The organism is Oxalobacteraceae bacterium OTU3CINTB1 (genome assembly GCA_024123955.1).
Classification (GTDB): Bacteria; Pseudomonadota; Gammaproteobacteria; order Burkholderiales; family Burkholderiaceae_D; genus Rugamonas.
Window position 1 is genome coordinate 5,412,909 of record CP099652.1, and the last position, 461,373, is coordinate 5,874,281.

Annotated in this window: 398 protein-coding genes, 4 tRNA genes, 1 other RNA gene, 2 pseudogenes and 1 riboswitch (1 of these 406 cut by a window edge); of the genes and pseudogenes, 161 read left to right on the top strand and 244 right to left on the bottom strand. The window is 63.2% G+C overall.

Annotation, left to right across the window (positions count from 1 at the left end; translation table 11 throughout):
• From NHH73_23360 to gspG, 4 genes are all read right to left on the bottom strand, one after another.
• Window positions 1-29 carry the 5' portion of a hypothetical protein gene (locus tag NHH73_23360; protein ID USX25491.1) on the bottom strand. 847 nt of this gene lie to the left of the window's left edge, so 29 of the gene's 876 nt are visible here — the first part of the coding sequence; it begins with the start codon at window positions 27-29; its stop codon lies off the left edge, out of view.
• Window positions 22-1,749: a GspE/PulE family protein gene (locus NHH73_23365; protein USX25492.1), complete on the bottom strand. Its 1,728-nt coding sequence runs from the start codon at window positions 1,747-1,749 to the stop codon at window positions 22-24. The genes NHH73_23360 and NHH73_23365 overlap by 8 nt, the downstream gene beginning before the upstream one ends.
• Window positions 1,746-2,942, bottom strand: coding sequence for a type II secretion system F family protein (locus NHH73_23370; GenBank protein USX25493.1), 1,197 nt, complete (start codon window positions 2,940-2,942; stop codon window positions 1,746-1,748). The genes NHH73_23365 and NHH73_23370 overlap by 4 nt, the downstream gene beginning before the upstream one ends.
• A gap of 68 nt (window positions 2,943-3,010) precedes the next feature.
• Window positions 3,011-3,454, bottom strand: a complete 444-nt coding sequence (gene gspG / locus NHH73_23375; GenBank protein USX25494.1) for a type II secretion system major pseudopilin GspG — start codon at window positions 3,452-3,454, stop codon at window positions 3,011-3,013.
• Window positions 3,455-3,932: 478 nt separating this feature from the next.
• Between gspG and NHH73_23380 the strand changes: the two genes are divergently transcribed.
• Window positions 3,933-4,739 (top strand): PEP-CTERM sorting domain-containing protein, encoded by an 807-nt coding sequence (locus NHH73_23380; protein ID USX25495.1) that lies wholly within the window; start codon window positions 3,933-3,935, stop codon window positions 4,737-4,739.
• Window positions 4,740-4,762: 23 nt separating this feature from the next.
• Complete coding sequence (locus tag NHH73_23385) at window positions 4,763-7,936, top strand: S8 family serine peptidase (GenBank protein USX25496.1); 3,174 nt, start codon at window positions 4,763-4,765, stop codon at window positions 7,934-7,936.
• Window positions 7,937-8,118: 182 nt separating this feature from the next.
• Here the strand turns inward: NHH73_23385 and NHH73_23390 are convergent, their stop codons facing one another.
• The gene (locus NHH73_23390; protein ID USX25497.1) at window positions 8,119-8,760 is read right to left on the bottom strand and encodes an NF038129 family PEP-CTERM protein; all 642 of its coding nucleotides are present in this window, start codon (window positions 8,758-8,760) and stop codon (window positions 8,119-8,121) included.
• Between the two features lie 11 nt (window positions 8,761-8,771).
• The gene (locus NHH73_23395; protein USX25498.1) at window positions 8,772-11,798 is read right to left on the bottom strand and encodes an ExeM/NucH family extracellular endonuclease; all 3,027 of its coding nucleotides are present in this window, start codon (window positions 11,796-11,798) and stop codon (window positions 8,772-8,774) included.
• A 71-nt stretch (window positions 11,799-11,869) separates the two neighbouring features.
• On the opposite strand from NHH73_23395, the gene NHH73_23400 reads away from it, so the two are divergent.
• Window positions 11,870-12,016, top strand: a complete 147-nt coding sequence (locus tag NHH73_23400; protein ID USX25499.1) for a hypothetical protein — start codon at window positions 11,870-11,872, stop codon at window positions 12,014-12,016.
• 66 nt (window positions 12,017-12,082) lie between these two features.
• Here NHH73_23400 and NHH73_23405 read toward each other — a convergent pair whose 3' ends face one another.
• From NHH73_23405 to NHH73_23420, 4 genes are all read right to left on the bottom strand, one after another.
• Window positions 12,083-12,652, bottom strand: a complete 570-nt coding sequence (locus NHH73_23405) for an FxDxF family PEP-CTERM protein (GenBank protein ID USX25500.1) — start codon at window positions 12,650-12,652, stop codon at window positions 12,083-12,085.
• A 224-nt stretch (window positions 12,653-12,876) separates the two neighbouring features.
• Window positions 12,877-13,893, bottom strand: a complete 1,017-nt coding sequence (locus NHH73_23410) for a TIGR03790 family protein (protein ID USX25501.1) — start codon at window positions 13,891-13,893, stop codon at window positions 12,877-12,879.
• Window positions 13,894-14,007: 114 nt separating this feature from the next.
• On the bottom strand, window positions 14,008-15,420 hold the full coding sequence (locus NHH73_23415) for a mannose-1-phosphate guanylyltransferase/mannose-6-phosphate isomerase (GenBank protein ID USX25502.1): 1,413 nt from the start codon (window positions 15,418-15,420) through the stop codon (window positions 14,008-14,010).
• Entirely contained in the window at window positions 15,417-16,607 is a 1,191-nt protein-coding gene (locus tag NHH73_23420) for an NDP-sugar synthase (protein ID USX25503.1), read from the bottom strand. Before NHH73_23420 ends, NHH73_23415 begins: the two co-directional genes overlap by 4 nt.
• A gap of 254 nt (window positions 16,608-16,861) precedes the next feature.
• Between NHH73_23420 and NHH73_23425 the strand changes: the two genes are divergently transcribed.
• From NHH73_23425 to NHH73_23455, 7 genes are all read left to right on the top strand, one after another.
• Window positions 16,862-17,023: a hypothetical protein gene (locus NHH73_23425; protein ID USX25504.1), complete on the top strand. Its 162-nt coding sequence runs from the start codon at window positions 16,862-16,864 to the stop codon at window positions 17,021-17,023.
• 335 nt (window positions 17,024-17,358) lie between these two features.
• Window positions 17,359-19,041, top strand: coding sequence for an Atrophin-1 multi-domain protein (locus tag NHH73_23430; protein USX25505.1), 1,683 nt, complete (start codon window positions 17,359-17,361; stop codon window positions 19,039-19,041).
• 81 nt (window positions 19,042-19,122) lie between these two features.
• Window positions 19,123-20,307: a glycosyltransferase family 2 protein gene (locus tag NHH73_23435; GenBank protein ID USX25506.1), complete on the top strand. Its 1,185-nt coding sequence runs from the start codon at window positions 19,123-19,125 to the stop codon at window positions 20,305-20,307.
• Entirely contained in the window at window positions 20,300-21,481 is a 1,182-nt protein-coding gene (locus NHH73_23440) for a WecB/TagA/CpsF family glycosyltransferase (GenBank protein ID USX25507.1), read from the top strand. The genes NHH73_23435 and NHH73_23440 overlap by 8 nt, the downstream gene beginning before the upstream one ends.
• On the top strand, window positions 21,478-22,479 hold the full coding sequence (gene galE, locus NHH73_23445) for a UDP-glucose 4-epimerase GalE (GenBank protein ID USX25508.1): 1,002 nt from the start codon (window positions 21,478-21,480) through the stop codon (window positions 22,477-22,479). The genes NHH73_23440 and galE overlap by 4 nt, the downstream gene beginning before the upstream one ends.
• 106 nt (window positions 22,480-22,585) lie before the next feature.
• Entirely contained in the window at window positions 22,586-24,238 is a 1,653-nt protein-coding gene (locus NHH73_23450; GenBank protein ID USX25509.1) for a GMC family oxidoreductase, read from the top strand.
• Window positions 24,239-24,283: 45 nt separating this feature from the next.
• On the top strand, window positions 24,284-25,342 hold the full coding sequence (locus tag NHH73_23455; protein USX25510.1) for an acyltransferase: 1,059 nt from the start codon (window positions 24,284-24,286) through the stop codon (window positions 25,340-25,342).
• A 99-nt stretch (window positions 25,343-25,441) separates the two neighbouring features.
• Here NHH73_23455 and NHH73_23460 read toward each other — a convergent pair whose 3' ends face one another.
• The 16 genes from NHH73_23460 to NHH73_23535 all read right to left on the bottom strand — a co-directional run bounded on the left by NHH73_23460 (window position 25,442) and on the right by NHH73_23535 (window position 46,749).
• Entirely contained in the window at window positions 25,442-27,406 is a 1,965-nt protein-coding gene (locus tag NHH73_23460; protein USX25511.1) for an acyltransferase, read from the bottom strand.
• Between the two features lie 57 nt (window positions 27,407-27,463).
• Window positions 27,464-28,672 carry a glycosyltransferase family 4 protein gene (locus NHH73_23465; protein USX25512.1) on the bottom strand — a complete coding sequence of 403 codons (1,209 nt, stop codon included), beginning with the start codon at window positions 28,670-28,672 and terminating at the stop codon, window positions 27,464-27,466.
• A 32-nt stretch (window positions 28,673-28,704) separates the two neighbouring features.
• The gene (locus NHH73_23470) at window positions 28,705-29,658 is read right to left on the bottom strand and encodes an NAD(P)-dependent oxidoreductase (protein ID USX25513.1); all 954 of its coding nucleotides are present in this window, start codon (window positions 29,656-29,658) and stop codon (window positions 28,705-28,707) included.
• 57 nt (window positions 29,659-29,715) lie between these two features.
• Entirely contained in the window at window positions 29,716-31,194 is a 1,479-nt protein-coding gene (locus NHH73_23475; protein USX25514.1) for an O-antigen ligase family protein, read from the bottom strand.
• Entirely contained in the window at window positions 31,191-32,267 is a 1,077-nt protein-coding gene (locus NHH73_23480; protein ID USX25515.1) for a glycosyltransferase, read from the bottom strand. The genes NHH73_23475 and NHH73_23480 overlap by 4 nt, the downstream gene beginning before the upstream one ends.
• A 63-nt stretch (window positions 32,268-32,330) precedes the next feature.
• Window positions 32,331-33,254, bottom strand: a complete 924-nt coding sequence (locus NHH73_23485) for a beta-1,6-N-acetylglucosaminyltransferase (protein ID USX25516.1) — start codon at window positions 33,252-33,254, stop codon at window positions 32,331-32,333.
• A complete protein-coding gene (locus tag NHH73_23490; protein USX25517.1) occupies window positions 33,236-34,198 on the bottom strand; it encodes a polysaccharide pyruvyl transferase family protein in 963 nt (320 codons plus the stop codon). Before NHH73_23490 ends, NHH73_23485 begins: the two co-directional genes overlap by 19 nt.
• Before the next feature lie 26 nt (window positions 34,199-34,224).
• Window positions 34,225-35,532, bottom strand: a complete 1,308-nt coding sequence (locus tag NHH73_23495; GenBank protein ID USX25518.1) for a lipopolysaccharide biosynthesis protein — start codon at window positions 35,530-35,532, stop codon at window positions 34,225-34,227.
• Entirely contained in the window at window positions 35,529-37,205 is a 1,677-nt protein-coding gene (xrtB, locus tag NHH73_23500; protein ID USX25519.1) for an exosortase B, read from the bottom strand. The genes NHH73_23495 and xrtB overlap by 4 nt, the downstream gene beginning before the upstream one ends.
• A gap of 11 nt (window positions 37,206-37,216) precedes the next feature.
• Complete coding sequence (gene epsG / locus NHH73_23505; protein USX25520.1) at window positions 37,217-38,116, bottom strand: chain length determinant protein tyrosine kinase EpsG; 900 nt, start codon at window positions 38,114-38,116, stop codon at window positions 37,217-37,219.
• Window positions 38,117-38,147: 31 nt separating this feature from the next.
• Window positions 38,148-39,569 (bottom strand): chain length determinant protein EpsF, encoded by a 1,422-nt coding sequence (gene epsF, locus NHH73_23510; protein USX25521.1) that lies wholly within the window; start codon window positions 39,567-39,569, stop codon window positions 38,148-38,150.
• A 43-nt stretch (window positions 39,570-39,612) separates the two neighbouring features.
• A complete protein-coding gene (gene epsE, locus NHH73_23515; GenBank protein ID USX25522.1) occupies window positions 39,613-40,398 on the bottom strand; it encodes a polysaccharide export protein EpsE in 786 nt (261 codons plus the stop codon).
• Window positions 40,399-40,453: 55 nt separating this feature from the next.
• On the bottom strand, window positions 40,454-41,425 hold the full coding sequence (locus NHH73_23520) for an EpsD family peptidyl-prolyl cis-trans isomerase (protein ID USX25523.1): 972 nt from the start codon (window positions 41,423-41,425) through the stop codon (window positions 40,454-40,456).
• Between the two features lie 233 nt (window positions 41,426-41,658).
• Entirely contained in the window at window positions 41,659-43,041 is a 1,383-nt protein-coding gene (locus tag NHH73_23525; protein USX25524.1) for an undecaprenyl-phosphate glucose phosphotransferase, read from the bottom strand.
• 2 nt (window positions 43,042-43,043) lie between these two features.
• A complete protein-coding gene (locus tag NHH73_23530; protein ID USX25525.1) occupies window positions 43,044-44,309 on the bottom strand; it encodes a hypothetical protein in 1,266 nt (421 codons plus the stop codon).
• 532 nt (window positions 44,310-44,841) lie between these two features.
• The gene (locus tag NHH73_23535; protein ID USX25526.1) at window positions 44,842-46,749 is read right to left on the bottom strand and encodes an ATP-binding cassette domain-containing protein; all 1,908 of its coding nucleotides are present in this window, start codon (window positions 46,747-46,749) and stop codon (window positions 44,842-44,844) included.
• A 165-nt stretch (window positions 46,750-46,914) separates the two neighbouring features.
• Between NHH73_23535 and NHH73_23540 the strand changes: the two genes are divergently transcribed.
• Window positions 46,915-46,989, top strand: a tRNA-Arg gene (locus NHH73_23540).
• Between the two features lie 174 nt (window positions 46,990-47,163).
• Entirely contained in the window at window positions 47,164-48,378 is a 1,215-nt protein-coding gene (locus NHH73_23545) for an integrase arm-type DNA-binding domain-containing protein (GenBank protein ID USX25527.1), read from the top strand.
• A gap of 8 nt (window positions 48,379-48,386) precedes the next feature.
• Here the strand turns inward: NHH73_23545 and NHH73_23550 are convergent, their stop codons facing one another.
• The 4 genes and pseudogenes from NHH73_23550 to NHH73_23565 all read right to left on the bottom strand — a co-directional run bounded on the left by NHH73_23550 (window position 48,387) and on the right by NHH73_23565 (window position 50,613).
• Window positions 48,387-49,034, bottom strand: a complete 648-nt coding sequence (locus NHH73_23550; protein USX25528.1) for a DUF4326 domain-containing protein — start codon at window positions 49,032-49,034, stop codon at window positions 48,387-48,389.
• Between the two features lie 9 nt (window positions 49,035-49,043).
• Window positions 49,044-49,487: a DUF488 domain-containing protein gene (locus NHH73_23555; protein ID USX25529.1), complete on the bottom strand. Its 444-nt coding sequence runs from the start codon at window positions 49,485-49,487 to the stop codon at window positions 49,044-49,046.
• A gap of 1 nt (window position 49,488) precedes the next feature.
• On the bottom strand, window positions 49,489-50,190 hold the full coding sequence (locus tag NHH73_23560) for a hypothetical protein (GenBank protein ID USX25530.1): 702 nt from the start codon (window positions 50,188-50,190) through the stop codon (window positions 49,489-49,491).
• Between the two features lie 259 nt (window positions 50,191-50,449).
• Window positions 50,450-50,613: pseudogene (locus NHH73_23565) on the bottom strand (IS110 family transposase).
• 124 nt (window positions 50,614-50,737) lie between these two features.
• Here NHH73_23565 and NHH73_23570 point away from each other — a divergent pair.
• Window positions 50,738-51,724 carry a hypothetical protein gene (locus tag NHH73_23570; GenBank protein USX25531.1) on the top strand — a complete coding sequence of 329 codons (987 nt, stop codon included), beginning with the start codon at window positions 50,738-50,740 and terminating at the stop codon, window positions 51,722-51,724.
• Here NHH73_23570 and NHH73_23575 read toward each other — a convergent pair.
• On the bottom strand, window positions 51,672-52,430 hold the full coding sequence (locus NHH73_23575; GenBank protein USX25532.1) for a hypothetical protein: 759 nt from the start codon (window positions 52,428-52,430) through the stop codon (window positions 51,672-51,674). The two genes, NHH73_23570 and NHH73_23575, sit on opposite strands and share 53 nt — an antisense overlap.
• Before the next feature lie 204 nt (window positions 52,431-52,634).
• On the bottom strand, window positions 52,635-54,593 hold the full coding sequence (locus NHH73_23580; GenBank protein USX25533.1) for an AAA family ATPase: 1,959 nt from the start codon (window positions 54,591-54,593) through the stop codon (window positions 52,635-52,637).
• A 234-nt stretch (window positions 54,594-54,827) separates the two neighbouring features.
• Between NHH73_23580 and NHH73_23585 the strand changes: the two genes are divergently transcribed.
• Window positions 54,828-55,394, top strand: a complete 567-nt coding sequence (locus NHH73_23585) for a recombinase family protein (GenBank protein USX25534.1) — start codon at window positions 54,828-54,830, stop codon at window positions 55,392-55,394.
• Between the two features lie 9 nt (window positions 55,395-55,403).
• Here NHH73_23585 and NHH73_23590 read toward each other — a convergent pair whose 3' ends face one another.
• Entirely contained in the window at window positions 55,404-55,649 is a 246-nt protein-coding gene (locus NHH73_23590) for a helix-turn-helix domain-containing protein (protein ID USX25535.1), read from the bottom strand.
• Window positions 55,650-55,774: 125 nt separating this feature from the next.
• On the opposite strand from NHH73_23590, the gene NHH73_23595 reads away from it, so the two are divergent.
• Complete coding sequence (locus tag NHH73_23595) at window positions 55,775-56,617, top strand: hypothetical protein (GenBank protein ID USX25536.1); 843 nt, start codon at window positions 55,775-55,777, stop codon at window positions 56,615-56,617.
• Between the two features lie 40 nt (window positions 56,618-56,657).
• Here the strand turns inward: NHH73_23595 and NHH73_23600 are convergent, their stop codons facing one another.
• The 3 genes from NHH73_23600 to NHH73_23610 form a co-directional block, all read right to left on the bottom strand.
• Window positions 56,658-57,731: an inovirus Gp2 family protein gene (locus tag NHH73_23600; GenBank protein ID USX25537.1), complete on the bottom strand. Its 1,074-nt coding sequence runs from the start codon at window positions 57,729-57,731 to the stop codon at window positions 56,658-56,660.
• A 206-nt stretch (window positions 57,732-57,937) separates the two neighbouring features.
• Window positions 57,938-58,165, bottom strand: coding sequence for an AlpA family transcriptional regulator (locus NHH73_23605; protein USX25538.1), 228 nt, complete (start codon window positions 58,163-58,165; stop codon window positions 57,938-57,940).
• A gap of 78 nt (window positions 58,166-58,243) precedes the next feature.
• The gene (locus NHH73_23610; GenBank protein USX25539.1) at window positions 58,244-59,191 is read right to left on the bottom strand and encodes a hypothetical protein; all 948 of its coding nucleotides are present in this window, start codon (window positions 59,189-59,191) and stop codon (window positions 58,244-58,246) included.
• A gap of 436 nt (window positions 59,192-59,627) precedes the next feature.
• Here NHH73_23610 and NHH73_23615 point away from each other — a divergent pair, with 436 nt between their 5' ends.
• From NHH73_23615 to NHH73_23625, 3 genes are all read left to right on the top strand, one after another.
• On the top strand, window positions 59,628-59,981 hold the full coding sequence (locus tag NHH73_23615) for a hypothetical protein (protein ID USX25540.1): 354 nt from the start codon (window positions 59,628-59,630) through the stop codon (window positions 59,979-59,981).
• Between the two features lie 411 nt (window positions 59,982-60,392).
• Window positions 60,393-61,856 carry an Atrophin-1 multi-domain protein gene (locus NHH73_23620; protein USX25541.1) on the top strand — a complete coding sequence of 488 codons (1,464 nt, stop codon included), beginning with the start codon at window positions 60,393-60,395 and terminating at the stop codon, window positions 61,854-61,856.
• A gap of 237 nt (window positions 61,857-62,093) precedes the next feature.
• Window positions 62,094-63,971, top strand: coding sequence for an acyltransferase (locus tag NHH73_23625; GenBank protein USX25542.1), 1,878 nt, complete (start codon window positions 62,094-62,096; stop codon window positions 63,969-63,971).
• Window positions 63,972-64,017: 46 nt separating this feature from the next.
• Here NHH73_23625 and NHH73_23630 read toward each other — a convergent pair whose 3' ends face one another.
• The 20 genes from NHH73_23630 to NHH73_23725 all read right to left on the bottom strand — a co-directional run bounded on the left by NHH73_23630 (window position 64,018) and on the right by NHH73_23725 (window position 88,870).
• Window positions 64,018-64,407, bottom strand: coding sequence for a RidA family protein (locus tag NHH73_23630; protein USX25543.1), 390 nt, complete (start codon window positions 64,405-64,407; stop codon window positions 64,018-64,020).
• Window positions 64,407-65,582, bottom strand: a complete 1,176-nt coding sequence (locus tag NHH73_23635; protein ID USX25544.1) for an acyl-CoA dehydrogenase family protein — start codon at window positions 65,580-65,582, stop codon at window positions 64,407-64,409. The genes NHH73_23630 and NHH73_23635 overlap by 1 nt, the downstream gene beginning before the upstream one ends.
• A gap of 3 nt (window positions 65,583-65,585) precedes the next feature.
• Window positions 65,586-66,440 carry an enoyl-CoA hydratase family protein gene (locus tag NHH73_23640; protein ID USX25545.1) on the bottom strand — a complete coding sequence of 285 codons (855 nt, stop codon included), beginning with the start codon at window positions 66,438-66,440 and terminating at the stop codon, window positions 65,586-65,588.
• Window positions 66,441-66,462: 22 nt separating this feature from the next.
• Window positions 66,463-67,029, bottom strand: coding sequence for a MarR family transcriptional regulator (locus NHH73_23645; GenBank protein USX25546.1), 567 nt, complete (start codon window positions 67,027-67,029; stop codon window positions 66,463-66,465).
• 14 nt (window positions 67,030-67,043) lie between these two features.
• Complete coding sequence (locus tag NHH73_23650; GenBank protein USX25547.1) at window positions 67,044-67,856, bottom strand: SDR family oxidoreductase; 813 nt, start codon at window positions 67,854-67,856, stop codon at window positions 67,044-67,046.
• Window positions 67,853-70,228, bottom strand: a complete 2,376-nt coding sequence (locus NHH73_23655; protein ID USX25548.1) for a bifunctional salicylyl-CoA 5-hydroxylase/oxidoreductase — start codon at window positions 70,226-70,228, stop codon at window positions 67,853-67,855. The genes NHH73_23650 and NHH73_23655 overlap by 4 nt, the downstream gene beginning before the upstream one ends.
• Window positions 70,225-71,868 (bottom strand): AMP-binding protein, encoded by a 1,644-nt coding sequence (locus NHH73_23660; protein USX25549.1) that lies wholly within the window; start codon window positions 71,866-71,868, stop codon window positions 70,225-70,227. The genes NHH73_23655 and NHH73_23660 overlap by 4 nt, the downstream gene beginning before the upstream one ends.
• Before the next feature lie 100 nt (window positions 71,869-71,968).
• Complete coding sequence (locus tag NHH73_23665; GenBank protein USX25550.1) at window positions 71,969-72,685, bottom strand: response regulator; 717 nt, start codon at window positions 72,683-72,685, stop codon at window positions 71,969-71,971.
• 70 nt (window positions 72,686-72,755) lie between these two features.
• The gene (locus NHH73_23670) at window positions 72,756-77,684 is read right to left on the bottom strand and encodes an ATP-binding protein (protein USX29686.1); all 4,929 of its coding nucleotides are present in this window, start codon (window positions 77,682-77,684) and stop codon (window positions 72,756-72,758) included.
• Window positions 77,685-77,795: 111 nt separating this feature from the next.
• A complete protein-coding gene (locus NHH73_23675; GenBank protein ID USX25551.1) occupies window positions 77,796-78,971 on the bottom strand; it encodes a patatin-like phospholipase family protein in 1,176 nt (391 codons plus the stop codon).
• 72 nt (window positions 78,972-79,043) lie between these two features.
• Entirely contained in the window at window positions 79,044-80,834 is a 1,791-nt protein-coding gene (ggt, locus tag NHH73_23680) for a gamma-glutamyltransferase (protein USX25552.1), read from the bottom strand.
• 93 nt (window positions 80,835-80,927) lie between these two features.
• Window positions 80,928-81,686 (bottom strand): SDR family NAD(P)-dependent oxidoreductase, encoded by a 759-nt coding sequence (locus NHH73_23685; GenBank protein USX25553.1) that lies wholly within the window; start codon window positions 81,684-81,686, stop codon window positions 80,928-80,930.
• Between the two features lie 210 nt (window positions 81,687-81,896).
• Window positions 81,897-82,358 (bottom strand): hypothetical protein, encoded by a 462-nt coding sequence (locus NHH73_23690; GenBank protein ID USX25554.1) that lies wholly within the window; start codon window positions 82,356-82,358, stop codon window positions 81,897-81,899.
• A 96-nt stretch (window positions 82,359-82,454) separates the two neighbouring features.
• Window positions 82,455-84,665 carry a sodium-translocating pyrophosphatase gene (locus NHH73_23695; GenBank protein USX25555.1) on the bottom strand — a complete coding sequence of 737 codons (2,211 nt, stop codon included), beginning with the start codon at window positions 84,663-84,665 and terminating at the stop codon, window positions 82,455-82,457.
• A gap of 157 nt (window positions 84,666-84,822) precedes the next feature.
• Window positions 84,823-85,479, bottom strand: a complete 657-nt coding sequence (gene adk / locus NHH73_23700; GenBank protein ID USX25556.1) for an adenylate kinase — start codon at window positions 85,477-85,479, stop codon at window positions 84,823-84,825.
• Window positions 85,480-85,715: 236 nt separating this feature from the next.
• On the bottom strand, window positions 85,716-86,465 hold the full coding sequence (gene kdsB / locus NHH73_23705; protein ID USX29687.1) for a 3-deoxy-manno-octulosonate cytidylyltransferase: 750 nt from the start codon (window positions 86,463-86,465) through the stop codon (window positions 85,716-85,718).
• Window positions 86,466-86,489: 24 nt separating this feature from the next.
• Window positions 86,490-86,678 (bottom strand): Trm112 family protein, encoded by a 189-nt coding sequence (locus NHH73_23710; protein ID USX25557.1) that lies wholly within the window; start codon window positions 86,676-86,678, stop codon window positions 86,490-86,492.
• Window positions 86,668-87,819, bottom strand: a complete 1,152-nt coding sequence (gene lpxK, locus NHH73_23715) for a tetraacyldisaccharide 4'-kinase (protein ID USX25558.1) — start codon at window positions 87,817-87,819, stop codon at window positions 86,668-86,670. The genes NHH73_23710 and lpxK overlap by 11 nt, the downstream gene beginning before the upstream one ends.
• On the bottom strand, window positions 87,820-88,254 hold the full coding sequence (locus tag NHH73_23720) for a biopolymer transporter ExbD (GenBank protein ID USX25559.1): 435 nt from the start codon (window positions 88,252-88,254) through the stop codon (window positions 87,820-87,822). It lies immediately after the preceding gene.
• Window positions 88,255-88,264: 10 nt separating this feature from the next.
• Window positions 88,265-88,870, bottom strand: a complete 606-nt coding sequence (locus NHH73_23725) for a MotA/TolQ/ExbB proton channel family protein (GenBank protein ID USX25560.1) — start codon at window positions 88,868-88,870, stop codon at window positions 88,265-88,267.
• Between the two features lie 1,350 nt (window positions 88,871-90,220).
• On the opposite strand from NHH73_23725, the gene xseA reads away from it, so the two are divergent.
• Entirely contained in the window at window positions 90,221-91,582 is a 1,362-nt protein-coding gene (gene xseA, locus NHH73_23730; GenBank protein ID USX25561.1) for an exodeoxyribonuclease VII large subunit, read from the top strand.
• Window positions 91,583-91,666: 84 nt separating this feature from the next.
• Here the strand turns inward: xseA and NHH73_23735 are convergent, their stop codons facing one another.
• The gene (locus NHH73_23735) at window positions 91,667-92,665 is read right to left on the bottom strand and encodes a glucokinase (protein ID USX25562.1); all 999 of its coding nucleotides are present in this window, start codon (window positions 92,663-92,665) and stop codon (window positions 91,667-91,669) included.
• A 245-nt stretch (window positions 92,666-92,910) separates the two neighbouring features.
• On the opposite strand from NHH73_23735, the gene NHH73_23740 reads away from it, so the two are divergent.
• The 3 genes from NHH73_23740 to mgrA all read left to right on the top strand — a co-directional run bounded on the left by NHH73_23740 (window position 92,911) and on the right by mgrA (window position 95,709).
• A complete protein-coding gene (locus tag NHH73_23740) occupies window positions 92,911-93,891 on the top strand; it encodes a substrate-binding domain-containing protein (GenBank protein ID USX29688.1) in 981 nt (326 codons plus the stop codon).
• Window positions 93,892-94,016: 125 nt separating this feature from the next.
• On the top strand, window positions 94,017-94,595 hold the full coding sequence (gene sodB, locus NHH73_23745; GenBank protein USX25563.1) for a superoxide dismutase [Fe]: 579 nt from the start codon (window positions 94,017-94,019) through the stop codon (window positions 94,593-94,595).
• Window positions 94,596-94,671: 76 nt separating this feature from the next.
• Complete coding sequence (mgrA, locus tag NHH73_23750) at window positions 94,672-95,709, top strand: L-glyceraldehyde 3-phosphate reductase (protein USX25564.1); 1,038 nt, start codon at window positions 94,672-94,674, stop codon at window positions 95,707-95,709.
• Window positions 95,710-95,795: 86 nt separating this feature from the next.
• Here mgrA and NHH73_23755 read toward each other — a convergent pair whose 3' ends face one another.
• Complete coding sequence (locus NHH73_23755; GenBank protein ID USX25565.1) at window positions 95,796-96,182, bottom strand: hypothetical protein; 387 nt, start codon at window positions 96,180-96,182, stop codon at window positions 95,796-95,798.
• 180 nt (window positions 96,183-96,362) lie between these two features.
• Here NHH73_23755 and NHH73_23760 point away from each other — a divergent pair, with 180 nt between their 5' ends.
• From NHH73_23760 to NHH73_23785, 6 genes are read left to right on the top strand one after another with little or no spacing between them, the layout of a single operon-like run.
• Entirely contained in the window at window positions 96,363-96,713 is a 351-nt protein-coding gene (locus tag NHH73_23760; GenBank protein USX25566.1) for a DUF4148 domain-containing protein, read from the top strand.
• 23 nt (window positions 96,714-96,736) lie between these two features.
• Window positions 96,737-98,179, top strand: coding sequence for an efflux transporter outer membrane subunit (locus tag NHH73_23765; GenBank protein ID USX25567.1), 1,443 nt, complete (start codon window positions 96,737-96,739; stop codon window positions 98,177-98,179).
• Between the two features lie 55 nt (window positions 98,180-98,234).
• Window positions 98,235-98,732 carry a MarR family transcriptional regulator gene (locus NHH73_23770; GenBank protein ID USX25568.1) on the top strand — a complete coding sequence of 166 codons (498 nt, stop codon included), beginning with the start codon at window positions 98,235-98,237 and terminating at the stop codon, window positions 98,730-98,732.
• Window positions 98,733-98,745: 13 nt separating this feature from the next.
• Window positions 98,746-100,893 carry an FUSC family protein gene (locus NHH73_23775; protein USX25569.1) on the top strand — a complete coding sequence of 716 codons (2,148 nt, stop codon included), beginning with the start codon at window positions 98,746-98,748 and terminating at the stop codon, window positions 100,891-100,893.
• On the top strand, window positions 100,883-101,083 hold the full coding sequence (locus NHH73_23780) for a DUF1656 domain-containing protein (GenBank protein USX25570.1): 201 nt from the start codon (window positions 100,883-100,885) through the stop codon (window positions 101,081-101,083). Before NHH73_23775 ends, NHH73_23780 begins: the two co-directional genes overlap by 11 nt.
• 24 nt (window positions 101,084-101,107) lie before the next feature.
• Complete coding sequence (locus tag NHH73_23785; GenBank protein USX25571.1) at window positions 101,108-101,968, top strand: efflux RND transporter periplasmic adaptor subunit; 861 nt, start codon at window positions 101,108-101,110, stop codon at window positions 101,966-101,968.
• A 6-nt stretch (window positions 101,969-101,974) separates the two neighbouring features.
• On the opposite strand, the gene NHH73_23790 is transcribed toward NHH73_23785, so the two are convergent.
• From NHH73_23790 to NHH73_23800, 3 genes are all read right to left on the bottom strand, one after another.
• Entirely contained in the window at window positions 101,975-102,721 is a 747-nt protein-coding gene (locus NHH73_23790; GenBank protein USX25572.1) for an SDR family oxidoreductase, read from the bottom strand.
• Window positions 102,722-102,767: 46 nt separating this feature from the next.
• Entirely contained in the window at window positions 102,768-103,100 is a 333-nt protein-coding gene (locus NHH73_23795) for a hypothetical protein (GenBank protein USX25573.1), read from the bottom strand.
• Window positions 103,101-103,229: 129 nt separating this feature from the next.
• Window positions 103,230-105,227 (bottom strand): TonB-dependent receptor, encoded by a 1,998-nt coding sequence (locus NHH73_23800; GenBank protein USX25574.1) that lies wholly within the window; start codon window positions 105,225-105,227, stop codon window positions 103,230-103,232.
• Window positions 105,228-105,310: 83 nt separating this feature from the next.
• Window positions 105,311-105,502, bottom strand: a riboswitch (cobalamin riboswitch).
• Between the two features lie 140 nt (window positions 105,503-105,642).
• Between NHH73_23800 and NHH73_23805 the strand changes: the two genes are divergently transcribed.
• Entirely contained in the window at window positions 105,643-106,455 is an 813-nt protein-coding gene (locus NHH73_23805; protein USX25575.1) for a dioxygenase, read from the top strand.
• A 68-nt stretch (window positions 106,456-106,523) separates the two neighbouring features.
• Here NHH73_23805 and ylqF read toward each other — a convergent pair whose 3' ends face one another.
• Window positions 106,524-107,447 (bottom strand): ribosome biogenesis GTPase YlqF, encoded by a 924-nt coding sequence (gene ylqF / locus NHH73_23810; GenBank protein USX29689.1) that lies wholly within the window; start codon window positions 107,445-107,447, stop codon window positions 106,524-106,526.
• Window positions 107,448-107,605: 158 nt separating this feature from the next.
• Between ylqF and NHH73_23815 the strand changes: the two genes are divergently transcribed.
• Both NHH73_23815 and NHH73_23820 read left to right on the top strand, forming a co-directional pair.
• Window positions 107,606-109,591, top strand: coding sequence for an oligopeptide transporter, OPT family (locus NHH73_23815; protein ID USX25576.1), 1,986 nt, complete (start codon window positions 107,606-107,608; stop codon window positions 109,589-109,591).
• Window positions 109,592-109,805: 214 nt separating this feature from the next.
• Window positions 109,806-111,821 carry a prolyl oligopeptidase family serine peptidase gene (locus NHH73_23820; GenBank protein ID USX25577.1) on the top strand — a complete coding sequence of 672 codons (2,016 nt, stop codon included), beginning with the start codon at window positions 109,806-109,808 and terminating at the stop codon, window positions 111,819-111,821.
• A gap of 22 nt (window positions 111,822-111,843) precedes the next feature.
• On the opposite strand, the gene NHH73_23825 is transcribed toward NHH73_23820, so the two are convergent.
• On the bottom strand, window positions 111,844-112,770 hold the full coding sequence (locus NHH73_23825; protein USX25578.1) for a histone deacetylase family protein: 927 nt from the start codon (window positions 112,768-112,770) through the stop codon (window positions 111,844-111,846).
• A 128-nt stretch (window positions 112,771-112,898) separates the two neighbouring features.
• Here NHH73_23825 and NHH73_23830 point away from each other — a divergent pair, with 128 nt between their 5' ends.
• From NHH73_23830 to NHH73_23850, 5 genes are all read left to right on the top strand, one after another.
• Window positions 112,899-113,819, top strand: a complete 921-nt coding sequence (locus NHH73_23830; protein USX25579.1) for a MoxR family ATPase — start codon at window positions 112,899-112,901, stop codon at window positions 113,817-113,819.
• Window positions 113,820-113,830: 11 nt separating this feature from the next.
• Window positions 113,831-114,847: a DUF58 domain-containing protein gene (locus tag NHH73_23835; protein ID USX25580.1), complete on the top strand. Its 1,017-nt coding sequence runs from the start codon at window positions 113,831-113,833 to the stop codon at window positions 114,845-114,847.
• Window positions 114,844-116,877, top strand: a complete 2,034-nt coding sequence (locus tag NHH73_23840) for a DUF3488 and transglutaminase-like domain-containing protein (GenBank protein ID USX25581.1) — start codon at window positions 114,844-114,846, stop codon at window positions 116,875-116,877. The genes NHH73_23835 and NHH73_23840 overlap by 4 nt, the downstream gene beginning before the upstream one ends.
• Window positions 116,868-118,010 carry a lytic murein transglycosylase B gene (mltB, locus tag NHH73_23845; GenBank protein ID USX25582.1) on the top strand — a complete coding sequence of 381 codons (1,143 nt, stop codon included), beginning with the start codon at window positions 116,868-116,870 and terminating at the stop codon, window positions 118,008-118,010. Before NHH73_23840 ends, mltB begins: the two co-directional genes overlap by 10 nt.
• Before the next feature lie 506 nt (window positions 118,011-118,516).
• On the top strand, window positions 118,517-118,831 hold the full coding sequence (locus NHH73_23850; protein USX25583.1) for a hypothetical protein: 315 nt from the start codon (window positions 118,517-118,519) through the stop codon (window positions 118,829-118,831).
• Between the two features lie 91 nt (window positions 118,832-118,922).
• Here the strand turns inward: NHH73_23850 and cysM are convergent, their stop codons facing one another.
• Window positions 118,923-119,825: a cysteine synthase CysM gene (gene cysM / locus NHH73_23855; GenBank protein USX25584.1), complete on the bottom strand. Its 903-nt coding sequence runs from the start codon at window positions 119,823-119,825 to the stop codon at window positions 118,923-118,925.
• Between the two features lie 203 nt (window positions 119,826-120,028).
• On the opposite strand from cysM, the gene NHH73_23860 reads away from it, so the two are divergent.
• Entirely contained in the window at window positions 120,029-121,792 is a 1,764-nt protein-coding gene (locus NHH73_23860) for an FAD-dependent oxidoreductase (protein ID USX25585.1), read from the top strand.
• Between the two features lie 36 nt (window positions 121,793-121,828).
• Here the strand turns inward: NHH73_23860 and NHH73_23865 are convergent, their stop codons facing one another.
• Entirely contained in the window at window positions 121,829-123,229 is a 1,401-nt protein-coding gene (locus tag NHH73_23865; GenBank protein ID USX25586.1) for a PLP-dependent aminotransferase family protein, read from the bottom strand.
• A gap of 77 nt (window positions 123,230-123,306) precedes the next feature.
• Here NHH73_23865 and NHH73_23870 point away from each other — a divergent pair, with 77 nt between their 5' ends.
• Window positions 123,307-123,540 (top strand): hypothetical protein, encoded by a 234-nt coding sequence (locus tag NHH73_23870; GenBank protein USX25587.1) that lies wholly within the window; start codon window positions 123,307-123,309, stop codon window positions 123,538-123,540.
• A gap of 22 nt (window positions 123,541-123,562) precedes the next feature.
• Here NHH73_23870 and NHH73_23875 read toward each other — a convergent pair whose 3' ends face one another.
• A complete protein-coding gene (locus tag NHH73_23875) occupies window positions 123,563-124,456 on the bottom strand; it encodes a polysaccharide deacetylase family protein (GenBank protein USX25588.1) in 894 nt (297 codons plus the stop codon).
• Between the two features lie 181 nt (window positions 124,457-124,637).
• Here NHH73_23875 and NHH73_23880 point away from each other — a divergent pair, with 181 nt between their 5' ends.
• Both NHH73_23880 and NHH73_23885 read left to right on the top strand, forming a co-directional pair.
• Window positions 124,638-125,204: a carboxymuconolactone decarboxylase family protein gene (locus NHH73_23880; GenBank protein ID USX25589.1), complete on the top strand. Its 567-nt coding sequence runs from the start codon at window positions 124,638-124,640 to the stop codon at window positions 125,202-125,204.
• Window positions 125,197-126,369, top strand: coding sequence for a patatin-like phospholipase family protein (locus tag NHH73_23885; GenBank protein USX25590.1), 1,173 nt, complete (start codon window positions 125,197-125,199; stop codon window positions 126,367-126,369). The genes NHH73_23880 and NHH73_23885 overlap by 8 nt, the downstream gene beginning before the upstream one ends.
• Here NHH73_23885 and NHH73_23890 read toward each other — a convergent pair.
• The 14 genes from NHH73_23890 to gyrA form a co-directional block, all read right to left on the bottom strand.
• Window positions 126,353-127,681 carry an MBL fold metallo-hydrolase gene (locus NHH73_23890; protein ID USX25591.1) on the bottom strand — a complete coding sequence of 443 codons (1,329 nt, stop codon included), beginning with the start codon at window positions 127,679-127,681 and terminating at the stop codon, window positions 126,353-126,355. The genes NHH73_23885 and NHH73_23890 overlap by 17 nt on opposite strands.
• A 96-nt stretch (window positions 127,682-127,777) precedes the next feature.
• The gene (locus NHH73_23895) at window positions 127,778-128,134 is read right to left on the bottom strand and encodes a helix-hairpin-helix domain-containing protein (GenBank protein ID USX25592.1); all 357 of its coding nucleotides are present in this window, start codon (window positions 128,132-128,134) and stop codon (window positions 127,778-127,780) included.
• 103 nt (window positions 128,135-128,237) lie between these two features.
• The gene (rfaE1, locus tag NHH73_23900; protein USX29690.1) at window positions 128,238-129,125 is read right to left on the bottom strand and encodes a D-glycero-beta-D-manno-heptose-7-phosphate kinase; all 888 of its coding nucleotides are present in this window, start codon (window positions 129,123-129,125) and stop codon (window positions 128,238-128,240) included.
• A 91-nt stretch (window positions 129,126-129,216) separates the two neighbouring features.
• Window positions 129,217-130,392, bottom strand: a complete 1,176-nt coding sequence (gene lapB / locus NHH73_23905) for a lipopolysaccharide assembly protein LapB (protein USX25593.1) — start codon at window positions 130,390-130,392, stop codon at window positions 129,217-129,219.
• Between the two features lie 27 nt (window positions 130,393-130,419).
• Entirely contained in the window at window positions 130,420-130,722 is a 303-nt protein-coding gene (locus NHH73_23910) for a LapA family protein (GenBank protein ID USX25594.1), read from the bottom strand.
• Window positions 130,723-130,860: 138 nt separating this feature from the next.
• Window positions 130,861-131,166 (bottom strand): integration host factor subunit beta, encoded by a 306-nt coding sequence (locus NHH73_23915; GenBank protein USX25595.1) that lies wholly within the window; start codon window positions 131,164-131,166, stop codon window positions 130,861-130,863.
• 10 nt (window positions 131,167-131,176) lie between these two features.
• A complete protein-coding gene (gene rpsA, locus NHH73_23920; protein USX29691.1) occupies window positions 131,177-132,856 on the bottom strand; it encodes a 30S ribosomal protein S1 in 1,680 nt (559 codons plus the stop codon).
• Between the two features lie 137 nt (window positions 132,857-132,993).
• Complete coding sequence (cmk, locus tag NHH73_23925) at window positions 132,994-133,668, bottom strand: (d)CMP kinase (GenBank protein ID USX25596.1); 675 nt, start codon at window positions 133,666-133,668, stop codon at window positions 132,994-132,996.
• 13 nt (window positions 133,669-133,681) lie between these two features.
• Complete coding sequence (aroA, locus tag NHH73_23930; protein USX25597.1) at window positions 133,682-134,995, bottom strand: 3-phosphoshikimate 1-carboxyvinyltransferase; 1,314 nt, start codon at window positions 134,993-134,995, stop codon at window positions 133,682-133,684.
• A gap of 112 nt (window positions 134,996-135,107) precedes the next feature.
• A complete protein-coding gene (locus NHH73_23935; GenBank protein USX25598.1) occupies window positions 135,108-136,022 on the bottom strand; it encodes a prephenate dehydrogenase/arogenate dehydrogenase family protein in 915 nt (304 codons plus the stop codon).
• A gap of 3 nt (window positions 136,023-136,025) precedes the next feature.
• Complete coding sequence (gene hisC / locus NHH73_23940; protein USX25599.1) at window positions 136,026-137,135, bottom strand: histidinol-phosphate transaminase; 1,110 nt, start codon at window positions 137,133-137,135, stop codon at window positions 136,026-136,028.
• Window positions 137,136-137,153: 18 nt separating this feature from the next.
• Window positions 137,154-138,227, bottom strand: coding sequence for a prephenate dehydratase (gene pheA / locus NHH73_23945; protein ID USX25600.1), 1,074 nt, complete (start codon window positions 138,225-138,227; stop codon window positions 137,154-137,156).
• 123 nt (window positions 138,228-138,350) lie between these two features.
• Window positions 138,351-139,436 (bottom strand): 3-phosphoserine/phosphohydroxythreonine transaminase, encoded by a 1,086-nt coding sequence (serC, locus tag NHH73_23950; GenBank protein USX25601.1) that lies wholly within the window; start codon window positions 139,434-139,436, stop codon window positions 138,351-138,353.
• Window positions 139,437-139,564: 128 nt separating this feature from the next.
• Complete coding sequence (gene gyrA, locus NHH73_23955) at window positions 139,565-142,270, bottom strand: DNA gyrase subunit A (GenBank protein ID USX25602.1); 2,706 nt, start codon at window positions 142,268-142,270, stop codon at window positions 139,565-139,567.
• 452 nt (window positions 142,271-142,722) lie between these two features.
• Between gyrA and NHH73_23960 the strand changes: the two genes are divergently transcribed.
• The 5 genes from NHH73_23960 (at window position 142,723) to NHH73_23980 (ending at window position 147,470) form a co-directional block, all read left to right on the top strand.
• Complete coding sequence (locus tag NHH73_23960) at window positions 142,723-143,436, top strand: OmpA family protein (GenBank protein ID USX25603.1); 714 nt, start codon at window positions 142,723-142,725, stop codon at window positions 143,434-143,436.
• A 152-nt stretch (window positions 143,437-143,588) separates the two neighbouring features.
• Complete coding sequence (ubiG, locus tag NHH73_23965; GenBank protein ID USX25604.1) at window positions 143,589-144,284, top strand: bifunctional 2-polyprenyl-6-hydroxyphenol methylase/3-demethylubiquinol 3-O-methyltransferase UbiG; 696 nt, start codon at window positions 143,589-143,591, stop codon at window positions 144,282-144,284.
• 11 nt (window positions 144,285-144,295) lie between these two features.
• Window positions 144,296-144,991, top strand: coding sequence for an HAD-IA family hydrolase (locus NHH73_23970; protein USX25605.1), 696 nt, complete (start codon window positions 144,296-144,298; stop codon window positions 144,989-144,991).
• A 169-nt stretch (window positions 144,992-145,160) separates the two neighbouring features.
• The gene (locus NHH73_23975) at window positions 145,161-146,198 is read left to right on the top strand and encodes a hypothetical protein (protein USX25606.1); all 1,038 of its coding nucleotides are present in this window, start codon (window positions 145,161-145,163) and stop codon (window positions 146,196-146,198) included.
• A gap of 156 nt (window positions 146,199-146,354) precedes the next feature.
• Window positions 146,355-147,470 (top strand): hypothetical protein, encoded by a 1,116-nt coding sequence (locus NHH73_23980; protein USX25607.1) that lies wholly within the window; start codon window positions 146,355-146,357, stop codon window positions 147,468-147,470.
• A 16-nt stretch (window positions 147,471-147,486) separates the two neighbouring features.
• On the opposite strand, the gene NHH73_23985 is transcribed toward NHH73_23980, so the two are convergent.
• On the bottom strand, window positions 147,487-147,978 hold the full coding sequence (locus NHH73_23985) for a PLP-dependent transferase (GenBank protein ID USX29692.1): 492 nt from the start codon (window positions 147,976-147,978) through the stop codon (window positions 147,487-147,489).
• Between the two features lie 179 nt (window positions 147,979-148,157).
• Here NHH73_23985 and NHH73_23990 point away from each other — a divergent pair, with 179 nt between their 5' ends.
• The 3 genes from NHH73_23990 to NHH73_24000 all read left to right on the top strand — a co-directional run bounded on the left by NHH73_23990 (window position 148,158) and on the right by NHH73_24000 (window position 149,617).
• On the top strand, window positions 148,158-148,835 hold the full coding sequence (locus NHH73_23990) for a PEP-CTERM sorting domain-containing protein (protein ID USX25608.1): 678 nt from the start codon (window positions 148,158-148,160) through the stop codon (window positions 148,833-148,835).
• 239 nt (window positions 148,836-149,074) lie between these two features.
• A complete protein-coding gene (locus NHH73_23995; GenBank protein ID USX25609.1) occupies window positions 149,075-149,542 on the top strand; it encodes a hypothetical protein in 468 nt (155 codons plus the stop codon).
• An 18-nt stretch (window positions 149,543-149,560) separates the two neighbouring features.
• On the top strand, window positions 149,561-149,617 hold the full coding sequence (locus NHH73_24000; GenBank protein ID USX29693.1) for a hypothetical protein: 57 nt from the start codon (window positions 149,561-149,563) through the stop codon (window positions 149,615-149,617).
• Window positions 149,618-149,692: 75 nt separating this feature from the next.
• Here NHH73_24000 and NHH73_24005 read toward each other — a convergent pair whose 3' ends face one another.
• Together NHH73_24005 and NHH73_24010 are read right to left on the bottom strand one after the other, a co-directional pair.
• Window positions 149,693-150,085, bottom strand: coding sequence for a cupin domain-containing protein (locus tag NHH73_24005; GenBank protein USX25610.1), 393 nt, complete (start codon window positions 150,083-150,085; stop codon window positions 149,693-149,695).
• A 78-nt stretch (window positions 150,086-150,163) separates the two neighbouring features.
• The gene (locus NHH73_24010) at window positions 150,164-150,973 is read right to left on the bottom strand and encodes an AraC family transcriptional regulator (protein ID USX25611.1); all 810 of its coding nucleotides are present in this window, start codon (window positions 150,971-150,973) and stop codon (window positions 150,164-150,166) included.
• A gap of 138 nt (window positions 150,974-151,111) precedes the next feature.
• Between NHH73_24010 and NHH73_24015 the strand changes: the two genes are divergently transcribed.
• Window positions 151,112-151,678 carry a cysteine hydrolase gene (locus NHH73_24015; protein ID USX25612.1) on the top strand — a complete coding sequence of 189 codons (567 nt, stop codon included), beginning with the start codon at window positions 151,112-151,114 and terminating at the stop codon, window positions 151,676-151,678.
• 117 nt (window positions 151,679-151,795) lie between these two features.
• On the opposite strand, the gene NHH73_24020 is transcribed toward NHH73_24015, so the two are convergent.
• From NHH73_24020 to NHH73_24040, 5 genes are read right to left on the bottom strand one after another with little or no spacing between them, the layout of a single operon-like run.
• A complete protein-coding gene (locus NHH73_24020; GenBank protein USX25613.1) occupies window positions 151,796-152,395 on the bottom strand; it encodes a flavin reductase family protein in 600 nt (199 codons plus the stop codon).
• Window positions 152,396-152,450: 55 nt separating this feature from the next.
• Window positions 152,451-153,440, bottom strand: a complete 990-nt coding sequence (locus NHH73_24025; protein USX25614.1) for a C4-dicarboxylate ABC transporter — start codon at window positions 153,438-153,440, stop codon at window positions 152,451-152,453.
• 12 nt (window positions 153,441-153,452) lie between these two features.
• Complete coding sequence (locus NHH73_24030) at window positions 153,453-155,012, bottom strand: 2Fe-2S iron-sulfur cluster-binding protein (GenBank protein ID USX25615.1); 1,560 nt, start codon at window positions 155,010-155,012, stop codon at window positions 153,453-153,455.
• A gap of 24 nt (window positions 155,013-155,036) precedes the next feature.
• Window positions 155,037-156,008, bottom strand: coding sequence for an alpha/beta hydrolase (locus tag NHH73_24035; protein USX25616.1), 972 nt, complete (start codon window positions 156,006-156,008; stop codon window positions 155,037-155,039).
• Window positions 156,009-156,042: 34 nt separating this feature from the next.
• Window positions 156,043-156,588, bottom strand: coding sequence for a peroxidase-related enzyme (locus NHH73_24040; protein ID USX25617.1), 546 nt, complete (start codon window positions 156,586-156,588; stop codon window positions 156,043-156,045).
• A 115-nt stretch (window positions 156,589-156,703) separates the two neighbouring features.
• Here NHH73_24040 and NHH73_24045 point away from each other — a divergent pair, with 115 nt between their 5' ends.
• Window positions 156,704-157,603, top strand: coding sequence for a LysR family transcriptional regulator (locus NHH73_24045; protein ID USX25618.1), 900 nt, complete (start codon window positions 156,704-156,706; stop codon window positions 157,601-157,603).
• A 77-nt stretch (window positions 157,604-157,680) separates the two neighbouring features.
• Here the strand turns inward: NHH73_24045 and NHH73_24050 are convergent, their stop codons facing one another.
• Window positions 157,681-158,184, bottom strand: coding sequence for a hypothetical protein (locus NHH73_24050; GenBank protein USX25619.1), 504 nt, complete (start codon window positions 158,182-158,184; stop codon window positions 157,681-157,683).
• Window positions 158,185-158,674: 490 nt separating this feature from the next.
• Here NHH73_24050 and NHH73_24055 point away from each other — a divergent pair, with 490 nt between their 5' ends.
• Window positions 158,675-160,405, top strand: a complete 1,731-nt coding sequence (locus NHH73_24055) for a protein kinase (protein ID USX25620.1) — start codon at window positions 158,675-158,677, stop codon at window positions 160,403-160,405.
• A 96-nt stretch (window positions 160,406-160,501) separates the two neighbouring features.
• Here the strand turns inward: NHH73_24055 and NHH73_24060 are convergent, their stop codons facing one another.
• The gene (locus NHH73_24060; protein ID USX25621.1) at window positions 160,502-160,684 is read right to left on the bottom strand and encodes a hypothetical protein; all 183 of its coding nucleotides are present in this window, start codon (window positions 160,682-160,684) and stop codon (window positions 160,502-160,504) included.
• A 333-nt stretch (window positions 160,685-161,017) separates the two neighbouring features.
• Complete coding sequence (locus NHH73_24065) at window positions 161,018-162,298, bottom strand: PIN domain-containing protein (GenBank protein USX25622.1); 1,281 nt, start codon at window positions 162,296-162,298, stop codon at window positions 161,018-161,020.
• A 213-nt stretch (window positions 162,299-162,511) separates the two neighbouring features.
• On the opposite strand from NHH73_24065, the gene NHH73_24070 reads away from it, so the two are divergent.
• Window positions 162,512-162,685, top strand: coding sequence for a hypothetical protein (locus NHH73_24070; GenBank protein USX25623.1), 174 nt, complete (start codon window positions 162,512-162,514; stop codon window positions 162,683-162,685).
• Between the two features lie 784 nt (window positions 162,686-163,469).
• Window positions 163,470-163,826 (top strand): AlpA family transcriptional regulator, encoded by a 357-nt coding sequence (locus NHH73_24075; protein USX25624.1) that lies wholly within the window; start codon window positions 163,470-163,472, stop codon window positions 163,824-163,826.
• A 54-nt stretch (window positions 163,827-163,880) separates the two neighbouring features.
• On the opposite strand, the gene NHH73_24080 is transcribed toward NHH73_24075, so the two are convergent.
• The 3 genes from NHH73_24080 to NHH73_24090 all read right to left on the bottom strand — a co-directional run bounded on the left by NHH73_24080 (window position 163,881) and on the right by NHH73_24090 (window position 166,425).
• Window positions 163,881-165,086, bottom strand: a complete 1,206-nt coding sequence (locus NHH73_24080; GenBank protein USX25625.1) for an integrase arm-type DNA-binding domain-containing protein — start codon at window positions 165,084-165,086, stop codon at window positions 163,881-163,883.
• 307 nt (window positions 165,087-165,393) lie between these two features.
• Window positions 165,394-165,753: a transfer-messenger RNA gene (gene ssrA / locus NHH73_24085) on the bottom strand.
• A 186-nt stretch (window positions 165,754-165,939) separates the two neighbouring features.
• On the bottom strand, window positions 165,940-166,425 hold the full coding sequence (locus NHH73_24090; GenBank protein ID USX25626.1) for a hypothetical protein: 486 nt from the start codon (window positions 166,423-166,425) through the stop codon (window positions 165,940-165,942).
• A gap of 211 nt (window positions 166,426-166,636) precedes the next feature.
• Between NHH73_24090 and NHH73_24095 the strand changes: the two genes are divergently transcribed.
• Genes NHH73_24095 through NHH73_24105 form a run of 3 tightly spaced genes read left to right on the top strand, consistent with a single transcriptional unit; the run spans window position 166,637 to window position 167,941 of the window.
• Entirely contained in the window at window positions 166,637-167,281 is a 645-nt protein-coding gene (locus NHH73_24095; GenBank protein ID USX25627.1) for a TetR family transcriptional regulator, read from the top strand.
• Between the two features lie 24 nt (window positions 167,282-167,305).
• Window positions 167,306-167,605, top strand: coding sequence for an antibiotic biosynthesis monooxygenase (locus tag NHH73_24100; protein ID USX25628.1), 300 nt, complete (start codon window positions 167,306-167,308; stop codon window positions 167,603-167,605).
• A 33-nt stretch (window positions 167,606-167,638) separates the two neighbouring features.
• Entirely contained in the window at window positions 167,639-167,941 is a 303-nt protein-coding gene (locus NHH73_24105) for a hypothetical protein (protein ID USX25629.1), read from the top strand.
• Between the two features lie 108 nt (window positions 167,942-168,049).
• Here the strand turns inward: NHH73_24105 and pncB are convergent, their stop codons facing one another.
• The 4 genes from pncB to NHH73_24125 form a co-directional block, all read right to left on the bottom strand.
• On the bottom strand, window positions 168,050-169,243 hold the full coding sequence (gene pncB, locus NHH73_24110) for a nicotinate phosphoribosyltransferase (protein USX25630.1): 1,194 nt from the start codon (window positions 169,241-169,243) through the stop codon (window positions 168,050-168,052).
• Between the two features lie 57 nt (window positions 169,244-169,300).
• Window positions 169,301-170,113 (bottom strand): hypothetical protein, encoded by an 813-nt coding sequence (locus NHH73_24115; protein ID USX25631.1) that lies wholly within the window; start codon window positions 170,111-170,113, stop codon window positions 169,301-169,303.
• Between the two features lie 25 nt (window positions 170,114-170,138).
• Complete coding sequence (locus NHH73_24120) at window positions 170,139-171,008, bottom strand: cysteine hydrolase (protein USX25632.1); 870 nt, start codon at window positions 171,006-171,008, stop codon at window positions 170,139-170,141.
• Between the two features lie 104 nt (window positions 171,009-171,112).
• Window positions 171,113-171,724 carry an FMN-dependent NADH-azoreductase gene (locus NHH73_24125; GenBank protein ID USX25633.1) on the bottom strand — a complete coding sequence of 204 codons (612 nt, stop codon included), beginning with the start codon at window positions 171,722-171,724 and terminating at the stop codon, window positions 171,113-171,115.
• A 140-nt stretch (window positions 171,725-171,864) separates the two neighbouring features.
• Between NHH73_24125 and NHH73_24130 the strand changes: the two genes are divergently transcribed.
• Window positions 171,865-172,938 (top strand): LysR family transcriptional regulator, encoded by a 1,074-nt coding sequence (locus tag NHH73_24130; protein USX25634.1) that lies wholly within the window; start codon window positions 171,865-171,867, stop codon window positions 172,936-172,938.
• On the opposite strand, the gene NHH73_24135 is transcribed toward NHH73_24130, so the two are convergent.
• On the bottom strand, window positions 172,916-173,248 hold the full coding sequence (locus tag NHH73_24135) for a chaperone modulator CbpM (GenBank protein USX25635.1): 333 nt from the start codon (window positions 173,246-173,248) through the stop codon (window positions 172,916-172,918). The genes NHH73_24130 and NHH73_24135 overlap by 23 nt on opposite strands.
• Before the next feature lie 3 nt (window positions 173,249-173,251).
• Window positions 173,252-174,214, bottom strand: a complete 963-nt coding sequence (locus NHH73_24140) for a DnaJ domain-containing protein (protein USX25636.1) — start codon at window positions 174,212-174,214, stop codon at window positions 173,252-173,254.
• A 193-nt stretch (window positions 174,215-174,407) separates the two neighbouring features.
• Here NHH73_24140 and NHH73_24145 point away from each other — a divergent pair, with 193 nt between their 5' ends.
• On the top strand, window positions 174,408-175,019 hold the full coding sequence (locus tag NHH73_24145; protein ID USX25637.1) for a PEP-CTERM sorting domain-containing protein: 612 nt from the start codon (window positions 174,408-174,410) through the stop codon (window positions 175,017-175,019).
• Window positions 175,020-175,072: 53 nt separating this feature from the next.
• On the opposite strand, the gene NHH73_24150 is transcribed toward NHH73_24145, so the two are convergent.
• Window positions 175,073-175,735 (bottom strand): beta/gamma crystallin family protein, encoded by a 663-nt coding sequence (locus NHH73_24150; GenBank protein USX25638.1) that lies wholly within the window; start codon window positions 175,733-175,735, stop codon window positions 175,073-175,075.
• 191 nt (window positions 175,736-175,926) lie between these two features.
• On the opposite strand from NHH73_24150, the gene NHH73_24155 reads away from it, so the two are divergent.
• The 3 genes from NHH73_24155 (at window position 175,927) to NHH73_24165 (ending at window position 180,390) form a co-directional block, all read left to right on the top strand.
• The gene (locus NHH73_24155) at window positions 175,927-177,312 is read left to right on the top strand and encodes an MATE family efflux transporter (protein ID USX25639.1); all 1,386 of its coding nucleotides are present in this window, start codon (window positions 175,927-175,929) and stop codon (window positions 177,310-177,312) included.
• A 136-nt stretch (window positions 177,313-177,448) separates the two neighbouring features.
• Window positions 177,449-179,659, top strand: coding sequence for a S9 family peptidase (locus NHH73_24160; protein USX25640.1), 2,211 nt, complete (start codon window positions 177,449-177,451; stop codon window positions 179,657-179,659).
• Between the two features lie 236 nt (window positions 179,660-179,895).
• Window positions 179,896-180,390: a type VI secretion system tube protein Hcp gene (locus NHH73_24165; GenBank protein ID USX25641.1), complete on the top strand. Its 495-nt coding sequence runs from the start codon at window positions 179,896-179,898 to the stop codon at window positions 180,388-180,390.
• 96 nt (window positions 180,391-180,486) lie between these two features.
• Here the strand turns inward: NHH73_24165 and NHH73_24170 are convergent, their stop codons facing one another.
• Both NHH73_24170 and NHH73_24175 read right to left on the bottom strand, forming a co-directional pair.
• Window positions 180,487-180,678: a CsbD family protein gene (locus NHH73_24170; GenBank protein ID USX25642.1), complete on the bottom strand. Its 192-nt coding sequence runs from the start codon at window positions 180,676-180,678 to the stop codon at window positions 180,487-180,489.
• A 117-nt stretch (window positions 180,679-180,795) separates the two neighbouring features.
• Window positions 180,796-181,416, bottom strand: a complete 621-nt coding sequence (locus tag NHH73_24175; GenBank protein USX25643.1) for a methyltransferase domain-containing protein — start codon at window positions 181,414-181,416, stop codon at window positions 180,796-180,798.
• Window positions 181,417-181,545: 129 nt separating this feature from the next.
• Here NHH73_24175 and NHH73_24180 point away from each other — a divergent pair, with 129 nt between their 5' ends.
• Both NHH73_24180 and NHH73_24185 read left to right on the top strand, forming a co-directional pair.
• On the top strand, window positions 181,546-182,373 hold the full coding sequence (locus NHH73_24180; protein ID USX25644.1) for an HDOD domain-containing protein: 828 nt from the start codon (window positions 181,546-181,548) through the stop codon (window positions 182,371-182,373).
• Between the two features lie 172 nt (window positions 182,374-182,545).
• Window positions 182,546-182,824: a flagellar protein FliT gene (locus NHH73_24185; protein ID USX25645.1), complete on the top strand. Its 279-nt coding sequence runs from the start codon at window positions 182,546-182,548 to the stop codon at window positions 182,822-182,824.
• Window positions 182,825-182,958: 134 nt separating this feature from the next.
• Here the strand turns inward: NHH73_24185 and NHH73_24190 are convergent, their stop codons facing one another.
• Window positions 182,959-184,176 carry an aminotransferase class I/II-fold pyridoxal phosphate-dependent enzyme gene (locus NHH73_24190; GenBank protein USX25646.1) on the bottom strand — a complete coding sequence of 406 codons (1,218 nt, stop codon included), beginning with the start codon at window positions 184,174-184,176 and terminating at the stop codon, window positions 182,959-182,961.
• 96 nt (window positions 184,177-184,272) lie between these two features.
• On the bottom strand, window positions 184,273-185,985 hold the full coding sequence (locus NHH73_24195; GenBank protein USX25647.1) for a hypothetical protein: 1,713 nt from the start codon (window positions 185,983-185,985) through the stop codon (window positions 184,273-184,275).
• A 141-nt stretch (window positions 185,986-186,126) separates the two neighbouring features.
• On the opposite strand from NHH73_24195, the gene fumC reads away from it, so the two are divergent.
• Complete coding sequence (fumC, locus tag NHH73_24200) at window positions 186,127-187,524, top strand: class II fumarate hydratase (protein ID USX25648.1); 1,398 nt, start codon at window positions 186,127-186,129, stop codon at window positions 187,522-187,524.
• A gap of 69 nt (window positions 187,525-187,593) precedes the next feature.
• Here the strand turns inward: fumC and NHH73_24205 are convergent, their stop codons facing one another.
• Window positions 187,594-188,514, bottom strand: coding sequence for a hypothetical protein (locus tag NHH73_24205; protein ID USX25649.1), 921 nt, complete (start codon window positions 188,512-188,514; stop codon window positions 187,594-187,596).
• Between the two features lie 189 nt (window positions 188,515-188,703).
• Between NHH73_24205 and NHH73_24210 the strand changes: the two genes are divergently transcribed.
• Entirely contained in the window at window positions 188,704-188,922 is a 219-nt protein-coding gene (locus NHH73_24210) for an RNA-binding S4 domain-containing protein (protein USX25650.1), read from the top strand.
• A 176-nt stretch (window positions 188,923-189,098) separates the two neighbouring features.
• On the top strand, window positions 189,099-189,392 hold the full coding sequence (locus NHH73_24215; GenBank protein ID USX25651.1) for a DUF883 domain-containing protein: 294 nt from the start codon (window positions 189,099-189,101) through the stop codon (window positions 189,390-189,392).
• A gap of 28 nt (window positions 189,393-189,420) precedes the next feature.
• Here NHH73_24215 and NHH73_24220 read toward each other — a convergent pair whose 3' ends face one another.
• From NHH73_24220 to NHH73_24260, 9 genes are all read right to left on the bottom strand, one after another.
• A complete protein-coding gene (locus NHH73_24220) occupies window positions 189,421-191,070 on the bottom strand; it encodes a DUF692 family protein (protein ID USX29694.1) in 1,650 nt (549 codons plus the stop codon).
• Between the two features lie 43 nt (window positions 191,071-191,113).
• Window positions 191,114-191,368, bottom strand: a complete 255-nt coding sequence (locus NHH73_24225) for a DUF2282 domain-containing protein (protein USX25652.1) — start codon at window positions 191,366-191,368, stop codon at window positions 191,114-191,116.
• Between the two features lie 113 nt (window positions 191,369-191,481).
• Complete coding sequence (locus tag NHH73_24230) at window positions 191,482-191,682, bottom strand: YjfB family protein (protein USX25653.1); 201 nt, start codon at window positions 191,680-191,682, stop codon at window positions 191,482-191,484.
• A 53-nt stretch (window positions 191,683-191,735) separates the two neighbouring features.
• The gene (gene mobB / locus NHH73_24235) at window positions 191,736-192,293 is read right to left on the bottom strand and encodes a molybdopterin-guanine dinucleotide biosynthesis protein B (protein USX25654.1); all 558 of its coding nucleotides are present in this window, start codon (window positions 192,291-192,293) and stop codon (window positions 191,736-191,738) included.
• Between the two features lie 83 nt (window positions 192,294-192,376).
• Window positions 192,377-192,565 (bottom strand): hypothetical protein, encoded by a 189-nt coding sequence (locus tag NHH73_24240; GenBank protein ID USX25655.1) that lies wholly within the window; start codon window positions 192,563-192,565, stop codon window positions 192,377-192,379.
• Window positions 192,566-192,632: 67 nt separating this feature from the next.
• The gene (locus NHH73_24245) at window positions 192,633-193,307 is read right to left on the bottom strand and encodes a general secretion pathway protein GspB (GenBank protein USX25656.1); all 675 of its coding nucleotides are present in this window, start codon (window positions 193,305-193,307) and stop codon (window positions 192,633-192,635) included.
• 1 nt (window position 193,308) lies between these two features.
• Window positions 193,309-195,018: an AAA family ATPase gene (locus NHH73_24250; GenBank protein USX25657.1), complete on the bottom strand. Its 1,710-nt coding sequence runs from the start codon at window positions 195,016-195,018 to the stop codon at window positions 193,309-193,311.
• Between the two features lie 24 nt (window positions 195,019-195,042).
• Entirely contained in the window at window positions 195,043-195,567 is a 525-nt protein-coding gene (locus NHH73_24255; protein ID USX29695.1) for a hypothetical protein, read from the bottom strand.
• 2 nt (window positions 195,568-195,569) lie between these two features.
• Window positions 195,570-195,755, bottom strand: a complete 186-nt coding sequence (locus NHH73_24260; GenBank protein ID USX25658.1) for a hypothetical protein — start codon at window positions 195,753-195,755, stop codon at window positions 195,570-195,572.
• Window positions 195,756-195,961: 206 nt separating this feature from the next.
• Here NHH73_24260 and NHH73_24265 point away from each other — a divergent pair, with 206 nt between their 5' ends.
• Window positions 195,962-197,356, top strand: coding sequence for a DUF2807 domain-containing protein (locus NHH73_24265; GenBank protein USX25659.1), 1,395 nt, complete (start codon window positions 195,962-195,964; stop codon window positions 197,354-197,356).
• Between the two features lie 9 nt (window positions 197,357-197,365).
• Here the strand turns inward: NHH73_24265 and NHH73_24270 are convergent, their stop codons facing one another.
• Window positions 197,366-197,632 (bottom strand): hypothetical protein, encoded by a 267-nt coding sequence (locus tag NHH73_24270; GenBank protein USX25660.1) that lies wholly within the window; start codon window positions 197,630-197,632, stop codon window positions 197,366-197,368.
• 296 nt (window positions 197,633-197,928) lie between these two features.
• On the opposite strand from NHH73_24270, the gene NHH73_24275 reads away from it, so the two are divergent.
• From NHH73_24275 to NHH73_24305, 7 genes are all read left to right on the top strand, one after another.
• Window positions 197,929-198,822 carry an ATPase gene (locus NHH73_24275; protein ID USX25661.1) on the top strand — a complete coding sequence of 298 codons (894 nt, stop codon included), beginning with the start codon at window positions 197,929-197,931 and terminating at the stop codon, window positions 198,820-198,822.
• A gap of 72 nt (window positions 198,823-198,894) precedes the next feature.
• Window positions 198,895-199,572: a GntR family transcriptional regulator gene (locus NHH73_24280; protein USX29696.1), complete on the top strand. Its 678-nt coding sequence runs from the start codon at window positions 198,895-198,897 to the stop codon at window positions 199,570-199,572.
• A complete protein-coding gene (nagA, locus tag NHH73_24285; protein ID USX25662.1) occupies window positions 199,569-200,666 on the top strand; it encodes an N-acetylglucosamine-6-phosphate deacetylase in 1,098 nt (365 codons plus the stop codon). Before NHH73_24280 ends, nagA begins: the two co-directional genes overlap by 4 nt.
• Window positions 200,667-200,671: 5 nt before the next feature.
• Window positions 200,672-201,685 (top strand): SIS domain-containing protein, encoded by a 1,014-nt coding sequence (locus NHH73_24290; protein ID USX29697.1) that lies wholly within the window; start codon window positions 200,672-200,674, stop codon window positions 201,683-201,685.
• Between the two features lie 18 nt (window positions 201,686-201,703).
• Window positions 201,704-203,209 carry a beta-N-acetylhexosaminidase gene (gene nagZ, locus NHH73_24295; protein USX25663.1) on the top strand — a complete coding sequence of 502 codons (1,506 nt, stop codon included), beginning with the start codon at window positions 201,704-201,706 and terminating at the stop codon, window positions 203,207-203,209.
• 18 nt (window positions 203,210-203,227) lie between these two features.
• Window positions 203,228-204,550, top strand: a complete 1,323-nt coding sequence (locus tag NHH73_24300; protein ID USX25664.1) for an MFS transporter — start codon at window positions 203,228-203,230, stop codon at window positions 204,548-204,550.
• Between the two features lie 203 nt (window positions 204,551-204,753).
• Window positions 204,754-206,058: a hypothetical protein gene (locus NHH73_24305; GenBank protein USX25665.1), complete on the top strand. Its 1,305-nt coding sequence runs from the start codon at window positions 204,754-204,756 to the stop codon at window positions 206,056-206,058.
• A 62-nt stretch (window positions 206,059-206,120) separates the two neighbouring features.
• On the opposite strand, the gene NHH73_24310 is transcribed toward NHH73_24305, so the two are convergent.
• The 5 genes from NHH73_24310 to NHH73_24330 all read right to left on the bottom strand — a co-directional run bounded on the left by NHH73_24310 (window position 206,121) and on the right by NHH73_24330 (window position 212,453).
• Window positions 206,121-206,834: a hypothetical protein gene (locus NHH73_24310; protein USX25666.1), complete on the bottom strand. Its 714-nt coding sequence runs from the start codon at window positions 206,832-206,834 to the stop codon at window positions 206,121-206,123.
• Between the two features lie 134 nt (window positions 206,835-206,968).
• Window positions 206,969-208,261, bottom strand: coding sequence for a glycoside hydrolase family 18 protein (locus tag NHH73_24315; GenBank protein ID USX25667.1), 1,293 nt, complete (start codon window positions 208,259-208,261; stop codon window positions 206,969-206,971).
• Between the two features lie 16 nt (window positions 208,262-208,277).
• Complete coding sequence (locus tag NHH73_24320) at window positions 208,278-209,303, bottom strand: cupin-like domain-containing protein (GenBank protein ID USX25668.1); 1,026 nt, start codon at window positions 209,301-209,303, stop codon at window positions 208,278-208,280.
• Window positions 209,304-209,381: 78 nt separating this feature from the next.
• Window positions 209,382-212,276, bottom strand: coding sequence for a TonB-dependent receptor (locus NHH73_24325; GenBank protein USX25669.1), 2,895 nt, complete (start codon window positions 212,274-212,276; stop codon window positions 209,382-209,384).
• Window positions 212,277-212,453 (bottom strand): hypothetical protein, encoded by a 177-nt coding sequence (locus tag NHH73_24330; GenBank protein USX25670.1) that lies wholly within the window; start codon window positions 212,451-212,453, stop codon window positions 212,277-212,279.
• A 203-nt stretch (window positions 212,454-212,656) separates the two neighbouring features.
• On the opposite strand from NHH73_24330, the gene NHH73_24335 reads away from it, so the two are divergent.
• On the top strand, window positions 212,657-213,397 hold the full coding sequence (locus NHH73_24335) for a GntR family transcriptional regulator (protein ID USX25671.1): 741 nt from the start codon (window positions 212,657-212,659) through the stop codon (window positions 213,395-213,397).
• Window positions 213,398-213,402: 5 nt separating this feature from the next.
• Here the strand turns inward: NHH73_24335 and NHH73_24340 are convergent, their stop codons facing one another.
• The 10 genes from NHH73_24340 to rpsP form a co-directional block, all read right to left on the bottom strand.
• Window positions 213,403-214,326 (bottom strand): NAD(P)/FAD-dependent oxidoreductase, encoded by a 924-nt coding sequence (locus NHH73_24340; GenBank protein ID USX25672.1) that lies wholly within the window; start codon window positions 214,324-214,326, stop codon window positions 213,403-213,405.
• Window positions 214,301-214,765, bottom strand: coding sequence for an Rrf2 family transcriptional regulator (locus NHH73_24345; protein USX25673.1), 465 nt, complete (start codon window positions 214,763-214,765; stop codon window positions 214,301-214,303). Before NHH73_24345 ends, NHH73_24340 begins: the two co-directional genes overlap by 26 nt.
• A 143-nt stretch (window positions 214,766-214,908) precedes the next feature.
• On the bottom strand, window positions 214,909-217,692 hold the full coding sequence (locus tag NHH73_24350; protein ID USX25674.1) for an insulinase family protein: 2,784 nt from the start codon (window positions 217,690-217,692) through the stop codon (window positions 214,909-214,911).
• Window positions 217,693-217,790: 98 nt separating this feature from the next.
• Window positions 217,791-218,123 (bottom strand): DUF3579 domain-containing protein, encoded by a 333-nt coding sequence (locus NHH73_24355; protein USX25675.1) that lies wholly within the window; start codon window positions 218,121-218,123, stop codon window positions 217,791-217,793.
• Window positions 218,124-218,359: 236 nt separating this feature from the next.
• Window positions 218,360-219,328 carry a CobD/CbiB family protein gene (locus tag NHH73_24360; GenBank protein USX25676.1) on the bottom strand — a complete coding sequence of 323 codons (969 nt, stop codon included), beginning with the start codon at window positions 219,326-219,328 and terminating at the stop codon, window positions 218,360-218,362.
• A gap of 86 nt (window positions 219,329-219,414) precedes the next feature.
• The gene (locus NHH73_24365) at window positions 219,415-220,083 is read right to left on the bottom strand and encodes a CoA pyrophosphatase (GenBank protein USX25677.1); all 669 of its coding nucleotides are present in this window, start codon (window positions 220,081-220,083) and stop codon (window positions 219,415-219,417) included.
• Between the two features lie 69 nt (window positions 220,084-220,152).
• Complete coding sequence (gene rplS / locus NHH73_24370; GenBank protein USX25678.1) at window positions 220,153-220,539, bottom strand: 50S ribosomal protein L19; 387 nt, start codon at window positions 220,537-220,539, stop codon at window positions 220,153-220,155.
• 120 nt (window positions 220,540-220,659) lie between these two features.
• Window positions 220,660-221,406, bottom strand: coding sequence for a tRNA (guanosine(37)-N1)-methyltransferase TrmD (gene trmD, locus NHH73_24375; protein ID USX25679.1), 747 nt, complete (start codon window positions 221,404-221,406; stop codon window positions 220,660-220,662).
• A 21-nt stretch (window positions 221,407-221,427) separates the two neighbouring features.
• Window positions 221,428-221,988 (bottom strand): ribosome maturation factor RimM, encoded by a 561-nt coding sequence (gene rimM / locus NHH73_24380; GenBank protein USX25680.1) that lies wholly within the window; start codon window positions 221,986-221,988, stop codon window positions 221,428-221,430.
• Between the two features lie 14 nt (window positions 221,989-222,002).
• Entirely contained in the window at window positions 222,003-222,248 is a 246-nt protein-coding gene (gene rpsP / locus NHH73_24385) for a 30S ribosomal protein S16 (protein ID USX25681.1), read from the bottom strand.
• A 217-nt stretch (window positions 222,249-222,465) separates the two neighbouring features.
• Here rpsP and NHH73_24390 point away from each other — a divergent pair, with 217 nt between their 5' ends.
• Complete coding sequence (locus NHH73_24390) at window positions 222,466-222,918, top strand: TM2 domain-containing protein (protein ID USX25682.1); 453 nt, start codon at window positions 222,466-222,468, stop codon at window positions 222,916-222,918.
• 22 nt (window positions 222,919-222,940) lie between these two features.
• Complete coding sequence (locus tag NHH73_24395) at window positions 222,941-223,537, top strand: glycine zipper 2TM domain-containing protein (protein ID USX25683.1); 597 nt, start codon at window positions 222,941-222,943, stop codon at window positions 223,535-223,537.
• Between the two features lie 97 nt (window positions 223,538-223,634).
• Here the strand turns inward: NHH73_24395 and NHH73_24400 are convergent, their stop codons facing one another.
• Window positions 223,635-225,737, bottom strand: coding sequence for a glycoside hydrolase 43 family protein (locus tag NHH73_24400; protein ID USX25684.1), 2,103 nt, complete (start codon window positions 225,735-225,737; stop codon window positions 223,635-223,637).
• Window positions 225,737-228,934 (bottom strand): TonB-dependent receptor, encoded by a 3,198-nt coding sequence (locus NHH73_24405; protein ID USX25685.1) that lies wholly within the window; start codon window positions 228,932-228,934, stop codon window positions 225,737-225,739. The genes NHH73_24400 and NHH73_24405 overlap by 1 nt, the downstream gene beginning before the upstream one ends.
• Before the next feature lie 354 nt (window positions 228,935-229,288).
• Here NHH73_24405 and NHH73_24410 point away from each other — a divergent pair, with 354 nt between their 5' ends.
• The gene (locus NHH73_24410; GenBank protein USX25686.1) at window positions 229,289-230,287 is read left to right on the top strand and encodes a proline dehydrogenase family protein; all 999 of its coding nucleotides are present in this window, start codon (window positions 229,289-229,291) and stop codon (window positions 230,285-230,287) included.
• 10 nt (window positions 230,288-230,297) lie between these two features.
• Window positions 230,298-230,660 carry a VOC family protein gene (locus NHH73_24415; protein ID USX25687.1) on the top strand — a complete coding sequence of 121 codons (363 nt, stop codon included), beginning with the start codon at window positions 230,298-230,300 and terminating at the stop codon, window positions 230,658-230,660.
• 3 nt (window positions 230,661-230,663) lie between these two features.
• On the opposite strand, the gene NHH73_24420 is transcribed toward NHH73_24415, so the two are convergent.
• From NHH73_24420 to ugpQ, 7 genes are all read right to left on the bottom strand, one after another.
• Window positions 230,664-230,894 carry a hypothetical protein gene (locus NHH73_24420; GenBank protein USX25688.1) on the bottom strand — a complete coding sequence of 77 codons (231 nt, stop codon included), beginning with the start codon at window positions 230,892-230,894 and terminating at the stop codon, window positions 230,664-230,666.
• 222 nt (window positions 230,895-231,116) lie between these two features.
• Window positions 231,117-232,907 (bottom strand): acyl-CoA dehydrogenase, encoded by a 1,791-nt coding sequence (locus NHH73_24425; protein ID USX25689.1) that lies wholly within the window; start codon window positions 232,905-232,907, stop codon window positions 231,117-231,119.
• 75 nt (window positions 232,908-232,982) lie between these two features.
• On the bottom strand, window positions 232,983-233,915 hold the full coding sequence (locus tag NHH73_24430; GenBank protein ID USX25690.1) for an FAD-binding protein: 933 nt from the start codon (window positions 233,913-233,915) through the stop codon (window positions 232,983-232,985).
• Between the two features lie 10 nt (window positions 233,916-233,925).
• Window positions 233,926-234,675: an electron transfer flavoprotein subunit beta/FixA family protein gene (locus tag NHH73_24435; GenBank protein USX25691.1), complete on the bottom strand. Its 750-nt coding sequence runs from the start codon at window positions 234,673-234,675 to the stop codon at window positions 233,926-233,928.
• A 185-nt stretch (window positions 234,676-234,860) separates the two neighbouring features.
• Complete coding sequence (locus NHH73_24440; protein USX29698.1) at window positions 234,861-235,088, bottom strand: sulfurtransferase TusA family protein; 228 nt, start codon at window positions 235,086-235,088, stop codon at window positions 234,861-234,863.
• A 246-nt stretch (window positions 235,089-235,334) separates the two neighbouring features.
• Window positions 235,335-237,953: an alanine--tRNA ligase gene (alaS, locus tag NHH73_24445; GenBank protein USX25692.1), complete on the bottom strand. Its 2,619-nt coding sequence runs from the start codon at window positions 237,951-237,953 to the stop codon at window positions 235,335-235,337.
• Window positions 237,954-238,033: 80 nt separating this feature from the next.
• A complete protein-coding gene (gene ugpQ / locus NHH73_24450) occupies window positions 238,034-238,786 on the bottom strand; it encodes a glycerophosphodiester phosphodiesterase (GenBank protein ID USX25693.1) in 753 nt (250 codons plus the stop codon).
• 114 nt (window positions 238,787-238,900) lie between these two features.
• Between ugpQ and NHH73_24455 the strand changes: the two genes are divergently transcribed.
• Window positions 238,901-240,136: a CoA transferase gene (locus NHH73_24455; GenBank protein ID USX25694.1), complete on the top strand. Its 1,236-nt coding sequence runs from the start codon at window positions 238,901-238,903 to the stop codon at window positions 240,134-240,136.
• Between the two features lie 2 nt (window positions 240,137-240,138).
• A complete protein-coding gene (locus NHH73_24460) occupies window positions 240,139-240,594 on the top strand; it encodes a GNAT family N-acetyltransferase (GenBank protein USX25695.1) in 456 nt (151 codons plus the stop codon).
• Window positions 240,595-240,618: 24 nt separating this feature from the next.
• On the opposite strand, the gene NHH73_24465 is transcribed toward NHH73_24460, so the two are convergent.
• Window positions 240,619-240,948 (bottom strand): hypothetical protein, encoded by a 330-nt coding sequence (locus tag NHH73_24465; protein USX25696.1) that lies wholly within the window; start codon window positions 240,946-240,948, stop codon window positions 240,619-240,621.
• A 211-nt stretch (window positions 240,949-241,159) separates the two neighbouring features.
• On the opposite strand from NHH73_24465, the gene NHH73_24470 reads away from it, so the two are divergent.
• From NHH73_24470 to NHH73_24480, 3 genes are all read left to right on the top strand, one after another.
• On the top strand, window positions 241,160-244,396 hold the full coding sequence (locus NHH73_24470) for an EAL domain-containing protein (protein USX25697.1): 3,237 nt from the start codon (window positions 241,160-241,162) through the stop codon (window positions 244,394-244,396).
• Between the two features lie 39 nt (window positions 244,397-244,435).
• Window positions 244,436-244,726, top strand: a complete 291-nt coding sequence (locus NHH73_24475) for a CopG family ribbon-helix-helix protein (protein USX25698.1) — start codon at window positions 244,436-244,438, stop codon at window positions 244,724-244,726.
• Window positions 244,727-245,234: 508 nt separating this feature from the next.
• Window positions 245,235-245,720 carry a hypothetical protein gene (locus NHH73_24480; protein ID USX25699.1) on the top strand — a complete coding sequence of 162 codons (486 nt, stop codon included), beginning with the start codon at window positions 245,235-245,237 and terminating at the stop codon, window positions 245,718-245,720.
• Here the strand turns inward: NHH73_24480 and NHH73_24485 are convergent, their stop codons facing one another.
• Entirely contained in the window at window positions 245,721-246,980 is a 1,260-nt protein-coding gene (locus NHH73_24485) for an MFS transporter (protein USX25700.1), read from the bottom strand.
• A 117-nt stretch (window positions 246,981-247,097) separates the two neighbouring features.
• On the opposite strand from NHH73_24485, the gene NHH73_24490 reads away from it, so the two are divergent.
• Window positions 247,098-247,991, top strand: a complete 894-nt coding sequence (locus NHH73_24490) for a LysR family transcriptional regulator (GenBank protein ID USX25701.1) — start codon at window positions 247,098-247,100, stop codon at window positions 247,989-247,991.
• Window positions 247,992-248,193: 202 nt separating this feature from the next.
• On the opposite strand, the gene NHH73_24495 is transcribed toward NHH73_24490, so the two are convergent.
• The 4 genes from NHH73_24495 to NHH73_24510 are packed head-to-tail and all read right to left on the bottom strand — an operon-like array spanning window position 248,194 to window position 250,689.
• On the bottom strand, window positions 248,194-249,066 hold the full coding sequence (locus NHH73_24495) for a hypothetical protein (protein USX29699.1): 873 nt from the start codon (window positions 249,064-249,066) through the stop codon (window positions 248,194-248,196).
• Between the two features lie 26 nt (window positions 249,067-249,092).
• Window positions 249,093-249,872, bottom strand: a complete 780-nt coding sequence (locus tag NHH73_24500; GenBank protein USX25702.1) for a hypothetical protein — start codon at window positions 249,870-249,872, stop codon at window positions 249,093-249,095.
• Between the two features lie 3 nt (window positions 249,873-249,875).
• Complete coding sequence (locus NHH73_24505) at window positions 249,876-250,373, bottom strand: hypothetical protein (protein ID USX25703.1); 498 nt, start codon at window positions 250,371-250,373, stop codon at window positions 249,876-249,878.
• 22 nt (window positions 250,374-250,395) lie between these two features.
• A complete protein-coding gene (locus NHH73_24510) occupies window positions 250,396-250,689 on the bottom strand; it encodes a J domain-containing protein (protein ID USX25704.1) in 294 nt (97 codons plus the stop codon).
• 166 nt (window positions 250,690-250,855) lie between these two features.
• Between NHH73_24510 and NHH73_24515 the strand changes: the two genes are divergently transcribed.
• From NHH73_24515 to NHH73_24530, 4 genes are all read left to right on the top strand, one after another.
• Entirely contained in the window at window positions 250,856-252,622 is a 1,767-nt protein-coding gene (locus NHH73_24515; GenBank protein USX25705.1) for a glutamine--tRNA ligase/YqeY domain fusion protein, read from the top strand.
• A 209-nt stretch (window positions 252,623-252,831) separates the two neighbouring features.
• Window positions 252,832-254,661 carry a CHASE domain-containing protein gene (locus NHH73_24520; GenBank protein USX25706.1) on the top strand — a complete coding sequence of 610 codons (1,830 nt, stop codon included), beginning with the start codon at window positions 252,832-252,834 and terminating at the stop codon, window positions 254,659-254,661.
• Window positions 254,662-254,821: 160 nt separating this feature from the next.
• A complete protein-coding gene (locus NHH73_24525) occupies window positions 254,822-255,673 on the top strand; it encodes a hypothetical protein (GenBank protein USX25707.1) in 852 nt (283 codons plus the stop codon).
• 191 nt (window positions 255,674-255,864) lie between these two features.
• The gene (locus NHH73_24530) at window positions 255,865-256,059 is read left to right on the top strand and encodes a hypothetical protein (GenBank protein USX25708.1); all 195 of its coding nucleotides are present in this window, start codon (window positions 255,865-255,867) and stop codon (window positions 256,057-256,059) included.
• 95 nt (window positions 256,060-256,154) lie between these two features.
• Here the strand turns inward: NHH73_24530 and NHH73_24535 are convergent, their stop codons facing one another.
• Both NHH73_24535 and NHH73_24540 read right to left on the bottom strand, forming a co-directional pair.
• Window positions 256,155-256,394 carry a hypothetical protein gene (locus NHH73_24535; protein USX25709.1) on the bottom strand — a complete coding sequence of 80 codons (240 nt, stop codon included), beginning with the start codon at window positions 256,392-256,394 and terminating at the stop codon, window positions 256,155-256,157.
• A 269-nt stretch (window positions 256,395-256,663) separates the two neighbouring features.
• Window positions 256,664-256,909: a hypothetical protein gene (locus NHH73_24540; GenBank protein USX25710.1), complete on the bottom strand. Its 246-nt coding sequence runs from the start codon at window positions 256,907-256,909 to the stop codon at window positions 256,664-256,666.
• 282 nt (window positions 256,910-257,191) lie between these two features.
• Between NHH73_24540 and NHH73_24545 the strand changes: the two genes are divergently transcribed.
• On the top strand, window positions 257,192-257,443 hold the full coding sequence (locus NHH73_24545) for a hypothetical protein (GenBank protein ID USX25711.1): 252 nt from the start codon (window positions 257,192-257,194) through the stop codon (window positions 257,441-257,443).
• Window positions 257,444-257,488: 45 nt separating this feature from the next.
• On the opposite strand, the gene NHH73_24550 is transcribed toward NHH73_24545, so the two are convergent.
• Window positions 257,489-258,391 (bottom strand): SDR family oxidoreductase, encoded by a 903-nt coding sequence (locus NHH73_24550; GenBank protein ID USX25712.1) that lies wholly within the window; start codon window positions 258,389-258,391, stop codon window positions 257,489-257,491.
• Between the two features lie 12 nt (window positions 258,392-258,403).
• Here NHH73_24550 and NHH73_24555 point away from each other — a divergent pair, with 12 nt between their 5' ends.
• From NHH73_24555 to NHH73_24570, 4 genes are all read left to right on the top strand, one after another.
• Entirely contained in the window at window positions 258,404-259,432 is a 1,029-nt protein-coding gene (locus NHH73_24555; protein ID USX25713.1) for a CDP-6-deoxy-delta-3,4-glucoseen reductase, read from the top strand.
• 63 nt (window positions 259,433-259,495) lie between these two features.
• Window positions 259,496-260,746 carry an MFS transporter gene (locus NHH73_24560; GenBank protein ID USX25714.1) on the top strand — a complete coding sequence of 417 codons (1,251 nt, stop codon included), beginning with the start codon at window positions 259,496-259,498 and terminating at the stop codon, window positions 260,744-260,746.
• Complete coding sequence (locus NHH73_24565) at window positions 260,743-261,411, top strand: DUF1345 domain-containing protein (protein ID USX25715.1); 669 nt, start codon at window positions 260,743-260,745, stop codon at window positions 261,409-261,411. Before NHH73_24560 ends, NHH73_24565 begins: the two co-directional genes overlap by 4 nt.
• A gap of 70 nt (window positions 261,412-261,481) precedes the next feature.
• Window positions 261,482-261,853, top strand: coding sequence for an HPF/RaiA family ribosome-associated protein (locus NHH73_24570; GenBank protein ID USX25716.1), 372 nt, complete (start codon window positions 261,482-261,484; stop codon window positions 261,851-261,853).
• Window positions 261,854-262,010: 157 nt separating this feature from the next.
• Here NHH73_24570 and NHH73_24575 read toward each other — a convergent pair whose 3' ends face one another.
• Complete coding sequence (locus NHH73_24575; protein ID USX25717.1) at window positions 262,011-262,790, bottom strand: helical backbone metal receptor; 780 nt, start codon at window positions 262,788-262,790, stop codon at window positions 262,011-262,013.
• Between the two features lie 153 nt (window positions 262,791-262,943).
• Here NHH73_24575 and NHH73_24580 point away from each other — a divergent pair, with 153 nt between their 5' ends.
• On the top strand, window positions 262,944-263,924 hold the full coding sequence (locus NHH73_24580; GenBank protein ID USX25718.1) for a GGDEF domain-containing protein: 981 nt from the start codon (window positions 262,944-262,946) through the stop codon (window positions 263,922-263,924).
• 15 nt (window positions 263,925-263,939) lie between these two features.
• On the opposite strand, the gene sbcB is transcribed toward NHH73_24580, so the two are convergent.
• The gene (gene sbcB, locus NHH73_24585; protein ID USX25719.1) at window positions 263,940-265,382 is read right to left on the bottom strand and encodes an exodeoxyribonuclease I; all 1,443 of its coding nucleotides are present in this window, start codon (window positions 265,380-265,382) and stop codon (window positions 263,940-263,942) included.
• Window positions 265,383-265,458: 76 nt separating this feature from the next.
• Between sbcB and NHH73_24590 the strand changes: the two genes are divergently transcribed.
• Window positions 265,459-266,037, top strand: a complete 579-nt coding sequence (locus tag NHH73_24590) for a DUF5610 domain-containing protein (GenBank protein USX25720.1) — start codon at window positions 265,459-265,461, stop codon at window positions 266,035-266,037.
• Window positions 266,038-266,156: 119 nt separating this feature from the next.
• Here the strand turns inward: NHH73_24590 and pyrF are convergent, their stop codons facing one another.
• Window positions 266,157-266,978, bottom strand: coding sequence for an orotidine-5'-phosphate decarboxylase (pyrF, locus tag NHH73_24595; GenBank protein ID USX25721.1), 822 nt, complete (start codon window positions 266,976-266,978; stop codon window positions 266,157-266,159).
• A gap of 99 nt (window positions 266,979-267,077) precedes the next feature.
• Between pyrF and NHH73_24600 the strand changes: the two genes are divergently transcribed.
• The 3 genes from NHH73_24600 (at window position 267,078) to NHH73_24610 (ending at window position 269,484) form a co-directional block, all read left to right on the top strand.
• Entirely contained in the window at window positions 267,078-267,839 is a 762-nt protein-coding gene (locus NHH73_24600) for an SDR family oxidoreductase (protein ID USX25722.1), read from the top strand.
• Between the two features lie 322 nt (window positions 267,840-268,161).
• Entirely contained in the window at window positions 268,162-268,554 is a 393-nt protein-coding gene (locus NHH73_24605) for a VanZ family protein (protein USX25723.1), read from the top strand.
• A gap of 387 nt (window positions 268,555-268,941) precedes the next feature.
• Window positions 268,942-269,484, top strand: a complete 543-nt coding sequence (locus NHH73_24610) for a hypothetical protein (GenBank protein ID USX25724.1) — start codon at window positions 268,942-268,944, stop codon at window positions 269,482-269,484.
• A gap of 9 nt (window positions 269,485-269,493) precedes the next feature.
• Here NHH73_24610 and NHH73_24615 read toward each other — a convergent pair whose 3' ends face one another.
• The gene (locus NHH73_24615; protein ID USX25725.1) at window positions 269,494-270,405 is read right to left on the bottom strand and encodes a TraB/GumN family protein; all 912 of its coding nucleotides are present in this window, start codon (window positions 270,403-270,405) and stop codon (window positions 269,494-269,496) included.
• Window positions 270,406-270,693: 288 nt separating this feature from the next.
• Here NHH73_24615 and NHH73_24620 point away from each other — a divergent pair, with 288 nt between their 5' ends.
• Together NHH73_24620 and NHH73_24625 are read left to right on the top strand one after the other, a co-directional pair.
• Window positions 270,694-271,701 carry an LLM class flavin-dependent oxidoreductase gene (locus NHH73_24620; protein USX25726.1) on the top strand — a complete coding sequence of 336 codons (1,008 nt, stop codon included), beginning with the start codon at window positions 270,694-270,696 and terminating at the stop codon, window positions 271,699-271,701.
• A 262-nt stretch (window positions 271,702-271,963) separates the two neighbouring features.
• The gene (locus NHH73_24625; protein ID USX29700.1) at window positions 271,964-273,142 is read left to right on the top strand and encodes an MFS transporter; all 1,179 of its coding nucleotides are present in this window, start codon (window positions 271,964-271,966) and stop codon (window positions 273,140-273,142) included.
• 15 nt (window positions 273,143-273,157) lie between these two features.
• Here NHH73_24625 and NHH73_24630 read toward each other — a convergent pair whose 3' ends face one another.
• Together NHH73_24630 and NHH73_24635 are read right to left on the bottom strand one after the other, a co-directional pair.
• Window positions 273,158-274,051, bottom strand: a complete 894-nt coding sequence (locus NHH73_24630; GenBank protein ID USX25727.1) for a family 43 glycosylhydrolase — start codon at window positions 274,049-274,051, stop codon at window positions 273,158-273,160.
• A gap of 125 nt (window positions 274,052-274,176) precedes the next feature.
• Window positions 274,177-275,808 carry a M28 family peptidase gene (locus NHH73_24635; GenBank protein ID USX25728.1) on the bottom strand — a complete coding sequence of 544 codons (1,632 nt, stop codon included), beginning with the start codon at window positions 275,806-275,808 and terminating at the stop codon, window positions 274,177-274,179.
• A 129-nt stretch (window positions 275,809-275,937) separates the two neighbouring features.
• Here NHH73_24635 and gluQRS point away from each other — a divergent pair, with 129 nt between their 5' ends.
• Complete coding sequence (gene gluQRS / locus NHH73_24640) at window positions 275,938-276,861, top strand: tRNA glutamyl-Q(34) synthetase GluQRS (GenBank protein ID USX25729.1); 924 nt, start codon at window positions 275,938-275,940, stop codon at window positions 276,859-276,861.
• A 29-nt stretch (window positions 276,862-276,890) separates the two neighbouring features.
• Complete coding sequence (locus NHH73_24645) at window positions 276,891-278,432, top strand: CYTH and CHAD domain-containing protein (GenBank protein USX25730.1); 1,542 nt, start codon at window positions 276,891-276,893, stop codon at window positions 278,430-278,432.
• Window positions 278,433-278,445: 13 nt separating this feature from the next.
• On the opposite strand, the gene NHH73_24650 is transcribed toward NHH73_24645, so the two are convergent.
• The 3 genes from NHH73_24650 to NHH73_24660 all read right to left on the bottom strand — a co-directional run bounded on the left by NHH73_24650 (window position 278,446) and on the right by NHH73_24660 (window position 280,596).
• Window positions 278,446-278,868 (bottom strand): hypothetical protein, encoded by a 423-nt coding sequence (locus tag NHH73_24650; GenBank protein USX25731.1) that lies wholly within the window; start codon window positions 278,866-278,868, stop codon window positions 278,446-278,448.
• 35 nt (window positions 278,869-278,903) lie between these two features.
• Window positions 278,904-279,503, bottom strand: a complete 600-nt coding sequence (locus tag NHH73_24655) for a LysE family translocator (protein ID USX25732.1) — start codon at window positions 279,501-279,503, stop codon at window positions 278,904-278,906.
• Between the two features lie 94 nt (window positions 279,504-279,597).
• Window positions 279,598-280,596, bottom strand: a complete 999-nt coding sequence (locus NHH73_24660; GenBank protein ID USX25733.1) for a LysR family transcriptional regulator — start codon at window positions 280,594-280,596, stop codon at window positions 279,598-279,600.
• A 101-nt stretch (window positions 280,597-280,697) separates the two neighbouring features.
• On the opposite strand from NHH73_24660, the gene NHH73_24665 reads away from it, so the two are divergent.
• The 6 genes from NHH73_24665 (at window position 280,698) to NHH73_24690 (ending at window position 287,561) form a co-directional block, all read left to right on the top strand.
• Entirely contained in the window at window positions 280,698-281,408 is a 711-nt protein-coding gene (locus NHH73_24665) for an HAD family hydrolase (GenBank protein USX25734.1), read from the top strand.
• A gap of 110 nt (window positions 281,409-281,518) precedes the next feature.
• Window positions 281,519-282,793 (top strand): NAD(P)/FAD-dependent oxidoreductase, encoded by a 1,275-nt coding sequence (locus NHH73_24670; protein USX25735.1) that lies wholly within the window; start codon window positions 281,519-281,521, stop codon window positions 282,791-282,793.
• Between the two features lie 138 nt (window positions 282,794-282,931).
• Complete coding sequence (locus tag NHH73_24675; protein USX25736.1) at window positions 282,932-284,479, top strand: hypothetical protein; 1,548 nt, start codon at window positions 282,932-282,934, stop codon at window positions 284,477-284,479.
• 20 nt (window positions 284,480-284,499) lie between these two features.
• Entirely contained in the window at window positions 284,500-285,048 is a 549-nt protein-coding gene (locus NHH73_24680; GenBank protein ID USX25737.1) for a DinB family protein, read from the top strand.
• Window positions 285,045-286,100, top strand: a complete 1,056-nt coding sequence (locus NHH73_24685) for a 2-hydroxyacid dehydrogenase (protein ID USX25738.1) — start codon at window positions 285,045-285,047, stop codon at window positions 286,098-286,100. The genes NHH73_24680 and NHH73_24685 overlap by 4 nt, the downstream gene beginning before the upstream one ends.
• 66 nt (window positions 286,101-286,166) lie before the next feature.
• Window positions 286,167-287,561 (top strand): DUF3422 domain-containing protein, encoded by a 1,395-nt coding sequence (locus NHH73_24690; GenBank protein ID USX25739.1) that lies wholly within the window; start codon window positions 286,167-286,169, stop codon window positions 287,559-287,561.
• A gap of 83 nt (window positions 287,562-287,644) precedes the next feature.
• Here the strand turns inward: NHH73_24690 and NHH73_24695 are convergent, their stop codons facing one another.
• The gene (locus NHH73_24695; GenBank protein USX25740.1) at window positions 287,645-289,240 is read right to left on the bottom strand and encodes a methyl-accepting chemotaxis protein; all 1,596 of its coding nucleotides are present in this window, start codon (window positions 289,238-289,240) and stop codon (window positions 287,645-287,647) included.
• Window positions 289,241-289,366: 126 nt separating this feature from the next.
• Window positions 289,367-290,254, bottom strand: coding sequence for an alpha/beta hydrolase (locus tag NHH73_24700; protein USX25741.1), 888 nt, complete (start codon window positions 290,252-290,254; stop codon window positions 289,367-289,369).
• A gap of 187 nt (window positions 290,255-290,441) precedes the next feature.
• On the opposite strand from NHH73_24700, the gene NHH73_24705 reads away from it, so the two are divergent.
• Both NHH73_24705 and NHH73_24710 read left to right on the top strand, forming a co-directional pair.
• On the top strand, window positions 290,442-291,188 hold the full coding sequence (locus NHH73_24705; protein ID USX25742.1) for an alpha/beta hydrolase: 747 nt from the start codon (window positions 290,442-290,444) through the stop codon (window positions 291,186-291,188).
• Window position 291,189: 1 nt separating this feature from the next.
• Window positions 291,190-292,059 carry a lysophospholipase gene (locus NHH73_24710; GenBank protein ID USX25743.1) on the top strand — a complete coding sequence of 290 codons (870 nt, stop codon included), beginning with the start codon at window positions 291,190-291,192 and terminating at the stop codon, window positions 292,057-292,059.
• A gap of 124 nt (window positions 292,060-292,183) precedes the next feature.
• On the opposite strand, the gene NHH73_24715 is transcribed toward NHH73_24710, so the two are convergent.
• The 13 genes and pseudogenes from NHH73_24715 to NHH73_24775 form a co-directional block, all read right to left on the bottom strand.
• Entirely contained in the window at window positions 292,184-294,955 is a 2,772-nt protein-coding gene (locus tag NHH73_24715) for a glycoside hydrolase family 2 (protein USX25744.1), read from the bottom strand.
• On the bottom strand, window positions 294,952-297,300 hold the full coding sequence (locus NHH73_24720) for a glycoside hydrolase family 95 protein (GenBank protein ID USX25745.1): 2,349 nt from the start codon (window positions 297,298-297,300) through the stop codon (window positions 294,952-294,954). Before NHH73_24720 ends, NHH73_24715 begins: the two co-directional genes overlap by 4 nt.
• 88 nt (window positions 297,301-297,388) lie before the next feature.
• The gene (locus tag NHH73_24725; GenBank protein ID USX25746.1) at window positions 297,389-300,265 is read right to left on the bottom strand and encodes a DUF5110 domain-containing protein; all 2,877 of its coding nucleotides are present in this window, start codon (window positions 300,263-300,265) and stop codon (window positions 297,389-297,391) included.
• Window positions 300,266-300,289: 24 nt separating this feature from the next.
• Window positions 300,290-301,936, bottom strand: coding sequence for a DUF5597 domain-containing protein (locus NHH73_24730; GenBank protein ID USX25747.1), 1,647 nt, complete (start codon window positions 301,934-301,936; stop codon window positions 300,290-300,292).
• A gap of 21 nt (window positions 301,937-301,957) precedes the next feature.
• Window positions 301,958-304,966: a TonB-dependent receptor gene (locus NHH73_24735; GenBank protein ID USX25748.1), complete on the bottom strand. Its 3,009-nt coding sequence runs from the start codon at window positions 304,964-304,966 to the stop codon at window positions 301,958-301,960.
• A 441-nt stretch (window positions 304,967-305,407) separates the two neighbouring features.
• Entirely contained in the window at window positions 305,408-306,550 is a 1,143-nt protein-coding gene (gene gguB / locus NHH73_24740) for a sugar ABC transporter permease (protein USX25749.1), read from the bottom strand.
• A gap of 19 nt (window positions 306,551-306,569) precedes the next feature.
• Window positions 306,570-308,096, bottom strand: a complete 1,527-nt coding sequence (gene xylG, locus NHH73_24745; protein ID USX25750.1) for a D-xylose ABC transporter ATP-binding protein — start codon at window positions 308,094-308,096, stop codon at window positions 306,570-306,572.
• 132 nt (window positions 308,097-308,228) lie between these two features.
• Window positions 308,229-309,236: a D-xylose ABC transporter substrate-binding protein gene (gene xylF / locus NHH73_24750; protein ID USX25751.1), complete on the bottom strand. Its 1,008-nt coding sequence runs from the start codon at window positions 309,234-309,236 to the stop codon at window positions 308,229-308,231.
• Between the two features lie 101 nt (window positions 309,237-309,337).
• Entirely contained in the window at window positions 309,338-311,128 is a 1,791-nt protein-coding gene (locus tag NHH73_24755; protein USX25752.1) for a dihydroxy-acid dehydratase family protein, read from the bottom strand.
• Between the two features lie 4 nt (window positions 311,129-311,132).
• The gene (locus NHH73_24760) at window positions 311,133-311,918 is read right to left on the bottom strand and encodes an SDR family oxidoreductase (GenBank protein ID USX29701.1); all 786 of its coding nucleotides are present in this window, start codon (window positions 311,916-311,918) and stop codon (window positions 311,133-311,135) included.
• 27 nt (window positions 311,919-311,945) lie between these two features.
• Window positions 311,946-313,064, bottom strand: a pseudogene (locus NHH73_24765) (fumarylacetoacetate hydrolase family protein).
• 177 nt (window positions 313,065-313,241) lie between these two features.
• Entirely contained in the window at window positions 313,242-314,465 is a 1,224-nt protein-coding gene (locus NHH73_24770) for a DNA-binding transcriptional regulator (protein USX25753.1), read from the bottom strand.
• 138 nt (window positions 314,466-314,603) lie between these two features.
• Window positions 314,604-318,002 (bottom strand): GDSL-type esterase/lipase family protein, encoded by a 3,399-nt coding sequence (locus NHH73_24775; GenBank protein ID USX25754.1) that lies wholly within the window; start codon window positions 318,000-318,002, stop codon window positions 314,604-314,606.
• Between the two features lie 250 nt (window positions 318,003-318,252).
• On the opposite strand from NHH73_24775, the gene NHH73_24780 reads away from it, so the two are divergent.
• Entirely contained in the window at window positions 318,253-319,194 is a 942-nt protein-coding gene (locus NHH73_24780; GenBank protein USX25755.1) for an alpha/beta hydrolase, read from the top strand.
• Here the strand turns inward: NHH73_24780 and NHH73_24785 are convergent.
• Both NHH73_24785 and NHH73_24790 read right to left on the bottom strand, forming a co-directional pair.
• Entirely contained in the window at window positions 319,184-320,836 is a 1,653-nt protein-coding gene (locus tag NHH73_24785; protein USX25756.1) for a glycoside hydrolase family 43 protein, read from the bottom strand. The two genes, NHH73_24780 and NHH73_24785, sit on opposite strands and share 11 nt — an antisense overlap.
• Window positions 320,833-322,116: an MFS transporter gene (locus NHH73_24790; GenBank protein ID USX25757.1), complete on the bottom strand. Its 1,284-nt coding sequence runs from the start codon at window positions 322,114-322,116 to the stop codon at window positions 320,833-320,835. The genes NHH73_24785 and NHH73_24790 overlap by 4 nt, the downstream gene beginning before the upstream one ends.
• 379 nt (window positions 322,117-322,495) lie before the next feature.
• On the opposite strand from NHH73_24790, the gene NHH73_24795 reads away from it, so the two are divergent.
• Both NHH73_24795 and NHH73_24800 read left to right on the top strand, forming a co-directional pair.
• Entirely contained in the window at window positions 322,496-322,642 is a 147-nt protein-coding gene (locus NHH73_24795; GenBank protein ID USX25758.1) for a hypothetical protein, read from the top strand.
• 104 nt (window positions 322,643-322,746) lie between these two features.
• A complete protein-coding gene (locus NHH73_24800) occupies window positions 322,747-322,983 on the top strand; it encodes a hypothetical protein (GenBank protein USX25759.1) in 237 nt (78 codons plus the stop codon).
• A 420-nt stretch (window positions 322,984-323,403) separates the two neighbouring features.
• On the opposite strand, the gene NHH73_24805 is transcribed toward NHH73_24800, so the two are convergent.
• Window positions 323,404-323,583 (bottom strand): BPSL0067 family protein, encoded by a 180-nt coding sequence (locus NHH73_24805; GenBank protein ID USX25760.1) that lies wholly within the window; start codon window positions 323,581-323,583, stop codon window positions 323,404-323,406.
• Between the two features lie 102 nt (window positions 323,584-323,685).
• On the opposite strand from NHH73_24805, the gene NHH73_24810 reads away from it, so the two are divergent.
• The 3 genes from NHH73_24810 (at window position 323,686) to NHH73_24820 (ending at window position 325,651) form a co-directional block, all read left to right on the top strand.
• Window positions 323,686-324,465 (top strand): alpha/beta hydrolase, encoded by a 780-nt coding sequence (locus NHH73_24810; GenBank protein USX25761.1) that lies wholly within the window; start codon window positions 323,686-323,688, stop codon window positions 324,463-324,465.
• Window positions 324,466-324,488: 23 nt separating this feature from the next.
• Window positions 324,489-324,989, top strand: coding sequence for a GNAT family N-acetyltransferase (locus NHH73_24815; protein ID USX25762.1), 501 nt, complete (start codon window positions 324,489-324,491; stop codon window positions 324,987-324,989).
• Window positions 324,990-325,339: 350 nt separating this feature from the next.
• Window positions 325,340-325,651, top strand: coding sequence for a hypothetical protein (locus tag NHH73_24820; protein USX25763.1), 312 nt, complete (start codon window positions 325,340-325,342; stop codon window positions 325,649-325,651).
• 279 nt (window positions 325,652-325,930) lie between these two features.
• Here the strand turns inward: NHH73_24820 and NHH73_24825 are convergent, their stop codons facing one another.
• On the bottom strand, window positions 325,931-326,338 hold the full coding sequence (locus NHH73_24825; GenBank protein USX25764.1) for a hypothetical protein: 408 nt from the start codon (window positions 326,336-326,338) through the stop codon (window positions 325,931-325,933).
• 823 nt (window positions 326,339-327,161) lie between these two features.
• On the opposite strand from NHH73_24825, the gene NHH73_24830 reads away from it, so the two are divergent.
• The 3 genes from NHH73_24830 to NHH73_24840 all read left to right on the top strand — a co-directional run bounded on the left by NHH73_24830 (window position 327,162) and on the right by NHH73_24840 (window position 329,639).
• The gene (locus NHH73_24830; protein ID USX25765.1) at window positions 327,162-328,397 is read left to right on the top strand and encodes an integrase arm-type DNA-binding domain-containing protein; all 1,236 of its coding nucleotides are present in this window, start codon (window positions 327,162-327,164) and stop codon (window positions 328,395-328,397) included.
• 93 nt (window positions 328,398-328,490) lie between these two features.
• Window positions 328,491-329,039 carry a hypothetical protein gene (locus tag NHH73_24835; protein ID USX25766.1) on the top strand — a complete coding sequence of 183 codons (549 nt, stop codon included), beginning with the start codon at window positions 328,491-328,493 and terminating at the stop codon, window positions 329,037-329,039.
• A gap of 447 nt (window positions 329,040-329,486) precedes the next feature.
• Window positions 329,487-329,639: a DUF4224 domain-containing protein gene (locus NHH73_24840; GenBank protein USX25767.1), complete on the top strand. Its 153-nt coding sequence runs from the start codon at window positions 329,487-329,489 to the stop codon at window positions 329,637-329,639.
• Window positions 329,640-329,695: 56 nt separating this feature from the next.
• Here the strand turns inward: NHH73_24840 and NHH73_24845 are convergent, their stop codons facing one another.
• On the bottom strand, window positions 329,696-329,995 hold the full coding sequence (locus tag NHH73_24845; protein ID USX25768.1) for a hypothetical protein: 300 nt from the start codon (window positions 329,993-329,995) through the stop codon (window positions 329,696-329,698).
• 85 nt (window positions 329,996-330,080) lie between these two features.
• Between NHH73_24845 and NHH73_24850 the strand changes: the two genes are divergently transcribed.
• Window positions 330,081-330,779, top strand: coding sequence for an SOS response-associated peptidase (locus NHH73_24850; protein ID USX25769.1), 699 nt, complete (start codon window positions 330,081-330,083; stop codon window positions 330,777-330,779).
• Window positions 330,776-331,018, top strand: coding sequence for a hypothetical protein (locus NHH73_24855; GenBank protein ID USX25770.1), 243 nt, complete (start codon window positions 330,776-330,778; stop codon window positions 331,016-331,018). Before NHH73_24850 ends, NHH73_24855 begins: the two co-directional genes overlap by 4 nt.
• Before the next feature lie 54 nt (window positions 331,019-331,072).
• On the opposite strand, the gene NHH73_24860 is transcribed toward NHH73_24855, so the two are convergent.
• The 26 genes from NHH73_24860 to NHH73_24985 all read right to left on the bottom strand — a co-directional run bounded on the left by NHH73_24860 (window position 331,073) and on the right by NHH73_24985 (window position 356,114).
• Window positions 331,073-332,560 (bottom strand): Atrophin-1 multi-domain protein, encoded by a 1,488-nt coding sequence (locus NHH73_24860; protein ID USX25771.1) that lies wholly within the window; start codon window positions 332,558-332,560, stop codon window positions 331,073-331,075.
• A gap of 151 nt (window positions 332,561-332,711) precedes the next feature.
• Window positions 332,712-333,110 (bottom strand): hypothetical protein, encoded by a 399-nt coding sequence (locus NHH73_24865; GenBank protein ID USX25772.1) that lies wholly within the window; start codon window positions 333,108-333,110, stop codon window positions 332,712-332,714.
• Window positions 333,107-333,544, bottom strand: a complete 438-nt coding sequence (locus NHH73_24870; GenBank protein ID USX25773.1) for a D-Ala-D-Ala carboxypeptidase family metallohydrolase — start codon at window positions 333,542-333,544, stop codon at window positions 333,107-333,109. Before NHH73_24870 ends, NHH73_24865 begins: the two co-directional genes overlap by 4 nt.
• A gap of 2 nt (window positions 333,545-333,546) precedes the next feature.
• Window positions 333,547-333,774, bottom strand: coding sequence for a hypothetical protein (locus NHH73_24875; GenBank protein USX25774.1), 228 nt, complete (start codon window positions 333,772-333,774; stop codon window positions 333,547-333,549).
• Window positions 333,771-334,118: a hypothetical protein gene (locus NHH73_24880; GenBank protein USX25775.1), complete on the bottom strand. Its 348-nt coding sequence runs from the start codon at window positions 334,116-334,118 to the stop codon at window positions 333,771-333,773. The genes NHH73_24875 and NHH73_24880 overlap by 4 nt, the downstream gene beginning before the upstream one ends.
• Window positions 334,119-334,165: 47 nt before the next feature.
• Window positions 334,166-334,390 carry a hypothetical protein gene (locus NHH73_24885; GenBank protein ID USX25776.1) on the bottom strand — a complete coding sequence of 75 codons (225 nt, stop codon included), beginning with the start codon at window positions 334,388-334,390 and terminating at the stop codon, window positions 334,166-334,168.
• A gap of 10 nt (window positions 334,391-334,400) precedes the next feature.
• On the bottom strand, window positions 334,401-336,302 hold the full coding sequence (locus NHH73_24890) for a hypothetical protein (protein USX25777.1): 1,902 nt from the start codon (window positions 336,300-336,302) through the stop codon (window positions 334,401-334,403).
• A gap of 2 nt (window positions 336,303-336,304) precedes the next feature.
• The gene (locus NHH73_24895; GenBank protein ID USX25778.1) at window positions 336,305-337,363 is read right to left on the bottom strand and encodes a hypothetical protein; all 1,059 of its coding nucleotides are present in this window, start codon (window positions 337,361-337,363) and stop codon (window positions 336,305-336,307) included.
• Window positions 337,360-343,038 carry a phage tail length tape measure family protein gene (locus NHH73_24900; protein USX25779.1) on the bottom strand — a complete coding sequence of 1,893 codons (5,679 nt, stop codon included), beginning with the start codon at window positions 343,036-343,038 and terminating at the stop codon, window positions 337,360-337,362. Before NHH73_24900 ends, NHH73_24895 begins: the two co-directional genes overlap by 4 nt.
• A gap of 35 nt (window positions 343,039-343,073) precedes the next feature.
• Window positions 343,074-343,301: a DUF1799 domain-containing protein gene (locus NHH73_24905; GenBank protein USX25780.1), complete on the bottom strand. Its 228-nt coding sequence runs from the start codon at window positions 343,299-343,301 to the stop codon at window positions 343,074-343,076.
• Window positions 343,302-343,381: 80 nt separating this feature from the next.
• A complete protein-coding gene (locus NHH73_24910) occupies window positions 343,382-343,768 on the bottom strand; it encodes a phage tail assembly chaperone (GenBank protein ID USX25781.1) in 387 nt (128 codons plus the stop codon).
• Between the two features lie 94 nt (window positions 343,769-343,862).
• A complete protein-coding gene (locus tag NHH73_24915; GenBank protein USX25782.1) occupies window positions 343,863-344,510 on the bottom strand; it encodes a phage tail protein in 648 nt (215 codons plus the stop codon).
• 81 nt (window positions 344,511-344,591) lie between these two features.
• Window positions 344,592-344,942, bottom strand: a complete 351-nt coding sequence (locus NHH73_24920) for a DUF3168 domain-containing protein (GenBank protein ID USX25783.1) — start codon at window positions 344,940-344,942, stop codon at window positions 344,592-344,594.
• Window positions 344,939-345,400 (bottom strand): hypothetical protein, encoded by a 462-nt coding sequence (locus NHH73_24925; protein USX25784.1) that lies wholly within the window; start codon window positions 345,398-345,400, stop codon window positions 344,939-344,941. Before NHH73_24925 ends, NHH73_24920 begins: the two co-directional genes overlap by 4 nt.
• Window positions 345,397-345,729 carry a phage head closure protein gene (locus NHH73_24930; protein USX25785.1) on the bottom strand — a complete coding sequence of 111 codons (333 nt, stop codon included), beginning with the start codon at window positions 345,727-345,729 and terminating at the stop codon, window positions 345,397-345,399. Before NHH73_24930 ends, NHH73_24925 begins: the two co-directional genes overlap by 4 nt.
• A complete protein-coding gene (locus tag NHH73_24935) occupies window positions 345,726-346,331 on the bottom strand; it encodes a hypothetical protein (protein ID USX25786.1) in 606 nt (201 codons plus the stop codon). The genes NHH73_24930 and NHH73_24935 overlap by 4 nt, the downstream gene beginning before the upstream one ends.
• 52 nt (window positions 346,332-346,383) lie before the next feature.
• On the bottom strand, window positions 346,384-348,357 hold the full coding sequence (locus tag NHH73_24940; protein ID USX25787.1) for a hypothetical protein: 1,974 nt from the start codon (window positions 348,355-348,357) through the stop codon (window positions 346,384-346,386).
• Between the two features lies 1 nt (window position 348,358).
• Window positions 348,359-348,628, bottom strand: coding sequence for a hypothetical protein (locus NHH73_24945; protein ID USX25788.1), 270 nt, complete (start codon window positions 348,626-348,628; stop codon window positions 348,359-348,361).
• Between the two features lie 57 nt (window positions 348,629-348,685).
• Entirely contained in the window at window positions 348,686-349,873 is a 1,188-nt protein-coding gene (locus tag NHH73_24950) for a phage major capsid protein (protein ID USX25789.1), read from the bottom strand.
• 85 nt (window positions 349,874-349,958) lie between these two features.
• Window positions 349,959-350,753: a Clp protease ClpP gene (locus NHH73_24955; protein USX25790.1), complete on the bottom strand. Its 795-nt coding sequence runs from the start codon at window positions 350,751-350,753 to the stop codon at window positions 349,959-349,961.
• Window positions 350,750-352,060: a phage portal protein gene (locus tag NHH73_24960; GenBank protein ID USX25791.1), complete on the bottom strand. Its 1,311-nt coding sequence runs from the start codon at window positions 352,058-352,060 to the stop codon at window positions 350,750-350,752. The genes NHH73_24955 and NHH73_24960 overlap by 4 nt, the downstream gene beginning before the upstream one ends.
• Entirely contained in the window at window positions 352,057-353,724 is a 1,668-nt protein-coding gene (locus NHH73_24965) for a terminase large subunit (protein USX25792.1), read from the bottom strand. Before NHH73_24965 ends, NHH73_24960 begins: the two co-directional genes overlap by 4 nt.
• Window positions 353,721-354,197, bottom strand: coding sequence for a terminase small subunit (locus tag NHH73_24970; protein ID USX25793.1), 477 nt, complete (start codon window positions 354,195-354,197; stop codon window positions 353,721-353,723). The genes NHH73_24965 and NHH73_24970 overlap by 4 nt, the downstream gene beginning before the upstream one ends.
• 443 nt (window positions 354,198-354,640) lie before the next feature.
• On the bottom strand, window positions 354,641-355,033 hold the full coding sequence (locus tag NHH73_24975) for an HNH endonuclease (GenBank protein ID USX29702.1): 393 nt from the start codon (window positions 355,031-355,033) through the stop codon (window positions 354,641-354,643).
• 337 nt (window positions 355,034-355,370) lie between these two features.
• On the bottom strand, window positions 355,371-355,511 hold the full coding sequence (locus tag NHH73_24980; GenBank protein ID USX25794.1) for a hypothetical protein: 141 nt from the start codon (window positions 355,509-355,511) through the stop codon (window positions 355,371-355,373).
• Window positions 355,512-355,997: 486 nt separating this feature from the next.
• Window positions 355,998-356,114, bottom strand: a tRNA-OTHER gene (locus NHH73_24985).
• A gap of 488 nt (window positions 356,115-356,602) precedes the next feature.
• Between NHH73_24985 and NHH73_24990 the strand changes: the two genes are divergently transcribed.
• From NHH73_24990 to NHH73_25005, 4 genes are all read left to right on the top strand, one after another.
• Window positions 356,603-356,779 carry a type II toxin-antitoxin system HicA family toxin gene (locus tag NHH73_24990; protein ID USX29703.1) on the top strand — a complete coding sequence of 59 codons (177 nt, stop codon included), beginning with the start codon at window positions 356,603-356,605 and terminating at the stop codon, window positions 356,777-356,779.
• A 47-nt stretch (window positions 356,780-356,826) separates the two neighbouring features.
• The gene (locus NHH73_24995; GenBank protein USX25795.1) at window positions 356,827-357,240 is read left to right on the top strand and encodes a type II toxin-antitoxin system HicB family antitoxin; all 414 of its coding nucleotides are present in this window, start codon (window positions 356,827-356,829) and stop codon (window positions 357,238-357,240) included.
• Window positions 357,241-357,704: 464 nt separating this feature from the next.
• Complete coding sequence (locus NHH73_25000) at window positions 357,705-358,040, top strand: type II toxin-antitoxin system RelE/ParE family toxin (GenBank protein ID USX25796.1); 336 nt, start codon at window positions 357,705-357,707, stop codon at window positions 358,038-358,040.
• Complete coding sequence (locus NHH73_25005) at window positions 358,027-358,317, top strand: XRE family transcriptional regulator (protein USX25797.1); 291 nt, start codon at window positions 358,027-358,029, stop codon at window positions 358,315-358,317. Before NHH73_25000 ends, NHH73_25005 begins: the two co-directional genes overlap by 14 nt.
• Before the next feature lie 84 nt (window positions 358,318-358,401).
• On the opposite strand, the gene NHH73_25010 is transcribed toward NHH73_25005, so the two are convergent.
• The 7 genes from NHH73_25010 to NHH73_25040 all read right to left on the bottom strand — a co-directional run bounded on the left by NHH73_25010 (window position 358,402) and on the right by NHH73_25040 (window position 362,078).
• On the bottom strand, window positions 358,402-358,935 hold the full coding sequence (locus tag NHH73_25010) for a hypothetical protein (protein ID USX25798.1): 534 nt from the start codon (window positions 358,933-358,935) through the stop codon (window positions 358,402-358,404).
• Window positions 358,925-359,146, bottom strand: a complete 222-nt coding sequence (locus tag NHH73_25015) for a hypothetical protein (protein USX25799.1) — start codon at window positions 359,144-359,146, stop codon at window positions 358,925-358,927. The genes NHH73_25010 and NHH73_25015 overlap by 11 nt, the downstream gene beginning before the upstream one ends.
• 64 nt (window positions 359,147-359,210) lie before the next feature.
• Window positions 359,211-359,639, bottom strand: a complete 429-nt coding sequence (locus NHH73_25020) for a hypothetical protein (protein ID USX25800.1) — start codon at window positions 359,637-359,639, stop codon at window positions 359,211-359,213.
• Window positions 359,636-360,424 carry an ATP-binding protein gene (locus NHH73_25025; protein ID USX25801.1) on the bottom strand — a complete coding sequence of 263 codons (789 nt, stop codon included), beginning with the start codon at window positions 360,422-360,424 and terminating at the stop codon, window positions 359,636-359,638. Before NHH73_25025 ends, NHH73_25020 begins: the two co-directional genes overlap by 4 nt.
• Window positions 360,408-361,217 carry a hypothetical protein gene (locus tag NHH73_25030; GenBank protein USX25802.1) on the bottom strand — a complete coding sequence of 270 codons (810 nt, stop codon included), beginning with the start codon at window positions 361,215-361,217 and terminating at the stop codon, window positions 360,408-360,410. The genes NHH73_25025 and NHH73_25030 overlap by 17 nt, the downstream gene beginning before the upstream one ends.
• 40 nt (window positions 361,218-361,257) lie before the next feature.
• A complete protein-coding gene (locus tag NHH73_25035) occupies window positions 361,258-361,827 on the bottom strand; it encodes a hypothetical protein (protein USX25803.1) in 570 nt (189 codons plus the stop codon).
• Window positions 361,824-362,078, bottom strand: a complete 255-nt coding sequence (locus NHH73_25040) for a helix-turn-helix domain-containing protein (protein USX25804.1) — start codon at window positions 362,076-362,078, stop codon at window positions 361,824-361,826. The genes NHH73_25035 and NHH73_25040 overlap by 4 nt, the downstream gene beginning before the upstream one ends.
• A 138-nt stretch (window positions 362,079-362,216) precedes the next feature.
• Here NHH73_25040 and NHH73_25045 point away from each other — a divergent pair, with 138 nt between their 5' ends.
• The 5 genes from NHH73_25045 (at window position 362,217) to NHH73_25065 (ending at window position 365,825) form a co-directional block, all read left to right on the top strand.
• Window positions 362,217-363,053, top strand: coding sequence for a helix-turn-helix domain-containing protein (locus NHH73_25045; GenBank protein USX25805.1), 837 nt, complete (start codon window positions 362,217-362,219; stop codon window positions 363,051-363,053).
• 132 nt (window positions 363,054-363,185) lie between these two features.
• On the top strand, window positions 363,186-363,950 hold the full coding sequence (locus tag NHH73_25050; GenBank protein ID USX25806.1) for a hypothetical protein: 765 nt from the start codon (window positions 363,186-363,188) through the stop codon (window positions 363,948-363,950).
• Entirely contained in the window at window positions 363,947-364,267 is a 321-nt protein-coding gene (locus tag NHH73_25055) for a hypothetical protein (protein ID USX25807.1), read from the top strand. The genes NHH73_25050 and NHH73_25055 overlap by 4 nt, the downstream gene beginning before the upstream one ends.
• The gene (locus NHH73_25060) at window positions 364,264-364,833 is read left to right on the top strand and encodes a hypothetical protein (protein USX25808.1); all 570 of its coding nucleotides are present in this window, start codon (window positions 364,264-364,266) and stop codon (window positions 364,831-364,833) included. The genes NHH73_25055 and NHH73_25060 overlap by 4 nt, the downstream gene beginning before the upstream one ends.
• Window positions 364,834-364,946: 113 nt before the next feature.
• Complete coding sequence (locus NHH73_25065) at window positions 364,947-365,825, top strand: ORF6N domain-containing protein (GenBank protein ID USX25809.1); 879 nt, start codon at window positions 364,947-364,949, stop codon at window positions 365,823-365,825.
• Here the strand turns inward: NHH73_25065 and NHH73_25070 are convergent.
• Window positions 365,822-366,103: an Arc family DNA-binding protein gene (locus NHH73_25070; GenBank protein USX25810.1), complete on the bottom strand. Its 282-nt coding sequence runs from the start codon at window positions 366,101-366,103 to the stop codon at window positions 365,822-365,824. The two genes, NHH73_25065 and NHH73_25070, sit on opposite strands and share 4 nt — an antisense overlap.
• Before the next feature lie 78 nt (window positions 366,104-366,181).
• Between NHH73_25070 and NHH73_25075 the strand changes: the two genes are divergently transcribed.
• From NHH73_25075 to NHH73_25115, 9 genes are all read left to right on the top strand, one after another.
• On the top strand, window positions 366,182-366,364 hold the full coding sequence (locus NHH73_25075) for a toxin-antitoxin system HicB family antitoxin (GenBank protein ID USX25811.1): 183 nt from the start codon (window positions 366,182-366,184) through the stop codon (window positions 366,362-366,364).
• Window positions 366,365-366,552: 188 nt separating this feature from the next.
• On the top strand, window positions 366,553-366,873 hold the full coding sequence (locus NHH73_25080; GenBank protein USX25812.1) for a hypothetical protein: 321 nt from the start codon (window positions 366,553-366,555) through the stop codon (window positions 366,871-366,873).
• Window positions 366,870-367,199, top strand: coding sequence for a hypothetical protein (locus tag NHH73_25085; protein ID USX25813.1), 330 nt, complete (start codon window positions 366,870-366,872; stop codon window positions 367,197-367,199). Before NHH73_25080 ends, NHH73_25085 begins: the two co-directional genes overlap by 4 nt.
• Window positions 367,196-367,411 carry a hypothetical protein gene (locus NHH73_25090; protein ID USX25814.1) on the top strand — a complete coding sequence of 72 codons (216 nt, stop codon included), beginning with the start codon at window positions 367,196-367,198 and terminating at the stop codon, window positions 367,409-367,411. The genes NHH73_25085 and NHH73_25090 overlap by 4 nt, the downstream gene beginning before the upstream one ends.
• On the top strand, window positions 367,408-367,617 hold the full coding sequence (locus NHH73_25095) for a hypothetical protein (GenBank protein USX25815.1): 210 nt from the start codon (window positions 367,408-367,410) through the stop codon (window positions 367,615-367,617). Before NHH73_25090 ends, NHH73_25095 begins: the two co-directional genes overlap by 4 nt.
• Window positions 367,614-367,904 carry a hypothetical protein gene (locus NHH73_25100; GenBank protein USX25816.1) on the top strand — a complete coding sequence of 97 codons (291 nt, stop codon included), beginning with the start codon at window positions 367,614-367,616 and terminating at the stop codon, window positions 367,902-367,904. Before NHH73_25095 ends, NHH73_25100 begins: the two co-directional genes overlap by 4 nt.
• A complete protein-coding gene (locus NHH73_25105; protein USX25817.1) occupies window positions 367,901-368,242 on the top strand; it encodes a hypothetical protein in 342 nt (113 codons plus the stop codon). Before NHH73_25100 ends, NHH73_25105 begins: the two co-directional genes overlap by 4 nt.
• Window positions 368,239-368,556: a hypothetical protein gene (locus NHH73_25110; GenBank protein ID USX25818.1), complete on the top strand. Its 318-nt coding sequence runs from the start codon at window positions 368,239-368,241 to the stop codon at window positions 368,554-368,556. The genes NHH73_25105 and NHH73_25110 overlap by 4 nt, the downstream gene beginning before the upstream one ends.
• A 2-nt stretch (window positions 368,557-368,558) precedes the next feature.
• Entirely contained in the window at window positions 368,559-368,783 is a 225-nt protein-coding gene (locus tag NHH73_25115) for an AlpA family phage regulatory protein (GenBank protein ID USX25819.1), read from the top strand.
• 76 nt (window positions 368,784-368,859) lie between these two features.
• Here the strand turns inward: NHH73_25115 and NHH73_25120 are convergent.
• Window positions 368,860-368,949: transfer RNA gene (locus tag NHH73_25120), tRNA-Ser, on the bottom strand.
• 303 nt (window positions 368,950-369,252) lie between these two features.
• Between NHH73_25120 and NHH73_25125 the strand changes: the two genes are divergently transcribed.
• The gene (locus tag NHH73_25125) at window positions 369,253-371,301 is read left to right on the top strand and encodes an ATP-binding protein (GenBank protein ID USX25820.1); all 2,049 of its coding nucleotides are present in this window, start codon (window positions 369,253-369,255) and stop codon (window positions 371,299-371,301) included.
• Between the two features lie 48 nt (window positions 371,302-371,349).
• On the opposite strand, the gene acs is transcribed toward NHH73_25125, so the two are convergent.
• Window positions 371,350-373,338, bottom strand: a complete 1,989-nt coding sequence (acs, locus tag NHH73_25130; GenBank protein USX25821.1) for an acetate--CoA ligase — start codon at window positions 373,336-373,338, stop codon at window positions 371,350-371,352.
• A gap of 242 nt (window positions 373,339-373,580) precedes the next feature.
• Here acs and NHH73_25135 point away from each other — a divergent pair, with 242 nt between their 5' ends.
• From NHH73_25135 to NHH73_25160, 6 genes are all read left to right on the top strand, one after another.
• Window positions 373,581-374,180 (top strand): TIGR00645 family protein, encoded by a 600-nt coding sequence (locus NHH73_25135; GenBank protein USX25822.1) that lies wholly within the window; start codon window positions 373,581-373,583, stop codon window positions 374,178-374,180.
• Between the two features lie 35 nt (window positions 374,181-374,215).
• Window positions 374,216-375,745: a fumarate hydratase gene (locus NHH73_25140; protein USX25823.1), complete on the top strand. Its 1,530-nt coding sequence runs from the start codon at window positions 374,216-374,218 to the stop codon at window positions 375,743-375,745.
• Window positions 375,745-376,617 (top strand): glutamate racemase, encoded by an 873-nt coding sequence (gene murI, locus NHH73_25145; GenBank protein ID USX25824.1) that lies wholly within the window; start codon window positions 375,745-375,747, stop codon window positions 376,615-376,617. The genes NHH73_25140 and murI overlap by 1 nt, the downstream gene beginning before the upstream one ends.
• A gap of 114 nt (window positions 376,618-376,731) precedes the next feature.
• Window positions 376,732-376,807 (top strand) — tRNA-His (locus tag NHH73_25150).
• Between the two features lie 261 nt (window positions 376,808-377,068).
• A complete protein-coding gene (locus NHH73_25155) occupies window positions 377,069-378,502 on the top strand; it encodes an Atrophin-1 multi-domain protein (GenBank protein USX25825.1) in 1,434 nt (477 codons plus the stop codon).
• Between the two features lie 233 nt (window positions 378,503-378,735).
• On the top strand, window positions 378,736-379,185 hold the full coding sequence (locus NHH73_25160; GenBank protein ID USX25826.1) for a hypothetical protein: 450 nt from the start codon (window positions 378,736-378,738) through the stop codon (window positions 379,183-379,185).
• 369 nt (window positions 379,186-379,554) lie between these two features.
• Here NHH73_25160 and NHH73_25165 read toward each other — a convergent pair whose 3' ends face one another.
• The 6 genes from NHH73_25165 to NHH73_25190 form a co-directional block, all read right to left on the bottom strand.
• On the bottom strand, window positions 379,555-379,962 hold the full coding sequence (locus NHH73_25165) for a hypothetical protein (GenBank protein ID USX25827.1): 408 nt from the start codon (window positions 379,960-379,962) through the stop codon (window positions 379,555-379,557).
• A gap of 144 nt (window positions 379,963-380,106) precedes the next feature.
• Window positions 380,107-380,454, bottom strand: a complete 348-nt coding sequence (locus NHH73_25170) for an energy transducer TonB (GenBank protein ID USX25828.1) — start codon at window positions 380,452-380,454, stop codon at window positions 380,107-380,109.
• 69 nt (window positions 380,455-380,523) lie between these two features.
• Window positions 380,524-380,859 carry an energy transducer TonB gene (locus NHH73_25175; protein ID USX25829.1) on the bottom strand — a complete coding sequence of 112 codons (336 nt, stop codon included), beginning with the start codon at window positions 380,857-380,859 and terminating at the stop codon, window positions 380,524-380,526.
• A 95-nt stretch (window positions 380,860-380,954) separates the two neighbouring features.
• Window positions 380,955-382,700 carry a methyl-accepting chemotaxis protein gene (locus NHH73_25180; protein ID USX25830.1) on the bottom strand — a complete coding sequence of 582 codons (1,746 nt, stop codon included), beginning with the start codon at window positions 382,698-382,700 and terminating at the stop codon, window positions 380,955-380,957.
• Window positions 382,701-383,036: 336 nt separating this feature from the next.
• Complete coding sequence (gene dusA, locus NHH73_25185) at window positions 383,037-384,071, bottom strand: tRNA dihydrouridine(20/20a) synthase DusA (GenBank protein ID USX25831.1); 1,035 nt, start codon at window positions 384,069-384,071, stop codon at window positions 383,037-383,039.
• A 34-nt stretch (window positions 384,072-384,105) separates the two neighbouring features.
• Window positions 384,106-384,717: an XRE family transcriptional regulator gene (locus NHH73_25190; protein USX25832.1), complete on the bottom strand. Its 612-nt coding sequence runs from the start codon at window positions 384,715-384,717 to the stop codon at window positions 384,106-384,108.
• 51 nt (window positions 384,718-384,768) lie between these two features.
• Between NHH73_25190 and NHH73_25195 the strand changes: the two genes are divergently transcribed.
• Window positions 384,769-385,233, top strand: a complete 465-nt coding sequence (locus tag NHH73_25195; protein USX29704.1) for a GNAT family N-acetyltransferase — start codon at window positions 384,769-384,771, stop codon at window positions 385,231-385,233.
• A 138-nt stretch (window positions 385,234-385,371) separates the two neighbouring features.
• Here the strand turns inward: NHH73_25195 and NHH73_25200 are convergent, their stop codons facing one another.
• The 14 genes from NHH73_25200 to NHH73_25265 form a co-directional block, all read right to left on the bottom strand.
• A complete protein-coding gene (locus NHH73_25200) occupies window positions 385,372-387,612 on the bottom strand; it encodes a DUF3141 domain-containing protein (protein USX25833.1) in 2,241 nt (746 codons plus the stop codon).
• Between the two features lie 142 nt (window positions 387,613-387,754).
• Window positions 387,755-389,587, bottom strand: a complete 1,833-nt coding sequence (gene typA, locus NHH73_25205; protein USX25834.1) for a translational GTPase TypA — start codon at window positions 389,585-389,587, stop codon at window positions 387,755-387,757.
• 288 nt (window positions 389,588-389,875) lie between these two features.
• Window positions 389,876-390,799, bottom strand: coding sequence for a tRNA pseudouridine(55) synthase TruB (gene truB / locus NHH73_25210; protein ID USX25835.1), 924 nt, complete (start codon window positions 390,797-390,799; stop codon window positions 389,876-389,878).
• 18 nt (window positions 390,800-390,817) lie between these two features.
• Window positions 390,818-391,240, bottom strand: a complete 423-nt coding sequence (rbfA, locus tag NHH73_25215; GenBank protein ID USX25836.1) for a 30S ribosome-binding factor RbfA — start codon at window positions 391,238-391,240, stop codon at window positions 390,818-390,820.
• Between the two features lie 97 nt (window positions 391,241-391,337).
• Window positions 391,338-394,208: a translation initiation factor IF-2 gene (infB, locus tag NHH73_25220; protein USX25837.1), complete on the bottom strand. Its 2,871-nt coding sequence runs from the start codon at window positions 394,206-394,208 to the stop codon at window positions 391,338-391,340.
• Window positions 394,209-394,254: 46 nt separating this feature from the next.
• The gene (gene nusA, locus NHH73_25225; protein ID USX25838.1) at window positions 394,255-395,820 is read right to left on the bottom strand and encodes a transcription termination factor NusA; all 1,566 of its coding nucleotides are present in this window, start codon (window positions 395,818-395,820) and stop codon (window positions 394,255-394,257) included.
• Complete coding sequence (gene rimP, locus NHH73_25230) at window positions 395,817-396,305, bottom strand: ribosome maturation factor RimP (GenBank protein USX25839.1); 489 nt, start codon at window positions 396,303-396,305, stop codon at window positions 395,817-395,819. The genes nusA and rimP overlap by 4 nt, the downstream gene beginning before the upstream one ends.
• 317 nt (window positions 396,306-396,622) lie before the next feature.
• The gene (locus NHH73_25235) at window positions 396,623-398,953 is read right to left on the bottom strand and encodes an rRNA pseudouridine synthase (GenBank protein ID USX25840.1); all 2,331 of its coding nucleotides are present in this window, start codon (window positions 398,951-398,953) and stop codon (window positions 396,623-396,625) included.
• Window positions 398,940-399,734 (bottom strand): SMC-Scp complex subunit ScpB, encoded by a 795-nt coding sequence (gene scpB / locus NHH73_25240; GenBank protein ID USX25841.1) that lies wholly within the window; start codon window positions 399,732-399,734, stop codon window positions 398,940-398,942. Before scpB ends, NHH73_25235 begins: the two co-directional genes overlap by 14 nt.
• 318 nt (window positions 399,735-400,052) lie before the next feature.
• The gene (locus tag NHH73_25245; GenBank protein USX25842.1) at window positions 400,053-401,078 is read right to left on the bottom strand and encodes a glucokinase; all 1,026 of its coding nucleotides are present in this window, start codon (window positions 401,076-401,078) and stop codon (window positions 400,053-400,055) included.
• A 177-nt stretch (window positions 401,079-401,255) separates the two neighbouring features.
• Complete coding sequence (locus NHH73_25250; GenBank protein ID USX25843.1) at window positions 401,256-402,218, bottom strand: VTT domain-containing protein; 963 nt, start codon at window positions 402,216-402,218, stop codon at window positions 401,256-401,258.
• 25 nt (window positions 402,219-402,243) lie between these two features.
• Window positions 402,244-403,947 (bottom strand): ABC transporter ATP-binding protein, encoded by a 1,704-nt coding sequence (locus NHH73_25255; protein USX25844.1) that lies wholly within the window; start codon window positions 403,945-403,947, stop codon window positions 402,244-402,246.
• A complete protein-coding gene (locus NHH73_25260) occupies window positions 403,947-404,975 on the bottom strand; it encodes an ABC transporter permease (GenBank protein USX25845.1) in 1,029 nt (342 codons plus the stop codon). Before NHH73_25260 ends, NHH73_25255 begins: the two co-directional genes overlap by 1 nt.
• A complete protein-coding gene (locus NHH73_25265; protein ID USX25846.1) occupies window positions 404,972-405,910 on the bottom strand; it encodes an ABC transporter permease in 939 nt (312 codons plus the stop codon). Before NHH73_25265 ends, NHH73_25260 begins: the two co-directional genes overlap by 4 nt.
• Window positions 405,911-406,487: 577 nt before the next feature.
• On the opposite strand from NHH73_25265, the gene NHH73_25270 reads away from it, so the two are divergent.
• From NHH73_25270 to NHH73_25280, 3 genes are all read left to right on the top strand, one after another.
• Window positions 406,488-409,265 (top strand): TonB-dependent receptor, encoded by a 2,778-nt coding sequence (locus NHH73_25270; protein ID USX25847.1) that lies wholly within the window; start codon window positions 406,488-406,490, stop codon window positions 409,263-409,265.
• 436 nt (window positions 409,266-409,701) lie between these two features.
• A complete protein-coding gene (locus NHH73_25275) occupies window positions 409,702-412,374 on the top strand; it encodes a TonB-dependent receptor (protein ID USX29705.1) in 2,673 nt (890 codons plus the stop codon).
• 415 nt (window positions 412,375-412,789) lie between these two features.
• Complete coding sequence (locus NHH73_25280; GenBank protein USX25848.1) at window positions 412,790-415,630, top strand: TonB-dependent receptor; 2,841 nt, start codon at window positions 412,790-412,792, stop codon at window positions 415,628-415,630.
• A gap of 51 nt (window positions 415,631-415,681) precedes the next feature.
• Here NHH73_25280 and NHH73_25285 read toward each other — a convergent pair whose 3' ends face one another.
• Together NHH73_25285 and aroG are read right to left on the bottom strand one after the other, a co-directional pair.
• Entirely contained in the window at window positions 415,682-418,603 is a 2,922-nt protein-coding gene (locus NHH73_25285) for a TonB-dependent receptor (GenBank protein ID USX25849.1), read from the bottom strand.
• A 280-nt stretch (window positions 418,604-418,883) separates the two neighbouring features.
• The gene (gene aroG / locus NHH73_25290; GenBank protein USX25850.1) at window positions 418,884-419,963 is read right to left on the bottom strand and encodes a 3-deoxy-7-phosphoheptulonate synthase AroG; all 1,080 of its coding nucleotides are present in this window, start codon (window positions 419,961-419,963) and stop codon (window positions 418,884-418,886) included.
• Between the two features lie 570 nt (window positions 419,964-420,533).
• On the opposite strand from aroG, the gene NHH73_25295 reads away from it, so the two are divergent.
• On the top strand, window positions 420,534-423,176 hold the full coding sequence (locus tag NHH73_25295) for a TonB-dependent receptor (GenBank protein ID USX25851.1): 2,643 nt from the start codon (window positions 420,534-420,536) through the stop codon (window positions 423,174-423,176).
• Window positions 423,177-423,266: 90 nt separating this feature from the next.
• On the opposite strand, the gene tldD is transcribed toward NHH73_25295, so the two are convergent.
• Genes tldD through NHH73_25310 form a run of 3 tightly spaced genes read right to left on the bottom strand, consistent with a single transcriptional unit; the run spans window position 423,267 to window position 429,831 of the window.
• On the bottom strand, window positions 423,267-424,727 hold the full coding sequence (gene tldD, locus NHH73_25300) for a metalloprotease TldD (GenBank protein USX25852.1): 1,461 nt from the start codon (window positions 424,725-424,727) through the stop codon (window positions 423,267-423,269).
• A 42-nt stretch (window positions 424,728-424,769) separates the two neighbouring features.
• Window positions 424,770-425,567, bottom strand: a complete 798-nt coding sequence (locus NHH73_25305) for a carbon-nitrogen hydrolase family protein (protein ID USX25853.1) — start codon at window positions 425,565-425,567, stop codon at window positions 424,770-424,772.
• Window positions 425,568-425,607: 40 nt separating this feature from the next.
• The gene (locus NHH73_25310) at window positions 425,608-429,831 is read right to left on the bottom strand and encodes a TIGR02099 family protein (protein USX25854.1); all 4,224 of its coding nucleotides are present in this window, start codon (window positions 429,829-429,831) and stop codon (window positions 425,608-425,610) included.
• Between the two features lie 180 nt (window positions 429,832-430,011).
• Between NHH73_25310 and glnE the strand changes: the two genes are divergently transcribed.
• The 4 genes from glnE to NHH73_25330 all read left to right on the top strand — a co-directional run bounded on the left by glnE (window position 430,012) and on the right by NHH73_25330 (window position 439,637).
• Window positions 430,012-432,786, top strand: coding sequence for a bifunctional [glutamate--ammonia ligase]-adenylyl-L-tyrosine phosphorylase/[glutamate--ammonia-ligase] adenylyltransferase (glnE, locus tag NHH73_25315; GenBank protein ID USX25855.1), 2,775 nt, complete (start codon window positions 430,012-430,014; stop codon window positions 432,784-432,786).
• A 114-nt stretch (window positions 432,787-432,900) separates the two neighbouring features.
• Window positions 432,901-433,356, top strand: a complete 456-nt coding sequence (locus tag NHH73_25320; GenBank protein ID USX25856.1) for a cache domain-containing protein — start codon at window positions 432,901-432,903, stop codon at window positions 433,354-433,356.
• A gap of 318 nt (window positions 433,357-433,674) precedes the next feature.
• On the top strand, window positions 433,675-436,494 hold the full coding sequence (locus tag NHH73_25325) for a TonB-dependent receptor (GenBank protein ID USX25857.1): 2,820 nt from the start codon (window positions 433,675-433,677) through the stop codon (window positions 436,492-436,494).
• A 269-nt stretch (window positions 436,495-436,763) separates the two neighbouring features.
• Complete coding sequence (locus NHH73_25330; protein USX25858.1) at window positions 436,764-439,637, top strand: TonB-dependent receptor; 2,874 nt, start codon at window positions 436,764-436,766, stop codon at window positions 439,635-439,637.
• A 67-nt stretch (window positions 439,638-439,704) separates the two neighbouring features.
• On the opposite strand, the gene NHH73_25335 is transcribed toward NHH73_25330, so the two are convergent.
• The 4 genes from NHH73_25335 to NHH73_25350 form a co-directional block, all read right to left on the bottom strand.
• Complete coding sequence (locus tag NHH73_25335) at window positions 439,705-442,401, bottom strand: TonB-dependent receptor (GenBank protein ID USX25859.1); 2,697 nt, start codon at window positions 442,399-442,401, stop codon at window positions 439,705-439,707.
• Window positions 442,402-442,678: 277 nt separating this feature from the next.
• A complete protein-coding gene (gene gap / locus NHH73_25340) occupies window positions 442,679-443,689 on the bottom strand; it encodes a type I glyceraldehyde-3-phosphate dehydrogenase (protein USX25860.1) in 1,011 nt (336 codons plus the stop codon).
• 49 nt (window positions 443,690-443,738) lie between these two features.
• Window positions 443,739-445,706 (bottom strand): transketolase, encoded by a 1,968-nt coding sequence (gene tkt, locus NHH73_25345; protein ID USX25861.1) that lies wholly within the window; start codon window positions 445,704-445,706, stop codon window positions 443,739-443,741.
• A 217-nt stretch (window positions 445,707-445,923) separates the two neighbouring features.
• Window positions 445,924-448,950: a carboxypeptidase regulatory-like domain-containing protein gene (locus NHH73_25350; protein ID USX25862.1), complete on the bottom strand. Its 3,027-nt coding sequence runs from the start codon at window positions 448,948-448,950 to the stop codon at window positions 445,924-445,926.
• Window positions 448,951-449,499: 549 nt separating this feature from the next.
• Between NHH73_25350 and NHH73_25355 the strand changes: the two genes are divergently transcribed.
• From NHH73_25355 to NHH73_25365, 3 genes are all read left to right on the top strand, one after another.
• A complete protein-coding gene (locus tag NHH73_25355; protein ID USX25863.1) occupies window positions 449,500-450,225 on the top strand; it encodes a 16S rRNA (uracil(1498)-N(3))-methyltransferase in 726 nt (241 codons plus the stop codon).
• Between the two features lie 168 nt (window positions 450,226-450,393).
• Entirely contained in the window at window positions 450,394-450,945 is a 552-nt protein-coding gene (locus NHH73_25360) for a flavodoxin family protein (GenBank protein USX25864.1), read from the top strand.
• Between the two features lie 147 nt (window positions 450,946-451,092).
• Window positions 451,093-452,376, top strand: a complete 1,284-nt coding sequence (locus NHH73_25365) for an aspartyl/asparaginyl beta-hydroxylase domain-containing protein (protein ID USX25865.1) — start codon at window positions 451,093-451,095, stop codon at window positions 452,374-452,376.
• Between the two features lie 85 nt (window positions 452,377-452,461).
• Here NHH73_25365 and NHH73_25370 read toward each other — a convergent pair whose 3' ends face one another.
• Complete coding sequence (locus NHH73_25370) at window positions 452,462-455,359, bottom strand: TonB-dependent receptor (GenBank protein USX25866.1); 2,898 nt, start codon at window positions 455,357-455,359, stop codon at window positions 452,462-452,464.
• A 1,249-nt stretch (window positions 455,360-456,608) separates the two neighbouring features.
• Between NHH73_25370 and NHH73_25375 the strand changes: the two genes are divergently transcribed.
• Both NHH73_25375 and NHH73_25380 read left to right on the top strand, forming a co-directional pair.
• The gene (locus tag NHH73_25375) at window positions 456,609-458,252 is read left to right on the top strand and encodes an NAD(P)/FAD-dependent oxidoreductase (protein USX25867.1); all 1,644 of its coding nucleotides are present in this window, start codon (window positions 456,609-456,611) and stop codon (window positions 458,250-458,252) included.
• A 428-nt stretch (window positions 458,253-458,680) separates the two neighbouring features.
• Window positions 458,681-461,350, top strand: a complete 2,670-nt coding sequence (locus tag NHH73_25380) for a TonB-dependent receptor (protein ID USX25868.1) — start codon at window positions 458,681-458,683, stop codon at window positions 461,348-461,350.
• Window positions 461,351-461,373 lie beyond the last annotated feature (23 nt).

The window sequence follows — 461,373 nt, forward strand, 5'->3', positions numbered from 1 at the left end:
CGCAACGATTGTCCGACGGCTCTAAGCATGCAAGGTCACCCGTTTGATTTCGCCCAAAGTGGTGCCGCCGCGCTTGACCAGTTCCAGCGCGGCCTGGCGCAGGCTGCGCGTGCCGTTGTCGTAGGCCGCCTGCTTGATCTGGCGGATCGGCCGCTTGTCGACGATCAGCTCGCGGATCTCGTCGTTCAGGGTCAGGATTTCGGCGATCGAGCGCCGCCCCTTGTAGCCGGTGCCCCGGCAATCGCCGCAGCCCGGTCCCTGCATGAAGCGGTAGTCATGGACATCGGCGCGGCGCAGGCCGACGCTGGCCAGTTCGTGGTCGTCCGGCGTGTAGTCCACCGCGCAGTGCGGGCAGTTGATGCGCACCAGGCGCTGCGCCCAGATGCCGTTCAGCGCCGACACGAAGGCATACGGATCGATGCCCATGTGGGTGAAGCGGCCGAACACGTCGAACACGTTATTGGCGTGCACGGTGGTGAGCACCAGGTGGCCCGTCAGTGCCGACTGCACGGCGATTTCCGCCGTCTCGCGGTCGCGGATCTCGCCCACCATGATCTTGTCCGGATCGTGGCGCAGGATCGAGCGCAGTCCCTTGGCGAAGGTCAGGCCCTTCTTCTCGTTGACGGGAATCTGCAGGATGCCCGGCAGCTGGTACTCGACCGGGTCCTCGATGGTGATGATCTTTTCGCGGCCGTTGTGGATCTCGGTCAGTGCCGCGTACAAGGTGGTGGTCTTGCCCGAGCCGGTCGGCCCGGTCACCAGCAGCATGCCGTAGGCCTCCTGCGCCAGCACCCGCAAGGTCGCCAGCGACGGCGCGTCGAAGCCCAGCGCCTCCAGGGTCAGCGAACCGTAGGCCTCGATCATGGCGCGCTTGTCGAGGATACGGATGACGGCGTCCTCGCCGTGGATGCTCGGCATGATGGACACGCGCAGATCGATCTCGCGGCCGTTGGCCTCGACCCGGAAGCTGCCGTCCTGCGGTACGCGGCGCTCGGCGATATCGAGTTCGGCCAGCACCTTCAGGCGCGAGATGATTTGTTCGGCGACCTCGATGCCGTTGACGGCGGTGGCGTGATCGAGCACGCCGTCGACCCGGTACTTGACGGCCAGGCCGCCGGAGGTGCTCTCGAGGTGGATGTCGGAGGCGCCGGCCTTCAAGGCATCGTACAAGGTGGAGTTGACCAGCCGGACCGCCGGACTGGCCGCCTCCGACACCGAAGCGAACGACAGCACGGCGGCGGTCTTGCCGTCGCGCCGGCCCTCGCTGGCGCCGGGCAGCAGCGAGTCGGTGGCGCGCGCCGATTCCTCCTGCTTGGACAAATAGGCCTGGATGTCGGCCTGCAGCGCCAGGCGCACCGGCAGCGGCGCGTGCGGCGTGGCGCGCGCCTGCGTGCCGAGCCAGGTTTGCAGATCGAGGTCGAACGGATCGGCGATCACGCCCACCACCACGCCGTCGAAGCCGCGCAGCAGCACGCAGTGGCGCGCCATCGCCTGCGACAGCGGCAGCAGGTCGAAGGCCGGCACGAAGGCCAGCATGTCGACCGTCTCCAGCACCGTCATGCCGAACGGCTGCGCCAACGCTTGCACCACCAGGCGCGGCTCCATGCCACTGAGCGCTTCGAGCTCCTCGACCAAGGTGCGTTTCGATTGCTGGCGCAGATGGCGCGCGCGCGCCACCAGCGCGGTGTCGAGGGCCGGCACGGGGGAAACCGGGACGCCGGTATCAACGGGAATGGCCTGGGCCGTCATGACATGTCTCCGGCCAGATCGAAGATCGGCATATAAAGCAGCACCACGATGGCGCCGACGATCAAGCCGATGGCGGCCATTAGCAGCGGTTCGAAGGTGCGGGTGAAACGGTCGATCCAGCGGGTGATCTCGCCGTCGTAGAAGGCCGCCGACTGCGTCAGCATCGGCCCCATGTCGCCGGTGCGCTCGCCCACGCGCAGCATGCGCAGCGAGATCGGCGTGGTCAGTTGATTGGCCTCGAAGGCGGTCGACAGCGGCAGGCCCGCCTCGATGGACGCGCGCGCCGCCTGCAGGTTCTGGCGGATGCCGGCCGAGACCATGCCCTGCACCGTCTCGATGGCGTGGACGATGGTGATGCCGCCCTCGCTGAGCATGCCCAGGGTCAGGTACAGCCGCGACAATTCGTAGATGCGCACGCGCTCGCCGATGCCCGGCAGGCGGCTGAGCAGGCGGACGATGCCGCCGCTGCCCATCAGGTGGCGCACCGTCAGCGCCAGCGCCGCCAGCGCCGCCGCGATGCCGCCCAACAGCAGCACCGTGTGCTGGCTGGCGAACTGGCCCCAGTTGAGCATCTGCTGCGACAGCCATGGCAGGTCGCGCCCGGCGCCCTGGTAGACCTCGGCGAAGCGCGGCACCACGTAGCCGATCAAAAACAGGCTGACGCCGCCGCCGACGAGCAGCAGGATGCACGGATAAATGGCGGCCGACACCAGCTTGCCGCGCACCAGGTCGATGCGCTGCTGGTAGTCGATAAAGCGCGACAGCGAGCGCGGCAGGTCGGACGTGCCCTCGGCCGCCTTGACGATGCCGATGTACAGCGGCGGGAACAGTTCCGGCTGCTCGGCCAGCACGGCCGAAAAGCGCTGGCCCTCGCGCAGGCCGGCCAGCAGCCGTTCGAGCACCCCGCGCGTGGCCGGATTGGCCTCTTTTTCCAGCAGCGCCTCGAGTCCCTCGACGATGCCCAGGCCGGCCGTCAGCAGCGCCAGCAACTCCTGGCTGAACAGCACCAGGGACAGCGCCGGGCGCTTGCCGGCGCGGCCGCGGCCGGTCAGGCCGCCGCGCGCCGGCGCGATGGCGCTGACGAAGAGGCCGCGCGCCTCGACCTGGCGGCGCGCGTCGGCCTCATCGCGGCCATCGATCAACAGATGGGCGATGACCATATCGGCCGACAAGGTGCGGACATCGAACTGCATGGCGAATGCGGCTTTCGTTGACGGTGGCGGTGGCGCGCGGGGTGGCGTGAATCCGGACGCTGGCTGCGTTATTGCGAGCTGATCTCGGCGTCCTCGCCGGTGCCGCCGGGCTGGCCGTCGCGTCCCAGCGAGGTGATCTCGAACTCGGCCTTGGTGCCGGGCGCCTTGTACTGGTAAGGATGGCCCCACGGATCGGGCGGCACGCCCTTCTTCAGGTACGGGCCGTTCCACTTGGCGCCCGCCGTGGCCGGCGCCACCACCAGGGCGCCCAGCCCCTCTTCGGTGGTCGGATAGCGGCCAACGTCGAGGCGGTAGGTGTCGAGCGATTTTTCGAACGCGTCGATCTGCGCCTTGGCGATGGTCACCTCGGACTTGCCCAGCTGGGCGAAATATTTGGGGCCGACATAGGCCGCCAACAGGCCGATGATGACGATCACCACCAGCAATTCCAACAACGTGAAGCCGCCGGCCTTGCGGGCCGCCGTCCAACCGCGATTCTTCGCCACTTCCATCCGACCAACTCCTTAAATCCACCCGAAACAGTCCGCCGCGTGCCGGGCGCCGCGACGGCGCCCTCAGCGCTACCAAAGGCTACCATGCGCTTTGCCAGTCATACAATCTTTTCTTCGGACGCGCGGTCCACCCGGCGACCGCGCGCCCCGGGGCGGCCGCGCGCCGGCCCGTTTTGGGGGCTCAATACTCTACCGTAAAACACGGCGGCCGCGCGCATGTTCTCTGTGCTTCCTCAACAATGTTGCAAATTATTCACAGGCAATAACAATAACGGTTCAACGCCGCTCCCAGCGGAAACCGAATTTCCCACTGCAAAAATGCTAGTTACCCGAATTTTCATTCCTAAACTTTTCGCCTTTTTATTGTCGCCGTTGCTACACTTCTTGACATCTCCCGCGCAGACGGGAGCACACGCTTGTCCCGGCGCGTCAAGGGGCATCAACGTCATCGTCGCTTCACTCACAAAAGGGTAGATCCATGAAACGCAGCTCGTTCCCCACCGATGCGCCACGCGCCGCGTCGAGCCTCCGACTGACACAATTGGTCCGTGCAACCATCTTCGCCGGCCTGACCATGGCCGCGCTGTCGTCCGCCCACGCCGCCGACGTCACCATCGACTTCGAGGGCCTGCCGCCGGTGGGCCTGACCCATCAGGACGCCATCGTCGGCCAGGGCTTCAACGCCGGCTTCTACTCCAACGACGCCCAAGCGCAAGCGGGCGACGCGGTCGGCGCCATCATCGACGGCACCGATTCGGTCGCCGCGTGCGGCTTTCTGCAGTGCCCGGCCAGCAGCGGCAACTATGCGACCATCATCAACGATGGCTACCTCGAACTGACCAGCACCGCCCCGGGCGCCACGTTCGGCCTGAAATCGTTCGACGCCGCCTTCCTCGGCTCGAACGCCTACGACTACCCGCCAACGCCGGGCTTCCTGCGCGTGCAGGGCTTCCGCGCCGACAACAGCACCGTGTATGAAGACTACGCGTTCTACGCGCCCGGCAGCGAAGGCTTCGAGTTCGGCAGCTACACCTCGTCGTCGCTGTTCAGCAACGCCCAGTTCACCAGCCTGGCCTTCTTCGCCTTCGTCTGCGACGCCAACGGCGATTGCTCGGCCTTCAGCACCGGCCGCGGCCAGTTCGCCATCGACAACATCACCACCTCGCTGGTGGCCGCGCCCGTACCCGAGCCGTCGACCTGGCTGATGATGGGCGCCGGCCTGCTCGGCGTGGCCGGCGCCGCGCGCCGCCGCAAGCTAGCCGCAGCATCGACACCCGCCGTCTGAGCCACCCATCGAGGAATAACACAATGAAATTACGCCCTGTTTCCGCAGCGGTCCTGCTGCTGCTCTCCGGCCTGAGCCTGGCCGCGCACGCCGACGACACGCGCCGTCCGTACATCGTGCAACTGGCCGACAAGCCGCTCTCGTCCTATACCGGCGGCGTGGCCGGCATCGCCGCCACCAAGCCGGCCGCCGGCGCGCGGCTCGACCTCAACACCGGCGCCGCCCAGGCCTATAGCGGCTACCTGATCCAAAAGCAGCAATCGGTCAAGGCGGTCGTGGCCGGCGCGCCGATGCTGTACGACTACAAGGTGGTGCTCAACGGCTTCTCGGCCATGCTCACCGACGACGAGGTGCGCGCGCTCAAGGCCAACAGCGCCGTGGCTAACATCACCGCCGACACCCCGCGCCAGATGCTGACCAATTACACCCCCACCTTCCTCGGCCTGGACGGCGCCAACGGCCTGTGGAGCCAACTCGGCGGCAAGGAAGGCGCCGGCGAAGGCATCGTGGTCGGCATCATCGACGGCGGCATCTGGCCCGAGAGCCCGTCCTACGCCGACCGCGTCGACGCCAACGGCAAGCCGACCTTCGACAACAGCGGCACGCTGGCCTACACTCCGCTGCCCGGCTGGCAGGGCGGCTGCGACACCGGCGAAGGCTTCACTGCGGGCCATTGCAACAACAAGCTGATCGGCGCGCGCTACTTCATCGACGGCTTCAAGGCCAGCGGCCGCCAGCTGCACTGGACCGAGTTCGTCTCGCCGCGCGATTCGATCGGCGGCACCGTCGGCCACGGCGGCCACGGCACCCACACCTCGACCACGTCGGCCGGCAACAACGGCGTGACGGCCACCCTGGGCGACAACATCCAGATGGGCCAGACCTCGGGCATCGCCCCGCGCGCGCGCATCGCCTCGTACAAGATTTGCTGGACCTTCAACGACACGACCGACCCGACCGGCGGCAAGAACAGCTGCTGGGGCGCGGACGCGGTGGCCGCCGTCGAACAGGCCGTCACCGACGGCGTCGACGTGCTGAACTACTCGATCAGCGGCGGCACCGTCATCAACGACGCCGTCGAACAAGCCTTCCTGCACGCGACCAACGCCGGCGTGTTCGTGGCCGCCTCGGCCGGCAACGACGGCCCCGCCAACGAGGTCAACCACGTCAGCCCGTGGCTGGCCACGATCGCCGCCGCCGTCAACAACCGCGTGTTCCAGGGCACCGTCACGCTGGGCAACGGCGCCAGCTACAAGGGCGTCTCGCTCAACAACCATGCCCTGCCCAACACCGCGCTGATCCGCTCCGAAGACGCGGTGCGCGCCGGCGCCAGCGCCGCCGAGGCGCGCCTGTGCTACAGCGTCGGCAGCAACGGCGCCCCGACGCTCGACCCGGCCAAGGTGGCCGGCAAGGTCGTCACCTGCGTGCGCGGCACCAACGCCCGCGTCGACAAGAGCCTGGCCGTCAAGCAGGCCGGCGGCGTCGGCATGATCATGGTCGATAACGGTTCGGGCCTGGTGGCCGAGGTCCATTCGGTGCCGACGGTGCACGTGACCAAGCCCGACGGCGACGCCATCAAGGCGTATGCGGCGGCGCAAAACGCGGTCGCCGCGCTGAGCGTGTTCAGCAACGTGATCGTCCAGAACGCGCCGGTGTCGGCCAGCTTCTCGTCGCGCGGCCCGAACCGCTACGACGGCAACGTGCTCAAACCGGACGTCACCGCCCCCGGCGTCGACATCCTGGCCGGCGTCACGCCGGAGCTGACCGCGGCCCAGCGCGCCGACGTCGTCAACGGCACCCTGACGCCGAAACCGGCCTGGGCGCTGTACCAGGGCACGTCGATGTCGTCGCCGCACGTGGCCGGCGTGGCCGCGCTGCTCAAGCAACTGCATCCGACCTGGTCGCCGGCGGCGATCAAGTCGGCGCTGATGACCAGCGCCACGCCGACCTTCCCCGACGGCCTGGCAGCGCTGCAGCAGGGTGTGCTGCCGTGGGCCCAGGGCGCCGGCCACATCAATCCATACGGGACCGTGCCGCATCCGGCCGACGGCCGCGCCTACAACGCCAAGGGCGCCAGCGACCCGGGCCTGGTCTACGAGCTGGGCGCGCGCGACTACAAGCGCTACCAGTGCGGCGCCGGCTTCAGCAACGAGTGCACCGAAGGCTCGATCATCGGCTACAACCTGAACCTGCCGTCGATCACCGTCAACAACGCGCTCGGCACGGTCGAGGTCACCCGCACCGTCACCAACGTCGGCACCAGCGCCGCCACCTACAGCGGCAGCGCCAGCCTGCCGGGCTTCACCACCGTGCTGACGCCGGCCACCCTGACCTTGGCGCCCAACGCCAGCGCCAGCTACACGGTCAAGCTGACCCGCACCAACGCCGTGTTCAACGAGTGGCAATACGGCGACGTCACCTGGACCGACGCCAACCACGTGGTGCGCGTGCCGTTGACGGCGCGCAGCGGCCGGGCCATCTCATCGCCGGCGCTGACGGCCAGCACCCGCGCCTCCAGCACCGTGCTGTTGAGCGTACTGGCCGGCTTCAACGGCCGCATGGGCGCGGCCGTCGGCGGCTTCAAGGAAGTCAACCGCGGCGCCACGCAAACGGTGCCGGCCATCCTGGAGCCGCTCGACACGGCCGCCGACGTGGCCGCCGCCTGCGTGGCCAACACGGTCGGCGTGCGCGCCATTCCGGTGACGATCCCCGCCAACACCGTGGCCGCCGCGTTCGAACTGTTCGACCGCGACACCGCGTCCAACGGCGGTGACGACCTCGACCTGGTGGTGCTCAATCCGGACGGCAGCGTGGCCGGCGCCAGCCTGCGCGGCGGCTCCACCGAGTGGGTGCGTCTGAACAGCCCGGCGGCCGGCAACTACCGCGTCTGCGTGGTCGGCTACGCGCCGGCCGACGGCGTCGCGACCGACTTCAACCTGTCGTCGGCCGTGGTCACCCGTGGCGACATGGCCGGCGCGCTGAAGGCGGCCGTGCCTAGCCGGGTCTACGAGGGCAACGTGGCCACGGTCACGGCCAGCTGGAGCGGCCTGGCGACGGGCAAGCGCTACTACGGCGGGGTGCAATACCTCGACCTGAACGGCGCCGTCGCCTCGTCGACCACCTTGCTGGTGGAGACCAACAATCCGGTGCCGCTGGCCGAGGGCGCGGCCAAGACCCGCAAGCTGAGCGCGCGCTAAGCGCATCGCGCGCCTTCGCGGGCGCGACGTTCCATCGAAACCGCCGTGCCCGCAAGGGTGCGGCGGTTTTTTTTTACCCCGCGCGGCCGGGCAAAAAAAACGACACATTCGCATGTGCCGTCTTTACCTGCCCGGGCGCGGCGTTGGCGCCGCGCCCCCTTCCCTGCCGCCGGATCGACGTCTTACGCCGCCAGCTTGCGGCGGCGGGCCACGCCGCCGACCAGCGCCAGCCCGGCGCCCAGCATCAGCCAGGTCTCCGCCTCCGGCACGGCGCTGACCGCCGTGACGCTGGTGTCGATCGTGTTGCTGAGCATGGTCGGCACGACGGTGCCGGCCGGCGTCCAGTTCAGCAGCACCAGCGAGCCGGACAGGTCGTTAGTGCCCAGCAGCGCGTCCTGCGCCTGGTTGTACAGCGCCACCGTGAAGACCGAGGCGGCATTGGCGCCCGGATCGGCGGCGCCGCTGAAGGTGACGTTGAAACCGACTTTGCCGCCGAAGTTGACGGCGTGGAACAAGCCGTTCAAGCCGCCCGCGCCATCGTTCACGAAGGTGTAGCCGGTCGCCAGCGAGCCTGCGGCATTGCCGCTCAGCTGCGCGGTGCTCGAATCGCCGAAGCCGGTGAAGCCGCTCAGCGCGGCCTGCGCCAACGGGCTCGACGCGCCGCCCGGGTTGAATTGCAGGTCGATCCAGCCGGTGGACGCGAACGACGACGTGTCGAGTTCGACGTGGAAGGTCGACGCGGCCGAGGCCAGGCTGGCGCAGGCGCCCAGGGCCAGGGCCAACAGCGCGCGGCGCAGGGATGCTACGGGGAGTTTGACGATCATCTGAGGTTTCCTTAGAAATTACCGCTGTAAATTTTTGCCGTGTAGCTGATGCCGGCCGCGCCGGTCTTGGTAAAGCTCAGCGGGACGGTGATGGTGGCGCCGGGCGCCAGCGAACCGACGTTGGCGGTGATATACGGCGCGCCGTTGTGGCTGCCGCTGGCGTTGAGCACGGTCACGCCGGCCGCCAGGCCGCCCAGTTCGATCTGCAGCGGGCCGTTGATCGGGCTGGTGCCGGTGTTGGTCACCGCGTAGTTGCCGCTCCAGCGTCCGGTCAGGCGCGTGTACACCAGGCCCGAGCCGACGCCGCGCACGCCGGCGGTGACGTCGAGCGCGGCCGCCGGCAGGTTCAGGCTGACGACCACCGGATCGTGGTCCGAGGCGCGGTACGGCGCGGCCGTGTACTTGTCCTGCGGCTTGCCGTCGAGGTTGTAGTCGACCACGGTCGGCTCGTCGGCGTTGTTGTGCCACTCGGCCGCGTCCACCACCGAGGCGTTGAGCGCGGCGCTGGCCAGCGCGTGGTCCAGGTAGCCGGCCTCGCCGTTGAAGACGTAGGAATACGGCATCGCGCCGGCGCCGCGGATGAAGCGCTCGAGCTGGTTGACATAGCCCTTGTTGACGATGGCCTGCACCGGGTCTTCGTGGCCGTAGGCGTTGAAGTCGCCGATCAGCAGCACCTTGGCGTCGCCGGCGGCGGCCACCACCTGCGGCACGAACACGTCCACCAGGCGCCGCGCCTGTTGCACGCGGGTCGCGTTCCAGCAGCTCTGGCCGTCGCCCTTGTCGCCGTCGACGTTCGACGGCGCCGGGCAGCTGCCCTTGGACTTCAGGTGGTTGACCACCAGCGAGAACTTGCCGCCGTTGGCGGCCTTGAAGGTCTGCGCCATCGGCGGCCGGTTATTGATCGTGTCGGCGTCCGACAGCGCGTTGCCGACCAGGGTCAACGTGGCCGGCTTGTAGATCATCGCCACGCGGATGGCGTCGGTGCCGGTGGCCGGCGGCTGCGGCACCACCGCGTAGGTCTTCAGGCCGGTGCCCGGCGAGATCGCCTCGTTGAGCGCGTCGACCAGCTTGGTGACCGAGTAGTCGCCGCTGTTCTGGATCTCCATCAGGCCGTAGACATCGGCGTCGAGCGCCTTGAGCTCGCCGACGATCTTGACGCTTTGGCGGTTGAATTCGGTGATGTTGTCGGCGCCGCGGCAGTTCGAGCGCGACGGCGCGCCGCCGCCGATCACGCAGCCCTGGCCGCTGGCGCCGGTGATGTCGGTGCCGTTGGTGAAGGTGGTGAAGTAGTTCAGCACGTTAGCGCTGGCGACCTTGACGTTGCCGGCGGCCAGCAGCGGCGCGGCCGGACGCGGGTTGTCCTGCGAGAACACCGGCGCGACCGTCGGCTGCAGCTTGAAGCCCGCCCCGCCGCCGCCCTTGGCGCCGAAGTCGACCACGCCGGTCAGGTTGTCGACCGTGTCGCCGGCGCGCAGCGAACCGTCCGCGCCCAGGTAGGGAATCACGCTTGGCGTGGTGAAGATGCCGTCGTCGAGGATGATCTGGTTGCGGGCGTTGGCGGTGGCCATCGCGATCGCCTCGGCGCTGCCGGCGGGGAATTTATTGGTGGCCGTCTCCAGGCGGCCCGATGCCAGGGTCACTTCGCCGCGGTCGCCCAGGTATTGCAGCTGGTTGACGGTCAGCGGCGACGTGAAGCGCACCAGCATGCCTTCGAGCTGGCCCAGGTTCGGGTGCGGCAAGGTGACGTTGGTCGGCGTGATGGCGATGCCGCCGGCCAGCTTGACGATGGCGGTGATGGTGGTCAGCTCGGTATAGACGCGGCCGCCGGCCACCGGCGCGTAGTCGGTGACGGTGCCGCTGATGCGCACGCGGTCGCCGATCTGCACGGTGCCGGTGTTGGCGGCGGTGGTAAACACGAACAGGCCGTCCGACGTCGACGGATCGCCGTCGCCGTGCTCGTCCTGGATGAAGAAGCTGGTGCCGACCTTGGCGGTGACGACGCCCTCGGTGGTCTGGACGGTGCCGGCATACGGGCTGGTGTCGCCGCTGCCCTGGATTTGCGGAATCGTGTGGGTCACGGTGGCCGGCGCGGCGACCGTGACGTTGATGTTGCAGATGGCTTGCTGGGCCTGGTCGTTGCCGAAGGTGACCACCACCGGGTAGCTGCCGGCCTGCACGCTGGCGGCCACGTTCAGGCTGGCGCTGGCGGTGCCGCCGGCGGCGCCGGCCGTCAGGAAGTTGGCCAGGCTGATGCCGGGCACGGCGCCGGCCGTGATGGCGGCGCTGTTGACGATGCCGTCTGCGTCGGTGGCGCTCAGCTCGGCGTTGCCCTCGACGCCGAAGGCCAGCGCCAGGTTGGCCGGGCAGCTGGCGACAATCGGCGGCGCCTGCGGCACGCCGCACGGACGCAGCGCGCTGGCGCTGTTGCGCGGGGCCGGCGCGCCGGTGGCGAAGTCGCTGGCGTTGTTGTCGGTGTCGGTGCAACCGCCGGCGGCGCGCAGCGCGGCGGTGGTGTTGCTCAGGCCCGGGCCGTTGGCGCCTTCGAAGAAGCCGGCGTTATAGCCCAGCAGGTCCATCAGCGCGGCGCTGGCCGGCGCGGCGCCGCTCAGCGGCGTGCTGTTGTTGACCAGCGCGACCTTGCCGGCGCTGCCGCCCATCGCCAGCGAGCCCAGGGTGTCGGGGGTCGGCAGGTTCTCGCTGCCGCCGGTGCCGGCCGACTGTTGCAGCAGGAAGTATTGGCCGGGCTGCAGGCTGACGTTGCCGGTGACCTTGCTGACCGCCCACGTGCCGCCGGCGGCGCTGGCGTACTGCACGCTCCAGCCGGTGATGTCGACCGCCGCGTCGCCGCGGTTGAACAATTCGATGAAATCATTTTTGAAGGTGGCGCCGGAATTGCCGCCGCCCCCGTAGACCTGGCTGATGACGACCGGCGAGGCGGCCAGCGCCGGCGCCGACAGGGCCGCCGCCAGGGCAGCGGCGATCAGGGTGCGGGGCCCGGGCGCGGCGGCGCGGGCGGTAGAGGAGACTATCGTGGGCATGAATGGATCCTGTCGGGGAAAGGTTGGCGGAATGGCTCTGTTCCATGATAGGCCACCCCAATGACAGGATCATGACGCATGCCTGGTCCGATTGGGCCGATTCCGCGCCAATGCCGCGAAACAGCATAAAAAAAATGAAAAAGAGTGAAGAAAAAGCAACAAGTCATGGCGGCAAGGACATTGCACACGCCGCCAGGGCAAAAAAAAACCGCCCCTGACCAGGGCGGTTTCTTTTATTCACGGGCGGCGCGTGCGTAGCGCGTCACCCGGCGCGGCCTGATGAATTAGGCTGCTTTTTTTGCTTTGCGACGGCTGGCGAAGCCGATCAGACCCAGGCCGGCTGCCAGCATGGCGTAGGTTTCTGGTTCTGGCACGGCCAGCACTTGCACGTCGGCGGCGTACGAACCACCACGGTTACCGGTGACCATGCCGGTCACTTCCAGATAGTAGTTGCCGGCCGACAGATTGACGGTGTCCAGCTTCCACAGGTCGTTGGTGCCGGCGCCCGAGGTGCCCAGGTCGTTGTAACCGGTGACCTTGAACAGGACGTTGTTTTCGTTCGCGCCGTAACGGATCAGGTTGAAACCGGTGATGGTCAGGTCCTTGACGTTGGTGCCCAGTTTGGTGAACGACGACGTGACCGACGCGGCGCTGGTGAACGGCGTGGCCAGCGTGAACAGGAAGTGGTCGTCGAACGCACCGATGGCGCTGCCGAAACCGTTGGTGGCCGTGCCGCTGAAGCCGCCCGAACCGTCGCTGTACAGGTCAAACGAAGCAGCTTGGGCCGAACCCATGAAACCTGCGGTGGCCAGCATGGCTGCGAAAACTACGCTTTTGAAATTTTTCTTGATCATGATTTAACTATCCTAAAAGATACCGCATCGAAAACACCCTTGGCAAAACGCCATTTTTTTACGTACTTAACAACAAATTCTGCGATGTAAGAATAGTACCATAAAAAATAAAAAGTATTGCCTTATCTTTACGAGGAATGCACTTTTCGCAATTATTTTAATAAAGTCGTTGCCCCCGACGGGGAGAAAGTACATTTAGGAAAGTTTCCCGGGAGGGCGCAACGTCAGCGTCTATAGGGGGCGGCCAGCGGATTGCCGATAAAAACGCCTTGTGCCGGCCACGCAACACTTTTCCAATAAGCTTCCAGTGCCGTGTCGCCGTTCACGTAATGGCGCAGCAATACCTTGCCGTGCGGAAATTTCTGCCAATAGTTGCAAGGTTCTGAGACGCTGCCGTAGCTGGCCGTGGCGCCCGCCTCCAGCCAGCGCAGGCTGCTCATCTGGGCGTCGCCCAGCAAATCGCCGCCGGCCGAGGTCAGGTGATCGGCCAGCGCGCCGGGCAGGAAGCGCAGCGTGTCGAGCCTGGCCACCCGCGCCAAACCGGTCTGGTACAGCATGACATCGGTCTTGTCCTCGAGCACGTCGGCAAACAGCGTGCGCACGGCCAGGTTCTTCTGCGGCACCTGGCCGGACGGCGGAAACGTCGCGGCCCGGCTGCTGCGCGCCTTGTCGCTGGTGACGAGAAAATACGCCGTCGCCTGCGGCAGCTGGAAATTGCGCGCCGTGCCGCGCGCGATCAGCGCCTTGGCCAGCGGCACCGATTGCGTCGGCAGAAGCATGCTCAGGCGGCGGCCCGGCTCGATGCGCGGCAAGCCGGCCGGCCTGTCGAAATACGGACTGGGCTTGCCGGGCCCGCACGGCGTGTCGCACTGGGCCGCGTCGAAACCCAACGTGAACGCCGACGTGATGGCATTGCACTCGACCGCGTAAGGGGCCGTCCACACCATCAGCACCGCCTCCACTTCCGGGCCCAACTGCGCGTCGATGCGTTCTTTGAGGGCCGAGAATTGCTTGGCGGTAAGCCGGCGCGGACTGTTGGGAATGCTGACGTGGGCGATGTTTTGCTCGGGCACCTGGTGCGCCAGCCGGTAGGCCTGGGCCACCGCCACACTGTTGGGGTCGTCATCGTTGACGACCAGCGCCAGAGCGGACGCCGTCAGCGGCGCGGCCCACAGCGGCAGCGACAATGACAAGGAAACGGCCAGCGCGGCACGACGGAAAAACAGAAAGGGAAGGCGCACGGAAAACCCCGGAAAGCGGCGCGCGGGCGGCGCTGTGGTCAACAAAAACAACTCTTCCGCGAGTCTAGCAAAGAAACGGGCGGCCCGGTGAAAACCGGGCCGCCCGGGCGCCGGTCAGGCGCGCTGGTAGACGTCCTCGAAGCGGACGATGTCGTCCTCGCCGAGGTAGCTGCCGGACTGCACTTCGATGAGGTGCAGCGGCAACTTGCCCGGGTTTTCCAAGCGGTGGTTCATGCCGATCGGGATGTAGGTCGACTGGTTTTCCGACAACAAGGTGACGGTGTCGCCGCAGGTGACCTTGGCGGTGCCGCTGACGACGATCCAGTGCTCGGCGCGGTGGTGGTGCATCTGCAGCGACAGCTTGCCGCCCGGATTGACCGTGATGCGCTTGACCTGGAAACGCTCGCCGATGTCGATGCCCTCGTACGCGCCCCACGGGCGGTAGACCTTGGTGTGGTGCACGTGCTCGGTGCGCTCGGCCGTTTTAAGGTGCTCGACGATCTGCTTGACGCGCTGGACCTGGTCCTTGTGCGCGACCAGCACCGCGTCGGCGGTCTCGACGACAACGAGGTCTTGCACGCCGACAACTGCGACGATGCGGCTTTCGGCGCGCACCAGCGTGTTCTTGACGCCGTCGAGGTAGACGTCGCCGCGCTGGGCATTGCCGTCGGCGTCGTGCGGCTGCACTTCCCACAGGGCCGACCACGAGCCGACATCGCTCCAGCCGATGTCGGCCGGCACGACGACCGCGCGTTTGGTGTGTTCCATGACCGCGTAGTCGATCGAATCGGACGGCGAGGCGGCGAACTGTTTCTCGTCCAGGCGCAGGAAGTCGAGGTCGCGGTACCCTTGCGAGACGGCGCCCTCGACGGCGGCGTCGATGGCCGGCGCGTAGGCGCGCAACTCGTCGAGGTAACTTTCGGCGCGGAACAGGAACATGCCGCTGTTCCAGTAGTAGCCGCCGTCGGCCACGAAGGCCTGGGCGGTGTCGCGGTCCGGCTTCTCGACGAAGCGGTCGACGCTGTAGCAGGTGCCGCCGGCGGCCGCGCCGCGGTGGATATAGCCGTAGCCGGTCTCCGGCGCGGTGGGCACCACGCCGAAGGTGACCAGCGCGCCCTCGGCCGCCTGCGCGGCCGCGGCGGCGACCGCGGCCAGGAAGGCGGCGCGGTCCTCGATCACGTGGTCGGCCGGCAGCACCAGCATCAGGGCGGTCGGATCGATGGCGCGCAGCACGTGCGCGGCCGCCGCCACCGCCGGCGCGGTGTTGCGCCCGGCCGATTCAAGCACGATGGCCAGCGGCTCGACGCCGATCTCGCGCATCTGCTCGGCCACCAGGAACCGGTGCTCGTTGCCGCACACGATCAGTGGCGCCTGCATCTGCGGCGCGCCGCTGACGCGGCGCACCGTTTCCTGCAGCATCGTCTGCTCCGACACCAGCGGCAGCAACTGCTTGGGCAGCACCGCGCGCGAGAGCGGCCACAGACGGGTGCCGGCGCCGCCGGACAGGATCACCGGATAAATTTTCATACCACTTCCTCACTCTTATTGATATCGCTTGCCGCGGCGGCCTCGCCGGACGGCTTGGCCTCGCCCTCGGCGCGGCGCTTGTTGCGGCGGTCGCGCGCGTTGGTCCACTCGCCGGTGGCGTATTCGGACACGTGGCGCATCTCGCCGGCGCGGTTGACACTGTAGTCCTTAAAGACGATCATTTCCTCAAGGCTTACATCGTGTAACACGCGGGTGTACTCGAACAGCACGCTGCGCACGACGGTGGCGCCGGCGCAGATGTGGCTGCCGTGGCCGATCCAGGTCGGGCCGATGATGGTCGCGCCGGCCTCGATCTTGCAACCCGAGCCGATATACACCGGGCCCTCGATGGTGGTGCCTTCCCAGTCGATGCGGGTGTTGAGGCCGACCCACAGGCCGTCGGCCAGCTGGATGCCCGGCACGTCCATGTGGGCCACCTCGCCCATCATCACGCTTTGCGACACTTCCCAGTAATCCTTGACGCTGCCGATGTCGATCCAGTTGAAGGTGCGGTTCTGCGCGTAGAACGGCAAGCCCTTTTCGGCCAGCAGCGGGAACAGTTGCGAGCCGATGTCGAACACCTCGCCGGCCGGGATCAGGTCGAGCACCTCCGGTTCGAAGATGTAGATGCCGGTGCTGACGAAGTTCGACAGCGCCTCCTCCTGGGTCGGCTTTTCCTGGAACTGCTTGATGCGCCCGTCCTTGTCGCTGACGACCACGCCGTAGCTCTCGACCTTGTCCCACGGCACCTCGCGGCAGATGACGCTGGCCAGCGCGCCCTTGCGGCGGTGCTCGAACAGCGCCGACTTGAGGTCGAGGTTGATGACGGCGTCGCCGCACCGCACGATCGTGGTGTCGTCGAAGAAGCCGCCGAACTCCTGGATCTTCTTCATGCCGCCGGCCGAACCGAGCGCCTGCGGCACGACCTCGCCGTTATCGGTGGTGTAGCCCTCGAACGAGTAGCCGATCTGCACGCCGTACTGGTGGCCTTCGCCGAAGTAGTCCTCAATCTTCTCGTGAAGATAGCTGACGTTGACCATGATCTCGTTAACGCCATACTTGGCCAGGTGTTCGACCAGATAGGCCATCACCGGCTTGCCCAGGATCGGTATCATCGGTTTTGGCAAGTCGTAAGTGAGCGGGCGCACCCGGGTACCTTTGCCTGCCGCCAGGATCATCGCTTTCATCTTCATCCCTTATCTATATATATAAATGAGTGTCACCGCCACGCCAACGCCCGACGTGCTGCGGCGCAGCGCGTTTGAGCGTAACATCGGTATTGTGCACGCAAAGCGGCGCAAGTGACGCACCCTAGGCGCATCCGGCGCCGCCGACCGTGCCGTGCTGCATTGCCGCATGACCTGCCCCGGATAGCGCATAATACAAGCTTTCCTGTAGCGAACTATAACAGCAATTCAACGAATTCGATAGCATTTGTACAATGGCGATCATAGCACGGGCGCTACTTGCTAGTCACTTTGGCCGCTGCGGGCGCCGTTTCGCCGCAGCGCCGCATAGCGACGGCAAAAAAACAACAAAATATTTCGATTTCATAAAAGATAAGTCCGAGATGAAATTGGCAACGCTGGCGCACGGCGCCTAGCCGGCATGGTAATTGAGTTTTATTTTGACAAGTTATATTGCACTAGAGTAGGATTTGCCCCGGGATGCCCGGCACCGGGAACGCCGCGCGGGCCCGCCCCGCCACCGCCGCTCTGCTTTATCGACAACAAGCTTATAACGGCGTCTAGTCGAAGTGGCATCATGCGCTGCCGGGCGCGTGCAGGCAGACCCGCGAGAGTGGCCTGCGGCGCGGGTTGCGGCGGATCGACGCGGCGTCAAATTGCGTTGACGGGCCGCTTGCGGGGCCGAACGCTGTGTATAATTATTCCCATGGGCCAACTTTTTTGCCTGTCATCCACACTAAGGAGCACATCCATGTCCGCACAGCCAATCCAGCGTCGACAGCTTTACACGTCTTGCGCCATCCTTGCCATTCCCCTTGCGCTGGCAGGCATGGCAGCCCACGCCCAGACCACGTCGAGCACCGCGGGCGTGCTGCGCACCAGCACTGTCGGCACGGCCGCCACCGGCGCCAACAGCACCGTGACCGTGGCGGCCGCCGCCAGCACCGTGACGACGGGCAAGACCGCTGCCGCCACCACCACCACCGCCAGCACCGGCGCGACGGCCAAGCCGGCGACCACCACCACCGTTAGCAGCAGCACCACGCCGACCGTGAAACCGGCGTCGACCGGCACCGCCACGACCAGCGCCGCGCCGGTGACGGCCTATAGTAACACCAGCAAATTCGGCAACTTCCTGCGTCCGTTCGCCGCCAACTCGCTGTGGAACGCGCGCCCGGTTAATCCAAAGTTCGGCACATTCGCCATCCCGACCTCGGATTACTATCCGGTGGTCGGCTCGGGCGCGTACTCGGCCGGCGTGTTCGAAGGCTTGCCGACCGATCCGCCGATGGAGATCGTCGGCCCGGCCGGCAGCAAGGGCCTGTGGAACGCCGACGCCGAGGAATACGTGCCGTCGATTACCGTGCCCCATTTCCCCACCACGACCACGCCATCGACCAGCGGCGACGGCCACGCCGACATCATCGACTCGGCCACCGGCATCGTTCATTCGTTCTGGCAGCTCAAACAGGTCAACGGCAAATGGCAGGCCCATACCTACGGCTGGACCCGGGTCGACGGCAGCGGCTGGGGCGACCCGGCGCGCTACTACCAGGGCGCGCGCGCGGCCGCCGTGCCGCCGCTGGCCGGCCTGATCCGCAAACACGAGATCGATGACGGCGCCGACTCCTTTTCGCACGCGCTGTCCATGTCGCTGACCTTCAACGCGTTGGGCGGCAAGCCGACCTACGTCTATCCGGCCACCTCGGCCGACACCTATGCGGCCAGCCTGAACTCCGGCCAGATCCCCGAGGGCTCGCTCGTCATGTTGCCGCCGTCGTTCGATGTCAGCAAGCTGACCTCGCCCAAGCTGCGCAAGGTCGCCAACACGCTGAAGAAATACGGCGCCTACGTCGTCGACCAGAACGCCGGCACCCCGTACTTCATCTACGTGGAGAACAACAGCGGCTACTGCATGCACTGCATGCCTTGGAACAGCGTCGTGGCCGCCGAGCTGCAACAGGTGCGCGCCGCGCTGCGCCAGGTGGTGGCCGCCGACGGCTGGCTCGATGGCGACGGCAAAGCCATGGTGCCGCAGACCAAGTTCAACCTGCTGTCGATGCGCGGCCCCTGGACCCGCGTGTCGGGCACCGGCACCGGCAAGTTCAACACCTACAGCCAGGCCGTCGAATTCGGCCCGACCACCGCTGCGACCACGCTCACCAACGGCACCGGGCGCGGCTTGGCCGGCGTCACTTGGGCGAAAACCGAGCCCGGTACGACCATGAAGCTGACCGCGATTACCACCGGCGGCGGCAAGTTCCGCGCCCAGGTCTACGGCGGTTCGAAGGTCGCCTTCGACACCGGCCTGATGGAGAACGGCGCGACGGCCCGCTTCGTGCTGCCGACCGGCGGCTGGTATGTGTTCTATGCCATCAGTGGCGTCGGCGCGAGCTCGACGGTCCGGGCGACCCTGGAGACCGTCACGCCTTGATAACTTTTCAATGAGTATCAAAAAAACACCCGATTTAGTGTAAACTACATCGGGTGTTTTTTATTTTTTCAAGGAATCGATATGATCTTCATGGTAGCGCTGCTGCTTACCATCGTGCTTGCCATCATCCTGATTCCGATCTTCGTACTGTTGTTACAGTCTTTCCTCGCCCTGACCGCCAAGCGCGGTGACACCGTCGCGCCCGGCCCGCGGCCGCGGGTGGCGGTGCTGGTGCCGGCACACAACGAAGAAGCGGGACTGGCGGCGACGCTGGCCAGCCTGATACCCCAATTACAGCCCGGCGACCGCCTGCTGGTGGTGGCCGACAACTGCGACGACGACACCGCCGGCGTGGCCCGCCGCGCCGGCGCCGAGGTGCGCGAACGCTCCCACGCCACCGAGCGCGGCAAGGGTTACGCGCTCGACTTCGGCGTGCGCAGCCTGGCCGACGCCCCGCCCGAGGTGCTCATCATCGTCGACGCCGACTGCCTGGCCGCCGACGGCGCGCTGGCCAAACTGGCGCACGAGGCGGCCGCGCTGCAGCGCCCGGTGCAGGCGCTGTACCTGATGTACGCGCCCGGCGGCAGCCTGATGAAAAAAATCGCCGAGTTCGCCTGGGTGGTGAAGAACCAAGTGCGTCCGCTCGGCTTCCACCGCCTCGGCCTGCCCTGCCAGCTGATGGGCACAGGCATGGCGTTCCCGTGGTCCATCATCAGCCGGGCGGCGCTGGCCAACGGCCACATCGTCGAGGACATGAAGCTGGGCCTGGACCTGGCGCTGGCCGGCCAGCCGCCGCGCTTTTGCCCGGGCGCGCTGGTGTCGAGCACCTTCCCCACCAGCCAGGCCGGCACCGACTCGCAGCGCACGCGCTGGGAGCACGGCCACCTGAGCATGATCGTGGCCGAGGCGCCACGCCTGCTGTGGCGCGGCCTGGCCAAGGGCAGCGTGAAGTCGGTGGCGATGGCGCTGGACCTGTGCGTGCCGCCGATCGCGCTGCTGTGCCTGCTCACCCTGGCGGTGTCGGCGCTCGCCGCGCTGTTTGCCGCGTTCACCGGCGCGCTCGCGCCGCTGCTGCTGGCCGGCGTCGCGCTCGGCGCGCTGGGCCTGGCCGTGGTGCTGGCCTGGGCCGGCTTCGGCCGCGCCATCCTCAGCGCCGGCGACCTGCTCACCGCCGTGCTGTACATGTTCGCCAAGATACCGCTGTATCTGCGCTTTTTGATCAACCGCCAAGTCGAATGGGTAAGGTCCAAACGTGACAATGAATAAGCCAGAGGGCCCGCCGGCCGGCGGCACCGACTACCACCGCCGCGTCTACGCCGTGTTGGGCCTGCCGTTCGACGCCGTCACCATGGACCAGGCCGAGGCCAAGCTGCTGGCCGACCTGGCGCTGCGCCGCCGCAACTTCTTTTCGACGCCCAACCTCAACTTCCTCGTCGCCGCGCTCGACGACGTGCCGTTCCGCGACTCCGTGCTGCGCTCGGACCTGTCGATCGCCGACGGCATGCCGATCATCTGGATCGCCCGCCTGCTGGGCATTCCGCTGCGCGAGCGCGTGGCCGGCTCGACCCTGTTCGAGCGCCTGCGCGCGCAGCGCCAGGTGCCCGTGACGGTGTTCTTCTTCGGCGGCCCGGACGGGGTGGCGCGGCGCGCCGGCGACGTCCTCAACGCCGAGCACGGCACGATGCGCTGCGTCGGCGCCCGCTCGCCCGGCTTCGGCAGCATCGAACAAATGAGCACGCCCGAACTGATCGCCGAGATCAACGACGCCAACGCAGACCTGCTGGTGGTGGCGCTGGGCGCCAAGCGCGGCCAGAGCTGGATCGAGCACAACCTGGCCGCGCTGCGCCCGCCGCTGGTGAGCCACCTGGGCGCGGTGGTCAACTTCGTCGCCGGCACCGTCTCGCGCGCGCCCGGCCTGGTCGGCCGGCTCGGGCTCGAATGGCTGTGGCGCATCAAGGAAGAGCCGGCGCTATGGCGGCGCTACTGGCGCGACGGCGTCGCGCTGCTGGGCCTGGTCACCGGATCGGTGCTGCCCGGCGCGCTGGCGGCCGCCCGCCAGCGCCGCGCCGGCGGCGCCCGCACCGCGCCGGTGCTGCACGCCGCGCAGGGTCCGCGCCTGACCCGGCTGACCCTGGCCGGCGACTGGCTCGAGCCGGACCTGGCGCCGCTGCGCGCGGCGCTGGCCGCCGCCGGCGCCGCGCCGGGCGACCTCGAACTCGACCTGGCCGCCGTCACGCGCGTCGACAGCGCACTGATCGGCCTGCTGATGCTGGCGTTCGGCCACCACGCCAAGGCCGGCACGGCCTTCAGCGTGACGGCCTGCTCGGCCGCCGCCGCCCGCGCGCTGCGCCTGGCGCGCGCCGAGTACCTGCTGCAGGGGGCGGTGCGCGCCCCCGCCTCCGCCCCCGTTCCCAACACCCTTCAAAAGGAATTGTCATGAAGATCCTGGTCACCGGCGGCGCCGGCTATATCGGCTCGCACACCTGCATCGAACTGCTCGCAGGCGGCCACGACGTGGTTGTGGTCGACGACCTGTCCAACAGCGAGGCCGACGTCATCGACCGGATCGGCCGCATCGCCGGGCGCGCGCCGGCCTTCGTCGAGGGCGACATCCGCGACGCCGCCGCCATGGCGGCGCTGTTCGGCGCCCACCGCTTCGACGCCGTGATCCACTTCGCCGGCTTGAAGGCCGTCGGCGAGTCGGTGGCCGCGCCGCTGCGCTATTACGACGTCAACGTGCACGGCAGCGTGGTGCTGTTCCAGACCATGCAACAGCACAACGTCAAGACCCTGATCTTCAGCTCCTCGGCCACCGTCTACGGCGACCCGGCCACCACCCCGATCGTCGAGGACTTCCCGCTGCAGACGACCAATCCGTACGGCGCCTCGAAGCTGATGATCGAAAACATCCTGCGCGACCTGGCCGTGGCCGAGCCGGACTGGCGCATCGGCCTGCTGCGCTACTTCAACCCGGTGGGCGCCCACGAGAGCGGCCTGATCGGCGAGAACCCGCGCGGCATCCCCAACAACCTGCTGCCGTTCATCGCCCAGGTGGCCGAGGGCCGGCGCGAGCGCCTGTCCGTGTTCGGCGACGACTACCCGACCCCGGACGGTACCGGCATGCGCGACTACATCCACGTGGTCGACCTGGCCGTCGGCCACGTCAAGGCGCTCGAGCGCCTGGCCGCCGCGCCCGGCGTGCTGACGTACAATCTGGGCACCGGCAAGGCCAGCAGCGTGCTCGACATGGTGCGCGCGTTCGAGCGCGCCTCCGGCCGCCCGATTCCCTACGCCATCATGCCGCGGCGCGCCGGCGACATCCCGATTTGCTACGCCGCCACCGGCCTGGCCGAGCGCGAGCTGGGCTGGAAGGCCGAGCGCGACGTCAACCAGATGTGCGTCGACACCTGGCGCTGGCAGAGCAGCCTGATCAAGTAATGCGGGCGCCCGGGGCGCCGGCGCCCTGCGGCCCCTTGCCGCTGTCCCGGCGCCCCGCCCCCGCCCTTAACTTTCCCGTATCCACCGTTTCCCCTCCACGCCGCCGATGATCCTCACCTCCAACGACTTTTCCCCCTCCAGCCACGACGTCAGCACCGGCGTGTGCATCGTCGGCGCCGGCGCGGCCGGCATCACGCTGGCATGCGAGCTAGACCGCAGCGGCATCCCGGTGCTGCTGTTCGAGGCCGGCGGCTACGACCTCGACGCCGACACCGCCAGCGACTATGTCGGCAGCGCCAACAAGCCCCATCCCGAGACCACCGAGTTCCGCCGCTCCAGGCTGGGCGGCACCACCGGCATCTGGGGCGGGCGCTGCGTGCCGTACGATCCGATCGACTTCGAGCGGCGCGACTACATCGCCAGCAGCGGCTGGCCGATCCCCTATGAAGAAGTGGCGCGCCACTACAAGCGCGCGATGGAATACTGCGACGCCGGACGCGACGACTTCTCGGTGGGCGGCTCGCTGCCGGCCGGCGCCGGCGCCACCATCGCCGACCTGGCGCCGAACGATGTGCTGCTCGGCGACCGCATCGAGCGCTACAGCCTGCCGACCGACTTCGGCAAGCGCTACCGCAAGCAGTTGCAGGACTCGGCCAACGTCACCACCGTGCTGCACGCGCGCTGCACGGCCATCGTGCGCGCGCCCGGCGAGGACCGCGTGGCCGCCATCGAAGTCACCGACCGCGGCGGGCGCAAGATCACCGTCGCGGCGCGCGCCTTCGTGCTGGCCGGCGGCGGCATCGAAGTCGCGCGCCTGCTGCTGAACTCGGACCGCGCCAACGGCGGCCTGGGCAACCGCAACGACCTGGTCGGGCGCTACTACGCCTGCCACTTTGAAAACACGGTCGGCCGCATCCGCCCGGGCGCCGCGCCGATCCCGTTCCAGTTCGAAAAAACCACCGACGGCGTGTACGCGCGGCGCAAGCTGCAGTTCTCGGCCGCGGCCCAGCGCGAACATCAACTGCTCAACACGGCGTTCCGCTTCCATTTCCCGGAGTACTCCGACGCCAGCCACGGCAGCGCCGTGATGTCGACCATCTTCCTGGCCAAGTCGGTGCTGATCCCGGAATACCGCGCGATCCTGCAGCACAGCGCGGCGTCGAGCGCCGACTCGCCGGCCTCGGCCCACATCAAGAACGTGCTCACCGGCCTGCCGCAGCTGGCCAAGTTCGGCTACCAGTGGCTGTTCCTGCGCCAGCTTGCCGAGCGCAAGCTGCCCTACACCCTGGTGGCCAACGCCGACGGCAGCTTCCCGCTCGAGTTCAACTGCGAGCAGACGCCGCTGGCCGACAGCCGGGTCAGCCTCACGGAGGCCGACGACCGCCACGGCATGAAGCGCGTCGACGTCGCCTGGAAGGTGGCGCCGGACGACATCGACGCCGCCTTCCGCGGCTTCCAGCTGCTGCGCGAGACCTTGCGCGCGCACTCGGGCGCGCGCCTCGAGTTCGACGACGACGGCCTGCGCGCGCGCCTGGCCGGTTCGGTGCCGCTGGGCGGCCACCACATCGGCACCACGCGCATGGGCGCGAGCGCGCGCGACGGCGTGGTCGACCGCGATTGCGCCGTGTTCAACCTGCCCAACCTGTTCGTCGCCAGCTCGGCCGTGTTCCCCACCAGCAGCCACGCCAACCCGACCCTGACCATCGTGGCGCTGGCGCTGCGCCTGGCCGCCCACCTGAAATCGGCGTACGCGCCGTAACGGCGCGGTCGCGCCCAGCCCCCAACGACTTACAACAGACTCGACATGCAAATCAACGGTATTCAATTCCTGCGCTTCGTGGCGGTGTTCCTGGTGCTCGGCTCGCACGCCGTGCTCGAGATGCTGCGCCGCCTGCCCAACGCCGACGGCTACCACTTCTGGCACGACTACGGCGGCACTGGTGTCGACATCTTCTTCGTCATCAGCGGTTTCGTCATCACCATTTCAACCATGCGCGCGGCCAGCAGCGGCGGCGCGGCAGCGGCCTTGCTGTTCTGCAAGCGGCGGATCATCCGGATCGTGCCCATGTACTGGCTCTACACCGGACTGAAGGTGGCGCTGATCCTGGCGATCGGGTCGAAGACGTTCGAGGCCGGGCTCGAACCGGGCTTCGTGCTGGCCTCGCTGCTGTTCTGGCCGACGACCAACCCGGTCGGCGCCCACCTGCCGGTGCTCGAATCGGGCTGGACCTTGAGCTATGAGATGCTGTTCTACGCCACCTTCGCCATCGCCATCTGGCGCCGCTGGCCGCCGCTGCGCTTCAGCCTGGCCGCGCTGGGCGTGATCTTTGTGCTGGGGCAATTCGAGGGCAGCCCGTTGTTCCTGAGCTTTTTCGCGCGCAGCCTGCTGTTCGAATTCCTGCTCGGCGGCCTGATCGCGCGCCTGTGGGTACGCCGCATCGCCATGCCGGCGCCGCTGCCGCCGCTGATGCTGGTGGCCGCCGTGCTGCTGCTGTTCGTGGTGCCGATGCCGGCCGGCATTGACCGCTTGCTGGCCGTCGGCCTGCCGTGCGCCATGCTGGTGGCCAGCGCCGTCTGGCTCGAGCGCTACGGCCCGATCAGCCGCGGCGCCGGTCACTTCAAGCTGCTCGGCGACGCCTCGTATTCGATCTACCTGTCGCACGGCCTGCTGATGCCGCCGATCGTCATCGCCCTGCTCAAGATGGGCGTGCAGCACAAGGCGCTGGTGTTCGGCGCGGCCGTCGGCGGCTCGCTGCTGATCGGGTGCGCGTTGTACCTGTGGCTCGAAAAACCGCTCACCGACATGCTCAACCGGCGCTACAGCGGCGCCAAGGGCGCCAAGGCGGCCGGCACGGCGGCCTGAAGCGCCATCCGATGGCGGCGGTCCGCGCCGCTGAAACGCGAAATGGCCGCCCGGTGGGCGGCCATTTCGCATGGGTCTGCCGCGCCGCGGGCGGCCTGCCTACCTGGCGGCCGCCAGCGGCGTGAAAATATCGCCGTGGCGCTCGATCCAGCGCGGGTTGAAGTGGTCGCGGTCCTTGAAGATCGATTGCCTGGCCGCCGCGTCGTAATTGAGGCAGCGGCGCGCTTCGCACAGCGCGGGACGCATCGACAGCAAGCGGAAGCCGGGCTCGGCCTGCAGCTGACCGAACAGCGCGTCGTATTCCTTGTTTTCCTCGAAGAACCACGACGAATCGGGCCGCGTGTCGATCTTGCCGCGCCAGAAAAAGTCGCGTTCGAGCTTCTTGGGCACGCTGGTGGTGAACCACGGCGTCGAATCGAGCACCGCCACCTGCACCTTGCTGGCCAGCACGCGCTCGATCGAGCGGCGCACGCTGGCGAGCACCGCGCCCGGATCGGCCTGCTCGCGCACCGGCACGCAACGCACGCCGTCGACGGCGCAGATGCCCTCGGCGCGCGGCGTGAAGAAGGTCCAGTTCTGCGAGATCACCACCGTCTGGTAGGTGCCCGACGCGGCCAGCTCGAACGCGCGCCGGGTGAAACCGCGGCAATCCTTGTCGGCGCCGACCCGCTCGTAGCCCTCGATCAGCGGGCAACCCGACTTGATGAAGAAGGTCGTGTTGACCTTGCTGTTGGCGAGGAACCACGGGTACAGATGGCCGGCGTGCGAGTCGCCCATCACCAGGATTTTCTTGCCGGGGGCGTCGCGGTTAATGACGCACAGATTGTCGCTGCCGCGGCCGTCGTTTTCGCAGGCCGGATCGAAGGTCGAACTGCGCGCGGCCTGCCGCAATCCCTGGTAGAAGGCCGGATCGCCGACACGGAACAGGAAGCCGCCGCTGTGGACGGCCGCGAACGAGACGGCCGCCAGCACGGCGCCGGTGCCGACCAGGCTGGCGTAGCCGCGCTTGACCGACAGGTTTTTCAGCCGGCGCGCGGGCTCGATGTACCGGTACGATAGATAGCCGAGCACCAGCGACAGCGCCACGCCGCCGATCTTGGTCAGCCGCGGCTGGTCCGTCATCAGCCCGGTGACCATGGCCAGCATCACCAGCGGCATGTGCCACAGATAGATCGAATACGACCAGGCGCCGAGCTTTTGCATGACGACGTTGTTGAGCAGCACATTGCCCTCGTAGGCGGCCAGCAGGATCAGGCAGGCGCCCAGCACCGGCAACAGCGCGAAATAGCCGGGCCAGACCGCCTCGAGCGCGTAGCGGCGCACCACCACCAGCGACAACAGCACCACCGCGCAGCCGGCGTAGCTGAGCAGCGCGCCGTGGCCGAAGCCGGGCCGGCGCGCCTTGAGCGCCATGTAGACCAGGCCGCCGGCGAGCATCTGCCAGCTGCGCGCGGCCACCGAGAAGAACGCCAGCTGGCTGTTGGCGCCGATGCAGTAGGCCAGCGACGCGGCCGCCGTGGCCGCCAGCAGCGCGGCCAGCACCAGTGGCGCGCGCGCCGGACTGACGCGCTTGGCCAAGGCGTGGAAGACCCACACCAGCGGCGGATACAGCAGGTAGAACTGCCATTCCACCGACAGCGACCAGGTGTGCAGCAGCCAGTTGTCGTCGGCGCCAAGCGTGAAATAGCCCTGCTTGGCGGCGAAATAGTTGTTCGAATTGAAGTACACCGCCTGCAGCGCCTGCTCGCCAAGGCTCAGCAAGTCCGACGGCGGCAACAGTACCGCGCCCAGCGCCAGCAGCACCAGCACCAGGCAGAACAGGCCGGGAACAATCCTGACGCCGCGCCGCAGCACGAAGTCGAGGTAGTCGAAGCGTCCGGCGAGCATGCCGCCGACGATGATCTTGGTCATCAGGTATCCCGAGATGACGAAGAAAATATCGACACCGACGAAGCCGCCGCTGAAGATGCTGAAGTTGAAGTGATACAGCACGACCATCAGCACGCTCATGCCGCGCATGCCGTTGATGTCGTTCTGAAAACCGCTCTTGGCTGTTGGTTGCATCGTGACTCGCTTATAGGGACGGCTCGCGCCGGTAAATGCAGGGTGGTGGCGCCGCCGTCAGCCGGCGTGGGCCGCCATCAATTGTTCGAGCTTGCCGATTTCCGTTTCAAGGTCGTGCATGGTGCGCACCGCTTGCGCGCCGCGCCGGCCCATGGCGCCGAGCGTGTCCGGGTCGGCGGCGCTGACGGCGCCGAGGGCGGCGACCAGTTCGTCGACCGATCCGGCCGCCACCAGCCAGCCGTTGTCGCCGTCGCGCACCAGTTCCGGGATGCCGGCGATGCGGCTGGTGACCACCGGCCGGCCCAGCGCCAGCGCTTCCATGATCACGATCGGCAAGCCCTCGGCAAAGCTCGGCAGCACCAGCGCGCGGCTGGCTTCGATCTCGCTGCGCACCACGTCGCTGCCCTGCCAGCCCAGCAGGCGCACCGATTGCTGCAGGCCGTGCGCCTCGATCAGTTGTTCGATCGGCTTGCGCGACGGACCGTCGCCGATGAAGCGCAATTCGCAGCGCCCGCCGGCGGCGATGTGGCGCGCCACCGCCTGCACCAGCAGCAGCATGCCTTTCTCCGGGCACAGGCGGCCGACGCACACCAGCCGCGGCGCGGCCGGGATCGGCAGCGCGGCGACGTTGGTGAATTCCTCGGTGACGCTGCAGCGCACCACGTGCAGCTTGTCGAAGTCGCGCTGGTCGGCGAACACCATGCACTGGCTCTTGCAGAACGAGGTGATGCAGACGGTGAAGGACGAGCGCGCGATCTTCGTCGCCAGCGACCACTTTTGCGGATTGTAGAAGATGCCGGGACCGTGCACCGTCATGCTGAACGGGATGCCCGACAGGCTCGAGGCGAGCATGGCCACCGTGGCCGAGTTCTCGGCGATGTGGTTGTGCAGCAGCTGCACGCCGCGCGCGCGCAGGCTGCGCGCCAGATAGGCCGCCTCGACCAGGTAGGCCAGCGCCAGCACGCTGCCGCGCAGGCCCGGCACGCGGATCGACCAGGCCAGCCGCGCCGCGCGCAGCAGCGCGCCGGGGGCGCCGACGGCGGTGGCGGCAAAGGCGCGCAGCAGCGGCGCGGCGCCGTGGCTCAGAATGTAGTCGGTCGAGGCCTGCTCGCGGCGCACCTCCTCGCTCACGTGCTGGTCCTCCTCGGCCTTACGGATCGAGTAGGTGTGCACCGTGTGGCCGCGGCGGCGCAGCGCCACGACCTCGTTGCGGATGAAGGTGTCGCTGGCGCGCGCGTAAATACTGGTGATGTAAGCTATATTCATCGGAGGACAGTCAGGGTTGAGGGAGCACCGGCCTAGCCGGTGCGCAGGCACGCCTGCAGCGACAGCGGCGGCGTCCAGCCGAGCACGCGCGTGAGCGCGGCGTGGCCGGCGCGCGCGCCGTGGAAGCGGGCGCGCAGGCGCGCCGGCACGAGCAGGCCGGGCAGCGGGCGGCCGCGCCTGAGCGGGCCGAGCAGCGCGCCGCCCAGCGCCGCGCCGGCGCGGGCCAGCCCGTACGGCAGCGGCAGGCGCAGCGCGGCGCCCTGGCGGCCGGCGTGCTGCCAGGCCGTGACCGGATAGCCGTCGTCGACGTTGAAGGTGTGGCCGGCCGCGCGCGGGTCGAGCGCGGCGGCGAAGGCGGCGGCGCAATTGTCGACGTGGGTCAGGCGCATCGCGCGGCCCGGGCCGATCACGACGACGGCCTGGCCGGCGCCCACGCCGACGCCGTCGAGGTCGCGGCGCCCGGCGGCCCAGATGGTCGCCGGGCGCAGCACCGTGAGCGCCAGCGCGCGCGCGGCGCAGGCCGCGCGCGCGGCGCGCTCCTGCGCCAGCTTGGCGCGCGCGTAGCCGTCCTGGCGGGCGGCGGCGTCCGGCCCGAGCAGCGCGGCGTCCTCGTCCAGTTCGGCGCCGACCCGCTCCCAGTCATACACGGAAAAACTGCTGGCCAGCACCAGCCGGGTCGTGGCCGGCCCGAGCGCGGCGATGAGCCGCTCGGTGCCGCCGACGGCCGTGGCGATCTGGCCGGCCTCGTCGCCGCCCATGTCGGCGGCCAGGTGGATCACGGCGTCGACGCCGTCGCAGGCGGCGGCCAGGCCGTCGCCGGTGAGCACGTCGCAGCGCACCGGCGTGACCGCCGCGCCCCAGCCCAGCGCCGCCGCTTGCACCGGCCGCCGCACGCCGGCGCGCACCTGGTGGCCGGCCCGTTCCAGCGCCAGCACCACGCGCCGCCCGAGGAAGCCGCTGGCCCCGGTCACCAGCACGGTCGTCATCGCACACCCCGCGCGCGCGGCAAGGGCTCGGGCGTCGCCCACACGGTCACGGCCATCTCAGTGCCGCGCCGTGTGGCCGACGGCGTAGCCGCCCGGCGGCGCCGCCACGAACGGCTTGACCACCTTCGCCTTCAACGGCGCCAGCGAACAGGCCGCGCCGATGGTGAACCAGAAATACCAGTTGAAGATCAGGTAGGCGTAGATATTGTCGGAGGTCGACACGATCAGGTGCGCGATCATGGTGGCGATCAGCAGCACCGCCGCCAGCCGGTCGACCGTGACGAGGTTTTTGAGGCGGCCGATGACGCGCCAGAACACGAACAGATAGGTGCACAGGCCGACCACGCCGATGTCGAAGATCAACTGCACCAGCAGGTTGTGCGGGCTCCAGTCGATGCCGGCGGCCATGGTGAAGAAGGTCTGCGAATGGAAGCGGAACGCCTCGACCCCGTAACCGAACAGGTAGTGCGACGGCGCCATCCAGCGCAGCCCGGCCTCCCACAGCACCATGCGCCAGGCGAACGAATTGAGCTTGGCGTAGGTGTAGACCTCGTTGCCGCCGGCCAGGTCGAGAATGCGCTCGCGCACGCTCGGGATCAGCGCCGCCACCAGCGGCATCAGCAGCAGATACAACAGGTACTTGCGCTCGAACATGATCGCGTAGATGGCGAAGATGGCGCCGCAGGCGATCCAGGCGCTGCGCGTCTGCGTCAGCAGCAACAAGGCCAGCTGCAACACCAGGTAGGCGCTCAGGCCCAGCCGCTGGCTCTGGCGCAGCGCGAACGTCGGGCTCTTGAGCACGTACAGCAGCAGCGAGATGATCAGCGTCAGGTAAAACGCCAGGATGTTGGCGTGGGTGAAGGCGCTGACCAGCCGGAAGCTGCTGTCGCGCGCGTGCAGCCCGATGTCGACGAAGGCGTACAGGCTCACCAGGATCGACGAGCTGATCACCACTTTGAGGGCGAACTTGAAGTCCTCGCGGCTGCGCACCATGTAGGTGCCGATGATGAAGATGGCGAAGTACGACAGCGTGGCCATGACCAGGCGCACGCCGTCGGCCTTGTTGGGCGTGACGACGAAGCCGATCATGATGATCAGCATGAACGGCCACCAGGCGGTGGCCAGCTGGCGCGGGAACTCCTTGGGGCGCTCGAGCGTGAACAGCGCGGCGATCAGGATGATCACCAGGTTGATGCCGACGCCGACGCCGAGCTGGGTGCCGCCGAGCGAGATCTTGGTCGACTCGAGGATCGGGTCGCCGACGGCGCGCACGAGCAGGATCAGGATCAGCAGCACGCGCTTGTCGTACAGCAGCAGCAGGCCGAGCACCATCACCGCCGGCAGCGCCATCAGCTTGGGGATGCTGGTGCCCATCAGCGAGACGTAGATCGGCGTGGCCACGCCGAGGAACAGCGCCAGCAGCAGGGTCGCCGCCGACACCAGGAAGCCGCGGCTGGTGATGGTGTCGAGCACGGCGCCTGGCCAGGCGCGGCCTGCGCGCGGCCGCGCAAACGCTGTCATGGCCGCCAATTTCATGCGCGCCCCTCGGCGGCCACGCGCAGGCTGGCGCGGCCGGGCAAATGGCGCAGCATCCAGGCGCGCACCGCCAGCCACTCGCCGGTCTCGGGCGCGTGCTTCTTCTGGAACGACCAGTAGCGTCCGGCCAGGCCGAGCTCGCGCCGGGTGCTGGCGACCCAGCGGAACGCCAGTTCGCGGTCGAGCTCTTCGGACTGCCCCAGCACCTGGCGCAACGTCGCGGCCATGACCTCGAAGGCGCGGTCGAAATTGCCGCGGCCGTCGACGTCGAAGAACTTGGCGCCGTGGTTGCAGAACGGCGCCGGATCGAAGTACGGCACCTTGTGATAGGCGCAGAACGAGCGCGTCAGGTAGCGCGACACCAGCAGCGACACATCCATCTGCTCGGCGAAGCGGGTCACGCTGACGTTGCTGGTGTGCCAGCGGTAGCGGATCAGGCGGTCCGGCAGGTTGTTGACCTTGCCCAGCACGGCAAGCTGGCCGAACAGGAAGTAATCCTCGGCCAGGTGCGGCACTTCGATGCGGTCGGCCTCGGGCAGCACGTGGATGAAATCGGTGCCGTAGCGCACGCCCAGGCGCTCGATGGCGGCAAAGTCGATCATCGCGGTCGGGTGCGTGACGGGGTTGCGGAACAGGCTGGCGGCGGTGTTGCGGGCGCGCCCGACCGGCACGCTCTGCTCGGTGATGTGCTCGCCTGCGGCGTTGATCAGCTCGGACTGGCCGCCCATGGCGATGCAGTCGGGCTGGTCGCGGAAACCGGCCAGCTGCAGCGCGAAGCGGTCCGGGAAGCAGACATCGTCGGCGTCGTGGCGCACCACGTAGTCGCAGTCGCATTCGTCGAGCCCGCGATTGAGCAGCCCGGACAGGCCCTTGGCCTCCGGGAAGCTGCGCACCTCGACCCGCTTGTCGCGCCCATGGTAGGCCTCGGCCATCTCGCGGCTGCCGTCGGTGGAGCCGTGGTCGAGCACCAGCAGGCGCCAGTCGGTGAAGCTTTGCGCGATCACGCTGTCGATGGCCTCCGCCAGGAAGTCCTTGCCGTTTTTTACCGGCAGCAAAATATCGATCTTGGCCACAGTGTTACCCCATAATAAATTGTTGTTGAGCCCGCGCGCAGCGGCGCGGCGCCATGCCCTGCTTCACGCCACGCCGGCGGGCGCGCCGGCGCGGTGCGCGGCGAGCCGGTCGATGTCATCGAGCAGGGCGCCGGACGCGTCGGAAAACTTGCGCGCGAACAGCACCTCGCGCTTCTCGTTGGGACAGTTGTTGCGCGCCGAGTCGCGGATCACCGGCCCGGCGAACTGCGGCAGGTAGCTGGCGTCGAGCGTCTCGGGCCCCATCTTGCCCGGCTGCCAGTCGGTGTAGGTCAGGCTATGGCTGATGCGCGCGCGAAACGGCGAATTCCACAGCGTCACCTGGAAGAAAAACTCGTCCGAGCAATCGACGAACTTGCAGAAACGGTACAGCCGGGGCTGCCGTTTGGTCTGCTCCAGCACGTAGCGCACCGCCGCCCCCGTCAGGCACCACCACTGCGAGCCGGTGACGGCCTCGCCGCCGCCGAGCGCCTTGCGGTAGTCGCGCGGCGGCACGTGGCGGTTGAGCCAGTGCTGCAGCGGCCAGCGAAAGCGCGCCAGCGGCTTGCCCTTCCTGATCCACCAGCGGCTGATGCGCTCGATCGATTTGCCGTACTCGGCGTTCGGCAGCGCGAACACCTCGATGAACTCGGTGCCCTGGTGCGCGGCCAAAAATTGCGCGATGTAGTCGGCCGTCTGCAGCGGATAGTCGGCGCCGCTGAGCAGCACGCAATAGTCGTACTGGCCGCCGGCGGTGGCCGCGGCCATCAGCGCCAAGGTCGCCTTCACCAGCGAGATGTCGCCCCAGCTGCATGCCACCCGGTTCGGCAGCAACGTCACCGCCGGCCCGGCCAGGCCGGCGAACGGCGCCAGCGGCGCGTTGGCGTCGATGTGCACGTAAAACGCCTCGCCGGGCGCCCGCAGGCGTGCGATCAGGCGCGCCAGGTGCGCCGGATTGTTGTGCGCCAGTATCAGGTAGGCGATACGCACGGTTCCGCCTTGACCAGCCGCACCAGATCGCTCTGGCCGGTCCACTCGTTGATGTAGGTCGAATTCTTGCCGTAGCTGTTGTCGATCACCGTGTTGCGCTTGTCCATCAGGCACGACAGGATATGGCCGTGCAGGCGGTCGGTGACGATGTGGTCGTGGCGCGAGAACAGCGCCACCGCCTTGTTCGAGAAGCGCTGCGCCACCGGCACCCAGTACCACGGACCGAGCTTTTTCTGCAGCGCCTGCCAGTTGCGCGCGTTAAAGCGCCCTTCGAGCCGCCAGGCGAAGTCGATCAGGTTCTTCTCGCTGCCGACCACCTCGACCCAGTCGGTGCGGGTGTCGAACGTCAGATCGCGCAGCGATTCGGGCACGGCCGGTTTTTCGACGTCGACCCGCTCGATGCGCAGCACGCCCTTGCCGCCGGGCACGCCGGTGATCGGGTACAGCTGGTGGGCCATGTCCGGCACCAGGTAGACGTGGTCGGAGAAGCGCTGGGCGATCTGCTGCGAGACGCGGTCGCGGATGAAGATATGGACGTCGCGGTGGCGGCGGAACACGGCCGCCGAGGCGTCGCGCTTGGCGTCGGTGGAAAAGAAGATCGTCTGCGGCAGCATCACGATGCGGTTGTCCGGGAAGCGCGTGATGATGTCTTCGCGCAAATCGTTGATGTTCGGGTACAGGTCGCCGAAGTTGCCGCCGCCGTGGAACACCAGGATGTCGTCCTTGCCCACCCACTCGGGCTTGAAGGCGGAGGCGGTCGAGGTGGTCTTCGGAGAAAGATTTTTTTTCTTGAAGAACGCCAAAGTCCCTTGCATGATCAGCAGGTCGCCGATGTTGTCGTGCATCGGGATGTCGATGTAGTGGAACTGCCGGTTCTTCAACAAATCGTAAATGACATCGTGCGTCTTTTGCAGATCCAACATCATCGAACGGTGGTCTTTCATATTTAGCTCCGGAAACTTTCAGGGGATTATTTGGAACGCTTGATGAGCTTGCGCAGCATGTTCAGGTCGTCTTTGGTCGGCACGAATTCGGGCATCGGCTCCTTGAGCTTGGTCACGCTCAGCACGATCGTCATCACCAGCCGCAGGCAGGCGCCGCACAGCATGAGCAAGGCCAGGTAGACGTAGGTGTTTTCGTGCGGCAGGAACGGAATGGCCACCAGCACCGGCACGATCGAGACGAACTGGCGCGCCAGCACCAGGCCCGGCTGGCCGGCGGCGTTGAAGCGTTGCGCCAGCGTCCAGCTGGCCCCGCCGATGACGCATTCGAACAGCAAGATGGCGAACGGCACCGTCATGTCGGCGAAGGCCTTGCCGTACACCAGCGTCAGCGCCCACGGCGCCAGCGCCGCGCCGACGGCGGCGATGACCATCAGCGGCAGGAAGGTGACGCGGAAGGCGTTGCGCACCGCTTGGCTCAGCTGCTGCTCGTCGCGGCCGGCAAAGCGCGAGAACAGCGCCACCGAGATCGATTCCTGCACCGCGCCGATCAGGCGCGAGGTGGTGAAGGCGAGCGCGTAGTAACCGTACTCCTTGATGGTGCCGCGGTTGAGCAGGAACAGCTTGTCGAAGTTGAGCAGGAAGATGCCCAGCAGGCCGATGCCCTGCTGGTGCAGGCCGTAGCGCAGCACCGGCCACGGCGAGATCGGCTCGCGCGGCTCGTCGCGCAATTGCCAGATGCGGTGCTTGCGCGCCCACCAGATGCCGCTGCCGGTGACGATGACGAGCACCAGCAATTGCGCGGCGAGGATTTGTTCGAACGTGACGACCTTGAACCACAGCAGCAGCGGCAGCATCAGGATCAGGTTGCCGAAGACCTGGGTGAAGCGCAGCACGTTGAAGAAATGCAGGTTCGAATGGAGCTGCGTGAGCGAAAAGATATAGGTCTGGCTGGCCATGAAGGCGGCAAAGGTGAGGATCACCCACCAGATCTCGTGCAGCGCCATCGCGTGGCTCAGCTGCAGCCCGGCCGCGGCCAGGCCGGCGGCCAGCGCGCTGATGCCCAGCATCGAACCGGCGAACAGGCGCAGGTACGGGAAGCGGCGCGCCGCGCCGAAGTGGTAGACATAGCTGCTGCCCATGCCGCACTGGGCCACGCTGGCGGCCAAGGTGCAGATCAGCAGCGCGGCCGACAGCAGCCCGCGTCCCTCGGGACCGAGCAGGCGGGCGTTGATGACCGAGGAGATGAAGCCGACCACGGTCATGCCCATCGTGGTCATCAACGTCTTGCCAAACGCCTTGGACAATCCGGACATCGGCGGATTGGCCGCCATCATCGGCGCACCTGCGCCGTGTCGGCGACCAGCGCGTGGCCGCGGCGGTCGGTGGCGGCCACCAGCTGGCGCAGGAACGCTTCCTGCACCTGGTAGGCGCCGGCGGCGTCGCCGTCGTCGCGCACGACGGTCGAGGCGCGCACCAGGATGCCGTCGCTGACCTTGCCCTGCAGGCCGTCGCGGAAGATCTTCACGCGCATGGCCAGCCCGGCGTTCGGATAGCCGTCGCCCACGCGCGTCCAGTACGTCACCGCCTCGGTGCGCCCGTTGCCGCGCGCGAGCATGTGCTTGCCCGGCAGCGCGGCGCCGCCGTGGCCGACGGCCAGCACCGCCGGCGCCAGCGCCAGCACCTTGTAGCCCTGGGCCGGGTAGCAGATCTCCGGCAGGTGCAGCTTGACGTCCTGGCGCTGCTCCTTGGCGTACGCCAGCGCCACCATCAGCTGCTCGCCCTGCGGATTGACATAGGTGCGCATGACAACATCGTCATAGACCGCCGCCACCACTGCGGCGCCCTCCTCGGTGGTGGCCAGGTTGGCCTGGGCGACCGAGGTCGGCAGCAACGTCCACTCGCCGATGCGGGCCGGCACGGCCTGCTCCATGGTCAGGCCCGGCGCGACCGCGCCCAGCTTGGGCACGAGCGCGTGGGCGCCGGCCACGCACGCCAGGGTGCAGGCCAGGAACACGGCGGCCGGGCGCAGCGCCACGCCGTCGGTGAGCGCGCGCCAGGCGCCGGGGGCCATCGCCGGCAACTGCAGCCCGGCGCCCTCGGTCTTGACGCGGCGGCCCTCGACCCGCTTGGCGACCAACCAGCTGAGCATGCCGTCGACGCTGATGATGAGCATGAGCGCCGACAGGAACAGCACCAGGCCCGAGAAGCCGTGCAGGAAACCCTGGCCGGCAGCGTCGCCGAGGTAAAAGGTGATCAGCGAGAGGAACACAATGCGGATGGTGTTGGCGGTAAACGAGATCGGAATGATCAGCGCGGCCAGCACGGCGTTGCGCAGCAGCGACGGATGGCGCACCAGGTTCATGTACAGCAACCCGAGCGCCTCGAGCGTAAACAGCGAGTTCAGGCCGGCGCAGGCATCGGCCACGAGCAGTTGGTAGGGGCCGATGTTGAGGATGACGCCGCTGCGCGAGACCGGATAGCCCAGCCAGTACAGCAGGTGTTCGGTGGCGTACGAGACGCCGATCTTCATCGGCAAGGTGAGCATGTCGACGATCGACGGCGGCAGCGGGATCATGAAGAACATGAAGAAGAACGCGAACCACATGCGCGACCAGGTGCGCGCGCCGAAGAACGCCACCAGCAGGCCGCTGAGCACGAACAGCAGCGAGCCGACCTCGAAGATGGCCACGCTTTGCGAGCGCCCCAGCACGTACAGCACCAGGCCGGCGGCCAGGATGGCACCGCCGAGCAGCGGCGCCGGCGCCCGCTCGAACTGCCCCTCCGAGATCACCTGGCGCAGGCGGAAATACAGGAACACGAAGGCCACCACCATGACGATGGGGCCGTGGGCGTTCTTCTCCGAACTCCAGGCGCCGTTGAACAGGTCGATGAAGCTGGGCAGGTACATGGCGGCCAGCCCCGCGGCCAGCAGGAACCAGGGGAGCAGGCGCGGCGGGGTGAGCGCTGCGCCCGGCGCTTTGAGCGGGGGGGAGATTGAGCCGGCCATATCGGTGACGATCAGAAGTTGTTGAGCGCGGTGCCAACGAGGTGGGTGCGCGATTCGGCCAAGGTGGCGATGGCGTCGTGGACGTCGCGCACATGGCTGGTGTTTTGGCGGGCCACGACCAGCGCGCCGCCGGCGCGCCCGCCGATCATCTGCGCGTCCGAGCAGTCGCCGGTGGCCGGGGTGTCGATCAGGATCACGTCGAATTGCTGGGCCAACTCGCGCAACACCTGGCCGAAGGCCGGGCGGCCCAGCAGTTCGGACGGGTTCGGCGGCGGCGCGCCGGCCGTCAGCACCGACAGGTCCAGCAGCGGCGCGACCCGCTGCACCACTTCGACGCCGTTGCGCCCCGACAGGATCGAGGACAGGCCGGCGCGGTTCTCGAGCCCGAACAACTGGTGCTGGCTGGGGTTGCGCAGGTCGGCGTCGACCAGCAAGGTGCGCTGGCCCTGCTGGGAGAACACCACCGCCAGGTTGGCGGCGAAGAAGCTGCGCCCGTCGCCGCGCTCGGCGCTGGCGATGGCCAGCGTCTTGCGCTCGGCGCCGGCGTCGAACCAGCGCCACATGAGCTGGTTGCGCAGCGCGCGGAACGCCTCCACGCGCGCGGTGAACGGCTCGTAGGCCGCCACCACGCTCTCGCTGATGGCGCTCTCGCCGCGCAGCAGGTAGGGATAGTCGTACTGGCGCGAGAGCGCGAACTCGATGTCGGCCTCGGTCAGCAGGCCGAGCGCGAGCGCGGCGTCGCCAAAGCGCAGGTTGTACTCGACCTGGTGGCGGATGACTTTTTCAGCATCGGCGGCCGACAGGCGGCCGATCTTGATGAGGATGGCGCCGATCGAGCGGTCCGGCGGCGGCGCCGCCTTCTCGCGCAGGTCGGGGACGGCGAACGCTTGCACAGTGGGGGTGGGATTCATGCTTGGGGCTCCAAATGGTTGGCGCAGGCGCTCACGCCTGCAAGGCCGGGGCGTCGTCGCCCGCGGGGGGCAGCGCCTGGCGTGGATGGTTCTTCAGACGGGCCCGCGCGCGCGGCTTGTCGATCACGCCCAGCACCGGCAGGCCGAACGCCTCGCCCAGGTGGGATGCCGAGCGCACGCGCTGATCGAGCAATTCAAGCACCAGCACCGCGCCCAGGCCGAGCACCGTGCCGACCACCAGGGCGACGGCGACGTTGAGCAGCACCCGCGGACCGGACGGCGACAGCGGCGCGGTGGCGGCCGTGAGCACGGCGATGTCGGCCTGCTTGGACTGGCCCTCGAGGCTGGTCTGGTTGAAGCGCTGGCCGGCCATCTCGTAGGCGCGGCGGGCGTTCTCCATCTCGTTGGTGAGCACGCTGAACTCGTCGCGCGCGCCGTTGAGCGCCTGCACCTTGGCCTTTTGCGCCGCCAGCGCGGCGCGCAGCTCGTTCTCGCGCGCCTGCAGGATGCTGGCGTTGGCCGACACGCCGCTCGAGGTCAGGCGCACCTGCTCGTCGAGGTTGCTGCGCAGCTTGTCGACCTCGGACTTGGCGGCAATGTATTGCGGGTGGTTCGGCGCCAGGCGCTGCGAGGTGTCGGCGAACTTGGCCTCGGCCGCGGCCAGGCTGCTACGCAGGCCCTGCACCAGCGGGTTGGCCTGCACGTCCGGCGAGGTGGTGGCGCTGCCTTCGGCCTGGCGGCGGCGCGAGGACGCCTCCATCACCTGGCTTTGCACGGCCACCAGCTGGCTCGACAGCTCGTTGAGGCGCGCGGTCTCGACGTCGACCCGGTTGTCGGCGCTGTAGATGTTGTTCTCGCTCTGGTACTTCGACAGGCGCGACTGGGCCCGCTCGTACTGGTCGCGCAGCAGCTTGATCTGGGTGGTGATGTAGCCCGACGCCTGCTGCACCGGATCGGTGCGCAGCTGCACGCTCAGGCCCAGGTAGGCGGTGGCGAAGCTGTTGGCCACGGCCGCGACGAACTGCGGGTCGGTGCCCTTGAAGGTGATGTTGATGACGCTGCTCTCGCGCGACGGCACCACGTCGACCTTGCTCAGCAGCAGGTCGGCGAGCCAGTCGCGCACGTTGCCGCGGCCGTCGGTGGCGTCGGTGAACTGCTGGCGCACGGCCGGGCTGTCGGCCAGCTTGAGGTCGTCGACCACGCGCAGCGCCGTGCTGCGGCTCTTGATGATGTCGACCTGGGTGGCGATATAGCCGGGCATCATCTGGGTCGGCTGGCTCAGGCCGGTGACCGGGTCGACGCCCTTGTAGTTGACCACCATCGACACGCCGGCCATGTAGGTTTTCGGCAGCAGCAGGCTGATGATGACGGCGGCGGCCACCGTCACGGCCAGGGTCAGCAGGACGATGCGGTAGCGGGCGCGCAGGGCGAGGAGGAGTTGGCTCAGGCTCATGATAGGGCTTTCAATACGGGGGCGGTAAAAACGGCGGGCGTCATCAGAACAGGCTTTCCTTGACGTAGACGACATCGTCCGGCCGCACCAGGTCGTCGTGCTGGGCTTCGAGGATCTGCAGCTTGCCGGCCGCGTCGCGGCGCTTGATGCGCAGGCCGCGCTCGGTGCCGCGCGGGGTCAGGCCGCCACCGGCCGCCAGCGCCTGCAGCACCGTCATGCTGCGTTCGAGGCGGAACAGCCCGGGACGCTGCACTTCGCCATAGATGAAAAAGCGCGGCGCGCGTTCGACATAGACGACGTCGCCGCCTGCCAGGTCCAGTTCGCCGGTGTTGCCGCTGCGCACCATCTGCTCGAGGTCGATGGTGTCCTTGGTGGTGGTGCCGTTGCGCTTGCGCAGCACCGAGATGACGTCGCCGCCCTCGAGGTTGACGCCGCCGGCCAGCGCCAGCACGTCGAGCACGCTGCGGCTGGCGTCGATCGGGAAGCGCCCGGGCCGGTTGACCTGGCCCAGCACCGATACCTGCTGGCTCTGGATCAAGGTCACCAGGATGTTGACCTGCGGCTTTTTGACGAAGCCGCCGCTCTCGAGCAGGGCGGCGATCTTTTTCTCGGCGGCGGCCGGCGCCAGGCCGGCCACGGCCACCTGGCCGAGCAGCGGGAAGGTGACGAAGCCGCCTTCGCTCACGCGCGCCTCGGTGGTCAGGTCGGGGTTGTTATAGACGGAAATTTTCAGCACGTCGGCCGTGCCCAGGGGCAGGTCGGCGCCGTGGGCGGCGCCGGCGAGGGCCAGGGCCAGCGTCGCCAGCCAGAGGGAGAATCGTTTGATCATGGTTGCTTCCTGCGTTATATGCTATCGAATCGAAGGCGCGCCGCGGCGCGCCGCGTCACTTCAGGCCGGCCACGCCGCGGGCGTTGGCGTCGGCGTCGGCCGGCGCCGCCGGGGCCGCCGGCGCGCCGGGCGCCGCGGCGGCGGCCGGGGTGGCGGCCGGGGCAGCGCCGGGCGCGAACGCCTTGTTCAGGTACTCGATCTTGGCGCCGGCCCGCAGGCGCTTGATCTCGGCGGCGGCCGCGTCCTTGCTCTTGGCGTTGACCAGGAATTGCTCGATCTGCGGCGCCACCGCGTCGAACGTGACGGGCGCGTCCTTGATGTCGGTGATCACGCTCAGCACGCTGCGCTCGCCTTCGCGGACGATGAACAACTGCCCCTTGGGCATCTCGAGGAGCTTGGCGGTCAGCTGCGGCGGCAGGTCGGCGCTGGTGCGCACGAGCTGGTTGCGCGCGAACTTGACGTTGCGCGCGCCGAGCTGCTCGGCCACTTCCTCCAGCGACTTGGCGCCGTCGATCAGCTTGGTCACCTCGGGCGTGACGTCGGTCGTGGCCAGGATCAGCTGGCGCATCTCGAACTGCTTGCGGGCGCTGAAAAAGCCCGGGTTCTTGTCGAAGTATTCCTGCTGCTCCTGGCGGCTCGGGCGCGCGCCCTGGCCGACGTGCTTTTGCATATAGGCCTGGGCGATGATGAGCGCCTTGGCGCGCTCGATCGCCTGCACCGTCTTCGGATCGCGGTCGAGCTTTTCGTCGGCGGCGGCGCTTTGCAGCAGCTGGCGGTCGATCAGGCTCTCAAGCACCTGCTTCTTGGCGGTTTCCTGCTGGGCCGGCGCGACGTTGGCGCGCTGCAGCTCGTCGTTGAGCTGGAGCATCGTGATCTCCGTGCCTGCAACGCTCGCGAGCGCCTGGCCGGAACTCTTTTCCTTCTTGTCGCCGCAGCCGGCCAGCGTGGTGGCGGCGGCGAGCAGGACGACGGCGCAAGCGCTGCGCAAGAACGCGTCGCGCGCGCGCGCTGTGGGGTGATAGCTCAAAATTACTCCTCGAAAATCATTTACACGGTCCGCAGTGGGCCGCCGTTCGCCAGCGAATGCCGCACCGCACCAATTTACAGGAAACTTGCATCGAATGCAACGGCGGATACAAAAAAACCACCACCTGCATAGATACCCATACGACAATCTTAGTTGCTGCGATTGTAACGCTTTCCAGCGCGGCGCGGCCGGAATTTTCGTACCGGGACGCCCTCTTTTCATGCCGCCGGTCGTCAGTGGGCATTCTCGCGCTTGGCCACCACGTGCACGGTGCGCAAAATGATCCACAAGTCGAGCCACAACGACCATTTGCGCAGGTAGTCGAGATCGTAATTGATGCGCGCCTCCATCTTGTCGAGCGTCTCGGTCTCGCCGCGCAGGCCGTTGACCTGGGCCCAGCCGGTGATGCCCGGCTTGACCTTATGGCGCAGCATATACCCCTTGATCAGTTTGCGGTACTGCTCGTTGTGCGCCACCGCGTGCGGGCGCGGGCCGACAATGCTCATGCGCCCCTGCAGCACGTTGATGAATTGCGGCAACTCGTCCAGCGAGCTTTTGCGCAGGAAGGCGCCGACCTTGGTGACCCGCTGGTCGCCCTTCTTGGCCTGCACCACCTTGGCGCCGTCCTCGGCCACGGTCATCGAGCGGAACTTGTAGACCAGGATCTCCTCGCCGTTCAAGCCGTAGCGGCGCTGGCGGAAGATGATCGGGCCGGGCGAGGACATTTTGACGGCGACCGCGATGACGGCCATGATCGGCAGCAACATGACCTGGATCAGCGCGGCGATGACGACGTCGCTGATGCGCTTGAGAATGCCGTTCAGGCCGGTGAACGGCGACTCGCAGATGGCAATCACCGGCATGCCGCCGACGGTGTCGAAGCGCGCCTGCATCAGGTCGAACACATAGATGTCGGGCAGGAAGTAGACCGACGCCGTGGTGTCCTGCAGCTCGTCGAGCAGCTTGCGGATGCGCGGCTGGGCCGATACGGGCTGGCTGATCATGATCATCTTGATGTTGTGCTCGCGCACGTAGCCGGCGATGTCGGCCATGCCGCCGAGCATCGGCTCCTTCATGTCCTCCGGCCAGCGGTTCTGCGCGCGGTCGTCGAAGTAGCCAGCCACCTTCATGAACAGATTGGGGTTGCGCCCGACCGTGGCGGCGAACTTCAGGCTCATGGCGTTGGCGCCGATCAGCACCACCGAGCGCATCTCGCCCGGCGCGTTGGGGTCGGCGCCGACGCGGCGCCCGGCCAGGTGGATCAGCAGCAGCGCCAGCGGCGTGACGATGAACCACAGCAGCACCACTTGCCGGTTGTAATGGCGCGTCATGTCGCCGACGGCGCCGAGGAACACCAGGAAGCCGACCGTGATGAGCCAGCCGACGCAGACGTCGCGCGCGTACGCCAGCATGCGCCCGGCGCGCCAGGTACGGTACGGATCGACATACTGGTAGGCGGCGGCGGCGATGAAATGCCCCAGAATCATGAGCACCAGCTCGTAGCCGGAGAACGGCGCGCCCAGCGCCATCGTGCACAGGTACAGGCTGCCCATGATGATGAGCGGGTCGAGCACGCGCTGGAAAAACGAGATCAATGGTATATCGTTGGCCGTCATGGTCAGAACTGCAGCGTGGCGTTGATGGAGGCCCCGTTGGCCGTGTAGGAGCTGGTGCCGGCGGCCACGCTGCCGCTGCGGCGGTCGCGGAACACGTTCGCCTGCAGCGACAGGTTGCGCCATGGCCGGTAGGTCACACCGGCCGACACCAGGTTACTGGTGTCGCTCAGCTGCGACGGCGACAGCAGCACGCCCGACAGCGAATACGGGGCGAAGTCGCGTTTCTCGTGCTTGTAGTTGGCGGTGGCGTCGATCTTGGCGGTCGCCGCCCAGGTCGCGCCCAGAGCGATGCCCTTGATCAGCGCGCTGTTGACGAAGGCGCCCTCGGTGGCGCCGTACTCGCGGTACAGCTGGGCGTTGAGCTTGACCTGCTGCGTCGGCGCGGTGCCCACGATCAGCCGGCCGTTGGTGCCGCGGTCGTCGCGGGCGCGGAAGAAATCGTGTTTGCGCTGCACGAAGCCGCCCAGGAAGTTGACCTGGGTGGCGCCCGAGACGAGCCACAGGATGTTGAGCTTTTGCTCGTCCTGGGTGTAGCCGTTGTCGCTGAAGCCGAGCGTCTCCTGGAACGGATAGCTGCCCTTGAGCCGGCGCAGCTGCACGCCGATGGTGCTGCCGCTGGCGGCCAGGTAGTCGATGCCGGTCATCACCGAGGTTTCGGTGCGGTCGTTCTGGCGCTGCGAGCGCAACTCGTAGGTGTAGCGTTCGCGGTTGTAGCCGGCGCGCAGGCGCCAGCTGGGGTGGTAGCGCCAGTTGCCGTCGGCGTATTCGCGCCGCACCTTGCGCAGATTGCGCTCGGAGGTGACGCTGAAGTCGGAGAACGGCGCCAGCACCTCGCTGTAGGCGGCGCCGACGTGGCCGTCAAGGTGGTTGCCGAGGAACCAGCCCCAGTCGCCGTTGAGGTCCTTGCCGGTATAGTCGAGCTGGTCGTTGTGCTCGAAGCTCACGCGCGAAAACTTGGCCATGCCGGTCAGCAGCTGGCGCCCGACGGGCCGCTCGAACGACGCGCCGGCGATCAGGCTGCGGAAGGTGTCGGACCCGTGCTCGACGTTGCCGATGGTGTCATCGGACAGGCGGAACAGGTTGTCGTCGTGGTTGAGCGCGACGCTGACGAACGGGTGCACGGTATCGGACAACTCGGCCCAGGCCGGCGCGCTCAACAGCACTCCGGACAGCAATACCGTGCCTGCGCGCAACACCAGCGCGGACTGGGACGCACCCGGGGCCGGGAGCGCGACGCGTGGGTCTTGATCGTTTCGTAAATTTTTCAACATTATTCTTCTTAGGTTAGAGCCACCGGGCGGTCGGCCAAGTCGCGCGGACTCGCCATGACGCTACCAATACGACCAGTTGACCGGTGAAAATTATCCAAGCGCCCAATAGCCCATTGGTCACCCCATGTCCAACAATTGCCGAAAATAATATCACTGCGCATGCACAACAACGTGCTCGCTGGCAAGGCAATCGTGCGGCCAGCCACCGATTATGTTCGACACCGAATAATAACACCGTAACAACAATCACCCGCGTTTTCGCAGATGGGGAATCGACGTTCCATCCGTTGGAAGTCTATATCCTGCGCAACAGAAATGACCACACATCAACTTGCACCGCGTCCGCGCCGGTACCGCCGCCGCGCCGGCCGGATGCAGCGAGGGCCGCCGCCGCGGAGCGCGATGCTGCGCTGCAGCGCGTCCGGCGCCGGGAATAATCGCCCCGCCCGCCTTCGGGCCCGCGGCTATTATATTAAAATCATTGTAATCTGACTACATTCACACGAACTTTTTTATTGCCCTGCACAAATCAGCCTTTGCGCGCCTCGATCTGCTCCCATTTCTCCAGCGCCTCCAGCAACAGGCCCTCGATTTCCTCGACCCGGGCATGCACCCGCTTGGACTCGGCCGCGTTCTTTTTATAGAAGTCGGGATCGGACAGTTGCAGGGTCAGCGCGCTCTGCTCGTCCTCGAGCGCGGCAATCTGCTTGGGCAGCTCGTCGAGCTCGCGCTGCTCCTTGAAGCTGAGCTTTTTGGCCTTGACGGCGGGCGCCGCCATGGTCGAGACCGGCTCGGCCGCCTTCACGGCGGCGGCCGGCCTGGCCTTGGGCGCGGCGGCCACGGTGTCGCGCACCCGCTCCCAGTCGCTATAGCCGCCGACGAACTCGCGCCACTGGCCCTGCCCTTCGGCGACGATGACCTGGGTGACGACGTTGTCGAGGAAGGTGCGGTCGTGGCTGACCAGGAACACGGTGCCGGTGTATTCCTCAAGCAACTCCTCCAGCAGCTCCAAGGTGTCGATGTCCAGATCGTTGGTCGGTTCGTCGAGCACCAGGCAGTTGGCCGGCTTGGCGAACAGGCGCGCCAGCAGCAGGCGGTTGCGCTCGCCGCCGGAGAGCGACTTGACCGGCGAACGCGAGCGCTCGGGCGAGAACAGGAAGTCGTTCAGATAGCTCATCGAGTGCTTGCGCTGGCCGTTGACCTCTACCCAGTCGCTGCCCGGCGAGATGGTGTCGATCAGGCTGGCCTCCTCGTTGAGCTGGGTGCGCATCTGGTCGAAGTACGCCACCTGCAGCTTGGTGCCCAGGCGGGCGCTGCCCTCGTCCGGCGTCAGTTCGCCCAGGATCATCTTGAGCAGGGTGGTCTTGCCGGCGCCGTTGGCGCCGATCAGGCCGACCTTGTCGCCGCGCAGGATGGTGCCGGTGAAGTTGTCGACGATGACCCGGTCGCCGAAGCGCTTGCTGACGTTTTCGAGCTCGGCGACGATCTTGCCCGAGCGCTCGCCCGAACCGACCTCCAGCTTGACCTGGCCCTGCTGTTCGCGGCGCGCCGAGCGCTGCAGGCGCAGCGCCTCGAGGCGGCGCACGCGGCCCTCGTCGCGCACGCGGCGCGCCTTGACGCCCTTGCGTATCCACACCTCCTCCTGCGCCAGGAACTTGTCGAACTTGGCGTTTTCCACTTCCTCGTTCTCCAGTTGCTCGGCCTTGCGGCTCTGGTAGGTGGTGAAGTTGCCCGGGTACGACAGCAGGCGGCCGCGGTCGAGCTCGATGATGCGGGTGGCGACGTTGTCGAGGAAGGAGCGGTCGTGGGTGATGAACAGCACGCTGCCCTTGAAGTCGCGCAGCAGGCCTTCAAGCCACAGGATGGAGCTGAAATCGAGATGGTTGGTCGGTTCGTCGAGCAGCAGCACGTCCGGCGCCGACACCAGCGCGCGCGCCAGCGCCACGCGCTTTTGCATGCCGCCCGAGAGCGTCTTCATGAGCATGTCGCCGGTCAGGTTCAGCTTGTCGAGCACGGTTTCGACCTTGTTCGACAGGTTCCAGGCATCGCCGGCGTCGAGCTTGACCTGGATGTCGTGCATGCGCTCCATGACGGCGTCGTCGTTACCCTGGCCGAACTGACCGGTGAGCGCGTCGTATTCCTTCAGCAGCGCCGGCAGTTCGCCCATGCCGGCGGCCACGGCGTCGTGCACGTTCATCTCGGGATCGAACACCGGTTCCTGCTCGACGTAGGCGATCTGGAGGTTTTGTTGCATCACCAGCAAGCCGTCGTCGAGCTTGAAGCGGCCGGAGATCACCTTCAGCAGCGACGACTTGCCGGTGCCGTTGCGGCCGATCAGGCCGACGCGCTCGCCGGACTCCAAAGAAAATTCCGCATGGTCGAGCAGCGCGACGTGGCCGAACGCCAGTTGCGCCGATGAAAGAGAGATGACTGCCATATAAGTAATAGATGATCGGCGGCCGGCGCGTGGCGCCGGGCGAGCCGGTGGTTTGGATGGAAAGCAGCATTGTACCCATACTGGACGGCCAGCAGGCGGATTCCGCGCCCAAATTCCGCCGGCCGCCCCGGCGCTGGGCTATAATGGCGCTCGCTTCACGGCGTCCTCCCCGTAGCACAATGGATAGTGCACATGCCTCCTAAGCGTGGGATACTGGTTCGATTCCAGTCGGGGGGACCAACAACTAGTTCTAAGAAGTCCTACCGAATCCAACAAACCCGCCTCCGTCATAGGAGCGCGGGTTTTTTGTTGTCCAATGCATTCCGAAGGCGTAGCATCGGATACCATCATTTTCCTGGTATTTTTGTTGGTACCTCTTTCGAACCCAAAACCAGATACCAACACGGAGGCATCATGGCTCTAACAGACACATTCGTCCGACAGGTGAAGTACATCGGCGCACCAGCAGGCGAGAAGTACACGGACGGATACGGCATGTTCCTTCTGGTGAAGGCATCAGGCAAGTACTGGCGCATGAACTATCGTTTTGCTGAGAAACAAAAAACCTTGGCGCTAGGCGTCTATCCAGCGGTCACCCTTGCCAAGGCGCGTAAGCGTCGGGAGGAAGCACGAGAACTACTTGCGGATGGCATCGACCCTAGCCAAGCAAAACAAGACGACAAGCGTACCAAGGTTTCGGCTGCCGCGCACACCTTTGAAATCGTGGCCAGAGAATGGTTAGCCAAGACTGCGCCTGACCGTGCATCCAACACCCAAGCGAAAGTGGCGAACTGGCTGAACAACAATGTTTTTCCATTCATCGGAAAGAAACCGATTTCTGCGATTTCTCCGCGTGACGTGCTGTTGACCGTACAAAAAATCGAAGATCGCGGTGCAGTCGATTCGGCGCATCGCGTCAAACAGATTTGCGGACAAGTGTTCCGCTACGCTGTAGCCAGTGGGTTCGCCAGCCGTGACGTTACTGCTGACCTGAAGGGCGCTCTGGCAGTGCCGGAAAAGGGGCACTTTGCTGCGATCACAGAACCCAAACAGGTAGGCGCCCTATTGCGCTCCATTCACGACTACGGCGGCCATCCGTACGCGACAGCAGCATTGAAACTGTCGCCGCTGGTGTTCGTTCGCCCAGGCGAATTGCGCGCCGCAGAGTGGGCCGAGATGGATTTAGACGCAGCGGAGTGGCGCATACCCAGCCACAAAATGAAAATGGACAACGATCACATCGTGCCGCTTTCAACACAGGCCATGGAAATCCTACGTTCGGTATTACCTTTGTCCGGCCACGCGAGGTTCGTCTTCCCCAGCATCAGAACCACAGATCGATGCATGAGCGAAAACACCGTTAACGCTGCGCTACGGGCCCTGGGATATAGCAAAGAAGTGATGACTGCTCACGGCTTCCGTGCCATGGCGCGCACCATTATGGACGAGGTGCTTGGTGAACGTATCGATTTAATTGAGCATCAACTAGCTCATGCGGTCAAGGATCCAAACGGTCGCGCTTATAACCGCACAGCCCATCTTCCAGCTCGTCGAGAAATGATGCAGCGGTGGGCAAATTACTTAGATAGCTTGAGAGACGGGGCGCAGGTCATTTCTATTCGAGGCTGATAGCTAACTCAGGTTAAATCGGACTCTGATGCGTCATCCAAATCGTCAAGGCTGTTTAAATAAGAAGCGATGACATCACCATGGCACGCTAAGGGTTTGCAATGACATGCAAGGCGATACCCTTTTAAAGAAAGCAGCGCCTTCTTTCTCTCGGGATCAGTCAATAGTTCTTTTTCAAAATATTCTTTGTACTTCCTAATAACATCCTCTCGTGTATCACCAACACCCCCTTTTCCAATCGGAAATGGATTACCCCAAGGGGTGCCTCGCCCAATGTAAACGTCGTACGGTTCATCTTTATCCTTGTTTCGGACTTTTGTAATTTCGATCGGAACAATTCTCAGCTGTTTTTTTAAAAGCTTTGCTGTAAAAATAACGTCGGATAAATCTTCACCATCCCAAAAAATTATGACATGGGTAAATTGAGCAAGTTTTCTCTTTAAAGAAAGGCGTGGAATTGCATCAATCTGCTGCACTGACATACCTAGTTCAGAGAAGTAAGAGCTAGCAATAGATTTTGCATCCTGCATGACCGTAATTTCGTCCGCCTGAAGAGCAGACAGCAATCTCTCGATTTTGCTAGCAAAGAAGCCACGAAAACCGAAGCCTTTAGGAAGACCTATCAGTAAGGAAGATGTTTGATGTGTGTATTGCATTACTACTACCTAGAAAAGATGCTTTATCTCTAAGGGGGCACTCCAGCAAGAATTTAAGTATTCCAAAGCGATACGCCTGTGACAATGATGAGGCTTGTGCTCACTGCACATTAAACATCCATCTGTAATTAAATTTGGATCGATCCGTTTCTCGATTGAACGTTTCGCCATCAACTCGGTATATAAATATTCATACCGCGCCCAATCAATCAGCTTGTTTCGGTAATCTTTTAGCATTGCAGGCTCAGGAGCCAAATCAGGCAACTCTATGTACTCGATATCGCAAATTTCCTTTAGGAAGTATCGCAAATCCTCGCGTTTGGCAAAACCTGCCAACTGTGAAGTTTTGTTTAATCGGACGTCTATCAATTTTTTGGCTGACGAATTTTTCAGCAGAGAGAAAAAACTCTCCGCTGTTTTTTCGGTAAAGCCGATTGTGAATACTTTACTCATTTTAGTATTTTCGAATTATCTTTTGATAATCTGGGAAAGTGAAAATTCCATTAATCTGAAGCCAATATCCCGCACGTGAATCCGGTGCCTGATAATGACGGCTAAGCCCGATACGCAAGTACAAACGCTCTTGGTCTGCAATAAACTCGTTCACTTCGTCAATGCTCATGCGACGTTTCTGTGGATTGCCGACATAGTCAAAAAAACCAAGATCAGTGATCGGAAGGTAGCGGAAGATCTGCCCAGCATCATCAACGACGGTTGCTTTGACGCCTTCACCATTGTAACCCGCTAAGATGGAGATTTGATGCGGTCTGATTGCTAGGGTGATGATCGAGCAGTCTGGTGCCGCAGTCAGAACCTTATCGTTAACCGCCATTCCGAACCCGTCCGCAACGGTCCGCACCGCAGAGTTCCGCAAGACGGCTTCGAATTCATCGGAACTGCAAGAACCCACCATTTTTAAACTCGAAAAAACGTTGTCTTCGACATGGGGCGCGTGAATCGGATTGGATGGGGTAAAGACACCCTCCAGTTTTGCCCCAGGTAGCAGACCAGCTTTTTTGCACTCTTCATAGGACAAATAGCCGGGCTTCCCTGCCCTCATCGGCCGTATACATGTCTGACCATCCGCCGTTACGCCTGCCATGCATAGCAGATCGTTGTTCTTAAACCGTGTTAAGTCAGTGACAATGATTTCCATTCTGCCCCCACCTGTTGAGTTATAGTTGCATTTATCATACGCTCAATCCTTGCGGAAAGTTTAGATTCTTTTAATTATTTTCCCGATGTCATGATTAGGTGGTTGGATCGCTGTGTAAAACTGGTAGTCGGAGCGGTACGCACTATCGTTTAACGTGAAAGAGATGACTGTAAGGACGTGACAATGCCCGCCCTGCGTCGAGCGTAGCCAATGTCGATAGCGTCGAGGCTCAAGCAGGGTTAGGCAGGAAGCCGAAGCGTTAGAGTGACTTGATCCAGCGGGGGGCGTTGCGGGCAACCGAGAGTGCTTCGTAATCGACGGTGCTGTCGCGGAAATGGCTGGCGCTTGCGAGCATGTGGAAGATGGTGCGCAAGATTTGTGGCCGATGGAGATGATTGTCTATCTAAGGGTGTACCCAAATCGTTAATTCACCCCGAGGTACGCTGGTGTCAACGATGCGAGTGAGCGGGCAAACGCGCTTAATTCTTCTTGCCGACGCAAATCTGTAGAGTAGAATGCTGCTACACAAAAATCAAATCCAGTCTAGATGGCAACCTCAAAACCGCGAGCCCGAAAAGTGGCCCCTGTCCCTACAAGCGCGATGGAGGCGTACAAGGCACTTCAAAAGTCCTTACAAATCCGTGCTGTTAGTGAGGACGAAGACGACACGACAACGGCAGAAGAAATCGACTTTTTGCACTCGAATCAAGCACCGCTTCTCTCGGCGTCCGTAAAATTTGCAATGACGGAGATTTCGCTAGCGGAGCGGCTGGGGTGTGTTTCGAAAGTGGCAGGCAAAAGGTATTTTGCATTCGAGCGCCGCACAGCTAGCGAAACGTTCCTAAGCCGCCCGGTTAACGAGGATCTGTTCTCGGATGATCTTGTCCCAGTCCTAGCGCTGTTTGAGACACTTGAGAATGCCCAAACTCATGAAGAGCTCAATGCGTCTCTAAGTGCCTGGGACTCCAATTTACTGCAGAAAACGCTCTACTCGATGGCGATGTCATTCTGTTGTGCTATCGACATCCAAAAAACAGGTGACAAAAAGACTCCAGGAACGTTTTTTGAGTACTTTGTCGCCTATTTAATCTCACGCCGTCTACGGGTCAATCCAGTTCGCCGCGTAGAAATAAGTAGTCGAGGCATCAATATTTCGTTGCCTACCGACTTCATTTTTGAGCCGGGTCATCGGTTAAGAAATCTCCACGTTCCGGTTAAGACATCTACACGTGAGCGAGTTATACAAGTGTGGGCACATCAGCGCGTAATCGATGGTACGCTAGGCCAAGGACGCTATCTAGGCACGCCGGTAATTCTTACCGAGACAAAACTCGATAAGAAAAAAATGGAAGTAGTTGAAATATGCCTACCTGAACAATGGCAAATTTACCAGGGGCATATTTCACAGTTATCTAGGATCTATTACTTGGATCTTCCCCAGCCTTACATGGATCTCAATACCAAGCTGCCCCCAATTTCAGTTAAGCCATTTGCAGAGTTTTTTTTCGAATCTGACGCTTTGGTCGGGGTTTGATAAATACGAGGAAGTAACTATGATTCTTCCTCGCATGTACCTGCTTTATCATCCTCGAAACCCCTGGCTTCCCTTTTCGAACAATAACGAAAAGATCTTCGCATACAAAACCATAAGAAGCATATTCGTTAATTAACTCTACGTGGGTGAGTCGCTGCTTATTAGCACACACCTCATCCTGACATTTAACTATGAAAACGCCATTATCCTTTAATACACGCCAAGCTTCCTTACCGGCTTGAAAATAAAGGTCTAATACGGCTTCATGGTATTTCTTACCGCCAGCGGCTTCTCCACCGTTGTTACGATAATAAGCCTCAAAATTTTGATGCCCTTGGTGGGCAGTTCCACCAGGAGTGTGCATGTAAGGTGGGTCAAGAACGACGCCGCCAAACGACGAATCTTCATATGGAAGTGCCCGGCAATCCGTGCCAGATGCAACGTCAGAAGGGACCAGTTCACAATGGTCGCGAGGAACATTCCGCCAAAACACACCTGTTCCGTAGGTAACGTCGGCCACGCGTGCACCTTGCGGCACATACAACTGTACGATGTGGGGGAACAGCTCATCGTTGTTGCACATGTACGCTGAGAGGATGAGCTCATTTGTTGCGACGCCGCTCGCAACACGCTCAGTCTTTTTCGCCTTGGTGGGCGTCGCTTTGCCTGGGGTTATGACCGGCAGTCCGTAGGTTTCAGTTCTCATGAACGAAGTTTACCAAGCCTAGGGGAATTCCGGAAGGCCCTAGGTGCAAATAAATCCAATTTATTACGGCAGATTGAGGCGCGTCAGAGTTGCCGCTGGCTGCATGCCTCTTGTTGCTTGATGTGGACGGGCTACATGAAGGAGCATGCCTACCTAAGTAGGCACCCTCTTGGCTCTTGTCGTAGACCGTTGGCGCCTACAGAGCTACTTGACCCCACAGAAGCGAACGTTAGTACTGTGATCATTCATTGCTGCCCAGACATCTATTTCGCTACGAAGTACCGTCAAGTAATCAGCGTCAACCTTCAACTTAGCATCACTGAAGGGCTCATGCTCATCTCCGTCTATCAAACCCAGCATCAACGCCCGTACCTGAGTAGCAATTGTATCGTCACCCTTGATGTACGAGTAAGCATTTAACGGTTTATCTTTAGACTCCTCATCGCCACCAAGGAAACGCTCGAAGTCCGGCATGCTAACTCGGTGACGTATCGTCAGCCCCGCCGCTCGTGCTTCCAGTACAGCGTTTCGGATTTTCAAATTTTCGGTCCACATGCCGTTTGCTGATCCGTCTTTTTTAAATGGCGGATCACAATCATGGATTAGCCCAAAACCTATCTTAAAATGTTTCATTACCTTGATGAGGGGTAGCAAAATTGCCTTCCCACGCGCACGAATGATTGTGACTCGATCCATGAGTTCATGATGTCGCTCAATGATGGATGCCATAAAGGCTGCGTGTTCCGTATCGCCCTCAACTAAAATCGGGTAAGAACCAAAAAACACTTCGGCAAAGCTAGGATCGATGTGTTGTAACGCTTGTAGGCGCTGCTTCTCAGTGCCGTCAAAGTGAATGTGATCTGACTGATATGTCTTAGGTGCAATGAGTGTATCGTCAGCGCCTCCGCGCTCTAGCCGTACGATCGTAGTGTGATCCTCAAAAGGATTTATGAAATATGGGGAGTGTGTAGTCATCAAGACTTGCCAATCCGGGCTCGCGCCAAGCTGGTATAGATGCCGTTGCGCTGCGCGTGCGGCCATCGGATGAAGAGCGTTCTCCGGCTCGTCAATGAGCAGAAGGTAACCTGGCAAGGCTGGGTCATCCGGACTGTCAGGGATAGGCCCACCTGCATTGTGAGCTGCCAATAACGCAATTGCCGCATCCACCGCAGCTTGGTACTCCGCCATGTTTTCTATGGTCTCCTTTTTTGGTTTCTTCTTCCTCTCCTCAGCTACACGCTTTTCTAACTGCTTGCGAAATTCTTCACGTATCTCGCGCGCCCTACTCAGCTCATTGTGGACCTGCAACATTGCCCAAAACAGTGCCCGACGAGCCCCGGTCCCCTGCTGGGAAAGTGAGGTAGTCGCTTTACCATCTGTTATTTTCAAACCAGATCCGCGCTTGACGATATCATCTACCTTCGGCACAAACGGTGCGGCTCCAATATTTAAATGCACCCCCAAGGAAGGAAAAACACTCTGAAATCCTTTAGTAACCTGCTCTGCTATTTTGTTAAAGTCTTGCTCATGGTTTGCGCTGAGCGCCTCAATACTGCCGGTAACGCTAGCAATTGCCTTGGATAAGGCAGACTCAGCGTTGAGCCTCGCTATTTCCAGGCTGGAAAGCAAAGGTGTCAGCGCTAGGGTTAGAAGCATCTCCTCCGTTTTAGCGGCATCGTCCAATGATCCTATTCGCAATGGACGAGGCAACCTAGCCGAAAATACATTGTCTAAACCAGCTGCATTTTTATCCGGATCCCAGTCTCCAACCCCATCTTGCCCGCCCTTTGGATTCCACGTCGTCCGTATTTTTTCAAAACTTGGTGCAGCCCATTGCCACCGGCTGCGGACAATTCTCAGTCCGTCTGCGTCAATTTTCCAATCGGCATTAATATTCCCGATGCCGTCCGGTATGTGAACGTCAAGAATGACCTCGCAAGGCTCATCCTCTTTTGCATGCTGGTAGCGATCACGGCTTGTATCAAGCGAGAGAGTGCCCTTAGCAAACTCGTATGCACGTAGGATCGTTGACTTCCCTGCATTATTTTTCCCCACAAGGCATACCACCTTGTCCAAAGCAATCTCTACTCCCTCAGCACCTATGCAACCGATGTTACGTACGGTCATACGAACTAATTTGGAGCGGTTGTTCTCTTCAGTCATGTGCATTCCAATATGAAAGCCGGATTGAAAAATTGACAATTTCCATGCTACATCACTTTGGTTTCGTTAGCAAAGCTATGTAACTTCCAGCGTTGAGCACAACCTCCGTACCACTAGGGCAGGGTCAAGTGATCTATCGCCTCACCCCCTCCAAAAACTATCAAAACGGCACTTAATTTTAGAGCCTATTGATAATTTCACCACATCTAAAACCTATTGATAGAAAGGAACTGTATGACAACATACGGCTACGCCCGCACCTCGACCGTTGAGCAGGTCGCGGGCCTCGCAGACCAAATCTCAAAGCTGAAGGGCGCGGGCTGCACAGATCAGTCGATTTACCAGGAGCAGGTCAGCAGCGTAAAGATGGAGCAGCGTGTTGAATTTACCAAGCTGCTATCCGTGCTCAAGGCTGGCGATGTGCTTGTCTTCAGCAGCTTGTCCCGCGCCGCGCGCTCAATGGTCCACATGGTCGAGATAGAAGCAAGGGTAGCGCGTGCAGGCGCAACCATTCGCATCCTCGATCTGGCGATTGACACGGCCACGCCACAAGGGCGGCTTACGTTCAACTTGTTCGCCTCCATAGCTCAGTTTGAACGCGAGAACATGCTGGAACGACAGAAGGTGGGTATAGCTGCCGCAAAACAGCGAGGCGCATATGTCGGCCGCGCACCGACCGCTCAAGCGAAAAGCACAAAGGTGCTTGCGCTCAACTTGAAGGGGCTTACCAAGCAAGAAATTGCAAACGCTTGTTCCATTGGGATAGCTTCAGTCTATCGAATCTTAAAAGCATCTGCCTAGTTAGTGCCTTTAAAGCCCGGCAGCCTGAAACAGCTCAGATGGCTTGCAATGGATCGCATTTGCAATCCGCAGGATATTCAGGAACGACACATTACGCTCGCCGCGTTCCAGCTTGCCCATATGGGATCTATCGATCTCCGCCAGATCGGCCAACGCCTCTTGCGAGAGTCCTAACCCCAGCCGACGCGCACGCACTACCGCGCCGAAACGCACTAGATCACTGTCTTTATCGAGTTTTACGGAGACTCTTGCCATACCTCAATGGTGTAGCTATGATGACTTTGTGACCACGGCATTTACGACCCATTTTAGGTATTTGCCAACTTACTCTCTCATTTGGAACCCTCGCCTTTCATCGACAATAATTTAAAGGAATTAAGATGATGCTTTTGAAAAAAATGAAATTTTCTGCTGTAGTATTCTTATTAACCGCTGTCGCCTCCCCCTTTAGCCAATCCGCAGCTCAGCCTTATACAACTGAAGAATTGATCGAGTTAATACCTAAATATATCGCTAATGGTCACAGTTCGGGACTTGCGTTCGACAATGATAAATCAAAAGAATTTAATGAAAATTTAAGCGCTGACTGCGAAATATTTTACCCCTTAATCACAAGAAGTACAGGCCCCAGTTTGGGGTATCAAATATTTGATGGAGCCATCCGATATATTTCATCAAAAGACAGTGGAAAACAAGAATACTCGGAAAGACTTAAATCTGACCTCTCTGAACTCAGGAAGAAATCATCTAAAATTTGCTCGGACGGGCTAGGGCCAGAATACTTTAATCGCCTACAAGCGCTTATCGATTCAATTATTAAAGCTGGTCCAACAATCAAAGTAGCAAGTCAAGGACAAATTCAATTAACCAAAGAAGGTCGAGAGAAATTACACGCTGCTGAGAGGCAGCGAAATGCCGACTACGCAAATAAGGACGCTAAGGATGCGACGTGTAAGGCGACGCCTCTATATCAAGTGTATTTATCTTCTTACATTATCGAAAGAAACAGACCCTTCTTCCGAAATGCTCAACAGGAAATAACGCGACAGCAAGACGGCGCCAAGATATCAGGATATATCGACAAGAATAGGATGTATGAGCTAGGGAATACGGTCTCAAGGATTAATAGAGAAAATGCAGATGCTTTTGCAATTTACAGGAAAAACGGCGGCACCCAGAGCCATGCTGATTTAGTAAAGATATTACCAAACCCTTGCCAGTAAAAAACCTTCCGACGACGGAAGGTTTTATCTATCATTATGTCTAAATTTTAGCCCTCGGACGGCCGCGACCGAGACTGTTCATCTGAACAGTCTCGCCCTTGCCGTACATGCGGCTCCGCTTCGACGGTTTTTCCCTCAGGTATTGGTCCGTCTTAAAGAAATACTTCAATATTTTGTGGAGATTTCTTATTTTATCCGATTCCGAGTGAGATATCATACCTATACCAAGCAAGCCCAGCTTTTCGAAGCAATGTTTATTAAAATTACTTACATAAAACACGCCATTCCCTTGAGTTAGATTGAGCCAATATTCTCCCATCAACATCCCTCGGGAAATATCTTTTCTTGCCCTTGACCCATCTAAAAAAATTAATAAATGGTAGTGATAACCTTTTAATTCACCATACTCTAATTTCCAGATATAGCCCACCACATCATCGAAAATCTTATTCGACCTTTTGGCATTAAGGAATCGAGACAATAGTTTTTTTGCGTCTTCTATCGACACGCCTTCATCAATTGCATTTTCAGTATTTCTGAATCCTAAATCCAATCGAACAACTAAAAGTCTTGAATACTTCTCAAACAATGACTGAACGTATTTTTCGGCACTACTATACGATTTTTTGAAATTGGCGTTCCATTTCTTTAGCTTTTGTTGAAATGGCTTAGACAGCGCAATAGCTTTCATCGTCTCTATTAAGCCACGAAATACCACAACATTTTGATTTGAATTTTTTTGATAAAACCTGTCAGGAATAAACTCATAAAAAATATTTGACCCATGACACGATTTCATGGCTTCAAAAAATAGCTCTACTTTCGGGCTATAAAAATAATTTGGCTTAAACTTATTTAAGAAATAATTGATTAATGGATAGTAGTCAGAAATATTTGCGCTGCTGTGTTTACTGAGATCATGAGGAAACGCTACAGCATTGACAAAATCCTCGATTGCAGAAATAGTCAATTCAGGCTGTAGGTCGACATTAATCTTTAGATTACCTGAAGCTTCTTGAGTAACGAAATAGTCAACTTCATCTACTAGCTCGCAATCAATCTCTTCCATCGTTAACGTATGGTCACTCAACAGTTTAATCTTTAATGTTTTCATGGTAACTGAGAGGTATCCTATCCATATTTTTATATAGCATTAATACCAGAAATCAGGGTTTCAAAAGAAAAGCCGTCAAAGCCTGAATATTAAAGAATACCGGGGCGTAGACGGCTATGCACTAATTTAGGGATAGCGAAGTTATGCGCTGTAGTAGATTTTTTCAGACATATATCACCACTGTGAAGCGCACACGCTCCGAACCGTTAAACGCGATTCATCTGCATGCGGCTTAGCAGCCATGCTTCGATTTCCGACTCCACCCAGCCAACGGAATTTGCGCCTAGTTTGATAGCGCGAGGAAAGGATGGATCGAAGCGTGGAGAGTTGGACGATAGACGGTCGTAGATTGCAGAGCGCGATAGGCCCGTGCGTTCCTCCAACTGCTTGCGGCGTATGATTCGTAGAGGCGGTAAAGATGAAGTGGTGGTCATGACTAAGATCCAAAGTCCCGGCAGCCGGTATGCCTGAACCATAAGTCTTTGTGTCCACCAAATTCAGTACAGTAAAAATTAGTCGCCGGCGAGTAATTTTCTGGGATTGTCTTGAAAAATCGTCCGCAAGTGCTTTTCGATCACGCTAGTTGTTAAAGGAGGAATGCGGTCATCCCAGCGTTTAGCAGCCTGCTGGTCAATCTCAGCCGCCCATTTCGTTGAGTCACCGACAACTTCTTTTATCTGCTCACGAAACAGCCACAGGCCAAATTTCAGTACTTCCAACTGCTTTTTAGAATGCACCTCAGTGTTCCCGTGCGTGGGCTTGGCAGGGGAGGCAACATCTTTACCTAATCTTAATACGGCAGCTTTCGGCAACGGCCGTCCCTCGCTCATGCGTGATATTTCGCTAGCTGGAACAAAGAGCTGCTCAATGGTAGTCTTGGGGGGATCGTCACCCAGTTCGTCTATTGCCTCCCACACCCCGTTTATCGCCGCCTCTCGTAGCTGGGCCTGAAAGAAAGGGCTGAAAAGATCCGGAATGCCATCATCTACCGCACTGCCACGATGATCTTGCCCTCCATCCTCGCCTAGCTCTGCATCGCCGTCTGATCCGCCATCCTCAGTCAACGGCCCGCTCAACCTAGATTGAGCTGAAAATTCTTTTCGCGCTACATCTGGCGCATAAAACCGCGTGGGAATAGCGTAGCCAACAGCTTCTATCACGCTCAAGGTGGAGGGCGGCAGTATGACGCGATCCGCCGGACCGAACTCATAAACAGCTGGGGAGTCAAAGCCAATCAGTCCGAATCGATCCTGGTCTGTCGGCCACATGAAACGTCCTTTAGCAAGTATCGGAGCGACCAACGAAATCTTGCCTAGCGCACCGATATGCAGAAGGTCGTCAGGCGTACATCCAAGCATTTCCGCTGCCCTAGCAATTCTAAAGTACCGAACCTCGCTGAGAATTGGCAAATCAGCAACGGAGGGTGAGACGGATGCCGGCTGTTTCTGGTGATTTTCCATTTACTTTACTCTCGTCACATGGCCCACAAGGATTGTCAATTCTGTACAAGTTAGCTTACCCAGTTGTACAAGTTATTCCCCCACTCTACAGCACCGTAAGCGCTGGCGGTAGAGCTGGAAATGGGCTCATCCCGAGCGGTCATAGCAGCACAGCCCGTATTGGGCTGTGCTGCTATGACGTTATCGCTTACAGCGTGACAGGCTCCACCCTCAACTTCAAAAATCCACTTTAAGGACTTACTATGCAACAAAGCGTTTCCCCATTAGAGCACCTTACCGCATTCGCAATTGTGTTCGCGGCAGGCGTTTTGACAGCAGCTAGTTTTGCAGCATACATCGAGCAGGTACGGCGTCAGGCCGTTCGGGACCATTGCAAGCGGACAGTATCCGAACATAGTTCATCCGATCTGATGCCACCAAGTAAGAGCATCACGGGATGACACGCCATTGCCCGAAATGTGGTTCGGATCGCATTGCGACCAAGGGCTACGCAAGAAGGCTGCTATGCACTGTGGGCGCGGTTGCCGGTGCCGTTAACGGTGCGGCAGGTGCGGAGATTGGCATCGCGACTGGAATGCTTGCCGGCCCATCTGGTGCCGTCGTAGGCGGCGTAACAGGCGCAATCGTCGGTGCCTTTGTCGGTGCTGCTGCTGGTGGAGCCGTTGGTGCTGCCTTGGGCGAAATTATCGACGATAATATCCTCAACGATTTCGTTTGCTTAACATGCGACCTCAACTTCGGCAAAACAACCGGTCCAGTCCCAGTAGAATCGTTTTACGAACAGCAGTGAACTATATTGGCAGTGAGGAAGCAATACCGGAGCAAAATTATTTTGTTGGTACTTTTGATGGTACGTTTAGCATTTTCCATCGATTTTCATAGGGAAATGTGATTCCAGTCGGGGACCATCGCCGCCCGCGCGCGCCACTCGGCGCCCGCCTTCGCCCTTCCCGCTCCGCCTTCCCGCTCTTCCTTCCCTTCGCTCCTCCCCCTGCGCCGACCCATGATCCAGCCGCGCCCGCCCAGCCAGGGACACGTTTTCCGTGCGGCGGGGCCCGCCAAGCCGCAGCCGGCCGTGCTTTTGTTTGTAAAATGCCACCAAGAAATATCTTGCAATTGGAAAAGAATTCGGTATAATTTGTTTCACAACAGCAAAATATCTTCTCAGGGTTAGTTACAGCCACTTGCCAAAAGGACTGTAATGAGAATTCGTACCGCACGCTTTCAATCTTTCTTTGTAGCAGTAAACCTACTACTTTCGACCACTTTCACACTCGCTCCCGTCCCCGCGCACGCGGCGACCGATTTCGCGGCCACCACCGGTTTCGGCACGTTTTACAAGCCGTTCGCGCCCGATTCCCCATGGAATAAACGGCCGATCAATCCCGTGCTGCGCGCCGGCGAAATCAAAAAGCCGCTGTACAACCCGACCTGGATCCCGGTCGTCGACGACGGTGCGCTGTCGCTGCGTGTTTTCCTCGCCAAGGCCAGCGATCCGGCCGTCACCATCTATGGCAAGCCCGGCACCGCCGGAGTGGGCGATCCCGATACCGGCTTTTACCGCACCATCACCGTGCCGCGCTGGCCGGCCGACGTGGTGCCGGCCAGCGGCGCCGACGGCCACGCCGACGTGGTCGACACCGTCACCGGTATCGTCCATTCCTTCTACCAGCTCAAATATGCCGATGGCAAATGGACTGCTGGCATGTACTCGTGGACCCGCATCGACGGTCGCGGCTTTGGCGAGGGCGGCCACTGGAGCCAGGGCGCGCGCGCCAGCGGCGTGCCCAATATGGGAGGCCTGATCCGCATCCACGAGATCGACGACGGCGAGCCCTTCTACCGCCACGCGCTGGCCATGACCTTGCCGCGCCACACGCTCTCGGGCGGCGCCACGGAACCGTCCTACATCCGGCCAGCCACCAGTACCGACAGCAACGCCGCCCTGAACACGGGCAGCATCCCGATCGGCGCGCTGATCATGCTGCCGTCGTGGTTCGACACCAATCAGCTCAGTTCGCCGAAATTGCGCAAGATCGCCGCCACCCTGAAACTGTGGGGCGCTTATGTGGTCGATAGCAATTACGATACCGCATACGGCATCCACGTAGAAAATGGCGCCAACTTCGCCCTGATGCCCGGCGGCACGTGGGATACCAAGGTGGTGGCGGACCTTGAGCTGATCCGCGCCGCGCTGCGCCAGGTCGCCAGCGCCCAACAGTGGCTCGACGGCAATGTTGTCACGCGCAACAAAGAAGCACCGATGGAGTTGCTGTCGATGCGCGGCACGTGGCTCATTTACCAGACCAGCACCAAGGGTCCGGGCAGCTTCGACACCTGGAGCCAGGCGCTGGTGTTCCCGTACATGGCCAGCAAGGTCACCTTGATCAACTACAACAACGAAGTGAGCAAGGTGGCCTGGGCCAAGCCGGTGCCGGGCGGGCGCGTGCGCTTCGAATCGCAGTCCACCGGCGGCGCCTCGATCCGACTGCAGGTCAATGTGGGCGGCAAGGTGGTGTTCGATAGCGGCTTCCTCGAAAACGGCGCGGCGGCCACCTTCAACTGGCCGACGGCCGCCGCCGGGCAGGTGACGGTCACGTTGCTGGCCGAATGCGGCGTCAAGCAGGCCTCCTCCACCCGGGGCGTGCTGACCAACGTGTTCTAGCCGCGTTGTCCCGCCGCGCCTTGCGCGGCGGCCGGGAACGCCAGGCCGACGCGGCGCGTTACCGCGCGAAACGCGAAGAAGTCGGCAAACTGATGGCCAAACCGTGTAAGATATCAATATCTGTTAAGTATACGACAGCAACAATATTGACAGCGGCCCATGCGCACCGCGGATGGGCCGCCCGAATCTTTGCTCCACGGAGTTCCCATCTTGAAATTTGTCCCTGAAGTAAATGGCATGCGCGCCCTTGCCGTGGTCGCGGTCGTCCTGTTCCACCTGGAACTGCCGTGGATTCCCGGCGGCTTCGTCGGCGTCGACGTGTTCTTCGTCATCTCGGGCTATCTGATCACCTCCATCATCGGCGCCGAGCTGGCCCGCGACCACTTCTCGTTCCGCGTGTTCTACGGCCGGCGCATGATGCGCATCCTGCCGGCGCTGTACGTGGTCTCGATCGCCACCGCGCTGATGTTCTCGCTGCTGTTCCCGCCGCAATTGTCAGGCGAACTGCTCAAATCAATGGTGGCGGGCCTGCTGTCGTTCTCCAACCTATGGTTCTATTTCACGGTCGATTATTTCGCCGACAACGTCACCCAGCCGACGCTGCACTACTGGTCGCTGGCAGTGGAGGAACAGTTTTACCTGGTGCTGCCGTTGCTATATTGGGCGCTGTGGCGCGCCGGCGGCGCCCGCCTGGCGCTGCGCGTGTTCGCGCTGCTCTTGGTCGTGTCGCTGGCGTGGGCCTGCTGGGTGGTCGGCGCCGAGCGCTCGGCAGCGTTCTTCCTGCCGTGGCTGCGCGCCTGGGAACTGCTGGCCGGCTCGCTGTTGTCGCTGGCGCCGCTGCAACGGTGGTCGCCGCGGCTCAAGCGCTGGCTGGCCGAGGCGGGGCTGGCCATGGTGGTGCTGGCGATTTTCCTCTACAACAGCAAGATGGTTTTTCCCGGTTACAACGCCGTACTGCCGGTGCTCGGCACGGTCATGATGATCGCCGGCGCCGGCGCCGGCGGCCTCGCCAACGGCCTGCTGCGTTCGCCCCCCGCCCAATGGCTGGGTAAAATTTCCTACTCGCTCTACCTGGTCCACTGGCCGCTGATCTGTTTGGTGTCGCTGGTGTTCGCGCTCACGTTCAAGTTCAAGCTGCTGGTCATTGCGGCGAGTCTGCTGACGGCATGGCTGTGCTGGAAATGGGTCGAAGCGCCGTTCCGCCGTCCGGTCACCGAAGCGAACAGCGGCAAGGTTACGCGCGTCACGCTGACCGCCACCGCCGCCTGCGCGGCGCTGTTCGTGGTGTTCAACCTGGGCGGCACGCGCCTGTGGCAACAATACCCGCAGGCTATCGCGTACACCCAGCCGAGCCACGCCGACACCACGTTCTTCAACCGCGACACGTGCTTCCTGACATCCCAGTCGAACGCGCTGAGCTTCTATCGCAAGGACCTGTGCCTGACGCCTGCCACCGACCGCCCCAACGTGCTGGTGATCGGGGACAGCCACGCCGCCAACATCGTCGAAGCGCTCAAGCTGGAGGCGCCGGGCGCCCACGTGATGCAGGCCACGGCGGTCGGCTGCAAGCCCACCCTCGAGCCGGTCGGCGAGAGGCGCTGCACCGATCTGGTCCGCTATATCTATAACGACTGGCTGCCGCGCCACAAGGGCGTCGCCGCGCGCATCATCATCGCAGGCCGCTGGGACAGCGCCGACGGCGCCGCCCTGGCCGCCACGCTGGCCTACCTCCGTGGGCTGGACCAGAAGGCGACGGTCTACGGTCCGGTGCCCGAATACTTGGTGCCGGCGCCGCTGATCCTGGCCTACGAGCAGTTCTCCAAAATGCCGTTGCGCGCCTGGCTGGTCAAGACCGACCGCCGCGCCGTCGACACCGCGTTCGCCGAGCGCTTCGGTCCGGCCGCGTACTTCTCGCCGTACCGCAACCTGTGCCCGGCCAGCGGCTGCGTGATGGAACGCAATGGCGTGCCGCTGTTCTTCGACCGCGACCATTTGACGCCGCAGGGCGCGCGGCTGGCGGTGAAAGGCCTGGACACGGAGCCTTCCGGGGCCGCTGTCGCCACGCAGGCGCCGGCCAGCACCGCGGCCGCCGCCATGAAGGCCTTGCAACACTGAACACCGCGCGGCGGATGCGCGCCCCTGGCGAGCGCCCGCCGGCGCGTCACGGCACGATCGCCGTGACTTCGATCTCGACCCGGGCGCGGTCCTCGACCAGCCCGGCCACCTGTACCGCCGTCATCGCCGGGTAGTGCGCGCCGATGACGGCGCGGTACGCCGCCCCCACCTCCTTGTAGGCGGCCACATACTCCTTGCGGTCGATCACGTACCACGTCATGCGCACGATGTGCTCGGGCCGCGCGTTGGCCTCGGCCAGCACGGCGACGATGTTTTCCAGCGCCTGGCGCGCCTGGCCGGCGAAATCGTCGGTATGGAACACGCCCTGCCCGTCCCACCCGATCATGCCGCTGACGCACACCGTGCGGCCGCTGGCGGCCACGCCGTTCGAATAGCCGCGCGGTTTGGCCCAGTGCGGCGGTTGAAGTATCTCCATCATGCGTCCTTGTCGGTCTGCTCGCGCAGCAGCTCGCGCGCGATGATCAATTGCTGCACCTCGGTGGCGCCCTCGTAGATGCGCAGCGCGCGGATCTCGCGGTACAGGCGCTCGACCGGCTGCCCGCTGACCACGCCGAGGCCGCCGAACATCTGCAGCGCCGCGTCGATAACCTGCTGCGCCGTCTCGGTGGCCGTCATCTTGGCCATCGCCGCTTCCTTGGTGACCTTTGTCCCCTGGTCGCGCTGCCACGCGGCGCGGTAGGTCAGCAAGGCGGCGGCGTCGACGCCGGTCGCCATCTGCGCCAGCCTGGCCTGCGTCAGCTGGAAGTCCGACAGCATCTGGCCGAACATCGGCCGCTGCATGGCGTGGGCCAGCGCCTCGTCGAGCGAGCGCCTTGCGAAGCCCAGCGCGGCGGCGGCCACCGAGGTGCGGAACACGTCGAGCGTGGCCATCGCCACCTTGAAGCCCTGCCCCGCCTCGCCGATGCGGCTGGCGGCCGGGACGCGGCAGCCGTTGAACACCAGGCGCGCCAGCGGATGCGGCGCGATCACCTGGATGCGCTCGGCGATCTCGAAGCCCGGCGCGCCGGCATCGACGATGAAGGCGCTGATGCCGCGCGCGCCTGGCTGCTCGCCGGTGCGGGCGAACACCACGTAGAAGTCGGCGATGCCGCCGTTGGAGATCCAGGTCTTTTCGCCGTCGAGCACATAGTGGTCGCCATCGCGCACTGCGGCGCATTGCATGGCGGCGACGTCGGAGCCGGCCTGTGGCTCCGACAGCGCGAAGGCGGCGATGGCCTCGCCGCGCGCCACGCGCGGCAGGTAGCCCCCGCGCTGCGCGGCGCTGCCGTGCAGGCTGATGGCGCCGGCGCCCAGCCCCTGCATGGCGAAGGCGAAATCGGCCAGGCCGTCGTGGCGCGCCAGGGTCTCGCGGATCAGGCAGATGGCGCGGGTGTCGATGACGTCGGCCTCGCCGCCGTGCGCGGCGCCGGCGACCGCGTGCCGCAGCCAGCCGCCCTCGCCCAGTTGGCGCACCAGCCGGCGGCAGGCGCCGTCGACGTCGGCGTCGTGATGCTGACCGACGTGGCGCGCGGCCCATGCCTCCAGCCGCTGTTCCAGCGCCGCGTGGCGCTCCTCGAAAAACGGCCACGCCAGATAGGTTTTGTCGGTCATTCTCTAATCGCCTTCGAATTCGGGTTTTTGCTTCGCCACGAAGGCGTGGTAGGCGCGGTGGAAGTCGTTGGTCGCCATGCAGATGGCCTGCGCCTGCGCCTCCGCCTCGATGGCCTGGTCGACGCCCATGTTCCACTCCTGCTGCAGCATGGTCTTGGTCATGCCGTGCGCGAAGGTCGGACCATCGGCCAGCCCTTGCGCGAAGGCGCGGGCGGCTTCCGCCAGTTCCTCCGGCGCCTTGAGGCTGTTGAAAAATCCCCAGCGCTCCGCCTCCGCGCCGGACATCGAGCGCCCGGTGTACAGCAGTTCGGCGGCGCGGCCCTGGCCGATCACGCGCGGCAGCAGCGCGCAGGCGCCCATGTCGCAACCGGCCAGGCCCACGCGGGTGAACAGGAAGGCGGTCTTGCTGCGCTCCGTGCCGATGCGGATGTCGGACGCCAGCGCCAGCATCGCGCCGGCGCCGGCGCAGATGCCGTCGATCGCCGCCACGATGGGCTGCGGGCAGGCCAGCATGGCTTTCACCAAATCGCCGGTCATGCGGGTGAAGGCCAGCAGGCCTGGCATATCGAGCTTGGTCAGCGGGCCGATGATGTCGTGCACGTCGCCGCCGGAGCAGAAGTTCTCGCCGGCGCCGGTGATCACCACGGCCTTGATGTCGTCCGCCCGCGCCAGCGCGCGGAACAGGTCGCGCAGCTCGGCGTAGGAGTCGAAGGTCAGCGGATTTTTGCGGTCCGGCCGGTTCAGCGTCAGCGTCGCCACGCCGCCGTGGGCGTCGAACAGAAAATGGCTGGCGCGGTACCCTGCAAGCGTGGCGCGGTTGCCGGGCAGCTGGTGGGCATCGCCTTGAAGATATCGCATGGGTTTTCCTTAATTCTTGTTCCTATTTTCCGTCGGCGTTGCGGTCAGCGGAGTACAGATGCTGCTTCATCTGCGACAGCAGGTCGATCAGCTGGCCCTTGTCGGCGCCGGACATGTCCTGCAGCAGTTCGGCGATCCAGCCCTCGTGCACTTCGGCCATCTCGGTGAAGGCGCGGCGTCCCTCCGCCGTCAGCTTGACGCTGTAGGCGCGGCCGTCCCTGGGATCGGGCACGCGCACCACCAGCTTTTCCTGTTCCAGCTGGTCGGTGATGCCGGTGATGTTACCGCCGGTGACCATCATCCGCTTCGACAGCTCGCCCATGCGCAGTCCGTGCGGATAACGCTCCAGCTGCGCCATCAGGTCGAAGCGCGGCAAGGTGATGCCGAAGGTCGCGCGCAGCCGGGTGCGGATTTCGGTTTCGATCTTGACGGTGCACGACAACATGCGCAGCCAAAGCTTGAGCGACTGGTGGTGGTCCTGCGTCAGGCGGCTGGCCAGGTCGAGCACCGGCTCCGCGTCCGTCGCTTGTTCGTCCGGTGCGGACGGATCTTCGTCTGGTTTTTCTCGATCGTTGTCGGATAGGGGCATAGCGTCCTTGTACGTCACATGACTTCACCGCCGGCGACGGCGATGGACTGTCCATTCATGGCGGCCGATTCGGCCAGGCATAGCCAGGCTACGGCGTTGGCCACTTCGGCGCTTTGCACCAGCCGCTTTTGCGGATTGCCGGCAGCCAGTTCGGCGCGGGCCTCGTCTTCGCTGCGGCCGGTCTTGGCGACGATGTTGGCGACGGCGTCGCGCACGATATCGGTCTCAGTATAGCCCGGGCAGACGGCGTTGACGGTCACGCCCTTGGTGGCCACCTCCAGCGCCAGCGCGCGCGTCAGGCCGACCACGCCGTGTTTCGCGGCCGTGTAGGCGGCGGTGTAGCGGTAGCCGGTCAGGCCGGCGGTCGACGCGACGTTGACGATGCGGCCCCATTTCGCCTCCAGCATCGCGGGCAGCGCGGCCTGGGTGCAGTGGAAGGTGCCGGTCAGGTTCACGTCCAGCATGCGTTGCCACAGCGCGGCGCCGGTTTTGCCGAACGGCGCGGCGACGGCTTGGCCGGCATTGTTGACCAGGATATCGATGCGATCGAAGCGCTCGGCGGCGGCGGCGAAACCGGCGCGCACCGAGTCCTCGTCGGCGACGTCCAGCACCTGCGTGGCGATCTCCGCCCCCGGCGGCGACATGGCGCGCATCGACGCCTCGGCGGCGGCCAGCGCGTCGGCGTCGCGGCCGGCCAGCGTCACGCGCGCGCCGCGCGCCAGCAAGGCCTGCGCGCAGGCGGCGCCGATGCCGCGCGAACCGCCCGTGACCAGCGCGTGTTTGCCGGCCAAAGGCAGTGTGCCTTGCGAATTCAATTGGTCGTTCATTCATCCGTCCCGCGTGGTTCAACCTTGTTCGCCGAGGCCAACTGGCGCTCGCGCGCCATATTGCGCTCCATCTGCTGCTTGGCCGGCAAATACTGCCTGGGCCAGCTCACCGCCGTATAACCCAGCTTCGCCGCCTCGCACAGCGTCCACGCCGGATTGGCCAGGTGCGGCCGCCCCACCGCGCACAAATCGGCGCGGCCCGCCGCGATGATGCCGTTGGCATGGTCCGCCTCGAAGATCGAGCCCACCGCGATCGCGCCGATGCCGGCCTCGTTGCGTATCCGGTCCGCGAACGGCGCCTGGAACATGCGCCCGTACACCGGCTTTTCCAGCTTGCTCACCTGCCCCGACGAACAATCGATCATATCGGCGCCGGCGGCCTTGAACAAGCGCGCGATGCGCACCGCGTCGTCCGGCGTGATGCCGCCTTCGACCCAGTCGTGGGCCGAAATGCGCACGCTCATCGGCTTGTGGCGCGGCCACGCGGCGCGCATGGCCGCGAACACCCGCAGCGGATAACGGCAGCGATTTTCCAGGCTGCCGCCATACTCGTCGCCACGCTCGTTGGTCAGCGGCGAGATGAAGGACGACAGCAGATAGCCGTGGGCGCAGTGCAGCTCCACCCAGTCGAAGTCCGCTTCGTCCGCCGCGCGCGTGGCGCGCACGAAATCGTCTTCGATGCGGCTCATGTCGGCCAGGGTCATCGCCCGCGCCGTCTGCGAAACGCCGGCCAGGTACTGCTGCGGCGAGGCCGACACCAGCGGCCAGTTGCCCTTCTCGAGCGGCTGGTCGATGCCGTCCCACATGACGCGGGTCGAACCCTTGGCGCCGGCGTGGCCCAGCTGCACGGCGATGTGCGCGTCGCTGTTCTGGTGGACGAAATCGACAATGCGCCGCCAGGCCTGCGTGTGTTCGGGCGCGTACAGCCCCGGACAGGCCGGCGTGATGCGGGCGTCGGCCGACACGCAGGTCATCTCGGCGAACACCATCGCCGCCCCGCCCATGGCCCGCGCGCCGAGGTGCGCCAGGTGGTAGTCGCCGACAACCCCGTCGACGGCGCTGTACTGCGCCATCGGCGACACCACGATGCGGTTCTTCAGCACCAGCTTGCGCACCTTGAACGGCGTGAACATCGGCGGCACGTGGATTGCGGCGGTGCCGGCCGGCGCCGGCAAGCCCGCCTGTTCAAAGGCGCGCGCCGCGAACCAGTCCTCATAGCCGGCCACATAGGCCGGATCGCGCAGGCGCAGGTTTTCGTGCGACAGCCGCTGGCTGCGCGTCAGCATCGAATAGGCGAATTGCGGCGCCTCCATCGCCGAATAGCGTTCGACGTTCTCGAACCACTCCATCGAGTTGCGCGCCGCGCTTTGCAGCTTGGTCACCTCGACCGCGCGGGCCTCCTGGTAGGCCGCCAGCGCAGTTCCGGCATCTTCGGCCCGCCCGAAGCAGCGCGCCAGCTCGATCGCGTCCTCCAGCGCCAGCTTGGTGCCGGAGCCGATCGAATAATGCGCCGAATGGGCGGCGTCGCCCATCAACACCACCGGCACCCGTTTGCCGCCGGCGTCGTTCCAGTGCACCCACTGGTCGCAGACGATGCGCGGAAACTTGATCCACATGTTCGCCCCTTGCAGGTGGGGTGAATTCGACATCAATTCATGGCCGTCGAGCTGCTCGGCGAACAGCTGTTCGCAATAGGCGATCGCCCTGGCCTGGCTCATTTCCTCCAGTCCGGCCGCGCGCCACACCGATTCCGGCGTCTCGACGATGAAGGTCGATGTCTCGCCGTCGTACTGGTAGATGTGCGCCTGGAACCAGCCATGCGCCGTTTGTTTGAAGGCGAAGGTGAAGGCGTCGAACTTCTTGCGCGTGCCCAGCCAGACAAAGCGGCATTGGCGCGCCTCGATCCGCGGCTGGTAGCTGTCGGGGTAGCGCGTGCGTATGCGGCTGTTCAGGCCATCGGAGGCGATCACCAGATCGGCGCCATGGCGCGCGGCCAGTTCCTGGTCGTCGCGCACCTCGGTCTCGAACACCAGCGACACGCCCAGCTCCTCGCAGCGCTTCTGCAAGATGTTGAGCAGGTGCTTGCGGCCGATGCCGCAAAACCCGTGGCCGCCCGACGTCACCTTGCCGCCTTTGAAGAAGACGTCGATGTCGTCCCAGTGGTTGAATGACCGCAGTATCTCGCGCGCGGTCGGCTCGTCGGCGTTCATCAGGTTACCCAGCGTCTGGTCGGAAAACACCACGCCCCAGCCGAAGGTGTCGTAGGGCCGGTTGCGTTCCACCACGGTGATCTGGTGGGAGGCATTCTGCTTTTTCATCAGCAGGCTGAAATACAGGCCGGCGGGGCCGCCGCCTATGCAAAGGATGTTCATGGATTTTCCGTACGCAGTTTGAAGCGCTGCAGCTTGCCCGTCTCGGTGCGCGGCAGCGCCTTGAGGAAACGGATCGAACGTGGATACTTGTAAGGCGCGATTTGCTGCTTGACGAATTCCTGCAGCTGCGCCGCCAGCTGCGGCGACGGCACGGCGTCCGGCTTGAGCACCACGTGCGCTTCGACGATCTGTCCTCGCTCGTCGTCGGCCCTGCCGATCACGCCGCATTCGGCCACGGCGGGATGGCGCAGCAAGGCGTCCTCCACTTCGGGGCCGGCGATGTTGTAGCCGGCCGAGATGATCATGTCGTCGGTGCGCGAGCGGTAGTAGAAATAGCCGTCGGCGTCCATCTCGTAGGCGTCGCCGGTCAGGTTCCAGCCATTGAGCACGTAATCGCGCTGGCGCGCGTCGGCCAGGTAGCGGCAGCCGGTCGGACCCTTTACCGCCAGCCGACCGATCACGCCGGGACCGACAGGCTGGCCGTCATGATCGAGGACGCAGGCCTGGTAGCCCGGCACCGGCTTGCCGGTGGCGCCGGCGCGCACCTGGCCGTCCGCCGCCGAAATGAAGATGTGCAGCAGCTCCGTCGCGCCGATGCCGTCGATCATTTCCAGGCCGGTGGCGCGGCGCCAGGCCTCGCGCGTGGCCGCGGGCAGCGCCTCGCCGGCCGACACGGTCGCGCGCAGGCTGGCCAGGTCGTGGACGCCGGCCATCTGCGCCATCTGCCGGTAGAACGTCGGCGCCGTGAAGCACACCGTGGCGCGGTATTTTTCCATCGCCTTGAGCAGCGTTTCCGGCGTCAGCTTCTCCAGCAGCACCGCCGCCGCGCCCACCCGCAGCGGAAACAGCAGCAGGCCGCCAAGGCCGAAGGTGAAGGCCAGCGGCGGCGTGCCGATGAAGACATCGCCGGGCCGCGAGCGCAGCACCGAACGCGGGAAGCAATCGCAGACCGCCATCACGTCGCGATGGAAATGCATGGTGCCCTTGGGGATGCCGGTGGTGCCGGAGGTGAAGCTGATCAGGCACACATCGTCTGCCGCCGTGTCGACCGCCTCGAAGCTGGCCGGCTGCGCGGCCATCAGCGCCTCCAGCGGGCTGTCCTCGCCGCCGAACCACAAGGTCTTGTCGCGCACCGCTTGCGGCAAAGGCGGATCGACCGCCTCCAGTTCGGCGCGCAGCGCTTCGGCGCACAGCACCGCGTTGATCTCGGACTTGCCGGCGATGGCGGCCAGCTCGCGCGCGCGCAGCAGCGGCATGGTCGGCACGGCGATGCAGCCGCACTTGATCACCGCCAGGATGCAGGCGGCCATCATGGGATTGTTGGCGCCGCGCAGCAGCACGCGGTTGCCGGCTTCGAGCCCCATCGGCCCGCGCAGCACGTGGGCGATACGGTCGACCCGCTCGCGCAGGCCGGCGTAGGTCCAGCTTCCGTGTTCGCACAGGATCGCGGTGCGGTCATCCAGATCGGCGGCGCCGTTCAGCAACTCGCGGACGCAATTGAGGCGCGGCGGGTAGTGCAGTTCCGGCAGGTCGAAGCGAAGCTCGGGCCACAGCGCGCGCGGCGGCAAGTGATCGCGCGCGAAATGATCCGTGTAAGCGCTGGCTGACGCGCCGGCGGAACTGTCGGTAGGTTGGTTCATGGTCGCCCTGGAATGGCAATGTCGGAGATACTTTAAACCTAAACTATATCAACATCAAGCCAAATATGCGGAACAACCCCGGAGCAAAATCAACACGCGGTCAGGCGGAGGTGCTCTTGCGGACCGATTCGGCCTGTTGATCGACCGCGCGTATCACGTCCGACAGCACCGCCTGAACCGCCTCGTTGGACAAGCGGCCCGGCGCAAAACCCTTCAGCGCGGCGGCGGCGCCGTCCAGGCCCAGGGTCACGCAGCCGGCGTGCAGCCGGTCGATGCGCGCCTGCGCTTCGTGCTGGCCGCCACCGGCGAGCAGCGCTTCGAGATCGCCGCCGGCGGCGGCCAGCTGGTTGTGAAACCCGCTCAGGTACACCAGCAGGCGCTCGGCGTTGATGCCCAGGCGGCGCAATGTCTCCACCGGGTCCTCGGCCTGGTGTCCGGAACCGCTGGCCGCCTGGTCGAGGAAGCCGGCCAGGTGCACGCGCACCTGCTCCGCCTGGAACGGCTTGACGATGTAGCCGGCGGCGCCGGCCTGGGTGGCTTCCTGCAAGGTGTCCTTGTCGGAGGCCGACGTCACCAGCACGAACGGCATGCCCTTCAGGTCTGCATCGCCTTTGACGTGCTGCAGCAACTCCATGCCCGACATATTGGGCATGCGCAGGTCGCAAAAGCAGATAGCAGGCCGCAAGCCGTCCCGCAGCTGCCGCCATGCGTCGGCGCCATCCTCCGCTTCCACGATGTCGAACTTGCCGCAGCTGTCGATCAAATGCATCAACACCATGCGCGAGACGACGTCGTCGTCGACCACCAGAACTTTCATGTCATTCCCTGTGCCTTTGATCCTGCATTATAAACAGGGCATCAATCCCGGTGTCGCCAACTTAAGCGGCTTACAGGGTGCTAGTCGCTCCCGCCTGTTCCAGCAGTATGCGCAGCTTCGGCATGGCATCGGCGATGCGCCGCCAGTCGGCATGGTCGGCGCACAGTTCCAGTTCGCCGCACAGGGCCTGCAGCTCCTGCTCCTCCAGATAGCCGGCGCTGCCCTTCATGCCGTGCAGCAGGCGGCTGGCGGTGTCGCCGTCGCCGCCGGCCAAGGCCTGCTCCAGCTCCGCCAGGCGCAGCGGCGCGTCCTGGTTGAAGGCGTTGCGCAGGCGCGCTTTCAGATCGCCGCCGGCGCCGCTGTGCTGCGCCAGCCTGGCCGGCTCCGAGGCGGCCGGCTCGACGCCGAACATCGCATCCAGTTCCGTCGTGCCGATGGCGGGATGGCGGCGCGGCTCCATGCGCGGCAGGCTCACGCCGCGCTGCAGCTGGCGCTCGATCGCGCGGCTCAGCTGGAAGTGCAGCTTGTCCTCGTCGATCGGCTTGGTGAGGAAATCGTCCATGCCGGCGGCCAGGTAGCGGCTGCGGTCCTCCTCGCTGGCGTTGGCGGTCAGCGCGATGATCATCAGCTCCTGGTCGCGCACCGGCGACGCTTCGGTGCCGCCCGAGCGGATCAGCCGCGTGGCGCTGGCGCCGTCCATCTCCGGCATGCGGCCGTCCATCAGGATCAAATCGTAGCGGGTCAGCGCACAGGCCTTGACCGCCAGCACGCCGTTGGCGGCGATGTCCACCTTGTGCCCCAGGTCCTCGAGCATCATGCGGATGATGATCTGGTTGGTGGGGAAGTCCTCGGCGCACAGCACCTTGAGCTGGTGGCTGTGCGGCTCGCGCGGCACATGCGGCACCAGCGGCGGCGGCACGCCGTTCGCCAGCGGCAGCTCGAACGAAAACACGCTGCCCCGCCCCGGCGTGCTGACGGCGCTGATGCTGCCGCCCATCAGCTCCACCAGTTGGCGGCAGATCGCCAGCCCAAGGCCGGTGCCGCCGTAGCGGCGGGTGGTGGAGGCGTCGGCCTGCTCGAACTGCTGGAACAGGCGCGGGATGGCATCGGCCTCGATGCCGATGCCGGTGTCGGCGACCGAGAAGCGAATGCGGTTGACCGTCCCCTTGCGGCCGGCCCACGCATCCCGGTTTCCGTGCGCATCGTCGGGCAGGCGCTCGATGCGCATCATGACCGACCCGTGCTGGGTGAACTTGAAGGCGTTGCCGACCAGGTTGACCAGCACCTGGCGCAGCCGCGTCGGATCGCCGACGACGAACTGCGGCAGGCCGTCGCCGAACTCCAGGCGGAAGCCGACGCTGTGCGCCGCCGCCTGCTCCTCGAACAGGCCGACCACGTTCTGCACCGCCGCCGACAGCGAGAAGTCGATGTTCTCGATGGTCAGCTTGCCCGCCTCGATCTTGGAGAAGTCCAGCAGGTCGTTGATGATCGACAGCAGCGACTGCGCATTGGCCTGGCCGCGCAGGATCTGCTCGCGGGTGCCGTCCTGCAGCCGGCCGTCGCGCAGCGCGAAGTTCAGCATGCCGATAACGCCGGCCAGCGGGGTGCGCATCTCGTGGCTCATATTGGCCAGGAACTCGGATTTCTGCCGGGTCGCGTCCTCCGCCTTCCGCTTGGCCAGGCGCAGGCGCTCGTCGTTGTCCTGCAAGGCGCGGTTGGCCAGCGCCAGCTCCTCGGTGTGCAGGCGCACCTGCTTTTCCTGCAGCAGCAGCTGGTCCTGGGTCTGGCGCAACGTCTGCAGCGCTTCCTCCAGCTGCTGGTAGGCGCGCGCGTTTTCCAGCCCCGCCACCGCGTGCGACGCCAGCGTCTGCAGGATGTCCATGTGCACCCGCTGGTAGCTGTCCTTTTGCGTGCTCTGTACGCAAATCAGGCCGACCACCCTGTCGCCGGCGATCAGCGGCGCGTACAAGGTGGACTGCGCGGCGGCCAGCTGCACGCCATCCTCGCGCACGCACAGCATCACCGACTCCAGTCCGGAATCGTCCATGTAGTCGCGGTACTCGGCGCGCATGTCGTTGATGAAAATCGGCTGGCGGTGGGTGACGCACCACACTGCCAGCTGGTTCGGATCATCGAGCCGCCGCTGGTAGGGCCGCGTGCGCACGCCGCCCTCGATCGCGAACGGGAAATCGATCACGCCGTCGTCCTCGCGCACGAAGCCGATGCCGAAGATCTGGGCGCTCATCAGATGATGCACGTGGCGGTACAGCGTCAGCATCGACGTTTCCATGTCCAGGGTGGCGCTCAACTCCCGACCCAGCTCGCTCAGCACCGAGATGTTGCGGTGCGCCTGCTCGACGTTTTCCTTCTGCAGCTCGACTTCCTTCTTCTGCCGTTCGGTGTCGAGGCGGCGCTGTTCGGCCTCGGCGCGCTGGGCTTCGGCCTCCAGCCGGCGCAGCTCCAGCTCCTGCTTCTGCTGCTGCAGCAGCAGGTTCTTATGCTCGACTTCCGCCGTGCGCGAGCCGACCAGCTGCTCGAGCCGCTGCTGCTGGCGGCGCAGGCTGCGCACGCGCGCGTGGTAGGCCGCGTAGGCGGCGCTCAGCAACAGGAACGCGATCACGCTGCGGAACCACCAGGTTTTCCAGAACGGCGGCAGGATGGTGATTGCCAGCGTGGCCGCGTTGTCGTTCCAGATGCCGTCCTTGTTGGCGGCCTTGACGCGGAAGGTGTAGGTGCCCGGATCGAGATTGGTGTAGGTGGCGAAGCGCTTGGTGGCGTCGGTCACCACCCAGTCCTCGTCGAAGCCTTGCAGCTGATAGGCGAAGCGGTTGCGCTGGGGCGCGGCATAGTGCAGCGCCGCGAACTCCAGCGAGAACACCGAATCGTTCTCGCTCAGGGTCAGCGCGCTGGTGTGCTCGATGGCGGTTGTCAGCACCTTCGGATGGTCGCCCTGCCCGGCTTTGAGCGACTTGTTAAAGATCTGGAAGTCGGTGATCGCCACCGTCGGCGCCACGCTGTTTTCGCGCACGTCCCCGGGCGAAAAGGCCGTGATGCCGTTAAAGCCGCCGAAGTACAGCGTGCCGTCCGGCGTGCGCAGCGCGGCGCCGTCGAAGTAGGCGCCCTCGATGGTGCCGTCGGCGCCGCTGTAATTGCGCACCAGGCCAGAATCGATGTTCAGCCGCGACAAGCCGCTGTTGGTGCTCAGCCAAAGGTTGCCGGCGTTGTCGGGCAGGATGGAGGCGATGGCGTCGTCGGCGATGCCGTCCTTGCGCAGGTAGCGCCGAAAGCGGATGCTGCCGTCCGAGGCCACGTCCATCCGGTTCAGGCCCGCCGCCGTGCCGACCCAGATCGTGCCGCGCGCGTCCTCGTACAGGCAGTGCACCTCGTCGTGACTGAGGCTGGACGGATCGCCGGCGTCGCGGCGGAAGTGGCGGAAGCGCCCCGTCTTGCGGTCCAGCAGATCGAGGCCGTTGAAGGTGCCCACCCATAGCTGGCCGCGGCGGTCCTCCAGGATCGGCCGCACCACGTTGTCGGCCAGGCTGTTTCCGTCGGCCGGGTTGTGGCGGAAGGTGCGCACGTCCATGGTGCGTGGATCGAGCCGGTGCAGGCCGCCCCGGCTCGCGACCCACAGCATGCCGCCGCGGTCGGCGACGATGTTGCGCACCGTGTCGCTGCCGACGTCCGCGCTCATGAACGACACCGCGCGGATCGCGCCGGTGGCCGGATTGAGGTAGTTGACGCCGGCCCGTCCGCCGATCCACAGGTTGCCGTTTTTTTCGCGCAGCAGCGCGGTGACCTGGTCGTCGCTCAGGCTATTGGGGTCGCGCGGATCGTGGCGCCACACCCGGCTCTCGCCGGTGACGGGATCGTACAGGTTCAAGCCGCCGCCGCTGCCCAGCCACAGCTTGGCGCCGCCCTCGGCGACGATCGCCCGCACCTTGTTGTCGGACACGGAGTTGAGCATGTCGGACTGGCGCACGATGCGCGCGAAACCGCCGCTGCCCATGTCGACGCGACTGACGCCATCGTTCCAGGTGCCGACCCAGAAGGTGCCGACGCGGTCGCGGAACAAGGCCGATATCTGGTTGTCCGCCACGCTGTGGCTGTCGCTGAACTGGTGGCGGTACTGCGTCAGCCGGTTCTCCGCCGGCAGCCAGCGGAACAAGCCGTCGGCCTGGGTGCCGACCCAGATCTGGTTTTCGACATCCTCGTACAAGGTGGTGACGCTGACCCCGGGGTTGATGCCTTCGCGCGCGCCCAGCCGGCGGCGCTGCGGCTCGACCCCGAGCAGGCGCCATTGTTCCAGTCCGCCCATGGTGCCGATCCACAGCGTCTGCGCGCTGTCGACCTGCAGCGACAGCACGGCGTTAAAGCGGCTGTCGCCGCCGGCGTCCATCGTGTAGTGGCGGAAGTGCGCCGCGCCCGGCGCCAGCATATCGAGGCCGGTGGCGGTGGCCACCCACAGCCGCCCGGCGGCGTCGCGCGCCAGCGCGTTGACCTGGTCGTTGGCCAGGCTGCCCGCATCGGCCGCGTCGTGGTGCCAGCTGGTAAAGCGCCTGGTGGAGGGGTTGAAGTGGTGCAGGCCGTCGGCGCTGCCCACCCACAGGCCGCCCAGGCCATCGTCGACGATGGCGCGCACGTGGCGGTTGCCGTTGCCGCGCTGCCCCGGTTCCTGCGGCGCGAAATGGGTGAAACGGCGCGTGGCCGGATCGAACAGATCCAGGCCGCCGTCGGTGCCCACCCACATGCGGCCGGTGCCGTCGACGTGCAGCACCCGCACCCAGTTGTCGACCAGGCTATTGGGGTCGGAGACGGCGCTCTTGTAGGTGACGGTGCGGTAGCCGTCGAAGCGGGTCAGGCCGGCCTGGGTGCCGAGCCAGATGAAGCCCTGCGTGTCCTGGGCGATGGCCAGCACCGATTCCTGCGCCAGCCCGTTCTCGACGCCGAGCTGCTCGAAACGCAGGGTGCGCGGCGGCGCGCCGGCCCATGCGGCGGCCATGCCGAGTCCCCACAGCAGCAGGACCGGCACCAGCAAGTGTGCGAACAAGCGTCGAAATTGGCGTCTAAAACACGGCAAAACGGTCCCGCAGTCGGTGGTCAGGATTCAAATTCAGGATTCAAAGAAGGCCAGCACGTCCTCTTTACGCGCCTGGGTGTCGCGCTGACCGAGGCGGATCAACTCGCAAGTATAAGTCGATTCGAACAATAAATACGAGGCCAATGCGGCGCCGCGCGTTTCGGTCGCGCCGATTCCCGACAACATGGTGCGTATCGGCGCCGGCAAACTGGCGATATGGCGGCTGGCGATATCGTCGAGCCGTTCGGAAGGCGCGATCACCAGCAGCTTGACCGGCTTGAGGGGAGTTTGTTCGAGCAGCTCCGGCGGCAGCATCGACAAGGTCTTGTTGACGCGCTCGAGGCGCTCGATGTCGACCGCCAGCGAATCGAGGAAGATCGACGACATCGCGTGGCCGGCGATCTGCGCCAGGCTGGGATAGCGCGCCGAACTTTTTTCGGCGGCGCTGCGCGTCGGCTCGGTCAGGCGCCCCGCCCCCACCACCAGCACCTTGCTGGCGCCGAGGTGGATCGCCGGCGAGATCGGCGCCAGCTGGCGCATCGAGCCGTCGCCGCAATACTCGCGGTGGCCGCCCATGTACAGCGGCGTGGCCGGGAAGATGAACGGGATCGCCGACGACGCCAGCAGGTGCTCGACGCCGATCTGGTCCTGCAGCGCCACGCGCTGCATGCGTATCCACGGCGCGATGTCGGCGGCGGTCTGGTAGAACGTCAGGTGGTTGCCGGCGGTGTAGGACGAGGCGGTGACGGCCAGCGCGTGCAGCAGGCCCTCGGACAGCGCCGCGTCGAGGCGCGGCAGGTCGAGCATGCGGTGCAGCAGGCCGACCAGCGGCGTGTTGTCGAGCAGGGACGCCGGCGGCGCGGCGCGCCATTTGCGCAGCAGCCAGCCGAACGACAGCAACGACAGCCAGCGCGCGCCGGAGCGGATCACGCCCAGCGAATCGGCGCGGTAGACCTGTTCGACCTCGATATGCTGCCAGACGTCGAGCAGTTTTTGCACGCCCTCGCCGAAGTTATCGGCGCGGCAGGCCAGCGCGGTGGCGTTGATCGCGCCGGCCGAGGTGCCGCAAATGATGTCGAAAGGATTACGCGCCGGAGGCCAGCCCGCCTCCCATAGTATCTCCGAGATCGCCTGTAGAACGCCGACCTGGTAGGCCGCGCGGGCGCCGCCTCCCGTCAGGATCAAGCCTGTTTTCTTTTGAATTCCCATGCGCCAAGGTTAGCAGGGTATGCAGCGTTTGGGGAAGGCGCCTGCGGCTTTTCGGCGACGTTTGCCACAAACTCAATCCCCCAGCACAATCCCCTCGCGGCGCGGATCGGCGCCGCCGAACCACTGCGCCTTGCCGTCGACGACGCGGCGCTGGATGCCCTGCAGGCCCGAGTTTTGATCCCCCTCGCGCACCTGATGGCCGCGCGCCTTGAGCTCCTCGATCACCGCCGGCGCCACCCGCTTCGCCTCGATCTCGGTGGGTCCGTTGCGGCTGCCCATGTTCGGCAGGCTGATGGCCTGCTGCACGTCGAGCTTCCAGTCCAGCGTCCCGACCAGCACCTTGGCCACGTAATTGATGATGGCCGAGCCGCCGGGCGAACCGGTGGCCAGCACCAGCCGGTGCGTGCCTTTGTCGAACACCAGGGTCGGCGACATCGCGCTGCGCGGGCGTTTGCCGGCCTGCACCCGGTTGGCGATCGGGCCGTCGGCGTCCTGCGAATCGAACGAGAAGTCGGTCAGCTGGTTATTGAGCATGAAACCGTCGACCATCTGGCGTGCGCCAAAGGCGTCTTCGACCGAGGTGGTCATCGACAGCCCGCCGCCGAAGGCGTCGACCGCCACGAAGTGCGACGTCGATGGCTTGTCGATCGCGGTGTCGGCGCCCCACGCCACCTGCATGGTGGCCGGCGTGCCGTAGTTGGCGCGGCCCATCGAGCGCTCGCCGATCAGCGACGCGCGCTGCGACAGGTAGGCCTTGTCCAGCATGGCGCTGACGCCCTTGCCCGGCAGCGGCACGAAATCGGTGTCGGCCACGTAGCGGTTGCGGTCCGCATAGGCCAGCCTGCCCGCTTCCGAGAACAGGTGGATGGCTTCGGCGGTCGGCATGCCGTCGACCGGTTTGTACGGGCTGATGTCCTTGACCTCCAGGATGCCCAGCATCTGGGCGATGGCGATGCCGCCGGACGACGGCGGCGGCGCGCCGCACACGGTCCACGCCTTGTAGTCGCTGCAGACCGGCGCGCGCTCCTTGGCCTGGTAACCGGCGATGTCGGCGGCGGTCAGCTTGCCCGGATTGGTCGGATGCGAGGCCACCTTGGCGGCGATGTCGCGCGCGATGCGGCCTTTGTAAAAGGCGTCGGCGCCGCCGGCGGCGATCTCGCGCAGGGTGCGCGCCAGTTCCGGGTTTTTCAGAAGGTAGCCGACGGGGCGCGGCTTGCCGTCGTCGTCGAAGAAGTATTTTTTGGCGACCGGATCGCGGGCGAGGTAGCGGTCGTAGGAAATCAGCGCGTTCAGGCGCGGGCTGACGGCGAAGCCCTCCTCGGCCAGCTTGATGGCCGGCGCGAACAGGGTTTTCCACGGCAGCTTGCCATGCTGCTTGTGCGCCAGCTCCAGCATGCGCAGCACGCCGGGCGCGCCCACCGAACGGCCGCCGATCACGCCGATCTCGCGCGAGACAGCCTTGCCGTCGGCGTCCTGGAACAGGTGTTCGTCGGCCGACGCGGGCGCGGTTTCGCGGCCGTCATACGACTGCACCCGTTTGCCGTCCGAGTAAAGCATGAAGGAGCCGCCGCCGATGCCGGACGATTGCGGCTCGACCAGTGTCAGTACCAGCTGGGTGGCGACGGCCGCGTCGATCGCCGAACCGCCCTGCTTCAGCATCTGGTAGCCGGCCTGCGTGGCCAGCGGGTTGGCCGCGGCGACCATGAATTTTTGCGAGGACTTGCCGGCCTTCTCAGCGTAGCCGGTGGCGATTTCCGGCGCCGCGTCCGGCGTCGCGCGTTGCGCGTAAACCGGCGCGTGCAAAACGGCCAGCAAAGGTATGGCCAGTGCGGCGCTGCGCGCCAGTGTCTTCAAACGAATCATGGGCTCTCCAAATAGAGGGCGCGCCTGCCGGGAAAGGCTCCCTTAGCCGCGCCCGATCATTCTGGCATCCTACACGAAATCGTTTAAACCGTTTTACTTGGCTTGCATGCGGATAGCGCCGTCGAGGCGGATGGTCTCGCCGTTCAGCATCGTATTCTCGATGATGGCCTTGGCCAGATGGGCGTATTCATGCGGCTTCCCAAGGCGCGGCGGGAACGGCACCATGGCGCCGAGCGCGTCGCGCACCTCGGCGGGCATGCCCATCAACATCGGCGTCTCGAAGATGCCCGGCGCGATGGCCATCACGCGGATGCCGCTGCGGGCCAGGTCGCGCGCCATCGGCAGGGTCAATCCGGCGACGGCGGCTTTGGACGACGCGTAGGCGGCCTGCCCCATCTGGCCGTCGAAGGCCGCCACCGAGGCGGTATTGATGATGACGCCGCGCTCGCCGGTATCGATGGCGGCGTTCCTGGCCATCGCCTCGGCCGCCAGACGCGCCATGTTGAAGGTGCCGACCAGGTTGATATTGATGGTGCGCTGGAACAGTTCGAGCGGATGGGCGCCGTCCTTGCCGACGGTCTTGGCGGCCGGCGCGATGCCGGCGCAGTTGACCAGGCCGCGCAAGGTGCCCAGCGCCACGGCCGCCGCGACCGCGCGGACCGCATCGGCCTCGGCGGTCACGTCGGTCTGGACGAAGACGCCACCCAGTTCGGCCGCCAACGCTTGGCCGGGCTCGGCCTGCACATCGGCCAGCACGACCTTGCCGCCGGCCTCGACGATCATGCGCGCCGTCGCCGCGCCCAGTCCGGAGGCGCCGCCGGTGATGAGGAATACATTGTCCTGGATCTGCATAAATCTCCCTGTACGAATGACGTTTACGTAAACGTCAATCATAACCGATTACAGCGCCAAATCCCACCCACGTCCGGGGGTCAGTGCCGACATTCGTACACGAACCGGACCACATCACGGTTGAGCTCGTGTCCGAATGTCGGCACTGACCCTACGGTGGGTACGTCAAGGCCCAGGCCGTGTAGAAATGGCGGACCTGACCCTGGAGTGTCAGCACTGCAACCAGGCGCCGTTTCGTTGGCACATTTTGCCGGCCGGTGTGATCGTGGTGTTGCCAGCGCCGGTGTTGTGACGCGCGCCGCTGGGGTCGTAGCAGCCGCCGGCGGTGCAGCCGATCGCGGGAATCGGGTTTCCGGGCGGTTGCATCAGCGTTTCGATCGGGGTGGACGGCTGCGGCTTGGGCATGGCGACCTGCGGCGCGAGCTTGTTGCTCGGCATCGGCTGTATCGTCAGCGGCACCGGCCGGCGCGGCATCGGCGCGGCGGCCGGCGCCGTGCGGCAAGGCTCCTCCGCGAGCCGCTTGCCGTCTTCGCTGAGCTTGCAGACGGGAAGCTTGGCGTAGGCGTCCTCACTCATCTTCGCCGCCCGGGGCGTGTCACCCCAGGCATTGGCGCAAAGTAACGATCCAAGGAAAAACGCCGCCGTCAACGCGGCTGGTTTGAGAGAGTTCATTTCATCACCTTCCAAGTGCTGTTACCTGTTTATATTATTAGCAGGCATGGCGGCGCACGAAAGGCCCTGAAACAATTCGTAACTTCTGGCGCCCGCTTACCTGGCCGGCGCCGGTTCGGAGGCCGGCGGCGGCGGTGGCGGCATGCCCGGCGCCAGCGGCGCGCCTTCCGTCAACGGGGAGGCCGGGCGTGGCGGCGGCGGCGCGTCTTCAGGCAAGGCCCGCACCGGCGCCGGCGCGTGCGCGGCCATCACCGGCGCGCTCACCGCCAGCCAGCCCGAGGCCGGCAGCAAGGGCACCAGCAGCAAGGCGACGATGTTGATGATCTTGATCAGCGGATTGACCGCCGGGCCGGCGGTATCCTTGTACGGGTCGCCGACCGTGTCGCCGGTCACCGCCGCCTTGTGCGCCTCCGAGCCCTTGCCGCCGAAGTGGCCGTCCTCGATGTATTTCTTGGCGTTGTCCCAGGCGCCGCCGCCGGTGGTCATCGAGATGGCGACGAACAGGCCGGTGACGATGGTGCCCATCAGCATGCCGCCCAGTGCGGCCGATCCCAGCAGCATGCCGACCACCACCGGCACCACCACCGGCAACAGCGACGGCACGATCATTTCCTTGATGGCCGAGGCGGTCAGCATGTCGACCGCCTTGTCGTACTTCGGCTTGCCGGTGCCGTCCATGATGCCCTTGATGTCGCGGAACTGGCGGCGCACCTCCACCACCACCGCGCCGGCCGCCCGCCCCACCGCTTCCATCGCCATTGCGGCGAACAGGTAGGGAATCAGGCCGCCGATGATCAGGCCGACGATCACCATCGGATTGGACAGGTCGAAGGTGATGCTCTTGCCGGCCGATTCGAGCGCGTGCGTGTAGTCGGCGAACAGCACCAGCGCGGCGAGCCCGGCCGAGCCGATGGCGTAGCCCTTGGTGACGGCCTTGGTGGTGTTGCCCACCGCGTCGAGCGGGTCGGTGATGGCGCGCACCGATTCCGGCATGCCGGCCATTTCGGCGATGCCGCCGGCGTTGTCGGTGATCGGGCCGTAGGCGTCGAGCGCGACGACGATGCCTGCCATCGACAGCATCGAGGTGGCGGCGATCGCCACGCCATACAGTTGCCCCAGCTGGTAGGAGACCAAAATCGCCGCGCACACGGCCAGCACCGGCCAGGCGGTCGACTTCATCGACACACCCAGCCCGGCGATGATATTGGTGCCGTGGCCGGTGGTGGAGGCCTCGGCGATATGTTTGACGGGATAGAAATCGGTGCCGGTGTAGTACTCGGTGATGTAAACCATCAGCCCGGTCAGCACGATGCCGACCACGGTGCAGCCGAGCATGCGCATGCGCATCGCCTCGTCCGGCCAGACCTGCCACGTGACGACCGCGAAGCCGATCAGCGACAGCCCGGCGGCCCACCACAGGCCGGTGTACAGCGCCGACATGATCTTCTTGCCCGGCTTGGCCTTGACCATCGAGCAGCCGATGATGGAGGCGATGATGGAGACCGCCCCCAGCAGCAGCGGATAGACCACCGCCGTGCTCGACGTGGTCATCAACAGCGCGCCCAGCAGCATGGTGGCGATCAAGGTGACGACGTAGGTTTCAAACAGATCGGCGGCCATGCCGGCACAATCGCCGACGTTGTCGCCGACGTTGTCCGCGATCACGGCCGGGTTGCGCGGGTCGTCCTCGGGGATGCCGGCCTCGACCTTGCCGACCAGGTCGGCGCCGACGTCCGCGCCTTTGGTGAAGATGCCGCCGCCGAGCCGCGCGAAGATCGAGATCAGCGAGGCGCCGAACGCCAGCCCGATCAGCGGTTCGATGACCTTGTGCAAATTAGACCCGAGCTCGGCGGGCAAGCCAGCGATCAGGTACATATAAAACAGCACCACGCCCAGCAGGCCGAGGCCGACCACCAGCATGCCGGTGATGGCGCCGCCTTTGAAGGCGACGTCGAGCGCCTCGTTCATGCCCTTGGAGGCGGCCTGCGCGGTGCGCACGTTGGCGCGCACCGAGACGTTCATGCCGATGAAGCCGCACGCGCCGGACAGCACCGCGCCGATCAGGAAGCCGATCGCGGTATTAATATCGAGTAATACGCCGATGAGGATGAGCAGCACCACGCCGACAATGCCGATGGTGCGGTACTGGCGCGCCAGGTAGGCGGCGGCGCCTTGCTGAATCGCCAGGGATATTTCCTGCATGCGCGGGTTGCCCGCGTCCTGGCGCAAAATCCAACTACGTGACCATAAACCGTAAACCACGGCGATAACGCCGCAACCGACTGCTAACCAAAGACTGGCTGCCATAGATGTCCCCTTATTTTTATTGAACGAGCCTACAAACCACACTTCAGTAGCTGTCCGGTGGGGACAGCCGACTAACCTGCGAACTGCAAAACGTCAAATCGGGAGGGCATCCAGCCTTAAAAAAAAAGCGGACACTCGGTCCGCTCTACTTTACCGCTTATTCGGCGAGCGCGGCAAACGCGCTGTCGCGAATTTGTTCAACCGGCCCGACCCCGGCGATGCGGCGGTATTTCGGCGCGCCAGGCTCGCCCGACTGTGCCCAGGTATTGTAGTAACCCAGCAGCACCTCGGTTTGATTGTGATACACGTCCAGACGTTTCTTGACGGTTTCCGCCTTGTCGTCGTCGCGCTGCACCAGGTCTTCGCCGGTGACGTCGTCCTTGTTGTCCACCTTGGGCGGATTGAACTTGACGTGGTAGACGCGGCCCGAACCCGGGTGCACGCGGCGGCCGTCCATGCGCTCGATGATCGAGTCGTCCGGCACGTCGATTTCCAGCACATAGTCGACCGCCACGCCGTTGTCCTTCATCGAGTCGGCTTGCGCGACGGTGCGCGGGAAGCCGTCGAACAGGTAGCCGTTGGCGCAGTCGGGCTGCTGCAAACGCTCTTGCACCAGGCCGATGATGATGTCGTCGGAAACCAGGCCACCCGCATCCATCACCTTTTTGGCGGCTACGCCCAACTCCGTCCCGGCCTTGATCGCGGCGCGCAACATGTCGCCGGTCGAGATCTGCGGGATGTTGTATTTTTCTTTGATGAAATTAGCCTGGGTGCCCTTGCCTGCACCTGGTGCCCCTAAAAGAATAAGACGCATGAAAAAATTCCTAAAAACAGATTTTGGATGTGGTGAGTGTTTGCGTGGAGACAGTAGAAATACTGTAAGTCCGACTATGTTGGTACGAAACTTACCACAAAACTTCGTCTAAACGCCAATTTGTGACAGCTTGCGCCGCCCTTCGCTGGCAAAACGGGAGCATACAGAGATATTCCGTATGAATATCGCACTTGCTCCCTGTTTATGATTGATTTATGGCGATAAGTTGATCTATATCAATACAGCAGCCGAACCCGGGCCAGGTCTTCCGGCGTATCCACACCGGCGGCCGGCGCCGAGTCGGTGACATGGACGGCGATCGGATAGCCGTGCCACAGCACGCGCAGCTGCTCCAGCGCTTCGATCGATTCCAGCGGCGAGACGTCCAGCGCCGGATAGGCTTGCAGGAAATCATTGCGGTAGGCGTACAGTCCGATGTGACGGAGCGGTACGTAGCCGGCTGGCAGTGCTTCTTTGGACTGCACAAAGGCGTCGCGGTTCCACGGTATGGTCGCGCGGGAAAAATACAGGGCCCGTCCGGCCTTGTCCAACACCACCTTGACCACGTTCGGGTTGAAGGCGTCGGCAACATCGTGCAGCGGATGGGCGCAGGTCGCCATTGGCACGTCGGCGCCGATGCGGGCGGCCGCCGCTTGCAGCAGCGCCGGGTCGATCAGCGGCTCGTCGCCCTGCAGGTTGACGACGACGGCGTCGGCCGGCAGGTTCAGGGTGCGCGCCACTTCGGCGATGCGGTCGGTGCCGGACGGATGGTCGCCGCGCGTCATGCACACTTCCACGCCGTGCAGTTCGCAGGCGGCGCGGATGTCTTCATGGTCGGTGGCGACGATGATGCGCGCGGCGCCCGCCGAGGCGGCGCGCTCGGCCACGCGGACCACCATCGGCTTGCCGCCGAGGTCGGCCAACGGCTTGTTCGGCAAGCGGGTCGAGGCCAGGCGCGCCGGGATGATGACGATGAACGGGGACATCGGGGCGGAAACGGACTGCACCGCTCAATCCACCTTATCGTGCAGTTTATCTTGCAAAGTACGCGCCTCATCGGCCCACATGATCGGGATGCCGTCGCGGATCGGAAACGCCAGGCGGTCGCCCTTGCAGATCATTTCCTGGGCTTTCTTATCGTACTCAAGGGGGCCTTTGCAGACCGGGCATACCAGGATATCAAGCAATCTAGCGTCCACGACATTTCTCCACGATTTGGTCGGCCAGCGCCGCGTCGATGCGCGCCGTTACCGGGACGACCCATAGTCGCGGGTCGTCTCTGAGTTCTTCAATTTGCGCACATTTTACTGCATCCTTCTCGGTCATCAAGATGATATCGGCCTCCAGCAGCGCGAACGGACGGTCGGTGTAGTCGTGATGATCGGGCAAAGGCAGCTCGGCGATGGACAGGCCGGCGGCCTTGAGCATGCCGAAGAAGCGCGACGGATTGCCGATGCCGGCGGCGGCGGCCAGCCGCAAGCCGGGTTGGTTCAGCCCGGCCAACGGACGGCGCTGGCTCCGGTCGCGCAGTTGCTCGGCATACTCGCCCACCAAGGTCATCTGGATCGGCGCCAGCTTGTCGGGGTCTAATTTGTCGGGGTCAGACCCCGACATTGTTGCCGAGGCGGACCCGATGTCGGGGTCTGACCCCGACATGGACTTTCCAAGTGGGCAGCCGACGGCGCGTATCAGCTCGTCGGTCAGCAGCGGCGCGTTGATCACGGTGAAATCGCGCCGGCGCGAGACCGGCTCGCGCAGCGGCCCGGCCGGCAGCAGCCAGCCATTGCCGGCGCCGCGGCCGTCGAACAGGATGATTTCGATATCGCGTTGCAGCGCGTAATGCTGCAAGCCGTCGTCGGTCAGGATGATGTCCACGTCGGGATGGGCCGCCAGCAGCGCCCGCCCGGTGGCGGCGCGGTCGCGCCCGACCATGACCGGACAGCCGGTGCGCTGCTTGATCAGCAACGGCTCGTCGCCGACCTCGGCCGGCGTCGACAAGGCGCCCACTTCGCGCGCGCCGTCGCGGCCTTGCCCGCTGCCATGGCCGCGCGACACCACCCCCGGGCGCATGCCGGCCGCCTGCAAGGCTTGCACCAGCCAGATCGTCAGCGGTGTCTTACCGGTGCCGCCGATGTAGATATTGCCAACCACCACCACCGGCACCGGCAGCCGCGACGACTTGAGCAGGCCGGCGCGGTACAGCCGCGCGCGCAAACCGCTCAACGCGCGGAACAGCAAGGACAGCGGCCACAGCGCGCAGGCGAGCGGACCGCGCCGCAGCCAGTTGCGCGTCAGCGTCGTTTCCAGCGCGGACGATGTATGAGGACTAGGCGGCGACACTTATTTGGCGGCACCGGTCTGCGCGGCGAAGGTCAGCTTCTCATAACCGGCGATGCGGGCCGCCTCCATCACGTTGATGACCATCTGGTGCATCGCGAACTGGTCGGCGTTGACCACCACCACCGGCGACCTGCCCGGCTCTCCGCCCTTGTCGGCAACCGTTTTCATCGACTGCGCCAGGCCGGCCACGTCGCGGAACGACACCGGTTCGCCGTTGATCGTGTAGTTGCCCTTGGCGTCGACGGTCACGTTCAGTTCGAACGGCTTTTCTTCCTGCTTCTGCGCGTCGGCGGTCGGCAAGGTGATCTGCAGCTCGGTGAATTTGCTGTAGGTGGTCGAGACCATCAGGAAAATCAAAATCACCAGCAACACGTCGATAAACGGGATCAGGTTGATCTCGGGGTCCTCGCGGTGCCGGCCTTTGCGGAAATTCATGCGGACGTCCTTACTTGCGCTTGCTGTGCACAATGTCGACAAACTTCACCGCCTGCTGCTCCATCTCGATGACGAAGCTGTCCACCAGCGCGCGGAAGTGGCGGTAGAACACCAGGGTCGGCATGGCGATCGCGAGGCCGAAGCCGGTGTTATACAGCGCCACGGAAATGCCGTGCGCCAGTTGCGCCGGGTTGGAGCCGGTGGCGTTTTGCGAACCGAAAATCTCGATCATGCCGACCACCGTGCCGAACAGCCCCATCAGCGGCGCCAGGGTCGCGATGGTGCCCAGGGTGGTGAGGAAGCGTTCCAGCGTGTGGGCCACGCCGCTGCCGGCCTCTTCGATGGATTCCTTCATCACGTCACGCGGGGCGTCGACATTGCGCAGCGCGGCCGACAGCACCACGCCCAATGGCGAGCTTTTTTCCAGCTTGTCGATGACGCCGGTGTTGACGTTGCCGCCGCGATAAACCTGCACCACCTCGTCCAGCAGCTTCTTCGGCAGGATTTTGCTGCGGCGCAGGTACAGCAAGCGTTCGATGATCAGGGCCGTGGCGACGATCGAGGCGATCAACAACAACCAGATGGGCCAACCTGCGGCTTGGAAAATAGCGAGCAAAACGAACTCCTGTAGTGATATGAAACCCGAAGGCGCAATGTATCGTGTTGGACGACGCTCGGCAAGTAGCGAATGGCTGGACAGCAGCGCACCGCGCGGGGCGGCCGTGGAGTTCTGCACATTTTCTGTGGACAACGATGTGCGCAAGGCCGCGCAACAACGCCCAAGCCCTTGATTTAACAGGGAATTAGACCAGAGATTAAAAACCTCGCAGGCGCAGATGTCCGGGCCTGCATTTTGCCCTGCAAAAGTTGTGCCCACTTATGCCCACATTCTGTTGATAAGATTGTGTGCAAGCCGGGTGATGCCTGCCGATGTCCTTGATTTTAATCAATATTGTTATCCTGCATAAAAATCCGGCATATCATGGCTCGATGGAAGATGTGGCTTGGAAAATTATTTTTAAGGCAACTTAAAGCGCACCGTTGGCTCAAGCGGGAACTTCTGCACACTTTATGTGGATAAGATTGTTAGCAATACCCTCCATGCCTTATCAAGCCCTTGATTTTAAAAGGTAATTACTCCATGCGTAAAAATGACGCATGCAAAACACCCGTCGGCATGCGTGTTCGACGATTGGTATGGCACGCGACTTCTGCACATTAAATGTGGATAAGATTGTGCGCAACGGTTCCCGCCTTGTGCAAGATCGTTGATTTAAAAGGGATTTTTTGCCATGAGTAAAAATATGGCAGAGCGGCATTTCGATGACGCTTTGAGAGGTCAACGGGAGTTTTCCACTGAACTGGTCGCCAATGCTAGCGATAATGCCGGCCTATCGCGGCAAAACGCTCACTTCTGCACATTTTGTGTGGATAAGATTGTTAGCAATGCCGCCTACCCATTCCCATGTCATTGATTTACACCGAATAAATTGCCATGCACAAAAACGATGCATATCGTTTCCTCGCAACGGGCCTTCACCGCACGCCGCCGGCGCGAACCCGGGCCGCCATCACGTCGCCCGTCCGGCCCGGGAATACTGCTCAAGTTCTGCACAAGTTCTGTGGATAAAATTGTGCGCAATACTATGTTTGTCGCCCTAACCCTTTGATTTCGCTCAACTTACTTTCCTTGCGTAAATTTTAGGCATATAAAATCAGCAATAAGAAAACAACTATCGGTCACAAAAGTTTCACACAGCATTTGTGGATAACTTTGTGCGTAACCACCCTGCCTTACGGCAAAGTGCTTGATCCGTAAGGCTTTTTCGTCGCTGCACGCAAATACGGCAGAAAAGTTTAACCTTTAAAATCAAATACCTACCTATAATACCTCCTGCTTTTTGCGGCATATGACCGCTGTGTGACCAAACGCACATTGTGTGGATAGTTTATTTTTTTGAAATCTATGATGTTCGACGACCGCTCCGATTCCGCCCCCGCCGCCGCCCCCGTGATGACCGTGACCGCGCTCAACCAGGCGGTCGCGCGGCTGCTCGAGCGCTCCTTCCCGCTGGCCTGGATCGGCGGCGAGGTGTCCAATTTCACCCGCGCCAGTTCCGGCCACTGGTACTTCACGCTCAAGGACAACGCCGCGCAGGTGCGGGCGGTGATGTTCCGCGGCCGGGCGCAGTACGCCGACTTCATCCCGCGCGAGGGCGACAAGGTCGAGGTGCGGGCGCTGGTCACCTTGTACGGCGCGCGCGGCGACTACCAGATCAACGTCGAGGCGATCCGCCGCGCCGGCGTCGGATCGCTGTTCGAAGCGTTCCAGCGGCTGAAGGAAAAGCTGGACGCGGCGGGCCTGTTCCACGCCGACCGCAAACGCGCGCTGCCGATGTTCCCGCGCGCGATCGGCATCGTCACCAGCCCGCAGGCGGCGGCGCTGCGCGACGTGCTGACGGCGCTCAAGCGGCGCGCGCCGCACGTGCGCGTGGTGCTGTATCCGACGCCGGTGCAGGGACAACTGGCCGCCGAGAAGATCGCCAACGCCATCGACACCGCCTCGCTGCGCAACGAATGCGATGTGCTGATCGTCTGCCGGGGCGGCGGCAGCATCGAGGACCTGTGGTCGTTCAACGACGAGGATGTCGCGTACGCGGTCGCCAACTGCCGCATGCCGGTGATTTCCGGCGTCGGCCACGAGACGGATTTCACGATCTGCGATTTCGCCGCCGACCTGCGCGCGGCCACGCCGACGGCGGCGGCCGAACTGGCGGCCACGCCGCGCGCCGACTGGCTGGCGTCGCTGCGCGCCGACGCCACCGACTTGCGCCGGGCCATGCGCCGCAGCGTCAGCGAGGCGACGCAAACACTGGATAGCCACACGCGCCGCCTGCTCAATCCGGGCGCGCAGATCAAGCAGCAGCGTTTGAAGCTGCTGGCGTTGGCGACGGCGATGATGCACGCCAACCGCATGCCGCTGTCGCAGTCGCGTTACCAGCTCGATCGCTTGAGCGGCCGGATGGCCGCGCACAAGCCGGATGTGCGGGCGGCGCGTTCGGCGCTGGCGGGCTTGCGCCATCGCGCCGAGATCAGCGTGGCGACGCAGCTGGGCCGGCGCCACCATGCGCTGGCGGCGCTGTCGTCGCAGCTGGAGTTATTGAATCCGCAGCGCACCCTGGAGCGCGGCTACGCCATCGTCACCGACGACAAGGGCGCCATCGTACGCGCGCCGGCGCAGCTGCGTCCGCGCAGCACGTTGACGTTGCGGCTGGCCGAAGGCAGCGCGCAAGTCGGCATCGACTCGGTGCAGCCTTCGCTCGATTAACCCCGACAACGGCGGGGTCGTACCCCGTACGGGGTACGACCCCAGGGACGCGGCGGCCGCGTACCACGGTCGGGCCGGTGGGTTTCAGCCGGCCGACAGCATCGCCGACATCCCGATCAAGGTCGGATAGTCTTCGGTGATGACGTAGGTCGGGATATGCGACAGATAATCCGAAAACCGCCCCTTCTGCTCGAAGCGCGCGCGGAAGCCGGAATGCTCGAAGAACTCGCTCATGCGCGGCACGATGCGCCCGCCGATATAGATGCCGCCCTTGGCGCCCAGGGTCAGCGCCACGTTGCCCGCCACGGTGCCCAGCATTTCGCAGAACGCCTCCAGCGTCTCCTCGCACACCGGGCAAAGGCGATGCAAGCCCTGCTCCATGATCTCGTTGGTATTCAGGTTGCGCGGCTCCACGCGAGCCCGTTCGCACAGCGCGCGGTACACCAACCCCAGGCCGATGCCCGAGACCAGCCGCTCGCTCGACACGTGCTCGTGATAGCGGCGCGCATAGCGCAGGATATCGATCTCGCGCTCGTTCATCGGCGCGAAGGTGCTGTGCCCTCCCTCGCTGTCGATGGCGATCCAGCGGCCATCGACGCCGGACGGCACCAGTCCGGACACGCCCAGTCCCGCGTCCGCGCCGACCAGGCCGATGGTCGCGCCGGCGCGCGCCACGCCGCCGCCGATCTGGCGCTTGTGGTCCGCCGCCAGATACGGCAGCGCGCTGGCCAGGGCGGTGAAGTCGTTCACCACCACCAGCGATTTCAAACTGAATTGCGAGCACACCGCCTCAATCGAGAACGACCAGTGGTGGTTGGTCATCGTGACCCAGTCGCCGTCGATCGGGTTGGCGATGGCGATGCCGGCGAAGCGCGCCTGGTAGCCGCCCGCCGCCACCGTGGCCGGCTGCGACAGGTAGGCCACCAGCGCGGCGCCCAGGGTGGGATACGTGGCGCAGTCGGTGACCCAGATGGCGTCGATTTGATTGGGCGCCGTCTCCAGGCCGAAGCTGGCGCTGGTGCCGCCGATGTCGGCCAGCAGGCGCGGGCCGTTCGCCAGATGCGAAAAGTTTGCGCGATCCATGTCTCTTCCTTTTTTATTGTTGGTGCCGATGTTTGTTATGCGGATTATACGGCAGCACCCTTATGAAATCGTTTTCAACCACTGTTTTCATTAAATACCCGCCGCCGCGGAAAGTCAATCCGCCGGCGGAACTGGCCGAAAGGATAGTGAATATGGTAACCTTGGGTGAAAAGGTTTTCATAACATTTAAATAACAGGAATTCCCCTTGGCAGATCTCCCCTCGCATTCCGGCCCATCGACATTGATGGATGTTGCACGCCAGGCGGGAGTGTCGCCCAGTACGGTTTCCCGCATTCTCAACGGCACCGCCAAGGTGTCGGACGACAAGCGCGAAGCCGTGCTGGCCGCCATCACCAAGATGAATTTCGCCCCCAACCAGATGGCGCAGGGCCTGAAAAAAGGCCGCTCGCTGACCATCGGCATCGTGGTGCAGGATATCTCCTCCCCTTTCTTCGATGAAACGCTGCGCGGCGTCGACGACGGCCTCAAGGGCACCGGCTACGCCTCGGTCATCGTCAGCGGCCACTGGAACGCCGACGAGGAGGCCGAGCGCATCCGCCTGCTGCTGGCGCGCAAGGTCGACGGCATCATCCTGCTGTCGGGCCGCATCTCGGACGAGACGGTGCTCGGCTTTTCGACCCAGCGGCCAATCGTCTCGACCGGGCGAGAACTGCAGACCCGCACCGCGCTGGGCTTCAAGATCAACAACGAATACGGCGCCTATCTTGCCGTGCGCCATCTGATCGAGCTGGGCCACCGCCGCATCGCCTTCATCTCCGGCCCCGCCAACAACATGGACGCCGACGAGCGCCTGGCCGGCTACAAGCGCGCGCTGGAGGAGTCCGGGGTCGAGGCCGACCCGCACCTGATCGTCGAGGGCAATTACCACGAAGCCAGCGGCATGATGGCGATGAACCGGCTGTTCGATACGCACCAGCAATTCACGGCCGTGTTCGCGGCCAACGACCTGAGCGCCTATGGCGCGCGGCTAGCCCTGTACCGCAAGGGCATCCGCGTGCCGGACGACATCTCGCTGGTCGGCTTCGATGACCTGCCCGGCTCGTCGTACACCACGCCGCCGCTGACCACCATCCGCCAGCCGCTGTACGACATCGGCCGCATCGCCACCCACGCGCTGCTGCGCGTGATCAACGGCGAGGACGCCCAGGGCGAGATTCCGCCGCTGGAACTGATCGTGCGCGAGACCACGCGCAGGGTGCGCTGAGCCCGCCGCTGAGTATCCACACGGAAAGCGGGCCTTTTGAGCATGGAAGGCGCATCCGCTTTACAATGATGAACGTTTCGCCATAATTCACTCTCGGTTTTAACACCCCAAACAAAGGAACAACAATGGAACATACCCTGCCAGCACTGCCATATGCCATCGACGCCCTGGCGCCGCACATCTCGCAAGAAACCCTGGAATACCACTACGGTAAGCACCACCAGACGTATGTCACCAACCTGAACAACCTGATCAAAGGCACCGAGTTCGAGAACCTGTCGCTCGAAGAGATCATCAAGAAATCGTCCGGCGGCGTGTTCAACAACTCCGCCCAGGTGTGGAACCACACCTTCTACTGGAACAGCCTGACGCCAAACGGCAAAGGCGCACCGGACGGCGCGCTGGCCGAAGCGATCAACGCCAAATGGGGTTCGTTCGACAAATTCAAGGAAGAGTTCACCAAGTCGGCCGTCGGCAACTTCGGTTCGAGCTGGACCTGGCTGGTGAAAAAAGCCGACGGTTCGCTGGACATCGTCAACACCTCGAACGCCGCCACCCCGCTGACCACCGATGCCAAAGCGCTCATCACCTGCGACCTGTGGGAGCACGCTTACTACATCGACTACCGCAACGTGCGTCCTAAGTACCTGGAGACCTTCTTCAAGCTGGCCAACTGGGACTTCGCGGCGGCCAATTTCGCCTGAATGAACTAGTATCGCTGAAAAAGCCCGGCCCTCTTCGCGAGGTCCGGGCTTTTTTTTAATCCGCATGGAGACACCAATGACCTACCTCGCCTCACCCCATCGCTACGAAGAAATGCAGTACCGCACCTGCGGCCGCAGCGGCTTGAAGCTGCCGGCGATGTCGCTCGGCCTGTGGCACAACTTCGGCGACACCAACAACCTCGCCTCGCAGCGCGACATGCTGCGCACCGCCTTCGACCTGGGCATCACGCACTTCGACCTGGCCAACAACTACGGCCCGCCGTACGGCTCCGCCGAATCGAATTTCGGCCACCTGTTCAAGTCCGATTTCCAGCCCTACCGCGATGAACTGATCATCTCCACCAAGGCCGGCTGGGACATGTGGCCCGGCCCCTACGGCCAGGGTGGCGGCTCGCGCAAGTACGTGCTGGCCAGCCTCGATCAAAGCCTGAAGCGCATGGGCCTCGACTACGTCGACATCTTCTACTCGCACCGCTTCGACCCGGCCACGCCGCTGGAGGAAACCATGGGCGCGCTGGCGCACGCGGTCCAGCAGGGCAAGGCCTTATACGTGGGCGTGTCGTCCTACTCGGCCGAGAAAACCGCCGAAGCCGCGCGGCTGCTGCACGAGTGGAAGGTGCCGTGCCTGATCCACCAGCCGTCCTACAATATGCTGAACCGCTGGATCGAGGAAGACCTGCTCGACACCCTGGGCAAGCAGGGCATCGGCTGCATCACCTTCACCGCGCTGGCGCAGGGCATCCTGAGCGACAAATATTTGAACGGGATTCCGGCCGACGCGCGCATCAACCGTCCGGGCGGGGGCTCGCTGATGGCGTCGCACCTGAGCGAGGAAAACCTGGCCCGGGTGCGCGCCCTCAACGAGATCGCCAAGGCGCGCGGACAAACGCTGGCGCAGATGGCGCTGGCCTGGGTGCTGCGCGACGCGCGCATCACATCGACCTTGATCGGCGCCAGCAGCAGCGCGCAGATCCGCGAGAATGTCGCCGCGCTGAAAAACCTGCACTTCAGCGCCGACGAACTTGCCGCCATCGACCAGCAAGCCAAGGAGGGCGACATTAACCTGTGGGCGGTATCGTCCGCCCACAAGTAAACCAGGCCGCTAACTGGCGAGAAGATCTGAACCACGTAGGGCGGATTAGCGTAGCGTAATCCGCCACGCTCCGCCCGCAGCCTGCATTACTGACGCGGCGCCGGCTGCCCGTTAAGCCGCGACTTCTCCGTGCGCTCCAGCGGCACGTCGTCATCCGGCACGCTGCCGTCATCCTCCAGCGGCACCACGTCGTGGAAATCGCCGTCCACCATCGCATCGCCGCCAGGGATGGTTTCGATATGGTCGTAACCGATGTCGGCGCCGGCCGCCACCCTGTCCATCGCAACATCGCCACGCTCGCCGGTGCCTTCGGCATCGGTGTCGCTGTCGAGCGCCAGATCCGGATTGCCGGCCACGTCGCTACCGCTGTCGGAGTTGTCGCTTGGGCCGAGCGAACGCGTGCCGTGGCCGCGCCCCAGCACGCGATCGTTACCTGCCGGGATGTTATCGGGGTCGAGTGTACTGTCAGACATGATCTGCTCCTTCCAATGAAAACCCGATTGGACCACTGCGGCGGCGGCCGGTCCGTGCGCCCACTCGCATATAAGGGAGACGCATCCAGTGGCGCCCTATCGTCCCGATAGGAATTTTTTACTTTACAAATGTACTATTCATAGATATAGTTACTCCATACACACACGAAGGAGTCCATCATGAGCACCGTTACCAACAATCTACTGCGCGCCGCCACCATCGTTTTCGCCATCGCCTCGGGCAGCGCGGCCGTCGCCCAAACCACGTCGCCGGCCACCGGCACGACCGGCTCCGTCGCTGCAGCCAGCGGCGCCAGCACCAGCGCCACCAAGGCCGCGACCAGCAGCACCGCCGCCGCGCAGAACGCCGTCGCCGCCAGCGCTGTCGCCGCGAGCAAAGCCGAGCAGCCAACGGGCCTGACCCGCGCCCAGGTGCAAGCCGAATTCCTCGAAGCGCGCAAGAACGGCACGCTGCTGCAAACGGAAGCCGACTTCGACGTCGCGCAAACCCGCAAACACGTCGCCAACTAATCGCCTGCTCCAAGCCGATCGCCATGAACACGCGTCCTTCCTCACGCCCCCTGACCGCCGCCATGCTGGCGTGCGTGGTCGCGGCGCTGGGCGGATGCGCGGACATGGGCCACATCCAGCCGCGAGCCGTCGCGCTCAAGCCCGCGCAACTGAACCCCGGCAAAGCCATCGCCGCCGCCAGCGCGGACGTGGCCTGGCCCGGGGAGCATTGGTGGGAAGCGCTGCATGACGAACAGTTGAACGGGCTTGTGAGCGCGGCGCTGGCCGACAATCCGGGTCTGCGCGCGACGCAAGCGCGCGTGCGCCAGGCCGAATCGCTGGCGGGCGTCGCCAGGGCCGGCACCTTGCCGCGCGTGGACGCCTCGGCCAGCAGCGACCGCGAGCTGTATTCCGCGCACAGCACCGTGCCCGCGCCTTTGGCCGGCAACTACGCGTGGAAGAACACCGCCACCCTGTCCGGCTCCTACGACCTGGATCTGTGGGGCCGCAACCGCGACGCGCTGGCCGCCGCGCTCGACGAGGCGCGCATGGCGTCGGCCGAAGCGCAGATGGCGCGGCTGACATTGGAGACGGCCATCGTGCGCAGCTACATCCAGCTGTCGCTCGATTACGCGCTGCGCGACAGCGTGGCCGACAACCTGGCGCAGCGCCAGCGCATCCTCGAGATCACCCGCAAACGCCACGCGGCGGGACTGGTGAGCGACATCGACGTCACCAACATTGAAACGACACTGCCGGCGGGACGGCGCGACCATGAGCAGATCGACGAATCGATCGCCCTGGTGCGCAACCAGCTGGCGGCACTGATCGGCAAAGGACCGGGCGACGGTGAAACCATCGCCCGGCCGAAGCTGGCCCTTGAAGCGGGACACGGCGAAGCGGTGCCCGACACCTTGCCGGCGGAACTGGTCGGCCGGCGGCCGGACATCGTCGCCCAGCGTTGGCGCGTGGAGGCGGCCGGCGCGCGCATCGCCGGCGCGAAGGCCGACTTCTACCCGAACATCAACCTGGCGGCGTTCGTCGGCGTGCAGTCGCTGGGCTTCTCGCGCTTCCTCGACAGCCACTCGCAGATGCGCGGCATCACACCGGCCATCAGCCTGCCGATCTTCGACGGCGGCCGGCTGCGCTCCCAGCTAGGCAACCAGACCGCGATTTATGATGGCGCGGTCGAGCAGTACAACGCCGCCGTGGTGCAGGCGATGGCCGATGTGGCCAACGCGATGGTGCGCATCGCCTCCGTCAGGCAGCAGGACCTGTTGGCGCAACGCGCGCTGGCGTCGGCGCGCCGCCAGCAGCAGCTGGCCGAACGGGCCTACAACGCCGGCATGACCGACTCGCTCAACGTCATCAACGCGCAGCTGACTTTGTTAAACGAGCAGCAGCAAATGGCACAAGTGGCGAGCAAACAACTGGATAACTACGCTTTGTTGATGTCGGCGCTAGGCGGGGGCATAAAAGTGGATTAACCGGGGAGCTTCCAAGTACAATCAATCCTTTAAAAATTATAAGAGGAGCAAGGCAATGAGCAGTTTTGAAGCGACTAAAAAACGCCTGAAAAACATCCATGCCCGCATGCCGGACTTCCCCGAGGATCTGATGCGCCTGATGCGCATGACCTACCACATCCAAAAACGGATGAAAGATTTGAGCAACGCCGCGCTGCGCAAATATGACCTGGTGGACGCCAGCTACATGGTGCTGGCGGTGTTGTATGGCTCGGACGACGAGACCTCCACCGCCTCCACGCTGGGCGAGGCTTGCATGGAGAAGCCGGCCAACCTGACGCGCGTGTGCAACGACCTGGAAGCCCAGGGACTGATCACGCGCGGCAACCGTCCGGGCGACCGCAGGTGCGTGATGATTTCGTTGACCGACAGCGGCCGCGCGCTGATCGCCAAGGTGCTGCCGGAAGTATGGGCGGCGACCACCCACGCCTATGACGGCTACGACGCGGAAGAAGTCAAACAGCTGGAAGCGCTGCTGAAACGGCAGTTGAACAATCTAGAAGCACTTACATAGACGAACCCACACCATGAACCCTCCCTCCGCCGCCACGCCAACACAGGAAAACAAAGCGGCGCGGGGAGCGGTGAACCAGGGAGCGGCGTGGTTGCGCTCCGAGAGCGCCGACTGGTTCAACACCGAAGGCCAGCGCTGGGTCTTCGTCGCCAAGGCCATGCTGGCCGCCTTCTTCGCCCTGTGGCTGGCCTTCCGCCTCGGCCTCGACTCTCCCTCCACCGCGCTCGCCACCACCGTCATCCTCGCGCTGCCCAGCAGCGGCATGGTGCTGGAAAAAGCCTTCTACCGTTTTCTCGGCACGCTGGTCGGCTGCGCCGCCTCGCTGCTGCTGGTGGCGCTATTCCCGCAATCGCCGCCGGTGCTGTTCATCGGCGTGGCGCTGTGGGTCGCGCTGTGCACCGGCGGCGCCGCCATGCACCGCAACCAGCAATCCTATAGCTTTGTACTGGCCGGCTACACGGCCTGCATGATCGTCGTTCCCGCCATCGACGCGCCGGCGCATGTGTTCACCTTGGCCGTCACCCGTGTGACCGAGGTCGGGCTGGGCATCATCTGCGCGGCAGTGGTGCATGACGTGATTTTCCCGCGCCGCCATTCGCGCGCCGTCATGCGCACAGTGCAGACGCGCTACGCCGGCTTCATCACCTTTTGCCAGCAGGTGCTGGAGCGGCGCCTGTCGCCGGCGGACGCGGAGTTGAACCACCTGAAGTTCGCCGCCGATATCGCGGCGCTGGAGTCGGGCCGCGCCGCCGCCTTCTTCGAGGCGGACCACGCGCGCTCCCAGACGCGCCAACTGCATGCCTTCAACGCCGCTTTCATGACGGTGCTGACGACTTTCTACACGCTGCACCGCCTGATCCACCGCCTGCGCATCAACGCCGCCGATCCGGTCCTGGAGCTGGTGGAGCCGATGCACGCACATCTGGCGCAGGCGATGAAGCCGGATCTGAGCGCCGGCCAGCTGGCGCGAATGCGCGTGGAACTGGCGGAAGATATCGCGGCGGCGCGCGCGCGGCTGGCGTCCGCCCCGTTGGACGGGCGCGCGCAGCAGATCGACTTCGACACGGCCGCCGAACTGCTGGACCGCTTCGTGCGCGACCTGGAGGAGTTCGCGGCGCTGTATCACGGCCTGGCGCGTGAGGAGCGCCAGCAGGTCAGCGATCCCGGCGCCTACACGCCCAAGACGCCGCCGGCCATCGTCATCGCCAGTGGCTTGCGCGCCGGCGCCACCTTGCTGATCACGGCCGCCGCCTGGTACTGGCTGGCCTGGCCCTACGCCGCCAACGCCATTCTGATGGCGACGATCTTCTGCGCGCTGGCGTCCTCGTCGCCGCGCCCGACGGCGCTGGTGCAGCAGGTGCTGACCGGCTTCCTGATCGCCATGCCGCTGTCGTTCCTCACCGAATTCCTGCTGATGACGCGGGCCGACGACTTCGGGCCGATGGTGCTGGCGGCCTTGCCGCTGCTGGCGCTGGGCTCCTACCTGGGCACCGGTCCCAAATGGGCCGGCGTGGGCATCGGCATCGGTATGTTCTCCGCCACCTTGCTGGTGCCGGCCAACCAGATGCACTACGACGTCGAGGCTTTCATCAGCAGCGAACTGTCGCTGGCGATGGGCGTGGCGGTCGCCTACGTGATGTTCAAGGTGGTGCTGCCGGAGCACACGATGGGCCACAAGGGCCATGTCGCCGCAGCGCTGTGGCGCGAAGCGCTGCACGCCTGCACGGCGCCGCTGCACCGGCTCAAGCGCCGCTTCGACAACCGCGTGCGCGATCTCCTGAGCCAGTTGAACGCCGCCTCGGGGCCGGCGCCAGGCGAAGCGGCGCGCTCGGTGGTGCGCCAGGGCCTGACCTTGCTGGAACTGGGCCACGCCGTCATCGAGCTGCGGCAGTTGATCGTCGCCTCGCCGCCCGGCCCCGCGCGACAAGGCTTGCAGCAGGTGGTGCGGCACTTGGCCGGCTATCTGCGCGCGCCGACGCCGATGCACGGCGCGGCCACGCTGGAGTCTCTGCTGTACGCAGGCACGGCGGTGCGCGCCGTGCTGGCCGAAGCCGCGCCCGAACGCCGCCCGGCGCTGCACACCGCGCTAACCGACCTGCATTCAATCTACACGTCCTTGCTGGACCAGCTATCAACAGGAGAACCCCGTCATGCCGCGTGAAATCGACCTTTTCGGCATATTGCTACCCGGCGTGCTGCCGCTGTTCCTCGCCAGCCTGCTGCTGCAGGTCGCGTTGGACAGCGTGTTAAGCCACGTCGGCGCCTACCGCCAAAGCTGGCATCCGGCGCTGGTGCGCCTTTGCCTGTTCGTCTGCATCTTCGGCGCCCTGCTGCTAACCCTGTACAAATAAACCAAACCATCTTCGAGAGCTAACGTGAGCGCATCTAAAATCTTCCGCTTTTTCCTGACCATGCTGTTGCTGGCGGCGGCCCTGTGGATCGGGCGCACCGCCTGGGACCACTACATGGAATCGGCATGGACCCGCGACGGCCGCATCAAGGCCGACGTGGTCACCATCAGCGCCGACGTCGCAGGCACCGTGACCGACGTGATGGTGCGCGATAACCAGATGGTCAAGCAAGGCGACGTGCTGTTCGTCGTCGACAAGGCGCGCTACCAGAACGCGCTGGCGCAGGCCAACGCCATGCTGGCGTCGCAGCAGGTCGAGAAGGGCCGCCGTAGCAAGGAAGCCAGCCGCCGCGCGGCGCTGGACAGCTCCATCATCTCCGCCGAGAGCATGGAGACGGCCCAATTCGCGGTCGGCACCGCGTCGGCGCAATACCAGGCCGCGCTGGCCGCGCGCAACCTGGCGCAGCTCAATCTGGAGCGCACCGTGGTGCGGGCGCCGGTGGCCGGCTATGTCACCAACCTGAATGTGCACGCGGGTGATTTCGCCGCCGTCGGCGCGGCCAAGCTGGCCGTCATCGGCAGCGAGTCGTTCTATGTGGTCGGCTATTTCGAAGAAACCAAACTGCCGCTTTTGAAGGTAAACGACCAGGTGGAGGTGCATCTGATGAGCGGCGCGGCGCAGCTGAACGGCCATATCGAGAGCATCGCCCACGGCATCACCGACCGCGACGCCAGCGTGGGACGGGAGCTGCTGGCCGACGTCAACCCCACCTTCAACTGGGTGCGGCTGGCGCAGCGGGTGCCGGTGCGAATCCATATAGACCAGAAGCCGAAAGACCTGGCGCTGGTGGCCGGCACCACCTGCACGGTGGTGATCCACAGTTAATCGACGTTAGCGCGAACCGGCGACGTCCAGTATCGCGCCGCTGACGTAGGACGACTGCGGCGACAGCAACCACAAGATGGACTCGGCGACTTCCTCCGACGTGGCCGCGCGCCCCATCGGCAAGCTCGATGCCATCCGCGCCACGCGATCGGGCATGCCGCCGCTGGCGTGGATCTCGGTGTCGGTGACGCCGGGCCGCACGCAATTGACGCGGATGCCCTCCTCCGCCACTTCCTTCGACAAGCCAAGCGTCATCACATCGATGGCGCCTTTGGAGGATGCGTAGTCGATGTAGGTATTGGCGCCGCCGTGCCGGGCGGCGCCGGAGGAGATGTTGACGATGCCGCCACCCTGCCCGCCGCTGCGCGTCGACATCCGCTTGACCGCTTCCCTGGCGCACAGGAAGGCGCTCATGATGTTGGTGGTGAAAACGCGCTGCATCCGCTCGGCCGACATCTCCATCAGCTTGCACTGTTGTTCGAGCACGCCGACGTTGTTGACAAGCGCAGTGATCGGCCCCAATTGGGCGTCGACCGCCGCGAACAGGCGCAGCACGTCGGCTTCCACGCTCATATCGCCCTGCACGACGATCGCCTCGCCGCCCTCGCCGGCAATTTGCGCGCGCAGCTGTTCGGCCGCCTCGCCGTTGCTGACGTAGTTGATGCAGACGGCGTAGCCACGGCGGCTCGCCATCAAGGCCGTCGCCGCGCCTATGCCCCGGCTGCTGCCGGTCACCACCATCACTTGTTTCATCGCTCGCCTTGTAAAAAAGCCCGCTGGCGCGGGCTTGTAATCAGGGTTACTTCTCCGGACTGGTGTTTTTCAGCGCGTAGGCCACGTGCTGCCACCAGTGGTCGCGCGAATCGACGCTGCGCAGGCACTTTTTGTCGATCTCGCCCTTGAACATCGGATCTTCGCACTTTTTGGTCATCAGCGCATAGCGCTGGTTTTCCGCGTTGGCCAAGGCGACCACCAGCCAGAAGACCAAGCCCGCCAACACCACCACCAGGCTCCAGGCGACATGGTTGATATACGCCCACTCGAACAGCGTCTCGATGGCCGGTGACGACTCTTTATAGAGATGCATCACCTTGCCTTCGGCGGCCTTGCGTTCGTCGCTGATTTCTTTCATTTCGTACCCGTTCCAAATTAAAGCGCATCTTTGCGCGGCGGGTGACACGTCCAACCACGCCACGAGCGGAGATTACCACTTTTCAGGCGCGAGGTGGCTGTTCGCGCCTGATCGGCGATTAAAACCCGCTTAAAACTCGTAGCGCGCCGACAGCTTGAGCTGGCGGCCGTCGGCCGGATAGATGCCGGCCTTGCAGGAAAACGCTTGCGAGTAGTACTGCTTGTCCGTCAGGTTGAGGCCGGACACCGCGAACTCCCACTGGCCGATCTTGCGGGCATAGCGGGCGTCGACGGTGGCGAAGCCGGGAATTTTTCCTGCGCAGCTGTTGTCGAAGTCCGAGCCGTAGCGCTGGCTGTCGACCCACTGCGTGCCGATGTCGGCGGACTGACCATCGGCCGGGGTCCAGCTCAGGCGCGCGCTCAGCGTATTCTCCGGCACCAGCACCATTTGCTTGCCGCTGTTGGCGCCTTCGCGGAACTTGGCGTCGACGTGCTGGTAATGCGCGCTGACGGTCCAGTCGGTGGCGATGCGTTGCTCCGCATCGAGTTCGACGCCGCGGCGTTTGGTCGGGTCGAGGTTGATGTTGGCGAAGTTGGTTGGATCGTAGAAGATCTCGTTGCTCAGGTTATGGCGGAACACGCGCGCCGTCACTTTGTGCACGGCGTTGGCGAAGCTGGCACCGAACTCCAGATCGTGCGACTTCTGCGGCAGCAGCGCGGCATTGATCACCCGCGTGGCCGCGTTTTCGTCCGAATTGGCGACGCGGTAGCTTTGTCCCGCCTTGCCGAATACCGTCAAACCATTCAGCGGCATATAGCTCGCTTGCAGCTCCCACGCGTTCAGCCCCTGCGCGACGTCATAGCCAGTGGTGGCGAAACCTTTCGGGTCACTGAAGTCCTTGTCGAAGACCTCGCGCCGCACGCCGACCGAGACGCGGCCCTGGTGGGCTGCGTCGAATCGCAACTCATCTCGCACGTAAATCGCTTTCGATTTTTGGTTCGCGTCCGCCGCCGAGAACGACGCCTCGGTGGTGCGCTCCCACTTGGTCAGGTCGATACCGGCCACCACTTCATTGAGCATGCCGCCAATCTGGCCCAGGCGACGCACGCGCGGCGAGAACTGAATCTGCTTGCTGTCGTAGGTGCTGGGCGAGGGGAAGCCGCCGAAGAAATAGGTCGTGTCGACGGTCTTCTTGCGGTAGGACAGATCGGCCGCCAGATCGTAGCCGGCCACCCGGTACTGACTGAAAATGGTAAAGCGGTCGCTGTCAAGCGAGCCGTGATCGTCGGGTGAACTGTCCTGGCGCGGATTGGCCATGTATTGCGCCTCCGTCAGCGATCCCGGCAAACGCATGTCCTGGCGCGCGCCTTCATAACGGAAGCCCACGCGCCCTACATCGTTGAACCACTGCGCGCCGCCGCTGAACTGCGTCTGTTTGAATTCGTTGTTGTCGCGGTAGTTGTCGGTGCGCTGGTGGCCCAGGGTCGCATCGGCGGCGAAGCCTTCCCATGCCTGCGCCGCCGACACGCGGGCCTCGCCGGCGTTGAAGCGGCCACCCTCGACAAACACGCTGCCACGGCGGGTGTTCTTGCCCGGGTTCTTGGTGACGATATTGATAACGCCACCGGTGGCGCCGTCGCCGTACAACACGCTGGCGCCGCCGCGCGTGATTTCGATGCGGTCCACGGTATCGACCGGAATGGTCGACAGAATCGCGGTGCTCAACTCATTTTCCGACAGGCGCACGCCATCGAGAACGATCACCAGATTCTGGCTGCTGTTGGTGCCGAAGCCGCGCAGGTCGAGATCGAAATCCGGGCTGCCGTTCAGGCTTTGACGGCCGTAGACGCCGCCGATTTTGCGGATCGCCGAATTGACGTCGCCGACGCCGGCGCGGCGGATATCCTCGGCAGAGATCACCGTGGCGCCGATCGGGGCCAGCGCCGGATCGGCGTCGAAGCGCGAACCGGTGATGACGACCGGCGCCAGCACCTGGGCGACCTGCGCACCGACCGCGTCTTGCGCGATGGCGGTGGCCGGGGTGATCGCGGCGGCGGTAAAGCAGAGGGAAACGGCGGCGGCCAGCAAACGTGGCGCCGAAGGCGGAACAAACGCGAAGGAATTCATGGTAAATCGTTTTCAAAAGAGACATCCGCGCCTGCGTCCCCGCAAGTCGGAAGTGTACGGAAGCCGCGCACCGGTCGACGGCGCGCGCTCCCCCCTGGTCTGGCCGATATCCGGGCTGGCCGGCGCGGTCGGAGCGACTCTCGACAAAGCGCCGGCGTTACCGTTGCGGGGGCAGCACACCTTGGCCGGTTCGCGGAATGCGGAAGCGGCCCTGTGTTTCCCGTTTAACCGCGCACGTGAACACATGCGCAGGCACCAGAACCCCGGCATTATACGCCTGCCAACACCGCCGCGCCCGACAGGGACCGGCTCCGGCATCATTCAGCATTTCGATAGGACCTATCTACATTTCATGCATTGATTGCCGGGCATTACATCCCCATAGTACATATAACAACGATACCGGAGCAACGCCATGAGCACCACCCAAACCCTTCCCACCTACTTCCTGTCCCACGGCGGCGGCCCGTGGCCCTTCATGATGGACACCGTCGGCCACCTGTACGCAAAGCTGGACGCTTCGCTGCGCGATATCCCGCGCCAGCTGGGCGTCACACCGAAAGCGGTGCTGGTCGTTACCTCGCACTGGGAAGGCCGCGACTTCATGCTGTCCTCGTCGGCCAAGCCGCCGATGTTGTACGACTACGGCGGCTTCCCGCCGCACACCTACGAGGTGCAGTACAGCGCCCCGGGCGCGCCGGAACTGGCGGCGCAGGTCAAACAACTGCTCGACGCGGGCGGCCATCCGGCGCAACTGGACGGGCAGCGCGGATTCGACCACGGCACCTTCAGCGCCATGTATCCGGTGTATCCGAACGCCGACGTGCCGATCGTGCAGCTGTCGCTCAAGCACGGACTCGATCCGAAGACGCACCTGGAGGTGGGACGTCTGCTGGCGCCATTGCGCAAGGAAGGTGTGCTGATCATCGGCAGCGGGCTGAGTTACCACAATCTGCGCGCGTTCAACGCGCAGGGCGCGGCGGCGTCGCATCAATTCGACGGTTGGCTGCGGGCGGCCATGGCGCTGCCGCCGGCGGAGCGCACAGCGGCGTTGATCGAGTGGGAGAAGGCGCCGGCCGCGCGCGTGGCGCATCCGCGCGAGGAGCATTTGCTGCCGCTGATGGTGGCGTTGGGGGCGGCCGAGGACGAGCCGGCATCCGTGCCGTATCACGAGGATGCGTTTATGGGGTCGTTGGCGGTGAGTAGTTTCCGCTTTGGCGGCGCATAGATGGCGGATTACGGCGTTCCGCCTAATCCGCCCTACGTGTCACCGTGGTCCCGTCGCGGGCGCTGGTCTTAGGTTCCGCGTTTGCCCTTGGCGTATTCGGCGGCCTTGGCTTCGGCGATCGCTGCCTTCTCGGCCGCTTTGGCTGCCGCCTCCACTGCGTAAGCGTCGAGGCGCTCCTTGCGCGACGCCGGCGTCTCCAGCGAGATGCGGCCCAACGTGCCGCTGCGGTAGTCGCCAAGGAAGGTGTGCGACGCCTTCTCGAAATCCAGGTCGCCACCCTTCTGGCGGAAGCCGCGCTTGGCCGCCACGCCCTCCACCACCGCGATGCCGTCGAAGGTTTCGATGTCCTTGAAGCCGTAACGCGCCACCAGCAGCTGCGGGTAGTACTTCAGCATCTCGTCGGCCAGGAACACCGCCACCTCCTCCTCGATCAAGGCGTTCGAGCCGATGGCGTGGCTGGCGGCCAGCATCAAACCGTCGCTGGGCAGCGCGATCTTCGGCCACAGCATGCCGGGCGTGTCGACCAGGATAGTGTTCTTGTCCAGGTAAAGCTTCTGCTGCTGCTTGGTCACCGCCGGCTCGTCGCCGACCTTGGCCACTTTCCGCTTGAGCAGGGCGTTCATCAGCGTCGACTTGCCGACGTTGGGGATCCCCATGATCATGATGCGCAGCGGCTTGGTCGGTACGCCACGGTGCGGCGCCAGCTGCTTGGCCAGTTCCGGCACGCGCGTGACGTCGGCCGGCTTCTTGGTCGTCATCGCGAACGCCGTCACGCCCTCCTGCGCGTTGTAATACTGGACCCACGCCGCCGTGGCGGCGGGATCGGCCAGATCGATCTTGTTGAGGATCTTCAGGCACGGACGCTGGCGGAACTTGCGCAGCTCCTCCACCATCGGATTGGTGCTGGCCTCCGGCAGGCGCGCGTCGACCACCTCGATCACCAGATCGGTGTTCTCCATCTGCTCCGCCGCCTTCTTCTTGGCGGCGTTCATGTGCCCCGGGTACCATTGTATCGACATGCTCTGACCTTCAAAATCGTTCTGACAATCCGCTATTTTACCTGCTGGCCCGGCCGGGATTCGGATATCATGGGGCGCTTTTCCTTTTTTCTGACCATATAAACAATATTATTTTCACCGGAGTGCTGAAGATGAGCATAGCTGCACCGTCCAACCCGAGGGAGATCACCCTCCGCGGCATTATCCTGGGCATCCTGATTACGCTGGTATTCACCGCGGCGCAGGTCTACCTGGGCCTGAAAGTGGGCCTGACCTTCGCCACGTCGATCCCGGCGGCGGTGATCTCGATGGCGCTGTTGAGCGCCTTCAAGAACGCCACCATCCAGGAAAACAACATCGTCCAGACGATCGCCTCGGCCGCCGGCACCCTCGCTTCGGTGATCTTCGTGCTGCCAGGCCTGCTGATGATCGGCTGGTGGGCGCACGTGCCGTTCTGGCCGACCTTCGGCGCCTGCGCCATCGGCGGCGTGTTGGGGGTGATGTACACGGTGCCGCTGCGCCGCGCGCTGGTGTCGCAATCGAACCTGCCGTATCCGGAGGGCGTCGCCGCCGCCGAGGTGCTTAAGGTCGGCACGGCTTCGCGCGCCGGCGCGGCCGAAGGCAAGGCCGGTTTGCGCGCGGTGGTGCTGGGCGCCGTCAGCTCGGCGCTGTTCGCCGCCGGCGCCGCCGTTAAGGTGATGGCCGGTGAATTGTCGTTCTACTTCCGCACGGGCGCGGGCGCCACCGGCATCGGCGCCTCCGGTTCGCTGGCGCTGATCGGCGCCGGCCACCTGATGGGCATCACGGTCGGCCTGGCGATGCTCGCCGGCCTGGTCATCGCCTGGGGCATCATGGTGCCGCTGATGACGTCACTGTCGCCGGCCGCCGCCGGCGTGGAAGCCAGCGCCCACGCGCTGTCGATCTGGTCGAAGGAAGTGCGCATGATGGGCGCCGGCGTGATCGGCATCGCAGCCATCATCACCTTGGCCGGCCTGGCCAAGCCGATCTTCGCCGGCCTGAAATCGGCGATGGACACCGCGCGCCGCGCCAAGCTCGATGGCGCCGTGCTCGATCGCACCGAGATGGATATGCCGATCTTTATCGTCGGCCTGGTCACCCTGATCTCGCTGGTGCCGGCAGGCTGGCTGCTCTCGAGCTTCCTGCAGGGCGGCCCGCTGTCGTCGATCGCGTTCCCGCTGGTGGCGGTCGGCATCGGCTACATCCTTGTCGCCGGTATCTTCGCCGCCGCCGTCTGCGGCTACATGGCGGGCCTGATCGGTTCCTCCAACTCGCCGGTGTCGGGCATCGCCATCCTGACGATCCTGGGCGCGGCGCTGAGCGTGGGCATGGTCGGGCGCAGCATCATGGGACCGGAAGTGGCGCAGGCGCTGATCGCCTTCGCGCTGTTCGTCACCACCGTGGTGCTGGCGGTGGCCGTCATCGGCAACGACAACCTGCAGGATCTGAAGACCGGCCAACTGGTCGACGCCACGCCGTGGAAACAGCAGGTCGCGCTGCTGATCGGCGTGTTCGCCGGTTCGTGCGTGGTGCCGCCGGTGCTGGAGCTGCTCAACCACGCCAACGGCTTCGTCGGCGCGCCGAATCTCGATTCGATCTCGGACCAGCCGCTGGCCGCGCCGCAGGCGTTGCTGATCTCGACGCTGGCCAAGGGCGTCATCGGCGGCAACCTGCAATGGAACCTGCTCGGCTACGGCGTGATGGTCGGACTGGTGCTGGTGGCGATCAACTTCGTGCTGAAAAAATCCAGCAACGACAAATACAGCCTGCCGCCGCTGGGCGTAGGCCTGGCGATCTACCTGCCCAGCGCGGTGATCACGCCGGTGGTCATCGGCGCGGTGGCCGGCTACTTCTTCGAGCGCGCGTGCGGCAAATCGGCCGGCGGCGAAACGGCCAAGCGCCTCGCGGTGCTGATCATGTCGGGCTTCATCGTCGGCGAGAGCTTGTTCAACGTCGCGCTGGCCGGCCTGATCGTGCTGTCGGGCGAAGGCGAGCCGCTGGCCATCCACACCTCGCTGAGCGAAGCGCACACAATGATCATCTCGCTGATCGTCGCCACGTTCGTGGTCGTGGGCCTGTACCGCTGGTCGTCCAGGAACGGCAAAGCCGTCAACGCCTGATCACTCCGGGGTCAGGTCCACCATTTCTACACAAGCTGAACCGTAGCGGGCACATCGCCTCCCCAACGGCACAGCACGTGTAGAATTAGTGGACCTGACCCCGGAGTTGTTTTTGGGCTCCGGCCAAGTCATCGTGGAGATCTTGCGTCTTCGCATGGACAAATAGTTCCATCCGGCATAAGATTGTCAAATCTTTAACCACCATGATCCCCCCATGCGCCGCTTCCGTTTCCATTTGCCGGCCGCCGCGCTGTGCGCCGCCACGCTGACGCTGCACCACGCCGCCGCCAGCGATCTGCCCGCCATCGCCAGCTTTTTCCAGACCGCGCAAGTGGGCTTGGTGACGCTCTCCCCCAAGGGCAATTATGTGGCGCAGGCCAGTATCCTGGCCGACGGCACCCAGGCCCTGGTGGTCCGCGACACCGCCGCCCCGTCCAACTACACGGTCCTGAGCCGGGTCGATCCGACGATGGTGAGCATTTACGCGATCCACTGGGTCAACGAGAACCGCCTCGGCTACACGCTCAAGAACATGCACCTGGGCGCCAGGACCAATCTGGACGAGTTCGCGATCGACCGGGACGGCAAGAACCAGCGGCACCTGATCAACGGCAACTGGGCGCACAATCGCGAGCCCAGCACCGGCAGCATGATCGCCAGCCGCACGCTGACCGCCGACTATGCCTTCCACAGCGCGCCGCACGACGGTTCCGACGACATCCTGGTGGAGAAATACACGTGGAATAACGTCGATGCCGCGCCGGCGTCGTCGCGCCTGTTCCGCCTCAACACGCGCACCACGCAACTGAGCTCGACCTTCGAGGGCGCGCAGCCGCAGGCCACCGGGCGCTGGATCACCGACGCCAACGGCGTGCCGCGCGTGGTCCAGTCGCGCGTCAAGGGCCATTGCATCGTGTCCTACCGCAAACCGGACGCCAACAGCTGGACCGAGATCGACAACGGCACCTGCTACGAGCATCAGCGCTTCGCGCCGCTGTTCATGGACGGCCTCAACACGCTGTACGTGCGCGCCGACTACAAGGGCTACAGTGCGCCGTTCCGCTTCGACCTGACAACCATGAAGCTGGACCCGGAACCGATCATCGAAACGCCCGGCTTCGATTTCCTCGGTTTGCCCGTGATCGACGGTCCCAGCAAACGCATGCTGGGCATCCATCTCGAAACCGACGCCGAAACCAGCGTCTGGTTCAACCCCGTCATGAAGGCCGAGCAGGCCAAGATCGACGCCGCCCTGCCCGGCAACATCAACACCGTCGAATGCGCCAGCGACTGCCTCGGCTCGCCGGTGTTGCTGATCAAGTCCGAGACCGACCGCCGGCCCGCCGACTACGTGCTCTACACCCGCGCCACCGGCAAGCTCGTCGGCCTGGGCAACATCCATCCGGACATCGTGCCGGCGCAGATGGGCGCCCGCAGCTTCCACCACTACACGGCGCGCGACGGCCGCGCCATTCCGGCCTATGTCACGCTACCGGTCGGCAAGGCCGACGGCCCGCGTCCGGCCATCGTGCTGGTGCACGGCGGACCGCACGCGCGTGGCGCCTCGTGGGCGTGGGAGCCGGAGGCGGCCTTCCTGGCCTCGCGCGGCTATGTGGTGATCCAGCCAGAGTTCCGTGGCGGCACCGGTTTTGGCTTCGCGCACTTCAAGGCCGGCTGGAAGCAATGGGGCGGCGCCATGCAGGACGACCTGGCCGACGCCGCCCAGTGGGCCGCCAAGCAGGGCTGGGCCGATCCCAAGCGGGTGGCCATCATGGGCGCGAGCTACGGCGGCTATGCCACCCTGATGGGTTTGATCAAGCATCCGCAGGTGTTCCGCGCCGGCGTCGAGTGGGCGGGCGTGACCGATATCGGGCTGATGTTTACGTCGATCGAATCGGACGCGTCGGAGGAAAACCTGGGCTATTCGATGCGCACGCTGATCGGCGATCCGGACAACGCGGCCGACGCCGAAATGTTCCGCAAGAATTCGCCGCTGCTGCGCGCCGCCGAGCTGAAGCAGCCGCTGCTGATGGCGCACGGCGTCGACGACCGGCGCGTGCCGCTGGAGCACGGCAGGCGCTTCGGCAACGCCGTCAAGGCCAACAACGCCAACGTCACGGCCATCTACTACGACAACGAAAGCCACGGCTGGCGCAACGAAAAAAACCGCGTCGACTTCTGGAAACAGGTCGAGGCCTTCCTCGATAAAAACCTCAAGCAAGCCCCGTGAGCGCTGGCGCCCGGCCGGGGTCTCAGATCTCGGCCAGCGCCTTCAAATGCGCGACCACGCTGCGGCCCAGCGCCGACAGGTTGTAGCCCCCCTCCAGACAGCTGACGATGCGGCCCTTGCCGTACAGCCGCGCCACCTCCATCACCTGTTCCGTCATCCACGCGTAGTCCGCCTCGACCAGCCCCATGCCGCCGATATCGTCCTCGCGGTGGGCGTCGAAGCCGGCCGAGATGAAGATCATCTCGGGCTTGAACGCGTGCAGCGCCGGCAGCCACTGCTCGGTGACGATCTTGCGCACGGCGTCGCCCTTGGTGGCGAGCGGCACCGGCACGTTGACCAGATTGGCAGTGATCGGCTCCGGCTCGCTGTACGGATAGAACGGATGCTGGAAAAAGCTCACCATCAGCGCGCGCGGCTCGTTGAGGAAGGCTTCCTCGGTGCCGTTGCCGTGGTGGACGTCGAAGTCGACGATGGCCACCCGCGCCAGGCCGCGCGCGTCGAGCGCGTGCTTGGCCGCCACGGCGACGTTGTTGAACAGGCAGAAGCCCATCGGCTCGACCGGCCGCGCGTGGTGACCGGGCGGACGCACCGAGCAGAAGGCGTTGTCGATCTCGCCATCGATGACGGCGTCGGTCGCGGCCACGGCGGCGCCGGCGGCGCGCTGCGCGGCCAGCCAGCTCCAGGCGTTGAGCGAGGTGTCGCCGTCGATCGGATAGGTGTCGCCCGGCGCCGGGACGTTGTCGCGCACGATGGCGATGGCGTTGCGGCTGTGGTTGCGCTCGAGGTCGGCCAGCGCCACCAGCGGCGCCTCGCGGTGCTCGAGCAGGTCGCTGATGTGCGATCCGATCAGCTGGTCCGCGATGGCTTGCAGGCGCGCCGGCGATTCGGGGTGCCAGTCGCCCATGTCGTGGCGCTGGCAATCGGGATGGCTGTAAATGGCTGTGGTCATGTGTGTTTTTTGCGGGGCCGCGAATGCCCTCTCACTACGCTATATCCGCTGCGCGGTTTCTCGCATAGAATCGTTCAAACGCCGCGCCTGATTCTGCTGATGCCAGACGCTAATCTACCATACATATCATGTACACAAAATTGCACGCGGTGGCACGCCAGGTCGGAGACATCATTGTCGGCAAGGACTTGCAGATACGTCAAGCGCTGACCTGCCTTTTGGCCGGCGGCCACCTGCTGGTCGAGGACGTGCCTGGTGTGGGCAAGACCACGCTGGCGCACGCGCTGGCGATCTCGCTGGGGCTGCGTTTCAACCGCATCCAGTTCACCAGCGACCTGCTGCCGGCCGACGTCAACGGCATCTCGATCTACGAGCGCGAAAAGAATGGCTTCGTGTTCCATCCGGGCCCGATCTTCACGCAAGTGCTGCTGGCCGACGAGATCAACCGCGCCACGCCGAAGACCCAATCGGGCCTGCTGGAGGCGATGGAGGAGCGCCAGGTCAGCGCCGACGGCGTCACGCGGCCGCTGCCGCTGCCGTTCTTCGTCATCGCCACGCAAAATCCGACCCACCAGATCGGCACCTTCCCGCTGCCCGAGTCGCAGCTGGACCGCTTTCTGATGTGCCTGTCGCTGGGCTATCCGGACGCCGCCGCCGAACGCGCGCTGCTGCTGGGCGAGGACCGCCGCGTGCTGCTCAAGACGCTGCCGGCGGCGATGACGCCGCCCGAGCTGGCCGCCGCCCAGCTAGCGCTCAAGCAGATCCACGTGTCGGCGTCGCTGGTCGACTATGTGCAGGCGCTGGCGGCCGCCTCGCGCCAGAACGGCATGTTCGCCGAGGGCATGAGTCCGCGCGCGGCCATCGCGCTGCTGCAGGCGGCGCGCGCCTGGGCCGCGCTGGAGGGCCGCAACCACGTGCTGCCGGAAGATGTGCAGGCGGTGCTGGTGCCGGTCTGCGCGCATCGCCTGCGTCCGCTCAAGGCGGCGCACGGCGTGGCGTTGGCCAGCCGCGACCTGGTGCTGCAGTTGCAGAAATCGGTGCCGCTGTAGTGGAATCCGGCGTGAATTCCGGCGTGAATTCCGGCCTGCAAGCGTTGTACCGCAAAGGCAGGCGGGTTGGCAACCGGTGGGTGTTCCAGCTGCGCGACAACGAACCGGGCGAGGTCACCCTGACGTCGCGCCGCGTGTTCATCCTGCCAACGCGCGCCGGCCTGTCCTTCACCTTGCTGTTGCTGATCATGCTGATCGGCGCACTCAATTACAACCTCGGCCTGGGCTTCGCGCTGACCTTCTTCACCGGCGCCTGTGCGGTGGCCGACATGTTCTTGACTGCGCGCAACCTGGCTATGCTGAAGCTAAAACCGGGCCGCGCGCCGCCGGTGTTCGCCGGCGAGGAGGCGCAGTTCGAGCTGCATCTGGCCAATCCCACCAAGCTGGACCGCTACGCCATCTGGCTCGGCTTCCAGACGCACGGCGCGCCGCGCCAGGTGACGGATGTGGCGGCCGGCGGCGCCAGCGCGGTGGCGCTGTCGCTGCCGACGCGCGAACGCGGCTGGCTGGCCGCGCCGCGCATCCAGCTGACGACGCGTTTCCCGCTCGGCCTGTTCAAGGCGTGGAGCTACTGGCAACCGGACTTGCGCGTGCTGGTGTATCCGGCGCCGGAAACACCGGCCCAGCCGCTGCCGTCGCACGGCGCCGCCAGCGAGGACGGCCACGGTACCGTGGGGCTGGACAATTTCGCCGGCATCCGCAGCTACCAGCAGGGCGATCCGATGCGGCATCTGGCCTGGCGCCAGATCGCCCGCCACGATCCGGCGCTGGGCGGACAACTGGTGACCAAGCATTTCGAGGGCGGCGCGGTGGCCGAGCTGGCGCTGGACTTCGCCGACCTGCCGCTGCAAATGGACCTGGAGCTGAAACTGTCGCGCATGACGCAATGGGTGCTGGAGGCGGAGCAGCGCGCCCTGCCCTACACCTTCCGACTGGCGCAGTACGCCTACGGTCCGGCGCTGGGCGACGCCCACCGCGCCGCCTGCCTGCGCGCGCTGGCGCTGTTCGGACGCGAGGGCGGCGCATGAGCGACACATCGCCACGCGGCCCGGTGCAGCGCCTGGCGGCCCTGCCGCGCGACAAGGCCGACACCCTGCTGCTGCTCACCGCCGCGCTGATGGTGCTGGCGCCGCACTTCGCCCACCTGCCGTTTTGGGTCAGCCTGGCCGTCTGCGCCACGCTGCTGTGGCGCGCCGCCATCACCTGGCGCGGCAAGCGCATGCCGCCGCTGTGGCTGCTGGTGCCGGTCGCGGTGGCGTCGATGGCCGGCGTCTACTTCACCTACCGCACCTTGCTGGGCCGCGACGCCGGGGTCGCCATGCTGACCCTGCTGCTGGCGTTCAAACTGCTGGAGATGCGCGCCAAGCGCGACCTGTTCGTCGTCATCTTCCTCAGCTTCTTCGTGCTGCTGACCAGCTTTTTCTATTCGCAGACGATGCCGGCCGCGCTGTTCATGGCCGTCACCATCATCGTGCTGCTGACGGCGCAGCAATCGTTCCAGTACACCGGCGCCGTGCCGCCGCTGGCGCGGCGCCTGCGCACCTCGGCCAAGCTGTTCCTGCTGGCCGCGCCGCTGGCGCTGCTGATGTTCATCGGCTTTCCGCGCGTGCAGGGGCCGCTGTGGGGCATGCCGGGCGACGCCCACAGCGGCCGCAGCGGCATCTCCGACAGCATGGCGCCGGGCACGCTGTCGTCGCTGGCGCAGTCGGACGACGTCGCCTTCCGCGTGCGCTTCCTCGACCAGGCGCCGCCGCAGAACCAGCTGTACTGGCGCAGCATCGTGCTGGGCGACTACGACGGCCGCACCTGGACCCGCGTGCCGCGCCGGCGCGGCGCGCGAGGCTTGCGACCCCGCGACATCGCCATCAGCGTGCGCGGCCAGGCCATCCGCCACGAGGTGACGATGGAACCGACCGGCAAGCGCTGGCTGGCGCTGCTGGAGCTGACCGGCCCGCGATTCAGCGTGCCGGGCTTCAACGTGCGCGAGTCGGAAGAGATGGAGCAGTTCACGATGGAGCCGGTGGCGCGCCGGGTGCGCTACGCCGCCAGCGCCTACGTCGATTTCGATTTGCAAGCCAATGAGGCGCCGGAAAACCTGCGGCGCTGGCTGGAGCTGCCGGACGGTTTCAACCCGCGCACGCTCGCGCTGGCGCAACAGCTAAAGCAAGCCGCGCAGTCGGCGGACGCCCGCCAGCTATCGCAGCAAGTGTTATCGATGTTCCGCCGCGACACCTTCAGCTACACCTTGCAGCCGCCGTTGGCCGGACGCGACATGGTCGACGACTTCCTGTTCATCACCAAGGCCGGCTTTTGCGAGCACTATTCGGGCGCCTACGTGGTGCTGATGCGCGCCATGGGCGTGCCGGCGCGCGTGGTCACCGGCTACCAGGGCGGAGAAATGAACCCGCTCGACGGCTACCTGACGGTGCGCCAGTCCGACGCCCACGCCTGGGCCGAAATCTGGCTGCCGTCGCAGGGCTGGCGCCGGGTCGATCCCACCGGCGCGGTCGCGCCCGAGCGCATCGCCCGCAACCTGGCGCGGGCGCTGCCGGCGCCGACCGCGTTCGGCTTCGGCCAGTTCATCGAACTGCAAAACGACCCGGATTCGTGGCTGGCGCAACTCAGATTCCGCTATGCCGCGTTGAATAATTCTTGGAATCAATGGGTCCTGGATTACAATCCAGATAGGCAGCGAAGTTTCCTTGCGGAACTAGGTTCCGTGTTCGGCAACTGGCGCAGCGCACTCGGCGCGGCCCTGGTCTGCGCGTTGGCCTGGCTGCTGCATTGGCGGCGGCAACGCCGGCCGGCCGCGCCGCTCGACGGACTGTACCAGGCCTTTTGCCGGCTGCAGGCGCGTCACGGTTATGCGCGGCGCCCCGATGAGGGCCCGCTCAGCTATGCTGCCCGTCTGCGGGACATGCCCGCCAGCGCGGAAAAACACGCGGCGATGGAGACATTTTTAACCCTGTATGGCGCGCTCAAATACGGCGGCGCCGGGGCCGAACAACGAACGGCGTCGCTCAAGACGCTGAAAACACTGTTACCACTATGCCGATGAAGACTTTGATCACCCCCCTGCTGGCCGCCGCGCTGCTGGCCGCCACCGGCGCCAGCCACGCACAGGTCGACCGCTACGGCTACAAACTGCCGCCGAGCATGCAGCAAAAGGCCAAGAAGAAGGCCGCTCCCGTCAAAAAGAAAGCCGTGCCGGCCATCGACTACGTCGGAGAGTACGTCAACTTCGGCGAATGGAAAGAGGTGCGCGCCTTCCTCGACGATGTCGCCACCCGCAACGGCTTCGACCGCAAGGAGCTGGACAGCTTGATGGCCCAGGTGCGCTATGTCGACGCCACGGTGCAGCTGGTTAAGCCGGCGCCGCCGGGCAAGCCGAAAAACTGGAACGCCTACCGGGCGCTGACGATCGAGTCGACCCGGATCGACGGCGGCGTCAAGTTCTGGAACGACAACGCCGACGCGCTCAACCGCGCCGAGGCGCTGTACGGCATCCCGGCCGAGATTATTGTCGGCATCATCGGCGTCGAGACCGTGTACGGCCGCGTCACCGGCCGTTTCCGCGTCGTCGATGCGCTCACCACCTTGGCGTTCTCGTATCCGGAGGCGCCGCAGCGCGCCGCCCGCATGGAATTCTTCCGTGGCGAGCTGGAGGCGACGCTGGTATTCGCGCGCCGCGACGGCGTCGATCCGTTGTCGCTGCGCGGCTCGTTCGCCGGCGCGATGGGCATGCCGCAGTTCATGCCGAGCAGCCTGATCAAATATGCGGTCGACTTCGACGGCAGCGGCCACATCGACCTGCTCGGCTCCAGCACCGACGCCATCGGCAGCGTGGCCGCCTTCCTGGCGGCGCATGGCTGGGAGCGCGAGAACGGCGGACCGCTGGTGTATGCGGCCTCGGCCTCGCCCAACAAGGCCTGGGAACCGATGCTGCAACAGGGCCTGACGGCAAAATATTCGCCGCAGGACTTGATAGCGGCGGGAGTCACCACCACTGTACCGGTGCCGGAGCAACAGACCTATGGTCTGGTCGATCTGCAAAACGGCGCCGACCCAACCGAATACTGGTTGGCCAACAGTAATTTCTTTGCAATTACGCAGTACAACCGCAGCTATTTCTACGCAATGTCGGTCATCGAGCTGGGCCGCGCGGTGCGGCTGGCGCGTGGCGGACTGTAGAAAAGGCGCACGTTAAAGGCGCGCGGACGCGTGTAAGGACGGCGATGAGGGATGTAAGCAACCGTAACGGGTGTTGTAGCCCTAACTTGCACGCGGTATTGTTTAGTTGACACTTGGAAATTAATCATCCAAACTGGCCGCTAAAGCATGAAATTATAAGCATCTATACAACGGAATTGCCTTATAATTAACTTTAGTTGCTAAATAATAGCGTGCGCCATAGGCTAGCACAAGACTCGGTGTATAATTCTCACACAATGTTGCATCGGGACAACAATACACGACTATGCAGTTTTTTTCTATTGCTGTCGGGTATTACATTGCGAGATGTTGTATAATTGTGTATATATTATGAAACTTGTTATCCCGGAATCGGTCCGTGTGTAAATTCGTTCCTTGGTAAGGATGAACATTAACGCAGCAAAGCGAGCTCCGAGTGTTGTACTTTGCAGGACAACTTTACAGAAGGAAAAGACGAAATCATGACAAACCAAGTCGGCATAGATATGAACAACGATGCGGATGGCGATGACCTGCTGCAATACAATCCCAACCGTCTGCTCGATACCCTGATCGAAAACCTGCGGTTGAAAAACGACGCGGCCCTGTCGCGCGCGTTGGAAGTGGCACCGCCAGTGATCAGTAAAATTCGCCACCATCGCCTGCCGGTCGGCGCTTCGCTGCTGATCCGCATGCACGAAGTAAGCGATCTGAGCATTCGTGACCTGCGTTACTTGATGGGCGACCGTCGCAACAAGTTCCGCATCAGCGATAAGCAGTTCAAACCAAAGGAAGGCGAACCAGGCCAGGGCCAGGGTTAAGTTTTACCCCGGCGCTGACCTGTAGCGTTTTACCCTTGTATCCCTCCCCCCTCTTGCAGGGGCGAGGGATACATCTTTTTGCGCGCCCGTTTTATGCTGGAAACACGCCGGTCGACAGATAGCGATCGCCCCGGTCGCAGACGATGAACACGATGGTCGCGTTCTCGACCGTTTGCGAAATGCGCAACGCGATCTCACAGGCGCCCGCCGCCGAAATACCACAGAAAATACCCTCTTCCGCAGCCAGCCGCCGCGCCATGCGTTCGGCCGACGCCTGCGACACCGCCTCGACCTTGTCGACGCGCGTGCGGTCGTAGATCTTCGGCAAGTAGGCTTCCGGCCATTTGCGGATGCCGGGAATCGACGAGCCCTCTTCCGGCTCGGCGCCGATGACCTGCACGTCCGGATTCTGCTCCTTCAGATAACGCGACACGCCCATGATGGTGCCGGTGGTGCCCATGGCGCTGACGAAATGGGTGACGCGGCCGTCGGTGTCGCGCCAGATTTCCGGACCGGTGCCCTCGTAGTGCGCGCGCGCGTTGTCCTGGTTGCCGAACTGGTCCAGGATGATGCCCTTGCCATCTTTTTGCAGTTGCTCGGCCATGTCGCGCGCGTATTCCATGCCGCCGGTCTTGGGCGTGAGCATGATCTGCGCGCCGTAGGCGGCCATGCTCTGGCGCCGCTCGATGCTCAGGTTCTCAGGCATCAACAGCAACATTTTGTAGCCGCGCAACGCCGCCGCCATCGCCAGCGCGATGCCGGTGTTGCCGCTGGTCGCCTCGATCAGCGTATCGCCGGGTTTGATGTCGCCGCGCTCCTCGGCGCGCTTGAGCATCGACATGGCGGCGCGGTCCTTGACCGAACCGGCCGGGTTGTTACCTTCGAGCTTGCCGAGAATAATATTGTTGCGGGCGACCGCGTCCGCGCCCGGCAGGCGGGTCAGCTGCACCAGCGGTGTACTGCCGATCGTATCTTCCAGAGTCTTGTAAGCCATCGTGTTCAATCTTCAGTGGGTTTCGCCAAAACATGCATTTTAATCCGACTTGCCGTTGCGCGTATTGCAAGACCTGGCCGCGCCCCTGCCTGAGGAGGTAAAGTGCCGGAAGTCTTTGGACTGGAGCGGCCGCATGCGCTAGACTTGCATCATCGCTGCATCGCACCACGCCGTGCCGACCACTCTTACACCACTCGACCGCCATGTCCACCTCACCGCTTGAAATGCTGCCCGACACCACCCCGGAACCGCACGCCGCCGCGCTGCCGGCCGACCTGGAAAGCCGCCGCCACCAGATGTTCCCCACGTTGTCCGACAGCGACATCAAGCACATGCTGCGCTTCGGCCACGTGCGCCATTTCAGCGACGGTGAAAAAATCGCCGAGGCGGGCAAGAGCAGCTACGGCATGCTGCTGGTGCTCAAGGGCGGCGTCGCCATTACCCGCTTCGACGGGCTGGGCAACACTTCCTATATCACCACGCACACGCCGGGCCAGTTCTCCGGCGAAGTGGCGCAGCTGTCCGGACGCCCGGCGCTGGGCAACGCCAACGCCGTCGGCGAGGTCGAGGTGCTGGTGGTGCCGCCCGAATCGCTGCGCGCGCTGCTGGTCGCGCACGCCGACCTGGGCGAACGCATCGTGCGCGCGCTGATCCTGCGCCGCGTCGGCCTGATCGAACAGAACTCGGGCGGCCCGGTCATCGTCGGCCCGCGCGGCCACGGCCGCATCCACACCCTGCAAAGCTTCCTGGCCGCCAACGGCCATCCGTACAGCGTGCTCGATCCGGAGGTGGACCAGCAGGCGACGGAATTGATGGAACACTACCAGCCAAAACCCGATGAACTGCCGCTGGTGGTCTGCCCGGATGGCGTGGTGAAGAAAAATCCGACCACGGTCGATATCGGCCGCTGCCTCGGCATGCTGCCGGACCTGCCCGCCGACAAGGTGTGGGACGTGATCGTCGTCGGGGCCGGCCCATCCGGACTGGCGACGGCGGTGTACGCCGCGTCCGAAGGGCTGTCGGTGCTGGCGCTGGAGACCCGCGCCTTCGGCGGCCAGGCGGCGGCCAGCGCCCGCATCGAAAATTACCTCGGCTTCCCGACCGGCGTCTCCGGCCGCGCGCTGGCCGGCCGGGCCTACGTCCAAGCGCAGAAATTCGGCGTCGAGATCGCCATCCCGGCCCCCGCCGGCCGGCTGATTTGCGATACCTATCCGCTGCAGGTGGAAATGTGCGGCAGCCTGCAGAAACTGCAGGCCAGGACCGTGGTGCTGTCGTGCGGCGCGCGCTACCGCCGGCCGTCGCTGGCCAACCTCAAGCAGTTCGAAGGCAAGGGGATTTATTACTGGGCCTCGCCGATCGAGGCCAAGCTGTGCAAGAGCGAGGAGATCGTGCTGGTCGGCGGCGGCAACTCGGCCGGCCAGGCGGCGGTGTTCCTGGCGGCGCACGCGTCCAAGGTGCATATGCTGATCCGCAAGGACAGCCTGTCGTCGACGATGTCGAGCTATCTGATCGAACGCATCCAGGCCACGCCGAACATCGAACTGCACACGCACTCGGAAATCATCGCGCTCGAAGGCGACGAGGATGGCTTGAAGCAGGTGCGCATCCGCAATTCGAAAAGCGAGGAGGAATGCGATTACGATGTCTGCCGCGTGTTCCTGTTCATCGGCGCCGATCCGAACACCGGCTGGCTGGAGGAATGCGGCGTCGACGTCGACGGCCACGGTTTTATCCGCACCGGTTTCGACGTCACCAAGGCGCAGTGCAAGGCCAACTTCGACAAGGGCGTGTACCCGCGCGAGATGCCGGCCCGCGCCGCACTCGAGACCAGCGTGCCGGGCGTGTTCGCCATCGGCGACGTGCGCGCCAGTTCCACCAAACGCGTCGCGGCGGCGGTGGGCGAAGGCGCGGCGGTGGTGTCGCAAATCCACGCCTTCCTGGCGAATCTGCCGGCCGATAAACGCTAGCGGGTTGGCAGATGGAGCACAGGGCTTCCCGGCCAGTTAAACCAGGGCGGCGCTGAACGACTCGGGCCGCCGCGCAAGCAGGAGGGACAGCCGTTGAAGACCCGCCCGCAAGCGTCCACGGTCCTTGATGCTACCCAGCGAGATCCGGATCGCGTTCACGGATACGCCGCCCGTGGCGAATGCCTCAGCCGGCGTGACCGCGATGCCTTCGCTGTCGGCGGCACGCGCCAGCTGCGAGGAGTTCCAGTACGCCGGCAATTCGAGCCAGACATGCAGGCCGTCTCCGGCGCCGCTGTACCGCCCCGCCAGAATATCCCGCGCCATCCGGTGGCGCAGGCGCGCCTCGCTGCGTACTCCTTCCATCAAGCGGCCGGCAGAACCGTCGAGTATCCACTGGGTGGCCAACGCGGCCGCCAGCGGAGCGGCCATCAGCGCAAATGACCTGAGCGCGACCAGGAAACGTTCGCGTTCGTGCGCATCGCGTATCAGCACGAAGGCGACGCGCAAGCCTGGTGTCAGGCATTTCGACAGCGTCGAGATGTAGACCACCCGTTCCGGCGCAACCGTGGCAATGGGCGGCGGCGGGGCCTCGGCAAGGAGCCAGTAGGGATCGTCCTCGAGGATGCGTACATTGCAGCGCTGCGCGATGTCGGCGAGAGCCTTGCGCCGGCGTTCCGGCATGGTGATGGCGGTCGGGTTCTGCAGTGTCGGATTGAGGTAGACCAGCCCCGGCTTGTGCTGGCGGCAGGCCTCCTCGAGCATCTCCGGCACCATCCCGTGCTGGTCCGCTTGCACCGCGATGACGTGCCGGCCGAATTGGGTCGCGGCGGCACGCAAGCCGGGATAACTCGTGGACTCCGCCAGGATCACGTCGCCGGGCTCGGTCAACGCGAGGATCACTGCGGCGATCGCCGCCTGCGCCCCCGGACAGACAACCACCTGTCGCGCGTCCAGTATTCCGAACATCGGCTCAAGCCATTTGGCGCCGGCGTTACGGTCGGAGTCGCTCCCTCCGCCCAAGTGGTACGTCATCAGCATTTGATTATCCGCCCTCATCAAGACCTGAGACAAACCCTGTTTCAGCATGTCGTCGAAGTCCACGCCGTCCGGCGGTGGCGGGGTATTCATGCCCAGGTCGAGGATCGAGGTCCATTCGACTTTCGGCGCCGCCACATACGTGCCCCGGGCGCCGCGCCCCTCCAACAAGTTGCGGCGCCTGGCTTCGTCGTAGGCGCGCGTGATCGTCGTCAGGTCGACGCCCAGCTGCGCCGCCAACTGGCGCTGCGGAGGGAGACGGTTGCCCGGTTTCAGCGATCCGTCCACCACCGCCGCCTGCAACGCATCCGCAATCTGCAAAAACCGTGGCCCTTTGTTCCCGGCCAGACGCGGCAACCAGATTGGCAAACTTTCATCTTGTATGGTTTTCGACTGGGACATTTTGCCTCTATGTATGGATATTGTTTTTAGGTAGTATGCCTTACGATAGATAGTGGCATAGCCTGGAAATACCCAAAATGATCGATTGGATCCCTGTAGTCTTCGTTATCTTCAAGTTTCTCGTGCTCGGTATCGGCATGTACTTCGCCATCAAGTGGCATTACGACCAAGGGAAAAAGAACAAAGAGAAGCGCGCGGTGCTCCGCGCGAGCGGCAAGGTGGCCGCCATCTTCTTGCTATCGCTGCTGGCACTGGGATTGGTCATCTTCGCCCTTATCAAGATGCTCGGCATGGACTTGAACTTCCCATGAAGGGAAGTTCAAGCGAATAGCATTAGCGGACGCCGGCCTTCTCCAACTGCTCGATCTCGACATCGCCGTCGTCCACCAGCCGCTCCCACCCTTCGAACTTGCCCATGCCGCGCGTGCGGGCAATCGAGAGCAGCAGGCTTTGTCCCGGCGCCTGGCGCTCCGGCTGCAACTGGTACACCGGATCGGCGAACGCCTGCGCCGGCGTGACGATCGTCCATCCCATATCGACGAACTGCTGGATCACATCCTTCAACCACAGCGCGTTGATCAGGTTGTGATGCTGTAGCAGCACCTGCGGAATATCCCGCCCTTCCAGCTTGCGCGACAAATCACGATAGGCGATCGCCCGCTGTTTAACGTGCGCCAGGTAGGCCCGCTTGACCGGCTCGATGTCCGCCTTGGGATTGGCCCGCAATACTTCGTTGAGCTTCGCGTCCAGGCGCCAGTCGCTGGTGTCCAGGCTCACATAGCCATTGCGGTAGCCCTGCTCCTTGAGGAAGCTTCGCATGCCGTCCCGCTTTTCCGGCGTGTTCCCCTCGCGCAGATAGGTGAAGCGGAACCACTTTCGATACCCCGGCAAGGTGGACGTGATGCGGTCGCAGTCGAGGATCTCACGCTGGTACTGCGCCAACGTCACTTTGGCTGAATTCAAATCCGGATGCGTCATCGTGTGGTTGCCCAGCACATGGCCGGCATCGCCCCACGCCTTGGCAAGCGCGTAGCCGGCCGGCTTGGTGGCGCCGAAGTCGCAGGTGACAAACAACGCCGCCGATACCTTGTGCGCGGCCAGCGCGTCGAGCATGGCCTGGTTGCGCTGCTGCGGCGACATCAACGGCGTGTCCTCCAGCTGCGGCCCGTCGTCGAAGGTGAAGGCCACCGACTGCGCTTGCGCCGCGCAGATGCCAGCGAGTGCCATTATCGCGGCCACTGCGGTTAAGCGAATCCGATGACGAAGTGTTACCAACATATTTTCTCCTTAAGGGCGATTTAATCGAACGCCGAGCTCATCCATGCCAGAATGAAAGCCGAGGTAACATGCAAGGCCTCAACGTCCCATTTGTTTCCTCGACATCATACTTCAACCATCCGAGGACAAAATGCGACTTCCACTCATCCCCCCGAACGAACTGAGCCCCGAACAAAAAGACCTGTACGACAGCATGCGCAAAGGCATCGCCAGCAACTTCAACGCCTTCAAGGTCGAACGCGAAGACGGCGCCCTGATGGGCCCCTGGAATCCGTGGCTGCACGAGCCGGGCATCGGCAAGGCGATCTGGGACCTGACCCTGGCCATGACAGCAAACGCCGTCCTGCCGGACAATGTGCGCCAGATCGCGATTCTCGTGGTTGGCGCCCGCTATAACGCCGCCTATGAACTGTACGCGCACGTCGCCGTCGCCGAGAAAGCCGGCATGTCGGCCGAGCGCCTGGCCGCGCTGGTGGCGGACCTGAAGCCGGTCGACCTGTCGAAGCAGGAGAACGTCGCCTTCGATTTCTCGTACGCGCTCAGTCGCGGAGGCACGCTGCCGGAGCCCCTGTACCGGCTCGCGATCGACACCTTCGGCCAGCATGGCACCAACGAATTGATCTACCTGGTGGGCCTGTACGCGCTGGTATCGACGACGCTGAACGGCTTTAACGTGCCGGTGCCGGAACGTGAATAAGCGCGATACCGGCACGCTGCCCGACAGCCGGCTCAAGCCCGCCAGCGCGGGTCCATCGGAGTTCGGCAGCGTCGCCCTGGTGCTGCAAGGCGGCGGCGCGCTGGGCGCCTACCAAGCCGGCGTCTACGAACGCCTGCTGGAAAGCGGCATCGAGCCGCATTGGTTGTCGGGCATTTCGATTGGCGCCATCAACAGCGCCATCATCGCCGGCAACGCCCGGGAAAACCGGGTCGCGCGGCTGCGCGAATTCTGGGAACTGGTCAGCGATGGCGGCCCTCCCGGCGCCAACTGGAGCGGGCTGGCGCTGGCCGACGCGACGCGGGCCTGGGTCAACCAGCTCGCGGCAGGCAGCGCGTTCGTGCGCGGCGTGCCGGGCTTTTTCGAGCCGCGCATGCCGTCCTTCGGGTTCGGCAGCGGCAGCGGCGCCACCAGCTTCTATGACACCTCGCCGTTGCGCGCCACCCTGGAACGGCTAGTCGATTTCGATCGCATCAACGCGCGCGAGACAAGGCTCAGCGTCGGCGCGGTGAACGTCCGCACCGGGAACTTCGCCTACTTCGACAACGCCACCGAGCACATACGGGTCGAGCACATCATGGCAAGCGGTGCGCTGCCGCCGGCCTTCGAAGCAGTGGAGATCGATGGCGAAAAATACTGGGACGGCGGCATGGTGTCGAACACGCCGCTGGAATGGGTGCTGTCCAACAGCTCGGGCCTCGACACGCTGGTCTGGCAAGTCGATTTGTGGAGCGCCCATGGCGAACTGCCGCGCGACATGGCCAGCGTCGCCACGCGCATGAAGGAGATCCAGTATTCCAGCCGCACCCGCATGGCGACCGACTCACTGCGCAGGGTGAAAAAGCTGCACACCGCGCTGAGCGAACTGTTGGCCGTCATCCCGGCGGACATGGCGGCCAGCCCGCAAGCAAAGCTGCTGGCGGCGGCAGGCGATCCAGCCCTCTACAACATCGTCGAACTGGTCTACCGTTCGGCGACTTACGAGGGCCAGTACAAGGATGTGGAGTTTTCCCGCAGGACGATGAACGAGCATTGGCAGGCCGGCTACAAGGACGCCGACACCACGCTCACGCACAAGGAAATCCTTCAGCTGCCCAGCATCGACGACAATCCGGCCGTCTTCGATTTCCTCACGAAGCCGGCTTAGCTTCCTTGAGGCGCCGCAGTTGCGCCGCCTGGTAGGCGCCGAAGGCGTCGTTGAACAGGCAGCGTATCAGCGGATCGTCGACGATGTCGGCGTCGGCCGGCGCACCCGTGATCCGCATATACATCGACGTCAGCGATTCCCCCAGCGCCAGGCCGGCGTACAGCTTGGCGATGGGGATTTCGGTCTGCCATGACGGCGCTTCCTCGTGCCCCGCCGCAGCGATGCTGTCGCCATGGATGCGGTAGCGGTACTGCCGGACGGCGCCCGCATGATCGTAGACCGACAGTTGCCAGACGCATGGCGTCTCGAAGTAGCTGTCGGGTGGTAGTTCCATCTCCCGGTATTTGTCGAGCAAGCCCGCGCCGCAGTAGTCCAGCACCAGCGCGGTTTGCGCGTCCGTCAGCGGCGCGAAATGACTGGCGATTTCGGAAGTCGGCGGCGGCGTGATATCAGCGTCGTATTGATAGTCGACGTCCTGTTCGCCGACCGGCTGCACCCAGGACAATGGCGCGGCTGGTGTCAACGCTTGCGGCGTCAGTTCCATCGCGACGGAGGGATTGAGGCGGACCACGCGCGCATGCGGCAGCCATGCGCCGACCTCGCGCTCGAACTGCCGGTAGGTGATCGGGAACAGTGCGTGGTTGTACCAGGACCATGGCTCCTGCACGAACTGGCAGGAGCTGGGAACGATGTAGCGCGGTGCGAGTGCGCGCAGCTGCCCGGGCCACTCCTCCGGAAGCTCCGGCAGGCCGCCCCCGGCGCGCGATGGCGCGATCACGTCGATTTCGCGCATGGTCTGGAAGGGCCACAGCACCATGTCCCACGGCGCGAAGGCCGTGAGCTGTTCCAGCGTCTCCGGGTCCATCCACGAATCGACGACGTTCAGCACATTCAAGCCGCCGGCACGGATGTGAAACATCGAATCGACATCGGCGTCGAGCGCCCTGCGCGGAATCACTTCGATCGCGCTCACCTGCACCGGCACATCCACCGCCAGCGCGCGCACGTCGCTGAAACCCAGCTCGCGTATCATCGCGAACAGTTCGTCGAACAGGCAGTAAAGATAGATCGGCGTGGCGCGCGGCAGCAGGTCCAGGCTCTCCATCGAACAATGGTCGTCGTGGAAGTGCGAGATGAACACCGCGTCCGGCGTGAGCTTCCTGATCTGTTCAAGGTCGAAGCGCACGGCGGGAAAGGCGTGGCAGTTGCGGCTGAACGGGTTTTCGAAAATCGGATCGAACAGTATCTGCGTGCCTTCGTGCTCGAAGACATAACCCGCGTGGAGTATCCTGGAAATGTTCAGGGGCGACATGTGCGGACTCCAATCAAAATGTCGCGCTATCTTACCAGACATAAAAACGCAAAAGCCCGCAGCGCGGGGCTGCGGGCTTTTGCTGGTGTGACAGATTTATTTGCCGGCTGCGGCGACTGGCGTGGAGCTCGCTTTGGGAGCGGCTTTGTCGGCTTTGGGTTTGGCGGCGGCGGCCGTGGCGCCCTCTTTCGACTTGCCGTTCACCAGCAAACCGGCCTCGGACAGCTTGGCGGCGTTCTTGCCGCCGACGCCTTTGACGCGCTGTTCAAAGTCGGCCCAGTCCTTGAACTCGCCTTTTTTTCGTTCTTCGAGAATGGCGGTGGACTTGGCGGGGCCGATACCCTTGATCGAATCGAGCGCGGCTGCGTCTGCTTTGTTGGCATCGACTTGTGCGAACGCAAAGCTCATCGTGGCGGCGAGCGTGGCAATACCCAGCATTAGTTTTTTGAACATGTCTGTCTCCGTGGTTGGTGTCGAGCAAGGGCGAAAATCGCACCTTGAATACCCTTAACGGGTAGACACCCAATCCCGGTTGACGCTGTTCGTATGAGCTAGATCAAACGCCGAGGCCCGCGTCGAACAACTCTTCGCGCGTGACTGTTGCCGTGCCGAGCTTCCCTACAACGATGCCGCCGGCGCGGTTGGCCGTTTGCACCGCTTCGTTCCAGCCCGCGCCCGCGCCCAGCATGCACGCCATCGTGGCGATGACGGTGTCGCCCGCGCCCGAAACGTCGAACACTTCGCGCGCCTGCGCCGGCATGTGGAACTGGTCGTTCTCGGTGTACAAGGTCATGCCCTCTTCCGAGCGCGTGAGCAGCAAGGCGTCCAGCTTCAATTCCGCGCGCAGTTGCTGCGCCTTGGCCGTCAGTTGCTCTTCGCTGTTCCAGCTGCCGACGATGCGCTTCATCTCCGATTTGTTCGGCGTGAGCACGGTGGCGCCGCTGTAGCGCGAGAAGTCGTCGCCCTTCGGATCGACCATCACCACTTTGCCGGCCGCGCGCGCGGAGGCGATCATGTCGGCCACGTTCACCAGGCTGCCCTTGGCGTAGTCCGACAGGACGATGACGTCGTAGTCGGCCAGCAGCGCCTTGAACTGCAGCAGTTTGTCGCGCAGGACGGTGTCGGTCGGCGCTTCTTCGAAATCGATGCGCACCATTTGCTGTTGGCGGCCGATCACGCGCAGCTTGATGATGGTGGAGATGGCGCTGTCGCGTTTCAGGTAGCTGTGGATGCCGCCGCCTTGCAGCAGCTGTTCCACTTCGGTGCCCGCTTCGTCGGCGCCGACCACGCCCAGCAAGCCGGCGTGCGCGCCCAGCGCGGCGGCGTTGCGCGCCACGTTGGCGGCGCCGCCCAGGCGCGCTTCGCGCTTTTCGATGCGCACGATGGGGACCGGCGCCTCCGGCGAAATGCGGCTGACGTCACCGAACCAATAGCGGTCCAGCATGACGTCGCCAACGACCAGGATGCGCACCTTGTCCAGTGCGGGGGATTGAAAAGCGGTGACGGAAGTACTCACATGGTCCTCTGATTTATTCTTAATTCATGACGTTCAGTTCTTCGGTGCGGCGTGGCGGGTAGGTCTCCCACCGGCTGCATCCAGGGCACTGCCAGTAGAACTGGCGCGCCTTGAAGCCGCAATGGCTGCACTGGTAGCGCGCCAGCTTCTGCGTGTAGCCATGCACCAGGTTTTTCACCATCGACAGTTCCGACACCACGCTCGCCGGCGCATCGACCAGGCGCGCTTCCAGCAGCTTGTCCAGTCCCAGCAACGTCGGCGTGCGGCGCAGCTCATTGACCACCAGGTCCTTGGCGGCATCGAGGCCGTCCAGCTCCAGCACCGCCTTGTACACCACCTCCAGCAGGTCGATCGACGACGCCTGCTCCAGGTAGGACTTGATCAGATTAACGCCTTCGAGCTGGCGGCCGACCTTGCGGTAGCCGTCCATCATGCGCTGCGCCACCAGCGCGGTGTGCGGCACGCTGATTTGCTCGACGCGGCGCCACGTCATCAACGCGCCCTCGACATCGTCCTTGGCCAGCTGCGCGTCGCCGATCAACAGGGTCGCGCGCACGTTGACACGGTCGGCCTGCAGCGATTTTTCCAGCAGCGGAAGCGCATCCTCGGGATGCAGGTGCACCAGCGCGTCCTGCGCCAGCTCGCAATAGAACTGCGCGATTTCCTTCTGACGCGATCCGGCGCCCGATTCCTGCAGGCCAATGGCCGCTTCGATGGCGCGCGGCCATTCCTTCTCGCGCTGGAAAATCTCCAGCAGCGCGCGCCGCGCCGGCACCGCGTACTGGCTGTGGATCAGGCGATTGAAGGTTTCCTCGGCGCGGTCGAGCAGGCCGGCCTTCAGGTAATCCATGCCCAGTTCATATTCGGCGTGCTCCTTCTGGTCCTGCGGCAGGTCGGGACGCGACAGCAAATTCTGGTGGACGCGGATGGCGCGTTCGGTCTCACCACGGCGGCGGAACAGGTTACCGAGGGCGAAGTGCATGTCGGCCGTTTCCGGGTCCATGCGCACGATCTCGATGAAGGCGTCGACCGCCTTGTCCGGCTGGTCGTTGAGCAGGAAGTTCAGGCCCTTGAAATAACCGCGCGGCAGCGAGCGCGATTCGGACACCAGCTGGCGGATGTCGACGCGCGCGGCGATCCATCCCATGCCGAAGAAGAGCGGGATGCCCAATAACATCCAGAGTTCAAATTCCATGCTTGTTCTTGTCGTTGGTAGTGGTGCTTATTGTGTGGTGACGCCATCGGGCTGCGGCTGCGCGTTGACTTGCTGCGCCGACGATTGCAGCGTCGTGATGGTGGTTTTGTGTTTGTTCGTTTCGCGGCGGTGGCGGAACACGGTCGGCGTAAGCGCCAGCACGCCCAGGACGGCGCCGGCGACGAAGAAGCCGAGCAGCATCAGCACCAGGGGTCCGCGCAGGTCATAGTGCAGGAAAAAGTGCAGATCGACTTCCTGCGTATTTTTCAGGGCAAAGCCAAAAAACAAGACGAATAGGACGATTCCAATGAGGGTGGATACGAATTTCATCAGCCTGGTTCCTGTTCTCAATTTCTAAGAGCGCCAGTATGGCACTAGTCACCAAATACTACAAAAAAAGCGCAAAAAAAGCGCGTAAAAAAAAGCGGCATCCGAGGACGCCGCTTTCTTGTCAAACCATCAGACGCTTCAGTCCTCGATGATCGGTTGCCCGACCATCGCGTCGACCCGCTCGCGCAATTGCTTGCCCGGCTTGAAGTGGGGTACCCGTTTTTCGGGCACCATCACTTTGTCGCCCGACTTCGGATTACGTCCGATACGCGGTGGCCGGCTATTCAGAGCAAAGCTGCCAAAACCGCGGATCTCGATGCGTTGACCGGTCGCCAAAGCGTTGGTCATCGCATCCAGAATGGTCTTGACGGCATACTCCGCATCTTTGGCCACCAGCTGAGAATAACGCTCAGCCAGGCGGTTGATCAACTCGGACTTAGTCATCGACTAGTTCTTAGTTCTTGTTATCGAACTTGGCTTTCAACAGCGCGCCCAGGCTGGTGGTGCCCGAAGCTGCGTTGTTGTCGGTAGCGGCCATTTTCTGCATCGCTTCCTGGGTCTCGACGTTGTCTTTGGCTTTGATCGACAGCTGGATCGAACGCGCTTTGCGGTCGATGTTGATGACCAGGGCTTCGACGGAGTCGCCAACCTTCAGGTGCGTACCGGCATCTTCCACGCGGTCGCGGGAGATTTCGGAAGCGCGCAGGTAGCCTTCGACTTCTTCGGACAGTTGGATCACGGCGCCTTTAGGCTCAACCGATTTCACGGTGCCGGTAACCAGCGCGCCCTTGTCGTTCATGGCGGCGAAGTTGTTGAACGGGTCGCCTTCCAGTTGCTTGACGCCCAGGGAAACGCGCTCGCGCTCAACGTCGATGGCCAGAACGATGGCTTCCAGCTCGTCACCTTTCTTGAAGCGACGAACAGCTTCTTCGCCGGTTTCGGTCCAGGACAGGTCCGACAGGTGTACCAGGCCGTCGATGTTGCCGGCCAGGCCGATGAACACGCCGAAGTCGGTGATCGATTTGATCGCGCCACGGACTTTGTCGCCCTTCTTGTGGGTCACGCCGAAGTCATCCCATGGGTTCGCTTTGCACTGCTTCATGCCCAGCGAAATACGGCGACGCTCTTCGTCGATTTCCAGAACCATGACTTCAACTTCGTCGCCCAGCTGGACAACTTTGTTTGGAGCGACGTTCTTGTTGGTCCAGTCCATTTCCGACACGTGGACCAGGCCTTCGATACCCTGCTCGACTTCAACAAACGCGCCGTAGTCGGTGAGGTTGGTGACTTTACCGAACAGACGGGTGCTTTGTGGGTAACGACGGGACAGACCGGTCCATGGGTCGTCGCCCAGTTGCTTCACGCCCAGCGAAACGCGGTTCTTTTCCTGATCGTACTTCAGGACTTTGGCGGTGATTTCCTGGCCAACGGTCAGCACTTCCGATGGGTGACGCACACGACGCCATGCCAGGTCGGTGATGTGCAGCAGGCCGTCGATACCGCCCAGATCCACGAACGCGCCGTAGTCGGTGATGTTTTTGACGACGCCGGTCACGACCGTGCCTTCTTTCAGCGTTTCCATCAGTTTCTGACGCTCTTCGCCCATCGAAGCTTCGATGACGGCGCGGCGGGACAGAACGACGTTGTTACGCTTGCGGTCCAGTTTGATGACCTTGAATTCGAGGGTCTTGCCTTCGAATGGGGTGGTGTCCTTGACTGGACGGGTGTCGACCAGCGAACCCGGCAGGAACGCGCGGATGCCGTTGGTCAGAACGGTCAGGCCGCCCTTGACTTTGCCGTTGACGGTACCGACGACGATTTCGCCCGATTCCATCGCTTTTTCCAGTGCCAGCCACGAAGCCAGACGCTTGGCTTTGTCGCGCGACAGGATGGTGTCGCCGAAACCGTTTTCGAGCGACTCGATCGCCACGGAAACGAAGTCGCCTACTTTGACTTCCAGTTCGCCGTGGTCGTTTTTGAATTCTTCAACTGGGATGAATGCTTCCGATTTCAGGCCGGCGTTGACGATCACGAAGTTGTGATCCAGACGAACGACTTCAGCCGAGATCACTTCGCCCGAACGCATGTCTTGACGCGACAGGGATTCTTCGAAGAGGGCTGCAAAACTTTCCATATTAGACATTGTGACTTCCAGGTTGCCAACAAGGCTCGCGAATGCGACTTCAGTTGGGTTAAGGTTGATCAAAGTCCCGCAAGTGAATTAGTGAGTAACTACTAACTCTTCCTGCCGGACCCGCCTTTGCTACATTTTCAGTGAGGCTTGCCCACTGCCGCATACCACTGCAACACCTGTTCGACCGCTTGATCAGCGGTCATATTGGATGTATCCAGCACATGCGCCCCTTCCGCTGGCACCAGCGGCGCGATGGTCCGGTGGGTATCCCGGTCGTCCCGCGCCTGCAAATCCATCAGTAGGTCTTCCATCTTAGCAGAAATTCCCTTGCCAATCAATTGCTTATAACGACGATCGGCCCGAGCAGCTACCGAGGCGGTCAAAAACACCTTCAACACCGCGTGCGGGAAGATCACCGAGCCCATGTCGCGCCCGTCCGCCACCACGCCGGGCGCCTTGCGGAAGCCCAATTGCAGCCCGACGAGCGCATGGCGTACGGTCGGGAATGTTGCAATTTTTGAAGCGGTATTGCCCACCTCTTCCGCCCGGATGGCGTCGGTGACGTTTTCCTGCGACAAAATGATGTCCCCGCCCTGAAAACTGCATTGCAGGTGTTCGGCCAGCTTGGCCAGCGCGTGTTCGTCGTTCAGGTCGGTGCCACGGCGCAGGGCCGACAGCGCCGTCAAGCGGTACAGGGCGCCCGAATCCAGGTAATGGAAGCCGAGCTTATCGGCAACGCGGTGCGCGACGGTGCCCTTGCCGGATGCGGTCGGGCCGTCGATGGTGATGACTGGGATTTGGGATGTGACCATTTTGCTCAGTTATTTATTTTGCAATCGCGGCAAACGCCGAGAAGTATTCAGGGAAAGTCTTGCCGACGCACTTGGGATCGTTGATGCGCATCACGTTGCCCTTGCGCGCGGCCCCGTCCAGCGACACCAGCGAGAAGCACATCGCCATGCGGTGGTCGTCGTAGGTGTCGATGGTGGCGGCCGTGATGGTCGACGGCGGCGTCACCTTTATATAGTCAGGCCCCTCCTCCACGATGGCGCCGACCTTGCGCAGCTCGGCCGCCATGGCCGCGATGCGGTCGGTCTCCTTCACGCGCCAGCTGGCGATGTTGCGCAGGGTGCTGGTGCCGTCGGCGTACAGCGCCGCCACCGCGATGGTCATGGCGGCGTCGGGAATGTGGTTGAAGTCGGCGTCGATGGCTTTAAGCACGCCGTTCGACTTGGCCTCGATCCAGTTGTCGCCCATGGTGATCTGCGCGCCCATCTGCTCCAGCGCGGCGACGAAACGCACGTCACCCTGAATACTATCGCGGCCCACGCCTTCGACGCGCACGGGACCGCCGGCGATGGCGCCGGCCGCCAGGAAGTACGACGCCGACGAGGCGTCGCCCTCGACGTGGATGGTGCCGGGCGACTGGTAGACCTGGCCCGGCTGCACGGTGAACGCGCTCCAGCCGTCCTGCTCCACCGTCACGCCGAAGCGGCGCATCAGGTTCAGGGTGATCTCGATGTAGGGCTTGGAGATCAGTTCACCTTCGACGGCTATGGTGATCGCGTGCTTTTTGGCCATCAGCGGCGCCACCATCAGCAGCGCGGTCAGGAACTGGCTCGAGACGTTGCCGCGCACCGACAGGCGCTGCGCGTGGATCTTGCCCTGCTTGATGTGCAGCGGCGGGAAGCCGGGATTGCCGGTGTATTCGACGTCGGTGCCGGCGGCGTTGAGCGCGTCGACCAGGTCGCCGATCGGGCGCTCGTGCATGCGCGGCACGCCGTGCAGTGTGTAGTCGCCGCCGATGACGGCCAGCGCGGCGGTCAGCGGACGGATCGCGGTGCCGGCGTTGCCCATGAACAGATCGGCCGATTTATTCGGCAGCACGCCCGCCACGCCCTTGACGTGGTGGATGGTGCCGGTGGCGGTTTTCTCCTCGGTCCATTGCACGCCCAGCGAGCGCAGGGCCGCCAGCATGACGGCCGTGTCGTCGGAGGCCAGCAGGTCGACAATGGCGACGTCGCCCTGCGACAGCGCCGCCAGCAGCAGGATGCGGTTGGAGATCGACTTCGAGCCTGGCAGGCGCACCGCGCCCTCGACGTGGGGGACGGGTTGAAGATCGATGTACTCGTTACTCATGATGAATCCTTTAAATTACGTGCATGTGCGGCACCTGCAAAACCCGCACTGCGGCAAGCCGGGGTCGTACCCAGTCGGGTACGACCCCATCGTCTTAGGGTTACAGCGCCGCTTATTCTGCTTTGTCTTTTGACGGCGGCGCTTCGGCCGCCTCGATCGCGGTGATCCACTGATGGCGGGCGCGCTGGGCGTTGCCGTACACGCTTTCCAGCGCGGCGCCGTCACCGGCGGCCAGACGGGCGCGCAGTCCCGTCAATTGTGCCAAATAGGCGTCCAGCTCCGTCAGCAGCGCCGACTGGTTGGCCAGGCTGATGTCACGCCACATTTCCGGCGACGATCCGGCGATCCTTGTGAAATCGCGAAAACCGCTGGCCGCATACTGGAACAGTAAATCCGCATGCGGCTTGTTGGCGATGTCGTCCACCAGGGCGTATGCCAGCAAATGCGGCAAATGGCTCACGGCGGCGAACACCTTGTCATGTTCTTGCGGCGACAGGCGATGGATGACGGCATGGCAGGCGCGCCAGGCGGCCGCCACGCGCTCGACATCTTCCGCCGTGTTTTCTTCGAGCGCCGTCAACACCACCTTCTTGCCGACATACAGGTCGTCGATGGCCGCCTCGGGACCGTTGGTTTCGCGTCCGGCGATGGGATGACCCGGCACGAACAGCGCCACCTTGCCACCCAAGGCGCGGCGCGCGGCTGCCACCACGTCGGACTTGGTGCTGCCGGCGTCGGTGACCACGGTGCCCGCTTGCAGGTGCGGTGCAATGGCCGACAGGATCGCTTCGGTCTGCGCCACCGGCGCCGCCAGCAGCACCAGATCGGCGCCCTGCAACGCTGCGGCCATGCCCTCGTCGCCGGCCGCGCCGATGACGTCGATGATGCCCAGTTCCTTGGCGCGCGCCAGCGAGGCCGCCGAGCGGCCCATGCCAACCACGCTGCCGACGGCGCCAGCCTTCTTCAGCGAACGCGCGAACGATCCGCCGATCAGGCCCACGCCGAAAATGACGACTTTGTTCAACATGCCCTACTCCGCCAGCGCCTTGGTCAGCGCGGCGATCAGGACCGCGTTTTCTTGCGGCAGGCCGATGGAGACGCGCAGCCATTCCGGCAGCCCGTAGTTGCCGACCGGGCGCACGATCACGCCCTGCTTCAGCAACGACAGGTTGACGCGCGAGCCGGCCGCCGGATCGTTGCCGACCTTGACCAGCACGAAGTTACCGTACGACGGCACGAACTCCAGTCCCAGCTGCGTGAACGCCTCGGTGAATTGCTGGTAGCCGGCGGCGTTGTTGGCCGCACTGCGCTTGAGGAAGTCCTTGTCGTTCAGCGCTGCGATGGCCGCCGCCTGCGCCATCGAGTTGACGTTGAACGGTTGGCGGATGCGGTTCATCAGGTCCGTCAGCGCCGGCTGGGCGATGCCGAAACCGACGCGCAGGCCCGCCAGGCCGTAGGCCTTGGAGAACGTGCGCGACACCAGCAGGTTGGGATACTTCTTGACCCACTCGGCCGATTCGAACTGGTTTTCCTCGGCCAGGAATTCGTTGTACGCCTCGTCCAGCACCACGACCACATTGGCCGGCACCTTGTCCAGGAAGGCCTGGATGTCGGCGGCCGGGATGAAGGTGCCGGTCGGGTTGTTCGGGTTGGCGATGAAGACCAGGCGCGTCTCGGCGTCGATGGCGGCCAGCATGGCCGGCAGGTCATGGCCGTAGGCCTGGGCCGGCACCACGATATGGCGCGCGCCGACGCCCTGGGTCGCCAGCGCGTACACGGCAAACGAGTACTGCGAATAGACGATGGCCTGGCCGCGCTCGACGAAGGCGTGGGCGGCGATTTCCAGGATGTCGTTGGAGCCGTTGCCCAAGGTGATCCAGTCGGCCGGCACGTCGTAGCGCTTGGACAGCGCCGCCTTCAGCTCGAAGCCGTTGGCGTCCGGGTAGCGACCCAGGTCGGTAGCGGCGGCGGTCATCGCCTGCACCGCCGATTCGGGCACGCCGAACGGGTTTTCGTTCGATGCCAGTTTGACGATCGACGCTTCATCGAGGCCGAATTCGCGCGCCACTTCGGCGATCGGTTTGCCGGCCTGGTAAGGGGCGATGGCTCTGACGTATTCTGGTCCGTAGTTCTTGGTCATGTTCTGTCTCTGTTTTAGTTAGGTCAGGCTCACGGGATACGATCCCAGCACCTTGAAGAAAGCGGCGTTGCTCTGCAACTCGTCCAGCGCCTTGGCCACGGACTCGTTCTGGATGTGGCCTTCGACGTCAACGTAGAAATAGTATTCCCAGTTGCCGTTGCGGGCCGGGCGCGATTCGAAGCGGGTCATCGACACGTTGTTCTGCGCCAGCGATCCAAGCAGGCGATACACCGAGCCGGCGCGGTGCGGCGCGGCCAGCGCCATCGAGGTGCGGTCCTTGCCCGACGGGCCGGTTTGCAGGTGACCGATGACGGCGAAGCGCGTGCGGTTGTGCGGGTCGTCCTGGATGTTGGCCTTGACGGTGCCGAGGCTATAGCGCACGCCGGCGCGCTCGCCGGCGATGGCGGCGATCGAGTGGTCGTCGCGCGCCATGCGGGCCGCTTCGGCGTTGGACGAGACGGCGCGGCGCTCGACGTCCGGATAGTTATTGTTCAACCAGATCTGGCACTGCGCCAGCGCCTGCGCATGGGCGCAGATGGCGGTGACGCCGTCCATGTTGCCGGTGCCGGTCAGCAGGCTGTGACGCACGGCGATGGCCACTTCGCCGCTGATCGTCAGCGGCGTATGCAGCAGCAGGTCCAGTGTGCGGCCGATGGCGCCCTCGGTCGAATTCTCGACCGGGACCACGCCGAATTCGGCGGTGCCGGCTTCGGTGGCGCGGAACACTTCGTCGATCGACGAGCAGGCCAGCACGTCGACGGCGGTGCCGAACTGCTGGTAGACCGCCTGTTCGCTGTAGGTGCCGGCCGGGCCGAGGAAGGCGACGGTGACGCGCTTTTCCAGCGAGCGGCAGGCGGACATGATCTCGCGGAAGATGGTTTGCATCTCCGTGTTGCCCATCGGGCCGGGATTGCGGTCGGCCACGCCGCGCAGCACCTGCGCTTCGCGCTCGGGGCGGAACACCGGGGCGTTGGTTTCGGCTTTGACGTGGCCGACTTCCTGCGCCACCTTCGCGCGGCGGTTCAGCAGGTCGAGGATTTGCGCGTCGATGGCGTCGATTTGTTCGCGTAAAGGGGTGAGTTTATCTGTCATGGTATCGTCAATTTTTCAGCTATCGTCTTCGGAATCGTAGGTCGGATTAGCGCAGCGTAATCCGACAACCGCAGTTGGCGGCTCATGGCGGATTACGGCGTTCCGCCTAATCCGCCCTACGTATTACCGGCCCGCGAACTCGTTCAGGTAGTCTACCAGCGCCTGTACGCCCTCGATAGGCATCGCGTTATAGATCGATGCGCGCATGCCGCCGACGGACTTGTGGCCCTTGAGCTGCAGCAGGCCCCGCGCCTTGGCGCCGGCCAGGAAAGCTTCGTTCTGGCTTTCGTCCTTCAGGTAGAACGGGATGTTCATGCGCGAGCGGCTTTCCTTCGCAACCCTGGTCTGGTAAAAATCGTCGACGTCGAGCGCCTTGTACAACAGCTCCGCCTTGGCGATGTTGACCTTTTCCATGGCCGCGACGCCGCCGTTCTTCTTCAGCCACTGGAACACCAGGCCGGCGATGTAGATGCCGTAGGTGGGCGGCGTGTTGTACATCGAGTCGTTGTCGGCGACCAGCTTGAAATCGAACGCCGACGGGCACACTGGCAGCGCCTTGCCCAGCAAATCCTCGCGCACGATGACGATGGTGACCCCGGCCGGGCCGATGTTCTTTTGCGCGCCGGCGAAAATGACGCCGTACTTGGAGACGTCGATCCGCCGCGACAAAATATGCGACGACATGTCGGCCACCAACAGCACGTCCGGTTGCGACGCCGGTACGCCGGCATCGAAGTCGAACTCGATGCCGTCGATGGTCTCGTTGGTGCACATGTGGACGTAGGCCGCGCCTGGCGTGAGCTTCCAGTCCGACTGCGGCGGCACGCCGGTGGTCGACGACGCGGCGATGTTGACGTTGGCGTATTTAGCCGCTTCCTTGATGGATTTGCCCGACCACGAACCGGTATGGATGAAATCGATGGTTGCTGGTTGCGGCTTGTGGCCGACCAGATTCAACGGAATGATGGCGTTCTGGGACAAGCCCCCGCCCTGCATGAACAAGATCTTGTAATTGTCCGGTACTGCAAGCAGCTCGCGCAGGTCGCGCTCGGCCGCCTTGTAAATCGAGATAAACTCCGGTCCGCGGTGGCTCATCTCCATCACCGACATGCCGCTGCCATGCCAGTCCAGCATTTCGGCGGCGGCTTGCGCCAGCACTTCCTTCGGCAGTACGGCAGGGCCGGCGGAGAAGTTATAGATGTGAGTCACTGTGGATCCTTTTGTATCGCTTTAAAAATGACAACGGGGCCAGTCTTATTGTCGCATTAATCCGCGAAATAAACCCTGGCCCCGCCGGCCCCGGTCCGATACTGCGGCCGGGGCTTTGTTTGCTGCGCTTATTCCGCCGGATTGTCGTCCGCCGGGGTGTCTTGCGCCGAAGCGTCCGCCGCCGGAGCGTCGGCCACCGGTGCATCGACAGGCTTGCCGTCCGGACCAGGTTCCAGCTCGACTTCGTCGATGTCGGTTTCGACCACGCGCTGCAGGCCGGACAGCTTGGTGCCATCCTCCACCGCGATCAGGGTCACGCCTTGCGTGGCGCGGCCCATCTCGCGGATCTCCGCCACGCGGGTGCGAATCAGCACGCCGCCGGTGGTGATCAGCATGATCTCGTCGGTTGGCGTGACCAGGGTCGCAGCCACCACCTTGCCGTTACGCTCGGAGGTCTGGATCGCGATCATGCCCTTGGTGCCGCGGCCATGACGGGTGTACTCGATGATCGGGGTACGCTTGCCGAAGCCGTTCTCGGTTGCCGTCAGCACCGACTGCTGCTCGTTTTCCGCCACCAGCAGCGCGATCACGCGCTGGCCTTCGTCCAGGTTCATACCGCGCACGCCGCGGGCGTTGCGGCCCATCGGACGCACGTCGTTCTCGTCGAAGCGCACCGCCTTGCCGGAGTCGGAGAACAGCATCACATCGTGCTCGCCGTCGGTCAGCGCGGCGCCGATCAGGAAGTCGCCCTCGTCCAGGTCGACCGCGATGATGCCGGCCTTGCGTGGATTGCTGAAGTCCTTCAGCGGCGTCTTCTTCACGGTACCGAGGCTGGTCGACATGAAGACGTAGTGGTCTTCCGGGAAGGTCCGGTTCTCGCCCGACAGCGGCAGGATGACGGTGATCTTCTCGTTGTCGGCCAACGGGAACATGTTGACGATCGGTTTGCCGCGCGAGTTGCGCGAGCCTTGGGGCACTTCCCACACCTTGAGCCAGTACATGCGGCCACGGTTGGAGAAGCACAGGATGTAATCGTGCGTATTGGCGATGAACAGCTGGTCGATCCAGTCTTCCTCTTTGGTCGCCATGGCCTGCTTGCCGCGTCCACCGCGCTTTTGCGAGCGGTATTCGCTGATCGGCTGCGCCTTCATGTACCCGGTGTGCGACAGGGTCACCACCATGTCCTGCGGCGTGATCAGGTCTTCGGTGCCCAGATCGGTGGCGTTATGCTCGATGTTCGAACGGCGCGGATCCTTGGCGCGGTCGCCGAATTCGTTGACCACGTGGGTCATCTCGTCGGTGATGATGGTGGTGACGCGTTCCGGCTTGGCCAGGATGTCCAGCAGATCGGCGATTTCGGCCATCACGTCTTTGTATTCGTTGACGATCTTGTCCTGTTCCAGGCCGGTCAGGCGCTGCAGGCGCATTTGCAGAATTTCCTGCGCCTGGTCGTCGGACAGCTTGTACATGCCGTCGGCCTGCATGCCGTAGTGCTTCGGCAGGTGCTCCGGACGGAAGGCGTCGATGCCGCCGATGGTGTCACCCTCGCCGGTACGGGCCAGCATCTCGCGCACCAGCGACGAATCCCACGAACGGTCCATCAGGCCCGTCTTCGCGACCGGCGGCGTTGGCGCGGCCTTGATGATGGCGATGAAATCGTCGATGTTGGCCAGTGCGACCGCCAGGCCTTCGAGCACGTGGCCGCGTTCGCGCGCCTTGCGCAGTTCGAACACGGTGCGGCGCGTGACCACTTCGCGGCGGTGCGACAGGAAGCACTGCAGCATCTCTTTCAGGTTCAGCAGGCGCGGCTGGCCGTCGACCAGCGCCACCATGTTCATGCCGAAGGTGTCCTGCAACTGGGTCTGCTTGTACAGGTTATTCAGCACCACTTCCGGCACTTCGCCGCGCTTGAGCTCGATGACCACGCGCATGCCCGACTTGTCGGACTCGTCGCGGATGTCGGAAATGCCTTCGAGCTTCTTGTCGCGCACGTTCTCGGCGATACGCTCGAGCAGCGACTTCTTGTTGACCTGGTACGGCAGCTCGTCGACGATGATGGCCGTGCGGCCGCCGTCCTTGCCGTACTCTTCATAGTGGGTCTTGGCGCGCATCACCACGCGGCCGCGGCCGGTGCGGTAACCGTCGCGCACGCCCGACACGCCGTAGATGGTGCCGCCGGTCGGGAAGTCCGGCGCCGGGATCAGCTCGATCAGTTCGTCGATCGAGCAGGTCGGGTTGCGCAGCACGTGCAGCGCGCCGGCGATCACTTCGTGCAGATTGTGCGGCGGAATGTTGGTGGCCATGCCGACCGCGATACCGGACGAGCCGTTGATCAGCAGGTTCGGGATGCGGGTCGGCAGGACGGTCGGCTCTTTTTCCTTGCCGTCGTAGTTGGGCTGGAAGTCGACGGTGTCCTTGTCGATATCAGCAAGCAACTCGGCGGAGATCTTGTCGAGGCGGCACTCGGTGTAGCGCATCGCCGCCGCGCCGTCGCCGTCGACGGAGCCGAAGTTACCCTGGCCGTCGACCAGCATATAGCGCAGCGAAAAGTCCTGCGCCATGCGGACCAGCGTGTCGTAAATCGAGGCGTCGCCGTGCGGGTGGTACTTACCCATCGTCTCGCCGACCACGCGGGCGCACTTGACGTAGGGACGGTTCCACACGTTGTTCATTTCATGCATCGCGAACAGAACCCGGCGGTGCACCGGCTTCAAGCCGTCGCGCACGTCCGGCAAGGCGCGGCCCACGATCACGCTCATCGCGTAATCGAGGTAGCTCTTGCGCATCTCTTCTTCGAGGGAAATAGGGATTGTTTCTTTTGCGAATTGATCCATTGGCGGGTCGACTGATCTTTGACTGTGGGTTATCTTTTAAGCAATGTATGCCGCACTTACTGCACTCCTGCCCTCCCTTTCCTAATTGGAAGGGCAAGCGTGCGATTTTAGCATGCGGGCCGCGCAACTAACACAAATTGGCCGCCCGCCCAGCACCCATGCCTTGTGTGCGCTACTTCACGCGTTGTAACACCATGTAATATTGATGACACATTACTCAATTATTATCGACAATCACGTTGCAACAAAACAACATTTTGGTCGGACGCGACTCGGCGCCATGTTGGCGCCTTTTCACGCCCCCGGATCGCTTGTGGCAAAATGATTTAGAAGTTAATTGCTCGTTTCGCAATCGGGAGACAGGCGTGACGCCCCTGCGTGGTAGAATTCGGCCCACGTAATATACGTCGCGCAGTTTTTCTGCGGATATCACCCCCGAAAGGAAGAAAAATATGAAAAAACTTATTTCGATGTTGGCCGTGTCGGCAGCTTTCGCCGGCTCGGCAATCGCCCAGACCCCAACCCCTACCGCGCCACCATACGCGCCAGTCACCCAAGACATCAAGGCTGCTACGCCTAAGAGCGCCTACGTTCAGGATTCGCGCGGCGTGATCGCCCGTGACCCGTTCGGCCTGTGCTGGCGCACCGGCTACTGGACCCCGGCCGATGCCGTGCCAGGTTGCGACCTGCCACTGTGCGTTGAGCCAGAGAAACTGGAAAACGGCAAGTGCGTAGCACCGCCGCCACCACCGGTTGAAGCGCCTGCGCCGGCCCAGCCAGCTCCGGCCCCAGTACCAGTGCCAGTGCCAACCGCGCAAAAAGTAAGCTTCGCCGCTGACGCGTTCTTCGATTTCGACAAAGCCGTGCTGAAGCCAGAAGGCAAGTCGAAACTGGACGACGTCACCTCGAAACTGAGCTCGATCAACCTGGAAGTCATCATCGCCGTCGGTCACACCGACTCGGTCGGTTCGGATGAGTACAACCAGAAGCTGTCGATCCGTCGCGCTGAAGCCGTCAAAGCCTACATCATCTCCAAAGGCGTCGATGCTAACCGCGTGTACACCGAAGGCAAAGGCGAGAAACAGCCAGTTGCAGACAACAAAACTGCAGAAGGCCGCGCTAAAAACCGTCGCGTAGAGATCGAAGTCGTCGGTACCAGCAAGTAATAAATTGCAGATGCACGCCGCCGAGCCGGCGCCCATGCGTTAAGAAATTAACGCTCCGGCGCCCTCGGCGCACAGAAACCCCGCCCCGGCGGGGTTTTTTTATGCCCGCTGCTTTAGAATAGCGAATACTTTTGTCACGGAACACCGAGCCCATGAACGCCGATCCATTAGAACTACAGAAATTCTCCGACCTGGCCCACCGCTGGTGGGACCCGACCTCGGAGTTCCGCCCGCTGCACGAGATCAACCCGCTGCGCCTGGAATGGATCAACGCGCGCGTGCCGCTGGCCGGCAAGAACGTCATCGACATCGGCTGCGGCGGCGGCATCCTGAGCGAATCGATGGCGCGCAAGGGCGCCACCGTCACCGGCATCGACCTGTCGGAAAAAGCTTTGAAGGTGGCAGACCTGCACAGCCTGGAGTCCGGCGTGCAAGTGCGCTACAAGCTGGTCGCGGCCGAGGAGATGGCGGCGCAGGAGCCGGGCCAGTTCGACGTCGTCACCTGCATGGAGATGCTCGAGCACGTGCCGGACCCGGCGGCCATCGTGCGCGCCGCCGCAGCGCTGGTCAAACCGGGCGGCCACGTGTTCTTCTCGACCCTGAACCGCAATCCTAAGTCCTACCTGTTTGCCATCATCGGCGCCGAATACGTGCTGCGCATGCTGCCGCGCGGCACCCACGACTACGATAAATTCATCACGCCGTCCGAACTGTCGCAGTTCGTCCGCAGCGCCGGTCTCGATCTGAAGGGTTTCAAGGGCATGGGCTACAATCCGCTGACCAAGATTTATTCCCTGAACGAAGACACCAGCGTCAACTACCTGGTTGCCACCACCCGTCCGCTCTGATCGATCCGCCCATGACTACCGCACTGCCGGCGCCGCGCGCCATCCTGTTCGACCTCGACGGCACCCTGGCCGACACCGCCCCCGACCTGGCCGCCGCCGTCAACCTGCTGCGCACGGCGCGCGGGCTGGAACCGACCGCCTATGAACTGTTGCGCCCGACCGCTTCGGCCGGCGCGCGCGGCATGATCGGCGCCGCCTTCGGACTGAAGCCGGGCGACGACGGCTTTGCCGAATTGCGCGAAGGTTTCTTCGACAACTACCAGGCGGCGATGGCGGTGCACAGCACCTTGTTCCCGGGCATCGTCGATCTGCTGGCCGGCATCGAGGACGCGGGGCTGCAGTGGGGCATCGTCACCAACAAGCCGGCGCGGTTCACCGATCCGCTGCTGCCGCAGATCGGGCTCGGGCACGCGGCCTGCATCATTTCCGGCGATACCACGGCGCACGCCAAGCCGCATCCGGCGCCGTTGCTGGAAGCGGCGACGCGCCTGGGCCTGCCGCCGCAGCAGTGCTGGTACGTGGGCGACGACTTGCGCGACATCCAGGCCGGCCAGGCCGCAGGCATGCCGAGCATCGGCTGCGGCTGGGGCTATTGCGGCCCGGTCGAGCCGCTCGGCTGGAAGGCCGACCTGGTGCTGGACACGCCGGAACAACTGCTGGCGTTGATGCGCTCGGCCGTGGCCGATAAGGCCCAATTGGCGGCGTAATGCCGTATGGCACCGCTTCCATGAATCCATTTAAATAAACTTGTTGCTCAAATCGCTTGACAGGTATAGTCTTCGAGTTAGTGCGTAGAAATACTTATTTCCATTAAACCAATCGACGCTTGATGGAAAGAGGAGCAGCGGACACTTCTCCACTCTTCGTCAGGCCATCATGATCAACCCTGAACAGGCTGCCCCATACCCGCAGCCCTACCCCGAACAGTTCGCCGATTTCGACGTCCACCAGTTGCCCGAGCACACCAACGCGCCGCAAAGCTGGATGGTCACCGTGGCCGACGCCCGCTACCACTGGTACGACCTGATCGCCGGCTTCCCGGAACGCCCCGACATCCGCGACCCGGTCGGCCGCTACCAGCGCCGCATGCAGTTCGAACTGGAGGCGGTGGCCGAAAAACACCATCTGTTCTTCGCCGTCACCCGCCCGCGCGTGCGCTTCGATACCGCCGCCGCCGTGCAATGGGGATTCTTTTCGCTCAAGCTGACATTGCCGCTGCTGGTCGGCGGCGGGCAGGCCAAAGACAGCCTGACCATCGAGCTGACGGTGCCGTTCGCCGCCACGCTGAAAAAGCCGACGGTGACGATGACGCCGACCTTCGTCACCCTCAACTGGGGCGGCCTGATCGAGGCGTTTTCGATCCATGACATCCTGCAGACCTATCCCAACCACCTGTCCGCGCCCAGCCGCGTGTTCCACGTCGGCCAGACCCGCGACCCCGATGCGCGCCTGTCCAGGGCCAGGCTGCCGGCGCTGCAAAAACTGCACGCCCAGCTCGGCGACGACGTCGACACCCTGCTGCTGGTGCAGAGCATGAACGTGCACGTGATCTGCGACGAGGGCGACGCCGCCGACCTGCCCTGCAACGCCGATCCCCGCGCCGCCGAGGCGCTGCGGGCCGAACGCATGGACATCGTCGAGGCGGCGCTGATCCGCCATTTCGAGGCTGCCGGCGCGCGCGGTCTGACTTTGGCGCAGCGCAAGCTGGGCTGCGAACGGTTGGCAGAAGTGCAGCAAATGAATAATCTTGTGCAATTTACCATCGACCTTGAACTGCCCGAGGTTGGCAACTACGACAAGCTGTGCTCGGACCAGGTGGCGCCGGCGCCGTCCCATCTGCTGAGCTGCTTCATCGCCGACGGCGAGGCCAGGGTGGCCGCGATGCCGGTGCCGCCGGCGAATGGCAAACGCTAGGACGGCGGGCCAGCTGCACCCGCGGGGCGTGAGAATGTGTGACTATTTAGCCGTTTTCAGGAATTGCCAGGTGGAAATGTCACCGGGAACGACTATACTATAGTCATTAAAAGTCCCAACAAACGACCGATTAAACGAGACCCTGGAGTGCGCATCATGACGAGCGATTACCCGACCCTAATCGCCGACGACTATCCCGACCCTAGCCCGGAAGAACTGGGCATAGGCGAACTGTTTGCCGAATCGCCGGAACCATTCCACGATCTGCTGGCGCCCCCGGCCGAAGCGCTGGACGACTTGCTGCCGTTGCTGCCCCAGCGCAGCGCGTCGCCGCAAACCTGGGTGGTCACTGTCGCCGACGCGAAATATCACTGGTACGACCTGGTGGCCGGCTTCCCCGAACGGCCCGATATCCGCGACCCGGTCGGACGCCAGCTGCGCCGCATCCAGTTCGACCTGGAAGCGACGATGGAAAAGCGGCTGATCTATTTCGCCGTCAACCGTCCGCGCGTGCGCTTCGATGTCAACGGCAAAACCAGCTGGGGCTTTTTCTCCCTCAAGCTGACGGTGCCGATCGTGGTCGGCGCCGAGGAAAAACGCGATAGCATCACGATCGAACTGACCGTGCCGTTCGCGGCCACGCTGAAGAAGCCGACCGTGGTCATGACCGACCGCTTCATCACGCTCAACTGGGGCGGCCTGATCGAGGCGCTGTCGATCCACGACGTGCTGCAACAGTATGAGAACGACTTGCGCTTCCAAAGCAAGGTGCAATATGTCGGCCAGACCAAGGACGCGGCCGGCCGGCTGGCGCGCGGGCGCCTGGCGGCGGTGCAGAAGATCCACCAGATCAACAACGAAGACAACGACATGCTGCTGCTGATACAGCGCATGAACGTCGAGGTGCTGTCCGACGACGGCGATCCGGTCGACATGCCGGTCAACCAGAACGCCATCGCGGCCGACCTGCTGCTCAAGGACCGCGTCGACATCATCGAATGCGCGCTGATCCGCTACTTCGAGGGGCCGCAGATGCACGGCCGCAGCGCCAAGGAGGCGGAAGTGCGCAAGCAGCGGGTGCGCGAGGTGCACGCGACCAACCATCTGGAGAGCTTCCGCATCGACCTGCGCCTGGAGGAGACCGGGCCCTACCACGACCTGTTCTCGCAGCACGCGCCGGTGTCGCGCAGCCATGTCCTCGACTGCGCCATCGTCGACGGCGAGGTGATCGTCACGCGCGTGCCCGACAAGGTCAAGCCGGACAAGAAATAGCGCCTCCGCCAGCGCTTCAGACGGCGGCCAGCGCCTGCTCCAGATCGGCCAGCAGATCGTCGATGTGCTCGATGCCGATCGACAGGCGCACCGTATCGACCGTCACGCCGGCCTTGGCCAACTCCTCCTCGTTGAGCTGGCGGTGCGTCGTCGAGGCCGGATGGCAGGCCAGCGATTTGGCGTCGCCGATGTTGACCAGGCGCGTGAACAATTGCAGCGCATCCGACGATGCGCTCCATGCGCAGCGGTCGCCCGCCTCGGCGATGGTCTGGATCGCGCAGGTGACGGCGGCCTGCCCGGAAGCCAGCGCCAGCGCCGCCACCCCGCCCTCGAGCGCGGCGATGCGCTGCTCGAGCACGTCCTGGGTGGGATTCATGATGCGCGTGTAGATGTTGCCGGGCACCTTGAGGTCGAACAGGTCGGCGCCGTGCTGGGTGTCGTCGAACGCGTAGGCGACGGTTTGATTTATAAATGCATATTTTGCATTCTTGCTGCCGACGGGGGCGATTTAAGAGTGCATTTTCCGCCAATTGATTTTGTCATATAGCAATTAAAGTATCTTTGAGGCAGCTACCCGTGATATGCTTTGGCAAATCGCACGACCCTTGCTCAAAGAAACCCAACCAATTGTTTCCGGCGCGCAATCACACCGTAATCATTTACTATCTTTTTTTGGGATACTTTGACATGAAATTCAAGACTGTTTCGACCGCCGCAACCTTGGTACTGTTGATGTCCGGAGGCGCCGCCATGGCTGCCGCCGGCGGTAACGGCAAGGGCAACAATGGCAACGGCAAAGGCAACGGCGGCAGCACCACGCCGGTGGTGACCAAGCCGGCGACCGACAAGCCAGCCACCACGCCTGTGATCACCCTTCCACCGTCATCGACATCGTGCGCCGGTGCCAGCATTTCCGTGGCCGGCGCCAGCTGCATCGGCTTCGTCAGCGGCAATCTGAACGGCAACAAGCCGAGCCTGACCGAGATCAACAGCAACCTGGGCGTATGGGGCGTGCACCTGACGGAAGCCGTGGCGTCGACGTCGATGCTGTCCGGCCTGACCGGCAACACCATCAACTTCGCTCAACAGCTGTACGGCGACACCATCGTCAGCATCCACTACGGCAACGTGACCGATGTCCTGGGCCATAAACAGAACAACGTCACCGCCTTCTATCGCTTCGACGCTGGCCAGGGCGCCGGCGTGGACAGCTTCACGACCGCGTTCAACTCGCTGTCGAACGCCACGCTGTACTCGACCGGCAAGGCGCCCGTGTTGGCAGTTCCGGAAGCGGAAACCTACGCAATGATGCTCGCCGGCCTAGGCCTGATGGGCGTGGTCGCCCGCCGCCGCAAGCAAAAATAACTCCGCGCCTTCCGCGTGAGAACAGGGCCCGGTGCTAGCGCACCGGGCTTTTTTATTGCCATTCGTAAAAATACAACGAAAATTTACTTTGAGCAATTAAATGTATCAAAATAGAAATAGACATGTCAGCAAGTCATGATATGCTTCAACCCATCAGACCGAATTGCACAATGAAACCCAAAAAATTGTTTCCGGCGCGCAATTTATTAACGTAGCCTTTCACATACTGGGATAAAAATATGAACTTTAAGAAACTCTCGACGGCGGCCGCCCTGGCCACGCTTATGTTCGCAGGTAACGCAATGGCGGCAACCGCCCTGTGCGACGGTTCCGACATCAGCGTGGCCGGCGCCAGCTGCATCGGCTTCATCAACGGCAACCTGAACGGCAACAACCCGAGCCTCGCCGAGATCAACCTGAACCTGGCCGTGTGGGGTGTGAACCTGACCTCGGCCGTGCCATCGACCTCGATGCTGTCGGGCCTGAACGGCACCACCATCAACTTCACCCAAATGCTGTACGGCGACACCATCGTCGGCATGCACTTTGGCAATGTGAAGGACGCCGCAGGCACGAAGTCGAACAACGTCACCGCCTTCTACCGTTTTGACGCTGGCATGGGCCTGGACAGCTTCACCACCAAGTTCGGTTCGCTGTCGAACGCCACCCTGTATTCGACCGGCACCGCCGTGACGCCGGTTCCGTAAGCGGAAACCTACGCGATGATGCTTGCCGGCCTGGGCTTGATGGGCGTGGTCGCTCGCCGCCGCAAGCAAAAGTAATCCGCGCTTGGCGCATCAAAAGTCAAAGGCCCGGTGCTAACGCACCGGGCCTTTTTCATTAGTCGTTCGGTTCGCCTATATCCACACGTCGTTGACGGCCGTGCGGTCGCTGGTTTCCTCCTCACCCGTGTTGAGCACGCCGCGCGGCTCGATCAGCAGTAGTTTCACCTCCCCATCGGCCGACGGCTTGTGCTCGGCGCCTTTCGGCACCACCACCATTTCCCCCTGCGACACCAGCACGTGGCCGTCGCGGAAATCGATCCGCAACTGTCCTTCCAGTACGATAAAGGTTTCATCAGTGGCGGCATGGGCGTGCCAGATGAAATCGCCCTGCAGCCTGACTATCTTGAATTGGTAATCGTTCATCTCCGCGACCACCTTGGGCGCCCACTGCTCAGTAAACAAACTGAATTTCTTGGCGAAATTGATGGTGTGGATGGCGTGCGCCGCCGTCTGCTCGGTATGCATTGGATTCGTCCTGTTGCTGTTGGTGAGTGCCCAGCGTACGCAAAACGGGACGGCGTTTCTTGTACGATTGTGCGGACGTCAGCCGGCGCGCATTTTCAGCCAGCGCGCTGGCGACAAGCCATAGGTCTTGCCGAAATGGCGGGTCATGTGGCTTTGATCGGTAAAGCCGGCAAGCAATGCCGCGCCCACCAGCGGCTGGCCCTGAAGCAGCAGCGAGCGCACCAGGTCGAGGCGGCGCATGGTCAGGTAGCGGTACGGCGAGGTGCCGAACAGCAGCCGGAAATCGCGCGACAGGCTCCAGCGGTCGCGCCCGCTGTGGCGCTCCAACTCCCCCAACGTGACGCTGTGCGCCAGGGACTCGTGGATGAATTCCCGCGCCAGCTCGGCCGCGCGATAGTCGAACGGCTGGCTTGATCCCGGCGGCGCCGACACCGCGCTCAGCGCATGGGCCAGGTCGAACAATGCGTCGTCTTCCTCGAGCGCGTCGAGCGGCGCGTCCAGACTGCGCAATAACAGTTCGCTGGCCGCGTACAGCCTGGGATCGGCGCTGATGCCGTGCTGGATGAAAGGCAGCGCGCGCCCGCCGAGGATCTGCTGGATCAACGCGGGTTCGATGTACAGCATGCGGTAGCGGAAGCCGGCGTCGGTCCCCGCCTCGCCGTCGTGCAACTCGTCGGGGTGCAGCACGATGGTGGCGCCCGGGACGCTGTGTCGCTGCCCGCCCCGGTAGTGGAAACTTTGCACCCCGGCCAGGGTGCGGCCGATGGCATAGGTGTCGTGGCGGTGCGGCTCGTAGCCGTGGCCCGAGAAGAACGCTTCGATGCGCTCCGTGCGGCCCGTCTGCGGCGCGCGCACGATCCAGTCGCCGGCCCGTTTGGTCTTGCTCACGGCGCAGGCTTCGAGAAAGTGGCGACGTTCATTCGCGGTCCATCGTCGGGTTGGGAGGAACCTGGAATTCTACTCTTTCCCGATGTTGTGATGGAGCTACAATCGACCTTTACGCTTTCCCACATCTGGAGCAACACTATGCAAGTAAGCACGGCGGCACTGATCATCATCGATATGCAAAAAGGCATGGCCGATCCGGCGGCCGGCATGCGCAACAACCCCGAGGCGGAACAGAACATCGCAGCCTTGCTTGGCGCCTGGCGGACGGCGGGTTCCACGGTTGTCCATGTCCGCCACATTTCGAGAACGGTTGGTTCGCTGTTCTGGCCCGGGCAAGTTGGGGTCGAGTTTCAGGAACGACTGGCTCCTTTGCCGGACGCCTACGTGATCGAGAAGAATGTGCCCGACGCCTTCATCAACACCGGGTTGGAGCGCTGGCTGCGCGTGCGCGGCATCAGCGAACTCGTCATCGTCGGCGTGAGCACCAACAACTCGGTGGAGGCCAGCGCGCGGACGGCGGGCAATCTCGGCTTCGCGACCCATGTCGTGGCGGATGCGTGTTTCGCGTTCGCCAAAGCCGATTACGCGGGCGTGCCACGCAGCGCCGAGGACGTGCACGCCATGGCGTTGTCCAATCTGGACGGCGAATACGCGACCATCGTTCAGACCCGGGATGTGCTCGATGCGTTTGAAACCGCTGCGTGATGCGCATCGCCCTCGGCGGGGCGGGAGCGATACGTTTGCACATGCGCAATTGACGTCGAGGGGGCTGGAATGGATTGCTGCGAATCTGCAGGCCCTCCCAACACCGGCGCTAGCGGGTTAGGTCCCCTGATCGGTGGCTTTGCCGGTATCGGCAAGAACCGATTCCCCGATCGCGTAGAACTGGCCGCCGGCGATGTAATGCAAACTGCGCAGGTTTGGGTCGGCTTTGTCGAATTCCCAATGGCCGTTGCGGAACACGCGGTCGTCGGCCCAAGCCTCCACTACTTCCCCAATGAACAAGTCGTAGGTCTGCTGGATGTGCGGCTCGGGGATCACTTTGCAGATCAGCCAGGCCGAGCAGCCGGAGACCAGTGGCGTGTTATGTTCACCGGCGCGAAATAATTCGATCCCGCATTTTTTCAGCTTGTCCGGCGCGTCGGCCAGGCTCAGATTGCCAACGTCGTAGGTCAGCTGGACTTGGCCCACGTTGGGCACCTGCAGCGCAAAGTAACCGCTGCCCTCCACCAGCCCGCGCGTGCTGGTCGCCTTGTCCAACACCAGCGTCACCTTGGGCGGAGCGAAATCCAGCGCGCAAGACCAGGCCGCCGCCATGACGTTATCCACACCATCGTGCGAGGCCGACACCAGCACCGTCGGCCCGTGATTGAGCAGCCGATATGCCTTTTCCAGTTCAACTGCCACCATATGTTCGTTCATTTTTACTCCCGCAAATACTCAGCAGGAGATTATGCATCGGATCGGAACTGGCTGCTCACGCCAGTGTCTGCAACTCACCTTTGACGACAGCACTCAACGTCCGCGCCGCGAAGACAGCGATGCAAACGGTCGTCGTTGCCAGCAACAGCAGAGCGAGGCCATCTGCAACAATATGATGCGCGTGGCCCGCGTATCGCAAGGCGGCCAAGGTGGCGGCCGCCAGCGGGAAGCTGGCCGCCCACCACGACAGCCGGAACGGCTGTTCCGCAACCAGCACCCGCAACCGGCCGGCGACGATCGCGAGCGCGAAGAACATCACCATGACCAAGCCTTCGGCAAACAGATCGACCTGCCCGGTTGTCGCGATGTAGGCCGAGAAGCCGACACTGAACGGCGCGCTGAGCAGCAGCAACGTCGGCTGCAGCGGCGCGGGCATCGCGTCCTCGCGCATCAAGCGGGTCAGCACCATGCTCAGCAGCGGCAAACCGAACACAAGACCGACCGCGACCGAAAACACCATCACGCCGTGCATTGACGATTGCCAGCCGAGCGCGGGCAAGGCCAGCGGCACGTCGAGCAGGCCGACGACAGGAATCAGGAGCGCGGGCGTGATCACGGCTTGCTTTTCCCTCAGCCAGCGGCCGGTGATCGATAGCGAAAACACCGCCATGCCGACGGCGCCGGCCACCCACAGCATGCGCGCGGCGGCGAGCTGGAACGGCGCCAGCAGAATCGGCAGCAACAGCAAGGTGATCAGCGGTGTGCCAAACAGGTTGCCGGCGACGGCGTGGGCGAACTCGCGGCGTACCGCGTCGAAGCCGTTCCAGGCCTTGATCGCATAGCCCGCGCCCACCGCAACAAAGGCCAATAGCGCAGCCACCGCCAATCCATCGCCGATCCATGCGGGCACGCCGAAGCGCTCGGCGGCCAGACGCCAGGCCACCGCCAAGCCGATGCTGCCCATGACGGCGCCAAACAGCCCGACCGGTATATAGTGAAGCGTACTGCTTGGGACGGCATTGGCCGCCGGATGTGTTGCGTTCATGGTCATTGCTCCTTAAAGGTCTAGTTCGAGCGTGTCGCCGCTGGCGCGCGAAACGCAAATGCACATGTGATCGGCGCGATCTTCGTCGCTGAGCGCGTTGTCGCGGTGTTCCGGCGTGCCGGCCAGTACCTTGACGCGGCAGGTGCCGCAGTTGCCGATCCGGCAGGAGGCTGGCGCATCGACGCCGGCGGCCTCCACCGCCTCCAGAATGCTGGCGCTGGCCGGCACTTCAATCACCTTGCGGCTGCGCTTCAAGGTCACGATGACGGGCCGGTTGACGGCGCGCGCATCGGCCGCGAAGCGTTCGATCAGGACGCGCACGCCCAGTCGCTTGGCGGTTTCGGTCACCGCGTCGAGCAGGCGCGCCGGGCCGCAGGCGACGATGACGCCCTCGCCTGCCATGACCGTCTCGAGCGACAGGCGCCGGCCTTCGTCGGCGGCGTACACGACCAGGCGTGGTCCCAGTTCGCGTTCGAGCTGGTCGAGGAACGGCGCTTGCCGGCGCGACCGCACGGCGTAGTGCAGCACGAAGTCGCGATGTTCGGCGATCAAGGTATGCGCCATCGCCTTGATCGGCGTGATGCCGATGCCGCCGGCGATCAGCACCACCGCGCCGTCGGCCGGCAAGGCGAAATCGTTGCGTGGCAGCGAGCAGCGCAGCAGCATGCCAAGGTGATATTCCGCATGCACGCTGGCCGAGCCGCCCTTGCCCTCGTCCTCGCGCAGCACGGCGATCTCATAGACGCCGGGCTGCGCGGGATCGGAAGCGATCGAATAGCTGCGCGTGGCGGCGCTGCCATCGGCCAGCAGTACCGGCACGTCGATGTGGGCGCCGGCTTGGACCGCCGGCAAGTCGCCGCCATCGAAGCTTTTCAATTCGTAGGCTCGCACCTGCGGCGTCAGCTGCCGCACGCCGCTGACCACCAGCGCCAGCGGGCCATCGCCCAATTCGCTCAAAGGTTGCTTGGCGGCGCTCGCGGCCAGTTGCTCCTTGAGACGCTTGACTTGCGCGTACAGCGGCGCCGTCATGGTGTTGATTTCGGTTTCGGTGAAGCGCGGCGTGATGTGCTGCGGACAGTTCCAGTCGTAGCCTTCGACGGTGATCACGAAAGCGCGCTCGATGCGCGCCGCATAGCCGGGCGTGCGCAGCCGCTCGATCAGCGCGGCATCGTCCGCCGCCTCCACCAAGCGCACGCGGCCGATGAGCTTCAGGCGCATCTGGTTGGCGTAATCCATCACGATGATGGAGATGCGGTCGTCCTTTTGCAGGTTTCCCACGCTGAGGTATTGCACATTGCCGCGAAAGTCGGCGAAGGCGACGGTCTTCGGATCGAGGACCTTCAGGAAGCCGGCCGGGCCGCCGCGATGCTGCACATACGGCCAGCCCGTCTCGCTCACCGTGGCCTGGTAAAAATGGTCGGCCTGGGCGATGAACTCGGCCTCCATGCGGCCCAGGCGGTCGGCCCGGTTGGTCATCAGGTCGAAGCCTTCGTATTGCTCGCGGCTTCCCATGCGTTCCTGCATGGCGCGCACGTTCGGGGTAAAGGTGATGTCGGAAAATGCGCGGCCCATGATGGCTCCTGATAAAAGTGAGGTTTAACGTTTGACGTTGCGACCGAGGAACTCGCGCATCAGCTTTGCGATCTTGTCGCCCTCTTCTTCGAGGGCGAAGTGGCCGGTGTCCAGCAGGTGCAGCTCAGCTTTCGGCAGGTCGCGCAGGTAAGGCGTGGCCCCGGCCGCCGGGAAGATCTTGTCGCCCTTGCCCCAGACGATCAGCATCGGCGGCTGGTGTTTGCGGAAATACGCTTGCCACTCGGGATAGCGCGGCGGATTGGTGCCGTAGCTGTAGAACATTTCTATCTGAACGTCCTTGTTGCCGGGACGGTCCAGATAAGCTTGGTCGAGCATCCACGCGTCGGGGCTGACGTTGACGTCCGGCTTGCGGAAGCCTTCGGTGTATTGCCACTTGGTGCCGCCGATCTCCAGCAGCGGACGCAGCTTGGCGGCCTTGGCTTCGGTTTTGTCTTTCCAGTACTCCTTGACCGGTTGCCAGAACTCGTTATCCAGCCCTTCGTCGTAGGCGTTACCGTTTTGCACCACGATCGCCGTGACCCGTTCCGGATGGGCGGCGGCCAGTCGGTAGCCGATCGGCGCGCCATAGTCCTGCACGTAGAGCGCGTATTTCGTCAGCCCAAGCTGGCTGGTCAGTTTGTCGATCACCTTGGCCTGGTTGTCGAAGCTGTAGGTGAACTTGTCCATTGGCGGCTGGTCGCTCTGGCCATAGCCCGGATAGTCCGGCGCGATCACATGATAGCGGTCGGCCAGTTGCGGAATCAGGTTGCGGAACATCTGCGACGAGGTCGGAAAACCGTGCAGCAGCAACAGGGTCGGCGCGTTTTTCGGGCCGGCTTCGCGGTAAAACACTTTTACGCCGTCGATGCTGGCCGTGTGATAGCTCACGGCGGTCGATGCGGCGGGAGTGGCAGGCGCGGCGCCGGCGGCGGCAGTGACGGCAACGAAGCCGGCGGTGACGGCCAGGCGGGCCCAGACGGAAGAGGACGAGTTCATGGCGATGCTCCTAGAGATGGAATGGGTGGGGGAATCAGGCGGCCAGTTTCAAGTCCACTTGCGGGAAGTCGATGTCGACTTTGCTGGCCTTGCCAAGGATGTTGGTCAGGAAGTTCATACCGACGTGGGTAATGATTTCCACGATGTCGGCATCGGTGAAGCCGGCGCTGCGCAGTTGGGCGATTTCGATGGCGCTCACATCGCCCTTCTTTTCCATCAGGCTGGTGGCGAATTGGACGGCCAGGGCCGCTTGCGCGTCTTCGCTGGTGCCGTGGCGGGCGGCGTTGATTTCGTCGCCGGTCAGTCCGCTCTTGCGGCCGATGGCGGTGTGCGCCGAGACGCAGTATTCGCAGCCGTTTTGCTGGGCCAGCGCCAGGGCGATGCGTTCGCGGGTTTGATGGTCCAGGCTGCCGGCGCCAGCCACGCCGTACAGGCCCAGGAAGGCGCGCAGGGCGACGGGCGAGTTGGCGAATACTTTGAGGAAGTTTGGCACCATGCCGAGCTGGGCCTGGATGGTGTCCAGCAGGGCTTGTTGTTCGGCGTTGGCGTTGCTGCTGTCGATGATGGTGATGCGGCTCATGGTGTTCTCCTTGGGTGGTTGACGAAGTGTTATCCAGCGAATACAGTTTGATTCTTTTGTCGCCTAATTAGAATCCTTACAACCTGCAATGAACCATTCCTGAAAGTGGAATAATATGGATCGGCTCTACACCATGTCGATATTCCTGGCCGTGGTCGACGAAGGCGGCTTCGCCCCGGCCGCGCGCAAGTTGCGGATCTCGCCGCCGGTGGTGACGCGGGCGGTGACGGAGCTCGAGGAAACGATGGGCGTGCGCCTGCTGACGCGCACCACGCGGATGGTGCGCTTGACCGATGTGGGCGCGCGGTATGCGGCGGACTGCCGCCGCATCCTGGCCGACGTGTCCGATTCCGAGCAGGCGGCGACCGGCACGCACGGGGAGCCGCGCGGTAGGCTGGTTATCACCGCGCCGGTGCTGTTCGGCGCCATGTATGTGACGCCGGTGGTGACCGAGTATCTCCGCCGCTATCCGGAAACCGAGGTGGAATGCCGCTTCGTCGATCGCGTGGTTAACATGATGGATGAAGGGATCGATGTGGCGATCCGCATTGGCCAGTTGCCAGATTCGAGCTATCAGGCGGTTCGGGTGGGCCAGGTGCGGCAGGTGGTGTGCGCGTCGCCGGCTTACCTTGAAGCGCGCGGATTGCCGCTGATGCCGGAGGAGCTAGGCGGGCATGACATCGTGCTGGCTAACGCCGTCACCGCATCGCCCGACTGGCGCTTCGAGTTCAAGCGCCAACCGGTGGTCGTGCGAGTGCGTCCGCGCCTTACCAGTACCAGCAATGACGCGGCCATCGGGGCGGTGGTGCGGGGATTTGGCATGACGAGGGTGATTTCCTATATGGTCGCGCCGCACTTGGCGGCCGGGCGGCTCAAGACGGTGCTGACGCAGTATGAGTCGGCCCCGGTGCCGGTTAGCGTGGTGCACCATGAGGGGCGCCGTTCTACGACCAAGGTGAGGGCCTTTATCGACCTTGCGGTGTCGTTGTTGCGGGCCGAGGGCGCTTTCAACTAATTGGCGCAACTCGCGTATCAGAACAGGTGTGATATGTTCTGATGCGATCGGAAATGCGGCCGTGGCTTCTCATGCAGTCATTTGCAATCGATTTTGATATCGTTCTGCCCGACATGTTCGCCTTTACGGGAGGTGATGACGCAGGCATTCGTGTCATCCGGAAGTTGTCGAGCAAGCGTCACTTGGTCGGACTCACCATAAGTGCATGATAGCCATTTGCCGTGAGGAAATTTACCATCAAGTTGATAGGTGTAAACCAGTTCATGTTTGCGGCTTGACTGCTTGTAGTCAGAGAGCTCACCCAATTTTTCAGGCGGACCATCCATCAGAGCGGCGCCATGCAAGTACAGGGGTGAACCCGTGAACGTAATCCAACCTTTGCGGGTGTCCACCAGCTGTATGGACTTTTCGGCGATGAAGGCAAACGAGGGCCACACATTGATGACTACCGACCAGCGGTTGGTCTTTGAGGTCTGTTGCATCAGGATAAACGTACGACATTCCAGCGATGCATAAAAAGCCCCTGCGCTTTCGCGTCGGGGCTTCCTAGTATTCAGTGGGACGGCGTCAATTGAACTCATCTTACAGATTCCTTTAAAATCAATGAGTTAAGCCAATTTTTCGGGTGCGTATTTTTCAGGTTACCCTGAAAAGTACCCCGGCGATGCGGAAGTGATTGTTAGCATTCAAAACGCCACCGTTTAGCATTGCATGCATACCACGGTTTAGCATTCAGAGTCCACCGGCGATTTGCACAGAATTAATACTGGACTCTGGCTTTATTTTTTTAAGGTGCAATTTCTGTTGCGACCGGCAGCTTCCGCCCCAAGCAGACCTTCACACCAGCATGTGACAATGTGTGAATTTTTCCTATTGGTAATTTGTTATGCTCTTAGGTGCCAAACGGCGAGAAGTAGGCAGTAGCCACACCACAGCACTCGAGCGATTGGGGCAAAGTGTAAAGCGCCTTTGTATCAAGCTTCGATTTCCAGAAGAGTTGTGACAGCCGTAGGCAACTGAAGGCTTCCGCATGACGAATAAAAATCCTTGCTAAGTGGGAGCGGCCAGACATTGAAAAGTATCGCTGAAATAAGTGTTGCCACGATCCAACCGGAAGACAACCTACTTACCTGGGTCAACGAGCAAACGTGGAAAAGCCGCTGGGCCGTGGTTGAAGGATTGCCCGGAGGTGGTCAGGGTGATGTCTTCCGCGTTCGTCGGTTGGCCGACGAGAAGATCGGATTCCTCAAGGTGATCAGGGCCAAAACAGATCCGGAACGCCGAGCTCGATTCTTTCGTGAAGCAAGTGCGTACGATACCCTAGCGATTGACGGCATCCCTAGGCTGATCGAGAGCAATGCTCATCTTCATGCGAGTCCCGACATAATCCCTTTCATCGTGACCGAGTTTATTGTTGGACAAACGCTGAGGTCATGGCGCGAGTCAATGGTGTCGGTATCCGTGAAGCAGGCAATTTTAATCACGGTTTGCATCCTCGATATTCTTCAGGCATGTCATCGGCAGGGCTGTGTTCATCGTGACGTTAAACCCGATAACATTATTGTTGACCTGGGCGCAGCGACCAACGTGTGGCTGCTCGATTTCGGGATCAGCTATCACAATCTTGCGGATGTCGACTTTCAGACGGAAGATTGGCAGGAAGTAGGCAATCGCTTTCTTCGACTTCCTGAGCTGTCAGCGGGAAGCCGGTCTAAACAGGATCCTAGGTCGGACGTGTCCTTTGCCGCCGGTATTTTCTTTTACCTGCTAACTGGGGAGCATCCCGACGTACTGGAAGATGAGGATGGCCGGATGCCCCATCAACGAAAAGGGGCCATGGTCAAATTGCGGCAGGCCTCATCGCCGCAGTTGGGACGGATATTGGCGCTGTTTGACGACGCTTTTTCACCTCGAATTGCTAACCGGTTTGCTACTGTGCCCGCGATGCGGGAACGGATGGACAGAATTATGCATGAACAAGAACCAGGACTGTCGCTCGATGCTGACCTGGCCGCACTGCGCGATGTGCTCGACACGTCGGCGAATCGGCGATTGACGGAGACCACAGCTAAGTTGAACAATGTGCTGCAGCGGGTACGTACTGTGTTCGATGGTGTGAGTCAATCGCTTGGTAGCACGCTTAGCATCAGTCAGACCGGCTGGAGCGTCACCGGTGAGCGTGGCCGAAACACCTTATTTTGGTCGCGTCAAGGCACAGTGGACCCTATATTGTCGGTAACGCATGATGTGGTCGCGGCGGGCGAAGAGCTAGTTCTGCGGATGTCGGGAGAGACAGTGTACCGTACCGATTTTGCGGAGCCCGACTTTGGGGATAACTTCACGATTGCGATTCGGACGTGGCTTACGACCCGGCTCCGGGATGTGCTGACGAATCCGAATGCGCTGCCGCCCGAAGCTGATCTATTCCGGGAAGTCCGTCCATTTGGATCGTTGTCGGCGGCGGCAAGCGAAGCCACTCGCCGTCGATGCGCGATCCTAGCCTTCGTGTACGATCCAACGCAGCCGCAGCGAGGAAAATTACATTGGGCGCTCGACTACTTTTTGGAAAATCGGCGTACCCGTGAGCTCATGAATGAAGCTTTTGTCACGGCACTTGTTCCGTTGGCCGCGATCTCCTCGATTTCTCCAGTTCTAGATCAACAATCAATGGAGACGTCACGATGGGTGTTATTGGATCATGATCTTCGCTTCTTGGAGCAGCATGTCATCCAAGCCAATCCTCAGACTGCGGAAATGGTTATAGGCGAGCTGGCTGTCCGTTATCCGGGAGATCTAGCCTGATGGAACAGGGCGGACCAAGGCAGGCTAACTGTAGCGGATCGCGTTTGAAAACGGGGGACGTCCGCTTTTGGCCGATTTCGCCCGTTAACAGGGTGCTCAAACATCAGTAATTTCTCTGATTGCACGCTTAATATCACGTTCGGCATCATCAAGTTCGTTAAGCGCTCTGCGAATTTGGGACTCAACATCTGGATTTGCATCGTTGCGTGCTTTCCTCAATGCAGTGGCCGCATCAGCAATTGCACTGAGAGCCTTCTTGAGTTTGGTCTTCGCTGACATTGGTTTCCTTAGTGGATTGAATTTTCATTTTTCAAACCTCAACAACTATCACACTGACTGCTTGTCGCCGGTTAACGTCGTACTGCGGGAAATAGCCATCGGCGAAGCACTCTACCGCTAGACCTTTAGACATTCCGCTTTTGTTTCCACAGAACAAAACTGAAATCAAAAAGCAAGCCAAAAATTAAAGACGTCGCCCAGTTCACATCAACTCCGGACGAGCTAGAGGATAGGACTTGGCGCTCCAGGGCGCCTACTACTGCTGAGCTGAACTACCCACCATGCGTGCAGATTTCCCCACAGCATTTCGCTCGAAGTATGTTTGCTTTTCAACTACTGGATGTTGTTCTCCGCCTCGTCATCCGCACTGTCCGCACTAATATCCAAAGTCGCGATTAGAGTGTCGACAATTTCTGGCGCGAGCGCGGAGATATGCCGTGACAACAAGCGTAAGTAAAATTGGTTGACGTCCGTGTCTGAAATAATCCAACGAATCTGATTATTCTCCACTGCTGCGTCGGCTAGCTTATTCGCGTCCTCGGTAGTGAAATACTCTTCAAAACGCTTGAGGTTGGCAATCGACTGGTGCGTAGCTTGGAAGAATGTGCTATTGACGAGCGCATCAATGGCTTGAGATTTTTCGGTACGTTCCAGAGGAGACAACGCCGCGTCTGAAGCTAAAACTTCCACGGGCATAATTATCGGCACACCTTGGTCATGGACTATATTCGAAACTTGCTGTTCAGCCACCTTTCCCGACGTGTTCCCCGCTGCTGCTGGTGTTTCTTCCGCAGACTGTGGTGCTGGCGGGAGTTGTTGATTTACGCTTTGGAATCCTAATACGTCGGGCACCAGCGGCTCTTGCGCTGCTTGTGAGCCTTCTGGTGCGGCCGCTAGGTTTAGTGCCTGCTGGGCGTCTTGGATAACCTTCGCGTGGTGCTTCAAAAATGCTTTGATTGAATCGAAAACCTGAAGCGATGAATTCTTTCTTATTTTCCATTCATTTTGGAGAAATGAGTTCGGGTGTGGGCGCCCGTTGGAGTCAGGCCCTTGAAGCGGTGAGACATAGTCCCCATCCTTAGAAATTATGAACAGGTCTTCACTTTCGACTTTTTCCAGTAGCATCTCCCAGTTGTACTGGTCGCCGACACTACCAGCTTTTCCTGGTGGATTTCCTTTATCCGCTCGCATTTTACCTCGCGCATAAACATCGTCATCCTCTTGGTAAAGCGCTGCGACCGCAAATAGACTTTTCAGCTCAATATCCACTTCTAACTCGTAAGTTAGAGCGCTCGCCGTAGCTTCTGCAATTAGCCTGTCGCGAGCTTTTTTGGCTACGTCAATCGCATCGGAATATTGTTTCGCCATTGCTAACGTCATCATGTGTCGAGGTATCTGGGCTTGTAAAGCTGACTTGCTAAACTCACTAGCGGCAATTTTGAGCTTACTTTCCCGGTTTCTCTCCCATTCATTAATAACGTGCTTGGGGAGATGTAGAACAACCTCACCACTGTTCACTTTATTCTTTAACAAACGCAATGAGTCAACGTCGTCGTTGCTAAAATGGTAAAAATTAAGGTAAATATTCGTATCAACAAACAACTGGATTGCCACTTTTCGTCTCCCACATTTATCAATTGAAATTTACGCACCGCGTCAGCACTCTCGTTTGCCGAAACTACAGAACAAAGAATAATATCTGGCTCGTCAGAAAAATACGCTGATTGTCACTTGAAGCTACGATGAGCTAACGATAAGCAAAATTGGCGTTATTGCCTAGGGTGTCCGGTTATGCCTGCAAACAGCCAAAGATATCAGATTTTCCACGTGGAAAAATCACAAATTCTCACAAATGCTTCGAACGATCTTGTTGGGCGCATGCTGCGGATCGACGCGAATGTCCAGCGCGGCCGCACAAACATGCTGCTGGCCGAGCGACCAAGTTATGGTGGCAAATACGAATCGCTGGAAGGTTTCCAAAATGCCAGCCGATGGTCGTGACAATTCAGTCTTGGCCAAACCCTGCCCAAACCGTGCTCAAACCGATCAGGCTACCGGACTCTTTCGTGAATTAATCGGTGCGAAGAGCCGGGCAGGATAGGTGATGTAGGCCTACACGCAAGCGTGTATTCCTCCATCACAACTCCTTATTCGCACTTCGTGCTCAACGGAATCCTGCTCTGCGAGGCCAGGTGGCTGCCGCCACCGATGCGATACCTTTCTCTTACGCCAAAGAGGATGTGCTCGGGTAGCCACCTACCTGAGATACGTGTGCTCCCTGCGGGTGCCGGCAACTCGACGATGAACGCGGCCATCGCCGCGCCGACCATTGCTCAGCAAGGGCGCACCATGTCGCGTGCGTCGTCGGCCAGAAACGTCTTTGCTGGCGGCGGAAACACCGTAGATGCCCCTGGGGGTAAGCAGGCAAAGCCGGACTGTCGCCGACCATGGAGGTCCCCCCATCACCGGTGTCCTCGGTGTAGCGCCGATACCTTGACCCGGTCCGCATCACCAACGGCCTTGGGCCACTCAGCAGGACCTCTCGTGTCAAGGATGGTCGGCGCCACATCGGCACCAAGCTCGGCGACAGGGGAAATTTAGCCGCTAAAAAAGTCGAGCAATTTTTCAGCGGCTAAAGCCCGGAACACCAGCGCCCTGCCCGCTTTGATCTACTCGGCATTTGCTTCGCTTTTCGATAGGCACGCTGCGCAGGCAGGCTCATACTTCAAGCATTCGTTTCGACATATCGATCGCGCGGCAACCGCGCTCTGCTTGGGAGACAATGATGAGCAACCGAACTTTGCAATCCATAACGGCGCTGCGGGCGGGATTGGTGCCGCCGGTGGTCGAAGACAAGCAGGCAGCACCACGGCGCCCAGTTCTCAGCGAGGCCAGGATTTCTGGCGTAGCAGCGCCTGCCCCAGAACGGCGAGCAATTAGCCGCCAGGGTAACCTGCGGCTGGTGCGTATGCCCGAGGTAAAGGCGATCTGCGGTCTGTCGCGCAGCAGCATTTACCACCTGATCCAGGAGGGACGCTTTCCGGCGCCGGTCGCCATTGGCGGGCGGGCGCGGGAGTGGATAAAGCACGAAGTCGAAGGCTGGGTGGCGCAGCGGATACGCGCCAGTCGTCCGCACGCGTAACTGCGCGACGCAGGCGGCGCCATGGCTGATCTTGCTTTTCGAACTGTACGATGCTTACAGCTGAGCGCTTGGCGGATCGCTACCCGCTTTCAAACTGTCGAGGTAGTCGGACCATTGCTGCATCATCTTTCTGCGCTCGGGCAAATGCGCAGTGCGGTTGTAGGCGCGTCCGTTGGGGTCTTTTACCGCGTGCGCCAGCTGGTGTTCGATCAGGTCCGGTCGGGCGCCCAGCACTTCGTCAAGGATGGTGCGCGCCATGGCGCGGAAGCCATGGCCGCTCATTTCATCTTTCTCGATTCCCATCCGGCGCATCGCCGCAAGAATTGCGTTGTCGCTCATCGGGCGATCGTTCGTTCTGACGCTCGGGAAAACATAGGTGCTATCACCGGTCCGTGCGCGCACCTCCCGCAGAATCGCCATCGCTTGTGTAGATAACGGCACGATGTGCTGGGTCTTCGTCTTCGTCACAAGAAACCGCCACTCGGCCGCCTCCAGGTCGATGTCGGCCCACTTGGCCTTGCGTAGTTCGCCAGGACGCACGAACACCAGCGGCGCAAGGCGCAGCGCGCACGAGACGATCATGGAACCCTCGTAACGGTCAAAGGTTTTGAGCAGCCCGCCCACCTTGGCCGGGTCGGTGACGGATGCAAAATGCTCGGCCCTCACCGGAGCTAAAGCACCGCGCAAATCGCCAGTAGGATCGCGCTGGGCGCGTCCGGTGGCCACGGCATAGCGAAACACCTGCCCGCAGTTCGCCAGCGCCCTGTGGGCCGTTTCAAGCGCGCCGCGCTGCTCGATGCGGCGAACGGCAGACAGCAGGTCGGGCGCGGTAATGTCCGACATCGACTTGCTGCCGATCCAGGGAAAAATGTCGCGCTCAAGTCGGCTCAAAATGCGCCCGCCATGGTTCTCGGCCCAGGTCGGCGAGAACTTGGCGTGCCATTCACGCGCCACCACCTCGAAGCTGTCGGCCGCATGCTCCGGCTTGGCGGCTTTCTGGGCCTGGCGCTGCGCACTCGGATCAATCGCTTGCGCAACCAGCTTACGCGCCTGGTCACGCCTTTCCCTGGCGTCCTTCAATCCAATATCCGGGTAAGTCCCCAAGGATAATAATTTTTCTTTACCGTCAAAACGGTACCGGAAGCGCCACCACTTGCCGCCCTGCGGCGTCACCAGCAGGTGAAGTCCGCGCTCATCGGGCAGCTTGTAGGGCTTGGCTTCAGGCTTGGCGGTTTTGATTTTCGTCTCGGTAAGGGCCATGTCGTATCTCCGCGTGGGATAGCTTAGATACAGGCTTTAGACGAATAGTTCAGGGAGCGGCTTGATCGCTCTCATGCTCAGGCCGCGTGATTCCTGCCGGGATTGCTGCGGAATCGGAGCTTCAGGATGCGGGTAACTGGGGTGCGGGTAACTCAAAACGCGTACCCTCAGTTACCCGTAAATCGCCCCCAGTTACCCACAGGATGCCACCGGACGCCTTTGAACCAAGCTGGACTGGCCCCCATAGAGAAAAACCCGCACGGGGCGGGTTTTTTAGGTCTTGCTGAGCCTGCTTGAAACGAATAAGTGGTGGAGACGGCGGGAATCGAACCCGCGTCCGCAAGCACTCCACAGACAGTTCTACATACTTAGCACTATCATTTAATTTAACCAGTACAACACGGACGTGCACGTTTTGGACTAGCGATTCACCTTAGATTTAGCGCTGATCGAAGTGACCCCTCACAGCGCGAGTCCCTGTAAATGACTCCACAGCTTTTAACGGCCCACCCCAGGGACGAGGTGTTGTGGAGCTAACAGCAATTAAGCTGCCAGTGCGTACGAGTTATCGTTTGCAGTTAAGTTTTTCTGGGTGTATTTACGAGGTAACCAGCCCTCGGTATGCCCTGCTCTGCTTTGCAACCCACGTCGAAACCAGGTCGTCCCCACAGACCTCCATTCTAGCGCATTTTGCCTCTGCACGCATGCTCATTCGGAACCCGGTCAAACGCCTGTCACATTCGCCCGATATGATGGCTCCAGTTCTCACACAGAACGACCAATTAGCGCCTCCCGGAGGCGGCTACTACCGGCGCCGGCGGTCGGGAAATATACCGGCACCAATTTCCTTCAGTTACAACATGTGCGCAGCGCGGGCGAACAGCCCAGCGGTCGCGAGCAGGCTGGTGATCATAAGACCTACCAGCCAGCGGAACTGCACATCGCTGCGATCCATTCTCTTGTGACTTTCGGCGAGCACTGCATCGATTCGCGCTGTTGTTTCCCGATGAAAGTCGAACATGCGGGCATTTAGCGAAGCCGAATTATCGGACGCTTCCTTACGCGATTGATCGATCCGTGCGAGTGTCTCTCTGTGCAACGCGTCTATCCTGGCGTTGGTGTCTCTACGTTCTTCAAGAATTCGATCCGTGGTCTCCTGACGCAACCGGTCAATACGCTCGGTCGTCTCCCGGCGTAACTCGTCGATGCGCGCGTTCACCCCGGCAAAACCTTCGCCGACCTCACGCCTCAACATTTGCATCTCGCTCTCCATCTCACTATCCTCGTCGGCGCGATCGCCAGTGTCAAGCACAGCCATTGCAGCAGATGTCTTGGTCATCGCTAGCTCCCTGTCCATCCACCAGCCTATGCGGCCTACTCGTTAATCCTTTGATCACGCTCAATTGCGCACCGAACCAAAGTGTTGCGTTGCAGCACAAAAGCCGTTGACTTCTAGACAGAAAGTAACAATTTCAAACACTTTTTCGATTTCGCAGCCGAACGCTGCATTAGAATGGGATGTACCAAAACTACTGTTCAGACACCTTTTCATGCCTAACGCCGCCACAATCGACTCCCCCAGCCCCAAGCGACGCGGGCGCCCCCTGAAAGGGGAAAGCGGTGGACTGCGTGCGGAATTGATCGAGAAATCGGCAGAATTGTTTCGTACCAAAGGTTACGAGAACACCACCGTGCGCGATATCGCCGCCGCCGCCGGCATCCAGGCCGGCAGCTGGTTCTACCACTTCAAGACCAAGCAGGACATTCTTGCCGCCATCATGGAGCAAGGCCTGGAGCGCTCGCTGGCCGAGATCGAGGCCATCGGCAGCCAGCAACTGCCGCCCTGCGAAATCCTGCGCCAGCTGGTCGAGGCCCATCTGCATACGCTGCTGGCGCCCGACCACCATTACATCGCCGTGCTGCTGTACGAGTGGCGCTCGCTCGACGAGCCGTCGCGCTCGCGCGTGGTGGCGTTGAAGGACCGCTACGAGGCCGTGTGGGACCGCGCCATCGCCGAGCTGCACCTGTCCGGCGACTGGGCGATGCCGTCGTCGTTCGACCGCCTGCTGATCTTCGGCGCGCTCAACTGGACCGTGCAGTGGTACAAACCCGGCAGCGGCGCCGACGTCAAGGAGTTGGCCCGCCAAGCGATGCGCTTCATCCTGCGCACGCCCGCCGCAGTTGAGGCACAATAGGGGCATACTTTCAAAAGGATGCCCATGATTTACGAGATCGCCGAGATATACGTGAAGCCGGATGACCACGACGCCTTCCAGGCCGGCGTGGCCGAGGCGGTGCCCCTGTTCAAGGCGGCCACCGGTTGCCTGTCGATGCGCCTCGACCGCGACATCGAAACGCCCGACACCTATCATCTGGTGATCGGCTGGCAAACCCTTGAAAACCATACCGTCGATTTCCGTGGCAGTCCGGCATTCCAGTCTTGGCGCGGACTGGTCGGCAGCTATTTCGCTACACCGCCCAAGGTGGAGCATTTCGAAACCGTGGTGGCCGGCTTCTAAGCCGCACTGCCCGGTTCAATCAAGGAGGTCGTCATGACACGCACAATACACCGCAATTTCGAACAGGTGACCGACGCCGAAAGCGCCCGCAGCGCCTTGCTGGCCAAGGGTTTTCCTCCGTCCACCGTTAAACTGACCAAGCACACGGCTTTGCCGCCGAGCGTGGCGACCAGCACCGTCGGTAACATCTTCGACGCGCTGACGCCGGGCGGCCCGGCCGCCGCAGCGCACGCGCGCGAACGCAGCGGCGCCATGCTGTCGGTCGATATCTACGACGAGGACGAAGGCGGCAACGCCGACGCCATCATGAGCGGCTTCGGCGCGCGACCGGCGTAAAAAGCACCTGCGGAACTACGTAGGGCGGATTAGCGCAGCGTAATCCGCCAGGCGCCGTCGGCGGCTCATGGCGGATTACGGCGTGCCGCCTAATCCGCCCTACGAAAATCACACGGCCGGGTGGTGGAACACCTGGCGCAGATAAGCCAGGAAAGTCTCGTCCTTGCACAGCGTTTTACCCGGCGAGTCCGACAGCTTGGCCACCGATTGGCCGTTGCAGTTGACCAGCTTCATGACGATGTTGAGCGGCTTCAGGCCGACGTCATTGGTCAGGTGCGTGCCGATGCCAAAGCCGGTCATGATGCGGTCGGCGAAATGGCGGTACAGCTCGAAAGCCTTCTCCAGATTCAGCCCGTCCGAGAACACCAGCCGCTTGGTCTTGGGGTCGATGCGCAACGCTGCGTAGTGCGCCAGCGCCTTCTCTCCCCACACAACCGGATCGCCCGAATCGTGGCGCAGCCCGTCGAACAGCTTGGCGAAATACAGATCGAAGTCGTCGAGGAAGGCGTCCATGCCCACCACGTCGGTCAGCGCGACACCGAGGTCGCCCCGGTATTCCTGCACCCACGCCTCCAGCGAGGCTTTCTGGAAGTCGCGCAGCCGCACGCCGAAGGCCTGGAACGATTGCATGTATTCGTGCGCCATCGTGCCGATCGGCACCAGGCCGAACCTCATCGCCTGGTAGACGTTGGACGTGCCCTTGAAGTACTCGGGCACCTCGCGCGACAGGCGCTGCACCACCTCGTCGTGCCAGGCGCCGGAAAAGCGCCGGCGCGTGCCGAAGTCGGAGAACTCGAACGGGTTGCGGCGCGCCGGCTCGGCGCCGAAGGCCTTGAGCGCGGCGATCTTGGCGCTGAGGCGCTGGCGCCCCTCGGCCAGCGCGGCGGCCTGGTCTAAGCGGCGGAAGTATAGTTCATTGACGATGTAAAGCACGTAGATCTCAAAGCCCATCACGTGCACCTGCGGGCCGGTGGCGCGGATCGCCAAGGTGTCGCCGTCGACGCGCACGTCGATGAATTTGCGCTGGAAGCGGAACACCGTCAGGAAATCGACAAAGTCGCTTTTGATGTACCGCAGCGAGCGCAGGAAGTTCAGTTCCTCGTCCGAAAAGCCCATCGAGCACAGATGATCGAGTTCGCGCTCGACCGCCTCGTGCAGCTCGGCCAGCGGATACTCGGGCGTGTTGCGGCAGACGAATTCGTATTCGGTGTGCGAGTTGGGATGGCCATGCAGCAGCGCTTGCCACATGGTGAATTTGTATAGATCCGTCTCCAGCAGGCTGCGGACGATGGGCTGACTCATGGACTCTCCAGATTGCATATTGCCATGATCTTACGCCATGCGGGCCGGATGCGTTGATCAGGGCCGCGCTTGCTTGTACGCGGACAGGCTCTCCATCAGGTAACGCTTGACCGTGCCCTGGCGCTTCAGCAGCGCCAGCCCGGCCGCCAGTTGCGGCGCCAGCGCCGCGTGCGCACTGCGCAGGTAGGCGTGGCCTGTGGTGCTGCGCACCACGCCGGCCTGGTGCAGGGAGCCCAGACCGCTGCGCCGCTGTTCGGCGTCGCCCAGGAAAAACAGGAAATCGCCGACCGCCTCTTCGACATCGAAATACAGATCGGTGCGCCCCAGGCGCAGCTTCTGCAGGCCCTGGTCGATGGTCTGCACATACGAAAACTCGCCGGCGGCCAGCTCGCGCGACAGCATGTCGCGCAATTCGCTGATGCCGTGCCGGTATTCGCAGCGCAGGCGGCGCGCGCGCACCGCCTGCCAGCTGTCGAACACCAGGCCGGGCCGCGTCGCGTAGGCGGCAAAGCGCACGGCGTTGTTCGGCTCGGGCACCCGCACCAGCGCCGGAAACAGGTTTTGATAGTCGAAGGTGCGTCCCAGTTCGCCGTCGGCCTCGCCCGACAGCACCATGGCGGTGGCGCGCAATGGCGGCACGTCGATATAAACGAAGCGCTTGCCCTGATCCTCAAGCAGATGGGTGTAGACCCGGATCAGCCATTGCGTGCGCGGATTGTCGAACGGGCGCGAAAACACGAACCGCAGCGTGTGCGCCCCGTCGGCCGGACCGGCGCCGAGGCCAGGGCGGGATTGCGCGGCAGCGGCCGCGGCGTACGTCAACGGCAGCGCGGCGGCCGCCTCCAGCAGTTGACGTCGGGTGAGCGCCACAGCCTTCCCCCTCCGGCCGCCGGGATCAGCGGGCGGCGTTGGCCAGCAGTTCGGGCAGCACGTCGCCAGCCTGCATCAGCTGCACGCCGCGCGCTTGCATGGCCTTCAGGAAGCCGTGGTACTGCGCCTCGAAGCCGGTGACGGGACTCATGCAGTCGGTGATCAGCACCAGCTTGGACGCGGCCTGGTCGCCGAAGTGGTCGACGATATGTTCGACGGTCGCCTTGACGCAGTGACTGCCGGCCTCCCCCGCCACGTAGATCTGGTCGGCCTCGGCCAAGGTGTTGACGAACTTGGTGTTGAACTGGGTGTCCGGATCGTCGGCGTAGGGCACCTCGGCCATGACGGCCGAATAGTGCTCGGTCCACGGATTGGAGCCTTTGGCCAGCTTGGCGACGATGCCGAGCGAGGCTTCCTCCCAGGCGGCATAGGCGGCACGCACGTCGTCATGGACGTTGTTGCCCCAGCTGCCGATTTCGCAATGCACCGGCCACACCATCAACTGATAGCGGCCCGCCGCCTCAAGCTTGTCGAGATAGTTCAAAGCCAGCGGCAAGCCGGCAGGATGGCGCGGCAGGTATTTTTCGGCGCGCACGTCGTCGGCCGTGATCTGCGTGAACGGCGCCACCGGCGCGCCGTCGCGGGCGACCCAGAACGTCGGGTGGGCGATGTCGAAGCGGTGGTGCGAGTCGAGCGTGATGCTGATGGCCGTCAGGCCGGAGCGGCCCCGGTTGATCAGGCCGGCCAGGCGCTGCATGTCCTGATGCGCGCCGGGCACCGGCAGCGCCGGCGCGCGCGGCTGGCGCGTGACCGGATCGATCGGCAGATAGCCGGCCGGCAGATCGCAAAAGTCGTTTTGCGGGTCGATAATCAGCAGGTGCAAGTTACGTTTCATAGGGGCTCCGTGACGGGTATGCCTTCCATGATACGCAGCAAAGAACAAGCCCCGCAAGCGGGGCTTCGTTCACGACCGATTGTGTGGCGTATTTGGCGCGGAACTCAGACCAGGATGGCGTTGATGTCGGCGCGGCTCTTGGCGACTGCCGTGGCGACGGCCTCTTCACCCTTCGACACGCCTTCGGCGACGATGAAGGTGATGTCGGTCATGCCCAGGAAGCCCAAGGTGGCGCGCAGGTAGGTGGTCAGGTGGTCGTAGACGGCCGCCGGGCCTTCGCTGTAGACGCCGCCGCTGGCGACAAACACATACACTTTTTTACCGGTCACCAGGCCCTGGGGACCGTTGGCGCCATAGCTGAAGGTGCGGCCGACGCGGGCGATGTGGTCGATCCACGCCTTCAGGCCGGAGGTGACGGAGAAGTTGTACATCGGCGCGCCGATGACGATGGTGTCGGCGGCCAGCAGCTCGTCGACCAGCGCGTCGGACAGCTTGATCGTGTGGGCCTGGTCGGCGTTGCGCTGGTCCGGCGGGGTGAAGTACGCGCCGATCAGCTGTTCGGTCAGGTGCGGCAGCGGCGCGGCGGCCAGATCGCGGGTGACGATGGTATCGGAAGGGTTGGCTGCCTTCCATTTTGCGATGAATTCGCCGCCGAGCTGGCGCGAAACTGAACCGGTGTGACGAACACTGCTATCGATGTGGAGGACGGTTGCCATGATGTGCTTCCTTTAAGTGGTAGGGTTGCATGCATCATAGATCGGGATTACTATCGATGAAATACAGTAAATTTAAATCTTACTGATCGATTTTATCGATATCTAAACATCAACCACCGCATCAACCATAGGCAACCACCATGCGAGACCCCGGCCTCCCCTCCCTCGACCAGCTGCGCGTGTTCATCGCCGTCATCGACCACGGCGGCTTCGCGCACGCGGCGCGGGCGCTGCACCGCACGCAGTCCGTCATCAGCTACACCATCGCCAACCTGGAGGAGCAGCTCAACATCGAACTGCTCGACCGCAGCAAGCGCAAACCGGTGCTCACCGAGGCCGGCAAGGCGCTGCTGGCCGACGCCCGCGCCGTTTCGCTCAAGGTCGACGGCATGCGGGCGCGCGCCAAGGCGCTGTCGGCCGGGCTGGAAGCGGAGGTGTCGCTGGTGGTCGACGTGATGTATTCGACCTGCAAGCTGGTGCGTATTCTGCACGGCTTCCAGAAGGAGTTCCCGACCGTGTCGATGCGGCTGCGCACCGAGGCGCTGGGCGCGGTCACGCAACTGGTCATGGACCGCACCTGCCATGTCGGCCTGAGCGCCTGGATGCCCGGCTCGGCGGACACCATCGAACGGCAGAGCTGCGGCTTCGTGACGATGGTGCCGGTGGTGTCGCCCAACCATCCGCTGGCGCAGATCAAGGGCAAGATCCCCAACGAGGTCCTGCGCGAGCACACGCAGCTGGTGCTGACCGACCGCAGCACCTTGACCAAGGGTCAGGATTTCGGCGTGGTGGCGCTGCGCGACTGGCGCCTGGGCGACCTGAGCTCCAAGCACGCGCTGCTGCGCAGCGGCATCGGCTGGGGCAATATGCCGGTCGAATTCATCCAGTGGGACCTGGACGCGGGACGCCTGGTGCAGCTTGAGGTCGCCGAAGGGCCGGCCTTCAGCGCGCCGCTGTACGTGATCCGGCGCGCCGACGAAGAACCGGGACCGGCCACGCGCTGGGTCATGCAGCAGTTTCTGGAGATGGACAAGCAAATCGCCGACGAATACGGCGGCACCGAACACACCGGCGCGGCGGCCAGGCACCACCCGCCGATCCACATGCCCTTCCATCAGCGTTCGAACGACGCGCCGTCGGCCGCATCGCTGCCGGTGATCACCGCCACGCCGGTCAAGCGGGCGCCCGCGGCTACTTCACGCCGGCCGCGCTGAGCTTGCGGCGCAGGCGGCAGATCTCCTCAGACAGATCGACCACCAGCGCGGCGACGTCGTCGTTGGCCTCGAAGTCGCGCTCGATCTGGCACAGGCGGCGCGCCCGCACCAGGTCGGCGCTGGTGAAGCGCCAGCTGACGCAATCCTCCGAATCGCACTCCATCAGGATGCCGGTGCGCACGCGCTGCACCACCCAGTCGCGCTCGACGGCGCAGGCACGCGCCAGCTCCTCGAGCGTCAGCGCGGTCTCATCGATCAACACGGCGGTCAGGGGCGGCTGCCCCACCGCTGCTTCCATTGTCTGTCCCATAGCTCATCCTCCCGCGCGCGGATTGAACGCCATCTCGCGCGCCATCGTTTGATACAGCTCGCGTGCCTTGTCGGTGTTCGCCGGCGGCAGCACCACTTCCAAAATCAGGTATAAATCGCCGGCTTCCTTGCCGGGGATGCCGCGTCCGCGCAGGCGCAGCTTGCGGCCGCTTTGCGAGCCGACCGGCACCGACACGGTGACCTTGCCCGACGGCGTGGTCACGTCGATGTCGGCGCCCAAGGCGAGCTCCCACGGCGCCACCGGCACCGTCTCGAAGACGTCGCGGCCATCGACGCGGTAGCGCGCATCGGGCCGGAACTGGATTTCCAGATACAGGTCTCCCGGCCCGCCGTCGCCGCGCTGGCCCTGGCCGGACAGGCGCAACTGCTGGCCGGCCGTCACGCCTTTGGGAATGTTGACGCTGAGCGTGCGCTCGCGCGTGACGATGCGGTCGGCGGCGTCGCGCTCGGCCACCATCATGCTGACGTTGCGCGTGGCGCCTTGATAGGTGTCGACCAGGTCGATGGTGATGGTGGCGTGGCTGTCGTCGCCGCGCTGCGGCTCGTAGGCGTACTGCTGGCGCCGGCGTCCGCCCAGGTTGGCGAACAGGTCGGCGAAGAAGTCGCTCGAATCGGTGTCGCCGAAACCGCCGCCCGCAGCGCCGCCGCCGGCGCCCGGATTGCCGGTGCCGCCGCCAAAGCCGCGCCCCCAGTCCGGCGGCGGACGGAATTCCTGGCCGGCGCGGAACTGGCGTCCGCGCCCCAGGTCGTCGTAGGCGGCGCGTTTTTCGGCGTCGCCCAGCACGCCGTAGGCCTCGTTGAGTTCCTGGGTTTTCTTTTGCGCGTCGGCTTCCTTGCTGACGTCCGGATGGTATTTGCGGACCAGCTTGCGGTAAGCCTTCTTGATCTCGTCTTCCGAGGCGGTTTTCGACACGCCCAGGGTCTGGTAGTAGTCCTTGTATTCCACGTTGCGCTCCACTCTTGCCTGCGTTGGGCCGGCGACTTGACTCGACAATGATCGAAGTTTACCTCCAATCCGCCATCGCCGCCGCCCTTCAGACGGGAGGGCGCGGCACCGCCGCCACAAAAAGTTGCAATTTTATATCTTATTCATTTGGAAACAGATACTATTTCCACTCAAATAAAACTAGGGAGATTAAATGTTTTCATCAAAACTGAAGGCGGGGATATTGGCGATCGCAATGGCCACCGGGGCCGGCGCGGCGCAAGCCACCACCATCACCTTCGACGAATTCCCCGCCAACGAAACCGCTTTCCTGAGTGGCGGCGACAGCTTCGCAACAGGCGGCTACAATTTCAACATTTCGTCGGGTCTCGTATTTTTCATCTCCAGGACGGGGACGACCAGCATGGACTTGGGCGGCACCCTGAGCGTGACCAACGCTGCCAACAAGGTGTTTTCGCTCGCCAGTCTCGACCTGCGCACAGTGCTGCCGCTGGAAACGAGCAGCGTCAAGCTGACCGGTACCGACGTGAGCGGGCACAAAACCATCCAGACCTACACCAACAGTGGCGCCAGCCGGCCAAACCCTAACGACCTGACCACCCATTATCTGACCGGCTTTGACAACCTCACCTCGCTCGTCATGGAACTCGTCTACAACGAATCGAGCTTCACCAACTTCAGCCTGGTGGACAACCTTGTGCTCAACGAGCAGCCAGCGGCCGCTGTGCCCGAGCCGGAAACTTGGGCGATGCTCGGCGTGGGCCTGGCGATGGTGGCAGGAATGTCGCGCCGCAAGCGCGCTTGAGGTAGCGCACGCGGTAGCAGGACCCGGGACGGCAAGCCGTCCCGGTCAAGCGCTTAGCGCACGCGGCGCACCGACGAAATGCGGTCGCCCATGTCGCGCAGGTTGTCGTAGCGGCCCGGCGACAGCACGATGCACTTGCCGCGGAAATCGGCGTCGTCGCACAGCTGCCAGCTGCCTTCGCGGATGATCACCGAGCCGGCCTGGTCGTTGAAGTCGAGGCGATCGAGCTTGCGGGTATCATCGCGTAACTCGAGCTCGCTCCCGTTGAAGCGCGACTGCGAATACAGCACGATCGGGGCGCCGCCACGGCCACCGCCGCCGTAGCCGTTTTCGCCGCGCCGGCCATGTCCACGATCGCCCCGGTCGCCGCGATCGCCGCGATCATCGTTGCCGCCCACTTCGCGCAGCGACGACAGCACATCGTTAAATCCTTCCAGCTTGCGGTACTCGCCCGGCCCCAGCACGATGCAATGACCGTCGAAATTGGCGTTCTCACACAGCTGCCAGCGGCCCGAGCGCACCCGCACGCTAGAGGCGCGGTCGTTGAAGCCTTCCGAGGACAGGTCCGGGACCTGGTCGCGCACCGTGACCGCCGGTCCGCCGAAATTGTCGTGGGTATAAAGAGTGACTTCACCGGCGTGCGCGGCGGCGGCGAAGACAACGGGAGCGGCCAGCGCGAGGGCGGCGTTCAGCAAGCGGGGCAGGAATTTTTTCATGTTTTTGGCCTGAATAGTAATTTAGCGACAATGTTGAACATCCGGGCTGGATGCCTTGCACCTATAACGCGCATGTTATTAGTTTCGCATACGCAGCACTCCAACTAAATTGCAACCAAATGCAATCGTGTTCAAAGTAGCCGTTAGAATGGCGGACCCCAGTCACATCAGCTTGCCGCTCCGGTCACCGTATGCCCCACTCTTTCACTCTGTCGTCCATCCGTCTCGAAGCCGCCGCGCTGTGGCGCCTGTCCTGGCCCATGCTGATCGGCCAGCTGGCCACCGTCGGCATGGGGGTGGCCGACGTCGCCATGACCGGCCACACCAGCGCCGACGAGCTGGCGGCGGTGTCGCTGGGCGCGTCGATCTGGTCGATCATCCTGGTCACCGTCAGCGGCGTCATGATGGCGATCAACAGCATTGTCGCGCACGACGTCGGCGCGGGCGACCTGCGCAAAATCCCGCACACGGTGAGGCAATCGTTATGGAAGGCGCTCGGCGTCGGCCTGGTGGCCGCCGCGCTGGCCAACGTCGCCACCCTGCTGTTCGCGCATTTATACCTGACGCCGCACGTGCAGCGCCAGGCCGAGCTGTTCGTCCACATCATCAGCATCGGCCTGCTGCCGTTCGCCGCCTACCGCGCACTGTACGGTTACAGCACCAGCATCAACCAGACCTTGCCGGTGATGCTGATCGCCATCATGGGCCTGTGCATCAACGTCTTCGTCAACTGGCTGCTGGTGTTCGGCAACTGGGGCTTCCCGGCGCTGGGCGGGGTCGGCTGCGCCGTCTCGACCGCGCTGTGCATGTGGATGATGCTGTTCGCCATGCTGGCGTGGATACGCTACGCGCCGGCCTACCGCGCCACCTACCCGTTCACGCACTGGGAATGGCCGCACTGGCCCGAGATCGGCACGATGCTGCGGCTCGGCGTGCCGATCGGCATCAGCTACTTCGCCGAGGTCAGCGCGTTCGGCGCGGTCAGCCTGCTGGTGGCGCGCTACGGCGTGGTGCAGATTTCGGCGCACCAGATCGCGCTCAACTTCACGTCGCTGGTGTTCATGGTGCCGCTCAGCTTTGGCATCGCGCTGATCACCCGCGTCGGCCAGTCGCTGGGCGAAGGCAATCCGCTCAAGGCGCGCTTCGTGGCCTGGGTCGGCGTATGGATGTCGCTGGCGTTCGCCGTGCTGTCGGCCGCGTTCATCGTCGTGTTCCGCTACCAGATCGCGCGCGCCTACACGTCCGACCCGGCGGTGCAGGAGCTGTGCGCGCACCTGCTGCTGTTTGCCGCGCTGTTCCAGCTGTCGGATTCGACCCAGGTCGCGGCCGCCTGCGCGCTGCGCGGCTACAAGGTCTCGCGCCAGCCGATGCAGATCCAGCTGCTGGCGTTCTGGGGCTTCGCGCTGCCGCTGGGCTGCTGGCTGGGCCTGGCGCCGCAATGGATGCCGTGGTCGCCGGCCGCGCCGATGGCGGCGTCCGGCTTCTGGATCGGGCTGGTGGTGGGGCTGACGGTGGCCGCAGTGCTGCTGAGCTGGTCCCTGCGCAACCTGGCGCTGCGGCGCGTGCACGGCGCCTGAAATAAAGCGATACGAAACAAAGCGATACATAAGGCCGAAGGAAAGACGGTTTTGCGGGATGGATTCAGAACATTGCCATCTCGCCACATAAACACGACTCTGGTATCGTCTTGGATTGCCCACCAAGAGACCTTCCATGCGCTTTATCCTTTGCTTTCTCGCACTGCTGGCCGGCGGCAACGCCGCTGCCGAAAAACTGACCCTGGACCGCATCCATGCCGATCCGTCGCTGAGCGGTCCCGGCGTGCGCAGCCTGAAAGTGTCGCCCGACGGCGCCCGCGTCACCTTCCTGCGCGGCCGCGACGACAACCAGTTCCAGCTCGACCTGTGGGAATACAACCTCAAGGACAAGTCCACGCACCGCCTGGTCGACTCCAAGATCCTGGTGCCGGAAGAGAACCTGTCGGACGCCGAAAAGGCCCGCCGCGAGCGCGCCCGCACCGCCAGCCTCAAGGGCATCCTCAGCTATAGCTGGTCGCCGGACGGCAAGCAGCTGCTGGTGCCTATCGCCGGCAACCTGTACCTGATCGACGTCAGCAAGCCCGACGCCGCGCGCATGGTCGCCAGCGGCAACGTGCTCGATCCGAAGATCTCGCCCAAGGGACGTTATGTGTCGTTCGTGCGCGACCAGAACCTGTTCGTCATCGACCTGAGCACCAACAAGGAACGCCAGCTGACCACCGACGGCAAGGGCACCATCCACAACGGCGAAGCCGAATTCGTGGCGCAGGAAGAAATGGGCCAGACCAGCGGCTACTACTGGGCGCCGGACGACTCGGCCATAGCCTACAAGCGCTACGACGAGGCCCCGGTGCCGGTGGTCAAGCGCTTTGAAATCTACGCCGACCGCACCGACGTGATCGAGCAGCGCTACCCTGCCGCCGGCGATCCGAACGTGCTGGTGCAGCTGAAGATCGTCTCGCCTGTCAGCGGCGAGATCCGCAACGTCGAGCTCGGCGCGGAACAGGATATTTACCTGGTGCGCGCCGACTGGAGCGCCAACAGCAAGGCCCTACTGTTCCAGCGCCAGAGCCGCGACCAGAAGAAGCTGGAGCTGGTATCGGTCGACGCCGCGACGTTGGCGCAGCGCGTGCTGATCACCGAAACGTCGCCGACCTGGGTCAGCATCTTCGACGACCTGCGCTTCCTGGGCAACGACAAGTTCATTTGGCCTTCCGAGCGCAGCGGCCGCAAGCACCTCTACCTGTACGACCTGAACGGCAAACTGCTGCACCCGATTTCAAGCGGCGAATGGGGCATCGACAAGCTGCTCGCGGTCGACGAAAAAAATGGCCGCGTGTTCGTACAATCGAACCGCGACGCCGTCATCGACAGCCAGACCTACGCGCTCAAGCTTGACGGCAGCGGCGCCGACAAGCCGACCCGCATCACCGACGGCGACGGCTGGCACGACTCGTCGTTCTCGCGCAATGGCGAAGTGTTCGTCGACACCTTCTCCGATCCGGACACCCCGCCGCAAGTGAGCATCCGCCGTCCGGACGGCAAGATGATCAGCTGGCTCGAGCACAACGAACTGAACGCCAGCCACCCGTACGGCAAGTACAAGGACGCGCACCTGCGTACCGAATACGGCACCTTGAAGGCCAACGACGGCCAGACCTTGTACTACTCGATGATCAAGCCGAGCGGCTTTAGCCCGGTGAAGAAATATCCGGTCTACCTGTCGACCTACGGCGGCCCGCACGCGCAGCACGTCGCGCGCAAGTGGGGCAACTTCTTCGACCAATACATGGCGCAGCAAGGCTTCGTGGTGTGGCGGCTGGACAACCGCGGCTCGTTCCGCCGCGAGCGCGCCTTCACCGACGCCAACTACCTGAACCTGGGCAAGGTGGAAGTCGAAGACCAGCTGACCGGCATCGAATGGCTGGGCAAGCAAAGCTACGTCGACGCCAAGCGCATCGGCGTGTTCGGCTGGAGCTACGGCGGCTTCATGACGTTGCGCCTGCTGGCGCAAGCGTCGGACAAGATCGCCATGGGCGTCTCGGTCGCGCCGGTGACGGACTGGGCCTTGTACGACACCCACTACACCGAGCAGTTCATGAGCACGCCGAAAGCGAACGCCGCCGGCTACGTGTCGGCTGGTGTCTACTCGCACCTGGACGGCCTGAAATCGCCGCTGCTGCTGATGCACGGCATGGCCGACGACAACGTGCTGTTCACCAACACCACGCGCATGATCGACGCGCTGGTCAGCCGCAACGTCCGCTTCGAACTGATGACCTACCCCGGCGGCAAGCACGGCATCGCCGGCCGCGCGCCACAGCGCCACGTCTACGGCAACATCGAAGCCTTCTTCAAAAAGAACCTGATGCCCGACGCAAAATAAACCCGCTCCGGGGTCACGCTCCGGGGTCAGGTCCACCATTTCTACACGAACTGATGCGTAGGCGGATAAAAGCCGCGTAAATCGTTGTTAGCGCCGAGGCCGTGTAGCATTGGTGGACCTGACCCCGGAGGTTTTTGGGGGTGGATTGAGCAGCCACAAGAGGAGATTTGTTGATTAATCGATAATGCCCGCTGCGGCGCGTTTCGCGCCGTTTCACTTATATTCCAGGAGGAATTATGGCTATCGATGTCTATCTGCAGATCGACGGAATCCGGGGCGAGTCGGCGGATGAAAAACACAAGGATTGGATTGAATGCAAGTCGGTCAGCTGGGCGGTGAGCCAGCCGAAATCGGCGACCGCCTCGACCAGCGGCGGCCATACCGCCGAGCGTTGCGAACACCAGGACATCACCCTGCTGAAAATGGCCGACCTGGCGTCGCCCGTGCTGCTGCAAACGTGCTCATCCGGTAAGACCATTCCCAAGGCGAAGTTCGAATTCATGCGCGCCGATGGCCAGGGCGAGCGCATCAAGTACTTCGAAATCGAACTGGAAAACGTGTTGGTCGGCACCGTGTCGCCCAGCGTGACGGAAGGCGATGTGCTGTCGGAGCAAGTGTCACTGAAGTTTTCCAAAGTGAAGTGGCGCTATACGCAGCAGAAAATCTCCGGCGGCTCCGGTGGCAATACCGCCGGCGGCTGGGATTTGTCTTCCAATCGCATCGCGGCCTGACCGCAACGCCCGTAAACGAAAACAGCCGCTGATGCGGCTGTTTTTCTATGCGGCGAATGATCGCCTGCGATGCGCTCTCGGCGCTGGATCGTGCGATTAGTTGCGGTTGCCTTTGACGACGTCGTCGATTGCTTCCTTGGCATCGCCCACGCCTTTTTGCACTTTGCCTTCGGCTTGCTTGTTCAGGCCCTTGGCCTGCTGTTCGGAGCTGCCCACCAGTTCGCCAGCTTTTTCCTGGATTTTGCCGCCGATGTCTTTCGCCGTACCCTTAACTTGATCCTTGTTCATGATGAACTCCTTTATCGTTGTTGAAGCTACAGGACACACAACGTGGCGCCGTGTGCATGGATTCACTATAGGCTTCAGCGGCTGAGCTCTCTGTGCGTTCGCGAACGCTGCCACCAATCAAATTTTCCGCCAAACACTGGCCAGCCACGGCTGCTGATCGCGCGGCAATCCGGTCGGCCGATAGTAATGTTGGACAGCGCTAAAACCTGCTGCGACAAGGTAACGTTCCCACGTTTCGTAATCGTAGTAACTGCCGTAGCGCGGGCCGTTCCAGCCTTCGCGGTTGTCGCCACGCGGATTGGAGCTGAACAAAACGCCGCCCGGTTTCAGGGCCGCTTGCAGGCGGCGCAACACGTCCGGTAATGCCGCGCTCGGCACGTGGAACAGCGAGGCGTTGGCGTACACGCCATCGAAATAGTCGGCCGGCAAATCGAGCTGGACGAAGTCCTGCTGCCACGCCTCGCAACCGCTGTAGGCGCGCGCCATCTCCACAAAGCGGGCCGAGCCGTCGACGCCGATCGCCTCGTGTCCCATCTCGCGGAAAGTTTTCAAATCGCGGCCCGGACCGCAGCCCAGGTCGAGCAACCGGAACGGCGCCGGCGCTTCGATCGCGTCGAGCAGCGCGGCAATATTTTGGCTGACATCGTGATCGATGGTGCCGGCGAAAAATTGCTGCGCCGTCTGCTCGTAGTGTTGCAGGGTTTTCTGCGTGATTGCTTCAATGTGATCGGGTTCCATGACGCCAGTGTAGCGTATCGACACGGCAGAAAAGATACGCTCAGGTATCAAAACGCTTCTGTCATTCGGGGAATCGCTATATAGTTAGCCCATAGCAATGCCCCTATGAAAAGTATCGAGGAGATAAAAATGAAACTTGACGCCTTGTTCCAGAATCCGACCGCGCTGCCCACCGCGCCCAAGGTCGTCGAGGAATTGATCAGCAGTTTCGACAAGGCCAGCGTCTCGACCGAAGAGATCGCGAAAAAACTGGCGACCGATCCAGTGCTCAGCGCCAAGTTGCTGCGCCTGGCCAACTCGGCCTACTATCACGTCTCGCGCAGCATCGGCACCGTCGAGGACGCCGTGCTGATGCTCGGCTTCGTCACCGTGCGCACCCTGGTCATCAGCTCCGGCCTGGTGAGCGGCTTCAAGACCGTTCCCGGCCTCGACCTTAAACAATTCTGGCGCTACAGCCTGCACACCGCCGTGTCGGCGAAGTGGATCGCCAAGAAGACCAAGGAAAACACCGACCTCGCCTTTACCATCGGCATGATGCACGCGATCGGCCAATTGGTGATGCATTCGGCCATGCCGGAAAAATCGATGGAAATCGACAAGATCGCCGGGCCGATGGACGCGCGCCGTCTCGATGCCGAGACCGCTTCGTTCGGCTACACCTTCGCCGATGTCGGCGCCGAGCTGGCCAAGCGCTGGAAGTTCCCGGTCGCCTTCTCGGAAACCATCGAAGCCTTCCCGGAGCCGCATCACAATGGCGAGCTCAATCGCCTGGCGGCCGTCGTCTCGCTGGCCGCTTGGCGCGCCCGCGTCGAGCATGCCGAACTGAGCGACGAGGAAATCGCCGCCTGCTACCCGACCGAACTGGCAGAGGAGCTGGGCCTGGACGACAACGCGCTGATTGACGATATGCCATCGCCGGACGAGCTGAGCGCTGGTCTGGAGGAGCTGGTCAAGTAAACCAGCAAGCTTGCTTTAACGGCAACCAAAGCCGCCTGCTTTTGAGCCTGGCGGCTTTTTTTTCGTCTTTTTCAAATATTTTTTCAAAATACCCTAAAGTTCCCGTTCAAGGCGACGTTAATCAGGACATGCGGTAATCCGTTTGCCGAAGATAACTAGCCTGGGTGGGTATATGATTGCTACCGAAGTCCTCTCGATGTACGAAAACATTGCCGGTTTGAGCAAGCAGATGGCCGCCGCCGCGCGCATGGGCGACTGGGATGGTTTGAGCAAGCTGGAAACCCAATGCGCCACCGAGACCCGCGCGGTCGCCACCGGCGTGCCGGCCCTGAGCGGCGCGCCGCGACTGCGCAAGATCGACCTGCTCAAGCAGATCCTGGCGAACGACCGCGAAATCCGCGACATCGCCGATCCATGGATGAACCAGGTACCCGGCATGGCGCGTCAATAAAAACGCCCGCCAAATAACAAAGCGCCTCATCGAGGCGCTTTTTTTATGCCCAAACACCGTCGACGAACCGCCGACAACGCCTCCAAAGGTCGAGCCCGTGTAGAAATGGCGGACCTGACCCCGGAGTTGCTTTTTTAGCTAGCCAGCGCGACGCGCAACGACAGCGCGATCCCTTGCGCGGCCTTGGTGATCTCGTCCAGCGACGGGAAGCTCGGGGCGATGCGGATGTGGCTGTCCTTCGGGTCGTTCCCGTACGGGAAGGCGGCGCCGGCCGGCGTCAAGGTGATGCCGGCCTCCTTCGCCAACGCCACGGTGCGCTTGGCCGAACCGTCCGGCGTCACCAGGTCGATGAAGTAACCACCCAGCGGACGCGTCCACGATACGCCGGGCACGTCGCCCAGGTAGGCGTCAAACTGCGCCAGCACCGCTTCGAATTTCGGCTGCAGCAGCGCGCGATGCTGTTCCATCAACGCTTCGACGGTGGCGACGTCCTTCAACAGGCGCACGTGGCGCAGCTGGTTGATCTTGTCCGGGCCGATGCTGCGGATGCCGGCGTGCTTGGTCCACCAGGCGATGTTGGCCGGCGATGCGGCCAGCGCGGCGATGCCCGAACCGGCCCAGGTCACCTTTGACGACGACGCGAACACGATCGCGCGGTCCGGATTGCCGGCCTTGGCGCACGCTTCGAGGATGTTGGCCACTTCGAGCTTTTTCTCGCCGAGATGGTGGAAGCGATAGGCATCGTCCCACATCAGGCGGAAGTCCGGCGCGGCGGTTTTCATCGCGGCCAAGCGGTTGACGACCTCGTCCGAATAGACCACGCCACCCGGGTTGCTGTACTTCGGCACACACCACATACCCTTGATGCTGGCGTCCTCGGCCACCAGTTTTTCGACCAGGTCCATGTCCGGACCGGCTTCGGTCATCGGAATGTTGATCATCTTGATGCCGCGCGCTTCGCAGATGGAGAAGTGACGGTCGTAGCCCGGCACCGGGCACAGGAAGGTCACCGGCTCGCGCACCCACGGGGCGTTACCCGGCGTGCCGTTGAGCAGGCTGTAGATGATGACGTCATGCATCAGGGACAGGCTGGCGCTGCTGTCGACGACGACTTGCGCGGCCGGCACGTCCAGCAGTTTGCCGAACAGCTCGCGCGCTTCCGGCAGGCCGATGGTGCCGCCGTAGTTGCGGCCGTCGGTGCCGTCGGCGGCTTTGAAGCCACCCAGCGCTTCGGTCAGCGCGTTGGACAAGTCGAGTTGCTCGGGCGCTGGCTTGCCACGCGACATATCCAGTTTAAGGCCGAGTTGTTTGAAGGCTTGGTACTGTTCCTGATATTGCGACGTTGCGGTCATATGCTCTTTCAAAATGGGGTATGGCGTGCAAAAAGCGTCGAATACTATAACCCAGATCGAGGCACCGCAGGCAAAGCTGAGGTAATAAGCTTATTACTATTGCATTATTGATTCGGGCGTCACTTCGTGCAGCGGCTGCGCCTCCTGGGGCTTGCCCCCCGCCTCGTCCGGCTTCTTCTTGCGGAAGCCCTGCCAGATTTTCAGCGGCGCGGCGCCCGACTTTTTGCGGCGCCAATAGATGAGGCCAGCGCCAGCGAGCAGCAACGCGCCGACCACGCCGGCACCCCAGGCGACATAGTTGGTCGGACGTTCGACCGGCTTTTCCTTCTTGTATTTCAGTTTGGGCAGCACGCGCTTGAGCGGCACCGGCGCGGACGCCGAGGCGGAAGCGCCGGCCGCCGAGGCCGAGGCGTTGGCGCCGTGCTCGCCGGCGGACGCCGATGCGGAGGCGGAAGCCGCTCCTGCGGAGGCCGACGCGGAGGCGCCATCCATCGTCGCCGCCTGCGCTTCGCCGGCTTTGCCCGGTTTGCCGGCCTTGCCGGCGTTGTCCCCTGCCGCCTTGGCCGATGCCGCTTCCGGGCTGGCCACCGCCCCAGGTGCCGCCGACGCTACCGAGGCGGCTTTCGGCGCCTCCTTAGCCGTCGCCGGCGCCGCCACAGCGGCCGCCACGCTGCTGCCAGCCGCCGCCAACACCGCCGTCCCCGCCTGCCCCACCTTGGGCGCGGCGGCAGGAGCAGCCGTTGCGGCAGTTGTTGCCGCCGGCGTTGCAGCCGGCGTTGCAGCCGAATTCTTGATCGCGCCCTGCAGCGCCTTCATTTTGCCCTCGAGCTCCACCAGCTTGCTGGACAAGGCCTGGCTATGCGTATCGAGCGCCTTGCATTCGCTGGCGCTGGTCCCGGACGGCGCGCACGCGGCGGGCACGGCCGCGCGTTTGACCCCGGCTGGCAATGGCAACGGACCCAACGGCAGCAAAGCCTGCGCCACCGGCAACGGCACCGCGCTGTCGGCCGTGGCAGCTTCCCGCTTCGCCGCCGGCTTGGCCGCTGCCGGAGGGGATGCGGGCGTGGCCGCCGACGCGTTACGCGGCGTGCCCATCGCTTCGGCTATGCGCGATGGCAAATCCCGCACCGCCACCGATGATGTCGGCCGAGCCGGCGCCGCGGCCGCTGCGGCGGCCTTGAGCGCCCCCGCTGTACCAGTCTCGGATTCATGCAACGACGGCAACGGCGCCGGACGCGACCGGTCCCGCACCGGCGGCGCGGCAGCCACGGGCGGCGCTGCGGCAACCCGCTCCGCCCTGGCCTGCGCCGCGATGCGCTCGGCGTCGGCCGACGTCATCGCGCTGGGCGCCGGCACGGACGCCACCACTGGCGCCGGCGGAGGCGGCGGATTGGGATCCGCCTGCAACCACACCGTTGCCAAACGAACATCCTGCCGGCCCGCCGCGCCCAGCTCCACATACATATGGACGTAGTCGGCGTCGATCGGGCGCGTGGTGGTCACATGCAAAAACTGCTTCTGGTCGCGCTTGACCACCGACATGCGCACCGACGACAGCGCCGGATTCATCGTGATGTTCGCGCCACGGAACACGTCCGGCCGCGCCAGGCGCACCTGCAAGGCGTTCACTTCGTCCGGCGCCAGCGCCACCAGTTCGATGTCGGCCGACAGCGGCTGGCCGATGAACGAGCGCGCTGAAACGTCGCCCAGCTCGGCAGCGCCGGCCACGTTGGCCACGATAGCTGTCGGCGCCAGCAATACGGCGCAGGCCAGGGAGCGGAGCAAATCTGTAAGTGTGAAACGCTGCATAAAGGGTCGCCGGTAACGCGCAATCTTGAGGTATACGGCTATAACGGCAGAATTTCCCGATTTTGTAGCCCCAGGATAATTTTTCCAAACTGCGCTACACTGAAAAGCCCCCAAGTGATGACTTCCGAACAAGGATGAATTATGAGCAACAGAAGCGAACGTGACAGTTTTGGCCCGATCGATGTCCCCGACGATAAGCTGTGGGGCGCGCAGACCCAGCGCTCGCTGGAACACTTCCATATCTCCACCGAGCGCATGCCGCCGGAACTGATCCACGCGCTGGCCAGCGTCAAGCGCGCCGCCGCCCGCGTCAACCTGGACCTGGGCCTGCTGGACGGCGCAAAAGCGATCGCCATCACCCAGGCCGCCGACGAGGTGTTGGCCGACAAGCACACCGGCGAGTTTCCGCTGGCGGTGTGGCAGACCGGCTCCGGCACCCAGTCCAACATGAACATGAACGAAGTGCTGGCCAATCGCGGCTCCGAGCTGATGGGCGGCGTGCGCGGCGAGAGCCGCAAGCTGCACCCGAACGACGACGTCAACAAGGGCCAATCGTCGAACGATATCTTCCCGACCGCGATCCACGTGGCCGCCGCGCAGGCGCTGGCCAACACGGTGCTGCCGTCGCTGCGCCAGCTGCGCGACAGCCTGCACGCCAAGTCCGAGGCCTTCGCCGACATCGTCAAGATCGGCCGTACCCACCTGCAGGACGCCACGCCGCTGACCCTGGGCCAGGAATTCTCCGGCTACGTCGCCCACCTGGATTTCGCCGAACACGCGATCAGCGCCGCGCTGCCCGGCGTGCTGCGGCTGGCCGCCGGCGGCACGGCGGTCGGCACCGGCCTCAACGCGCATCCGGAATACGCGGTGCGCATCGCCGCCGAGCTCGAACATACCTTGTCGCTGCCGTTCCGCACCGCCGACAACAAGTTCGCCGCCCTGGCCGGGCACGACGCGCTGCTGTCGGCGCATGGCGCGCTCAAAACCCTGGCGGCCGCGCTGATGAAGATCGCCAACGACGTGCGCTGGATGGCCTCCGGTCCGCGCTCGGGCCTGGGCGAGATCACCATCCCCGAGAACGAGCCGGGCAGCTCTATCATGCCGGGCAAGGTCAACCCGACCCAGTGCGAGGCGGTCACCATGCTGTGCTGCCAGGTGTTCGGCAACGATGTCGCCATCACGATGGGCGGCGCTTCGGGCAATTTCGAGCTGAACGTCTACAAGCCGCTGATCGCGCACAACTTCCTGCAAAGCGCGCGCCTGCTGGCCGACGGCATGCGCAGCTTCGAGGAACATTGCGTCCATGGGATAGAGCCGAATCGCGGCCGCATCGCCGAACTGATGGAGCGTTCGCTGATGCTGGTGACGGCGCTGGCGCCGCACATCGGCTACGACAAGGCGGCGTCGATCGCCAAAAAGGCGCAGCATGAAGGGACCACGTTGAAGGAAGCGTCGCTGGCGCTGGGTTACGTGACGGCCGAGCAATTCGACGAGTGGATCGTACCGCTGGACATGACGCGTCCGAACGCCAAGGGCTAGTCAAAATCCACGGATACACGCAGGGCGGATGAGCGCAGCGTAATCCGCCAAGCTCCGCTAGCGGCCTGATCAGAAACCGTACGAGTAGCGCACGCCGGTCAACACATCCGGCGCGGCGTTCGCATCGTGCCCTGGATTCACGCGCAGCATCACCGCGCCGGTCAGCTTGCCCATCTTGCCGGCCTTGCCGACCATGGTGGTGTAGCCGAACTCCAGATCCCGCTCGGTGGCGGTGGGCCGCATATTCAGGGTCGGCGCGCCGAACTCCTGTGCGCCGGCGTAGCTGACGCGGGTGTCGCCGTCGGCGTTCTGCATCGAACCGGTGCGCACCTTGGCAGGCACCGACACGGTCACCGCCAAGCGGTCCCGGGACGAAAAAATCTGCCTTGTCGCCACGCCGACGCTGTACGCCATCGTCCGTACCGACGATACCTGCGCCATCAAACTATCCGGCGCGCCAAATCCTTCGGTTTTGCCATACGAGGCCATCGCCATGACCGAGCTGCGCGGCGTCAGCGCGTACCCGAGCGACAAGGATGTGAATTTGGTGGTGGGACGGCTGTTCATGCCCCATGACGTGCCCGGCTGGCCACCGCCCAGTGTCGAGCCGGTCTCGCGCAGCAAGCCGAAGGTCACGATGCCGACCGCGCGCCCGGTCTTCTTTTCGAACTCGGCGCTGCTCAGGTAGCGCCGGCTGCGCTCGTTCAACATCGGACCGAGCGGATCGAGCAGGGACAGGTTCTCCGGCAAGGCGCCAAAGTGCAGGCGCGGCGCACCAGCGAACGCGGCATAACGGCGCGCGCCATCGGTCTGCAATTGGTCGATCATTGCCGACTGCCGGTCGGCGGCGTCGAACAGCAGCGTGGAATTGGCGCGCGCTTCGAACGCCGGAGTGGCTTGCTGCTGCGTAAAAGGATCGGATGCAGCCGCGCCAGCCGCTGTCGAGAGCGGGGAGACGATTACCAGCATGGTCAGGGAAAGCTTATTCATGATGCTGCTCGGTAAGACATCCGTAAGACACATCGCACTGCTCAAATATTCGGCAGTCACTTCAGGATAACATTTTTTTTCGGGGTGACAACCCGATTCGTTGGGGTAAACTGCGCGGCTGTCGGAATGCCGCTACACTATCTGAAGTGACGTCGGCGCCGGGTTTATATCATGGCAACAGAGGATAAAATGCAAAAAGTAAGCTTTGAATTGAACGGTGAATTTGTGGAACTGAACCAGCTCTTGAAGCTGGTCGGATTGTGTGACAGCGGCGGCGCCGGCAAGATGATGGTGGCCAGCGGCGCGGTCAAAGTCGATGGCAAGCAAGAGTTGCGCAAGACCGCCAAAATCCGCGCCGGCCAGCGGGTCAGCGTCGGCGACGTCAACATCAGCATTGACGCGGTGTAATTTCCTCTTGCTTTTAAGCAATAACGTACTAATCTGTAAGCGCAGCCGAGAAAACGCTGCAGACGGGGGTGAGCGTGTTTGATTACGCGCAAACCGACTGGCGATATCGTAGTTATATTGGGATTGCTTGCCACCCGGCTTTTTCAACTAGTTTCTTTTCGATCATGGGGGACGTCATGGACGGTCCTGAACCACATAGCCCAACTCAGGAAAAACTGCTCGACGATCTGCGCCAGGTGATAGAAAACGCCGAGGAGCTGCTCAAGAACACGAATCAATACCACGGTTCGCTGTACCAGGGCGCCCGCGCCAAGCTGGCGCAGGCGTTGTTGACCGCGACCGAGGAACTGGCCAGGTTCGAAGACGTCCAGATCGGCCGCATGATCGAGCTGACCGCCGCGGCCAACAAACTGCACCGCGATTTGACGGGCGAAGCCAAGCTGCTGCGCGCGTTCAAGCCCGGCAACTGATATTGCTCAGGCAAATTCGGCCACCCCTCTATCCCTCTATTTCGACGATCAGCGCGTGCGCCAGCCATAGTTGTAGATTGCCGGCCACGTCGAAGGCTTCGTCGATGTCGAACGCGGCGTCCAGCGCGGCGCCGAAATCCCTCCCCTCCCCCAGTGCCCGCAGCGCGGCGTGACCGGCGCCGCCGAGCGGAACCACCTGTGTTTTCCAGGCCGGACGCGCGACCACGCCATGACTTGGCGCCGCCATTTGTTCGGGGAAACCGATCCCGCTGTCTGGCTGGTGCGCCTGCCACAGCGGAATCACGGCCCACTCCGACGACACCAGCCGGCAGGCCGGATGCAATGTCATCCGCGCCGTCTCCATTTGTTCGGGCGACAAGGCGGCCAGCCGCTGCGCGGTGACGCCCCGGGCCGCCGGCGCGTAGTGCGCGCGGTGCAGCGCCCACTCCAGCGCCGCCATGTCGGGCAGGTAGGGATAGTCGGCCACATGCGGAAAGTGGCGCAGGAACGTGTCGAAGTCGGCGCCAAAACGGTTGAGGTCGCCGCTGGTGGACGGATGGGCACGTCCATAGGCCTTGCTCAGGCCGCTAAAGAACTCCTCCCCCACCAGCATCCGCACCACCGGATACGCGGACGACAAGGTCTTGTCCCAGGTCGCGCTCAGGTTGCCGCGATAGAGCGCGAAGCGGTGCGCGTTGTCGCCGCCCTTGAATTGCCATAACGCGTGCGGCGCCTGGGCGGAGTCGAGCAGCGCAGCGGCGAACTGCTGCTGGCTCGCGGCAAGTTCGGGGGCATCCGCCTCCGCAGCGCCCGGCGCCGCCACGCGCGACGGCGCCGCAGGCCTGGCGACATAGCGGCGGTGCAGCGCCTCGGCCTTGGCGGCCTCTTCCAGCAGCACCTCGACAGGCGGGATATCGGTATCCCACTCGATCAGCGTCGGCACGGCGCCGAAGCGTTCCAGCGCCGCCTCGTACAGCCGCCAGACGGGGTCGGCCACCTCCGCACCATGGTGATCGATGACTGCCCCGGGCGTCACCAGGTGGCCGGCCAGATGCATTTCGCCGACGGTGCCGGGCGCGATCGCGGCCATGGCGGCCAGCGCGTCCTCGCCGTGGTTGCACTGATTGACGTAGAGGTTGTTGATATCGAGCAGCAGGCCGCATCCGGTGCGCGCGGCCAGCGCCGCCATGAACTCCGCCTCGCTCATCGCATCGCGGCGAAACCGTACGTAGGTAGAAACGTTTTCCAGCAGCAGCTGGCGTTTGAGCGTGTCCTGCACGCGGCTCACGCGCGCGCTCAGCAGGTCGAGCGCGGCATGGTCCAGCATCAGCGGCAAGAGATCGTTGAGATGGCGGTCGCCGACGGCGCCCCAGCACAGGTGTTCGGACACCAGCACCGGTTCGACCCGTTCCACCAGGCTGCGCACGCCCTCCAGATGATGGTCTGAAAAGCCGCGCGCCGAGCCCAGTCCCAGGCCGACGCCGTGCAGGCTGATCGGATAATCGCGCCGCAGTTGCTCCAGCACGTGGTTATCCCAGCCGGCTTGATCGAGGTAATTTTCAGTATGGACCTCGAGCCAGGCGGCGCGCGGCCGCTGCTCGAGAAACTGGCGATAGTGCGGCGCCCGCAAGCCGACGCCGACGCCAGGCTTCGGCTCCGGCAGGCGTGGCGGCGGCATGGCTCCGCTGTTTGCCACGATTGCTATGCGCGTCCCGCCGCGATTACTTGGCTGGTGGCGTGGTTTTGCCGCCGGCTTTTTCGCAGGTGCCTTTTGCCACGTATTTCCACTCGGTCGCCGCGTTGTCGACCTTGGACTGGCCGGCGCACGAGTGCGTGCCATTGGCGGCGGCGCAATCGTTTTGACCGGCCTTGGCGATGCCGAAGCACTTCTCTTTCGGCGTATCTTGGTCGACGGCGGCGGCCGTGACGCAGACGGTGGCCAGGGCGGCGGCGATCAGGGCTTGACGTTTGTTCATGGTAAGTCTCCTCGAATGGATGGTTAAATTCAGAATCGCAGCGTACCAGCAATAACGTCTATACGCTTGTTTCTGTTGACCGGATTCAAATCGAGGAGAGGCACAACCGCCGCTCAGGCGGTTGTATTGATGGTGTTACCCAGGTTGGAAGGCAATCTCGGCGCCGACGGCACCGGAGGAATGGCTTCAATCAATGCTTGCGCGCTGGAAGCCTGGATATCCTGGGCCTTTTTCAGCACAGCAACGCCGACTGCCTGCTTGGTGCCGGTGTCCGCGATCGAGGTTGCGGCTTGAGCAATACTTGAAACGTCCATATCATCCTCCTTTAAGGGGTATCCCTTGTTTTACGGACGATTCGAAAAGAACTTTAGCCTTCCGTCGATTTATTTTGACGTTTTTTCTCGACGTGGGCCAGCAGCCAGGCCAACACCTCGGCGGGCGCGTTCAGGTCCAGCCATACGGTGCCGGGCAACAAATCGGCGGGCCGGGGCAAGTCCGAGGCAACCGCGAGGACATGCGGATCGAGCGGATACAGCGGCGCGCGGCCCTGCTCGGCACGGTAGACTTCCAGCTTGTCGATCGGATAAGTCTTGAACCCTTCGAGCAGCGTCAGGTCGGCCGGCGACAGGCGGTCCAGCTGTTCCTGCAAGGTCGGTTCGGGCGCGCCGCGCAGTTCGCGGATGATCGCCACGCGGAACGGCGACGCCACCATGACTTCGGCGGCGCCGGCCATGCGCAGGCGGGCGCTGTCCTTCCGCGGCGGCTCCAGTTCCAGGTCATGGTGGCTGTGCTTGATCACATTGACCTTCAGCCCCTGCGCCGCCAGCCGGGCGATCAGGAATTCCAGCAACGTGGTCTTACCGCTGCCGGACGTCCCGACGACGCCCAGAACATTGCGCAGATGCGCGGAACTCTCGTGCTGCATTGATCGACCTCTCTCTACCCCAAGCTGTTACCGCCATTATACGCAGCAACATTTAAGGACGTAGCGAGGCTTTCGGCCAGGTGTTAATTGTCGCTCTTCTGGTTGAAGACGTCGTTGCGCGAATGGCCGTTGGCCAGCAGGACCAGGCCCAGGCATATCAGCCCGGCGCCGTAGCCCAGCGGTTCGGGCTGGGTATCGATTTCCGCCGCCTGGGCGCGTGGCATGGCGAAGGCGGCGGCTATCAGGAAAGGCAACAGTTTGAGATGTTTCATGATATTCCCCATGCATTGTTTTCAATGATAAGAAAATATCACTACGAAGTGACAAGTTGATGACAGATCAATACGGAACGCGGTAGCGATAGCCTTTGAAATTGAACACGGCTTCCTTGGGATTCAGCTTTTCCAGTTTCAAGCCGGGGGCGACCTCATCACCCTCGCGGCGCAGCACCTTGTCGATCAGCAGCAGGCGATCGGACGGGTTCTTGGAATAGATGTAACCGCCGACGGCGACCTGTGGAATCGAGCGCTGGATGGGTTCGGGGAGATCGCGCAGATTCTGGACGGGCTCCTCGAACGCGACGGCCGGCTTGGACGGAGCGGGCGGCGCGGCCGAGGGGTTGGCGTTGGCGGCTGGCGCAGGCGCGGCGGGCATCGTCTGCGGATCCGCGTGCTTGCGCGGCGCCGGCGTCAGGGTGGCGACAGGCGGTGGCAGCGCGGCGACGGGCGCCGGCAATGGCGCGGAATTGTCGGCGACAACCTGGACCGGAGTTTGCGTGGCGAAGACCGGAGCCGCCGGAGCGTCGGCTGGCGCGGCGGCCGGTTTCAAGACAATGAACAACAACGCGGCAATCACAACGCTCATGGCCACTATCACCAGCAGCAACGGCTTTTTAAGACGCGCGGCCGCCGACGAGCGGTCCATCGATTGCAGCGTCGGCGCGTGCAGGGTCGGCGAGTTGCCGAGTTGACGCTCCGCCTGCGCTTTTTTCAGCGCTTCCAAAATATAGGACATATTATTTCCCTGCCACGACGTCGGCCTTGCCGGCACGGGCCAGCAAACGTGGCTCCTGTACGCCGCCCAACTGATACAGTCGGATGAAAGTTTTCGGACCGGCCACGCCGTCCGCCTTGAGATGCTGCTCGGTCTGGAACTCGGTCAGGCGGCTGCGCAATGCCGCGTCCAGCGGCTGATTTTCCTGCGGCTTTTTCAGCTCGTACAGCTGCGACAAGCGCTTGGCGAGCCAGTCCACATCGGGACCGTGATCGCCGACGGACACCTCGTCGCGCCAACTGCGCGGCGCGCGCCAGAAGGTGGTGAACTCGCCGCCGAAGCGCGCGGCCAGCGCATCCAGGCTGATCGTCTGCGGCGCGCCGCCGGGTGGCGTGATGATCGCGTTGCGTTTGTCCAGCGCGGTCAGCAGCACGTAGTTGGGCGCGACGGGATCGTCGCGCAAGGTCAGCACCGCCGGACGGTCCAGCAGGCGCAGATCCTCGATGACACCTTTGGTTTGCAGGCAACGCAGATTCAGCCGCGCCGCCGTCGGACAAGGATCGCCGTCGACCAGCGCCAGCCCCCACATGCCGGCCAGCTGGCGCAACGCCGCCGCCTTGCCGCCGCCATCCCCCGCCGCTGCAACCGCTGCGGCCGGGGCCGCCGGAGCCATCGCGGGCGCGGGCGCCGGCATGCCGGCCGCCGGCACCGTCTTCGGCGCGGCCACAGCGGCCCTGGCGGCTGCCGGAGGTGCAGAAGCCGCCTGTGCACTCTGCATGCCCGGCTTGGCATCATGCGCCGCCAACTGCCACAGCACCGCGCTGATGATCACGCCGCCGAGCGCGCCGGCGGCCACCAGCGGCCAACGCGAACCCGAGGCCAGCAAAGCACCCTGCCCCGGAGCCACTTCCTGCCCGGAAAACACTTCCGACGCGGCGCGCCGCAAAATGACCCGCGTCACCTGCGGCTGGTTCTCCACATACGCGCCCAGCAGCGCGCGGTCGCACAGCAGATTGATACGTCGCGGCACGCCCTTCGCCAAGGTGTGCACCAGTCCCATCAACCGACGCGGAAACGGCGCGATCGCCGACGCGCCCGCCACCGCCAGGCGATGCTCGATATAGGCGCCGGTTTCGGCCTCGGTCAGCGAGCCCAGGTGATAGCGGGCGATGACGCGCTGCGCCAACTGCTCCAGCTCCGGCCGCGCCAGCATCGTGCGCAGCTCGGGCTGGCCGATCAGGATGATTTGCAGCAGCTTGCGCTCGCTCGTTTCCAGGTTGGTCAGCAAGCGCAGCTGCTCGAGCACCTCGGCCGACAGGTTCTGCGCCTCGTCGATGATCAGTACATTATTCTTGGCCTGCGCGTGGCTGGCCAGCAAATAGGCGTTGATCGCGTCGACATAGCCCTTGACGCTGACGGCGCCGCCACCCTGCGGCGGCAGCTCGATGCCGAACTCGTCGCAGATAGACAGCAGCAACTCCTCCACCGACAGCTTCGGATTGAAGATATAGCCCAGCTTGCAGTTCTCGGGGATCTGCTCCATGAAGCAGCGGCACACGGTGGTCTTGCCGGCGCCGATCTCCCCCGTCAGCAGCACGAACCCGCCGCCGCTGCCGATGCCGTACAGCAGATGGGCCAGCGCCTCGCGGTGGCGCTCGCTCATGAACAGGTAGCGCGGATCGGGCGCGATGGAAAACGGCGATTGCTTCAGATTAAAAAAGTGGGTGTACATGAAGACCTTGGGAGTGCGCGTGCCCTATTTTAGCCGCTGGCGCACGGCAGGCGGCTGCACCGGCGGCAAGGGCTTGTACTTCGCGCAGTAAATCTTGGATTTGGTATCGAAATAAACGATGCGGCTGGCCGGCTTGGCCTCGCGCACCGGAAAGGCCGACGTGTCGATTCTCGCATAATGCAAGCCGACCTGGGCGATGATCGCCTTCTCCAGCTCCTCGGGCGTGGCCTCGGCCACGGCGCCGACGAAGATATAGGTGCTGGTATCGTCGCTAACCATCACCTCGGAGACCGGCGTGCCCCACAGGTTGGCGCCCTCGGTCTTGAACCAGAAGGCGCCGCCGTCGTGCTTGTAGGCCGGGCCGAAGGCCTTGAGCAGGTAATCGTAGTAATAGAAATTGGCGGTCTGGTCGCGGCACAGCAGGCCATTGCCGATGACGGTGCCGAAGGTGGTGGGCACCGCTTGCGCCAGGGCGGCGCCGGAAACCAGCATGGCGGATGCCGCCAGCGCGCAAACCCCGGCGCGGCGCGGCAGTGAAGAAAACATCATCATTAAAGTTTCGATAACCAGGAGCGGTTGGCGCTGATACGCGCCTTGGCGGTGGCCGGCAACGCCTCGTAGCATCCCGGGTACTGCTTCAAGGCCGCCTCCCGGATTTCCTTCTGTAAGCCATTGATTAAGAACACATATAGCACCGAACCGTCGTCCGTGTTTTTTGTCCCCATGTATTTAATCATATGCGCCCCCGCTTCCTTTTCCCCGCTCGAGCATCAATAACCCGATTATGACATTATCGGCGCCCGCGACGGCAAGTTGAATCGCAGTTCAGCGCCGCTTTTTTGCCGTTGATCCCATTATTCCGCGCATCCGTCCCATTCCGCGCGCCGCATGCTTGCTTTTGTCATATCGTTCATTCCTCGCCACTTCCACCATCGAGATAAAAATGACGCAGACGATCAAACACCAGGCGCTGGCCTGCACCATCCTGGCGGCCGCCATCGCTGGCGGCTACGCCCAGGCCGATAGCAAGTCCGAGAGCAAGGCTGACAGCAAGGCTGACAGCAGGCCTGACAACGGCAGCGCCACCGAGACCCGCACCGTCGCGCCGTTCACCAGCATCAACCTGAGCGGCCCGTTCCGCGTGATCGTCACCAACCAGGCCGGCAACGGCATCGAACTGTCCGGCCCGCGCAAGAAATTCGCCGACATCGAAACCACGGTCAGCGGCGACACGCTCACCGTGCGGCAGCCGCGCAAAAAGAGCAGCGGCTGGGTCTTCAACTTTAACTGGAACAGCGACTACAAGTCGCAGGTCACGATACGAATCAACGCCGCCACCCTGAAAAGCCTGCGCAGCGGCGGCAGCGGCGACGTCGATCTGCAACAATTCCAGGGCCAGGCGCTCAGTTTGACGTCGGACGGCGCCGGCGACATCCACGCCAGCGGCATGGTGACGGACCTGACGGTCACCTCCTCCGGCAGCGGCGACCTCGACTTGCGCAGCTTGAAGGCGGGCAGCCTGAACGTGGTCTCGAACGGTCCCGGCGACATCAACGCGGCCGGCGTCACGCAGGATCTGAACATCTCGGTCAACGGGCCGGGCGACCTCGACATCGGCGACATCAACGCCGGCAAGATCAACACAGCGATGCACGGGCCGGGTTCGGTCACGTTGCGCGGCAACGCCCGCGAAATCCGCGCCGAGGTGGCCGGCCCGGGCGACCTCGACGCCTGCGCACTGAACACGGAAGCGGCCAGCGCCATGCTGCACGGCCCGGGCGACGCCTGCATCGCCGGCAACATCAAGAAACTCGACGCCGAAGTCCACGGCTCGGGCGACCTGACGGTGCGCGGCCTGCAGGCGCAAACGGTGCGCGCCATCCTCAGCGGACCGGGCAACATGACCTTGTCGGGGGCGACGGCAATGCTGAGCGCGGAAGTGAGCGGCCCCGGCGACCTGGACGCAAAAACGCTGCAGGTCGGCCGCGCGGTGGCGCGCAGCCGCGGGCCGGGCAATATTCATTTGAACAGGGTCAGCGAAACGCTGGAAGCGGAAGTGGGCGGCCCGGGCGACCTGACGGCGACGGCCGACTGCAAGAGCGTGCGGCTGAACATGCACGGCCCGGGCGAGGTCAAGCTCGACGGCAAAACCGCGACCCTGACCGCGCAGCTGAGCGGCTCGGGCAACCTGAATGCACGCCAGTTGTGGACCGGCCAAGCCGACGTCATCGTGCGCGGCCCCGGCAACGCGGTGGTCAACGTCAACGGCAAAACGGCGGAACCATCGCGGCTGGTGACGTACGAGCGCACCGGCACCCGCGACAAAGCCAACAATTAACCCAAGGCTTTAGTCGAAGCAGAGGCGCTTCTTGGTGGCGGCAATCAGCTTGTCGTCATACGGATGCAGGTTCTCGACGAACAACAGCTCCGTCTCGTCCGGCTCTTCCAGGCACATTTCAATCATCATCGGCCCGTCTTCCATGCGGCCCAAAAAGTGCGATGGCCAGCGATTCTTGCGGTGCGTCTTCAGCACTTCCATTCCCAGCTTGGCCAACGGCGCCTTCACGCCCGCAGCCAACGCTTCGCGCTGCCAGTCGTCCCAATAGTCAGTCATTTGTCTTACCTTTAAATATCTTAACAAAGCGGAATTGTACTCCTTCCGCCATCCTCCCTACCAAAACCAGACCAAAGTGGCATGCACTGCCGCCCAGCTCGCCAGCTTACCCCGGCTCGTCAATTCCCATTAAAAACAAATAGTTACCGATAAATACCAACTCGACAACCCCAGTCCACTTCAATATTTTATAATACCAGTTAAATACCTGTTGACAAGCTGGTTGGGCAACCATATAGTGCCCTCAACCACCCCGGCCCGGCCGGATTTCCCAGCGACAGCGTTTTCGGATACCCATGATCGAATTTTTAATCGGCGTCGACGGCGGCGGCAGCGGCACCAGGGTTCGCCTGGCGCGCACCGACGGCGTCGAACTGGCCAACGGCACCAGCGGCCCCTCGGCCCTGTCGCACGGCATCGCCGGCGCCTGGGCCGCCGTCGAGGACGCCTCAGCGCAAGCGTTCGCCGCCGCAGGCCTGGATTTCCCGGCCAGATCGTCCATCGCGATCGGCCTCGGCATGGCCGGCGTGCATAACCGCCAGTGGGCCGCCGAATTCGTCGCCGCCAATCCCGGCTATGCGCGCCTGGCGCTGGAGTCGGACGGCCACACCACCGTGCTGGGCGCCCACGCCGGCCAGCCGGGTGCCATCATCGCGCTGGGCACCGGCAGCGTCGGCGAGGTCAAACCGGTCCGCGGCCCGCATGTCGAAGTGAGCGGCTGGGGCTTCCCGGCCGGCGACGAGGCCAGCGGCGCCTGGATGGGACTGCGCGCGGCCAACCACCTGCAGCAAGTGCTCGACGGCCGCAAGCCGGACGACGCCTTCGCCGCCGATGTCGCGCAGGCCTGCGGCGCAGCCGAAGGCGCGGACCTCGCGCAGACGCGCCTGTCGGTCCAGCAATGGCTGGCCAAGGCCACGCAGACCCAATACGCGCAGTTGGCGCGCGCGGTGCTGCGCCATGGCGAATCGAATCCCACAGCGCGCGCCATCCTGCTCGAAGCGGGACGCGAAGTGGAACGCATGGCCGACGCGCTCGATCCAAGCGGCACGCTGCCGATCGCGCTGTGCGGCGGTCTCGGTGCGCCGCTGCGCCCCTACCTGCCGGCGGCGGTCCTGGCGCGCAGCGTGACGCCGCAAGGCGATTCGGCGGCCGGTGCGCTGCGGCTGATCCAACAACGATTGAAGGAGTAGCCCGTGCTGGCCCAGTCGAGCGAACAGCTGAAAGACTTCGAACCGGACGCCGGCAGCGACACGCCGTTGTACATGCAGCTGGCGAACAAGCTGTCGGACGGTATCGTCAACGGCGAGTGGCGCGCCAACGAGGCGCTGCCCTCCGAGCGCGTGCTGTCGGAGATGCTGAATATCTCGCGCGTCACCGCCCGCAAGGCGATCGACATGCTGTGCGAGCGCGGCATGCTGACCCGCAAACGCGGCTCGGGCACCTACATCACGCCGAAACTGGAACAGCCCTTGTCGCGCCTGACCAGCTTTTCCGAGGAACTGCGCGAGCGCGGTTTCAATGCCGGCTCGCGCTGGCTGCAACGCGACATCGGCGTGGCCTCGCCGGTGGAGGTGCTGTCGCTCGGCCTCTCGCCCAACATGCCGGTGGCGCGACTGAAGCGATTGCGCACCGCCGACGATGTGGTGATGGCGATCGAAACGACCACCATCCCGGCCCAGTACATGCCTAACCCCCACAGCGTGACCGATTCGCTGTACGGCTACCTGGAATCGAAGGGCACGATCCCGATGCGCGCGCTGCAGCATATCCGCGCCGTCAACGCCAGCGCGGAACAGGCGCGCCTGGCCAACATACCTGCGGGTGCCGCGATGCTGCACATCACCCGCGTCAGTTATCTCGACAACGGCGCAGCGGTGGAACTGACCCACTCGTATTGCCGAAGTGATTATTATGAATTCGTAGCGGAGTCGCGCAGATGAGCAGTGCAATCAAAGGTAATATCCTCACGTCGGCGGGCTGGATCCGTGGCGAAGTCACATTCGACCAGCGCGTGCTCGCCATCACCGGCGGCGGCATCGATCCGGCCCTCAACGCCGACGACTACATCATCCCCGGCTTCATCGACCTGCACGTGCACGGCGGCGGCGGCAGGGACGTGATGGAAGGCGGCGACGCGGTCCGCACCATCGCCGCCATCCACGCGCGGCACGGCACCACCAGCATGCTGGCGACCACCATGACGGCGCCGCCGGAGGATATCGACCTCGCCCTGGCCGGCATCGGCAAGGCCGCCGCCCAGCGCGGCAAAGGCGAAGCGCGGGTGCTCGGCGCCCACCTCGAAGGCCCGTACATCAACTCCGGCAAGCTCGGTGCGCAGCCCAACTACGCGCGCTCGGCCAAGCTGGCCGACGTCGAGCGGCTCGAAACGCTGGCGCCCTTAAAACTGATCACCGTGGCGCCGGAAATCGACGGCCACCTGGAACTGGTCAAGGAATTGTCGGACGCCGGCATGCGGGTGCAGATCGGCCACACGCTGGGCTCCTACGAGGACGGCAAGGCGGCGCTGGAAAACGGCGCCCACGGCTTCACCCACCTGTTCAACGCCATGACCGGCCTGCACCACCGCGAGCCCGGCATGGTCGGCGCGGCGCTGGCGCACGCGCAGTACGCGGAACTGATACCGGACCTGCTGCACGTGCACCCGGGCGCCATCAAGACCGCGCTGCGCTGCATTCCGCGCCTGTACTGCGTCACCGATTCCACCTCCGCCACCGGCATGCCGGACGGCGAATATATGCTGGGCCGCCAGGTCGTCCACAAGTGCATGGGCGGCGTGCGCCTGCCTGATGGCACCCTTGCCGGCAGCACCCTCACCATGGACCAGGCGCTGCGCAACCTGGTCGGACTCGGCCTCGATCTGGCGGATGCCTCGGCACGGGTCTCGACGTATGCGGCCGACTATCTCGGCCTGCAAGAGCGGGGCCGCGTGGCCCCCGGCGCCTACGCCGACCTCGTGGTGCTCGACCGTGACCTGAACCTCAAAGCCGTTTATATCGAAGGAGAACTGTTGTGACCTCAATGATGTTGAAAGAAGCCTTGTCCGCCGCTGATTGCGTGGCCCTGCAACTGGCCCACGATGGCGACCGTTACGCGGAGCTGGGCGAAAAATTGAGGAGCACCTCGTTCACGACCGCGCTGACCATCGCGCGCGGTTCGTCGGACCACGCCTGCGCCTACGCCGCCTACCTGATCATGGCGCGCCTGGGCCGCGTGGTGGCGTCGCTGCCGATGTCGCTGGTGACGTTGAACAAATCGCCGCTGATCACCCGCGACACCCTGGCGATCTCGATCTCGCAATCGGGCCAGAGCCCGGACGTGGTCGAGCCGATCAAATACTTCCGCGACGGCGGCGCCACCACCATCGCGCTGGTCAACGACATCGATTCGCCGCTGGCGCACGCCGCCGAATGGGCGATGCCGCTGCGCGCCGGCAAAGAGCAAAGCGTGGCCGCGACCAAGAGCTTCATCACCAGCCTGGTGGCCGGCGCGCGCCTGGTGGCCGCGTGGCAGAACGATCCGGAGCTGCAAGCCGGCCTCGAAGCGCTGCCCGATTCGCTGCGCGCCGCCACCACCGAAGACTGGTCCGCAGCGCTGGAAGTGCTGGCGCCAGCCCGCAACATCATGGTGGTCGGTCGCGGCATCAGCTTCCCGGTCGCGCTGGAAGCGTCGTTGAAGTTCAAGGAAACCTCGGCGCTGCAGGCGGAAGCGTTCAGCGGCGCGGAGATCAAGCACGGCCCGATGGCGCTGATCGAGGAAGGCTACCCGCTGGTGATCTTCGCCACGCGTGGCCCGACCCAGGCAAGCCTGCTGCAACTGGCCAGCGAGATGCGCGGGCGTGGCGCGCGCGTGCTGCTGGCCGCCCCGGCCGACGTGGCCGAGCGTGACCTGACCTTGCCGGTGGCGGCGACGCCGGACCTCGATCCGATCGTGGCGATCCAGGCCTTCTACGTGATGGCGGCAAAACTGTCGGCCGCGCGCGGCATGGACCCGGACGCACCGCGCCATCTGAGCAAAGTCACCAAAACAAATTAAGCACGCCGGAGCACCCCAATGACCGACCAAACAAACAAGACTCACGACGAGTTGCGGAAAATCGCGGGCCAACTGATCATGATCCGCTTCCCCGGCACGGTGCTGGACGCGGCCACCGCCGACTTCCTGAAGGCGAACGGCATCCGCGCCGTCTGCCTTTTCCGGGGCAACATGACCGACTCGGAACAATTGGGCAAGCTGACCGCCGACCTGCGCGCGGTCATGGGCCCGGAATCGCTGATCGCCATCGACCAGGAAGGCGGCGCCGTGGTCCGCTCGACCTGGGTGCCGGCGCCGCCGGCGGCGATGGGCCTGGGCGCGGCCGACGACACCGACCTGGCCCACCGCACCGGCGCCGCCGTGGCGCGCGCCGTCAAGGCGCTGGGCTTCAACTGGAACTTCGCGCCGGTGCTGGACCTGAACAACAACCCGCACAACCCGGTGATCGCCGAGCGCTCCTTCGGCGCCGAGCCGCAACGCGCCGCCGAACTGGCGATGGCCTGGATGGCCGGCAGCCACGCGGAAGGCGTGGCCTGCTGCGTCAAGCACTTCCCCGGCCACGGCGACACCAACATCGATTCGCACCGCGACCTGCCGACCGTGGACAAGCCGGTGGAGGAACTGGACCGCCTGGAACTGGCGCCGTTCCGCATCGCCTCTGCCTCGGCCCCGGCGATGATGACCGCGCACATCGTCTATCCGACCCTGGACCCGGACAATCCGGCCACGATGTCGCGCCGCATCCTCACCGGCCTGCTGCGCGACGAATGGCAGTACAAGGGCATCGTCATCACCGACGGCATGGACATGCACGCGATCGCCGGGCGCTATGGCGTGGGCAACGCGGCGGTGCGCGCGCTCACCGCCGGCGCCGACATGGTGATGGCGCTCGGCACCCCGGAAACCCAGGACGAGACGCTCAATTCCATCGCGGCGGCGCTGGCCTCGGGCGAGCTGACCGCGCAAGACGTCCAGCAACGCCTCGACCGCCTGTCGGCGCTGGCGCTGGCCTATCCATGCAAACCGCGCTCGTACAAGGAAGACGCGGCCGACCGCGACGTGATGGCCGAAGGCTGGTGCCGCGCGCTGACGGCCTACCGCCAGCCGGATCGTCCGGCCAACGGCGCAAAGGTGCGCCTGGTGGTGCGCCAGGACGTGGTCAGCGACGGCGTCTCGGAAGCCGGCGTGCCGGCGGAAACGGTGGCCGCGTCGCTGCGCCGCCTGTACGACGTCGAACTGGTGACCTTCGCCGACGCCGACGCCTTCGACTGGAGCGCGCTGCCCGACGACGGCCGCTTCACGATGCTGGCCTCGACCTCGCGCCTGCGCTACGGCGAGCATGCGCGCGCCACCTGGCGCCCGGACCTGCACCTGGCGCTGTGGAATCCGTACCAGGCGCTCGACATCCAGGCGCCGGCGCTGATGACCTACGGCTTCGCCAAGCCGGCGCTGGACGCGGTCAACCTGTGGCTGGCCGACCAGCTGCCCGCCACCGGCCGCGCGCCGGTGCCGGGCTTCGAGTAAAAATCATCCGGGGACGACGTGGACAACAACAAAGAAGACACCCGCAAGCAAACCATCCGCAACCCGAAGTTCTGGGTGCCCAGCCTCTATCTGGCGCAAGGCCTGCCGTTCTTCGCGGTGGCCATCGTCGCCAACCAGATGTTAAAGAGCATGGGCATGCCCAATAGCGAAATCAATCGCTGGACCGCGTTGATCGGCTTCGCGTGGGTCTTCAAACCGTTGTGGAGTCCCTTCCTGGAGCTGGCCAGCAGCAAAAAACTGATCGTGGTCACCTTCCAGATCTTCGGCGGCGTATGCCTCGGCGGCGTCGCGCTGGCGCTGCACGCGCCGTTCTGGTTCGCCGCGTGCATGGCGATGCTTGCGCTGGTGGCCATTTCGGCGGCCACGCACGATATCGCCTGCGACGGCCTGTATATCACCAGCCTCGATGAAAAAGGCCAGGCGCAATACGCCGGCTGGACCGGCACCTTCTTCAACGCCGGCAAATTCCTCACCACCGGCGGGCTGCTGGTGCTGGCCGGGCACTTCGAGCAAACCGTCGGCGTGGTGCCCGCGTGGACCATCTGCTTCCTCATCCTGGCCGCGGTCATGGTCGGCCTCGGGCTTTACAACAGCTGGGCGCTGCCGCAGTCGAAAAACGCGGTGAGCACCGGCACCAACGCCGCCGCCATCGCCCGCACGCTGTGGGAAGTGATCGTCGAATTCTTTAAAAAGCCTGGCATCTGGGTCTCCATCCTGTTCATCATCCTGTTCCGCGCCGGCGAGGCGCAGGTGCAATCGATCGGTCCCTTGTTTCTGCGCGAGGCGCGCCACCTCGGCGGCCTTGGCCTCAGCACGGCCGAAGTGGGCGCCGTCTACGGCACCGTGGGCACGGTGGCCTTCCTGGTCGGCAGCATCGCCGGCGGCTACTTCACCTCGTGGCTAAGCCTCAAGCGCGCCATCCTGTGGCTGATCCTCGCGGTCAACCTGCCCAACGCCGCCTTCTACCTGCTGTCCTACTTCCAGCCGACCGAGCTGGCGGTGATCGGTGCGGCGCTCAGCGTCGAGATGTTCGGCTACGGCTTCGGCTTCGTCGGCCTGATTCTGTACATGATGCAGGTGGTCGCGCCGGGCAAATATCAGACCGCGCATTACGCCTTCGCGACCGGCATCATGCAGCTCGGGTTTGTCTTGTTCAAACTATTCAGCGGCGACATCCAGATCGCGCTCGGCTACCAGCACTTCTTCATCTGGGTGATGCTGTGCGCGATCCCGGTCGCCGTCCTGTCGCAGATCATTCCGATGGCCGCGCGCGCGCAGCCGGAGCCGGAGCCGGTGGTTGCGCGACCAGCGCACGGTTGACGCACCCTTGAATTAAGCGCATCAACCATGATTTATGTAACAATACGTTGGTTTGACCGGCAGGCTCTTTTACTTCCCATAAAGGGATCGTAGAATGTGCGGTTTGCCGGATCGCGCGCAGCGCGGCCCTGAACATAACTCCAATAGCGACGGCATGGCGTTTCTGCGCCGGCCATCTTATGTCTTTGATTGAAGGATTAAACATGTCCCATATTCGTCTCGCTCGTATTAGTCTGATCCTGGCCGCCATCGGCCTGAACGCGGTACCGGCCATGCTGGGCGTGACCGCAGCCCACGCGCAGGACAAGGAAAAAGCCGCCGCCGAAGCGCCGAAGGATACGGTTCGTCCGGAGATCTTCAAGTTGATCGACCCGGCGCAAACCAAGCCGCTGCTCGATGCCAAGAACTACCAGGAATACCAGACCCGCATCGACACCGCCGCCGCCGCGCCCAACCTGACTCCATACGAGACGTTTGTGCTGAACCAGATGCGCGTGCAACTGGGCCAGGCCTCCGGCAACAATGAACTGACCCTGAAGGCGCTGGAGGCGATGATCGATTCGGGCCGCCTGAAGCAGGAAGACAAACTGCGCTTCATCGACGCCGTCGCCGGCATCTACTACAGCTCCATCAAGGACTACGACAAGGCGATCACCTGGTTCAACCGCTACGGCACCGAATCGGGCGACAACGCCAAGCAGCGCCAGTACATCGTGCGTTCGTACTTCCTGAAGAACGACTTCGCCACCGCCAAGACCGAAGTGCTGAAGGATATCGAAGCGGCGAAAAAAGCCGGCACCCCGCCGACCAAGGACGAACTCAATTTGCTGGGTAACGTCGGCATCAAGCTGAAAGACACCGAACTGTATCTGACGGCGATCGAAGAGCTGGTGCGCTACTACCCTTCGGAAGACTACTGGTTCGACCTGCTGAACCGCACGCGCGGCAAGAAGACCTACGCTCCGCGCCTGGACCTGGACATGGCGCGTCTGAAAGGCGTCGCCGCGCCATCGAAGATGGAACCTGAGGACTACCTGGAACAGGCCGAGCTGGCCGTGCTGGGCGGCTTCTTCACCGAAGGTAAAATCGCGATGGACAAGGCTTATCCCGGCGCCATCCCGGCCGGCAAGGACAAAGCCGCGATCCAGAAGATCCGCGACAGCGCCAACAAGGGCGCGGCCGACGATGCGAAAAACATCGATTCGGGCGTCGCCGCCGCGCAGAAGTCGAAGGACGGCGTCGGCCTGGTCAACCTGGGCTACAACTACATCACCCTGGGCCAGTTCGACAAGGGTATCGACCTGATGAAGCAAGGTATCGCCAAAGGCGTGTCGAAGAATCCTGAAGATGCGAAACTGCGTCTGGGCTACGCGCTGGCGATGGCCGGCAAGAAGGACGAATCGATCAAGGTACTGGAAACCGTCACCGGCAACGACGGCCGTGGCGACCTGGCGCGCTACTGGATCATGTATCAGAACAAACCAGCGGCTGCCGCAGCTGCCAAGTAAGCGCAGCGCGATGTCATCAATGCCGGCTTGAAGCCGGCATTTTTTTGCGTTTGATTTTTTGCTTACGCCTTAAGGTTGCGTCGCTTGAGGGTAGCGCCAAGCATGAGCAAACCGGCCGCCATCGTCAGGTAGCTCTCCGGCTCCGGGACCGCAGCGGCAAACTGCGTGCCGAGATCGAATCGCAGCTTGTCGACGGTGACGTAGGCGTCCCAGTTTTCGGCGGTGCTGATTTCAGCGATGTTGATCAGGCCAAGCGTGTGGTAAAGGCCAGTGGCGCCGGCGACAGCATAGCCGCTGTAGCTGCCGGAGGTGTTGAAGTCCCCCCTTGGGTTGACACGCGCCTCAACGTGGTTATCGAAGCCGCCAACAACGGTCGGATAAAAATGATTATCCACGCCAGAAACGGTACCAGGGTACAAAAAGGTGTTGAGACGGATAATGGCGCCGGCGTCCGGCGCGCCGGACGTGCTGCTGCTCGGCCATTGCATCGTTCCCTCGACACCGATCGTCATTGCCCCGTTCAACAAATAGCCAGATTGCGACACCGCGTAGATTTGGAAATAGTCGCTGCGGTAGGCGGAGGGAAAGCCCACTTCCGAATGCATGACAATGTCGAACTCCACCTGGTTGCCAATCACCGTCGGCGGACGATACGCGTACGTGTCGTAGTAATAATCGACGCCGTCGCCATGCGCAACCGAATACGCCGCGTGGGCCGATATCGCCACCCAGAACAGCATGCAAAACGCGAGCAATCTTGCTGACAACTTATTCATAATTCCTCCAATGAAGTGCGACCTTCAACGCGGCGACATGACAAGGAAATTATAAATAAAGTATTTTCAAATAAGTATTATTGAATTTATTAAAATCTATTTAAGCAACACCTTGCAAGATGCTCCCCGCGTGTTCAACGTTTCATCTCAGACGACAGCGTTTGCAGCAGTTGATGCTCGCCATCGGCGGCCAACTCCCAGAACATCGCTCCGCGCAGCTTCTTCGCCTTGATGAAGCGCGCCTTACCTTTCAGCGACTCCTGGTCCTCGTACGTGATCCAGATCTTTTCCTTCGCGTTATGCAGGTACGGCACCTTGGCCGCAGCGTTCCAATACCGCTTGTAGCCGTTTCCACCCTCGAAGGTGGGCGTCAAAATCCCCTGCTTTAGCAGATGGCTGAAGCCATACGCATTGCCGCCACCGGCGCTGCCGGTCGCGCCGCCTTCGCATAGCTGATACTGCCCATCGCCCGCAGGACCCGGCGCGCAACCCTTCCACCCATACCCGTAAAACGGCACGCCCATCACCAGCTTGTCCGCCGGGATGCCGGCGTCCAGATAGCGCTGCACCGACGCCTCCGCGTACAAACCTTTGGAGGTCACCGGATCTTTCGGATCGCCGCTCAGCGCCGCCAAATGCCCGGTGGTTTTCTCCCAAGGCGCGTGGTAGTCGTAGGTCATGATGTTGATCCAGTCGAGGCTTTGCGCCAGCTCCTTCATCCATCCGCTGCCCGCCGCGCCGTCGTTGACGAAGTTGGCGTTCGCGCCCGACGCGATGGTGATGCTGTAATGCTTGCCGTCCTTGTTGCCGGCCGCGTCGAAGGCGGTGCGCAGCTCGCGCACCAGCTTGACGTAGTTCGGCTTGTCCTGCGGCCGCGCGCACACCCTGCCCGCCACGCACGGCACGCCAACCTCGGTCGGGTACTCCCAGTCGATGTCGATGCCATCCAGAGCGTAGCGGCGCATCAGCTTCACCGACGAGGCGACAAAATTGGCGCGGGCGGCGGGCGAATCGGCGACGTCGGAAAACCGGTTCGACCAATTCCAGCCGCCGACCGACACCACCACCTTGAACTTGGGATGCTGCTTCTTCAACGCCACCAATGCGCGCAGGTTGGCGCCGTCCGAGACGGCGTTGCCAAACACCAGCGCGCCGTTGGCCGACACCGGATCGCCGGCCGCGTCCTGGCAAGATGCCTCGTCATTGATGGACGGCTCCGGGTTGCCATGTTTTCCGTCCCAGCATACGTCGATGAACGCGTACAGCGCCATCGTCAATTTGTCGGCGCCGACGTTGACGGCGGTGACAGGATACGTCGCCGATTTCCAGCCGGGGTAGTAGCCGATCACTTCATCGGCCGTTGCGGACGATGACGAAAAAGCTGCGATGACAGCTGCCGCGAACACTGCGCCGGCGTGTAGTTTCATGGTGTCTCCAGTAGGATTATTTTTGTAGCTGCGCGATCAAGACGTCCTTGAAGCGGCGCACCTCTTCGGGCGACATCGCGCCCAGCGCCCCGCGCCGCTGTTCGGGAATATGTTCCAGCCGCTGCGGATCGGGATTGAAAACAAAATGTTCGAAGACCGCCCGCCAAGCCTGCAGCACTTGCGGCTCCAGATCCTTCATGTTCAGCAGGCAGTGCATCAACGCGTTCGATGGCGACATGCTGCGGTCATTCGCGGTGTGCGAGCCGCCCCACCAGTAGTTGACCAGGATATTCAGTTGGCCGATCGATTCGACCTGGTGCCACCAGATCGCTGGAATGTAGATTGCATCGCCCGGCTCCAGCTCGGCCACCTGGGCCGCCGCCAGCGCATCACGAAAGCGCGGATATTTGTCGAAGTCCGGTTGCGCGCGCGAGGCCATGCTGATCGGCGCGCCAGCCGGCGTGTAATCGAGCGGGCCGACATACAGGTTGCCGACCTGCTCGGGCGGGAACAAGGTGAAACGCCGCCGGCCGCTGACGCAGGCCGCGATGTTCTGCGCCTCGTCGAAGTGGGCCGGCACCGTGATGTGATTGCCCAGCCAGATGCGCGGCTGCACTTCCGCCCCCAGCAACGGTATCCGGTTCTCCGCTAAAAAGCCCGGCAGGCATTCGGCGATGACCGCGCTTTGCGCCGCCAGCGCCGGAGCGCGTGCGCCGGCCGGCAGATAGCGCATCAACTGATCGATGATGCTCGATATCGGCAGGCGGTTGCGCACGAAGCTGAAGGCGCTGACGTCGTCGCTGTACGTCACCAGGCCTTGCGCGGCGGGCGGCGTCATGATGGCGTTGACATCGACGCCGCTATCGAAGGATTTGAGGTAACCGCCCACCGCCTGCGGCGACGCCAGCGCCTTGGCGACGACGGGCCAGTCGCGCACCACGCCGCGCATCACGGCGGGGCGGTGCAGCGGCAGTATCTGCTCATGGAAGACGCGGGCGTCGACATCGCGCCACTCGGGTATCGGTTGCGGAATTGGGTGCATCGGCAAAGTATAGCGTTTAAAACCCGTGATGCAGCACCGCGCCCGCCCCTTTAACGGGGCGGACGCGGTCCGACCGGCTTAGTACTTCACGCGCATCGTCAGGAAGAACTGGCGACCGTTTTTGTAGACCGAACGTGGCTGGTCTTCGTTGAGCGCATAGTACTTCAGCTTCGGATCGTTCAGGTTACGCATGTCCAGCGAGAAGCCGATCTTCTCGCTGAATTTGTAACCCAGCGACGCGTTCAGGTAACCCATGCCGACCTGGTTGAACTCCGTGCCGCGATCCAGGCCCACGTACGAATCCGAACGGTAGCTGTACGTCAGGCGGGCGTTGAAACGCTCGTCCTCGTAGAACGCGCTGGCGTTGTAAGTGCGCTTCGACGAACCGAGCACCTTGGCGCCGCTGCTGTCGCTGGCGTTGGTGAAGGTGGCGTTACCGTCGATACCGAAGTAGCCGAACAGCGGCTGCTGATACGACAGCTCGATGCCCTTGACCTTGCCGGTGCTGTTGATCGGCGAAGAGATCAGGTACTGCGCATCGAAGCCGTTAGGATCGGTGACCTTGGTCGCCTCGGTGTAGGTGCGGTAGGTGCCCACACGGGTGCCCTGGCCGATGTAATTGGTCAGGTCCATGTAGTAGACACTGGCCGACACCAGCGAACGCGGTGCGAAGTAGTATTCCAGCGAGGCGTCGAAGTTGTTCGACGTGATGGGCTTCAGATCCGGATTACCGCCCGAACCGGAACCGACGCCGCCCTTGGCCGCCGGTGGCGTCAGGGTGAAGGTGCCGACCAGCGACGAGAAGTCCGGACGCGTCATGGTGCGCGACAGCGCGAAGCGGGCCACCAGATCCTTGCTCAGTTCCAGACGCAGGTTGGCGCTCGGCAGGTAGTCGTTGTAGGTGTGTTCGACGGTGGTCGGCTTGAAGATGCCGAACGCCGACGTGTAGACCACGCCCGGCTGGCCGGCCGGCGTATCGCCCGGCATGCCGACATTGCTGACGGCGCGTTCCTTGGTCTGCACATAGCGCACGCCGACGTTGCCGCTCCAGCCTTCGCCTTCGAAGTTACCCTGCACGTAGGCGGCGCGGTTCTTTTCCTTCAGGTTGAACTCATTGCCGAAGTCTTCACGCGTGCCGTCGGTGGCGCGGTTGGCGAACAGCTTGGAGAACGCCGCCAGCTGCTCGGCGGTGTAGCGGAAGATCCCGCGCGGGAAATTGCCACCCAGGCCGCTGGCGTAATTCGATGGATACGACGCGCCCGCGGCAGGCCAGTTGGCCGGGTTGTACGGCGAGTTGGCGCCGTTGATGCAGCTGTACTGGGTCGGCAGCGGCGCGGCCCAGAAGAAGCCAGGGCCGCCGGCGGCGTCGGTGCGGGTCGAGCAGGTCGGGCCCTGGCCGACGACGTTGTCCGAATAGCGATCGTGGTCGGCGCCGCGCACGCCGAACTTCAGCAGCTTGAGCGGACCGGCTTCGAGCTGGAAGTCGCTGTCCAGTTGCAGCCATTTTTCCTTGTCGGTGACGGTGACGTTCTGGTCGCCGAACATCCAGCTGAAGCCACTGGTGGCGTCGGTGCCGGGCGTGGCGGCCGGATTGTTATTGAAGGAGAAGTCGGCCGCCGTGCCGGTGCCGTTCAACTTGTACGAGGCGCCGGTGCCGGTGGCGCCGTTCCAGGCGATGACGTCCTGGACCGGGGTCTTGCCCTCGCCCTTCGAGCTGCCGGCCTTGCCGTAGAAGGTCAGGCTCTCGGAGGCGCGCCATTTCCCGTCCAGCGCGACGAACTTGGCGGTCGCTTCCGCGCCGGGACGCGAGATCTGGTCGTACTCGTTGTAGTTGGTGCCTGCCACCGGCGCGAAGTTCGCGCTGACCAGGGTCTTGACGCCGTTCTGGGTCTTGACCACATAGCCCGGCAGCGGCGCCTGGCCGTTGCCCTGGTTGATGATGGCGCCGCCGTTGAGCAGGTAGTTGTCGTTGGTGTTCGAGGCCTTCAAGGTCGAGCTGAAACCGGTCAGGTCGAAGTTCAGGTCGCGGCTCGGCTTGAATTGCAGGTCGATCAAACCGCCCTGGCGCTTACGCTCCTGCTGGAACAGCGAGGCGCCCAGGAAGCCGGGATAGTAGGCGTTGGCCAGGTCCGGATGGGCGAGCGCCATCGGGCTGCCAGGCAGAATCTTGTCGTAGGACAGCGCTTCCTGGCCATCGCGGCGCAGGTGGCGTTCTTCCGAGAACACTTGCAGCAAGGCGCCAAAGGTTTTCTGCTCGTTCTTCCAGTTCAGCAAAGCGCTGAATTGCGGATCGGTCTTTTTCGGCAGATCGGCGTACACCGCGCCCAGCGACACTTCGCCGGTGAAGTTCTCCTTGAATTCGAGCGGCTTGCGGCTGATGATGTTGACCGAGCCGGCCACGCCGCCCTCGACCAGGTTCGCTTCCGAGCTCTTGTGCACGACCACCGAACCGACCAGCTCCGACGGCACCAGCGTGTAGCTGACGCTGCGGCCGACCTGGGTGGTCTGGTTCAAAATGAACCAGTCGCCGGAGGCCACGTTGTGGCCGTTGAACAGGGTCTGGGTCAGGTTGGGATTGGTGCCGCGCATCGACACGCGGTCGTTCTCGTCGAAGCCGCCTTCGCTGGCGCCGGCGTTGCTGACGTTGACGCCGGGCACGCGCTGCAGGGAGTCGGCGACGTTTTTATCGGGCATCTTGCCGATGTCTTCGGCCGTGATCACCTCCAGGTGCGACTCCGCATTTTTCTTTTGGTTCAGCGACTGTTGCAGGGCCGCACGAATGCCCTGCACCTGGACGGTTTGCATTTCCTCGCCGTCCTTCTTGCCGGCGTCGGCCTGAGCCTGCGCCTGGGCCTGCGCTTGGGCCGACCACGACATGCCCAGCACCATCAGGCCCACCGCTGCGGCGATCGGCGTCAACTGCTCGACCGCGCTGCGTGGCATGTTCGTCTTACCTGGCAGATTCTCTTTCATTTACTCCCCCTTGATTGCGGCCTGTTTTTTTGGAAAGGCCCGTGCTGTTTTAACGTCGATCGTTTCGCCGGTCATCGCCGCCGCGATGTCATGCAGATCCCTTTTTACAACCTTATACAAAACCAATTCAACGCCAATATACCGCAGTACCAATACCAGAATACTACCAATTGCCATATTTTTTTCATATGTTGTGCGAAGTACACATACCAATTCCCTCTTCGTTGCAGGGGAGCATCTATAGGGCCGTGCGGTCCACAGTAAAACCAGTGTGATACCAGCACGCTGGTTCTTTTTGGTATTATCAAAACAGGTAAGACAACTACCGGGTAGAGACCAATTCACGGCGGCCCGGCCCGGGATGAGGGGAGACGAAACGGATGACACCGCTTGCAGAGATCATGCACACGCTGGGACAAGGCAGCAGCCAGCCGCTCTACCAGCGCCTTCAACGGGCGCTGCGCACGGCCATCGACCAGCGGGTGTTCGGGCCCGACGAAGCGCTGCCGGCCGAGCGGCACCTGGCGGCCGATCTGTCGATCTCTCGCATCACGGTCAGGAAAGCGATCGACGGCCTGGTCGACGAGGGACTGCTGGTGCGGCGGCCCGGTTCGGGCAACTTCATCAACACGCGGATCGAGAAGAATTTCGCCAAGCTGACATCGTTTTCGGAGGACATGCGGGCGCGCGGACGGACGCCGCGCAGCGTGTGGCTCAAGCGGTCCGAGGGGACGGTGACGCCGGAGGAGGCGCTCAGGCTGCGGCTCAGTCCCGGGGCTGCCGTGTACCGGTTTCACCGTATCCGGTATGCGGACGACATCCCGATGTGCATCGAGTACGCCACCGTCGTCGCGACCTGTTTGCCGTCGCTGGAGTCGGTGCAGGTGTCGATGTACGAGGCGCTGGAGCACGCGCACAACCGGCCGGTGCGCGCGCTGCAGCGATTGAGCGCGCTGCTGCTCGACGAGGAGCAGGCGGCGCTGCTCCAGGCCCGGGCCGGGGATGCGGGGTTGGCGGTGGAACGCTTGGGTTTTCTGCGCGACGGCCGCGCGGTGGAGTTTTGCCGCTCGTATTTTCGCGGCGATCTATACGATTTTGTGGCGGAGCTGAACGCGGCTTAGGCGATCTACGCCGCTGCGGCGGTCGCACCGAAGATCAGCGACTGGTGCGCCGACACGCCGGCGAGCGTTCCGTCGGCCGCCGCCAACGCCACATTGCCCGCCATGCGCGCCGCGTCGCCGCACGCGTACACGCCGGCGACGCTGGTCGCCTTCATCGCGTCGGTGCGCACATACATGCCCATCGGGCCCTGCTCCAGTTCACAGCCCAACTGCTCGGCCATCGGACTGCCGCTATGCATGCGGCTGACGACGAACAGACCTGCCATCTCCAACGCCCGCCCATCCTGCAATTCAACCGTCGCCTGCCCGGTGATCGCCTTGACCGGCGTGCGCTCGATTGCCACGCCGCGCTGCTCCAACGACGCCAACTGCTCCGCGTCCGGCTCGAAAGCGCCATTGAGTATCAACGTCACCTGCCCCCAATCGGGCAGCATCATCGCATGATGCATCGACAGCGGCCCGGTGGCCAGCACGCCGATGCGTCCCTCCATCAGCTCATAGCCATGGCAGTAAGGGCAGTGGAACACGGTGCCGCCCCAGCGCTCCGCCAAACCCGGCACCGGCGGCAGTTCGTCGACCACGCCGGTGGCCAGCACCAGACGCTGCGCGTTGTAGGCGGCGCCGTCCTGCAAGGTCACGCGGAAGCCCTGCTCCACCTTCTCCGCCCGCTGCGCCGAGCCTTCGATCCAGCGCACGGTCGGATACTTCATCACCTGCTCGCGGCCGTCGTTGGCGATGGCCGCCGCCTCGCGGCCATCGTGGCCGAGGAAGCCGTGCGAATGCCGCGCATAGCGGTTGCGGCGCTGGCCGGCGTCGATCACCAGGACGCGGCGGCGGGCGCGCGCCAGCTGCATCGCGGCGGACAGGCCGGCATAGCTGCCGCCGATGACGATGACGTCGAATTCAGTGCTCGGATGTGGGATGTGCATGGGAGGCTCCTTTGTGCTTGGCGTATCCGTCGTTGAAGCGGGCCGACAAATCGGCCAGCGTGACGTCCTTGAAACGCTCGATCAGCAAAGCCTCGGCCTCGTCGAAGGCGCTGGAAAGCGCGTCGTTGACGGCGCGCTCCACCAGGCACTCCGGTTGCTCGCTGCGGTTCCCCATCGCGAACACCGTGGGCGAACCGACCGCCTCGTAGATGTCGCGCAGGGTCACCTGGCGCAGGTTGCAGGTAATGGTCCAGCCGCCGCCGTGGCCCTTGTCAGAACCGACGTAGCCACGCTCGCGCAGGCCCGCCAGCACACGGCGCACCAGCACCGGATTGGTGCCCAGGAAGCCGGCCAGCTCGTCCGAGGTGAACGGCCGGTCGGCGTGCGCCATGTGCAGCAGCACGTGCAGGATGGAGGATAGTTTGCTGTCTCGTCTCATGTAACTAATGATAGTACATAATCCGGGGTCAGGTCCACCATTTCTACACGACCTCATGAGTTAGTCCGTCAAACCGGCAATTTTTCGGACCAACGGTCCAGCCCGTGTAGAAATGGCGGACCTGACCCCGGAGTTGCTTTTGGCTATTTTTTGGCTTTGGACTCGTCGCCGGCCACAATCACCGTCAGCTTGGCCGGGTCGATGGCTTTGCGGAAGGCGGCGTTGACTTGCGCCAGGGTGGCCGCTTTCAGCTTGTCCTCGTATTCCTTGCTCCAGCTGTAGGTGCGGTTCAGGTACAGGTTGCGCGTCCAGCCGGCGGCCAGCACTTCGTCCTTGGAGCGGTTCTGGATGCGCTGCTGCAGCAGCCCGGATTTGGCGCCCGCCAGTTCCGCCGCCGTGAAGCCTTCCTTCACCGCCCGGTCCAGTTCTTCCCTGATTGCCGCCCGCAGTTTTTTCAGGTTCTGCGGCGCGGCGATGGCGCTGACCTCGAAGCTGCCGGCGCGGTCGATTTCGCCCGCCTGCAAGCCGGTGCCGCCGCCATACGACAAGCCGTCCTTCTGGCGGATGCGGTCCATCAGCCGCGATTTCAATCCGCCGTCGCCGAAGATGTAGTTGGCCAGGTCCAGCAGCGGATAGTCAGGATCGTTGACATTCAAGTCGAGGTTCAGGCGCGCGGTGTAGAAGCCGTTTTCCTTTTCCGGCGCGTTGATCATTTTGACGATCGGCGGCTTGTCGGCGTTGACGCGGGTGATCGGCGCGTAGGAGACCTTGCTGTCCCAGCCCGAGAACACATCCTCGATGGTTTTGCTGACCACGGCCTTGTCAAAGTCGCCGACGACCGCGATCTCGCCATGACTGGCGCCGAAGTATTTGCGGTGGAAAGCCACCACGTCCTCCAGCTTGAGCGCTTTGACCTCCGCCAGTTGCTCGTCCACCGACGGCGTCGCGCGCACGTCGCCTTTCGGGTAAGGGTTGAAGTACCGGTCTATTTCCGTGCTGGCCAGCGACTGCGGTTCGTTGCGCGATGCTTCGATCCCGACCAGCCATTGCTGGCGCAACTGCTCGAACTCCGCCGCCGGGAAGCTGGCGTCCTTCACCACGTGCGCGGCCAGCCGCAGCGCCGCGTCCAGATTCGGACCGGTGGTTTCAAAGTTAAACGGGCCGCCGGAGATTTTCAGCTTGGCGAAGGCGTCGGACAATTGCTCGCGCGTGAACTTGTCGGTGCCGCGCATGAGCATCGCGGCGGCGGCGGCGGCGGCGACGTTGGTGTTGAACAGATTCTTCTCGTCGCCCCAGTGCAGCGACATGTTGACCGACACCGCCTCGCCGCGATTCTTCTTCGGCAGCAGCGCCACCCGCAGGCCGCCGATGGTCTTGATCTCGGTGCGGGCGTTGATGTTGTCCTGGCTCGGATCGAACACCTCGGACGTCAGCACGCTGTCCTTGCCCTTGAAGTCTTTCATCACCTCGGCCACGCTTGGCGCGGCCGGGATCTCGGCGCGCTGCGGATTGTCCTCGGGGATGAAGGTGCCGACGGTGCGGTTGTCGCGTTTCAGGTAGCGCGCGGCGGCGGCGCTGACCTGCTCCGCCGTGATCGTCGGCAGCTTGTCGCGGTCAAGGAACAGCAGGCGCCAGTCGCCCAGCGCGATCTCCTCGGACAAGGTCACGCCGACCTTTTGCGGATCGTTGAGCGACTTCTCGATGCCGTTGGCGACGTTGCGGCGCACGCGCTCCATTTCCTCGGCCGTCGGCGGCGTCTTGGCGAAGCCCTCCACCGTCGCGATCAGCGCGTCGCGCACCGGCTCCAGCGGCTCGCCGGCCTTAACCATGGCGCCGATCAATTGCAGCCCGGGCGCGTAGCCGGTCTGGGGGAAGCTGAACACCTGCGCCGCCTTGCCGGTTTCCACCAGCGCCTTGTGCAGGCGGCCGGTCGGCGTGTCGCCGAGGATCTCGGACATGAAACTGAGGGCGTCGCTATCCTCCTGCAGCGCGGACGGGATCTTGTAGCCGAGGACCAGCAGCTGCATGTCGCCCTTGCGGCGCACGACGAAACTGCGCTCGCCGTCCTGGGTCGGTTCGACCGTCCAGAATGGCGGCAGCACGCGCTTGGGTTTCGGGATCGCGCCGAACGATTTGCCGATCCACGCCAGCGTTTGCGCCGGATCGAATTTACCGGCCACCAGCAGCACCGCGTTGTCCGGCTGGTAGTAGGTGCGGTAGAACTTCTGCAGATTGTCGATCTTGACGTTTTCAATGTCGCTGCGGTTGCCGATGGTGTCGCGGCCGTAGCTATGCCAGTCGTAGGCGACGCTCTCCATGCGCTTGAGCAGGACGCCGAACGGGCTGTTCTCGCCGCTCTCGTACTCGTTGCGCACGACCGTCATTTCCGAGTCCAGGTCCTTGCGGGCGATGAAGGAGTTCACCATGCGGTCGGCTTCCATGTCGAGCGCCCACTTCAGGTTCTCGGGGCTGGCCTGGAACACCTCGTAGTAGTTGGTGCGGTCGAAGGAGGTGGTGCCGTTGAAGTCCATGCCGCGGTTGGCGAATTCCTGCGGGATGCTGCCGTTCTTCGGCGAGCCTTTGAACAGCATGTGTTCGAGCAGGTGGGCCATGCCGGTCTCGCCATAGTTCTCGTGGCGCGAGCCGACCAGGTAGGTGACATTGACAGTGACCGTCGGCTTGGAGGCGTCCGGGAACAGCAGCACTTTCAAGCCGTTGGGCAGCCGGTATTCGGTGATGCCTTCCACCGACGGTCCCTTGACCACGCCAGCCGGCAGTTTGATCGCGGCGGCGTTGGCCGGCGCGTTCGAGGTGGCGTTGGCCGTGGCAACTGCGGGCGCGCCCCAGGCGGTGCCGGTGGCGGCGAAGGACAGACCGCACAGCATCATGCTGGCGACGGCTGCGTGTTTCAAACGGCTGTTGTTCATGGTGTCTCGCTAAAAACGAATGAACAGGCAGCATAGCCCCACCCCGCTGACGTGGGTAGTGGCAAAAACGAAATTTTTCTGAGGGGAGACTTAAGTGCTTACTTCTCGGGGACCAGACAAGCGTCGACCATTTGCAGGTCGTTATCCTTGGCGAACGAGATCACGAAGTGGTACGCCAGCGGCTCCAGGCCGCGCAGCTTGCCGTTGACGACCACCGACTTGACGCCGTTGACCACCGTCGGCGTGACGTACGGCGAGAACTGCAGATGGGAGTCGCGTCCGCCGCCGTAGCCTTCCGGCTTGAAGCAGGACATCACGCCGCACAGCCGCTCGGCCCAGTCGCTGGGACGGAACTGCCTGCCATTGCTGGTGAGGCCAAGGATGAAGAACGATTCTTGCTGTTCTGCCGGTTTTTGAACTGACTCTGCCATGAGCGGGGGCTTGTGGGTAGATACTTGTTGGTAACAAGAATGCGTGGAAAGTCCCGGCGAGGTGCGCCGGGCGGATATCATTCTAGAAGAATCTTACGTATTATATCTTATAGAAGACCTAAATACGTAAGTCGTTGATTTCAATCGACCTTTCCTCACACATAACCAAATTGGTGCAGAAAACTCATCATTCCGCACCAAGGCAATACCGCTATTGTACCCTGCTCCGCGTCCTTTTACGGCGTCCCGCCGAGCCAGGCCGCGCCCGAGCACAGCAATAACAACATCATCCACAGCAACAATGCGCGCCAGACCAGGCCAACCGTGCTTTGCAGTGCGCGGATGCCCGGCTCCTCGCCCGGCAGCATGTCCGGCTCCATGTCGCTGACGTCGACGGTCGAAGCGTCCACCAGCACCACCTTGGCCGCGTTCTCTGCCGGGGTACCAAGGCGCACGCCCATGGCGCCGCCGCCGGCCGACAGGATGATGCCGATCGCCTTGTCGCTCCAGCGGTGGGCGAAATTGCGCCAGGCGTAGATCGCGTCTTCGAAGTTGCCGACCACGGCGAAGGCCACCGCCGTCAGGCGCACCGGTATCCAGTCGATCCAGTAGAAGGCGCGCGCGGCGAACTGGCCGAACGCCTCATTGCGCATGTGTTCCGGTTCGTTCCACGCGCGCGCCAGGTATTCGGAGACGCGGTACATGACGGCGGCGGCCGGCCCGAGCGGCATCAGGAACCAGAAGAACACGCCAAACACGCTGCGGTGCGTGGTGATCAGCGCCTTTTCGACGGCGACGCGGGAGATTTCGCTGACATCCATGCCGACGGTGTCCTGCTTGGTCCATTCTGCCAGCAAGGCGCGCGCGGCGGCGTCGTCGCCGGCGCTCAGGTGCAGCTGGATCGAGGTGAAATAGTGGCTGTAATGGCGGAAGCCGAGGGTCAGATAGACCACCAGCACGTTCCAGGCGAAGGCGGCCAGGAACCAGTCGTAGTACTTCAGTACCCAGTAAATCAGCGCGGTCGGCACCATCAGGATGGCCATCATCAGGAACCAGCCGAGGCGGCCGTGGCTCGAGTGGCCGGCGTTGAACCATGTCTCCATCCGCAACGCCAGACTTTTGATCTCGGCGTAAATCGGGTTGTCCGCGCGCAGCGGCTTCATTTGCTCGAGCAGCAGCGCGCACAAAATGGAAAGAAATGTCATTAATGGTCCTTTTTAGGTCGGCGACGCCTTGATGCCCGCTACGATAACCCACCGTGGTGGGAGAATCAAACTTATTAGTTCGGACATCAAGCGCGCAGGAAGTGGAACAGGTTGCGCAGCATGCCGGCGGTGGCGCCCCAGATATAGTAGTCGCCATAGGGCATGGCGTAGAAACTGCGCACGCCGCCGGCGATTTGGGCCGACAGGCGCTGGTGGTTCAGGCCGTCCATCAGGAAGGCCAGCGGCACTTCGAAGATCTCGGCCACCTCGGACGGGTCGGCCCGCAACTCGAACGGCGGCGCGATCAGGCCGACGACGGGGGTGACGCGGTAGCCGGTGCCGGTGTAATAGTCGGGCATGGTGCCGATGACGTCGACGTGGGCGCGGTCCAGGCCGATCTCCTCCTCGCACTCGCGCAGCGCGGTGTCGACCGGGCCGCTGTCGTAGGATTCGGCGCGGCCGCCGGGAAAGCTGACCTGGCCCGGATGGTCGGTCAGGTCGGGATTGCGTTGGGTCAGCAGAATGGTCAGGCCGGTCTCGCGCAGCACCAGGGGGATCAGCACGGAGGCGGCCGTGGCCGGCGTGCCGTCGGGACGCTGCAGGTGGCGCTCGTCGGTGCTCTCCGGCGTCCAGAGCGGCTGCTCGGCGAAGCGGCTGCGCAGCCATTGCGGCACCAGGCGCTCGCGGGCGACGGCCGGCTCGCCGGCGATGGCGTCGATAGGCAGCAGTTTCGGATCAAAGAGCGGTTTGGCCAAACGGACCTCCATATAAAAAAAGGGCACCCCTTGATGTGGTGCCCTCTCCTCCAAACACAAGCGCGGCTATTAAGCTGCGGTTGCTTTCGCCGCTGGGCGACGGTTTGGCAGTTTTTCCTTGATACGTGCCGATTTACCGGAACGATCACGCAGGTAGTACAGTTTAGCGCGACGTACGTCACCGCGGCGTTTCACTTCGATCGAAGCGATCAGCGGGGAGTACAGCTGGAACGTACGCTCGACGCCTTCGCCGGACGAGATCTTACGAACGATGAAGTTCGAGTTCAGGCCACGGTTACGACGGGAGATGACGACGCCTTCGTATGCCTGGGCGCGCTTGCGGGTGCCTTCGACGACGTTGACGTTGACGATCACGGTATCGCCAGGGGCGAAATCAGGGATCTTCTTACCCAGACGAGCGATTTCTTCTTGCTCGAGTTGTTGAATCAGATTCATTTTAAGACTCCAAAAACCATCGTGCTGGCGCGCAATGAGTGCTGTTCAAACACTCGCCCAGTAGAGGATGGGGTTAAACAGGCGGACAACATGTCCGCAAGCTTCTACAACAACAGGTTTTTATAAACCTGCCAAAAATTTCTCGTCATGCTTGGTCAGCAGGCCGCCCTCGCGCGCCTTGACCAGCAGATCGGGGCGCTTGCGCGCAGTCGCTTCCAGCATGCGCTGGCGGCGCCATTTTTCGATCTCCGCGTGGTTGCCGCCCATCAGTACCGGCGGCACACCCACTCCTTCGTACGTTTCCGGCCGCGTGTAGTGCGGCGAATCGAGCAGGCCGTTGACGAAACTGTCTTCGATCGCCGACGCATCCGTGTTCAGCACGCCGGGAATCTGGCGGATCACGGCATCCATCAAGGCCATCGCCGGCAGCTCGCCGCCGGACAGCACGAAGTCGCCGAGGCTGATTTCCTCGTCGATGCAGCGGTCCAGCAAACGCTGGTCCACCGCCTCGTAGCGGCCGCACAGGATCACCAGACCGGGTTCCTGCTTGAGCGCCATGACACGTTCGTGCGTCAACTGCTTGCCCTGGGGCGACATGAACAATACGCGGGGCGCGGGCAGACCGGCATCGGTCTGGCGCTGCTTCGCCGCGTTGAGCGTCGCTTCCAGGGGTTTGGCCAGCATCACCATGCCGGGGCCGCCGCCATAGGGGCGGTCATCCACGGTGCGGTGATTGTCGGTGGTGAAATCACGCGGATTCCACAACGACAAGCCACATTTATTCTGTTCGAACGCGCGCCGGGTGACCCCCGACTGCGTCAGTGCGGCGAACATTTCGGGGAACAGGGTCACGACATCGAATTGCATGGCGGGCCGCCCTTATGTTCTTTAGTAATCAAGGCCCCAGTCGACGGTGATCTTTTTCGCCGCCTTGTCCACCTTGATGATGAACGCTTCGACAAATGGGATCAGGCGCTCTTGCGCCGCGATTTCTGGGTCAGTGCCTTCAGCGACGGCTGCCGTAATGCGCAAGATCGACTGCGGACCGTTGCTCATCATGTCAGTCACCGTACCGAGGTGCTCACCTTGCAAATTCTCTACATCCAGACCAATCAGCTCGGTCCAGTAAAACTCATCATCGGACAAGGCCGGGAACGAACTGCGCGGAACCGAAACAGCGGCGCCCTTGAGCGCTTCTGCGACGTCCCGATCGGTCACTCCCACCAGCTGTGCGACCACGTCGCCGCCATGCAGTTTGGACTGCTTGACTTCGACATTGTGCAAGCTTGGCTTGTCGATCCACCAGGTTTTCACCGCGAGGAGCGCATCCGCATCTTCCGAGAAAGGACGTATCCTCACCCAGCCAGCGACGCCGTAAGCACCGAAGACAAAGCCTACCTGTGCCAGATCGTCGGGGACTTGCACCCCGGATGCATTCTTATCGGTCAAACCAGCAGCCAGACTTAAACGGCTTTGTTCGACGCTACCAGGCGAGCGACGGTAGGCGACAATTGTGCGCCAACCGATTGCCAGTGAGCCAGACGGTCAGCGGTGATGCGCAGTGGCACTTCGCCGCCTTGCGCCATCGGGTTGTAGAAACCGATGCGTTCGATGAAACGGCCATCGCGGCGATTGCGCGAGTCGGTTGCAACGATGTTGAAGAACGGACGCTTCTTGGCGCCTCCACGAGCTAAACGAATAACGACCATAATATTTCCAAAAAGTGTGCTAGGACGGAAAAAGCCGCAAATTATAGCGCGCTTTGCCGCGAAGCAGCAAGCGTTAATGAAATAATCGGGCGAATTGGGGTAATCGAAGATTATCCCCCGTTCCGGCGCACGGGGCAATAGCCACAGCGATAAAAAGGTGGGCCGGGCCGGTATTATGACCGATACTGCATGCTTTCCGGCTATTTAATCGATAACCATGACGAATCCGCACCACACCGCGCATCCCACCGCCCCTTCCGCACGCCACAAGAACAAGACCGTTGCCGCCCTGCTGGCCTTCCTGTTCGGCGGGCTCGGCCTGCACCGTTTGTACCTGCGCGGTCCGCGCGATCCGTGGCTGTGGGCGCATCTGGCCTGCCTGCCGCTGGCCTGGATCATCGCCAAGGGGGCCCCGGATGTGGACGGCTTCTATAAAGTACTGCCGATCATGATCTCCGGACTGGTCGGCTTCCTGGAGGCGTTAGTGCTGGGATTGATGGCCGACGAGAAGTGGGACGCGCGCTTCAACCCGGCATCGGATAAACAATCGGAGTCGCGCTGGCCGCTGGCCATCATCCTGGTCGCCAGCATGATGGTAGGGGCCGCCAGCCTGATTGCCACAATCTCACGATTATTTGACTTACTGTACACTGGGGGCGCTTATGGCTAAGCCAACAATAGGAGACATACTGATGAATAAACGTTCAATTGTGCTGGCGATTACGCTGGCCGCCCTGACGTCCGCCGCGCAAGCCCAGACTCCAAAGCAGCACTACAACGCCGAAACCAAGCGCATCGCCACCCGCTACGCGGAAGACAAGAAGCTGTGCGCCGAAGAAACCGAATCGAGCGCCCGCATGCAATGTCTGCGCGACGCCAAGTCCGAATTCAACAAGTCCAACACGCAAGCGAAGGCCGACTACAAGAGTGCCGGCACGGCCAAGCCGGCCGCCAACTGCATCGACTGTGGCCGGGTCACCTCGGTCGTGCTGGGCGAAAAGAAGGGTGAAGGCAGCGCGGTCGGCCTGATCGCCGGTGGCGTCGCCGGCGCCCTGCTGGGCAACCAGGTCGGCAGCGGCGGCGGCCGCAAGCTCGCCACCGTGGCGGGCGCCGCCGGTGGCGCCTACGCCGGCAAAAAGGTCGAGGAACACGCGCGTTCGAGCAAGCAATGGACCGTCAACGTCGAATACGAAGACGGCAAGCACGACAGCTACGTCTTCGAAGAAGACCCGGGCATGATGAAGGGCGACCAGGTCAAGCGCTCGAACGGCAGCATCGTCCGCCGCTAACCCCCACCCGGGGTCAAGTCTAACATTCATACACGAGCTGAACTACCTGATGGTTGTGTTCGTGTACGAATGTTAGACTTGACCCCGGGGGGTTTAGTTAGTTGGCGTGCGACCAGATGAATCGCACGCCATCGCTGCCGTCCGGCAAAGGTCCCGGGCTGTTTGCCACCACCTCCCCTGTCTTCGGATCGATGCGCAGGTAGCGATTGTTCGCGATCGACATCAGCAGCAACTCCCCCGTCGGCGTTTCCATCCACTGGAAACTGTGCGCCGCGCCAGGTTTTCCGGCCTGCAGGCTGACAACACCCTCCTTGTCCACCGCCAGATAACGCATACCGGATGCCAACGCGACCCGGCCCAGCCCCATATCCTTCACCTTGAAGCTTGTCGGTACGGAAGCGCTCAGCTTGTCTCCGGTGATGGTCAGACCGGTCTCGGCTTGATAAGAGGCCAGTCGAATGGTTTTGCCGAACGGAATCGCACGCATCAAGCCACGCGGCATCGGCTCCGCGATATCGACGCTGTCGAAATCGGCGTATCCACCATCCGCTCCGGTAACGTTGTAATGAAATAGCGCATAGCGCACGCCCTGGAACGTCTTGAGCTGGAACACCATAGTCCAGAGGCCGCCGATGTCGACGAAACGCTTGCCGTCCACCGAATAGCTGAAGCTCGCCTGCTCCGTCAGGAAATCACAGTCGGCACGCAGCCAGATTCGATGCGCGGCCAGCGGAATCCGCGTGGTCTGCCCACTGATCTGGTCGAATAGCGCGACATTCAGGCCTTCGGTGGTTTTTTCGACGCCGAGCGTGGCATAGGGAAGATTGAGCAAGCCAAGGCCGGCGATATCTCCCTCCTTCATCCCCGCAAGGTCCAGCGCGACCGTCGGTGACGATACCGGCCCGATGGCGCGCTGGGTCAGGCTATTGCGCGCGTCCCAAAACGATGTCGCCGGCAGCGAGTGCAGGCGCAGGAACCCCGGCCGCTGCGTCAGCGACCATTTATCGTCGACCGGCACATGGTTCCATTGCCAGATCGGCTTTAACTTACCGCCTGCGAAGTCATCGCTGCGCTCATATGGCACCTGGGCCGGCTGGGCCGTAGCGGTCTTCGGCTTGACCCACGTGCGCGGACTGCGCCCCGGATTGCCCGGCAGGCCAAAATAAGGCCAGCCGTCTTTCCATGTCACCGGCGACAGACCGGTCAGGCGTCCGACCGAGTTGTAGTCCATCATGGAAAAGCCCCACCACTCGCCCGCCGGCGTGAGCACGATGCCGCCCTGATGCAGTGTCGTCGCGTCGCCGGACCCCGGCTTGGGCCGGTCGATGACGAACGGCGGCCTGGCTTCCTTCATGCGGTTGCCGCGCGCCAAACCAAAGCCTTCGTCCTTGCTGATCGCGCGGTTGACCTCGTAGGGGCCGTAGACGTTGTCGGCGCGCGCGGCCGGCATGCGGAACCCGCCGGCGTAGTTGGCGCTGAGGATGAAGTACTTGCCGTCGATTTTATAAAAGTGTGCGCCCTCCCCCATGCCGTCATCCTTGTCGAACAGGGTCTTTTCCGAGCCGGGCACGATGTCGGTCAGGTCGTCGTTGAGGCGGGCGACCTGGAGGGTCTGGTGCCCCCAGACGGCATACGCTTTGCCGTCGTCGTCGAACAGCACCGACAGGTCGTGCAGGCTGCGCCGCATTTCGTGATGTTTCCACGGTCCGCGCGGGTCGGTTGCGGAGTAGACCTGCGTCGCCCGGCGGTTGATGTTGGTGAAGATATAGAACGTGCCCTTATGGAAGCGCAGGCTGGGCGCCCAGATCCCCTGCCCATAGATCTCCTTGCCCTCCTCCAGCCGGAACTGCGGGCCGAAATCCAGCTTCGGCGCGGCGTAGCTGAGGAATTCCCAGTTGACGAGATCCCTGGACCGCATCACCGGCAAGCCTGGCATCGCGTGCATGGTGGTGCCGGTCATATAGAACCAGTCGCCGACGCGGATCAGATCCGGATCGGAAAACTCGTCGTAGAACAAGGGATTGCTGAAGGTGCCATTGCCGTTGTCTGCGGTCCAGGTCCTGGGCTGGGCCTGCGCCTTGGCCTGCGCCTTGGCCTGCTTTCCGGCTTGCGCCGGAGGCAGGTCCGGCGCGGCCGCCAGCAACGCCGCGCAAACGATGCGCGCGACGAGCCGATGGTGCGTGAGCCGGGCCATCTTCATCAGAAAGTCGTCCGCAGCGACAAGGTATACGCCGCGCCGGGCTTGTACTCGTCAGCCACGGCGTTGCTGAACTGCGTGTAGGTGCGGCTGATGGCCTTGTTCGCGTTCCACACGCTCAACGTCAGATCGGTGTTGTAGCGGAAATTGAATAACTGCTTCAGATTCGCGCCCACCGACAGATCGACCTGCGACCGCTCCGTCGTGTACGCATAGGCGCCGCCGGGAACGGTCAGGCCGGTGCCGGTGTTGACCACGTGCGAGGCCGTGTACTGCCGCGCGACGCGCACGTTCAAGCCGTTACGCTCGTAGTACACGGTCAGGTTGTTGGTGCGCGGCGGCACGCCGGCCACCGGCGGCGCATCCTTCGCCTCGTCCTTTTGCTTGGCGTAAGTGAAGTTGGCGGCGAGACCGAAGCCCTTGACCGGCAACATATCAAGCGGTTGCTGCCACGTGAATTCCAGCCCGCGCACCTTGAGCTTGGTGTCGATGTTGTAGGGTTCGGAAATCTCGACCAGATGCTTGTCGCGCCCGCCGCTGGCGTTGACCGACTGCTGCTGCGCGTCGGTCAAGCCGACGGTGCCGAAGCGCGCGTCGAGCTGCGCCAGCGAGTACTGGGTGACGCGCTGGCCGGGACGGCTGATGATGTCCTTGGCAAAGCCGCTGACCGAGACGTAAGCCTCGCGGGTGATGTAATACTCCAGCCCCAGATCGAGGTTGTTGGCCTCGAACGGCTTGAGGTTGGGATTGGTCAGGTTACCCTGGCGCAGCCCCTGGTCGCCGATCGTCAACTGGGTCTGACGCAGGTCGGCAGGGTTGGCGCGCGTCAGCGATTTCGAGCCCGACAGGCGCGCGATCAGGGACGGCGTGAGGTTGTAGGCCATCGTCGCCGACGGCAGCGTATTGCTGTAGGTGGTCGATTCATAGGCCCACACGCTGAGGTTATCGTACAGGCCGCCGTTGCGCAGATTGGCGTTGCGCGGATCGGCGCCCACCGTCAGCGCGCCAATGGTCTGCTTGGTGCGCGCGTAGCGCACGCCGGCGTTGTAGCGCAAGGTGCGGCCGAACACCTGGTTGCGGCCATTGACTTCGGTATAGAACGCGCTCACCGCCTCGCGGATGTAACCGCCGCTGCCGTTGCCGAAGCCGCGGTAGATATTGTCGCGGAAGTATTGATAGTCGGTGTCCTTCGCGAACTTCGGCCAGTCGACCGTGATGAAGCCGTTGCCCGAAGGCTGGGCGTAATTGGGCACGGCGGCATTCGGCACCACCGAACCGAGGTAGGTCAGCGGCGCGGTCATGCCGCTGGTCGAACCGGTGCCATAGCCCGGATAGGCGGTGGCGGCGTCGGTGACCGGACCCGGCGCGCTGCGGCCATCACATCCTTGCGGCGAGCGCAACTGCGGGTTGGGCGCGAAGTAGCGCACGCTCACGTTGTTGCCGCAAGCGACATTCATCCAGGCGTCGGCCACCGAGAAGCCACGGTAGCGGCGCTTGATATCGTCGTAGGCGCCGCCGACTTTGATGTTGAAGTCGTTGTCGCCCCAGGCCACGTTCAGGCGCGTGCCGCGGGTGGTGTTGGTGCGCTCGTACAGGTCCATGCGCAGGCCCGACAGGCCCTGGCCGCCCTGGTTCCAGCCGAAGTTGGACGGATCGTTGATGTCCAGGTTGCCGGTGTAGACGGGCGGCAGGCCGGGACGGCTGTTGTCGTAGTTGATCACCGAGTTGGGCGAGCGCGTGGCGAACAGCACCGTCGGCATGTCGCGGTAGAAGGTGCTGTTGGTGGCGTTGAAGTGGGCGTCGATGGTCAGCTTGTCGGTCGGCCGGAATTCGAAGCCGGGATTGATGCTGTGGAACTTGGTCTTCTCCTCCATCGGCCGGTATTCGAGCGACCAGAAGGTGTTGGCCAGGACCGCCTTGTTGACCACGCAACCATAGGTGCAATCGCTGCGGTCGAACTCCATGCCAATCGGGATGACCGTGTTGGCGCGGGTGCCGACGTTCATCGCCTGGTAGGTCATCTGGTTGCGCTTCTGCGCCGCGACCAGGTCCAGGTACACGTCCCACTTGTCGTTCGGCTGCCACTGCATGCTGAGCACTTCGCCGGCGCGCTTGCGTTCGCCCTCGTACACCAGATGGCGGCCCAGGCGGGCCATCAGCGCGTTGTCGATTTGCTGGATGGTGGCGCCGGGATTGAGCGCGAGCAGCATGGCGCGGTCGATCTGCTTGCCCGGCACCAGGATGGAGCGGGCGTACTCGGGCAAGTCTTTCAGCGCCATCCCGGACGGCACCGTGTCCGGCGTCGACTGCGAGCCGCCGCCAGTGCTGTTGGGCTTGTCGGCGGCGTTGGCCTGGAACGACTTGAGCTGCAAGTTGCGCATGTCGACCGACTGGAAGCCGTCGGTTTTGTACTTGGTATCGCCGAAGGCCACGCCGCCGAGCAGGCCGAACTTGCCCCAGGTGTTGCTGGTCCAGGTGTTGCTGATCAGGCCCGACCCGGTGGTGCCCATCTTGCCGTTCTGCTCGCGGTAGTTGCCGCTGAGCGTGAAGGCCGAGCGGAAACCGCTTTTATCGAACGGACGCACGCTGCGCATGTTGACCGTGCCGGCGATGCCGCCCTCGATCAGGCTGGCCTGCTGGCTTTTGTAGACGCTGGCGCTGCGGAAGAGCTCGGACGGCAGGAAGTCCATGTCCACTTCGCGGTTGGCGCTGATGTTGCCGCCCCAGCTGCCGGCCGAGGCCGACGCCATCGGCGCGCCGTTGAGCAGCACCCGGGTAAAGGCCGCGCCCATGCCGCGAATGGAAATGTTCAGGCCCTCGCCATCGATCTCGGCGCGGCGCACGGTCACGCCGGGCACGCGGGCCAGCGCATCGGCGATGTTGGGGTCGGGGAATTTGCCGATGTCTTCGGAAAACACGGTGTCGCTCAGGCCGACGTTCTCGCGTTTTTCGTTGGCGGACAACGCCAGCGAGCTGCGGTAGCCGTTGACGACCACGGTCGGCTTGACGGGCTGCTGCGCGTCTTTGTCCTCGGTAGCCTCGGACGCCTGGGCCTGAGTCTGCGACGAGGCCGGCACGGTTGCCGGTGCCGGAGTGGTCTGCGCGTGCGCGCTTGAAATGATGCCTGCGACGAAGGTGGCGGCAATGCGCCCGCCCATACCTGGTCCGCGCCGTGGCGCGTCGATCAACTTACTGTCCATACTGTCTCCTCTACCAAGCATTGTTGCCTGTGTGGTCAGCGCCTTGGGCGCATTATTTTTTGTTTTTCTCTACCAATCTTTATTACCTTTATAGCCTCCGCACCTCCTAACACGAAAAATGTTATACGCAATCATTTTTGGATATTCTGCCTTTATGACAACGCCGTCAACCGTTTAATTTGCGGTAAGTTGCCAAAAAAATACAGTATTCCGGGTATTTTTCGGCGTATATTCACGCGCCTGAGATTGCGCAATCATCGTGCGCGGCATCGGCGAGGCCGTCGGCGGCAGCTTGGACGAGCCGGCCTCGCTGTGACACAATGTTTTGTTTATTCCATCATTTCAGGAGACACCGTGTCCGCACCAAGCTTCCCCGCCCAATGGCAAGCCGTCGTCGATCAGGCCGCGACGGCGCTGCGCGCATTGGCGCTCGACGAATCGGCCAAGGAAAAATTCTGCAACGACCCGCTGCTGCGCGCCTACATGCACAAGGTCTCGCATCGCTACGTGGCGGGCCAGACGGTCGCGGAAGCGCTGGCGCGCGTCGAGAGCATCATCGCCCAGGGCCACGCGGCCTCGGTCGAATACATGGGCGAGAGCGTGCGCGACGAAGCCTTCGCGATGGCGGAGACGGAAGTGTTCATGGAACTGACACGCGCGGTCGGCCAGCGCAACCTGAACTGCTCGATCTCGCTGGACCTGTCGCACGTCGGGTCGATGGTGGACCTGGAGCTGAGCTACCGGAACCTGCGCCGCGTGGCGCTGGCGGCGGCGAAGATCAACCGCGAAGTGATGATCTCGATGGAAGGCGCGGACCGCGCCGACGACATCTACGCCATCTACGCGCGGCTGCACAAGGAGGACGGCTTGCACAACGTCGGCATCACCGTGCCGGCCAAGCGCCACCGCACCGCGCGCGACCTGCCGGAGTTGATGAAGATTCCCGGCCGCATCCGGCTGGTCAAAGGCGCGTTTCTGGAGTCGGCGGAGATCTCCTACGACCGCAACAGCCCGGAGCTGGCGGCGGCGTATCGCAAGTACGCCGGAGAGCTGCTGCTAAGCGGCCACAAGTGCTCGATTGCCACGCACGACCGTTCGATCCAGGCGGACCTCGGCGAACTGATTCTGAAGGAGCGCATCGATCCGCGCTGGTATGAATTCGAATCCTTGATCGGCCTGGGCGCCGAAAACATCGCCGGACTCAAGGCGCGCGGCTTCCCCACCCGCGAATACGTGGTCTTCGGCGAGGAGCATTTCCTCTACGTGCTCAACCGCATCGCCGAGGAACCGGTGCGGGTGTATCAGGCGATTGTGGATGTGATGGGTACGCCCGCAATGGCGGCGATTCAATAAGGAGACACAGATGGCAGATTTCACCAATGTCAGATTCACGCTGGGCGTGCTTGATCTCGCCAGGTCCACGAACTACTACACGTCGGTTCTCGGTCTGGAGATAGACTTCACGGCGCCGGGCTGGACGTTTCTGTCGCGTGGCAGCTTTCGCGTGATGCTCGGCGAGTGCACGGATTCGGTTCCGCCGGCGGAACTTGGCGATCACTCATGGTATGGCTATGTGACCGTATCGGACGCCGCCGCCGTGTTTGCCGAGTACCAAGCGGCCGGCGCCGAGTTCACGCAGACGCTGGCGGACAAGCCGTGGGGCATGCGCGAGTTTGGCGTTCGCACCATCGACGGCCATCGCATCATGTTCGGACAGGAACTCTAGTCATCAATGAAGACGGAATTCGACCAGTGTCGAAATGGCTGCCTCGGCCTCGCGTACCGAGCGGGCTGATGGGCGCGCCCCAGCGGCGACGGCCCAGGCCAGAACCCAGTGGCCGGCCGTGATTTCCTCGGACGCAGTTTTTGCTTGCAGCATGCGGCGGGCAGCCTCGTTCATGCGTTGCACGGCATAGGCTTTGCGGGTGCTTTTGATGGGAGCGATAACGATGGATTTCATGGCAAACCTCACTGTGAACATCCTCGTTTTACGCAACGCGCACGAAAATGGATTCAACTCCAGTAAAGAAACCGTTGCCACGGTTCCACGTAGGGCGGATTAGGCGGGACGCCGTAATCCGCCATGGATGAGCCGTCGGCGGCGCATGCATGGCGGATTACGCTTCGCTAATCCGCCCTACGTGTCTCAACGTCAGTTTTAACGTCAACGCCTGATGCGAGCTTAGAACTGGTCCTCGCTCAACGCCAGCACGCCGGCGCTGCCGTCGATGATCGCCGTGCGCAGGCCCGACGATTGCGACAGGATGTGGTCGGCGAAGAAGCGCGCGGTGGCGATCTTGGCTTTGTAGAAGCCGGCGTCGCCTTCGTTGGCGTCCAGCTTCTTCTGCGCGATCACCGCCGCACGCGCCATCTGCCAGCCACCCAGCACGATGCCGGCCAGTTTCAGGTACAGCACGCTGCCCGAGAACACGCCCTTGATGTCGCTCTTCATGTTGGCGACGACGTACTCCACCACCGCCTCCAGATCCCTGCTGCCGGCCGACAGCTGCGCCAGGATCGCCTTGAAATCGGCCGAGCCGCTTGCGGCCAGCTCCGCTTCGGTCGCGCGCACCTGGGCGATGATGCCCCTGGCGACAGCGCCGCCGTCGCGCACGGTCTTGCGGCCGACCAGATCGTTGGCCTGGATCGCGGTCGTGCCCTCGTAAATCGTCAAAATCTTCGCATCGCGATAGTGCTGCGCGGCGCCGGTTTCTTCGATGAAGCCCATGCCGCCATGCACCTGCACGCCATCACGGGCGACGTCTTGCGACATCTCGGTCGACCAGCCCTTGATGATCGGCACCAGATACTCGTACACCGCCAGATTGGCCTTGCGCGTTTCCGCGTCGGCGTGGCTGTGGGCGACATCGCTGATGCCGGCGCCGACGTAGGCCAGCGCGCGCGCCGCCTCGGTTTGCGAACGCATATTCATCAACATGCGGCGCACGTCCGGATGATGGATGATCGCCACCGGACCGGCCGAGCCGGCCAGATCGCGCGACTGCACGCGGTCTTTGGCGAACGCCACCGCCTTTTGATACGCGCGCTCGGCCAGGCCGATGCCCTGCAGGCCGACGCCGAAACGCGCCGCGTTCATCATGATGAACATGTATTCCAGGCCGCGATTTTCCTCGCCGACCAGGGTGCCGATGGCGCCGCCGTGGTCGCCGAATTGCAGCACGGCGGTCGGACTGGCCTTGATGCCCAGCTTGTGTTCGAGCGAGACGCAGTGCGCGTCGTTGCGCTCACCGATCGAGCCATCGCCGTTGACCAGGAACTTCGGGACGATGAACAGCGAGATACCTTTAACGCCAGCCGGCGCATCCGGGGTGCGCGCCAGGACCAGGTGAACGATGTTCTCGGAGAAATCGTGCTCGCCGTAGGTGATGTAGATCTTGGTGCCGAACACCTTGTAGGTGCCGTCGCCCTGCGGCACGGCGCGGGTGCGCACGGCGGCCAGGTCGGAGCCGGCTTGCGGCTCGGTCAGGTTCATGGTGCCGGTCCATTTGCCCGACACCAGGTTTTCCAGGTAGATGGCTTTCTGCTCGTCGCTGCCGGCCGTCAGCAGCGCTTCGATCGCGCCATCCGACAGCAACGGGCACAGCGCGAACGAGATGCTGCCCGCATTGAGCATTTCGATGCACGGGGTCGCCAGCAGCTTGGGCAAGCCCTGGCCGCCAAACTCCACCGGATGCTGCACACCCTGCCAGCCAGCCTCGCCGAACGCCTTGAAGGCTTCCTTGAAGCCCTTGGACGTGGTCACCTGGCCGTCGTGCCAATAGCTCGGCTCCTTGTCGCTCGGATGGTTCAACGGCGCGATGACGTTGCTGACGAATTTCGCGTTCTCTTCCAGGATGGCTTCGGCCGTGTCCGGGGTCGCGTCTTCATTGCCCGGCAGCGCGTTGACGCCGGCCAGGTCCGCCAGTTCGTTCATGACGAACAGCATGTCTTTCAGGGGTGCTTGATAGGGCATCTTATGTCTCCAAGAAAAAAGCCACGGCAATCCGGCGGTGCCGGATCAGCGTGGCTCGGGTGCGCTCAGGCTGTATCAGCCCAGTTCTGCGACCAGTTGCGGCACGATTTCGAACAGATCGCCAACGATGCCGTAGTCGGCCACCGAGAAGATCGGTGCTTCCGGATCTTTGTTGATCGCGACGATGGTCTTCGAATCCTTCATGCCGGCCAAGTGCTGGATCGCGCCGGAGATACCGACGGCGATGTACAGGGTCGGCGCGACGATCTTGCCGGTCTGGCCCACTTGCCAGTCGTTCGGCACGTAGCCGGCGTCGACCGCTGCCCGTGAGGCGCCCATGGCGGCGTTGAGCTTGTCGGCCAGCGGTTCCAGGATCTTGAAGGCGTCGCCCGAACCCATGCCGCGGCCACCGGAAACGATGACTTTGGCGGCGGTCAGCTCAGGACGGTCCGACTTGGCCAGCTCGCGGCCGACAAAGCTCGACTTGCCCGAATCGCCGACGGCGGTGACGGTCTCGGTCGCGGCCGAACCACCGGTGGCGGCGGCGGCGTCGAAGCCGGTCGAGCGCACGGTGATGACCTTGATCTTGTCCGACGATTGCACGTAGGCGATGGCGTTACCGGCATAGATCGGACGCTCGAAGGTGTCGGGCGAATCGACTTTGGTGATTTCAGAAATCTGCGCGACGTCCAGCTTGGCGGCCACGCGCGGCAGGATGTTCTTGCCGTAGGCGGTGGCCGGGGCCAGGATGTGGCTGTACGAGCCTGCCAGCGCCAGCACCTGCTCGGCGACGTTCTCGGCCAGGCCGTCGGCGAAGTGCGCGGCGTCGGCCACGATGACTTTCGACACGCCGGCGATTTGCGCGGCGGCGGCTGCGGCGGCACCGGCGTTGGAACCTGCGACCAGCACGTGCACGTCGCCGCCGCACTGGGCGGCCGCGGTCACGGTGTGGAGGGTGCTGCCCTTCAGGCTGGCGTTGTCGTGTTCTGCGATGACTAATGCGACCATGATTGTTCCTTTAGATGACTTTGGCTTCGGTGCGCAGTTTTGCGACCAGGGTGGCGACGTCCGGGACCTTGATGCCGGCCGAGCGCTTGGCAGGCTCGACGACTTTCAGGGTTTTCAGGCGCGGGGTCACATCGACGCCCAGGTCTTCCGGCTTGGTCACGTCCAGCGGCTTTTTCTTCGCCTTCATGATGTTCGGCAGGGTCACATAGCGCGGCTCGTTCAGGCGCAAGTCGGTGGTGACGATCGCCGGCAGGGTCAGCGCCAGGGTTTCCAGGCCGCCGTCCACTTCGCGGGTGACGGTCACTTTGCCGTCCTCCAGCACCACTTTCGACGCGAACGTCGCTTGCGGCCAACCCAGCAGGGCCGCCAGCATCTGGCCGGTCTGGTTGGAGTCGTCGTCGATCGCCTGCTTGCCCAGGATGATCAGCTGTGGCTGTTCCTTGTCGGCCAGCGCCTTGAGCAGCTTGGCAACGGCCAGCGGCTCCAGCTCGACCGAGGTCTCGACCAGGATGCCGCGATCGGCACCGATCGCCATGCCGGTACGCAGGGTTTCCTGGCACTGGGTCACGCCGCACGACACCGCCACCACTTCGGTGACCTTGCCGGCTTCCTTCAGGCGCATCGCCTCTTCCAGCGCAATCTCATCGAAAGGGTTCATCGACATTTTGACGTTGGCGATATCGACGCCAGTGCCGTCGGACTTGACGCGAACCTTGACGTTATAGTCGACCACGCGTTTGACGGGTACCAAGACTTTCATAGCTGTGCCTTTGGGAAAATGTATAAATGTTCGGGACTAAATGTGGGCTAGATTATATGAGAAATCCGCCGCGCACAAGAAATTAAAGCACGATCGTGCGATTTTTCGCTAGTAGAAACCGTCTAAAAAGTATTTCCTTAGACGGCGGTTCTACGAGGGAAGAGTGACGCAGGGATGGCAGGCGCTTATTTGCGCTGCATCAAAAAGACGAATTCGCGTCCGGTTTGCACGTGGGACAGCAGCGCGTTGCCGGTTTGTTTGGCGAACGCCTGGAAGTCGCGCACGGAACCAGGGTCGGTTGCCATGATGCGCAGCACTTCGCCGCTTTGCAGCTCGGATAAGGCTTTTTTAGCCTTAAGAATCGGCAGCGGGCAATTCAGGCCACGCGCGTCGAGTTCTTTATGGAATTCCATGATTTCGTTTTCAAGTATCGTGTCGGTCATCAAGAACCCGCTAGTTTGTTGAGCACTTTCGCCATAGTACTCCAATTTGCAGCCGTTGACGCGCTGCACCAAAATAGTTCATTGCGCGTTGCAAGTTCGCAACGGGAACTTGCGATTTTACAATAAGTCTGCTTAAACAACAGCGGCCCGCGCTTGACACGCGGGCCGCTCAGGTGGTGCGTTAGCGCCGTGGTTGCAGGCTGATAGCTACCGCGCTTATTTCGAAGCGCGCTCGCCCACCCACGCCGCCACACCGGCGAGCGCCGCCGGCAAGCCGCTCGGATCGGTACCGCCGGCCTGCGCCATATCGGGGCGACCACCGCCTTTTCCGCCCACTTGTTGTGCAACGAAGTTCACCAGCTCGCCGGCCTTGACCTTGGAGGTGGCGTCCGCCGTGACGCCGGCGATCAGGCTGACCTTGCCGTCGGCGACGCTTGCCAGCACGATGGCCGCGGTCTTCAGCTTGTCCTTCAGCTTGTCCATGGTCTCGCGCAGGCGGGCCACGTCGGCGCCGTCCAGCGTGGCCGCCAGCACCTTGATGCCGTTGACGTCCACCGCTTGCGTGACCAGCTCGTCGCCCTGCCCAGAAGCCAGCTTCGACTTCAGCGCGGCCAGTTCCTTCTCCAGCGCCTTGACATGGTCCTGCACCTGGCCGATACGTGCGGTCAGTTCTTCAGGATTCGACTTCAGCGCGGCGGCCGCTTCCAGCAGGCGGCGGTTCATCGACTGCACCAGCGCCAGCGCGCCCTCGCCGGTCACCGCTTCGACGCGGCGGATACCGGCGGCGACGCCGCTTTCCGAGATGATCTTGAACAGGCCGATGTCGCCGGTGCGCTGCACGTGGACGCCGCCGCACAGCTCTTTCGAGGTGCCGATGTCGAGCACGCGCACTTCGTCGCCGTACTTCTCGCCGAACAGCGCCATCGCGCCATGCTTGACGGCGTCGTCGAACGACATGTGCTGCGCCTTGGTCGCGTGGTTTTCCAGGATCTCTTTATTGACCTTGGCTTCCACTTCGGCGATCTGCTCGGCCGTCAGCGGCGCGTTGTGGCTGAAGTCGAAACGGGTTTTGTCCGCGTCGACCAGCGAGCCCTTTTGCGCCACGTGGCCGCCCAGCACTTCGCGCAGGGCTTTGTGCATCAGGTGGGTCGCCGAGTGGTTGCGGATGGTGCGCGCGCGCTTGCCCTGGTCGACGTCGGCGCTGACCGCGTCGCCCACTTTGAGCGAACCGGCGGACAAGGTGCCGTGGTGGCCGAACACGTCGGCCTGGATTTTCAGCGTGTCGTCGACGTTGAAGGCGGCGGCGCCGGCAGTGATCGTGCCCTGGTCACCGACCTGGCCGCCCGATTCGGCGTAGAACGGCGTGGTGTCCAGCACCACGATGCCCGACTGGCCGGCCGTCAGTTCCTGCACTGCGGTGCCGCCCGTGTACAGCGCGACGATCTTGGCGGTGGCGTGGCTCAGGTTGTCGTAACCGACGAATTTGTTCTTCTCGCCCGCGTATTCGACCTTGCTGTCCTTGATGGACTTGCCGCCTTTGCGCGACAGTTCCTGGCTTTCCTTCAGGGCGGCGTCATAGCCTTCCTGGTCGAAGCTGATGTTGCGCTCGCGGCAGATGTCTGCCGTCAGGTCCGGCGGGAAGCCGTAGGTTTCGTACAGGGTGAAGGCGGTGGCGCCGTCGATGCCGGTGCTGTCCTTGGCCAGTTGGGCTTCCAATACTTTCATGCCGGTTTCCAGCGTCTCGCCGAAACGCTCTTCCTCGGCCTTCAACATTTGCGCCACGCGGTCCTTGGCTTCTTCCAGCTCCGGATAGGCGCCGCCCATCTCGATCGCCAGGTCGGCCACCAGCTTGTAGAAGAACGGCTTGGTCTGGCCCAGCTTGTGGCCGTGGCGCAGCGCGCGGCGGATGATGCGGCGCAGGACGTAGGCGCGGCCTTCGCTGCCCGGAATCACGCCGTCGACGATCATGAACGCCGAAGCGCGGATGTGGTCGGCGATCACGCGCAGCGACTTGTTTTCCAGGTCGGTGGCGCCGGTTTCGCGCGCGGCGGCCTTGATCAGGGCCTGGAACAGGTCGATCTCGTAGTTCGAATGCACGTGCTGCAGCACGGCGGCCAGGCGCTCCATGCCCATGCCGGTGTCGACGCACGGCTTCGGCAGCTTGTGCATCACGCCCGCTTCGTCGCGGTTGAACTGCATGAACACCAGGTTCCAGATTTCGATGAAACGGTCGCCGTCTTCGTCCGGCGAGCCAGGCGGGCCGCCTGGAATGTCGGCGCCGTGGTCGTAGAAGATCTCGGTGCACGGGCCGCATGGGCCGGTGTCGGCCATCTGCCAGAAGTTATCCGAAGCGTAACGTGAACCCTTGTTGTCGCCGATGCGGATGATGCGCTCTTTCGGCACGCCCACTTCGTTGGCCCAGATATCGTAGGCCTCGTCATCTTCCATGTAGACGGTCACGGTCAGCTTCTCTGCCGGCAGGCCGTAAACCTTGGTCAGCAGTTCCCAGGCGAAGTTGATGGCGTCGCGCTTGAAATAGTCGCCGAAGCTGAAGTTACCCAGCATTTCGAAGAAGGTGTGGTGGCGCGCGGTGTAGCCGACGTTTTCCAGATCGTTGTGCTTGCCGCCGGCGCGCACGCAGCGCTGCACGGAGGTGGCGCGGGTGTACGGACGGCTGTCGGTGCCGGTGAACACGTCCTTGAATTGCACCATGCCGCTGTTGGTCAGCAGCAAGGTCGGGTCGTTGCCAGGTACCAGGGAGCTGGAACGGACAATCGAATGACCCTTGGATTCAAAAAACTTGAGGAATTTGTCGCGGATTTCAGATGATTTCATGTCGTGAGCAGAGGTAGCTGGCAAATGCAAAGGGTTGATTATATATGACCCCGCCAGGGGAAGGGTTGCCAGGCTGGCTGTCAGGCAAACGTTGGCCCGATCAGATCGATGCGGTCGGTGCAAAAGCCGTCCACGCCCCAGGACAGGATCTCCCTGCCCCGCTCGGGCTCGTTGACGGTATAGCAAAACAAGCCATAGCCGGCGGCCTTGATCGCCCGCGCCAGGTCGCTGGTCAGATGCTTGTGGTTGGTATGGATGGCGACCGCGCCCAACTCCCGCGCCTGCGCCTGCCAGTCGTCGGGAATCCGGTCCAGCAAGTAGCCGCGCGGCAGGTAGGGGGCGGCGTCGCGGGCGGCCGCCAAGGCGGCAAAGCTGAACGATGACAACAAGGGGACGGCGGCCGGGTCGCCGGCGGCGATCTCGACGGCGTAGCTGTCGCGGGTTACCTTGGCCACCCAGCGGCCCGTTTCCACCTCAAAACCGTCGGCCGGCTTGATTTCCACGTTCATCCAGATGCGCTGGGCCTTGCAGTAATCGATGAATTGCGTGTAATACGGCACCGGTTCGTCCTTGAACTGCGGGCCGAACCAGGCGCCCGCGTCCATGGCAGCCAGGTCGATGGCGTCGGTGTCCGGCACGCTGCCCCGGCCCGCCACCGTGCGGCCGAAGTCGGGATCGTGCATGACCATGCCGATGCCGTCGCGCGACAGCATCACGTCGAACTCGACGGCATGGAAGCCGTAAGCCAGGCCCGCGCGCAGGCCGGCGACCGTGTTTTCAGGCGCCAGGGTCCCGCCGCCGCGATGTGCAACAATTTTAGGATACGGCCACATAGCTCTGCCTCCCACGCAAATATTTGTTATAAAACCAACGCCCACCCTATCACGAATGCTGCGCAGACACTACACTGGCGGCCTGATAGGATTACTCAAAAGGTTAGACATATCATGACAGCTCAAAAAGCGTTAAGCCACATCCGCGTGCTCGACCTGAGCCGGGTGCTGGCCGGACCATGGTGCTCGCAGAACCTGGCCGACCTGGGCGCCGACGTCATCAAGATCGAACGTCCCGGCGGCGGCGACGACACCCGCGCCTGGGGCCCGCCCTACGCCAAAGACGCCGACGGCAACGACACCACCGAGGCCGCCTACTACCTGGCCGCCAACCGCGGCAAGCGCTCGGTCACGATGGACATCGCCAGCGCCGAAGGCCAGGCGCTGCTGCGCGAGCTGGTCAAGCATTGCGACGTGGTGCTGGAAAACTACAAGGTCGGCCAACTGAAACGCTACGGCCTCGATTACGAATCGCTCAAGGCGATCAAGCCCGACCTGGTCTACTGCTCGGTGACCGGCTTCGGCCAGGACGGCCCGTATGCGCACCGCGCCGGCTACGATTTCCTGATCCAGGGGATGGGCGGCTTGATGTCGGTGACCGGCGAGCGCGACGACCTGCCCGGCGGCGGCCCGCAAAAAGCCGGCGTCGCGCTGACCGACCTGATGACCGGCATGTACGCCACCATCGCCATTCTGGCCGCGCTGACCCAGCGCGACCGCGACGGCGGCGGCCAGTACATCGACATGGCGCTGCTGGACGTGCAGGTGGCGATGCTGGCCAACATGGGCAGCAATTACCTGAACAGCGGCAAGCCGCCCAAGCGCTGGGGCAACGCGCATCCGAACATCGTGCCGTATCAAACCTTCGCCTGCTCGGACGGCTACATCATCGTCGCCACCGGCAACGACGGCCAGTATCAAAAGTTTGTCGAAGCGGGCGGACGCGGCGACCTGGCCTTCCACGAGCGCTACGCCACCAATCCACTGCGCGTGAAAAACCGCGACGAGCTGGTGCCGCTGCTGGCCGCCATGGTGCTGACGCAACCCCGTGATTTCTGGATCGACAAGCTGGAGGCGGTCGGCGTGCCGTGCGGCCCGATCAACAACCTCGACGATGTCTATAAAAATCCGCAGGTGCTGGCGCGCGAACTGGTGATGGAAGTGCCGCACCCGACCGCCGGCAAGGTCAGGCTGGTGCGCAGCCCGATGCGCATGTCCGGCGCGCCGGCCGACGACGAGTCGACCCTGCCACCGCCGCTGCTGGGCCAGCACACCGACGAAGTACTGCGCGATTTGCTCGGCCACAGCGAAGCCGACATCGCCACCCTGCGCAACAAAGGAGTCCTTTAAGTATGAGCAGCAACGTATCGTTGGAAGAAATTACCGGTCACAACTTCGAGGCGTTCATGGAGATGGAGCTGCCCGAGCACCAGCGCGACTTCATCGCCAGCAATGCGTTTTCGATCGCGCAAGCCAAGTTCTACGCCGATTACATCCCGCGCGGTATCTATTGCGACGGCGAGCCGGCCGGCTTCCTGCTGTACGACCGCCAGTCGAACGACAATCCGGGCGAGTACGGCATCTACCGCTTCATGGTGGACTTCCCGCAACAAGGCAAAGGCATCGGCCGGCGCGCGATGGCGCTGCTGCTGGACGAGCTCAAGGCCAAGCCGGACGTCAAGCTGATCACGATCTGCTACAAGCCGGGCAACCTCGCCGCGCGGACGTTCTACCAAAGCTTTGGCTTCGAGGAAACCGGCCTCGACGAGATCGGCGAGATGATCGCGGTGATCAAGGTGGCGGATTAACACGGCGCATCCGCCGGTGCCGCCTCACCTTGAAACATCGCGCTTCAACTCGATGATCTGACTGTGCATCTGGGTGACCGAGCCCTTCATCTGCGCGGACAACTGCGGAATGTTGACGCACACCCGTTTGGCGCGCTCGGCCATCAATTCCATGTCGCGGATCAGCTTGTTGATGCGCGGCGTGTCCTGCGACAGCAAGATCTCGCGCGCCGTGTCCGACAGCCGGTCGACGCGCTGGATGCTGTCGCGCAGCTCGCTCGGCAGATTGGGCTCGGCGGAACTGGCCTGCGCCGCCTGCCCTATCGCTTGCTCAAGTAAATGGAACCGGTGCTCGATGTCGTTCATTTGCAGCATGGTGACTCCTCCCCTGTAGGATCAGGCACAGGCGTGCCAGTGCAGATTCGACCCTCGGCCATACAAGCAGTTTCAGCCTCCGCGCCCGCTCATTGACGCAGGTCAGACCGCCAGCGAAATCGCCTTCGCTTTCACATGGGCCAGCTGTGCTACGCAGGCCCAGCCGCATCTGTTAGTATTAATTAACAAAGCCCGCACCGCCAGAACGGACATGGACAGCCACCAGTATTCCGCACACCTCCGCGACACCGAACAGCAGCCGTTGGAGCAGTTTTTCGCCCATAGTCCTTATTTCGCTTTTTCGATCGACGAAGGCGGCAAGCTGCTGTGGCTCAACGGCCACACGCGCTCGGCGCTCGGCCCCGTCGCGGACGGGACGCCGGCCGCCGCGCTGTATGCGACCTGGTCGGTGCCTATGTTCAAGGACGAGGCGCTGCCGACGGCGCGCGCGCGCGGCTACTGGCGCGGCGAGCTCGAGCTTGTCGGCGCCGGCGGCGTGCCGCACATGGTCACGCAAACGGTCGAATGGCGCCGCGCCACGGCGCACCAGCCCGGACACTACCTGTGCCTGTCGTACCCGCTCGACGACTACGACGTGTTCGAGTCGCGGCTGCGCTTCAAGCACCTGTTCGAAGCCCACCCGCAACCGATGTGGGTGTATGACTTGCATACGCTGCAGTTCCTGGTCGTCAACGCCGCCGCCGTCGCCCACTACGGCTACACGGAGGCCGAATTCCTGCAGATGACGATCAAGGACATCCGTCCGCCCGAACAGCACGCACGGCTGGAAAGCAACCTGGCCAGCGCCCCGGTCAAGGGCGCCGAGCGCGCCGGCAGCTGGACCCACATCAAGCGCGACGGCAGCCATATCGAAGTGGAAATCTCGTCGCACTCGGTGACCATCGCCGGCCATCCGTCGCGCTTCGTCGTCGCGCACGACGTCACCGAACAATTGCAGATGGCGGCCGAGCTGCACGCCTCGCGCGAACTGAAGAACCTGGTCATCAACCAGATCCCGCACCAGATTTTCTGGAAGGGACTCGACGGCAACTACCTCGGCGGCAACCAAGTCTTCGCCCATGCGGCCGGGCTCGCCAGCACCACGCAAGTGCCCGGCAAGCGCGACGAGCAAATGCCGTGGGCGCACAACGCCGAGGCCATCCGCGCCGAGGATGCCGCCATCGTCGCCACCGGCCGGCCACAGCTGGACTACCAGGACCACATGACCCTGGCCGACGGCTCGGTGCACTGGTTCCTGATCAGCAAGCTGCCGTTCCACGACCAGTACGGCAACATCATCGGCGTGCTCGGCATGATCGAGGACATCACCGAGCGCAAACAAAACGAAATGATGCTGCAACTGCGGAGGCGCGCGCTCGACGCCAGCGTCAACGCCATCGTCATCACCGCACACGGCCCGGACGGCGACGTGATTGAATACGCCAATCCCGCCTTCGCCCGGCTGTTCGGCCACAGCGGCGCCGAAGCCAATGGCCGGCGCCTGGAACTGATGCTCGGCCACGAGCAGCACAACGACGACGGCGAGGCCCTGCGCGCGGCGCTGCAGTCGCGCCAGGAGGTGACGTTGCTGATGGGCGCGCGCCATCGCGACGGCACCCCGCTGTGGACCCAGCTGCACCTGGCGCCGGTGCACACCGGCGCCGAGATCACCCACCACGTCTGCGTGCTGACCGACCTGACCGAAACCATCAACTACCAGGCACAGCTGGAGCACCAGGCCAGCCACGACGCGCTGACCGGCCTGCCCAACCGGGCGCTGTTCGGCGACCGCATGGCGCAGGCGATCAGCTACGCCCAGCGCTACGGCCACAGCGTGTGGGTCGCGTTCATCGACCTCGACAACTTCAAGCTGGTCAACGACAGCGAAGGCCACCAGGCCGGCGACGAGCTGCTGTGCACCATCGGCGCGCGCCTGAGCGCCTGCCTCGACACCAGCGACACCGTCGCCCGGCTCGGCGGCGACGAGTTCCTGCTGCTGATGCCGGACGCCGACGGCCGCCCCATGTCACTCCTGCTCGAACAAGTGCTCGACGCCGTCGGCGCGCCGGTGGCGCTGGGCAAACAGCTGTTCACCGTCACCTGCAGCATCGGCGTCAGCGTCTACCCCAACGACGGCGCCGAACCGCAGCAACTGCTCAAGCATGCCGACATCGCCATGTACCGCGCCAAGGAGGCCGGCCGCAACCAGATCCAGTTCTACGAGGCGGCCATGCACACCCGCATCGCCGAGCGCACGATGATCGAGGCCGAGCTGCGCCACGCGCTGCCGCGCAACGAGCTCAGTCTGCAGTACCAGCCCAAGGTGGATTTGCGCAGCGGCGCCGTGGTGGGCATGGAAGCGCTGCTGCGCTGGCGCCATCCGGCCATGGGCATGGTGTCGCCGGCGCGCTTCATCGGCGTGGCCGAGGAGACCGGCATGATCGTGGCGATCGGCCGCTGGGTGCTGCGCGCCGCCTGCGCGCAGAACAAGGCCTGGCAAGCGGCCGGGCTGACGCCGCTGCGGGTGGCCGTCAACCTGTCGGCGCGCCAGTTCCGCGATCCGGCGCTGGCCGGCGAGATCCTGGCGGCCCTGTCCGACAGCGGCCTGGAGGCGCAATACCTGGAGCTGGAGCTGACCGAGAGCCTGATGATGCACAACGTCGGCGAGGCGGTGGCGGTGGTCGAGCAGCTCAAGCGGCTCGGCATCGCGCTGTCGATCGACGACTTCGGCACCGGCTACTCGAGCCTGGCCTATCTAAAACAGTTCCCGGTCGATTACCTGAAGATCGACCAATCCTTCACGCGCGAGATGCTGACCGAGCCGAAGGTGGCCGCGATCGTGCGCTCGGTGCTGGCGCTCGGCCACAGCCTGGGCTTCAAGGTGATCGCCGAAGGCGTCGAAACCGAGGCGCAGCTGGCCTACCTGCGGCGTCATGGCTGCGACGAGATGCAAGGCTACTTCTTCAGCCGGCCGCTGCCGCCGGACGACTTCGCCGAACTGCTGCGGCAGGAGCGCGGGCTGGCGCCGCAACCGAGCGTGGCGCCGCGGCCGCAGCAAACCTTGCTGCTGCTGGACGACGAACCGTCGATCCGCGCGTCGCTCAAGCGCCTGTTCCGGGTCGACGGCTACGATATCCTCGGCGCCGAGACACCCGAGCAGGCGTTCGACCTGCTTGCCATGAATGAAGTGCAAGTGGTCATCAGCGAGCAGCAGATGCCCGGCATGAACGGCACCGAATTCCTCAGCCGGGTAAAGAACCTGTACCCGGGCACGATACGCATCATCCTGTCCGGCTCCGCCGATCTGGAATCGGTGCTCAACGCCATCAACCGTGGCGAGATCTACCGCTTCTACACGAAGCCGTGGGACGACCAGACCTTGCGAGAAAACATACAGGAAGCTTTCGCATACCACCGGCTGCTGCATGCCGATCAGGGGAAGGTATGATAAGGTATTACTTATCACAAACGCACAGGGAGCGCTCTTATGGCCGCTACAATTGCCCGCCCCATGTCGATCAAGCTTGACCCCGATACTCGCGCCCGTCTTGAGCAACTAGCGCAGTCGCGCCGCAGGACTCCGCACTGGATGCTTCGCGAGGCCGTCGCACAATATGTCGAGCGGGAGGAGAAGCGTGAAGCATTCAAACAGGATACGCTTAAGGCGTGGGAGGAGTATCAAACCTCCGGATTGCATGTCACAGCGGACGAGGCCGACGCTTGGCTGGCGCAGCTGGCCGATGGCAACGACATCGAACCACCCGAATGTCACGACTGATCTGGTCGCCCCGCGACACGCGCAGTGCACGCGGTCAGGCAAGGCGTCACGATGCTTGGGCATCGTCCAGAAATTGGGCGGCCCACTGAGGACATGGAGGAGGTGTTCCAGGAATGGTCAATTGATCTTGGCGACAGTGGCTATGTAGCGCTACCGAATTGACCCCGATACCAATACCGTCGTCATTTTAGCGGTACGTCACCAGAAAGAATCGGGCGAGTAAACGCGGCATAGCCGTGTGCGAAGCGCCGGATTAGACCATCGGGACCGCGCGGCGATACTTGCGATTGAGTTGCAATTAAGATAAATCGCGGCGCGCGGCGCGGCTACAATGCCGGCCATGAGAATACAACGCCAAAACCGTTGGTCCGGCCTACTTGTGACGGGTGTGGCGCACCTCGTGGTTCTTTACTTCCTTTTGCAAAGCCAGCTTGCGAAGGACGCCCCACGTGCGCGGCGCGACGCGATTCAATGGTTGCTGCCTTTGCCGAAGGCGATAGCGCCGAGCGTGGAGAGACCGCCGGCGGCCCGTGTCAAAACGCCGACCGCCGCGCCTCGGCAAATTTCCCCAGTTGCCAAATCCGCGTCGGCAGCGCCCATCGCGGCAAGCGCTAACGAAGCGGCACCAACGCCAGCCCCCTACGATCCCTTCGCACAAACACCGGCCGAGCCGCAGCCGCACACCAGCACCGACAGCATCCTGGCGCAGGCCAGGCGCGACGCCGGCAAGATCGACAAGGAACTCCGCAAGACGTTTCCCATCGCCGAGGCGCTGCCGCCGCCCGACAGCAAGCAGGCCAGGCTGCAACGCGGCTTCGACGCCGCCCGCGAGGCGGTCCCGCCAAAATGGTATCAAGCGGCCAGAATGGTGGAGCTGAGCACGCCGGACGGCGAGAACAAGACCCGTACCTACAAAATCGTCACCGCCCTGCTGACCTATTGCATCAACATCTATCCGGACGGCAGGAAGAGCTACACCGACTGCCCCCGCTGATTATTTTTCCGCCGCGCCCAGCGGCGCCAGACGGCGCAGCCGCAACGCCACCAGCATCGCCAGCGACAGCGCCAGGCCCAGCACCATCACCACGCCGGGCCAGCCGCCGCGGCCCCACATGACGCCGGTGGCCGAACCGATCACGCTCGAACCAAGGTAGTAGAAGAACAGGTACAGCGCCGACGCCAGCGCCTTGCTGGTGGTCGCGCGCCGACCGACCCAGCTGCTGGCGACCGAGTGCGTGGCGAAGAAACCGTAGGTGAACAGCGCCACGCCGGCCACGATCAGCGGCAGCCAGTTGGACAAGGTCAGCAGCAAGCCGACGATCATGATGGCCATCACCGCCCACAACACGTGGCGGCGGCCGAAGCGATCGGCCAGGCGCCCGGCCCAGACCGAACTGTAGATCCCCAGCAGATACAGGAACGACACGGCGCCGACCAGGCTATGGTTCAAGCCGAACGGCGCGCCCAGCAGGCGATAGCCGATGTAGTTGTACAGGCTGACGAACGCGCCCATCAGCAGGAAAGCCAGCGCGAACAGCCACGGCATGCCGCGATCGGACAGATGCAGTTTGAAACCCGAGGCCATCGAGCGCAGGCCGCCGCCGGCCGGCACGAAGTGACGCGAAGCCGGCAGGCTGCGCCAGAATTCCCACGCCGCCAGCACGCCGGCGACGCCCACCGCGCCCACCGCCAGGCGCCACGAAAAATGGTCGCTCAGCACAGAGGTGATGACCCGCCCCGCCATGCCGCCGAAAGCGCTGCCGCTGATGTACAGGCCCATCGACAGCCCGAGCGAGGTCGGCTCGATCTCCTCGCCCAGGTAGGCCATGGCAATGGCCGGCATGCCGCCCAGCGCGATGCCCAGCAGCGCGCGCATCGCCAGCAGTTGCGAATAGTTGTGGGCGAACGCGCTCAATATTGTCATCAGCGCGGCGATCGCCATCGCCGCTACCATCAGCGGCTTGCGGCCCAGGCGCTCGGACATGGCGCTCGACGCCACCAGCGACAAGGCCAGCGCGGCGGTCGATACCGACAGGACCATGCTGCTCTGCGCGGCGCTCAAGGCGAATTCGTGGGATAGCAAGGGCATCAGCGGCTGCACGCAGTACAGCAGCGCGAAACAGGAAAAGCCGCCGAAGAACATCGCACGGTTGCTGCGTTTGAATTCGGCGCTGCCGGCGGCGATGCGTGGCGCCGGCCCGTAGGGCGTCGGCGGTAAGGGTAAAGAGGATGCTGAAGCTATGCTTGAAGACATGTTGGTGTTCCGATGCAAATCTCAATGAAGTCATCTTAGGATTGCACTGTACGACTGTCCAATATATATTTAAGTCGTTAGTCATACTTTAAAAAGATAACAAAAAGGAGCTTCGGCTTGGAACTACGTCATTTGCGCTACTTCGTCGCCGTCGCCGAGGAGCTGAGCTTTACCCGCGCGGCCGAGCGTCTGCACATCGGCCAGCCGCCGCTGAGCCATCAGATCCAGATGCTGGAAGCCGAAGTGGGCGCGCAGCTGCTGGAGCGTAGCAAACGCTGGGTGCGCCTGACTGAGGCGGGAAAACTGTTCCTGGACGATGCGCGGCGCGTGCTGGTGCTGTCGGAGCAGGCGGTGCAGACGGCGCGCCGTGCCGAGCGCGGCGAGGCCGGGGAATTGCGGGTCGGCTTCACGTTTTCTACGCCGCTGACGCCGCTGTTCGCGACCGTCATCAACCGCTACCGCCAGCGCTATCCCGGCGTTACCTTGACCCTGCACGAGCGATCGACCCTGGCGCAGATCAACGCGCTGGCCAGCCGCGAGCTCGATCTGGGGCTGGTGCGGCCGCCGGAGTCGGCACTGCCCGAGGCGGTGATGACGACCGAGTTGCGGCGCGATCCGCTGGTGATGGTGCTGCCGGAGGAGCATCCGCTGGCGGCCAGGGAAACCTTGCGGATCAGCGATCTGGAGGGGCAGCCGCTGGTGATGTATCCGAAGACGGCCGGCACCGGCATTCATCCGCAGATTTTCCGGCTGTGCCGCGCGGCGGGCTTCGAGCCGACCATCGCCATGGAAGCCGGCGAGGCGTCGACGATGGCGGGACTGGTGGCGGCGGGTTTCGGGATCGCGGTGCTGCCGAGTTCGTTCGACATCATCCGCTTGAGCGGGGTGCTGTACCGGCCGCTGGCCGACCAGGACGCCACCACGGCGCTGCTGCTGGCGCAGCGAAAAGATGAGATATCGCCGCTGGTGGCGGCGTTCAGGGCGATCGCGCTGGAGGCGGCGAGCGGGTGACGCCGCTGGCGGCACATGGCGGATTACGGCGTTTCGCCTAATCCGCCCTACGTGTCGCCACGAAAAATCGTCTTACGCGGCCGCCGCAAATCGTCGTGCGTTCCACGGATGAATCGCGCCGCGTAAACACCCCGGATACACGTAGGGCGGATTAGCGCAGCGTAATCCGCCATCGACGAGCCGCCGCCAGCCCATCCATCAATCACGAATAATCGGCGTCCAATTCGGACCCGGCATAATTCTCCAACTCGGCAAACAAGGTCTTCATCGCCGTGCGTCCCTTGATGTGCTGGATGACGGTACAGGTCTGGCGATAACTATCGATCCGGTCCAGCAGCACCGGATGATGCTGCACCGGCACCTTGGCCACCAGCGCCGCCCAGCCCTCCTCGTAATCGGGCTTGTTCTTGCGTACCGATTTGACGAAACGCTCGAACTCCTTCTGCCCGGTGCGGGCCACCACCCTGCCCCCGCCCTCGATGGCGAAGATGATCGCCAGCGCGATCACGCCCTCGGCGTTCAAATCCGTATCGCTGACCGGCCCCTCGGTGTTGTGCCTGCGCAGCCAGCCGGCCAGGCGCACAATCGCCTGCACCTCCTTGCGCTGCTTCAGCATCACCGAATAGCGGTCGCCGCCGTTCCAGTTCTGGTTCGGGTCGGTCTGGCACAGCTCGATGAACAGGTCGCGCAAGCGGCGCGCCGAATACACCGGATCGGTATCGTACTCGCCGACCAGGGTATCCTCCGGCAACGCCGACAATTCCTTGATCATCCTGAAGCCGATCTGGAACGCATGCTCCGCGCCGTGCTCGATCAGGTAGTCGAGCGCCGCCAGGTCCGTCTCGTTCGGAATCACGTGATCGAGTCCCAACGACACCCCGCCCACCGTCAACTGCAGCGCCTTCTGGATGCCCTCGGCGGTGCGGTCGTTGGTGAACTTTTCGGCCACCATCGCCGTGATGCCGGTCAGCTCGTCGGCCAGGGCGTAGGCGGCGTCATCGTCCGGATGGGTCGCCAGTTGCTGGATCGCGCGCGTCAGGCGCGGCAAATTCTCTACTACTAATGCTGGCAGCATCGCTTCGGCGTCCTTCGAAATTTCCATCAAGAGAAAATGCCGGTGCCGACGCTACGGCGCGAACCGGCCTTGGCGCTGCGGGTCGACGGTACCTGCTTGCGCAAGCGGTACAGCAATTCTTTGGTCGAACGCTGCAGGAAGGTCGGCTCGTCGTCCGGGTCGTCGCTGAACTCGGCGTCGGCCAGGTCGGCGCTGTGGCGGAACTCCGGGAACAGCTCGAACAAGGAGCGGTCCCAGCCGTCTTCCGAGGCTTGCGCCAGCGCGATCGCCAGTGGCACGACGTCGTTGTCCGACGAGGTCTGGCCGGTCAGGTACGGGCCCTTGGCGATGATCTCGCCGGCCACTTCCAGGATTTCCTTCGGCGCCATCGAGAACAGGATGGCGAAGATGGTGGCGCCGTGGTCGGTCGCCGACGCGGCCTGCAGCAATTCGCTGCGGCGCTCCTCGTCGTCGGTCGAGAACACCACGCCGTGCACGTGCGCGAACAGCGATTCGGCGATGCGCTCCGGGTCGTCCTCGATCAGGTCGTCCTGCCAGGTCGCGGCGAAGAAGGCCAGGCTGTCGGCCCAGGCCTTGGGCGGCACCAGCAAGGTCGCCAGCGACATCTTGCCGCCGTCGAAGCCGGCCATGTGCAGCGCGGTCACTTGCGGCGGGATGTTGCTCAACACTTCCACCACCGCCAGGTCGCCGAACTGGTCGGCCGCTTCGGCGAAGGCTTGCTCGGCGTGGCCCAGCGAGCCGGCCAGCACCAGTTCGGTCACTTGCTTGCTCAGCGCGGGCAAATTGCTCTTGTTGTCGTCGGACATGGTTTAATCCTCCTTGTCGAACATTTGGGCGAAGTCGTCGGTCGCGTTGTCCTCGTCCTCGATATCGTCGCCGTCGTCGTTGGCCGACAGCTGTTCCAGCGATTGGTCGTCGTCGTCCCACTTGCGCGGATGCTTGAACAGGAAGGCGGTGATGATGGCCTGGCGCGCCAGTTCCGGCAGATTTTCTTCCAGCGCCGCATACATCTGTTGCGCCGCCTCGCCTTTGCACGAGGCCATCGCGAAGACGCGCGCCGGGTCGCCGAACTCGTAGTCCTGGGCTTCGGCCAGCAAGCCTTTCGGGTCGCTGAACTCGAGGTGGTCGACCAGGGCGAAGGCCAGCATATTGACATCCTCGATGCCGCCGCCGCTGGCGTACTCGGACACCAGCGCGTCGATCATGCGCTGGTAGTTCTTGCGGTCGGGGGGATCGCCCAGAATGCCTTCGATCTGGCCTTCCAGTTCGCGCGATTGATAGGCGAATTCGGGGTGTACTTTTCTCATTGCTTGCTTTCGTTTTAATGTATTACGCTGGCGGCAGCACGGTGCCGTGCAGGTTGAAGACCGAGCGCCATAACTGGTACGCTTCGGCTTCGGAATCGATGATGATGCGGTGGTTGACGCTCTGGTTGTATTCCTCGCGCTTGACCGGGTCGGACAGGATCTCGTAAGCCTTGGTGATGCTTTTGAAGCGCGCCTCGGCGCCGGGCGCCTGGTTGCGGTCCGGGTGGAAGCGCATTGCCAGCGAGCGGTATATCTTTTTGATCTCGTCTTCGGTGGCGTTGGGCGCGATCCCCAGCGTGTTGTAGTGATTTTCCATTTTGGAAACTCCGCGGCCATGTGCCGAAACAATTAAAGGCGAATTATACCCGTCGCACCAGCGCCCATCCCGGCCCGGCCGCCGCGACGCAGCATTTCCCCTCAGCCCACGGAGGGGATACGGTAAAATGCCCTTTACACGAACTCTTGCAAAGCCCACTTTTCAGATGAGCAACGATAAAAACAGCCCCGCACCCGCCCTGCCTTCGAATTTCCTGCGCGCGATCGTGGAACACGATCTGGCCGCCGGCGCCCACGTGCGCGAAGGCATGCCCAGCGTGATCACCCGCTTCCCGCCGGAGCCGAACGGCTACCTGCACATCGGCCACGCCAAGTCGATCTGCCTGAACTTCGGTCTGGCGCGCGACTACCAGGGCCGCTGCAACCTGCGCTTCGACGACACCAACCCGGCCAAGGAAGAGCAGGAATACGTCGACACCATCATCGACAGCGTCAAGTGGCTGGGGTTCGACTACGACTATCCGAAGGCCGACGGCGGCGTCGAGCACCACCTGCACTACGCCAGCGACTACTTCGACCAGCTGTACGCGATGGCCGAGTACCTGATCGGCAAGGGCTATGCCTACGTCGACAGCCAGTCGGCCGACGATATGGCGGCCAATCGCGGCAATTTCAACACGCCGGGCAAGAATTCGCCGTTCCGCGACCGTCCGCAAGAGGAATCGCTGCAAATCTTCCGCGACATGAAAGCCGGCAAATATGCCGACGGCGAGCACATCCTGCGCGCCAAGATCAGCGAGGACGCGATGTCGTCGCCGAACATGAACATGCGCGACCCGGCCATCTACCGCATCCGCCACGCCCACCACGTGCGCACCGGCGACGCCTGGTGCATCTACCCGATGTACGACTACACGCACCCGATCTCGGACGCGCTGGAAAACATCACGCATTCGCTGTGCACCCTGGAATTCCAGGATCACCGCCCGTTCTACGACTGGCTGCTGGAAACCCTGGCCGAGGGCGGATTCTTCAAGCTGCCGCTGCCGCGCCAGTACGAATTCTCGCGCCTGAACCTGACCTACGTGGTCACCAGCAAGCGCAAGCTGCGCCAGCTGGTCGAGGACGGCATCGTCAGCGGCTGGGACGATCCGCGCATGCCGACCATCGTCGGCCTGCGCCGGCGCGGCTACACGCCGGAAGCGATCCAGCTGTTCTGCGAGCGCATCGGCGTGACCAAGTCCGACGGCTGGATCGACATGAGCACACTGGAAGGCTGCCTGCGCGAGGATCTCGATCCGAAGGCGCCGCGCGCCACCGCCGTGCTGCGCCCGCTCAAGCTGATCATCGACAACTATCCTGAAGGCCAGAGCGAGGAATGCACGTCGCCGGTCCACCCGCACCACCCGGAAATGGGCGTGCGCACCTTCCCGATCACGCGCGAGCTGTGGATCGAGGAAGAGGACTTCATGGAAGTGCCGAGCAAGGGCTATTTCCGCTACTACCCGCCGATCGACGACAAGCCGGGCAGCCGCGTGCGCCTGCGCCACGGCTACGTGACCGAATGCACCGGTGTCGACAAGGATGACAACGGCAAAGTCGTCGCTGTCCATGTCAATTACTTCCCGGACTCCAAGTCGGGTACGCCGGGCTCGGACAATTACAAGGTCAAGGGCAACATCCACTGGGTCTCCGCCGCCACCGCGCTGGAAGCCGAAGTGCGCCTGTTCGACCGCCTGTTCACCGACGCCCAGCCGGATGCCGGCGGCAAGGAATTTCTGTCGCTGCTCAATCCAAACGCCAAGGAAGTGGTGACCGCCTATCTGGAACCGGGCATGAGCGCCGCCCTGCCCGACCAGCGCTTCCAGTTCGAACGGCACGGCTACTTTGTCGCCGACCGCGTCGACTCGAGCGCGGGCAAACCTGTGTTCAACCGCATCGTGACGCTAAAAGACAGCTTCGTCGCCAAATAAGACGACTAAGCCCTCAGAAACCGGCGCCCTTCGCAAGGAGGCGCCGGTTTTTTTTCGTTCCCGCACTCGGGCACTCCTCAGGATAAATGGCATTATTTATAAATTTACTTGACTAGCATTAGTAATATTTTCTATATTCAAGTAAAGTGGCGACCACTGAAGTTGCTTGAAAGGCAATCGCAATGGAGGTACTTCTCGCGCAGCGACAAATGTTTTCCCCGCCAAAATCCGTCTGGTGGGCGGGGGTCATGCTGTCCCTGGGCGTGGGCGCGCTGTGCTATGTTGCCGCCTATAAAATGGTCGAATACGACGCCGGCGAGCGCTTCATGCACCAGGCGCGCAACGCCCAGTACCACATCAGCTCGCGCATCGACACCTATGCCGACGTGCTGCGCGCCACGGCCAGCTACTTCGACGCCAGCGGCAAGGTCGAGCGCGAAGACTTCCACCGCTTCGTGCGCGGACTGAAACTGGCGACCCAGTTTCCCGCGCTGGTCAGCATCAATTACGCGGAGTACATCACCGAAGCGCAGCGCGGGGATTTCGAAAAGGTCGCGCGCCGCAGCGGCGACGGCACCGCCAACGGCTATCCCGACTACGTGATCCAGCCGACCGGCCGCCGCGCCGACTATTCCGTCATCACCATGATCGAGCCGATCGCGGCGTTCCGCTGGCGGGTCGGTCTCGATATCACGCACAAGCCGGCGGTGGCGCAGGCGCTGGCCAACGCGCGCGACACCGGCGAAATCAGCACCTCCGGCAAGCAGATCGACATGGACAGCTTCGGCCAGGGCGGCGGCATGGCGATCCGGCTGCCGCTGTACAACAAGGATATGCCGCTGACCACCACCCAGGAGCGCCGCGCCGCCTACCGGGGTTCGGTCGGGATAGGCTTCAGCGTACCGCGCCTGGTGCAACTGGCGATGGACCAGATGCAAGTGCGCGACGTGCGCCTGCGCCTGTACGACGGCGGCGAAAGCAACGACCGCTCCTCGGCCGCGTCGGCCCCCTCCCTGTTGTTCGACAACAAGGTCAACGGCGGCGAGAACGTGCGCTCGGCCGACCAGTTCGGCATCGTGCTGCCGCTGACGTTCAACGGCCGCCAGTGGCATGCCCACTTCAGCGCGCCCAAGGCGGCCTGGTCCAGCCGCTTCGACCTGTTCCTGCCGTGGCTGGCCATGTTGAGCGGTTTTATCGGCTCGCTGCTGTTCTACCTGCTGATCCACACGCTGTCGTCGTCGCGCATGCGGGCGATCAAGATGGCTAAGGTCATGACCAAGGAATTGCGCGACAGCCAGGCCAAGCTGCAACAGTCGCACCATAAGCTGCGCCGGCTGGCCGCGCACGCGGACCAGATCAAGGAGCAGGAGCGCAAGCGCATCGCGCGCGAAATCCATGACGACCTCGGCCAGAACCTGCTGGTGCTGCGCATCGAGGCGGACATGCTGGCCACCCGTACCCGCCACCGCCATCCGCGCCTGCACGCCCGCGCGAAAAGTACGCTCAGCCAGATCGACAGCACCATCAAAAGCGTGCGCCATATCATCAACGACCTGCGGCCGAACGTGCTGGACCTGGGCCTGAACGCGGCCGTCGAATGGCAGATCGCCCAGTTCCGCCAGCGCTCCGGCATGGTGTGCGAGCTGATCGAGCACCAGCGCGACATCCGCATCGACGACCATTGCGCCACCGCCTTCTTCCGCGTGCTGCAGGAATCGCTGAGCAATATCGTCCAGCACGCGCACGCCAGCCTGGTCCGGGTGGAATTGCGGCAGGCCGGCGGCATGCTGAGCATGACCATCACCGACAATGGCGTCGGCATGCGGGCGAGCAATCGCAACAAGGTCGGATCGTTCGGCCTGGTCGGCATCGAGGAGCGCATCAGCCTGCTCGGAGGCGTGTGCTCCATCATCGGCAGTCCCAACGCCGGCACCACGGTCGCCATCTCGGTGCCGATCGACCACGTCCCACCGCCTTCCAACGACGATCTGACCGACATCAACGACACCGGCCACTTGACCGCCAACGTCATCGCTTGACCCCCTCCGGTTTACCCCGTCGCTGGCTAGGAGAAGTCAGCGGATTGTAGGAATTTCCTCAGAAACATTGATAAATATCAAACGTGAAGAGCCAAAGTTAAGCAAAAATCAATTGCTTCGTAACGTTTTTTTAACCCGTATCAATCAAGAGGAGATGTCCATGAACGTCATCAACGCCCTGGATCTGGACCCAATCAAGGTCAAGCTGATGCATAAAGAATCCGGCGAAGGTTGGTCGCTGGAACATGTTAACGCTATCGAGCTGGAATACCGCCGCTTCCTGACGCTGATGAAAAAATACCCCCACGAACAGACCGCGCCGCTGGTCGACGTGGACACGTTCTGGCACTACCATATTCTCGATACGATGAAATACGCCGCCGATTGCGAGGCCGTGTTCGGCTACTTCCTGCACCATTTCCCGTATGTCGGCATGCGCGGTGAGGAAGACGAAGCGGCGCTGGCGCGCATCGGGCAGCGCATGAAGGAATTGTACGAAGCGGAATTCGGCGAGGACTATGTGCGTCCGGCAAAGCGTGCTTTCGAAGGCGCGACCCAAGCCAATGCCTTCTGCGGTTCGCCCGAAATGCAGGCCAACGCATTCTGCGGCTCGCCCGAGAAGCAGGCCAACGCCTTCTGCGGCTCGCCCGAAAAGCAAGCCAACGCCTTCTGCGGCTCGCCAGAAAAGCACGCCAACGCCTTCTGCGGCTCGCCAGAAAAGCAAGCAAATGCCTTCTGTGGCTCGCCTGAAATACACGCCAACGCTTTCTGCGGCTCGCCGGAAAAGCAGGCGAACGCCTTCTGCGGTTCCCCAGAGAAGCAAGCCAACGCATTTTGCGGCAGCCCGGAGAAGCAAGCCAACGCCTTCTGCGGCTCCCCAGAGAAACAAGCGAACGCGTTTTGCGGCTCTCCTGAAGAGAAAGTCGCTTTTTGCGGCAGCCCGGAAAAGGCAATAGCCGCCAAGGTCCCGAACCAGCCTGGCCTGTTCAGCGGCCGTCCGACCCTGAGCTAAAAAGCCACCGGCGGCCGGAGCACCAAGCGTGATCTGAACCAGGTAGGGCGGATTAGCGAAGCGTAATCCGCCATCTCCGGTCCGCCAACAACCTACGCGCTGCCGGCGTTGCCATCAACATAAGCAACACCAACCGGCGGCATGATTAAAAAAGTGGCATACTCTGAACTCCAACGTCCCGGGAGCTCATCATGGCCATCAATTCAGTCGCCTCAAACAGCGCCGCAGTCCAATCAACGCCGCCACCGCGCCAGGCGGAGCCGGTCCAGGCCGCGCCCAAGCCTGCCGAGCAAGCGGCGCCACCGCCGCCTCAGCAGGCAGCAACCGCGCCCACCGTCAACAGCAACGGCCAGCGCATCGGCACGACGATCAGTACGTCAGCGTAAAAGAACCCCGGCGGGGCCGATCAAAACCGGACCCACCTAAGACAACGGCGCGTTACCGTGAGGTGCGCGCCGTTGTCTTTTTTGTTGGTCGCCTATCAGGCCGCCATCAGTTCGCGCAGCTCGCGGATGCTGAAATCGCTGATCTCGTGCATACGGATCAGGATGGTTGCACCAATCGGGAGGGTATTGTGGCGAATTTTGCTGATGACTGGAGGTGCTACTTCCAGGGCGCGCGACAACGCAGCATCGTTTTTCAGTTGCAGCTTTTCGATGATGGCGTCGAGGACGCGGTTCGGATTGTAGGTCGGGGAGGCGGTGATTTCTTTGATAGACATAATGTTTAAGTAGGTTCGTGGCCGCTTTCGCAAAAAAACGACACATGGGTAAATAAAATTTTTAGCTCAATTACCAGTGAAGCACTACAAAACGCGAACTTTTATGCCGGTTTTTAGTGCCTAGCCGCGATAATACACGTTTTTGTTAACGAACGGCTAACCCGAGCTATTTTTGTGTGAGATTTTGATAGATTTTACACCCATTTCTTATGCTAGGAAGAAATTTGTTGCAAGAAAGGGTATAAAACATTGTAAAGTTTTGTAGCAACTCAGTTAGAGCGGCTGAGGCCGGAGGCCAGAAAACACCATTCGACGGCCATCAAGGTGGCCAGTTGCGCAATGGTGCTTGGCAGGAAAATGGTCGACGCCGATCCGAAACCCGGATTGCTGGACGAGCAGCCCCAGCCCAGTTGCCGGCGAATTTCTTCGGGCGTTGGCGGAGGACGGCGGGCGCACTCACGCAGCTGCATGTAGGCACGAACCTGCTCTTTCGTCGGATGCAAAGTGGCTGGCATACGCGAGCTCCTCTTAGTAATGACAACGATATCGCATCAAGCCCTGCTTTGTTTGATGCGCGTCAAGCAAGTCATCTTGATAGTTTGACACAGAAAGCTGACATAGGGCTTGCACTGGTATAAGTCTCCCTATCTTTTTACACCTTTTCGCCGAGCAACTACAAGCGGCACACCGCTACTATGTGCGGGTAGCAACGCTCGACATGATCTGGTCGTTTAAAATGACGTTTTTCCCGCCTCCGGCCGGACCGACAACCGCAATTCAACAACACTAAGGCGCTCATGACCTACGAAGAATTCCTCGATGAGGTAACCACCCTGCTACACGAGATCTACGACCTCGACGATGCGGCGGCGATCAAGCTGGTGGTTGACGCCCAGGACGCCGATTATTTTGTCGCGCACGACCACAAGGAAGAGATGCGCACGCTGGAACAGGCGAAGAAAGACGCCACCGCGCTCTACGAAGCGAAACAGAACCGCAATCAGACGCAACGCAAGCAGCAGTTGCGCAAGGTCCAGCAAAAGAAATAAACGGTAACCGGGCGGCCCGCCTTACACTCCCGCCGCCCGCCACCGTCACATCTGCGCCAGCATTCCCGCCACCGTCGGATAGCGCAGCCGCACGCCCAATTCCCGCTTGATGCGTCCATTGCTCAGCCTGCGCGATTCGGACATGAACGACAACAGCGCCGGGGTGATCACCTGTTGCAATTCCGCACGCGGCAAACGCGGCGGCCGTTGCATGCCGAAAGCGTCCGCCACCGCGTCGAAGTACTCCGCCATCTTCATGTCGCTGTCGTCGACCGCATGGTAGATACGGTTTGGCAAGCCACCAAACAGCGCGCTGACGATGATCGTGGCCAGGTCGTCGGCATGGATGTGGTTGGTATAAACGTCCTCGGCGGCCAGCAAGGCCGGCGTACCCTGTTGCAAGCGCTTGATCGGCAGCCGCTCGGCCCCATAAATCCCCGGCACGCGCAGGATGGACAAGTTCGAACCGGCACGCACCGCCCAACGCCGCAGCACGCCCTCCGCGTCGACACGGCGCGTGGCCCGGGGGTTGCGCGGCGCCACCGGACGGCTCTCGTCAAACAACGCGCCGCCACAGTCGCCGTACACCCCCGTGGTGCTGACATAAACCATGCGGCCTTGCTCAGGTAAAATGGCGGTCAGGTTACGCGTTCGCCGGTCCAGCGCGCCCTCGGCGGGCGGCGGCGCCAGGTGCACCACGTATTGCGCCAGTCCGGCCAGGCGCCGCAGGCTGGCGGGATGGTCGAGATCGGCCACCAGCGGCACGGCGCCCAGCGCGCGCAGTTCGGCGCGCCGCTCGGGCTGGCTGGTGGTGGCGAACACGCGGAAATGGCGCCGCAGCAGCGGCACCAGGCGCATGCCGACGTCGCCGCAGCCGACGATCAAAAGACGCGGCCGGTTGAATGCCTGGGAATGGTGTTTGTGATTGATTAGCTTGATGTTTTTCATCTGAAGGATTGTATGACGTTTCAAATTACTGTACAGCCTAGCGGCCACCAATTCAGCTGCGAGGAAGACGAAACCGTCCTGGCGGCGGCCATCCGCGCCGGTGTCGGCTTGCCCTACGGCTGCAAGAACGGCGCCTGCAGTTCCTGCCGCGGCAAGGTCCTGTCCGGCTCGGTGACGCACAAGGCGCACCAGGAGCGCGCGCTGAGCAAGGCGGACGAAGCGGCCGGCTACTCGCTGTTCTGCTGCGCCACCGCGCACGAAGACCTGGTGATCGAAGCGCGCGAGGTGGCCGGCAGCGACGACTATCCTATCCGCAAGATGCCCTCGCGCGTCGCGACGCTGGAAAAAGTGGCGCCGGACGTGGTCGTGATGACCTTGCAGCTGCCCGCCAACGAGACGCTCAAATTCCGCGCCGGCCAGTATATCGAATTCATGCTGCGCGACGGCAAGCGCCGCAGCTACAGCCTGGCGTCGCCGCCGGACCAGGACCAGCCGCTGGCGCTGCACATCCGCCACCTGCCGGGCGGCCTGTTCACCGACCAGGTGTTCACCACGATGAAGGAGCGCGACATCCTGCGCTTCGAAGGCCCGATGGGCACCTTCTTCGTGCGCGAGGATACCGACAAGCCGATGGTGCTGCTGGCCTCGGGCACCGGCTTCGCGCCGATCAAGGCCATCGTCGAGCACCTGCGCGCGCAGGACTCGCAGCGCCAGATGACGCTGTACTGGGGCGGGCGCCGCCCGCAGGACCTGTACATGGACGCGCTGTGTCGCCAATGGGAAGCGATCCTGCCCAACTTCACCTACGTGCCGGTGATCTCGGCCGCGCTGCCGGAAGACAATTGGAGCGGCCGCACCGGCTACGTGCACGCGGCCGTCATGGCCGACCTGCCCGACCTGTCCGGCCACCAGGTGTACGCCTGCGGCGCGCCGGTGATGGTCGACTCGGCCAAGCAGGACTTTGTCGCGCAATGCCGCCTGCCGGAGGAGGAATTCTACGCCGACGCCTTCACCACAGAAGCCGACATCAACAAACCGTAACAGCATCCAACCGGGAGCGGACTGGGATGCGGAGTCCCAGGACCCCGCTCCCAGAAAGCCCCAATGTCCGACAGTTCCGCCCCTTCAAGCGCTGGCAATGGCTTCAGCGTTCTGCGTCACCGCAACTTCGCACTCTACCTCAGCGCCCGCACCCTCGCCACCCTTGCCGTCCAGATGCAAAACGTCGCCATCGGCTGGCAGGTGTATTCGATGACGCACAATCTGTTCGACCTCGGCCTGATCGGCCTGGCGCAGTTCGCGCCCTTCCTGCTGCTGATCCTGATCGCCGGCCACGCCGCCGACCGCTACGACCGCCGCAACCTGATCGCCATCGCGCTCGCCGCCCAGCTGCTGTGCGGCCTGACCTTGCTGGCCTTTACCATGGCCGGCCTCAGTACCGTGTGGCCCGTGTTTGCCGTGCTGGTGCTGTTCGGCAGCGCGCGCGCCTTCATGGGGCCGGCCACGCAGGCGATCCTGGTCAACCTGGTGCCGCCGGAAAGCTTCAGCAAGGCCGTCGCGCTGAGCTCGTCGAGCTTCCACGTGGCCGTGATCCTCGGGCCGACCCTGGGCGGCCTGTTCTACCTGGCCGGGCCGAAAACGGTATATGTGATTTCCTCGGCGCTGCTGGTGGCCGCCGTGGTGATGATGTGCATGGTCAAATCGGTCAAGCAGCCGAGCAACCGCGAACCGGCCACCTGGCACACGGTGCTCGAGGGCCTGCGCTTCGTGCGCTCGCGGCCCGTGGTGCTGGGCGCCATCTCGCTCGACCTGTTCGCCGTGCTGTTCGGCGGCGCCACCGCGCTGCTGCCGGCGCTGGCGCACGACGTGCTGCACGTCGGCCCGACCGGCCTGGGCATGCTGCGTACCGCCCCGGGCGCCGGCGCCGCGCTGTGCTCGATCGCACTGGCCTTCTTCCCGATCACGCGCCGGGTCGGCATGTGGATGTTCGGCGGCGTGGCCGTGTTCGGCATGGGTACGCTGGTGCTCGGTGCCACCTCCACCTTCATTGTCGCGCTGGTGGCCTTGTTCCTGATGGGCGCCGGCGACATGATCAGCGTCTACGTGCGCCACCTGCTGGTGCAATACGAAACGCCGGACGCGATACGCGGACGCGTGAGCGCGGTCAACTCGGTGTTCATCGGTGCCTCCAACGAACTGGGCGAGTTCGAATCGGGCGTCACCGCCGGCTGGATGGGGCTGACGCGCGCCATCCTGTTCGGCGGCGCCGCCACCCTGGCCGTGACGGGACTGTGGGCCTGGCTGTTCCCGGTCCTGTCGCGCATGGACCGTTTCCCGCACGAGGATAAAAAATGACGCTCCTGTCGAAGTTCCTGCCCAAGATCGCACACAGCCGCCCGCACCTGACCCTGGCCGTCGTGATCGGGGCGGTGGTGCTGCCCTTGCTGCCCGGCCACTGGCGCTGGCTCAGCCGCGTGCTGACGGCGTGGGACGTGACGGTCTGGATCTACCTGGCGACGATGGGCTGGATGATGCTGCGTGCCGACCAGCACGACATCAAACGCGCTGCCTGCCGCCAGGACGAGAAGGGGCCGGTGATCCTGGCGACCTTGTCGATCGCCGTGATGATCAGCCTGGCCGCCATCGTTTCGCAGCTGACCACGCTCAAGGACGCCCCGCATGCCGATCTTGCGATGCACTACGGCTTCGTCGTGCTGACGTTGACAGGCTCCTGGTTCATGGTGGGCGTGATGTTCTGCTCCCATTATGCGCACCTGTATTACACCCACCCCGGCGGCGAACCGGCGCTCGGCTTCCCGGACCGCCACCTGAAGCCGAACTATTGGGACTTCCTGTATTTCTCGTTCACGATCTCGGTGGCGGTGCAGACCTCGGACGTGACGGTGCGCTGCCGGCGCCTGCGCAAGGTGGTGCTGGGCCAATCGGTGCTGTGCTTCTTCTACAACCTGGCGATTCTCGGTCTTTCCATCAATATTGCAGCGTCTCTCATCAACGGTTAGCTACTTAACGAGAACCTAAGGCAAAAAGGAGTAATATGGATTCGCAGTTCAACAACACAGGAGCAAGCATATGCAGATCAATATTAATTCCGACAAAACCATCGATCGCAACGCAGGTCTGGACGAGCATGTGCAATCAGTCGTGAGCAACGCGCTGCATCGCTTTGGTGAGCAGATCACCAGCGTGGAAGTGCACTTGAGCGACAATGTGGGTCAAAAATCAGTGGACGGCGACAACCGCGTCCTGATGGAAGCCCGGGTTACCGGATACAAGCCGATCGCCGTGAGCGATCACGCCGCCACCTTGCACCAGTCGATCGGCGGCGCCGCCGACAAACTCAAACGCGCGCTCGACAGCGCCCTGGGCCGCCTGCACGACAAGGACAAGCGCCACGCGGCCGATCCGGTCGTGGCCACGGCCGATACGGACGAAGACGAGTAATTCCGGCTTCGTACCGAGTAGCCCTCGAGGAGACACGTAGGACGGATTAGCGTAGCGTAATCCGCCATGCATGCGCCGTCGGCGGCTCAACGATGGCGGATTACGCGCTTCGCGCTAATCCGCCCTACGTAGTTCAGATTGGTTCACAGTGCATCGGCTATGCCTGGCTTAGCTCGCGCAAATACCGCAGCCCCTGCAGCGACCGGCTGCCATACCACGACATCATTTCCCCATCGACCAGCAGCACCGGTTTGCCCAGCTGCTTTTCCAGCGCAAACGCATGAGCCTCCGTGAATCGATACGGTTCGCTCGACAGCAGCACGCCGTCGACGCCGGCCACCAGCTCCGAAGACCACGCGAATTGCGGATACCGCACCTCGCCCATATCCGGCACGCTCCAGCCGATCTCCTCGAGCATGCGCGCGATATAGGTATCGCGCGAAATCGTCATCCACGGGTCCTGCCAGATGCAGTACAACATCGTCTGCGGCGGCCCTTTCGGCGCAGCCTGCAACAACGCATATTCCGCCTCGAACGCCGCGCACCAGCGCTCGGCCGCCTCGACTTTGCCGAACACGCCTCCCATCAAACGCGCCAGCGCCAGGTTATCGCGCGGCCGCATCGGATGGGTCACGACGATATTGGGAATAAACTCAGCCAAGGCCTCGACGGTCGGCTTTTCGTTCTCGTCGATGTTGACCACCAGATGCGTCGGCGCCAGCTTGCGTATCTTTTCAATGTTGACATCCTTGGTGCCACCCACCTTGGGAATGGCTTGCACAACATCGGCCGGATGGATGCAGAAACCGGTGCGTCCCACCAGCTGCTGCGCCAACCCGAGATCGCACAGCAGCTCGGTAATCGACGGCACCAGCGAGACGATGCGCGCATTCGGTTCCGCCGGGTGCTCGGTGCCGAGCGCATCGATATAAGTCATAAGGTTTTCCGTCTTGATAGCAATGGCAATATTGAAGCACTCCACACCACAACGCGCAACAACTACGTGACCCGGCCCCCTCGTTTGGGTATGATGTTTGAGTGTCATAAGAATGCCTGCCAGCACAAATCGCTGCGCCATTGAAAGATTATCTTGAAACAAATCAGCACCTTCGGCGCCTCCAGCCACCAGATCGGCGACTTGCAGTTGTTACGCAACGCGAATGACGACGCCGCCATCGCCAAATTGCTGGCGCACTGCCCCGTCATGCGGCTGGAAGCGGACGAAGCGGTCACGGACTCGAGCAAGGCGCGGCTGTATATCGTGCTGCGCGGCGCGCTGTCGGTGGCCACCGACACCCGCACCGGCATGGCCGACGGCACGGTCAGCAAGATCCTGCCGGGCGAAAGCGTGGGCGAGCAATCGGTGCTCGACGAGGAAGCCAATTTGTCGAGCATCACCGCGCTGGAGGAAAGCGACGTGCTGGTGATCGAAGCGGAGATCGTCTGGCAATTAATTGACGAATCGAACGTGCTGGCGCGCAATCTGCTGCGCCTGTTGTCGTTCCGCATACGCGCCGCCAACGCGCAGTTGCGCCGGCGCCAGAAACTGGGCGAGTTCTACCGTCAGCTATCGATGATCGACGGCCTGACGGGCCTGTACAACCGCGCCTGGCTCAACGATTTGCTGCCGACGATGATCACCACCGCGCACGGCTCGAATTCGCCGCTGGCGCTGATCATGATCGATCTGGACCACTTTAAACGTTTCAATGACAGCCATGGCCACCTGGCCGGCGACCAAGCGCTGCGCTCGGCCGCGCAGGTGCTCAGCGGCGCGCTGCGCCCGACCGATTTCGCCGTGCGCTACGGCGGCGAGGAAATGATGGTGCTGCTGCCGGACACGCAGCGCAAAGTGGCGCTGGCGGTCGCCGAACGCTTGTGCGAGCGGATGCAGCAAGCGGTGGTGTTCAGCGACATGCGCGCGCCGCTGCCGCACATCACCGCCTCGTTCGGCGTCGCGATATTGCAGCCCCACCAGAACGAACAAGACCTGATCGCCGCCGCCGACGCCGCGCTGTACCGTGCCAAGGAGCTGGGCCGCAATCAGGTGGTGCAGGAAGAGCTGGCGTAATCCGCCAGGCTCCGCCTACTGCGCCGGAGCGATCAACTCCACGTACTCGTAGAGCTCGGCCAGAATCTGCTCGGCCCGCTCATCCGCATCCTGCTGCAGATGATCGATCTCGCCGAAGAACTGATCGATACTGCGCGCACCGCCGGCCCCATCGTAAAACCGCGCCGCCCGATGCTGCTCCCAGTGCTCCATCTCCGGCTCCGACAAAGTCTCCGGGAAATTGCGCGCGCGATACCGGAACAGCAATTCCACCAGGCGCGGATCGTCGAACGAAGGCGAAGCGACCGCCAACTTCGCCGGCGCCTCCTTGCGCAGGGACTCCAGCAGACGGCGATCTTCCTTGCCGATAAAACCGTTATACAAATCCTCGTCGACATCGAGTTCCGCGCCGGGCGGACGATAAAACACTTGCTCCCACTCGATATCCATATTGCGTCCGGCGGCAGCCAACGCGGCGAACGCCTTGCCCTGCTCCAGATCGATCCCCCACTGCGCGGCCATGGCCGGCGAGAGCGTCTTCAGGTTGGACACCAGCATCGGCGATTTGTTCAGATGGATGCTCTTGACCGGCAAACGCGACATGCCTTCCGGCAGCGCGTCGGCGCGCGTGAAGATGCGCGTGCGTATCGTGTCCGCATCCAGCGTGAACAACTCGGTCGGATCGTAGGTGCAATCCCAGACGATGACTTCGTTCTTGTTGGTCGGATGCGTCGCCAGCGGCCACACCAGCGCGATGCAGCCGCGCTCGGCCGGGAACATACCCGACACGTGCAGGAACGGCGCGCGCAGCTGCGGCGCCAGATGCATGCCGATCTCGTCGGCCACGCGGTCCTTCTTGTGCAGCGCGAAGCAAAAGTCGAACAGTTTCGGCTGTTTCTGCTTGATCAGGCGCGCCAGCGCGATGGTGGCGCGTACGTCGGACAGCGCGTCGTGCGCCGCCTCGTGCAGCAGGCCGTTGGCCTTGGCCAAATCTTCCAGCCGGAAGCTGGGCTTGCCGTCGGCCTTCTTCGGCCACTCGATGCCTTCCGGACGCAGCGCATAGGTCATCCGCACCACATCCAGCAGGTCCCAGCGGCCGCACTGGTTCTGCCATTCGCGCGCGTATGGGTCGATCAGGTTGCGCCAGAACATGAAGCGGGTGATTTCATCGTCGAAACGGATCGTGTTGTAACCGACGCCGACGGTGCCCGGCTTGGAAAACGCCTGCTCGATGGTGGCGGCGAACTGATGCTCGGGCACGCCCCATTCCAGGCACTGCTGCGGCGTGATGCCGGTGATCAGGCAAGATTGCGGATCAGGCAAGAAGTCATTGGCCGGCTTGCAATACAACATGATCGGATCGCCGATCTCGTTGAGGTCGGCGTCGGTGCGGATCGCGGCGAATTGCGCCGGGCGGTCGCGACGCGTCTGCGCGCCAAAAGTTTCGTAGTCGTGCCAGAGAAAAGTCTGTGTGGTCATAGAGGCGCATTCAGGGGTGCTACAGTTATTCTAAAAACTGCCGATAATTCAATGGTATTCCAACCGGAGCAACATCATGGCTACTCCCGTCTCAGTCACATCAGGCAGCACGGCCGCCAAGGCCGCACCACTCCAGGCGAAGGACGTCCAGGCCAAGGACGAGAGCACGATGTCGGTCGGCGCCAAGGCCAAGGCGCAACTCAACGCTTCCATCGTACAAGCTTCTTTGACGGTATCGTTGAAATCGTCCAACGATCCGATGTCGGTCGTGCTGAAAACGGCGCTGACCGGCATTAACGAGGCGCTCAAGGACCAGTTCGGCGACAACGCCATCCAGAACGCCATGTCGCAGGACAATACGCCGGAAGGCACCGCGAGCCGCATTGTATCGCTGTCGACGGCATTTTACGATGCGTTCAAGCAGCAGAACCCGGGTGTGGATGAGGAGACGTTGCTCAACAAGTTCGTCGACACCCTGAAAAAGGGTGTCGACCAGGGCTTCGGCGAGGCGCGCGACGTGCTGGAAGGATTGAAGGCACTCGGTGGCGAGGTCGCCGGCAACATCGACAAGACCTACGAATTGGTGCAGAAAGGGTTTGAGGATTTCATCGCCTCGCGCCTGGCGAAGCCGGCCGAGGAAACAGAAAAACCGTAGGGCGGATTAGGCGGAACGCCGTAATCCGCCATTGCATGCGTCTCGGCGGCGCACGCAATGGCGGATTACGCTGCGCTAATCCGCCCTACGTGTCTCCCCGAACTGCACGCTCCATGGCCTCAACCGCGATGCAAATTGATCGCGTCGCGCGTCTCCAGCGCCACGCGGCGCGCTGCCGAAGCGAAATCCTCACCGGCCTGCGGCGCGGCGTACAAAATCGCGCGCGACGAGTTGATCATCATGCCGGCGCCAGCCGCCGTCTTACCGGACTTGACCGTGGCCGCGATGTCGCCGCCCTGGGCGCCGATACCCGGCACCAGCAATGGCATATCGCCAACGATCGCCCTCACCTGCGCCAGTTCCTCGGGGAAGGTCGCGCCCACCACCAGCGCGCATTGACCGTTGGCATTCCACTTTTCCGCCACCAGACGCGCCACATGCTGATACAGCGGCTTGCCGTCGACGTTCAGGAACTGCAGATCCGAACCGCCCGCATTGGAGGTACGGCACAGCACGATAATGCCGCGATCGGCCCACTCCATATACGGCTCCACCGAATCCGAACCCATATACGGGCTGACGGTGACGGCGTCGGCACCGTAGCGGTCGTAGGCTTCGCGGGCATACTGGCGCGCCGTGGCGCCGATGTCGCCGCGCTTGGCGTCCAGGATCACGGGGATATGCGGATAGTTCTCGCGCGCATAGGCGCAGATTTTTTCCAGCTGGTCTTCCGCGCTGAGCGCCGCGAAATAAGCGATCTGCGGCTTGAACGAGCAGGCCAGGTCGGCTGTCGCGTCGATGATCTCGCGGCAGAAATGATAAATACCTTGCGGGTCGTTCTGGAACTGGACCGGCAGCTTGGCCATGTCCGGATCCAGGCCCACGCACAGCAGGGAGTCGTTGGCCGTCCACGCGGCAGACAATTTGTTGATGAAATTCACGACGCACCTTTTAATCTGTTGCAAACCCTCTATTGTAACGCGCCCCCACCGGGCTGTTAGAATTTGCGCTCCATCCCAGAACGCTCAGAAAGCACTCCTATGAAATTATCCCAAAAAGTCGCGATCGTGACCGGCGCCACCCAAGGCATAGGCTTGGCGTGCGCCCAACGCCTGATCACCGAAGGCGCGAAAGTCATGCTGGTCGATATCAAACCGGAGGGCGAGCAAGCCGCCGCCGCGTTGGGCGAACAGGCCCGCTTCTTCGCCGCCGACGTCAGCCAGAAGGCCGATGTGGACGCGCTGGTCGCCGCCACCATGGCCGCTTTCGGCCGTATCGACATTTTGATCAACAACGCCGGCGTCACCCACGCCGCCGACTTCCTCGACGTCACCGAGGACGATTTCGACCGTGTCCTGCGCATCAACCTGAAATCGATGTTCCTGTGCGGCCAGGCGGTCGCGCGCGAGATGGTCAAGCACCAAAGCGGCTGCATCATCAACATGTCCAGCGTCAACGCCGAACTGGCGATCCCGAACCAGGTGCCGTATGTGGTATCCAAGGGCGCGATCAATCAGTTGACCAAGGTAATGTCGCTCAACCTGATCCCGCACGGCATCCGCGTCAACGGCATCGGTCCCGGCACCATCCTGACGGAACTGGCAAAGAAGGCAGTGATGTCCAGCCCGGAAGCGCGCAACACCATTTTGTCGCGCACGCCGATGGGCCGCTGCGGCGAGCCGGAGGAAGTCGCGTCGATCGCCGCCTTCCTCGCCAGCGACGACGCCAGCTATATGACCGGGCAAACCTTGTATGTGGACGGCGGCCGGCTGGCCTTGAATTACACCGTCCCCGTCAAATAAATGGCGATAAATACAGAGTTATGCGCCTGCCTGATGTCTGGTATCTGAAACAACAATTAGACACATATCTGGTGGAGTCCCATAATTACACCTGTCTCCACTATTCTCCTCCAAGAAAATAGTTTTAAGCCCGCTTTAACCAGCGGGCTTTTTTTTGCCCTTTTTTCGCTCGTATTGTGTTTTGTCATAGCCGCGTCATATTGCCGCCCTATACTCATTACATCTTAAGTACATGCAACCGATAGGCATGACTGAAGAAAGGTGCACCGGGAACCCGGTGCACCACTCCCCATTTCTCGCAGTGCGTGGTATTGTCTGGTTTATGATCAAGCAACTACTTCTGACTTCATCGCACGCCAAACTGCGCTACCGAACCGCCATCTTCCTGTATCTGCTGATTCTGATCTTCGGCTCGATTCCCGGCGCCCGCAAGGATATCGGCGAGGTCGCATCCGGCGTCATCCTGCACTCGATGGCGTACGCCGGCCTGGCCTTCCTGATCTTTACGGGCGGCACGGGCAGCCCGATGCAACGTGCAGGCAAAGCCGTGCTCACCATCGCGGCCATGGGCGCCGTGGACGAGGTCGTGCAAAGCTTCCTGCCCTACCGCCACGGCGCCATTTCCGATTGGCTGGTCGACTGCAACGCCGCCATCCTGACTTCGCTGGTCATGTGGGCCTTGTGGACGCGTTTCCGTATCCAGACGCAAACTTAAGGTTGGGGCTGACATCAGCAGGGCTGACATCGGCGGAAAAGCTTCTCCCGCACCCGGTCGCCGATTCCACATCCAAACGCATTTGCTGCAATTGCTCGGCTTGGGCCGCGCGTACCAGTCCGTGCAATGCATGAGTGAGCAAATGCCTGCAGCGGGGATCCTGCTTTTCCCCACAGGCTAGAGTGATTAACTCTTCGATAATAGTGTCTGTCACGCGCGTCAACATATCGATGTCCTTTAAAGTGATACCGAACAATTATTGTCTGCGGGTAGCATGTTTCAATTGATGTACATCAATTGTGACGGGATAGGCAGGAACAAATAAGCATCGCGTCGCTCTCACCCAAGTGGCTGGCCCACTTTGATTAACCAACGGGGAGGCGAAAAATGTACATCACTAAGCAAAATAAATGGGTTGCAGTTTTATGCATGGCGGCGGTGGCCGGGTGCGCTTCGGACGGGACGTCCGACAGTTCGTCGAGTGCCAACACTGGCTATACGGCGCCGGGCACCACGGCAGCGTCCAGCACTGCCGGAACCAGCAGTCCAAGCAGTACCGGAACCGGGGAAACCGGCAGCAGCACCGCGGGAACCGGGACCGGCAGCATGGGGAGCACAGGCAGCACGGGGGCGATGGGCAGCGCCGGCACGACGGGCGGCATCGCGAGTGCCGGAGACACCAGCTCCGCGCAAACCTCGTATGGAACAGTGCAATCCATTGACCAGATGCAGCGTCAGGATGTTGGCGCTGGCGCAGTGGGCGCCGCGGCGGCAGGTGGCGCCATGGGCGGTTCGCCAACCGACCGCGTATACCGCGTCACCGTAAAGATGGACGACGGCAGCAGCCAACTGGTGGTGGTCGACTCCATGCCTGGCTACAAAATAGGTGACCGGGTCCGCTACAACAACGGCACCCTCACGCCGTATTAATACAGTTGCTTAATACAGCTGTTCGACCTGATAGCCGCGCCGCTTGAGCAACTGCGGCAGGCCATCATCACCCACCAGATGCAGCAGGCCAACGCCGACAAAGGCGACTTTGTCCTGCTGCATGATGCGCTCGATATTGGCGGCCATTTCAGGGTTCCGTTTGCCCAGCAGTACGCGCTGCATGAAGCCGGCGGAGATCGAATCGCCGGTGGTGGCCGATTGCCACGCGGCCTTGATGCCTGGCGCGTCGGCTGAACTCCATGCGTCGATCAACGCCTTCGATTTTTTCAGCGACGAACCGCTCGCCAGATCGGCCAGGCTTTCCACCAAATACTGCTCTTGCTGGCGCGCGTCCAGCATGTCGAACAGGCCCAGCTGATATTCCGCGCTCTCCAGTTCCTGCACGCTCTTGTCCTGCTTCTGCGCGGCGGCCAGCAGCGCGTATTCCACCGCCTGACTGCGCTGGAATCCATGCGTATCCAACTCCGTCCCGACCAGCAGATTGGCGATCAGCCATGGCTTGTAGTGCTGCACCGATTGCAGCGACAAGCCAGCCTTGGCCAAGGCGGCGACCATGTTGTTCAAGGTGGCCGGGCTCAGGTGGTTCTGCACGATGTCGCCGTCCGGATAACGGCCATGACGCGCCAACGCCTTCTGGAAAGGCAAATCCTGACGAATATCGAGCTCGAGGACCAAGGTATTAGAATCGAGCAACGCCCGCGATGCCTCGGCATCGAGCGGATAAAAACCGTCCTTGCCGACATGAATGGTGCCAAACAAATAGCTGACTTTGCCTTCATGGGTGATGCGGTACAGCTGGCCACGGCGCTGCGAACTCGTCTCGCTCACGCCGGCGGCAAATGCCGCCTGGCTGACAAGGCTGAGCAACAACGCAAACATGATGACAAGTTTCTTAGGCATGCGAATTCCCGACGATAGCAGGAGATGCCATCGAAATAACATTATTTAAGAGGGATGGGAGCAGCTCGGCGTGGCGCTTTACTGTTTCCTATGGTAAATCAGGAAAGCGTTGGAGAAAACTTTTTTGTGACATTTGGCGCCCGTGTCGGCAAATTAAACACACTTAAATAGCAGGGAAATAATAAAAAAGCTGTGCAAATATAAATATATTGGCGCTTTAACACGGTAAAACCACATGCGCGCCAAGGGCTTCATTGAAACCTGTGGGGTTGGCCCGATATATTATTCATGATTCCATTTTCCATACTCGACCTCGCCCCGATCGCCGAAGGCAGCAGCGCTTCCGCATCGTTCCGCAACACACTCGACCTCGCCCAGCACGGCGAGCGTTGGGGTTATCAGCGCTACTGGCTCGCCGAACACCACGGCATGCCGGGCATCGCCAGCGCGGCGACCGCGGTGGTGATGGCGCATGTGGCCGGCGGCACATCGACCATCCGCGTCGGCGCCGGCGGCATCATGCTGCCCAACCACGCGCCGCTGGTGATCGCCGAGCAGTTCGGCACGCTGGAAGCGCTCTACCCCGGCCGCATCGACCTTGGACTGGGCCGCGCGCCCGGTTCCGACCAGATCACGGCGCGCGCACTGCGCCGCACCCTGGAAACGGACGCGGACGCTTTCCCGCAGGACGTGTTGGAGTTGCAAGATTACATGTCCGATGCGCCGCGCCAGCGCGTGCTGGCCGTGCCCGGCAAAGGCGCCAAGGTGCCGCTGTGGATACTGGGTTCCAGCACCTTCGGCGCGCAATTGGCCGCGCACATGGGTTTGCCGTTCGCCTTCGCCTCGCACTTCGCGCCACAGATGATGATGCAAGCGCTGACCTTGTACCGCGCCAACTTCCAGCCGTCGGCGCAACTGGCCAAGCCTTATGTCATGCTCGGCTTCAACGTCTTCGCCGCCGACACGGACGAGGAGGCACGCCTGCGCGCCACCTCGATGCAGCAAGCCTTTGTCAACCTGCGCACCGGCAAGCCGTCACGGCTGCAGCCACCGCAACCTGGCTATCTCGAGTCGCTGGGCCTGCCCGAACGCGCGATGCTGGACTCCGTGCTGTCGTGCAGCGCGATCGGCGCGCCGGAGACGGTCGGCCGCCAGTTACAGGAGTTCATCAACCGCACCGGCGCCGATGAGCTGATGATCACCTCGCAGATCTTCGAGCACGAGCACCGACTCCGTTCATACGAAATCACGGCCGAGGTGCACCAGTCGCTGAAGCGCGCAGAGGCGGGTATTTAAGGCCACGGGTTGTAGATTTCACGGGGATCCACGTAGGGCGGATTAGCGCAGCGTAATCCGCCATGCATGCGCCGTCGACGGATCATAGATGGCGGATTACGGCGTTCCGCCTAATCCGCCCTACGTGTATTCAGGGCATAGCTCGGTCCGAAAAATCAATCACGCTCAGCAGCATTTTGCAATCGCCGGTAAAATCGCGGCCTGCAAAATGAAGGAGCGTCACGTGAGCCAGTCCCACGCCCAGCAAGATCTTTCCCCCGGCATGGTCTGGCTATTCGCCGTCGCGACCGGTCTGATCGTCGCCAATCTGTATTACGCGCAAACCCTGATCGGCCCGATCGGCCGCGCCACCGGCCTCGCCCCCAGCGCGGCCGGCCTGATCGTCACCCTCACGCAAGTCGGCTATTGCGTCGGACTGCTGTTTATCGCCCCGCTCGGCGACCTGGTGGAAAACCGGCGCCTGATCTTCATCGCTTTGCTGACCAGCGCGGTCGCCTTGCTGGCCACCTCCGCCATCAGCGATCCGACACTGTTCCTGCTGGCCGCCTTTTGCATCGGCCTCGGCACCGTCGCCGCGCAAATCGTCGTGCCGTTCGCCGCCCACATGTCGCGGCCCGAAACGCGCGGCCAAACAGTCGGGAAGGTCATGAGCGGCCTGATGATGGGCATCATGCTCGCCCGTCCCGTCGCCAGCCTGATCGCCGACGCCTTGAACTGGCATGCCGTGTTCCTCATCTCCGCCGTCACCACCACCGCCCTCGCCTTCCTGCTGCGGGCCCGGCTGCCGCAGCGCCATCCGAACTCCGGCCTGCGCTACTTTGAGCTGCTGGGTTCGATGTGGCACCTGCTCAAGAGCACCCCGATCCTGTGCCGGCGCGCCGCCTACCAGGCCTGCATGTTCGGCGCCTTCAGCCTGTTCTGGACCAGCGTATCGCTCGAGCTGACGGGGCCGTACTTCCACCTCAGCCAGACAGGCGTCGCCATTTTCGCACTGGTCGGGATCGCCGGCGCGGTTGCCTCGCCGATCGCGGGCAAGCGTGCCGACCAGGGTAAAAGCCTGTCGACCACGTTCATCGCGTTCGCGCTGGCGGCCATGGCGTTCCTGCTGCCGCTGGCGATACACGCCGACCGCATCGTCGACCTGGGCGTGCTGGTGCTCACTTCGATCTTGCTGGACATGGGCGTCTCGGCCAGTCTGGTGACGGGGCAGCGGGCGATCTTCGCGCTGCCTGCGGAGATCCGCGCGCGCCTGAACGGGCTCTACATAGCGCTGTTCTTCATGGGCGGCGCGATCGGCTCGTCGCTGGGCGGCTGGATGTTCGCCGCGCACGGATGGCGCGGCGTGTTGTGGGCGGGCTTGGTGTTCCCGCTGGTGGCGCTGTTCGTGTTCGCCAGCGAGCCCGGGGTCAGGTCCACTTTTTCTACACGGGCTGATCGCTAACGGCCCGCGCGGGCTTTATTTACGGTGCATTTTGCCGTCGGCGCTGTAGTCGATCTCCTGCAACAGGATCGAGCGCCGATGGTCGCCGCCGCCCGGCAATACGTTGTCGTGGTAGAACAGCAGCGTCTTGCCGTCATGCTCCAGGATCGCCTGGTGATTGGTCGAGATCTTCAGGAAGTCGATCAGCACGCCCCGATATTCAAACGGCCCCAGCGGCGACTTGCCGGTCGCGTAGACGATCTGCCCCGGCCAGCCGGTCGAGAACGAGAAGTAATACACGCCCTTGTGCTGATGCAGGAACGGCGCCTCGCCATAGGCGGTCTTGGCCGGAAACTTGTCCACCGCCACATTCTTGATGCCGCCCACCGCGCTCCTCAAGTCGGCCGACAGCTCGACCACCTTCGGCACCCGCGTGCCGAAGTACAAATAGATATGCTTGTCCTTATCGATAAACACCGCCGGATCGATCGGTTCGTCGCCCGCGTTGGCGTCGCGCGGCGTTTCGACCAAGGGCTTGCCGATCAGGTCGACAAACGGCCCCATCGGGCTATCGCTGACGGCCACGCCGATTTGCTTGCCACCCACCGGCGCGAAGAAATAGTATTTTCCGCCATGCTCGACCGCTTCCGGCGCCCACGCCTTGGCGTCCGCACTGGCCCACTTGAAGATACTGGCCGGCAAAATCGGGCCATGATCCTTCCAGCTCTTCAAATCGGGAGACGTCAGCACCCGCCATGACGTCGAGTCCCAATACTTGCCCGAATTGTTTTGATCGTCGGTCGCGTAGACGACATACTGTCCGGCAAAAAAGTGCGGCGATGGATCGGCTGCGAAATTTTTCGTCAGCAAAGTTTGCGCGCCTGCGCAGGCGCCCGCTGTCAGCAGCAAGGTGGCCAAAATCGTTTTCATGAAGTCTCCAATATTTTTATTGCGACAATGGTAAAACTGATAATGACCGCCAAGATATAACTTTATTGGGTTCAGCCATAAAAAAAGCAGCCACGAAGGCTGCTTTCCGGCAGAACAAGCAGCGCTTACTTGACGTTGCGCGGCTTGGCGAACGCGTCGCCGGCCTTCCATTCAGGCAGCTTCGGGCTATCGGCGACCATGCGGCCGAGGTTCAGCGTGTACTGCGCCATCTGCACCATGCCCGACAGATCCCAGCCAGCGTCGTACTCGTCGCTGACTTGGTGATAGCGCTTGCCGTAAGCGTCCGCCTTGAGCTTGGAGCCGGCCGGGTCCTTGATGTACTCGCGGCCACCGTCGATCGAGAACGCCGGCACACCCTGCTTGGCAAAGCTGAAGTGGTCGCTACGGAAGTAGCCGCCGGCGAGATCCGGTTCGGCCTTGGCGATGTGCATGCCCATCTTCTTGGCGGTGGCCTCGGCCATCTTGCCCAGTTCGGTGCGCTCGCTACCCTGGGTGCCGATATCGCGCGTGGCGCCGACAAAATTCAGGCTGTCCAGGTTCAGGTTGGCGGCGGTCTTTGCCAGCGGCCACAGCGGCGCCGTGGCGTAGGCCGCGCTGCCCAGCAGGCCCTGCTCCTCGGCGGCGACCCACAGGAACATCTGGCTGCGCTTGGCCGGTGCGCGCACCGCCTGTTGCGCCATCGCCAGCAAACCGGCCGTGCCGGAAGCGTTGTCGACCGCGCCGTTGAAGATGGTATCCCCACTATCGCCTTGCTTGCCGAGGTGATCGTAATGCGCGCTGTAAATGACGACTTCATCTTTCAGCTTCGGATCGGTGCCCGGCACCACGGCGGCGACGTTGAACTGCTCGACCTTGCGCACGGCCGCTTTCATCTCACCGCTCAGTTTGGCGGCCAGCGGCACCGGTTTGAAGTCCTTGCCCTCGGCGGCGGTGCGCAGCGCGTCCAGGTCCTGGCCGGCTGCCTTGAACAGGGTGCGGGCCGTGTCGTCCGTCATCCAGCCCTGCAGCTCGGTGCCGAGGGTGCCGGCCGCCAACTGGAAGCGCTCCACACCCGACCAGCTGTTCTGGATCACGCTCCAGCCATACGACGCGGTTGGCGTGGTATGAATCAGCAACACGCCGGCGGCGCCCTGGCGCTTGGCTTCCTCGAACTTGTAGGTCCAGCGGCCATAATAAGTCAGGCCCTTGCCGTTGAAGCGGTTCGGCTGCTCGGCGCTCGGCTGCGGATCGTTGACCATCATGACCAGGATCTTGCCTTTGAGGTCGGCGCCCTTGAAATCGTCCCACTGCTCGTCCTGCGCGGTGATGCCATAGCCGACGAACACCAAGTCGGCGTTGAAACTGTGCGCGGCGGTCGCGTCGCCCGGCGCGAACACCCAGTCCTTGCCAAAGCTGATCGGCAGCGCCTGGCCGCCCGCTTCCAGCTTCAGCGTGCTCTCGGCCGGCAGCGTTTTGACGCCGGCGATCTGCACCGCCTGGCGATAGCTGTCACCGTTGCCGGGTTTCAAACCCAGCGCCAGCGACTGCGTTTCCAGGTAGGAGACGGTCAGGTCGGCGCCGCGCTGACCGGTGCCACGCCCTTCCAGCAAATCGCTGGACAGGAACGCGAGGTGCGCGCGCAGCGGCGCTTCCTGCACCACGGCAGCGGTTTTGCCGCTGGCCGCGAGGGCGGGGAAAGCCAGCGCCAGGCTGATGGCCAAGGCGGAGGCAACAAAGGATGGGGTCATTTTTTGCATGATGTCCTGAAGGCGTGGATGATGAAGACGGCTGAATTCAGCGCGCGCACATTGTAAGACATTTGCCGGAGCCGCCGGCCGCCATCCATTGCGCAGCGCAGCATCCGCCCGCCGCGTTAAAATGGCGCCATGACCGATCGCATCGCTACCGCAGACAACTACGTAGGCCGCTTCGCGCCGTCCCCAACCGGACCGCTGCACATCGGCTCGCTGGTGGCGGCCATGGCCAGCTATCTGGACGCCAAGGTGCACCACGGACAGTGGCTGGTGCGCATCGAAGACGTCGACGGCGACCGCAACGTGGCCGGCGCCGACCAGCACATCCTGGCCTCGCTGGACCGCTGCGGTATGCGTTGGGACGGCGAGGTCACCTGGCAAAGCCGCCGCACCGGTCTGTATGAGCAAGCGCTGCTGCGCCTCGGCGACCTGGCCTACCCCTGCGGCTGCTCCCGCAAGGAAATCGCCGATTCGCAACTGAGCCTGACCGGCAGGCAGGCGCAAGCGCTGATCTATCCCGGCACCTGCCGTCACGGCCTGGCGCCGGGCAAAAGCGCCCGCGCGCTGCGCCTGAAAGTGCCGCAATCGCCGCACTGCGTGATCGGCTTCGACGACCGCTGGGCCGGTCACGTCAGCCAGGATTTGACCGACGAAGCGGGCGACTTCGTCATCAAACGCGCCGACGGCTTCTGGGCCTATCAACTGGCGGTGGTGGTGGACGACGGCGACCAGCGCGTGACCGATATCGTGCGCGGCGCCGACCTGCTCGACTCGACCCCGCGCCAAATCTATTTGCAACAAGCGCTCGGCCTGCCGCAACCGCGCTACCTGCACGTACCGGTGGTGGTCAACGAGCTGGGCGAAAAATTATCCAAGCAGACCGGCGCGATGGCCTTCGACAACGGCGCGCCGCCGGAGCTGCTGCTGCAACAAGCGCTGCTGCCGGCCGCGCGCTTCCTCGGCATGGATTTCCAGGCCGACACGATCGAAAGCTTCTGGCGGAGCGCCACACCGGCCTGGGCACAAGTTCTGCGGAATCTGCCTATTTCGCAGTAGTCTCGACATCGCTCAAGCCCGGCAGAGCCGTGCGCCGCCCGCCCGGATTTTTCATCTACACTGGCGCCATGGAAGTCGAACTCAAACTATTACTTGCCCCCGCCGACAACGAGGCGCTGATGCGCCACCCGCTGATCGCCGCCCACGCCAGCGGTCCCGCGCGCGCGCAACAAATGACGGCGCGCTACTTCGATACGCCGGACCTGCATTTCCTGCACCACGGCGCGGGCCTGCGCGTGCGCAAGGTCGGCGAAGAATGGAGTCAGACGATGAAGGCCGGCGGCAGCGTGCAAAGCGGCTTGCATAGCCGCAATGAGTGGGAGTGCCCGGTGGACCGGGCCTGGCCGCGCCTCGGCCGCTTGCGCAAACTGATCGGCAACGATCCGCAATGGCGCGACATGCTGGACCTGCCGGATCTGAAGGAGCGGCTGGAACCGCTGTTTTTGGTGGAAGTGGAGCGCCACACGTGGGATCTGGAGATCGAAGGCAATTCGATCGAGCTGGTGCTCGACCACGGCTACATCGAACGCCACGGCCGCAAAATCGACATCAACGAAATCGAACTGGAACTCAAGGAAGGCGAACCCGCAGCGCTGTATTCCTTCGCGCTGGAACTGCACCAGCAGATTCCCCTTCGGCTCAGCAACATCAGCAAGGCCGAACAGGGCTACCTGCTGTGCCGCCAAACCGGCAGCGCGCCCTACCGCGCCCAGGCGCTGACCCTCGACCCGGACGCCACGGTCAGCGACGCGCTCAAAACCATCCTCGACAACTGCCTGCAACACATCCAGCGCAACGAGGAAGCCGTCATTCATGGCGACGATCCTGAAACCTTGCACCAGATGCGCGTCGGCCTGCGCCGCCTGCGTTCGGCCTTAAAACTGTTCGACAACGCCGCTCCCTGTCCGGAAGCGCTGGCGGCCGACATCGCCTGGCTGGGCACGGAGCTGGGCGCCGCGCGCGACGCCGACGTGCTGTTGATGTCGACCTTGCCGCGCATCCAGTCCAATCCCGGTGGCAAGAACGGGCTGCTGGAACTGCAAGCGCTGGCCTTGGCCGCCGCGCGCGGCTACCGCAAAACGGCCGCGAAAGCGCTGCTGTCGCCCCGCTACACGCAACTATTATTATCGATGGGGGTGTGGATGCAGCACATCGCCACGGACGTGCCCGACAGCCCGCTGCCGAAATTCGTCCACTCGACGATGCAGCGGCTGCACAAGCAACTGATCAAGCGCGCCAACCGCATGGACGACGATGACGCCGCTTCCATCCACCGCACCCGCATCGCCGCCAAGCGCGCCCGCTACGCGCTAGAATTTTTCCACTCGCTATACCGGCAGAAGGGCTCGCGCCAGTATCTGAAGACGCTGGCGGCGATCCAGTCGGAGCTCGGCCAGCACAACGACCTGATCACCGCCGACCGGCTATTGCAGGAAATGGCGGAGCAGCATCCGGACGCGGCCGACACCATCGGCTACGCGCGCGGCTATCTGCAAGCGCTGCAGTCGCAACAGCCGGTCGACCTGGACCAGCTCCGCGACACCTTGCACCACCTCAAGCTGCCGCATTGACTACGACCTCAGTCTACCGCGCCGCGCCGCTCGCGGCGGGCACCGGCTTCGACGTCACCGTCCAGGCCAGCGTGCCGGTGCATTTGGCCCGGGCCACCGCCGACAAGGTGTCGTCGGCCTCCTCGCTCGCCAGCGGATACTCCCTGGTCCCCTCGATCTTGAAATGCAAATCGGGCATGGTGGAGCTGGCGGTCTTCGACAGCACCGGCACATAACCACGCTCGGCAAGGATCAGCCGGCAAGGCTCCATGCCCTTCAAATCGAACGATTCCAGCTTGATGCTGAACACCCAGCGCTCCGCGACGCCGCGCGCGGCCAGCACGGGGTCGGGCAGCATCAGGTTCGATGGCAAGGTGGCGGCGCCGGCATGGGCGGAGAACACGGCGGCGGCCAGCAAAGCGGCGCGGGCGGCGGAGGAAACAAGACGGCGGGACATGGGCATTCCTCAAAATCAATCAAGCCGCCATGGTATCAGCCCACGAGTATCGGATACAGCGTGGCCACCAGCAACAGCGCCATCACCACGTTAAAGATGCGCACCGAGCGCGGGTCCTGCAACAGGCGGCGCATGGCCACGCCGAACATCGCCCACGCGCCGACGCCGAACGTGCCGACCGCGTTGAACACCAGCGCCAGCTGCGCCACGTCGACGGCGCCGAACCCCTGCGGCAGATAGGTCGTGATCGCGCTGATGGCCATGACCCAGGCCTTGGGATTAATCCACTGGAAAGCCGCCGCGCCGACAAACCCCATCGGTTTGGACCGCGCCGCCTGCTCGGCGTTCATCGGCGCCGCGTTGGCCAGCTTCCACGCCAGCCATAGCAGGTAAATCGCGCCCACATACTTCAGTATCAGCTGCAACATCGGAAACCGGACGAACACCGCGTGCAGCCCCAGCCCGGTGGCGAAGATCATGAACGCGAACCCGAAGGTGATGCCGAACAAATGCGGCAGCGAGCGCTTGAACCCGTAGTTCAGCCCGGAAGCCATGATCATCGCGTTGTTGGGTCCGGGCGTGATCGACGTGACGGCGGCGAAGGTGCACAAGGGCAGCAAGAGTTCGGGCGACATGATTTATCCAGTGGTGGTAACCGGTCCATTGTAGTCACAACTGTGCAGGCGCGTACCGGTACACTTCTGCACACTATGCACGCACGTGTATTGGTCACTTGGCCGGTACGAGCTTCGGCGCCCTCGGTTTGGCCGAGGATTGCGCCGGTTTGCGCTGGCGGCCCAGCAGCTTGTAGAAGCTCTCCAGCTCGCGCCGCACCAGGTCCTGGCCGTTCTCGATGACGAAATCCTGGAACGACGCGGCCACCTTGGGAATCGGCTGGCCGCTCAGGTGCATGATGTGCCAGTCCGCCTCCACCGGATTTTCCTGCATCGGCAGGATCGCCAGCAGGCCGGCCTCGAACTCCAGCCCGCAGGCGTGCACCGACAGGAATCCCAGCCCCAGCCCGGCCGACACCATGCGCTTGATCGCCTCGTTGCTGGACACCTCGGAGCCGAATTCGGCCGGGTGTCCCGCCTCGCGCAACAGCTTTTCGACCGCCGTGCGGGTACCGGAGCCGCGCTCGCGCACCATCAGGTTGGCGGCCATGACGTCGTTGAGCGTGATTTTTTTCTTCTTCATCAGCGGATGCGCGGGACTGGCCACGAACGCCATCGGATGGCGCGCGAACTTGGCCGCGTTGGTGCGCAGCTCGCGCGGCGGCGTGCCCATAATGGCCAGGTCGATCTCCTGGCGCGCCAGCATGTTGACGATCTCCGAGCGGTTCCCCACCTGCAGCTTGAGGCGCACGTCCGGGCGCTCGAGCGTGAACGGCACCAGCATCGGCGGCAGCAAATGCTCGGCGGTGGTGACGGCGCCGATGCGCAAGGTGCCGCTGGTGACGCCCTGCAGCGCCGCCAGTTCGTCGCCGGCCTGCTCCAGCAGCCGCAGGATGCGCTCCGAGAAGGTGGCCATCACCTCGCCGGCGGCGGTGAGCTGGATGTTGCGTCCCACCTTGCGCGTGAGCGCGATGCCGGCGATGTCCTCCAGCGTGCGCAGTTGCAGCGAGACGGCCGGCTGCGTGACGTGCATCGCCTCGGCCGCGCGCGACACGCTCTCGTGGCGGGCCACCAACACCAGCGATTGCAGCTGGCGGAAACTGGCGTGATACATAAGCTCTCCCTTATCAACTATCGAATATCTTTAATTTTTCTTTTGTAGATTCTACCGTTATATTTACGTCAATGCGATAGATCAAATTTTGAGGAAACGATATGAGCATAGACGTGATCTTCCTCGGCCTCGACGGCGTACTGTTCGACACCGAAGCGCTGCACCTGGCGGCCTGCAATGCGGCCTTCGCCAACGCCGGCCTGTCGATACGCTGGACCCTGCCGGCCCTGCGCGCGGCCGCCGCCACCCACGGCTATGCGCGCGCCATCGGCACCGTCATCACCCGCGAGCTTTTCGGCCGTGACAAGAGCCGCGCGGCGGAACTGTACGCCGACAAGCACCGCCAGTTCCATCAGGCGATCGTCGCCAACCCGCCGGCTGCGCTGCCGGCAGCGCTCACGCTGATCGACGACGCCATCGCCGCCGGCTGCAAGATCTGCATCCTCACCGACCTGCCGGCGCCCGCCACCTCGGCGCTGCTGGCCAACAGCTTCGGCGCGCACGTCAACAGCGTATTCACCGTCGTCACCGGGGGCGCCGCTTTCGACGGCCCGTCCGGCACCGGCCCTTATGCCAGGGCGCTGCACGCGATGGGCGTGACGCCCGGCGACGCCATCGCCATCGACACCGCCGTCCCAAGCCTGCGCGCCGCCGGGGAAGCCGGCCTGTGGACGGTATCGGTCGCCCCCTACGGCGCCGACGTGGTCCGCCCGCGCCAATTCATCACCTTCGAAGCGCTGAACGAACTGCGCTCCAGCCCCTACACCCCCGACCAGCAGCAAGAGCAAGACCACCAACACCTGGCCGCATAGGACGCAAACGCGGAATGACTACGGAAACACGTAGGGCGGATTAGCGCAAAGCGCGTAATCCGCCAAGCTCCGCCACCAGCACCAATCGACTCACCAACCTGGAGAAAAAAATGGAAACGATCGTCATCGTAGGGGGAGGTGCGGGCGGACTGGAACTCGCCACCCGTCTTGGAGACACACTGGGCGCCGGCAAGCGCGCCCGCATCCTGCTGGTGGACCGCTCACCGGGCCACTTCTGGAAACCGCTGCTGCACACCGTCGCCTCCGGAAAATGCGACCCGCAGGTCACGGAACTGGCCTTTACCGCGCAAGCCCTGGACCACGACTTCGAATTCCTGCAAGGCGAAGTGCTGTGCGTGGACCGCGCCCACCAAACCATCACCCTCACCCCGCGCGGCGGCCGCCAGGACGATGGCGTGTGCCGCACCATAGGCTACGACAAGCTGGTGCTGGCCCTGGGCGCGGTCACCAACTTCTACAGCGTCCCGGGCGCCGCCCGCCACGCGATGACCCTGGACAGCGTGGCCGACGCCGAAGCCTTCCGCCGCCGCTTCGTCGACGGCTGCATCCGCGCCGGCGAGCGCAAGGAGCAGCTCAATGTCGTCATCGTCGGCGGCGGTGCCACCGGCGTCGAACTGGCGGCGGAACTGAGCAACAGCGCCCGCGCGCTGGCCGACTACCGGGTCCACACGCTCGATCCGGAACGCGAAATCCGCATCACCGTCATCGAGCGTGGCGACAACCTGCTGCCCCACCTGCACCCGCTGCAATCGCAGCGCGCCTGCAACCACCTGCGCTCGCTCGGCATCGACGTGCGCACCGCGACAGCCGTCGCCCACGTCACCGACAACGCGGTGATCGACAGCACCGGAGTGGCCCATCGCGCCGACCTGACCTTGTGGGCGGCCGGTGTCGAAGCGCCGGAGCTGTGCGCCACGCTCGGCCTGACGCTCAACCACATCCGCCAGATCGTGGTCGATTCCAGCCTGCGCGCAGCCTGCGACAGCCGCATCCATGCCTTCGGCGACTGCGCCAGTTACGTTTGCCCGATCAAGGGCGCGGCCCCGCCGCGCGCCCAGGTCGCACACCAGCAAGCCATGTTCCTGGCCGCGCTGCTGGCGCGCCGCGACGACGGGCCGCGCCCCGAGTTCCGCTACCACGACTACGGCTCGCTGGTTTCGCTCGGACCGCAGGCGGCGGTCGGCGTGCTGACCGGCGCCCTCACCGGCAAGAGCATCCGCGTCGGCGGCGCCGCGGCCAGCCTGCTGTATGCGTTGATGTACCAAAAACACCTGCTGCAGCTACATGGCAGCTTGCGCATGGCGGCCCACACGCTGGTCGACTGGCTGCGCGCGAAGATCCTGCCGCCGGTGCGATTGCATTAGCGCCAGACCCGCACTGCCATACAGGGACGTACCCCCCGGGGTACGTCCCCTAAGTGGTGACGCTAGCGTATCGCTAAAGGCATACCGGGTTGAGGCTACCCGGTGTCCAGCGCCGGGGAACCGTTCTATAATGGGTTCATGACCACCATCACTCCATTAAGCCGGGACACGGCCGCCAACCCGGCGGCCGGCGTCACCACATCGACCTCCCGCGTCGCATCCCCGACCGCCAGCGGCCAGGCCTCCGCCACCCGTGTCGACGGCGCATCGACCATGGTATCGCTTAGCGGCGGCCAGGATAGCCGACAGCCCAAAGCCGTGGTCTGGGAGAACCGCACCCGCAGCACGTCCAGCACGATGATGGCGCGGAACTTCGGCGAGCAGCCGGTTGCGGGACGCCTCAAAGGCCTCGGCGGCGAACTGCTGAAACAGGTCGCCTACGACGGCGAGGATTTCTCGCAGTCGATCCAGCAAGCCCCTACCGGCGTGCAAGCCGACACCTACGACATGCTGGTATCGCCGTCTCAGGTGTCGCAGCACGGCATGGGCGACAACCGCATCGGGCTGACCATCACCACCCGCAGCGGCGTCACGGTCGAACTGTCGCTGGACGCCGGCGACAACAGCATCGCGGTCGAAGCGAAAAGTAGCGGCAAGCTCACCGAAGTGGAACGCAAGGCGCTGGGAAAATTGTCGGAAGCCTTCCAGAAAGCGGTCGACGGTCTGACCGAAGACCCGCCGCGCGTCGATCTGGCCGGCCTGACGCAGTTCGACAGCGCGGTCCTGTCATCGATCGATCTGAAGGGCGAGATCAAGCTCAGTCCCAAGGAAACGCAGCGCCTCGAATTTCATGCCGACAGCAGCAAGCGCACCGTCAGTTTCAGCGGGCCGGATGGCGTGGCCAAGATCGGCGTGGACCTCAGCCAGCCGGCCAGCTGGGGCAGCAAGGAGCAGCAGGCAAAGGCGCTCAACCGCTATCTGCAACAGGTCGACCAGGCCGGCATGCGCGGCCAGGGCAACGCCGCCATGCTCACCATGTTCAAGGACGCGATGGTCGACATGAACAGCGACTACGGCACGCCGCCGGTGGCGCCGCGCGACATGCTGCTCACCGACCGCGATCGCGCCACGACCACCGGCCTGGCCGACTTCACCGCCTCCGTCACGCAGACCGAGGTGGCGTCCAATCCCGCCAAGTCCACCGAGAAGGACAGCTTCGCCTACGAGCTGTCGCAAAAGACCAAGATCTCCGGCAGCTCGCAAATGGACCTGGCGCTCTCGCAGCAGCAACAGTCGCACCTGAAGGCGCGCTACCATGCGCCGGTTTCCCCGACGGCGACGTTGGCGCTGGACCTGGAGCCGCAGTCGCAGAACTACAAATACATGATGATCGACGAATCGGCCAGCAGCACCACCAGCATCGAATACGACAAGGGCAAGCTGGTGAAGGCCTCGCTGGAGATGCAGGCCAGCCGTTCGACGCGGGTTCTGGAATACATGTTCGGAAAACTCAAGGATGACCACACCACCCCGTCCGGCAAGGCGATGACACGCGACCTGCTGCCGACGCTGGACCCGCAAGACGGCGGCCAATCCATGGACGACTATGACCGCGCGCAAATGCTGTCCAAGGTGAACGACGCCATCTTCCTGCAATCGGATCCCGACGCGCTGCCGGCGAATTGAACCACTCAATGAGCGATTGAATGAGCACACCCGAGCACTTCGTCCTGCTGGCGGCCTACAACGCCGACATGAACCGCAACCTCTACGCTGCGGCGGCCAAACTGACGCCGGACGAATTGACGGCGGACCGCAAGGCCTTCTTCGGCTCCGTCGCCGGCACCATGAACCACCTGCTGGCCGGCGACACCATCTGGCTCAAGCGCTTCGCCACGCACCCGGCCAATTTCCCGGCGCTGTCCGCGATGAGCGGGATGCCGCAACCCGGTGGCCTGGCACACAGCTTCAGCGATGATCTGGCCACCCTGCGCCGCCACCGCGAACAACTGGACGCCATCATCAACGCCTGGGCGCGGCAGCTCACCGCCGCCGACCTGGCGCATGCCTTCGAATACCGCAGCACCAAGGGGGATGTTTACCGCAAGCGTTTCGGCAGCGTGCTGGCGCACTTTTTCAACCACCAGACCCACCACCGGGGCCAGGCCAGCACCTTGCTGACCCAGGCGGGCGTCGACATCGGCGTCACCGACCTGTTGTTGTGGGTACCCGACCTGGAACCGGCAACCCCATGAAAATCGCCGTCTACAGCGCCCAACCTTATGACCGCCGCTTCCTCGACGAAGCGCGGCTCGAGGCGGTGGACACCACGCCGGCGTCGCCGATCGACGCCGTCTACTTCGCCAACCGCCTGACCATCGACACGGTGCCGCTGGCCCACGGCTGCGCCGCGGTCTGCGTCTTCGTCAACGACATTCTCGATGCGGAGGTGCTGGAAGCCTTGCACGCGCTGGGCGTGCGCGCCGTGCTGCTGCGCTGCGCCGGCTTTAACAACGTCGATGTGCAGGCCGGCGAGCGGCTCGGCATGTTCATGGCCCGCGTGCCCACCTACGCGCCGGAAGCGGTGGCCGAACACGCGCTGGCGCTGGTGATGACGCTCAACCGCCGCACCCACCGCGCCTACGCGCGCGTCCGGGAAGGCAATTTCGCGCTCGACGGCCTGCTCGGCATGACCTTGCACGGCAAGACCGTCGGCATCGTCGGCGCCGGCCAGATCGGCACCGCCGCCGCCCAGATCTTCAAGGGCATCGGCTGCACGGTGCTGGTCAGCGATCCGGCGCCGCAGCTCCAGCTGCAACTGGGCGCCATCGCCGCGCGCGTCACGCTGGAACAGCTGCTGGCGCAATCGGACATCGTCTCCCTGCATTGCCCGCTGGTGGACGCCACGCGCCACCTGATCAATGCCGGCAGCCTGGCGCTGATGAAGCCGGGCGCGATGCTGGTCAACACCTCCCGCGGCGCGCTGATCGACACCATGGCCGTCATCGCCGCGCTCAAGTCCAAGCAACTGGGCGCGCTGGCGATCGACGTCTACGAACAGGAAAGCGACCTGTTTTTCCACGATCATTCGAGCGACATCATCGACGACGACGTTTTCCAGCGGCTGATGACGTTCCCGAATGTGCTGGTCACCGGCCACCAGGGCTTTTTCACCATCGAAGCGATGCGCGAAATCGCCGCCGTCACCTTCGCCAACCTGGCGGCCTTCATGCGCGGCGAGCCGACCGCTAACGCATTGGCCCCCGGCGCGCCGGCCGACTTAGCATCGCAATCCTCAAAAAAGTGATCACCCGGCGGCCTTTTCCCCGGTAACATCACCTTTACTCAGAATACCGATCCACCGGAGAAGGTCATGTCCCTCGCTTACCGCGCCACCGCCGATTTCGCCAAGTTGAACCACCCGATGCGGGTGCCGCTGTCGGCCGAGATCCACTCACGCCCCTTCCTGCAATTGCAGGCGCCGGAAAGCCTGACCCACTTCGCGCTCTACCTGCAACAGGACCAGCCTTCGCAAAAATACCATCGCGGCACGCAGCACCAGATTTTGCAGCAGCTGTGCACCCATTACGGCGTGGCGGGACCGCATCCGCAGGCGCGCTACTTCTTCCACGACTTCGGACGTTTTCGCCTGAAGTGGGAATGCCACACCGAATTCGCCACTTACACCTTCGTCGAACGCGGCGAGCCGGGACTGGACTTCCGCACGGCGTTCGACCGCATGCCGCTGCAGCACGTGCCGCAGGAATGGCTGGCGGGCCTGCATGGAAAAATCATCGTCGCCTCGCACGTGGTGCTGCGCAACGGCGACAGCGCCGGCGCCGACGAACAAGCCATCGCCGAACTGTTTCAAGGTAAATCGATGGTCGGCAGCAGCGTGGGCAGCGGCGCCGAGGTCTGGACCGATTTCCTGATCCAGCCCGATGGCTTCAGCCGCTTCATCGTGCGCGACTTGGGCCTGCGCGAATTCCAGGCCGGCCGCCTGGTCGGGCGCCTGCTGGAAATCGAGAACTACCGCATGATGGCCCTCCTCGGCCTGCCGCACGCCGAAGCCTCGCAGCCGCTGTTGAACGGTATCGAAAACGAACTGGCCGACCTGACGGCCACCCTGGTGCAGGCCGACATGCCGCAGTCGCTGGACGCGCGCGGGCCCGACGCGCACGAGGAACAGAACCTGCTGCACCGTATCACCAGCCTGGCCGCGCGGCTGGAAAAGCTCTCGGTCAACAACAGCTACCGCTTCGCCGCGTCGCAAGCGTATTTCAGCCTGGTACAGGCCCGCATCCACGAGCTGCGCGAGGTGCGCATGACCGGCATTCCGACGCTGGCCGAATTCATGGGCCGCAGGCTGGCGCCGGCGATCCATACCTGTACCTCGGTCTCGCAGCGGCAGGAAGCGCTGGCCAAGCGTATCGCCCGCAGCAACGACCTGCTGCGCACCCGCGTCGGCATCGAGCAGGAACGCCAGAACCGCAAGATCCTGCAATCGCTGGACGCGCGCGCGGCCCAGCAACTGCGGCTGCAACAGGCGGTCGAAGGACTGTCGGCGGTGGCGATCTCGTACTACACGCTGGGATTGATCGGCTATGCGGGCAAGGCGATGAAGGCCGGCGGACTGCCGGTCAATCCGGACATCCTGCAGGGTGTGGCAGTGCCGGTGGTGATCCTGGCGGTGTGGATGGGACTACGGCGGGTGCACAAGCAGCTGACGGCGCGCGGCACGGCCGCCGCCCAGCGCCATCCGGCCTGAAGACACCCGGCTAACAAACACTCGTAGGGCGGATTAGCGCGCAGCGCGTAATCCGCCATGAGCCGCCAACAGCGCCTAACAAATCACGAAAGTCGCAGCCGCGTCGACAGCCTGCCGGCGCCGGCGCCACCCTCCACCGTGAACCGCCCCACCTGCGACAGCAAGGCTTGCGCCTGTTCGCGCATGCTCGCGGCGGCGGCGGCGGCCTGCTCGACCAGCGCCGCGTTCTGCTGCGTCATCTCGTCCATCTGACCGATCGCGCGGTTGACCTGCTCGATGCCGGAGCTTTGCTGCTCGCTCGCCTGCGTGATCTCGCCCATGATCTCGGCCACCTTTTGCACGCTGGCCACCACCTCGCTCATGGTCTGGCCGGCACGGTCCACCAGCCGCCCGCCCTCGTCGACCTTGCCGACGGAATCGTCGATCAAGCCCTTGATCTCCTTGGCCGCCGACGCCGAGCGTTGCGCCAGGTTGCGCACCTCGGACGCCACCACCGCGAAGCCGCGTCCCTGCTCGCCGGCGCGCGCCGCTTCCACGGCCGCGTTGAGCGCCAGGATGTTGGTCTGGAAGGCGATACCGTCGATGACGCCGATGATGTCGACGATTTTGCTGGAGCTGGCCTTGATCGACCCCATGGTCTCGACCACCTGCCCGACCACGTCGCCGCCGCGCACGGCGATGCCGCTCGCCGTCACCACCAGCTCATTGGCATGGCGCGCGCTGTCGGCGTTCTGCCGCACGGTGCTGGTCAACTCCTCCATCGAGCTGGCGGTTTCCTCCAGCGCGCCGGCCTGCGCCTCGGTGCGCGCCGACAAATCGGCGTTGCCGGCCGCGATCTCCTGCGCCGCCACGGTGATGGTGTCGGTCGACAGGCGCACGTCGCCAACCAGCTGCGACAGGCTGCCGTTCATCTTGCCCAGCGCGTCGAGCAGCTGGCCGGTCTCGTCGCGCGCCTGGTTCTCCACGCGCGAGGTCAGGTCGCCCTCGGCCACGCGGCGCGCCAGCGCCACCGCGCGCTCCAGCGGCTCCGCGATCGAGCGGCCCAGCGCATAGGCCAGCGTCCCGCCCAGCAGCAGGATCACAATCGCCAGCGCGATCATCAGGTTGCGGCTGGCGACATTGATGTCTTCGATTTCCGCGGTGGCCGCGTCGATCTGGCGGCGCTGTTCCTTCAATAGCGCTTCGGCCGTGGCCAGATACGTCACGCTGGCAGGTGTGTAGACCTCCCGCATTTGCTGTTGCGCCTCGTCGACCTTGCCGGCCTTCTTGAGCGCCAGGGTGGCGTCGCGGGAGGCGAGGAACGCCTTGCGCCGCGCGCCCAGCTCCGCGAACAGGGACTTTTCGGCGTCGCTGTCCATGCGCGCCTCGACCTGCTTTTGCAGCGCGCTGGAAGCGTCCGACGATGCCTTGATGTTTGCGGCGAAGTAGTCGCCCAGGCTGGCGTCGGTGCTGACAATGATGGCGGTGGTGCGCGGCACCGCCGCGAACATGTAGCGATACCAGTCCTGCAGATAGCGCTCGGTGGCCATCGGCTCGTCGATCATGTGGCGGGTGGCGGCCGCCACGCTGTTCAAGCGGGTGATGCTGATCACGATGGCGATCAGCGCCAGCAGCAGGATGCTGGCGAAGCCCAGGACGAGACGACGTTTGACACTAATGTTGTTTAGTAATTGGAACATTCGGCCCATCCTGTGAGGGAAACGCTGCGATTGTGCAGCAACCGAAACATGATAGCCCCAAACTAAGGCGTAAACTTCACATTGTTACCCTTAAACAACAATTGCCACCAACGACAAGTCACCCGCCTAGCCCGCCATGGCCGGCGGCAGGACAGGCAGGTCGGCCTCGCTGCGCTGAACCGGCTGGCTAAAGCGTTCGGTCAGGAAGCTGGCGATGCGCTGCTGCGTCGATTCCAGATAGGGGATGTTCATATGGTCGGAATCGGGCACGATTTCGTCCGCGTGCAAGGTGCCGAGTTTTTGCACCAGCAAATCGGTATGCGAATGCGGCACCACATCGTCGAACGCCGCGCGCAGCACATAGGTCGGCGCCTTCAACTGGTGCGCATATTTAACCGACTCGAATTTATGCCGCAGCACATACTCCACCGGCAGCGTCCTGAATTTGCGCTTGGCGATCGCCAGGATCGAATCGTAGGGCGTGATCAGCACGATGGCGCTGGCCTCTCGCTCCATCGCCACCTGCACCGCCACGCCGGAACCGAGGCTGCGGCCGACGACGGCGATGCGGGCCGGATCGACGTGATGACGCTCGCTGAGCCAGTCGAACAGCATGCGCCCGTCCTCGACGAAATGCGCCTCGGCCGGATCGCCGTGCGAATCGCCGTAGCCGCGATAATTTACCGCCAGCACCGCCATGCCGGGGAATAGCTTGCCGGCGTCGCGCGCCACCCATGACACCTCCTCCGAGCGGCCGCCGAAATAGATCACGCCCGGCGTCTGTCCCGCCACCAGCGGCGTCATAAGCCACCCGGACAAACGCGTGCCGTCCTTCGCGCGGATCACGATGGGGCGGGTGCGATGGCCGGTGCTGTAAGGTTTGAGCACCTCGCGGCGGCTGCCGAGAGGATTAAACAGCAGCCGTTTTTGGTTGGCCGCGACCGCCGCCGTCAATCCCATCCACAGCACGCTGACGATGCCGGCCAAACCGGCGACTTTTTTTGAATTGTCCATCCCTCTACTTTACCCTCGTCTTGACTCTCTGCTGTACGCCAGCGTACAAATACATTTGCCCGTGGCAAACATCAAATGCGGGCAGGCCGCCTGTTTCTAAAGATAACAGGGGCGAACCGGTATAATCTGCGCTTCGTTTTGCTCTCCGCCTCCTATGAAACCGGCCACCGTCCTGCTGCACAGCTCCATGAGTTCCAAGGCCCAGTGGGCGGCACTTGTCGAACAGCTCACGCCTGATTTCCGCTGCATCCCGCTCGATTTGCTCGGCTACGGCGCCGCGCCCTATCCGCAGGGCGCCGGCCAGGGCGAAGCATACACCCACACGCTGGCCCACGAAGCGGACGCCATCGCCGAGGCCATCGCCGCGCAACTGGCGCCGGACCAAGCGTTCCACCTGGTCGGCCACTCGTTCGGCGGCGCCTCCGCGCTGCACCTGGCGCGCCGCATGCCGGGACGCGTACGCACGTTGACATTGTTCGAACCGGTCGCCTTCCACCTGCTGCCGGAGCAGGACGCGGCGCGGGTGGAAATTGTCACCGTCGTCGGCGGCATCATGGCATGCGCCTACGACCGCGACGCCACCCGCATCTTCATCGACTACTGGAACCGCGCGGGCGCGTTCGACGCCGCGCCGGCTTCGGCGCAGGACAAGATGATCGCGCAAATCGCCAAGGTCAAGCTGGATTTCCAGGCGCTGCTGGGCGAGCCGGTCTCCTTTGCCGACCTGGCCGTGCTGACGATGCCGGCGCTGGTGCTGTCCGGCCAGCACAGTCCCGCCTCGACCCGGTCGCTGGCGGCGCAACTGGCGGCCGCGTTGCCCAACGCGCGGGCGCTGCAAACACGCGGCGGCCATATGGGACCGATCACCCATGGCGACGCGATCAACCCCACCATCGCCGCGTTCCTGCGCGGTGAAGACCTGGCCCAAGGCTGACATGCAAAATAACCTCCCATCGCGCGGCGCGGCCTCGCTCCTTCAACGCGGCCTGCTGGCACTGGCGTTCAGCGCCGCTGCCGTCCTGTCGCATGCCGCTGTCAAGCCGGTGACGGTGGCGCCCGAGGTCACTGGCGAATGGGTCACGCCCGACGGCGCATGGGACGGCCGGACCGTGTTGCTGCTGCACGGCTTCGCCGACGACCTGAATGGCGCCGGGGACCTGAGCAAACGCATGTCGACCAAGCTGGCGCAAGTGGGTATCGCCTCGCTGCGCATCAACTTCCGTGGCGAAGGCGCGCGCATGCGCAGCGAAATCGACTCGACGCTCGACACCCGGATCGCCGACACCGAGGCCGCGTATGCGTTCCTGCAAAAGCAGCCCGGCGTCAAGATCGCGCACAGCGCGGTGCTGGGCTGGAGTTTGGGCGGCGCCACAGCCATGCTCGTGGGTGGAAAGCATCCCGAATGGTTCCGCAGCATGGTGCTGTGGTCCACGCCGAGCGGGGATATTTACAAGTACATGATGTCGAAGCCGACGGCGCAGAAGGCTGTGCGGGACGGCGTGGCATCGGAGGTGGTGCCAGGCTGGAAAACCATCGTCACCAAGCGCGAGTTCTACGAGAGCTTCAAGGGCGTGGACCTGGACAAATCGCTGGCCAGGTATCCGGGCGCGTTTTTGACCGTCCGTGGCAGCAAGGACTACCTGCCGCAGCGTGATTTCGACTTGATCCGCATCGCGCCGGGCAAGCCCGCGCAAGCGGAAATGATCGACGGCGCGGATCACGTATTCAACGTGTTCGAGGCCGGAAGCCCGGCGGCTCAGCGCCTGATCGATCTCACCGCCGCGTGGCTCGCAAAAACCCTGTAACGACGGCGGGGGTCAAGTCTGACATTCGGACACGAGCACATCCTTGAGCGCCCCGCATCCTTCATGCCTGGAGCCATACCTATCAGCTCGTGTCCGAATGTCAGACTTGACCCCGATAGGTTTTCTAGTCACCTACGACGATATCGATCGTATTTTCCAGCCAGATCCCCAGGTTGGGCGTGCGGCCGCGCTGCGCCGACGGTCCCAGTTCATGCGGCGGGTGGAACTTGGTCCCAATCGGCAGGATCGCGTTCAGGAACGAGATATCCCCCGGCGGGAAATCAATGTGCGTGGCCTTCGGCTCGAAGCCTTCGCCGCTGGCCTCCCTTGGCGTGAAGAGCCGCAGCGCGATGTCCTCGCTGTGATTGATGAACGTGATCGGCAGGTTGTTGGTCGCCAGCTTTGCCCAGTAGACCTTGTCGTGGAAGCCCTTGAACTCTGGATAGTTCCAAGACAGGCCAGTGATGGTGTCGTTGTAGTCCTTCTGCCATACGTCGAACTCCACGCCCTGCGTGCGATTTTTCCACACGCGATAAGGACCACGTCCCAGCCAGCGCATCGAATTCACCTGCGCGTCCGGATAATCGAAGGTCACGCCCAACGCATCGGCGGGTTTGCCACCTTCCATGTTGTACGCGTAGTTGACGCTCAAGGTGCCGGCGGCATTGAGGCGCCAGTTCACCTTGCGCAGATTGCCCGTATATTCGGCTTGGACAAGCACGTCGTTGCCATCGCGCCGCGCGGCGATGCGCTTCAACGTCGCGGCGCCCGCCACCAGGCGCGGGCCGTTCGTCAGCGGCACAATCGTATCTCCCTTCTTCAGCGCACGCAGATAGCCCGTGCTCTTGTCGATGACGGCGCTTAGCGCGCCGGCCTTCAGCTCGAAGCCGTCGCCCGCCTCCGTCAACGTGGCCGCGCTTGACGCCGCGGCCACCGGTTGCATGCGCTGCGCCACCTGCTGCGCGCTGGCGATCATCCACGACCATGTGTAGATCTCGCGGCCGCCGCGGTCCGTCGCCGTGAAGTACAAGGCATCCTGCTGCGCCCAGTCGGCCGGCAAGGCGATGCTGGTGGTGCCGCGCATGCCGGCGGCGACATCGGGCGCCTTTGCACTGCCCTTGGCTACAACCTTATGGCCTGTCTCGCTGCCGAACTTCACCAACTGCCAACTCAACTTCACCTGATTCAGATTGGAGATATCGTAGCGATTCTCCAGCGTGATCTTGCCGTCGAAGGTAGGTGGCAGGAAGGCCATCTCCGACAACGGCAGGTACACCGGCGTCCAGATCTTCTTCACGGCGAAGAAGCTGCCCTCCTTCTCGCGGTAAGGCCCGACGATGCCGTCCGGCGCCAGATTGCCGGCGACGTCGATGGCGCCATTCTTATCGTCGCGAACGATACCCTCGTCGGCGAAAGCCCAGATAAAGCCCCCGGCGCTCAGCGGATTGGCCAGCATATCCTTCCACCAGTCGTCCAGGCTCGCGCCGGCGCCGCCGTCGTACAGCCCATGCAGGAACTCCGTCGGCATGAAGACATCGCGTCCATGGAACAGCGAGGTGGCGCAGCAGTCATAGGTCGGATAGTGCGCGGTATCGATGCCGCCGTAATTCGCCCATGGATGGATGACGGGACGCTTTTGCGTGTCCCACTCCGGATACAGCTTGTCCAGATCCAGATTGAACCCGCCCTCGTTACCGTTGGCCCAAAAGACGATCGACGGGTGGTGCTGGTCGCGCGTGACCAGTTCCTTCACCAGCGGCGTCGAGACATCGGTGTCGTAGAATTTCTGCCAGCCGGTCAACTCGTCGATCACATACAAACCCACTTCATCGGCGACATCGAGGAAATGCGGGTCCGGCGGATAATGGGACATCCGCACCGCGTTCATATTCATTTCCTTCATCAGCTTCGCGTCCTGGTAGCTCAGCGCCTTGCTGCTGGCGCGGCCCGACGTCGGCCAGATCGTGTGCCGGTTCGATCCTTTGAAACGCACCTTGTAGCCGTTGACATACACGCCATCGCGCGGCCGCAGTTCGATGGTGCGGAAGCCGATGGTCTTGCTCACTTCATGCACCACCTTCCTGCCGCTGACCAGCTGGAAGTTGACCTTGTAGCGTTGTGGATTCTCGGCCGACCAGGGCGTCACCTTCGCCACGTTGCCGCTGACGTGGGCCTTACCGCCGACGACATGCGCGCTCATTTCCTTGCCAAGCGCCTTGCCATCCAAAGTGGTCACGCGCGCGACCACCTTGCCGTCCGGCTGGCCGGCCAGGAAGACATCGGCACTGAAATCGCCGTTGTGGCGCGCATCGAGGCTGATGCGGTCGATATTCTCCAGCGGTTTGGCCTCCAGCCACACGGGCCTGTAGATCCCGCTGAACAGCCAGTAGTCCGAGCTACGCTCCGCGCGGTTGACCGATTTATTGGCGGAGTAGCGGTTGACCGTCACCTCCAGCTGGTTGCCCTGCCCCGGCTTCAGCAACTTGGAGATATCGTAGCGGAATTCATAAAAGCCGCCCTGATGGACGGCGCCCGCAGGCTGTCCGTTGATCTTCACCAGCGTATCGGTCATCGAGGCGCCGAACACGATATCGATTTGCTTGCCCTGCCAGTTGGCCGGCACCTCGAACTGGTGGCGGTAGATGCCGGTGGTGTCCGGCGCCGGGTCTTTTTCCCAGTCGTTGAAATAGCGGTAGGTGCCGAAGCCCTCCATCTCCCAGTTCGACGGCACCGGTATGGTCTTCCACGCGCCGCTATTGCGCCCGCCGTTGACCATGAACTCCCAGTCGACACGATGGTCCTTGTCGGTGCCGCTCAAATACCTTGTCTGCGTACCTTCCGCAAAAGCCAGTCCGCTCAATGCCAGCAGCAGCGTTCCAAGGACCTGTCGCATCATAGTTTTTCTCCCAGACGTTTGCTCTCCCCGACCTTGAGGTTGAGCGGAATGACCTTGTCGCCGTAACGTACCTTGCCGGCGCCCTCGCCCGCCGTGCGGCGTATCGTCGCCGAAGCCAGCTTGCCGTTCTTCCATGCCAGATCGACCTCGTAGCCGCCGCGCGCGCGCAAGCCCTTGACCGAGCCGGTGCCCCATGCCGAAGGCAGCGCCGGCAGCAAGTGCAGCTCGCCCGTCTGCGATTGCAGCAGCATTTCGCAAATCGCCGCGGTCGCGCCGAAGTTACCGTCGATCTGGAACGGTGGATGCGCATCGAACATGTTGGCGTAGGTGCCGCCGGCGTTGTTCGACTCCGTGCCCTGGCCGCTCTGTTGCGCGGCGCGCGCGCCGGGTTTCGCCAGCTGCCCGCGCAGCATCTTGTACGCCCGATCGCCATCCAGCAGGCGCGCCCAGAAAGCCGTCTTCCACGCCATCGACCAGCCGGTGCCGGCGTCGCCACGGCTCTCCAGCGACTTGCGGGCGGCTGCCGCCAGCTCGGGCGTTTTGGTCGGCGAGATCTGACGGCCCGGGAAGACGCCAAACAAGTGCGACACGTGGCGATGCGTGTCGCCCGGTTTATCCAGCACCGGATCGCTCTTCTTCTCCTCCATCCATTCCAGCAGCTGCCCCCAGCTGCCGATGCGCGGCGCAGCCAGCCTGTCGCGCAAGCCCGCTATCTGGTCGCGGAACCCAGTATCGCCCAGGACATCCGCCGCATCGACGGTATTGTTGAACAGGTCCCAGATGATAGCCTGGTCGTAGGTCACACCGTCCTCGATCGGGCCATGCTCCGGCGACCAGCCCAGCGGCGCGACCAGGCGGCCGTCGGGCAGCACCTTCAGATAGTCCTGCCAGAACGCGACCGCCTCCTTCATCACCGGATACGCCACCTCGCGCAGATACGTCTTGTCCTGCGTGTACGCGTAGTGTTCCCAGAAGTGCTGGGCATACCAGGCGTTGCCGGTCTTGTTCCAGATGTAGCCCATGGCGCCGAACGGATTGGACTCGGTACGCAAGGTCCAGCCGCGCACCGGCTTGCCGGCCGCGCTGACGAAGGTTTCCTCCTTCTGCACCGCCTCGCCGCTCAGGTCCGGCGCGGCCATCACCACCGAGGACGGATCGGCGATCGCCTTGGCCGCCGTGTCGGCGATCAACTGGCGGTACACCGGCGCCACGCCCTGCACGAAGTTCAGGAAAGGCAGCGCGTGTTCCGACAGGTTGGCCGGTTCGGCCGGCCAGTAGTTCATCTGGACGTTGATGTTGGTGTGGTAGTCCGAGCGCCATGGCGGCGTCGGGTTGTTGTTCCACAGCCCTTGCAGATTGGCCGGCAGCGAACCGCGCGAGCTGGAGATCAGCAGGTAGCGGCCGTACTGGAAGAACTGCGCCTCCAGCTCCGGGTCCCTGCCCTCGGTGGTATAGGTCTCGATGCGCTGGTCGGTCGGCAGCGCGCGCCGCGCCGCCGTGGCCGCGCCGAAGTCCACGCCGACGCGGTTGAACTGCGCCTGGAAATCCTTGCGGTGTTCCGCCAGCAGCGAAGGCCACGGACGCGCCGCCGCGCCCACCTGCGCCGACAGGCGCGCCAGCGGATGCCCGCCCTGGAACTTCTTCGCCGCATCGAGCACGTAGCTGGTACCCGCGCCGAGTATCAGGGTCACCGCGTCGCAGCCGGTGAAGGTGATCTTGTTGCCGTCGATGGCGATGGCGCCGCCCTCGTTTTGCACCTGCACCTGGCTGGCGTAGTCCATCGCGTTCGACGACGGATCGCCCTTGCCGCGCATCGACCCGGTGGCGACGATGCGGTTGCCCAGCGCGTTGATCTGCGCGCCGTGCGCGTCGGTCAGTTCGATCGAACCAGTGTACTGCCCGCGCTTGTCGGCCGTCAGCCGCACCGCGATCACCTGTGCCGGATAACTGGCGAAGGCTTCGCGCTTGAACTTCACGCCCTTGTGCGTGTAGCTGACGCTGTGCAGGCTCTGGCCGATATCGAGCCGGCGCGAATAATCGGTGGTGGCCTGGTCATGCCCAGGCAGGTTCACATACACGTCGCCGAACGGCTGGTAGGAACCCATCACCTTGTCGTCGCCGGTCCATAGCGTGATGTCGTTGAACTGGATGCGCTCGCGCGCCAGCTGGCCGAAGATCATTGCGCCGATACGGCCGTTACCGATCGGCAGCGCTTCGCGCTCCCAACCCTCCGGCGTATCGGGCGCCGGCTGTTTGTAGCGCAGCGTCAGATCCGGGGCCGCCGCCGCCGCGACGACGACCAGGGCCGATGAGAAAAACAATGTGGAGCGCAGCAGAATTTTCATGAATATTGTCTTGTGAAGCGAAACAAAAACGGCGGAGGCGGCATGTACCGCCCCCGCCGTCATCGAGGAACCATCGTCAGCGCGGAAATCAGCGTTTGACGGTGACCGCCTTGCCTTCGTAGCTCACCGTCTTGTCGGCGGCATCAAAGTTATCCGAGCTCGATACGCCGGCCTTGATGAAGCGTACCTTGAACTCACGCTTGGCGACCATGCCCTTGTACTGGCCAACGCGCTCGCCGATGGTGACGGTGCCGGTCTTGTCGTTGTAGCTCAGCGGAATACGCGAGAACTCGTTGCGCAGGTACGCATTCGACACGCCGTCATCCTCGTACAGGCTGAATTTGCCGTCCGCGCCGGTGTAGATGTTCAGCGTGATCGGCGCGTCCGGTTTCTCGTCGACGTACTGGGTCACAGGACCCATCGGCAGGATCGCGCCGGCTTTCACCAGCAGCGGCATACGGGTCTCCGGCGCCTTGATCGAGGTCCTGGTGCCGCCCTTGTGCACTTCGCCGGTATAGAAGTCATACCAGTTCGCGCCCTTCGGCATGTAGACGTCGCGCTCGCGGCCACCGTACACATATACCGGAGCGACCATCAGGTTGTGGCCGAACAGGTATTGGTCCTTGATGTTCTTGACCGCGTCGTCTTTCGGGAAGTCCATCACCAGACCGCGCATGATGGTGCCCGAGTCGTAGTGGGTGGTCGCCGCCGTCGAGTAAATATAAGGCATCAGGCGATAACGCAGCTTGTCGTACCAGACCATCGAGTCGCGCATCGGCGAGCCTTCAGGCGAGATCTCGTGGATTTCGCGCTTGACCACTTCGCCGTGGGAGCGGAACAGCGGCGACAACGCGCCGAACTGCCACCAGCGCAGATTCAGCTCGCGCCATTCCTTCATGTCCTCCGGATTGGCGACGGCCGCGCCGACCACGCGGTTTTCCTGCGCGGTGCCGGTGGCGCCGACCTGGTAACGCGCTTCCTGCGCGTAGCCGCCGATATCGTGCGTCCAGTTCGGGATCCCCGACATCGAGATGCTCACGCCGGCCGAGATCTGGTCGTACAGGTTGTTCCAGCGGCTGACGGTGTCGCCGCTCCACAGCGCGGTGGCGTTGCGCTGGATACCCGCGAAACCGGAACGCGACAGGATGAACTGGCGCTTGTCCGGCTGGTCGCCCTTCAGGCCTTGGTAGAAGCCCTCGGTATGCACCAGGCTATACGGATTGAAGGTGACTTCGCCGGCGCCGTAGACGGTCGGTCCGATCAGCTTCTTGAAGTCCTCCAGGCGGGTGTTCGACAGCACGTCAGGCTCGGTATTGTCCATCCACCAGGCGTCGAAGCCCAGGTCGACCAGCTTGGACTTCATCTGGCGGTAGTACATCTCGCGCGCGCCCTTGGTGTACGGATCGTAGTGGCTGTTCTTGTAGCCAGGGCCAACCCAGTCAAGATCGCCGTTTTCGACGTTCTTGGTCCACATGTAGCCCTTCGATTCGAGCTCCTTGTAGTTGGCGGTGTTCGAGTAGAACTTGCCCCAGATCGAAATCATGATGCGGGCGTTGTTCTTATGGACCTCGTCGACCAAACCTTTAGGATCGGGGAAGCGCTGTTTGTCGAAGTCGTGCGAGCCCCAGCCGTCTTGCGGCCAGTAGAACCAGTCCTGCACCATGTTATCGACCGGCCAGCCCTGCTTGCGGTACTCCTTCAACACGCCGAGCAGCTGCTCCTGCGTCTCGTAGCGCTGGCGCGACTGCCACAGGCCGTAGGCCCACTTCGGCATCATCGGCGCCTGGCCCGTCAGGTGACGGTAGCCGGCGATGACGTTGTCGATGCTGGTCTCGCCGTTGACGACGTAGTAGTTGATGCTCTGCGCGACTTCCGACGAGAAGGTCAGCGAATGGCGCTCAGGCGCAGGCAGCGGATCATTGTGGGTCATGGCGATCATGCCGCCCGACGGTTTCCATTCCAGTTGCAGCTTGACCGGTTTGCCCGCTTCGAACTTCTGCTCGAAGTTGTGGTACCACGGATTCCAGCCCTGGCGCCACACGTCCATGACTTCCTTGCCGTCCATGGTCAGCTTGGCGTAGTCCGACGAATACATCTGCATCTTGTGCACGCCGGCCTTGTCGGACGTCAGCGTACCTTCCCACACCACCTTGACGCCGGTAGCCTTCTTCGGATCGCCCAGTTCCTTCGGCCAGTTCTCGGCCACGTCCTTCAGGTACTGGTAATCGATGTCCTTTTCCTGGCGCGTCAGCACCAGTTTGTCGTCGACGTAGTAGCGTGCGGTCAGGCCGCCGGCCTTGCCTTCGGCGTCGACCAGTTTCAGGTCGCGGCTCAGGAAGCCGTATGGCTTGGCGTCGCCGAAGCGCGAGATCGAATTGTTATCCCACAAAACACCGTAGTTCTTGTCCGAGACCACGAACGGCACGGCGATGACCATATTGTGCTGCATCAGCAGCACGTCTTCGCCGTTCAGGTTCATCTGGCCGTTCTGGTGCTGGCCCAAGCCGTAGTAGGCGTCCTTGGTGCCGTGGTTGAAGCCCTGCTTGACCGCCATGAACGGCTTACCGCCGACATCGACCGGGTCCATGCTTTCCGAGGCCTGGCTCAGGAAAGCCTTGCCGGCCGCGTTGAAGAACTGCACCTGGCCGGTCGCCAGCGACACCGCCACGGAGATTTTCTTGGCCTTGAGCGTGACCTTGTCCTTGCCAGACGACGTGACGCTGAAGATACCGCTAACAGGTGCGGCCACCGTCATCAGCGATGGCGTGAGCTCCTTGCCTTCCTTGTCGGTCTTGACGACGTGGATGATATTGTCGCTCATGACTTCCAGGCGCACTTCCTTGGCGCCGGAATCGGGCTTGACCACCACGCCGGTGGAGGTTTTTTCAAACGTGCCGGCCAGGGCCTGGCCGGACATCATCACCGCCAGGCACGAAGCCGCCGGTACTATCGCTTTGAATCGCATGTTCTCTATCTCCTGTTTTTATACTCAGTACGTTCCGACTTTGACCTTCAACACCACCGGCTTGCCGGTCAGATTGAGGCCGTAGTCCGTCTGGTCGCCGTTCCAGTTGCGCTCCATGATCCATTTACCGGATGGATCATAGTACCCTTCCTCGACGCGCGCCCACATGGTTGGTTTGCCGTCCGCGTTGTCGATCTTCACGCGCGCATGCTGGCCGACGATGATGAACTCATTGTCGGCGATCTGCGCGATCGCCACGCCACCGTTGGGCTTCTCGGTGCCGGCCGGCAGGTCCTTCACTTCCTTGAAATACTCACGTTCGCCGAACTGCCATTCGCGGAACGAGATCGTGCCTTTCCAACCCTTCATCGCGATGGTCTGCGGCGCGCGGTCGTCGCCCTCGGCCACGCCGTAGGTGCGGCCCTCGAAGGCCCACTTGGACCACTGGCGCTCCATCGGCCGGAAGGCCGAATAAATGCGACCATATGGCTCGACCATCGTTTTATCGGTGGCCTTGTGACCGAGCGGGAAATTGCTGTAGTCCGCGTAGTCGATGCCGAACGGCGAGAAGTTGATCGCGCCGCGGCCCAGCACGAGATAGGCATAGCGTACGTATTCGGCGGCGTTGCTCATCTCCGGCACGGCCAGCGGATTGTCCGGACGCTGGAACTTGTCAAGCGTGGCGGCGAACTTCTTCGAATCCGGGCTGTAGATGTCCGGCGCGGCGAAGTCGATCGCCGGCGCGGCGGCCTTGTAGATATCGATCACGTCGAAGGTCGGGCCGCCGCTGGCGAAGTTCTTGTTCCACGGCTTGACCGGCTCCTCGAGCGAATCGCGGATCGAGTTATTGACGTACATCGGCAAGTTGTACACCGCGCGTCCCGCCTTGGCGATGTCGCCGATGTAGCTGGCGATCGAATACGCGTGGAAGTACTCGTCGGCGTAGTCGCCGTAGACCTGTTTCCAGGTGCCGCTGGCGGCCAGCGCCACCGGCGATTTCTTACGCTTCAATACCGCCTCGGGCACCGGCGAATTGAACGCCGCTTCGGCTTTCGGGCCGTAGTCGCGCGCGTAACCGTAGGTGCCCACTTCGTTCTGAACCTGCATCATGATGACGGTGCGGTGCGCCTCGTCGATCTTTTTGATGTGCGTCATCAGCGCGACAAACGCCTTCTTGTCGGCCTTCAGGGTTTCCTCGCCTTGCGGCGACAGGCAGTAAATCGGCTTGCCTTCCTTGTCCAGCATGCGCGGGAAGCGTGCGTTGTTAAACTTGACCCACTCCGGCGCATAATTGGCACCGGTGTTTTTCCAGGTGCCGAACCACAGCAGCACCAGGCGCACCTTGTTCTTGCGCGCCTCGGCCACCAGCGTATCGACGTAGCTGAAATCGAACTTGCCTTCCACCTGCTCGATCTGCTCCCATGCGACCGGGATCTCGAGGGTGTTGGCGTTCATGTCCTTGATCGCCGCCCACACCTTGTTCAGTGCCAGCGGATAGTTACTCGAATTCTGCGCCTGCCCGCCGAACATGACAAAAGGCGCGCCGTCCACCATCAAGGCGTGACGGCCATCCTTTTGCACCAGTTCGGGGATAGGCGCGGCCGCCGCGCCAGCTGCGGCCAACATAACAAAACTAAAGGAGCTTACAAGCTGGCGGGCGGTAATCTTCATGCGGTCTAGCCTTTCCTCGTATTAGAACGTGTAGCGCAGTTGCGCGGTGTAGCGGCGGCCGGTGACGAACCACGCGCGGCCGTTCATGCCGGTCGTCTGCTGCATCAACTGCTTGAACTGCGCGTTGGTCAGATTCTGCGCTTCGAAGCCCAGCGACAGGTTGTCGTTGATCTTGTAGTTGATCGAACCGTCGAGCTGACCGTAGGCGTCGGCCCAGGTAGGCAGACCCCAGACGATGTTACGCGCACCCGGCGTGGCGCTGGCCGGATTGGTATCCACGCCATCGGTGCCCTTGGTGCCGTTGACGTTCACGCCTTGCAAGCTCTTCGAACGCCAGTTGTACGCCAGGCGGCTCGAGAACGGGCCCTGATCGTAGATCACCGCGATGTTATACGACTGGCGCGACAGGTTCTCCAGCGGCAGGTTGCCGAAGGTGCGGCCGTTGGTGTCGCAACCGTTGATGTTCAGGTTGACGTTGGCGGCCGACGAATCGCTGCTGCAGTACTCCGAGAAGACGTTCTTGTACAGATCGCGCTTGCTGTCGACGAAGGTGAAGTTCGCCTGCACGCCCAGGCCGGACAACAGGCCTGGCAGCTTGTCGAAGGTCTGCTGGTAGGCCAGCTCGAAACCGCGCGCATGGCCGCGGGCGCCGTTGATAGGACCGGTGGCCGCGAAGTTCTGCAGGTTGCCATTGATGTCCGGCAGCGCGAAGTTGTAGGTCTGGTTGACGATGATGTCTTTCAGACGCTTGTTGAACACCGCCAGCGTGAGCGAGCCGACCGGCGAGAAGTACCATTCGGCGGTCAGGTCGAGCTGCTTGGACGTGGTCGGACGCAGGTTCGGGTTGCCCGACGCGGTGCCGCTCAGGCTAACGTTCGAAACGTTGGTCGCGCCGCCGATGGTGGTGGTGTTGTAGCCGGTCGACAGCGAAGTGTATGCCTGCAGCTGATCGAAGTCGGGACGCGACATCGCCGAAGCGAAGGCGAAACGGAACTGCAGCGCGTCGGTGGCCTTCAGGCGCAGGTTCAGGCTAGGCAGGAAGTTGTGATAACGGTTCTCGAAGGTCTGCGCCTGCGCGTACGCGGCGATCACGGGGATCGTCTCGCCGGTGTAGCTGCCCGGCGCCGGCTGGCCCGACGGCGGGTTGTACACGGTGTAGCCGGCGGCTTTCGAATCGGTCTTCACGTAGCGCAGACCGACGTTGCCGTCGATCGGGAACTTCAGCTCATCCCAGCCGAAGCGCAGCTGGCCGTAGGCGGCCTGGGTCTTCTCGCTTTGCTGGTTGGTGCCTGCCGGATCGGTGCCGAAGGTGGCCGCTTTCCACGGCGTGCAGGTGCCTGGCTGCGCGCACAGCAGGTCGTGGTAGGCGTGCAAGGCGGCGTAGCTGTTCGGATAACCCGCCGACGTCGAACTGGCCGGGATGATCAGCGACGGCATGCTCATTCTGCCGTTGAAGAAATTATCGAAGTTCTTGATGGTGGTGTTGCCGGCGAAGCGCGGATCGCTCAGGAACGCCTCGGACGTGATCTGTCCGGCGCCGGTGCCGACCTGCCATGGCGCCGAGATGGCGGCCCAGTTGTAGTCCGGGTTGGACTTTTGCGTCACCGCGTCGCGGTCGGTCAGGCGCACGCCGAAACGCAAGTCGCGCAGCACCGGATTGTCGAACGAGTAGGTGGCGTCGGTGCGCCATGCGGTTTCCTTGCCCTTGCTGCGGTCCAGGTGCTCCTGGGTGAAGTTCCAGTAGTTGTTGGCCGGGTTGAGCAGCGCGGCGCGGTCGGCGTCGTTGAAGATCAGGTTGGGCAGCGATCCGGTCAGGTCGAGCTTCTGCGACGGCATCTTGACGGCGGTGGCCACGGTCGAATCGAGGCTGTCGGTGTTGGCGCGAATGCGCTGCACATCGGTGGTGACGGTCCAGGCGTCGCTTGGACGCCAACGCAGGTTCCACGAGATGTCGGTGGTGTCCGAATTGCGGGTCGCCGTGCGGTTGTCGTTGCCGAAATCGATGCCGCCGGTGGAGGTCAGGGTGCCGGACATGAAGCGGCCGTTCGCATCATAGACGCCGTTGCTCACGCCCAGGCTCGAAACGTTCGCCGCCGAGAAGATCGCCTGCTCGTCCCAGGTCATCTTGTACTTCGATTTGAAGTATGTCAGCGAGCTGCTTAACGTGCTGTCGAGCTTCCACTGCAAGGCGCCGTACGCGCCTTCGCGCTTGCGGTCGAATTGCAAGGTGCGCCACTGCGCGCCCTTCGGCACATAGGTGGTCTTGCCGTTGGCGTCGACGAACGGGTAGTACGGCTCGACCTGCAGCGCGTCGGTGCGGGTACCGCTTTCCGAGTAGGCCAGGTCGACCAGCGCACCGATTTCGCCGAACGGGGTTTTCCAGCGGTTCGACACCAGGCCGGAATACGACGGCGACTTCTTACCCTTCTTCAGCTCCGAATAGGTGGTCTCTCCGGAGACGGCGCCATGGAAGCCCTTGTAATCGAAGGGCATCGCGGTGCGCAGGTTGACCAGGCCACCGATGCCGCCTTCGGTCTGTTCGGCCGACGGGTTCTTGTAAATGTCGACGCCGGCCAGCAGCTCCGGCGGCACGTCGCCGAAGTTGAGCGAGCGGCCGCCGTTGGCGGAGAACGAGTCGCGGCCGTTCAATTCGGAGCGCACATAGCTCAGGCCACGGATCGATACGCCCGAGCCTTCGACCGAGAAATGCTCCGGATCGCTCTTGGACATGGTGCGGTCGATGGTCACGCCGGCGACGCGTTGCAGTACCTCGGTCACCGAGCGGTCCGGCAGCTTGCCGATGTCGTCGGCGGCGATCGAATCGACCACCTCGTCGGAGTTCTGTTTGATTTTCTGGGCCGACTGCAGCGCCGCGCGCTGGCCGGTGATCACCACCGCCACCGGCTCGGCGGCCGGCGTGGTGGTCGGGGCGGCGGGCGCCGGGGCGGTCTGCGCGTGCGAAGCACTGCTGGCCATCATCGCCATTTGGGCCAGGCCCAAAGCGATTGCTGTTTTTTTAAACTGTTTCATGTTATGCTCTCCAAAAGGTATATGAATTTTTCATAGCTCTCAGGCTATTTGTTATTGGTGCTTTTCAGGGGCACTTGGGACTGGCCTGGGGTGGGTGATACCGGACGCGGGACGAACGACGCCCGCAGGCGCCACAAGGCGCGGTTTTTCGATCTTCATGGATACGTCTCGCTCTTTGATATTTTTTTTCGTTCTGGCTGAACTGGCGGGGTGCCAAGGCCACACGATGATATGCAAACATTTTGCAAGTTACGTAAAAGCGTGGCAATTGCGAAATTCACCAAGCGGCGGAATGATAATCCGCAAGCGTCTCGTACTTTAAACAAACTCTTACAAAAACTCGCAGGCAAAACACGGCTGTAAACGACAACGCGGCCCGTCGTTGCGGGCCGCGTGTTATTGCTGAAACCGGACTCAGCTATCCGGCTTGGCTATTCAAATTCAACGGCGGCCCGAACGCGTCGCCACATCGACCCACACCGCCAAGGTCAGGATGCAGCCCTTGACGATCATCTGCCAGTAGGTGTCGACGTCCAGCATCGACATGCCATTATCCAGGCTGGCCATCACCAGCGCGCCGATCAAGGCGCCGTACACAGTGCCCGAGCCGCCGCGCATCGAGGTGCCGCCGATGAAGCAGGCCGCGATCGCATCGAGTTCGCCCGAGGTGCCGGCCGACGGCGAACCTGCCGCCAGGCGGGCCGTGTTGATCAAGCCGGCCAGCGCGCACATCAAACCCATGATCCCGAAGATCCACAGCTTCACCGCTTGCACGTTGACGCCGGAAAGACGGGTCGCCTCCATGTTGCTGCCCACCGCGTAGATGCGGCGACCGAACACCGTTTGCGTGGCGACGTAGCTGAAGATCCCCAGCAACGCCAGCAACAACAGCACCGGCAGCGGAATGCCCTCGTAGCTGTTCAAGGTGCGCACGAAAGCGAACAACACCACACCGATGGCCGCAAGGCGCAAACCGTCGCGCCACATCGGCGGCACCGGCAGGCCATGGCGGGCCAGGCTCGCGCGCTGGCGCCAGGTCAGCACCGCGCCCAGGATGAACAGGCCGACGCCCAGCACCACGCCCATTTGCGGCGACAGGTAGCCCTGGCCCAGGTGCACCAGCGGTTCGGACACCGGAGCCACCGTCACGCCGTCGGTCACGCCCAGCACGATGCCGCGGTAGGCCAGCATGCCGCCCAGGCCCACAATAAACGACGGTATGTGCTTATAGGCCGTCAGGTAGCCGTTGAACAGGCCAAGCACCAGGCCACAGGCCAGCACCACCGCGACGGTGGCCGGCAGCGGCAGGTGGTGGGTGACGTCGAGCACCGCCGCCACGCCGCCCAGAAGGCCGAGCAGCGAGCCGACCGACAAGTCGATCTCGCCGGCGATGATGACGAAGGCCATGCCGCAGGCGACGATGCCGGTGACGGCCATCTGGCGCATCAGGTTCGACAGGTTGCGCGGCGAGATGAAGCCGCCCTCCGTCTTCCAGCTGAAGAAGGCCCAGATGATGGCGATGGCGATCAGCAGCGCGAGGATCTTGTACTGCGTGAAGAGCTGTTTGAGATTTATGGTTTTCATGGAGTTCACAGATAAGTCATCACGAATGATCGAGTGCCGCCGACAGCAGCGTTTCCTGGGTCAGGTTCTGGTTGACGAAATCGCCGCGCAGTTTGCCCTCTCCCATCACCAGCACGCGGTCGGACACGCCCAGCACTTCGGCCAGTTCGGACGACACCATGATGATGGAGACGCCCTGGCTGGCCAATTCCAGCATCAGTTTGTAGATTTCGAACTTGGCGCCGACGTCGACGCCGCGGGTCGGCTCGTCGAGGATCAGCACCTTGGGGCGCGTCAGCAGCATCTTCGACAGCACCGCCTTCTGCTGGTTGCCGCCCGAGAGCGACGTAATCGACAGGAACGGGCTGGCCGTCTTCAGGCCCAGTCGCGCGATCTCCTCGCTGACCACCTTGAGTTCAGCCTCGCGGTCGATGCGGGTAAAGTTCGAGAAGCGTCCCAGCACCGACAAGGTGATGTTCTGGCCGACGTCCAGGTCGCGCACGATGCCGTGCTGCTTGCGGTCCTCCGGCACCAGCGCCAGGCCGGCGCGGATCGCCTTGAGCGGCGTGCTGGTATCGATTTTGGCGCCGTTGAGCCAGACCTCGGCTTCCGAGCGGCCCGGATAGGCGCCGAACAGCGCCGACACCAGCTCCGTGCGGCCGGCGCCGACCAGGCCCGCGATGCCGAGGATCTCGCCCTTGCGCAGCGCGAAGGACACGTTGTCGACCTTCCTGCGTTCCGGCTTCTCGACGTCGTAGCAAATCACGTTGCGCGCCTCGAACACGATTTCCTCGCTGGGCGTACGCTCCAGGGTCGGATACAGCTGGTTCATTTCGCGGCCGACCATCTGCGCGATGATCTGCTTGACGTCCATCTTGTCCATCGGCGTGGTGGCGATGTGCTGGCCGTCGCGAATCACGACGATGGTGTCGCAGATCGCCTCGACCTCGTCGAGCTTGTGCGAGATGTAGACGCAGGCCACGCCCTTGGCCTTCAGGCCGCGGATAATATTGAGCAGCACCTGGATCTCGGAGGTCGTCAGCGACGACGACGGCTCGTCCAGGATCAGCAGGCGCGCATTCTTGTTCAGCGCCTTGGCGATCTCGATCAACTGCTGGTGGCCGCCGCCGTAGTTCGACACCGGCAGCACCACGTTGACGTCGTTCAGGTTCAATTCTTTCAGCAGCGCCTCGGCGCGCTGGTTCATGGCCGAATAATCCATGCGGCCGCCCGGCAAGGTGATCTCGTTGCCGAGGAACAGATTCTCGGTGACGGACAGCTCGGGCACCAGCATCAGTTCCTGGTGGATGATAACGACGCCGGCGGCCTCGCTCTCGCGGATCGACTGCGCCCGCAGCGGCTTGCCGTCGAACAGGATCTCGCCGTCCCAGGTGCCGTGCGGGTAGACGGCGGACAGCACTTTCATCAGGGTCGACTTGCCGGCGCCATTCTCGCCGCACAAGCCGATGCACTCACCGGCCCTGACTTGCAGGTCGATGCCGTCGAGCGCCGGAACACCGCCAAATTTTTTGACGATGCCCTTCATTTCTAGCAAATAGCCGGACATACTGGTTCTCGCAGAGGTGGTGGAACTCGCCACGCGCAAGCCGCTGCACAATCAGCGGAACGGGGCGTGGCGAAAGACAGTGCGAACGCACGGCGGGGCGTGGACGACGCCCCGGTCTTCATGAAGCGGCGATTATTTCGCGGTCGCGAGTTGGGCCTTGGTATAGAAGCCGTCGGCAACGATGACATCCATATTCGCCTTGGTCAGCATGGTCGGCTTCAGCAGCAGCGTATCGACTTCTTTGAACCCGTTCTGGTACTTCGAGTTGAAGCCCGGCTTTTCGCCGCGCACCAGTTGAACCGACAGCTTGGCCGCCTCGGTGGCGATCAGCTTGAGCGGCTTGTAGACGGTCATGGTCTGGGTGCCGGCGATGACGCGGCGCACGCCGGCCAGATCGGCGTCCTGGCCGGAGACGGCCACTTTGCCGTCCAGCTTTTGCGAAGCCAGCGCCTGGATCGCGCCGCCGGCGGTGGCGTCGTTGGAGGCGACCACCGCATCGAGCTTGTTGCCGTTGGCGGTCAGCGCGTTTTCGACGATGGACATCGCTTCGGCAGGATTCCAGTCCTTGACCCACTGCTTGCCGACGACCTTGATATCGCCCTTGTCGATCAGCGGCTGCAGCACTTTCAGTTGGCCTTCGCGCAGCATCTTGGCGTTGTTGTCGGTTGGCGCGCCGCCCAGCAGGTAGTAGTTACCCTTCGGTTTGACGGCGACCACGCCCTGCGCCTGCATTTCGCCCACGGCCTTGTTATCGAAGGAGATGTAGGCGTCGATGTCGGCGTTGAGGATCAGGCGGTCGTACGAGACCACCTTGATCTTGGCCTTCTTCGCTTCCTTGACGGCGTTGTTCAGCACCGTGGCGTTGTAGGGAACGATGACCAGCACGTCGACGCCGCGCGAGATCAGGTTTTCGATCTGGGCGATCTGGCGCTGCTCGCTGGCGTCGGCCGACTGCACGAAGACTTTGGCGCCCTGCTTTTCAGCGGCGGCGACGAAGTAGTCGCGATCGCGCGCCCAGCGCTCGAGGCGCAGGTCGTCGATGGAAAAGCCGATTTTAGGATTCTTGGCGTCCGCCATGGCGTTACCGCCGGCGCACACCATCATGACCGCGATGGCGGCCGCACTCAGTAATTTCTTCATTTGTTTCGTCTCCTGATTCGAATGCCGTTTTGCCTGACACAGGCCCTACATTTCTAGCTCGTTACCGTACAGGTCTATGCCTACTTTTACAGATAGTGTTCCTAATGATTATGCCGGGCCGGATTATCCGCCACGCCCCGGTATGGTACAGCCAGTTCCATGCATGCGCCGTTTTCCATTTGGCCCACGGTGCTGCGATAAATCTCCTGCCAGGGCGTCTGGCTGGCCGGGATGGCCGGCAGCGCGCCCTTCTTGCGTTCTTCCCATTCCGCTTCCGGCACCAGCGCGTCGCAGGTGCCGGCGTTCAGGTCGACGCGGATCATGTCACCGGTGCGCAGCCACGCCAGGCCACCGCCGACGGCGCTTTCCGGCGACGCGTTCAAGATCGACGGGCTGTCCGAGGTGCCGGACTGGCGGCCGTCGCCGAGCGTCGGCAGCCAGTTGATGCCGCGCTTGACCAGCGCGTCGGGCGGTTGCATGTTCACCACCTCGGCCGAACCGGGCCAGCCCACCGGGCCTGCGCCACGGATGACCAGGATGCAGTCCTCGTCGATGTTCAGCGCCGGATCGTTGATGCGGTTGTGATAATCGGTCGAGCCGTCGAACACCACGGCGCGCGATTCGAACACATTCTCCTGGCCCGGCCTGCTCAGATAGCGCTCGCGGAAAGCCGGCGAAATCACGCTGGTCTTCATGATGGCGAAGTCGAACAGGTTGCCCTTCAAGACGAAGAAACCGGCATCCTCCTTGAGCGGCGCGTTGAACGGGAAGATCACTTCGCGGTCCTGCGTCTCTTTGCCCGTGAGGTTGTCGCGCATGGTGCGGCCGGTGACGGTGGCGCGGTCCGAGCGCAACATGCCCTGCTGCTCCAGCTCCCACATCACGGCCGGCACGCCGCCAGCGCGGTGGAAACGCTCGCCGAGGAATTTACCGGCCGGCTGCATGTTCAGCAGCAGCGGCACCTTGTGGCCGTATTCCATCCAGTCGCTCGAATGCAGCTCGACGCCGGCGTGGCGCGCCATCGCGACGATGTGCTGCTGCGCGTTGGTCGAACCGCCGATGGCGGCATTGACCACGATCGCGTCGAGGAAGGCGTCGCGGTTCAGGATCGAAGAAGGCTTGATGTCCAGCTTTGCCATCTCGACGATGCGGCGGCCGGTTTCGTACGCCATCTGGCCGCGTTCGCGGTAAGGCGCCGGAATCGCCGAGCAACCGGTCAGCGACATGCCCAGCGCCTCGGCGATGGCGTTCATCGTCGACGCCGTGCCCATGGTGTTGCAGTGTCCCGCCGACGGCGCCGAAGCGGCGGCGATCTGCAGGAACTTTTCGTTGTCGATGGTGCCGGCGGCCAGCTGGCGGCGGCCTTTCCAGATCGCCGCGCCGGAACCTGCCAGTTCGCCTTCGAACCAGCCGTCCAGCATCGGACCGCCGGACAGCACGATGGCGGGAATATCCACCGTCGATGCGGCCATGATCTGCGACGGCGTGGTCTTGTCGCAGCCGGTGGTCAGGACCACGGCGTCGATCGGATAGCCGTGCAGGATCTCGACCAGGCCCATATAGGCCAGGTTGCGGTCGATCGCCGCCGTCGGACGACGGCAGTTTTCGAAGATCGGATGCAGCGGGAATTCCATCGCGATACCGCCGGCATCACGGATGCCGTCGCGCACGCGCTTGGCCAGTTCCAGGTGGATGCGGTTGCACGGGCTGATATCGCTGCCGCTTTGGGCGATGCCGATGATCGGCCGGCCCGAGCGCAGCTCTTCCGGCGTGATCCCGTAGTTCATGAAGCGCTCGAGATACAGCGCGGTCATGTCGATGTGGTCCGGGTTGTCGAACCAGTCTTGCGAGCGGTAGCGGCGTGGCTGCTGGTTGTTCATGTCATTACCCATATCTTTATGCGCCGTACCAGCCGGCGTCGACGAAGTATTCACGACCGGAGCACGCCGAGGCGCTGTCCGAGGAAAGGAACAGCGTTATCGCCGCCACGTCGTCCACTTGCACGCGCTTTTTCAGGCACTGGCCGGCCAGGATGCGAGCTTCCTCGTCCGGCGTGTGCCACAGCGCTTCCTGGCGCGGCGTGCGTACGCCACCAGGAATAATGCAATTGACACGGATATTATCAGGTCCAAGATCACGCGCAAGGCCGCGGGTCATGCCCTCGATGGCGGCTTTGGCCATCATGTACAGGGTCAGGTCCGGCAGCGCCAGGTGCCACGAGATCGAACCGAAGTTCAGGATCACGCCGCCGCCCTGCTCGCGCATGCCCTGCGCCACGGCCTTGGCGCAGAAGTATTGGTGGCGCAGGTTGACCGCCATGCGGCCTTCCCAGTATGCCGGCGTGACGTCTTCCAGATTGTGGCGGTCGTCGTTGGCGGCGTTGTTGATCAGGATATCGACGGTGCCGATGTCGGCGAAGGTCTTGGCCAGCACGTCGAGATTGGTCAGGTCGCAGTGCAGGTACTTCGGCGGCACGGCGAGGGTCGACAAGGTCGCCTCCAGCGCGCGCGAATCGGCTTCCGCGATATCGAGGAAGGTCACGCGGGCGCCTTGGCGAGCGTATGCCTCGACGATGCCGGCTCCGATGCCGCTGCCGCCACCGGTGACGACCACGCGCTTGCCGGCCAGGCTGGGATAGATCGCCTGTTCCGGCTTGGTCTGCGTAGCCGGTTTCGCGGCCACTGGAGCGGAAGCGCGGGCACGGTTCATCAGCGCGCGCACGCCGTAGGTCCACGGTGCGATCTGGTCGCTGCGCTGCACGTGGTTGACCAGGGCCCCCAGCGAAGGCGTCGAGATGCTGACACGGTCGCCCAGGTGGTGGGTGAAACCGCCGCCGACGGCGTCGCGGTCTTTAATCGGCGAGAACATCGTACCGAGGAACAGCATGAAGCCGTCCGGGTACTGGTGGTGGCGGCCGCACACCTGGCTGACCAGGTCCAGCGGATCGCGGCTGATTTCGCGCATGCGGCTGGCGCCGGCCAGACGGAAGTCGTCGTCCTGGCCTTCGATCAGCATGCTCACTTCCGCGTTGCGGATGGTGTCGATGGTGAAGTGTTCGTCGAACAGGCGGATGAACGGGCCGATCGAGCACGAGCCGTTGTTGTCTTTCGCTTTACCCAGCAACAGCGCGCTGCGGCCTTCGATGTCGCGCAGGTTGACGTCGTTGCCCAGTGTCGCGCCGAGCACCTTGGCCTGGCTGTTGACGGCCAGGACGATCTCCGGCTCCGGGTTGTTCCACTTCGAATCCGGGTGCAGCCCGACGTCGGCGCCCACGCCGACAGCGGACATCGGCTGCGACTTGGAGAACACCTCGGCGTCCGGGCCGATACCGACTTCCATGTACGGCGACCACAGGCCGCGCTCGATCAGGTCCGACTTCAGCTTGGCCGCTTCCGGCGAACCCGGACGGATGGCCGACAGGTCGGAACCGATGATGGTCTGGATTTCGGCGCGCAGGGCGTTGGCGCGCGACGGATCGCCGGCGGCCTGCTCTTCGATCACGCGTTCCAGCAGGCTGACCGCGAAGGTCACGCCGCAGGCCTTGATCGCCTGCAGGTCGCATGGCGCCAGCAGGCGCGGGATGCCGTCGCCGGCGGCGCCGATGGCGTTTTCCAGCAAGGCCTGAACGGGGCCGAGCGATTCGCCGGGAGCGGAACGGGCCACTTCCAGCGCGTCGTCGCGCTCCAGCAAATCGGACATGGTCGGGGCGTGGCCGGTGATGTCGAACACCTCGCCGTTGCGTACGGCGACCACACAAGGACCATTGATGACGCCATCACGCCATACACGTCCCACCAGCACTGCGCGGCTCACATCGTCCGGCAGCATCGAATTTATATTATTTTCCAAGGTCTCTCTCTCCAGGCAGGCTAGCAAACTGCGTGGGAGATTTTCACCTTATTCAGGGGTGGGGGCAATTACGAAAACCACCAAGCACGGTCATGATTTACGCGTATTTTGGTCAAATACGTTAAACCCGCACGGTGATCCGCTGCGGGGTGGGGTTCAGGCTACGCTGCGCAGGGCGGGTGGCGCGTCCTCCGGCGCGGCCGCCGCCTCCGGACATTTGAGCATGCGGTCCTGGTAGGCGCGGGGCGTGCAACCCAGCTCACGCTTGAACACCGCGTGCATGTACTGGACAGACGTGAAGCCGCAAGTCAGCGCCACCTCGGCGATGCTGCTGTCGCCGCGCGCCAGGCGCTCGGTGGCCGCGTCCAGCTTGAAGCGCAGGATCACATCGTGCACGCTGCAATCGAGCTCCTGGCGGAAGTACGACTCCAGCGACGAGCGCGAAATGCCGACATACTCCGCCACCTGGTGGGTCTTGATGCCCTGGCAGGCGTACTGGCGGATGAAATGGCGCGCGCGCATCACGTGCGGATGCTTGGGCGCCTCGTGGCGGGTGGAGGTCTGGACGTTGATGCCGACCGGCGGCACCATCACGCGCGTGCCCTGCAAGCGCACGCCGTGCAGCATCTGGTCCAGCAGGTGGGCGGCGGTGCGGCCCATCTCCTGGGCGCCCTGGATCACGGAACTGAGCGGAATGCGGGTAAGCATGCGCGCCAGTGGATCGTTGTCGATGCCGATCAGCGCCACTTGCTCCGGCACCTCGATATTGGCCATGATGCAGGCCTGCAGCAGCTGGCGCGCGCGGGCGTCGGTGACGGCGATGATGCCGACCGGCTTGGGCAGGCTATGCAGCCACTTGATCTGCTGTTCGACCGCCTCGTCCCACGAGGCGGCGCTGGTGCCCAGGCCGCGATAAATCTGCGGCTCCATCTTGTCGTCGGCCATCAGTTTGCGGAAGGCGGTCTCGCGCTCCTGCGCCCAGCGGTTTTCCTGCGCCTCGGGCAGGCTGAACATGGCGAAATGGCGCAGGCCGGCCTCGATTAGATGATCGTGGGCAAGTTTAATCAGTTTGAAGTTGTCGGTCGCGACATAGGGCACGCCGGTCGGGTAGTTGGTTTCGCTGGCGTAGGAGCCGCCCACGGCCACCACCGGGATGCGGGTGCGCGCCAGCGCGGCGGCCACGGCCGGATCGTCGAAGTCGGCGATGATGCCGTCGCCCTGCCAGTGTTCGATGCCCGGCAGGCGCAGGCGGAAGTCTTCCTCCAGGAACAGATCCCAGGACGCGCGGGTGCTGCTTAAATGCGCGGCAATACCGGCGATGACTTCGCGGTCAAAAATCTTGTTTGCGTTAAATAACAGCGCAATACGGTGGGACTTCATCGGCATCTTCAACTACCTCAATCGGAAACGGCTCGTCTCATCGCACCCTCTCTGGGATGCGATTTGTATTGTGGCATGATTCCGTCACGATTTAGATGAAAAAGACGTTCCCGTCCGCAAATGAAGCCATCTATTCGGCTATTTTTCTCCTGTCGGAGGGGTAGGTTCCCCAAATACAATGCCTCGGCCGGCCGTACTCATGAAAACGATGCCAAAAGTATTCATGTCACCGATAACGAATTGGGCATCGCCCGGACCGCCGTATTGATGATCATCGTCATTAATACGTAACCAAGTGGCGCCGCTATCGGTCGAACGGAACACGCCGCGCACGCCGCCGACGGTGCCCCAGATATACACGGCGGGATAATTGGCGCCCGGCGCGGCCTTGCCGAAGCCTACCGCCGCCGCGTAGCCGACGCCCGGCAGACTGCTAAAGCTCTTGCCGGAATCGGTCGAACGGGCCAGGCCGGCGTCGTATTGCGGCACCCAGATGTCGCCCTCGCGCCCCGGCGCCGCGCGCAGCACCGCGCGCGTGCGCTTGGCCGACGCCAGCGCGCCGGCGGGGGCGAAACTGGCGCCGCCGTCGCTGCTCACCAGCACATGGTCGCCGCCGATGGCGTAAAACTTCTTCGCGTCGACCGGATCGGCCACCGGACGGGCGCCGCCCAGGCCCTTGACCGGATTCCAGCTATCGCCGCCGTTGGTGCTGACGTAGCTGGTGTCCAACTTCTCTGGACTGTGCACGATCGTCTTGCCGTCGGCGCTCAGCGCCAGTTGGCCTTTGGTGCCGTGCATGGCCGCGGTCTTCTTCCAGCTCACGCCCATGTCGTGGGAGATGTACATGGCGCTGCCGGCGCGGGCCACCACGTTGGGATTGCCGGCCGCGTAGTCCAGGCCCCAGGTGGTGCCCATGGTCGGCGTGTGGATCGACGAATATTTGGTCGGATCGGTGTGGCGGAAGCCGTCATAGTCGCCGATCGCCGAGATCACGGGGCCGCCAGGGATGCTGACCAGGTTGAGCGGCACCGACTCCTCCAGGCCCTCGTCCTCGAACTTCCAGATCGCCGGCGAGGCGTTAATGTCGGTCGAATTGAAGATGCCGTTGCCGGAGACGACCATCAGCTTCTTCGTGTCGAAGGGATCGAATTCCACGCTGGCCGCCCAGTGTATGAAGCTGCCGGCGATCCAGCTCACGCCATTGGCGTCGATCTTCACGCCCTGGTCGACGATGCTCTTCCAGCTTTTGCCGCCGTCCAGCGTCTCGAAGAACTGGTCGCGGATCGCGTTGGTCTGGTTGTGGTAGTAGCTGATGGTGGTGACCACCATGCGTTTGGGATTGCCGGGATCGACGGTGATGCCGGCGTAGGCGCGGTTCAGCGGCGGCGAGATGTCGGTCCACTTCTTCGCGGCGATATCGTACTGCCACACGCCGCCCTCCTCCAGGCCCTCGCCATGGGCGACATCGCCCCACGGGCCAGCGCCTTTGGCGAACGTCACCACCAGCTTGCCGTCGGCCAGCACCGCGCGGTGCGGCATCAGCTTGGACGGGCCGCCCGCCATTGCGCTGAAGGTCTTGCCGGCGTCCTCGGACACATACATATTGGCGCCGTCCTTGCCGAAGCGCGAGACGCCGGCGAACAGGCGCTGCGTGGCGCCATCCTTCATGCTGGACGGATCGAGGACGACAAGACTGACGCCGTTCTTGTTGACCGGCGTGGTGGTCACGTCCAGGCCATCGAGACGGCGCCAGGTCAGGCCCTCGTCCACGCTCTTGAACATGCCGTTGGCACGGGTGCCGATGTAGAGGATCTGGCCGTTGGCCGGATCGACCTGCAGCTTCTCGCCGTTGCCGCGCCCCATGCCGTTGCCATGCACCTTGAACTGCTGGGTGACGTCGATCTTGGTGAAGGTTTTGCCGTAGTCGCTGGATTTCAGGATCGCGCTGGCGCCGCCGTTCAAATATTCGATACCGGTCGACATATACACCCGTCCCGGCGTGCCCGGATCGATGGCGATCGACTCCACGCCCAACAGGCCGGTCTCGCGGTCCGACACCCAGTCCATCAGCGCGATCCAGCGCTTGTTCGGCGCGTCCCAGCGGTAGGCGCCGCCGACGTCGGTGCGCAGATAAATCAGCCCCTTCTCGGTTTTACTGGTGATGATGCCGGAGACGAAACCGCTGCCGCCAATGGCCACCGGCTGCCATGCATACGGTGGCGCGGAACCCTCGCCCGCCGGCATCAGCTTTTTCAGCTCCGGCGCCAGCGCCCTGGCCCAGATTTCATAGCCCTTTTCGTTCGGATGCAACAGGTCCGGCATGATGTCGGTCGACAGCGTGCCGTCCGGCGCCAGGAACTGCTGATTGAAATCGGCGAAAAAAACCTTCTTGTTGTCGGCGTAGCCGGCGATGATGGCGTTGACCTGGTTGTTGATCCGGCGCAGCGGGTCGTTCGGCTTTTCACCGCGCGGGAAGATCGCCAGCAGCAGGATTTTGGTCTCCGGCAGGCGGCGGCGCAACTCCTCGATATTGCGCTTGATGCCGGCGGCCGTGGTGTTCGGATCCTCCTGGCGGTGGCCGGTGTTATTGGTGCCGAACATCAGCACCGCGACCTTGGGCGCGATGCCATCGACCTCGCCATGCTGCAGGCGCCACAGCACGTTCTCGGTGCGGTCGCCGCCGAAACCCAGCGCCAGCCCGTTCATCGGTTTGTAATAGCGCTCCCACACGGGCGCGCCGCTCTTTTCCCACCCCTCGGTGATGGAGTCGCCGATGAAAACGATCTGGTTCTTTTTGCCCAGCGCCTTGGCCTCCTCCAGCTTTTTCTCGTGGCGCGGCGTCCACCAAGCGATCGACCACGATTCATTCAACTTGTCCGGCGTGACCGACACAGTCTTGTAGTCCGGGCAGCTGGCGTTCGGCTTTCCGCTCCTGAGGATCTTGATGTTGGCGACGGCGATTTCGCCGGTGCCGGTCCCCTCGACCGCGAACGGCCGCACCACCTTGCTGAAATCGTCGCCGTCGCGCGCGAAGCAGCTCATCGCAAACACCAGATGCCGCCAGCCCTTGCCCGCCGCCTCGCGCCCCGGCAGCACGTATGGCACGCCGCGCTCGCAATTTTCGCCGCAGCCGACCTTGAAATTGATGCCGCCGTTGGCCAATTCCTTGACGTTGACGTCCAGCGCCAGCACGCCCTTGGCCATGTAGGGACGCAGGTCGAGCGGCTGCTTGCCGCCATCGATGCGCAGGCTGGCGTACCAGGTGTCCTTCCATTGCAAGGTCAGCGCGTCATCGGCCTTCTTCATGTCGGACTTGCTGACAGTTACGCTACCGTTCGGCGACTTGTTGGCGGGCGCGATGACGGCGCTGGCGCCCTCAAGCGTTTTCTGCGTGTCGGAATCGGCGACGGCGGCCTGTAAGGAGCCGAGCGGGCGGGCGCTGTAAATATTGAGTTCGTTGGTCGGCGCGCCTGCGCCTGCCTGGGCGGCGCAGGCGAGCGCGATGGCGGCAAAGGTCCGCCGATGGGTGATCGTCATTAAGCTGTCTCGTACCGATAGTATTTTCACCTATTCTGCGAGCAGCAAAGAGCCGCCGCAATTGCGAAAATCACCAAGCGGACGAATGATATTGGCCGCACCGGTGGCGGCGCCTCACTCTTTCGGGTGTAGGCCGGCGCCGCGCGCCGGCATACGCTGTGCCGTCTTAGCGCCGCGGCGACGCAATCCGTCACGGCATCCATTCACCCGCCGCCGGCATCCAGAACCGTCGGCATTCCAGGAGCCCACCATGAACCGCCTCTTCCCCTACCACAGCCTCGCCCTGCGCGGCGCGGCCGCCGCCGTGCTGGTCCTCGCCGCCCACGTATCCCTGGCCGCCGCGCCCATCGACACGCCTGTGCCCGGCTTCAGCGACAAGTACGCCACCGTCAACGGCGTGCGCCTGCACTACAAGATCGGCGGCCAGGGCACGCCGGTGGTCCTGCTGCACGGCTACGCGCAAACGGGCCACATGTGGGGACCGGCCATGCGCGAGCTGGTCAAAAAGCATACGGTCATCGTGCCGGACCTGCGCGGCGCCGGCGGCTCGGACAAGCCGGCCGGCGGCTACGACAAAAAAACCATGGCGGTCGACATCCATGAACTGGTCAAATCGGTCAGCAGCGGGCCGGCGGCGGTGGTCGGCCACGACATCGGCTTGATGGTGGCCTACGGCTACGCCGCGCAGTTCCCGGCCGACACCAGCCGCCTGGTCGTCATGGACGCATTCGTGCCGGGCGTCGGCGAGTGGCGCACCGCCTTCCCGGCGCAGGCGGTATGGCATTTCCACTTCTACGGCGATACGCCGCTGGCGCTCGTCAAGGGGCGCGAGCGCATCTACTTCGAACACTTCTGGAACGACTTCTCGGCCGACAAGGGCAAGTCGATCAAGGAGGCCGACCGCAAGCTGTACACGGCCGCGTACGCGCAGCCGGACGGCATGCGCGCCGGCTTCTCCTATTTCAGCGACTTCGAAAAGGACGCCGCCGATTTCGGTCCGATGAGCCAGACCAAGCTGACCATGCCGGTGCTGGCCATCGGCGGCGAGAAGTCGGCCGGCGCCTTCGTCGGCAACCAGGCCAAACTCTACGCCACCAACGTGCAAAGCCTGATCATCAAGGGCTCCGGCCACTGGCTGATCGACGAGGCGCCGGAACAGGTGGTGCCGGCGCTGGTGTCGTTCATCGACTAAGCGTTGCGGGGCGCGTCAGGGCGACGCAATATGGCCGCTCCCGATAGTCGAAATAATCGAAATCCGCGTGCATGCCGCTGCCGGCCATGTCCTGGCACGCCATGCCGACAAACGCCCCGGTGAAGTTGGGCTGGCCTGGCGCGTTGGCCTCGTCCGACAAGATGCTGGCGTCGAACTGCTGCGGCAGCCACTGCCAGTCGCCATCCGCGATCTGGTAGCCGAAATACAGCCGCTCCTCGTCGACCTCCACGCGCAACGCGACCGGCCCGCTTGAAGGCAACGGAATAGGCGCGGTGAAGGTATCCGTCTGCACATGGTTGGGCAGGCTCGTCATCACACGCAAATGCTTGCCGACCGCCTGGTCGTGCGTAATGTACAGATAGTGGAACTTGGCGCCGCCGTAATAGCAGACCAGCCCGGCCTGCTGCTGGTAATGCTCCGGCTCGAAATCGACCACGGTGGAGGCGCTGTAACAGTGAGACTGCTGGCGGCGCGCCACCAGCGCCTGCCGGAACTGGCTGCCCAGGCTCTCGCGGCCATACAAACGCAAATGGCCGGGCCGCGCGGTCAGGCTGAACAGCTCCTCCGGCCAAGGCGTGCGCAGCCACTGGAAGGCCAGCGGCAATTGCGGCGCATCGAATTCCTCGCGGACCGGCTCGACGGGCCACGGATGCGGCGGCAAGCCCGGCGCGGCGGCCTCAAGCTGCGCCGTCCCCTGCCCGTCCACCGTGCGCAGCCAGCCATCGTCGCCCCATACCGCCGGCTGGATCGCAGTCTCGCGCCCCAGCGTGCAGGTGCCGCGATTGCGCAGCGGCCGGCCGCAAAGGTACACCATATACGTTTGTCCATCCTGCGTCTCGACCAAATCGGCGTGGCCGGCGCGCTGCAGCCCTGCATCGGGCCGGTGGCGCGAACTGAGGATGGTCTGGTCGGGATGCAGCTCATACGGGCCGTGCAGGTCGCGCGCCCGCGCCATCGTCACGCCGTGGTTCCAGCCGGTGCCGCCCTCGGCGGTCAGCAGATAGTAATAACCGTCGCGCTTGTACAGGTGCGGCGCTTCGGTCAGCCCGTGCGCCGTGCCTTTGAAGATGTTCTCGCGACGGCCGATTAGCCGCCCTTCCGCCACCGAATACTCCTGCGCGACGATGCCGGCGAAACGGTTGCCGCCGGGCCGGTGGTCCCACAGCTGGTTCAGCAGATACTTGCGGCCGTCGTCGTCATGGAACAGCGACGGATCGAAGCCGCTGCTATTGAGATAAACCGGATCGGACCACGGACCGTCGATGGCCGGACTGGTCACCAGGTAATTATGGAAGTCCCGCAGCGAAGCGCTGCCCGCCGCGCCACCGGTGGAGGTGCGGCCGTAGCGCTTGACGTCGGTGTAGATCAGCCAGAACAAGCCGTCCGCATAGGTCAGGCATGGCGCCCACACGCCGCAGGAATCGGGCGCGCCCAGCATGTTGAGCTGGCTCGCGCGCGTGAGCGGACGGCACAGCAGGCGCCAGTTGACCAGGTCGCGCGAATGGTGGATCTGCACGCCCGGATACCATTCGAAGGTGGACGTGGCGATGTAATAGTCGTCCCCCACCCGCACGATGGACGGGTCGGGATTGAAGCCGGGCAGGATGGGATTCTGGATCATGCTGATTTGATGATGAGGGGTTCTGGGATCGTCGCCGCCGGTTCACGCACCAGCGTCCACAGCAGCACGGCGGCCACCAGGTCGAGCACGGCCAGGCTGACAAAAAACGGCGTGTAGCCGACGGTGGCCATCAGGCCGCCGATCAGCAACGAGAATATCAGCAGACCGAGGTTGCCGAAGGTGCCGCACATGCCGGCGACCGTGGCCACCTCGTTGCGCCGGAACAGATCGGACGACATCGTGATGACGGTGACGGACAAGGTCTGGTGCGCGAAGCCGGCCAGGCTGAGCAAAGCGATCGCGGCGTAGGGACTGTCGACGAAGCCGACGAACGCCACGCCCATCATCATGCAGGCGCCCAGGGTGAAGGCGCCGCGCCGCGCGTTGATCAGGCGCACGCCGCGCTTTTGCAGCGCCAGCACCACCACCGGCCCGAACATGCAGCCCAGGTCGGCGGCCAGGAAAGGCAGCCAGGCGAACATGGCGATTTGCGCCAGGTCGAAATGGCGCACCGTTGTCAGGTACAGCGGCACCCAGAACGACAGCGTGCCCCAGGCCGGATCGGCCAGGAAACGCGGCAGTGCGATACCCCAGAAATTGCGCATCTTCAGGATGCTGACGATGGACGGGCGCTTGCCGTCGCCTTCCAGGTGCTTTTCCTGGCCGGCGGCGATGTGCTCCCGCTCGGTGGACGACAGGCGGCGGTGGCGGGCCGGCGCGTCGTACAGCAGCAGCCAGGCCGCCACCCACACCAGGCCGAGCGCGCCGGTGATGACGAAAGCGGACTGCCAGTTGTAATACAGGATCGCCCACACCACCAGCGGCGGCGCCAGCATGGAGCCGAACGAGGCGCCGACGTTGTAGATGCCGCCTGCCAGGCCCCGCTCCTTGGCCGGGAACCATTCGGACACGGCCTTCATGCCGGCGGGATTGGCCGAACCCTCCGCCAACCCCAGCAGGGCACGCAGCGCGGCCAGCGTCTGCCAGTTGGTGGCCATGCCGTGCATCATGCAGATGACCGACCAGGCGGCGGCGAACATGGCGAAGCCCCATTTCAAGCCGATCACGTCGAGGATGTAGCCGCACAAAGGCTGCAACATGATGGTGCCCTGGAAGGCGGCCGTGATGTACGAGTATTCCTTGGTGGTGATACCCAACTCGGTGAGCAAGGTGGGCGCGGCGACGGCCAGGGTGCTGCGCGTCAGGTAGTTGATGACCGCGCCCAGCATGATCAGACTGATCATCCACCAGCGTAATCCCTTGATCTTCGAGACGGACATGTTTGCGCAATCATTGAGATGAGAGCGGCAACATTACCACAGTTTTCGGGCCGGATGATAGCGCAATCTTCGCGCTCGGGAGCGAGTCACGGCCGGCATGGGCATGGCCGCACGCCGCAAGCATGGAGGCGACAAGGTCTAACGCCCCCCCGGCATCATGACCGCTCCACGGCTCGCACTAGCCTCTCCGGCGCGAGCTGTCATCACATCACCGTCTCGCTGAAGTGGCCAGCCACTTCACTCAGGATGGGCAAGATGCGCCGCATGTCACAACGATCGCCCGCCAGATGTTTTAGCAATGAAATGTAACGCGCAAAAACGATGGTATCTTGAAGCCGTAGTACGGATGAATGCCTACTTCGCGTGAAAGGATTCCACCATGAACAAGATCTCCCTGTACGTCATCGTTGCCGTGCTGGTGGCAATCATCGGCTACTTCGCCTTTGATCGCAGCAACGCCAGCAAGTTGACCGGAACCCAGACGTCCCAGCATCAAGATTTCGATAAACGACCAACCCCAACGTGACGCGCCCCCTAAGGCACCACCTCGTTTGAAACCGTTCAGGCCATCACCGCGTATATCCCTCCAGCACAGAGGCATTTCTGCTGATATGCACGGGAGGTGGCGCCATGAGAAAAGTTGTTCTTGCAGCTCAATTCGCTGCGCACTGGAATGCCGTCATCACGCTCGTCGATGCGGAAAAGCTGGTTTACGAGGCTTTCCTTTCCACGCACTCGGAAGCTGAGTTTTGCCGCTGGAATACCTCTCTCAATCCGACATGGGCGCAGTCCTTCTTCCTGACCTTCAGAGATGAGCCGGGGATCGATCTTGCTTGGGTTATCGAGGCGTTGTATGAGATTCGCTAGCGCTAGTAAGCGCACTAGTCGCAGCGGATGCTAGCTGCGGCTAGCCGTTGGCCGGTGCGCTTTTCGCTAGTCTCGCAGTACCTGATTCTAACCGGTACGGCATACATTAGGCGAAGATCTGAACCGCCATTTTCGTAGTTGCAGAAGACCCATTTCTCGCCGTCCTCATCTGTTCCGTGAAAATGAAATCGGCGCCCTCTTCCGTTGGGCAGGTCGTCGCCACGAAGCTCACCGTTCGCTTCGGCTAGTCCTGTTAGCGCCCCCGCTTGATTGAGTGGCAGACCGGCCCTGTCGGTCACTGGCGCGTACCGGCCCTTGTTGCGCATTTCCAGCAACCGCTGCTCGTCAGGATAGCGCAACGGGCACTGAAGAGCGAGCGGCGCAGCCACCGCTGCTTGGGTGAGGTAGAGCGCGATCAAACTAAAAAACAACCCAGAAGGTTTCGGCATTATCGGAGTCATCATATTCGCCACCGTCCTCTTTCAGTTTCGCTCTTGGATAGATTTCCCGCATGCCGATCATCCGCTTGTCTTTCCACTGATCAATGACAAGAATGTATCTCGGACGGCCAGTCTCGGGATCGATTGGCCCCATGCCCATGAAGAACGCCGCGTGATTCCCCTTCTTCTGATTAGCGTAGCGCTTCTTTTTGTATTGGATCGAAGGCTGTGCTATTTTCGTATTTTTCCCCGAGAATATACGATGACGATAATCCGCTGGTTGGCTGGATGGGCGCTGCTGGTTTGCAGCTTTACTGCGCAAGCGGACGGGCAAACCTTCAAGGTGCCCACCCGCCCCGGAGTTGAAACCAGCCTCTACTGGGAAGCACAGGAAGGCGCCAAGGCGACGGTGTTACTGTTCACAGGCGGCAATGGCGGCTACGGCAAAGTGGTCGACGGCAAGCCGACCAGCCGCAACTTTCTCGCCCGCAGCGTCGCGCTGTTCCTGGCGGACGGCTTCAACGTCGCCATCTTCGGGCTGCCCAGCGATACACCGGCGCTGGATTACGGCGACCGCGTCAATGAAAAACACCTGGCCGATGTTCACGCCGCGCTGGAATTCGTGCGCACCAAGAGTCCGGCGCCGATCTGGCTGGTGGGCACCAGTCGCGGCACCATCTCAGCGACCTATGCGGCCATCGGCAGCACTGGCGACGCCGGTATCGCCGGCCTGGTACTGACCTCCAGCGTGACCGCATACAAAAAACAGGGCGCTGTGCCATCGCAGAACCTGGCCGCGCTCAAGCTGCCCGTACTGGTGGTGCATCATGCCAGCGACGCCTGCCCGATCTGCCAGCCGTACGACCTGGACTGGATCATGAAGGGGCTGAAAAATACACCCATCAAGAAATTGGTAATGGTCACGGGCGGAGTCAACCCGAGCGGAGATGTGTGTGAGGCCATGCACTACCACGGCTTCATCGGCCAGGAAAAAGAAGTGGTGGATTTGATGGCGAACTGGATGAAAAATCCGGTGAACTGATGGCGTATGTGGAAGGACACCTCATGACCGAGCTCGGTTTGCGCGCCGCGCGCCCGGACGATGCGAACGCGATGCTTGCGCTGTTTCATTCGGTCACGTCCGAAGGCGACACGCTTCCGTTCCGCGATGAAGTCAATCTCGAGTTCATCGAAAGCCAATGGCTTGGCGCACATGGATGTGTCGTCGCCTATCGCGAAGGCTTTTTGCTCGGCATGTATCGTTACGGTCCCAATATGCCGGGCCGAGGTTCGCACATTGCCACAGCCACTTTTTTAGTCGCCGAACAGGCCCGAGGTCAAGGCATTGGCCGCACGCTCGTCAAGCACTGCCTCGCAGAAGCAAGAGCAGCGGGATTTCGGGCAATGCAATTTAACCAGGTTGTGGCCACCAATCTCGCGGCGATCTCCTTGTATCGGTCGCTGGATTTCAAGACGGTGGGTACGATCCCTGGAGCATTCGCGCATCCCCAGCTTGGCTATGTCGCAGCTTATGTCATGTACCTTGATTTATGCGGGCCACTGTGAAAATTGCGCGTCGCCTGCTCGATCTGCCAGCCGCACGACTTGGACTGGATCATGAAGGGGCTGAAAAATACACCCGTCAAGAAATTGGCGATGATCACGGGCGGAGTCAACCCGAGCGGACATGTGTGTGAGGCCATGCACTACCACGGCTTCATCGGTCAGGAAAAAGATTGGTTTCCTCAAGTCCCTGTAGGCATAAATCCATTCCAAATTAAATCCCGCGCAAATCGACAACCGCAGCCCGACACAACAATAGCGGTGTCGAGCCGCTCGGTGTCGACGCTCTCAACTCAGGAGGTGGAATGGAAAGGAAAACCGCATAAAGACGTTCGCGTTGACGCTTCTGTTGATTGGCGGGCAAGCTGGAGCTGCGACGCAGCAGCCGATACAGGGTGTCGGGCGCAGCGGTGGTCCGCGACATGCTGGCCAGCCCTAGGGATGACGCGCTCAATAACTTCCGGCGAGAGCGGGCCATGGGTTACATCGATGGCGCGATGGACGCTGGCGTAGGCCAGCAATGGTGCCCGGCAGGCAAGAAAGTCCCCCATGAGCTGAACTATCTGGTCATCGAGGAAATGGCGCGCATGCCGACAGCGAAGCTGAAAAGTAACGCTGCCACGCTTGTGTTCATCCCCTTGCGGCGCATATCCATGCAAGCCTAGAGCCACGTCATGAAGCATTCTTTTTCTGAGGTGCAGCGTAAATATCCCAAGACCTATTTGCGGGTAAGCTACACGCGATCGATAGCATCGATAGCATTGGTGCTAGCCTCCAAGTCACTGCTATCGATAGGCTCTAAGACCACATTACGAGTGCAGTGTGTATAGGAATTCACCTTAACGTCGGGAGCGCTAGTGCAAATTGTCCGTCACCGCTTCTGTGGTGGATATCGGCACTACATTCTTTAACAAATCATCTTGCGCTTTCTTCGCTACTGCCTCTTATTCCTTTGCCTGTTCTTTTTTTACCGCCTGGAAGGCATTATCAAATCCACGAACGCCGATGTAGATTGCGGCCGTAAATGCCAGTATCGACAAAAATAGCGCTTGAGACGTAACCATACCGTTAAACACCGCCGCACCAGCGGCAAACATCGCTACCCCGACCTCTAGCGCGCCATACCAAAGGCGTTTTTTTTCGCGAAACCAATAGCCGCCAAGAGCAAGCATAAAACAGGAGAGCACTCCAACGATCGTCCAAGCCACTACTTGGACTGAAATTCGAAAATCTACATTTACCCAGGTTGCGAACGCATCAAATAGGATCAAAAAACCAGTGCCCAGTATCAAGCAGCCAACTACTCCAATCGCAACCGCGCTGGCGACCTTCTTTCCTAGTGTGTGTGTCATGAATACCTCTTTGTTATTTTAGCAACCCAATATAACACAATAATTCCCTTAGGGCAATTAATTACCATGCTCAACGGCAACCGAAGGCATCGCAATCGCATTGTCAGGGGTTACAGAACGCGAGACACGCACGTTGTGTAGCAGCAGACGTCGGCGGCGGGTCGTCCGCCCTGTTGCGCTCTTCCATGTCGTCACGGAAGAGCCGCTTGGTCGGGCGCCTAGTTTGCATGACTGTGTAGCGAAGTAGCGGCGCAAAAGTAAGAAGCCCCGAGCCAACTAAGGCGGGGGGCTTCTCCCCCGCCGCGCGATGGCCTCGCATCATCTTGGCGCCGAGGTCGCGGTTGCTGTGCCGCCACAGGCACAGGTCGACCGGACCTATTTCCATGCGCAGCATCGGCGTCGAGGGTCAAGTCTGACAATCAGCCAAATGAACGCGAGAAACAGTGTTGGCAGGAATTTTTGCGCTACGCGCTGCGCCTGTCGGCGCGCCACCGCTTACGCGGCGGCAGTCAGCCGATTCCGAGAGGCACGCCCCTGCAGGGGCGAGGCCTTCGAACCGGCCGCCTTGGCGACCTCGGAGGGCACGCAGGCGCCCTCCTTCGCTCCGCCACGAAAGAAATGCAAAAAGGCCACCCGAGGGTGGCCTTTTTCACATTTCTATTCTTGGCGGAGAGAGGGTCCGCCCTTTAGGGATTCGAACTAGTTCGCATTTGTTCGTTTCGCCTTATGGATAAAGGGCTTAACTACAATCGTTTGTTCGCACTCGTCCGTACCAATGCGGTACAATCCGCGCATCTAATGTGGGTAGGGATGGGGGTAGGAAATGGCGAAGACGGTAGAAAAGCTCAGTCCGCTAGCGGTGAGCAAGATGAAGGAGCCCGGCTATTATGGCGACGGCGCCGGCCTTTGGCTACAGGTTTCCAAGTCGGGCAGCAAGAGCTGGATCTTCCGTTTCACCTTCGGCGGCAAGCAGCGGGAAATGGGGCTGGGGCCGATGCATACCGTCAACCTCGGGGAGGCGCGCACGAAGGCAAAGGAATGTCGAGTCCATCTGCTGGGCGGCCAAGACCCACTTGAAGTCCGCAAAGCCGAGCAGCTCGCCGGCGCCGCCGAGCGCGCCAAAATGATGACGTTCGACCAGTGCGCGGCCGCCTACATCGCAGCCCATCGGGGCGGCTGGAAGAATGCCAAACACGCCAACCAGTGGGAGAACACGCTGGCCACGTATGCCAGCCCGATTATCGGCGCGCTCCCGGTGGCGGCCGTCGACATCGCGCTGGTCGTCAAGGTGCTCAGCCCGATCTGGCTCGAAAAGACCGAAACCGCCACAAGGCTGCGCGGGCGGATCGAAAGTATCCTCGACTGGGCCACCGTCAGTAAGTTCCGGGCCGGAGATAATCCGGCGCGCTGGCGCGGGCATCTCGACAACCTGCTGGCCGACCCGGGCAAAGTGGCGAAGGTTACTCACCACCCCGCCCTGCCGTGGCGAGAGATTGGGGCGTTCATGGTCGACCTACGCCAGCGGGAAGGCATCGGCGCGCGCGCAGTGGAGTTCGCAATCCTGACCGCGACACGCTCCGGCGAGGTGCGCGGCGCTCAATGGCAAGAGATTGATGTGGATGCGGCGCTGTGGACAATTCCGGCCGAGCGCATGAAGGCCGGCCGGGAGCACCGGGTACCACTGTCCACCTACACGCTGGCGCTACTCAAGAACATGCCGAGGCTCGGCGATGTGGTTTTCCCTGGCAAGACCGACACCACCGCCCTTTCGGATATGAGCCTGACGGCAGTGCTGCGGCGTATGGGCCGCAAGGACATCACCGTGCACGGCTTCCGATCGACCTTCCGCGACTGGTGCTCGGAATCCGTCGCCAACTCATTCCCGCGCGAGGTCTGCGAGCACGCGCTGGCCCACAGCCTACCGGACAAAACTGAGGCGGCATACCGGCGCGGCGACCTGCTGGATAAGCGCGTGATGCTCATGCAGGCCTGGGCGGACTTCTGCGCGACCATGCCGTCGGCGGCCAAAATCACAACGATCCGCAAACGGGTTGCGTGAATCGCTGTCGAACAGCTGAGGCTAAACTTTCATTTACTCCACAAAGAGTTACCAAACTGTCATACTCTCCGCATCCGTTAAGCGAGGTTCAAGATGACCGCAGAAGAAAATATTCCGTCGGACTATGCGTGGGAACAATGGTTGAGAGTAACTAACCGATGTGATCTAAGCGCATTGTACAATCGCAAACGGGAAAGGTTTTTTATCCTATCCGACCGCTGGGCGAAAATCTGCTCTCTCATAGCAAGCGGTGCAGCATTCAGTTCTTTTCTGGCCAGTCCAGAACAGAAAGCGATGGCAGCGGTAGTGGTCTCCGCTGTAACATTACCTTCGCTCCTCTTCAGTTGGAGCGATAAGGCTAGACTCCATGCAGAGTTAGCCCAAAAATATCTTGCGCTAAGAGCGGAAATTTCTCGGGTCGGAAAGCGGGATTTCACGGAGAAAGATATTGATAATTGGCAAGCGGAATTATTTTTAATAGAAAAATCGGAGCCGCCGATTTTAAGCGCTGTTCTTGCCGAATGCCACAATCATATTGCATCTCGTGAACATGAGCCCGAGAAATTGATTAAACTTTCAATGCGTCAAAAATTTTTAGCCCATTTGTTCGACACTCATATTTCTTGGCCAGTGGCAAAATGATTACTGCGCGTCTTAATAGTTGAGGCCCTCCAACGCAGCGCCGCACCGATATGTATCTTGCTATCTTAGGCGCTCACAGGGGGTGACACATGGGCGAACTGAACAGGCAGGATATTTGCGCAGCGCTGGGCGTGAGCGATTCGACCATCCGACGCTTGGAGCTGCGGGGGCTTCCATACACGCCGGTTGGGAAGCGGTCGCACCGCTACGATCTCGTCGAGTGCAAGGCTTGGTTGAAGGCCAATCCGCCAGGCGACATACCGAAGGCACCACGCGAGACCGCCTGGTCCGGAACAAAAGAGTTCTTGGAGGCCTCAAGGCGGCAGCGGAGGCGCGTTGAGCCAAGCTGAAATATCGGAGATGCTCGACGCAATCGCGAACCTCCGGTGGCGGATCGAGTAGCTGGAGGCCGCGCCTCGCACATTCCTCTCGCCTGAGGAGATAGCGGTGCTGGCGGGCCGGAAGAGTAAATCGCGCCAAATCGAAGCATTGCGCGCGATGGGCATATCATTCTTCATAAATGGCATCGGCCACCCAGTCGTCGCGCGGTCGGTCGTCGAAGGGGGGGGGGCAAGCCCATCACCGAACCGCCGACGATGAAATGGGTTCCACCTGGGTTGAGGCCAAAATAGCCGGCGGCCAGCAGCGCGCCGCGACTAGCGGTCCGGGTCGCCGCCACGCGGCCCCCTCTCTTGGCGCTCATGCAGATCATCCAGCGGCGCCTGCTCGGCCACGACAGGCTCACCCTCAAGCTCGCGCCGCAGCGCGTTCAGCACCAGGTCGCTGCCGCCGATGCCTCCTCGAGCCGTCAACTGATATTGGTGTGCACGCAGCGCGATCGCGCGCAGCCGCTTGATCTCCCACAACAGGCGAATGATGTCGGCCGGGTCACGGCGCAGGCCGATGTCGCGCAGCTCGACAGCGGTAAGTGGTGGTCGAAAACTCATGTGTTTCATGAAAACAATATACTGTATGGATATACAGTATAATTGCGAATCTCGAAAAGCGCTATGATGTCACTTTGATCTCGCCGAGAAAATCATGTGCGTCAATTATCGCCCGCCAGACCCTGACATGCTCAACACCGTGATGGGCGTGCTGATCAACTTGCGCGAGGTCGGCGTCTGGAAAACCGAGGCGTGGAAGGACTATGCAGCGCCCATCGTGCGACGAGGCGCCGACGGCGGCCGCAAGGGTTTGCTGGCGACCTACGGCATGGTGCCGCGTCAGCAAATTCCGGCCGGCGTGCGTCCGTACGACACGATGAACGCGCGCGCTGAGACGGTTGGCCAGCTCCGGTCGTTTTCCGGCGCTTGGAAGCGGACGCAATTATGCCTTGTGCCGATGACTGCGTTTTATGAGCCCTGCTACGAAAGCGGCAAGGCGGTACGGTGGGGAATCGGGATGGCGGACCAGTCGATGTTCGCCGTGGCCGGCCTGTGGCGGGAATGGGAAGACGAGGCGGGCAGGACGGCATCGTTCACCCAGCTGACAATGAACGCCGACGACCACCCGCTGATGAGGCGATTCCACAAACCGGGCGACGAAAAGCGTGCGCTGGTGGTGGTACCGCAAGCAGAATGGGATGATTGGCTGAACTGCAACGATCCGGAATATGCGCGCAGCTTCCTGCGCCCCTACCCTGCCGAACTGATGCGGTCGTGGGAATTTCCGGTACCGCCACGCGCAAAGAAGGCGCCAGCACCGCCGGCGCCCGACACGCAGATGGGATTGATATGACGAACGAATTAAACGAGGACAGGCCAAACGAGGGCGACTTGGTCCGCATGGGCGGCAAGCCCAATGGCCAGGTGATGTGGGTGACGTGCTCCGCTCTTGGCGAGGATCACGACTGGGAAGGCGTGCGGAATGGGATCTACTGCGAATGGGTGCTCGACGGCGAGCCGCAGTTCGAGGTGTTCCGGCCCGGCCAGCTGGAAGTCGTGCAGCCGGTCGGCTCTACAGACAGCCCGCAATAGCCGCCTTGAGCTTTCCCTCGTAGGCGTGTGCACGCGGCCAGTCGACCGCTCTAACTACAGCGACACCTTCACCAGGGTCCCGCTCACACTCGACGGCCCGCCGGTGCCGCTGGTCGCATACAGCACCCACCAGGCGCCCGTCGGAACGGTGAACGTGCTCGTCTCACCGTTCGCCAGCGCGCCGGTCGAATAGGTTATGGTGGCGCCGGACCACACCTCCAGCGTCAGTTTGCCGCCGCCGGTGGTCGCCGCGGTGAGTTTCAGCTTGTCGCCGGCGGCCGGCTTCGACCAGTTGACGATGCTGATGCCGCGCCCATTTCCGTTAGCCATTGTTGCTGGCGTCGACGTCGCCGGGAATTTCAGCGACTGCGACGCGGTGTCGTACACGCCGCGCGTCGAACCCCGGTGCTGCGACCAGCCGCCGCGCATCGACAGCAGGTTCAGGTTCTTCTCCAGCGCCATCGGCCGGCCGGCACCGTCCAGCCACGAATCGGCCGCCACCACCTGGCGAAGCGAGGCGCGGATCAGCTGCAGGTCGAGCGCGGCCTTGCTGTCCCACCCACCTTTATGCAGGCTGAAATCGGAGCCGTTCTCAACATAAATGTAGAAAGGCGTGCCGGCGTTCTGGTCGACCACGTAGGCGCCGTAGGTCATCAGCGTGGCGGCCACCTTGCGCAGTGCCGGATTGGTGACGCTGGTCAGGTTGAACGACGGCGGCAGCATCATCAGCGCGCCCTCCGGAAGCTGGCCGGAGTTCAGGCTGGCAGCGTAGGTGTCGGCCGAGGTGGCCGGGTAAATGTAGGCCGGCTTCGGCGACAGTGCGTTGAACGTCAGCGACATCGACAGCGCGTGGCGGTACATCGGCGCGCCATCGTTGATCTCGTGCTTGCGGATCAGGCCTCCGATGGGCGCCACACCTGCAGCGCGCGCGCCCTGGTAGTGGTGCGACGGGCCGCCCCAGCCGGTACCGTCAATCCGGGTCCAGGCGTATTGCGCCGCGACCCATCGGCCCGCGACCTTCTTCAAGCCCCAGAACGAATGCACGATTCCGGTAACCGAGTCGACCACGTCGGCATGGCCGTCGCCACCCGTCGCTGGCGTGGTGTCGGCTGGCCAGCGCGGGATCGTGACCGACGGCAGCCACATTTCGCCGTCCGGGTCCCACACGCCCGCCTTGCCCGCTACCGGGTAGATCGTCGCCGGCAGGTCGCCCGGCCGCGCCTCGAACGCGCCAGTGGAATACTGGCCGGGGCCGACGAAAGGTGCGTAATCGGACTCGGGGATGATATAGCTGCCGAAGCGCGGGTTGACCGGACGGGCGTTCCACAGCGACGTGATCGCGAACGGCCGCAGGAAGGTGCCGAACCCGGGCGCGGCGACCGGCGCCGGCGCCGCTGGCGTGATGACGGCGCCGACGGTGCTGCTCGAGCCGGAGGAGCCGGCCGACACGGTGGCGCCGGTGCTGGTGGATGTCTGGGCGCTGGCAGGCGACGCGCTGAGCAGGAATGCGGCGGCGAGCGCAACGAGGTGGCGAATATGCATGTGATGCTCCAAGGGTTATTTCGGCCAGGCGTCGACCGTCTTTCGGTGCCGGATGGCGCAATCGGAAATGATCAAAAACAGGTGCTCCCGCACCCAGGTATCGAGCACGTCGAAGTCATCGGTGATCGGGACGGCGCCGATCGGCGCGCAGTCACTTGCCAGGTACTGGTCGAGCGGCGGCCGCGTCGGCGGCGGCTGCGGCTTCGGCGAGGTTGCGCAGCCGGGCAGGACCAGGCTTGCAATCAGCAGGTAGCGATGGAGGTGGCGCATTTTTGATCTTCCGGTTGATGGTGTCGAGCTTGACGCCCAGGGCTGTGATATCGACCTGTGCGGTACCGGCCGCGTCCTTGATGACGGTGGCGGCCAGTTTGTAGTCGGACAGCGCGACGGCCGAAGCCTGCGTGATGGCCTCGGCGTTGTTTAGCTTTACGCCGGAGAGCTCGGCCGCGCCGCGCCAGCCCTGGACCTGCCAGCCGGCGCCGAAGCCGATCGCTAGGGCGGCCGCGCCGGCGCCGAGCAGCACGAACGGGTTGAGGGCGAGCGGGTTCATCGGATACCGACCGAATAGACCACGCCACCCGGCGAGAACGTCGCGGTCAGCACCTGGTTGCGCGGCTTGCCGGCGGCCAGGCCAATATGGACCCAGGTTCCCTCGTAGATCAGCTGGTCGAACTCGATGCCGGCATTGATGATGGCCTTGGCCAGATCCTTCGGTGCTATGCCGGCAACGGTGATGTCGGCGGCCAAGCCCTGCATGTGGGCGCTGTCGCGCGCGCCGCCGGCGGCCGCATTCAGCACCGGCGACCGGTAGCCGCTTGACACCGTGATCGGGCGGTCGACCAGCGCGCGCACTTGCTCGAGCAAGGCGGCGAGGCGGCGCAAGTTCTCGATGATGGCCGGCCCCGGCCGGTTGTCGATTCGGCGGCGCGCGGCGATCTGCGATGCCACCAACTCCTCAAGGGTGAAGTGTTCAGTCAGGTTCATGGCTATTCTTTCTCCGGAAGATTTGGTTGCGCCAAGTAGGCGGCGAGGAAGGCGCCGACGAAGCCGACCGCGGCCACCGCCTGTGGCACCCATGGCGGGACGGTGCTGACTAACCCGGCGGCCGTCAGCGCGCCCCAAGCTGTGAAGGCGGCGGCGCCGACCTTGATGATCTTCACCGACCAACGCTTCTTGATAGCCGCGCGGTCCGCGACCAGTTTGATATTTTTCATTTGAGCTTCCAGAGTGCGTAGACGGCAGCGGCGGCGCCAGCCATGGCGGCAACCCATTTCGCCGGCCGCTCGAGCCAGCCCAGCACACGGACGCCGCCCCGCATGGATGTCATCACCTCCCCCATGTCGCGAAGCGAGGGGATGTCGAGCTGGCCAATCAGCGCTTTGATCGCGTCGATGCCGGCGAGCGTTTCCTGCGTGAGGGTCGTGTTGCCGGCCATATTGCCCTTGAGGGTGTGGACATCGCTGGCCATTGCGTCGAGGCGGACGACAACCTGCGCCACGACACCCTCCACTTCCGCGATCCGGCGCTGGTTTTCCGCGTGATGCAGGGCGGTGGTCATTTCGTCTGCTGGCATGCTTGCCTTTCATTGGGCGTAAAAAAACCCGCTTAAGCGGGTGTGGTGGCTGCGGGTGGTTCAGCTGGAGGGTCTTCGGGCTCAGGTGTTGCATCAGGGTCGTCGTCGCGCCAGTCCCACGTGTAGCCGTTGGTGGCGCAGTACCACTCGACATGGCAGCGCGACGTGTTGATCGTGTTGATCTTCGCCCCGCCCTCGTAGATATTAGCGTTGCCGATCTTTTCGTGACCGGTGCATGCGTACGGAATGTTAGCCATTGTCTACCTCTTAGTTGTTCCATCCAATAAAAATCAATCCACCCTCCGCAGCCCCACCGGTTGGATTCCCCGGCGCGGCGCCAGCAAATCCTCCGACGCCGCCCCCAGGGCCTTGCGGTTGGCGAATGGTGTTTATCGAAAAGGATGCGGTCCCACCCATAGCGCCAAAACCAGTTGCCTGCCTCGCCGCATCGCTACCAACGTGACCAGCTGTTGCTCCACCAAAATAACTTATCGCGGGGCTAGTGCTGCCGGCGTTCACACCCGCAGAGCCCGCACCAGTGGCATTAGCGAATGTCTGCGCGTAAGTCGCCAGCCCAGTAGCATCGCCGTCCGAGTTCACCCCGGCAGCGCCATTTACATTCGTGAGAGCGTCGCCACCGGGCCCACCTGCGCCTGCGCCGCCACCCCGCCCACCCTGAGCAGCATCACCACCTTTGCCGCCAAGGGCTGCGCCGCCCGATACTGTCGCTAACGTGCCTCCGGTAGTAATATCGCCGCCGTTGTAGCCAATCCCCTGGATACCAGGTGCGCCCCCGCCCGTGGCGTACAGTCCCGTCGCGTCATTGCCCGTGATGTTGCCTCCACGCCCGCCAGTGATATTGATATCGCCACCACTGGCCGTGCCGCCCAGTCCGCCGAGCACCGGACCGACTGTGGCCGCGTTACCGCCGCCACCGCCGTTGCACGTCATGGTGGCGTAGCCTGGGACAACAAACGTCGTGACGCCTCCAGCGGTGCCATTGATCGGAGTGCCGGCATACGTGATCGTCGACGGGCCGCTGCCAGAGGTGAAGGCGTAAGGTGTTCCGGCCGTCAGTTGCCGGATGGCGATAGAGACGCCGCCCGCACCAGCTCCAGTTGCACAACTACCAAAACCGGTTCCGACAACACCGCCACCGCCCGGCGCGCCAATCTGGATGATGAGGTGAGGACCGGTAACCTTGGGGATGAAGTTTCCGGACGCGCGCATGACGCGCCAGTGGCGGAAGCCGGATGCGGCGATACCAGCCCCGCGCCGCACGTCGATTAGGAATTCCGTCGTTGTGCGCGCCGTGATGTCGATCTCGTCGCCGGGCAACAGCGTGACCGAACCGCCCTTTACCTTAAGGCTGGCGCCAGCCGTGATGGTCGGCGTGCCGGTGATGTGGTACGAGCGCTTGCTACCCGGCTGCGGTGCTGGGGCGAATGCGTTGATGGTTGCGCCGCCGGTCAGATCGCCGAAGTTGCCGCCCGTGGACCATGGATCGATCGTGGACGCACTGGCCAGGTCGGCGCCCTTCTTCAGATTGAGCGCGCTGGTCAGCGTGCCGCCGGCGGTGCCGCCGGTAGGGCCGTCCGGACCAGCAACCGAGATCGACCAGTCATTCGGAGTACCTGTCCCTTCAAAACTATCGATGGTCAGCGTCAGGTTGGGACCGACATAACTTTTCACGGCGCCGAACATTTTCACATTCAGCGCAGCGGCGACCATAGGGATGTTGGGGAGGAACTGCTTGCCGGCGCCGACGACGAAAACCTTGTCACCATTCCCGACCAACACGGAGCTCGTGCTGGTGGCTGTAATTGTCGTGCCCGCGTTCGAGGCGCTGACCGCCGCAGCTGCCGCGCTGTCCGCCGCGTTGGTGGCCTTGGTCGTGGCGATTGCCGCTTGCGCGGCGGCGACCGCAGCCTGGGCGGTCGCGGTGCCGGCGCTGGTGTTGGCTTGGGTAGCTTGGGTGCTGGCGGTGGTGGCGCTATCGTGCGCATCCACCGCATTCGTGTACACGTTTTGACCGAGGGCGGACAGTTGCTCACTAAATGGCTGGAGTGCGCCAAGAAGATCATCGGCCTCGACGTCGAACGAGTCGACGCGATCAGTGCTCGGAGCCGGCGGAAGCACTGAAACTGCTGGAGGGACGTTTATGCTCATTGTTACACTTCCTCTAATTCAAGGGTGATGATGCCGTGCGTGGACGGCTCAAGGTCGAGGCTGAATTCCTTGTGGATGCCAAAAATAAACGTGGGCTCGAAATTGTTCGATCGGAAGTCGTCCAGCGCCGACCAGACCGCTGGCACCCCGTTCAGCCGCTCGCGCACCTCCAACAAAGCACTGGTTAGGCTTTTGTCGAACACAACGCGCTCGTTCACCTTCGGCACCGAACGGCGCGGTTGCAGCGTGACGTTGCCGAATTTGTCGCGCTCGACGTTGGAGAAATTAAGGTGATCGGAGGTGATGGCCGCCAAGGTCTTGCCGAGGTAGACGGCATTGCCGACGATGATCCCGCCGACGGCACGCAGGCCATTCGTCTTGTGGACGGTGACGGTGATCTCGGCATTTCGGTACGGCGGCAGGTTGAAGAACTGAATGGCCTTGCGGGTTTTGAACTGGCCGAAAAAATAGTCCCGCCAGCGAAACGACTTACGCAGGCTCAGCGCGACAGAAACGGCATACACTTCCCGCCCACCTGTCGTGACCGAGATAGAGACGCTGGATGCATCCAGGCCGATCACGGCGATGGAATCGGTGCGCACGCCAGGCGCCAGCGTATAGACGATATCAACCGGCGCCACGGTCTGCGTGTTTCGCAGGTTGTCGAATGCCGCCATCTTGTTCGTCGGCCCGGCCGGCCGCCACGCCGTTCCCGTCGCCAGAGGCTGGCCAAGGTTTGCGCCCGCGATCATCGACTGGTAGACGAGGTGCGCAACCGGGTCGATTACGTAGTCGTCCAGCGAGTAGGAGTGCGTAGGATCGTAGACCGCGTACGTGGTGCCGATGTTCTGCCACCATGTGGGACTGCTTGACGGTGCGTGGCCGACATTTCCGGCTGCCAGCGACTTCCACACAGTGATCACGCCGCCAATGACTCCGGTGCTGCTGGTGGCCCCGGCGCTATAGGTGGTCCCGATGGCATGCGCCGCCGGCGCGACTTCGACAATTGAGCTTGATATCAGGACGGCGTCGGTGACGGCAAGCGGTGGAATGACTCTCATGCAAATTCCCTTGTGACGATGTAGTCCTTGCCTTGCGTTACGCGCGTGAGCGTCTTGGATGATGCTTCCGAGCTATTAGCCGTCCGGTCGGCTGGACCTTGCAGCTTCTCGACCGCTGCGCGCAGACGGATCACTTCCGCCAGCAGCGCAGCATTGCTCTCGCGCGGTGCCGACAGTCGCGCCATTAGTTCGCGGTTGTCGGCAGCCGGGATAATCGCTTCGCCCTCGTGGATGTAGGCCGGCATGTCGCGCGGAACATAGTTCGTGCCGACCGCGAACGGATGCAGCTTCTTGTATTCGTCGCTAGCCATGATGGCCTTCTGGATATCCTCCAGCGTCGACGTACCGCTGCTAAGTGCCCCGGTCCAGAATTGAAGCCCGCTGGCTGCCGGTGCGCGACCGAGCAGGTTTTGGAACATGGCAGTGATAGCGCCACTGCCGTTAGTTGGGTTTGCCTGAGCCGCCTTGACCGCTGCCGCTACCGCCGCCAACGCCGCAGGGACCGAATCGACACCTACCTTGATGCCATTGAGCAGGTCGACCTTTTGCTGGTCCGCCGCTACAAGTTGATCCAGGCGGGCGATTTCGTTCTCGTAGGTCTGTTGAAGGATGTCCTTTTGCTTCTGGGCCAGCGCAAGCGCCTTTTGCTCATTCGTCAATTGGGCTTCCGTCAGCTCGGCGAGCCCGGAGACGTCATTGGCCGTCCGATACAGGTCGCGCTGATAGTCTTGGTACGACGCAAATTGCGACGACGAATCTTTGCCGATTACGCTCAGAGCCGACTTCAGGTCCTCGGCCTTTGGCAGCGCGCCGCCGGCTTTCGCGATCGCCAGCGCCGCCGAGATCTGCGCTTGCGCCTGAGCGCGGCTTTCCGCCTCCTGACCGGGAACCGTCATGCCATCGAGCGCGCTTTGAAGCGACCCAGATAACGAGGTCAGGTCGCTGATCGACAGGCCAACCCGGTCAATCTGCGCCTGCAAGATGTTGCCTTGCGCCTTGGTGGCCGCTTCCAGCTTCGACTTTTCAGAATTGACCGACGCTGTGAGGGAACTGAAGGCCACGTCCACGGCCGTGCGCAGGGACTGAGCCGCCTGCTTGGCCGCTTCGATTGCCGCCACCTCCGCCTGCAGCGCTTCGCGGCGCTCGTACAGCTTCAGGGTGGACGCATCCAGCCCGGCTACGTCAGCCGCGCGCGCTTGCGCCGATGTCATCAGCGACCGCTCAAGGGACTTGATGTCGCTTTCGTAGCTGCTGTTGAGCTCCGCTAACTTCGCCGCAGCTTGCTTCGCTGATCCCGCCAATGAGTCGGTGTAGTCGGTCATCTGCTTGAACTGCGGCGCCAGCGCGAGCAGCGCGGCGTACTGCGCCGCTCCAGCCTCGGTCGCCAGCTTCCCGCTGCTGGCGAGGTCCAGCACCGCCGCCTTGAACTCGGCCGTGGTGTCGACTCCCGCCAGCCCCAAGGCCTTCAGCTGATCGCCGATGTTCTCGATGATCGGCTTCATCTGCTCTTCCGGCGACAGGAAGTTCTGCGCGAAGAACGCTGTGCCGCTGGCCAGCTGATCAAGGCCGCCGGCGGCGGCAATCAGGCGCTCGCGGGCCGCGATTGAGGCAACACCCACGGCGCCGAACGCTTGCATCGACGTCCGGCCGATGGTCAGCAAAACCGAATCCACCGCCTTGTAGTCGCCGGCGAGGCGCTGCAGGGTCGCACTGGCGGCTTCGCCATCGGCAGCGAAACTGCTCAAGCTGGGGACCAGTTCCTTTGCAATGGTGTCCGCCACGCCGGAGAAGAACGTTGCGATAGCCGCCTTGTTGGCCTCAACGTCCTTGGTTAACGTGACGTCGAGTTTTTGCGTGCGACCGGCCAGGCTGGTGATATCTGCGCCGAGCGTCTTGGCAAAGTCGCCGCTGACGGCTTTCAACTGCTTGTAGGTGTCGGAGAAAATCGTGCTGACGCCTGCGTCGACCGGAGAGGTATCGGTACCAGATTTATTGCTGCGGAACCACCCACCTTTTTGCGTCCAATTCGCATAGTCCTCACCGGTGAAGCCATCCGCTGTCAGCGTTCCGCGCACGCCCTGGGTCGATATTTTCTTATCGCCCATTCCGAATGCGCGGTTCACAGCCCCGCCGATCAGGCCGCCGACGAGGGCGCCGATGGCGGTCCCGATCACCGGCACGATACTGCCGACCACCGCGCCAACAGCTGTGCCTGTGTTCACTGCACTGTTGCCCGATCCCCCAAATGCGGAATAGCCGCCTGACACCAGCCGCCCGCCGTATACCCCGCCGGCGATCCCGGCAAGCGCGCCAGCGGCAGCGCCGGCACCGCTCGCTAGGCCCGAAACCGGCATGCCCGAACCGGCGGCCGAGTAGAATCCAGTATAGGTGCCCAGCATGTTGAGCCCGGTCTGCACCGCTTCGGCCGTGGTAGCGGAAAGGCCCGAAAACCCGGTCGTGATCGCGTCGTAGATGCCCTTCCCTGTTTGCAGGAGGCTCGTTGCCTGCCCGGCAGCTCCAGCGGAGCCAGCGCCAGACGGGCCGGCAAGGTTTGCGATGCCCGAAAAACCGCTGACCTGCGCTCCGATGTTGAAGATCCACTTCTTGATCGTCATCTGGTACAGCAGGTCCAACAGCCCGTTTTTCAGCGTGTCGCGAAGGCGATCGAATGCGGATTTGCCACTGTCGAAGATCGAAATGAAGGTGTCGTGCGCGGTCTGCTCGATCGACTCCCACACTTTTTTCTGCTGGTCCACCTGAGCAGTCTTGAGGATCGATTCACGCTGCGCGTCGCCGATGCCGCGAATGGCCGCAGCGCTCCGACGCAGCGCCACGGCCTCGGTCTCGCGGCCGACGATGGTGTCGAGAATTCCGGCTTCCACCTCCTTGCGGGTGGCGACCTCCTCCACCAGGGCGCGATTAAAGTCGGCGACACGATCCTTGCTCAGACCGATCAGGGCGTTCGCGTCACGCTGGGCGACCAGTTGGGCATCCAAAGCCTCAGCCTCGTCGCCGCGCTTCTGCGCGAGATCGGCCAGGTTCGCGGCGGACTGGCGCGTATCCTTTACCTCGATCTCGAATATTTCATTCTTTAGCTGCGCCTGCCGAGTCAGCGCCTTCTCGTCGATGAGCGCGATCTGCGCGCGCAGGGCGGCCTGCTCCTTCAGGCTATTCGGCTTGCCGGCCGTAAGGGTCAGCTCCTGCTGTAGGCGCGACTTCTCCCGCGCAAGGGCGGCCTGGTCGAGCTCCTCCACCTTCGTCGCATAGTCGATCTCCGCCGACAGGCTGGTGGCGAGGCCGGCCGAGCGCGCGGACGCCACGTTCATGGCGGTTCGCTTCGCCCGCTCCTCTTCGACCTCGCCGCGCGATTTGATCTTCTCGATCTGCTGGTCGATCGTCAGGTTGTAGACATCGGCGTATTTTTTACGGATGGCGGCAAGACGATCCTCAATCAGTTTCGGATCAACCTTGGCTTCTGCACCCTGCTCGGTCGCGCGCTTCAGCTCGTTCTTCAGCTGCATTTCGCGAGTGAGATACTTCTCGTTGTCGGCCGCCCAGACAACGCCGGCCTCGCGTAGTTTGTTGGACTCGCGTTCCTTCTCGGCCTTTTCTCCCTCCAGTTTGATCTGGTTGCGCAGGCTCGCCTCAAGCTTCAAGTCTTCGGCGACTTGTAGGCTCGCCTCCCCACGACCGCTAAAGCGATCATATTGCTGCGCAAACAGCACCGAGCCCACGTCTTTGCCTGGCGCCTTCGGTGCGGGTTTAGATGCCTTCGCGATCCGCGCCTGCACTGCGGCGAGCTTGTCCTCAAGCGTTTCAGGGCGGCCGGAGTTGAGCATTGCATCCCAAGCGCCCTTGGCCTCATCCTTGACCTTGATCCACGCCTTGCTCAAGCCACTGAGGTTCGCCTCCACCTTCGCCGATACGGTCGATGCGCCTTGTGCATAAGCAGTCTGCGCAATCGTTGCCGCCTCGATGGTGCGCCCTTGCAGCTCCAACGCCTTCACCTGGTTGTACACCTCGGCCGTGAGGAAATGGTATTGCTCGTTCAATTTGAGTAGCGTCGCGGCAGGTGCTTTGCCCAGCTCGGCGAATTCACCAGCCGTGTCCTCTACGCTTTTGCCGAGCGCGCGCTGCGCCTGGATTGCGACCAGGCTGAACTTTTGTAGGTTCTCCGCGGCGACCTTGCCGGTGCCCACGATAGCGACGAGCGACTCGGCGGCAGCGCCTTGGGTGCCGACGGTTTGGCTGATGGCGCGGGCCATGTTGCTGAGCTGGTTTGCGGTCGTTCCAGCCACGTTGCCACTGGTGGCAATCGCCTTACCATAGGCGATTGATTCATTAGCGCCCTGAACGTATGCGACCGTGAGCACCGCGACTGCTGCCGCGACGATCGTCACGGGTGAGACGAGGCCGAGCACGTACCCGCCCAAGGCCTTCGCGGCGTTGCCGGCACCGCCGAACATGTCTTTCAGCTGGCCGCCCTGCTGCAGCAGGACGGTCAGAACCGGCTGGCCTCCTTGGATGCTGGTGACGATGTCGGTGAACTGCGCCGGCACGCCACGCAGCGCGGCGGCGGTGGCGGCGGCGGACATGCCCGTGCGGTTCAAGCCCTGCTCTTGGGCACGCAGCTGGGCGATCATCGGTGCGGCCTGCGCGGCGACGCCCATTTGAGCGGCCTGCAACTCCAGCAACTCGACGCGGGTCTTCCCAATGGCGGCGGCCTGCTGCTGCAAACCGGTGATGAAGTTGTCGCGCCCGGTTTGCGCCTGAGCGGCCTGCTGCTGCGCGAGCGCGGATGCGCGTGCGGCGGCGGCGACGGCATCCTCCGCCGCCTTCAGGCGCGTCAATTCTTGGATCAGCGGCTCGGCGGCACCGGCGGCGCCGGCCTGGGCAGCACGGTAGCGCATGATCTCGTCGGCCGTCTTGCCATACAGCGCGACCTGCTCGCGCAGGCCGGCCACGTACGCGTCACTCTTCGCCTGCGTCTGCACGGCCTGCTGCTGGGCCTGGGCGGCCGCACGCGCAGCAGTGGCCACCGACTCTTCGGCAGCCCGCAACCGGCCGAGCTCTTGAATCAGCGGTTCAGCGGCGCCGGCGGCGCCAGCCTGGGCAGCACGGTACCGGGTGACCTCATCCGCACTTTTTCCGTAGAGGGCAACCTGCTCCCGCAGAGCGGCGATAAAATCGTCCTGCCTCGCTTGGGCCTGTGCCACCTCGCGGGCGGCGGCGGCTTGTACGCGCGCGGCCTCGGCGGCAGCTTGCGCTGCGGCCTGCTGTGCGGCAGACGTGGCCGCAGCACTGGCAGCGGCGCGCGCCTGGGCGGCTTCGAGCTCGCGCAACTGGGTGAGGAGCGGTGTCAGGGTGGCGAGATTGGCGCCGCGACGACCGGCCAAGTCCTCGAAGAACTCGCTGGCGGCCTTCTTGCCCGCGCCGAATCCGGCGACGGCGCGCTGCAGCTGTTGGGTGATGTTGCGGGTGGCCGCGTCCATGCCACTGGCGGCGCGCGTGGCGCCTTCCGCGATGCCATCCAGGGACCGACGACCTTGCGAGCCGAGGTTCTGAAGGTTACGACCGGTGCGGTCAACCCGCGCGTCGACGTTGTCCAGCCCGGAATCGACACGGGTCGAATCTACGCCCAGTTCGATTGTTGCGCCGCCGACGGTATTTGACATGGGGTTCCAATAAAAAAAGCCGCTCGAGGCGGCTGTTACTTCTTGCGCATTTCCTGCAGCGCGGCGATTTCCATCGTGCGCAGATCGGCCTCCATCTGCTCGTACTCGTCCGGCACCAAGCCCATGCGGTCCATCTTGTGTAGGGCGAAGTGGTAGTCCAGTCCAGTAGGGCCATTCATGCCGACGCGCCATTGCGTGTCCATCTTGGCGAACAGACGATGCACCACTTCGTTGTCGGGATATATCTCGACCGGGTCGCTCACAAAGTCCTCCGGGGCGAATCCCGACTCCTCCATTTCTTGCTGAGTCGGGATTCGCTCGTACATGGACCGTGCAAGCGCGATCAGTTTTTTACGCGCGCCTCGCCCACCGATTGGCGATAGGTCAGTGCTATGGCGGCGAGCGCGCCGGGATATTCGTCCTCCAGCTGCAACAGCGCCGGCTCGCCGAACCTGTCGTCCAGATCCCAGCCTTCGGCGATTTTCAGCACGAATTCGGTATTCGACTTGTCCTGCTCCATGAAGTAGTCAGCGACGGTCTTTTGCGGCGCGCCGGCGGCTGGCGCTGCGGCCGGCTCTTCCGATTTCGGATCGAAGAGCGCAGCGAATTCCGAGCGCGTGCGGTAGATGAACTTGACCTCGATATCTGCGATCGAGCCGTCCAGCAGAACGATGCCCACAGCTTTTTCGAAGGTTTTTGGTTTGTTGCCCAGCGTGACTTTGTTTGCCATTTTTTGCTTTCAGTGGAATAAAAAAACCCGCAAGGTGCGACCAGGCGGGCGTAAAAAAGCCTGCGGATGAAGGCCTTGGAGACGCGGGAAATGCTTACGCGGCGTAGCGCGTCAGACGGTTGTTGCCGTTGAAGGCGGCCGACACCTGGTTGATCTGGCCGTCTTGCAGCTTTACGGCCTCGTTCAGGGCGACGGTGCATGGCTGGTAGATGGTCGCGCCGGAGCGGCTGAGCATCTTCAAGCAGGTGTCGGTCTGCACTTCGGTCAGCGACTTGAGCGCGGTGTAGCCGGCGGTGCCGATGGAGTCGGCGTCCAGGTTCATGGTGTAGCCGGTGGCGGCGAAGCCGTCGTTGATCGAGAACTCGGTGTCCGATTCGGTGAACTTGTAGTTGACCGTTTTCGGGTCGCCTCCGGACGACGCAGGGTTCATCACGGTGGTGATCTGGGTGAAGGTCAGGATCTTGCGAACCGAACCGATGCCAAGCCCGGCCGGGAAGAAGTTCGAATTGGTCGTGTCCTGGCCTTCCAGCACGAAGGTATCGGTGGTTACCGATTTGGCGCGGAAGACGCGGCGGCTGATACGCCCCCAACCCGACGTGACTTCGAGGATGTCGTTGTTGGCGAAGCTGTGGCCGACGGAGGTGACCACGGCTTCCGCCGCGTTGGTGACGATGGTGGTGGTTTTCGGGGTGCCGTAGGAGGTTGCGATAAAGAACAGCGTGCCGGTGGGTACTTGTGCCATGGTGTAATCCTTTTCAATGGACGTAAAAAAAGCCGCTTGCGGCGGCCTGGTGGTGCCCATGAAGGGCTGGAAAGTTGTGCTTCAATACCAAATGCTGAAATCCTGTCGGGCACCGCGCAGCTTTGTTTCGGGCTCGTAGACGGAGGCGCGCGCGCCGATCACGGACGTCTGCAGTTCGGTGATCGGGCGCAATGTGTCTTCGACCAATTCGCTCAGGCTCGAGGCGCCGAGTCGCGTCTCGGCCCACACGTTGATCTGCACCCGTGCGTTGCGGCGGTCCGGGATTGAGCCCTCCGTGTAGTTGACGACGTCGCCGCCGACCTGCTGATACGTGATATAGGGCCTCGCCACTCCATCGGGGGCGACGTCGGGATAGACCTCGCCATTGACCAGAGGCGACAACGCCGCGAAAAGCTGGGCATCCAAACTCATGAGCGAGCCTCAATTTCTGATAATTTCGCCGTCATCCGCGCCCTGCCGGCGTCCATCGCATCGTTTAGCCTGGATGTCGATGTCCTGATGAACGAGTGCGCTGGCGCACGCGAGGTCCCGAACTCGACCATCGCGCCATAGGGTGCCTTCCGATGGTTCCAGCTGACGCGGTACAGCTTGAGCGTGGCTCTCGATTTTTCCGGCGAGAAGACGCGGTAGATGGCGTCCTTCAGGGTGCCTGGCTGGAACAAGTACTTGGTTCCGTTTTTCTTAAACTGGCTACCGTAAAAAAAGTGCGGCGAAAGTGAAACCGGGACGCGCATCCGCGCCTCGTCGTAGATAACTAGCGCCATGCCGGCCGCGCCTTCGATGGCCACCTCGTTCTTCACTGTTTCGCCAAAAGCCCGTAATTTAGCCTTCAGTCCCGCCATCTCGGAGAGGTTGATATTGAAACTCACGCATCACCCCTGGAGCACATCAACAGCAGATCGCGGCCCGTTTGGCCCAGCGTGGCAGCAACTCTGTAGACGTCGGCGCCGTACAGCACGCGCAGCTTTAAAGGCAGGCCTGGTCGATGGCGAATCGTGATGCGCGTGGTGACGCTCGCCTGCTCGGCGTCGGAGGAGATGTATTCCTTGCCGCTGATATCTTTGATCTCGGCCCAGCACTTGCCGTCACCGTCCGGGAACACGTTGACCCAGCCGACGATCGGCTGACCGCCCGCGTCGCGACCGTCGGCCGCCTTCTGGATGGTAACGCGCTTATCGAGGCGCGCGGGCAGGCTCACGCGTAGCTCCGGACGCGATCGAGCAGCCCGTCGATGAATTTCGACTGGACGGTGTCCCGCTCCACGCGCGTCGCTGGATCGAACTGCTCAGCGAGTTTTGCCAGGATGTACAACTGGACCTCCTCCGGCGTTGCGGCCGGCGTGTTCCCATACCCGCATTTCACTACCACCACCACGGCGTCCTCACCGTCGGCGGTCGCCGGCCATGTGGCGCCGCGCGCGGGCAACAGCGTGGTGGCGTAACGGCTGCGGTTGATGCGATATTCGGATGCATCCATCACGCGCCCGGCCCCGGCCTGGTCGATATAAGTCACGGAAGTGACGGTCATCACCGGATGCGGGAGGTTGATCTCGACAGCTTTGACGTCCGGCGCCGGCTGGCCGAGCGCCCAGCACTGCACGCCAGGGAAAGCTGGCAAGCGAACCTCCCACGTCTGCTCCATCATGCGCTGGCCGGTCTCGTGCTCCAGATCGGCGATGACGCCCTTAGTCCAGATGGTGACCAGCGCATCCATGTCGTTGCCGTCAATGCGCAGTGCCTGCTTAGCCTCGTCCAATGTAACGGCGAGCACGGTCGGGGCAGCGGTGCGGATCATGGTCATCGCATACTCCCTTCAGGCAGGCCGGCCCCGGTTTCGGTGGTGATGGTCATGGTTACGCAGGGACGTAGGTAATGGCCGCAGCCACTGCCGCCGACCGCGCGGTATTCGGGTGCGTGCCGTCGGTCGTGGAATTGGCCGGCCAAGTGTTGCTGTTGCGCGCAGTACTCGCGGCATCCGACGTCTCGATGACGGTGGTGATACCGGCGATGCCAGCGCGGATGCCGGTGTTGACAGAGGTGAGCGCACCCCAGTTGCCGTCGTTCCGCTGCGTTTGATTTTCCACAGTAGCCCAGCCGTCGGTCGAATCGGTTCGCGGGGTGAGGGTCGTAAGCGCCATGGCCTTACCCGAGAACTTGGCGTTGACGGTGGCGTAGTCGGCAAACAACTGCGTCTGCGTACGATTCAATCGCAGATCGTTGACCCCATAAAGATTTGCCACATGCGTAGCTGAGGCGTTCAGCAACGCGAAGTACGGGTCAAGATCACCATTTGCGCTGGCAAACAGCGCGACGAAGTGCTGGACGCCCATGCCGCCCTTGGCAAACTTAGCATAAGGTTTACCCGTTTTATCGAAGACGCGCGGGATCATACCGCTCGAACCTTTGGCGCCGACGCCGGTGACGTCGCCCGTACCGAAGCCGAGACTGTCAGCGAGGATGACGTGCGATTTGACGTTCGCGGCCGCCACAGTGCCGGTAATAAGGGATGAGCCAAAATAGAACGTGCTCGCGGTGCCCGCTGTTTGATGCGCTGGCGCATTGCCGGAGGTGGCGTATTTAGCGTGCAAGGTTCCGAGCGCGGCAGACGAAGCCGGCAATTCAATGGCGGCACAATCGACAGTAACGCCGCTCAAATTAAGGGTATGTTCGAACCAGGTTGCGCCTGCTGGAATCGTGATTGCCAACGGATCGCTAGTGATCGTGCGCTTCGTATTGCCAATAACCATCGGAGCCGCGCCGCCGTACAGAACGGGTGTGAAAGTGCCGATTGGATATTCGACGTATTTCCGCCACGCCGAATCGGCGGTGTTGTTTGCCGTCGAGTAGAAGGCGACAAACGAGTCATTGATAAAGGTGCGCTGATCGGTGAAAACCAAGTTGCTGATATCGCCTTCGGGACTGGCCACGTGGGGGATTTGACAACCGATAGCGGCGGGGCACGACAACAATGCGGTAGGGAAGCTGCTCGACGATACAATGGCGTTATTCGTAACCCCGCCCGCCGCAGCGATGACCGCCGCACCAGCACCGGTTGATACCGCCGCCGAGCCGACACCGTTCGATGCCGTGTCGGTCACGCTCGGGATCTTGCCGACGTCGCCAACCAACGGGGTGTAGCCGGTCGACTGAGTGCCGCTGGCCACCTGGGTGCCATCCATGCGAATGACGCGGGTGACGGTCGGCGTCGGGCTACCGCTGAAGGTTGCGCCGGTAATGGCGAGCGGAACGCCCTGCTGTGGCGTACCGGTGATGGCTGCGGCGCTCAAGACTGCTGGCGCAGCGGTCCCGCTGGTCGGCTGCACGCTGTTCGACACCGGCGAGAAATCGGACCAGTCGAAGGAGTTCCGGAAGCGCACCCGGCCGGTGATGGAAGCGCCTGCCGTCTTTGCGATCGTCTGCGGGCTACCAGTCAGCGCGGTGGTGGCGCCGTCGCTACCCAAAAATTCGGCGCTCGTGATGGCGTTGCCGCCGTCCGCCGGAATCGTATAGGCAACCGAGATGGCGTTTGCCATGGCGGTGAGGGTCGGTGCGACTGGGGTAAACGGCTTGGTGATGGATGCGCCGCCGCCCAGGGTAATGATCGTGTTGTTCGGGCCGGCAAGCCCCAGAACGTTGCCCGCGCCGTCCAGGACCAAGCTAGTGGTGCGGAACTGGTTGGGTAGCACTGGCGGGACGTAGACCACCCCGCCGGTCAGATTGGCTGATGCCATCTTCGCGGCGATCAGACCCGCTTCCGTGCCGCTGTCGATGGTGACAATGGCGTTTGCAGGGTAAATGCCATATGCGGCAAGGAGGCGGATTGTCATTTTATTCCTTGGTCAGGGATTCGGCGTAGGCCACAGCGGCCGGGTCGGTGTCGATGGTGCCGGCGAGCGTTGCGGCAAGTTCGGCGTCGAGTTCGACGACGTCGTTGCATTCGCCGTGCGGGCCGGCGACCAGCACGCGGGCTTTGACGGTTGGAGGCGCGCCGGGCGTGGTATTGGCGACCGGCTCAGCCACTGGTTCGGGCGCCACTTCCGGATCTGCAAAAGTGGGCGCTGGCGCTGCGGGCGCGGCTGCGGTATTGGATTTGGCCATGATGGTTTCCTGGATAAGTGGCGAAGGACGGGCCGAAGCCCGCCGCCTGCTTGCGTATTACGACGCGGAGTTGGTGTAGACCTTCACGGCCGCAGGCTCCAGCAGGTTGCCGCCCGAACGAGTCCAGCCGCAGAAGCCGACTTGGTTTTTCAGCGCGAAGGCCGAATCATCAAAGCGACGCATAGCGGTCGTGTTGGCGACATCACGGATCGTGTATTGGGAGAGGTCGCCGAATGCGATCGATTTCGCGTTTGCTCCCATCACCGGCACGTCGTCATTGATCGCGACAGGAAAACCGTTCAGCATGTCGGGCGCATCCTGGGTAATTGCGGGTGCCCAGATCGGGCGGCCGGTGGTGTCTTTGAGCTTCGAGACGGTCGCAACGGAAGCGTCGGCCATCATGTATTTCGCGTTGGATCGGTAAGCGCGATTGACAGCGTGCTTCAGGTCGACCAGGTCGTCGTAGGTGACAGTGACGGTCTGGCCGGTGGCGCCGACCTTGCCGACGCCGGCGCGTGGAATAATGCCGTCGGGCAGAGTCGTGCCGGCGCCAGTCGTAAAGTGCGTGTTTTGAATGCGGGCAATACGGGTGGCCAGGCGATTGACCACGAAGGCGATCACGTCGATGGCACTATCCTGGATCAGCTCCAGCGGCAGCGCAATCTGGTTCGAGGTGTAGTAGAACGGGTTCAGCGCAACGGTGCCGAAGGTGACGTCGCCAGTCGGTGCCGGCTGGTTCTGTCCGACGATCGAACCAACTTCACCGGTGCCGTCGGAAGTGGGCCAGTTCATCGCGTTGCCGCCTGCAGTGGTCAGGATCGTGGCAACTTCACGCATGCCGCCGTATGCCTTCAGCCTGTCGATGACCATGGTCGCGATTTCGGCCGGAACGGTGTAGCCGCCCTCTGCCGACGTGGTGGTCGACATTGCGTTGCGGATCTGGATGGCCTGCTCGTTGGTCACATTGGTGCCATTGCGCAGGTACAGCGCGACGGCGACCAGCGCGTCGACTTGCACGCCGTCTTCCTTCTTGGCCGGGTTGACGTTGAAGAACTGATCGGCTTCCAGTTCACGCATGGTTTCGATGTTCTTGATCTGCACCTTGGCAGCGTTAATCTCGCTGACAAAGCCGTCGAACTTCGCTTGGTCTTCGGGCGACCACTTGGCGTCACCCTTGTTGGCCAGCAAGTTCTGGGACTGGGTTGCGAGGTTGGCAATCATCTCGCGCAGTTGCTGAATGGTCATATGCATCTTTCAAATAAAAAAGGGAGCCGCAAGGGCTCCCGATTGGGTGAGGTGACCGACCTCGGCGGGTGTGCGCGAGAGCGCTTTACGTGGCTTGCAGCAGGGCGAGCAGGTTGATGTTTGCTTGTTTCATGCAGGGCGCAGGCTCGGCCGGCTCCGGCTCAGCAGCCGGTTCGGCTGCGGGTTTGGGCGCTGGATCGACGGCAGTGACTGGCGGCGCAACTACCGGAGCGGGCGCCGCCTCAGGCGCATGGATGGCGACGGGAGCCTTCGCGAACGCCGCCAGGTTCCAGGTGTTGCCGACCTTGGCGGTGGACTGCATGCGGTCCACGAAGCCGGCGGCGATCGCCTCGCTGGCGTCGAACCAGGTTTCGGCTTCCATCCATGCCACGATCTGTTCGGCGGTCTGACCGGTCTCGGCCGCGTACTCAGCGATAATCGAACCCTCGACTTTCTCGAGCAGGTCGGCCGTCTTGCGCATGTCGGCCTTATCACCCCATGCCATGCCGCTGGCGTTGTGGATCATGAAGAATCCGCCATCGGAGATCTCGACCTCGTTGCACGCCAGCGCAATGCTAGTGGCCGCGCTGGCAGCCAGGCTGTCGATGTGGGCGATGGTCTTGCCGGCGAAGCGCTTGATGGCCTCGATGATGGCTCGCGCCTCGAACACGCTGCCACCCGGAGAGTTGATGCGGATGTGCAGCACAGGCGCGTCGGCGACCTGATTCAGCGCGGTGATCACCGAGTTGGCGCTGACGCCCCAGTACGGGTCGATGACGTCGTAGATGTACATCGTGGCCTCGGCCTCGTTGCGCACCATGTTGAATGCCTGCTTCTCGCGCTTAGCGTTGTCCAGGTACAGTTGCAGAATTTTATTCATGGCGCTGGCGGCTCCTCGGTTGCTGATTTGTTGGCCGGCTTGCCGGTGTCGCGCGGCGCGCGGAAAATTTCATCGCCGCCGGGAACTGGCGCCAGGCGCTTGATCCGGCGGACTTCGTTGATGGTCATGTGACCGTCGCCGGCGCCCGGCCCGCCCAGGGCGATGCGGAAGTAGGCGCCCTGGGCCGCGAGGTCACCCTCGGTCAGCGCATCACGGTAGAACTCAACAAACTTTCCGGTGTCGCGCGGGAATAGCTTGCGGTTCAGTTCCTGTTCGATCTTGCGAAGCCAGGGCTGAAGGGTGTATTGAACAAAGGCGCGGCCGATACTTTCGATGCCGGAGCCCCAGCTGGTGGCGCCGGTGGACTCGTTGATCATGAAACCCGGTACGCCGAATGCGCGGGCGACGTCGAGCACCTGGAACTTCCGGCCCTCAAGCAGCTGGGCGTCCTCGGCGTTCAGGCTGATCTCTTTCGCCTCCAAGCCTTCCGTCAACACGAGCGGCAGGCGATGGGAATTGCTCATGCCGGAGTATTTGCGCACGAAAGCCGACTGCAGGTCCGTGATCTGCTCGGGATTCATCTTGGATTTGCTGCTCAGAACGATGGATGGGTGGGCGCCGTTCTCGAAGAACTTGCCGCTGTATTCATCCATGGCCAGCGCATTACCGATGGCATTGCGCGCGCCGTACTGGATGACCGACATGGATCGCATGGTGGCGTCGTCGAAGCCCAGGCCCGGGAAGTGCAGGATGTCGGACGGGTCGAACCAGGTCGAGATGCCGTGCGAGGTCAGGTTGACGTAATAACGCACGCCATCCGGCAGACGCATCGGCGAAACCGAGCCCCATGGCAGTGGCAGGATCTCGCGCACATCGCCGCGAATGTTTCGGCGAATCAGAGCGTAGCCATCGCCGCGCAGCAGTTGCGCCATGCTGACGCCCTCCCACATGCTGGCGGAGGTGTACTGCGGCGATGGCTGCTCGTTCAGTAGATACCAGAGCGCATCGCGCGGAAGTCGATCTGGCACGTCGCCATCGGCCATTCGATAGATGTGGATCGGCATGCTGACGATAGCGCCGGCGATCTTGGCGACACATGCGGCCACGGCCGACACGCGCATCGCGCTGGTCGCGGATACCGTGGTGCCGGATTCGCTGACACCAAACGCCTCCATCACGTCGGCGCTGTATGCGACATTCGAGACTTGGCGCGCGCTCTCACGCTCAGCTTTCCATTGCGTCAGGATCGCCGACCCCGGCACCGCAGCACGGCGCTGCACGTCGTCCCACGATGTGTTTTTCGTCATAGCTCTACGTAACCTTGGGAAATAGTGTTGCTGGTAGGATTCAACGCAAGCAGCGTCACAGCATTGAATAGAGCAGCGAGCGGGTCGATTTTGGCTGTGCCGCTCGCCTGCTTCGTGATCGTGATCGCGTTGCCTACCGCGACCACCTTTGCGTTGCCGACGCACCAGTTCATGAGGCGCTGGCCGCCATGCCAGAACTCGCCGGCGGCCAGCTTGCGCTCAGTCGTCTTGATGGCGCCGTTCATTTTCCAGCCCTGCGAGATGCCGACGATCAAGTCGGCCGGAATGCCCTCGGCTTCCAGCATGTCGAGAATCGTTCCCAGGCCGGCCGGGTCGACGCCGATCTTGTCCAGCTTGCCGGAGCTCCAAACTTGCGCGGCCATGCTGACCAGCTCGGAGACGTCGTCGCCGATGCGCTCGACCAGAGTCAAGTCACCATCCTTTTCGAAGTCATGGAACCGGGCCGCCTCGGATTTGCGCAGCTCAAGCACCGAAGGGTGGGCCCAGGCGTGCGTCCAGGCGAACCATTCGCGCGTCGTCAGGCAGCGCCCCACGGCAGCGAAGCCAAGCAAGTCGTCCAAGCCGCCGCCGTCGATGCCAAGGTCGATGACCTCGCAGCGAGCGATCAGGGCGTCCAGCGAGAGCTTAGGCAGCGCCTGTTGCTCCCAGTGGTTGGCGCCAGCCCAGCGGTCGGACCGCAGCGCCAGGCCGATCTCGACGTTTAAGTGCTTTGCGAGAAAGCCCCGAAACTCGGTTTCGCCCTTCTCTTGCGCCTGGCGGTAGCCGCGCGCGATGAATTCTTCGTCGACCGACGCGCCCATGTTCGGGTTCGTCACGTAGGCGTTCTTCACCTCGCGGTGCGCGCCGGCGTCGAGCATGTGCTGGGGGAATTCGTACAGGATGGGATAGAAGGCCGGATCGACAATGCGGCCGTCACGCACGCCGCGCGCATACAACAGGCGGGAGAGGAAGGCGCCAGCTGGAGGATCGTCGGACTGAGTAGTCGCGAAGATGACGAAACCCTCGGGACGGGATGCCAGGCCGCCAGTGGCTTCCAGTAGCATCGCGTCGGCGCGCGGGTTCTTGCCGAACAGCCAGAGCTCATCGATAAAAACGCCGATGGCCTTCTTGCCCGATACAGTCTCGCCGTCGGCTGCCACCACCTTGAGGGTGGCGTTCGTCTGCAGGTGCGTGATGGTCCGGATGTGGTCCTGAACCTTCAGTAGCGCGCCCAGCTCGTCGTCGGCGCGAATCATCGCGGCGATCGGCTTGTAGCTGTTGTCGGCGACTTCCTTGGTCGGCGCCAGGACGATGAATTCACCCTCAAGCCGCCAGTTCAGCAGCAGCGCCGTCAACATGATGCCGGCGGCGATCGTACTTTTTCCGTTCTTCTTGCTGATCAAGAGCATGAACTCTTTGATCATGCGGCGGCCAGTGTCGGCGTCATAGGAGCCGAAGATGCCCTCGACGAATTCGCGCACCCAGGGCTTGACCACGTCGCCCATGCGCGGGCTGCCGGGCGCGTCGACCATGCGCAGTTCGGAGAAGATCGCCCAGGCTAAGGCTGCCTGTTCCGGAAAAAGCGGCGGGCATGGCGTCAGGGTCAGGCCCGCAGCAATGCGCTCCTCCCAGTCAAGGCAGGCGGTAGACCACGAGAAACTCATTTCTTACCGCCCACCACCAGGCGGGGCGGCGGTGGCGGTGCGCCAAAGCGGCCTTGGCCCGCGGTCTTGGCGGCGTCCAGCTTGCCATCCTTCTTGCCGCCCTCGCCCAGCTTCTGATGCGTGAAGGGCATCAGCGCCTTGGCCGAGTCGATGCGTTGGCGCATGTCCAGCTCAGGCGCGTTCATAGCGGCGGCAAGGAACTCTTTCGGGTCGACATAGTGCGCGCCGTTCAGCGGGTCGACGTTCTCGTCATCAGGGTCCGTGACTGGCGACTTGGGCGCAGTGGCTGGCGCTGCAGCTGGGGTAACGCGGCGGGCGGCAAGGTATGCGGCGACATCAGGATCTTTAACAAGGCGTGACCCTGCCGCCGATGCCGTGGTCGCGCTGTATTTCGCCTCGATAGCCGCGTCTTTATTGGAGCGGCCGGCCAAAACGGCATCGGCAAACACCCGCTTTTTGCCTGTTAAAGCCATTAACATTGTCCTCAGGGGGAAATAAAATCTGCGAATGGGGTACACGCGGTCTAGGCCGGGAAAGGCTCTAGACTTTAGACCCGCCCCACCCTTCCAATTGGGCTTGAGCACAGCCCTTTAGAGCGATAAAAAAGAAGATTCGATCCTCTGTTGGCACTCAGCGAAGATCGCCACCAAGGGCCGCTAAATAAATCTGACCCAAATCGCCATCCCCGAACCATTCGCAAGACACCATCAGTTACTGAATCAATCCAGGAACGTGCCGCCCGGTTCAGCCCTGCGGTTGCCCTGCCCTGCTGCGGTGTGCTTGCAGAAGGTCGCTGTGTGTGTTGTTGCTCCGCAGTACGTGCATCGCAAATGGTTCCGAGCCACGCTGCCACCATAGGTGTGCGGGCACAGCTCGACGGGATGGTCGTTGCCGCAGTAGGTGCAGTAAGCGGGACTCATCCCATCATCTCCTCGCGCTGCTTGTCGCGGCTGTGGTGTGTGGCACATAACGACTGCCACTTGCTGCTATCCCAGAAGATCACCATGTCGCCTCGATGCGGCACGCTGTGGTCGACCACGGTAGCCATCGGCAGGCCAATGCCCTTGGACATACAGGCCATGCCAACCACCACTGCGTCATCGGATTGGGGAATGCCCGCCTCTTTCAGGCAATACACACAGAAGGGATGCTTGACCAGGTAGGCGGCGCGGGCTTGCTGCCACTTGTAGCCGTAGCCGCGCGCGGTGCTGCTGGTCTTGTCGGCGCGCCATGCGCCAGGTGTCATCGTGGCGATGCGGGCAGGTGCGGCGGTGATGCGGGGCTTGAGGTTGTGCAGCTTAGCCATCAGCGCATCGTGCGCCAAGCGGCGCGCAGGGAATAGAACACGCCGAAATCACGACGCATGCCGTAGTAGTTGAGCCAGAAGCGGGCGATCCATCCGTTGCGCTTCATCATGGTCACATCCCCATCTTGGTTGATCCAGGCCCGCGCACCTGGCGCTGCGCGATGTCGCGCTGCATGCCGAGGAGTTGCATGGCGATGGATACCCAGCGGTCGTAGTCGGCGGCGCTCACGATTTACCCAGCCGGTACAGGTAGGCGCGCGCTGGCGCGGACGGCGTCGATTGGATCGGCGCAGGGCGATCAACGCCCCACACGATCAGGATTGCGGCGCGCAGACTCATATCAGCCCACCAGCGAGCGAAGCGTCGGCATTGCCAGCGCCAACAGCCACGGCAGGCCGTAGATGGCAGCAGTCGCGGCGGTGGCGCCAATGACGCCGCCCGCGACGAACACGCCGATGATGGCCGATCCGATATCACCCATAATGTGCACCCAAAATAATAAAGACGTCGATGAATTGAGATGCACAAGGCCGCCCTTTACAGTGCGACCCATTCCTATCGGAATTGTGCTTAGTTGGGATATCCCACTCTGTTAGACTTAATTAGTCGAGGTGACTCATTTCAGTCGTGCATTTATCACATGAATTTTGACGCGAACACACGAGCCCAACTACGCCATGTCGGAGCGCTCTCAATAAATAGCGAGGGCGATGAGGTTCTAATCGGCCTTACGTTGGCCGAGTCCGAATTCATCATGGATCGAGCGAACGCACCAAGTTCCGATTGGCTCCAACGTGCGACGGCCGAACAGCGCCTTCATATGGAGTTGACCAAAAGGCATCGTGTAGCGTTATGTGCGCATCTTTTGGCAACACAGAAGACTTCCGCCGGATGGAACATCGAATAAAAAAGCCGCCCAGCAAGCGCGAGGCGGCGAACGTCCGCTTGGTAGCGGGACGGGAGACGCTGGTGCAGATGGCAGGGATCGAACCCGCGATTTCCCGGCTTTAACCCCGGGCGCCTTGCCACGGCCGGTCGCATCCGTTGATAGAACGCGGTTACTCCGACCCTCGGCCACATCTGCAAACTGGAGCGGCGCCCGGGATCTCCCAGGCCTGAACCGCGATGCTGCTTGCCGCCCCGACGGTCTCATCCTCTGCCGAAGCATCGGGATTAACGCAGGTACAGCGAATTATTGTGGCGGCCGGTGCCGTGCGTCTCCGGCTTGGTAGTCCTGCGTATTCACCACATCAGGTGGGCACTGGCGCACCGGGCGCCCAGCTAGCCATCTAAGGCCTACCAATACCCCCTGATGTAGCGCCTCTTGCGAGGCGCCGCCTACAGCGTTGGCGGCGATCAGTTCGGCTTGCGCCAGCACGCCCGCAGGCGCCCGATTGGGTGACAGTTCAATAGTCCGGCTGGAGCTACTTCATGGCGCACCTCCGTTGCTGGCGGCGCGGTGTACTCACGCGGCCGGCCAGTTCCTCTATAAGCAAAAATGTTTATATTTATCTTGTAAACATAAGCATTTTTGTTTATACTGATCACATCGAAACAACGAAAGGAGGTGTGGTGAAACAGAGTGAGTTTGTAAGGTGGCTCAGGCAGAACGGGGCGACATTCAAGGAAGGCACGAACCACTTGAAGGTCTATCTGAACGGCGAACAGTCCATCCTTCCGAGACACCCTAGCAAGGAACTTAAAACGGGAATTGTCGAAGGCGTCAAGAAAGCCCTCAAACTTAAATAGGATGGCCCCGCAAGGGGCTTTCCGTCTCACCGCACCTCAAGGAAACCATGAAATATCCAGCTACCTTTGCACCCGAAACCGGCGGCTTCGTCGTTACCTTCCGCGATATCCCGGAGGCGCTCACGCAGGGCGATACCGAGCAGGAAGCGCTCGACATGGCGCGCGATGCGCTGATCACGGCGATGGATTTCTACTTCGAGGACCGTCGGCCTGTGCCGGCGCCGTCGAAGCCGAAGCCAGGCGAGCGGCTGATCACCTTGCCGACCGGCCTGTGCGCGAAAGTCCTGCTGCTCAACGAGATGCTGGCGCAGAAGGTCATCCCCGCCGAACTGGCGCGCCGCATGGGCGTGAAGCCCCAGGAGGTGACGCGCATTCTCGACCTGAGCCACTCGACCAAGATCGACACCGTCGCGGCGGCGCTGTCAGCGCTGGGTCGCGAACTGGTGCTGTCGGTGGCCTGACGCCTACTCGTCGTCGCGGTCGGGTAGTCGATTCTGCGGCAGCATGAACCAGCCTAGCTGGAGCCGGATCTCGTCCGACGTAGGCGGCGGGTCGTCTGACCGCGTGCGCGAGTCCATGTAGTCGCGGATGAGCTGCTTGCTGGGTGGGATGGTGCTGGGCATGGCAGCCTCGCGACAATGGCGCCGGAATAGAAAAAGCCACCTCTAGGGTGGCTTGCTCCCGCGACAATCGGTGCGCGGTGAACTTAATTCAAGGCGAACGGAGTTTGCCTGTGCTTGAATGATACCAGCATTTCTCCGAAACGCAAGCGATGTGATGTAGATCACATTGAAATTGTGCACTTCACGCATAGGGCTATGAAAAAGCCAGCTTCATGTGACGCACATCACAAACTCCGACTGAAATCATTGGACAATTATCCTGATATGGATATAATCGGTGAATCGAATTTGATCAACGCCCAATGAAAAAATTAGCTTTTGTGGGAGATAGCCTGAAGCAAATCCGCAATTTTGCTGGCGACGCAATGCAGGATGTCGGTTTCCAACTTCACAAGGTCCAGATTGGCGAACAGCCTGACGACTTCAAACCGATGCCGACCATTGGGACCGGTGTTGAAGAGCTTAGGGTTTGGGATGAGTCAGGAACATACCGGGTTGTTTATACAGCAAGGTTCCAAGACACAGTATTTGTACTTCATGCATTTCAGAAAAAGACCGAGCAAACAGCGCAGTCCGATATTGATTTAGCGAAGAAACGCTATAAACAAGTAAAGGAAGAGCAAAATGGAAAAAATTGAAACTTTCGACAATGTGTGGGATGCCCTCGCAGACACCCCAGCCGAAGCTGCGAATCTGCAAGCTCGTGGCGAATTGATTCTATTGGTCACTAAGTTTATTCGTGACAAGGGTTGGAAACAGGCTGAGGCTGCGGAGCACTGTGGCGTTACTCAGCCTCGCATGAACGACCTCCTGCGGGGTCGAGTGTCGCGCTTTTCGATAGATGCACTGGTGAACATCGTTTCTGCCTTGGGTATGCGTGTACATTTCGACATCGAAGAATTAGAAGCGGCGTAGTACGATTTCTTACTTCCGGCGATTAATGAGCCCGCTTCCATTGGCAGCGGGCTTTTGTATTAGCGAGACAGTTTTGCGGGCCGGCTAAAACAACAGCGCCGTGCAAATATTTCTCCGCAGCTTCGTGGCAAGTTCGGCTCGCGCTTCAGCCGCCACATCCACCAGCGACGCATTCGGGAAGCGCCAGACGCTGGCCAGGCTGCAGGCGCGGTAGATCGCCCACACGTGCAGGCGCGGCATACTGTCGATCACCGCGTTGGTGGCCTGGGCGATCCGGATGTCATTCGCCTGCTGGGCCTCGTGCAGGTCGACCCCGTGGGCGTCACCCTCGCCGCATAGGCCGCGCATGGTCTTGGCGCCCAGGTCGCGGTCGCTGTCGCCGGCCATCCAGTTCTTCCACAACTCTAGGCACAGGTCGACTGGATCCGGCTTCGTCCACGGGTCCACGCGCAGCACCGGCGCGGCGGCCGTCTGCGCGCGCGCGGCCGGCGCCGGCTGCTCTTCGACGAACGTGACGTCCGGCAGTCTGGTGGTGGCGCCGCGCCAGCCGAGCGTCAGCTTCTCGCGCTTCCTCTCGGTGGCGCCGATCACCCCCAGCAGCTCGCGATTATTGTCCATTGCGCGGCTCCTTCGGCCAGATCGGGCAGGTCCAGGTGAGCACCGCCAGCCCGACGGAATACAACAGGCAGAATGCCTGCGACATGCCGCGCTCCAGCATGTCGTAGCCGGCGTACCAGCCGATGATCAGCGGGATGACAAAGGCGGTCGCTGTGCAGTTTGCCCTCTTCGACGGCCGCAGTTGCTGCAGGTGTTTAAATTCTCGGTTCATCGTTTGCTGCTCCCTGGTTTTCGTTTGGTGGTGCTGGGCGCTGTGCCGCGCCTGGTGCTGATGTTCATGACCCTGCCGCGCGCCGCAATCTTGCCGTGCGCTCGTAGTCGCCGATGATCGCCGACAGAGCTACATGGTTGCCAAAGACCGTCTGATCGCGGAGCATGCGCAGGAATGACAGGCGGCCAGGTAAATCAACTTCTTCGACGACCAGCGCGGCGCCGGCCGTCTGATCGACATCGGCCAGCGCCATCAGCAGCTTTGCCTTGGCCAGCTGGGCGGCGTTCAAGCTGTACCAGTAGTAGGCATGGCCAGCATCGCGGATCTTCTCGCGCGAAATTACGCCGCGCGCGACCATGTCGGCGGCGCGCTTGTTGAACTCGCGCGATGTTGCGTCGGCGGCGATCGCCAGCCGATGCGCCTGCAGCCGGTGGCCTGAGGCCTCCGCCAGCGCGCGCTGTACGCGGAGCGTGAGGTTGACGTTCCCGCTCACGAAGCCACCTTGCCGCGATGCGACTCCCAATCGAACGTCACCCACTGCCCACCCTCGCGCAACCTGTCGAAGCTCCGATCGCCGAGGAAGGCCTTCATGCCGGCCTTGTTCTGGTTCGTCAGCAGGATGGTTGGCATCATGTCGCGGTACCGCTTGTCGATGATGTCGAACAGGCTCACCTGCTCCGCCTCGGTGCCGTACTGCACGCCCACCTCGTCCAGCACCAGCAAGTGCACGCCGGCGAGCATGTCGAGCACGTCCGTCTCCGACTTCGGCGAATCGCGGCGCCAGGTGTTCCGGATCATCCGCACCGCATCGATCGCACTCGTGTACAGGGCGGTGTGGCTGCCCATGATCGACTGCGCGATGGCGATGGCCAGATGGCTCTTCCCGGTGCCCGGCTGGCCCGACATCACCATGAAGGTTCCGCGCGCCAAGTGCTCGGCGAAGTTGGTGGCGAATTCCATCGCCATGCTCCGCGCCTTCTCCTGCTTGTCATCGGCGGCGGTGAACGACGCGAAGTCCTTGGCGCGGTAGCGCAGCGGAATGCCAGAACGGTCCAGGCGCCGCTCCAGCGCGCGCTGCGCGGCCTCAGCGGCGCTCTTGGCCTGCTCCTCCCGCTGCGCCTCTGCAAACAGTCTGGAGCACTCAGGGCAGCCCTGCCAGCGCATCGTGCGCCCAATCTGGAACCCCATGCTGGTGAACTCGCCATGCTTCTCGCAGACGTCCTGCTTTTCCGATTGCTTGATCGAGACCGGTGCCGCGCGTTCAGGTAATGCGTCCATTTTCGATTCCTTCCGAGTAGTTGAGGTTTTCAAAGCCGCTATGCCGTGATGGGCGCTGCGGCGGCCCGGCGGCACCGGTCAGCGGGAGCTGCTTCTGCCCGAGCTTCGCCCAGTCTTCACGGATCGCGTTCTGTAGGGCCTGGTCCCAGTCGACGTAGCAGTAGCCGTTGGCGCGCACCTTGCCGACGAACGAGTCGAAGTGCGCTTGCAGATTGTTGTGGCCTTTGGTGGCGGCCCATGCCTTGACCGCATCGGAGAGCGCAAACCCGTTGGGCAAAGGGATCTTCGTCGGCTTGCGAGGCCTTTTCGGTTCAGCCGGTTTTTGCGGCTGGGCCGGTGCGGCGGCCGGAACGGTCGCATGCACTTGCTCTTGCTCTTGTTCTGTATCTGTATCTGTATCTGTATCTGTATCTGTATCTAGGGCGTTAGCTTTCTGTTTCGGTAACGTTACATCGACGTTTCTGGTCATCTTTTCAGCGGCCTTCTTGCGTTCCCGATGCGCCTTCACCCTCTGTGCGCTCGAGTCCGAGCTGAACTGGCGCTTGTCCCAATTCAGCAGGTCCCAGCATTCGTCGATGAAACCCTTCGCGACGAAAAGTGCCTTCGTTTCGACGAGCTCGGCGGCCGTGATACGCAAGTGAAACGCGATCTCATCTTCTTGTAACGTTACAAGCGCGTTACTGCAACGCATGCACATAATCATCACGTAACGCCGTTGCATGATTTCGGAAAGCATTTGCACTTTCGGATCATGCGCGAACTCGGCGTACATGCGGAACCAGGGGTTTGACATAACTACTCCAGGCCTCCCGGGCCTTCAGATTTGTGTTTGATCACGGGGCGGTGGTGCCCGATACCTCGGCCAGCGCCACCTTCAGCTGCTCGACCTTCGCCAGCGCCGCGTCGATGGCGCTGGTGTCGATCGTCAGCACCAGGTCGACGGTCTGCGCCGGCGCCGGCATGGCCCACGCGGCAGCGGTGTTCACCTCTTCGACAAACGCTTTGATGTCGTCCAGCAGGCCACCCCCAACGGCAGCGTCTATGCGGGTTTGCAGCGGATCGGCCGCGCCCACGTGGCCGGCGCGCGCGGCCATGCGCTCGGCGTCCGCAGCCATCTGCGCGGACTCGGCGGCCATCGCGGCAGCGGCCCGGTCAAGCGCGCCACCCGCCACCGGCGCTCCGCCAACGCTGATATGGGTTCCTTCGGCGATGCTTGCATTTGCACCACCGGCCAGCGCGGCCTCGGCCTTCAGCGCGCGCTCGCGCCAATCTGTGGCGGCCAGGGCTTCCGCTTCGGCGGCCATGACGGCCTCCAAGTAGTCGAGCACCTGGCCGGCGTTTGGCACGGAGCCGTAGACGTCGCGTGCACGGGCGATCGCGTGGGTGATGTCGGGGTTGCTCATTGCGGTTCCTTCGGTTGGGTGGGGGTGGCCTTGGTGGCGCCGAGCAGCGCGACGATCTTCGGATTGGCGAGGCGCGTGCGCGAGATGTTGTAGAGGGCTTCGATCTGGCCGGCGCGCATGAGTGGGACCCAGCCCTGCTTACACCACTTGTTAATGGCCTGCTGGCTGACACCTAACTGCTGACCCAGAATAATTTGGCTGCCGGCGGCGGCGACAGCGGCTGCAATACCAGTTGAAAGTTGATTTTTCATGCACTCGCTCCTTATTTCAATAAGATCATACAAGCTTGAAGTAGTTTGCTCAAGTAGATTTAAGAAATAAGTAGTTTTGGCTTCGGACTTGTCGTATACTTCGATAAACAATCATTTGGTAGTAGACGAAAGGAAGTAATGACACTCGCACAACTCATCCGACTTAATCGTCAAAAGCTCGGCATCAGCCAGTTGGAGCTCGCGGAAAAATTAGGCGTTTCCCAGGCTGCTATCGGTCAATGGGAGCGCGAGGTCACGGCACCGCGAAGCAAAAACTTTCCGGAGCTCGCTAAGATTTTTGGGATCGATGTGGAGCAAATTGTTGCCGCGTCGGAGGAATTAGAAATCTATCAGCAGGCGAAGGCGGAGAGTGACGCACGCAAGGCTGCTGTTGAGGGTCGGCCAAGTATGGGTGGGATTGGCCATCGATGGGCAGGTTCGAACAATACGCGGAGCGACGTGGAGCGAGCGTATTTCACCCGCAATTCTGAGGAAGCGAAACGTTTTGAAGATACTCTGTTTAAACTGCTCCCTATGATGGGCGCACTTGGTGCGCATCACGTTCGCTTCGGTGGGGAAGAGGAAAAAGCTTGGGTCGCAGACTACGTTTCAACAAACAGCATAATTGAAATTAAGCATCCTCTGCGCCATTCGGCGTTGCAAACGATGATCCTTCAGTCTCTTTGGACTCTAACAGTATTGCGAGCAGTTACTCACGACCAACAAAACTTCATTGCGATAATCCGCTTACCATCAGTCGATGAGTGGGATGACGAGGGTCTTGCTATGCTCAAAAAAATGCGAGAGACCGTGCAGCGCTACGCTTCCGACGCCTCGGTGGTTGGCTATCACCTTCTCATAGTTGAGACTGCTGAAGAGGCTGCGAAAGCGATTGTCAAAATCGAGCAGGAGAATTTGTTTGAGGATGAGGAGTCTCTTCGCCAATTCCTTGGTGGTCGTGACACTCAGGACTAGTCTCCCCTCCCTTAAACTTAACGCGCCTCGGCGCGTTTTTTTTCGCCTCAACGAACAATCAATAGATTGACAACTACTTCATTGTCCGTATAAACTTGTTTTAGTAGTTTTGAACAGTTAAGAGGAGAAGCGATGAAGCGCACCACACCCACCAGCACCACCCCACCCGGCCGCCGCGCCGACGAGCTCCTGGAGCGCGCCCGCATCGCCTACGTCAAGGCCGGCGGCCGCGAGCAGCCGAGCGACGCCAGCGAAGTCCGCGAGATCAACGGCGCGACCATCATCACGCTCACCAACGTCAACGGCGTGCTCGCGACCTACCGCGTCGACGGCGACATGATCAAGCGCATCACCGACCTGAGCCGCTACGACATGGCCTTCGCGGACCGGCGTGAGTTCGTCACCGCAGTGGTCCATCTATTCGGCAAGGCCGGGCATCCTACCGTCGCCGCGCACACCGTCGCCACCCAGCAGAAACTGATAGCGGCTGCCGTCGCCGGCGGCTTCAAAGATGCCGACGTGCTGACCAGGTACGTCGAGCGCGGCGCTCTGACGACGACCGCGCTGGAGCTGGCCTTCGACGCGATCGAGTGCGCCGGTGGTGCCGATGCCTGCTGGGACACCATCGAGGTCGACACCATGCTCGCCTCAGCCTTCCACGACCTGCGCGCACCACGATCGGACGAATACAAAGCCGGCGCCCGCGCCGCGCTGCAGTTCCGCGTCGACGGCACTACCATCACCCGCCCCTACCCTGTCGGCAGCGCCGGCGACGATGCCTTCGACGGCGGCATGGCCGAGGGTCACGCCATCTGGCGCCACGCGATTGCGGCAGGCGCGGAATTCTCCGCCACGGGTCGCCTGCCGCGCCAGGATCACGCCACGGGCGCCGCATGAGCGCGCGCTACAACTTCACCCGCATGGGTGGGCACTTCAGAACCAGCGCGCCCGACGGCCTCCTCTTGATGGCTATCGGCGCCTACTGGCCCGGCGAGCCGTTGGTGCCGGGCCGGCGCGAGCACGTCGAAAAAATCCTCGCGCGCGCCGCGGCGGCGGGCTTCGGCCATGCCGATGTGTTCTGCACGATGCTGTCTAACCGCGAGCTGTCCGCCCGCACGATCCAGCTCGCCGAGGACGTGACAGAAGCCGTCGGCGGCGACGCCGCGATGATCGCCCTGATCCAAGAATTTCAACCAGAAGGAGCAGCGCAATGAGCATTCTCAGCACGAGCAGCACCAGCAGCGCCACAGCCGCCGCCACAACCACCCCGCTGACTTACGAGCAGTTGATTGCGGACGCGAACGATCACCCCGCACGAGCGAAATTCTATGCCGAAATGGTCGGCATGGAAGTGCGCCCCAACAGCGCGAACAGCGCGAACCTTGACTTGTTCCAAGGCCACGAGCTGATCTTCGACGACAAACCTGCCGAGGAAGTCCACACCTATTTGTGGGGGTATGTCAACGGCAGCGACGACGCAAAGCTTGATGCCACCAACAAGGCCCTGCTAATCACCGCAGATTCAAAGGACGGCGCGGCAAATCTGATGTCGGCGCTGACGATCGCCGACGGCTACGGCTGGACGATCCAGATTGCGTCGTACGGCCTGGTGGTCAGAAATGGAAAGTTCACCAAGGATTTCCCCGGCTTGGCCGATTTCTTTATTTTTGCCGATGGCTACGGCGCCGCGATCGACGACCACTGTAAGGTCTACGCCAGCATCGAGGAATTGGAGGCGAACGAAACGCCGTCGGTGGCGCCCGAAGCGGCAATCGGCTGAAAATTTAGCCGATTCAAATACGGGATTATCCCGGTTTTCCAATTGCGGGATTTCCCCACAATTAAAGCGCATGGTCGTCCAGCATTTGGACGCCCCTTAAACAGGAGAGTGAAGTGAGCGCATTTGAACCACATGAACTGCTGATGGCGGCGAGTGCCCAGGGCGACCTGGTTGAGATCGCAGGCGTCCAGTTGGCGCCGATCGAATACAAGGGCGCGCGCGTGTTGACGCTGTCGATGATGGACGCGGTGCACCAGCGTCCGAAGGACACGGCCCGCCGCAATTTCAACGAGCACAAGAAGCGCCTGATCGAGGGCGAGGATTTTTGCAAAGTTAGTGCGGACGAAATTCGTACGCACAAAATCTTCCCCATTTCGAACAAGGCGCACGAGGACGTGATCCTGCTGACCGAGACCGGCTACAGCATGCTGGTCAAATCCTTCACCGACGATCTGGCTTGGGACGTGCAGCGGCAGCTGGTGAAGTCGTACTTCGCGAAGCCGGCGCCGGCCACGAAGCCGCGCCGCGCACGCACCGCGCTGTCATCCTCGCTCGCCGACGCCCGCGCTATCGACTTCATCGGCAACATGGTCGCGAAGGTACCGGGCGCGCGCGCCGACGTGGTGGCCGCCATCAAGCTGCGCATGATCGAGCAGCACACCGGCCTGCCGGCGACGCAGTTCGGCAGCGCGCTGCCCGCCGAGGCCTTGGAGAAGGCCGTGAAGCTGAACCCGACCGAGATAGGTAGGCGCTTTGCGCCGAAGCTGTCGCCGATCCGTGTCAATACGATCCTGGTCGACCTGGGTCTGCAGCGGAAGAGCGAGAGCGGTTACGTGCTGACCGAGGCAGGCGTAGCGCACGGCGAGGTGCATCCGTACCAGGCGAAAAACAAGCACGTTGGGGATCAGATCGACTGGTACGAGTCGGTCGTTGAGGTCGTACGCGAAGCGGCGCGAGGGGCCGGCGGCCAGCTGCAGCTGATAGTCGGCTAGCCCTTCGGCTTCGACGCGCGGCGCGGCGCTGGTTTGGCGGGCGCCGGCTCGGCAGCTGGGCGCGGGATGAAATCGGTGTAGAGGCTTTTAATGACCTGGTGGCTGACCTTCACGACATCCTCAACGGAAAGCCCTGACATCGGCGCCTCGTAGAAGGACTGTTCCAACCGCGCTACAAGTTCGGCGTTGACGCTCCGGCCCGCTTTGTCGGCTTGAGCCTTCAGCTTTTCATAGAGCGGGTAAGGGAGCCTGAACTGGCTGCGGTATAAATCTTCCATGTCACTATATTGACACTACAGGGAAGTGGCGTATAGTGACATGGAGTCACTAAAACAGTGACACATTTAAGGAACGGTATGGACGAGGAAATTGTACGCATCACGATCCGCATGCCCAAGTCACTTCACGCTGAGGCGGATGAATTGGCAAAGGCGCAGGATCGCAGCTTGAACGGCCAACTGGTCCAGCTGCTGCGTCTCGGCCTGGCTGTCGCGGCGAAAGCGAATCAAAACAAACCGAATGAAATCGAACAGGAATAGATGAATTTGAAGAGAAAAGAAACTACGGGAATTTCCGTAGTTAGATAAATGACTTGCGGGAGGAAGGCTGGCAGGCCGTCCTCCCGGGTCACTCAAGACCGACTCGGCGGAACCGAGTGGAAGTTGCAAACAGACGCTCGGAACGTCTGGATGCGGCATGGATCACTACACCCTTTTGAAAGACAATAATGAACCACAGAACGCAGGTTAACACCAGTCCCCAAAATGAGCAAGCGAAAAATATCACTCTGCCATTGTTGCAACTCAACACCGTGCGTGAGCAGCTGGGTGATATCGAGTCGCAGGCCTTGGCGGCCTACACGCTGACGGAGATTTGCTTCGAGGAACTCGACCGCGCTGGTAGCGCCCATATCGACGCCGACGCCCACCGCGCTGTGCTGCGCCTCGATGCACTGATGAAGTCGGTCTTCCGCAACGTGGCCCTGATCCAGGCATCCGTCGACATCATCGGCGAGGCATTGTTGCCAGCACCAGGAGCCGCAGCATGAGCGCCCCTGTGAAGAAAGCGGCAGCGCTGGCGGCGCCAGCAGCACCGGTCCCGGAAACTGCGACGGACCTCGCCGAGCAGGCGTGCGAGATGACCTCGGTGGCCGTGTCGTGGGCGAACCAGCGGATCATGCCGATGATCGAGGCCCTGCGCGAACTGGCCACCTATTCGAGCAGCGAGGCGAACGCCTGCAACGCACGACTCGCGCTGGTGCGCGATATCGCCAACGAGGCGCACAACCTGGTCAACGAGATGGCCGGCTGCTTCGAGGCCGAGCAGCGCGACTTCGAAGCGAAACTGGCGGCGCTGGAAGGTGGTGTGGCATGAGCGCGCCGGCCGACATTAAGCTCGCCAAGTCCGGCGCCGAGCGCTTACAGCTCAGCCAGATCGAGCAGCGCCTGATCGTGGACTTCCGGCGCATGAGCAGCAAAAGCCGCACTTGCGTGAGCAAATTCTCGACGGCCACGGCGGACAGCGATGTGGAAAAAGCCCGCAAGACGGCGCCGGCGCTGCGCTTGGTGGTTGGAGGTTCGCGATGAGCGGCCCGAAGAAGCCGCGCGCGGCCGCACCAAAACCGGCGCCGGCAGCACCGCTCACGGCCGACCAGCTGCGCGTCGCTCAGCACTTCGCCGCGATGGATGACCGCGCACAAGAGGGGATGCTGCGGATGATGGCAGCGATGGCCGACAGCTTCCCGCGTCACAAGCGGCCGACGCTGCGCCTGGTTGGCGGAGGTGCGAAGTGAGCGCGCTGTCCGTCACCTCGGTCGACCAGCTGCGCCGGCTGGAGGCGCTGTCCGGATTGGTCAGCACAATGCTGGGCACGCTGCTGCTGGTGCGCGCCGAGGAGCGTGAGGCGCTGGTGCGGCGCTGCGCATGCGTGGCCGACGGGATCGCGCGCGACCTGGCGCAGCTGGACGGGGGGCGCGCTGTGATCTGGCTCAACCGGATCAGGTATGCGGTGCTGACGGCCTGGGCCGTGAAGTGCGTGATCGGCTCGGCGGCCTACCTCTACCGCTGGGCGGTGTCATGAGCGCGTCGATCAGCAAGCAGGCGCAGCCCGGCGCGCCGGTGGCGGACGCGTCCCTGGTGGTGGTGGCGCTGGCGGCGGCGACGCACCGCGCGGCGGATCTGGGCAAGGAGGATGCCGACCGCGCCCAAATCATGCTGTTCAACGTCCTGCTCGCCGCGCAGATCGGCGGCTTCGTCGACGCCGACATCATCCTGCAGCTGGCCGCGCGCCGGCGCTTCACCGGCCTGATCGACCAGCTGGCCGCCGAGGTGGTCGAGCGCATCGGCGGGCCCGACAAATTTTTCGCGTTGCTGGACCTGTCCACGACGCCCGACGACTGGAATGGATTTATACAATGAGCGAACAATTCACCATGCCGCGCAAGCTGGCGCACGAGCTGCTCGGCGCGCTGTTCAATGGGCCCGGCCTGAACCCGGCCGGCTACGAGGCGCTGAAGCAGGACTTCGCGGCGCGGCTGCGCGCGTCACCCACGGCGCCCGGCCGAGTCGCAGCGCTGGAGGCGCTTCACACCGCAGTGGTTGACCATCGCGCGATGTTCGAAGGCACCAGCGACGAATTTAACATGACGGCCTCGGCCATCGTAGCGGCGCTGGATCTGCTTGATGGTCCGCACTGCGCCACCACCACCCCACCAACCTCCACCGGAGAATAAAAATGAACATGAGCGAAATGAAAGTCTTCATCCGCCTGCCGGCCGTCATGGCCGCTGTCGGCCTGAAGCGCACGGCGATCTACCAGGCGATCAAGGCGGGCACGTTTCCGGCGCCGATCCGTATCGGCCCGCAGGCGGTGGCCTGGGATTCTGGCGCGATCGCCAAGTGGCAGGCGGACCGGATCGCGGCATCCTGCATGCAGAATGAGCAAAAAAGCAAGAAATAGCGATGTGGGTACAGATGGGGGTAGGAAAGGTCCAGACGAAAAAAAGCCCTTAAAATCAAGGGCTTTTTTGTATTCTTGGCGGAGAGAGGGGGATTCGAACCCCCGATAGGTTTGACCCTATACACGCTTTCCAGGCGTGCGACTTCAACCGCTCATCCACCTCTCCTGCATTCCTTCCCCTCTCGGAGAAGCCGCGAATTATAGCAAACATTCCCCATACCACCAACTTTATTTCCCCGCCCACATGCAACCCACCGGGTCAATTCCTACGCTACAATAACCCGCGTCCCCCACGCAGCCGCAAAGCGGCCCGCTAAACCCGTGGTGGCGACCCGATTTCCCTCCGCCTGGCCCCCGACCGCGCCCCGGCAAAAGCACCACAGCCCCAAACACAACAGCACCAGTACAACACCCAAAAACCGTCCACGAGACCACGCCGGACAGCAAAAAAGCCACACCAAAAGACACTATGACGACTTCGCTTTCTTTCATGGACAACGGTGGCGAAATGGGCGCCCGCATGCGCAGCCACGATTGGTCGACGTCAGCGCTGGGCGATCCCCACACCTGGCCGCAATCGCTGCGCTCGGTCGTATCCGCCTGCCTGAACTCGCCCATCCTCGGCGCCATCCTGTGGGGGCCTGACATGTGCATGCTCTACAACGACGCCTATATCCCTTCGCTGGCCGACCGCCATCCCGCCGCACTCGGCAAACCCGTGGCCGCGGTGTGGGACAGCGTCTGGGACGAAGTCGCGCCGCAATTCGACCAGGCCATGGCAACCGGCATCGGCTTCTCCAGCACCAATGTCGAGCTGATGATCCTGCGTAACGGCAAGATGGAACAAACCACCTGGAACTTTTCAGCCGCGCCCATCACCGGCGAGGACGGCACCATCGCCGGCCTGTTCAACCAGGGCATCGAGATCACCGAGCAGGTGCGCAAGGACGAGGCGATCCACCGCGCCCAGCAGACGCTGGAACGCACCGTCGATGAAACCACGCGCGACCGCAACCGCCTGTGGGAGCTGTCCGCCGATATCATGCTGCGTTGCGGCTTCGACGGCCAGATCAAGACCGCCAATCCGGCATGGAAAGACGTACTGGGCTGGGACGAGGCCGATCTGGTCGGCGTGAGCCTGCTGAAACTGATCCACCCCGACGATATCGACCGCACCATCGCCGGCGCCCAGTTCCTGGCCGACGGCGGCTACCATACCCGCTTCGATAACCGCTATCGCCACAAGGATGGCAGCTACCGCTGGATCTCGTGGTCCACCCAGCCCGACGCCGATAGCATCTATGCCGTCGGCCGCGATTTCACGTCGGAGCGCGAGAGCGCCGAGGCATTGCGCTCGGCCGAGGATGCCCTGCGCCAGGCCCAGAAGATGGAGGCGGTGGGACAACTCACCGGCGGACTGGCCCATGACTTCAACAACTTGTTGGCCGGTATCACCGGTAGCCTGGAAATGCTGGAGTTGCGCGCCAGCCAGGGCCGCTTCGGCGATATCGCCCGCTATATCGATGTCGCCAGCGACGCGGCCAAGCGCGCGGCGTCGCTGACCCATCGCTTGCTGGCCTTCTCGCGCCAGCAGACCCTCGACCCGAAGCCGACCGACGTTAACCGCCTGGTGCGGGGCATGGAGGATTTGCTGCGCCGTACCGTCGGCCCGGCCGTGGCGATCGAGGTCATTGGCGCGACGAACTTGTGGACCGCCCTGGTCGATGCATCCCAGCTGGAAAATTCGCTGCTGAACCTGTGCATCAACGCGCGCGATGCGATGCCGGACGGTGGCCATATCCGTATCGCGACGGCCAACCAGCGTCTGAACCAGCGGGCCGCCGCCGCCCAGCAAATGCCCGAGGGCGAGTATCTGTCGCTGAGCGTCACCGACTCCGGCACCGGGATTCCGCCCGAGGTGATGAGCCGGGTGTTCGAGCCCTTCTTCACCACCAAGCAGCCCGGCGAAGGCACCGGACTGGGCTTGTCGATGGTGTACGGCTTCGCCAAGCAGTCCGGCGGCCTGGTGCGCATCTATTCGGAGGTGGGACGCGGTACGACCGTGTGCATCTATCTGCCACGCCATCATGGCGTGGCAGAGCCGGCGCCGGTGCCGACCTTGCCGTCGCTACCGGTTCACCATGCCACGCACGAGACCGTGCTGGTGGTCGATGACGAGCCGAGCGTGCGCTTGCTGATCGTCGATATCCTGGAGGACATGGGCTACAAGGTGGTCGAGGCGGCCGATAGCGCGAGCGGCCTGGCCGTGCTGCAGTCCGACGTGCATATCGATTTGCTGATCAGCGATGTGGGCTTGCCCGGCGGGATGAACGGACGCCAGATGGCGGAGGCCGGCCGCGTGAACCGGCCCGCCATGCGCGTGCTGTTTTTGACCGGCTATGCGCAAACGGCCGTGTTCGGCGGCGGCCAGCTCGACGAGGGCATCGAGGTGATGACCAAGCCGTTTAATATCGATGCGCTGTCCGAACGCGTGGACCGGATGCTGGCACCACGCTGAACCCGCGGCGCGGCCGGACTGGCCGACGCGCACCGCCGTTTCAATCGATCAGGACGATTCCTTGAGCTGCTCGAGGATGGCCGGATTTTCCAGGGTGGAGACGTCCTGCGTGATCGTCTCGCCCTTGGCCAGCACACGCAGCAGGCGCCGCATGATCTTGCCCGAGCGCGTCTTCGGCAGGTTGTCACCGAAGCGGATTTCCTTCGGCTTGGCGATCGGGCCGATTTCCTTGGCCACCCAGTTGCGCAGCTCCAGCGCCAGTTTCTTGGCTTCGTCGCCGGTCGGACGCGCTTGCTTGAGCACGACAAAGGCGCAGATCGATTCGCCGGTGGTGTCGTCCGGCTTGCCGACCACCGCCGCTTCCGCCACCAGCGGGTTGGCCACCAGCGCCGATTCGATTTCCATCGTGCCCATGCGGTGACCCGAGACGTTGAGCACGTCGTCGATGCGGCCGGTGATGGTGAAGTAGCCGGTGTCCTTGTTGCGGATGGCGCCGTCGCCGGCCAGATACATCTTGCCGCCCAGCTCTTCCGGGAAGTAGCTGGTCTTGAAGCGCTCTGGATTGTTCCAGATGGTGCGGATCATCGACGGCCACGGACGCTTGACCACCAGGATGCCGCCCTGCCCGTTCGGCACGTCGACACCGGCTTCATCGACGATGGCGGTCATGATGCCCGGCAGCGGCAAGGTGCACGAGCCCGGCACCATCGGGGTGGCGCCCGGCAGCGGCGTGATCATGTGGCCGCCCGTTTCCGTTTGCCAGAAGGTGTCGACGATCGGGCATTTTTCGCCGCCCACTTGCGTGTAGTACCACATCCACGCTTCCGGATTGATCGGCTCGCCCACGGTGCCCAGCAGGCGCAGCGACGTCAGGTCGTAGTTTTTCGGATGCACTTTCGGATCGACGTCCGACGCTTTGATCAGCGAGCGGATCGCCGTCGGCGCCGTGTAGAAGATGCTGACCTTGTGCTTGGCGATGGTATCCCAGAAGCGCCCGGCGTTCGGGAACGTCGGGATGCCTTCGAACACCACTTGCGTGGCGCCGACCGCCGTCGGGCCGTAGGCGATGTAGCTGTGGCCGGTCACCCAGCCGATGTCGGCGGTGCACCAGTAGACGTCGCTCGGCTTGATGTCGAAGCTCCATTTCATCGTCAGCGCTGCCCACAGCAGGTAGCCGCCGCTCGAGTGCTGCACGCCTTTCGGGGTGCCGGTGGAGCCGGACGTGTAGAGGATGAACAGCGGATGCTCGGCGTCGACCCATTCCGGTTCGCATTCGGCCGGCTGGTTGGCGACCAGTTCGTGCAGCCAGGTGTCGCGCCCTTGCGTGAAGTCGATGGTGCCGCCCGTGCGGCGGTAGACGATGACGTCCTTGATGGTGTCGCAGCCGCCCAGCGCCAGCGCTTCGTCGACGATGGCTTTCAACGGCAAGTGCTTGCCGCCGCGCAGTTGCTCGTCGGCGGTGATGACGGCCACCGCGCCGGCGTCGATGATGCGCTCCTGCAGCGATTTGGCCGAGAAGCCGCCGAACACGACCGAGTGCGTGGCGCCGATGCGGGCACACGCTTGCATCGCGGCCACGCCTTCGACCGACATCGACATGTAGATAATGACGCGGTCACCCTTCTTGATGCCGCGCGATTTGAGGCCGTTGGCGAATTTGCAGACTTTTTCATGCAACTCGCGGTAGCTGACGTTGGTCGACATGCCGTCGTCCGCCTCGAAGATGATGGCGGTCTTGTCGGCGTTGCCATTCTCAAGATTGCGGTCGAGGCAGTTGTACGAGACATTCAGGTGACCGTCCTCGAACCATTTGTAGAACGGGGCGTTGTCTTCGTTGAGGGTTTTGGTGAACGGCTTTTGCCAGACCAGGTGTTCTTTCGCCAGGCGCGACCAGAAGCCTTCGTAATCGGCTTCCGCTTCGGCGCACAGGGCGTTGTAGGCTTCCATGCCGGCGATGGTGGCTTGGGCCGTGAACGCCGCCGGTGGATTAAAGATGCGGGATTCCTGTGGGCCTTGCTGCGTGGTTGTGCTGCTCATACGTGTCTCCATTGTTGTAGTGTTTTGCACCAACATAAACTTTGTCGCTTACTGAGCCCTTACAGACTGCTAGCCGCCCCGGTCGCTGTGTAACCGATGCTGCGCTGTTCAATTTTACCAATATTTCCACGGCACTACGCTTCGGCGTTGCGCCGCAACACGGCGGTGCGATTGCTGAGCAGCACGTGTAAAATGTCGGCAACCTTTATCTAGTCTGCCTCATTTTCAGGAGCTCCGCTTTAATGACCGATCCTAAACCCAAGCTGCGTCCCCTGCCAGCGTTTATCTTCATGTCGCGCTGGCTGCAGTTGCCGCTGTATCTGGGCCTGATCCTGGCGCAGTGCGTGTACGTATTTCACTTCTGGGTCGAGCTGAAGGATCTGATCGGCGCGGCCATGGGCAACGAGGCGGCGCTGCAGCACATCTTCCAGGCCGTGGCCGTGCCCAACAGCGGCTCCATGCCGACCAAACTCAATGAAACCACCATCATGCTGGTGGTGCTGGGCCTGATCGACGTGGTCATGATTTCCAATCTGCTGGTCATGGTCATCATCGGCGGCTACGAGACCTTCGTCTCCCGCATGAACCTGGAGAGCCATCCCGACCAGCCAGAATGGCTGTCGCACGTCAACGCCTCGGTGCTGAAAACCAAGCTGGCCATGGCCATCATCGGCATCTCGTCGATCCACCTGTTGAAGACCTTCATCAACGCTGCTTCCTACGACGCCAAGGTGCTGATCGCGCAAACCGTGATCCATATCGCTTTCCTGGTGTCGGCGCTGGCGATCGCCTACACCGACCGCCTCACCACAATGACGCACCAAGATTCCAAATCTCACTAGTCCACCAAGTATCACCCTTCCCTCGCGAGAACATCATGACCATCATAAAGCAAGAAGACCTGATCGAATCCGTTGCCGCCGCGCTCCAGTACATCAGCTATTACCATCCCGCCGATTACATCGAGCACCTGGCGCGCGCCTACGAGCACGAGCAGAGCCCGGCGGCCAAGGACGCGATCGCGCAGATCCTGACGAACTCGCGCATGTGCGCGGAAGGCAAGCGTCCGATCTGCCAGGACACCGGCATCGTCAACGTCTTCCTGAAAATCGGCATGGGCGTGCGCTTCGAGGGCTTCAGCGGCACCGTGACCGACGCCGTCAACGAGGGCGTGCGCCGCGCGTACAACTTCGACGACAACAAACTGCGCGCCTCGATCGTCGCCGACCCGCATTTCGACCGCAAGAACACCAAGGACAATACGCCAGCCGTGGTCCATATGGAACTGGTCGAAGGGAATACAGTCGACGTCAAGGTCGCGGCCAAGGGCGGCGGCTCGGAGAACAAATCCAAGATGATCATGATGAATCCGTCCGATTCGCTGATCGACTGGGTCATGAAGACCGTGCCGACCATGGGCGCCGGCTGGTGCCCGCCGGGCATGCTTGGCATCGGCATCGGCGGCACCGCCGAGAAGGCCATGCTGATGGCCAAGGAAGTGCTGATGGAAGACATCGACATGTTCGAACTGAAGCAGCGCGGCCCGCAGAACAAGCTGGAAGAGCTGCGCATCGAACTGTGCGACAAGATCAACTCGCTGGGCATCGGCGCGCAGGGCCTGGGCGGCCTGACGACCGTGCTCGACGTGAAAATCATGATGCACCCGACCCACGCGGCCTCCAAGCCCGTGGCGATGATCCCGAACTGCGCGGCCACCCGTCACGGCCACTTCGTGCTGGACGGCTCCGGTCCTGCCTACATGACGCCGCCTCCGCTGTCGACCTGGCCGGACGTCTCGTGGGCGCCGGACACCGAAAAATCGAAGCGCGTCGACCTCAACACCCTGACCAAGGAAGAAGTCGCCTCGTGGAAGCCGGGCCAGACCCTGCTGCTGAACGGCAAAATGCTGACCGGCCGCGACGCCGCCCACAAGCGCATCCAGGACATGCTGGCCAAGGGCGAGCCATTGCCGGTCGACTTCAAGAACCGCGTGATCTACTACGTCGGCCCGGTCGATCCGGTGCGTGACGAAGTCGTCGGCCCAGCCGGCCCGACCACCGCCACCCGCATGGACAAGTTCACCGACATGATGCTCGAGCAAACCGGCCTGATCGCCATGATCGGCAAGGCCGAGCGCGGCCCGGTCGCCATCGAATCGATCAAGAAGCACCAGTCGGCCTACCTGATGGCGGTTGGCGGTTCGGCCTACCTGGTCTCCAAGGCGATCAAGGGCGCCAAGGTGCTGGGCTTTGCCGACATGGGCATGGAAGCGATCTACGAGTTCGACGTGGTCGACATGCCGGTGACGGTGGCCGTCGACGCGGCCGGCACCTCGGTGCACAACACCGGCCCGGCGGAGTGGAAAGCCAAGATCGAGCAGTTGAACATCCCGGTCGTCACTGCCTGATGACCAGCACCCGCCCGCATCCGGCCGGAAGTCTGGCCAACGCTTTGGCCGACTCTTCGGCTGAAGCGCCCATCGGCGTTTTCGATTCCGGCGTGGGCGGGCTGTCGGTGCTGCGCCATATACGCGCGCAGCTGCCGCACGAACACCTGATGTACTTCGCCGATTCCGGCCACGCGCCGTATGGCGACAAGACCGAACAGTTTGTCGTCGACCGCGCGCTGGCCGTGACGGATTTCCTGCTGGAGCACTGCGCCAAGGCGCTGGTGGTGGCCTGCAACACCGCCACCGTGGCCGCCATCAAGGCAGTACGCGCGCGCTATCCGGAGTTGCCGGTGGTGGGCGTGGAACCGGGCCTCAAGCCGGCCGTCAGCGCCACGCGCAACGGCAAGGTCGGCGTGCTGGCGACGGCGCGCACGCTAAAGGGTGAAAAGTTCCTGCAACTGCGCGAGCAGATTTCCGCCGCCAGCAATACGGAGTTTCTGCTGCAACCGGCCGTCGGGCTGGTCGACCTGATCGAACAGGGCGATCTGGAGACGCCGGCCATCGGCGCGATGCTGGAGCGCTATGTCGCCCCGCTGCTGGACCAGGGAGCTGATACGCTGGTGCTCGGCTGCACACACTATCCGTTCATCAAGACCGGCATCGAACGCGTGCTGCGCGATCACGCCCGCACCGATGTGACCTTGATCGATACCGGCGACGCGGTGGCGCGTCAGCTGGTGCGCCTGCTGGAGGCGGCCGGTCTGCTGCGCGTGCCCGCCGCAGGGGAACCCACGCTGCGCGGCTACACAACGGCCGACGTCAGCGCCCTGGCGCCGGCCTTCGACAAGCTGCTGGGCCTGCGTCCGCCTGTCGAGAAAGTTGATGTCTGAGCAAAACTTCATCTTTCGCGGGAAACTTCGCATTTAGATTTGCAGGATTCAAATCAGGCTTGTATAATTCGGCACCTGTTCAGCGAATCGCTGGATAGTTGAAGTAAGACAGTGGTGGCTGTAGCTCAGTTGGTAGAGTCCAGGATTGTGATTCCTGTTGTCGTGGGTTCGAGCCCCATCAGCCACCCCAAAATCTTCCTTAATAATCAACCGCCTACATGGCGGTTTTTTATTGTCCAAAACAAATCCCAACGGTTTTCAATTTCTTAACGCCGCTCCGCACCGACGCCCTCAGCGCTCCGGAACGGCAAACGTCGCTTCGTGTCCTCATCCCCCGCGCGCGCGAGTGAACGACGAAAAACAGGCAACATTGTGACAATTGAATAGATTTCAAAAATGATAAGAATGGTAGAGTTTTTGGGGGCTTCTCCCCAATTAACGTGGAATCAAAATGAAAAAACCGATTGCTTCAGCAATAGCCGTTCTCCTTGCCTTTAACTCGCATGCTCAAACGAGCGTTACATTTGGCACGTTTGAAAAACCGTTCACTGCAGACTCCCCTTGGAACATCCGTCCGGTAGATCCTGTGCTCATCCCGGCCGAACTGCCTGCTGCATGCGGGCCGAAAATTGAGCCGACCAGCGAGCTCGGCCCTCCAGTGTTTTTGTCGAAGCCAGGCGATCCCGAAGTAATCGTGTATCCGCCTATCGGTAACACAAACCCGCAGGCTAACCAGCTACAAGATCTCGACGGTCCAATTCCTTTTACGTCCGTCAAGGTCAAGCATTTCCCCGCCGATGTGCAACCTGCGTATGGCGGTGACGGCCATGCGGATATCGTCGACCACGAGACCGGCGTGATCCACAGCTTTTATGGCCTGAAGAAGACTAATGGAGTCTGGCGAGCGATAGCATACGCATGGACGACAATCAACGGTCGTGGATGGGGCGATCCATCACACATCTATCAGGGTGCCCGGGCGGTTGGGGTTCCTCCTATGGCTGGGATCATTCGCAAACATGAGATCGACGATGGAGAGGAGATCTACCAGCACGCGCTTGCGCTCTCGCTCGACATGAAGGGACTCAGCCCGAACCCGGCCTACGTTTACCCCGCAACACATGCAGACAAGGATTCCAACGTAAAGCACACCGGCAAAGTCCCGGAAGGCGCGCTGCTCATGCTGCCAAGCGATTACGAGATTCAAGTTGTCAACCCAAAACTTAAGAAAGTGGTTGAGACCTTGAAAACCTTCGGTGCACGCGTAGTCGACGAAAACGGCTGCGTTCCGTACTGGATCTATGTCGAGACCGGCGCAGCGTTCAGCCTCTACACGGGCGCGGACGCCGCTGAGGTCTCGCGAATAACCGCCGAGTTGGATCGCATTCGCCAAAATCTAAAAATAGCCACCACCTCCAGCTACATCGACGGAAATGGACAGCCAACGAGCGGTGAACTGGGCGACAAGGTGAACTTGCTGTCGATGCGCGGTGTTTGGGCCGCTACGCAAGGCGGTCCTGCGGCGCCCTATAACGGACAAACAGGAAGAGTTGAATTTCCAGCTATCCCGTCGAGTGTCGAACAGGCAAACGGCTCGGGCCAAATGGTTAGCGGAGGACCAGTCGAGAACAACCGGCCCGGGCTAACATGGGCGCGTCCAGAAGTCGGGGCGACCTACCGGTTTACCGTTCAGGCTACTGGCGACTCCACGATGCACTTTGCAATGATGGACGGCCCTACAGGCAAGCCGGTTCAGATGACGAAATCACTGAAAAATGGCGAATCAGCTACGCTACTCTGGCGCGCGGGCACATATCTTGGCGCGTGGGCTTTCAACCCCGCAAACAAGGCCGGTTCCGTTCGTGCGACGATGATCAAAGAGTAATACTTGTATTGAGGGGAGAGGTGGTGCGCACCGCCCCCCCTTTTGCATGTTTTAGTTCCTCGGCTGTTCAAGCGCGCGGTTATGAGGAGGCCATCCCTCACTGTTAGAATATTTTCGCAAGCCATTGCCCGATGGCACTAGATTGACGCTACAATAAGGCTGCCTTTCGGCACCGATCAGCGTCCACATCGCTCCCCGAATTACGTCATCCACGTCTCATCTACCGCGCAGCCATGTCTGAACCAAAATCACTCTCAGAAGTTAGTACCTATAGCAAAGACACGCCCGTTGGCCGTCCGGATATCGACGGCCGCGCCGGCGTGTTCGTCCCATCGGAAATGTTCGACCCCGGCAACAACGCGGCCATCCGCAGCGGTTCGGGCATTGTCGGCTTCGGCAACCCGGACGGCTCGCTGACCGTCTACTTCGAATCCAACCGCTTCGAGGACAGCAGCCTGCACAAATGGGAAAACAAGGCGCGCAAAGCCTACGACCGCATGGTCATGGGCGCGCCCACCGTGTCCAAAGCCAAGATCGACGCCAAGATGCTCGATCTGGTCGGCCTGATCGACGGCATGGGCATTCACCTGAAGACGCCCGACAGTCTGCAGCGCTGGCTCGAAGCCTCCAACGCCGCAGACACCGCCCCTGCCGGCCCGGTGGTACTGTGGAAAATTAAATAAAGTGTTGACGAAAAGATAGAGACGGCGTGTTGTCCTACACGACCTCGGACATTATGCTGATGTTCTTAATGTGGCCTTAAGACTATTCTGGAGACATCAACAACCCTCACCCACCTCCGGGAGTCTGTCATGGCACGCTATCTCCATTTCGCATACGGCGCATTACTGCTCAGTCTTGCTTGCGCTTCGACCTATGTGTTGGTAGAGGGTAATGCGCTGGGCCAGGCATCGGTTTACGTGCTGCGCTAACGTCGTGATATGCCGGCGCCTAGGCGCGGCATAGATTCCCGGACGAATGTAAAAATCCCGCCAGGCCTTACGAGGCATGGCGGGATTTTTTATGTCCGCAGCTAGGTCAGCGACCGGCCATCACCGGCGATAACCGCCACGACCCCAGCCACCGCGTCCCCAGCCGCCACGATGGCCGCCCGAGAAGCGGCTAAACGAGAAGTCCAGGCCGATGGAGACCGGCGGGTAGTAATACGACGGGGCCGGCTGGTAATACACAGGCGCGGGCGCGTAATAGACCGGCGGCGCGACCACATACGTGGTGCTGCTCACCGGTTCGGCGTAGACCACGCGCGAGCTCGGCGCCGGCAACTCCTCGGTCGTGTAGACGGTCGTCGGCGCGCTGCCAGGAGCGCGGTTCGACGGCGTCACGGAGACGGTGCGCCACTGGTAGGGATCCTGTACCTGGGCGGTGGTGTAATACGGCTGCTGCACTGCGCACCCGGTCAGCGCAACCATCGCGCCGATAACGGCAAAGATAATCTTCATGGCAATCTCCTTGTTCCAGAATCGTACTATATAAGGAAGTTTAGCGCGTTCGCAGCCAGATTACAGCTTGTTACACGTAATAGTACAGGCGAAAAAAAAGGAGCCGAATGCGGCTCCTTCTGGTATTGCCCTGCGGGACTATGCTTAGTCCAGTTTCCAGGCGTAGTCGACCTTGGTCCAGGTCTCGGCCGGCGCGCCGTCCTTGGTGCCCGGCTTGAATTTGCAGGCGCTCAGGGCCTTGATGGCGGCCTTGTCCAGGTTCTTAAAGCCGCTCGTCTTGTCCAGCTTGGAATCGGACACCGAGCCGTCAGCCTTGACCAGGAAGGACATTGATACCGTGCCCTGCTCTTCATTCATCAACGACGCTTTCGGATATTCCGCTTTGCAGTTCTTGGCATCGAAACTGGCCGGCACTTCGGCGGCGAACGCCGCTGGAACGCTCGACACGAGCACTGCTGCAACCACACTCAACCAACGCTTATTTGTAGACATCTGATTTCCCCTAGTATATGGATTCGGCAATCGGCCACGCCACCCCGGCATGGCCACTTGAGACAGGTGTTACAGCTTCCAGCTATAGTCGACCTTGGTCCAGGTCTGTGCTACCGCGCCGTCCTTGGTGCCCGGCTTGAACTTGCAACCACTCAGCGCTTTGAGCGCCGCTTTGTCGAGGTTCTTGAAACCGCTCGATTTTTCCAGCTTCGACTCGACGACGTTGCCGTCGGCGCCAACCAGGAACGCCATCTTGACGTCGCCCTGCTCTTCATTCATCAGCGATGCCTTCGGGTATTCGGCTTTGCAGTTCTTGGCGTCGACCGAGGCCGGCACTTCGGCGGCGATGGTGACGGCGGAGACGGCGGACAGAACGACGGCGGCGATGATCGAAAACTTGTTCATTTGTATTTCCCAACAATTATTTTTAGACACTGATTAGATAGACGCCAAGGCCCGCACACGTGTCGCAAAGGGCGACAGCAGGCCGAGGCAAGCTTTTAAAACTCTTCCCACTCGTCGGCGGCGCTGCTGCTCGGGCCGTTGACGACTTTCTTCGGTTTGGCGATCGCTGCGGCCGGCTTGGACGGCAATTTCTTCACAGGAGCGCGGGCGGCGGTGATCGGCTTGACCACTGCCTTCGGGGCTGGCGTAAATACCGGAGCGGCAACGCGCTCCTCGCCTTCCACCAGCTTGAAGATGCTGACCACCCGGGACAACTCGGAGGCCTGGTCTTGCAAGCTTTGTGCTGCGGCGGCGGACTCTTCCACCAGCGCGGCATTTTGCTGGGTCATGCTGTCCATCTCGATGATGGACAGGTTGACCTGTTCGATACCAGCACTTTGTTCCTGGCTGGCGTTGGCGATCTCGCTCATGATGTCGGTCACGCGGCGCACCGAGGCGACCACTTCATCCATGGTCACGCCGGCCTGGCCGACCAGCTTGGTGCCGGCGCCGACCTTCTCGACCGAGTCGTCGATCAGCATCTTGATTTCCTTGGCGGCGCCAGCGGAGCGCTGGGCCAGGTTGCGCACTTCCGACGCCACCACGGCGAAGCCGCGGCCCTGTTCGCCGGCACGGGCCGCCTCGACGGCGGCGTTCAGCGCCAGGATGTTGGTCTGGAAGGCGATACCGTCGATCACACCGATGATGTCGACGATCTTCTTGGCCGATGCGTCGATCGAGCTCATGGTGTTGACCACTTCCGACACCACTTTGCCGCCCTTGATCGCCACGTCCGACGCCACCGACGCCAGCTGGTTGGCTTCCCGGGCGTTGTCGGCGTTCTGTTTCACGGTCGAGGTCAACTCTTCCATCGCCGAGGCGGTTTTTTCCAGCGAGCTCGCTTGCATTTCGGTACGGGCCGACAGGTCGATATTGCCGGCGGCGATCTCGCGCGAGGCGGTGCCGATGGTTTCGGTGCCCGAACGGACCTGGCCGACGATGTCCACCAGGCTGTTGCGCATTTCTTTCATTTCGAACAGCAGGCTGTCCTTGTCGTTGCCGGTGGTGTCGATGGACACGGCCAGGTCGCCGTTGGCGATGCTGCTGGCGATCGAGGCGGTGTAGTCCGGCTCGCCACCCAGCTGCTTGAGCAGGCCACGGGTGATCATCAGTGCGGCGACGATCGAGATACCGACCGCGAGCAGGCCCATGATGATCATGAAGTTGCGGCCGCTGGAGAAGCCGTTGGCGGCGTCGACCTGCATCTGGGCGTTCAGTTTGTCTTCCAGCGTGGCCAGTTGATCGAGCGCGGCCATCCATTTTTTCTGGGCCGGACGGATTTCCTTGATCAGGACGCGGGTCGCGCCTTCGGCATTGCTTGCCAACCACAGCTCGGTCGCCTTGGCGATCGCCGGCATGGCCAGGCCTTCCTGTTCCTTGATGGTGGCCAGCAGGGCCTTCTCTTCAGGGGTGGCTTCGATGGCGAATTGCGCGCCCAGCTTGTTCTGTGCTTCGGTGTATTTGCCGGCCAGTTCCTTGACGCGGTTCAGTTCCGGTTCCATGTCGGCCGGGTCGGTCATCAGGGTCAGCACGCGCAGCGAGCTGATACGGTCGTTGACGTTGGTGCGCATGTCCAGCACCAGGCGCGAGACGACGTTGTTGACGCTGATGACGTGGTCCAGGCGATCCTGGATCTGCGCCATGCGGAAGATGCCGACCGTGGTCACGGCGATCAGGAACACCAGTACCAGGGCGAATCCGAGGCCCAGGCGCGTTCCGACTTTCATTTTTGCTAAATTCATTTCGTCTTCTTCTTAAGTGACACTGTTGATAAGAATTTGCCCTGGACTGACTCGTTGCTACGAGAACACTATCCGCACGCTCATTGCCGTAAATCAATAAAACATGACATTAGCAAACAATGACTGCGAATGCAAAATTAAGCGCTACACAGAGGCTTGGGTGTAGTTTTTGCGCCGCAATATGCGATGAATGGTGTTGGAAATGTGTGGTGTTTGATGAATTATAGATGCAAATTTTTCCTCAAAGCAAGAAAAAAATGCCACTATTTTACGCATGACGAATTTCTGCGTGGAAATACCAACAGATTGGTAAAATCAATGCCAGATAGGCAAGACTTAAGCGGCGGTACGCAGCCGGGCGGCCGCTTCGAGGAGGAGATTGGCGTCGCCGGCGGCGAGCTTTTTTGAATCGGACAACACTTGGCGGAACTGGCGGGCGCCAGGCAGGCCGGTCATCAGGCCCAGCATGTGGCGGGTGATGCTGTTGAGCTTGAGGCCCTTCTCGCCCAGTGCCAGCTGGGCACGGATGTAGGGAATCATCGCCTCGATCACCTGCTCGCGCGACTTGACGACGGCGTTGGCGTCGCCATAGTAGCGCTGGTCGAACGTGGCCATCACAAACGGGTTGTGATACGCCTCGCGGCCAAGCATGACGCCGTCCAGATGTTGCAGGTGCTCGTCAATCTCGGCCTCGGTCTTGATGCCGCCGTTGATGATGATTTCGAAGTCGGGAAAATCGCGCTTGAGGCGGTAGGCGTAATCGTATTTCAGCGGCGGCACCTCGCGGTTTTCCTTCGGCGACAAGCCCTTGAGGATGGCGTTGCGGGCGTGGACGATGAAGGTTTTGCAGCCGGCGTCGGCAACGGTGCCGACGAAATCGCGGACGAAATCGTAGCTTTCGGTCTGGTCGATGCCGATCCGGTGCTTGACGGTGACGTCGATGCTGACGGCGTCGCGCATGGCCTTGACGCAGTCGGCCACCAGTTGCGGCTCGGCCATCAGGCAGGCGCCGAAAGCGCCCTTCTGCACGCGCTCGGACGGGCAACCGCAGTTCAGGTTGATCTCGTCGTAGCCCCATTTTTCGCCCAGTTTGGCGCTGGTGGCCAGGTCGGTCGGGTCGCTGCCGCCCAGTTGCAGCGCGACCGGGTGCTCTTCGTCGTTGAAGCGCAGGTGGCGCTCGACGTCGCCGTAGACCAGCGCGCCGGTGGTGACCATCTCCGTGTACAACCACGTGTGGCGGCTGATGTGGCGGTGGAACACGCGGCAGTGGCGATCGGTCCAGTCCATCATCGGCGCGACCGACAGGCGGCGGCTCGGCTTGATGCCAGGCGCTGCGGCTGTATCGGTGGTTGGCTGGTCGATGATGGTCATGGCGGTTGCTACGGGATACGTATGAGGGTCGTCATTATATCGCCAAACCCCGCAGCGGGCCATCGGACCGCTCCGCTGGAGCGAACGGCAAGGTAACCAGACCGACCAGGTAGCGCGCCGGGGCGCTGGCGGGATTGGCGTAGACAATCTGCTGATCTTCGCGCATCGCCACGCAATCGCCGGCTTCCAGACGCCACTGTTGGTCGCCGCACGAGATATCCATGACGCCTTCGAGCATCCACATCTGATGGTGGATGTCGGACGCCCGCGCCATGCGCTCATAGACAACGCGCTGGCCGGGCGGGAACACCACCTCGACCAGTTGCAGCGGCGAACGCGCCGCCGGCGACAAGTGCCGCCGCACGTAGCCGGAGGCCGGGTCGGTCCATACCTGCTGATCAGCCGCGCGGCGCAGCGGCGACGGCGCGGCAGAGCTTTCGTCGGCTTCGAACAGCGAGGCCAACGTCACGCCGAGCGCGCCGGCCAGCTTGTCGAGCACGGTGGCGGTGGCGCTGCTCTCGCCTCTTTCGATCAACGAAATGTTGGAACGACTGACGCCGCTCAGTTCCGCCAAAGCCGTCAACGACAATTGGCGCGCTTCGCGCAAGGCCAGCACGCGGCCTGCAATTAATTTGTTTATATCCATGCCATCCATTATACTGGATTTACCGTCCAACAAAATGACCGATCATCCATGATGCATATTGCCTTTGAAACCCCGAACCAGCCTGAAGTCATTTCCCTGATCGCCGATCTCGATGCGTATCAGCTGTCGCTTTATCCGCCGGAGCTCGTCTATGCGCTGGATTTGCCGTCGTTGATGGCGCCGCATGTGAAATTTGCCGTGGCGCGCGAAGGCGATGCCGCCGGCAAGATCGTCGGTTGCTGCGCGATCGTACTGTCGCCGGAGTTTGGCGAGATCAAGCGGTTGTATGTGGACCCCGCCGGGCGCGGCAAAGGCACTGGGCGGGGCTTGCTGAGCTTGCTGGAAGCGGCGGCGGTGGAAGCCGGTTGCGCGCAGATGGTGCTGGAGACCGGGCCGTCGCAGCCGGAGGCGATGGGGCTGTATGAGCGGCATGGGTTCCAGCGCTGCGGTGCGTTCGGCGATTATCCGGAGGACCCAATGAGTGTGTTCATGCGGAAGGACCTCGCAAATACGTAGGGCGGATTAGCGTAGCGTAATCCGCCAATGTGTGCGTCGCGGGGGCGCATGCATTGGCGGATTACGGCGTTCCGCCTAATCCGCCCTACGTGTCTCTTCGTGTCTCATCGGGCTGCGTTCATCGGCGCCGCCCTCCCCTCACGCTTCCTTTTTCTTCTTGCGCACCACCGCCAGCTTCGGCGCATGCGGACCGAACATCTCGGCCACGCGCTCGAGCCGCACCGCGCCGTCGCCGACCAGGGTACCGGTCGCGCCCGCCACCTGCCGCACGATGCCCAGAGCCGCCGCGCGTGCTTCCGGCTCCTCCGGCAACAGCAGCGGCAGGTCGCGCATCGCCGCCTCTTCATCGACCTGCAACATCAGATACTGGTCGCGCACGATGGTCTTGAACTGCGTCACGCTCAACTCCTCGTCGTCCGAGGTGCGCAAGCGCAGCTGGCGTATCGTCGCAAACGCGCGCTCGTCGGCGGCGCTCATCTCCGGACTGCGATAGATGTAGAGCAAGCCGCGGATAATCGCCTCCGTCACCCCGCCCTCGGCGGTCTTGGTAGCGGCCGCCGCGCGGAACGCGTTCAACGCCGCCTCGTGCGCCAAATCGCGGCCGATGCGACGCGGCGCGCCGGCGTCGGATCGCAAGCCCACCAGCGCCTGCAACACCGGCGAGCCGTACACGCTGAGGAAGAACTTCTCCGTCGCCTCGTCGCGGGCATCGCGATAGGCATCCAGCGTGGCGACAATCTGCTTCGACATGTGCTCCTGCATCTGCAGGAAGACGTTGCTCTTATCGACCGGACGGCGCTGCGCGCGTACCTTCTCGGCCAGCGCCGGGATGCCGTCGAGCAGCTTGTTTTTGCTGGAGAACGCGGTATAGCGCAAGCGCAGCGGGTGCGATTCGCGCAGCCGTTCGGCGCTCTCTTCCGTCACCATGCTTTTAACGATCGGGCTGACGAACTGGCGGTACAGGCCCTGGTTGATTTCCGACACCCGCGCCACGGTCGCGAAACGGCGCTCGTCCTCGGCGTCGTTGCCGCCGAGCGCGCGCAGCGTATCCAGGCCGCGCCGCTCGAAACGCATGACGAAGTCGCCGCCCATCATGTCGCCTGCGGCGATCTCGGCCTGCAGCATTTCCTCGTCCTTGTCGAGGAACACCGCCTCGTACAAGCCGGGCGGCATGATGTCGATCATATCCATCGCGGCCGTGAATTCCTCGTGCTCCTTGTTGGCCACGGAGGCCGAAACGAAGATGCCCAGGTGACCTATGCTCTGGTGCATCGTGTAGATGATGGTCTGTCCGCCGGCGACCAGCGCATCGTCGTCCTCGTACAAATCCAGCACCCAGCCGAGCGCTTGCTGCGGCGGCGTGATGTCGTCGCCCCACGAGCAGAACACCACGATCGGCGACTTGATGTTGCGCAGGTCGATGCGGTGGCCTTCGCTGTCGAGCAGCTCGGCCGCGCTCAGCTTGTTGCCGACGAATAGCGAGTCGGCGATGTATTGCATTTCGCCGGCGTTGAGCAGCACCGGGTTGCCCCACCAGCGTTCGAATTCCAGGAAGCGCGCCGCCTCGGTGTCGATCTTCGAATACACGTTGTAGTTCTTGCCCCACATCGTGTTCGCCGGGTTCATTTTCTCGAAATTCTCGACCAGCTGCGCGCCGTCGAAAATGCCGTTGCCCAGGTCGCCCGCCAGCGACGTCGTCCACGTCCCGCCGAGCGCGCCGCCCAGGTAGCGCATCGGGTTCTTTCCGCGCACGCCGGCCCAATACGACAGCGGCGCCCCGGCCAGCACCAGCGGACCGACCAGGTCCGGCTGCAGCGCGGCCGTCATCATGATTTGCCAACCGGCCTGGCAATTGCCGATCAGCGCAGGCTTGCCGTCGGCCTGCGGATGCAGTTCGGCCACATGGGCGATGAATTTCGCCTCGGCCCGGCAGACGTCTTCGATGGTCTGGCCCGGCACCGGCTTGGGCAGGAAGCCGACGAAGTAGCACGGATGGCCGGCCTTGAGCACGACGCCGATCTCGCTATCCTGTTTCATGCCGGCGATGCCTGGCCCGTGGCCGGCGCGCGGATCGAACACGATGAATGGACGCTTGGTGGGGTCGGGGGTCACGCCGTCCGGCGGAGCGATGTAGCACAGGCCGTAGTTGACCGGGCGCGCGAGGTCGCGGCCGTCCATGATGACTTTGAAGGCAAAACTGAGCACGTGCGGCGCGGTCTCTTCGGTACGCAGGTTGCGCTCGTCGCCGCGCTGGCGCAGCACATCCATGAACAACACGCTGCGCTGGCAGGCATCGACCCAATAGTCGGTCGCCTGCTGCGCGAGGGAGAAAGGATTGGTCGGCCAACCGGACCACGGATTCAACTTTTCGTCACTCACCTTGATGCTCCTCAATACTGATTTATGCTGCCATGCGTCAAATTACTCCAGCACTGGTAAAAAGGCAATTGAATCCGTTGCCGCAAAAAAAAACCCCGGCGCTCCGTGGAGGTCGGGGTTTTTTATCGTGCGGCGAAACCGATCAGGATTCGCGCGATGCTTTTTTACGCTCGTGCTCTTTCAGGAAGCGCTTGCGCAGACGGATCGATTTCGGGGTGATTTCCACCAGTTCGTCATCGTCGATGAATTCAACCGCGTATTCCAGCGACATTTGAACCGGCGGCACCAGGCGCACCGCTTCGTCGGTACCCGACGAACGCACGTTGGTCAGCTGCTTGCCCTTGATCGGGTTGACGACCAGATCGTTGTCGCGCGAGTGGATACCGATGATCATGCCTTCGTACACCGGGTCGTTGTGGACCACGAACATACGGCCGCGATCCTGCAGTTTCCAGATCGCGTAGGCCACGGCGGCGCCGTCGTCCTGCGAGATCAGCACGCCGTTGCGACGGCCGCCCAGTTCGCCCTTGGTGTTGTCGACCGGAGCGTACGCGTCGAACACGTGGCTCATCAAGCCGGTACCACGGGTCAGGGTCATGAACTCGCCCTGGAAGCCGATCAGGCCGCGCGCAGGAATACGGTATTCCAGACGCACACGGCCTTTGCCGTCCGATTCCATGTTTTGCAGGTCGCCACGACGACGGCCCAGTTCTTCCATGACGCCGCCCTGGTTGGCTTCTTCAACGTCGACCGACAGTTGCTCGAACGGCTCATGGCGCACGCCATCGACCATTTTGAACACTACGCGTGGACGCGACACGGCCATCTCGAAACCTTCGCGACGCATGTTTTCGATCAGGATGGTCAGGTGCAGCTCGCCGCGACCCGATACTTCGAAGATCGTGTCGTCGTCGGTTGGTGCAACGCGCAGCGCGACGTTGGCTTTCAGTTCCTTGTCCAGACGGTCGCGCAGCTGGCGCGAGGTCACGAACTTGCCTTCGCGGCCGGCCAGTGGCGAGTTGTTGACCATGAAGTTCATGGTCAGCGTCGGCTCGTCGACGGTCAGCATCGGCAGCGGTTCCGGGGTGTCCAGCGCGCACAGCGTCGAACCGATACCGATTTCATCGATACCGTTGATCAGGCAGATGTCGCCGGCGACGGCTTCGTCGACCAGCACGCGCTCCAGGCCCTTGAAGTTCAGCACCTGGTTGATGCGGCCCTTGATCGGGGTGGCGCCTGGGCCGTTGATGACCAGGACGTCCTGGCCGACCTTGACGGTACCGCGGTTGACGCGGCCAATGCCGATCTTGCCGACGTAGGACGAGTAGTCCAGCGACGTGATTTGCATCTGCAGCGGGCCTTCCGGATTGTCGTCGCGCACTGGAACGTGTTCCAGGATGGCGTCGAACAGCGGCTTCATGTCGCCCGAGCGGACATCTTCGGTCAGGCCGGCGTAGCCGTTCAGGCCCGACGCGTAGACGATAGGGAAGTCCAGCTGCTCATCGTTCGCGCCCAGTTTGTCGAACAGTTCGAAGGTCTGGTTGATCGCCCACTCAGGACGTGCGCCCGGACGGTCGACCTTGTTGACGACGACGATAGGCTTCAGGCCCAGCGCCAGTGCCTTGCGGGTCACGAAGCGGGTCTGTGGCATCGGGCCTTCCTGCGCATCGATCAGCAGCAGAACGGAGTCGACCATCGACAGAACACGTTCCACTTCGCCGCCGAAGTCGGCGTGGCCTGGGGTGTCGACGATGTTGATGTGGGTGCCTTCGTACTCAACCGCGCAGTTCTTCGACAGAATCGTAATGCCGCGTTCCTTTTCGAGGTCGTTCGAGTCCATGATGCGAGTATCGACCGCTTGGTTTTCACGGAAGGTGCCGGACTGGCGCAGCAGCTGATCCACGAGGGTGGTTTTGCCGTGGTCAACGTGGGCGATAATGGCGATGTTGCGAATTGCGCGTTTTGTAGTAGACATGGTCGTTATATTTGCTGAAAAACTGCGGGTGCGTACAAACTGTACGGGGGGTATTCCGGGATGTTCGTGGGCTACAACTGCTTAGCCAATTTCTGGAACCGCGTAGTATAGCATGGTGCGTTGCAACTCCTTAAAAAAATCGAGTATTTTCAAAGAGTTGCTTTCCAAACCCGCCGGGGTCAAGTCTGTCATTCGGACACAAGCCCGGCAGTAAAGCCCCTCTACGGTCAAGCCCGTGTCCGAATGACAGACTTGACCCCGAGGGTTTAAGAGTTGCTACAGGGTTGCCTATGGCGCGGTGAAAGCGATCAGGCGCTCGGGGGCGAGGATGCTGTATTCGCCTAGCATTGCCGTGCCGAGCAGCTTGTCGTCGAGGTAGACGCGCACCCTGCCCTGCTCCGCTGGCACACTTATCGGCTCCTTGCCCAACGCCAGGCGCTGGCCATTGAGGAAGCGCTTGGCCAGCTCGGCGTTCAGTTGCACGGCCGGGAAACTGGCCAGCAAGGCGTCGACCGGGGCCAGCAGGCTCAAAGGCTCGCCGTGCGCGGTCAGCGCTTCCAGCGTGATCATTTTCTCCATCGTCAACGGGCCCACCTGCGTGCGGCGCAGCGCGTTCAGATGCGCGCCGCAGCCGAGCGCTTCGCCGATGTCCTGGCCCAGCACGCGGATATACGTGCCCTTGCTGCACGTGACCGTCAACTTCAGCAGCGGCGCTTCATACGACACCAGCTCCAGCTTGTGGATGATGACATTGCGCGCCTCGCGCTCCAAGGTGATGCCGGCGCGCGCGTATTCGTACAGCGGCTTGCCGTCGCGCTTCAACGCCGAATACATCGGCGGCACTTGCGCGATCGGGCCGCGGAATTTTTCCAGCACCGCGTGGATCTGCTCCAACGTGACGTTGACGTCGCGCGTGTCGATCACTTCGCCTTCGGTGTCGCCGGTGTCGGTGGTCTGGCCTAGGTGCACCGTGGTGTCGTAGGTCTTGTCCGCTTCCAGCAAGTCTTGCGAGAACTTGGTCGCTTCGCCAAAACACAGCGGCAACAGGCCGGTGGCGAACGGGTCCAGCGTGCCGGTGTGGCCGGCCTTCTTGGCGTTGAGCACGCGCTTGGCTTTGATCAGTGCATCGTTGCTCGAGAAGCCAACCGGCTTGTCGAGCAGCAGCACGCCGTCGACCAGGTCGCGGACTTTTTTAGGATGATTTTGCTTCATGGATGGGGCCGAAAAGGCTTATTCGGCGCCGTCTTTTTTCTCGTCGGCCGGATTGGCCTGGTCGTCGTCCAGCGAACGCGTGGCGTTGGCCTGGTCGATCAGCAGCGACAATTCCATGCCGCGCGAGGTCGACGTGTCGTGCACGAAGTGCAACGCCGGCAGCGTATGGATGTGCAGACGCTTGCCCAGTTGGCCGCGCATGTAGCCGGCGGCGGCCGACAGGCCTTCGACGGTCTGCTTGACCTGCTCCGGGCTGTCCTTGAGCATCGTGAAGAAGATCTTCGCGTGCGCATAGTCCGGCGTGACCTGCACTTCGGTGATGGTGATCATGCCGACCCGTGGGTCTTTCAACTCGTAGGCGATGATTTCGGACAGATCGCGCTGGATCTGGTCCGCGACGCGCTGACCGCGCTGCGGGATGGTTTTACTGTGTTTTGCCATGATTCGGTACTGCTTTCCATAAACGGCAAGTGGACGGGAGCTGTTGCTTCCGTCCACTTTACCTAGTACTACTGTCTATTACTACTGTCCGTAACGATTACAGCGTACGGGCGATTTCCTGAACTTCGAACACTTCCAGGGTGTCGCCAACCTGGATGTCGTTGTAGTTCTTCAGCGACAGGCCGCACTCCAGACCGGCGCGCACTTCTTTGGCGTCGTCCTTGAAGCGTTTGAGCGAGTCGATCTCGCCGGTCCACACCACGATGTTGTTGCGCAGCAGGCGGACCGAGGAAGCGCGCTTGACCACGCCATCGGTGACCAGGCAACCGGCAACCGCGCCGACTTTCGAGACCAGGATGACCTGGCGAATCTCGACCTGGCCGATAACGGTTTCGCGCTTCTCTGGCGCCAGCATGCCCGACAACGCCGCTTTGATCTCGTCGATCGCATCGTAAATGATGTTGTAGTAGCGAATGTCCACGCCGTTCGACTCGGCCAGCTTGCGCGCCTGTGCATCGGCACGGGCGTTGAAGCCGATGATGACCGCTTTCGAGGCCACCGCCAGGTTGACGTCCGACTCCGTGATGCCACCGACCGCGGCGTGCACCACTTGTACGCGCACTTCCGAGGTCGACAACTTCTGCAACGAGCTGACCAGTGCTTCCTGCGAACCCTGCACGTCGGTCTTGATGATCATCGGCAGGTTTTTGACTTCGCCTTCGGCCATCTGGTCGAACATGTTTTCCAGCTTCGCGGCTTGCTGCTTGGCCAGTTTCACGTCGCGGAACTTACCTTGACGGAACAGACCGATCTCACGGGCTTTACGCTCGTCAGCCATGACCATGACTTCTTCACCGGCTTGCGGCACTTCCGTCAGACCCTGGATTTCGACCGGGATCGATGGACCTGCTTCGTTGATCGGCTTGCCGTTCTCGTCCAGCATCGCGCGAACGCGGCCATACGAGGAGCCCGCCAGAATCACGTCGCCGCGCTTCAGGGTACCGGACTGCACCAGGATCGTCGCGACCGGGCCCTTGCCCTTGTCCAGACGGCCTTCGACCACCAGGCCGCGCGCTGGCGCGTCGACCGGGGCTTTCAGTTCCAGCACCTCGGCCTGTAACAGAACCTGTTCCAGCAGGGCGTCGATACCGGCGCCGGTTTTTGCCGAGACCGGCACGAATGGCGATTCGCCACCGTATTCTTCCGGCACAACTTGTTCGGCGACCAGTTCCTGCGTCACACGGTCGACGTTGCCGCCCGGTTTGTCGATCTTGTTGATCGCCACCACCAGAGGCACGCCGGCCGCTTTCGCGTGGGCGATCGCTTCCTTCGTTTGCGGCATCACGCCGTCGTCCGCCGCCACCACCAGAATCACGATGTCGGTCGCTTTCGCGCCACGGGCACGCATTGCCGTAAAGGCTTCGTGACCCGGGGTATCCAGGAAGGTGATCATGCCGCGCGGGGTGTCCACGTGGTATGCACCGATGTGCTGGGTAATGCCGCCGGCTTCGCCCGACGCCACTTTGGCGCGGCGGATGTAATCCAGCAGCGAGGTTTTACCGTGGTCGACGTGACCCATGACGGTCACCACCGGTGCGCGCGAGACGGACTCGAAGTGAGCGTGCTCACCCTGGTCCGCCAGCAGCGCTTCCGGATCGTCCTGCTCGGCGGCGAAGGCTTTGTGGCCCATCTCCTCGACCAGAATCATCGCGGTTTCCTGATCCAGCACCTGGTTGATGGTGCACATCTGGCCCAGCTTCATCAGCTGCTTGATGACCTCGGATGCCTTGACGGACATCTTGTGCGCCAGTTCGGCCACGGTGATGGTTTCAGGGACGTACACGTCCTTGATGACCGCCTCGGTCGGGGCCTGGAAGTTGGTTTCGCGGTCGTCCGAGTGCGAGCCACGACGGCCGCCACTCTTGCCACCACTACGCCAGCCGTCACGGCCGCCGGTGCCGGTGTTGCCACGGCCCTTGTTGGCGGTGTTGCCCGGCGCGCCACGTTTCTTGGCGTCGTCCGACCAGGTCGACGAGACATTGGCCGATTTGATCGACTTCTTGTCGGCGGTGACCGGCTTCTTGTCGCCCGGCTTGTCGCCAGGCTTGGCGACGGCGCCAGTCGCAGGCTTGTGCAGGGTGCCTTCGGCAACCTTGGCCTTGACGGGAACCGGTGCCGGCTCAGGGGCTTTGATGGCGCGGCGTGGCGCGTTCATCATGGCCTTGATCTGGGCGACCTCATCCGCCACGGCCTTGCGGGCGCGGTCGGTGGCTTCGGCTTTTTCAGCAGCTTCCTTGGCGGCGGCGGCGGCCTTCTTCTTGGCCTCTTCCGCTGCGGCTTTTTTCTTCTCTTCGGCGGCTGCATCGACTGCCGGCGCTGGTGCGGCGGCGCCGGCGTTGGTCGCGGCGGCCGCTGCCTTGGCGGCGGCTTTCTTCGCTTCGGCGTCGGCTTCCTTCTTCGCTTCGGCTTCGGCGGCGGCCGTGGCTTTCGCCTGGGCTTCCTTCTCGGCGTCCAGCTTGGCGAGGCGGTCTTGCTTCTCGCGCAGCTCGGCTTCCTGGCGCGCGATCAGTTCGGCCTGCTTACGGGCGTCTTCTTCACGACGGGCCACCTCGGCAGCATCCACCACCGGCGCCACAGGGGCGGGGGCGGGAGCGGCGACCGGCTCGTCGCGCTGGACGAAGGTGCGTACCTTCTTCACAGCGACCTGAATCGTGCGGGCCTTGCCATTGGCGTCGGCCTGCTTGATTTCAGTGGTTTCTTTGCGCGTCAGCGTGATCTTCTTCTTTTCGGTATCAGCCGATGCGCCGTGGGTACGACGCAAGTGATCAAGCAGCTTATCCTTATCATCTTTCGACAATGGATCTGACGTCGAACTTTTTTCGACGCCGGCAGAACGCAGCTGCGTCAGCAGCAAATCTGCAGGCATCTTCAGTTCGGTGGCAAATTGGGCTACGTTGTTACTCGCCATTCAGTCCTCTTTTCTATGTGTCGCGGAGATGATAAAGATACTCAAATTATGCCTTTGCAGATTCGGCAAGACTCCATGCCTTGGCCTGGAGGCCTTTGGCACGATCGTCGTACTTCGAGTCAACCAACTTCATCTCATCGTCGGTCACATCTTCAAATTCACTTGTAATCAGTGCGCGTGCACGGTCGGCGGACAGGGCCAGAATGGCGCCAAATTCGTCGTAGGCCAGTGCAGCAAATGCATCGACAGTCTTGATACCAGCCAGGCCCAGCTTGCCGGCGGTGATGCGGTCCATGCCTTCCAGACCGACCAGCGCCTCGTCCATGCCTTCCAGGCCTTCTTCCGAAGCGATCGCTTCGGTGACCAGGGCGTCACGGGCGCGGGTGCGCAGTTCGTTGACGGTATCTTCGTCAAACGATTCGATTTCCAGCATTTCGGAGATCGGCACGTAAGCGATTTCTTCCAGGCTGGCAAAGCCCTCTTCCACCAGGATGTCGGCGACTTCCTGATCGACGTCCAGTTTTTCCATGAACAGTGCGCGCACCGCCGCGGTTTCCTGGGCTGCCTTGTCGGCCGATTCCTCGGCCGTCATGATGTTGATCTTCCAGCCGGTCAGGTCGGAAGCGAGGCGCACGTTCTGGCCGGAACGGCCGATCGCGATCGCCAGGTTTTCTTCGTCGACAACGACGTCCATCGCGTGCTTCTCTTCATCGACCATGATCGACGACACGTTGGCCGGGGCCAATGCGCCGATGACGAACTGGGCCGGATCTTCCGACCACAACACGATGTCGACGCGTTCGCCACCGAGCTCGCCGGTGACGGCCTGCACGCGCGAACCGCGCATACCGACGCAAGTACCGATCGGGTCGATGCGCTTGTCGGCCGTGTAGACGGCGATCTTGGCGCGGACACCTGCATCGCGGGCGGCCGATTTAATTTCCAGCATGCCTTGTTCGATTTCCGGCACTTCCAGCTCGAACAGCTTCATGATGAAGTCCGGCGCGGTGCGCGACAGGATCACTTGCGGGCCGCGCATATTGCGGTCGATACGCAGGATGAAGGCGCGGACGCGGTCGCCGATACGCAGGTTTTCCTTCGGAATCATCTGGTCGCGCGGCAGGCGGGCTTCGATCTTGCCCGACTCGACGATCGCGTCGCCGCGTTCCATGCGCTTGATGGTGCCGGTCACGAGCGAGTCGCCGCGCTCGAGGAAGTCGACCAGGATCTGTTCGCGCTCGGCGTCGCGCACACGCTGCAGGACCACCTGTTTGGTGTCTTGCGCGAAGCGGCGGCCGAATTCGACGGACTCGATCGGTTCTTCGATGTGGTCGTCCACTTCGATATCAGGGATTTGTTCCTTGGCTTCGAAGTGCAGGATTTCCTGGTCCGGCAGTTGCAGGCCCGCTTCATCGGGGACGACGTGCCAGCGGCGGAAGGATTCGAACTCACCCGACTCGCGGTCGATCGAAACGCGGATATCGACTTCACCTTCATAGCGTTTCTTCGTGGCTTGCGCCAACGCGAATTCCAGCGCGCCGAAAACGACATCTTTATCGACGTTTTTCTCACGCGCCAGCGCGTCTACCAATAACAAAACTTCGCGACTCATGCTTTGCGTCCCTTAAAATCCACCTGCGGCACCAAGCGTGCCTTATCCACGTCGGCGAGCGTAAACTCCAACAGCGCCGGACCATCATTGCTATCAAATTCCAACGACAAATTATCGCCCTGGGGTTCTTGCAGAACGCCCTGGAACGATTTCCGGTTGTTCGTACCCGGCATTGCGGTGCGCAGTTTGACGATTACCTCGTAACCGGCAAAACGCACGAAGTCTTCCAGCTTGCGCACCGGACGATCCAGACCCGGCGACGAAATTTCGAGGCGTTCGTAGTTGACGTTCTCGACTGTCAGCACGTGCGACAGCTGGTGGCTGACCGTGGCGCAATCTTCCACGGTGATCGGGCCTTTTTCTTCCGCGTCGGCTGCGCTGAAATCGATAAACACGCGCAAGACTCCGCGCTCGGCCCGTTCGACATCAACCAGCTCGTAGCCCAGACCCATGACGGTCTTTTCAATTAGTTCCGGCAGCTGCAAGAAATTCTCCAAATCAAGGCCTGTTTGCAATTATTCAAAAACAGGCCGTACAAAACGCTTTAACAAAAAAAAAATGGGCATCTGCCCATCTTCTTGTAATACCTAGCCAGATGAAAGGATTCCTGTGGGAGCTACCCGCGAAGAACTTTTACTAGGCTGGTTATTATAACCTTATCTGGTCTTCGCTGCAATCAGCGCATAACACAAATAAGGTCGATGGACCAGAAAACAAGCGCTTAAACCCCCAACGTAAGAGGGGTCGGACCCCAAGGGGTCCGACCCCGCAGCGTCATCGCCTTGCGGGGTATTGCTGACGATTAACCCTTGCGGCGACGTGGCATGCCGTGATCGATCGCACCGCCGCGTGGCGGCTGGTTGCGACGCGGCGCGCCGGCGTTGCCGAAGCCAAAAGTCGTCTGCAGCGGATCGGGCTGGCGCGGACCACGGCTTGGACCTTTGGCCGACTGGCCACCGCCCATACCGCCGCCCTGGCCGCCTTGACCACCCTGGCCTTGCGGACGGCCCTGACCCTGCGGACGGCCCTGGCCACCACCGGCGCTGCGTGCCGGACCTTCGCCCAGCGGACGGCCACCGGCGTAACCGCCGATACCTTGCGGACGACCACCCGGACGGCCCGAACCCTGGGCGCCGCCTGGACGGCCCTGGCCGCCACCTTGGCCGCCTTGGCCATTGCCACCCGGACGACCCGAGCCCTGCGCGCCACGGCCGTTGCCGCCACCGTTTGGACCGCCAGCGCCACCGGCGCCATTGCCCGGACGACCCTGGTTACCGAAACGCGGACCGCGTTGCTGCTTGGCGAAAGGCATCGCGTTGTCGTTGCTGACATCGGCGCGGTTGAAGTTTGGCTCGTCGCCATCATCCTCGTCGTCGTCATCGTCGCGGTCGTCGAAATCGGCGCGGCCGCGTTGCGGACGCTTTTCCGGACCTTTATTCTGTGCGGTCGGCTTGGCTTGCTGCGGGCCTTTGCCGCGCGGCGCGGCAGCCGCCGGCGTATCGCTACCTTTTTTGTCGACGCCGTACGCGGCCAGCAGGTCGCGCACGGTGTTTTCTTCCATCTCTTCCCAACGACCACGCTTCAAGCTGCTTGGCAGGGTCATCGCGCCGTAGCGGGTACGGATCAGGCGCGACACGGTCAGGCCGATCGCCTCGAACATGCGGCGCACTTCGCGGTTGCGGCCTTCGCCGATGATCACGCGGTACCACTTGTTGATGCCCTCGCCGCCGCCGTCGGCGATCTTGGAGAACTGCGCCAGGCCGTCTTCCAGCTCGACGCCGGCCAGCAGTTTCTGGCGCATGCCCTCTTCCAGCACGCCCAGCGTACGCACCGCGTATTCGCGGTCGATGCTGTAGCGCGGGTGCATCAGGCGGTTCGCCAGGTCACCGGAAGTCGTGAACAGCAGCAAGCCTTCGGTGTTGAAGTCGAGGCGGCCGATGGCCAGCCATTTGCCTGCCTTCATCGTCGGCAGGCGGTCGAACACCGACGGACGGCCGTCCGGGTCGTCATGGCTGACGATCTCGCCGGCCGGCTTGTGGTACACCAGCACGCGCGGCGGCTTCTTGCTGACGCGGCGCTGCAACAGTTTGCCGTTGATGCGCACGGCGTCGGCCGGCAGGATGCGCTGGCCGATGTGGGCCGGCTCGCCGTTGACCGACACGCGGCCGGCAACAATCAGCTCTTCCATGTCGCGGCGCGAGCCGAGACCGGCTTCGGCCAGCACCTTGTGCAGCTTCGGCGCGTCGTCTTCCGACGTCAGGTCGCGGCGCACGGCTTTCGGCGCGTTGCGGCCCTTGCCGGTTTCTTCGCTGTCGAAGGCGTCGGAGGTGACGTACGAGAACGCGGCGTCGGCATCGTTGCCCTTGCCGACATTACCGAAGGCGCCATGCACGCGCTGCGGCTTCGGACCCTTGCCGCGACCGCCCTTGCCATTGCGCTGCTGACCGTCGGGACGCGGACCACGCTCATTGCGCGGCTTGCCGTTCGGCTCGGCGCCCTCTTCAGTTGGCGCCGCTTCGCCTTCGGCCGCGACCACCGGCTCCGGACGTGGCATCGTCGCTTCGCGCAGCGCGCGTTGCTCGCGCATCTGGCGCGGACCGCGTGGGCCGCGTGGACCACGGTCGCTGCGCTCGCGCTGGGCGGCTGGCTGGCCGTCCTGGCCTTCAGCACCCGAAGCGGCTGCGGCAGGAGCGGCTGGCGCTTCCACTGCCACGGCTGGCGCGGACGATTCGGCCGACGCCGTCACGGCGGCGGCTGGCTTCTTGGCGCGCGGCGCCTTGGCCGGCGCTTTGGCCGCTTCGACAACCGGCGCGGCTTGCGGCGCCGATTCAACAGCCTGGACAGCCTCGACGGCAGCCTTGGCGACCGGTTTGGCGCGCGGCTTCTTCACCGGCGCGGGTGCGTCGGCGGCGGCAATTGGAGCTGGGGCAACTGGAGCGTCAGCGGCAGGCGCGGCGCCTTCAACGGCGGCGTCAGCCTTCGGCTTGCGCTTGGCCTTGACGGCAGGCGCCGCTTCGGCGGCACCGGAGGCAGCCGCATCGGCTTCGATCTGTGCTTTGGTGCGGCGTTTTGGCTTGGCGACCACTTCTGCGGTGGCGTCGTTGACTGTCTCGGGGGTATTAGATTTGTTCATTATTCGTTTCTTGGTTGTGCTCAGCGTCAACCGTTAAATCTGGCGCATGGTCGTGATTGATTGCTTGCTGGCCGGCTTCCGGGCTAGTCGCGGCGTCTACTGCTTCGTCGGCCACTTGCAACTCGCTATCCGTACCATCTCGTTGTTGCGCGACGCTTTCGCTGTGCGCGGCTTTATCAAAGTTCTCTTGCAGGGCCGCCTCCAGCGCTTCCATATCCGGACCGCCGCCCTGCACATCGCTCAATTGCTGCAACGGCGGCAGCTGGGACAGCGAATTCAATCCCAAATCATCCAAAAACTGCTTGGTCGTGCCCAGCAACGCCGGGCGGCCCACGACGTCGCGGTAACCGATGGCGTCTACCCAGCCACGGTCTTCCAGCATTTTGATCGTCTGTGAATTGACGGCGACGCCGCGTATTTCTTCGATATCGCCCCGCGTGACCGGCTGCCGGTACGCGATGATCGCCAGGGTTTCCAGCGTCGCCCGCGAATACTTGGGCGGTTTTTCCGGATTCATCCGGTCCAGGTACAGCTTCATCTCGGGGCGGCTCTGGAAGCGCCAGCCGGTCGACAGGCTGACCACTTCGATACCCTTGCCGGCCCAATCGAGCCGTAGTTCTTCCAGCAATTCCTTGATCGTATCGGAACCTACTCCGGGACCGCGCGGCCTGCCCTGGTCATCGACATCGACATACAGCTTCTTCAGACTGTGGATCGACAACGGCTCATGGGCGCATAGCAAGGCGGTTTCGAGGACTCTTTTAGCCTCAGCTGTATCCATAGCAATCTTGTGGTTGCATTGTCATGCAAAGAAAGAAATCAATCACATTCAGTGAGGCAGTGGCCGCATTCAAAATGCCGCCTGCCGGAGTACTCGCTGAAGCTGTTTTCCGAGCCCGGGCGATACGCGCCGGGCGGGAGAGAGAGGCATGCCGACGACGACCGAGGCCGCCGCTTTTCTACGTGAAACGCGACTGCGAAACGCGATTTTCGGGCGAAAACATGCGAGACCAATCAATGACGTTTCATCCTACAAGCCGAATTGTACCCGATAAAAGCGCAAAACGCGCATTTCGGCCACATCGAAGTGTAACTTGCCTTATGCAGCAGCAAGGCGTTCCGACAAGATTGCGGATACGCCAACAAAGGCCGGGTACTCGGCGGTGATGACCCAGGTCGGCACCTGGCACAGGTATTTGTTGAAGCGGCCCTTCTGCTCGAAGCGGGCGCGGAAGCCGGATTTATCGAAACGCTCGCCCAGGCGCGGCACGATCCCGCCGCCTATATAAATACCGCCCTGCGCGCCCAGGGTGATGGCGATATTACTGGCGATGGTGCCAAGCATGCGGCAGAAGGTCTCGATGACGTCGTCGCACAGCGGGCATGCGCCGGCCAGCGCGCGGGTGGAGATGTCGGCTGCGCTCAGCGGCTCGGCGGTGACGCCTTGCTGGTCGGCCAGCGCGCGGTAGATCAGTTCGATGCCCGCGCCGGACATCAGGCGCTCTGCGGACACGTGTTCGAATTCTTTCCAGGCGAATTGCAGGATCGCCACTTCCTTGGCATTGACCGGCGAGAAGCTGACGTGGCCGCCCTCGCTCAGCAGCGCGGTCCAGCCATCCTTGCCCGGGATCAGGCCCGAGACGCCAAGCCCGGTGCCGGCGCCGATCAGGCCCAGCGGCGTGCCGGGAACGGCCACGCCGCCGCCGACCTGGTGCTTCTGCGTCGCCGACAGTTGCGGCAGCGAGCTGGCCAGCGCGGTGAAATCGTTGACGACCACCAGGATGTCGAAGTTCACTTCGCGGCGCAGCGCCTCGATCGAGAACTGCCAGTGGTGGTTGGTCATGCGCACCATGTCGCTGGTCACCGGGTTGGCGATGGCGATGGCGCCATTGCGGATACCGGTAACGCCCTTGCCGGCCACGGCCGGCGAGCCGAGGTAGGCCACCAGCGCGTCGGCGATGGTCGGGTAGGCCGCGCAAGGCAGCACTTCGATCGCCTCAATCTTGCCCGGGGCGGTCTCCAGCGCGAAGCGCGCATTGGTGCCGCCGATATCCGCTAGCAGACGCGGGCCGCCGATGTAGTCGGTGGTCGGGGAGGATGGCGATTGAAGGGACTGGGCTGTCATGGTCGGCGGAAAATAGTTGAGGCCTAAGCTTAAGGTATTTTCACTATTTCAGGCAAGCGGAGTTTGTAGTTTTAGTACAGTTAAGTACCGTTTGCCACAGCAAATTACTTTTGAGAATTTATTTTGAGTAGTATGACTACCCGGCGCTTTGCGCCGCCAGGAAGGTTCGCCAGCCGCTCACGCCGCCGGCGCGGTATCGATCACCTCGTTGGCCGCCGGCTCGCGCGTCCCGAATCGCGCATTCCACGCATCCAGGCCGCCATGCAACGGCCGCGCCATCGTGAACCCGTGCGCCTTCAACTCCTTGGCCACCTGCGCCGCCGTCACGTCGTTGGGGCAGCTGCAATACACAACAATATGCCGCCGCTTATCCAGCGCGATGATTTCCGTGCTCGGTTCGCCGCCCTTGAACAGCAACGCGCCCGGAATCGCCGGCTCCAGCATCTGCGCCGTCACGCTGCGCGCATCGACCAGCACCGGCTCGTGCCCCTCTTCCATCAACTGCTTGAAGTCGTCCACCGTCACCCGGTCGATCTGCACCGACTGGCGGAAACGCTTGCGCTCCACATACTTATACGCGACAAACAGCGCCAGCAGCGCCACCAGCACCATCAGCGCCGTCGAACCCAGGTCGCTCAAGGTGGTCAGCACGGAATCGATACTCGAGTGGAAGAAGGCGCCGATGGCGATGCCGGTGCCGCTCCACAATGCCCCGCCGAGCACGCTGTAGCCGAGAAACACCTGATACCGCGTGCCCATGGCCCCCGCCAGCGGCGAGGCGATGGTGTTAAATCCGGGAATGAACTTGGCCACGATCAGCATCTTCGGCCCCCACTTGGTAAAGCTGTCCTCGGTCTGACTGACGCAATAATCGGGGGAGAGCGAAATCCTGCACAACAGCTTGAGGATGCGCTTGCCATAATAGCGCCCCATGCGGAACCAGAAACCGTCGCTGATCAAACAGGCGCAGATGGCCGCCGCCAGCACGGCGGGCCAGCTGAAGTCGCCATCGACGGACAAGGCGCCGGCGACGATCAGGATGGGATAGGCAGGAATCGGCATGCCGATCTGCTCGATCAATACGATCGCGAACACGATCAGTACGCCATATTCTTGCAGCAGGTGGATTAAGTTCGGCATTCTTATATCTTAACTTAAAAATCGCTTAACCGTCCCGCGCGCGCCCCGCGATGGACGCCAGCAGAGTCCGCGTGTAAGGGTGCTGGGGATCGCGATACAGCTCGTCGGAACCGGCCATCTCCACCACCGCGCCCTGCCGCATCACCATCACCTGGTCGGCGATGTATTTCACCACCGACAGGTCATGCGAGATAAAGATGTACGACAGCCCGAACTCGTCTTGCAGATCCTGCAACAGGTTGAGCACTTGCGCCTGCACCGACACATCCAGCGCGGAGACCGACTCGTCGCACACCAGGATCTCCGGCTTCATCGTCAGGCAACGCGCGATGGCGATGCGTTGCCGCTGCCCGCCGGAAAACTCGTGCGGATAGCGCTGGAACGCGGACGCCGGCAGCCCCACCTTTTCCAGCAACGCATAGGCGGCGGCGGTCCGCTCGCGGTCGTCGGCGCCGATGCGGTGGATGCGCATCGGCTCCAGCAAGATTTGGCCGACGGTGAAGCGCGGGTTCAGCGACGCGTACGGATTCTGGAAAATGATCTGGATGCGCCGCTTGTAGGCCTGGAACTCGCGCGCCGTCATGGACAGCAAGTCGCGCCCCTCGAACATGGCGCTGCCGCCGGTCGCCTGGTGCAGCCGCAGCAAGGTCAGGCCGACCGTGGTCTTGCCGGAACCGGATTCCCCGACCACGCCCAGGGTCCTGCCGCGCGCCAGGGTGAACGACACATTGTCGACCGCCTTGAACTCGCGCTTGCTGAACCAGCCCTCGCGCAGATAAAAGCTTTTGCTCAGGTTGTTGACCACGAGCACCGGCTGGTCGTCGGGCCGGTAGCCGCGTTCGCGCTCCGGCGGATGCAACAACGTCACGCCGCGCTCATCCGCCTCCTTCATATAATCGGCGATCACCGGCAAGCGCCAGGGCCGCTGGTCCAGCCTCGGCCTGCAATGCAACAGCGCCTTCGTATACGCGTCGGCCGGTTCCGTCAGCACCTGCCGCGCCGCGCCGGCCTCGCGCACCTCGCCGTGGCGCATCACCACCACGTGGTCGGCGATCTCCGCCACCAGCGCCAGGTCGTGCGTGATCAGCAACACCGCCATCGCGCGGCGCTTCTGCAAGCTGGTGATCAGCGCCATGATCTGTTTCTGGATCGTCACGTCGAGCGCCGTAGTCGGTTCGTCGGCGATCAGCAGCTTCGGTTCGCAGGCGATCGCCATGGCGATCATCACACGCTGCTGCTGGCCGCCGGACAACTGGCTCGGATAGGCGTCGATTTTCACCGCCGGATCGGGGATGCCCACCTCGTCGAGCAACTCGAGCGTGCGGCGGCGCGCCTGCGCCCGGCCCATGCACAGATGCAGGCGCAGCACTTCGCCGATCTGCGCCCCCACCGTGAACACCGGATTGAGCGACGACATCGGTTCCTGGAAGATCATCGCGATCTCCCTGCCGCACAGCGCGCGCCGCTGCGCCGCCGGCAGCGACAGCAACTCGCGGCCGTCGAAACGGATGCTGCTCGACGGCCCGATCACCGTTGTGTCCGGCGCCAGCAGCCCCATCACGGCCAGCGAACTGACCGACTTGCCGCTGCCAGACTCGCCCACCAGCGCCACCGTGCCGTTGCGCGGCACGGCGAACGACACGCCCTTGACCGCTTCGACGACCGTGTCGCGGTCGACCCGGAAGGCGATCCGCAACTGGCTGACTTCCAACAAGATGTCGTCGGCCATCATTTCACCTTGGGATCGAGGGCGTCGCGCAGCGCGTCGGTCAGCAGCGAGAACGCCGTCACCAGCACCGCCATGGCGAGGGCGGCGGCCGTCAACTGCCACCAGCGGCCGAGGATCAATTCGTTCTGCGCCTCGTTCAGCATGCTGCCCCAGGACACCACGCCGACCGGCACGCCGAAGCCCAGGAAGCTGAGGATGACCTCGGCCTTGATAAAGCCCACCACCAGGATCGACAACTGCACCAGCGCCACATGGCTCACATTAGGAAAGATATGCGAAAACATCTTGCGCCAGTGCGAGGCGCCGATGGCGTGGGCGGCGAGCACGTATTCGCGGCCCTTGTGCTTGATGTACTCGGCGCGGATCAACCGGTACGGACCGGTCCAGCCGGTCAGCCCGAGGATCAGCACGATGGTGACCACGCCGCGCTGCTGCAGCACGGCGGCCACCGCCAGTATCATCAGCACCGACGGAATGGCGGTGAAGATGCTGTAGAACCAGTTGAAGACATCATCCACCACGCCGCCCCAGTAACCCGACAGCGCACCGAACAGGGTGCCGATGCCGACCGCCAGCGCGGCCGCCGCCAACCCGACCACGATCGAGGTTTCGCCGCCCTTGATGGTCTTCTTGATGATGTCGTGCCCCCATTTGTCGCCACCGAAAGGCAGGGTCGCGCGGCGCCCAGGCTCGGGCGCGGCAACGCCACGCGCGGCAAGTTGCGCCTTCAACGCGCGGATGTCGTCGGCCAGCGGATCGAACGGATTGTCCGGCAACGCGGCCCGCTCCGCCGGGACCGGGGACGGCGCTCCGCCGGCCCTGGCGCCGACGAACCCCGGCGGCGCGTAATTGACCCCGACCTCGTCCTCCCAGTCGGCCGCCACCAGCCCGCCGGCCGACAACACCAGCATCAGCAGGAAACCCGCCACCACCGCCAGCGACAACATCGCCACTCGGTCCGCGCGCAGCCGCCGCCACGCCAGCGTCCACAGGCCCGCAGGCGGTCCCGCCAGCATCGCGGCCGTCATGCGAGCTTCACCCGGGGATCGAGCGCCTGGTACATCAGATCCGTCAACAGATTGAAGACCATCGTCGCCACCGCCACGTACACGGTGATGGCTTTAATGACCGGAAAATCGCTGCGCTCGACCGCCAGGATCACCTCGCGCCCGATGCCGGGAATGCCGAAGAAACGCTCCAGCAGGAAGGCGCCGATCAGCAACGCCGGCAGGCTGGCCATCACATGCGTGACGATCGGAATCGCGGCGTTGCGCAGCACATGCACCCACATCACGCGCCGCTCGCCAAGTCCCTTGGCGCGCGCGGTGCGCACATAATCCTGGCCGACCTCGTCGAGCACGAAGCTGCGATAAAGCCGCAACGTTGGCGCGATCGACACCGCCAGCCCGATCAGGATCGGCAGCGCCGCGTAGCGCAGCAGGTTCTCGCGCAAGCCCTGGCCCCAGCCCTGCACCGGGAACAGCCCGAGTTTGTAGGCCAGCCCGTACTGCAGCACGATGATGTACACCAGGATGCTGATCGACATGCCGACCGTGCAGGCGATCATCACCGCGCGGTCGGTCCGCGAGCCGCGCACAAAGGCGACCGCCAGCGCCAGCGCGACACCGATCAGGGTTTCCAGCAAGGTCAGGGGAATGAGCACCGTCAGCGACGGCCCCAGCCGCGTGGCGATGATGCGCGACACCGGCTCGCCGGTCGCCCAACTGAGGCCGAAGTCGAAGGTGACGATCTGGCGGATGAAAATCCACAGCTGCGCCGGATAGGACTGGTCGACGCCGAGCTGGTGGCGGATGTTGGCAATGGCCTCGGCATTGGCCATCTTGCCGGCCAATAAATACGCCGGATCGCCGCCGACCCAGTTAAACAGCATAAACACCAGCAACACCACGCCCAGCATCGTCGGCAGCATCTGCCACACGCGGCGCACCACAAAAGCCCCCATCCAGCGCCTCTCCTCCATTGCCGACGTTATGCCACCGATTTTTCCACCCGGGCAGTTATACCCGATCCCGCAGCCGTTGACTACGCCGGCGCCGCGCGCAAGCGCCGGAAGTCGAAATACCCGCAAGCAGCCGAATTATAAGCAGCTTCAACCGAACAAACATTCATTTGGAAATCCGCATTCTGTCGTCTAAAAGTAACACATGACAGCATTGTTACAGTTTAATTTCCGGCGAAAACGGTCCTTTCCGAAATTTTGTTAAAGTTTTTATGGTTGGCAAAACACCAAATATTTCGTGCATGTTGATAGAACTTAGCTGCCAGTTAGCGCCATTTCGGTACCGGCTCTTACTTTTGGACCGCCGCGCGGCAGCCCCCGGGCTGCCTGAAGAAACAAATTCGATACGATTGGGCCACGTTGACACCCCGGCAATACCGATGCTCTTATAAAAAAACAGAGGAAAGAAAATTTCTCGCACGAGAGCGCCGCCATGTCGCTATCAGCCTCATGGCCGGCGGCTCATTTCAGGGTAGTCCCAGTTCAGTTGGAGAGTGTCAGCATGATGATGGAAACAGTTTTGTCCCGTTCAGTACGCCTGATTTTTTCGGGTGGTATCGCCGCCGCCGGTTTGATGTCCGTGCCGGCCATGGCGCAAACGACCGACGCGCCGATCCAGCGCGTTGAGATCACCGGTTCGAGCATCAAGCGCGCAACCGCCGAAACGGCGTCGCCGGTGCAAGTGATCACCAGCGAGGACTTGCTGAAATCGGGCAAGGGCACCGTCTCCGAATACCTGCAAACCTTGACCGCCGACGGCGCCGGCTCCCTGCCGACCGGCTTCGGCAACGGTTTCGCGGCCGGCTCGACGGCGATCTCGCTGCGCGGCCTGGGTGCCACCTCGACCCTGGTGCTGCTCAACGGCCGCCGCATGGCGCCGTTCGCGCGCGCCGACGACGGCCAGAAAAGCTTCACCGACTTGTCGACCATTCCGATGCAGATCGTCGAACGCATCGAGATCCTCAAGGACGGCGCCTCGTCGACCTACGGCGCCGACGCCATCGCCGGCGTGGTCAACATCATCCTGCGCAAGGACTTCGAAGGCCTGCAGATCAAGGGCGACACCGGCTGGTCGCGCTACGACGACGGCAAGCAGAACAAAGCCTCGCTGACCTACGGCAAGGGCAACCTCGACGAGGACAAGTACAACTTCGTCTTCAACGCCGAGTACTTCCAGTCCGACAGCATCAAAAACAGCGACCGCAAGGACCGCGCGCACATCGGCAAGGCCGACCTGCGTCCGTATGGCTACCCGGTCGGTACCCAGTTCGCCAACGGCTACATCGCCGGCAACAACAACGCCAGCCCGAGCCCGGCCGGTTCGATTCGCAATCCGGCCACCAACGACTACGTGTCCCTGCCCGGCTGCTCGACCCTGTCGGCCACCAAGGACCAGACCGGCGCGAACGGCGGTTGCCTGTGGCACCACGACCAGTTCCGCGACATGCAGCCGGAAATCGAATCGGTCAACCTGTACACGCGCGGCACCTGGCAGATCAATGATGACACCCAAGCCTACGCCGAAGCGGGCTACTCCAAGCGCAACACCTCGTTCATGATGATTCCGCCGACCATCACGCCGACGATCGCCTTCCCGCCGAATGCCACCAATCCGCTGGGCTTCGTCAACTATGGCAACATCGCGCTGCTGGGCGCGACGCACCCGCAAAACCCGTACGGCGTGGCCACCCGCCTGCGCTACTCGGCGTTCGACGTCGGCCCAAGCACCCGCAGCGCCGACAACGAATTCACTCGCGCCGTGATCGGCATCAAGGGCTCGGCCATGGGCTGGGACTACGACACCGGCTACACCCATTCCGAGTCCACCTTGGACCTGGAATACACCAACATGCTCAACATGACGGTGCTGCGCGCGGCGCTGGGCAACCCGGCCTCGCAGTACTTCCCGTACTACATCGGCGACCAGGCCTACCGCAATCCGGCCTCGCTGTACGCGGCGCTGCGCGTGAACGCCACGTCGAAATCGACCACCAAGCTCGACATCATCGACTTCAAGGCCTCGCGTGAACTGTTCGCCCTGCCGGGCGGCAACCTGGGTCTGGCAGTCGGCGGCGAATACCGCAAAGAACAATTGTCGAACCCGTCCCTGTCGGGCTCGGAGAACGGCACCATCAACTCAAGCTATGTGGCCGCCTTCGGCGACACCAAGGTCAAGGCGGTGTACGCCGAGATCCTGGCGCCGGTGATCAAGACCGTCGAGCTGTCGGCGGCGATTCGCTACGACAAATACGACAACTTCAGCTCGTCGACGCCGAAAGCCGGCATCAAGTGGACCCCGGTCAAGAGCTTCGCGCTGCGCGGCACCTACACCGAGGGCTTCCGCGCCCCCGGCCCGGCCGAGGGCAACGCCACCTCGCAATCGACCGGCTCGGCGCCGGTGCGCGATCCGATCCGTTGCCCGGGCGGCGTGCCGGCCGCCGGCGGCGCCACTTCGACCGACTGCGCCATCACCGTGGCCGCCGTCAAGGTCGGCGATCCGAAGCTGCAGCCGGAGGAATCGAAGGGCAAGACGCTGGGCCTGGTCTGGGATCCGCTCGACGGCACCAGCCTGTCGCTCGACGGCTGGACCATCAAGCGCAGCAACGAGATCAACTCGCTGCCGTACGACCAGGCGGCGGCGTTGCCGACCGCGGTTCGTAACGACAACAACCTGGTCGTCGGCGGCGTCGCCCAGCCCAACACCGGCACGCTGGTGCTGACCCAGGCGCCGTACCGCAACTCGAGCTACACCAAGGTCAGCGGTGTGGACTTCGACATCAAGCAGCGCCTGCGCCTGGGCGCCTACGGCCGCGCGGTCGTCGGCCTGACCTGGACCCACGTCGCCTCGTGGCTGCGGGCCGAGTCGGCCACCAAAACGTACCAGTACGCCGGCACCCACGGCAACTGCGACACGTCGAACTGCGCCGGCACCCCGAAGAACAAGGTCAGCCTGATGGCCTCGTGGGACCTGGGCAACCTGAACGTGACGGGCAACGTCAACTACCGCGACAAGATGCGTAACACGGCCGATGCCGCGTCGCTGTGCGCCAACACCTTCGTCGGCGGCGCCAACGCGCCGAACGCCAAGTGCGAAATCGCCTCGTTCACGACCCTGGACCTGTCGACCCGCTACGCGGTCAACAAGCAGCTGACCCTGTACGCGTCGATGAACAACGTGCTCGACAAGATCGCGCCGCTGGATCCACAGACCTACGGCGGGATGAGCTACAACCCGATGGACGCTTCCGGCGCCATTGGCCGCTACATGAAAATCGGCGCAAGCTACAAGTTCTTCTGATCGCCTGACGGCGGTGTGAAGCGACCCTGAAGGGCGGCGCCGCGGCGCCGCCCTTTTTTTGTGGTGTAAATGTAACGTTGTAAGTCTGCCTAAACCTGAATGTACGAGTGTTGGTCACGCACCAAGGTGTGGCACGCCGGCCACGCCGCACCAAGATATTCGCTAAATTTATGCCGGTACGCCAATGTTTCCCAGCAGCGGATCAGCTCCCGCACCAAATTAGAGCGTTTTTTGGCGCCTTAATGGCGCAATGTTGCTTGCACGAAATCCCGTCTTTTACGTCCTTTTACAAAACTTTGTACGTTGACAGCGGCCATCCGTGAATGATCTGATGGCGAATGCGAAAAACGTTACGTTTTTTTCATTGGCACGCGCCGCTCAAAAACAGCGACCACCTGGTGGTCATCGATAGAAGAATTGGGAGAACAACAGAATGATGGTTGAAACAACTTTGGCACGATCCGTACGCCTGGTGTGCGCCGGCGGCCTGCTGGGCCTGGGCCTGATCGCTCCGGTCGGCCAAGCGCTGGCGCAAACGGCCGACCAGCCGATGCAGCGCGTCGAAGTGACCGGCTCGTCGATCAAACGCCTGGTGTCGGAGACGGCCAACCCGCTGACCGTGTTCAAGGCCGACGACTTCGTCAAGCAAGGCCTGACCACCGCGCAGGAAGTGCTGGACCGGATCCCGTCGAACAGCTCGAGCTTCGGCGCCGGCAACGTCGTCGGCGGCAACAGCAGCGGCCTGCCGACCGGCGGCGCGGCCAGCGCCGACTTGCGCGGCCTGGGCGGCGACAAGACCCTGGTGCTGCTCAACGGCCGGCGCATCGCCAACCATCCGTACGACGGCGCCAGCGTCGACCTCAACATCATTCCGGTCTCCGCCCTCGAACGCGTCGAAGTGCTGCGCGACGGCGCCTCGGCCATCTACGGCACCGACGCCATCGGCGGCGTGATCAACTTCATCACCAAACGCTCGGTCAACGCCACCACCATCACCGCCGAGGCGGTGCTGCCGCGCGCGCCGGGCGCCGACGAGAAGCGCGTCAACATCTCCAGCGGCTTCGGGGACCTGGAAAAAGACGGCTACAACGTCTTTGGCGTGTTCGACCACCACAAGATCGACATCCTGACTTCGCAGCAGCGCGAGTTCTCGAAGACCGGCGTGATTCCGGAGCGCGGCCTGAACCTGACCTCCGGCACCACCTTCCCCGGTAACTATTTCGACCCGGTCTCCGGCGCCACCGGCAACCCCGGCTTCGCCAGCGGCTGCGACGCGCCGCTGTCGGTGCCGCGCGCCAGCAACGGCACCTGCCGCCAGGATTACACCCGCCAGATCGACGATCTGCCGGAGCAGAAACAAACCGCCTTCTTCGGCAAGGCCACCTTCAAGCTCAACAACGACCACCTGGCCTCGATCGAGTACCTGCATTCGGAAAACGATGTGGTCTCGCACACGGCGCCGCCGCCGCAGACCGGCCTGATCCTGCCGATCACCAGCAAATACTACCCGGGCAACGCGGGTGGCGTGCCGGCCATGCCGGGCCTGTCCGGCCAGCCGCTGTCGGTCAACTGGCGTCCGACCGAAGCCGGTCCGCGTGAAATCAACTCCAAGGGCGCCGCCGACCGCCTGGTGTTCTCGGTCGAAGGCCTGCTGGCCGGCTGGGACTACAAGACCGGCTTCAACCTGTCGGAAAGCCGTTCGGCCGAATACTTCACCGGCGGCTATGTGCGCGACGAAAGCTTCGCCGCCGGCGTCGCCAACGGCATCCTCAATCCGTTCGGCAAGCAGGACGCCGCCGGCAAGACCTACCTCGACAGCACCGCGCTGCGCGGCCAGGTGCAGAAGGGCAAGACCCGCAACACCGGCATCGACGCCAAGGCCAGCCGCGAGCTGATGGATCTGCCGGGCGGCAAGCTGGCGGTGGCCATCGGCGGCGAACTGCGCCGCGAAGAGGCCGACTTCAACGTCAACCGCGACATCGCCGGCCAGGCGACCAGCTCCGGCCTGTCCGGTTCGCAGTCGACTTCCGGCGCGCGCACCATCAAGGCCGTGTTCGGCGAAGTCAATATGCCGCTGATCAAGGATCTGGAGGTGCAGCTGGCCGCCCGTTTCGATGACTACAGCGACGTCGGCAACACCACCAATCCGAAACTGGGCCTGCGCTACCAGCCGACCAAGGAAATCGTGCTGCGCGGTTCGGCCTCGACCGGCTTCCGCGCCCCGACCCTGTTCGAGAAAAACGCGCCGCAGTCGAAGAACGACACCAACAACTCGTACAACGACCCGATTCTGTGCCCGGGCGGCAAGCTGTCGACCAATCCGATCGCCAACCCGCTGCGCGACTGCGACCTGCAACAGTACAAACTGCAAGGCGGCAACCAGAACCTGAATCCGGAAAAATCGAAAACCTTCGCCTTCGGCGTGGTGGTCGAGCCGATCCCGCAAGCGACCTTGTCGGTCGACTACTGGAACATCAAGCTCAAGGACAAGATCAACGCGCTGCCGGAAGAAGCCATCTACGGCGACTACGCCAAGTACCAGGCGCGCTTCATCCGCAACCCGGACGGCTCGCCGTACGCGATCCTGGACTTGAAGGAAAACCTGGGCAAGGTCAACACCGACGGCCTGGACGTGAGCCTGACGATGCGTTCCGGCGCCACCCCGTACGGCAACTTCACGCTGACGGTCGACGGCACCTATGTCCACAAGTATGAGTACCAGGACGAGCGCGGCGGCCCTTACACCCAGAACGTCGGCCGCTACGCCGCCAACAATCCGGTGTTCCGTTGGAAGCACAACGCCGCGCTGAACTGGCGCCAGGGCGTGTGGGCCGCGACGTTGGCGCAGTCGTTCAAGTCCGGCTATACCGACCAGAACCTGGACATCGACGACCAGTACCTGAACAAGGTGCCGTCGTATAGCCTGTGGAACCTGTCGGGCACCTACACCGGCTTCAAGGGCGTGAGCCTGACCGCCGGCGTGAAAAACCTGCTGGACAAGGACCCGCCGTTCTCCAACCAGGGCACGCTGTTCCAGAAGGGTTACGATCCACGCTACACCGACGCCGTCGGCCGTGCGATCTATCTGCGCGGCAGCTACACCTTCTAAGCCGTCCAGGCGGCTGTAACGCCTGTCCAACCCGGACCCGCCGCCAGGCGCGTCCGGGTTTTTCACGTCCGCGCGCTGCGGTGGGGGAACGCTGTTGTGGAAATCCCACGCCCGGGTCGATATTGATCCAGTTTCATGATGATTAGTTTCGCACAAACATCGCACCATGGATCAGCGCGCTTCGCCGCAGAATCACTTCCATTTCGATAGCAATGCGGATTTTCCATTCGCGCTTCCCCTCCCCTCACCAAATTAGCGCGTTTTTCCGCGCGAAACTGGCGCGCGCCGGCGCCGCGCGGCCATGCGCAGCTTTGGCTAGCACGCCCCGGCTTGCGGATTGACAGCGATTCGCGCCAGGTGATTTGATGAGTCAAGGGACCCGTCCGTGTGTCCCGTTCAAATCGGGAGTTAAACAATGATGGTTGAAACAGTATTGTCACGATCGGTACGGCTGATCTGCGCCGGCGGCCTGGCCTTCGGCATGCACGCGGCCGTGGCGCAAACCGGCGACGCGCCGGTCCAGCGCGTCGAGATCACCGGCTCGAGCATCAAACGCATCAGCGCCGAGGGCGCGCTGCCGGTGCAGACGCTGACCAAGGCGCAGATCGAACAAAGCGGCGCGGCCAGCGTGGCCGACCTGATCGCCACCTTGCCGTCGATGCAGGGTTTCACCACCTCGTCGATGTCGGTCAACGGCGGCGGCGGCGGCCTGCAATCGGCGTCGATCCACTCGATCGGCGAAGGCTACACCCTGGTGCTGCTCAACGGGCGCCGCCTGGCGCCGGCCACCTCCGGCTCCACCGTCAACCTGGCCAGCATTCCGCTGGCGGCGGTCGAGCGCGTCGAGATCCTGACCGACGGCGCCAACACCTTGTACGGCTCGGACGCGATCGCCGGCGTGGTCAACTTCATCCTCAAGAAAAACCAGACCGACGCCATCATCGAGGGCTCGTACAGCCAGCCGCGCAGCCGCGGCGGGCGCACCCAGACGGCGTCGATCTCCAAGGGCTGGGGCGATATCGACACGGACGGCTTCAACATCCTGGTGTCGGCCTCGCACGACGAGACCAAGGCCTCCTGGGCGCGCGACCGCGACTTTTCCAAGAGCGGCGTGATCCCGTTCTCGTCGAACGGCAAGAACTACAGCCTCTACCAATTGAGCTCCAACTCGATGCCGGGCACCGCCACCGTCCAGTACACCAATCCGGACAAATCGGCGGGCAGCGTCCTGTTCAGCCCCAACCTGCTGGCCACCGGCGCCTGCAACGGCAGCAACCTGTTCCGCATCAGCCCGACCCGCTGCCAGTACGACTACGCGGCCACAGTGCAAAACACCCCGGCCATCAAGCGCGACAGCGTGTTCGCCTCGCTCAACTATAAAATCAACGACAGCGCCAACTTCTTCGCCGAAGCGCTCGGCTCGTCGTTCACCAACACCGCGCAATACGCGCCGCCGGCCCAGCCGCTGGGCGTGCCGCTCAACAGCGCGCTGTACGCCCGCTCGATCGCGCCGTACCTGGCGCGGGTCGGCGTGCCGGCCGGCGCCACCGTCGACAGCGCGACGATGAGCCTGCGCCTGGTCGACGCCGGCGGCCGCGCCGACAACTACAAAACCGTCGCCAAGCACCTGGCCTTCGGCGTCGACGGCACCGTCAAGGGCTTCGATTACCGCGCCGCGTTCACGCACTCGGAAAACAAGCAGACCGACACCGCCGCCGGCGGCTACATGAGCCTGAACGCCTTCGACGCCCTCGTCACCTCGGGTCAGTTCGACCCGTTCGCGCCGCCGGGCACCTCGCAGGGCATCCTGGCGCCGGCCGTGCTGGACGTCCAGTTCGGCGAGACCAAGTCCACGCTCGACCAGATCCAGGCCAGCGCGACGACCGAACTGTTCAAGATGCCGGCCGGCGCGGCCCAGCTGGCCGTCGGCGCCGACTTCACCCGCCAGAAATATTCCGAGGCGCCAAGCGCCTACAACCAGGGCCCGAACAAGCAGCAGCCGGACTTCGACGACGCCGCCGTCGGCGGCACCTCCGGCGCGTTGCCGATCGACGCCAGCCGCAAGAACTGGGGCGCCTACGGCGAGCTGCTGCTGCCGGTGCTGAAGAATATGGACCTGACCGCCTCGACCCGCTATGACGATTTCGGCGCCGTCACCAACGACAAGAACTTCGACACCGACGGCAATCTGCTCGGCTCGGGCAAGCAGGGCAAGACCGCCAGCAAGGCCACCTACAAGCTGGCGCTGCGCTGGAATCCGGTCGACATGCTGCTGGTGCGCGCCTCCTACGGCACCGGCTTCAAGGCGCCGGTGCTGACCGACATCGTCAAGCCGCTGGTCAACGGCGGCTCGTCGCAATTCCATAACTGCCCGATCACCTCGCCGACCGATCCGCGCTTCCGCCTGTGCCACGGCCCAGCCGAATACGCGCTGCTCAGCGGCGGCAACGCCGCCACCGGCGAAGGCGCGCTGTTGCCGGAGGAATCGAAGCAGGCCACGCTGGGCTTCCGTCTGGAGCCGATTCCCAGCCTGTCGCTCGGCTTCGACTTCTGGGACGTCAAGCTGACCAACCAGATCGCCACCTTGTCGGAAAACCTGGTGTTCGAAAATCCGGCCGTGTACGACAGCCTGCTGCGCAGCTACTTCGACCCGATCCAGAAGCAGGACGTGCTGGTGGCGGCGCTGACGCCGTTCAACCTCTCCACCGCGCACTACCAGGGCATCGACTGGGACCACACCTACCGCACCAGCACCGCGCTGGGCAAGGTGGCGCTGCAATGGACCGGCACCTTCATGACCAAGGCCGAACAGGACAACCCCGGCACGGGCCTGGAGAAGAACATCGGCCGCTTCAACTCGTACGCCGACGTCACCTTCCGCGTGATCTCCAAGCTGACCGCGTCGCTGCGCACCAATATGTTCATGCACTCGCTGACGGCCAATTACCACTCTGGCTATATCGACCAGGAGTATAACGAGGACAACTCGGTGGTGCGCGAGGTGTTGGCCGACGGCAGCCTGGGCGGCAACGTGCCGCTGACGCGGCGGGTCAGCTCGTACACCACCTTCGACTGGCAAACCAAGGCGCAGCTGACCAAGCAGTTCACGCTGACGGCCGGCATCAAGAACCTGGCCGACATCGACCCGCCCTTCACCATGCGCAACGCCGGCGGCGGCAACCAGTCCGGTTACGACGGCCGCTACACCGACCCGCTGGGCCGCACCTTCTACCTGACGGGCAATTACAAGTTCTAAGCCGGGTTGGCATGATCGAAAGGGCTCCCCGGAGCCCTTTTTTTTACAGCGTCAGAACCGGTAATTACCGGTGAGGTAGAACGACCGACCGCGTGGATCGCTGTAGCGCGCGTCGTACCCGAGCTGGTTGCCGCCCCCGGCGTTCTGCAACGTCAGCGGCGGATCGCGGTCGAACAGGTTCCTGATCCCGGCCGTGAGCGCAAACGCGCCGAAATCATACTTGCCCTGCCAATCGAACGTGGTGTACGACGCCGTGCGCAAGCCCTCGAACGCCACCGATTCGCCGATGCCGCCATCGGGCGCCACCGCGAAGATCGCCGTGTCGAGCGGATACGGCTGGTCGTGATACCCGGAGCGGTAATTCGCCGTCAAGGTGTTGGTCAGCTTGCCGGTGACCAGGCTCAGATTCAAATGGCTCTGCACCCGGAACACCACCGCGTTGTCCGGCCCGAACCGCCCCAGGTCCGACTGCACCTCGCCGCCGGCCGTGGTGGTGTAGTTCTGCTTGAGCATATAGGTACCATTCCACGCCGCGCGCAGATCGCCGACGCGCGAGCGCAGGCGGTAGGTGAAGTCCCAGTCGACGCCGCGGTAGTTGGCCACGCCGCCGTTGATCGGCGCCAGGATATAGCCGATCGTCGTATAACCGGCCGGGTCCGGATACGGATTGACGAACAGCCGCTGGTACGCCTGCGGATTGGCGAACCCCACCTGCTCGGGCACGCCCGCCGACAACACCTGGTTGCGGATCTGAACGTTCCACAAATCCAGGCCCAGCGACAGGCCCGCCAGCGGCTCGAGCCTCCCGCCCAGCGTCCATTGCCTGGACTTCTCGGGCTGCAGCCCCTCCGCGCCGCTGGCGCCGTTCGGGCCGGTCAGCAGGTCGTACTGCGCCGAGCCGACCTGGCAACCGCGCGAGCCGGGGAAAGGGCAGGCGTAGCTGCCGGCGGTGCTGCCGAAGAAGGTCGGCGAGCCGGCGATGTCGTTGATGTTGGGCGCCTTGAAGCCGGTGCCGTACGAGGCGCGCACCAGCACCGTGTCGAGCGGCGTCCAGCGTGTGCTGAGCTTGTAGGTGGCCTTGCTGAAGTCGTTGCCGACGTCGCCGCCGGGCAAGCGCTGGCGCACGCCGCTGGCGTCGGCCAGCCGCTCGAAGATGTAGCCGCTGCGGGTCTTGTCGTAGCTGTCGTAGCGCGCCGCCAGGGTCGCCTCCAGCGTTTTGGTCGCCGGCAGCAGCATCTCGGTAAACACGCCCCAATTGTCGCGCCTGGCGTCGAACGGCACCTGGCCGTAGCTGCCGCCGACCGGGTAGTTGGGCGACGCCGGCTGGGTCGAATAGCCGGAGCCGGACAGGATGGTCGGGTCGTAAGCGGTCTGGTAGCGCGTCTTCGAATAATCGCCGCCCAGCGAGACGATGGCCGTGCCGCCCGGCAGGCCGAACAGGTCGTGCTGCGCCGCCCCGTGCAGGGTGTTGAGTTTGGAGTCGGTCCGGGAGAACACGGTGCCGTTGACCAGCGCGCCGCGCAGCTGGTCGGCGCCGGCGCCGGTGACCGGATCGTAGGCGCCGGAGGCGACCAGCGCGGACAGCTTGTCGTAGTCGGAATAACCGCCGGCCGCGATATCCTTGAGCTTGGTCTTCGACAGGATCAGGCTGGCGTTCCAGGTCCAGCCGAAATGGTTGCCGTCGATGCCGGCGGCGAAGTGGCGGGCGTCGGTCTGGTACTTGTCGGCGCGTCCGCCGATCAGCACCGAGCGGTAGCCCAGGGTCGCCTCGCCACTGGGGTTTTCCAGGTTGTTGGCGTCCAGGTAGGGCTGCACATAGCGCGCGTACAACTGCGGGAAGCGGTCGGTGGTGTTGACGCCCATCGGCTGCGCCGACGGCGCGAACTGCGCGGTCATCGCATAGCTCGACAGGATCAGCTCGCTCCAGACCGACAGCGTGTCGTTGAGCTTCAGGGTGCCTTTGAGCAGGCCGCTGTCGCGGTTCGAGCCGGGAATGTTTTCCACCGTCGCGCCGTAGTTGAAGCGGCATTGCGTGCCCTGCGGTCCGGCCAGCGGGCTGCCGCAATTGCCGTTGGCGGCCAGGTAGGGATTGATCGCCACGCCGCTGGTCTCGACCGTGCCGGCCGAGCCGCGCGGGCGCACGTTGAAGGTGATGTTGGCCGGCTCGGTGTTGCCGGTGCGCTGGTCGAAGTAGTACTGGCGGCCGCCGCTGCCGAAGCGGAAAAAGGCGCCGCGCGCCGAGAAGTCGCGTTGCAGCGCCGTCAGCCGCTCCTGCTCGTCGTGGCTGTACGAGGCCAGGACGTTCCAGCCGTCCTTCTCCAGATCGCCCCAGCCCTTGGAGATGCCGGCGCTGGACCACGACCCGGCCGACGACTTGCGCGGCTGGCCGTAGGTGGCGAAGACCTCGCCCTTGGTCAAATCCTTTTTCAGGATGAAGTTGACCACGCCGCCGATGGCGTCCGAGCCGTACAGCGCGGAGGCGCCGTCGGCCAGGATCTCGATGCGCTCGACCGCCGCCAGCGGGATGCTTTCGATGTTGACCGCGTAGCCGCCGCCCTGGCTGGAGCCGAGCGCGCTGGGCGCCATGCGCTGGCCGTCGACCAGCACCAGGGTGTACTTGGACGGCAGCGAGTGCAGCGCGGCCGTGGTGACGCCGGCGCCGCCGCCGTTGACCGAGCTCGACGCCGGCACGAAGCCCTGCATCGACGGTTGCATCTGGATCAGTTCGGTGGCGGTGGTGGCGCCGCTCTGCTGGATCTCGGCCGCGCTCAGCACGTGCACCGGCAGCGCACCCTCGCGGGCGATGCGCTTGATCGACGAGCCGGTGATCTCGACCCGGGGAATGACCGGATTGCCGGTCGCCGCCTCCTGCGCCAGCAGCGGCGCCGGCACGGCCAGCAGGCCGAACGCGCAACACGCGCCGCCGGTGAACATCAAGCGCAACGAACGGCACAACACTTTTTCCTGCATCATGGCAAACCTCCGCAATTGTTTTGGAAAACACCGGTCCGACGCCCGGCGCCGGGGCGGCAACGGGTCGCGGTCATGATTGGCGTTTATTGATTTACTTCAGGAAGGTGTCCATCGACACCTGGCGTGGTTGATATAAAAACATGCCAAGGAATTAAGTGTCAATCGATCTTGAGCCCGATTCGGGGTTCTTACAACAGCACGCCGCGCGCGATGCAAAAACAAACGGCCCCATATGGCGACTGGGGCCGTTTGTGTTTCCGGGGTGAAGTCTTCTACGGTTTTACTTCGAAGCCGCTTCCGCCGCTTGCGTGGCCAGGCGTCGCTGGCGCACGGCGGCGGCCAGGCCTTGCAGCACCTGCACGCTGCTGTCCCAATCGATGCAGCCGTCGGTCACCGACTGGCCGTAGGTCAGTTCTTTCCCCGGCACCAGATCCTGGCGGCCCGCCACCAGGTGCGACTCGACCATCACGCCGACGATGCGGCTGTCGCCGCCGGCCACTTGTTGCGCGATGTCCGCGCACACCGGCACCTGGTTCTCCGGCTTCTTGGAACTGTTGGCGTGCGAAGCGTCGATCATCAGGCGCGCGGCCAGGCCTTGCGCGGCGATCGCCTTGCAGGCCTCTTCCACGCTGGCGGCGTCGTAGTTGGGCGCCTTGCCGCCGCGCAGGATGATGTGGCAATCCTCGTTGCCGGCGGTCGAAACGATGGCCGAGTGGCCACCCTTGGTGACCGACAGGAAATGGTGCGGCTGCGACGCGGCCTTGATCGCCTCGACGGCGATCTTGACGTTGCCGTCGGTGCCGTTCTTGAAGCCGACCGGACAGGACAGGCCGGACGCCAGCTCGCGGTGCACCTGCGATTCGGTGGTGCGGGCGCCGATCGCGCCCCAGCTGATCAGGTCGGCGATGTATTGCGGGCTGATGACGTCGAGGTATTCGGTGCCGGCCGGCAGGCCCAGCTCGTTGATGTCGCGCAGCAGTTCGCGCGCCATGCGCAAGCCATCGTTGATGCGGAAGCTGCTGTCCATGTACGGGTCGTTGATCATGCCCTTCCAGCCGACGGTGGTGCGCGGCTTCTCGAAGTACACGCGCATGACGATCTCCAGGTCGCCGGCCAGTTCGCGGCGCAGGTGGATCAGGCGGTTGGCGTATTCCATGGCCGCCTTCGGATCGTGGATCGAGCACGGGCCGATGACCACCATCAGGCGGTCGTCCTGGCCGTGCAGGATGCGGTGCAGCGCGATGCGGGCATTGGCGGCGGTGTGCTCGGCCGCTTCGCTGCAGGCGAACTCGCGGATCAGGTGCGACGGTGGGACCAATTCCTTCATCTCGCGGATGCGCAAATCGTCGGTACGGGGCATGCTGTTCTCCAGGTATTCAAAAATGTCGGGGTAAAAAAAAACCGCCTCATCAGGCGGTTTTTTCAGGATTTGCGGGAACTCGTTTTTACTTCTACGTGCACCGGCCGCTACTCCACCGCCTTGGGGTTGGAATCGCTAAAGTAAAAGTAGCCGGTAAAGAAGAAGTGGGTCATGAACGTGTTCGACAGGTATTGGGTAAATATCGTGGAATGACTATAACGCCAACGCGCAAGGCTTGGCAAGCTATTTCTTGACTAGCTTCAATGCCGTCCCTACAAAAATTTACACCTGAGCATTCCTCTTTACATCTTATCGGCTGTGACCAATTGTAATCGCCGCCCGGCCAGTACCATTGCCCGCCTTGGTGCTTTATACAGAAATCCCTCTTTACAGGTGTGAGGGTTTGCCACTGTTGGTTATCAGCACTGTTATTGAATGGTCATTGTCCGCCTGCCACGTGAAATGTTTTGATGGCTCGCCCCGCTTGTGCCAAGAGCCCAGGCCGGGCAGCAGATGAACACCCACCCATCCCCATAGCAGGAGTAAATAATAATGATGATTGAAAGAGCGATGTCCCGTACGTTGCGCCTGATGTTCGCCGGCGGCCTGGCCGTATCCATGCAAGCGCATGCCCAAGCGCAGGCCGACGGCGAACAAGCCGGCATCCAGCGCGTCGAAGTGACCGGTTCCAGCATCAAGCGCCTGGCATCGGAAACGGCGCTGCCGATCACCACCATCAAGGCCAGCGACTTCGTCAAGCAGGGCCTTACAACGGCGGCCGAAGTGCTCAACACCATTTCGATGAACCAGAGCTCGACCGGCAGCAGCCAGTCGGTCGGCTCCGGCACCGGCGGCGTCGCCAGCGCCGACCTGCGCGGCCTGGGCGCCAACAAAACGCTGGTGCTGTTGAACGGGCGCCGCATCGCCAGCCATCCGTTCAACGGCTCCAGCGTCGACCTCAACATCATTCCACTCTCGGCCCTCGAGCGCGTTGAAGTGCTGCGCGACGGCGCCTCCGCCATCTACGGCACCGACGCCATCGGCGGCGTGATCAACTTCATCACCAAGCGCGAAGTGCAAGGCCTGACCGTCAGCGTCGAGCGCTTCCAGCCGCAGGCCAGCGGCGCCGGCGGCGAATCGCGCCTGAACCTGTCGGGCGGCATCGGCGACCTGAACAAGGACGGCTACAACTTCTTCGGCGTGGTCGACCTGCACAAGCAGACCGCGCTGGCCGCCGCCGACCGCGACTTCGCCAGCACCAGCGTGCGTCCCGACCGGGGCGTCAACAACAGCAGTGGCACCTCGCAGCCGGGCAACTTCTTCTCCGACAACGGCATCACCGGCAATCCGTACTACGCCGGCGGCTGCGTCGGCAAGGGCTTAATTGCCAGCCCCGTCGCCAACAGCGCCAACGGCACCTGCCGCACGGACACCACCCAGTACATCCAGGCGATTCCGAAGACGCAGCAGGAATCCTTCCTCGGCAAGGCGACCTTCAAACTGGAAGGCGACAACCTCGCCACGGTGGAATACCTGCACAGCCGCAGCACCAACACCAGCGCCATCGCGCCCTCCCCGCTGACGGGGCTGACCTTGACCTCGGCCAGCCCCTACTACCCGGGCGGCAGCGCCGGCGTGCCGGCCGTCGCCGGCCTGACCGGCGAGGACCTCAGCGTCAACTGGCGCACCGTGGCGGCCGGCAACCGCATGGGCTACGACACCAGCATCTCCGACCGCCTGGTGCTGGGTTCCGAAGGCCTGGTGGCCGGCTGGGACTACAACGTCGGCCTGACCTGGGCCGTCAGCAAGGCCAGCAGCGCCTTCGTCGGCGGCTACACCAACGACTCGCTGATGCAGGCGGGTGTGCTCAACGGCACGCTCAATCCGTTCGGCGAGCAGTCGGCTGCAGGCCAGGCTTATATCGATGCGGCGCAACTGCGCGGCGAATACCTGTCGGCCAAGATGACCAGCGTCGGCGTCGACGCCAAGGTCAGCCGGGAAATCTACAGCCTGCCGGCGGGCGCGGTCGGCTTCGCCATCGGCACCGAGTTCCGTCACGATAAGGCCAGCTACGACGTCAACACCGAGCTGGCCTCGCAGGCATCGAGCTCGGGCTACGCCGATGCCCAGGACCAGGCCGGCCAGCGCAACATCGCCGCACTGTACTCGGAATTGAGCGTGCCGCTGGCCAAGGATGTGGAACTGTCGATGGCCGCGCGCTACGACCATTACAACGACGTCGGCGGCAGCTTCAATCCAAAGATCGGCCTGCGCTGGCAGCCTGCCAAGGAACTGATGCTGCGCACCTCGTACAATACCGGCTTCCGCGCGCCGACCTTGTACGACCTGCACGGGCCGGCGACGTCGACCTTCACCAGCAACTCGTACGACGATCCTGTGCTGTGCCCCGGCGGCACGGCGGCTGCCGGCGCCAATCCTAACCTGGCGTGCAACCAGCAGCAGTACATCCGCAGCGGCGGCAACATCGGCCTGAAGCCGGAAAAGTCGAAGACCTTCAGCCTCGGCGCGGTGTTCGAGCCAACCAGCGCGGTCAGCATGTCGCTCGACTATTTCAACATCAGGATCAAGGACAAGATCGGCACGGTGTCGGAGACCACCATCTTCGACAACTACGACAAGTACGCCAGCTATTTCGTGTACTCGGCCGACGGCAAGACCTTGCAGTACGTGAACGCGGTGCTGGATAACCTGGGCGAAGTGCACACGTCGGGTATCGACGCCAGCCTGCGCTGGAAACTGCCGCGCAGCGCGGCCGGCGATTTCAGTTTCGTGGTCGATGGCACCTGGGTGCACAGCTACGAATATCAGAACGAACCGGGCGGCGCCTATGTGGAAAACGTCGGCGTGTATGCGGAGAATTCACCGGTGTTCCGCTGGAAGCACAACGCGGCGATCAACTGGAAGAAAGGGTCGTGGAGCGCGAGTTTCGCCAACAAGTATATGAGCGGCTATGTCGATCAGAACGATGTGGCGGACGCTTATTATCACAAGGTGCGCGCCTATTCGACGTATTCGCTGTCGGCCAGTTATGCCGGCATCAGGAATACGGATTTGACGGTGGGGATCAAGAATCTGTTCGATACCAATCCGCCTTATACCAACCAGGGGACGACGTTCCAGAGTGGTTACGATCCGCGTTATACGGACCCGCTGGGCCGGACGTTTTATGTGAAGGCGACCTATAAGTTTTAAAAGGTCGATTAAGACCTAGACCCGCACCCCGGATGCAGGGGTCGTACCCAACCGGGTACGACCCCATGTGGCCGCAGTGCGGGTTAGCGATTAAGCCGTGCCGCCTACTGTGACGCCATCGATGCGCAAGGTCGGCTGACCCACGCCGACCGGCACGCTCTGGCCTTCCTTGCCGCACACGCCGACACCCGGATCCAGCCGCATGTCGTTGCCGATCATCGACACGCGGTTCAACACTTCCGGTCCGTTGCCGATCAAGGTCGCGCCTTTGACTGGATACGTGATCTTGCCGTTCTCCACCATATACGCCTCGCTGGCCGAGAACACGAACTTGCCGTTGGTGATGTCGACCTGGCCACCGCCGAAATTGACCGCGTACAAACCGTTCTTGACCGACGCCAGGATTTCGCCGGGGTCCTTGTCGCCGCCGAGCATGTAGGTGTTGGTCATGCGCGGCATCGGCAGGTGCGCGAACGATTCGCGCCGCGCGTTGCCCGTCACCGGCATTTTCATCAGGCGCGCGTTCATCGTGTCTTGGATATAGCCTTTCAAAATGCCGTCCTCGATCAGCGTGGTGCACTGCGTCGGATTGCCTTCGTCGTCGATGTTGAGCGAACCACGGCGATCGGCCAGCGTTCCATCGTCAACCACCGTCACGCCCTTGGCCGCGACGCGCTCGCCGATGCGGCCGGAGAACGTCGACGAACCCTTGCGGTTGAAGTCGCCCTCAAGGCCGTGACCGATGGCCTCGTGCAGCAGGATGCCGGGCCAGCCCGGCCCCAGCACGACCGTCATCGGACCGGCCGGCGCCGGGCGCGCATCCAGGTTGACGACCGCCGACTTGACCGCCTCGGTGGCGTAGAAGTCCAGCAAGGTGTCGCTGAAGTAACCGTAATCGTAGCGGCCGCCGCCGCCGGACGAACCCATCTCGCGCCGGCCGTTCTGTTCGACGATGACCGTCAGCGACACCCGCACCAGCGGACGAATGTCGGCCGCCAGCACGCCGTCGCTGCGCACCACCAGCACCACGTCGTATTCGCCGGCCAGGCCCGCCATCACCTGCACCACGCGCGGATCTTTCGCGCGCGCCATCTTCTCGATGCGCTCGAGCAGCTTGACCTTGGCGGTGGCGTCCAGCGAAGCGAGCGGATCGTTCGGCATGTACAGCGAGCGGCCGCCGGTCGGCGTCATCGCGCCGGCCACCTTGATCTTGCCGGCGCCGGCGCGGGCGATGGTGCGGGTCGCGGTGGCCGCGTCCAGCAACGCCGCTTCGGAGATCTCGTCCGAGTAGGCGAAGGCGGTCTTGTCGCCGGAAATGGCGCGCACGCCGACACCCTGGTCGATCGAAAAACTACCGGTTTTGACGATGCCCTCTTCCAGGCTCCAGCCCTCGTTTTTGGTGAACTGGAAATACAGGTCGGCGTAGTCGACCTTGTGGGTGAACATCGCGCCCAGCGTTTTGAGCAGCTTGCCCTCGTCGAGTCCGAACGGCGTCAGCAAAATATCGCGCGCGACGGCCAGGGTGGACAGGTTCGGTTCAAAAGGCTTCATGGTGGTGCTCCGGTTCGGGATTGTTGTGCAACTGTCTTGGGTTCACATCGTGCGGTGCTTGAGCGCCGGCAGGCTCTGGCGCACGCCGTCGATGAACAGCGGATCGATGTCGCCCTTGACCACGCCCTCGCCCTCGGCCAACACGTCCTTGATCGCGCCCCACGGGTCGATCAGCATGCTGTGGCCCCAGGTGCGGCGGCCGTTCGGGTGGGTGCCGCCCTGCGCCGCCGCCAGCACGTAGCACTGGTTTTCGATGGCGCGCGCGCGCAACAGGATTTCCCAATGGGCCTGGCCGGTGGTGTAGGTGAACGCGGCCGGCACGACGATCAGCGACACAGGTCCCATCGCGCGGTACAGCTCGGGGAAGCGCAGGTCGTAGCAGACCGACATGCCGACCTTGCCGAACGGCGCCTCGACCACGCCGACGTGCTTGCCCGGCACGATGGTCTTCGATTCGTTGTACGACTCCGTGCCCTTGGTGAAGCCGAACAGGTGGATCTTGTCGTAGCGGCCGACGTGCTCGCCCTGGGCGTTGTAGACCAGGGTGGTATTGACGACTTTGTCAGGATCGTCGGACGCCAGCGGCAAGGTGCCGCCGATCAGCCAGATCTCCAGCTCGCGCGCCAGCGAGGACATGAAGTCCTGGATCGGCCCCTGCCCCAGCGGCTCGGCCACGGCGACCTTGTCGCTGTCGCTCAGGCCCATGATGGCCCAGTACTCCGGCAGCAGCACCAGGGTGGCGCCACCGTCGGCGGCCTGTTTCACCAGCCGGCGCGCGGTGGCGATATTCTCCGTCACGGACGGCGAGGAAATCATTTGTACTGCGGCGACTTGAGTCATGGCGGTTCCAATCGTGGCTGAAGCGGAAGGTTAGTACAGATTAATGCGCGCCCTTGGCGGCCGGCGGCGGGTCCGCCCTGGCTCCGTCGAGCTTGGTGACCACGGGCGCCTTCCACGGCCCGGTGACCTGCATATGATAGGTCAGCGCCCGCATCACCGGCGCGCTGAGGAACAGCTGCGCCAGGAAACTACCCAGGCCGATGACCGGGTTGACGGCCAGCGCGTAGACCAGCGGGGCCGTTCCCAAATTCACTTCCGGTATCACCACCACGTGCAGGTTGGCCGACTCGTTGGCGATATCGGCGGTGCCGTCCATCAGCACGGTGGCGGCCACGCCGTGCATTTTCAGGTTGTCGGTCTTGGCGATGCCCTGGTGGATGCTGGCGTTGGCGGTGATGCCGTCGAACGCCAGGCCCTCGGAGAAGACGTCGTGGAAATCCAGCTTGAGCAGGCGCGGCAAGGCTTGCAGGCTGAGCACGCCCAGCAGCTTGGCCGCGCCCGGGTCCTGCTTGAGGAACTGGCCTTTTTCCACGTTCATCGTGATCTGGCCTTCCAGGCTCGGCAGGTCCAGCGAATACGGCAGGCCCTTCCACGCGATGTCGCCGCCGAGCGAGCCCTTGCCGTTCTTGACGGTGCCGACGAAGCCGAACCGGTCCAGCAGCTTGCCGGCGTCGGCGATGTCCAGCTTGAAATTGAGGCTGGTGTTGTGCGCGCCCTCGCGCGTGACCCACTTGCCGGTGCCGGTCAGCTCGCCGTCGGCGTTGGTCAGCGACAGCTTGTTGATGCGCCATTCGCGCGCCTTCTCGCTCGGCAATTGCGCGTTGCTGGCCTGCAGCTCCAGCATTCCCAGCGGCTTGTTGAACAATTCGAGGCGTTCGACCACGACATCGAGCGCCGGAATCGATGCCGCAGCGCTCTTGCCGTCGGACAGCAAATCCTGCACCTCCTTCGACGCCGACGCCGGGATCACCAGCGACGACAGGCGCGCCGTCACCTTGCCCAGGCCGTGGCCGGTGGATGGTTCGCTCCAGGTCAGATAGCCGTTGGCCTGGGTCGAATCGATGCTGGCCTGCCACACGGTCTTCTGGCGGCTGACGCCGACGACCACGTTCTCCAGCTTGCGGTCGCCGATGATCAGTTCGATGCTGCGGGCGGCGATGGTGTCCGGCACCACGTATTGGGCGAAGTCGGCGGCGTCGGCGGCCGGCGTGGCGGCGGCGTCGGTCGCGGTCGCAGGCTCGTTCTTGCCGGCCACACTGCCGCCGAAGTCCAGCCAGGAATCGACGTTCAGCGCCGGCAGGCTGATGTTGACCGCCAGACCACTGTCCGGTTCCGGCGCCGGCGTGTTGACGCCGATGCCGCCGCGCACCAGTTTCCATGGCGTCTTGCCGGTCTTCTGGCGCTGGTAGCGCGCCGCGATGCTGGAGCCCAGCGCGATGCGGATCTCGTCGTGCAGCGCGCTGTTGGCGTCCGGCGTCAAGGTGCTGGTCAGCAGGAAGCGCAGCGGCATCGCGTCCGCCGCCGCCTTGTTGACCGGCGCCGGCAAGTCCAGTCCCAGACCGGCCAGGTTCGAATCGACCGCCACCGTCAACTGGTGGTCGCGCACCGTCACCGTGCCGTTGTAGCGCGTGGCGCCGGAGAAATGGCTGCCAAGGCGCTGCATCACCGGCATCGGGTACTGCTTGCGGAAACCGTCGGCCGTCAGCATGCCGCCCAGCTTGATGACGATGGCGTTGTCGCGCTGGCTGCCGCCGGTGATCGAAATCGGCCCGTCCAGGAACATGCCCGACAACTGGTTCAGGTTGACGCCGTGCTCGTTGAATTCGATCTTGCCCTGCGCCGCCTGCACCGGCGGCAAATCGTTCATCAAGGTGATGTCGTTGTTATTGAGCTGCAAGGCGCCCTGCACCTTGGCGTCGATCATGTGCGACAGCGGCAATTGCAGCTTGAGCGCCAGGGTGGCGTTGCCGCTGGCCTGGGTGTCCTCGGTAAAGTGCGAGATCCAGTTCAATACGGGGCTGTTGGCGACATATTTGAGGAATTCCTGCATAGTCGCGGCGGCGTTGCCGTCGATTTCCAGCGTCGCATCGTGGATGGTGAGGTCGGGGATCACCGCCTTGACCCTGGTCAGCGCGGCGCCGCCGGTGGTGGCCGTATCGCCATGGATTTCCATGCGGGCGCGGTCGAACACGAAGCTGCCCTTGATGTGCTCGGCCTGCGGCCACAGCGGCAGCGGCTTGCCGTCCTTGCCCAGCACCTTGCCGTCTTGCAGATAGTGGTTCGGCGAATAATTGAGCTTGCCCTCGGTCAGCTTGCCGGCCACGCGGAACTCGCCGTGCGCGGCGTGCTCGCCGTGGAAGGGGAAATGCGCCAGGTCGCCGCGCAGGCGCACGCTGACGTCGCTGGCGACGCCGCCTTCGAGCGCGCCGGTCAGCCAGGCGCGCAGGTCGTGCGGGGTCTGCATCGGCAGGAAGCGGTCGATGCGGTTCAGCTCGAAGTTGTTCAAGGTGCCGGTCAGGTCGGCCTTGCCCACGCCCTTGCCGGCCAGCGGCATCGTGTGCGTGCCGCGCAGGGTGCCGCTCAGCCCCTGCTGCAGGAAGGCCATCTCGTCGATCTGCAACAGCAATTGATTGTCCGCTTCGAACGACCAGCGCGCCTTCAGGTTCAGGCTGTCGAACGGCATGGCCGCGTCGCTGAACTGGTCCGGCATCTGCAATACCAGATCCCGCGAATCCAGGCTGAAGCGGCCGCCCTTGTCGGTGGCGTCGATCGATCCGGTCAGGTTGTCAAACCCCGGAATGCCCGGCACGGCGGCGGTGGCCGGCGTCTTGCCCGTCTTCGGCTGCGCCGGACGCGGCGGCTGCGGCTGCAATCCCACGCCCACCAGGTCGCCCTTGATCCGGTACGACTGCACCGCCGGGAAGGCGCCGGTCCACTCGGCGGAGAAATCGCGCAACAGGCCGCGCGGGGCGGCGTCGGCCAGCAACTTGCGCCGCCCGGCGCTCAGCGGCAAGCGTTCGGCCAGGCCGGCCACCGTGCGCAGGTCCAGCTGGGGCGCCCGCAGCTGGAATTTCTGCGGCTTCGATCCGGTGGCCGCGACATAGGTTTCCGACAGCGAGGTCGGCGCCATCACCAGGCCGTCGCTGGTGGTCAGGGTCAGATTGGTCAGTTCGATGCTATGGCCGCGCTCGCCGAATTTTTGCCCTGCCGCGCCCTTGGCGACCGGGGACGCCAACGGCGGGCTGTCTTCGCGGGCGGCGATGCGGCCGGTCAGTTCGCGCAGCTCGAGCTGCGGCAAATCCTTGCCCAGCACCGCCGAGACGTCGCGCAAGCCGACGTCGGCGGTCATGGCGGTCAGGCGCGACTGGTCGAAACCGAGCCAGGTGCGCAGCGAGCCGCCGCCGCTGTTGAGCGCGAAGGGGAAATCGATCCATGCTTTCCAGGCAGCGACGTCGGTGTCGCGGATGTCGGCGTACAGCTCGCCCTTCCACATCGACACATTGGACACGCGGCTGGCGAAGGCGGGATGGGTGAAGTCGGCGCGCACATCGAGCGGCGCGGCCAGCGCGCTCGGCGGCGTGGCCTTGAGCGCGAGCTGGTGGCGCAGCCACTTGTTGCGCAGCACCAGGGTGACGCCTTCCAGCGCCAGCGGCGCCGGCTGACTTGCGCGCTGCCGGTCGGTCCAGCGCACGCGGCCGTCGCGGATGACGATCTCGCGCTGCGACAGCAGCCAGTCGGCGGCCTTGCCGTCGCTCGGTTTGTTGGGGTCGAGATACATGCCGGCCGCATACAGGCGGCCGTCGGCTTCACGGCGCAGGTCGAGGTCGGGACGGGTCAGCACCAGCGATTCGAAACGCGGACCGCCGGCCAGCACGCTCCACCACGACAAGGTCGCCGAGACGCCGGGCAGCGTCAGCGCCTGCCGGCCCTGGCTGTCGTGCAGCACGACATCGCCCAGGTACAGGCTGGGACGCAATCCATTCCAGGAGGCGTAAATGCGGGAAATGGTGACCTGGTTGCCGGCCGCGCGGCTGGCGGCACGTTCGATATCGCCCTTGTAGTGGTCGATATTCGGCAGCACGGCGTAGCGCAGCACCAGGAACAGGATGGTGAAGGCGAAATACAGCAGCAACAGAAGCTTGACCGAAAATCCCAGCACATGGTGGGTGGCCAGATTACAGAAGCGGTAGGCGGCACGAAGCCGATGCCAGCGGGCAGCCAATGGCCCCTCGTCTGTCACGGTCTCCTCTTCTTGTTTTTGCATCAATAAGCTAATAAATCAGGCCATGCGTCAAATAAAATCGCTACACTCGGTTTTTTCAAGCTTCCCAGTCTGCGCATTCTACCGCATCGCACCGCTAACACAGCGCCTGTTAGCCCTTGTTGCGCCGGTTTTACGCGTCCGGCGGGGGCCAACTTATTCGTATCGGGAAAATAGCAGCCCATGAACGCCACCGCCGTTAAATCTTCTGTCCCCCCATCCGCGTCGCGCTTCTATCAACGCTGGCTGGCCGCCGCGCCCGACCGCGCCGCCAAAGTCGATGAAATTGCGCAAATACCGCTGGCCCAGATCGATCTCGACGCCTATCTGGCCCGGGAAGCGGCAGCCGTGCCGGCAGGCGCCCCGCCGCTGCCGTTGCAGCGCGCGATGCGCCGGTTGCGCAATCTGCTGGTGTGCGGACTGATACGGCGCGACCTGGAAGGCCAGGCCAATCTAGCCGAAGTGGTGGAAACCATGACCCGCTTCGCCGATTTCGCCATCCAGCGCCATCTGCATGAACTGAGCGTCGAGATGAGCGCCGCGCACGGCACCCCGACCGGGCGCGAATCGGGCCTGCCGCAAGAATTGATCGTGCTGGCGATGGGCAAACAGGGCGGCCGCGAGCTCAACGTCTCGTCAGACATCGACCTGATCTTCGTCTATCCCGAGGACGGCGACACGGCGGTCGTCGCGCCGGGCCAGCGCAGCCTGTCCAACCATGAGTATTTCATCCGGCTCGGCAAGAAGCTGATCGCCGCCATCGCGGAGATCACGGAAGATGGCTACACGTTCCGCGTCGATATGGCCTTGCGGCCAAACGGCGGCTCCGGCCCGCTGGCGGCCAGCTTCAACATGGTGGAGCAATATCTGATCGTCCAGGGCCGTGAATGGGAGCGTTACGCCTGGGTCAAGGCGCGCGCCGTCACCGGCCAGGCCGAGGAAATCACCGCGCTCGACGCCATTGTGCGGCCGTTCGTATTCCGCCGCTACCTGGACTTCGGCGTCATCGACGCCATCCGCAACATGCACGCGCAAATTCGCGCCGAGGTCAACCGCCAGGAGCGGCTGCATCCGGACCGCAGCAACAACGTCAAGCTGGGCCGGGGCGGCATCCGCGAAATCGAGTTCCTGGCGCAGGTGTTCCAGTTGATACGGGGCGGGCGCGATGCCGCGCTGCGCGACCGCTCGACCCGCACCACCCTGCGCATCATCGCCGAAAAAGGTTTGCTAAGCCACGCCATCGTCTACCAACTGCTGGCTTCCTACACCTTCCTGCGCAATCTTGAGCACCGCCTGCAATACCTCGACGACGCCCAAACGCACACCCTGCCGGCCAGCGAGGCCGACCGGCTGCTGGTGGCGCAGATGATGGGACTGCCCGACGCGGCCACCCTGCTGGCCCAGCTGGAGGCGCATCGCCAGTTCGTCGCCGGGCAGTTCGACGAAATGTTCTCCGACAAGACCAGCGGCAGCGAGAACGACATCAATCCGCAGTCGAGCAACGAATGCGCCGATCCCGACAATCGCGACGCCATGATCGCCCGCTTCGCCGAACTCGGCTTCGACGCCCCCGAGGTCGCCACCAAGCGCCTGATCGCGACCTGGCAGGCGCCGCGCCTGCAATCGCTGCCGGAAGCGAGCCGCAACCGGCTGCTGGCCCTGGTCAACGCGGCGCTGCCGCTGATTATCGAGTGCTCGGCCGAATCGAGCGGCGGCAACCAGCAGGCCACGCTGGGCCGCCTGCTCGACTTTCTTGAAGCGGTGGCGCGCCGCTCGGCCTATTTGTCGCTGCTGACCGAATATCCGCACACCCTGGCGCGCGTGATCCGCATGGTGCACGCCAGCGGCTGGGCCGCGCAATTTCTCAGCCTGCACCCAATCCTGCTCGACGAGCTGCTCGACGACCGCGTGCGCAACGCCGTGTTCGACCCGGCCTCGCTGGCGCAGGATCTTGAACTACAGCTGGCCGCCGCGCCCGGCGACACCGAGCGCCAGATGGACATCCTGCGCGAAATCCACCACGCCCAGTTGTTCCACCTGCTGGCGCAGGACCTGGCCGGCGACCTGACGGTGGAAAGGCTGGCCGACCACCTGTCGGCGCTGGCCGACAAGATTGTCGATGCCGCCATCAAGGCGATCTGGCAGACCATCGCCACCCGCCACCGTGAGGTGCCGCAATTCGCCGTCATCGCCTATGGCAAGCTGGGCGGCAAGGAGCTGGGCTATGTGTCGGACCTGGACGTGATCTTCCTGTATGACGACACCGACCAGGACGCCCCGGCCCAGTACGCCAAATTGGCGCAGCGTTTTATTACCTGGATGACATCACAAACCCCGGCCGGCACGCTGTTCGACATCGACACCGCGCTGCGCCCGGACGGCGCCAGCGGCATGATGGTGTCGAGCGTGGCCTCGTTCGAAAAGTACCAGAACACCTCGGCGTGGGTATGGGAACACCAGGCGCTGACGCGCGCGCGCTTTTGCGCCGGCGACGCCGCCATCGGCGAGCGCTTCGAGCAGATCCGCGAGTCGGTGCTGCGCAAGGAACGTCCGGTCGACGGCCCGCTGAAGCGCGAAGTGGTGGCCATGCGCAAGCGGATGGTGGACGCCAAGCCTAACCACACCCAGATGTTCGACCTGAAAAACGACGCGGGCGGCATGATCGATATCGAATTCATGGTCCAATACCTGGTGCTGCGGCACGCCTCGACCTATCCGCAACTGACGATCAATATCGGCAATATCACCTTGCTGAAGATGTTCGGCGAGCTCGGTTTGATTCCGGCCGATCTGGCCGCCAAGGTCGGCGACGCCTACCGGCAGTTACGCAAGCTGCAGCACCAGTTGCGTTTGCAGGGCCAGGATATGGCCCGGGTCGACCCGGGATCGATGGCCGCCCACGTGCCCAACGTATTGGCTCTTTGGCAACTCATCTTTGGACAAAATGTTGCCGACTAACAACGGGATACCCGATTAAGTGCAGTACTATGGAGAGTCGGAAAATGAGAGCGCGATCTGGAATACCGCGCCCCGCTGCCGCCTCACTTAACCTGGATAACCTGGAGAATTGACATGAAAACATTAATGGGTGCCGTGGCATTCAGCCTGCTGGCGATGTCCACGACCGTTTATGCCGCCGACAAAGGCAGCAAGGAAGAAGCCGTCGCCATGGTCAAGCGGGCGGTCGCGCTGATTAAATCGGACGGCAAGGAAAAAGCCTTTGCCGCCATTTCCGATCCGGCCAACGCGACGTTTCACGACCGCGATTTATATGTCTACGTTTATGATCTGAATGGCGTCGCTTTAGCCCACGGGAATAATCCTAAAATGGTCGGCAAGCCTTTAATCGGCCTGAAAGATAACGAGGGAAAACCGATGATCAAGGAAATGGTGGAACTCGCCAAGACCAAAGGCAGCGGCTGGGTCGATTTCAAATGGCCCAATCCGGTGACGAAGGCGGTCGAATCCAAGGCGGGGTATGTGGAAAAGGTCGACGATATGTTTGTGGGGTCCGGGATTTATAAATGAGCTTATAACTCCTTCGTCTTCAATCGGCTGCCGCCGGGATGCTTCCCGGCTTTTTTTCGCCCTTTTTTTGTTCCAGAGGTCGTTTCGGCCGGGCATCATGCTTGAAATTGGCACGTAAAAGCCAAAAACGAGCTTAGCTCGCAGGGGAACTCCTCGACCACCACTCCTGTCTATTCAACGATGACATCACGTTGATAATCAAAAAGGAGTCGGATAATGACAACAGAAAGATTGCTCGCCCGCTCGGTCCGCATGATCTGCGCCAGCGGTGTGATATTCGGCGCGACTATCGCCGATGCCCAGGAATCTGCTGAATCTATGCAGAAAGTTCTGATTACCGGCTCACGCATCGCCTCCCCCGCCGCCGAATCGCCATCGCCATTGCAGATATTAAGCTCAGCCGATATAGCGGCATCCGGCGCAACAAATCTGCAAGAATTACTTCAAAAAAATCCGACCATGGGAACGCCCAGCGTCAGCAGAACCAATTCCAATTTCCTGACATCGAGCGCGGGTGTCACCACGGTCAATCTGCGCAATCTCGGCGATTCCCGTACCTTGGTCCTGGTGAATGGGCGGCGTTTTGTTTCCGGCGTACCCGGCGATACCGCTGTCGATCTCAATACTATTCCCACCGACTTTATCGAGCGGGTCGAGTTATTGACCGGCGGCGCCTCCGCCACCTACGGATCGGATGCGGTCGCCGGGGTGGTAAATATTATCTTGAAGAAAAACTTCAACGGCGTGCTGCTCGATTCGCTGGTGGGGCAAAGCGAGGAAGGCGACGACTACAGAAAGAAACTGGGATTGACTTTCGGTATCACCAGCGCCGACGGCGCGAGCAACCTGATGGGCCATTTCGGCTACTCCAAACAGGGCGAGGTCTTTTCGCGCGACCGCGAGCGTTCGGCCGTGGACCAGTTCTCGTCGATCACCCAGGGACGCCCCGACCTGGCGTTCGTGCCGCACCGGCCGAACTTTTCCGGCTATGCCCCCCAGGGCCACTTCTTCGGCGACGCTGAAGATTTCACTTATGACGCAAACAACAACATTATTCCCTGGAATCAAAATGGCGCGCCGGGCACAGGGGTCGGCGCCACCGGGTACAACCGTTCCGAGTACCGCCTGATCGCCGTGCCCATCGAGCGCTATCTGTTCGCCGCCAACGGCAACTGGGCCTTCAACCCCGACCATAGCGCGTTTTTCGAAGGCACCTATGCCTCCACCAGCGTTAATAGCAACATCGAACCGTTCGCGCTGGGATCGGACAATGTCTACAAGCCCGGCGGCCAGGTGCCCGCCGCCTCGCTGGTCAACGGCGCGCTGGTGCGCAATCCGCTGGTGCCGCAGTATTTGTACGACCGCATCAGCGACACCGATGGCGACGGCGTGCCCGACTACTTCTTCACCCGCCGCCTGTCGGAATTCGGCCCGCGCCGGTCCAACGTCGAGCGCGACACCTTTCGCCTGTCCACCGGACTCAAGGGGACGGTGCGCGACTGGAACTACGAGGCCTATCTGACCTACGGCAAGACCAAGGAAGCGCAAAGCTCCACCGGGCAGGTCAACGTCATGAGCCTGCGCAACGCGTTGGAGGCGGTCCCCGACGTCGACGGCACGCCGGTCTGCCGCGACGTCAACGCCCGCCAGGAGGGTTGCGTGCCGATCAACCTGTTCGGCTACAACAGCATCAGCCCCGACGCGCTGCGCTATGTGACCGCGCCGGGCTCGCTCCTGACCACCATCACGCAGCGGCTGGTCGGCGCCTCCGCCACCGGAGAGGTGCCGGGCCTGCCTGCCGGCCGCATCGGCATCGCCGCCGGCTTCGAATGGCGCTCGGAGGAATCGAGCGCCATTCCCGATCCGCTGACCCAGTCCGGCCTGAACGCCGGCAACGCCACGCCGCCCACCTTCGGCCAGTTCACCGTGCGCGAGGTGTTCGTCGAAACCCGCGTGCCCTTGCTGAAGGAGCGTCCCTGGGTGCGCGAGCTCAGCGCGCTGGCCACCTTCCGCCACGGCGACTATTCGACCGTCGGCGCCACCAACAGCTGGAACGCCGGCCTGGAATGGACCGTCACGCCGGACATCAAGCTGCGGGCGACGCGCGCGCAATCGACCCGGGCGCCCAACATCAACGAGCTGTACCAAGCGCCCAGCCAGGACTTCCCCACCGGACTGGTCGATCCGTGCCAAGGCGTGTCGGTCGGCGACGCCAGTCCGCTGGCGGTCAATTGCCGCAACGGGCCCGGTGTTGCCGCCAACATGGCGGCAAATGGCGGCATCTTCACGCTAAATCAAGCCGACCAGCAAGGCATCAGCGGCTATAACCGGGGCAACCCCAACCTCGAGGCCGAGACCGGCCGTTCGACCACGATCGGCCTGGTCGTCACGCCGCGCGCGATTCCGCTGCTGAGGCGCGCGGTGTTCACGCTGGATTACTTCAAGATCAAGATCGCCGACGCCATCGTCTTCACTGACCGCCAGTACGCGCTCGACCAGTGCTACAACCAGAACAACCCTGGCTTTTGCTCCTTCATCACGCGCCGCCCCGCCGCCGTGGGCAACCTCAGCGCCGGTTCGATCCGCTATAGCGACATCGCCGCCACCAACAGCGGCGGCTACGGCACCGAGGGCATCGACCTGACCGCCTCCTGGGCCGGGCGCGTCGGGCCCGGCAACCTGAGCGCCCGGCTGGCCCACACTTGGCTGCGCAAGCTGTGGCAACAGGCCACGCCGGACGCCGAGAAAAACCACGACGTCGCCGAGGTCACGGCCAACAATGTCAACGCGCCGCGCAACCGCGCGACCCTGAACCTGGCCTACAAATGGGGACCGTACGGCGCCAACTGGACCACCACCTACACCGGACCGGTGTCGCTGGACGACCAGTTCCTCAAAAGCCTGAGCATCGCGCCCGGCACGGTGGGCGTCGGCTCACGCACCTACAACGATGTCCAGCTCACTTATGACGTGCGCAAATCGGTGCAGCTCTACCTCGGCATCGACAACCTGTTCAACGCCAACCCGCCGCCGATCATCAGCGGCCTGCCCGGCAACCAGACCGGCACCGAAACCGATGCCTCGACCTACGACCCCATCGGCCGCCGTTTCTATGTCGGGCTGCGCGTCCAGCTGTAATATCGTTGCCAAAGTCAACTGTGTTGACGTGTTTGTGGCTGCACCACAACGGTGCAGCGCAACTATCATTTTGCTATTGTTGGTTTTTTGATTTTCTAGAGTGTTCGTATTTACAGTGCCAATAACGACTGAGTACAGTGGCTGGTCGAAAAAATAATGTTTCGACAATCAGACCACCAATCATAATACTCAGGGAGTTGCAAATGATGAAAGAGACCACACTATCCCGGTCCGTGCGCATGATCTGCGTCACCGGTCTGGCGTTAGGGATGCAAGCGGCCCATGCGCAGGAAGCCACATCCGAGCCGATCCAGAAAGTGCAAATCACCGGTTCGCGCATCTCGTCGCCGAACGCCGATTCGCCGTCGCCGCTGCAAATCCTCAGCTCGGCCGACATCGCCGCCTCCGGCGCCGTCAACCTGCAGGAACTGATGCAGAAGAACCCGACCATGGGCACCCCGACCCTGAGCCGCACCAACTCCAACTTCCTGACTTCAGGCGGCGGCGTGTCGACCGTCAACTTGCGCAACCTGGGCGACGCCCGCACCCTGGTGCTGGTCAACGGCCGCCGCTTCGTCTCCGGCGTGCCCGGCGACACCGCCGTCGACTTGAACACCATCCCGATCGACTTCATCGAACGGGTCGAGCTGCTGACCGGCGGCGCCTCGGCGACCTACGGTTCGGACGCCGTCGCCGGGGTCGTCAACATCATCCTCAAACGTAACTTCAACGGCATCCTGCTCGACGGCTCGGCCGGCCGCGCATGGGAGAAAAACGACGACCAGAAGCGCAAACTGGCGCTGACCTTCGGCACCAGCAGCGCCGACGGCGCCAGCAACATCATGGGCCACTTCGGCTATTCCAAGCAGGGCGCCGTGATGTCGAAAGACCGCGCCCGCCTGGGTGCGGCGGTCGACCAGACCTCGCTGGGTGCGAGCGATACGGGCGACGCACGGGACCTGTTCACGCCGCTGTCGCCGTTCTATTCCGGCACCGCGCCGCAGGGCCGCTTCTACCCGGCCGGCCAAAACAGCAGTTTCACGTACGACCGTAACGGCAACGTCATCCCATGGTCGACCAACGGCAGCGCCACCCAGGCTGCCACCGGCTTCAACCGTTCGGAATACCGCACCATCGCCGTGCCGACCGAGCGCTTCCTGTTCGCCACCAATGGCAACCTGAAAATCAACGACAACAACAACGCCTTCTTCGAAGGCACCTACGCGCAGACCAAGGTCGACACCAACATCGAGCCGTATCCGATGAGCTCGGGCGACATCTATAAAAACAACGGCGGCCGCGTGCCAGCCGAGACCCTGGTCGGCGGCCTCAAGGTCCGCAACCCGCTGGTGCCGCAATACCTGTTCGACCGCGCCGTCGACCAGGACGGCGACGGACTGAAGGACTACAACTTCAGCCGCCGCCTGGCCGAGTTCGGCCCGCGCCACAGCACCGTCGACCGCAGCACCTTGCGTCTGGCGACCGGCCTGAAGGGCAGCTTCCTGCCGGGCATGCTCAACGACTGGAGCTACGACGCCTTCGTCAGCTACGGCCGCACCACCGAATCGCAGAATTCCACTGGCCAGATCAACACCCTGACAGCGCGCTCCGCGCTCGAGGCCGTGCCGAACCCGGACGGCGGCGTCATGTGTGCCGATCCGGTCGCGCGCGCCCAGGGCTGCGTGCCGCTCAATGTGTTCGGCTTTAACACGATCACGCCGGAAGCGCTCAAGTACGTCACGGCGCCCGGCTCGCTGGCGACCGGCATCACGCAGAAGATCGCCGGCGGCACCATCAGCGGCGACGTCTTCGAACTGCCGGCCGGCAAGATCGGCGTGGCGGCGGGCTACGAATGGCGCAGCGAAGAGTCCAGCAGCGTGGCCGATCCGCTGACCCAGGCCGGCCTGAACGCCGGCAACGCGACGCCGCCGACCTACGGCAAGTTCAACGTGCGCGAAGTGTTCGTCGAAACCCGCGTGCCGCTGCTCAAGGACCAGTTCTACTCCAAGGCGCTGGACTTCCGCGGCTCGTTCCGCCACGGCGATTATTCGACCGTCGGCAGCACCAACAGCTGGAACGCCGGCCTGGAATGGGCGCCGGTGTCGGACGTCAAATTCCGCGCCACCCGCGCCGTCTCGACCCGCGCGCCCAACATCAACGAACTGTACCAGGCGCCCAGCCAGGACTTCCCGAGCGGCCTGGTCGATCCGTGCATCGGCGTGACCGCCACCGGCAGCGACCCGACCAGCGTGGCCTGCCGCGCCGCGCCGGGCGTGAGCGCCAACATCGCCGCCAATGGCGGCGTGTTCGCCCAATCGCAGTCGGACTTGCAGGGCATCAGCGGCTACAACCGCGGCAATCCGGAGCTGACCGCCGAGCAGGGCCGCTCGAGCACCATCGGCGTGGTCCTTACGCCGCGTTCGATCCCGGTGTTGAGCAAGTTCACCTTCACGGCGGACTACTTCAAGATCAAGATCTCCGACGCCATCGTCAGCACCCCGCGCCAGTATTCGCTGCAGCAATGCTACGGCGGCAACGCCAGCTATTGCAGCTTCATCACGCGCCGCCCGATCGCCGAGGGCGCGTACAACGCCGGCTCGATCAAGTACAGCGACACGGCGGTGTCGAACAGCGGCGGCAAGGGCACCGAGGGCATCGACTTGACCGCCTCGTGGGCCGACCGTGTCGGCCCGGGCCGTCTGGCGGTGCAAACCTCCTACACCTACCTGAAAACGCTGTGGGACGTTCCGCTGCAGGGCGAGGACAAGGACGAATCGGCGGGCGAGCTGGAGTCGCCGCGCAACAAGGCGGTGCTGGGCCTGGCGTACAAGTGGGGACCGGTCGGCATCAACACGACCACCACCTACACCGGCCGTTCGAAGCTGGACGACCAGTTCCTGAATACTTTCGACAATGGCAACGAAGCGCCGAAGATCGGTTCCTACACCACCACCGACTTCCAGGTAACGTATGACGTCAAGAAAGCCTTCCAGGTCTACTTCGGCATGGACAACGCGTTCGACCGCAAGCCGGCGCGCATCATCAGCGGCCTGCCGGGCAACACCACCGGCACGGAAACCGACGCCTCGGTCTACGATCCGATCGGCCGCCGCTACTACCTGGGCCTGCGCGTGACGTTGTAAGGCGCCGTCGCAGCCTCCGACAAAGCCTTCCCGGTTCGCGCCGGGAAGGCTTTTTTACTGCTGGCGGTTAGAACGCGTAACGCGCGTTGACATAGGCATAGCGGCCCACGACGTCGTTCAATCCCTGGACGAAGGTGTCGTTGTAGACGCTGTTCGAATACACCATCGCCTTGTCGAACACGTTGTTGACGCCGACGTTCACGCTCAGCTGCTTGCTGGCCTTGAGCGAGTAGTTCAGGTCCCACACCGTGTACGACGGAATGCGCGCGTTGGTGACCGCCGCGTCCTGGGTATAGGTCGGATCGGTGATGTTCAACGTGCCGGCGGCGGTGCGCGCCGTCAGGCCGACCTCGTGCGCGCCGAACTCATACGCGGTCAGGAACGAGTTGTTCCAGCGCGGATGGTAGGTGCCGCCCAGCCGGCTTTGCGTCGCCTCGCCGGGGGCGATGCTCTGGTCGTATTTGAAGGTATGGTTGTTGACCTCGTGGAAGTGCAGCGCGCCGTAGCCGCCCAGCGACAGGTCATACTTCACGTCCAGGTCGGCGCCGGCGATCTTGGTCTTGCCAAGATTGCTGAACGGCGTCGTGATGCTCTTGATGCGGCCTTTGTTCAGCCCGGGATGGGCGGCCTCCAGCGCCGGATTGCGCGGGTCGCGGCCGATCAGCGCGGCGTAACCGGGAATGCTGTCCTCGTGGTCGACGATGTACTGCGGGTCGAGCGCCTGGATCGTGTCGCGCTGGTCGATGCTGTACCAGTCGAGCGACATCGACAGGTTTTTCACCGGCTGCAAAACAATCCCGAGCGAATAGTTGTTGGCCTTTTCCGCCTTCAAATCGGGATTGCCCTGCAGGTAGATTTTCGGGCTGTAGGAACACTGCGCGCCGACGTAGCCCAGCGGCCCGCAACGGGCGTAGTCCGCCACGGTATTATAGGCGGTGGTGGTCGAACCGATCTCCGGCAAGGTCGGCGCCTTGAACGAGGTGGTGGCCGAACCGCGCAGCAGCACCGCGTCCGTCGGCCGCCAGGCCAGCGCCACCTTCGGATTCCAGCTGGTGCCGAAATCATTGTAACGGTCGCCCCGCAGCGCCAACTGGGCATCGAGCTTGGACAGCACCGGCACGGCCAGCTCGCCGTACACCGAATAGACGCTGCGCGAGGCCTTGCTGCTCGTGGCGCCGTAATCGACCACATTGCCCAGCAAGGTCTGCGGATCGGCGACATCGTCGATCGATTCATGGCTGGCCTGCGCGCCCCAGGCGAAGCCGACCGGACGCCCCTGCAGCGAGAACAACTCGGCCTTGCTCATTTTCCATTCGGCCATTTCCAGCTTGGAGGTGGCGCTATGGTGCATGTTGTAGAGCATCGGCGAGACCACGCTCATCGGATTGGCCGGGTTGAATGGATCGTAGCCGCCGCTGCCCATGATGCCATCGTTGAGCAGCCGGGTCGACGCGTCCAGCAGCACGGCGTTGGTGGTGTCGTCGTCGAGCTTGCTGCGGTTCAGGTTGACGGCGAATTCGCTGTCCCAGCCCTGCAGGGTTCCGCGCCAGCCGCCCACCACGCGCGCGGTGTCGTTCTTGATGGTCTCGATTTTATGGCCGGCCTCGGTGATCGCGTGAAATACCTGCAAGCGGTCGCCGGGCGTGAAACCGTAGGTGGTATCGGTGGGGCCCGGCAGCGCCAGCACGCCCGGATTGGTGGTGCCGTCGGTCGGCACCAGCTGCGCGCTGCTAAAGCCTGGATAACCTTGCTCATAGGTCGACTTGTTATGGTTAAAACCGAGCTCGGCGAACAGCTCGTCGCCACCGCCCAGTCGCTTGGTGACGATGGTCGACACCCCGACCCGCTCGATGCGCGGCGTCAGCTGGCCGCGCGGCGTGGTGAAGCAAACCTGGTCCAGCGTACCGGCCGCGATCCCCACCGTGCCCCTGCAACCTGGAATGACATAACCCGGCTCGCCGTTGTCGTAGTCGCGCACATACCCCTGGAACTGGCTCGTCGTGTGTTTATCGGTGCCACCGAAGCGGGTGTAGTCGGGATTGGCCAACGCCGAATGTTTGTCGTCGTAGAGCGAATTGCGCTTGAGCGCGTCGACGGTCATCAGGACGTTGTAGCCGTCCTGGTCGAGGTCGCCCCAGCCCTTGGTCAGGCTGGCGTTGAAGGTCGAGCCGTCGCCCTTGACGTTGGCGCCGAGGTTGCCGCTCACCTCCATGCCCTGGTAGTTGCTGCGGGTCTTGAAGTTGATCACCCCGGCCACCGCGTCCGAGCCGTAGATGGCCGAGGCGCCGTCTCGCAGGATCTCGACGCTCTCGAGCGCCGCCAGCGGGATATTGTTCAGATCGACGAAGCTGTTCTCGGCGCCGTTGGCGAAGCCATAGTTGGCCAGGCGCCGGCCATTGAGAAGAATTAACGTGTACTTCGCGTCCAGCCCGCGCAAGGCCACCGAGCTGGCGCCGCCGGCAAACGAGTTGTAGCTGTTGCCATCTAGCGCGACACCCACCGACGGCAGCTTGCTCAGCATTTCAACCACGGTGCTGGCGCCGCTTTTCTGGATATCCTCGCGGGTGATGATTTCCACCGGGGTCGCGCCCTCGCCGGCGATGCGAGCGATGTTGGAACCGGTGATGATGACCTTCGGCGGCTCGGCGGCGGCGCCCGCCACGGCGGTCTGCGCGTGGGCGGTCGACAACAGCACCGTAACGCCGGCCAGCGCCCCCAGTGCGAGGCGGACGGACAAAACTCCCTGCTTTTCTTTTAAGCTCATTCAATAACTCCCGATGATTGGCGACAGTCGCGGTTCGACTGCATGACGAACGCCGGCCAGCTTGTCGCGGGCCGACGGTCCAGTCTCGCATGAGCGCGTTTCATGGGTGAAGGGTGTGGCCGGGCGGATTTGTATCAAAATTTACAAATCGCACTTTTTACAACAGTGAGCGATTACTAACCTTTCCTATGCGTTAGGAATGGCCGCAATTTCGGCGCACGAAACAAAAAAGCCCTCCCGGCTCGCGCCGGGAGGGCTTTCTATTGAATGAAACGAATTACTTCGCGGTCATCAGCGCCACGGTGGTGTCCAGCATGCGGTTCGAGAAGCCCCACTCGTTGTCGTACCACGATGATACCTTGACCAGACGGCCCGACACTTTGGTCAGGGTCGAGTCGAAGTTCGACGACGCCGGGTTATGGTTGAAGTCGATCGAGACCAGCGGTTCGGTCTGGTAGGTCAGCACTTCCTTCAGGGCGCCTTCGGAGGCGGCCTTCATCAGCGCGTTGACTTCTTCGACGGTCGTGTCGCGCTTGGCGATGAACGACAGGTCGACCAGCGAAACGTTGATGGTCGGCACGCGGATCGCGAAGCCGTCCAGTTTGCCGTTCAGCTCAGGCAGCACCAGGCCGACCGCGGCGGCGGCGCCGGTCTTGGTCGGGATCATGCTCATCGTGGCCGAACGGGCGCGGCGCAGGTCTTCGTGCATCACGTCCGACAGCACCTGGTCGTTGGTGTAGGCGTGCACGGTGGTCATCAGGCCGGTTTCCAGGCCGATGGCGTCGTTCAGCGGCTTGACCAGCGGGGCCAGGCAGTTGGTGGTGCAGGAGGCGTTCGAGATGACGGTGTCGGTCGACTTCAGCACGTTCTGGTTGACGCCGTAGACGATGGTGGCGTCGACGTCCTTGCCGCCCGGTGCCGAGATGATGACTTTCTTGGCGCCGCCCTTCAGGTGGGCCGAAGCCTTTTCCTTGGTGGTGAAGAAGCCGGTGCACTCGAGCACCACGTCCACGCCCAGGTCGCCCCATGGAATTTCAGCCGGGTTGCGCTGCGCGAACACGCGGATCACGTCGCCATTGACGATCATGTTGTCGCCGTCAACTTCCACCGTGCCAGGGAACTTGCCGTGGGCGGTGTCGTAGCGGGTCAGGTGGGCGTTCGACTTGGCGTCGCCCAGGTCGTTGATCGCCACGATCTGGATGTCTTGCTTCTTGCCACCTTCGTAGAAAGCGCGCAATACATTGCGGCCGATACGGCCATAGCCGTTGATTGCAACTTTGATCGTCATACTCTGCTCCTGATTAAAAAAATAAGGTAGTCCGGTCTGCAATTATAGATTATGCAATGACCAGTTTGACTTTCGCCACGACGTTTTCCACCGTGAAGCCGAAATGCTTGAACAGCACGCCCGCCGGGGCCGATTCACCGAAGGTATCGATACCGACCACGGCGCCTTCCAGGCCGACATATTTGTACCAGAAATCGGTCACGCCGGCTTCGATGGCCACACGCGGTATGCCCTTGGTCAACACGGCTGCCTTGTAGGCGGCGTCCTGGCGGTCGAACACGTCGGTCGACGGCATCGACACCACGCGCGCGGTGATGCCTTCGGCCTTGAGCGCGGAGGCGGCGGCGACGGCCAGCTCGACTTCCGAACCGGTGGCGATCAGGGTCACTTTGGCGTCGGCCGCTTCGCTCAGCACGTAGCCGCCACGGGCGACGTCGGCGATCTGCTCGGCGCTGCGCTCCTGGTACGGCAGGTTCTGGCGCGAGAAGATCAGGGTCGACGGGCCGTTCTTGCGCTTGACCGCCTCGCCCCACGCCACCGCCGATTCGACGGTGTCGCACGGACGCCAGTTGTCCAGGTTGGGGATCAGGCGCATCGACGAGATGTGCTCGACCGACTGGTGGGTCGGGCCGTCTTCGCCCAGGCCGATCGAGTCGTGGGTGAACACGAAGATCGAACGCAGCTTCATCAGCGCGGCCATGCGCAGCGCGTTGCGGCTGTAGTCGGAGAAGGTCAGGAAGGTCGCGCCGAACGGGATGAAACCACCGTGCAGGGTGATGCCGTTCATGATCGCGCTCATGCCGAATTCGCGCACGCCGTAGTTGACGTGGTTGCCGGGCTTGCCCGAACGGACGGCGATCGATTCCTTCCAGTTGGTCAGGTTCGAGCTGGTCAGGTCGGCCGAGCCGCCCAGGAATTCCGGCAGCACCGGCGCCAGCGCCTGGATGGCGTTCTGGCTGGCCTTGCGGGTGGCGATGTTTTCCTTTTTCTCCACGCACGAGGCGATGGCGGCGGCCAGCGCGCCGTCGAAGGCGGCCGGCAGTTCGCCGTTCATGCGGCGGGTCAGCTCGGCCGCTTCGGCCGGGAACTGGGCGGTGTACTCGGCGAACTTCGCGTTCCATTCGGACTCGACCTTGGCGCCGGACGCTTTCGCGTCCCACGCCGTGTACAGCTCGGCCGGGATCTCGAACGGCACCGACGTCCAGACCAGGTGTTCGCGCACGGCGGCGATTTCCTTGTCGCCCAGCGCGGCGCCGTGGACCTTGTCGCCGCCCTGCAGGTTCGGCGAACCCTTGCCGATGATGGTTTTGCAGCAGATCAGGGTCGGCTTGTCCGAGGTCTTGGCGGCGGCGATCGCGGCCGACACGGCGCCCACGTCATGGCCGTCGACCGCGCGGATGACGTTCCAGCCGTAGGCTTCGAAGCGGCCCGGGGTGTCGTCGGTGAACCAGCCTTCGACCTTGCCGTCGATCGAGATGCCGTTGTCGTCGTACAGGGCGATCAGCTTGTTCAGGCCCAGGGTGCCGGCCAGCGCGCACACCTCGTGCGAGATGCCTTCCATAAGGCAGCCGTCGCCGACGAAGGCGTACGTGTAGTGATCGACGACTTCCACGCCCGGCTTGTTGAATTCGCTGGCCAGCAGGTATTCGGACAGCGCCATGCCGACCGCGTTGGCCAGGCCCTGGCCCAGCGGACCGGTGGTCGTTTCCACACCAGGCGTGACGTCCACTTCCGGGTGGCCGGGGGTCTTCGAGTGCATCTGGCGGAACGCCTTGATGTCGTCCATCGTCACCGCGTAACCGGAGAGGTGCAACAGCGCGTAGTGCAGCATCGAGCCGTGGCCGTTCGACAACAGGAAGCGGTCGCGATTCGCCCATTTCGGGTTGGCCGGGTTGTGGCTGTAATGGCCACTCCACAGCGCAACGGCGATCTCGGCCATGCCCATCGGCATGCCTGGGTGGCCGGAATTGGCCTTCTGGACGGCGTCCATTGCAAGCGCGCGGATCGCGTTAGCCATTTGGGTGTGCGGGAGCGTAGTGTTCATGGTGTAAGTAAGTGCGGGAGGTTTGGAATCCTGGAGCTGCCAACTGCCGTGCTGCTGAACGCAGTATTCTACCAGAGCCCACCCCGGCGGCCTAAAATTGGCGGATTTGCAACGGCCCAAACGCCAAATGCCGCCCGGTCGTCAACCGGGCGGCATTATCAAACCAACAAGCAGAGGTTTGGAACTTGTTTTAGAACTTGTAGCTGTACTCGGCGGTCAGCTTGACCGAGCGCGGCGCGGTATAGCTGATCACGTTGCCGTACAGGGCGTTCGGACCCCGCCCGGTGTTGTACGACTCGGTCTGGTTCTGGGCGGTCTTGCGGTCGAAGACGTTGAAGACGTCGGCGCGCAGGATCAAGCCTTTCAGGAAACTCGGGCTATAGGCCAGGTTCAGGTCGAGGCGGGTGTCCCAGGGCATGCGGCCCCGGCTGCCGCGCGCCGCCGCCTGGTCGTTACAGAAGAAGAACTCCGAACCGTAGCCGGTGGCGTCGTTTTTGGCGATGTAGTACGAATCGGGCAAGTTGCCGATGCAGTTTTTGGGCCGTCCCGAAGCGAGCAGCAGGTTGCCGCCGACGGTGAACTGGTCGGTGAACTGGTAGAACCCGTAGGCCTTTATCTGGTGCTTGCGGTCGTTCGGCAGCAAGCCGTCCGAGTTCAGCGACAACTCCGGATAGTCGAACACCGCTGTGGTCGAGACGTCGGCCTGGCCCGAATCGGAACGGGTCTGGCCTTCGGTGTTGCCCTTGTTGCGCGACAAGGTGTAGTTGATCTTGCCGTACCAGCCGTTGCGCAGCGGGTGTTCGGCGAACAGGTCCAGCGCCGCGTAGCTGCGCTTGACTTCGGGATAGCCCAGCTCGGCCGCCGTCAGGTGCACCGGCGTCAGCTTGGAACCGTCGCCGGCGTAATCGACCAGGAAGTCGTTGTCCTTGCCCGGATTGAACAGCGCGCAATTGAACACGAAGTTGTTCTCGATACCATTATCGGCCGCGTACTTGTCGAACGGACGCTGGTCGCAGAAGTCGTCGATGGTCGATTTCAGTTTGCGGTACGTGACTTTGGCGCCGAAGTTCAGGCTGGGCGAGTAGGCCCGCTCGAAGCCCAGGATCAGCTCGTCCTGGTACAGCGAGTCCATGTTCTGGGCGGCCACGCCGCGCGGGTCCTTCGACTGGCCGAACTCGTTGTTGGCCGAGTACAGCGCGCCCAGCGCGCGCAGACCGGTCGGCGCGCCGGTGGCCGGATCGACCCCCGTGTAGGTATAGAACTCCGACGTGTTGAGCGAGGCGCCGGCAGCGCGCACGGCGACGTTGGTCGGCATTTGCAGATGGTAGCGGCCGGCGTTGGCGAACACCTTGAGCGACGAGTCGCCGAACGCGTCCCAGGTGGCGCCGAAGCGCGGCGCCAATTGGTGGCGCATCGACACGTAAGGCTGGCCGTCGCCGTTGTAGTTGGTGAACTGCTCGTTGCGCAGGCCGGCCTTGAGGATGATCTTGGCGGTTGCCTGCCAGGTGTCCTCGATGTACTGGGCGTCCTGGTCGACCGAGGGTGTCGACACGCCCGACGACAGCACCCGGCTGACGTAGTAACCCTGGCTGCCGAAGCCGCCGTTGGTGGCCGGCGCCGGGATGGCCGAGTTGATCGGCACGTTCGGGTCCTTGGCGAAGGCGTAGACCCAGGTGCCGCCGCCGGCGCGGCTGTTGCCGGCCTTCGAGCTGATCTTGTTCTGGTCGGCGCCGAGGCGGATGGTGTGGTCCCCCACCTTGTACTGCAGGTTCAGGTTCATCACCTTCTGCTCGTCGAAGGCGCCCGGCGCCAGGATGTTGCCGGTGGTGGTCTGCGGGCTGTTGTAGCTGAAGCCGGGGATGCGCGCCGTTTCCGGCGCGGTGACCTGGAACATGGTCGGGTTATAGCCGACCGGATCGTACACGTGCTCGGTCCGGCTTTTGCCCACCATGGCCGTTAAGGTCACGTCGTCGGACAGGTTGCCGGTGTAGTTGAGGATCTTGATCTCGGCGCCGACGCGGGCGGCCACCGGCGTCGGGCCATAGCTTTCGTAGTGGGCGCCGCCGGTCTTGGCGCCATGCGCCAGGGTGTTGTAGTCGTAGCTGTAGTAGGTGCGGTCCGACTTCGGATCGTCGTTGATGTAGGTCCCTTCCAGGCGGTGGTTGTCGTTGATGTTCCAGTCGACCTTGACCAGGCCGCGATTGATGGTGTCGCGCCGCTCCTCCCAGCCGGTGTTGAGCGCCGTGCTGTCGGCGTTGGCGCGGCTGTTGTCGATGTCGGTCTTGGTGCGCTCGATATTGGCGTACAAGAACAGCGTGTCCTTGATGATCGGGCCGCTGACATAGACGTTGGCGATGGTGTTGTCGCGGGTGTTGTCCTGGTTATACCGGTACAGTTTGCCGTCGGTCGCCAGGCCGTTGTTGCCGTAATAGATGTTCTTTTCGGTCGCGCGCAACGAGTTCGGCTCGATGCTGACGCTGCCGCCCGCCTCCCAGGTGTTGGTGCCGCTCTTGGTCGAGATGTTGATCACGCCGCCGGTCGAACGGCCGAATTCGGCGCCGAAGCCGCCGGTGAGGATTTGCGCGCCGCCGATGGCGCCGAACGGCAGTTCGGAGGTGCCGACCTGGAAAAGCACGTTGGTGACGGGGAAGCCGTTGATATAGAAGGCGTTTTCGGATGCGGCCGAACCGCCGAAGCTCGGCGCGTTGCCGTCGCCGTAGCGCGAGTCGCCGCGCGTGGTGTTGGGCGCGAGCTGGATGATCGACGCCACCGACGGCGTGATCGGCAGCTTGGCCAGCTCGCTGGCGGTAAACGACACGCCGCTGTTGGTGTTGGAAATGTCGATGCGGCTGCGGCGGCCGGTCACCTGCACCGCCTGCACGGCGCCGGTGAAGGAAGCGTTGACGCCCTGGCCGATTTGCACCTCGACTTCATTGCTGCCGACCACTTTGCCGTCGCGCACCAACTGGACCGTGTAGCGGCCCACCGGCAACGCGGTAAGCTGGTAGCGCCCACCCGCTTCCGGTAGCGCCGTCCGCTTTAAGCCGGTTTGCTTGTTCTCCACCACGATCGAGGCGCCGGACGGCGATTCGACCTGGCCGAAAATATTACCCGAGGCGTTGGATTGCGCCATCGCCGGCTGGGTCACCGCCACCGTCAACGCCGCCGTGCCGAAGGCGATCGACAGCGCATTCACTAAGACTGTTTTCCTGAACATGTGTTTTCCCGATTAAGAAGATTTGCCTTGTGGGCACCATTGCCCGTTGTCTCTCTGACGGAGATCTGTTTACCAATAATCACAGTTCGTGAAATTTCACGGCCTGCGCAACCGATAACACCATGGACAGAATTGCACTGTCAATGAAGGCACTTTCATAATGCAAGAAAACAACGAGATGACTAAAAAACAGGCAAATCCAAACGAATTGTATACAGTATCCAATAATATTACTTTACGATGGAGCCACACATTCCCCCTACAATAAATGCCAGTTACATTTTTTATTCAGCCTAAAATGCCATTATCGATATTAAGTTTTATATTTAAGACCTTTTCAGAATTTTAGTTAAAGCGTGAAAACGTCGTTCACGCCAACTTCCCATCTTGGTGCGGATTTTAATCACGAACCCGACCTTTGCACAAATATCGCGCCACCTCGCACCACAATCGCGCCAATTTTGTAACTTCCAGTCATAACCATAAGTAAGTCACCAAGACGCTTGCACAGCGATTAAAATTGTCGGTCACCACCGACCGGACTTTTGCATGCCCCGCTTTCACATTCCCCAGCCGCTGGCCGTCGGCCAGCTCGTCACCCTGCCCGACACCGTGGCACATCACATCCAGGTGCTGCGGCTGGCCCAGGGCGAGCTGATCACGCTGTTCAACGGCGAAGGGGGCGAATACAGCGCCTCCTTGGTTCAGATCGAACGCCGCAGCGCCACCGTCGAGATCAAGGCCCACCATGCGCGCGACGTCGAACTGCCGTTCGCCGTCACCCTGGCGCAGGCGCTGCCGGAAGGGACCAAGATGGACTGGATCATCGAGAAGGCCATCGAGCTGGGCGTGTCGGGCTTCCAGCCGCTCGCGGCGCAGCGCTGCGTGGTGCGCCTGTCGGCCGAGCGCGCGGAAAAAAAGATGGGGCACTGGCGCGGCATCATCGAATCGGCGTCCGAGCAGAGCGGGCGCAACCGGCTGGCCCGGCTGGCCCGGCTGCAGGACTACAAGCAATGGATCACGCAGCAGGACATGCACCGCCGCATCATCCTGACGCCGCGCGCGCAGCAGTCGCTGCCGGACTGGGCGCGCCACCAGGGAGCGCAGGCGGTCACGCTGGTGATCGGCCCCGAGGGCGGCCTGAGCGAGCAGGAGGAAGAACTGGCGCTGCGTCACGGCGCGCTGCCGCTGTCGATGGGCCCGCGCATCCTGCGCACCGAGACGGCGGCGCTGGCGGCCGTCGGCGCGCTGAGCGCGATCTGGGGCGGGATGTAGTTACACGCCGCACACGTAGGGCGGATTAGCGCGCAGCGCGTAATTTGCCAAGCGCCGCCAAGCGCCGCCAGCAGCGCCTGCCCTCCCCCTACCTTCGGGTTAGTATTGTCGAACCGCCATCCGTGCTCTACTCTATAGATTCCACACACTTTCTATTGAAGAGGCCACATGAGCAAAATCGTCATCGTCTATCACTCCGGTTATGGACATACCAAACGTGTCGCCGAGTACGTCAGTGAGGGCGCCGGTGGCGAACTGCTGGCCATCGACGCCGAGGGCAACCTGCCCGACGGCGCCTGGGAAACGCTGGCGGCGGCCGACGCCATCATCTTCGGCACGCCGACCTATATGGGCGGCCCGAGCTGGCAGTTCAAGAAATTCGCCGACGCCAGCTCCAAGGTCTGGTTCGGCAGCGGCTGGAAGGACAAGGTCTTCGGCGGCTTCACCAACAGCGCCAGCTTCAGCGGCGACAAGCAAAACACCCTGGTCTACCTGAACACGCTCGCTTCGCAGCACGGCGGCATCTGGGTCAGCCTGGGCATGCTGCCGTCGAACACCAAGGCCGCCCAGCGCACCGACCTCAACAACATCGGCGGCTCGGTCGGTGCCATGGCGCAGTCGCCGTCGGACGCCGGTGTCGATGAAATCCCGCAAGGCGACCTCGACACCGCCAAGGCCTACGGCGCGCGCGTCGCCGCCATCGCCGCGCGCCTGAAATAAGCGCGCGACCGCAGCCACAACTCCCCGCGAAAACCCGCGCGCGCCGCCAGGCCGCGCGGGTTTTTTTGTCGGCGCGCCCCGGCAGGCACGCTATAATTTTTCTTCTGGCAACCGCCAGTTTCCACCATAAAAGAAAAGAGTCCGTTCATGGCTGACCCCGAAATCGCGATCCTGGAAGCCGCCGCCATCCAGGCCGCCAAAGCCGGCAAGGAAGAAGACGCCGCCCGCCTGTGGGCGCGCGTGCTGGAGCTGGCGCCGGCCCATCCGCTGGCGCTCGCCGCGCTGGGCAAGCGCGCCTTCCGCTACGGCGACCACGCCACCGCCCGCCTTGCGTTCGAGCGCCTGGTGCAGGCCACCCCGGACGATCCGCAAGCCTGGATCAACCTGGCGCTGGCCTGCCAGGCGCAAAAGGACGAAGCGGCCGAGCAGACCGCGATCCACAACGCCCTGGTGGCCGACCCTTCCAATATGGTGGCGCTGATCCTGCGCGCCAACCTGCTCGAGCGCCAAGGCAAGACCCACCAGTCGGCGTCGGTCTACGGCGCAGTGACCCAGGTCGCCCCGCCGCTGGAGCAGCTCGACCCGGGCATGCGCGACGCGGTCGAGCACGCGAGGAAATACGTCGGCGACTACCAGGCCGGCTACGGCCGCTTCCTCGATCAGTTCCTCGAGCAGCAATACCAGCGCCACGCCGGCGAAGACCTGCGCCGCTTCCGCGAATCGGTCGACATCATGGTCGGGCGCAAGCGCCGCTACGAGTCCGAGTCGATGCTGTACCACTACCCGGGCCTGGTGCCGACGCCGTTCCTGGCGCGCGCCGACTTCCCGTGGCTCGACGCGATCGAGGCCGGCACCGACACCATCCGCGACGAGTTCCTGGCGGTGCTGCAACAGGAGGACGGCTTCACGCCCTACCTGACCTACGCCGACGACGTGCCGCACAACCAGTTCGCAGAGTTGAACAACTCACCGCGCTGGAGCGCCTTCCATTTAATCAAGGACGGCGCGCCGGTCGCGGCGAACGCTGCGCAATGTCCGCGCACCATGGCCCTGCTGGGCGGGGCGCCGCAGCCCGAGCAGGCCGGGCGCACGCCAACCGCGATGTTCTCGCTGCTCAAGCCCAAGACCCGCATCCCGCCGCACGTGGGCGTGAGCAATGCGCGCCTGGTGACCCACCTGCCGCTGATCGTGCCGCCCGGTTGCGGCTTCCGCGTGGCCAACGAGACGCGCCAGTGGGTGCCGGGCCAGGCATGGGTGTTCGACGACACCATCGAGCACGAGGCGTGGAACGACAGCGACAAGCTGCGCGTGGTGCTGATCTTCGACATCTGGCACCCGCACCTGTCGCCGGCCGAGCGCGACATGATCAGCGCCATGACCGTGGCCATGAACGCGTTCCAGCAGGGTGGCGATCCGGTCGACTATTCGTAGGCAGCGCCGGCGCCAACGGCGCCGGCATAAAAAAAAGGCGCTCAGCCGAAGCTGAGCGCCTTTGTCACATCCGGATCCGATCGGCTTAGAAGCGCGCGGTCAGGTTCATGTAGATGTAACGGCCCATCGAGTCATACACCTGTGGGTAGGTGTTGCCGTTGGCGAAGCCGGCGGCGGCGGTCACGTTGGTCGACACGATCGGTGGATCTTTATCGAGCAAGTTGTTCACGCCGAAGCTCAGACTGATCTTCTTGGTGATTGGATACTGAACGTTCAGATCCAGGTAGTTGCGTGCGTCGATGTGATCTTCGATCGATGCCGGGATGTTATCTGGCGAGGCAGCCAGCAATTCGCTCGAGTTCAAGCCTTCCTGCTTGGTGCCCTTGATGTAACGCCAGGTCGCCGACAGATCGAAGTTCCAAGGCGTCGCCCAGGTGGTGCGGAACTTGTGACGCCATTTCGGAGTCGGAGTGCCGCAGGTCGCGCCGAAGTAACCAGCGCAATCGTAATCGCCCAAGCCTGGAACGTTCTCCGTGGTCGATTTATGGGTATAGGTGCCGTTCAGGTTGAAGCTGAGCGAACCCGCGGTACCCAGACGCATGACGTAGCTGGAGACCAGATCGATACCCGAGGTGGCGACCTTGCCAATGTTGGCGTTGGTGGCAACGATGAAGCCGGCTGGGCCGCCAGTGCCCTGCAACGTGCCGGCCGCGTCGCGTTTGACCAGATTACAGAATACCGGCGTGCCGACTTCCAAACACTGGTTCAGAGCGATGGTCGGATCGACCGTGCTGATCGTGTCCTCGATCTTGATGTTGAAGTAATCGACGGCGACAGTCAGGTCTTTGACCGGGGTCAACACGATACCAGCGGTGTAGGTCGTGCCGCGTTCAGGCGACAGCTTTGGATTGCCGCCGGTTTGGCTCGAGTACTGGTTTGCCGGATTTCTCTCCAGGTTGCCGTACTGTGCGGCGGTGACGCCGGTGCGTGCGCACTGCGCCGCGGTGGCGGTAGGACCGTCTTTCGAACCGAAGGCGCCCAGACCGGCGCACGGGTCGTTGGACGGGCCGTTGTTGCCGACCGTTTGCGGGTTGAACAGTTCCGGAATGGTGGCCGCGCGTACCGCACGCTGGTAGCTGCCGCGCACGCGCAGCGTTTCGACCGGAGCCCAGTCGACACCGGCGCCGTAGGTGTTGGCGGTGTGGTCGGTGCTGTATTCGGAACGACGGAACGAACCGTTCACATCCAGCGACTTGGCCAGGAATTTGTTTTCGAACAATGGCAGGCGGAATTCGCCGAACACTTCCTTGACCGAGTAACCGTCGGTCAGCGGTGGCGAGGCGCCGCCCGAACCGGCCAGATCGCCCGACAGCGAGGTTTCATCCGGCGAGAACACCAGCTTCTCGGCACGGCGCTCGGCGCCGAACGACACACCGACGCCAGCGCTCGACCATGGGCTCTTGATGCCGTATACACCCAGATCGGCGCCGATGTTACCGCCGTAGATCAGTTGCTGGGTGTAGCCGGTGATGATGCCCGAAGTGCTCAGGTAAGCCAATTGCTCAGCGGTGATCGGACCACCGAACAGGTTGTACGGTACGCACTTGTCGTCGGCGCCGCTGACCTTCGAGGCGCAAGTGGCCACGCCATTGACGTTGACCACGTCAAACGCGCGCGCGGTGCGCTGGACCGAGAAGTAGTTGCTGTTTTTCTCGCTGTGGCTGACGCGGCCGTATTGGCCGAAGACGTCATAGCTCCAGTTGCCGAGCTCGCCCTTGACGCCAATCAATTCGCGGAACGAGGTGTCATTGATGGAGTTGATCCGTGGACCGCCCTCGATGTTACGCTTGCCGATGGTGGCCTGGACGCTCGCTGCCGAGTCCAAGCCCAGCGCGGTTCTCCAGGCTGGGGTCAGCATCGGGTTGTCGGAACGGATGGTGACCGAGGTAGGATAGAAGATACCACCCGGAGCGACTTGCGCATCGGTCGAATAATTGTGGAACGCGAACTGCTGGTAGACCTGGAGCTTGTCGGTGATGTCGAAGTGCGCGATGGCGTTGAAGCCGTAGACTTTCGATGGACGCTGCAGATAGTTCGACGGACCGAAGTTGTACACGTCGGCGGAGGTGTACGGCTTCACGCCGCCCTTGCCGTCGTTGGTAAAGCCGTTGCCGCTGACGCGGATGCGGCCGCTGGCCTGCGTGCCCGAACCGGAGCAAGCGAATCCGTCTTCGCTGCCCGCCAGCGCGCACGAGGTGAAGTCGCGCGCCGATTGCAGCACGGCGTCGGTTTCCTTGTAATTGAAGAACAGCGTGGCGTTACCGCGGTTGTCGGCGAAGTTACCACCGATCAAAATACTGGCATCCTTGGTCTTGCCGTCGAACTTGGCATCGCCCGGCAGCGCGAAGTTGCGGTCCGACACGGCCTTGGCCACGCCATTGCCCTGCTGGTGGTTGTAACCGGACAGGTTGGCCTGTACTTCGACGCCTTCGAAATTGTCGCGCAGGATGAAGTTGACCACACCGGCCACGGCGCCGGCGCCGTAGACCGCACCGGCACCGCCGGTCAGCACTTCGACGCGCTTGATCAGGGCAGCGGGAATTTCGTTCAGATCGGGAGCGGAATCCTGCACGCTACCGGCAGGCAGGCGCTTGCCGTTGACCAGCACCAGCGTGCGGTCCGAACCGAGGTTACGCAAGTTGACCGTCGCGGTACCGGTCGCGCCGTTCGACACGGCAGCACCCTGGCCGGCGAACACCTGCGGCAGGTTGTTGAGGATGTCTTCCGTGTTGCGCACGCCGTCGACCTTGATGTCCTTGGCGCTCACCACCGTGATCGGGCTCGATCCTTCGGTGTTGAGGGTCGGGATGCGCGAACCGGTCACTTCCACTTTTTGCATCGGTTCGGCCGCGTTCTGCGCGGACGCGACATGCGCACCCAACGCGATACCGCCGATGAACATCACGCGGATCGAGCGAGACAATACTGTTTCCTTGATCATTATATTGAATTCCCTTGGTGTGTTTATTAGACGTTTCACTGCATCTTTTGAACGACGAGTAAAACGACCCTCTTCTTTTATAAGCTCATCGGAAGTTTTGATAAAACCACCCGATTGCTGCCCTGCTCTTTCAAAACTTGTTGTTACCGGTGGCGAAGTCCGGGAATGGATCATGGGCGAAATAATCCAGAACTTTGCCGCCATTCATAAAAACATAGCACCTCGACCATTGTCAATAAACCTGATGGCCGGTCCGGTCGGCGGAGAGGGTATCAATACGTGACGCACCATTTTGGGGCGCGGGGTTGGGCGACCATCTCCCCCACCGCAATGATATTAATTTGACATTATTTTTATTTGTCTCGTCTTGACAACAAGATGCACCGGAATCGGGAGAAATCTTTTCAGTTCAACATTTTCCATGTACTCCATGACAACAATCTTCGCCTGAAAAAACAACAAAAAGACAACATGGCCATGCTTTCCGCTCGGAAGTAACGTTGCTCGAGGGATTTGCATCAAAACCCGCCGCCGTCAAGGAGCAACCACAGAAAATCAACGTCCGCCGCGCCATCCGCAAAACAAAGAACATTGAAACCCGGACATCGCAGAGGTCGCCGAAGCGGGATTTCAACTCCGGCCGGCGCGCCGCGTTAGGCGAACTGGAGCTTGGGCCGTAGAAAACCCGGACGCGACCCAATCTGGTGCAAGTCGTGTTTTAACAACAAACACATCCGTTGCCGGCATACAAACCATTTCTTATATGCAATATTTTGTCTTTGGCAAAGCGGCGCGCCGCCGATGAGGCGGGAGGATAAGTGCGCTCAGCCGGCCTGAGCAGGCGTACCGGCGGCAAAATTCAGACGAATAACCGACATATAAATCCGGGAATAAGAACCACGCCGATAAAACATCGCCGGAGAATAAGCGCATATTATCCGGGGCGCGGCGCAAGCGGTCGCCGATTAATAATGGTAGCGCCGCGCCGCGCTGCGGCAGGCTGAACGCGCTCAGGCCGCTGAACTTAATATTCTATAAATGCCGCCGCGACGTTTAATATTTTTCCGACGGACGATAGGCCGCATTTCAACAGGCGGGCCGGCCGGGAAAGCTGCATCCGGCCGGCAATATTGGTAAAATACGGCCTTTGACGGGCCGGACCCGGGCCGGCGGCCCGCGCGTCGGGTCCGACCGCCATGGCGCCTAGACAGCGCCCTCTCAGGAATCGATCATGCTGCGTTTAAATGAAGTCAAGCTCCCACTGAACCATGCCGAGGACGAATTGCCGGCCGCCATCCTGGCCCGCCTCGACATCCCCGCCGCCGACCTGCTCGGCTTTACCGTGTTCAAGCGCAGCTACGACGCCCGCAAGAAAACCGCGATCGTGCTGATCTACTCGCTCGACGTCGACGTCCGCGACGAGGCCGGGCTGCTCAAACGCCTCAAGCACGACACCCACCTGATGCCGTCGCCGGACACCTCATATAAGTACGTCGCCGCCGGCGAGCAGTTGGCCGGACACGACCGGAACCCGCGCCCGGTGGTCATCGGCACCGGGCCGTGCGGCCTGTTCGCCGCGCTGATCCTGGCGCAGATGGGCCTGCGGCCCATCATCCTCGAACGCGGCAAGCAGGTGCGCGAGCGCACCGTCGACACCTTCGGCTTCTGGCGCAAGCGCGAGCTGAACCCGGAGTCGAATGTGCAGTTCGGCGAAGGCGGCGCCGGCACCTTCTCGGACGGCAAACTTTACAGCCAGATCAAGGACCCGAAACACTACGGCCGCAAGGTGCTCACCGAGTTCGTCAAGGCCGGCGCGCCGGCGGAGATCATCTACGTCAGCAAGCCGCACATCGGCACCTTCCGCCTGGTCAAGATGGTCGAGCAGATGCGCGCCAACATCGAGGCCATGGGCGGCGAATACCGCTTCGGCAACAAGGTGGTCGACATCGAGATCGAGCAACTCGGTGACGGCGGCCAGGTGCGCGGTTTGACCCTCGAGAGCGGTGAAAAAATCGTCACCAACCACGTGGTGCTGGCGATCGGCCACAGCGCGCGCGACACCTTTGAAATGCTGTACGAACGCGGCGTCTACATCGAGGCCAAGCCGTTCTCGATCGGCTTCCGCGTCGAGCACCCGCAGTCGCTGATCGACACCTGCCGCTTCGGCCCCAACGCCGGCCACCCGATCCTTGGCGCGGCCGACTACAAGCTGGTGCACCACGCCTCCAACGGCCGCGCCGTCTACAGCTTCTGCATGTGCCCGGGCGGCACGGTGGTGGCGGCCGCGTCCGAACCGGGCCGCGTGGTCACCAACGGCATGAGCCAGTATTCGCGCAACGAGCGCAACGCCAATAGCGCCATCGTGGTGAGCATCTCGCCGGAAGTCGATTATCCGGGCCACCCGCTGGCCGGCATCGAATTCCAGCGCCGGCTGGAGGAAAAAGCGTTTGAATTGGGCGGGGGCACCTACAACGCCCCGGGCCAGCTGATGGGCGACTTCGTCGCCGGCCGCGCCTCGACCGCGTTCGGCGCCGTGGTGCCGTCGTACAAGCCGGGCGTGCACCTGACCGACCTGGCGCAAATCCTGCCGGAGTTCGCCGTGACGGCGCTGCGCGAAGCCTTCCCGGCGTTCGACAAGCAGGTGCGCGGCTACTTCAAGCACGACGCCGTGCTGACCGGGCTCGAGACGCGCACCTCGTCGCCGATCCGCATCAAGCGCCGCGACGACACCTTGCAAAGCCTGAACACGCGCGGCCTGTTCCCGGCCGGCGAAGGCGCCGGCTATGCCGGCGGCATCCTGTCGGCCGGCGTCGACGGCATCAAGGTGGCCGAGGCGGTGGCCTTGTCGATGGCCGCCGACAACCAGCGGCCGTAGGACGCGTGCGCCCGGCCGGCGGGCGGATGTGGATGCGGCACCCCGGTGCACAAGTCGACACGCTGTTAACTGTTACGTCATTGGCCACCATGAACGTGGTTGAATTTTTCAGCGATCCATAGCACAAAATTGCCATAACTTTTCAAAAACTTTGTATTTTTGTGTAAAAAACGCGATTTTTTATGCAAAAACCGTAGGAAGTGTTGTTTATGTCAAACTTGTTACAGACACGCAATTGACCATCGCCGCGCCAGATGGTCTCATGCCACCCTTGAATAATGTAAGCACATTATTTAACTTGTAACAATTAGCCTAGTCCAACAAGAATCCTCCCGGGAGTTGAAGCAATGATGATGGAAACTGTAATTTCGCGTTCACTGCGTTTGATGTTTGCGGGCAGTGCCGCGTTCGCGCTGGCACAACCAGCAATGGCCCAACAAGCCGACGCGCCGATCCAGCGCGTGGAAATCACCGGTTCGTCAATCAAGCGTGTTGACGCGGAAACCGCACTGCCTGTGCAAATCGTCGGCAAGGCGGAAATCGCCCGCACCGGCGCCACCAGCACCCAGGAACTGCTGCAGTCGATCGCCGCCTTCTCGTCGGCCGGCGGCACCACCAACGCCACCGGCGCCGGCACCTCGACCGGCGGCCTGTCGTCGATCTCGCTGCGCGGCCTGGGCTCGACCCGCACCCTGGTGCTGGTCAACGGCCGCCGCCTGGCAGCCTTCGCCGGCAGCGACGGCGCCTCCGTCAACGTCAACGCCATTCCGCTGGCCGCCATCGAGCGCGTCGAGATCCTGAAGGACGGCGCCTCCGGCCTGTACGGCAGCGACGCCATGGCCGGCGTGGTCAACTTCATCCTGTCCAAGCGCGTCGACGGCATCGAAATTACCGGCGGCTACGGCTCCCCGACCGAAAGCGGCGGCGGACAGAACGCCAAGACCTCGATCACCGGCGGCTACAACACCGACAAGCTGAGCATCGTCGCTTCGGCGGCGTTCGAAAAAGAAAAAGAACTGTTCGGCCGCGACCGCGACTACGCCAAATCGGCCACCCGCCTGCCGTACTACAACAGCACCGCGACCGGCCAGGGCAACATCCAGGGCGCGTTCGTGCCGGGCAAAGGTCCGAGCGACAACTACATCGACGGCGGCGCCGGTTACGGCAACCCTCTGGCCATCGGCAACAAGTGCAGCAGCATCCGCATGGTCGGCGTGACCACCGGCGGCGGCACCCCGTACTGCGCCTACGACAGCGGCCCGGACGTCGGCCTGACGCCGAAACGCGAACTGTACAACTTCACCAGCAACCTGAGCTACAAGCTCAACGAGAACCACGAGCTGTTCGCCGACCTGCTGTACTCGCAAAGCAAGATCACCCAGACCTACCAGCCATCGCCGGCCCGCTCGGACTTCTTCGAGAGCGACGGCGAATTCGCCAAGCAAGGCGTGGACACCGCGCTGCTGCTGTTCCCGTCGAACCCGGCCTACCAGTCGATCGCCGTGCCATACCTGCAAAGCCGCGGCCAGAACGCGCTGATCGGCCAGCCGCTGGCGATCACCTCGCGCGTATTCGACTACGGTCCGCGCCAGAACGTCGACACCGCCAAGCAATCGCGCGTGGTGATGGGCGCCAAGGGCAACGTGGGCTTCGGCGACTATGAAATCGCCTACAACCACAACGAATCGAAGCTGGAAAGCGCGGTCACCACCGGCTACTTCTCGCAAGTGGCCTACGCCAAGATCATCAACGGCAGCAGCTGGAATCCGTGGGCCGAAGGCGGCGTGCAGAGCGGCGCCCTGGCCGACCAGCTCAAAGGCGCGACCTTCAGCGGCACGTTCCTGAACGCCAAGTCGACCAGCGACGCCATCGACGCCAAACTGAGCGGCGAAGTGCCGACCATCGCCGGCATCACCCCGCTGTACTCGGTGGGCCTGCAGTCGCGCCAGGAAAAATACATCACCGACCCGAGCGCCGCCTACCAGTCCGGCGACATCTCCGGCCTGGGTGGTTCGGTCGTGCCGATCAACCGCAAGCGCAAGGTCAACTCGGCCTTCGCCGAACTGAGCATCCCTGTGCTCAAGTCGGTGGAAGTGAACCTGTCCGGCCGCGACGACAAGTATGACGACGTCGGCAACACCTTCAACTGGAAGAGCAACGTACGTTGGCAACCGGTCAAGCAGCTGGTGCTGCGTGCCTCCTATGGCACCGGCTTCCGCGCGCCGTCGCTGGTCGACCTGTGGACCCCGCAAACCCTGGGCACGTCCGAGCAGTTCACCGATCCGGTCACCGGAGAAACCGGCCGCCAGGTCAATTCGCTCACCGGCGGCAACCCGAACCTGAAGCCTGAGGAGTCGAAGCAGTACTCGTTCGGCGCCGTATGGCAGCCGGCCAGCACCACCAGCATCGGTGTCGACTTCTTCAACATCAAGATCACCGACATCCTGGCCACGCCGTCGGCCCAGGAAGTGGTATCGCGCTTCCGCGCCGGCGACCCGGCCTACGCCGGCCTGGTGACCCTGCGCGGCAACAACATCGCCAGCATTCGCCAGACCCTGGCCAATACCGGCGACGCCACCGTGCAAGGCCTGGACGTGTTCGGTAACTGGAAGGACAACTTCAGCTTCGGTAAGCTGGAAGTCAACCTGAACGGCACCTACATGGACAAGTTCGACCAGACCAGCCCTGGCGGCCAGGTGTCGCATAAGGTCGGCACCATCGTCGACTCGACCGGCACCCCGGTGATCGGCGCCCAGAACGGCGGCGTGATCCTGAACTGGAAACACCAGCTGTCGGCGACCTGGAGCCAGGGCCCATGGGCAACCACCCTGATCCAGAACTACCGCGACGGCTACGAAGTCGGCCACGACCTGAACGACAATCCGGTGCACATCCGCTCGGAAGCGATCTACGACGCCAATGTGACCTACAAAGGCTTCAAGAACGTGACCCTGGCGCTGGGCGTGAAGAACATGTTCGACAAGCAGCCAGATCCGATCGGCTCGCCGGTGACGAACCAGTTCCAGGCCGGCTACGACATCAACCAGTACGATCCACGCGGACGCTTTGTCTACGTGACCGCCGGCTACAAGTTCTAATCAGCCAGGCGTAAGAAAGCCCA

Excerpts from the sequence above, each read along its gene's own strand:
- NHH73_23365 (USX25492.1), bottom strand. The coding sequence starts at position 1,749 with ATGACGGCCCAGGCCATTCCCGTTGATACCGGCGTCCCGGTTTCCCCC.
- NHH73_23370 (USX25493.1), bottom strand. The coding sequence starts at position 2,942 with ATGCAGTTCGATGTCCGCACCTTGTCGGCCGATATGGTCATCGCCCAT.
- gspG (USX25494.1), bottom strand. The coding sequence starts at position 3,454 with ATGGAAGTGGCGAAGAATCGCGGTTGGACGGCGGCCCGCAAGGCCGGC.
- NHH73_23380 (USX25495.1), top strand. The coding sequence starts at position 3,933 with ATGAAACGCAGCTCGTTCCCCACCGATGCGCCACGCGCCGCGTCGAGC.
- NHH73_23385 (USX25496.1), top strand. The coding sequence starts at position 4,763 with ATGAAATTACGCCCTGTTTCCGCAGCGGTCCTGCTGCTGCTCTCCGGC.
- NHH73_23390 (USX25497.1), bottom strand. The coding sequence starts at position 8,760 with ATGATCGTCAAACTCCCCGTAGCATCCCTGCGCCGCGCGCTGTTGGCC.
- NHH73_23395 (USX25498.1), bottom strand. The coding sequence starts at position 11,798 with ATGCCCACGATAGTCTCCTCTACCGCCCGCGCCGCCGCGCCCGGGCCC.
- NHH73_23400 (USX25499.1), top strand. The coding sequence starts at position 11,870 with ATGACGCATGCCTGGTCCGATTGGGCCGATTCCGCGCCAATGCCGCGA.
- NHH73_23405 (USX25500.1), bottom strand. The coding sequence starts at position 12,652 with ATGATCAAGAAAAATTTCAAAAGCGTAGTTTTCGCAGCCATGCTGGCC.
- NHH73_23415 (USX25502.1), bottom strand. The coding sequence starts at position 15,420 with ATGAAAATTTATCCGGTGATCCTGTCCGGCGGCGCCGGCACCCGTCTG.
- NHH73_23420 (USX25503.1), bottom strand. The coding sequence starts at position 16,607 with ATGAAAGCGATGATCCTGGCGGCAGGCAAAGGTACCCGGGTGCGCCCG.
- NHH73_23425 (USX25504.1), top strand. The coding sequence starts at position 16,862 with ATGGCGATCATAGCACGGGCGCTACTTGCTAGTCACTTTGGCCGCTGC.
- NHH73_23430 (USX25505.1), top strand. The coding sequence starts at position 17,359 with ATGTCCGCACAGCCAATCCAGCGTCGACAGCTTTACACGTCTTGCGCC.
- NHH73_23435 (USX25506.1), top strand. The coding sequence starts at position 19,123 with ATGATCTTCATGGTAGCGCTGCTGCTTACCATCGTGCTTGCCATCATC.
- NHH73_23440 (USX25507.1), top strand. The coding sequence starts at position 20,300 with ATGAATAAGCCAGAGGGCCCGCCGGCCGGCGGCACCGACTACCACCGC.
- galE (USX25508.1), top strand. The coding sequence starts at position 21,478 with ATGAAGATCCTGGTCACCGGCGGCGCCGGCTATATCGGCTCGCACACC.
- NHH73_23450 (USX25509.1), top strand. The coding sequence starts at position 22,586 with ATGATCCTCACCTCCAACGACTTTTCCCCCTCCAGCCACGACGTCAGC.
- NHH73_23455 (USX25510.1), top strand. The coding sequence starts at position 24,284 with ATGCAAATCAACGGTATTCAATTCCTGCGCTTCGTGGCGGTGTTCCTG.
- NHH73_23460 (USX25511.1), bottom strand. The coding sequence starts at position 27,406 with ATGCAACCAACAGCCAAGAGCGGTTTTCAGAACGACATCAACGGCATG.
- NHH73_23465 (USX25512.1), bottom strand. The coding sequence starts at position 28,672 with ATGAATATAGCTTACATCACCAGTATTTACGCGCGCGCCAGCGACACC.
- NHH73_23470 (USX25513.1), bottom strand. The coding sequence starts at position 29,658 with ATGACGACCGTGCTGGTGACCGGGGCCAGCGGCTTCCTCGGGCGGCGC.
- NHH73_23475 (USX25514.1), bottom strand. The coding sequence starts at position 31,194 with ATGAAATTGGCGGCCATGACAGCGTTTGCGCGGCCGCGCGCAGGCCGC.
- NHH73_23490 (USX25517.1), bottom strand. The coding sequence starts at position 34,198 with ATGAAAGACCACCGTTCGATGATGTTGGATCTGCAAAAGACGCACGAT.
- NHH73_23495 (USX25518.1), bottom strand. The coding sequence starts at position 35,532 with ATGATGGCGGCCAATCCGCCGATGTCCGGATTGTCCAAGGCGTTTGGC.
- xrtB (USX25519.1), bottom strand. The coding sequence starts at position 37,205 with ATGGCCGGCTCAATCTCCCCCCCGCTCAAAGCGCCGGGCGCAGCGCTC.
- epsG (USX25520.1), bottom strand. The coding sequence starts at position 38,116 with ATGAATCCCACCCCCACTGTGCAAGCGTTCGCCGTCCCCGACCTGCGC.
- epsF (USX25521.1), bottom strand. The coding sequence starts at position 39,569 with ATGAGCCTGAGCCAACTCCTCCTCGCCCTGCGCGCCCGCTACCGCATC.
- epsE (USX25522.1), bottom strand. The coding sequence starts at position 40,398 with ATGATCAAACGATTCTCCCTCTGGCTGGCGACGCTGGCCCTGGCCCTC.
- NHH73_23525 (USX25524.1), bottom strand. The coding sequence starts at position 43,041 with ATGACGGCCAACGATATACCATTGATCTCGTTTTTCCAGCGCGTGCTC.
- NHH73_23535 (USX25526.1), bottom strand. The coding sequence starts at position 46,749 with ATGGCAGTCATCTCTCTTTCATCGGCGCAACTGGCGTTCGGCCACGTC.
- NHH73_23545 (USX25527.1), top strand. The coding sequence starts at position 47,164 with ATGGCTCTAACAGACACATTCGTCCGACAGGTGAAGTACATCGGCGCA.
- NHH73_23550 (USX25528.1), bottom strand. The coding sequence starts at position 49,034 with ATGCAATACACACATCAAACATCTTCCTTACTGATAGGTCTTCCTAAA.
- NHH73_23555 (USX25529.1), bottom strand. The coding sequence starts at position 49,487 with ATGAGTAAAGTATTCACAATCGGCTTTACCGAAAAAACAGCGGAGAGT.
- NHH73_23560 (USX25530.1), bottom strand. The coding sequence starts at position 50,190 with ATGGAAATCATTGTCACTGACTTAACACGGTTTAAGAACAACGATCTG.
- NHH73_23570 (USX25531.1), top strand. The coding sequence starts at position 50,738 with ATGGCAACCTCAAAACCGCGAGCCCGAAAAGTGGCCCCTGTCCCTACA.
- NHH73_23575 (USX25532.1), bottom strand. The coding sequence starts at position 52,430 with ATGAGAACTGAAACCTACGGACTGCCGGTCATAACCCCAGGCAAAGCG.
- NHH73_23580 (USX25533.1), bottom strand. The coding sequence starts at position 54,593 with ATGACTGAAGAGAACAACCGCTCCAAATTAGTTCGTATGACCGTACGT.
- NHH73_23585 (USX25534.1), top strand. The coding sequence starts at position 54,828 with ATGACAACATACGGCTACGCCCGCACCTCGACCGTTGAGCAGGTCGCG.
- NHH73_23590 (USX25535.1), bottom strand. The coding sequence starts at position 55,649 with ATGGCAAGAGTCTCCGTAAAACTCGATAAAGACAGTGATCTAGTGCGT.
- NHH73_23595 (USX25536.1), top strand. The coding sequence starts at position 55,775 with ATGATGCTTTTGAAAAAAATGAAATTTTCTGCTGTAGTATTCTTATTA.
- NHH73_23600 (USX25537.1), bottom strand. The coding sequence starts at position 57,731 with ATGAAAACATTAAAGATTAAACTGTTGAGTGACCATACGTTAACGATG.
- NHH73_23605 (USX25538.1), bottom strand. The coding sequence starts at position 58,165 with ATGACCACCACTTCATCTTTACCGCCTCTACGAATCATACGCCGCAAG.
- NHH73_23610 (USX25539.1), bottom strand. The coding sequence starts at position 59,191 with ATGGAAAATCACCAGAAACAGCCGGCATCCGTCTCACCCTCCGTTGCT.
- NHH73_23615 (USX25540.1), top strand. The coding sequence starts at position 59,628 with ATGACACGCCATTGCCCGAAATGTGGTTCGGATCGCATTGCGACCAAG.
- NHH73_23620 (USX25541.1), top strand. The coding sequence starts at position 60,393 with ATGAGAATTCGTACCGCACGCTTTCAATCTTTCTTTGTAGCAGTAAAC.
- NHH73_23625 (USX25542.1), top strand. The coding sequence starts at position 62,094 with ATGCGCGCCCTTGCCGTGGTCGCGGTCGTCCTGTTCCACCTGGAACTG.
- NHH73_23630 (USX25543.1), bottom strand. The coding sequence starts at position 64,407 with ATGGAGATACTTCAACCGCCGCACTGGGCCAAACCGCGCGGCTATTCG.
- NHH73_23635 (USX25544.1), bottom strand. The coding sequence starts at position 65,582 with ATGACCGACAAAACCTATCTGGCGTGGCCGTTTTTCGAGGAGCGCCAC.
- NHH73_23640 (USX25545.1), bottom strand. The coding sequence starts at position 66,440 with ATGCGATATCTTCAAGGCGATGCCCACCAGCTGCCCGGCAACCGCGCC.
- NHH73_23645 (USX25546.1), bottom strand. The coding sequence starts at position 67,029 with ATGCCCCTATCCGACAACGATCGAGAAAAACCAGACGAAGATCCGTCC.
- NHH73_23650 (USX25547.1), bottom strand. The coding sequence starts at position 67,856 with ATGAACGACCAATTGAATTCGCAAGGCACACTGCCTTTGGCCGGCAAA.
- NHH73_23655 (USX25548.1), bottom strand. The coding sequence starts at position 70,228 with ATGAACATCCTTTGCATAGGCGGCGGCCCCGCCGGCCTGTATTTCAGC.
- NHH73_23660 (USX25549.1), bottom strand. The coding sequence starts at position 71,868 with ATGAACCAACCTACCGACAGTTCCGCCGGCGCGTCAGCCAGCGCTTAC.
- NHH73_23665 (USX25550.1), bottom strand. The coding sequence starts at position 72,685 with ATGAAAGTTCTGGTGGTCGACGACGACGTCGTCTCGCGCATGGTGTTG.
- NHH73_23670 (USX29686.1), bottom strand. The coding sequence starts at position 77,684 with ATGGCCGCCGCATGGGCCGGCGCGCCGCCGCGCACCCTGCGTTTCGAG.
- NHH73_23675 (USX25551.1), bottom strand. The coding sequence starts at position 78,971 with ATGGGAATTCAAAAGAAAACAGGCTTGATCCTGACGGGAGGCGGCGCC.
- ggt (USX25552.1), bottom strand. The coding sequence starts at position 80,834 with ATGATTCGTTTGAAGACACTGGCGCGCAGCGCCGCACTGGCCATACCT.
- NHH73_23685 (USX25553.1), bottom strand. The coding sequence starts at position 81,686 with ATGCAGATCCAGGACAATGTATTCCTCATCACCGGCGGCGCCTCCGGA.
- NHH73_23690 (USX25554.1), bottom strand. The coding sequence starts at position 82,358 with ATGAACTCTCTCAAACCAGCCGCGTTGACGGCGGCGTTTTTCCTTGGA.
- NHH73_23695 (USX25555.1), bottom strand. The coding sequence starts at position 84,665 with ATGGCAGCCAGTCTTTGGTTAGCAGTCGGTTGCGGCGTTATCGCCGTG.
- adk (USX25556.1), bottom strand. The coding sequence starts at position 85,479 with ATGCGTCTTATTCTTTTAGGGGCACCAGGTGCAGGCAAGGGCACCCAG.
- kdsB (USX29687.1), bottom strand. The coding sequence starts at position 86,465 with ATGTCCCCGTTCATCGTCATCATCCCGGCGCGCCTGGCCTCGACCCGC.
- NHH73_23720 (USX25559.1), bottom strand. The coding sequence starts at position 88,254 with ATGAATTTCCGCAAAGGCCGGCACCGCGAGGACCCCGAGATCAACCTG.
- xseA (USX25561.1), top strand. The coding sequence starts at position 90,221 with ATGATGTTCGACGACCGCTCCGATTCCGCCCCCGCCGCCGCCCCCGTG.
- NHH73_23735 (USX25562.1), bottom strand. The coding sequence starts at position 92,665 with ATGGATCGCGCAAACTTTTCGCATCTGGCGAACGGCCCGCGCCTGCTG.
- NHH73_23740 (USX29688.1), top strand. The coding sequence starts at position 92,911 with ATGGATGTTGCACGCCAGGCGGGAGTGTCGCCCAGTACGGTTTCCCGC.
- sodB (USX25563.1), top strand. The coding sequence starts at position 94,017 with ATGGAACATACCCTGCCAGCACTGCCATATGCCATCGACGCCCTGGCG.
- mgrA (USX25564.1), top strand. The coding sequence starts at position 94,672 with ATGACCTACCTCGCCTCACCCCATCGCTACGAAGAAATGCAGTACCGC.
- NHH73_23755 (USX25565.1), bottom strand. The coding sequence starts at position 96,182 with ATGTCTGACAGTACACTCGACCCCGATAACATCCCGGCAGGTAACGAT.
- NHH73_23760 (USX25566.1), top strand. The coding sequence starts at position 96,363 with ATGAGCACCGTTACCAACAATCTACTGCGCGCCGCCACCATCGTTTTC.
- NHH73_23765 (USX25567.1), top strand. The coding sequence starts at position 96,737 with ATGAACACGCGTCCTTCCTCACGCCCCCTGACCGCCGCCATGCTGGCG.
- NHH73_23770 (USX25568.1), top strand. The coding sequence starts at position 98,235 with ATGAGCAGTTTTGAAGCGACTAAAAAACGCCTGAAAAACATCCATGCC.
- NHH73_23775 (USX25569.1), top strand. The coding sequence starts at position 98,746 with ATGAACCCTCCCTCCGCCGCCACGCCAACACAGGAAAACAAAGCGGCG.
- NHH73_23780 (USX25570.1), top strand. The coding sequence starts at position 100,883 with ATGCCGCGTGAAATCGACCTTTTCGGCATATTGCTACCCGGCGTGCTG.
- NHH73_23790 (USX25572.1), bottom strand. The coding sequence starts at position 102,721 with ATGAAACAAGTGATGGTGGTGACCGGCAGCAGCCGGGGCATAGGCGCG.
- NHH73_23795 (USX25573.1), bottom strand. The coding sequence starts at position 103,100 with ATGAAAGAAATCAGCGACGAACGCAAGGCCGCCGAAGGCAAGGTGATG.
- NHH73_23800 (USX25574.1), bottom strand. The coding sequence starts at position 105,227 with ATGAATTCCTTCGCGTTTGTTCCGCCTTCGGCGCCACGTTTGCTGGCC.
- NHH73_23805 (USX25575.1), top strand. The coding sequence starts at position 105,643 with ATGAGCACCACCCAAACCCTTCCCACCTACTTCCTGTCCCACGGCGGC.
- ylqF (USX29689.1), bottom strand. The coding sequence starts at position 107,447 with ATGAACGCCGCCAAGAAGAAGGCGGCGGAGCAGATGGAGAACACCGAT.
- NHH73_23815 (USX25576.1), top strand. The coding sequence starts at position 107,606 with ATGAGCATAGCTGCACCGTCCAACCCGAGGGAGATCACCCTCCGCGGC.
- NHH73_23820 (USX25577.1), top strand. The coding sequence starts at position 109,806 with ATGCGCCGCTTCCGTTTCCATTTGCCGGCCGCCGCGCTGTGCGCCGCC.
- NHH73_23825 (USX25578.1), bottom strand. The coding sequence starts at position 112,770 with ATGACCACAGCCATTTACAGCCATCCCGATTGCCAGCGCCACGACATG.
- NHH73_23830 (USX25579.1), top strand. The coding sequence starts at position 112,899 with ATGTACACAAAATTGCACGCGGTGGCACGCCAGGTCGGAGACATCATT.
- NHH73_23840 (USX25581.1), top strand. The coding sequence starts at position 114,844 with ATGAGCGACACATCGCCACGCGGCCCGGTGCAGCGCCTGGCGGCCCTG.
- mltB (USX25582.1), top strand. The coding sequence starts at position 116,868 with ATGCCGATGAAGACTTTGATCACCCCCCTGCTGGCCGCCGCGCTGCTG.
- NHH73_23850 (USX25583.1), top strand. The coding sequence starts at position 118,517 with ATGAACAACGATGCGGATGGCGATGACCTGCTGCAATACAATCCCAAC.
- cysM (USX25584.1), bottom strand. The coding sequence starts at position 119,825 with ATGGCTTACAAGACTCTGGAAGATACGATCGGCAGTACACCGCTGGTG.
- NHH73_23860 (USX25585.1), top strand. The coding sequence starts at position 120,029 with ATGTCCACCTCACCGCTTGAAATGCTGCCCGACACCACCCCGGAACCG.
- NHH73_23865 (USX25586.1), bottom strand. The coding sequence starts at position 123,229 with ATGTCCCAGTCGAAAACCATACAAGATGAAAGTTTGCCAATCTGGTTG.
- NHH73_23870 (USX25587.1), top strand. The coding sequence starts at position 123,307 with ATGATCGATTGGATCCCTGTAGTCTTCGTTATCTTCAAGTTTCTCGTG.
- NHH73_23875 (USX25588.1), bottom strand. The coding sequence starts at position 124,456 with ATGGCACTCGCTGGCATCTGCGCGGCGCAAGCGCAGTCGGTGGCCTTC.
- NHH73_23880 (USX25589.1), top strand. The coding sequence starts at position 124,638 with ATGCGACTTCCACTCATCCCCCCGAACGAACTGAGCCCCGAACAAAAA.
- NHH73_23890 (USX25591.1), bottom strand. The coding sequence starts at position 127,681 with ATGTCGCCCCTGAACATTTCCAGGATACTCCACGCGGGTTATGTCTTC.
- NHH73_23895 (USX25592.1), bottom strand. The coding sequence starts at position 128,134 with ATGTTCAAAAAACTAATGCTGGGTATTGCCACGCTCGCCGCCACGATG.
- rfaE1 (USX29690.1), bottom strand. The coding sequence starts at position 129,125 with ATGCTGGACCGCTATTGGTTCGGTGACGTCAGCCGCATTTCGCCGGAG.
- lapB (USX25593.1), bottom strand. The coding sequence starts at position 130,392 with ATGGAATTTGAACTCTGGATGTTATTGGGCATCCCGCTCTTCTTCGGC.
- NHH73_23910 (USX25594.1), bottom strand. The coding sequence starts at position 130,722 with ATGAAATTCGTATCCACCCTCATTGGAATCGTCCTATTCGTCTTGTTT.
- NHH73_23915 (USX25595.1), bottom strand. The coding sequence starts at position 131,166 with ATGACTAAGTCCGAGTTGATCAACCGCCTGGCTGAGCGTTATTCTCAG.
- rpsA (USX29691.1), bottom strand. The coding sequence starts at position 132,856 with ATGGAAAGTTTTGCAGCCCTCTTCGAAGAATCCCTGTCGCGTCAAGAC.
- cmk (USX25596.1), bottom strand. The coding sequence starts at position 133,668 with ATGGTCACATCCCAAATCCCAGTCATCACCATCGACGGCCCGACCGCA.
- aroA (USX25597.1), bottom strand. The coding sequence starts at position 134,995 with ATGAGTAACGAGTACATCGATCTTCAACCCGTCCCCCACGTCGAGGGC.
- NHH73_23935 (USX25598.1), bottom strand. The coding sequence starts at position 136,022 with ATGTTGAACAAAGTCGTCATTTTCGGCGTGGGCCTGATCGGCGGATCG.
- hisC (USX25599.1), bottom strand. The coding sequence starts at position 137,135 with ATGACCAAGAACTACGGACCAGAATACGTCAGAGCCATCGCCCCTTAC.
- pheA (USX25600.1), bottom strand. The coding sequence starts at position 138,227 with ATGACAGATAAACTCACCCCTTTACGCGAACAAATCGACGCCATCGAC.
- gyrA (USX25602.1), bottom strand. The coding sequence starts at position 142,270 with ATGGATCAATTCGCAAAAGAAACAATCCCTATTTCCCTCGAAGAAGAG.
- NHH73_23960 (USX25603.1), top strand. The coding sequence starts at position 142,723 with ATGAAAAAACTTATTTCGATGTTGGCCGTGTCGGCAGCTTTCGCCGGC.
- ubiG (USX25604.1), top strand. The coding sequence starts at position 143,589 with ATGAACGCCGATCCATTAGAACTACAGAAATTCTCCGACCTGGCCCAC.
- NHH73_23970 (USX25605.1), top strand. The coding sequence starts at position 144,296 with ATGACTACCGCACTGCCGGCGCCGCGCGCCATCCTGTTCGACCTCGAC.
- NHH73_23975 (USX25606.1), top strand. The coding sequence starts at position 145,161 with ATGATCAACCCTGAACAGGCTGCCCCATACCCGCAGCCCTACCCCGAA.
- NHH73_23980 (USX25607.1), top strand. The coding sequence starts at position 146,355 with ATGACGAGCGATTACCCGACCCTAATCGCCGACGACTATCCCGACCCT.
- NHH73_23990 (USX25608.1), top strand. The coding sequence starts at position 148,158 with ATGAAATTCAAGACTGTTTCGACCGCCGCAACCTTGGTACTGTTGATG.
- NHH73_23995 (USX25609.1), top strand. The coding sequence starts at position 149,075 with ATGAACTTTAAGAAACTCTCGACGGCGGCCGCCCTGGCCACGCTTATG.
- NHH73_24005 (USX25610.1), bottom strand. The coding sequence starts at position 150,085 with ATGCATACCGAGCAGACGGCGGCGCACGCCATCCACACCATCAATTTC.
- NHH73_24015 (USX25612.1), top strand. The coding sequence starts at position 151,112 with ATGCAAGTAAGCACGGCGGCACTGATCATCATCGATATGCAAAAAGGC.
- NHH73_24020 (USX25613.1), bottom strand. The coding sequence starts at position 152,395 with ATGAACGAACATATGGTGGCAGTTGAACTGGAAAAGGCATATCGGCTG.
- NHH73_24025 (USX25614.1), bottom strand. The coding sequence starts at position 153,440 with ATGAACGCAACACATCCGGCGGCCAATGCCGTCCCAAGCAGTACGCTT.
- NHH73_24030 (USX25615.1), bottom strand. The coding sequence starts at position 155,012 with ATGGGCCGCGCATTTTCCGACATCACCTTTACCCCGAACGTGCGCGCC.
- NHH73_24035 (USX25616.1), bottom strand. The coding sequence starts at position 156,008 with ATGAACTCGTCCTCTTCCGTCTGGGCCCGCCTGGCCGTCACCGCCGGC.
- NHH73_24040 (USX25617.1), bottom strand. The coding sequence starts at position 156,588 with ATGAGCCGCATCACCATCATCGACAGCAGCAACGCCAACGCCGAACAA.
- NHH73_24045 (USX25618.1), top strand. The coding sequence starts at position 156,704 with ATGGATCGGCTCTACACCATGTCGATATTCCTGGCCGTGGTCGACGAA.
- NHH73_24050 (USX25619.1), bottom strand. The coding sequence starts at position 158,184 with ATGAGTTCAATTGACGCCGTCCCACTGAATACTAGGAAGCCCCGACGC.
- NHH73_24060 (USX25621.1), bottom strand. The coding sequence starts at position 160,684 with ATGTCAGCGAAGACCAAACTCAAGAAGGCTCTCAGTGCAATTGCTGAT.
- NHH73_24075 (USX25624.1), top strand. The coding sequence starts at position 163,470 with ATGAGCAACCGAACTTTGCAATCCATAACGGCGCTGCGGGCGGGATTG.
- NHH73_24080 (USX25625.1), bottom strand. The coding sequence starts at position 165,086 with ATGGCCCTTACCGAGACGAAAATCAAAACCGCCAAGCCTGAAGCCAAG.
- NHH73_24090 (USX25626.1), bottom strand. The coding sequence starts at position 166,425 with ATGACCAAGACATCTGCTGCAATGGCTGTGCTTGACACTGGCGATCGC.
- NHH73_24095 (USX25627.1), top strand. The coding sequence starts at position 166,637 with ATGCCTAACGCCGCCACAATCGACTCCCCCAGCCCCAAGCGACGCGGG.
- NHH73_24100 (USX25628.1), top strand. The coding sequence starts at position 167,306 with ATGATTTACGAGATCGCCGAGATATACGTGAAGCCGGATGACCACGAC.
- NHH73_24105 (USX25629.1), top strand. The coding sequence starts at position 167,639 with ATGACACGCACAATACACCGCAATTTCGAACAGGTGACCGACGCCGAA.
- pncB (USX25630.1), bottom strand. The coding sequence starts at position 169,243 with ATGAGTCAGCCCATCGTCCGCAGCCTGCTGGAGACGGATCTATACAAA.
- NHH73_24120 (USX25632.1), bottom strand. The coding sequence starts at position 171,008 with ATGAAACGTAACTTGCACCTGCTGATTATCGACCCGCAAAACGACTTT.
- NHH73_24125 (USX25633.1), bottom strand. The coding sequence starts at position 171,724 with ATGGCAACCGTCCTCCACATCGATAGCAGTGTTCGTCACACCGGTTCA.
- NHH73_24130 (USX25634.1), top strand. The coding sequence starts at position 171,865 with ATGCGAGACCCCGGCCTCCCCTCCCTCGACCAGCTGCGCGTGTTCATC.
- NHH73_24135 (USX25635.1), bottom strand. The coding sequence starts at position 173,248 with ATGGGACAGACAATGGAAGCAGCGGTGGGGCAGCCGCCCCTGACCGCC.
- NHH73_24145 (USX25637.1), top strand. The coding sequence starts at position 174,408 with ATGTTTTCATCAAAACTGAAGGCGGGGATATTGGCGATCGCAATGGCC.
- NHH73_24150 (USX25638.1), bottom strand. The coding sequence starts at position 175,735 with ATGAAAAAATTCCTGCCCCGCTTGCTGAACGCCGCCCTCGCGCTGGCC.
- NHH73_24155 (USX25639.1), top strand. The coding sequence starts at position 175,927 with ATGCCCCACTCTTTCACTCTGTCGTCCATCCGTCTCGAAGCCGCCGCG.
- NHH73_24160 (USX25640.1), top strand. The coding sequence starts at position 177,449 with ATGCGCTTTATCCTTTGCTTTCTCGCACTGCTGGCCGGCGGCAACGCC.
- NHH73_24165 (USX25641.1), top strand. The coding sequence starts at position 179,896 with ATGGCTATCGATGTCTATCTGCAGATCGACGGAATCCGGGGCGAGTCG.
- NHH73_24170 (USX25642.1), bottom strand. The coding sequence starts at position 180,678 with ATGAACAAGGATCAAGTTAAGGGTACGGCGAAAGACATCGGCGGCAAA.
- NHH73_24175 (USX25643.1), bottom strand. The coding sequence starts at position 181,416 with ATGGAACCCGATCACATTGAAGCAATCACGCAGAAAACCCTGCAACAC.
- NHH73_24180 (USX25644.1), top strand. The coding sequence starts at position 181,546 with ATGAAACTTGACGCCTTGTTCCAGAATCCGACCGCGCTGCCCACCGCG.
- NHH73_24185 (USX25645.1), top strand. The coding sequence starts at position 182,546 with ATGATTGCTACCGAAGTCCTCTCGATGTACGAAAACATTGCCGGTTTG.
- NHH73_24190 (USX25646.1), bottom strand. The coding sequence starts at position 184,176 with ATGACCGCAACGTCGCAATATCAGGAACAGTACCAAGCCTTCAAACAA.
- NHH73_24195 (USX25647.1), bottom strand. The coding sequence starts at position 185,985 with ATGCAGCGTTTCACACTTACAGATTTGCTCCGCTCCCTGGCCTGCGCC.
- fumC (USX25648.1), top strand. The coding sequence starts at position 186,127 with ATGAGCAACAGAAGCGAACGTGACAGTTTTGGCCCGATCGATGTCCCC.
- NHH73_24205 (USX25649.1), bottom strand. The coding sequence starts at position 188,514 with ATGAATAAGCTTTCCCTGACCATGCTGGTAATCGTCTCCCCGCTCTCG.
- NHH73_24210 (USX25650.1), top strand. The coding sequence starts at position 188,704 with ATGCAAAAAGTAAGCTTTGAATTGAACGGTGAATTTGTGGAACTGAAC.
- NHH73_24215 (USX25651.1), top strand. The coding sequence starts at position 189,099 with ATGGACGGTCCTGAACCACATAGCCCAACTCAGGAAAAACTGCTCGAC.
- NHH73_24220 (USX29694.1), bottom strand. The coding sequence starts at position 191,070 with ATGCCGCCGCCACGCCTGCCGGAGCCGAAGCCTGGCGTCGGCGTCGGC.
- NHH73_24225 (USX25652.1), bottom strand. The coding sequence starts at position 191,368 with ATGAACAAACGTCAAGCCCTGATCGCCGCCGCCCTGGCCACCGTCTGC.
- NHH73_24230 (USX25653.1), bottom strand. The coding sequence starts at position 191,682 with ATGGACGTTTCAAGTATTGCTCAAGCCGCAACCTCGATCGCGGACACC.
- mobB (USX25654.1), bottom strand. The coding sequence starts at position 192,293 with ATGCAGCACGAGAGTTCCGCGCATCTGCGCAATGTTCTGGGCGTCGTC.
- NHH73_24240 (USX25655.1), bottom strand. The coding sequence starts at position 192,565 with ATGAAACATCTCAAACTGTTGCCTTTCCTGATAGCCGCCGCCTTCGCC.
- NHH73_24245 (USX25656.1), bottom strand. The coding sequence starts at position 193,307 with ATGTCCTATATTTTGGAAGCGCTGAAAAAAGCGCAGGCGGAGCGTCAA.
- NHH73_24250 (USX25657.1), bottom strand. The coding sequence starts at position 195,018 with ATGTACACCCACTTTTTTAATCTGAAGCAATCGCCGTTTTCCATCGCG.
- NHH73_24255 (USX29695.1), bottom strand. The coding sequence starts at position 195,567 with ATGATGTTTTCTTCACTGCCGCGCCGCGCCGGGGTTTGCGCGCTGGCG.
- NHH73_24260 (USX25658.1), bottom strand. The coding sequence starts at position 195,755 with ATGATTAAATACATGGGGACAAAAAACACGGACGACGGTTCGGTGCTA.
- NHH73_24265 (USX25659.1), top strand. The coding sequence starts at position 195,962 with ATGACGCAGACGATCAAACACCAGGCGCTGGCCTGCACCATCCTGGCG.
- NHH73_24270 (USX25660.1), bottom strand. The coding sequence starts at position 197,632 with ATGACTGACTATTGGGACGACTGGCAGCGCGAAGCGTTGGCTGCGGGC.
- NHH73_24275 (USX25661.1), top strand. The coding sequence starts at position 197,929 with ATGATCGAATTTTTAATCGGCGTCGACGGCGGCGGCAGCGGCACCAGG.
- NHH73_24280 (USX29696.1), top strand. The coding sequence starts at position 198,895 with ATGCAGCTGGCGAACAAGCTGTCGGACGGTATCGTCAACGGCGAGTGG.
- nagA (USX25662.1), top strand. The coding sequence starts at position 199,569 with ATGAGCAGTGCAATCAAAGGTAATATCCTCACGTCGGCGGGCTGGATC.
- NHH73_24290 (USX29697.1), top strand. The coding sequence starts at position 200,672 with ATGATGTTGAAAGAAGCCTTGTCCGCCGCTGATTGCGTGGCCCTGCAA.
- nagZ (USX25663.1), top strand. The coding sequence starts at position 201,704 with ATGACCGACCAAACAAACAAGACTCACGACGAGTTGCGGAAAATCGCG.
- NHH73_24305 (USX25665.1), top strand. The coding sequence starts at position 204,754 with ATGTCCCATATTCGTCTCGCTCGTATTAGTCTGATCCTGGCCGCCATC.
- NHH73_24310 (USX25666.1), bottom strand. The coding sequence starts at position 206,834 with ATGAATAAGTTGTCAGCAAGATTGCTCGCGTTTTGCATGCTGTTCTGG.
- NHH73_24315 (USX25667.1), bottom strand. The coding sequence starts at position 208,261 with ATGAAACTACACGCCGGCGCAGTGTTCGCGGCAGCTGTCATCGCAGCT.
- NHH73_24320 (USX25668.1), bottom strand. The coding sequence starts at position 209,303 with ATGCACCCAATTCCGCAACCGATACCCGAGTGGCGCGATGTCGACGCC.
- NHH73_24325 (USX25669.1), bottom strand. The coding sequence starts at position 212,276 with ATGAAAGAGAATCTGCCAGGTAAGACGAACATGCCACGCAGCGCGGTC.
- NHH73_24330 (USX25670.1), bottom strand. The coding sequence starts at position 212,453 with ATGGCAATTGGTAGTATTCTGGTATTGGTACTGCGGTATATTGGCGTT.
- NHH73_24335 (USX25671.1), top strand. The coding sequence starts at position 212,657 with ATGACACCGCTTGCAGAGATCATGCACACGCTGGGACAAGGCAGCAGC.
- NHH73_24340 (USX25672.1), bottom strand. The coding sequence starts at position 214,326 with ATGCACATCCCACATCCGAGCACTGAATTCGACGTCATCGTCATCGGC.
- NHH73_24345 (USX25673.1), bottom strand. The coding sequence starts at position 214,765 with ATGAGACGAGACAGCAAACTATCCTCCATCCTGCACGTGCTGCTGCAC.
- NHH73_24350 (USX25674.1), bottom strand. The coding sequence starts at position 217,692 with ATGAACAACAGCCGTTTGAAACACGCAGCCGTCGCCAGCATGATGCTG.
- NHH73_24355 (USX25675.1), bottom strand. The coding sequence starts at position 218,123 with ATGGCAGAGTCAGTTCAAAAACCGGCAGAACAGCAAGAATCGTTCTTC.
- NHH73_24360 (USX25676.1), bottom strand. The coding sequence starts at position 219,328 with ATGACATTTCTTTCCATTTTGTGCGCGCTGCTGCTCGAGCAAATGAAG.
- rplS (USX25678.1), bottom strand. The coding sequence starts at position 220,539 with ATGAATCTGATTCAACAACTCGAGCAAGAAGAAATCGCTCGTCTGGGT.
- trmD (USX25679.1), bottom strand. The coding sequence starts at position 221,406 with ATGCAATTCGATGTCGTGACCCTGTTCCCCGAAATGTTCGCCGCACTG.
- rpsP (USX25681.1), bottom strand. The coding sequence starts at position 222,248 with ATGGTCGTTATTCGTTTAGCTCGTGGAGGCGCCAAGAAGCGTCCGTTC.
- NHH73_24390 (USX25682.1), top strand. The coding sequence starts at position 222,466 with ATGACGAATCCGCACCACACCGCGCATCCCACCGCCCCTTCCGCACGC.
- NHH73_24395 (USX25683.1), top strand. The coding sequence starts at position 222,941 with ATGAATAAACGTTCAATTGTGCTGGCGATTACGCTGGCCGCCCTGACG.
- NHH73_24400 (USX25684.1), bottom strand. The coding sequence starts at position 225,737 with ATGAAGATGGCCCGGCTCACGCACCATCGGCTCGTCGCGCGCATCGTT.
- NHH73_24405 (USX25685.1), bottom strand. The coding sequence starts at position 228,934 with ATGGACAGTAAGTTGATCGACGCGCCACGGCGCGGACCAGGTATGGGC.
- NHH73_24415 (USX25687.1), top strand. The coding sequence starts at position 230,298 with ATGGCAGATTTCACCAATGTCAGATTCACGCTGGGCGTGCTTGATCTC.
- NHH73_24420 (USX25688.1), bottom strand. The coding sequence starts at position 230,894 with ATGAAATCCATCGTTATCGCTCCCATCAAAAGCACCCGCAAAGCCTAT.
- NHH73_24425 (USX25689.1), bottom strand. The coding sequence starts at position 232,907 with ATGCCCTATCAAGCACCCCTGAAAGACATGCTGTTCGTCATGAACGAA.
- NHH73_24430 (USX25690.1), bottom strand. The coding sequence starts at position 233,915 with ATGGTCGCATTAGTCATCGCAGAACACGACAACGCCAGCCTGAAGGGC.
- NHH73_24435 (USX25691.1), bottom strand. The coding sequence starts at position 234,675 with ATGAAAGTCTTGGTACCCGTCAAACGCGTGGTCGACTATAACGTCAAG.
- NHH73_24440 (USX29698.1), bottom strand. The coding sequence starts at position 235,088 with ATGGAATTCCATAAAGAACTCGACGCGCGTGGCCTGAATTGCCCGCTG.
- alaS (USX25692.1), bottom strand. The coding sequence starts at position 237,953 with ATGAAATCATCTGAAATCCGCGACAAATTCCTCAAGTTTTTTGAATCC.
- ugpQ (USX25693.1), bottom strand. The coding sequence starts at position 238,786 with ATGTGGCCGTATCCTAAAATTGTTGCACATCGCGGCGGCGGGACCCTG.
- NHH73_24455 (USX25694.1), top strand. The coding sequence starts at position 238,901 with ATGACAGCTCAAAAAGCGTTAAGCCACATCCGCGTGCTCGACCTGAGC.
- NHH73_24460 (USX25695.1), top strand. The coding sequence starts at position 240,139 with ATGAGCAGCAACGTATCGTTGGAAGAAATTACCGGTCACAACTTCGAG.
- NHH73_24465 (USX25696.1), bottom strand. The coding sequence starts at position 240,948 with ATGCTGCAAATGAACGACATCGAGCACCGGTTCCATTTACTTGAGCAA.
- NHH73_24470 (USX25697.1), top strand. The coding sequence starts at position 241,160 with ATGGACAGCCACCAGTATTCCGCACACCTCCGCGACACCGAACAGCAG.
- NHH73_24475 (USX25698.1), top strand. The coding sequence starts at position 244,436 with ATGGCCGCTACAATTGCCCGCCCCATGTCGATCAAGCTTGACCCCGAT.
- NHH73_24485 (USX25700.1), bottom strand. The coding sequence starts at position 246,980 with ATGTCTTCAAGCATAGCTTCAGCATCCTCTTTACCCTTACCGCCGACG.
- NHH73_24495 (USX29699.1), bottom strand. The coding sequence starts at position 249,066 with ATGCTGCCAGCATTAGTAGTAGAGAATTTGCCGCGCCTGACGCGCGCG.
- NHH73_24500 (USX25702.1), bottom strand. The coding sequence starts at position 249,872 with ATGTCCGACGACAACAAGAGCAATTTGCCCGCGCTGAGCAAGCAAGTG.
- NHH73_24505 (USX25703.1), bottom strand. The coding sequence starts at position 250,373 with ATGAGAAAAGTACACCCCGAATTCGCCTATCAATCGCGCGAACTGGAA.
- NHH73_24510 (USX25704.1), bottom strand. The coding sequence starts at position 250,689 with ATGGAAAATCACTACAACACGCTGGGGATCGCGCCCAACGCCACCGAA.
- NHH73_24515 (USX25705.1), top strand. The coding sequence starts at position 250,856 with ATGAGCAACGATAAAAACAGCCCCGCACCCGCCCTGCCTTCGAATTTC.
- NHH73_24520 (USX25706.1), top strand. The coding sequence starts at position 252,832 with ATGTTTTCCCCGCCAAAATCCGTCTGGTGGGCGGGGGTCATGCTGTCC.
- NHH73_24525 (USX25707.1), top strand. The coding sequence starts at position 254,822 with ATGAACGTCATCAACGCCCTGGATCTGGACCCAATCAAGGTCAAGCTG.
- NHH73_24530 (USX25708.1), top strand. The coding sequence starts at position 255,865 with ATGGCCATCAATTCAGTCGCCTCAAACAGCGCCGCAGTCCAATCAACG.
- NHH73_24535 (USX25709.1), bottom strand. The coding sequence starts at position 256,394 with ATGTCTATCAAAGAAATCACCGCCTCCCCGACCTACAATCCGAACCGC.
- NHH73_24540 (USX25710.1), bottom strand. The coding sequence starts at position 256,909 with ATGCCAGCCACTTTGCATCCGACGAAAGAGCAGGTTCGTGCCTACATG.
- NHH73_24545 (USX25711.1), top strand. The coding sequence starts at position 257,192 with ATGACCTACGAAGAATTCCTCGATGAGGTAACCACCCTGCTACACGAG.
- NHH73_24550 (USX25712.1), bottom strand. The coding sequence starts at position 258,391 with ATGAAAAACATCAAGCTAATCAATCACAAACACCATTCCCAGGCATTC.
- NHH73_24555 (USX25713.1), top strand. The coding sequence starts at position 258,404 with ATGACGTTTCAAATTACTGTACAGCCTAGCGGCCACCAATTCAGCTGC.
- NHH73_24560 (USX25714.1), top strand. The coding sequence starts at position 259,496 with ATGTCCGACAGTTCCGCCCCTTCAAGCGCTGGCAATGGCTTCAGCGTT.
- NHH73_24565 (USX25715.1), top strand. The coding sequence starts at position 260,743 with ATGACGCTCCTGTCGAAGTTCCTGCCCAAGATCGCACACAGCCGCCCG.
- NHH73_24570 (USX25716.1), top strand. The coding sequence starts at position 261,482 with ATGCAGATCAATATTAATTCCGACAAAACCATCGATCGCAACGCAGGT.
- NHH73_24575 (USX25717.1), bottom strand. The coding sequence starts at position 262,790 with ATGACTTATATCGATGCGCTCGGCACCGAGCACCCGGCGGAACCGAAT.
- sbcB (USX25719.1), bottom strand. The coding sequence starts at position 265,382 with ATGACCACACAGACTTTTCTCTGGCACGACTACGAAACTTTTGGCGCG.
- NHH73_24590 (USX25720.1), top strand. The coding sequence starts at position 265,459 with ATGGCTACTCCCGTCTCAGTCACATCAGGCAGCACGGCCGCCAAGGCC.
- NHH73_24600 (USX25722.1), top strand. The coding sequence starts at position 267,078 with ATGAAATTATCCCAAAAAGTCGCGATCGTGACCGGCGCCACCCAAGGC.
- NHH73_24605 (USX25723.1), top strand. The coding sequence starts at position 268,162 with ATGATCAAGCAACTACTTCTGACTTCATCGCACGCCAAACTGCGCTAC.
- NHH73_24610 (USX25724.1), top strand. The coding sequence starts at position 268,942 with ATGTACATCACTAAGCAAAATAAATGGGTTGCAGTTTTATGCATGGCG.
- NHH73_24615 (USX25725.1), bottom strand. The coding sequence starts at position 270,405 with ATGCCTAAGAAACTTGTCATCATGTTTGCGTTGTTGCTCAGCCTTGTC.
- NHH73_24620 (USX25726.1), top strand. The coding sequence starts at position 270,694 with ATGATTCCATTTTCCATACTCGACCTCGCCCCGATCGCCGAAGGCAGC.
- NHH73_24625 (USX29700.1), top strand. The coding sequence starts at position 271,964 with ATGGTCTGGCTATTCGCCGTCGCGACCGGTCTGATCGTCGCCAATCTG.
- NHH73_24630 (USX25727.1), bottom strand. The coding sequence starts at position 274,051 with ATGAAAACGATTTTGGCCACCTTGCTGCTGACAGCGGGCGCCTGCGCA.
- NHH73_24635 (USX25728.1), bottom strand. The coding sequence starts at position 275,808 with ATGCAAAAAATGACCCCATCCTTTGTTGCCTCCGCCTTGGCCATCAGC.
- gluQRS (USX25729.1), top strand. The coding sequence starts at position 275,938 with ATGACCGATCGCATCGCTACCGCAGACAACTACGTAGGCCGCTTCGCG.
- NHH73_24650 (USX25731.1), bottom strand. The coding sequence starts at position 278,868 with ATGTCCCGCCGTCTTGTTTCCTCCGCCGCCCGCGCCGCTTTGCTGGCC.
- NHH73_24655 (USX25732.1), bottom strand. The coding sequence starts at position 279,503 with ATGTCGCCCGAACTCTTGCTGCCCTTGTGCACCTTCGCCGCCGTCACG.
- NHH73_24660 (USX25733.1), bottom strand. The coding sequence starts at position 280,596 with ATGTATCACGCCAGTTTCCGCCAGCTGCAATCGCTGGTGTTGGTGGCC.
- NHH73_24665 (USX25734.1), top strand. The coding sequence starts at position 280,698 with ATGAGCATAGACGTGATCTTCCTCGGCCTCGACGGCGTACTGTTCGAC.
- NHH73_24670 (USX25735.1), top strand. The coding sequence starts at position 281,519 with ATGGAAACGATCGTCATCGTAGGGGGAGGTGCGGGCGGACTGGAACTC.
- NHH73_24675 (USX25736.1), top strand. The coding sequence starts at position 282,932 with ATGACCACCATCACTCCATTAAGCCGGGACACGGCCGCCAACCCGGCG.
- NHH73_24680 (USX25737.1), top strand. The coding sequence starts at position 284,500 with ATGAGCACACCCGAGCACTTCGTCCTGCTGGCGGCCTACAACGCCGAC.
- NHH73_24685 (USX25738.1), top strand. The coding sequence starts at position 285,045 with ATGAAAATCGCCGTCTACAGCGCCCAACCTTATGACCGCCGCTTCCTC.
- NHH73_24690 (USX25739.1), top strand. The coding sequence starts at position 286,167 with ATGTCCCTCGCTTACCGCGCCACCGCCGATTTCGCCAAGTTGAACCAC.
- NHH73_24695 (USX25740.1), bottom strand. The coding sequence starts at position 289,240 with ATGTTCCAATTACTAAACAACATTAGTGTCAAACGTCGTCTCGTCCTG.
- NHH73_24700 (USX25741.1), bottom strand. The coding sequence starts at position 290,254 with ATGGACAATTCAAAAAAAGTCGCCGGTTTGGCCGGCATCGTCAGCGTG.
- NHH73_24705 (USX25742.1), top strand. The coding sequence starts at position 290,442 with ATGAGTTCCAAGGCCCAGTGGGCGGCACTTGTCGAACAGCTCACGCCT.
- NHH73_24710 (USX25743.1), top strand. The coding sequence starts at position 291,190 with ATGCAAAATAACCTCCCATCGCGCGGCGCGGCCTCGCTCCTTCAACGC.
- NHH73_24715 (USX25744.1), bottom strand. The coding sequence starts at position 294,955 with ATGATGCGACAGGTCCTTGGAACGCTGCTGCTGGCATTGAGCGGACTG.
- NHH73_24720 (USX25745.1), bottom strand. The coding sequence starts at position 297,300 with ATGAAAATTCTGCTGCGCTCCACATTGTTTTTCTCATCGGCCCTGGTC.
- NHH73_24725 (USX25746.1), bottom strand. The coding sequence starts at position 300,265 with ATGCGATTCAAAGCGATAGTACCGGCGGCTTCGTGCCTGGCGGTGATG.
- NHH73_24730 (USX25747.1), bottom strand. The coding sequence starts at position 301,936 with ATGAAGATTACCGCCCGCCAGCTTGTAAGCTCCTTTAGTTTTGTTATG.
- NHH73_24735 (USX25748.1), bottom strand. The coding sequence starts at position 304,966 with ATGAAACAGTTTAAAAAAACAGCAATCGCTTTGGGCCTGGCCCAAATG.
- gguB (USX25749.1), bottom strand. The coding sequence starts at position 306,550 with ATGAAAACCATAAATCTCAAACAGCTCTTCACGCAGTACAAGATCCTC.
- xylG (USX25750.1), bottom strand. The coding sequence starts at position 308,096 with ATGTCCGGCTATTTGCTAGAAATGAAGGGCATCGTCAAAAAATTTGGC.
- xylF (USX25751.1), bottom strand. The coding sequence starts at position 309,236 with ATGAAGAAATTACTGAGTGCGGCCGCCATCGCGGTCATGATGGTGTGC.
- NHH73_24755 (USX25752.1), bottom strand. The coding sequence starts at position 311,128 with ATGGGTAATGACATGAACAACCAGCAGCCACGCCGCTACCGCTCGCAA.
- NHH73_24770 (USX25753.1), bottom strand. The coding sequence starts at position 314,465 with ATGAAGTCCCACCGTATTGCGCTGTTATTTAACGCAAACAAGATTTTT.
- NHH73_24775 (USX25754.1), bottom strand. The coding sequence starts at position 318,002 with ATGACGATCACCCATCGGCGGACCTTTGCCGCCATCGCGCTCGCCTGC.
- NHH73_24780 (USX25755.1), top strand. The coding sequence starts at position 318,253 with ATGAACCGCCTCTTCCCCTACCACAGCCTCGCCCTGCGCGGCGCGGCC.
- NHH73_24785 (USX25756.1), bottom strand. The coding sequence starts at position 320,836 with ATGATCCAGAATCCCATCCTGCCCGGCTTCAATCCCGACCCGTCCATC.
- NHH73_24790 (USX25757.1), bottom strand. The coding sequence starts at position 322,116 with ATGTCCGTCTCGAAGATCAAGGGATTACGCTGGTGGATGATCAGTCTG.
- NHH73_24795 (USX25758.1), top strand. The coding sequence starts at position 322,496 with ATGAACAAGATCTCCCTGTACGTCATCGTTGCCGTGCTGGTGGCAATC.
- NHH73_24800 (USX25759.1), top strand. The coding sequence starts at position 322,747 with ATGAGAAAAGTTGTTCTTGCAGCTCAATTCGCTGCGCACTGGAATGCC.
- NHH73_24805 (USX25760.1), bottom strand. The coding sequence starts at position 323,583 with ATGGGCATGGGGCCAATCGATCCCGAGACTGGCCGTCCGAGATACATT.
- NHH73_24810 (USX25761.1), top strand. The coding sequence starts at position 323,686 with ATGACGATAATCCGCTGGTTGGCTGGATGGGCGCTGCTGGTTTGCAGC.
- NHH73_24815 (USX25762.1), top strand. The coding sequence starts at position 324,489 with ATGACCGAGCTCGGTTTGCGCGCCGCGCGCCCGGACGATGCGAACGCG.
- NHH73_24825 (USX25764.1), bottom strand. The coding sequence starts at position 326,338 with ATGACACACACACTAGGAAAGAAGGTCGCCAGCGCGGTTGCGATTGGA.
- NHH73_24830 (USX25765.1), top strand. The coding sequence starts at position 327,162 with ATGGCGAAGACGGTAGAAAAGCTCAGTCCGCTAGCGGTGAGCAAGATG.
- NHH73_24835 (USX25766.1), top strand. The coding sequence starts at position 328,491 with ATGACCGCAGAAGAAAATATTCCGTCGGACTATGCGTGGGAACAATGG.
- NHH73_24845 (USX25768.1), bottom strand. The coding sequence starts at position 329,995 with ATGAAACACATGAGTTTTCGACCACCACTTACCGCTGTCGAGCTGCGC.
- NHH73_24850 (USX25769.1), top strand. The coding sequence starts at position 330,081 with ATGTGCGTCAATTATCGCCCGCCAGACCCTGACATGCTCAACACCGTG.
- NHH73_24855 (USX25770.1), top strand. The coding sequence starts at position 330,776 with ATGACGAACGAATTAAACGAGGACAGGCCAAACGAGGGCGACTTGGTC.
- NHH73_24860 (USX25771.1), bottom strand. The coding sequence starts at position 332,560 with ATGCATATTCGCCACCTCGTTGCGCTCGCCGCCGCATTCCTGCTCAGC.
- NHH73_24865 (USX25772.1), bottom strand. The coding sequence starts at position 333,110 with ATGAACCCGCTCGCCCTCAACCCGTTCGTGCTGCTCGGCGCCGGCGCG.
- NHH73_24870 (USX25773.1), bottom strand. The coding sequence starts at position 333,544 with ATGAACCTGACTGAACACTTCACCCTTGAGGAGTTGGTGGCATCGCAG.
- NHH73_24875 (USX25774.1), bottom strand. The coding sequence starts at position 333,774 with ATGAAAAATATCAAACTGGTCGCGGACCGCGCGGCTATCAAGAAGCGT.
- NHH73_24880 (USX25775.1), bottom strand. The coding sequence starts at position 334,118 with ATGACCACCGCCCTGCATCACGCGGAAAACCAGCGCCGGATCGCGGAA.
- NHH73_24885 (USX25776.1), bottom strand. The coding sequence starts at position 334,390 with ATGGCTAACATTCCGTACGCATGCACCGGTCACGAAAAGATCGGCAAC.
- NHH73_24890 (USX25777.1), bottom strand. The coding sequence starts at position 336,302 with ATGAGCATAAACGTCCCTCCAGCAGTTTCAGTGCTTCCGCCGGCTCCG.
- NHH73_24895 (USX25778.1), bottom strand. The coding sequence starts at position 337,363 with ATGAGAGTCATTCCACCGCTTGCCGTCACCGACGCCGTCCTGATATCA.
- NHH73_24900 (USX25779.1), bottom strand. The coding sequence starts at position 343,038 with ATGTCAAATACCGTCGGCGGCGCAACAATCGAACTGGGCGTAGATTCG.
- NHH73_24910 (USX25781.1), bottom strand. The coding sequence starts at position 343,768 with ATGGCAAACAAAGTCACGCTGGGCAACAAACCAAAAACCTTCGAAAAA.
- NHH73_24915 (USX25782.1), bottom strand. The coding sequence starts at position 344,510 with ATGGCACAAGTACCCACCGGCACGCTGTTCTTTATCGCAACCTCCTAC.
- NHH73_24920 (USX25783.1), bottom strand. The coding sequence starts at position 344,942 with ATGAGTTTGGATGCCCAGCTTTTCGCGGCGTTGTCGCCTCTGGTCAAT.
- NHH73_24935 (USX25786.1), bottom strand. The coding sequence starts at position 346,331 with ATGACCATGATCCGCACCGCTGCCCCGACCGTGCTCGCCGTTACATTG.
- NHH73_24940 (USX25787.1), bottom strand. The coding sequence starts at position 348,357 with ATGACAATCCGCCTCCTTGCCGCATATGGCATTTACCCTGCAAACGCC.
- NHH73_24945 (USX25788.1), bottom strand. The coding sequence starts at position 348,628 with ATGGCCAAATCCAATACCGCAGCCGCGCCCGCAGCGCCAGCGCCCACT.
- NHH73_24950 (USX25789.1), bottom strand. The coding sequence starts at position 349,873 with ATGACCATTCAGCAACTGCGCGAGATGATTGCCAACCTCGCAACCCAG.
- NHH73_24955 (USX25790.1), bottom strand. The coding sequence starts at position 350,753 with ATGAATAAAATTCTGCAACTGTACCTGGACAACGCTAAGCGCGAGAAG.
- NHH73_24960 (USX25791.1), bottom strand. The coding sequence starts at position 352,060 with ATGACGAAAAACACATCGTGGGACGACGTGCAGCGCCGTGCTGCGGTG.
- NHH73_24965 (USX25792.1), bottom strand. The coding sequence starts at position 353,724 with ATGAGTTTCTCGTGGTCTACCGCCTGCCTTGACTGGGAGGAGCGCATT.
- NHH73_24970 (USX25793.1), bottom strand. The coding sequence starts at position 354,197 with ATGGCTTTAACAGGCAAAAAGCGGGTGTTTGCCGATGCCGTTTTGGCC.
- NHH73_24980 (USX25794.1), bottom strand. The coding sequence starts at position 355,511 with ATGGGTGATATCGGATCGGCCATCATCGGCGTGTTCGTCGCGGGCGGC.
- NHH73_24995 (USX25795.1), top strand. The coding sequence starts at position 356,827 with ATGAAATATCCAGCTACCTTTGCACCCGAAACCGGCGGCTTCGTCGTT.
- NHH73_25000 (USX25796.1), top strand. The coding sequence starts at position 357,705 with ATGAAAAAATTAGCTTTTGTGGGAGATAGCCTGAAGCAAATCCGCAAT.
- NHH73_25005 (USX25797.1), top strand. The coding sequence starts at position 358,027 with ATGGAAAAAATTGAAACTTTCGACAATGTGTGGGATGCCCTCGCAGAC.
- NHH73_25010 (USX25798.1), bottom strand. The coding sequence starts at position 358,935 with ATGGACAATAATCGCGAGCTGCTGGGGGTGATCGGCGCCACCGAGAGG.
- NHH73_25015 (USX25799.1), bottom strand. The coding sequence starts at position 359,146 with ATGAACCGAGAATTTAAACACCTGCAGCAACTGCGGCCGTCGAAGAGG.
- NHH73_25025 (USX25801.1), bottom strand. The coding sequence starts at position 360,424 with ATGGACGCATTACCTGAACGCGCGGCACCGGTCTCGATCAAGCAATCG.
- NHH73_25030 (USX25802.1), bottom strand. The coding sequence starts at position 361,217 with ATGTCAAACCCCTGGTTCCGCATGTACGCCGAGTTCGCGCATGATCCG.
- NHH73_25035 (USX25803.1), bottom strand. The coding sequence starts at position 361,827 with ATGAGCAACCCCGACATCACCCACGCGATCGCCCGTGCACGCGACGTC.
- NHH73_25040 (USX25804.1), bottom strand. The coding sequence starts at position 362,078 with ATGAAAAATCAACTTTCAACTGGTATTGCAGCCGCTGTCGCCGCCGCC.
- NHH73_25045 (USX25805.1), top strand. The coding sequence starts at position 362,217 with ATGACACTCGCACAACTCATCCGACTTAATCGTCAAAAGCTCGGCATC.
- NHH73_25050 (USX25806.1), top strand. The coding sequence starts at position 363,186 with ATGAAGCGCACCACACCCACCAGCACCACCCCACCCGGCCGCCGCGCC.
- NHH73_25055 (USX25807.1), top strand. The coding sequence starts at position 363,947 with ATGAGCGCGCGCTACAACTTCACCCGCATGGGTGGGCACTTCAGAACC.
- NHH73_25060 (USX25808.1), top strand. The coding sequence starts at position 364,264 with ATGAGCATTCTCAGCACGAGCAGCACCAGCAGCGCCACAGCCGCCGCC.
- NHH73_25070 (USX25810.1), bottom strand. The coding sequence starts at position 366,103 with ATGGAAGATTTATACCGCAGCCAGTTCAGGCTCCCTTACCCGCTCTAT.
- NHH73_25075 (USX25811.1), top strand. The coding sequence starts at position 366,182 with ATGGACGAGGAAATTGTACGCATCACGATCCGCATGCCCAAGTCACTT.
- NHH73_25080 (USX25812.1), top strand. The coding sequence starts at position 366,553 with ATGAACCACAGAACGCAGGTTAACACCAGTCCCCAAAATGAGCAAGCG.
- NHH73_25085 (USX25813.1), top strand. The coding sequence starts at position 366,870 with ATGAGCGCCCCTGTGAAGAAAGCGGCAGCGCTGGCGGCGCCAGCAGCA.
- NHH73_25090 (USX25814.1), top strand. The coding sequence starts at position 367,196 with ATGAGCGCGCCGGCCGACATTAAGCTCGCCAAGTCCGGCGCCGAGCGC.
- NHH73_25095 (USX25815.1), top strand. The coding sequence starts at position 367,408 with ATGAGCGGCCCGAAGAAGCCGCGCGCGGCCGCACCAAAACCGGCGCCG.
- NHH73_25105 (USX25817.1), top strand. The coding sequence starts at position 367,901 with ATGAGCGCGTCGATCAGCAAGCAGGCGCAGCCCGGCGCGCCGGTGGCG.
- NHH73_25110 (USX25818.1), top strand. The coding sequence starts at position 368,239 with ATGAGCGAACAATTCACCATGCCGCGCAAGCTGGCGCACGAGCTGCTC.
- NHH73_25115 (USX25819.1), top strand. The coding sequence starts at position 368,559 with ATGAACATGAGCGAAATGAAAGTCTTCATCCGCCTGCCGGCCGTCATG.
- NHH73_25125 (USX25820.1), top strand. The coding sequence starts at position 369,253 with ATGACGACTTCGCTTTCTTTCATGGACAACGGTGGCGAAATGGGCGCC.
- acs (USX25821.1), bottom strand. The coding sequence starts at position 373,338 with ATGAGCAGCACAACCACGCAGCAAGGCCCACAGGAATCCCGCATCTTT.
- NHH73_25135 (USX25822.1), top strand. The coding sequence starts at position 373,581 with ATGACCGATCCTAAACCCAAGCTGCGTCCCCTGCCAGCGTTTATCTTC.
- NHH73_25140 (USX25823.1), top strand. The coding sequence starts at position 374,216 with ATGACCATCATAAAGCAAGAAGACCTGATCGAATCCGTTGCCGCCGCG.
- murI (USX25824.1), top strand. The coding sequence starts at position 375,745 with ATGACCAGCACCCGCCCGCATCCGGCCGGAAGTCTGGCCAACGCTTTG.
- NHH73_25155 (USX25825.1), top strand. The coding sequence starts at position 377,069 with ATGAAAAAACCGATTGCTTCAGCAATAGCCGTTCTCCTTGCCTTTAAC.
- NHH73_25160 (USX25826.1), top strand. The coding sequence starts at position 378,736 with ATGTCTGAACCAAAATCACTCTCAGAAGTTAGTACCTATAGCAAAGAC.
- NHH73_25165 (USX25827.1), bottom strand. The coding sequence starts at position 379,962 with ATGAAGATTATCTTTGCCGTTATCGGCGCGATGGTTGCGCTGACCGGG.
- NHH73_25170 (USX25828.1), bottom strand. The coding sequence starts at position 380,454 with ATGTCTACAAATAAGCGTTGGTTGAGTGTGGTTGCAGCAGTGCTCGTG.
- NHH73_25175 (USX25829.1), bottom strand. The coding sequence starts at position 380,859 with ATGAACAAGTTTTCGATCATCGCCGCCGTCGTTCTGTCCGCCGTCTCC.
- NHH73_25180 (USX25830.1), bottom strand. The coding sequence starts at position 382,700 with ATGAATTTAGCAAAAATGAAAGTCGGAACGCGCCTGGGCCTCGGATTC.
- dusA (USX25831.1), bottom strand. The coding sequence starts at position 384,071 with ATGACCATCATCGACCAGCCAACCACCGATACAGCCGCAGCGCCTGGC.
- NHH73_25190 (USX25832.1), bottom strand. The coding sequence starts at position 384,717 with ATGGATATAAACAAATTAATTGCAGGCCGCGTGCTGGCCTTGCGCGAA.
- NHH73_25195 (USX29704.1), top strand. The coding sequence starts at position 384,769 with ATGCATATTGCCTTTGAAACCCCGAACCAGCCTGAAGTCATTTCCCTG.
- typA (USX25834.1), bottom strand. The coding sequence starts at position 389,587 with ATGTCTACTACAAAACGCGCAATTCGCAACATCGCCATTATCGCCCAC.
- truB (USX25835.1), bottom strand. The coding sequence starts at position 390,799 with ATGAAGCAAAATCATCCTAAAAAAGTCCGCGACCTGGTCGACGGCGTG.
- rbfA (USX25836.1), bottom strand. The coding sequence starts at position 391,240 with ATGGCAAAACACAGTAAAACCATCCCGCAGCGCGGTCAGCGCGTCGCG.
- infB (USX25837.1), bottom strand. The coding sequence starts at position 394,208 with ATGGCGAGTAACAACGTAGCCCAATTTGCCACCGAACTGAAGATGCCT.
- nusA (USX25838.1), bottom strand. The coding sequence starts at position 395,820 with ATGAGTCGCGAAGTTTTGTTATTGGTAGACGCGCTGGCGCGTGAGAAA.
- NHH73_25235 (USX25840.1), bottom strand. The coding sequence starts at position 398,953 with ATGAACAAATCTAATACCCCCGAGACAGTCAACGACGCCACCGCAGAA.
- scpB (USX25841.1), bottom strand. The coding sequence starts at position 399,734 with ATGGATACAGCTGAGGCTAAAAGAGTCCTCGAAACCGCCTTGCTATGC.
- NHH73_25245 (USX25842.1), bottom strand. The coding sequence starts at position 401,078 with ATGACAGCCCAGTCCCTTCAATCGCCATCCTCCCCGACCACCGACTAC.
- NHH73_25250 (USX25843.1), bottom strand. The coding sequence starts at position 402,218 with ATGCCGAACTTAATCCACCTGCTGCAAGAATATGGCGTACTGATCGTG.
- NHH73_25255 (USX25844.1), bottom strand. The coding sequence starts at position 403,947 with ATGGCCGACGACATCTTGTTGGAAGTCAGCCAGTTGCGGATCGCCTTC.
- NHH73_25260 (USX25845.1), bottom strand. The coding sequence starts at position 404,975 with ATGACGGCCGCGATGCTGGCGGGACCGCCTGCGGGCCTGTGGACGCTG.
- NHH73_25265 (USX25846.1), bottom strand. The coding sequence starts at position 405,910 with ATGGGGGCTTTTGTGGTGCGCCGCGTGTGGCAGATGCTGCCGACGATG.
- NHH73_25275 (USX29705.1), top strand. The coding sequence starts at position 409,702 with ATGGTTGAAACAACTTTGGCACGATCCGTACGCCTGGTGTGCGCCGGC.
- NHH73_25280 (USX25848.1), top strand. The coding sequence starts at position 412,790 with ATGATGGTTGAAACAGTATTGTCACGATCGGTACGGCTGATCTGCGCC.
- NHH73_25285 (USX25849.1), bottom strand. The coding sequence starts at position 418,603 with ATGATGCAGGAAAAAGTGTTGTGCCGTTCGTTGCGCTTGATGTTCACC.
- aroG (USX25850.1), bottom strand. The coding sequence starts at position 419,963 with ATGCCCCGTACCGACGATTTGCGCATCCGCGAGATGAAGGAATTGGTC.
- NHH73_25295 (USX25851.1), top strand. The coding sequence starts at position 420,534 with ATGTCCCGTACGTTGCGCCTGATGTTCGCCGGCGGCCTGGCCGTATCC.
- tldD (USX25852.1), bottom strand. The coding sequence starts at position 424,727 with ATGAAGCCTTTTGAACCGAACCTGTCCACCCTGGCCGTCGCGCGCGAT.
- NHH73_25305 (USX25853.1), bottom strand. The coding sequence starts at position 425,567 with ATGACTCAAGTCGCCGCAGTACAAATGATTTCCTCGCCGTCCGTGACG.
- NHH73_25310 (USX25854.1), bottom strand. The coding sequence starts at position 429,831 with ATGCAAAAACAAGAAGAGGAGACCGTGACAGACGAGGGGCCATTGGCT.
- glnE (USX25855.1), top strand. The coding sequence starts at position 430,012 with ATGAACGCCACCGCCGTTAAATCTTCTGTCCCCCCATCCGCGTCGCGC.
- NHH73_25320 (USX25856.1), top strand. The coding sequence starts at position 432,901 with ATGAAAACATTAATGGGTGCCGTGGCATTCAGCCTGCTGGCGATGTCC.
- NHH73_25325 (USX25857.1), top strand. The coding sequence starts at position 433,675 with ATGCAGAAAGTTCTGATTACCGGCTCACGCATCGCCTCCCCCGCCGCC.
- NHH73_25330 (USX25858.1), top strand. The coding sequence starts at position 436,764 with ATGCAAGCGGCCCATGCGCAGGAAGCCACATCCGAGCCGATCCAGAAA.
- NHH73_25335 (USX25859.1), bottom strand. The coding sequence starts at position 442,401 with ATGAGCTTAAAAGAAAAGCAGGGAGTTTTGTCCGTCCGCCTCGCACTG.
- gap (USX25860.1), bottom strand. The coding sequence starts at position 443,689 with ATGACGATCAAAGTTGCAATCAACGGCTATGGCCGTATCGGCCGCAAT.
- tkt (USX25861.1), bottom strand. The coding sequence starts at position 445,706 with ATGGCTAACGCGATCCGCGCGCTTGCAATGGACGCCGTCCAGAAGGCC.
- NHH73_25350 (USX25862.1), bottom strand. The coding sequence starts at position 448,950 with ATGTTCAGGAAAACAGTCTTAGTGAATGCGCTGTCGATCGCCTTCGGC.
- NHH73_25355 (USX25863.1), top strand. The coding sequence starts at position 449,500 with ATGCCCCGCTTTCACATTCCCCAGCCGCTGGCCGTCGGCCAGCTCGTC.
- NHH73_25360 (USX25864.1), top strand. The coding sequence starts at position 450,394 with ATGAGCAAAATCGTCATCGTCTATCACTCCGGTTATGGACATACCAAA.
- NHH73_25365 (USX25865.1), top strand. The coding sequence starts at position 451,093 with ATGGCTGACCCCGAAATCGCGATCCTGGAAGCCGCCGCCATCCAGGCC.
- NHH73_25375 (USX25867.1), top strand. The coding sequence starts at position 456,609 with ATGCTGCGTTTAAATGAAGTCAAGCTCCCACTGAACCATGCCGAGGAC.
- NHH73_25380 (USX25868.1), top strand. The coding sequence starts at position 458,681 with ATGGCCCAACAAGCCGACGCGCCGATCCAGCGCGTGGAAATCACCGGT.